This is a genomic window from Algoriphagus sp. TR-M9 (assembly GCF_027594545.1).
GTDB classification, from domain to species: Bacteria; Bacteroidota; Bacteroidia; order Cytophagales; family Cyclobacteriaceae; genus Algoriphagus; species Algoriphagus halophytocola.
The window spans coordinates 4,338,519-4,799,891 of record NZ_CP115160.1 but is presented as its reverse complement, the minus strand read 5'-3'; the positions used below and the strand labels follow the sequence as shown (position 1 = coordinate 4,799,891).

Annotated in this window: 361 protein-coding genes, 2 tRNA genes, 1 pseudogene, 1 CRISPR repeat array and 1 riboswitch (2 of these 366 running past the window's edge); of the genes and pseudogenes, 169 read left to right on the top strand and 195 right to left on the bottom strand. The window is 43.6% G+C overall.

Annotated elements, in window-relative coordinates:
• Positions 1-172: the 3' portion of a 1-aminocyclopropane-1-carboxylate deaminase/D-cysteine desulfhydrase gene (locus PBT90_RS20300; protein ID WP_270130967.1), read on the top strand. It extends 746 nt beyond the left edge of the window; 172 of the gene's 918 nt are visible here — the last part of the coding sequence; its start codon lies beyond the left edge, outside the window; it ends in the stop codon at positions 170-172.
• 61 nt (positions 173-233) lie between these two features.
• Here the strand turns inward: PBT90_RS20300 and PBT90_RS20295 are convergent, their stop codons facing one another.
• From PBT90_RS20295 to PBT90_RS20280, 4 genes are all read right to left on the bottom strand, one after another.
• A complete protein-coding gene (locus PBT90_RS20295) occupies positions 234-764 on the bottom strand; it encodes an REP-associated tyrosine transposase (protein WP_270130965.1) in 531 nt (176 codons plus the stop codon).
• 149 nt (positions 765-913) lie between these two features.
• Positions 914-1,552: an AlbA family DNA-binding domain-containing protein gene (locus tag PBT90_RS20290; RefSeq protein ID WP_270130963.1), complete on the bottom strand. Its 639-nt coding sequence runs from the start codon at positions 1,550-1,552 to the stop codon at positions 914-916.
• Between the two features lie 25 nt (positions 1,553-1,577).
• Positions 1,578-3,620 carry an excinuclease ABC subunit UvrB gene (gene uvrB, locus PBT90_RS20285; RefSeq protein WP_264808320.1) on the bottom strand — a complete coding sequence of 681 codons (2,043 nt, stop codon included), beginning with the start codon at positions 3,618-3,620 and terminating at the stop codon, positions 1,578-1,580.
• Positions 3,621-3,841: 221 nt separating this feature from the next.
• Positions 3,842-5,014: an Lnb N-terminal periplasmic domain-containing protein gene (locus tag PBT90_RS20280; protein ID WP_270130961.1), complete on the bottom strand. Its 1,173-nt coding sequence runs from the start codon at positions 5,012-5,014 to the stop codon at positions 3,842-3,844.
• Between the two features lie 128 nt (positions 5,015-5,142).
• Between PBT90_RS20280 and PBT90_RS20275 the strand changes: the two genes are divergently transcribed.
• The 3 genes from PBT90_RS20275 (at position 5,143) to PBT90_RS20265 (ending at position 9,488) form a co-directional block, all read left to right on the top strand.
• Positions 5,143-7,383 carry a T9SS type A sorting domain-containing protein gene (locus PBT90_RS20275; RefSeq protein ID WP_270130958.1) on the top strand — a complete coding sequence of 747 codons (2,241 nt, stop codon included), beginning with the start codon at positions 5,143-5,145 and terminating at the stop codon, positions 7,381-7,383.
• Between the two features lie 72 nt (positions 7,384-7,455).
• Entirely contained in the window at positions 7,456-8,769 is a 1,314-nt protein-coding gene (locus tag PBT90_RS20270; RefSeq protein WP_270130956.1) for a gluconate:H+ symporter, read from the top strand.
• Between the two features lie 245 nt (positions 8,770-9,014).
• Complete coding sequence (locus PBT90_RS20265) at positions 9,015-9,488, top strand: RidA family protein (RefSeq protein WP_264808316.1); 474 nt, start codon at positions 9,015-9,017, stop codon at positions 9,486-9,488.
• Here the strand turns inward: PBT90_RS20265 and PBT90_RS20260 are convergent.
• The 7 genes from PBT90_RS20260 to PBT90_RS20230 all read right to left on the bottom strand — a co-directional run bounded on the left by PBT90_RS20260 (position 9,485) and on the right by PBT90_RS20230 (position 22,045).
• Positions 9,485-10,879 (bottom strand): MltF family protein, encoded by a 1,395-nt coding sequence (locus PBT90_RS20260; protein WP_264808315.1) that lies wholly within the window; start codon positions 10,877-10,879, stop codon positions 9,485-9,487. The two genes, PBT90_RS20265 and PBT90_RS20260, sit on opposite strands and share 4 nt — an antisense overlap.
• Before the next feature lie 134 nt (positions 10,880-11,013).
• Complete coding sequence (locus PBT90_RS20255; RefSeq protein WP_270130953.1) at positions 11,014-12,360, bottom strand: TolC family protein; 1,347 nt, start codon at positions 12,358-12,360, stop codon at positions 11,014-11,016.
• Entirely contained in the window at positions 12,360-15,422 is a 3,063-nt protein-coding gene (locus PBT90_RS20250; protein WP_264808313.1) for an efflux RND transporter permease subunit, read from the bottom strand. Before PBT90_RS20250 ends, PBT90_RS20255 begins: the two co-directional genes overlap by 1 nt.
• A gap of 1 nt (position 15,423) precedes the next feature.
• Complete coding sequence (locus PBT90_RS20245; RefSeq protein ID WP_270130951.1) at positions 15,424-16,506, bottom strand: efflux RND transporter periplasmic adaptor subunit; 1,083 nt, start codon at positions 16,504-16,506, stop codon at positions 15,424-15,426.
• Between the two features lie 15 nt (positions 16,507-16,521).
• Positions 16,522-17,307, bottom strand: a complete 786-nt coding sequence (locus PBT90_RS20240; RefSeq protein WP_264808311.1) for an alpha/beta fold hydrolase — start codon at positions 17,305-17,307, stop codon at positions 16,522-16,524.
• A gap of 193 nt (positions 17,308-17,500) precedes the next feature.
• Entirely contained in the window at positions 17,501-18,565 is a 1,065-nt protein-coding gene (locus PBT90_RS20235) for a DUF481 domain-containing protein (RefSeq protein ID WP_264808310.1), read from the bottom strand.
• Positions 18,566-18,667: 102 nt separating this feature from the next.
• Positions 18,668-22,045 carry a TonB-dependent receptor gene (locus tag PBT90_RS20230; protein WP_264808309.1) on the bottom strand — a complete coding sequence of 1,126 codons (3,378 nt, stop codon included), beginning with the start codon at positions 22,043-22,045 and terminating at the stop codon, positions 18,668-18,670.
• Positions 22,046-22,387: 342 nt separating this feature from the next.
• Between PBT90_RS20230 and PBT90_RS20225 the strand changes: the two genes are divergently transcribed.
• Entirely contained in the window at positions 22,388-23,083 is a 696-nt protein-coding gene (locus PBT90_RS20225) for a lysoplasmalogenase (protein ID WP_270130947.1), read from the top strand.
• Between the two features lie 146 nt (positions 23,084-23,229).
• On the opposite strand, the gene PBT90_RS20220 is transcribed toward PBT90_RS20225, so the two are convergent.
• The 16 genes from PBT90_RS20220 to PBT90_RS20145 form a co-directional block, all read right to left on the bottom strand.
• A complete protein-coding gene (locus PBT90_RS20220; RefSeq protein WP_270130945.1) occupies positions 23,230-24,567 on the bottom strand; it encodes a hypothetical protein in 1,338 nt (445 codons plus the stop codon).
• Positions 24,551-26,266, bottom strand: a complete 1,716-nt coding sequence (locus PBT90_RS20215) for a VWA domain-containing protein (RefSeq protein WP_270130943.1) — start codon at positions 26,264-26,266, stop codon at positions 24,551-24,553. Before PBT90_RS20215 ends, PBT90_RS20220 begins: the two co-directional genes overlap by 17 nt.
• Positions 26,259-27,272 carry a VWA domain-containing protein gene (locus PBT90_RS20210; protein WP_270130941.1) on the bottom strand — a complete coding sequence of 338 codons (1,014 nt, stop codon included), beginning with the start codon at positions 27,270-27,272 and terminating at the stop codon, positions 26,259-26,261. Before PBT90_RS20210 ends, PBT90_RS20215 begins: the two co-directional genes overlap by 8 nt.
• A complete protein-coding gene (locus tag PBT90_RS20205; protein WP_264808304.1) occupies positions 27,256-27,759 on the bottom strand; it encodes a DUF4381 domain-containing protein in 504 nt (167 codons plus the stop codon). The genes PBT90_RS20210 and PBT90_RS20205 overlap by 17 nt, the downstream gene beginning before the upstream one ends.
• A complete protein-coding gene (locus PBT90_RS20200) occupies positions 27,756-28,691 on the bottom strand; it encodes a DUF58 domain-containing protein (RefSeq protein WP_264808303.1) in 936 nt (311 codons plus the stop codon). The genes PBT90_RS20205 and PBT90_RS20200 overlap by 4 nt, the downstream gene beginning before the upstream one ends.
• A 178-nt stretch (positions 28,692-28,869) precedes the next feature.
• Complete coding sequence (locus PBT90_RS20195) at positions 28,870-29,838, bottom strand: AAA family ATPase (RefSeq protein WP_264808302.1); 969 nt, start codon at positions 29,836-29,838, stop codon at positions 28,870-28,872.
• Between the two features lie 87 nt (positions 29,839-29,925).
• A complete protein-coding gene (locus PBT90_RS20190; protein WP_264808301.1) occupies positions 29,926-31,446 on the bottom strand; it encodes an arylsulfatase in 1,521 nt (506 codons plus the stop codon).
• A gap of 216 nt (positions 31,447-31,662) precedes the next feature.
• Positions 31,663-33,285 carry an arylsulfatase gene (locus PBT90_RS20185; protein WP_270130937.1) on the bottom strand — a complete coding sequence of 541 codons (1,623 nt, stop codon included), beginning with the start codon at positions 33,283-33,285 and terminating at the stop codon, positions 31,663-31,665.
• A gap of 40 nt (positions 33,286-33,325) precedes the next feature.
• Complete coding sequence (locus PBT90_RS20180; protein ID WP_270130935.1) at positions 33,326-34,387, bottom strand: HAD family hydrolase; 1,062 nt, start codon at positions 34,385-34,387, stop codon at positions 33,326-33,328.
• 408 nt (positions 34,388-34,795) lie between these two features.
• Positions 34,796-35,368 carry a hypothetical protein gene (locus PBT90_RS20175; protein ID WP_264808298.1) on the bottom strand — a complete coding sequence of 191 codons (573 nt, stop codon included), beginning with the start codon at positions 35,366-35,368 and terminating at the stop codon, positions 34,796-34,798.
• Positions 35,369-35,471: 103 nt separating this feature from the next.
• Positions 35,472-36,623: a BamA/TamA family outer membrane protein gene (locus tag PBT90_RS20170; RefSeq protein ID WP_270130932.1), complete on the bottom strand. Its 1,152-nt coding sequence runs from the start codon at positions 36,621-36,623 to the stop codon at positions 35,472-35,474.
• Between the two features lie 32 nt (positions 36,624-36,655).
• Positions 36,656-37,444 carry a hypothetical protein gene (locus tag PBT90_RS20165; protein ID WP_270130930.1) on the bottom strand — a complete coding sequence of 263 codons (789 nt, stop codon included), beginning with the start codon at positions 37,442-37,444 and terminating at the stop codon, positions 36,656-36,658.
• Between the two features lie 177 nt (positions 37,445-37,621).
• Positions 37,622-37,984, bottom strand: a complete 363-nt coding sequence (locus PBT90_RS20160) for a response regulator (RefSeq protein ID WP_270130928.1) — start codon at positions 37,982-37,984, stop codon at positions 37,622-37,624.
• A complete protein-coding gene (locus PBT90_RS20155) occupies positions 37,959-41,129 on the bottom strand; it encodes a PAS domain S-box protein (protein WP_270130926.1) in 3,171 nt (1,056 codons plus the stop codon). The genes PBT90_RS20160 and PBT90_RS20155 overlap by 26 nt, the downstream gene beginning before the upstream one ends.
• Before the next feature lie 480 nt (positions 41,130-41,609).
• Complete coding sequence (locus tag PBT90_RS20150; protein ID WP_270130923.1) at positions 41,610-43,001, bottom strand: DUF1593 domain-containing protein; 1,392 nt, start codon at positions 42,999-43,001, stop codon at positions 41,610-41,612.
• A gap of 212 nt (positions 43,002-43,213) precedes the next feature.
• The gene (locus PBT90_RS20145) at positions 43,214-44,506 is read right to left on the bottom strand and encodes a nucleoside hydrolase-like domain-containing protein (RefSeq protein WP_270130921.1); all 1,293 of its coding nucleotides are present in this window, start codon (positions 44,504-44,506) and stop codon (positions 43,214-43,216) included.
• Between the two features lie 123 nt (positions 44,507-44,629).
• On the opposite strand from PBT90_RS20145, the gene PBT90_RS20140 reads away from it, so the two are divergent.
• Complete coding sequence (locus PBT90_RS20140) at positions 44,630-45,460, top strand: helix-turn-helix domain-containing protein (RefSeq protein ID WP_270130919.1); 831 nt, start codon at positions 44,630-44,632, stop codon at positions 45,458-45,460.
• 192 nt (positions 45,461-45,652) lie between these two features.
• Positions 45,653-45,871, top strand: coding sequence for a DUF3820 family protein (locus tag PBT90_RS20135; RefSeq protein WP_264811493.1), 219 nt, complete (start codon positions 45,653-45,655; stop codon positions 45,869-45,871).
• A 36-nt stretch (positions 45,872-45,907) separates the two neighbouring features.
• Here PBT90_RS20135 and PBT90_RS20130 read toward each other — a convergent pair whose 3' ends face one another.
• The 6 genes from PBT90_RS20130 to PBT90_RS20105 form a co-directional block, all read right to left on the bottom strand.
• Positions 45,908-47,029 carry a sensor histidine kinase gene (locus PBT90_RS20130; protein WP_270130916.1) on the bottom strand — a complete coding sequence of 374 codons (1,122 nt, stop codon included), beginning with the start codon at positions 47,027-47,029 and terminating at the stop codon, positions 45,908-45,910.
• 10 nt (positions 47,030-47,039) lie between these two features.
• Positions 47,040-47,447: a response regulator gene (locus PBT90_RS20125; RefSeq protein ID WP_270130914.1), complete on the bottom strand. Its 408-nt coding sequence runs from the start codon at positions 47,445-47,447 to the stop codon at positions 47,040-47,042.
• A 999-nt stretch (positions 47,448-48,446) separates the two neighbouring features.
• On the bottom strand, positions 48,447-48,695 hold the full coding sequence (locus PBT90_RS20120; protein ID WP_270130912.1) for a hypothetical protein: 249 nt from the start codon (positions 48,693-48,695) through the stop codon (positions 48,447-48,449).
• A 121-nt stretch (positions 48,696-48,816) separates the two neighbouring features.
• Complete coding sequence (locus PBT90_RS20115) at positions 48,817-49,020, bottom strand: hypothetical protein (RefSeq protein ID WP_270130910.1); 204 nt, start codon at positions 49,018-49,020, stop codon at positions 48,817-48,819.
• Positions 49,008-49,454, bottom strand: coding sequence for a DUF5675 family protein (locus tag PBT90_RS20110; RefSeq protein ID WP_270130908.1), 447 nt, complete (start codon positions 49,452-49,454; stop codon positions 49,008-49,010). The genes PBT90_RS20115 and PBT90_RS20110 overlap by 13 nt, the downstream gene beginning before the upstream one ends.
• 3 nt (positions 49,455-49,457) lie before the next feature.
• Positions 49,458-50,204, bottom strand: coding sequence for a hypothetical protein (locus PBT90_RS20105; RefSeq protein WP_270130906.1), 747 nt, complete (start codon positions 50,202-50,204; stop codon positions 49,458-49,460).
• Positions 50,205-50,308: 104 nt separating this feature from the next.
• On the opposite strand from PBT90_RS20105, the gene PBT90_RS20100 reads away from it, so the two are divergent.
• Both PBT90_RS20100 and PBT90_RS20095 read left to right on the top strand, forming a co-directional pair.
• Positions 50,309-50,470, top strand: coding sequence for a hypothetical protein (locus PBT90_RS20100; protein ID WP_270130904.1), 162 nt, complete (start codon positions 50,309-50,311; stop codon positions 50,468-50,470).
• A 482-nt stretch (positions 50,471-50,952) separates the two neighbouring features.
• Positions 50,953-53,535, top strand: a complete 2,583-nt coding sequence (locus PBT90_RS20095; protein ID WP_270130902.1) for a lantibiotic dehydratase — start codon at positions 50,953-50,955, stop codon at positions 53,533-53,535.
• Between the two features lie 379 nt (positions 53,536-53,914).
• On the opposite strand, the gene PBT90_RS20090 is transcribed toward PBT90_RS20095, so the two are convergent.
• The 3 genes from PBT90_RS20090 to PBT90_RS20080 form a co-directional block, all read right to left on the bottom strand.
• On the bottom strand, positions 53,915-54,640 hold the full coding sequence (locus tag PBT90_RS20090; protein WP_270130900.1) for a LytR/AlgR family response regulator transcription factor: 726 nt from the start codon (positions 54,638-54,640) through the stop codon (positions 53,915-53,917).
• The gene (locus PBT90_RS20085; RefSeq protein WP_270130898.1) at positions 54,609-55,721 is read right to left on the bottom strand and encodes a sensor histidine kinase; all 1,113 of its coding nucleotides are present in this window, start codon (positions 55,719-55,721) and stop codon (positions 54,609-54,611) included. The genes PBT90_RS20090 and PBT90_RS20085 overlap by 32 nt, the downstream gene beginning before the upstream one ends.
• A 330-nt stretch (positions 55,722-56,051) precedes the next feature.
• Positions 56,052-56,255 (bottom strand): hypothetical protein, encoded by a 204-nt coding sequence (locus PBT90_RS20080; protein ID WP_270130896.1) that lies wholly within the window; start codon positions 56,253-56,255, stop codon positions 56,052-56,054.
• Between the two features lie 528 nt (positions 56,256-56,783).
• On the opposite strand from PBT90_RS20080, the gene PBT90_RS20075 reads away from it, so the two are divergent.
• Positions 56,784-57,197 (top strand): MauE/DoxX family redox-associated membrane protein, encoded by a 414-nt coding sequence (locus tag PBT90_RS20075; RefSeq protein ID WP_270130894.1) that lies wholly within the window; start codon positions 56,784-56,786, stop codon positions 57,195-57,197.
• A 718-nt stretch (positions 57,198-57,915) separates the two neighbouring features.
• The gene (locus PBT90_RS20070) at positions 57,916-58,176 is read left to right on the top strand and encodes a DUF6520 family protein (RefSeq protein ID WP_270130892.1); all 261 of its coding nucleotides are present in this window, start codon (positions 57,916-57,918) and stop codon (positions 58,174-58,176) included.
• A 50-nt stretch (positions 58,177-58,226) separates the two neighbouring features.
• Here the strand turns inward: PBT90_RS20070 and PBT90_RS20065 are convergent, their stop codons facing one another.
• From PBT90_RS20065 to PBT90_RS20050, 4 genes are all read right to left on the bottom strand, one after another.
• A complete protein-coding gene (locus tag PBT90_RS20065) occupies positions 58,227-59,549 on the bottom strand; it encodes a RagB/SusD family nutrient uptake outer membrane protein (RefSeq protein WP_270130877.1) in 1,323 nt (440 codons plus the stop codon).
• Positions 59,550-59,643: 94 nt separating this feature from the next.
• The gene (locus tag PBT90_RS20060; RefSeq protein WP_270130874.1) at positions 59,644-62,838 is read right to left on the bottom strand and encodes a SusC/RagA family TonB-linked outer membrane protein; all 3,195 of its coding nucleotides are present in this window, start codon (positions 62,836-62,838) and stop codon (positions 59,644-59,646) included.
• Between the two features lie 2 nt (positions 62,839-62,840).
• Positions 62,841-64,538 (bottom strand): TlpA family protein disulfide reductase, encoded by a 1,698-nt coding sequence (locus PBT90_RS20055; RefSeq protein ID WP_270130872.1) that lies wholly within the window; start codon positions 64,536-64,538, stop codon positions 62,841-62,843.
• A 465-nt stretch (positions 64,539-65,003) separates the two neighbouring features.
• A complete protein-coding gene (locus tag PBT90_RS20050) occupies positions 65,004-65,195 on the bottom strand; it encodes a hypothetical protein (RefSeq protein ID WP_270130870.1) in 192 nt (63 codons plus the stop codon).
• 385 nt (positions 65,196-65,580) lie between these two features.
• Between PBT90_RS20050 and PBT90_RS20045 the strand changes: the two genes are divergently transcribed.
• A complete protein-coding gene (locus tag PBT90_RS20045) occupies positions 65,581-66,183 on the top strand; it encodes a helix-turn-helix domain-containing protein (protein WP_270130868.1) in 603 nt (200 codons plus the stop codon).
• A gap of 141 nt (positions 66,184-66,324) precedes the next feature.
• Here the strand turns inward: PBT90_RS20045 and PBT90_RS20040 are convergent, their stop codons facing one another.
• Genes PBT90_RS20040 through tcmP form a run of 3 tightly spaced genes read right to left on the bottom strand, consistent with a single transcriptional unit; the run spans position 66,325 to position 70,084 of the window.
• Entirely contained in the window at positions 66,325-68,211 is a 1,887-nt protein-coding gene (locus tag PBT90_RS20040; protein ID WP_270130866.1) for an ATP-binding protein, read from the bottom strand.
• Between the two features lie 16 nt (positions 68,212-68,227).
• Positions 68,228-68,956, bottom strand: a complete 729-nt coding sequence (locus PBT90_RS20035; protein WP_270130864.1) for a DUF5131 family protein — start codon at positions 68,954-68,956, stop codon at positions 68,228-68,230.
• Positions 68,957-68,962: 6 nt separating this feature from the next.
• On the bottom strand, positions 68,963-70,084 hold the full coding sequence (tcmP, locus tag PBT90_RS20030; protein WP_270130862.1) for a three-Cys-motif partner protein TcmP: 1,122 nt from the start codon (positions 70,082-70,084) through the stop codon (positions 68,963-68,965).
• 324 nt (positions 70,085-70,408) lie between these two features.
• Between tcmP and PBT90_RS20025 the strand changes: the two genes are divergently transcribed.
• The 3 genes from PBT90_RS20025 (at position 70,409) to PBT90_RS20015 (ending at position 72,199) form a co-directional block, all read left to right on the top strand.
• Positions 70,409-70,741 (top strand): hypothetical protein, encoded by a 333-nt coding sequence (locus PBT90_RS20025; protein ID WP_270130860.1) that lies wholly within the window; start codon positions 70,409-70,411, stop codon positions 70,739-70,741.
• A 724-nt stretch (positions 70,742-71,465) separates the two neighbouring features.
• A complete protein-coding gene (locus tag PBT90_RS20020) occupies positions 71,466-71,630 on the top strand; it encodes a thermonuclease family protein (RefSeq protein WP_270130858.1) in 165 nt (54 codons plus the stop codon).
• Between the two features lie 140 nt (positions 71,631-71,770).
• Complete coding sequence (locus PBT90_RS20015) at positions 71,771-72,199, top strand: hypothetical protein (RefSeq protein ID WP_270133206.1); 429 nt, start codon at positions 71,771-71,773, stop codon at positions 72,197-72,199.
• Here the strand turns inward: PBT90_RS20015 and PBT90_RS20010 are convergent.
• Together PBT90_RS20010 and PBT90_RS20005 are read right to left on the bottom strand one after the other, a co-directional pair.
• Positions 72,185-72,352: pseudogene (locus PBT90_RS20010) on the bottom strand (IS1595 family transposase); the annotation flags it as partial. The gene PBT90_RS20015 and the pseudogene PBT90_RS20010 sit on opposite strands and share 15 nt — an antisense overlap.
• 138 nt (positions 72,353-72,490) lie before the next feature.
• Positions 72,491-73,273 (bottom strand): hypothetical protein, encoded by a 783-nt coding sequence (locus tag PBT90_RS20005; protein WP_270130856.1) that lies wholly within the window; start codon positions 73,271-73,273, stop codon positions 72,491-72,493.
• Between the two features lie 54 nt (positions 73,274-73,327).
• On the opposite strand from PBT90_RS20005, the gene PBT90_RS20000 reads away from it, so the two are divergent.
• The 4 genes from PBT90_RS20000 to PBT90_RS19985 all read left to right on the top strand — a co-directional run bounded on the left by PBT90_RS20000 (position 73,328) and on the right by PBT90_RS19985 (position 77,292).
• The gene (locus PBT90_RS20000; RefSeq protein ID WP_270130853.1) at positions 73,328-75,562 is read left to right on the top strand and encodes a T9SS type A sorting domain-containing protein; all 2,235 of its coding nucleotides are present in this window, start codon (positions 73,328-73,330) and stop codon (positions 75,560-75,562) included.
• A 109-nt stretch (positions 75,563-75,671) separates the two neighbouring features.
• Entirely contained in the window at positions 75,672-75,893 is a 222-nt protein-coding gene (locus PBT90_RS19995; RefSeq protein WP_270130851.1) for a thermonuclease family protein, read from the top strand.
• Positions 75,894-75,978: 85 nt separating this feature from the next.
• Positions 75,979-76,209 (top strand): hypothetical protein, encoded by a 231-nt coding sequence (locus PBT90_RS19990; RefSeq protein WP_270130849.1) that lies wholly within the window; start codon positions 75,979-75,981, stop codon positions 76,207-76,209.
• A 9-nt stretch (positions 76,210-76,218) separates the two neighbouring features.
• On the top strand, positions 76,219-77,292 hold the full coding sequence (locus tag PBT90_RS19985) for a hypothetical protein (protein WP_270130847.1): 1,074 nt from the start codon (positions 76,219-76,221) through the stop codon (positions 77,290-77,292).
• Between the two features lie 93 nt (positions 77,293-77,385).
• Here the strand turns inward: PBT90_RS19985 and PBT90_RS19980 are convergent, their stop codons facing one another.
• Entirely contained in the window at positions 77,386-78,288 is a 903-nt protein-coding gene (locus PBT90_RS19980) for an IS3 family transposase (RefSeq protein WP_264811456.1), read from the bottom strand.
• Positions 78,213-78,734 carry a transposase gene (locus PBT90_RS19975; protein WP_264807667.1) on the bottom strand — a complete coding sequence of 174 codons (522 nt, stop codon included), beginning with the start codon at positions 78,732-78,734 and terminating at the stop codon, positions 78,213-78,215. Before PBT90_RS19975 ends, PBT90_RS19980 begins: the two co-directional genes overlap by 76 nt.
• 244 nt (positions 78,735-78,978) lie before the next feature.
• Between PBT90_RS19975 and PBT90_RS19970 the strand changes: the two genes are divergently transcribed.
• The 5 genes from PBT90_RS19970 (at position 78,979) to cas2 (ending at position 91,153) form a co-directional block, all read left to right on the top strand.
• Positions 78,979-84,795 (top strand): DUF3320 domain-containing protein, encoded by a 5,817-nt coding sequence (locus PBT90_RS19970; protein ID WP_270130845.1) that lies wholly within the window; start codon positions 78,979-78,981, stop codon positions 84,793-84,795.
• Between the two features lie 121 nt (positions 84,796-84,916).
• Positions 84,917-89,209: a type II CRISPR RNA-guided endonuclease Cas9 gene (cas9, locus tag PBT90_RS19965; RefSeq protein WP_270130843.1), complete on the top strand. Its 4,293-nt coding sequence runs from the start codon at positions 84,917-84,919 to the stop codon at positions 89,207-89,209.
• Positions 89,210-89,293: 84 nt separating this feature from the next.
• Complete coding sequence (locus PBT90_RS19960; RefSeq protein WP_270130841.1) at positions 89,294-89,872, top strand: transposase; 579 nt, start codon at positions 89,294-89,296, stop codon at positions 89,870-89,872.
• A 47-nt stretch (positions 89,873-89,919) separates the two neighbouring features.
• Positions 89,920-90,813 (top strand): type II CRISPR-associated endonuclease Cas1, encoded by an 894-nt coding sequence (gene cas1, locus PBT90_RS19955; RefSeq protein ID WP_270130839.1) that lies wholly within the window; start codon positions 89,920-89,922, stop codon positions 90,811-90,813.
• Complete coding sequence (cas2, locus tag PBT90_RS19950; protein ID WP_270130837.1) at positions 90,806-91,153, top strand: CRISPR-associated endonuclease Cas2; 348 nt, start codon at positions 90,806-90,808, stop codon at positions 91,151-91,153. Before cas1 ends, cas2 begins: the two co-directional genes overlap by 8 nt.
• A 126-nt stretch (positions 91,154-91,279) precedes the next feature.
• A CRISPR array of direct repeats spans positions 91,280-93,605; the repeat unit is 46 nt; unit sequence GCTGTGATTTGTCCAGTAAGATACTGGGATGAAAGCAATTCACAAC.
• A 164-nt stretch (positions 93,606-93,769) separates the two neighbouring features.
• Here cas2 and PBT90_RS19945 read toward each other — a convergent pair.
• From PBT90_RS19945 to aspS, 5 genes are all read right to left on the bottom strand, one after another.
• Entirely contained in the window at positions 93,770-96,040 is a 2,271-nt protein-coding gene (locus tag PBT90_RS19945; protein ID WP_270130835.1) for a glycoside hydrolase family 20 protein, read from the bottom strand.
• Positions 96,041-96,130: 90 nt separating this feature from the next.
• A complete protein-coding gene (locus tag PBT90_RS19940; protein WP_270130833.1) occupies positions 96,131-96,622 on the bottom strand; it encodes a hypothetical protein in 492 nt (163 codons plus the stop codon).
• 200 nt (positions 96,623-96,822) lie between these two features.
• Positions 96,823-97,527 carry a porin family protein gene (locus PBT90_RS19935; RefSeq protein ID WP_270130832.1) on the bottom strand — a complete coding sequence of 235 codons (705 nt, stop codon included), beginning with the start codon at positions 97,525-97,527 and terminating at the stop codon, positions 96,823-96,825.
• Positions 97,528-97,570: 43 nt separating this feature from the next.
• Positions 97,571-98,629, bottom strand: coding sequence for a hypothetical protein (locus PBT90_RS19930; protein WP_270130831.1), 1,059 nt, complete (start codon positions 98,627-98,629; stop codon positions 97,571-97,573).
• 421 nt (positions 98,630-99,050) lie between these two features.
• A complete protein-coding gene (aspS, locus tag PBT90_RS19925; RefSeq protein WP_270130829.1) occupies positions 99,051-100,805 on the bottom strand; it encodes an aspartate--tRNA ligase in 1,755 nt (584 codons plus the stop codon).
• A 312-nt stretch (positions 100,806-101,117) separates the two neighbouring features.
• Between aspS and PBT90_RS19920 the strand changes: the two genes are divergently transcribed.
• Together PBT90_RS19920 and rluF are read left to right on the top strand one after the other, a co-directional pair.
• On the top strand, positions 101,118-102,425 hold the full coding sequence (locus tag PBT90_RS19920; RefSeq protein ID WP_270130827.1) for a peptidoglycan DD-metalloendopeptidase family protein: 1,308 nt from the start codon (positions 101,118-101,120) through the stop codon (positions 102,423-102,425).
• A 214-nt stretch (positions 102,426-102,639) separates the two neighbouring features.
• A complete protein-coding gene (gene rluF / locus PBT90_RS19915; protein WP_264808253.1) occupies positions 102,640-103,371 on the top strand; it encodes a 23S rRNA pseudouridine(2604) synthase RluF in 732 nt (243 codons plus the stop codon).
• Between the two features lie 262 nt (positions 103,372-103,633).
• Here rluF and PBT90_RS19910 read toward each other — a convergent pair whose 3' ends face one another.
• Positions 103,634-104,479, bottom strand: coding sequence for a glycoside hydrolase family 16 protein (locus PBT90_RS19910; RefSeq protein ID WP_270130823.1), 846 nt, complete (start codon positions 104,477-104,479; stop codon positions 103,634-103,636).
• Positions 104,480-104,713: 234 nt separating this feature from the next.
• Here PBT90_RS19910 and PBT90_RS19905 point away from each other — a divergent pair, with 234 nt between their 5' ends.
• The 5 genes from PBT90_RS19905 to PBT90_RS19885 are packed head-to-tail and all read left to right on the top strand — an operon-like array spanning position 104,714 to position 109,154.
• A complete protein-coding gene (locus PBT90_RS19905; RefSeq protein WP_270130821.1) occupies positions 104,714-105,088 on the top strand; it encodes a hypothetical protein in 375 nt (124 codons plus the stop codon).
• Between the two features lie 44 nt (positions 105,089-105,132).
• The gene (locus tag PBT90_RS19900) at positions 105,133-106,251 is read left to right on the top strand and encodes a cytochrome-c peroxidase (RefSeq protein WP_270130819.1); all 1,119 of its coding nucleotides are present in this window, start codon (positions 105,133-105,135) and stop codon (positions 106,249-106,251) included.
• A 24-nt stretch (positions 106,252-106,275) separates the two neighbouring features.
• Complete coding sequence (locus PBT90_RS19895) at positions 106,276-106,998, top strand: MbnP family protein (protein ID WP_270130816.1); 723 nt, start codon at positions 106,276-106,278, stop codon at positions 106,996-106,998.
• Between the two features lie 42 nt (positions 106,999-107,040).
• On the top strand, positions 107,041-108,099 hold the full coding sequence (locus tag PBT90_RS19890) for a cytochrome-c peroxidase (protein ID WP_270130814.1): 1,059 nt from the start codon (positions 107,041-107,043) through the stop codon (positions 108,097-108,099).
• Positions 108,099-109,154: a transporter family protein gene (locus PBT90_RS19885; protein ID WP_270130812.1), complete on the top strand. Its 1,056-nt coding sequence runs from the start codon at positions 108,099-108,101 to the stop codon at positions 109,152-109,154. The genes PBT90_RS19890 and PBT90_RS19885 overlap by 1 nt, the downstream gene beginning before the upstream one ends.
• A gap of 67 nt (positions 109,155-109,221) precedes the next feature.
• Here PBT90_RS19885 and PBT90_RS19880 read toward each other — a convergent pair whose 3' ends face one another.
• The 6 genes from PBT90_RS19880 to PBT90_RS19855 form a co-directional block, all read right to left on the bottom strand.
• Positions 109,222-111,630, bottom strand: coding sequence for an OmpA family protein (locus tag PBT90_RS19880; RefSeq protein WP_270130810.1), 2,409 nt, complete (start codon positions 111,628-111,630; stop codon positions 109,222-109,224).
• Positions 111,631-111,632: 2 nt separating this feature from the next.
• Positions 111,633-112,610, bottom strand: a complete 978-nt coding sequence (locus PBT90_RS19875; protein WP_270130808.1) for a PorP/SprF family type IX secretion system membrane protein — start codon at positions 112,608-112,610, stop codon at positions 111,633-111,635.
• 69 nt (positions 112,611-112,679) lie between these two features.
• Positions 112,680-139,517 carry a DUF7507 domain-containing protein gene (locus PBT90_RS19870; protein ID WP_270130805.1) on the bottom strand — a complete coding sequence of 8,946 codons (26,838 nt, stop codon included), beginning with the start codon at positions 139,515-139,517 and terminating at the stop codon, positions 112,680-112,682.
• Positions 139,518-140,066: 549 nt separating this feature from the next.
• The gene (locus tag PBT90_RS19865; RefSeq protein ID WP_270130803.1) at positions 140,067-142,475 is read right to left on the bottom strand and encodes an OmpA family protein; all 2,409 of its coding nucleotides are present in this window, start codon (positions 142,473-142,475) and stop codon (positions 140,067-140,069) included.
• A 125-nt stretch (positions 142,476-142,600) separates the two neighbouring features.
• Positions 142,601-143,575, bottom strand: a complete 975-nt coding sequence (locus PBT90_RS19860; RefSeq protein WP_270130801.1) for a PorP/SprF family type IX secretion system membrane protein — start codon at positions 143,573-143,575, stop codon at positions 142,601-142,603.
• 31 nt (positions 143,576-143,606) lie between these two features.
• Positions 143,607-159,677, bottom strand: a complete 16,071-nt coding sequence (locus PBT90_RS19855) for a DUF7507 domain-containing protein (protein ID WP_270130799.1) — start codon at positions 159,675-159,677, stop codon at positions 143,607-143,609.
• A 417-nt stretch (positions 159,678-160,094) separates the two neighbouring features.
• Between PBT90_RS19855 and PBT90_RS19850 the strand changes: the two genes are divergently transcribed.
• Positions 160,095-161,531 (top strand): aldehyde dehydrogenase family protein, encoded by a 1,437-nt coding sequence (locus PBT90_RS19850; RefSeq protein WP_264808241.1) that lies wholly within the window; start codon positions 160,095-160,097, stop codon positions 161,529-161,531.
• A 3-nt stretch (positions 161,532-161,534) separates the two neighbouring features.
• Positions 161,535-162,410 carry an alpha/beta hydrolase gene (locus PBT90_RS19845; protein ID WP_264808240.1) on the top strand — a complete coding sequence of 292 codons (876 nt, stop codon included), beginning with the start codon at positions 161,535-161,537 and terminating at the stop codon, positions 162,408-162,410.
• 251 nt (positions 162,411-162,661) lie between these two features.
• Here the strand turns inward: PBT90_RS19845 and PBT90_RS19840 are convergent, their stop codons facing one another.
• Together PBT90_RS19840 and PBT90_RS19835 are read right to left on the bottom strand one after the other, a co-directional pair.
• Positions 162,662-162,895 (bottom strand): hypothetical protein, encoded by a 234-nt coding sequence (locus PBT90_RS19840; RefSeq protein WP_264808239.1) that lies wholly within the window; start codon positions 162,893-162,895, stop codon positions 162,662-162,664.
• Positions 162,870-163,472 carry an RNA polymerase sigma factor gene (locus tag PBT90_RS19835; protein WP_264808238.1) on the bottom strand — a complete coding sequence of 201 codons (603 nt, stop codon included), beginning with the start codon at positions 163,470-163,472 and terminating at the stop codon, positions 162,870-162,872. The genes PBT90_RS19840 and PBT90_RS19835 overlap by 26 nt, the downstream gene beginning before the upstream one ends.
• 348 nt (positions 163,473-163,820) lie before the next feature.
• Here PBT90_RS19835 and PBT90_RS19830 point away from each other — a divergent pair, with 348 nt between their 5' ends.
• Positions 163,821-164,165, top strand: coding sequence for a DUF3127 domain-containing protein (locus tag PBT90_RS19830; protein ID WP_264808237.1), 345 nt, complete (start codon positions 163,821-163,823; stop codon positions 164,163-164,165).
• 12 nt (positions 164,166-164,177) lie between these two features.
• Complete coding sequence (locus tag PBT90_RS19825) at positions 164,178-164,639, top strand: hypothetical protein (RefSeq protein WP_264808236.1); 462 nt, start codon at positions 164,178-164,180, stop codon at positions 164,637-164,639.
• Here the strand turns inward: PBT90_RS19825 and PBT90_RS19820 are convergent.
• The 4 genes from PBT90_RS19820 to PBT90_RS19805 form a co-directional block, all read right to left on the bottom strand.
• Positions 164,636-164,785 carry a hypothetical protein gene (locus PBT90_RS19820; RefSeq protein WP_264808235.1) on the bottom strand — a complete coding sequence of 50 codons (150 nt, stop codon included), beginning with the start codon at positions 164,783-164,785 and terminating at the stop codon, positions 164,636-164,638. The two genes, PBT90_RS19825 and PBT90_RS19820, sit on opposite strands and share 4 nt — an antisense overlap.
• Positions 164,786-164,981: 196 nt before the next feature.
• Positions 164,982-165,497 carry a 5-(carboxyamino)imidazole ribonucleotide mutase gene (gene purE / locus PBT90_RS19815; RefSeq protein WP_264808234.1) on the bottom strand — a complete coding sequence of 172 codons (516 nt, stop codon included), beginning with the start codon at positions 165,495-165,497 and terminating at the stop codon, positions 164,982-164,984.
• Positions 165,494-166,639 carry a 5-(carboxyamino)imidazole ribonucleotide synthase gene (locus PBT90_RS19810; RefSeq protein WP_264808233.1) on the bottom strand — a complete coding sequence of 382 codons (1,146 nt, stop codon included), beginning with the start codon at positions 166,637-166,639 and terminating at the stop codon, positions 165,494-165,496. Before PBT90_RS19810 ends, purE begins: the two co-directional genes overlap by 4 nt.
• A 46-nt stretch (positions 166,640-166,685) precedes the next feature.
• Positions 166,686-168,455, bottom strand: a complete 1,770-nt coding sequence (locus PBT90_RS19805) for a MutS-related protein (protein WP_264808232.1) — start codon at positions 168,453-168,455, stop codon at positions 166,686-166,688.
• Positions 168,456-168,565: 110 nt separating this feature from the next.
• On the opposite strand from PBT90_RS19805, the gene PBT90_RS19800 reads away from it, so the two are divergent.
• The 3 genes from PBT90_RS19800 to PBT90_RS19790 all read left to right on the top strand — a co-directional run bounded on the left by PBT90_RS19800 (position 168,566) and on the right by PBT90_RS19790 (position 170,418).
• A complete protein-coding gene (locus tag PBT90_RS19800; RefSeq protein ID WP_264808231.1) occupies positions 168,566-168,739 on the top strand; it encodes a hypothetical protein in 174 nt (57 codons plus the stop codon).
• Positions 168,740-168,862: 123 nt separating this feature from the next.
• Positions 168,863-169,687, top strand: a complete 825-nt coding sequence (locus tag PBT90_RS19795) for a hypothetical protein (protein ID WP_264808230.1) — start codon at positions 168,863-168,865, stop codon at positions 169,685-169,687.
• 53 nt (positions 169,688-169,740) lie between these two features.
• Positions 169,741-170,418, top strand: coding sequence for a nitroreductase family protein (locus tag PBT90_RS19790; protein ID WP_264808229.1), 678 nt, complete (start codon positions 169,741-169,743; stop codon positions 170,416-170,418).
• A 57-nt stretch (positions 170,419-170,475) separates the two neighbouring features.
• Here the strand turns inward: PBT90_RS19790 and PBT90_RS19785 are convergent, their stop codons facing one another.
• The 3 genes from PBT90_RS19785 to PBT90_RS19775 are packed head-to-tail and all read right to left on the bottom strand — an operon-like array spanning position 170,476 to position 173,137.
• Positions 170,476-171,330, bottom strand: coding sequence for a mechanosensitive ion channel family protein (locus PBT90_RS19785; RefSeq protein WP_264808228.1), 855 nt, complete (start codon positions 171,328-171,330; stop codon positions 170,476-170,478).
• Positions 171,331-171,332: 2 nt separating this feature from the next.
• Positions 171,333-172,061, bottom strand: a complete 729-nt coding sequence (locus PBT90_RS19780; RefSeq protein WP_264808227.1) for a methyltransferase domain-containing protein — start codon at positions 172,059-172,061, stop codon at positions 171,333-171,335.
• On the bottom strand, positions 172,058-173,137 hold the full coding sequence (locus tag PBT90_RS19775) for a type III polyketide synthase (RefSeq protein ID WP_264808226.1): 1,080 nt from the start codon (positions 173,135-173,137) through the stop codon (positions 172,058-172,060). Before PBT90_RS19775 ends, PBT90_RS19780 begins: the two co-directional genes overlap by 4 nt.
• A 162-nt stretch (positions 173,138-173,299) precedes the next feature.
• Between PBT90_RS19775 and PBT90_RS19770 the strand changes: the two genes are divergently transcribed.
• Positions 173,300-174,196: a UbiA family prenyltransferase gene (locus tag PBT90_RS19770; RefSeq protein WP_264808225.1), complete on the top strand. Its 897-nt coding sequence runs from the start codon at positions 173,300-173,302 to the stop codon at positions 174,194-174,196.
• Here PBT90_RS19770 and PBT90_RS19765 read toward each other — a convergent pair.
• A complete protein-coding gene (locus PBT90_RS19765; protein ID WP_264808224.1) occupies positions 174,193-175,305 on the bottom strand; it encodes an NAD(P)/FAD-dependent oxidoreductase in 1,113 nt (370 codons plus the stop codon). The two genes, PBT90_RS19770 and PBT90_RS19765, sit on opposite strands and share 4 nt — an antisense overlap.
• A gap of 110 nt (positions 175,306-175,415) precedes the next feature.
• Between PBT90_RS19765 and PBT90_RS19760 the strand changes: the two genes are divergently transcribed.
• Positions 175,416-177,941, top strand: a complete 2,526-nt coding sequence (locus PBT90_RS19760) for a zinc-dependent metalloprotease (RefSeq protein ID WP_264808223.1) — start codon at positions 175,416-175,418, stop codon at positions 177,939-177,941.
• Between the two features lie 299 nt (positions 177,942-178,240).
• Positions 178,241-178,648 (top strand): Fur family transcriptional regulator, encoded by a 408-nt coding sequence (locus tag PBT90_RS19755; RefSeq protein ID WP_264808222.1) that lies wholly within the window; start codon positions 178,241-178,243, stop codon positions 178,646-178,648.
• On the opposite strand, the gene PBT90_RS19750 is transcribed toward PBT90_RS19755, so the two are convergent.
• The gene (locus tag PBT90_RS19750; protein WP_264808221.1) at positions 178,645-178,875 is read right to left on the bottom strand and encodes a hypothetical protein; all 231 of its coding nucleotides are present in this window, start codon (positions 178,873-178,875) and stop codon (positions 178,645-178,647) included. The two genes, PBT90_RS19755 and PBT90_RS19750, sit on opposite strands and share 4 nt — an antisense overlap.
• A 247-nt stretch (positions 178,876-179,122) precedes the next feature.
• Between PBT90_RS19750 and PBT90_RS19745 the strand changes: the two genes are divergently transcribed.
• Entirely contained in the window at positions 179,123-179,596 is a 474-nt protein-coding gene (locus tag PBT90_RS19745; RefSeq protein WP_264808220.1) for a YcxB family protein, read from the top strand.
• 90 nt (positions 179,597-179,686) lie between these two features.
• Here PBT90_RS19745 and PBT90_RS19740 read toward each other — a convergent pair whose 3' ends face one another.
• Positions 179,687-182,827, bottom strand: a complete 3,141-nt coding sequence (locus PBT90_RS19740; RefSeq protein WP_270130788.1) for a S41 family peptidase — start codon at positions 182,825-182,827, stop codon at positions 179,687-179,689.
• A gap of 110 nt (positions 182,828-182,937) precedes the next feature.
• Complete coding sequence (locus tag PBT90_RS19735) at positions 182,938-183,444, bottom strand: fasciclin domain-containing protein (protein WP_264808218.1); 507 nt, start codon at positions 183,442-183,444, stop codon at positions 182,938-182,940.
• A 169-nt stretch (positions 183,445-183,613) separates the two neighbouring features.
• On the opposite strand from PBT90_RS19735, the gene rlmH reads away from it, so the two are divergent.
• Positions 183,614-184,087: a 23S rRNA (pseudouridine(1915)-N(3))-methyltransferase RlmH gene (gene rlmH / locus PBT90_RS19730; protein WP_264808217.1), complete on the top strand. Its 474-nt coding sequence runs from the start codon at positions 183,614-183,616 to the stop codon at positions 184,085-184,087.
• Positions 184,088-184,271: 184 nt separating this feature from the next.
• Positions 184,272-185,093 (top strand): hypothetical protein, encoded by an 822-nt coding sequence (locus PBT90_RS19725; RefSeq protein WP_264808216.1) that lies wholly within the window; start codon positions 184,272-184,274, stop codon positions 185,091-185,093.
• Positions 185,094-185,357: 264 nt separating this feature from the next.
• Here PBT90_RS19725 and PBT90_RS19720 read toward each other — a convergent pair whose 3' ends face one another.
• The 3 genes from PBT90_RS19720 to PBT90_RS19710 are packed head-to-tail and all read right to left on the bottom strand — an operon-like array spanning position 185,358 to position 188,262.
• The gene (locus PBT90_RS19720) at positions 185,358-185,873 is read right to left on the bottom strand and encodes an FKBP-type peptidyl-prolyl cis-trans isomerase (protein ID WP_264808215.1); all 516 of its coding nucleotides are present in this window, start codon (positions 185,871-185,873) and stop codon (positions 185,358-185,360) included.
• A gap of 17 nt (positions 185,874-185,890) precedes the next feature.
• Positions 185,891-187,594 (bottom strand): capsule assembly Wzi family protein, encoded by a 1,704-nt coding sequence (locus tag PBT90_RS19715; RefSeq protein ID WP_264808214.1) that lies wholly within the window; start codon positions 187,592-187,594, stop codon positions 185,891-185,893.
• Positions 187,595-187,596: 2 nt separating this feature from the next.
• Positions 187,597-188,262, bottom strand: a complete 666-nt coding sequence (locus PBT90_RS19710) for a hypothetical protein (protein ID WP_264808213.1) — start codon at positions 188,260-188,262, stop codon at positions 187,597-187,599.
• Positions 188,263-188,398: 136 nt separating this feature from the next.
• Here PBT90_RS19710 and wecB point away from each other — a divergent pair, with 136 nt between their 5' ends.
• The gene (gene wecB / locus PBT90_RS19705) at positions 188,399-189,502 is read left to right on the top strand and encodes a non-hydrolyzing UDP-N-acetylglucosamine 2-epimerase (RefSeq protein ID WP_264808212.1); all 1,104 of its coding nucleotides are present in this window, start codon (positions 188,399-188,401) and stop codon (positions 189,500-189,502) included.
• Positions 189,499-189,987 carry a cupin domain-containing protein gene (locus PBT90_RS19700; protein ID WP_270130783.1) on the top strand — a complete coding sequence of 163 codons (489 nt, stop codon included), beginning with the start codon at positions 189,499-189,501 and terminating at the stop codon, positions 189,985-189,987. The genes wecB and PBT90_RS19700 overlap by 4 nt, the downstream gene beginning before the upstream one ends.
• Positions 189,988-190,056: 69 nt before the next feature.
• Here the strand turns inward: PBT90_RS19700 and PBT90_RS19695 are convergent, their stop codons facing one another.
• The 5 genes from PBT90_RS19695 to PBT90_RS19675 all read right to left on the bottom strand — a co-directional run bounded on the left by PBT90_RS19695 (position 190,057) and on the right by PBT90_RS19675 (position 196,464).
• The gene (locus PBT90_RS19695) at positions 190,057-192,933 is read right to left on the bottom strand and encodes a TonB-dependent receptor (RefSeq protein WP_270130781.1); all 2,877 of its coding nucleotides are present in this window, start codon (positions 192,931-192,933) and stop codon (positions 190,057-190,059) included.
• A 100-nt stretch (positions 192,934-193,033) separates the two neighbouring features.
• Positions 193,034-194,266, bottom strand: coding sequence for an autotransporter outer membrane beta-barrel domain-containing protein (locus tag PBT90_RS19690; RefSeq protein ID WP_270130779.1), 1,233 nt, complete (start codon positions 194,264-194,266; stop codon positions 193,034-193,036).
• Positions 194,267-194,453: 187 nt separating this feature from the next.
• On the bottom strand, positions 194,454-195,425 hold the full coding sequence (locus PBT90_RS19685; protein ID WP_264808208.1) for an AAA family ATPase: 972 nt from the start codon (positions 195,423-195,425) through the stop codon (positions 194,454-194,456).
• A 234-nt stretch (positions 195,426-195,659) separates the two neighbouring features.
• Positions 195,660-196,277 (bottom strand): pseudouridine synthase, encoded by a 618-nt coding sequence (locus PBT90_RS19680; protein ID WP_264808207.1) that lies wholly within the window; start codon positions 196,275-196,277, stop codon positions 195,660-195,662.
• A 10-nt stretch (positions 196,278-196,287) separates the two neighbouring features.
• Entirely contained in the window at positions 196,288-196,464 is a 177-nt protein-coding gene (locus PBT90_RS19675) for a hypothetical protein (RefSeq protein ID WP_264808206.1), read from the bottom strand.
• Positions 196,465-196,608: 144 nt separating this feature from the next.
• Here PBT90_RS19675 and PBT90_RS19670 point away from each other — a divergent pair, with 144 nt between their 5' ends.
• The gene (locus PBT90_RS19670; protein WP_264808205.1) at positions 196,609-197,733 is read left to right on the top strand and encodes an amidohydrolase; all 1,125 of its coding nucleotides are present in this window, start codon (positions 196,609-196,611) and stop codon (positions 197,731-197,733) included.
• Between the two features lie 151 nt (positions 197,734-197,884).
• Here the strand turns inward: PBT90_RS19670 and PBT90_RS19665 are convergent, their stop codons facing one another.
• The 3 genes from PBT90_RS19665 to PBT90_RS19655 all read right to left on the bottom strand — a co-directional run bounded on the left by PBT90_RS19665 (position 197,885) and on the right by PBT90_RS19655 (position 201,755).
• Positions 197,885-198,664 carry an NIPSNAP family protein gene (locus PBT90_RS19665; protein ID WP_264808204.1) on the bottom strand — a complete coding sequence of 260 codons (780 nt, stop codon included), beginning with the start codon at positions 198,662-198,664 and terminating at the stop codon, positions 197,885-197,887.
• A gap of 129 nt (positions 198,665-198,793) precedes the next feature.
• Entirely contained in the window at positions 198,794-201,121 is a 2,328-nt protein-coding gene (locus PBT90_RS19660) for a M1 family metallopeptidase (RefSeq protein ID WP_264808203.1), read from the bottom strand.
• 52 nt (positions 201,122-201,173) lie between these two features.
• Entirely contained in the window at positions 201,174-201,755 is a 582-nt protein-coding gene (locus PBT90_RS19655) for a HupE/UreJ family protein (RefSeq protein WP_264808202.1), read from the bottom strand.
• Positions 201,756-201,839: 84 nt separating this feature from the next.
• Between PBT90_RS19655 and PBT90_RS19650 the strand changes: the two genes are divergently transcribed.
• From PBT90_RS19650 to PBT90_RS19640, 3 genes are all read left to right on the top strand, one after another.
• On the top strand, positions 201,840-202,331 hold the full coding sequence (locus PBT90_RS19650; protein ID WP_264808201.1) for a DUF6702 family protein: 492 nt from the start codon (positions 201,840-201,842) through the stop codon (positions 202,329-202,331).
• Positions 202,332-202,761: 430 nt separating this feature from the next.
• Positions 202,762-205,821: a SusC/RagA family TonB-linked outer membrane protein gene (locus PBT90_RS19645; RefSeq protein WP_264808200.1), complete on the top strand. Its 3,060-nt coding sequence runs from the start codon at positions 202,762-202,764 to the stop codon at positions 205,819-205,821.
• 17 nt (positions 205,822-205,838) lie between these two features.
• Positions 205,839-207,347, top strand: a complete 1,509-nt coding sequence (locus tag PBT90_RS19640) for a RagB/SusD family nutrient uptake outer membrane protein (protein WP_264808199.1) — start codon at positions 205,839-205,841, stop codon at positions 207,345-207,347.
• Between the two features lie 70 nt (positions 207,348-207,417).
• Here the strand turns inward: PBT90_RS19640 and PBT90_RS19635 are convergent, their stop codons facing one another.
• Positions 207,418-207,960, bottom strand: a complete 543-nt coding sequence (locus tag PBT90_RS19635; protein WP_264808198.1) for a 2'-5' RNA ligase family protein — start codon at positions 207,958-207,960, stop codon at positions 207,418-207,420.
• Between the two features lie 113 nt (positions 207,961-208,073).
• Here PBT90_RS19635 and PBT90_RS19630 point away from each other — a divergent pair, with 113 nt between their 5' ends.
• Complete coding sequence (locus tag PBT90_RS19630) at positions 208,074-208,988, top strand: universal stress protein (protein ID WP_270130773.1); 915 nt, start codon at positions 208,074-208,076, stop codon at positions 208,986-208,988.
• Here PBT90_RS19630 and PBT90_RS19625 read toward each other — a convergent pair.
• Together PBT90_RS19625 and PBT90_RS19620 are read right to left on the bottom strand one after the other, a co-directional pair.
• A complete protein-coding gene (locus PBT90_RS19625) occupies positions 208,985-209,914 on the bottom strand; it encodes a class I SAM-dependent methyltransferase (RefSeq protein ID WP_264808196.1) in 930 nt (309 codons plus the stop codon). The two genes, PBT90_RS19630 and PBT90_RS19625, sit on opposite strands and share 4 nt — an antisense overlap.
• Positions 209,904-211,271 carry an exopolysaccharide biosynthesis polyprenyl glycosylphosphotransferase gene (locus tag PBT90_RS19620; protein WP_264808195.1) on the bottom strand — a complete coding sequence of 456 codons (1,368 nt, stop codon included), beginning with the start codon at positions 211,269-211,271 and terminating at the stop codon, positions 209,904-209,906. The genes PBT90_RS19625 and PBT90_RS19620 overlap by 11 nt, the downstream gene beginning before the upstream one ends.
• Positions 211,272-211,428: 157 nt before the next feature.
• Between PBT90_RS19620 and PBT90_RS19615 the strand changes: the two genes are divergently transcribed.
• On the top strand, positions 211,429-212,100 hold the full coding sequence (locus tag PBT90_RS19615; protein WP_264808194.1) for a class I SAM-dependent methyltransferase: 672 nt from the start codon (positions 211,429-211,431) through the stop codon (positions 212,098-212,100).
• On the opposite strand, the gene PBT90_RS19610 is transcribed toward PBT90_RS19615, so the two are convergent.
• Both PBT90_RS19610 and PBT90_RS19605 read right to left on the bottom strand, forming a co-directional pair.
• Positions 212,097-213,884, bottom strand: coding sequence for an ABC transporter ATP-binding protein (locus tag PBT90_RS19610; RefSeq protein WP_264808193.1), 1,788 nt, complete (start codon positions 213,882-213,884; stop codon positions 212,097-212,099). The two genes, PBT90_RS19615 and PBT90_RS19610, sit on opposite strands and share 4 nt — an antisense overlap.
• A gap of 202 nt (positions 213,885-214,086) precedes the next feature.
• Entirely contained in the window at positions 214,087-214,686 is a 600-nt protein-coding gene (locus PBT90_RS19605) for a hypothetical protein (protein ID WP_264808192.1), read from the bottom strand.
• Between the two features lie 181 nt (positions 214,687-214,867).
• Here PBT90_RS19605 and PBT90_RS19600 point away from each other — a divergent pair, with 181 nt between their 5' ends.
• Positions 214,868-218,464, top strand: coding sequence for a hypothetical protein (locus PBT90_RS19600; RefSeq protein WP_264808191.1), 3,597 nt, complete (start codon positions 214,868-214,870; stop codon positions 218,462-218,464).
• A 4-nt stretch (positions 218,465-218,468) separates the two neighbouring features.
• On the opposite strand, the gene PBT90_RS19595 is transcribed toward PBT90_RS19600, so the two are convergent.
• Positions 218,469-219,695, bottom strand: coding sequence for an FtsX-like permease family protein (locus PBT90_RS19595; protein WP_264808190.1), 1,227 nt, complete (start codon positions 219,693-219,695; stop codon positions 218,469-218,471).
• A gap of 11 nt (positions 219,696-219,706) precedes the next feature.
• Complete coding sequence (gene rbfA / locus PBT90_RS19590) at positions 219,707-220,090, bottom strand: 30S ribosome-binding factor RbfA (RefSeq protein ID WP_264808189.1); 384 nt, start codon at positions 220,088-220,090, stop codon at positions 219,707-219,709.
• A 142-nt stretch (positions 220,091-220,232) separates the two neighbouring features.
• On the opposite strand from rbfA, the gene PBT90_RS19585 reads away from it, so the two are divergent.
• The 23 genes from PBT90_RS19585 to PBT90_RS19475 all read left to right on the top strand — a co-directional run bounded on the left by PBT90_RS19585 (position 220,233) and on the right by PBT90_RS19475 (position 255,196).
• Positions 220,233-221,555, top strand: coding sequence for a hypothetical protein (locus PBT90_RS19585; protein WP_270130767.1), 1,323 nt, complete (start codon positions 220,233-220,235; stop codon positions 221,553-221,555).
• Positions 221,556-221,667: 112 nt separating this feature from the next.
• Entirely contained in the window at positions 221,668-223,035 is a 1,368-nt protein-coding gene (locus tag PBT90_RS19580; protein ID WP_264808187.1) for a hypothetical protein, read from the top strand.
• A gap of 234 nt (positions 223,036-223,269) precedes the next feature.
• Positions 223,270-223,878 carry a DUF4255 domain-containing protein gene (locus PBT90_RS19575; protein WP_264808186.1) on the top strand — a complete coding sequence of 203 codons (609 nt, stop codon included), beginning with the start codon at positions 223,270-223,272 and terminating at the stop codon, positions 223,876-223,878.
• Positions 223,875-225,002, top strand: coding sequence for a hypothetical protein (locus PBT90_RS19570; protein WP_264808185.1), 1,128 nt, complete (start codon positions 223,875-223,877; stop codon positions 225,000-225,002). The genes PBT90_RS19575 and PBT90_RS19570 overlap by 4 nt, the downstream gene beginning before the upstream one ends.
• Before the next feature lie 14 nt (positions 225,003-225,016).
• Positions 225,017-226,747: a phage tail sheath family protein gene (locus PBT90_RS19565; protein WP_264808184.1), complete on the top strand. Its 1,731-nt coding sequence runs from the start codon at positions 225,017-225,019 to the stop codon at positions 226,745-226,747.
• 26 nt (positions 226,748-226,773) lie between these two features.
• Complete coding sequence (locus PBT90_RS19560) at positions 226,774-228,261, top strand: phage tail sheath family protein (RefSeq protein WP_264808183.1); 1,488 nt, start codon at positions 226,774-226,776, stop codon at positions 228,259-228,261.
• A gap of 38 nt (positions 228,262-228,299) precedes the next feature.
• On the top strand, positions 228,300-228,734 hold the full coding sequence (locus PBT90_RS19555; RefSeq protein WP_091696638.1) for a phage tail protein: 435 nt from the start codon (positions 228,300-228,302) through the stop codon (positions 228,732-228,734).
• Between the two features lie 4 nt (positions 228,735-228,738).
• Positions 228,739-229,209 carry a phage tail protein gene (locus PBT90_RS19550; RefSeq protein WP_264808182.1) on the top strand — a complete coding sequence of 157 codons (471 nt, stop codon included), beginning with the start codon at positions 228,739-228,741 and terminating at the stop codon, positions 229,207-229,209.
• Between the two features lie 3 nt (positions 229,210-229,212).
• Entirely contained in the window at positions 229,213-229,368 is a 156-nt protein-coding gene (locus tag PBT90_RS19545; RefSeq protein ID WP_264808181.1) for a DUF5908 family protein, read from the top strand.
• A 12-nt stretch (positions 229,369-229,380) separates the two neighbouring features.
• Positions 229,381-230,172, top strand: coding sequence for a CIS tube protein (locus tag PBT90_RS19540; protein WP_264808180.1), 792 nt, complete (start codon positions 229,381-229,383; stop codon positions 230,170-230,172).
• 1 nt (position 230,173) lies between these two features.
• Positions 230,174-231,928: a type VI secretion system tip protein VgrG gene (gene vgrG / locus PBT90_RS19535; RefSeq protein WP_270130761.1), complete on the top strand. Its 1,755-nt coding sequence runs from the start codon at positions 230,174-230,176 to the stop codon at positions 231,926-231,928.
• A gap of 2 nt (positions 231,929-231,930) precedes the next feature.
• Positions 231,931-232,209: a PAAR domain-containing protein gene (locus PBT90_RS19530; RefSeq protein ID WP_091696632.1), complete on the top strand. Its 279-nt coding sequence runs from the start codon at positions 231,931-231,933 to the stop codon at positions 232,207-232,209.
• Between the two features lies 1 nt (position 232,210).
• On the top strand, positions 232,211-232,624 hold the full coding sequence (locus PBT90_RS19525; protein WP_091696630.1) for a GPW/gp25 family protein: 414 nt from the start codon (positions 232,211-232,213) through the stop codon (positions 232,622-232,624).
• Positions 232,621-236,001: a baseplate J/gp47 family protein gene (locus PBT90_RS19520; protein ID WP_270130757.1), complete on the top strand. Its 3,381-nt coding sequence runs from the start codon at positions 232,621-232,623 to the stop codon at positions 235,999-236,001. The genes PBT90_RS19525 and PBT90_RS19520 overlap by 4 nt, the downstream gene beginning before the upstream one ends.
• A gap of 8 nt (positions 236,002-236,009) precedes the next feature.
• A complete protein-coding gene (locus PBT90_RS19515) occupies positions 236,010-240,245 on the top strand; it encodes a hypothetical protein (RefSeq protein ID WP_270130755.1) in 4,236 nt (1,411 codons plus the stop codon).
• A gap of 11 nt (positions 240,246-240,256) precedes the next feature.
• Positions 240,257-243,901, top strand: coding sequence for an Ig-like domain-containing protein (locus PBT90_RS19510; protein WP_270130752.1), 3,645 nt, complete (start codon positions 240,257-240,259; stop codon positions 243,899-243,901).
• Positions 243,901-245,463 carry a contractile injection system tape measure protein gene (locus tag PBT90_RS19505; protein WP_264808175.1) on the top strand — a complete coding sequence of 521 codons (1,563 nt, stop codon included), beginning with the start codon at positions 243,901-243,903 and terminating at the stop codon, positions 245,461-245,463. Before PBT90_RS19510 ends, PBT90_RS19505 begins: the two co-directional genes overlap by 1 nt.
• Complete coding sequence (locus PBT90_RS19500; RefSeq protein ID WP_270130749.1) at positions 245,403-246,806, top strand: ATP-binding protein; 1,404 nt, start codon at positions 245,403-245,405, stop codon at positions 246,804-246,806. Before PBT90_RS19505 ends, PBT90_RS19500 begins: the two co-directional genes overlap by 61 nt.
• Before the next feature lies 1 nt (position 246,807).
• Positions 246,808-246,984, top strand: coding sequence for a hypothetical protein (locus PBT90_RS19495; RefSeq protein WP_264808173.1), 177 nt, complete (start codon positions 246,808-246,810; stop codon positions 246,982-246,984).
• Position 246,985: 1 nt separating this feature from the next.
• Entirely contained in the window at positions 246,986-250,930 is a 3,945-nt protein-coding gene (locus tag PBT90_RS19490) for an eCIS core domain-containing protein (protein ID WP_270130747.1), read from the top strand.
• 321 nt (positions 250,931-251,251) lie between these two features.
• On the top strand, positions 251,252-251,890 hold the full coding sequence (locus PBT90_RS19485) for a hypothetical protein (protein WP_264808171.1): 639 nt from the start codon (positions 251,252-251,254) through the stop codon (positions 251,888-251,890).
• Between the two features lie 379 nt (positions 251,891-252,269).
• Entirely contained in the window at positions 252,270-253,430 is a 1,161-nt protein-coding gene (locus PBT90_RS19480; RefSeq protein ID WP_264808170.1) for an alpha/beta hydrolase, read from the top strand.
• A 131-nt stretch (positions 253,431-253,561) separates the two neighbouring features.
• Complete coding sequence (locus PBT90_RS19475) at positions 253,562-255,196, top strand: S8 family peptidase (protein ID WP_264808169.1); 1,635 nt, start codon at positions 253,562-253,564, stop codon at positions 255,194-255,196.
• 119 nt (positions 255,197-255,315) lie between these two features.
• Here the strand turns inward: PBT90_RS19475 and rpiB are convergent, their stop codons facing one another.
• From rpiB to PBT90_RS19460, 3 genes are all read right to left on the bottom strand, one after another.
• Complete coding sequence (rpiB, locus tag PBT90_RS19470) at positions 255,316-255,753, bottom strand: ribose 5-phosphate isomerase B (RefSeq protein ID WP_264808168.1); 438 nt, start codon at positions 255,751-255,753, stop codon at positions 255,316-255,318.
• 201 nt (positions 255,754-255,954) lie between these two features.
• Positions 255,955-256,803, bottom strand: a complete 849-nt coding sequence (gene tatC, locus PBT90_RS19465) for a twin-arginine translocase subunit TatC (RefSeq protein ID WP_264808167.1) — start codon at positions 256,801-256,803, stop codon at positions 255,955-255,957.
• A gap of 16 nt (positions 256,804-256,819) precedes the next feature.
• A complete protein-coding gene (locus PBT90_RS19460; RefSeq protein ID WP_264808166.1) occupies positions 256,820-258,088 on the bottom strand; it encodes a serine hydroxymethyltransferase in 1,269 nt (422 codons plus the stop codon).
• A 149-nt stretch (positions 258,089-258,237) separates the two neighbouring features.
• Between PBT90_RS19460 and PBT90_RS19455 the strand changes: the two genes are divergently transcribed.
• Complete coding sequence (locus tag PBT90_RS19455; protein ID WP_264808165.1) at positions 258,238-258,612, top strand: UDP-glucuronosyltransferase; 375 nt, start codon at positions 258,238-258,240, stop codon at positions 258,610-258,612.
• Here the strand turns inward: PBT90_RS19455 and PBT90_RS19450 are convergent.
• Positions 258,609-258,836: a hypothetical protein gene (locus PBT90_RS19450; protein WP_264808164.1), complete on the bottom strand. Its 228-nt coding sequence runs from the start codon at positions 258,834-258,836 to the stop codon at positions 258,609-258,611. The genes PBT90_RS19455 and PBT90_RS19450 overlap by 4 nt on opposite strands.
• 103 nt (positions 258,837-258,939) lie before the next feature.
• On the opposite strand from PBT90_RS19450, the gene PBT90_RS19445 reads away from it, so the two are divergent.
• Positions 258,940-259,848, top strand: coding sequence for an AEC family transporter (locus PBT90_RS19445; protein ID WP_264808163.1), 909 nt, complete (start codon positions 258,940-258,942; stop codon positions 259,846-259,848).
• Between the two features lie 24 nt (positions 259,849-259,872).
• On the opposite strand, the gene PBT90_RS19440 is transcribed toward PBT90_RS19445, so the two are convergent.
• The 11 genes from PBT90_RS19440 to PBT90_RS19390 all read right to left on the bottom strand — a co-directional run bounded on the left by PBT90_RS19440 (position 259,873) and on the right by PBT90_RS19390 (position 269,712).
• A complete protein-coding gene (locus PBT90_RS19440) occupies positions 259,873-260,673 on the bottom strand; it encodes an inositol monophosphatase family protein (RefSeq protein ID WP_264808162.1) in 801 nt (266 codons plus the stop codon).
• An 18-nt stretch (positions 260,674-260,691) separates the two neighbouring features.
• A complete protein-coding gene (rsmI, locus tag PBT90_RS19435; RefSeq protein ID WP_264808161.1) occupies positions 260,692-261,384 on the bottom strand; it encodes a 16S rRNA (cytidine(1402)-2'-O)-methyltransferase in 693 nt (230 codons plus the stop codon).
• Positions 261,381-261,614, bottom strand: a complete 234-nt coding sequence (locus PBT90_RS19430) for a 4a-hydroxytetrahydrobiopterin dehydratase (RefSeq protein ID WP_264808160.1) — start codon at positions 261,612-261,614, stop codon at positions 261,381-261,383. Before PBT90_RS19430 ends, rsmI begins: the two co-directional genes overlap by 4 nt.
• A 12-nt stretch (positions 261,615-261,626) precedes the next feature.
• On the bottom strand, positions 261,627-261,896 hold the full coding sequence (locus PBT90_RS19425; RefSeq protein WP_264808159.1) for a DUF493 domain-containing protein: 270 nt from the start codon (positions 261,894-261,896) through the stop codon (positions 261,627-261,629).
• Positions 261,897-261,977: 81 nt separating this feature from the next.
• Positions 261,978-264,086 (bottom strand): peptidylprolyl isomerase, encoded by a 2,109-nt coding sequence (locus tag PBT90_RS19420; protein ID WP_270130738.1) that lies wholly within the window; start codon positions 264,084-264,086, stop codon positions 261,978-261,980.
• Between the two features lie 84 nt (positions 264,087-264,170).
• On the bottom strand, positions 264,171-265,451 hold the full coding sequence (locus PBT90_RS19415; RefSeq protein WP_264808157.1) for a hemolysin family protein: 1,281 nt from the start codon (positions 265,449-265,451) through the stop codon (positions 264,171-264,173).
• Positions 265,452-265,453: 2 nt separating this feature from the next.
• Positions 265,454-265,663, bottom strand: a complete 210-nt coding sequence (locus PBT90_RS19410) for a hypothetical protein (RefSeq protein ID WP_264808156.1) — start codon at positions 265,661-265,663, stop codon at positions 265,454-265,456.
• A 25-nt stretch (positions 265,664-265,688) separates the two neighbouring features.
• The gene (gene lptC / locus PBT90_RS19405) at positions 265,689-266,234 is read right to left on the bottom strand and encodes an LPS export ABC transporter periplasmic protein LptC (protein ID WP_264808155.1); all 546 of its coding nucleotides are present in this window, start codon (positions 266,232-266,234) and stop codon (positions 265,689-265,691) included.
• Between the two features lie 86 nt (positions 266,235-266,320).
• On the bottom strand, positions 266,321-267,622 hold the full coding sequence (locus PBT90_RS19400) for a tetratricopeptide repeat protein (protein ID WP_264808154.1): 1,302 nt from the start codon (positions 267,620-267,622) through the stop codon (positions 266,321-266,323).
• 100 nt (positions 267,623-267,722) lie between these two features.
• The gene (locus tag PBT90_RS19395; RefSeq protein ID WP_264808153.1) at positions 267,723-269,006 is read right to left on the bottom strand and encodes a hypothetical protein; all 1,284 of its coding nucleotides are present in this window, start codon (positions 269,004-269,006) and stop codon (positions 267,723-267,725) included.
• Positions 268,996-269,712, bottom strand: a complete 717-nt coding sequence (locus PBT90_RS19390) for a type III pantothenate kinase (RefSeq protein WP_264808152.1) — start codon at positions 269,710-269,712, stop codon at positions 268,996-268,998. The genes PBT90_RS19395 and PBT90_RS19390 overlap by 11 nt, the downstream gene beginning before the upstream one ends.
• Positions 269,713-269,815: 103 nt before the next feature.
• On the opposite strand from PBT90_RS19390, the gene PBT90_RS19385 reads away from it, so the two are divergent.
• The 3 genes from PBT90_RS19385 (at position 269,816) to PBT90_RS19375 (ending at position 273,880) form a co-directional block, all read left to right on the top strand.
• Positions 269,816-270,889: an anhydro-N-acetylmuramic acid kinase gene (locus PBT90_RS19385; RefSeq protein WP_264808151.1), complete on the top strand. Its 1,074-nt coding sequence runs from the start codon at positions 269,816-269,818 to the stop codon at positions 270,887-270,889.
• A 71-nt stretch (positions 270,890-270,960) separates the two neighbouring features.
• The gene (locus PBT90_RS19380) at positions 270,961-272,187 is read left to right on the top strand and encodes a Glu/Leu/Phe/Val dehydrogenase dimerization domain-containing protein (RefSeq protein WP_264808150.1); all 1,227 of its coding nucleotides are present in this window, start codon (positions 270,961-270,963) and stop codon (positions 272,185-272,187) included.
• A 181-nt stretch (positions 272,188-272,368) separates the two neighbouring features.
• Positions 272,369-273,880 carry a sodium:proton antiporter gene (locus tag PBT90_RS19375; protein WP_264808149.1) on the top strand — a complete coding sequence of 504 codons (1,512 nt, stop codon included), beginning with the start codon at positions 272,369-272,371 and terminating at the stop codon, positions 273,878-273,880.
• Here the strand turns inward: PBT90_RS19375 and PBT90_RS19370 are convergent.
• Positions 273,877-274,470 (bottom strand): DNA-3-methyladenine glycosylase I, encoded by a 594-nt coding sequence (locus PBT90_RS19370; protein WP_264808148.1) that lies wholly within the window; start codon positions 274,468-274,470, stop codon positions 273,877-273,879. The two genes, PBT90_RS19375 and PBT90_RS19370, sit on opposite strands and share 4 nt — an antisense overlap.
• 88 nt (positions 274,471-274,558) lie before the next feature.
• Here PBT90_RS19370 and alr point away from each other — a divergent pair, with 88 nt between their 5' ends.
• Entirely contained in the window at positions 274,559-275,713 is a 1,155-nt protein-coding gene (gene alr, locus PBT90_RS19365) for an alanine racemase (protein ID WP_264808147.1), read from the top strand.
• On the opposite strand, the gene purU is transcribed toward alr, so the two are convergent.
• The 8 genes from purU to rfbC all read right to left on the bottom strand — a co-directional run bounded on the left by purU (position 275,710) and on the right by rfbC (position 282,915).
• Positions 275,710-276,564 carry a formyltetrahydrofolate deformylase gene (gene purU, locus PBT90_RS19360; protein ID WP_264808146.1) on the bottom strand — a complete coding sequence of 285 codons (855 nt, stop codon included), beginning with the start codon at positions 276,562-276,564 and terminating at the stop codon, positions 275,710-275,712. The genes alr and purU overlap by 4 nt on opposite strands.
• Positions 276,565-276,573: 9 nt before the next feature.
• On the bottom strand, positions 276,574-277,311 hold the full coding sequence (locus PBT90_RS19355) for a shikimate dehydrogenase family protein (protein ID WP_264808145.1): 738 nt from the start codon (positions 277,309-277,311) through the stop codon (positions 276,574-276,576).
• Positions 277,308-278,243 (bottom strand): DUF368 domain-containing protein, encoded by a 936-nt coding sequence (locus tag PBT90_RS19350; RefSeq protein WP_264808144.1) that lies wholly within the window; start codon positions 278,241-278,243, stop codon positions 277,308-277,310. Before PBT90_RS19350 ends, PBT90_RS19355 begins: the two co-directional genes overlap by 4 nt.
• A gap of 58 nt (positions 278,244-278,301) precedes the next feature.
• Complete coding sequence (locus PBT90_RS19345) at positions 278,302-279,072, bottom strand: phosphosulfolactate synthase (RefSeq protein ID WP_270130730.1); 771 nt, start codon at positions 279,070-279,072, stop codon at positions 278,302-278,304.
• 16 nt (positions 279,073-279,088) lie between these two features.
• Entirely contained in the window at positions 279,089-280,504 is a 1,416-nt protein-coding gene (locus PBT90_RS19340) for a tetratricopeptide repeat protein (RefSeq protein WP_264808142.1), read from the bottom strand.
• A 145-nt stretch (positions 280,505-280,649) separates the two neighbouring features.
• Positions 280,650-281,603, bottom strand: coding sequence for an NAD-dependent epimerase/dehydratase family protein (locus PBT90_RS19335; RefSeq protein ID WP_264808141.1), 954 nt, complete (start codon positions 281,601-281,603; stop codon positions 280,650-280,652).
• A gap of 14 nt (positions 281,604-281,617) precedes the next feature.
• On the bottom strand, positions 281,618-282,364 hold the full coding sequence (locus PBT90_RS19330) for a tyrosine-protein phosphatase (protein ID WP_264808140.1): 747 nt from the start codon (positions 282,362-282,364) through the stop codon (positions 281,618-281,620).
• Positions 282,364-282,915, bottom strand: a complete 552-nt coding sequence (rfbC, locus tag PBT90_RS19325) for a dTDP-4-dehydrorhamnose 3,5-epimerase (protein WP_270130727.1) — start codon at positions 282,913-282,915, stop codon at positions 282,364-282,366. The genes PBT90_RS19330 and rfbC overlap by 1 nt, the downstream gene beginning before the upstream one ends.
• Positions 282,916-283,114: 199 nt before the next feature.
• Between rfbC and hflX the strand changes: the two genes are divergently transcribed.
• The 3 genes from hflX (at position 283,115) to PBT90_RS19310 (ending at position 287,595) form a co-directional block, all read left to right on the top strand.
• Positions 283,115-284,362 (top strand): GTPase HflX, encoded by a 1,248-nt coding sequence (gene hflX, locus PBT90_RS19320; RefSeq protein WP_264808138.1) that lies wholly within the window; start codon positions 283,115-283,117, stop codon positions 284,360-284,362.
• Between the two features lie 394 nt (positions 284,363-284,756).
• Positions 284,757-285,824: a PAS domain-containing sensor histidine kinase gene (locus PBT90_RS19315; RefSeq protein ID WP_264808137.1), complete on the top strand. Its 1,068-nt coding sequence runs from the start codon at positions 284,757-284,759 to the stop codon at positions 285,822-285,824.
• Positions 285,825-285,927: 103 nt separating this feature from the next.
• Complete coding sequence (locus PBT90_RS19310) at positions 285,928-287,595, top strand: PQQ-dependent sugar dehydrogenase (protein WP_264808136.1); 1,668 nt, start codon at positions 285,928-285,930, stop codon at positions 287,593-287,595.
• Between the two features lie 16 nt (positions 287,596-287,611).
• Here PBT90_RS19310 and PBT90_RS19305 read toward each other — a convergent pair whose 3' ends face one another.
• Genes PBT90_RS19305 through PBT90_RS20480 form a run of 3 tightly spaced genes read right to left on the bottom strand, consistent with a single transcriptional unit; the run spans position 287,612 to position 288,194 of the window.
• Entirely contained in the window at positions 287,612-287,785 is a 174-nt protein-coding gene (locus tag PBT90_RS19305) for a PLDc N-terminal domain-containing protein (RefSeq protein WP_264808135.1), read from the bottom strand.
• Between the two features lies 1 nt (position 287,786).
• Positions 287,787-288,017: a PLD nuclease N-terminal domain-containing protein gene (locus PBT90_RS19300; RefSeq protein ID WP_264808134.1), complete on the bottom strand. Its 231-nt coding sequence runs from the start codon at positions 288,015-288,017 to the stop codon at positions 287,787-287,789.
• A 9-nt stretch (positions 288,018-288,026) separates the two neighbouring features.
• A complete protein-coding gene (locus tag PBT90_RS20480; protein WP_396127655.1) occupies positions 288,027-288,194 on the bottom strand; it encodes a PLD nuclease N-terminal domain-containing protein in 168 nt (55 codons plus the stop codon).
• A gap of 172 nt (positions 288,195-288,366) precedes the next feature.
• On the opposite strand from PBT90_RS20480, the gene PBT90_RS19295 reads away from it, so the two are divergent.
• The 6 genes from PBT90_RS19295 to PBT90_RS19270 all read left to right on the top strand — a co-directional run bounded on the left by PBT90_RS19295 (position 288,367) and on the right by PBT90_RS19270 (position 294,819).
• Positions 288,367-290,919, top strand: coding sequence for a M14 metallopeptidase family protein (locus tag PBT90_RS19295; RefSeq protein ID WP_264808133.1), 2,553 nt, complete (start codon positions 288,367-288,369; stop codon positions 290,917-290,919).
• A 37-nt stretch (positions 290,920-290,956) separates the two neighbouring features.
• Entirely contained in the window at positions 290,957-291,091 is a 135-nt protein-coding gene (locus PBT90_RS19290; RefSeq protein ID WP_264808132.1) for a hypothetical protein, read from the top strand.
• Between the two features lie 27 nt (positions 291,092-291,118).
• Positions 291,119-292,237: an amidohydrolase family protein gene (locus PBT90_RS19285; RefSeq protein ID WP_396127654.1), complete on the top strand. Its 1,119-nt coding sequence runs from the start codon at positions 291,119-291,121 to the stop codon at positions 292,235-292,237.
• A 480-nt stretch (positions 292,238-292,717) separates the two neighbouring features.
• Positions 292,718-293,782: a Fic family protein gene (locus tag PBT90_RS19280; protein WP_264808131.1), complete on the top strand. Its 1,065-nt coding sequence runs from the start codon at positions 292,718-292,720 to the stop codon at positions 293,780-293,782.
• 70 nt (positions 293,783-293,852) lie between these two features.
• Positions 293,853-294,320 carry a hypothetical protein gene (locus tag PBT90_RS19275; RefSeq protein WP_264808130.1) on the top strand — a complete coding sequence of 156 codons (468 nt, stop codon included), beginning with the start codon at positions 293,853-293,855 and terminating at the stop codon, positions 294,318-294,320.
• On the top strand, positions 294,304-294,819 hold the full coding sequence (locus tag PBT90_RS19270) for a hypothetical protein (RefSeq protein ID WP_264808129.1): 516 nt from the start codon (positions 294,304-294,306) through the stop codon (positions 294,817-294,819). Before PBT90_RS19275 ends, PBT90_RS19270 begins: the two co-directional genes overlap by 17 nt.
• On the opposite strand, the gene PBT90_RS19265 is transcribed toward PBT90_RS19270, so the two are convergent.
• Genes PBT90_RS19265 through PBT90_RS19245 form a run of 5 tightly spaced genes read right to left on the bottom strand, consistent with a single transcriptional unit; the run spans position 294,805 to position 299,911 of the window.
• Positions 294,805-295,089, bottom strand: a complete 285-nt coding sequence (locus PBT90_RS19265; RefSeq protein ID WP_264808128.1) for a Trm112 family protein — start codon at positions 295,087-295,089, stop codon at positions 294,805-294,807. The genes PBT90_RS19270 and PBT90_RS19265 overlap by 15 nt on opposite strands.
• Positions 295,086-295,730, bottom strand: a complete 645-nt coding sequence (locus PBT90_RS19260; RefSeq protein WP_264808127.1) for a thiamine phosphate synthase — start codon at positions 295,728-295,730, stop codon at positions 295,086-295,088. The genes PBT90_RS19265 and PBT90_RS19260 overlap by 4 nt, the downstream gene beginning before the upstream one ends.
• Complete coding sequence (locus PBT90_RS19255; RefSeq protein WP_264808126.1) at positions 295,727-296,779, bottom strand: AIR synthase family protein; 1,053 nt, start codon at positions 296,777-296,779, stop codon at positions 295,727-295,729. Before PBT90_RS19255 ends, PBT90_RS19260 begins: the two co-directional genes overlap by 4 nt.
• Positions 296,779-297,501 (bottom strand): class I SAM-dependent methyltransferase, encoded by a 723-nt coding sequence (locus PBT90_RS19250; protein WP_264808125.1) that lies wholly within the window; start codon positions 297,499-297,501, stop codon positions 296,779-296,781. The genes PBT90_RS19255 and PBT90_RS19250 overlap by 1 nt, the downstream gene beginning before the upstream one ends.
• Before the next feature lie 22 nt (positions 297,502-297,523).
• Positions 297,524-299,911: a TonB-dependent receptor gene (locus PBT90_RS19245; protein WP_264808124.1), complete on the bottom strand. Its 2,388-nt coding sequence runs from the start codon at positions 299,909-299,911 to the stop codon at positions 297,524-297,526.
• 135 nt (positions 299,912-300,046) lie between these two features.
• Positions 300,047-300,143, bottom strand: a riboswitch (TPP riboswitch).
• Between the two features lie 161 nt (positions 300,144-300,304).
• On the opposite strand from PBT90_RS19245, the gene PBT90_RS19240 reads away from it, so the two are divergent.
• From PBT90_RS19240 to PBT90_RS19225, 4 genes are all read left to right on the top strand, one after another.
• Positions 300,305-301,150, top strand: coding sequence for a fumarylacetoacetate hydrolase family protein (locus tag PBT90_RS19240; RefSeq protein WP_264808123.1), 846 nt, complete (start codon positions 300,305-300,307; stop codon positions 301,148-301,150).
• Between the two features lie 66 nt (positions 301,151-301,216).
• On the top strand, positions 301,217-301,639 hold the full coding sequence (locus tag PBT90_RS19235) for a hypothetical protein (protein ID WP_264808122.1): 423 nt from the start codon (positions 301,217-301,219) through the stop codon (positions 301,637-301,639).
• 266 nt (positions 301,640-301,905) lie between these two features.
• Positions 301,906-302,316 carry a hypothetical protein gene (locus PBT90_RS19230; protein ID WP_264808121.1) on the top strand — a complete coding sequence of 137 codons (411 nt, stop codon included), beginning with the start codon at positions 301,906-301,908 and terminating at the stop codon, positions 302,314-302,316.
• Positions 302,317-302,371: 55 nt separating this feature from the next.
• On the top strand, positions 302,372-302,803 hold the full coding sequence (locus tag PBT90_RS19225) for a secondary thiamine-phosphate synthase enzyme YjbQ (RefSeq protein WP_264808120.1): 432 nt from the start codon (positions 302,372-302,374) through the stop codon (positions 302,801-302,803).
• Between the two features lies 1 nt (position 302,804).
• Here PBT90_RS19225 and PBT90_RS19220 read toward each other — a convergent pair whose 3' ends face one another.
• The 6 genes from PBT90_RS19220 to PBT90_RS19195 form a co-directional block, all read right to left on the bottom strand.
• A complete protein-coding gene (locus PBT90_RS19220; RefSeq protein WP_264808119.1) occupies positions 302,805-304,187 on the bottom strand; it encodes a hypothetical protein in 1,383 nt (460 codons plus the stop codon).
• A 20-nt stretch (positions 304,188-304,207) separates the two neighbouring features.
• Entirely contained in the window at positions 304,208-305,140 is a 933-nt protein-coding gene (locus tag PBT90_RS19215; RefSeq protein ID WP_264808118.1) for a polysaccharide deacetylase family protein, read from the bottom strand.
• 160 nt (positions 305,141-305,300) lie between these two features.
• On the bottom strand, positions 305,301-305,549 hold the full coding sequence (locus tag PBT90_RS19210) for a hypothetical protein (RefSeq protein ID WP_264808117.1): 249 nt from the start codon (positions 305,547-305,549) through the stop codon (positions 305,301-305,303).
• A gap of 182 nt (positions 305,550-305,731) precedes the next feature.
• Positions 305,732-306,976, bottom strand: coding sequence for a class A beta-lactamase-related serine hydrolase (locus PBT90_RS19205; protein WP_264808116.1), 1,245 nt, complete (start codon positions 306,974-306,976; stop codon positions 305,732-305,734).
• On the bottom strand, positions 306,973-307,995 hold the full coding sequence (locus PBT90_RS19200; protein ID WP_264808115.1) for an aminotransferase class I/II-fold pyridoxal phosphate-dependent enzyme: 1,023 nt from the start codon (positions 307,993-307,995) through the stop codon (positions 306,973-306,975). Before PBT90_RS19200 ends, PBT90_RS19205 begins: the two co-directional genes overlap by 4 nt.
• Before the next feature lie 44 nt (positions 307,996-308,039).
• Complete coding sequence (locus PBT90_RS19195) at positions 308,040-308,462, bottom strand: VOC family protein (RefSeq protein ID WP_264808114.1); 423 nt, start codon at positions 308,460-308,462, stop codon at positions 308,040-308,042.
• A gap of 60 nt (positions 308,463-308,522) precedes the next feature.
• Between PBT90_RS19195 and PBT90_RS19190 the strand changes: the two genes are divergently transcribed.
• From PBT90_RS19190 to PBT90_RS19180, 3 genes are all read left to right on the top strand, one after another.
• A complete protein-coding gene (locus tag PBT90_RS19190; RefSeq protein WP_264808113.1) occupies positions 308,523-309,434 on the top strand; it encodes a patatin-like phospholipase family protein in 912 nt (303 codons plus the stop codon).
• On the top strand, positions 309,412-310,026 hold the full coding sequence (locus PBT90_RS19185; RefSeq protein ID WP_264808112.1) for a class I SAM-dependent methyltransferase: 615 nt from the start codon (positions 309,412-309,414) through the stop codon (positions 310,024-310,026). Before PBT90_RS19190 ends, PBT90_RS19185 begins: the two co-directional genes overlap by 23 nt.
• A gap of 184 nt (positions 310,027-310,210) precedes the next feature.
• Positions 310,211-310,813: a trimeric intracellular cation channel family protein gene (locus PBT90_RS19180; RefSeq protein ID WP_264808111.1), complete on the top strand. Its 603-nt coding sequence runs from the start codon at positions 310,211-310,213 to the stop codon at positions 310,811-310,813.
• Positions 310,814-310,846: 33 nt separating this feature from the next.
• On the opposite strand, the gene PBT90_RS19175 is transcribed toward PBT90_RS19180, so the two are convergent.
• From PBT90_RS19175 to PBT90_RS19115, 13 genes are all read right to left on the bottom strand, one after another.
• The gene (locus PBT90_RS19175; RefSeq protein ID WP_270130713.1) at positions 310,847-311,947 is read right to left on the bottom strand and encodes a DUF4221 family protein; all 1,101 of its coding nucleotides are present in this window, start codon (positions 311,945-311,947) and stop codon (positions 310,847-310,849) included.
• A 1-nt stretch (position 311,948) separates the two neighbouring features.
• Positions 311,949-313,088, bottom strand: coding sequence for a DUF4221 domain-containing protein (locus PBT90_RS19170; RefSeq protein WP_264808109.1), 1,140 nt, complete (start codon positions 313,086-313,088; stop codon positions 311,949-311,951).
• Entirely contained in the window at positions 313,075-314,259 is a 1,185-nt protein-coding gene (locus tag PBT90_RS19165; protein ID WP_270130710.1) for a DUF4221 family protein, read from the bottom strand. The genes PBT90_RS19170 and PBT90_RS19165 overlap by 14 nt, the downstream gene beginning before the upstream one ends.
• Positions 314,256-315,416, bottom strand: a complete 1,161-nt coding sequence (locus PBT90_RS19160; RefSeq protein WP_264808107.1) for a DUF4221 domain-containing protein — start codon at positions 315,414-315,416, stop codon at positions 314,256-314,258. Before PBT90_RS19160 ends, PBT90_RS19165 begins: the two co-directional genes overlap by 4 nt.
• Complete coding sequence (locus tag PBT90_RS19155) at positions 315,409-316,587, bottom strand: DUF4221 domain-containing protein (RefSeq protein ID WP_264808106.1); 1,179 nt, start codon at positions 316,585-316,587, stop codon at positions 315,409-315,411. The genes PBT90_RS19160 and PBT90_RS19155 overlap by 8 nt, the downstream gene beginning before the upstream one ends.
• Complete coding sequence (locus tag PBT90_RS19150) at positions 316,580-317,719, bottom strand: DUF4221 domain-containing protein (protein WP_264808105.1); 1,140 nt, start codon at positions 317,717-317,719, stop codon at positions 316,580-316,582. Before PBT90_RS19150 ends, PBT90_RS19155 begins: the two co-directional genes overlap by 8 nt.
• Positions 317,720-317,841: 122 nt before the next feature.
• Positions 317,842-318,975, bottom strand: a complete 1,134-nt coding sequence (locus tag PBT90_RS19145; RefSeq protein WP_264808104.1) for a DUF4221 domain-containing protein — start codon at positions 318,973-318,975, stop codon at positions 317,842-317,844.
• Positions 318,976-318,980: 5 nt separating this feature from the next.
• A complete protein-coding gene (locus tag PBT90_RS19140) occupies positions 318,981-320,102 on the bottom strand; it encodes a DUF4221 domain-containing protein (RefSeq protein ID WP_264808103.1) in 1,122 nt (373 codons plus the stop codon).
• Between the two features lie 6 nt (positions 320,103-320,108).
• On the bottom strand, positions 320,109-321,281 hold the full coding sequence (locus PBT90_RS19135) for a DUF4221 domain-containing protein (protein WP_264808102.1): 1,173 nt from the start codon (positions 321,279-321,281) through the stop codon (positions 320,109-320,111).
• Between the two features lie 5 nt (positions 321,282-321,286).
• Positions 321,287-322,432, bottom strand: a complete 1,146-nt coding sequence (locus PBT90_RS19130) for a DUF4221 domain-containing protein (RefSeq protein WP_264808101.1) — start codon at positions 322,430-322,432, stop codon at positions 321,287-321,289.
• Positions 322,433-322,438: 6 nt separating this feature from the next.
• Positions 322,439-323,560, bottom strand: a complete 1,122-nt coding sequence (locus tag PBT90_RS19125; protein WP_264808100.1) for a DUF4221 domain-containing protein — start codon at positions 323,558-323,560, stop codon at positions 322,439-322,441.
• A 1,552-nt stretch (positions 323,561-325,112) separates the two neighbouring features.
• On the bottom strand, positions 325,113-325,559 hold the full coding sequence (tnpA, locus tag PBT90_RS19120; protein ID WP_264808098.1) for an IS200/IS605 family transposase: 447 nt from the start codon (positions 325,557-325,559) through the stop codon (positions 325,113-325,115).
• A 543-nt stretch (positions 325,560-326,102) separates the two neighbouring features.
• Positions 326,103-326,408, bottom strand: coding sequence for a DUF4286 family protein (locus PBT90_RS19115; RefSeq protein ID WP_264808097.1), 306 nt, complete (start codon positions 326,406-326,408; stop codon positions 326,103-326,105).
• A gap of 111 nt (positions 326,409-326,519) precedes the next feature.
• On the opposite strand from PBT90_RS19115, the gene PBT90_RS19110 reads away from it, so the two are divergent.
• The 10 genes from PBT90_RS19110 (at position 326,520) to PBT90_RS19065 (ending at position 336,372) form a co-directional block, all read left to right on the top strand.
• The gene (locus tag PBT90_RS19110; RefSeq protein ID WP_264808096.1) at positions 326,520-327,188 is read left to right on the top strand and encodes a carotenoid biosynthesis protein; all 669 of its coding nucleotides are present in this window, start codon (positions 326,520-326,522) and stop codon (positions 327,186-327,188) included.
• Between the two features lie 70 nt (positions 327,189-327,258).
• A complete protein-coding gene (locus PBT90_RS19105) occupies positions 327,259-327,705 on the top strand; it encodes a sterol desaturase family protein (protein WP_264808095.1) in 447 nt (148 codons plus the stop codon).
• Positions 327,702-328,592, top strand: a complete 891-nt coding sequence (locus PBT90_RS19100; protein ID WP_264808094.1) for a MerR family transcriptional regulator — start codon at positions 327,702-327,704, stop codon at positions 328,590-328,592. Before PBT90_RS19105 ends, PBT90_RS19100 begins: the two co-directional genes overlap by 4 nt.
• A gap of 200 nt (positions 328,593-328,792) precedes the next feature.
• Positions 328,793-329,305, top strand: coding sequence for an RNA polymerase sigma factor (locus tag PBT90_RS19095; protein WP_264808093.1), 513 nt, complete (start codon positions 328,793-328,795; stop codon positions 329,303-329,305).
• Positions 329,306-329,309: 4 nt separating this feature from the next.
• Positions 329,310-330,788 carry a phytoene desaturase family protein gene (locus PBT90_RS19090; RefSeq protein ID WP_270130702.1) on the top strand — a complete coding sequence of 493 codons (1,479 nt, stop codon included), beginning with the start codon at positions 329,310-329,312 and terminating at the stop codon, positions 330,786-330,788.
• A gap of 21 nt (positions 330,789-330,809) precedes the next feature.
• The gene (locus tag PBT90_RS19085) at positions 330,810-331,652 is read left to right on the top strand and encodes a phytoene/squalene synthase family protein (RefSeq protein ID WP_264808091.1); all 843 of its coding nucleotides are present in this window, start codon (positions 330,810-330,812) and stop codon (positions 331,650-331,652) included.
• Positions 331,653-331,654: 2 nt separating this feature from the next.
• Positions 331,655-332,356, top strand: coding sequence for a lycopene cyclase domain-containing protein (locus tag PBT90_RS19080; protein WP_264808090.1), 702 nt, complete (start codon positions 331,655-331,657; stop codon positions 332,354-332,356).
• Positions 332,357-332,368: 12 nt separating this feature from the next.
• Entirely contained in the window at positions 332,369-333,214 is an 846-nt protein-coding gene (locus PBT90_RS19075; protein WP_264808089.1) for a 4-hydroxy-3-methylbut-2-enyl diphosphate reductase, read from the top strand.
• 23 nt (positions 333,215-333,237) lie between these two features.
• Positions 333,238-333,954, top strand: coding sequence for a fatty acid desaturase (locus PBT90_RS19070; protein WP_264811491.1), 717 nt, complete (start codon positions 333,238-333,240; stop codon positions 333,952-333,954).
• A 15-nt stretch (positions 333,955-333,969) separates the two neighbouring features.
• Complete coding sequence (locus PBT90_RS19065) at positions 333,970-336,372, top strand: TonB-dependent receptor (RefSeq protein WP_264808088.1); 2,403 nt, start codon at positions 333,970-333,972, stop codon at positions 336,370-336,372.
• On the opposite strand, the gene PBT90_RS19060 is transcribed toward PBT90_RS19065, so the two are convergent.
• From PBT90_RS19060 to aqpZ, 3 genes are all read right to left on the bottom strand, one after another.
• The gene (locus PBT90_RS19060; protein ID WP_264808087.1) at positions 336,369-336,827 is read right to left on the bottom strand and encodes a YdeI/OmpD-associated family protein; all 459 of its coding nucleotides are present in this window, start codon (positions 336,825-336,827) and stop codon (positions 336,369-336,371) included. The genes PBT90_RS19065 and PBT90_RS19060 overlap by 4 nt on opposite strands.
• 36 nt (positions 336,828-336,863) lie before the next feature.
• A complete protein-coding gene (locus PBT90_RS19055) occupies positions 336,864-337,331 on the bottom strand; it encodes an outer membrane insertion C- signal (RefSeq protein ID WP_264808086.1) in 468 nt (155 codons plus the stop codon).
• A 64-nt stretch (positions 337,332-337,395) separates the two neighbouring features.
• Entirely contained in the window at positions 337,396-338,079 is a 684-nt protein-coding gene (gene aqpZ / locus PBT90_RS19050; RefSeq protein ID WP_264808085.1) for an aquaporin Z, read from the bottom strand.
• A gap of 237 nt (positions 338,080-338,316) precedes the next feature.
• Here aqpZ and PBT90_RS19045 point away from each other — a divergent pair, with 237 nt between their 5' ends.
• On the top strand, positions 338,317-339,360 hold the full coding sequence (locus PBT90_RS19045; RefSeq protein ID WP_270130696.1) for a zinc-binding metallopeptidase family protein: 1,044 nt from the start codon (positions 338,317-338,319) through the stop codon (positions 339,358-339,360).
• Between the two features lie 35 nt (positions 339,361-339,395).
• On the opposite strand, the gene PBT90_RS19040 is transcribed toward PBT90_RS19045, so the two are convergent.
• Positions 339,396-340,736: a rhamnogalacturonidase gene (locus tag PBT90_RS19040; protein ID WP_264808083.1), complete on the bottom strand. Its 1,341-nt coding sequence runs from the start codon at positions 340,734-340,736 to the stop codon at positions 339,396-339,398.
• A 116-nt stretch (positions 340,737-340,852) separates the two neighbouring features.
• Entirely contained in the window at positions 340,853-341,569 is a 717-nt protein-coding gene (locus PBT90_RS19035; protein WP_264808082.1) for a TMEM175 family protein, read from the bottom strand.
• Positions 341,570-341,753: 184 nt separating this feature from the next.
• Here PBT90_RS19035 and PBT90_RS19030 point away from each other — a divergent pair, with 184 nt between their 5' ends.
• Positions 341,754-342,188, top strand: coding sequence for a DM13 domain-containing protein (locus PBT90_RS19030; RefSeq protein ID WP_264808081.1), 435 nt, complete (start codon positions 341,754-341,756; stop codon positions 342,186-342,188).
• A 12-nt stretch (positions 342,189-342,200) separates the two neighbouring features.
• On the opposite strand, the gene radA is transcribed toward PBT90_RS19030, so the two are convergent.
• Entirely contained in the window at positions 342,201-343,574 is a 1,374-nt protein-coding gene (radA, locus tag PBT90_RS19025; RefSeq protein WP_264808080.1) for a DNA repair protein RadA, read from the bottom strand.
• 215 nt (positions 343,575-343,789) lie between these two features.
• Entirely contained in the window at positions 343,790-346,618 is a 2,829-nt protein-coding gene (gene polA, locus PBT90_RS19020) for a DNA polymerase I (protein WP_264808079.1), read from the bottom strand.
• A gap of 161 nt (positions 346,619-346,779) precedes the next feature.
• Here polA and PBT90_RS19015 point away from each other — a divergent pair, with 161 nt between their 5' ends.
• Complete coding sequence (locus PBT90_RS19015) at positions 346,780-347,094, top strand: hypothetical protein (RefSeq protein ID WP_270130692.1); 315 nt, start codon at positions 346,780-346,782, stop codon at positions 347,092-347,094.
• 53 nt (positions 347,095-347,147) lie between these two features.
• Here PBT90_RS19015 and PBT90_RS19010 read toward each other — a convergent pair whose 3' ends face one another.
• Positions 347,148-347,588: a hypothetical protein gene (locus PBT90_RS19010; RefSeq protein ID WP_264808077.1), complete on the bottom strand. Its 441-nt coding sequence runs from the start codon at positions 347,586-347,588 to the stop codon at positions 347,148-347,150.
• A gap of 70 nt (positions 347,589-347,658) precedes the next feature.
• On the opposite strand from PBT90_RS19010, the gene PBT90_RS19005 reads away from it, so the two are divergent.
• Positions 347,659-349,338 carry an amidase gene (locus PBT90_RS19005; protein ID WP_270130689.1) on the top strand — a complete coding sequence of 560 codons (1,680 nt, stop codon included), beginning with the start codon at positions 347,659-347,661 and terminating at the stop codon, positions 349,336-349,338.
• 41 nt (positions 349,339-349,379) lie between these two features.
• Here PBT90_RS19005 and PBT90_RS19000 read toward each other — a convergent pair whose 3' ends face one another.
• Positions 349,380-349,949: a hypothetical protein gene (locus PBT90_RS19000; RefSeq protein WP_270130687.1), complete on the bottom strand. Its 570-nt coding sequence runs from the start codon at positions 349,947-349,949 to the stop codon at positions 349,380-349,382.
• On the bottom strand, positions 349,946-351,472 hold the full coding sequence (gpmI, locus tag PBT90_RS18995) for a 2,3-bisphosphoglycerate-independent phosphoglycerate mutase (protein WP_264808074.1): 1,527 nt from the start codon (positions 351,470-351,472) through the stop codon (positions 349,946-349,948). The genes PBT90_RS19000 and gpmI overlap by 4 nt, the downstream gene beginning before the upstream one ends.
• A 136-nt stretch (positions 351,473-351,608) precedes the next feature.
• On the opposite strand from gpmI, the gene PBT90_RS18990 reads away from it, so the two are divergent.
• From PBT90_RS18990 to PBT90_RS18980, 3 genes are all read left to right on the top strand, one after another.
• Entirely contained in the window at positions 351,609-352,007 is a 399-nt protein-coding gene (locus tag PBT90_RS18990) for a DUF4783 domain-containing protein (RefSeq protein ID WP_264808073.1), read from the top strand.
• A 52-nt stretch (positions 352,008-352,059) separates the two neighbouring features.
• Positions 352,060-352,920 carry a carboxylating nicotinate-nucleotide diphosphorylase gene (gene nadC, locus PBT90_RS18985; protein WP_270130684.1) on the top strand — a complete coding sequence of 287 codons (861 nt, stop codon included), beginning with the start codon at positions 352,060-352,062 and terminating at the stop codon, positions 352,918-352,920.
• Between the two features lie 77 nt (positions 352,921-352,997).
• Positions 352,998-353,402: an META domain-containing protein gene (locus PBT90_RS18980; RefSeq protein WP_264808071.1), complete on the top strand. Its 405-nt coding sequence runs from the start codon at positions 352,998-353,000 to the stop codon at positions 353,400-353,402.
• A 2-nt stretch (positions 353,403-353,404) separates the two neighbouring features.
• On the opposite strand, the gene corA is transcribed toward PBT90_RS18980, so the two are convergent.
• Together corA and queG are read right to left on the bottom strand one after the other, a co-directional pair.
• Positions 353,405-354,514, bottom strand: coding sequence for a magnesium/cobalt transporter CorA (gene corA / locus PBT90_RS18975; protein WP_264808070.1), 1,110 nt, complete (start codon positions 354,512-354,514; stop codon positions 353,405-353,407).
• A 16-nt stretch (positions 354,515-354,530) separates the two neighbouring features.
• The gene (queG, locus tag PBT90_RS18970; protein WP_264808069.1) at positions 354,531-355,466 is read right to left on the bottom strand and encodes a tRNA epoxyqueuosine(34) reductase QueG; all 936 of its coding nucleotides are present in this window, start codon (positions 355,464-355,466) and stop codon (positions 354,531-354,533) included.
• Positions 355,467-355,755: 289 nt separating this feature from the next.
• On the opposite strand from queG, the gene PBT90_RS18965 reads away from it, so the two are divergent.
• The 11 genes from PBT90_RS18965 (at position 355,756) to PBT90_RS18915 (ending at position 365,243) form a co-directional block, all read left to right on the top strand.
• Complete coding sequence (locus PBT90_RS18965; protein WP_270130681.1) at positions 355,756-356,937, top strand: hypothetical protein; 1,182 nt, start codon at positions 355,756-355,758, stop codon at positions 356,935-356,937.
• Positions 356,885-357,307: a carboxypeptidase-like regulatory domain-containing protein gene (locus PBT90_RS18960; RefSeq protein ID WP_264808067.1), complete on the top strand. Its 423-nt coding sequence runs from the start codon at positions 356,885-356,887 to the stop codon at positions 357,305-357,307. Before PBT90_RS18965 ends, PBT90_RS18960 begins: the two co-directional genes overlap by 53 nt.
• A gap of 58 nt (positions 357,308-357,365) precedes the next feature.
• Positions 357,366-358,253: an IS1595 family transposase gene (locus PBT90_RS18955; protein WP_264808066.1), complete on the top strand. Its 888-nt coding sequence runs from the start codon at positions 357,366-357,368 to the stop codon at positions 358,251-358,253.
• Between the two features lie 78 nt (positions 358,254-358,331).
• On the top strand, positions 358,332-358,748 hold the full coding sequence (locus PBT90_RS18950; protein ID WP_264808065.1) for a hypothetical protein: 417 nt from the start codon (positions 358,332-358,334) through the stop codon (positions 358,746-358,748).
• Positions 358,749-359,976: 1,228 nt separating this feature from the next.
• Complete coding sequence (locus tag PBT90_RS18945) at positions 359,977-360,258, top strand: hypothetical protein (protein WP_264808064.1); 282 nt, start codon at positions 359,977-359,979, stop codon at positions 360,256-360,258.
• A 17-nt stretch (positions 360,259-360,275) separates the two neighbouring features.
• Positions 360,276-360,746: a hypothetical protein gene (locus PBT90_RS18940; RefSeq protein WP_264808063.1), complete on the top strand. Its 471-nt coding sequence runs from the start codon at positions 360,276-360,278 to the stop codon at positions 360,744-360,746.
• Between the two features lie 239 nt (positions 360,747-360,985).
• Positions 360,986-361,480, top strand: coding sequence for a hypothetical protein (locus PBT90_RS18935; RefSeq protein ID WP_264808061.1), 495 nt, complete (start codon positions 360,986-360,988; stop codon positions 361,478-361,480).
• Positions 361,481-361,740: 260 nt separating this feature from the next.
• The gene (locus tag PBT90_RS18930; RefSeq protein ID WP_264808060.1) at positions 361,741-361,842 is read left to right on the top strand and encodes a DUF6364 family protein; all 102 of its coding nucleotides are present in this window, start codon (positions 361,741-361,743) and stop codon (positions 361,840-361,842) included.
• Positions 361,843-361,990: 148 nt separating this feature from the next.
• Positions 361,991-362,404: a type II toxin-antitoxin system VapC family toxin gene (locus tag PBT90_RS18925; RefSeq protein WP_264808059.1), complete on the top strand. Its 414-nt coding sequence runs from the start codon at positions 361,991-361,993 to the stop codon at positions 362,402-362,404.
• Between the two features lie 209 nt (positions 362,405-362,613).
• Positions 362,614-363,714: a vWA domain-containing protein gene (locus tag PBT90_RS18920; RefSeq protein WP_264808058.1), complete on the top strand. Its 1,101-nt coding sequence runs from the start codon at positions 362,614-362,616 to the stop codon at positions 363,712-363,714.
• 5 nt (positions 363,715-363,719) lie between these two features.
• The gene (locus PBT90_RS18915; RefSeq protein ID WP_270130675.1) at positions 363,720-365,243 is read left to right on the top strand and encodes a P-loop NTPase family protein; all 1,524 of its coding nucleotides are present in this window, start codon (positions 363,720-363,722) and stop codon (positions 365,241-365,243) included.
• Positions 365,244-365,358: 115 nt separating this feature from the next.
• Here PBT90_RS18915 and PBT90_RS18910 read toward each other — a convergent pair whose 3' ends face one another.
• The 3 genes from PBT90_RS18910 to dgt form a co-directional block, all read right to left on the bottom strand.
• Positions 365,359-365,721 carry a DUF1304 domain-containing protein gene (locus PBT90_RS18910; RefSeq protein ID WP_264808056.1) on the bottom strand — a complete coding sequence of 121 codons (363 nt, stop codon included), beginning with the start codon at positions 365,719-365,721 and terminating at the stop codon, positions 365,359-365,361.
• A gap of 65 nt (positions 365,722-365,786) precedes the next feature.
• Entirely contained in the window at positions 365,787-368,792 is a 3,006-nt protein-coding gene (locus PBT90_RS18905) for an AsmA family protein (RefSeq protein ID WP_270130673.1), read from the bottom strand.
• Positions 368,793-368,935: 143 nt separating this feature from the next.
• A complete protein-coding gene (gene dgt / locus PBT90_RS18900; protein ID WP_264811490.1) occupies positions 368,936-370,282 on the bottom strand; it encodes a dGTP triphosphohydrolase in 1,347 nt (448 codons plus the stop codon).
• 193 nt (positions 370,283-370,475) lie between these two features.
• Between dgt and PBT90_RS18895 the strand changes: the two genes are divergently transcribed.
• The 4 genes from PBT90_RS18895 (at position 370,476) to PBT90_RS18880 (ending at position 373,680) form a co-directional block, all read left to right on the top strand.
• Positions 370,476-371,300 carry a DUF4382 domain-containing protein gene (locus tag PBT90_RS18895; protein WP_270130671.1) on the top strand — a complete coding sequence of 275 codons (825 nt, stop codon included), beginning with the start codon at positions 370,476-370,478 and terminating at the stop codon, positions 371,298-371,300.
• An 88-nt stretch (positions 371,301-371,388) separates the two neighbouring features.
• The gene (locus tag PBT90_RS18890) at positions 371,389-372,180 is read left to right on the top strand and encodes a DUF4382 domain-containing protein (RefSeq protein ID WP_264808053.1); all 792 of its coding nucleotides are present in this window, start codon (positions 371,389-371,391) and stop codon (positions 372,178-372,180) included.
• Positions 372,180-373,205, top strand: a complete 1,026-nt coding sequence (gene ribD / locus PBT90_RS18885; protein ID WP_264808052.1) for a bifunctional diaminohydroxyphosphoribosylaminopyrimidine deaminase/5-amino-6-(5-phosphoribosylamino)uracil reductase RibD — start codon at positions 372,180-372,182, stop codon at positions 373,203-373,205. The genes PBT90_RS18890 and ribD overlap by 1 nt, the downstream gene beginning before the upstream one ends.
• Positions 373,198-373,680 (top strand): GAF domain-containing protein, encoded by a 483-nt coding sequence (locus tag PBT90_RS18880; RefSeq protein ID WP_264808051.1) that lies wholly within the window; start codon positions 373,198-373,200, stop codon positions 373,678-373,680. Before ribD ends, PBT90_RS18880 begins: the two co-directional genes overlap by 8 nt.
• Before the next feature lie 96 nt (positions 373,681-373,776).
• On the opposite strand, the gene PBT90_RS18875 is transcribed toward PBT90_RS18880, so the two are convergent.
• Both PBT90_RS18875 and dxs read right to left on the bottom strand, forming a co-directional pair.
• Complete coding sequence (locus PBT90_RS18875; RefSeq protein ID WP_270130667.1) at positions 373,777-374,547, bottom strand: alpha/beta fold hydrolase; 771 nt, start codon at positions 374,545-374,547, stop codon at positions 373,777-373,779.
• A gap of 5 nt (positions 374,548-374,552) precedes the next feature.
• Positions 374,553-376,466: a 1-deoxy-D-xylulose-5-phosphate synthase gene (dxs, locus tag PBT90_RS18870; RefSeq protein WP_264808049.1), complete on the bottom strand. Its 1,914-nt coding sequence runs from the start codon at positions 376,464-376,466 to the stop codon at positions 374,553-374,555.
• Positions 376,467-376,647: 181 nt separating this feature from the next.
• Here dxs and PBT90_RS18865 point away from each other — a divergent pair, with 181 nt between their 5' ends.
• Genes PBT90_RS18865 through PBT90_RS18850 form a run of 4 tightly spaced genes read left to right on the top strand, consistent with a single transcriptional unit; the run spans position 376,648 to position 381,776 of the window.
• The gene (locus PBT90_RS18865; protein ID WP_270130664.1) at positions 376,648-377,397 is read left to right on the top strand and encodes a segregation and condensation protein A; all 750 of its coding nucleotides are present in this window, start codon (positions 376,648-376,650) and stop codon (positions 377,395-377,397) included.
• Between the two features lie 4 nt (positions 377,398-377,401).
• Complete coding sequence (locus PBT90_RS18860) at positions 377,402-378,484, top strand: lysylphosphatidylglycerol synthase transmembrane domain-containing protein (RefSeq protein ID WP_264808047.1); 1,083 nt, start codon at positions 377,402-377,404, stop codon at positions 378,482-378,484.
• Complete coding sequence (locus PBT90_RS18855; protein ID WP_264808046.1) at positions 378,468-380,930, top strand: bifunctional UDP-N-acetylmuramoyl-tripeptide:D-alanyl-D-alanine ligase/alanine racemase; 2,463 nt, start codon at positions 378,468-378,470, stop codon at positions 380,928-380,930. Before PBT90_RS18860 ends, PBT90_RS18855 begins: the two co-directional genes overlap by 17 nt.
• 36 nt (positions 380,931-380,966) lie before the next feature.
• Complete coding sequence (locus tag PBT90_RS18850) at positions 380,967-381,776, top strand: ion transporter (RefSeq protein ID WP_264808045.1); 810 nt, start codon at positions 380,967-380,969, stop codon at positions 381,774-381,776.
• On the opposite strand, the gene PBT90_RS18845 is transcribed toward PBT90_RS18850, so the two are convergent.
• The 3 genes from PBT90_RS18845 to PBT90_RS18835 are packed head-to-tail and all read right to left on the bottom strand — an operon-like array spanning position 381,773 to position 385,568.
• Positions 381,773-382,462, bottom strand: coding sequence for a potassium channel family protein (locus PBT90_RS18845; RefSeq protein ID WP_264808044.1), 690 nt, complete (start codon positions 382,460-382,462; stop codon positions 381,773-381,775). The two genes, PBT90_RS18850 and PBT90_RS18845, sit on opposite strands and share 4 nt — an antisense overlap.
• An 11-nt stretch (positions 382,463-382,473) precedes the next feature.
• Positions 382,474-384,282 (bottom strand): TrkH family potassium uptake protein, encoded by a 1,809-nt coding sequence (locus tag PBT90_RS18840; RefSeq protein WP_264808043.1) that lies wholly within the window; start codon positions 384,280-384,282, stop codon positions 382,474-382,476.
• Positions 384,283-384,299: 17 nt separating this feature from the next.
• Complete coding sequence (locus tag PBT90_RS18835) at positions 384,300-385,568, bottom strand: voltage-gated chloride channel family protein (RefSeq protein WP_264808042.1); 1,269 nt, start codon at positions 385,566-385,568, stop codon at positions 384,300-384,302.
• Positions 385,569-385,702: 134 nt separating this feature from the next.
• Here PBT90_RS18835 and PBT90_RS18830 point away from each other — a divergent pair, with 134 nt between their 5' ends.
• The gene (locus PBT90_RS18830) at positions 385,703-386,596 is read left to right on the top strand and encodes a TIGR01777 family oxidoreductase (RefSeq protein ID WP_264808041.1); all 894 of its coding nucleotides are present in this window, start codon (positions 385,703-385,705) and stop codon (positions 386,594-386,596) included.
• Here the strand turns inward: PBT90_RS18830 and PBT90_RS18825 are convergent.
• The gene (locus PBT90_RS18825; protein ID WP_264808040.1) at positions 386,593-388,245 is read right to left on the bottom strand and encodes a M1 family metallopeptidase; all 1,653 of its coding nucleotides are present in this window, start codon (positions 388,243-388,245) and stop codon (positions 386,593-386,595) included. The genes PBT90_RS18830 and PBT90_RS18825 overlap by 4 nt on opposite strands.
• Positions 388,246-388,356: 111 nt before the next feature.
• On the opposite strand from PBT90_RS18825, the gene PBT90_RS18820 reads away from it, so the two are divergent.
• Complete coding sequence (locus tag PBT90_RS18820) at positions 388,357-388,719, top strand: n-acetylglutamate synthase (RefSeq protein WP_270130658.1); 363 nt, start codon at positions 388,357-388,359, stop codon at positions 388,717-388,719.
• Positions 388,720-388,957: 238 nt separating this feature from the next.
• On the opposite strand, the gene PBT90_RS18815 is transcribed toward PBT90_RS18820, so the two are convergent.
• The 16 genes from PBT90_RS18815 to PBT90_RS18740 all read right to left on the bottom strand — a co-directional run bounded on the left by PBT90_RS18815 (position 388,958) and on the right by PBT90_RS18740 (position 406,844).
• Positions 388,958-390,334 (bottom strand): methyltransferase RsmF C-terminal domain-like protein, encoded by a 1,377-nt coding sequence (locus tag PBT90_RS18815; RefSeq protein ID WP_270130655.1) that lies wholly within the window; start codon positions 390,332-390,334, stop codon positions 388,958-388,960.
• Positions 390,335-390,807: 473 nt separating this feature from the next.
• The gene (locus PBT90_RS18810; protein ID WP_270130653.1) at positions 390,808-392,595 is read right to left on the bottom strand and encodes an acyl-CoA dehydrogenase family protein; all 1,788 of its coding nucleotides are present in this window, start codon (positions 392,593-392,595) and stop codon (positions 390,808-390,810) included.
• Positions 392,596-392,632: 37 nt separating this feature from the next.
• Positions 392,633-392,995, bottom strand: a complete 363-nt coding sequence (locus tag PBT90_RS18805; protein WP_270130651.1) for a four helix bundle protein — start codon at positions 392,993-392,995, stop codon at positions 392,633-392,635.
• Positions 392,996-393,083: 88 nt separating this feature from the next.
• Positions 393,084-394,259: a thiolase family protein gene (locus tag PBT90_RS18800; RefSeq protein WP_270130649.1), complete on the bottom strand. Its 1,176-nt coding sequence runs from the start codon at positions 394,257-394,259 to the stop codon at positions 393,084-393,086.
• A gap of 50 nt (positions 394,260-394,309) precedes the next feature.
• Complete coding sequence (locus PBT90_RS18795; RefSeq protein ID WP_270130647.1) at positions 394,310-394,651, bottom strand: four helix bundle protein; 342 nt, start codon at positions 394,649-394,651, stop codon at positions 394,310-394,312.
• A 78-nt stretch (positions 394,652-394,729) separates the two neighbouring features.
• Complete coding sequence (locus PBT90_RS18790; RefSeq protein WP_270130645.1) at positions 394,730-397,135, bottom strand: 3-hydroxyacyl-CoA dehydrogenase/enoyl-CoA hydratase family protein; 2,406 nt, start codon at positions 397,133-397,135, stop codon at positions 394,730-394,732.
• 43 nt (positions 397,136-397,178) lie between these two features.
• Positions 397,179-397,649, bottom strand: a complete 471-nt coding sequence (locus tag PBT90_RS18785) for a MarR family winged helix-turn-helix transcriptional regulator (RefSeq protein ID WP_264808033.1) — start codon at positions 397,647-397,649, stop codon at positions 397,179-397,181.
• Positions 397,650-397,806: 157 nt separating this feature from the next.
• Entirely contained in the window at positions 397,807-399,555 is a 1,749-nt protein-coding gene (locus PBT90_RS18780) for an AMP-dependent synthetase/ligase (protein ID WP_270130642.1), read from the bottom strand.
• 467 nt (positions 399,556-400,022) lie between these two features.
• Positions 400,023-401,615 carry an Ig-like domain-containing domain gene (locus tag PBT90_RS18775; RefSeq protein WP_270130640.1) on the bottom strand — a complete coding sequence of 531 codons (1,593 nt, stop codon included), beginning with the start codon at positions 401,613-401,615 and terminating at the stop codon, positions 400,023-400,025.
• A 71-nt stretch (positions 401,616-401,686) separates the two neighbouring features.
• Positions 401,687-402,586, bottom strand: coding sequence for a class I SAM-dependent methyltransferase (locus PBT90_RS18770; protein ID WP_270130638.1), 900 nt, complete (start codon positions 402,584-402,586; stop codon positions 401,687-401,689).
• Position 402,587: 1 nt separating this feature from the next.
• The gene (mnmG, locus tag PBT90_RS18765) at positions 402,588-404,453 is read right to left on the bottom strand and encodes a tRNA uridine-5-carboxymethylaminomethyl(34) synthesis enzyme MnmG (protein WP_264808029.1); all 1,866 of its coding nucleotides are present in this window, start codon (positions 404,451-404,453) and stop codon (positions 402,588-402,590) included.
• A gap of 78 nt (positions 404,454-404,531) precedes the next feature.
• Positions 404,532-404,957 carry an rRNA maturation RNase YbeY gene (ybeY, locus tag PBT90_RS18760; protein WP_264808028.1) on the bottom strand — a complete coding sequence of 142 codons (426 nt, stop codon included), beginning with the start codon at positions 404,955-404,957 and terminating at the stop codon, positions 404,532-404,534.
• A gap of 3 nt (positions 404,958-404,960) precedes the next feature.
• Complete coding sequence (locus PBT90_RS18755) at positions 404,961-405,362, bottom strand: ATP-binding protein (protein WP_264811489.1); 402 nt, start codon at positions 405,360-405,362, stop codon at positions 404,961-404,963.
• A 6-nt stretch (positions 405,363-405,368) separates the two neighbouring features.
• Positions 405,369-406,130, bottom strand: coding sequence for an exodeoxyribonuclease III (locus PBT90_RS18750; RefSeq protein ID WP_264808027.1), 762 nt, complete (start codon positions 406,128-406,130; stop codon positions 405,369-405,371).
• Positions 406,131-406,133: 3 nt separating this feature from the next.
• On the bottom strand, positions 406,134-406,496 hold the full coding sequence (locus PBT90_RS18745) for a hypothetical protein (protein WP_264808026.1): 363 nt from the start codon (positions 406,494-406,496) through the stop codon (positions 406,134-406,136).
• A 6-nt stretch (positions 406,497-406,502) separates the two neighbouring features.
• The gene (locus PBT90_RS18740) at positions 406,503-406,844 is read right to left on the bottom strand and encodes a carboxymuconolactone decarboxylase family protein (protein ID WP_264808025.1); all 342 of its coding nucleotides are present in this window, start codon (positions 406,842-406,844) and stop codon (positions 406,503-406,505) included.
• A gap of 282 nt (positions 406,845-407,126) precedes the next feature.
• On the opposite strand from PBT90_RS18740, the gene PBT90_RS18735 reads away from it, so the two are divergent.
• From PBT90_RS18735 to PBT90_RS18710, 6 genes are all read left to right on the top strand, one after another.
• The gene (locus tag PBT90_RS18735) at positions 407,127-407,618 is read left to right on the top strand and encodes a ComF family protein (RefSeq protein WP_333482152.1); all 492 of its coding nucleotides are present in this window, start codon (positions 407,127-407,129) and stop codon (positions 407,616-407,618) included.
• A gap of 180 nt (positions 407,619-407,798) precedes the next feature.
• Positions 407,799-408,335: a YfiT family bacillithiol transferase gene (locus PBT90_RS18730; protein ID WP_270130632.1), complete on the top strand. Its 537-nt coding sequence runs from the start codon at positions 407,799-407,801 to the stop codon at positions 408,333-408,335.
• A gap of 10 nt (positions 408,336-408,345) precedes the next feature.
• Complete coding sequence (locus PBT90_RS18725; protein ID WP_270130630.1) at positions 408,346-409,104, top strand: SDR family NAD(P)-dependent oxidoreductase; 759 nt, start codon at positions 408,346-408,348, stop codon at positions 409,102-409,104.
• Positions 409,105-409,132: 28 nt separating this feature from the next.
• Positions 409,133-409,726 (top strand): hypothetical protein, encoded by a 594-nt coding sequence (locus PBT90_RS18720; protein ID WP_270130628.1) that lies wholly within the window; start codon positions 409,133-409,135, stop codon positions 409,724-409,726.
• 4 nt (positions 409,727-409,730) lie between these two features.
• Complete coding sequence (locus PBT90_RS18715; protein WP_270130626.1) at positions 409,731-410,186, top strand: PaaI family thioesterase; 456 nt, start codon at positions 409,731-409,733, stop codon at positions 410,184-410,186.
• Between the two features lie 27 nt (positions 410,187-410,213).
• Complete coding sequence (locus PBT90_RS18710) at positions 410,214-410,627, top strand: hypothetical protein (RefSeq protein ID WP_264808019.1); 414 nt, start codon at positions 410,214-410,216, stop codon at positions 410,625-410,627.
• On the opposite strand, the gene PBT90_RS18705 is transcribed toward PBT90_RS18710, so the two are convergent.
• Positions 410,624-411,157: an RNA methyltransferase gene (locus PBT90_RS18705; RefSeq protein WP_264808018.1), complete on the bottom strand. Its 534-nt coding sequence runs from the start codon at positions 411,155-411,157 to the stop codon at positions 410,624-410,626. The genes PBT90_RS18710 and PBT90_RS18705 overlap by 4 nt on opposite strands.
• A gap of 93 nt (positions 411,158-411,250) precedes the next feature.
• On the opposite strand from PBT90_RS18705, the gene mutS reads away from it, so the two are divergent.
• The 6 genes from mutS to PBT90_RS18675 all read left to right on the top strand — a co-directional run bounded on the left by mutS (position 411,251) and on the right by PBT90_RS18675 (position 417,117).
• Positions 411,251-413,854 (top strand): DNA mismatch repair protein MutS, encoded by a 2,604-nt coding sequence (gene mutS, locus PBT90_RS18700; RefSeq protein WP_270130623.1) that lies wholly within the window; start codon positions 411,251-411,253, stop codon positions 413,852-413,854.
• A 167-nt stretch (positions 413,855-414,021) separates the two neighbouring features.
• Positions 414,022-414,094 (top strand) — tRNA-Gly (locus tag PBT90_RS18695).
• A 68-nt stretch (positions 414,095-414,162) separates the two neighbouring features.
• Positions 414,163-414,246 (top strand) — tRNA-Leu (locus tag PBT90_RS18690).
• A 45-nt stretch (positions 414,247-414,291) separates the two neighbouring features.
• Entirely contained in the window at positions 414,292-414,525 is a 234-nt protein-coding gene (locus tag PBT90_RS18685) for a GIY-YIG nuclease family protein (RefSeq protein WP_264808016.1), read from the top strand.
• 224 nt (positions 414,526-414,749) lie between these two features.
• Positions 414,750-416,201, top strand: coding sequence for a betaine-aldehyde dehydrogenase (gene betB, locus PBT90_RS18680; protein ID WP_264808015.1), 1,452 nt, complete (start codon positions 414,750-414,752; stop codon positions 416,199-416,201).
• 49 nt (positions 416,202-416,250) lie between these two features.
• Positions 416,251-417,117: a mechanosensitive ion channel family protein gene (locus PBT90_RS18675; RefSeq protein WP_264808014.1), complete on the top strand. Its 867-nt coding sequence runs from the start codon at positions 416,251-416,253 to the stop codon at positions 417,115-417,117.
• Here the strand turns inward: PBT90_RS18675 and PBT90_RS18670 are convergent.
• Positions 417,112-417,579, bottom strand: a complete 468-nt coding sequence (locus PBT90_RS18670; RefSeq protein ID WP_264808013.1) for a nucleoside triphosphate pyrophosphohydrolase family protein — start codon at positions 417,577-417,579, stop codon at positions 417,112-417,114. The genes PBT90_RS18675 and PBT90_RS18670 overlap by 6 nt on opposite strands.
• Before the next feature lie 231 nt (positions 417,580-417,810).
• On the opposite strand from PBT90_RS18670, the gene dapF reads away from it, so the two are divergent.
• The 9 genes from dapF (at position 417,811) to PBT90_RS18625 (ending at position 430,350) form a co-directional block, all read left to right on the top strand.
• The gene (gene dapF, locus PBT90_RS18665) at positions 417,811-418,584 is read left to right on the top strand and encodes a diaminopimelate epimerase (protein ID WP_264808012.1); all 774 of its coding nucleotides are present in this window, start codon (positions 417,811-417,813) and stop codon (positions 418,582-418,584) included.
• 104 nt (positions 418,585-418,688) lie between these two features.
• Positions 418,689-422,066 carry a preprotein translocase subunit SecA gene (gene secA, locus PBT90_RS18660; protein WP_264808011.1) on the top strand — a complete coding sequence of 1,126 codons (3,378 nt, stop codon included), beginning with the start codon at positions 418,689-418,691 and terminating at the stop codon, positions 422,064-422,066.
• 7 nt (positions 422,067-422,073) lie between these two features.
• A complete protein-coding gene (locus PBT90_RS18655; protein WP_264808010.1) occupies positions 422,074-422,625 on the top strand; it encodes a hypothetical protein in 552 nt (183 codons plus the stop codon).
• Positions 422,606-423,796 (top strand): M20 metallopeptidase family protein, encoded by a 1,191-nt coding sequence (locus PBT90_RS18650; RefSeq protein ID WP_270133201.1) that lies wholly within the window; start codon positions 422,606-422,608, stop codon positions 423,794-423,796. Before PBT90_RS18655 ends, PBT90_RS18650 begins: the two co-directional genes overlap by 20 nt.
• Positions 423,797-423,859: 63 nt before the next feature.
• Positions 423,860-424,627 carry a S1/P1 nuclease gene (locus tag PBT90_RS18645; protein WP_270130617.1) on the top strand — a complete coding sequence of 256 codons (768 nt, stop codon included), beginning with the start codon at positions 423,860-423,862 and terminating at the stop codon, positions 424,625-424,627.
• 81 nt (positions 424,628-424,708) lie between these two features.
• Positions 424,709-426,565, top strand: a complete 1,857-nt coding sequence (locus PBT90_RS18640) for a tetratricopeptide repeat-containing sensor histidine kinase (protein WP_270130615.1) — start codon at positions 424,709-424,711, stop codon at positions 426,563-426,565.
• A gap of 18 nt (positions 426,566-426,583) precedes the next feature.
• Complete coding sequence (locus PBT90_RS18635) at positions 426,584-427,234, top strand: response regulator (protein ID WP_264808007.1); 651 nt, start codon at positions 426,584-426,586, stop codon at positions 427,232-427,234.
• Positions 427,235-427,550: 316 nt separating this feature from the next.
• Positions 427,551-428,084, top strand: a complete 534-nt coding sequence (locus tag PBT90_RS18630; RefSeq protein WP_264808006.1) for a hypothetical protein — start codon at positions 427,551-427,553, stop codon at positions 428,082-428,084.
• Positions 428,085-428,112: 28 nt separating this feature from the next.
• The gene (locus PBT90_RS18625; RefSeq protein ID WP_270130612.1) at positions 428,113-430,350 is read left to right on the top strand and encodes a T9SS type A sorting domain-containing protein; all 2,238 of its coding nucleotides are present in this window, start codon (positions 428,113-428,115) and stop codon (positions 430,348-430,350) included.
• A gap of 98 nt (positions 430,351-430,448) precedes the next feature.
• On the opposite strand, the gene PBT90_RS18620 is transcribed toward PBT90_RS18625, so the two are convergent.
• Together PBT90_RS18620 and PBT90_RS18615 are read right to left on the bottom strand one after the other, a co-directional pair.
• Positions 430,449-432,590, bottom strand: coding sequence for a protein-disulfide reductase DsbD family protein (locus PBT90_RS18620; RefSeq protein ID WP_264808004.1), 2,142 nt, complete (start codon positions 432,588-432,590; stop codon positions 430,449-430,451).
• A 52-nt stretch (positions 432,591-432,642) separates the two neighbouring features.
• Complete coding sequence (locus PBT90_RS18615) at positions 432,643-434,031, bottom strand: dipeptidase (RefSeq protein WP_264808003.1); 1,389 nt, start codon at positions 434,029-434,031, stop codon at positions 432,643-432,645.
• Between the two features lie 104 nt (positions 434,032-434,135).
• Here PBT90_RS18615 and PBT90_RS18610 point away from each other — a divergent pair, with 104 nt between their 5' ends.
• Positions 434,136-435,110 (top strand): NADPH:quinone oxidoreductase family protein, encoded by a 975-nt coding sequence (locus PBT90_RS18610; protein ID WP_270130609.1) that lies wholly within the window; start codon positions 434,136-434,138, stop codon positions 435,108-435,110.
• A gap of 51 nt (positions 435,111-435,161) precedes the next feature.
• On the opposite strand, the gene PBT90_RS18605 is transcribed toward PBT90_RS18610, so the two are convergent.
• The 3 genes from PBT90_RS18605 to PBT90_RS18595 form a co-directional block, all read right to left on the bottom strand.
• Positions 435,162-435,584 (bottom strand): organic hydroperoxide resistance protein, encoded by a 423-nt coding sequence (locus tag PBT90_RS18605; protein ID WP_264808001.1) that lies wholly within the window; start codon positions 435,582-435,584, stop codon positions 435,162-435,164.
• Positions 435,581-436,018, bottom strand: a complete 438-nt coding sequence (locus PBT90_RS18600) for a MarR family winged helix-turn-helix transcriptional regulator (protein WP_270130606.1) — start codon at positions 436,016-436,018, stop codon at positions 435,581-435,583. The genes PBT90_RS18605 and PBT90_RS18600 overlap by 4 nt, the downstream gene beginning before the upstream one ends.
• Before the next feature lie 200 nt (positions 436,019-436,218).
• Positions 436,219-437,529, bottom strand: a complete 1,311-nt coding sequence (locus tag PBT90_RS18595; RefSeq protein ID WP_270130604.1) for a Gfo/Idh/MocA family protein — start codon at positions 437,527-437,529, stop codon at positions 436,219-436,221.
• Positions 437,530-437,710: 181 nt separating this feature from the next.
• On the opposite strand from PBT90_RS18595, the gene PBT90_RS18590 reads away from it, so the two are divergent.
• On the top strand, positions 437,711-438,643 hold the full coding sequence (locus PBT90_RS18590) for a hydrogen peroxide-inducible genes activator (protein WP_264807998.1): 933 nt from the start codon (positions 437,711-437,713) through the stop codon (positions 438,641-438,643).
• A gap of 3 nt (positions 438,644-438,646) precedes the next feature.
• Here the strand turns inward: PBT90_RS18590 and PBT90_RS18585 are convergent, their stop codons facing one another.
• From PBT90_RS18585 to PBT90_RS18565, 5 genes are all read right to left on the bottom strand, one after another.
• Positions 438,647-439,096 carry a copper resistance protein NlpE gene (locus PBT90_RS18585; protein ID WP_270130601.1) on the bottom strand — a complete coding sequence of 150 codons (450 nt, stop codon included), beginning with the start codon at positions 439,094-439,096 and terminating at the stop codon, positions 438,647-438,649.
• Positions 439,097-439,235: 139 nt separating this feature from the next.
• The gene (locus PBT90_RS18580) at positions 439,236-439,838 is read right to left on the bottom strand and encodes an energy transducer TonB (protein WP_270130599.1); all 603 of its coding nucleotides are present in this window, start codon (positions 439,836-439,838) and stop codon (positions 439,236-439,238) included.
• A 105-nt stretch (positions 439,839-439,943) separates the two neighbouring features.
• Positions 439,944-440,312 (bottom strand): VOC family protein, encoded by a 369-nt coding sequence (locus tag PBT90_RS18575; RefSeq protein ID WP_270130597.1) that lies wholly within the window; start codon positions 440,310-440,312, stop codon positions 439,944-439,946.
• The gene (locus tag PBT90_RS18570) at positions 440,309-440,761 is read right to left on the bottom strand and encodes a DUF1569 domain-containing protein (protein WP_264807994.1); all 453 of its coding nucleotides are present in this window, start codon (positions 440,759-440,761) and stop codon (positions 440,309-440,311) included. The genes PBT90_RS18575 and PBT90_RS18570 overlap by 4 nt, the downstream gene beginning before the upstream one ends.
• Before the next feature lie 129 nt (positions 440,762-440,890).
• Positions 440,891-441,475 carry a TetR family transcriptional regulator gene (locus tag PBT90_RS18565; RefSeq protein WP_264807993.1) on the bottom strand — a complete coding sequence of 195 codons (585 nt, stop codon included), beginning with the start codon at positions 441,473-441,475 and terminating at the stop codon, positions 440,891-440,893.
• A 171-nt stretch (positions 441,476-441,646) separates the two neighbouring features.
• Between PBT90_RS18565 and PBT90_RS18560 the strand changes: the two genes are divergently transcribed.
• The 5 genes from PBT90_RS18560 to betA all read left to right on the top strand — a co-directional run bounded on the left by PBT90_RS18560 (position 441,647) and on the right by betA (position 451,206).
• Positions 441,647-442,543, top strand: coding sequence for a metallophosphoesterase family protein (locus tag PBT90_RS18560; protein WP_270130594.1), 897 nt, complete (start codon positions 441,647-441,649; stop codon positions 442,541-442,543).
• Between the two features lie 362 nt (positions 442,544-442,905).
• Positions 442,906-446,139, top strand: a complete 3,234-nt coding sequence (locus tag PBT90_RS18555; RefSeq protein ID WP_270130592.1) for a SusC/RagA family TonB-linked outer membrane protein — start codon at positions 442,906-442,908, stop codon at positions 446,137-446,139.
• A 231-nt stretch (positions 446,140-446,370) separates the two neighbouring features.
• Positions 446,371-448,164 carry a RagB/SusD family nutrient uptake outer membrane protein gene (locus tag PBT90_RS18550; RefSeq protein ID WP_270130590.1) on the top strand — a complete coding sequence of 598 codons (1,794 nt, stop codon included), beginning with the start codon at positions 446,371-446,373 and terminating at the stop codon, positions 448,162-448,164.
• 66 nt (positions 448,165-448,230) lie between these two features.
• The gene (locus PBT90_RS18545) at positions 448,231-449,481 is read left to right on the top strand and encodes an alkaline phosphatase family protein (protein WP_270130588.1); all 1,251 of its coding nucleotides are present in this window, start codon (positions 448,231-448,233) and stop codon (positions 449,479-449,481) included.
• A gap of 63 nt (positions 449,482-449,544) precedes the next feature.
• Positions 449,545-451,206, top strand: a complete 1,662-nt coding sequence (gene betA, locus PBT90_RS18540; RefSeq protein ID WP_264807988.1) for a choline dehydrogenase — start codon at positions 449,545-449,547, stop codon at positions 451,204-451,206.
• A gap of 46 nt (positions 451,207-451,252) precedes the next feature.
• Here betA and PBT90_RS18535 read toward each other — a convergent pair whose 3' ends face one another.
• Positions 451,253-452,752, bottom strand: a complete 1,500-nt coding sequence (locus PBT90_RS18535) for a BCCT family transporter (RefSeq protein ID WP_270130585.1) — start codon at positions 452,750-452,752, stop codon at positions 451,253-451,255.
• 737 nt (positions 452,753-453,489) lie between these two features.
• On the opposite strand from PBT90_RS18535, the gene PBT90_RS18530 reads away from it, so the two are divergent.
• The 3 genes from PBT90_RS18530 to PBT90_RS18520 are packed head-to-tail and all read left to right on the top strand — an operon-like array spanning position 453,490 to position 454,885.
• The gene (locus PBT90_RS18530; protein ID WP_264807986.1) at positions 453,490-454,065 is read left to right on the top strand and encodes a hypothetical protein; all 576 of its coding nucleotides are present in this window, start codon (positions 453,490-453,492) and stop codon (positions 454,063-454,065) included.
• Positions 454,052-454,339: a winged helix-turn-helix domain-containing protein gene (locus tag PBT90_RS18525; protein ID WP_264807985.1), complete on the top strand. Its 288-nt coding sequence runs from the start codon at positions 454,052-454,054 to the stop codon at positions 454,337-454,339. Before PBT90_RS18530 ends, PBT90_RS18525 begins: the two co-directional genes overlap by 14 nt.
• 42 nt (positions 454,340-454,381) lie before the next feature.
• Positions 454,382-454,885 carry a hypothetical protein gene (locus PBT90_RS18520; protein ID WP_264807984.1) on the top strand — a complete coding sequence of 168 codons (504 nt, stop codon included), beginning with the start codon at positions 454,382-454,384 and terminating at the stop codon, positions 454,883-454,885.
• 252 nt (positions 454,886-455,137) lie between these two features.
• On the opposite strand, the gene PBT90_RS18515 is transcribed toward PBT90_RS18520, so the two are convergent.
• Positions 455,138-457,579 carry a S9 family peptidase gene (locus PBT90_RS18515; RefSeq protein ID WP_396127653.1) on the bottom strand — a complete coding sequence of 814 codons (2,442 nt, stop codon included), beginning with the start codon at positions 457,577-457,579 and terminating at the stop codon, positions 455,138-455,140.
• A gap of 192 nt (positions 457,580-457,771) precedes the next feature.
• Here PBT90_RS18515 and PBT90_RS18510 point away from each other — a divergent pair, with 192 nt between their 5' ends.
• The gene (locus PBT90_RS18510) at positions 457,772-458,341 is read left to right on the top strand and encodes a PorT family protein (RefSeq protein WP_264807983.1); all 570 of its coding nucleotides are present in this window, start codon (positions 457,772-457,774) and stop codon (positions 458,339-458,341) included.
• 227 nt (positions 458,342-458,568) lie between these two features.
• Here PBT90_RS18510 and PBT90_RS18505 read toward each other — a convergent pair whose 3' ends face one another.
• Together PBT90_RS18505 and PBT90_RS18500 are read right to left on the bottom strand one after the other, a co-directional pair.
• Positions 458,569-459,129 (bottom strand): type 1 glutamine amidotransferase domain-containing protein, encoded by a 561-nt coding sequence (locus PBT90_RS18505; protein WP_264807982.1) that lies wholly within the window; start codon positions 459,127-459,129, stop codon positions 458,569-458,571.
• A gap of 188 nt (positions 459,130-459,317) precedes the next feature.
• On the bottom strand, positions 459,318-460,307 hold the full coding sequence (locus PBT90_RS18500; RefSeq protein WP_270130581.1) for an N-acetylmuramoyl-L-alanine amidase: 990 nt from the start codon (positions 460,305-460,307) through the stop codon (positions 459,318-459,320).
• Between the two features lie 279 nt (positions 460,308-460,586).
• On the opposite strand from PBT90_RS18500, the gene PBT90_RS18495 reads away from it, so the two are divergent.
• The gene (locus PBT90_RS18495) at positions 460,587-461,186 is read left to right on the top strand and encodes a DUF1684 domain-containing protein (protein ID WP_270130579.1); all 600 of its coding nucleotides are present in this window, start codon (positions 460,587-460,589) and stop codon (positions 461,184-461,186) included.
• A gap of 15 nt (positions 461,187-461,201) precedes the next feature.
• Here PBT90_RS18495 and PBT90_RS18490 read toward each other — a convergent pair whose 3' ends face one another.
• Positions 461,202-461,373, bottom strand: the 3' end of a protein-coding gene (locus PBT90_RS18490; RefSeq protein ID WP_270130577.1) for a DoxX family protein. It continues 272 nt past the right edge of the window; only the last 172 of its 444 coding nucleotides appear in the window; its start codon lies beyond the right edge, outside the window; the stop codon is at positions 461,202-461,204.

The window sequence follows — 461,373 nt, the reverse complement described above, 5'->3', positions numbered from 1 at the left end:
TAAGATTCCTCTAGACCCTGTATACACCGGAAAGATGATGTTTGGACTATTTGACCTGATCAATAAAAATCATTTCCCCAAAGGGTCTAAAATTTTGGCTATTCACTCCGGGGGACTTCAGGGAAATATAGGTTTCGAAGAAATGACCGGCATCGGCCTTCCTTCAGTGTAATCCTGCTCCTCGGGATTTGCAATCCCGAGGCTGTGCCGTTGGATTTGTAATCCATACCCAATCACCCAAAGTCTGCCAACTCAAGCATTCCTTTTTTAACCCCAAAATATCCCGCAGCACTACTCCAAAGGTAGTCTTCTTCTCTTTCTACCCAACCTGCACGAACTGGGTTCATATGTATATAATTGACCTTGGTGTCAAAGAATTCCTTGGAATATATCTCCTCCCCATGATACCCCTCTTCCCAAAACCAAATCCTATCTCCCACTGTCAAAAGACTCAACAACCAGTGTTTCCTGCTTTCTTGTGGGTTGTCAACAATCAACTTAATTATCCTTTTGGAAATGAATTTCTTGAAGTCACGGATAATATCACTCAGATCTTCATTTTTTGCTCTAAGGATTAGGTGTAAATGGTTCGACATGATTACCCATGAATAAATTTCCAAACCTTTATTTTGTTGACAGTACTTAAGATTGCTGATCAATTCCTCACGATATACATTACGGGTAAAAACATCAACCCAATGGTGTACGGTGAAAGTCACAAAATGTACAGCTCCTTGATCTTTGATTCTGAATTCAGATGGCATACTAAAAAGAGTTTTAATCTTAATTTAAAGAAATTGCCTGTGAGCTATAAAAATACCTCTTCAAAGCCGGATTGAAAATCCTACGAATGGGATTCGGGATTGCAAATCCCGAATAGCGCGGAATATAGGTTTCGAAGAAATGACCGGCATCAGTCTTCTTTCAATGTAAAATAGTCCTCTGATTCCTGAGGATGGATTTTCAGCACATTTGCCAATACCAGCCTTACCAAGGTTTTAGAGGCCAGAAAATAAGGCAACTTACCAGCTTTGGCATATTCCTTCATGGTAACTCTGCCCTGCTCACCGAGCAACTTCATCAAGATCTCTTCCTTTTTGCCATATTTAAAAATGATATCCTTTGGATTTTTCTCCCGTCGCAGAATCTCCCAAATCTCCCTACTCGCCTGCACACTGCGGTCCGCCACACGGATATAGCTTTGCTTTTTATTGTTTTCCTTTAAAAAATGGGGTCTGTTTTCACTGAAAGGGATTTTAAAAACCGCTACTCCTTTTTTCTCATTCAGTTTGATCGAACTCATTTCATATTCCAAAACCGGAAATATCAACTCCTGAATAGCTTTTTCCATCACATAAATCTCCTCCTCTATGTATCGCTGTCCGCTCACCGTACCATCATCATCTACCCCTATCAGTAGCGTGCCGCCAGCAGTATTGGCAAAGGCTATCACTTCCCGGACGATCTTTTCCGGAAATGCCACCTTCTTCTTAAATTCTATCTTTAGCCCCTCGCCCTGAGAAGCGAGAAACTTCACCTCTTGCAGCGTCATATTTAGTGTATTTTGGAGTGAAAGCTTACTTCCCCACTCCTTGGTTCAGTTGCTCCAGCCTTGATTTCAAACTCTGCCATTCGTCCCTCAGCCTGGCAGCTTCCATAAAATTAAGCTCCTTTGCAGCTTTCTCCATTTGTTTTTGGGTCTGCTGGATCAGCTTCTCCAGTTTGTCCTTGCTCAGATATTGCACCACAGGATCTGCCGCCATGCTTGCCTCGCCCGGCATAGGCTCAGCATAGACTTTGGCATTCTTTTTAGAATCCGCCACTTTTGTTTGACCCATGATCTTATCATGAGATTTTACCACAGTAGTCGGCGTGATGCCATGCTCTTCGTTATATGCAAGCTGAAGCGCTCTTCTACGTTTGGTCTCATCTATGGCCGCCTGCATGGATTCGGTGATTTTATCCGCATACATGATCACTCGTCCCTCGGAATTACGGGCTGCACGCCCTATGGTCTGTACCAAACTCCGCTCATTTCTCAAAAAGCCTTCCTTATCCGCATCCAATATTGCCACTAAGGACACCTCCGGCAAATCAAGCCCTTCACGCAGCAGGTTCACTCCGACCAGCACATCAAAGATCCCCAGACGAAGTTCACGCAAAATCTCCACTCGGTCCAAAGTCTTCACCTCAGAGTGAATGTACCTGGATTTCACACCTGCCCTTTCCAAAAACTTCTGTAACTCTTCCGCCATTCGCTTAGTCAGCGTTGTCACTAAGACCCTGGCACCCGACTTGACAGTCTGGTCGATTTCCTCCAGCAGATCATCGATCTGGTTTTGGCTAGGACGCACTTCTATAGTAGGGTCCAGTAGGCCGGTAGGTCGAATGATCTGCTCCACCACTACTCCTTCAGTCAAAGACAATTCATAGTCCGCTGGCGTGGCAGAAACATAGATAACCTGATTTGTAAGTTCCTGAAACTCCTCGAATTTCAAAGGCCTGTTGTCCAAGGCAGATGGGAGCCGGAACCCAAAATCCACCAAGTTCACCTTTCTGGAGCGGTCTCCACCCCACATGGCACGTACTTGCGGTACGGTCACATGGCTCTCGTCTATCACCAGTAGGTAATCTTCAGGAAAATAATCCAACAAGCAGAAAGGTCTAGCTCCAGGGGCCCTTCTATCAAAATACCGGGAATAATTCTCCACACCCGAGCAATAGCCCAACTCCCGGATCATTTCCAAATCAAATTCGGTTCGCTCCTGCAGGCGCTTTGCCTCCATGAATTTGCCTTCCTTTTCGAAGAAATTAACCTGATCCACCATATCGTGCTGGATCTCGTGAATAGCTGTTTGCAAAGTATCCTTTCCCGTCACAAACAAATTTGCCGGGAAAATGGAAATTATCTTTTCGTCATTCAATTTTTTGCCCGTTTGCGGATCTATCCGCTGTATGGCCTCAATCTCGTCTCCCCAAAAGAAGATTCTGTAACCCCAATCCGCGTAGGCTACAAAAATATCCACCGTATCCCCCTTCACCCGAAAAGTCCCATGCGTCAAATCCTGATTGGTTCGACTATAAAGTATATCGACTAGTTTGAACAGGAGTTGATTTCTGGGAATTCTGTCCCCTTCCTGCAGTCGGATAACATTTTTACTGAATTCCTCGGGGTTCCCAATACCATAAATACAGGAAACCGAAGCCACCACAATCACATCCCTGCGACCGGTCAGCAAGGCTGAGGTGGCACTTAGCCGTAATTTCTCAATTTCCTCATTGATGGAAAGGTCCTTTTCTATATAAGTACCCGAACTCGGGATAAAGGCTTCGGGTTGGTAATAATCATAGTATGAGATGAAATATTCGACCGCATTTTCCGGAAAAAACTGCTTGAATTCCCCGTAAAGTTGTGCTGCCAGGGTTTTGTTATGGCTGAGCACCAAAGTGGGTTTTTGAACCTGCTGGATCAGATTGGCTACGGTAAAAGTTTTGCCAGAGCCGGTCACTCCTAGCAAAACCTGCGCGTCATCACCGTTATTCACACCTGCTGCCAGTTGTTCTATGGCTTTGGGCTGATCTCCGGTGGGTTGATATTCTGAGGTAAGTTTGAAATCCATGGGCTAGCTTCGAAAATACCCAACACGCGAGGGCTATGCAAAAGTTTTATAAAGAGAAAAAAACATTCTTAAACCAATTTTGTCAGTTCCAGCTTCTGGAGAAGCAGGACAAAAAGAACATCTACATCAGGAAGTTTCCATAGGGCCTGAGTGAGAACAGTCTGGACGGTCAACAGCAAGACCAGTATGCTCAGGGGCTCATTCCATCGTGGTATAATAAACTATGGCAGAACCTGTCTGAATTTAGGCAAATTGTAATAGAGATAGTTCGTTCTCAAGATCAATATCAACAGCAAAGGAATCAAGCTGGGATGAAAAGACTGCCAGCCCATAATCCAAAAAACCACTGCTGCATCTGCCATGATCAGTGCTGCCAAAAGATACTTGGTCACCCAAGACCTGATTTGCTTTTTCAAGAGAGCTATGGCCAAAACCAAGTGCCCCGGAAATGCCCAGAGTAAATTCCAGTTCCACTTGGTGGATCGGATTTCTGAGCCAAACCAAAGAAAAGCCATAACCAAGCCTACAATCCCCAAGAGACTGAAAAACGTGATATCTATCCCCAAAAAGAGCTTTTTCTTCCGGAAACCCACAAAAGTCAGCACGGCAAAAGCAATGAAAATCACCCAGAAAATCCAATAGGGATTCACTGTAGGCATGGAGTTTACTTTGGGAGCAAAGTCCAAAATCGCTTTACTTTCACTTACCAGCGGCCGGGTAGGCCCATCTCCCTCGATCTCTGCCCGGGCAAATGCCTGCTCCATATATTTGGGAAGAAACTGCTCCTCCCGAGGTGAGGCGTCACTTTCCAGTCTTGATCCCAGCGCAAGATCTATCCCCAAATCCGCCCAGGGCATATAGAAAACCTGTTCATCTATCAGGTCCCTGAAGGTCTTCTCTACCGGTACCTGCGCCTCATCCTTCCAGATCAGTTGCTCACCCAAAACCTTCTCCATAGCATCCCGTATTCTGGTCGCACAGTTGTCATAGAAAAAATCATAGCGATAGGCTCGGTTTTCAGGTTTGTAATTATTCTCAAGAAATCGAACCAGCTGGATTTTCTGATCCTCATTCAGGTCCAGCACCTGCTCACGCACACTACGCTGATGGTACTGGTATTCAGCCAAAAAGCGGTCAAAAGTGGATACCGCAAGGATGTAGTCCAGTCTACCGGTAGCAAATTTTCCATAGAAATTAGGAGTGTCAAAGTTGAAGGTGCCATAGTTAAAAACCATATCTCTTCCAGACTGCCTATCCAGTACCCGAATGGCACTATGCCCAAAGGCAGAATACAGCTCTTCCCCGGGGTCACAGGTCAATAAAGAAATGCGTAGGTCTTGGGCCTGAACCAAACTTAAAGTACTGAGGGTCAGTAAAAAAATCAGACTAAACATTACTTTTTTAAACATCATTTTACTATCTTAATAGTGGATTTTTTACAATTATTTTTAAAATGGTTTGTTGGGACGAAATTTTAGCCCAAAGGGAGGCTTTTTTTCGATGCCGAATATACAGCATATTCTTGGCAGTTGCATTTTACGGTCTTTTGCCAAGGGTGATGTACCCCCAAGAAATAAATGCCTACAAAACGGTGGGTAATGGAAATTACAATAATCCTTCGACCTGGAATGTCTTTGATGGTGTGACCTGGCAAGCCGCATCTAGCAAGCCAACCCATGTTAATGACATCTATATAGATGTAGGGCACAGATTGACTTTAACAGGTGATGAAGAAGCTAAGAGTGTATTTATAAATGCACAAACCAGCGCTGGTCAAAAACTGAACTTAAACGGATACAATCTGGATATTTATGGAAGCCTTCAGGCATTTGACGGGGCTGCTCCTGGCACGCCTTCTGGAACTTGGAATAGCCAGAATTGGATTGGTAATTCCAGCTCAAGCTCCCTTACTTTTAAGGGCTCAACTCGGGTTATTATCCCCCTAAATTCATGGAGTGGATTTTCCACTCAAAGTAGGTACTCGGTTATTTTTGAAGCCGATCCCGGAAATATTTTTACGATAGAGGAACCAATTAAAGCAGTGCGATTCACGATTCGGTCTGGTATTGTTTATCAAAAATTAGACACCACTGTTTTACCAAATTTCTGTCCTACTTTATCCTTTAATACCGAAACCAGTTATTATCCAGCTGGAGTATTTGGAAATTTTGTAATTGAAGATGGAGGCACCCTACTCACAGATTGCAATGAAGATATCATTTTCCGATCAGCCTCTGTCAGCGCCAATCTTTTCGATCTGCAATCAGGAGGAACCCTGATTTTGGAAGGTACGAATCCTAAAATCGAAGCAGCCAATTTTCAGATGGACGGAAAGGTGATCTTCAGAGGAGGTGCCACTACCAAATCCCTGCCTGCACCTACTTTTGCTGATGCCGGTGCTATCACTTCATTTCATGATCTTGAAATAGAGGGAAATAGAAATGTGCAACTTCCTCCTACCCTTACTATCACCGGGGACATGACTCAAACAGGTACTGGAGAGTTTTTAAGCAACACCTCCCACATCACTTTTGAAGGTGATGTTGACCAGGAAATTTCAGGATTTGCTTTTAGTCCTCTGGATCTGACTATAAATAAGAGCGATGGGGAAGTCCGTTTTGAGCAGGATGTAAGTGTGCAGGGAAGCCTAAGCATGCAAAATGGAAGACTGAATTTCCTTGATAATTCTCTAACTATTAATTCTTCAAGTTCAGGGCTTTTGGATTATCAAGGCGGTTCATGGGAGAACCTAGCTAGTTTCACTTATGCAAATCCGCCCAGCACCTTTAACTCCGATAATGGCACCTTCCCTTTTGGTGACAGGTATCAAGGAGGCGTGCGAAAGGTCCAGTTGCTGGGTACTCACTCAGGAGGAAACCTGACTGTGGACTATACGGAATACCGGGGAGCTGATTATAATGCCGGTTTTGTTGATACAGATAATACCCCAATCCTTTATCGGCTTTACTCTTACTTTAATTTCTCAGGATTAAACTCAAGTTCGAATCCATTGGAGTTAAGGATTTCAGCAGACAAGCTAATTGTGGATGAGCCAGAAGATCTTAGATTGGTGTGTACGGGATATGCAGCTCCAGGAAGTCACAAAGAAAGTTCAGATGAAACTAACCTATGGGCAATACGAGAACTTACTTTCGATGATCTTCCAGGTAAAAACTTCACTGTAGGAAGTTTCCGCACACTCAGTATTTTACCTGCGACATGGCTATCTGTGCAGGCCGAAAGGCTTGGGAATGCCGGACTCGTCAAATGGTCGGTGGCTCAGCATAATGCCCATGACAAATTTGAAATATACCGTTCTTCAGACCCTATTGGCTTCCGCACCAAAATAGCCGAGCTTTCTACAAATGAAGACTCAGAGCAAGTAGGATACTATTCCTTTCTGGACTATGATTATTTGCTTAATACAGAAAATTACTACATCATCAAGCTCATAGACGAGACAGGAAATTGGTCATGGAGCCCGGTAGCTCGCCTTAAAAACCCAACATTTAAAAAAATCGAACAAGCATATATTTCTCCCAATCCGCACCGCTCAGGAAAGATCACTGTTTGGTTTCCAGACCAGTTCAACCCCACAAATTCCAAGGTTTTGGTTCACACTGCCCAAGGCAATTTGCTGCGCTCTTTCAGCTATGAGCCCTTCCTATTGAGCAGTGAACTGGAGTCCTTACAAGCTGGCTTGTATTTATGTACTTTCGTTGGCGAGGATACTACGCTAAAAGTTCGCTGGATTAAGAAATAGAAGATTCATAACTGGCCTAAGCCACTTTTCCCCAATTTTTCTATCTTAGCCCGCTAAACCCAATCTCTTCCTATGACCATTCTTCTTGTACTGCTCAGTATTGCGATCCTGGTATTGCTGATCGTCTGGGCCAAGCTCAATCCTTTTTTAGCTTTTCTCCTGGCATCCATTGCTGCAGGATTTTTATTAGGCTTGCCTGCGGATCAGATTGCAGGCTCAGTACAGCGGGGCATGGGTGTACTCCTAGGCGACCTAGTAATCGTGATAGTCACGGGAGCCATGCTGGGTAAGCTGGTGGCAGAAAGTGGTGCCGCCCAGAAAATCGCGGGTGTATTGATGAAAACTTTTGGTGAAAAACACATCACCTGGGCCATGTCCTTTACGGGTCTGGTAGTGGGCATTCCACTGTTTTACAATGTGGGTTTTGTGCTGCTGGTGCCGCTGGCTTTTACGGTAGCCTACCAGTATAAAATCTCTGCAGTGTATGTGGGTATTCCCCTTTTGGCAGCACTCTCGGTGACCCATGGCTTTCTGCCTCCTCACCCATCTCCAGCAGCACTAGTGGCACAGTTTGAAGCCAATATGGGACTGACACTATTTTATGGATTTGCGATCGCTATCCCTACCATCATTGTTGCTGGGCCGATTTTTGCCAAAACCCTGAAAAACATGCAGGCTAGTCCGCTGAAGACTTTCCAGGCAGATATCAAACCTGAATCTGAACTTCCAAGTACGCTTAATAGCTTTTTCACTGCCTTGCTCCCGGTGGTATTGCTGGTGGGCACCACTGCTTTGAACCTAAATGCGGAAGGAGCCAGCAGCAGCTCAAAGTTGATTGCCTTTGTGGCAGATCCGGGCATAGTCATGTTGATTTCTGTGTTGATCGCCACCTTTACGCTGGGAATCAAGCGGGATTTTAACATGAAGCAAATCATGGATATATACACGGTCGCAACCAAGGATATTGCTATGATTCTCCTAATCGTGGCCGGTGCAGGGGCTTTGAAACAGATTTTCACAGATACCGGAGTCAGCCAGGAAATCGCCGAAGGCCTTCAATCCTGGGAAATCCATCCCCTAATCCTAGCTTGGACCATCACTGCGGTGATCCGGGTATGTGTGGGGTCTGCCACGGTGGCCGGACTTACTACTGCTGGTATTATCGCACCGCTGGTCACTACTATGAACGTAGATCCCAACTTGCTGGTGCTATCTATAGGAGCTGGAAGTTTGATGTTTTCACATTTCAACGACGCCGGATTCTGGATGTACAAGGAATTCTTCAATGTAAGCATAAAGGACACCATTAAATCCTGGTCTTTGATGGAAACCATAGTAGCGGTTTGTGGACTGATCGGAGTACTGATCCTGGATGTATTTATTTAAATAATGTCATTATCCGAAATATAGCCAGTGAGGCTTTCCCCTATTTTAGAAGGGACATAAGACGGGAGGCAGAAGAAGACCAGATACTGAGAAAATCCGAATTCTTTTTTGTTTTGGTAGCATGAATGGCAGATCCCTAAAAGCCTGAAATAATTACCGCTCTAACCATTAAATAAAGTAGACTTGGCTAAATTTAGCCAGCCAATGACTTTGCGCAGCAAAGCTGATCCTAAAAGCACTATACTATGGAAACTCCAGAAAGTAATTTTTCCAAACTTGGCCTAGTCCTTCCTCCTGCCCCAAAACCTTTAGGGGTTTACAAGCCCTGTCTGATCGATGGCAAATACCTTTACCTCTCCGGTCATGGTACGGTTAAGGAAGACGGCAGCTTAATCATGGGCAGGATAGGAGTAGATCTGGATATGGAAGAAGGAAAACTTGCCGCCCGACAGGTAGGGCTGGCCATGCTCGCCACTATTCAGTCAAACCTAGGCTCACTCAACCGCGTAAAGCGGGTGATCAAAGTGTTGGGAATGGTCAATTGCATTGAAAGCTTTGAGCGGCATCCCTACATTATCAATGGCTGTAGCGAACTGTTTGCTTCAGTCTGGGGTGAGGAATACGGGATAGGCGTACGATCTGCTGTGGGTATGGGCTCTTTACCAGACAATATCCCTGTAGAAGTTGAGGCTGTATTTGAACTGCACGAGGGCGCTTAGGGCTCCACCAGTGCTTTGTAAGAATCGAAGACACTCATTACATCCTCTACATAGTTCACTGCTAAGTGTCCTTTGGCATAGCCGCTTTTCACGATGGGATCGGTGTAGTAGCTAGGGTCGGATTTGAGCTCCAGATATTTGGAGACAGATTCCCAGCTCTGGGTATTTTCCCCAAATTTCAATGCCAGCTTCCAGGCATCTTCCACGTGTCCATGACCAATATTGTAAGAAGCCAGGATAAACTTGATTCTTTCGCTGGTTTCAGGTACCCTGCCTAGCCAAAACTTGTCTAAATACCGGAGGTATCGCACCCCTCCCATCAGGGATTGCTGGGGATCATTGGGGTTGGTCACACCAAAACGCTCCAAGGTCACAGGCATCAGTTGCAGCAGCCCTTTTGCGCCAGCATAAGAAGTGGCCACCGTGTCAAATCGGGACTCCTTGTACACCAGGGAAGCCAGTAACCTCCAGTCCCAGCCAAGTTGGGCAGCACCACCTTTGATGATATCATCGTAAACGGAGATCTGATTGCCTGCCAAGGAAGAAAAAGGGCTGGTATTGCGGAAATAGCTGTTTTTGGAATTCAGGAAATATTTAGCGTATAGATCCGGGATAAAACGCTTCTGCTTATCTTCCAGCCAATTATTCAATGCTGAAAGCAGTTTGGTGGAATTCTTCCGGACTACCCAAGAAACTTCTCCGTCGCGTTCTACTTTCCAGGAAATATTGAGGTCACCATAATAGGTAGCATTAGCCTGAGCGATATTTTGATCTGCGATAGTCCATTTGATCTCTCCATCAGCCACGCGGTCAATTAAGGTTTCTTCATGGTCTGGAGTGGGGAAAATCGTATAATCCAGCTGCAGGGAGTCCTTCATGGCACACAATTGGGATTTGTAGATTGCTCCCTCTCGCACATATATGGTATCGGTACCCAGATCTTCCCAGGCTTGGATTTTAGGCGTGTTTTTGTTCCCCACCAAAACAGTGTTCATTTTGCCCAAAGGAATTGAGAAGGCAGCTTTTTCTTTGCGCTCCTCACTTTCTTCCAAGTTGAAGGCAATCACATCCACTTGTCCAGAGGCCAGGTAATCGAAGGCTTTTTCAATATCTGAAACCAAAACCAGATGTAGCTGAACATCCAGTCGCTTGGCCAGGTCACGAAGCAGTTCAAACTCATAACCCATGCGCCTGCCTCTGTAGATGTAGTAACCGGTAGAGTTATTGTCCACGGCAGCGCGGATAAAGCCCCGGTTTTGAATCCCATTGAGGTCAAGTATGTATGGCTCTTCCTTTTCCTTCTTACTCTTATAATTCTCCAAGAAGGTGCATTGCACACCGAAGAGCAGCAGGGTAACTATGGTAGAGAATAGAATAAATACTTTTTTCATTCACTAGGGCAGCGATAGCCCAGGATGTTTCACATCTGCCCAGTTGGCAAATGCTATGCCAAAAGAAAAAACAAGAATTCGGCTAAAAAAGAGAATAAAAAAACGAAGGCATCTAATATACCTTCGTTTTGTATTTAATCTTCGGATGGCAAGTCCAGTTCTTCAAAGCTATTGTCGAAGAAAATCTTTCCTGAGAGCCTTCTCAATTCGATTTCCTGCTCTTTTATGTTAAAAAGTGAGGTGAGCAATCTGTTTTCTGCCGTAAGCAAATTCACCTGTGCATCCCGAAATTCCAGGTAAGAAGCAATTCCTAGTCTAAACCTTTCCAACGCAATCTCCGAGCTCTCTTTGGCCACTTGATAGTTCTTCTCTTCTACTGCCAGAAGATCACGATTGGTCTTGTAGGTATTGAAGGCTCTGTGGATATCTGAGCGCAACTGTATTTCATATTGGTCTACTGCCAAAGTCTGGATTTTCTGCTGTACCCGGGCATTTTGAATTCTTCGGTTCAAGGTAAATCCGTTGAACACATTCAGGGCTATATTTCCACCATAGTTAAAACCCGAGCGTTGGTTTTGGGTAAGTATACCTGCGTCAGAATTGGAAGTATTGGTAGCATAAGTGGCGTTTAGGTTGATCGTCGGAAGTCTGCTCGCGCGCAGTTCTTTCAGCTCCAGGAACGCTACATTTTCCTGCCTTTGGGTGATGAGGAAGTTCTTGTTTTCCAGCAGGGCATTCTCAATGAGATTTTCCAAAAACAGCGGTTCTCCTACGGTGATCGTATCATTGACATTGAACCGAACTTCTGGATTTAAAGCCATCAGTTCATTGAGGTTCACCCGGGCATTTTGGATGACCTGCTCTTGCCCCAGCAGCAAGCTTAGATCTGAGTTGTAGTCTACCTCAGCAGTTAGGAAATCTCTTTTGCCGGCCCCACCTAGAGAGTACTGTGCCTCGGCAATATCCAGCCTAGCCTGGCTCAATTCCAAGGTACGCTGCAGTACTTTGTGACGCTGTAGCTCTAACACCAATCTATAATATGCGGAGGAAATATTAGCCACGGTGTTTTCCACTGCTATTTTGGCATCTAGTTCGAAGATTTCAGTCAATACCCCAAGTCGTTTTAAGACGATAAAACTCTCCGGACGGAAACCATAGATGCCTACCACACTGAAATTTTTGGAGTTTGACTTTGCATTGTCAATGGTCCTCGGGTCAGGATCTGTGGCGAATACCTGTTCCACATCTTCGTTACTGAAGGATCTGGTATACGTTGCATCTACTAGAGGCATCAGGTAATCGCCAGATCCGATCCGCTCATTCCCCTCTTGAATCTCCACTGTTTCCACAGCGATTTTGATATCCAGATTTTTCTCAAGACCTATGGTAATGGCCTTTTCCAGATCCAGAGCTTCATTACTTTGGGCATAAATACTTGTTCCAAAAACACTCAAAAAGAGCAGTAGGCTAATTTTCTTCATTAAATTCTAGCTAATCTTCCTTCTTTGGAAGTGAGATAAGTATAAATAGCAGGGATCACAAATAATGTCAATATCGTGGCAAAAGCCAATCCTCCAATTACTGCCGCTCCCATTGGCACCCTGCTTTCTGCACCGGCCCCAAGTCCCAATGCTATAGGGAGTATACCTAGGATAGTGGATAAACTTGTCATCAAAATAGGTCTGAATCTAGCCACAGCTGCACCATAAATGGCCTCATGGATAGACATACCTGTGGCTTTTCTCTGATTAGCAAATTCCACGATTAGGATGCCGTTTTTGGTCACCAGTCCTATGAGCATAATAATGCCGATCTGACTGAATATATTCAGGGTAAATCCAAATAACCACAGCGTAAACAATGCTCCAAATAATGCCAGCGGCACGGTAAACATAATGGTAAGCGGATCCAAGAAGCTCTCAAACTGTGCAGAAAGCACGAGATAAATCAATACCAAAGCAAACAAAAATGCGAATAGTAAGCTATTGGAGCTTTCACGGAATTCCTTGGATGGTCCAGAAACATCTGTGGTGAAGGATTCATCCAATACTTCTGCAGCGATCCGGTCCATTTCTTCCAGGCCATCGCCTATGGTATATCCTTCGGCCAGGTTGGCTGACACAGTTCCTGCCACAAATCGATTAAATCTGTATAGCTGAGGAGGGGTACTCTTCTCTGTCACCGTTACCAAATTATCCAACTGAACCAGAGAGCCGTTTTCAGCGCGTACATAAAGCATCCTCAAATTCACCGGCTCATTACGGTCTTCCAGTCGCATTTCACCCACCACCTGGTATTGCTTTCCGTTTCTGATGAAATAGGCAAAACGCTGCCCTGAATAGGATAGCTGTAAAGTCCTGGCTATCTCCTGAATAGAAACACCGATATTTCGTGCTTTTTCACGGTCAATCTCAATTTCCAGTTCTGGCTTAGTGAATTTCAGGTTGATATCGGAAAAAATAAACACGGGGCTTTTGCCTACCTCAGCCATGAAGGTAGGGATTACCTCCTTCAGCTTATCCAAAGTTGGCGCTTGCAATACATACTGTACAGGTAGGCCCCCACGGCTGTTACCAATAGACTGAGCCTGTGAAGCAAAGGCTTTCACTCCTGTGTATTTCTTGAGCTTTTGATTGATCTCATTGAAATACTCGCCCTGGGACTTCTCTCGTTTTTCGGCGTCGGTCAGTATAAATCTCATAAAACCGGAATTGGTGCTTGAGGAACCAAACCCAGGAGAGGTCACTGATACCATCCCTTTCACCTCATCTTTGGTATACTCAGTCTTGAAATCTTCTACCATCTGGTCAATTACACGGTCCATGTAGCTAAATGTAGCTCCCTCTGGTCCACTCATCCGGATTACAATCTCTCCTCTATCCTCTGTAGGCGCCAGCTCGGTAGGAATGGTGTTGAACAACCAGTAGATGCCAAAGCCCATAATTGCCACCAGGGCAAAGGCTACCCAACGAAACTGCATAAACCAAGAAAGTGCACGGTCATACTTGTTATTGATCCATACAAACCCCGGCTCGGTGAAATTATAAAAGCGGTTATGCTTTTCTCTTTTCTTCAGAAATTTAGAGCTAAGCATAGGAGTCATGGTCAAGGCCACGAAGGAAGATATAATCACTGCCCCTGCTACTACTATCCCAAATTCCCGGAACAAACGACCGGTGGTACCAGTCAAGAAAATCACAGGAAGAAATACCGCTGCCAAAGCTACCGTAGTAGCGATTACAGCAAAAAATATCTCTTCAGCTCCTTTTGCAGCGGCTTCTTGGGGATTTTCTCCTTTTTCAATACGGGAATAAATATTTTCTAGAACCACGATGGCATCATCGACGACTAGACCAATCGATAGTACAATCCCCAGCAGAGTGAGCACATTAATGGAAAAGCCCATTAAATACATGACAAAGAATACCCCAATCAAAGAAATAGGAATAGTCAGTACCGGTATGAAAGTAGTTCGCCAGTCCCTCAAAAAGAGAAAGATAATCGCCACCACCAAAACGAAGGCCGTGATGATGGTTTCTTGCACTTCAGAGATGGAACTTCGGATGTAACTGGTCTTGTCAAAGCCGATTTCCAATCCTACATCTTCGGGAAGGTCCTTCTCGATAAACTCCAATCGTCTGTAGAATTCATCTGCAATCTCAATACTGTTAGAGCCTGGTAGCGGCACCAACACCACTCCGACCATGGGCACGCCATCCCTTTTCAGGATACTTCGCTCATTGAGCGCTGCCAACTCTGCTGTGCCCACATCCTGGAAGCGGACAATATTATTTTGATCTTCTTTGATAATGAGGTCATTGAACTCCTGAGGTGTACTCAATCTACTCTTGGTACGGACGGATAGCTCAATGGTCTCCCCTTCAATTTTACCTGAGGGCAATTCTACATTCTCACTCTGCACTTTGGATAGTACATCTAGCGGGGTCACCCCATAGGATGCCATTTTCAGAGGGTCCATCCGCAGTCGGATGGAGTATTCTTTTTCTCCCCAAATCTGTACCCGGCTTACTCCGGGTATAGTTTGCAGCCTCTCTTTAAAAATATTCTCTGCAATATCTGAGAGATCCAAGAGGCTTCGTTCATCACTTTTTACATTCAGGAAGACGATGGGTTCTGAGTCAGCATCGGCTTTGGACACCACCGGAGGTTCAGCATCAGGGGGAAGGTTTCGCTGAGCACCGGATACTTTGTCCCTTACGTCATTGGCAGCTGCCTCCAGATCTGCTCCCACGTCAAACTCCACGGTGATGCTACTACTTCCGTCATTACTGGTTGATGTCAGGGATTTAATCCCCTGAATACCGTTAATCGCCTCCTCGAGAGGTTCGGTGATCTGGGCTTCTATTACATCAGCGTTGGCACCGACATAGGTAGTTCTTACATTGATCACCGGAGGGTCCACGCTGGGAAATTCTCTGATTCCCAAAAGCGATATCCCTATGGCACCGAATAGCATGATGACCAAAGACATCACGATAGCCAATACCGGTCGGTTGATACTTACATTCGATAAACTCGCCATTTTAGTTGATTTGGGTGAACTCTACAGGAGTACCTGTACTTGCTTGTAACACACCAGTGGTGAGAACCAGATCTCCGACTTCCAGACCAGAGGTGATCTGTACGTGCGTATCTGTACGAGTGCCGATTTCCACGGTGCGCTCCATGGCTTTGCTATCAGCACCAACTACAAAAACCTTATATCCTTGCAACTCTGGAATGACAGACTCAGATGGCACCATCAGTGCATCTTCTGTTACCTCCAGTACAAAGCGGATTCTTACAAACATGCCCGGCAGGAACTTTCCGCCTTTATTTGGGCTTTGAGCCCGCAGTTTCAGCGTTCTGGTGGCAGCATCAATCTGTGGCTCAAAAGCATAAACCGTTCCCTCCACTTCCTCGGGAGAGGATTCATTGGTAAAGAAAATGGGAGAACCTACCGTCACCTGATTGGCATAGCGTTCCGGAATGGAAAATTCTATCTTGATCGGATCAATATTCACAAAATTGGCAATCACATCGCTGGTGCCGATCACCGAACCTTCACTGATCTGACGCAAACCCAAAATCCCGTTGAAAGGAGCTCGGATTACCGTCTTCGATAGCTGAGCCTCCACCAGCTTCAGGTCCGAAAGTGTGGTATTGTATTCATTCAAAATGATATCGTACTCCTCCTGGCTGATAGCCTCTCGGGCCAATAGTTGCTTTTGCCTGTTTTCTTGAGATTCGAAAAGCTTCTGCGTGTACTCTAATCGCTGGTATTGAGCCTGAAGTTCGTCATCATTCAGGTACACCAGTGGGGTTCCTTTAGTGACATACTCCCCTTCTTTGAAGGCGATTTTGGTGACTAATCCTGAAATCTCCGAGCGAAGATCCACGGATTCATTGGGCAGAATAGTTCCGGTAATGGAGAGCTGGTTTCTCAAGGTTTCGCGCTGTAGCTTCACCACTTTGACAGGAATGGCGGCAGGAGTACCTGGACCAGCTCCATTGGCCACTACGCCAGACTCATTGGATTTTCTGGTATCCAATCTTGGGTAAATAAAGGCAAATGCTGCTACCAGAATCACCGCGATAATCAATATGGTCTTGGTTTGCTTGTTCATATAGAAAAGTAAGAGCTATAGGGATTGGCTTTGTAGAAAGGCTAGTGAATGTCGGTTAAACTCCAGAGGCTGCTCCACATTCACCACATGTCCACATTTCTTTAATATTGTTAATACTGAGTTTTTATGTACTTCTATGATTCTTTTTACCGGCTCCAAAAACATCACATCCTGATCTCCCATCACATACAAGGTAGGTATTCCCAAGTCGGATTCCTTAAAGTATCTGAGTAGGGGATTAATATCCTTGGTTAGTTTAAACCAGCGTATAAATTCCTTTTGGCAAAGCTTTTTGGCTTCCCGGATAAACAAATTTCTGGATTCGGAATGATGCTTTCTCGGCATAATGACAAAGGCAAACAAGCTGTAAAGCCACATGTATGGTATCACTCGCTTAAAGGTATTGCCTAGAAACACCAAAACCCTGGACTGAGTAGTCAATCTGGTCACCGCACCGGCCATGATCAGAGACCGAACTCTATCCGGCTGCAGCTCGGCCAGCTGCCGAACTATAATGGTACCTAAGGAAACACCGGCAAAGTGGGCTGACCCTATGCTTTCATAATCCAACACCTCAATAATATCTCTGGTGACAGCCTCAAAAGTATAGTCCTTGTTAGTCATACTGATTGGAAAATCTGATGATTTGCCATGTCCTCTCAGGTCTATCAGTAAAAGATTATACTGCTCTTTGAAGTCTCTCAGCTGCTTAAACCAAACGGCAGATGAGCCTCCTGCACCATGCACAAACACCACCCAGTCTTTCTCTTGGCCCAGTTCATACTTTTTATAATACAACATTATCACTCAACCGTTTGTCCAGTTTATTTGTTCTCCAAATCAAAATTAACTTAGTCTGCCAAGAAAAAATAAAGAAAACATACTGATGGCAAATCTTCCCTATCAATGGAGGAAATGTAGGATACCTAAGAAACACCAAAGCCCCGGTCTCAACTAGATCCCGAGGCTTTTTAATTTTTAGATTAAATTGAAGTTATAACTCCCAGCCTACAGTAGTCTGGAAAACGTAATCCAGCTTGGTTGCTCCTTCAATCGGCTGATTGTCATAGTTCATCGTAGTTCCCACTTTGATGTAGAAATCATCGAGGAAATCATACTTCACATCCAAGCTAAAATCCGTCCTGAATCGTCCGCTTTCTGTCAAGGAAGGGTAAGCCGTCAATGTGGTCAATAGGTTAAGGTCACCAATGTCATACAGGTTTAACTGGGTCCCTATCAATGCTTCACCGGAATTACGTGAAGGCGTATCATCAAAGTAAGATTCCGTGTTTAAGTTGATACCGGTCTGAAAACCGAAGTACGTTTTATTGGTATGAATGACATACTTACCCAAACCTATCTGATTACCTACCCGGCTTCTGATCAGCTGTTCTGTATTGGAGAGGTAAGTGAGATTATAGAGCAAAAACCAATCTTTTGGCAGGAAGTAATTGAAACTCGCATTACCATCCGTACGCTTGATATCGTCCACCTCGTCCTGGGTAGAGCGTATGGAATTCAGGTTTGCGGATGCTTTCCAGCGGTCTGCCAGATAGCCCAGTCCACTTCGGATGTTGAATTGCTGCAAGTTGTTAGCTTTGGTCAAGCTCCAGCCTATATCAAAATTAGCGGATAATCTACTCCAAAATCCTTCATCCACGGCATTCAGATAAACCACCGTGGCGATTGGTACGATCTCGGTTAGGTCTGTCTCTTTCTCTGCTATTTCTTCCTTTTTCAGTTTCAAGACCCTGACCGGGTCATAATAGTCAATCCGAATATTTGCAGAATCCACGGAGTTCAGCTTCCCGTTGAATCTCCTCCCTGAACTAAGTGTAATCAGGAAGTTGGTTTGAGAGGCGATAGCACGGATTTCACCCCAGGTGATTTTAAAATCAGAGTCACTATAGTCCGTTTCCATAGTCAACACTCCTTGATCCATAGATTTGATTTCCCCTACGATCAAATTACCATTACTCAACAAAAGGGAGTCCACCTGAGCGAAAGTCTGAGAAACACTAGCTAAAACAAGGATACAAAACAGTAAGCTTTTCTTCATAATCATAAAATTTTATATCGTTAAAAATGCACATAAGCCTAGAATAAAACAAAAAAAGCGCCCCGGTAATGAGGCGCTTTAGTAAATTATCAGATTGATCTATTAGAAAATATATCTTAATCCAAACTGCATGCTCCAGGTGGTAGAGTAGCTGGTTACATTTCTAAATGGTGAAGTTGGCAACTGTCCAGAAACGGTGGTCATCTGGAAATTAGGATCTGCACTCACAGCACTTGCACGCTCCAAAAGGTTTTGCGCTCCATTCAAAGTCTGCTGGATACCCCAGTCTTTGTTTAGCAAGTTGCCAAAGTTGACAATGTCCAAGCTCAACTGTAGGGTATTTCTACGCTCACCTATGTTAGTGAATACGTCCTGTAGCACTCTGATGTCGAATCTACTTAACCAAGGCATTACCAGTCCATTTCTTGGGATGTAATCTCCTCTGTATTGCTCTAGATCATTATTGGCAACGTACTGATCAAAAGCAGTTCTTTGCTGCTCAGCAGTGAATTGAACCACGCCATCATCCTCGATATCCACAAAGTTGATCTCTGCAGAGTTTGCCGGTAAGTAGATCAGGTCTGCATTGACACCGTCTCCATTTAGATCATTTCCATAGGAATAGGAGAATCTACCTTGAGATCCGCCAGTGTAATATACGCCAAGGGTAGTAGCAAAGTGATTTCCATACTCTACTCTATAAGACATATTTGCCACCAATCTATGAGGCAGTGCAAAGTCAGATATATGTAATCTCTGATCATTCGGGCTATTAATATTTGGAGAAGCACCCCAAGCTGAAGAAGCATTGGATCCAGAGTTTGAGCTTACTTCTTTCGCTGCAGAGTAGGTGTAGAAAATGCTACCAGATAGACCAGCAGTTTCTAAAACACTAACTCCCAAAGTAGAACTGAAAGCATGGCCTTTCACATTGGTGTTGGTCAGAATGGTGGCGTTATTTGCACCCATCACAGGATTGTAGGCAACGCTGTTTCCAGGAAGTACTACTTCTCTGTCATCACCATTAGAGTTCATGCGGTCAGGAGAGATGTCCCTGTTTGCTCCAAACTGGAACACACCATTGATATCTCTGGTATAAAGTAGATCCGCCGTCAACATAAACGGAGAGTCTCCAATTTGATAGTCTGCACCCAAAGAGGATCTCCAAACCATCGGCATTTTGAATTCATCATCTACCAAAGCAAATGAACTTGGGGCACCTTCTTCCGGGCTCTTGATGAATACATCTTCAGCTCCTGCGGGAGGGTTATTCAGGTAATAATATTGCTCAGGCTGGAAAGTCACGTTTCCTATCCATCCTTCCACTTGCTCATAACTTTGAGGCTCTACGTTATTCTGAAGCACACCAGCATTGGTAGGCATATTGGTCAACCACACAAAAGGTACTCGACCAGAGAACACTCCCGTACCACCTCTAAGGATCAAGCTTCTGTCTCCCATTACATCATAGTTGAATCCAAATCTTGGAGAAAGCATTACTCTAGATTTTGGCCAGCTGCCAGAATCATAATTTTTCGGATTGTAATCACTGTCAAGAAGGGTGATCTCATTGATGGAAGGATTTGCAGTCAGGTCATTGAGATACATTGGCAATTCAGCTCTCAGGCCTAGGGTCAATGTCAATTTCTCATTCACTGCATATTTATCCTGTGCATAAAGCGAGGCTAAACCGAAGTTCACTCTGGAGTAAGTCTCTTGCCCTTCATATGGGTAAGTAAGACCAAACATGGTTGGTGCTACTTCATTGGCAGTACCTGTAGTCAAAAAGTCCTCCACAGAAGCATATCTGTAATAAGAAGTACCTAGCCTCACGTATGAATTACCAAACTTCTGCAATTCAAATGCAGCTCCTGCAGTAATAGTATGCTGTCCATTGATATAAGTCAGGTTATTGATAAAAGAGAAGTTATCGTTTACCACATCGTTATTGAAGGAGAAAAGCTCAGTACCAAAGCTCATATAGTTCATGCTGCCAAAATCCTTAACCATATTACCTTCTCCATCGTCCACCATACCCTGGCCATCCCAGATATCCACAAATGGGAACAATACATCACTTGGAGTGGTACGGGTATCTTGGATCTTAGAATAAGTAGCGATAAACTGGTTGGATACACTTGGGCTGAAATATGAGTTCAATTCAGCAGTCAAGGACCTTACGGTATTCTCAAATCCATAATTAGCATTTTCGAATGAAATGGAGTTAGGACCTACTCTTTGTCCAGCTGGGAATGGTGTTCTAGGTCTAGGTCCGGAAGTACCATTGGTAGTCTGTGGAGAAGTACCCACCACCTGATTGTATCGGACAGCAAGTTTATGCTTGTCTGAGATATTCCAGTCTATTCTCGCTAGGAATTTTGTACTTGCCTGCTCGGCTTCATTGGCATAGCCCTGGTATCTTCCTGGATCGTAATCCCAAACGTTAATCAAGTGATTTCTTACTGCCTCAAGGTCATCTACACTTGTTCTGGCGATGTTATTATCAGGGTCTGAAACTCCATCAGTAGAAGCTCTCCACAGGTTGGCACCAGATGCGTTTGCTCCTGTATTTACTTCTCTTTCAGCATTGACAAAGAAGAACAATTTGTTTTTAATAATTGGCCCACCCAGTCTAAAACCAAAGTTCTTGGTAGCGGCATCGACTTTTTCAAGTTCACTATCTCCGATTTTGTTTCCTTGTAGGTCTTGGTTTTTAGTGAAATAATAAGCTGATCCAGTAAAGGTGTTGGTACCTGATCTAGTCACAGCATTGATTCCTGCACCGGTAAAACCAGACTGTGTAACGTCAAAGGGAGCAATGTTTACAGAAATTTGCTCGATGGCATCCAAAGAAATCGGCTGAGAATTACCACCTGGAAGTGGGTTACTACTCAAGCCAAAGCCATTGTTAAAATTAGCACCATCGACCTGAAGGTTGTTATATCTGGCATCTCTACCTGCAAAGGAAGTTCCGTTTGCCTGAGGTGTCAATCTGGTGAATTCGGTGATACTTCTATTGATTTGCGGCAATTCGGTCAATTGCTTATTGGAAATACTGGTGGAAGTACCTGTTTTATTGGATTCCAATTCCCCAGTTCTACTACCTGTGATCACCACTTCGCCCAACTCAGTACTATCATCAGAAAGCGTAGTATTCAAGGTATATGGCTCACCCAGTTTCAAAACCATTCCGGTATAATTTACCGTTTCGAAGCCAATGAAACTCACCTGCACGGTGTACGGCCCTCCGATTCTCATATTAGGAATAGTATAGCGTCCATCCAGATTGGATACCGCTCCATACCGAGTCCCTGAAGGCTCGTGCATTGCCACAATATTTGCTCCGGGAAGTGGCTCGCCCTGTGAATCCACCACTTGTCCTACTACCGAACTGGTGGTTACCTGTGCTTGGGACACTCCCATTCCGACTGTAATCAGCAGAATCAGCGCCATCAAACTTTTAAGTAAACTTTGCCTCATAATTTGTACGTTTTGATATAAGTTGGTTTGTAAATACTCCTTGCAAAGGTAAATTCACCCCGAATCTTCTGAGGGTACTTACCGTTAAGTTTTGCTTTACAAATTTCACAAAAATTAACTGTTTGTTAACATAGAAAGGTGAATAAAATTCTGTTTTTAGTCCAAAAATTTCCATTCGACAACTAGGAAACGCACAAAAATGCATAAATCTTAGAATAAAATTCCATAAAACTGAAATTTACAAATTCTGTTTATTTTCATTTGCCAATACTTTATACTGTATCCTCTTCAAATGCAGCTAATTAATTCTACAATACACAGATAATCAAAACATTAGAAACCTTGAAAAAGAAAGAAATCCTATGGCTATACCTTTTTTTATTTGCCACACTGGTAGACATGGCATTTATCATCGAGCATAGAAATGAGCTTAGATTTTTTTCCAAACCACTGATTCTGACCGGTCTTATAGGTTATTTCTACTTCATTACCAGACCTATTTCCAGTACTTTACTGGCAAAATCCATGATAGGTGCATTAATTTTCTCCTTACTTGGTGATGTCCTGCTCTTATGGGATCAATATTTCATTTATGGAATTGGTGCATTTATGCTGGCGCAAGTTTGCTACATTATAGCCTTTAAGGTGGGACAAAAAGCCCCTGAGCGACTACCCCAGGTAAACTTCATCCGGACTTTTTTTATCAACCTTCCCATCTATTTTCTGGCAGCTTTTACTTTCTATCTCATCAATCCTAACCTCGGGACTTTAAAGATTCCAGTCATCATTTATATCATAGTAATCGTAAGTATGATTACTACTGCAAGAGAAAGGTTTGGGAAATGCAATGCTTTATCCTTCTGGCAGGTATTCATTGGTGCCAGCCTGTTTTTTATCTCTGATGGAGTGATTGCTTTGAATAAATTTTACCAGCCTATCCCAGATGCAGGAATCATCATCATGGGAACTTACGCCATAGCCCAACTGATGATCGTGATGGGAATTAGGTCTTATATTATTGAGCCGACTGTGAAGTAGAGCAGTTGATGAGTTTCTAGTAAAAAGTGCTAGAACTTAGGGGATGGAGCAGAAATCTTCCAATTCATTTGGTCATCGGGATCGCAAATCCCAAAACTCTGGAGTAAGGTTGCTACTCAAAAAATTGCAATGAGGATGCCCTCTAACTAAGGATTAATCCATCCAGAATCTACCTTCACTTCACGGTGCAGGTATTTTTCCCTTGCAGAAGCCCATTCGCTTAGATTCATATTTTCAAACTGTTTTCCGCTACTCCATCCCGCTTCCATAGTGGCCACTTGGCTTTGCAAAGCTTCACTTCCATAACGCTTCGCAAAAAACTGCGCACTGGGTTCGTCCAGCTCCAAAGCGTCCAGCCAGCGATATAGTTTTACGGATTTTGTACGCTGTGAACTACTGCCTTTAACCGCTTTTTTAAATTCATTGAAATGGAACTTTTCAGAGACCAGATAAGCTTCTCTTTTTTGTTTCCAACTATAAAAGCCTTTACGAAACAGTTTGATTAAAATTATCAGGATAAAAATTGCTGCCACCAAAACCAGCACAAACTGCTCAGGACTCATGCCCAAAATCTTCAAAGGTTGATTCTCCTCAGCTTCTTCTAACTCAAGCTCCTGCTGCTGCAAGGCCAGAGAATCCCGCACACTTGCCAACACCCCCAAATCAGGATTTGGCGCTACTTGAATCTTCACTTCCTTCAGGGTGCGTTTGTAGAGTTGATTCCTGTAAGGGTTATACCAAGTGAAAACCAACTCAGGAATAATTACTTCGCCTTCCTTTTCAAAGAGGTAGCGCATTCTTTCGATTCTGGAAGACGATATTGAAGTTTTGGTCTTCTGGTCTGCTACTTCACTCCGTGATGGATACAGACCTACATTCGAAATGCTGTCCCATGCGATAGGCGGGATCAGCTGGGATACAGTACCTGCTGCCGTTCTGGAAATCGTACGTTCCAACACGTCACCTACTTTAACCTTATTTCTATCGCCTGACCAGTTTTCTGTTACGCTTAGCCCATCTGCTACTAACCATTCATTTGTCGAGAATTTAGAAGGTATAGGCTTAACTTTTATCGGTTTTTCTTCAGTTTTTACAATATGCTTTTTACCCTTGTAATCACCTTCTGCCGGGGATTCTACTTCTATGTCCAATGCAGGAAAAATAATATCCTTATCCGTATAAGGAAACACATGATAAATCAACTGAACCCCAGGAAAGGTCTTTCCATCTTGCTGAATTGATATAGACACCGGCCTAAAATAAACCGTAAATGCCCCATTTACTTTAATATTACCCAGATCCAAACCAGTGGTAAACCAAGTGGAAGTGTAGACAGAAATCTTCACCTCAACAGGCTGACCCACGTAGGTACTGCTTCGGTTAAGAGCTACCTGGGACCAAAGTCTTTGGGCATTGGTATCCATAGACACCAAAAGCATCCCAAGTATCAGGCAAAAACTTAAAAGCTTACCAATTCCTTTCATTTGCTTTTGGTTTTATGCTGTCCTTTTTCACTTGGTAGGCAAATTTCCGCTTTAGGAATAAAGAAGGATTCTCATCTATTTTACGCATAAGTACCTTTGCGTTATCCTGTTGATTTATTGCACTGATGTCTTCAGGCACCTCATCCAGTTCCTTACCTTTTCTTACGTCAGTATTCACAGTCTCAGCCAGCCTCTCTTGCTCCATATCCTCCTTAGTTGCTTCTTGACCACCTCCACTGAGATCTTCCGGGCTATTGTTCTGCACAGTATTAGCAGCTTCCTCAGGACTCGCTTCCTTAGCATCTTCGGGGTCTACTTCATTTTCACCAGCGGATAAGTGTTCCATCTTTTGCTGGTTTTCCAATGCTTGATCCATAGTAGGATCCAGTTCCGTGGCCTCCTGGAAAGCCCCTTGTGCAGCTGCAAAATCACCATTTTTGTAATAGGCCAAGCCTAAATTATAAGCTCCATAGGCTGATGTGTCATTTTGAAATTCCTGAATAGCAGCCTCGTAATCTCCGGCTTTGTAATAGGCCACTCCTTTGCGGAGCGGATCTTCATAGCGCTCAGCGGCAGCCTTAAAGTCTCCTGCATCACTTAACTTCTGCCCTTGGTAATCTTTGGTGTACCAGAGATCTTCAAAAGTCTGATCTTCTGAACAGGACGTAAAAGCAAGCAACACTACCCCATAAAGCACCCAACCTCTACGAAACCAAAGCAATAGTAAAACTGCCATGGGAATAATCAGTAAAAACCCCACATCTCTCCAATCGTCTTCCTTTTCCTCTGCTTTCTCCGTAAATATCAGACTCTTCACCACCGCTTTGCTGATCAGTTCTACATCAGAATTATCCAGTGTCAGCCGGTTCACTGTCACCCGGTCCAAAGAACCTAACTGGCTTAACACAGCCTCATTCATTGCCGAAACGATGGTATTTCCGTCCTTATCTTTCAGAAAACCCCGCCCACTAAGATTAGGTACCTCAGCCCCGCCTGTAGTATTGATAGGCAATAGTTGAATGCTATTTTGGGAATTTTGAACAAAGGCAGAGATCAAATCAAACTCTTCGCTTTCTATATCATCGGATAAAATCAAAACGGTCCCAGGAGCATCAGTCACGGCCATCAAGGTATCTGCCAATGCCAAGGCATCAGCTAGATTGGATCCTGGGAATGGCATCACATCCGGACTGAGTCCATCTATATGGCTGGAGATTATATCATAATCCCTGGTCAGTGGAATGATGGTATGAGCCGTCCCTGCAAATCCAATTAAAGCTGCCCGGGCTTGAGGGTTTTCTTTGATGAGATCATTGATTTTAAATTTGGCCCGCTCCAGCCGATTCGGCTGTAAGTCTGTAGCCAGCATACTTTGGGATAAATCCAATAGAATCACCAGTGGAGTTTCCAGCTTTTGCCCGGGAACCTCTACCTTCTTCCAGGTAGGTCCTGCTAAGCCGAGTACCCCCAAACTCAAAACTAAAAATCCGATCAAGTGCATCCCGACTTTGACCCGTTCATTGCCCTTTTGAATCACAAACGGACGAAGATGAGGTGCTATCATTTCCTTCCAGGTCACTTCCTGCCGGATGCTGAGCAGACCGAGTACCAAAATCAAAAAGACAGGAATAAATGCCCAGAGAAAAAACGGCCTTAGAAAATGGAATTCATTCCAGACTATGGGAAAAAGGTCAGCCAAGGTTGACCTCCTTTCCTTTTTGACGTGAGCTCTGTATCAGGTGAAAAAGACTCTGGAAAAACATGGTAATGAGCATCAACCCCAAAGCTGCACCCAAAGGATAATAATAGAGCAAAGTAGTAGGACGGTTTTCCTCCTCCTCATATTCTATGGGCTCCAGTTTATCCACTTCGGCATAAATCTCCTGCAGTCGCTTTTCATCTTTAGCCTGGAAATATTGCCCGCCGGTCATTTCTGCAATTTCCTGGAGCGTCTGCTCATCCAGATCTACCCCCACTCCAGAAGGATCACCAATTCCTATAGTGTAAATCAAAATAGAGTCCTCTTTGGCAATATCAGCTGCGTCCAGTGGTAATATATCAGTGCCTGCATCCACCCCATCAGTAAGGAGAAGCATCACTTTGGTCTCGATGGTATCCTTGTCAAACAGCTCTATTCCTTTCGTTATCGCCTTTCCTATATAGGTCATCTGACCTGCCATTCCTACATCTGCCTCCTCCAACAACTGATCCACAGTCTCTAAATCCGGTGTAAAGGGAGCCTGGATATAAGCACTGCTTCCAAAGAATATCAAGCCCATTCTATCTCCCTCACGCTTTTGTATAAACTCATGCATCAAGGCTTTGACAGCATCCCATCTCCTCACTTTTTCCCCATTGATTTCCCAGTCTTTTTCTGCCATGCTGAAAGATATATCTGCGGCTATCAAAAAATTACGGGAAGTCTTTACCTTCATTTGGGGTTCGCCTACAAGCTGCGGAGATGACAAGGTGGCCAAGATCAATACCCAGATCAGCAACATACTGATCCAGTTCACGATACCTCTTCGACGGATAAACGCAGATTTTCTCGGTTTCTCACCCGTGTAAGCTGATACCTTTCCATAAGTAGGAAGGCGTAAGGAAGCACTCCGTATCCTCAAAGCCGGAAATAGCCAATAAACCACAAAAGGCAGAGGTAATAGGAAAAATACCCACAGATGCGCTATTTCAAAGTTTGCCGGCATGTGTCTTTATCCATTTTTGGGCTTGTGACATAATTTCTTTTCGGACTTCCTGATCTGGAATCCTATCCTGGTAGATCAGTGCTGAAATTTGCTCTTCAAACTGCAGAAGACGTACATCTTTCCCGGTTTTATCCAGAAAACCCAGCCAGGAATTTCCGTGCAGACTACCTACTTTTTCCCTTCCAAAAACCTGGATCGCGACTCGCTTCAGGATCACAAATACCTTTGGAAAGGCTGATGCGTCAGATTCTATTTCATATAAAGAAGTCAACGCTTCTTTTCTATAACGATTACGGAGATAGTGTCTCAGCATAAAAAACAGGATAACTAAGACTCCTAGAAGGAACATTCCACCTAGAATTGCCCAACCTGTAGTTTCAAAGCTAAACTCCACCGGAGGTGGCTCATAGATTGGCCCTAAATCTGCAGAAGGAAGCTGCTGGGCTTGCTGGAGCAAAGAATCTACCTGTGTACTATCCTGTCTCATTTCCTTCCTGATTTAAAAACTTCTTTCAACTGCTCCTCGATGGGTTGCACGGTATTGATAGCAAAAAGTGGTATGCGGTGCTTTTTCATCTGAACTAGAAATGCCTGATAATCCGCGTCAAAACCGGTTTGGAAATTCTCCCTTATCTTTTTGCTTTTGCCATCTACAGTAACCTGTGTTTCCTGATCTCCCGCCACAAACTTGGTTTGTGGAATATCACGCTCCAATGGATCAAAAACTTTGATCAACACCACATCATTGTGCTGGGCAATCTGGCTGATAAACCGGGTGACTGCCGGAGAGTATCGCTGAAAATCCGAAATCACCACCACCAGGTAATCATGCGTGACGATATTCCGCGTTTTCATAAACACCTCCTTCAGGGCATCATCGATATTTCTGGGAGTAGATTCTGCCAGCTCGCGGTTTCTGGAGACAACTTTCTCCAGGAAACGAAGAATATTCCTGCGGTCCCTTTTTGGCTGAATGATATCTATGCCATTATCTGCAAAAACCACTCCTCCCACTCGATCGCCCTGCTTCAATACCCGAAATGCTGTGACGGCAGCCAATTCTGCTGCTACCACTGACTTGGTCCGTACCTGAGAACCAAAAAACATGGATTTGGATTGATCCACCACGATCAAAGCGGGTTTCTCTTTTTCCTCAGAAAATACCCGGGTATGAGTTTCTCTGGTGCGGGCGGTGACTTTCCAGTCGATATTCCGGATATCATCCCCTTTTACATAATGTCTTACTTCTTCAAAATCCAATCCTCTTCCTCTGAGTTTGGACTCATGCCTGCCCCCTAGGATGCTTTTTACTTTTTGCTTCCGGGCGATCATAGAAAAAAACTGGGCATGACGTTCCATTCCCAGCAACTCCTTGAGAGAGGTGAATACGTCTTTAAGGAAGGAGTTAGGGGTGGACATTACTTTATTTGATTTTTTTAAAGTGACTAGTTATTCCACCTCGACTTCGCTCGGTGTCGGGAAACTGTTGCTTGGAGAGGGTGAGAGAATGGAGCGGCTTCGCCGCTCCATTCTCTCACCCTCCACTATAAAACTAATCCCGGTGGCCGAGCTAGTCGAGGCCAAGTGAAGTTTATATCTATCCAACTACCGCTACTGCTTTTAGCACCTCGTCGAGTACTTGATCGGCAGTGATTCCATCAGCATTTGCTTCGTAGCTGAGGATCAATCTATGCCGAAGACAATCATGAACAACCGCTCTGACATTTTCCGGCGTCACAAAGTCACTTCCATTCATCCAGGCGTGGGTTCGGGCAGCTCTATCCAATGCTATACTTCCCCGAGGGCTGGCCCCAAAGTCTATCCAGCTGTCCAATTCTTTGGAATATTTATCAGGAAAGCGAGTCGCGGAAATAATGTCCACGATATACTTTTCCATATTTTCCGCGATTTTCACCTGTGTTATTTCTTTTCTTGCTTCAAACACCACTTCGGGCGAAAGCTTAATGGATTCCTCCTTTCTCTCAGATTTTATCTGTTCTTCTCTATTCAAGCGTAAGATGGCAAGCTCAGATGCATCATCGGGATAGCTGATGATCACATGCATCAGGAATCTATCCATTTGAGCTTCAGGTAAGGGATAGGTTCCTTCTTGCTCTACCGGATTCTGGGTAGCCATGACCATGAAGAGGGGATCCATTTTATAGGTTTTCCCGGCTACGGATACCTGCCTTTCTTCCATGGCTTCCAGCAGTGCAGCTTGTACTTTGGCGGGAGCCCGATTGATTTCATCTGCCAAAATCAGGTTAGAAAAAATGGGGCCTTGTTGGAAGACAAATTTCTCTTGCAGTTCAGGCTGGTAAATTTCAGTACCTGTCACATCAGAAGGTAAAAGATCCGGAGTAAACTGGATTCTACTCAATCCACAGTCCAGTTCTTTTGCCAGTGATTTTATAGCCCTGGTTTTTGCCAGTCCCGGCAAACCCTCGAGCAGCATATTTCCATCTGCCAGTAAAACCAAAATTAAACGCTCCACCAATTCTTCTTGACCGATAATAGAGGCGGACATCCTGGTCTTGAGTTCTTCAATCGCTTGTTTTGGGGTCATGACTTATATATTTGACGATTCAAGGATGCTATAGTAAAAAAAAGGTTACCCAACATTGTGCAGGGTAACCTTTTAAACCATTAAAAATTAATTTCTTGGAGGAGCAGTCATTTGCTGTACCACCTTGTCAATGGAAAGGGAAGATCCTGTCTGAGGAGGGAAATCCTTGAAAGTGGCCAAGAAATTGGCAGCAAATTGCTGAGCCGGCACAAACAACCACATGTTATCTCCATACCATCTAGTATACATTCCTGATTCCCAAGATACTTCATAAGGATCAGCCCTTAGATTAATTGCCAAAGGCCAGCTGGGAGACTTACGGTAGGCAGTATTTATTGCACCGTCCATGATCGCAAAGTGAAGCTTCCAGTCTTGATATCTGATCGCATTTAGATTTGCACTGGCATCAAAATAGAATATTTCTTTACGTGGTGATTCTTCCACTTCACCTTTGAAGAAAGGCATCATATTGTAACCATCTAGGTGCTGCTTAAAGGTTTTACCATTTGCCTGATACCCATTCAGCACTTTTTCCTTAATGTTTGGTTCTCCAGCGGCTGCCAGAAGAGTAGGCATCATGTCTTCATGGGAGAAAATATCATTATATACTGTGCCTGGCTCGATCACCCCTGGCCAACGAATCGCGGTGGGTACACGGAATCCACCTTCCCAAGTCGTTCCTTTTTCCCCTCTGAAAGGTGAGTTGCCACCATCTGGCCAAGAGAATTTTTCTGCCCCATTATCTGTAGAATACATCACAATGGTATTATCTGCAATTCCTAGCTCGTCAAGCAAATCAAGTAGACGACCTACAGCTAGGTCATGTTCTACCATAGCATCTGGATAAAGTCCAATTCCGGTCACTCCATCACTTTCTGGCTTCAAGTGAGTCCACACATGGCATCTGGTGGAGCTCATCCATACGAAAAATGGTTTGCCATCTGCATGCGCTTTCTTTATAAATGCTACAGCAGCATCTTCAAATTCCTCGTCCACAGTTTCCATTCTTTCACTGGTCAATGGCCCCGTATCCTGAATATTACCATCGGCAGTGCTGTGGATTACCCCACGAGGACCAAATTTCTTGCGGAATTCTGGATCTTTGGGATAGTAGTATCCTTCCGGCTCTTCCTCTGCATTCAGGTGGTAGAGATTACCGAAGAACTCATCGAATCCGTGATTGGTAGGTAAATGCTCATCCTGGTCTCCCAGGTGGTTTTTACCAAACTGACCTGTGGCATAGCCCTGAGGCTTCAGTAGGTCGGCGATAGTAGGCTGGGATTCCTGGATACCATGCTTAGAGCCTGGCATACCTATGGTCAAAAGACCTGTCCGGAATGGATGCTGTCCCAATATAAAAGCCGCACGTCCCGCTGTACAAGATTGCTGTCCGTACCAATCGGTAAAAGTAGCTCCCTCATTGGCAATACGGTCAATATTTGGAGTTTTGTATCCCATTAGACCGTTGTTATTAAAACTTACATTGGACCAGCCAATGTCATCCCCCCAGATCACTAGGATGTTTGGCTTATCCTGAGCCTGTGCCAGCAATGGCAAGCAGAACAGCATCAGGATAGCCGATTTGAAAATTGATAATTTGTGTTTCATAGATTATAAATTTAAAAGTGATTCTACTTCAAAGTTTAATTCACAACTAAAAGTTAAACTTTATTCTTTAAATATTCCAAACTGTTTTAAAAAAACTAGCTTTCGAAGTAGAAGGTCAAGGTGAAACCATATAAAAAGGCTGACTCATTCCGAAAAATGGCCAGCCTTTATCAAGTTGTGCTTTCACCACAGAAAGCTTAATCAATAGTTGAAAACTTAATTGGTTCCGCCTGTTGGCTGCTCCATCATTTTCATTGCTTTTTCTATGGATGCTTTCATATTCAATGACTCACCGCCTTGACTTGGTGGATAATCAACCAATGATTTCAAATGTGCTTGTAAGAAGGGTACCGCTGCAGTTGGTGCCCAAAGTTTTTGAGCGACAAATTTTCTACCTGCATATCCCCATTCTTCAGAATCCGGAGTCATTTTTTCCATTGGATCCATTAGCAAGTTTACGATGTAAGGAACACTAGGGTAAGATTTCTCATCAAACCAGTTTCCTCCATGCTTCACCCCTATGTGCATTTTCCAGGCATCTACTCTTATTGCCATCAGGTCAGACTCATCGTAATAGAACATTACTCTTCTTGCAGATTTATCCGTCTTTCCTGTCCAAAGATCCAGGTTATTGTATCCGTCTAGGTGCGCTTTGAAATTGGTTCCTCCGATATTTTTCCCTACAAGCAATTCTTCTTTTAAGTTAGGAAGACCTGCAGCAGCTGCAAGGGTTACGAAAAGATCCTCATGGCTTTGGATTCCATTGGAGTAGGTACCCGCAGGAATTTTACCCGGCCATTTCACTAGCATAGGTACTCTCAGACCACCTTCCCAGGTAGTTCCTTTTTCACCACGGAATGGAGCATATCCACCATCAGGCCAGTACATCAATTCATTTCCATTATCAGTAGAGTAAATAACGATGGTATTGTCTTCTTCACCCATGTCTTTGATCTTCTGAAGAATCTTACCGATTAGCTCATCATGCTCGATCATCTTGGCACGAACCACATCTTCTTCTGCACGACCTTCGTCTACTGCAGCCTGAATGTATTTGTTCGGGCTATGTGACCAGATATGGGTAGCTGTAGTGTTGTACCAAACGAAGAAAGGCTTGTCTTCTTCACCTACTCGGTCTAGGTATTCTAAGGTCATATCGGTGACTTCTGAATCAAAAGTCTCCATACGCTCACGGGTAAGTGGTCCTGTATTTTCAATTCTTTGCTTACCTACTTTGCCGAATTTTGGATCTACAGTAGGGTCATCCGTATCTGTAGCCCAGGTATGCAATACTCCTCTTGGACCAAATTTCTCCAAATAAGCAGGGTTTTTCTGACCAGGATAGTCCAACTCTTCCGGCTCCTCCTCTGCATTTAGGTGATAGAGGTTACCAAACCATTCATCGAATCCATGCATGGTTGGAAGGAATTCATTTCTATCACCCAGGTGGTTTTTACCAAATTGAGCCGTGGCATACCCCTGAGATTTCAACACCTGAGCCAAAGTAGGGTCTACATCTTGGATACCTTGAGTAGATCCAGGGATACCAATCGTGGTCATACCAGTTCTTACAGGCAATTGACCCATGATAAATGCTGCTCTACCTGCGGTACAGCTAGGCTGTCCGTAATGGTCTGTGAAAAGCATACCGTCCTTGGCAATACCATCAATATTCGGAGTTCTCCCCATCATACCATGTGTATAAGCCCCCACGTTCCAGTAACCGATATCATCTCCCCATATCACCACGATATTGGGTTTCTCTTGAGCCTGCGCCAAAAATGGCAAAAACAGCATCAAAAACATGGATGATTTGAAAATTGAGAATCTGTTTTTCATATAATGTAAATTAAAAGTGATTATAAATCTAAGGTAACTATTATTGGTTATCCAGTTCATAAGGATATATGACTTTCCAATCTTTGGCCATATCCACTACCAACCAATTGTATTTGGCAGCATCATCCAGTCCTCTGCTCAACTGTCCAATGTGAGACTCTCTATCGTAAGCAGCCTCTCTGATGGAGTCGGTATGATGAACGATCAGGCCAAAACGAGCTCCATCCCCTGTACTGGTAAATTGCAGCATTTCATAATCCCCATCGCTGTTCCCAGCCGCAAAAACCGGCCGCTTACCTATGTTCCGAATGATCCCTACAGGCTTGCCTGCTTTATCGTCATTGAATGCCAATTCAGGGATTTTCATCAGTTCCGGAGTAGCAGTAGTATCCACATAAGCTAATCCTAGCTGGGAGCCTACCACCTGGTAAGGAGGAATACCATAGGCATCCTCTGCCCAGGCTCTCATAAAATCTATACCTCCACCGGAAACGATAAATGTTTTAAAACCATTTTCCCGAAGGAAATCCAACAATTCCAGCATAGGCTGAAAAATCATTTCATTATAAGGCTTGCCTGTTTTGGGGTGGGTGGCTGTCTTGATCCAGTTTTTAACTCTAGTATCAAATTCATCAACTGACATTCCTGAGTGTGTGATCGCAACGGCAGAAAGTAAGGCTTTTTCCCCTCCTGCCATGAAACCTTGTAAATCCCCATTGATCAGCGCTTTCAACGATGGGTCTTTTTCCCATTCAGGATGCTCTGGAGCCAGTCTCTTGATTTCGTCAATCGCAAAAGCCAACTGGAAGTAATAGGGCTGCTCTGACCATAGCGTGCCGTCGTTATCAAATACCGCTATTCTGTCCTTTTCAGGAATAAAATCTGCGGATCCTGCTGTGGTAACTGCATCCACCCAATCCATGATTTTGGTACGGGGAGCATCTTCCCAAGAAGCCATTTTAAGGGTTTGCCCTGACAGCTTATCAGGAGTGCTACTTCCATCAGCATTCTGCGCCGATTTCTCTGCACAGCCAAAGGTTAAAATCAGAGATAAGACCAAAATAGAGGTCATGCACTTTCTAGAGAAAATAATGAAATTCATATAAGAATAATCTTGTTAATTAATTGACTTTTATCCTGCAAAAAAATTCTATCCATTCTTACTTATAATAAAATTGAGACCTTTTAATCTCAAACCATGCACTAAAAGTACATTACCTTAACCTGCTATCAGTCAGCTGGAGCATACATTTACCTGAATACTAAAATGAACTAGGCCAAGGGCCAAAACCCATGCTTCCTATTCAAATTTAATGGCAGAAAGCACTAATCAAAAGGAATAATCAAGTTTTTTAATGAAATACTACAATATATAATCTATAGTTAACAATAGTTCCCAAACAATTCCTGTGAACTATCCTGCTTCATCACATTTTTGCCGGCGAGGAGAAATGAGGGACGTAGCAGAAGTTTTTACGCTCAATCCTGCGACTGCAAACTACTCCCTGAATTACTCCCCAAATCGCTTCTCAATCCCTATCCCAAGGGAGGTCACATTATAGGCATTTGCCCGAAAATCATGGGTAAGCGAACCCAGCACTTCCCAACCGTTCCGGATTTCTACGCCATATTCTACTCCTAGCCGAGTCACAAAGTAATCCTCGCCTTCGGCAAATTCTCCACCAAAACCCAAGGAAAAGCTCCAGTGTTCTCCAGGTTTATAGACTCCGGTGACCACAGGGGCTATAGGTCGTTCCCGCTCAATGATTTCTCCCTCATCTTCTGTTTCTATGAAAAAGTTTTCATTCAAAAAATCTGTGTGCAAGCCTATGGCAAACTTTTCAGAAATCCAGTAATTATAATCCAGGGCAAAAGATGGAACGGTAGTAAACTGTTTTTTTCCTTCTGCATCTCTCCCTTGACCTATTCGCGCATGGGCAAGTACCAGCGCCAAACTATGCCGGCCCTCGGATTCTTCCATTTCAACTGCCTCGCTCTCTTCGTTTTCTTCCTCCTGAGCCACGCAGATGCTACTGAAAAGGCTGAACAGGATGAATGCATGGATAAAAATTAATCTCTTCATTTTAATACCGATTTAGATTTAAAAAGAAAGCAGGCTCATGGCTACGACGCAGTAAAGTTACAAATTCTAATTGCATTAAAGTCAGACCAAGTTGAACTAATCGTTAATTCCTGTTATTCCAGGCAGAGCCAAATACGATGTACCAGCCAAAATCCTCATTGGACCAGGCCACATCTATACCTGTCCGGATCCCAAACTTTCTTGCAATCAGGTAACGGAAGCCGGTTCCATAGTTATACACCAGATCTGCCTCTGAGAAGGACAGCTCTTGGGAAGTAGCTTTGGCTGCACCCACAAAACCCACAGCACTCCAGCGATCGGTAAAATCAAAACGCTGTTCGGTCTCTACTACATAAGTTTGATCTCCCTGGTATCTGGCCATGGGAACTCCCCGCATGGAAATCCCAGGTTTGAAATAAAATGGGGCTTCATTGAATTGGAAACGCCCTTCGGCCCGAAATCCGCTGACTAATTTTGGAGTGAACTTGAAGTATTGAAAAGCAGCTACATTAAAGTTTTGGTAATCGTAATCGCTACCTGTCCATCCGGCATTCACTTTGAAATCTGAAGTAATATAAAGTCCGGTATTCGGAGTGAAGACATTGTCCCGTTTATCAAATTCCAGCACTACTCCCAGGCCACTCAGGTTGTTGTCCAGGGCTTTTTCATCCACAAAATCCGGCAGAGGCAATTCACCTAGCCCAAAATCTGGCTGGACCTTATTGTGCAGGTACAAATATTCCAGACCAATAAACAACTGCGTGTCGCCTACTTGCCGAAGCACTGAAGCAAATGCAGCAGTGGTATTGAAGTTAAAGCCAAACTTGCGCTCTCCGAGCTGAAAAATATTTCTGTAAAAATCGAGATTAGCATCACCATAAACTGCTCCTAGACGGTATTTCAGTTTGTGTTTGGGCAGAGAAGCAATACGCATGGCACCCACGCCCCAGGTTTTGTTTCCGGTAATTCCCGCAAAAGCCGCTGTGATATCCGGAGGGACAAATTCCCCCATATCCTGATGCTTATTGGGCTGGATAAATATGGGTGTCAGCATCACTCCTATTCCTCCTAAGGCAGGTTCGGTTACGAGCTGTGCCACAGGAATAAAACCATGGTAATTGATCAGAAAGTCGCTCATATCCAGCTTACCATCCTCTGGGTCTTTGAACACCTCCATGCTCAACTTCTTTTTTTCCTGAGCCAAGCAAAGGCTAGAAGCTATAAAAAATAGAATTGCTGAATAAAGAATCCTCATTTGCTGAAAAGAAAGAATTAATATGCCTATAATTATTTCGGAAACAGGAAAATCACCACAGCTCTCCAGCCCCAATCTGCCTTACTCCCATCGGGTGCAGCTAGGTTTAATCTTGGACCTACCACAAATTGCGTTTTTTGCTTGCCAAGTGCAGTCACTGCGCTGATTGTCGGATTCAGCCAAACGGTGGAGGTGGAAGCTTTCCAGTTTTGCGTCCATTCCATGTTTGCCCCCAGACCTGCTCCTGATTTCCAGTTGTAAACTACAAAGGGCTGCACGAACATCTGGCTGACGTCCGGTCTATCCGCATTGCCGGCTACTGACCAGATTTGGTTGATCAGGCCACCTACTGTCCAGCCGTTTGCTTGCTTCAATGCCACAGCTGTTGGCCCCATTCCAAACTTTTTAGTGGTAAGGAAATCATTTGTACCTGTAGGAAGCAATAATGCCGGTCCTACCCCCCAGGTCAGTTTTTCTGAATTTGCAGGTGAGAAAAAGGCTGACATCACCGCATCACTCAATCCGGATTGTTTTTCACCTGGTGCAGTAATATTATACTGCGTGACCACCGGAAGTACCACCCTTGTGATTAGGTTGATATCTTCTGTGATAGAAATTGGGATTACCGGCTGGATATTCATGGTATTCCTTGTTCCCCTCCAGTCTCCAATCCCATAATCGGTATTATTTTGAAAAGGAACAGAGATCAGAGATGCGATGGGGTTGGCCAGTTTTTTGGCGAGTTCAGCGGCATCGTCTTGAGCTAATGATGAACTGAACGAGAGTATAAAAATAATTACAATGAGTATTGATTTCTTCATGATCTTCTTTTTCAAATAATGCGTAACATAAACAAAAATGCAAAAAATCACATAAACTAATTTAATTCTATTTGCTGATAAACAAAGAATATATTCATCTTAAAAGGCTAAAAACTGAATTCATAATTTTACGACCATCTAATTTTGAATTTAGTACAGCGTAAAATCCTCCTCCCTCTACAAGTGAACCAAATCAACGTCCTTGAGGGGCTTTACTAAGTAGGAGTGCACATTATGGTGTTTTTTGGCTTCATTTTTATCCTCGGGATCCACAGAGGAGGTCACTATATGCACTTGCAGATCAACTTCAGCAGCTTCTTTTGCAACAGCCGTCAAAAATTCCCAACCGTTCATTTTTGGCATATTCAAGTCCAGGAAAATGAGGTAAGTATTTTCAGGGTTACTTTTTATATGCTGAAGTCCTAGCAGCCCATTTTCAAAAGCTAAGAGTGAGGCATCCGGGTATTTTTTGCGGATTAGTCTAGCGTGAATAAAATTAATAATGGGATCATCGTCAATCAATAGGATTTGTGTTTTCATCTTCTTTCATCGCCTCAGTTTTATTTATTATATCATGGATCACTTGATCCAGCTCATCCGCTGAAGCGGAAATCAATTCCAGTATTTCATCGAGAGCCATGCCTCCACCATCCAGGTCTTTTATCAGGTAAATCAAACTCATGATTCGGGAAAGCGGAGCCCGGATCACATGGGACTGAAGCCAGGCTATCTCTCTCAACTTTTCATTTTGCTTTTTGATGCGCATGAGCTGCTTTTTAGATTCGGTGACATCCAAAGCAGAGCCAACGGATCTTATAGGAGTTCCGTTTTTATCTCTGAGTATGAAACAGCGATCCACAAAATATGCAATAGATCCATCTTCGGTATTGATCCTGTATTCAGCTGACCAGAAGTTTTGGGTTTTATCTGCCAAAGCTTTCTGAAGGGAAGCCCATACTTCATCCATCTCAGCGGTTGATAGTTTTACGCACCAGGAGTTTTCCTTATTGAAAGGCTCATTAGACTTATAGTTTACAAACTTAGTATAGCCAGCACCACGGTAAATAGTTTCCTTTTGATGATCCACCTCCCAGATCATCTCATTGCTGGCCTTTATCGCCAGCTGAAATCTCTCATTACTAAGGGCTAGTTGAAGTTCATTTTCCTTCCTTTCCGTGATATCCTGTATGGTCCCTTCTATTCTATAGGGCACCTGATGATCGTCTAGGAGCAGGCGAATCTCCTGTTGTACCCACTTTATTTCATTGGTAGCTGTAACTATCCTATGCTCGAAACTATTGATTCTGCCGGGTTCCAGGAATTTAATTGGCTCTGATTCCAGCAAGTACCTGTCATCTGGATGAAAGGTGTTTTTGAGATCTTCTAAGGTCGGTATAAAACTACCCGGAGTAAACCCATGTATTCTATAGGTCTCCTCGCTCCACTCTGTCAGGTCCGAATCCAAATTCCTGGACCAATAGCCAAGTTTGGCGATTTTCTGTGCTCTTTTCAGTCTTTCGTTGGTATTGCTGAGCTTGATTTCTGCCTCCTTTTGAGCAGTGATGTCTTTGGCTGCTGCCACAATAATTTTTGACTCCATGATGACCCTTCCCTTCCAGACCAGCCATTTTATGGCTCCCTCCTTGGTAAGGAAACGGGCTTCAAATGAATCCGCTTCTGCTCCATTGATTAGCTCATTCAGGCGTTTTTGAGCTTTTGGTCTATCCTCCTCCAGCAAGAAGGCAAAAACGGGTTTGCTGAACAACTCACTTTTATCATAGCCCAAAACTTCAGCAAAGGCATGGTTTACTTTCTTGAGGTATCCATCAAAACCCAGCAATCCATGAGGATCCGGCGATATATTAAAGAAACTACGGAATTGCTCTTCCGTCATCTTTTGCTTGAGGACTGCCGCCAGCTGTACTCCCAGCTCGCTCAGTATTTTGGCATGAGGCCCTATTTCTTTTTTGCTCAGAGGAGATAGGCAGATCAGGCATCCCAAAAACTCCTTGTTGTATAGCAAGGGGATTCCCAAGGCAGTTTGTAACTCCAAAGAATCAGCGGAATTGGCCCGTAAAAACAATTCATTTTCTTTGATATGCTCCAGGATTTGGGTCTGCCTCATTTTCCAAACGATTCCCGGTAGGCCATTTCCTAGTGAAAAGGTATGGATGTTAGAGGTGCTGGAATAAAACTCCCTGGCTACAGCTTTTTTGCCAGCTTTGGACAATAAATCCAAGCGTGACATATCCTCTGATATCATCCACATCTCTGCAATATCAAAATCACATTGCTTACAGATTTCTTCTAAAGCATCGGTAAGGCAGGTACTCAATGCCCCTGGCTGAGAGATGGCTTTGGTCAGGCTTGCCAGCAATTGGGCAGAGATTCTTTTTTCTACTTCATGAGTAACTTCCCGGGTGTTCGCTACTATACCGGCTAATACGGGGTCTTGAATATGGTTGGTCAGGTCTGTTTGAATCCAGCGCCAATTACCTTGAGCATCCTGAAATCTGTAAGGCTCTATAGCTATACTTTTCTTTGTCGCCAATTGCTCCAGGTCTTTCAATAGCCTGGGGGCATCCTCCTGATGGATGAATTCGAAGGCATTTCTACCCATAAACTCATCTGCGGGTATCCCTAGCACATTGAGGGAGGTGGGAGCCACATACTTGTAGTTCCCCTCAGCATCAATAATGGCTATGAGATCAGTGCCATTTTGTACCAAAGCCCGGAATCTGGCTTCACTATCAGCCAACTGCTGTTGAATCTGGTCTTGGCTGATCACATGGGACAGGTTAGAAATCAAAGTATTCACTATCTGGATATCGGTTTCTACAAATTCCCGGTCTACCTCAGAATCATCTATGGTGATAACACCCCTCATTTTACCTTTGATCATCAAAGGAATCTGCATTAGACTTTTTATCGCATGCCCTTCCAAAAAATCCTTACTTCTGGAATCAGGAAACTGAGCGGTCGTGACCTGAACCGGTTCCGCAGCTAGCATGGATTGTTGATAAGGCGGAAACTCTTCGTATAGAATTTCCCGGAATTCTCTAAAAAGCGGATTGGATCCCAGCTCACTTTTAGCCACCCAGATTATGGTAGTCCCGTGCCCATCAGGTTTACCTTTTGACTCCATACAGAAGCATATCCGGGTTACCTTTAAGTAATTGCCTAGAATCTGCAAAGATTGACGTAAGGCTTCAGTCCAACTTTCAGATTTCAGAAAAACCTCATTTATCTTGCCCACGGTAGCCAGTAGGGACTTTTGCTTCTCTATTTCTCTTTCTCTCTCGTAGCGGTCAGTCAGGTCTATAGCTGTCACGAGCTCAGCTTCCTTATCCTGATACCTTATGAGATTTCTTTTAATATGTACATAGAGAATACTTCCATCTTTCCTTTGATGCCTAAAAAGCCCACTGTCCTTATAGATCTCCTTTCTATCTCGTGTCTCTGCTATGGCCTTTTCCAAAATAGGAATATCCTCAGCAGGTCGGATATCTCTCAGGGTCATTTGCAAAAACTCTTCCTCCGAATACCCGTATTGCCTCATGGCTTCTTCGTTCACTTCCAGAAAAGCAAAGGTCTCCATATCATAAATCCACATCGGGAAGGGAGCCAAGTCGAAAGCCAGGTCTTTGGGCCTATTGTTTGAATAAGAGGATTTTGAATCAGCCATTTCCTCTATTTAACATTTAGCAGGCAATCAAACAAGCAAAAACGGGCAAAACACTGTTTAAGACTAAATATATAGCTAACCAAAAAAAGTAAGTGCATACTGATTAAAACAGGTTGAAAGCTATTTTCTGGCGATCCTACTCCTAGCCAGTATCTCAAATAAGAATGCTTACCCAGTGCGAAGCACGAAGGAGGTAAAGACTACTATCTCTCTACTCCGAATACGAACTTTATCCAGTCACTTTGCTGGTAAAAAAGTATATGCAAAAGACCTTGCTTTGATCATTATTCTATTTCTTCAGGATTTTTGACAGAGGTGCCTGCACCTAAGGGTGGGAAGTCAGAGGAAACTACTACACAATACGGTTTTTCTGAAACTTCCTTTGCGTGAGCTTGAATATACTACCCATGCCCTGTTGAAAAAAAGCTAAAACTACCCAGGTATATTGGATGCGTCGCCTACAGAATAAAGTTGAGCTGGTTATTTGCCTTCGATTATAATCCTACGGTAACTGGTCAGGTTCGGAGAACCATTATCTGTAACTTCACAGATCACATGCAGGGTCTTGCCTGAGAAATCGCTTGGAAGCTCAATTTTTACCAGTTTTGAGTCATTATTTGGGATATTGATTTCGCCTTCATAGGTACCTGCTTCCCGAATAATCCACCATTTAAAGCTCAACTCATCTCCCTCTGGGTCGGAGGATTTAGAAGCATCCAGCATCACAGACTGGCGTTTTTTCGCTTTTACTCTTAACAATTCTATGCCCTGCATTTTATTCACTACTACCGAAGGATTTCGATTTCCTTTTCCCTCCTTTGCCCAGTCCATACGGGCAGCGAAATTATTGAATGTGGCAGGATAGAAATGCTCCAGGTATTTCCTTGAAATGTCCGCTGCTGGAGAATTGAAATTGGAATAAGAAGAAGTCACCTTATCTTCTGTCAACTGAAAAACAGCATATCCTCCCCAACTTACCTGACTAGGAACCATAGGATCATTCAGTCCATTTGGCATCAGATGCAAGAACGCCGGCGTATCTCCTTCCACCCCGTATTTGTATTTGGGATAGACTGCTCCCAATGCCCCATGTCCTTGAATATGCTCCGCATAGGCTTCCCAATTTCGCTTGCCTGTACCATTTTGAAACTTCCAGGCCGACTCATCCCAGATAAACAGCAGGTCCTCTGCAAACTCCTTTCTCATCCAGTAATGAGAGCTGATATCGTATGGAGTTTTTTGGTCCCGGTCCTGATCAGTGATGGCATAGGTTGGGATTTTGTGGAGAAATTTCTTTAGCTCAGCTTCCGAGCGATTTTGCTTCACATCCCAGATAGCCTGAGCCAGGGTATTTCCACCGCCCCAAATCGTAATCCACAACGGTCTATCGTCTTTTTGGTCTGCCAGTTGGATGATAAAATCACTCCCTGCCGATTCGTTGCCTTCACCTAGAAATTTCAGTCCACGGTTTTCACTGCCAAACATGGTCACACTCCTAAGGTAGTCGGGACTTGGCCAATAACCTATAGTCTGCCGGGACTCATCTGCCTGGAACTGCTGCTGGTTGGAGCGTTTTTGAAGGTTAGGCAAATCCTTTTCATAGGCATCTATCGCTGCATGAATGAGCCCCATAAAGTCCTCGCGGGTTTTATCCAAACTCCAGCCTGTGGTGAAAATCAGGGCTTCAATCTCAAAGAGATCTGCATGGGCCATCAAGCGAACGAGGGATTCACTGTCATCCGTTTCCCAGGTGGACACATCGGTCAAAACAACTATTCTAGGTTTCGGAGGAGTTTTCTTTACATCTTGCTGCGCAAAAAGCGATGTAAAAACAAACGTGTTCAAAACTGCTATTAAAATGATTCTTTTCATCTGTTTATATTATGATTTTTATTCGTCACAACCTGTCCCATGACGAAGGATACGGGATGGAATCTCGCATGGATGACAATCATGCCAATGTGTGACTTTTTAGGTATGCCTGTCTGCCTCAGGCAGGCTCGATTTCATATTTCATGGTTATTATTAATCGTCGACAGTCCCTAGTCGACATTCCACGGTACGTAAATTTGAATGATTGCTAATCACTGTTCCAACCATTTCCATCTCTCAGCCCAGTCCATTAAAAACTCTTTTCTGAATTTTGAGATAGTTTTGGCTCCTTGCTGATCATCGATGAAAAGTGGCGCATCAACTCTATCACTATACCAATTGGCTCCCAACTGGTAATCATCTGGAGAAGGTTTCCCAGGCCAAGGAAAGGTGCTAATGTAAGCTCCTTCCAAACCGTCCAATTCTGCAATATCACTGGTAGTTTTATAGGTTCCCTTTTCAGGTTTTTTAGAAGAATACTTCACCCCATATATTCCATTTCCCAGATAATATCCGGGCCATACTTGGTTTTGAATTTCTATTTGGAAGACCACAGAATCCTCGGCAATAGCTAAATCTGGCCCTTCAAATCTCCACTCGATGGTCGCATAAGCCGCCACGGTATCTTGAACTGTGCTTCCTCCTTTGAATACATTTCTGGAACTGCGATTGATCTTCTCAAAACTTCCTCCCCAGCTTTCTCCGGTGGGATCATTGGGATTTCCGTCCATTAGGTAGACGAGCGAGGGAGTGTCGCCCATTTTGATGTCACCATCATAATATTTGATAAAATCCTTGCCCATAACACCTCGCCCAGCAATGTAGTTTTTGTAAAATGCATCTCCTTTCAAGTCTTCTGGAGAATCTTCATCCATAAACCAGCCTCTATACGTCGCGTTTGCTTCGATCATCCAAAGATCCGGATGATTTTCTGCTATGTAAGAATAGGCATTGATACTCCACTTTTTATTGGGACCACCTATCCAATATACTCTGATATTTTCTTTAATTTCAGGAGCATCATGCAGTGCTTGGGCAAGATCCTCTATCCCACCCCATACTAATATCCAAAGTGGCTGATCACTTTTTCTCTTTGCACAGGAAATTAACCATTCCGAACCTTCAGTAGGGATAGAGTACCCTTTGAAGGGCGCGTCATATTTCTCTCCTTGTTTGGTAATTGCTCTCAGGGATTCGGGGGTAGGAAGTTCTGGAGCATGGGCCAGCAGTTGACTGTAATCTTCTTCATAGAGGTCAATTATATCCCGAAAGTCCTCCGTGCTACCTTCTCCATATGGCGAAGAAACCAGCCCTTCGACATGGAATTGATCTGCGTACATCAAGAAGTGAATCATGGACTGGAAGTCATCTGGATCTGTTCCGCCTATGTCCGAGCTGATTAATATTCTCGGTTTAACCAGCTCTTTATTAAGATCATCACAACTTATCAATCCTACCACAAGCGATATCCCTATCAAAATTGTAAGTAGACTTTTGAATTTCATACTATTCGTTTTCTTAATTAGATTCTTTTGAAAAGATCCAGTAATTATTTCTTGGAGGTAAATTTATTCTCGTATTAAGACAAAAACCACCTATATTCCTTTTAAAACTTATCGATTTCCGAGATGAACAAACGTTTTGATGAAAAAAGAAATGTTTTCAAACCTTATGGTTTCTCCTGCGAAATGTGGGTCCCGAGCCTGATGCACAAACCTGATCGGCATAATGAAATCGAAATCAATTATTTCCCCGAAAAAGGCATCACTTATTTATTCCAAGGAAGGAAAATCGAGATGCCGGCCAATCGATTCACGCTTTTTTGGGCTTTGACACCTCATCAAATCGTAGGGTTTGAATCTCCGAAGCCCTATTATGTCTGCACAGTGCCCTTTTCTGTTTTTTTGGAATGGAAGTTAGCGCCAAGCTTTCTGGAGAAAATTCTGAGTGGACAAATTATAGCGGAGACGAATCCCACCTATTCCTCCATTGATGAATTTAATTTCAAACGCTGGTTTAGTGATTTTCAGGAAGAGAAAAACCCGAAAATTGCCTTGTTGGAGATTCAGGCTCGGGTAAATAGAATGGCCAGTGAATTTGTGCCTGATGCCTCAGAAAGCATCTCAGCTTCCCCTATCAAAGAAAGTAACCAAGTGGAAAAAATCGCGATGTTTATAGCCCAGAATTATAGCGAGTCCATTAAAGTATCAGACATTGGCCAGGCGATGGGTCTGCATCCTGACCACGCTAATTCCATTTTCAAAAAAACATTTGGAACCACGCTAAGTGAATACCTCACTGAAGAACGAATCTCCCATGCCCAGCGGGAATTATTGACCACGGATCTTCCCATCACCAAATTGGCTTTCAATTGTGGTTTCCAATCCATTAGTAGATTTAATGCGGCATTTCTGAAGATTACCGGATGCACCCCTCGCGAATTCAGAAAGCGAAATTGATTGTCATTTCATCTCCGCCAAAGCCCGATTATGATGGGCTGTCTTGTGCGAAATTAAAATCGCTCAGCATAAGCATACATCTTCCCCTTCCCAATACTTAAAAGCCCTAGCTTATGGGGCTTTAGCGAATAAACGCTGAAATTCCGCTAAAAAGAATGGATGAGAGTTACAAGTTCGGCCTACCTTTAGGCTATGGACCAACAAATTCTCATCGATCTGGTGACTAAAAAAATGCCTTACGGAAAGTACAAGGGCCGATTACTTTGTGATGTTCCCGAGCATTACCTGGTTTGGATGCATGGACAAGGCTTTCCCGAGGGGAAACTTGGCATGTGGCTGCATACCCTGTATGAGATTCGGCTAAATGGACTAGAGGGGATTTTGGCGGAGCTTAAGAAGCGGTATGGGTGAGGATTTTTAAGAGTGTGGAAGAGTTCAATTTTTAAATCACTTTATTTTTGGAAAATATATGTTAAAAGTTGTACCCTTCCCAGGTTCGCTTTGAACGGTGATGCTTCCTCCATGGTCCACCACTATTTTCTTGCAGAGTGCCAGCCCTATTCCACTGCCCGGAAATCCCGAAGTCAGTCGCTTGAAGGGTTGAAATGCCTGCTCTGCATACTTTTGATCAAAGCCGATCCCGTTATCTGAGACATTAATCAGATAACCATTGTCGGGAAATTTGGAAGAAAATTTAGCTGTATCTTGAAAAGAAATTGTAACCTTGGGGCAATCCTTATTGAATTTCAAGGCATTGCTGATCAGATTTCTGAAAAGCTGTTGGAGATGTAAATAAATACCTTGGATTTCTGGGAGAGTATCTACTTGGATCTTCGCATTTTTTTCGGAAATAACCATTTCATATTCAGCCAGTACATCTTTAACCACTTGGTTTAGATCCACTTGAGCATATTGTGATTGATCAGGGGAAAGTCTGGAAAATGCAAGTATATCCTTGATCAACTGGATCATTCTTTCAGCGCTGCTGTCTATCTTTTCAAGGTAATACTCAAGGCTCTCCCTATTGTCCATATCCTGTCGAGCCAAGTCTATAAATGCACGGATCTTCCTTATGGGCTCCTGTAGATCGTGGGAGGTCACGTAGGCAAATTCTTCAAGCTGCTTATTCTGTAGTGCAATGCTTTTGGCATCCCGGTCTTTTTGTTCTTCTGCAAGCTTCCTTTCCGTGAGGTCTCGGGTTACTTTGGTGAAACCTATGATATCTCCCTGCTCATCATGCAGTGCAGTGATTACCACATAAGCCCAAAATGTGCTGCCGTCTTTTCGAAGTCTCCAACCCTCATGGTCAGCTCTCCCGTTGGCGCTGGCTTCGGCTATCAGTCTAAACGGAAGTCTATCTTTTCTGTCTTGCGCTGGATAAAAAATACTGAAATTTCTACCCAGGATTTCGTCTTCCCTATAACCTTTGATCTTTTCTGCTCCCCTGTTCCAATTGCGGATATTACCTTCCGTATCTAGTAAAATGATGGCATAATCCTCCACTTCTTCAATCATTCGCTGAAAGCGAACGTCATCCAGCAGGGTTCGTTTAGTTTCATTGCTTCGCATTTCGTTAATTTCAATTCAAAACGTATGGCATTTCCACGCCCGAAATCAATTTAGTAATTGTTTCGCTTAGCTGGCTAATACTCGTCACCTTAGTAAAGAAATGTGAAGCCCCCAGCTTTTTGCAATCCTCTATATCTCCCCGAAAAGAGGAGGTGGAGAATATAATTATAGGAACATCCTTATAGCCTTGTAGCTTCCGGATTTTTGACAAACATTCCTTTCCAGAAAGCATTGGCATATTGAGATCCAAAAAAATGTAGTGTGGCTTTTCGTCTTGATCTGTTAATAGATCCAATCCACAAATCCCATTCGATGCGGTGGCATAGTTAATCGAAAAAGGAACTTTTTTCAAGGCCATTTCGAAGAATTCCCTATCATCTGGATCATCATCAATAAGAAGGAAATTTACGTCAGACATATAGGATCATTGTTTAAGGTGAAATTAACTGTTAATTTTTTAATATGCTGTAGAAATTCCTTAAAGAATGTCCCTTTGACATACTTCGGCTCGCTCAGTATCCAGACTCAGGGAATTTAAACAAGAGGAAAAGATTAAAGTGAAAATCTGGGTATATGGCGGGGTAATTTCCGTGCTTACGGCAAGCAGGCGACCAGAATTTGCAAAGCACCTTGTAAGCTGGGTAGGGTGAAAATTCAAGTAATTCTTCTTATGCTTACTTTTTGAAGGCAAAAAGTAACAAAAACCTTCGTCAAATTAATGCTTCAGCGCGCTATCCCAACAGCCTGCCCCGCTATTTTGACCTCCTCCCACTCAGTCCAAGTTACGAATACATTTTAATAACAACTTGAAGTGTGGAAAAAGGAATAAATCTGGGGATATGACCTGTCATTTCCATGCCTTAGGCAGGCAGGCGCGACCAGAGGAAATCGAAATTATTATGTAATGAACGATGAATTGAGTGGAAGTCAGTAGACTGCACTGCATCGGCCACAAGTCACGAAGGCTTTCCAAAAAAGAGAGAAATGCCGTAGGCATGCCCAGGGTTTTAACCCTGGGATTTAAGAAATAATAGTAGAACCAGCGCTGGCTCGAAATTTTAATTCGGAGATTAAAGTACTATGCCAGCAAGAGGGAAACGAAATCCGAGTTGGATATCCTTGCTATTGACGTGTGACAGAGACCATGGAGGAAAACTATCATACGCAAAGTCCCATAGGGACGAAATCTGGGTAGCGGCGGGTTTTAACCCGGCGCAATACGGCCATTTAATTCTTCCCGAGCGCTGGCCCTGGATTGTGATTCGAAGAGGTAGACGTGTCGCCAGCAAGAATAACGGTAATTCGCATTGAAAACCCTACCAAACAGATTTGCCATCAAAAAAACCTTCGGGGAGGTTCCGCTCTTGTCTGCGGCAGATCGGAACTACACCCCAAAGGTTAATAAAGGTTCAATGAATTACTCCACCGAGGCCATCAGCTTCTCTTCCAGCCCCTCATCCACGGTGAGCTGGGAGATGCTGACCAGCACTGTGCCGGCAGTAATCGCATAGCCTGCATATTCCAGCAGGAGTTCAGGCACCATTCCCGGTGCTGTAAGCACGGCCGTTCCTACGGCAGCTATAAGTAAACCTGCCTTTTTAAGCATTTGGAAAAAAGGAGGTGTGGGCGCAGAGGCCCGGGATGTTATTTCATCTATGATATTCATTTTTGAAATGTTAAATGTTAAGTGTTAAATGTTAAGTGTTATGGAAACCTATACTTAGACTTGGCTCAGTACAAGAGTCGGGGTCGACGGTCCACGGTCCACGATTGACAGATCACTGATTCTAAACCAGCGGGCTACGGGTGCGCTGTAGCATGGTCTTCATCAGCGTCTGTTCGGCTTCCAGTCGAATAAAGAGTTCCTTCAATATGGAAAGCTCTTTGTTCAGCTGTCTGAAATCCTGAATAAGGAGGTTCAGGAAGTAGGCGATGACAGTAAGGAGGAGTGCGATGACTCCCCCTACTGCCTGAAACATCAGTCCATCCATTCGATCTGATGGAAGGTAAGGTTTAGGGCATTTTCTGGATAGCTCCTTATCTCCAGTGTAGCCTTTTCACCTTGTTGAAGTGCCTGACCTACCAGGTCGAGGAGGTTTTGCCAAGCTTTTGGGCTAGGCGTTCCCCTCCCTTCTCCTGTAATTTCAGACACCGGGACTATGTTCCGCTCCATTGTTATGGTACTTATTTCTACTTCTATGGGTATTCCTGACCTGATTCCGTTTGGGCATCTGAACATTCTGATCCTCTGCGATTGATTGTCCGGGATGAGTTCGAGTTCATAGATACCTTCAGCAATACAGGAGATCAAGGGTTTGAAGTAGGCTGCAGGAGGTTCTATGCATTTGCATAGCATACTGGCATCCTGTAGCAAAACACCATTTGTACCTCCGGGATAGTATTCCCGGTTCAATACCAGATCCATGATTTAGCTGATCGCAAGAATAACAGCAGGATTCTGGGATACGTCGTTCAGGTCATACTGATTGCCGTTGACTTGAGTGAGGAATTCCAAGGTCAGGGCAAAGAAGTACTTCTCTCCAGCTACGCCAGGCTTTGGTAGAGACAAGGTCAGCTCCGGTGAAGAGAGATTATTGATCAGCATCGGCTCTACAGTACTTATTTCCGTATTAAAGGTATTTGCCTCGAAGTCAACAGCTGCCCTAATCAATGAAAACCTATAATGCGTAGAGCCCTGGGAATATACAAGGTATTTCATAGGAACTAACTCCGGGATTGTGACTGTCACAGAAGCAGGGTCATCTAGAATTTCAGGTTGCTTTTTCAGTACATTGCTGAAGACCGCCTTTTCAGAAAACTCGAAGTCAAGCAAGAGTGTCATATCTCCCAATTCGAATTTACGTGCGCCTCTGGCTGATACAGGATCAGACTTAACCACTTTCATTGCTATGGAGTAAAGTCTGTTATGCAGTTTGCCTCCATTTGATTTCAGCTCTATTTCCCGAAATGCATTTTTAAGAAATTTAGCTGCGGTGGCTGCCTTAGAGAACTCCTGCATGTTTTCCCTGGTCCGTTGGAATTTGGGATCGGTAAGGATGCGTTTTTTGGTAACTCCTCCTTTGCGCCTTGCGATGAAGTTACCATCGCGGTTTTTGTAAAACGAAAGGTCACCGATGGTGCCTTCCAATTTGATATATCCAGCTTGTTTTGCCATGTTTTGATTAGTTTATGTGTGAAACATGGGGGAAATCTGGAGCTATCTAGCTGGATATCAAAACGAAAGTGGAATATGTGGATTCTATGGATTCTTAGGAAAATATGGAATATCTGGAAACTATGGACAATGTGGAAAATGTGGGTAAAACCCCAAGTATCATGCGGGTATGTACGGGGTATCATGCGGGTATCATGCGGGGAGCTAGGGAGAAGTCGCGGTTTTCACTCGCAGTTTTCAGTCGCAGTAGGGCAGCGTTGAAGTGAGAAATAGGAAGAAGACGGAAGAAAAGTCCGATGATTGATGACGGGTGACCGTCGGATGGTGTTGTGACCCCCGCCCCCTAAAGGGGAGACGGGTGTTTGGTAGGTGATCAATATAAAATGAGAGAATTAAGAATTTAAAATTGGGGGGAGGTTGGACGGGACTCGATTGAAAGATTCGAAGATTGATAAATTGGAAAATTGATACTCCGGCTTTGTCAGTACAGATGTCGGATGCCGGATTTCCGATGTCGGTTGGTTGTTGGCTGATGGTGATAATCCGGATTGAAAATCCTACGAAATCGGTTCGGGATTACAAATCCCAAAAAGCCGGAACCTACAGTAGAATATCAGAATTACAAATTCCGATCAGCAAAGAGCTAAAGTTGACCCTAAAAATCTGGTTGTCTGCCACAGATTTGCTACTGTATTCAACAAAACTTTTAAAAACCTGAAGAAAGTAGATAGAATGGCTGTAAAAAAGAATGCAGCATTTTTTGTTCAGAGCACCACTTCTTACGATAGATCCGAGAGATGAAACAGAAATAATTTCAAACTGGGAAAGCATTTTAAGCATATTATCGGTATCCTCCCCCAGTCTTCTTCAAGCCTTAGGAAGTACACCATATGTGCAACTACATCCAAGACTTAAGAAGAAAGTGTACAAGTACCTGCTAAGAGGAAGGTATAGGTGCACTCCTTTCGGAATGCTGGCGGGGGTGGGAATAGGCAGAATCAATAACTCGCAACAATTCGATATAGACTTAAGTCGGGTCATCCCTCTCTCCAATTCTAAAAATGTCAGTTTTACTGAAAGAAAGCACTTTTTTCTGGCAGAGGTCATCTATGAAAAATGGGACAGATTACATTTTCTCACCTTCCAGGAAAATGCCAAAAGGTGGGGGCTAGTAAATTTGCCAAAAAACCGACTGTTCGAGCAAATTATCAAAAAGGTTGGTTCTCGGAAAATCACGGATTTTGAGAAGTTCAGCGCTGGATTCAATAATCCAGAATCATCTTATGAAAAGGCAATATGGGAGAAAATGGTAAAGCTGGGAATTCTATATCCAGCAGATCAAAGGAAGCTTCAGACTACTATCCCGAACTTAAGGAAGGACATGGCTATCCTAGAGGAAATTACTATCCCGCAAAATACATTGGAGGAAATCAGGGATTTTAAAGAAACTGCCGGAGCGCTGTTCACCTCCACAAGAAGTGCCTACTTAAACTTATTTTCTGATTGGTTTGAGGACAAATTTGATGACAGATTTGTACCTCTGCAGGTACTATTAACCTATGATGAATTTGTCAATTCGGTTTTTCTTGACAATCTCGCCTATTCAAATAAAGAGCAGAAGACGGGCGTTTTCCCGCTTGGAATAATTCCAAAACAAACAATAGATCTTAAAAGAAATTTCCCCTCCAAGCGACTGGATTCAGCAATTTACGATTTACAGGTAGTCATTAAACTAAGAAGAGATGCCAGCATAATGGTGGATAATTTAGTATGTAACCGACCTTTTGTTTATTTCGGAAGGTTCAATAAACATGAGCGGATACTAGCAGAGCAGAAAAAAATCAAGGATACAATTTATCGGGATAGGGAGGTAATCTATGCAGAATTGAAGCTGTATGAAACTGAGAATGTAGCATCGATATGTTCATCAGTTCCGATATTCAAAACAATCATTAGTCCCTTTCCCGAGACAGAACATGAATCTTTAACTCTTGACGACATAGAACTAGGGAATATGGCAGGTGAGTTTATGCTGGTGCACAAAAAGACAAGGAAAAAAGTCATTCCAGTGATCACCCACCCGCTGAACGGAGAGGAAATAAGTCACCCGATCCTTCGCTTGTTATGGGAAATTTCCCACCAGGATTCGTTTATGTTTTCGCCTTACTTTCTGAGGAAAAACATGGAGGTAAGCTACCTTCCACAGCTAAACTGGGGTAATATCATACTTCAAAGCAGGAGATGGCTGATCCATTCAGATTCCTTTCTAAACATGAAAAACCTGAACCAATGGCTAAGAGATAATTCAGTTCCCAATCCCTTGGTAATGGGATATCTGGACCGGGAATTGGTACTGCACTGGGACAAACTTACAGATTTGGAGATTCTTTGGGAGGAGCTCAAAAAATGGAAAAAGCTGGTTTTAAGTGACCCTGTCTGGCTCAGTGATTCTATGTTCCAGTCCACAAGTGCAAGAGCGATATACCCACAGCTGGTAGTACATCAAAGCATTACAAAAAAGGAGGTTCCCCTTCCTGATTTTATCAATTCCCTATCCTCAATAGCTGACAACAGCCTATATATTTTAATACGAATATCTGAAAATTCCTTATTTACATTTCTAGAATTCTTCTTCTGCGGGCAAATGTTGAATTTGCTTAAAAAAGAAAATGTAGAGTGGTACTACGTAGTCTATCCCGGTAGAGGGCATTTACAGCTGAGGGTGAGGTTTCTCAGACTGCTTGCAGTCCAAAAATCAAAGATAAACAAGATGATTTTACTGAAACATGGGTATTCAGACTTCCTATATGAAGTACGTCCCTACTATCCAGAATACAAGAAATATGGAACTGATGATTACATGAAATCAGAACAGCTTTTTCACTTGGAATCCTCTTTAATGTTGTTACCAACTATTGAAAACCCAACAGGCTTGATTCAGAATAACAGAAATCTAAAGCTGGGCTTAATGAGCCAATTGTGGATGAGGGTATTTCTAGAAACCGGAGTAGAGCATTTGTTTTTCACTATTCTAAAGCATAGGGTTAAATCCTTGTCAAGAAATGAATTAAAGGAATTAAGGAGTTACAATGAGGAACTTAAAAATGAAGAAAAGGATCACTCTAATTACCTGAACTGGCAAAACTCGTATTATGCTACGGTAGAAAAACATTCCTTTTTATTTCTGGATGATCTAACGGTAAAACGGTTTTTGTTAAACCATATCCATATGCAGGTCAACCGTTTTTTTCCAGTGGACCGAAAGAAGATGGAGGACCTCATCCATTATAGGCTTTATACTCTACTTGGCAAGCAGCTATATAGCCCTTAACAGATGGCGGATATCAGTTGGCAGTTATCGGTTGGCAGGTGTCACGGTTTTCGGTTGTTGTAATACGGATTAAAAATCCTATGGATTGGGTTCTATATTGCAAGTGTCGCACAGCTGAGTGAGAAAGAGCAGTCTGAAGAATGCAATACTTTGTGTCTAAGTCATGAGACTCAGACCAGATAAGGCAGGTTATTTGTAGCCACTTTTTTAATATCGGTCATGCCTACGGCATTGTTTAGAAATGCTCTCCATGTATTTTCATGTCGTGGAAACTTTGTAACATCGGTTGGTAGTTGGCAGTCTGAGGAATGCATTAGTATAAGCATAAGATAGTACTTTGCGCTAGATGGGCTGGCAGGAATCCTCTTACAAAATACGGCTAGGACCTTCTTGACCTCAGGAACTCCATAAAATCCTTACGATATTCATTTCCTATTGGGATTTGCTTACCTGATCTCATGTAGCAATAAGCCTGATCCATCGCCTTTATTTTGTAATAATTTATAGCGAACGAACGGTGGACACGCACTATAAAAGGTCTGTTGATGTGGGCTAGCGTATTCTTTAGGGAGCTTCTTAAAACAATTTCATCTCCAGAATCCAAAGTTAATTTGGTATCGATATTGTTTTGCTCCAAATAATCCACTTCATGTGTAAACAGCATGAAACTTTTGGAATATTTCAGCAGTTTCAGCATTACAAAATCTTCAAGAGGAGGAATTGTTCTATCACGTAACCTGGAAATGAATACACGGGCATTATCCAATGCATAGGCAACCTCGTGAAGTTTTGTTGGTTTACGGAGAAAATAAACTGTATTGACTCCATAGCCATCTATAGCGAGTTGGTCGTGTACCGAGTAGAGAATAACAGGGATATCCAGATTTTGGATGTCTTTGGTCAGCTGTAAACCAGTCATTTCCGGCATGTTAATATCCGTGATAAGGATATCAATTTTTCTACCCAATGACTCCTTAAGAGCGAAGTAGGGATCATCAGTAGAAAAGGCAGTATTATAGCCGGCTATTCCCGCTACAAAACTTGCCAGTAAATTCCTCGGCTTTTCTTCGTCGTCAAGCAGACCAATTTGTAAAATTTCCTTCATAGTCTATGTATAAGAAAACGCTAAAATCTGTGTGGGTTTCTGATATGAACAGTTGGTAATGATCGATAAAATGGTGGGCAAGAATCCGGTTGACTGCCTTTATCCCAAACTGTGAGGATTGCTTTGGGGCGCTGATATCTTTGGCATTATCTATTGCAAAGCTGAACCGCTGGCAACCATTTTCCAGCATGACAAGACGCATATTCAATATGCAGGGGGTATTGGGATCGAAACAACGTCCATGTTTGAATGCGTTTTCAACAAAGCTCATCAGGGCACCTTTGGGGATAACCAGTCTGGAACATTGCACTAAGTCCAATTGATGAGTCAAGTTAAAGCTGAGCTTGCCTGGAAACCTACTTTTTTGGCAAGAAATAAGGTACTCCATAGCCTGAACTTCCTCATTCAAAAAATTGGGGAAGCGGGGGTCTTTATAACAATAGGACAACAGGGCGGAAAAGTTATTAAAATCTTCATATAAGTCACGGGAAAGCGGGTAAATGGAAGCCGCAAATCCACTGAAAAGATTGATTACCATGTGGGGATTTAGCTGTATGGAAGTATGGTCGATGCGAATACGGTCATAATCCAACTGGAGCCTGTTCTTTTCACTGCTAGTTTTAATGGCAACTACCATTCCCCATAATGCAACAATGTAAATTTGAAATTGGAAGATTCTCATCCCTTCTTTGACTATGAACCCTTTTGTGACTATAGCCTCAGAAAGCGGTGTGCCTAAAATGAATAATTTCAGGAATAGATATGCTATAAAAAAGAATATAAGCAAGACCGTTAGTTTCTTCCATTTTTTTAAATAGAGCACGTTTGGAAGGAAGACGAAAAAAACAAACTGCTGAAAGAATCCTCCTGTAAAATAGTGTAATGCTATGATTTTCACAGAAGCAAAATCAACGTTTGAATAAATTCTGGTGAGGATATCTACTCCCAGATAGATTGTCCAAAGTAACCAAACCACCCCTATTGAATACTTATTTACTATAAAAATCAGGCTGTCTACATTGAATTCTCCCTTGTTTACAACACTTTCTTTGTTAAGGAATTGACGAATAATAGATTTCATACTCACTAAACATATACAATCATGATAAAAGAAACTGAATACAAGCAATGTTTAAGCGCATTGGAGCAGAGTAGGACCAAGCTCTTATATAGCCATGAATCTAGTAGTGGAAAGATAGTAACCACGAGTTTTACCAGTGAATGTCCCACTACTATAACAAGTATTAGTAACTGACCGGTCTTAGAAGCATCCTGGATATTTGGAAAAGAAAGTGATGCTACTAAGTTGACTTATGAATACCCATCTAAGCTGAACAAAAGCTATATACCGGATCGTCATTCCGGCGGAGAAAACCTCCAAATCAGGATCTGCCTAGTAAGCAGATCCTTTTTAGTGTTTTCTGAAAATTATATCTGTCAACTCATTGACGTGGATACCATGAAAATCTGCGAATTCCTGAAAAGTAATCAGGCTATGCTTTCCCTTTCCCACACTTTTTCTTATCCGGTTTAACACATTATAAGCATAGGACTTACTCCGCCCTGTGAAAATCATTATATCCTGAGCATAGATTACAATTCTATTGATCAGCATATATGTCTATTTGAACAAAAAAGGCAATAGAATCCATGGTCACATTGCCCAAAAGCCGATACAGCAAAAAGCACCGGAAAAGTCATCGATGAATAGAAATGTAGTTTTCTTTTTTAGAAAATCAAACTAATTGATCATTTTTCTTCAATACTAACCAATAAAAAAGGGGAAATAGGCGAATAACAGAAGAAGAAACTGTGGACTTCGAGCCTGGGCAAGAGGGAAAATATTAGGATAAATCCGAAATAATAGTACCCAATAAAAAATCTCTTGATGAGTGAAATCAAATCGTTTACTACAAGAATTCTACTGTCTGCAACATTCTCTTGGAGAACAAGGTGTTTTATAGAGAAATTTAGAAGAAAGGGGCTGTAATTAGTATGGTATCCTTGAAGTCAATCTTGGTCCCGATTTGGGATAGATGCCACATCCCAACGCTTTTCGTTGTCGCGAAGCTTTCCGAATCACTTAATTCCCGGATCGTAAAGCTTTCGGGATTTATACATTGGGGCAGTTAATAATATGAAAATGGAAAAAATTAGCTCAACACTCCTTATCCTCCTCTGGACCTACACGGGATTTGATAAACTGATCAGATGGGATTCCAGTAGAAAAGCATTTCTAAACCAACCGATGCCAAATGAGCTGGAAGAGGTTTTGGCATTTGTTATTCCGGGAATAGAGTTGCTGATCGCCCTGCTCCTGCTCTTTTCAGTGACGCGGTGGTGGGGCTACTTGGGAAGTATTCTACTTCTCACAGTATTTACCACTTATGTGGGACTGATCTGGGTGGGAGCTTTTCCAAGAGTACCCTGCAATTGTGCTGGGATCTTGGAGAGTTTGGGGTGGGCGGAGCATTTTGTTTTGAATGTGGTGTGTATAGGGGTGGCTGTTGTTGGTATTCGATTCAAAGATTTGAAAATTGAAAAATTGGAAAACTAGAAGATTGTTGTCGGGTGCCTGCCTGTCTACCGAAGGTGTGCCGCCAGCAAGATGGAAATGGAATGATGTGGGATGCCGGATTTTGGGTGTGGGTAAGTTCGAATGATGAATACCAAATGTTGAATGATGAAGTTGGGAGCAGTCAGGAGACTGCATTGCTATGGGTACAAGTCAGTAGACTTGCGCCAAAAGGGGCCAAAAGAGATCCACGACAACTGTCGGGTGTAGGAATAAAGAGAAAATAGCCATGGAAGGAAAAAAAAAGGGCGGTCGCTGTAAAACCGCCCAAACAGCCTTTAATTATCATTGGAGTTAGGCTGCAAAAAAATAATACATTAAAGACGGGTAAATCCCACCTTCTGCAATCAATGGAGTGAAAGCAACTATTTCCTTATTACAATTTAACTAACAATTAGGTTATATACAAGCAACTGAAACACAAACCCTACAGGGTTTAGTAAATCCAAAAGGTTAAAAAGGGGCAGCTGCTGAGACCACCCCACAGTCTCAAATCATGCATGTAGACTGCAAAAAATAACAACAGGAATTTATCCCTCGAAAAGACCGGAGCTCGAGGCTGGTCTAAGCTGATGAATTCCCGAAAAGGGAGATGCCGAAAACCCTGGACAGAGTAGGTACTTTAACCCCGTTCTTCCCTTTTGGAAGAACTCCTAAACGGTTTGTCTCTTTTTGATCGGTTAAAAAAGAGTCCATTACGATGAATACTCTAATTAAAAGATTACCAGTATTTGCGTTTGTGCTGGCGGTATTCGCAGCGTTTGCGTTTGCTCCCAAGGAGTCAGCAACGGAGCAATGGGGACAAGACGGTGGCGTTTGGTACAATGTAACAAACATGACACCTGATGTTGATTACGTCTGTGATAATGAGATTGAAAGCCATTGTCTGTATGACTCTTCAGGACCGGAAAGAAATCCTATAACCCCTGGAGAAGACAAGGTTTTCATCAAATTGCCATAGAAACAGAGCCTTGGGAATACTTACCGGGAGCAATGTTTGCTCCCGGTTTCCTAGTTAGCCTCCAGTTCAAGTTCATATTCTGGCAGGTTCAATGTGAATTTTTCCATCTCTTCCAGTTTATATTCTTCATTTCTGATTACTCTGGTGATCGGAAATTCCAGTTCGCTTTGAGCTGCAAGGCGCTTCATATCTCCCCAGCGGGTACATCTGAAAACAAGCTCTTTTCTCCTTTCTTCCAGCACTACCTCTAATAAATTACCTCCCGCTTCGCCTTTCCATTTATCCACATCCTTATACCTATTGGTGGCCAGAAGGGTCAAAAGCCCAAGACCTTCTTCTTCCATTTCTGTCCTTATGGCAGCTTCCGCTACATTCAGGTAGATTTCTGAAAGTGTTATCCCAGTAAACAAACTAGAAACCCCGGTGTATGAACCCCGAAATAGAGGCCGTCCACTTGGGCTGTCCCTAAAGAACAGCTCTTTTCTCCGATCATTTTCTGAATAAAGCCCAACTAATTCGGGATCAATAAACGTCATGGCACTGGCCGTGACGAAATAGCTACTCGTAAAACCGTAATAAACTGTTTCCTTATTGAAGAGTGGAAAAGGATAAGGAGAACCTGCTGAGAAGTCGGCGTAGTTTAACAATGAACTATTGTCACCTATCACTTCCTTTCCCGCTTTATAAGCCATCTCAAAATCGCCCATGTAAAGATACACACGGGAAAGCAAGCCTTTAGACGCCAATCTATCCGGTCTGTTTGGATATGCAGCCTTTTGACTTAACAGGAGCGATGCCTCTTCCAAATCCATAACAATCCTTTCCATTAGCTCTTTCGATCCTACCCAATCAGGCTCCGCATTGACATCAGGGTTAAAGTGAACAGGAATCTCAGTGCTTTCTACCTGAGAAGACTGAGGATGTGGCAAAAACAGTTGCGCTAAATAGAACAAAGACATAGACCGGACAAATAATGCCTCTCCTTTTAACTCCTGGACTTCCTGATCAACATTCCCAAGATCAGCTAGGGTCTTTAGCGCGACGTTTGCATAGAATATCTTCCGGTGCAAAAGATTATAATCCGTGGATCTCTCGTCTGGAGCAAATATCTCGTCCTGCCATAAGTAAGACCGTTGGACCCAGGGATTTAATCCCTCCCAGCTTTGGTCAACGGTCTGATAATCATCGGCAAGGATAAAACAAAGCAATGGGTTCTCATTTAAGATTTTATAGTTGTCCAAAATGTACCGGACATCGTCTACACTATTGGGCACCAAAATTGATTTTTCAGGTTTTTCATCCAGAAAACCGTTGCAGGACAGGGTCATACCTACGGCTATCCCAATTAAAATATTGCCTATCAGTTTGTTCATAATTGTAATTTTAAGAGTAAGAAAAAAGATTTGGGAGGTCTAGCTGATGGTTTTACCGCACAATATCCCAAACCACTTTCATCTATCCATTCATTTAAAAATCAAATTTGAAACCTGCAGAAAAAGACTTCAAGGGCTTCGCAGTTTGATAGTCAGGATCCAAGCCATCTGATGATGCTTTCCAGAGAACACCCAGATTCCCTGCATACAGATAGAGCTGGGCAGTCCTGAATGGAAGCTTCGGAAAATCTATCCTGGTCCATGTGTAGGATATCCGCACGTCATTCAGCCTAATGTGATCCCCCTTTTCTACCAAGGCGGCCGAATTGGAATAGAAATTATTCCTAGGACTGTCAGCTGCGGCCGGCAATGAGGGAACATCGGTCCGGGCTTCATCCCCGGGATTCTGCCAGCGCTTACCGTAGTCACCATGCCCGATTTCCCCTCTCAACAAGGAGTAATAATCAATGGATCTCCGCTTATAGTAATAACCGAACCTATAGGAAATATTTACCGAAAGATTGAAACCCTTGAAAGAAAGGTCATTCCTGAATGCCCCGAAAGATGTAGGGCGAGAAGACCCGTGATATTGAAGATTATCAATGGTAGCCTCTCTGGTAATCTGCAGGTAGTTATCGCTGGATTCCCCATTCAAATATCCAAGAGGATTACCATTCTGGGAATCCAGTCCTGCCCAATGATAGGAATAGATACCATATAAAGGTCTGCCTACTATCGGGAACGGGCTGGTGGAATAAGGGGAAGAGAGCAGGTTGTTTACGGTAGGTTTTTTCTCAAAGTCCAATACCTCCTCTTTTACACCGCTATAAATTATTGTAGTGGTCCATTTGAAATTCTTCCTGTCCAATAAACGTAAATGCCCAGAGAGGTCTATTCCCCTGATCCTGGTCTCGGCAAAATTTCCGGTAAAATTACTCAGTCCAACAGATGCAGGAAGGGAATATTCCCCGATCAGATCCTCCGAATGTTTGCTGTAAAATTCAACTGTGGCAGATAAAAAGCCATTCTGAGTCTCCATATCCAACCCCAGGTTAGTAGTCAGCACTTTTTCCCATTTCAGACCCGGATTAGGCGGATTAGTGACCGCCGCTCCCCTTAGGTCGGGAATTACATCAAATTGTCCGAAGGAAACATACTGGGCGGTCACGTAAGAGGAAAGTCTCTTGTTTACGTTGCCACTGGAACCATAGGTAGCCCGGAGTTTTAAAAAGGGCATCCGGGGACTCTTCGCGAAATTTTCCTCAGAAATGATCCAGCCGCCGCCTACAGACCAAAGAGGAACGCCACGCATATTGGCATCCACGCCGAAGATATTTGCCTGGTCTTTTCTTATACTTCCTGACAAAAAATACCTGTGTGCATAATCGTAGCCAATATTGGAATAATAGGATATAAAACGGTCCACATTTCCGCCATGGGATATTCCCGATAAAATGTTTCCCTGCAATCCTGGATTATAGTACAAAGGATATCGGCCTACGAAATCTACCGGCAAGCTACTGCCCATATCGTCCTGATACCCATAATATCTGTTGGACCAATCTAATCCCTGTAGGTCTCTGATTTCCATACCGGCTATGCCATTGAGAAAGTGTTTTTCTTTCCAGCTGTCAGTGTAGGTAACTAATGGTCTGAAGGTATGGGAATAGGCTTCAGCCTGGGAAGTAGTGAGGATATCTCCAATAGGGACGGGATAGCTAAGTGATCCGTCCTCAGCTACCTGGGTATATCGGTTGATCATATCACGGGTGGAAAAAACACCCAGGGGATCTCTGTTTCTGGCAGTGCGGGTATTGGTCCAGTACTGATAAAACAGACCGATTTTCAGGGATTTTGTCAATGCAAACTCAAGGGATGGGCTGACCCTGAAATCATAGGCTTTGGTAACATAATCCTGCATGCCGATCTCCTCCAATGGAACATACGACCAGTCCAATAGGCCGCTGTCCTGGACCGATGCAATATACCGGGAGCTATAAGAACTGCCAATGGACAGCGGGTTCCCGTCCTGATCTATCAACCTGTCATAGGCATATCCTAAAGGCAGCGTAGTGGTGGTCTTGGAATTCAGGTTGGCCAGGTTAAACGTCAAGCCTGCCTCCATCCTGTCCCCCAAAAGTTTCCAGTGGTTTCCCGAGGCGAGGGTCCAGCGGTTTCCTCCGTTTCCAGTTACATCAGACTTCATTCGGTCGTATCCAAGAGAAAGATGGTATCCTGAGTGACTGCCCCCTCCTCTCAGCGATATGGAGTATTGCTGATTGATCCCGTTCTGAAGGTAGTGATCCTGTAAATCCTTTCGAAGATCCGAGCGTCTATACCCTGCCATTTCTGCTTCAGCTATCTGCGGACTGATCTTTCCGTCACGAAGAGCAATCATGGTCTCAACGGCGGGAGACAACTTTGTTCTGTTGGCACTGTTTTCCTGGCTGCTGTAGTAGTTTGCGGCGAATAGCCGCTCTTCTATCCCAATGAAATCCGGGATGGACATCTGCGGTGTGTAAAAAAGATCCCGATGCTCGGTCAGGGTCAGGTTGGAGTTGAAGCTGACCTGTAACGGTCTTTCCTGTTGCCCTTTTATGGTAGTAATGACGATGACCCCGTTTCCCGCTCTGGCACCCCAGATGGATGCTGCGGCTGCATCTTTCAGGACTGAAATTGACGCTACGTCATTTGGATTGATATTCTCTATGGGACCATCATAAGGGAAATTGTCCACAATGATCAGGGGCGAAGTATTGGAGAAAAGCGTACTGCGTCCCCTGATGGAAATGGGATCACCTTCCGCCTGTGGTCCTCTGTTGAATTGGAGACCGGGCGTGACATCCTCCAAACGGTCCAGAATATCAGTGCTTACTTTCCTCTGCACCAACTGGCTGTCGAGAAAAACAAAGGAACCCGTAGCACGTTCTTTGGGGAGGGTCTGGTAGCCAGTGGAGACTATCTCGACAGTGCCCAATTCCAGCTCGGAGGGGATCATGACAATTTCTAATGGAATTGCCAATGGGATGGAAATTTCCTTTCGAACGGTTTCCATACCTATGTATGAAATCATCAGTGTATACTGCCCATCTGGGACAGTGAGGCTAAAACTCCCTTCGGCATCTGTAATCGTGCGGTAATCTGTGGCCATAAGGCTAACCATGGCACCTGGCAACGGTAAGTCGACTGCTTCCAGTACCCTTCCGGACAGCGCTGTGTGTTGCTGCATACTATGGGCGTAGCCTGCCCGTAGCAGTAGAAAATAGATAAGTAATGAAATTTTTTTCATGGTCAAAATGTCTGGGTGGATGGTAATAAGGGGGGCCGTGTCCGGATACTGTCCAGCACATCGATCAATTCCGATTTATCCGGCCTGTGGATGGTCTGGACCCTGATGCGGGAACCGGCATCTACAATCATTTTCTGCGGGAAAGAATGGATGCGGTAGTATGCTGCCATTCCGGAGTCCGGTGTCGCTTTCAGATTCAGCATCAGAGGAGAACTGTAGTTACCGCTTTCCAGACTTTTGATCCAGGTAGTAGTATTCCGGTCAACATTGATGGATACCAGCATAACATCCTGAGAGGAAGCATATTTTTCTGCGAGGTCTTTGATCACTGAGCGGAAATCAGCCATACAGAATTTACATCCTGTAATCCAAAAATGGATCAGCAGTGTCTTCCCCCTAAAAGCCGTAAGGTCTATGGGCTGCCCGTCTATCCCTTTAAGTCCATCTGAAATCAGAGGGCTCTCATGAAGGGTATCCAATGCCTCTATTCTATCCCGTAACCAGGGAATCCTGATCTGATCAAGACCTAGGTTTACAAGAGCCGGAAGCTCCTCTCCTAGCATATTGAAGCGTTCCAAAAGATAAAGAGTCAGTACCTCTTCCTTTCTGGGGGAAGGACTTTTCTCCCAGATTTCACGGTAGGATTTCCCGGAAAGTGTTGCCATCAATCCTATCCATCTGTTTTCACCCTGGATAAGTAATGGGTGGGAGCCCTGAACCTGCTCCGTCTTCAGTGATTCCTGCCATTTCGCCAAGAAATCCATCTTAGCGGAATCATCCATAAATGCTTCTTTTGCCAGTTCTGCCCATGTCAGTCCCTGATTCAGTACTTCCCCTACTATTCTTGCTTTCAGACCCTGATACTGCTCCTCGGTCAACCTGTCCCTGTAATCCTGTAGGATTCTCCAGGGAGCAAGCCTCTCTACATCGTTTATTACAAAATCGCCGAATAATTCCCAACTAGCCTGGTCACTTGTCAGTATCCTGGCCCTCGCATAGATATCGTCAGGACGGTGTTGGGCTTTTTGGTAAAGAACATTGGAAAGGGAATCTGAGAACAGTATTTCACCGGATCCGGTAACCATGACAGGGTCGCGGTTGAATGCCATTTCAGAAAATGCCTCCGATATCAGGTACTGTGCACGGTAAAAATCCGCGTCCGGACCACCAAACAAAACGGTGGATCTTATCCTGTCAAATTTTATCCTTACCCTGTCTGCACTGGTGAAACTCCATTGATCTGCCATAGTGGAAATTCCCCGACCGAGGGAAAAGTAGCCGGACGGAATACCAGAGGGTAATTCGACCTCATACACTTTGCTGTAGCTACTACCTTCAAACATATTGCCCCATATTCCCGGCAAAGGCATAGATATTCCGGGTGTAACTGCCTTACGGTCTTTTAGCAGGTGCTCCCAGAAGGTTACCCAAAGCGTATCCGGGGGATCTGGCGACTGTATTTCTATGTAGAGTATTCCCTCCCTCCTTAGTGAATCAGCAGAATGGTACACGCCGGGTTCGGGCGTCAGAGTATCGGGACGGGCATCCCCGCCCCGATGGACCTCCTCCACACCAGAGGAGACTTCGGAAACGGACCTATGAAGAAAATCCGCCCCGGGTGGATCAGCAACTTGTGCTGTGAGTGTGCTTGTGGGTACGCATAGGTATCCCAGTAAGCAGATGAGTATTAATTTTTTCATGCTTTGAGTGTGTTTAAGCTGGATGTCCGGAGACCGAAGACGGAAGTGGTTGATAGTCCATAGTCCATAGTCGATAGTCCATAGCCCATAGTCGATAGCCCATAGTCGATAGTCGACGGACGACAGTCCACGGCCGTGAGTGGAACAGGATTAGCAGTGGCAGTCGCAGGAGACAGTCGTCAATGTTACCCTCATTGCGATCCCGAGAATCGGGAGAAGCAATCTCACTTAGAGTCAGAAAGGTCAAAGCTGAAAGCTGAAAGGAGCTCCGCAAACGCTTGGCTCTAGCTTCTTGGCTCTTGGCTCTAAACCATACATACCTCTCCAACCGAGCAACCAGCAATAAATGAATACTAAGAAATCTGTCAGCTCTACCAGCTATTCTAAGCTTGCTGACGTGAGTGTGTAGTAACCGATCTGCTCAGGGATGTGCACCTCCCCTTTCACGGTCTTAAAAAGAAATCCTCAAATAGGATTCTTGGGCTTCAGGGGATACAGGCGATCTACTGCGATGATGCCATGCTCCTCTGGAAGGATATAATAGGTAAGAAAACATGCTGACCCGCTTACCAACTGAACATACGCTCCCACCCCGTGGATCCTACAGGTTACTGTCCGCAACAGAAAAGGAAGTAAATCAATCATGCTCGTCTTCATTAGAAATGAAAAATGGTAAAACGAGTCTTCTGAGGTTAAAAAGGAGTTATGGCGGAGCTCCTTACAACCAAGCTGCTAGCTTCTGACGGCATACGGATTGGAATTACGATAAGGAACCCACAGCCATAACTATACAAATATAGCTAGCCATGGGTTATTCCCTACCGTCTCGTCCGAGGTAAACGTCAGAATTTGCAGCCGAGACTCTTTGAATAACCTTAATTAAGATTCAAATTAGAACAAGCTCTATTGAACTAACTTGATTTCAAATACTCAATACATTTCGAAGTGATGGTTGAATTTAACAAATCGTCATTACAATTCAAAACTTTTTATTCCTGTTTTAATAGGTTTTTAAAACAAGTAATCAATTTTTCCTTAGAGGATGGCAAAAAAACACATCCCACGAGCAAGTACCTCTAATCCTGATGACTTCGAAAGATTAAAAATGGAATTAGCAACATTTTTTACAGAAGCAAGAAAACGCCTCGGCTATAAAACTAAAGATGAGTTTGCTGACGCCAAAAACTACACAAGGTCACAATATTCGAAATATGAAAGTGGAACAGCTAACCCTACTGTTGAAACCATTTTCAACCTTCTCATCGAATTTGGACTAAAACCTGAAGACCTTTTTAAGTTACCTGGAAAACTAAACTCAATTACAGAAGTAACTCAAATTCACATCCCAAATGCGAAATTAGAACAACTTAGAGAACAAGTAAAAATTTCCTTTGGGTTAGAAGTAGTTACAAAACTTACCAATCAAAGCGCAACTAGAATCCTCAGAACTTTAGTCTACTGCATCAAACCAAAATCAAAAGCTGATATATTATCGAACTTGGGATTAAAAAATACCACAAACAATTTCCAAAGAGCTATTGGACCTGCACTAGAATTTAAGTGGCTGGAAATGACAAATCCAGAAAGCCCAAATAGTCCAAACCAGAGGTATGTGATAACTGAGGAAGGGAAGAGGGTAGTTTGACAACCACAAACTACCTAAAGAATATGGATTGTGTCGCCTTGTACAAATTTGGATGATACTTTAGAGATGGAATCCCCCCTACCTTGAAATAATTCAAGAGAGGGGCAATCCCCCCCTCTTAAATTTGTAGAATCAACCTATTTATTGAGTTTTTAGATCTTTTTTTCCCTCTTGAAAACTACATTCTAGTATTTCATCTATCTTCTCAAAAACATGACGAAAATTTTCTAAAGTTGTATTGGAAATAGAAACCTCACCTTTGAATATGGCAATAGAAAAGGCATCTTTTGAAAGAGCATGATTTTCATTTCCCTTATCAAATACATCGGAATCTATGATTTCTTTTTTTCCAGCTCTTTTTTGCGAACCCTGTCCTAAAACCAAATCTTTTTCGAAATGGCGGGTTGTCTTATCATTAAACTCATCTCCTATATAAAGTCTTTTGCCAGAAATTTCTATTTTAATCTCTTCTTCTGTAAACAAAAACTCCATTGAAATTCCTTCAGGAGAAATTTTAAAGGAATTAATTCCATATTCTGGCTTATTCTTAATTCCGATATTAGTATCAGAATCAAAAACACCTATTAACAATTTGTTTCTTCTCCCAATATCTGCTGTTCTATGAGACAACTCTGTACTAAGATATTTTAAAAGGTTAGACTCACCCATATCAGCAAAATCTGTTGTACCACAAATCTTGTCTTTAACGTCTTCATGAGTTCCATATTTAAAAAATAATTCTTCTTTAATATTTAGGAACTCATCTTTCTTATGAAAGAATTTAAGAACTCCAACCAAATATCGCCAGTCCGTTTTACCTTCTGTAATAATTAGAACATCCTTTTCAAATTCAATATTTTTCTCAAGATCTTTAATTCTTTGCTCTTGATTTTCTATTTCTTCGTAGAAAACCCTATTTACTTTTTTTAATTCAGAATACTCATTTCTATTTACCTCCATTATTCTTGGAATAAAATGCTGCTTCTTAAAAACTTCATAATAAGAACAGCAGTCTGGAGATAATGATATTGTAGCTGGTGAATGAGTAGATAAAACCACTGGAATTCCTTTACTTAAATAATATTTTCCCAATACTAAAAAAAGGCTTTCTGTAAGGGATGGATTCAATAAAGCATCTACCTCATCTAAAAGAATAATTTTCTTCTTTTCAAATTCTATTCCTTTGATTGAATTAAAACATAGTGAAATTATTGTCTTTTCACCATCCGATAAATCTTTTAAAGCTCTTTTTTCTGTTTCAATTAAATTACCATCAATATCTATTAAATATAAAGATGGCACTTCTGGAAGTTCTGCATGCTCAACTTCATAATTACTTCTAAATCGATATTCAATTTTAAGTAATTTAAATAATTCGTTTAGCTCTGTCCATGGAGCTTTACCTAGAATAGTTGGATCAAAGGCATTTCCATCAACTTTGCCCGCATTTTGTTGCCCCTGAGCAATGAGCATAGCATAATTATAAAACAGAGAACCAACAAAATCAGTAAATTGATCATTACTTCTCCACTCAAACCCGTGTTTTCTTAAAGCCTTCTTAAATTCCTGTTCGGTAAAGTTTGGTTTATATTCACCATATTCCTTTTCCAAAATAGAAATTGCCCGATTACATGAATTTGAATAATTTACATTCCTAATTGGATCCAAATTTCCATTCTTATATTGATTGTAAGCATTATCTACAGATTGTCCTGTATTATATATGGAATACTTAGAGACTTCAGGTATTAAAATATTATTCTTAAAGGATAGATGTTCTATGTTTGAAGTGAGAATCTCCTCTCCGTTCAATTTCATTGTCCGATCTATTTGAATAAATTGTCCATCTGACATTCCAGCTATATCTTGAATATCTCTTTGGGAACTTCCATTTATTATGTCTAGAAGTTGAGATTTACCAGCACCATTTATACCTGACAAAATTATTAAATCACCATTTAATAAAGTTGTAAACCCTGTTTCAAACGATTTATATTTGGAATTTAATTTAATTTTTAATTCACTCATTTTATAAAAAATTGATCTAGATATATTCTACTAATTCCTTTTCTGGCATCTCATCATAAGTCTGACCATTAAGCTCTCTTCCAGCTTTCTTTTTGTTCTTACCTCCCCATTGTTTGAAGAAGAATGCCACTTTTGACTTCTCGCATTGTTCCTGAATATCCAGTACCCAGTCAGGACTCATAGGTCTGGCTTTATGTCCGCTCTCTCCTCCTACGATCACCCAGTCTATCCCATCAAGGTTGAGGTTTGGCAGTGGCCCTATTAGTGGCTCTAGGGATAGGAATTTGACCCTGGCACCTGTAGTTCTTAAAAAGTCTATTCGCTCTATGACCCGTTCATCTTCTACCGATACTCCCATCCAGATATTGTGGGACCAGGTGAGTTGGTCATGGATCTCAGCCAACCGATCCCCACGCTTGGTAAGTACTTGAAAGACATGTTGCGGATTCTCATTCATCACCTTAAACACACGCTGGATAAATTCTAGCGGCACGTCTGTGTGAAAAAGGTCAGACATGGAGTTGACAAAGACTACTTTTGATTTTTTCCATGTATAGGGAATGGCGAGCGTCTCTTCATGAATTCGGACTTTCTTAAAGCCTTCATTGTATTTTTCCACACCCATAGCTTTCAGCCTTTTGGTCATCACCTCGGCATAGCAGAACTTGCAGCCCGCAGAGATCTTTGTACAGCCAGTCACCGGGTTCCAGGTGAGTTCAGTCCATTCAATTGAGGTTTGTGCCATATTGGGTTAGGTTAGTTTGATAGAAATTCGACCAGGTCTATCACAAAAATCGCGATAATTGATGTAATAGGAACCTTTTCTGACTTTTTGTCCGTCACTTGGTGTCACAATAATTTTGTTTTGAGCGGCTAATCCTTTTAAAACTTCTATTGCATGTGTGGGTCTAAATCCCTGATGAAGAGTCGCTTCATAGATTTGAGCATTGGTTTTACTTTCTTTTAAAAACTCTAAAAAATAGGCCTCTAATTTGTTGACTTTGATTGTAGGGCTGGATTCAAAAAGCGTTGGTAAATCGGGATTCTTATAAGTCCATCCTCTTCCTTCCTCTGCATCTATTTGCCATTTTGCTTCCAACATCTTATCAAAACCATAGATATGGTTTGTGAAAAAGAATAGGCAAAAGTATTGATTGATATCTCTGCTAATTATAAATGTATCGACAAAAAATTGATCCCCTAAGTAATTTCTGAATGCTGATTTAAGATTTTCGATAAATGAAATTCCTGTATGAGAATTTGGCCACTTATCTTTCGGTACCAAATCTTCTATAAATGCTTGAAGAGCTTCCGGGATTCCTTTTTTCTCAAAGCGAAACATAAATTGAGTAGGGAGAAACAGGAGTACTTCTGATTTTTTTGTTTCCAATATCGATTTGATCTGAGATGCTCTAACCTCTTTATATCCATAAGGATCAATAAATACAAACGCTTTGGATTTCTTTGATCTGTTCACTTGATCCACAAGTAGCGGGACTGTCTTTTGATAATCAACATTACGGAATCTAAGGTCTCCCAAGAATGGATAATGAAGCTTTTTGTCTGCTACGGCCTTCTTAACTTTTTCAGTCTTCCATTCCTGGATATCATTAAACACACAATCTATTTTAATAATTTTCTGACCCTCGGCCTGATTTCTGAAATACAGATTCTTAATTGCTTTTAGAAAAATTATAGGGCTGCCTTCACCACCGTTATCGTAGATACCTTCACCACAAAAAAGATCGTATAGATGCACCTTTTCTATTCCTGGTGCCCTGCTGAGAATATTCAAGTATTTTTGGATGTATAGATTAAGCAATCTGACTTTTACTTCAGAATGCTCAAACATTGTTGACTGTGATTCTTTCATTTTCCTTTCTATAGACCAACTTTATGGAAATAGTCTACTAACTATTTTGCTTAAAGTCGGATAGGGTGCTTTAAGATTTACCTAATGGAAATATCGGGAAAACTAAAACCAAAAAAATACCCTGTACAGGGTATTTTTTAGGGCAAAAGAGAGAAAAACTGAGGATTATAAGCCATTTTATAGGTTCATGACCACTTTAGTCCTTCCAAATCAGAAACTTTTAATTCCCTTTCTTCCTCTTTTAGAACCTTCACACCGGTACACTTAATTCAGTTCCGAATTTGTAATGCCCTATATTTTTCTAAAAAAGAAAGCCTATTTTTAATGGACTTTCCACCATTCATGCATTCTGAGTTTTTCATCATGAAAACCCTTATCATCCCCACCTACCTTGGTACCGAAATCCAGATTCCTGATGACTACCCCATCCCTCCAGTAGGAGTTGATTTTTGGATCAATTTCCATCGGTTTACTCCGCCCGATGATTGGGAAATGGTCCGACGAGTATTAGAAGACAACTCCCTGAGTGTATCGGTAGTAGATGGAGATAGGATCTACCTGCAGGAAGGATCGGTAGAACATGAAGTGGAGGACTACCGCGAAATATTCCATCGCTACTGGGAGAAAAATCCAGATACCCGACCACCAGTGTTTTGACACAAAATCTCTAGGGCAGTCGTCTGATGGCTGATGGAAGTTTGAGGTTGTAAAATCAGAAAATTTTGGGGGAGGTGGAAGAGCAGTCTGAAGACTGCATTGCCATACGGCACAAGTCAGCTGACCACTACCTTATTTCTTGTCACTTTTGAGCCTAAAAGTAAACCAAAAGGCTTGCTGAAAAAATGCTTCAACCCGCATTCCAGCCGCCTGCCCAGCTATTTCAGCTTCCCACCTCTCACTTACGAACAGCTGCGGTTTTACCATTGGAATTTTATTTCGCGGATGGCGGGTGGCGGTTGGGGTAACACAAATTAATATTCCTACGGTTTGTTGTTCGACATTGCAAATGTCGCGAAGCGGGGGAATTCGGGATTACAAATCCCGAACAGCTATGGGCCTATGACAGCTGTGGCGGTGGTAATGTGTGAAATCAAAAACCTTGGAGGTTTGATAAACCCCCTTCTGGGAGAAATGTGATTTCCCTTTTTTTATCCATATCCTAAAAGTAACAAAAATGGCAGATCGACCAATGTCGATAAAAGTTTTCTTCTTAAATTGATAGTGCAACCTTTTTAACTGTCATGAGGAAATTTCTTCTAGTCTTTGTATTCGTATTCTCACTCTTGCCCAAGAACGCCATGGCCTATACAAGATTCATAAGTTTGTAGATGGAGATACTTTTTGGGTGAAGATGGGTAGTGGGAAAAATGAGAAGATCCGAATGATCGGTGTAGACACTCCAGAGGTCAAATGGGAAGGGCTGACGGAAGAACAACCAGGTGGGAAAGAAGCTTCGGAATATGTGAAAAATCTGCTGAAGGGGAAGAAGGTCCTGCTTGAATATGACGTGCAAAAACGTGACCCCTATGGAAGGACGCTCGCATAAGTCTATCTGGAGGATAGTACTTTTCTAAATGCCCACCTCCTGGAAATGGGAATGGCAAGGATGGCAACGTATCCTCCGAATGTGAGGTATATGGAAGTGTTTAGGGAGGTGCAGGGAAGTAGGATCGAATAGTAAATCTCATGAATATAACCATTTTCCTAACAATCATCGGTCTTATAATTGCTTTTCTTAGCTACCGAAGAACCTTTTCTCCCCCACCAAAGCACGAAATTGATGATGACATTCCAGCATTTACCGCAAAATTTAAATTAATCCAAACAATACATTTGGAAACTCAACAATTACTTAAAGACTTCATTCAAAAACACGATTGCGGAAATGAAAAGATGATGGAGGGTTTTACGTATTACCAGTTTCTAGAAGGGATGGAAGAAGCCTTTCCTAATTCAAATTCGGATAAGGTATTGGAGAATACTTTACCAACCCTTACCAGCAAACCCATAGTCGATAAATCAGCTAGTGAAAGAGTTGGACACCCAATACAATGCGTTGAGTCCCGTATATCGACAGATGAAGGTTTTGATAGAAAGGTTGTTACAGGTCCTTGAAAAATCCTTCGGGAACTGGCTTCCATGGTGGCCGCATTTGCGGCAGGTGTAGCCTTCTGACCACTTCAGCTCGGCGAGGTATTTCTTGCAGCCCAGATCGCTTTGGAAGCGTCCAGCAAACTCTATGATGTTCTGTCCTTTAAAGATGTCCATTTATTCGGTTTTTGAGCAGAAAAATATATGAATTTAAGCGGATATCTCTAAAAGTGTATTCTGTTTACTTCCCTGAAGTTGTAAATCCCAAATTCAAAGTGAGCTTTAATATTCAACAAACAGTATCAGTTTTTCCAATTAATAATAATAATACTCAGTTCGTCTCACTTGCTGAAATCCAAAATATGGATCGAATTCCTCTTCAGAGGAAAGTTTTTTTGACTGATCATAAAAATAACGAAATGCATCTTTAAAATTCCCTTCAAGATTCCCCCTTTCACCTGATTTTTTTGCTGTTAATAGATTTGAAGAGGAATATTCATAAACCAAAAAGTCGATCTTGTAATCCTCTTGGCCTACAACAGATTTCCATTCACTAGTTATACGATTACTTTCATCATAAGTATACACTTGTAATTCTGCTCCATTTTCGATGGGGTATTCAATCATTACTAACCTATCCAACGAATCATACCTATAATTAGCCAATAATCTATGGGGTTGGGAAGCCGTTTCTATAAATAGTTCTTTTAAAAGCCCCTTTGAATCATACATATATTCCCTTGTTGACTGCCAAATTGCTTGATGATTCAAGAAATCAAAGAAATGAGAAAATTGAATTTTACCATTTTCAAAATAATTCACCCCTATCCCGGTTGTATCTTCATTTTGTTCTTTTATGATGTCAACTATAATATCGCCTACTACGGGGTAGATCCTTTCTCTCGTTGAAAAAATCATATCTGAATCTCCTCCATAGGTTAAAACTTTAAACAGTTCCCCTTCAGGTGAGCTTGTAGGTTTTTTAAGCAATTCCTGAAGCTCGATTTCCAGATCATTTGGAACGGACTCACCTTCTTCGGTGATATTGCAACCTAAGAAAATAATAACCAGAACTAAAAAAAAACTACTGTTTTTCATTGAATTACAATTCTTTGATTAATTTAGGTACAATTACTTTTAAATACAAAAAAGATGAAAAAAATTTTACTTTCTGCATATGTTGTTTTAACTATTATATTTTCTGCAACAGCCCAAGTTAAGGTCGAAAAAGTTGAAGGCTCTAGAATTCCTAAAAAGTATTTGAGTGGACAAGCTGCCTTAATACCAGATTTCCCGAACAAAGCACAAGCTCTGAATGAGCTCTATAAGGGTATTCAGAAAGCTACTGCTATAGAAGAATCGATAAATATTGGAAAAAATCTTGTGTTTAATGTTGATTTCGACACGATTCCTGAGATTATTTTAGATGGAAAAATTTATAAAGAAATAGAAATATACTCTCCAAATTCGAATGCTTTAAGCGTGACCTTCTCAGAAATAGAATTGTCGGAAGAGGCTGAGCTAATGATTATAAACGATGAGGAATCTTATATTCTTGGCCCAATAACTAAAGAAAACATAACAAAAAAAGAAAATTTTGACCCAGGCTTTATCCCTGGCGACAGGATTCGAATCTTATATTCGGAAAATGCTAACACATTTATGAAAAGTAAAATTAAAATTTCAAGGATAGGGCATGTTATTTTTGATTATTTCGGAGTTTCTAAGTTCTTAAATTCCAGAACAGAAGGCATTAATTGCACTGGATTTGGGTGCTCTGCTTCTTGTCATTTAAATATAAATTGTAATTCGAATTTGACTGTTGAATCCCGTGCTGTGGCATTAATTACCTACTCAGATCCTCTAGAACCGGGTTCAGACATTTCCCATCGTGGTACTGGATACCTTGTAAATAACGGTTCCCAAAATAAGCGTGCCCTCTTCTTGTCTATGATACATGGTATTGGAGGATATCAGGTGCCTGATTTGAAATTCATTTTTCATTACCAAAGCCCCCAATGCTCCCCCACCACAAATGGGACACAAGCATATTTTATTAATGGAGCAACTGGATTAGCATTAGATGCAGGTAATGATTTAAGGTTGATGGAACTTAGTGCCAATCCTGGCACCAGCCCGGTATTCTCAAGTATGTCCGTCTCTTATTTGGGTTGGAGCATAATAAACGAGATTGTTTCGTCAGTTAATGTGATTCACCATCCACTGGGTGATGTAAAAAAATATTTCATCGGAGGGGCTGCAACGCCAATAATCGAACCAGGATACAGCTATGGAGTATGGAAATATACTCCTACAAATGGTTTTCCAGAATTGGTAAGTTCAGGCAGTCCAACATTAAATTCTTCCAAGAGAGTAATTGGTTCCTTAAGGAGTGGTTCAATTAATCCAAATTGTTCTACTTATACTAGTGCTGACATTTATTCTGTTCGGTTAAGTCGATCATGGTCAATGTTATGCCAATATCTTGATCCTAATAATGAAGGAATAGTCGCGATAAACACATACTCAGGAAGTACTGCTTCAAAAGTCTTCCCTAGTGTTTCGGGACCCACACAAGTCTGCTCTTCTTCTACATTTACCTTAAATAACGCACCTCTTGATCTGTCAGTTAGTTGGTCTATTATCCAGGGAGCTTCATTATTGTCTTCACCTTCCACTGGAACTGGCAAAAGCGCAGTAGTATCTGCTCTTAATTCATCTGTATCTGGAGAGGCCAAAATTAGATTTACTATTTCGGGATTGTGTACTAACAAAACATATGTCAAGACTTTTTACGTAGGTAAACCTACGATTACAGGTATCGGGTTCACGAACCCTGTAGATGAAAACGAGTACTTTTGTTCAAGTGATTACGGAAATACATTTACAATATATTCTAATTCACCTAACACTACTTGGCAAGCCCGACTATTGAATTGGCCAAGTTTAACAGTTGCCTATACTTCACCTAGCACCTATCAAAGTAATCAAACTTATATATGGTCCTATGTACCTATTCCAAATAATGGATATTATGTCTTTGAAGTCCGTGGTACCAATAGCTGTGGAACGTCAGCGTGGCTTCCCGGGTACGAAATTGAATATGTTGATTGCACCTTGGCTAGTGAATCAAACTTTGTAATCTATCCTAATCCTGCATCAGATATAATAACAATTAGTTTAAGAGATCTGATAGGAAAGGAAAGTGACAAAAATGACTTGTTCGAAGTCAGTTTATTTGACCAAGGAGGAAAAAGGATAATAGGGAATGCAAAGGGTACCGAATCAGTAACCTTTGATGTAAGTGATTTAAATAATGGCTTTTATTATATCCACATCCAATTTAAAGATGAATTAATCAGAAGGCAAGTAAGGGTAGAAAAGTGAATAAGAACATATATAAAATAGCAACTATTCGGCATCCCAATTTCTCAAAGAGCGTCATGGCCCATACAAAATTCACAAGTTTGTAGACGGCGATACTTTCTGGGTTAAGATGGAAAATGGCAAAACCGAAAAAATCCGATTGATCGGCGTAGACATGCCGGAGGTCAAGAGGGAAGGACTGACGGAAGAAGAACCTGGTGGAAAGGAAGCCTCGGAATATGTGAAGCACCTTCTCAAGGGGAAGAAGGTGCTGCTTGAATATGACGTGCAGAAGTATGATCGGTATGGAAGGACTTTAGCCTACGTGTATCTGGAAGACAGTAGATTTTAAGTCGAAAAAAATGAAACTTAAGGTTAAAAAAAGTAGTTTTTTATCTGGAAGTTAATAACTTACTTTGCATTAAATCCTAAAGATCATGACATCATTCAAAAAAATCCTAAAGGAGGCTTATGAAGTGTTCGCAAATTATTTTGTGACATCTGACCCCCTATTGAGTGACGAAATCAAGGAAATTCTTGAAAACCCAAAAGATAGGGAGGAATATTTCAAAGCTATAGACAGATTGAAAAACCCCGAAAACAAGGAGAAGGAAGTAAAACTCAGTTTGGCCAACAAGAAGGATATTACGCTCATTCTTAATCACTAAGCGCCATTAATGGATAGCAGTCTTACGATAGTTACGATTGTTTACATTATCATGCTGGTGATTCCCGGCGTATTTTTTAAAAGAATATATTTTCAGGGACCTTTTACTCGACAGTTTCAGTCTGGATTATTTGCTGATAGGTTAATCACAAGCCTGTTTTGGGGGATTTTGGTACAGATAGTTACGTTTTATATTTTCATAAACACTTTTAATGTACAGTATGAAAGTATTTTTGAACTACTGACAGAGACACATAGTAAATTAACGAATAATGAAGTGCCTGATTTTAATGAGAGCGGGTTGACTAATATTTTGCTCTATTTGTTAGGATCAGTAATTATCGCATTATTTCTAGGATTTTTTGCTTTCCACTTTGTAAGGATTTTTCAATTGGATCAGCGCTTTGCTGTTTTGAGATTTGCCAATAAGTGGCATTACTATTTTTCAGGAGAAATTTTGAACTCTCGGGAGTTCAAGCAAAAATCTTTTAAACGGGGAAAAGTGGCCACCACTCTGATTGATGTCCTTGTAAAGTATGGAGAAGACGATAATCGACTCTTTTCTGGAAGTCTTGTTCAGTATTCCATTACCTCAGAAGGAAATTTGAACACAATTTATTTAACCGGAACCCGTCGATATAAAAATTCGAAGGGAGATGCAATTTCACCTAAGGAAATACCTGGGGACTGTTTTGTAATCCCCTATCAAAATGTACTGGACATGAACGTCCAGTACATTTTGAAAAAAAGTGAAAAGGGCAAGACTAGGATTAAAATCAAGACCTGGGCTGTCACCGGAATCAATTTTATACTTTTCATTTTGCTACCTAGTTTCTTTATATACCCTTGGTTTTCAGACACTAGTATTTTATCAAAGGTTTTATCAATCCTATCACTACTAATCTCTTGGGTATTTTTGGCTGTACTTATAGCACAACTTACACAACCACAGAAAAACAGTAAAAACGGGAATGGATTAGATAAAAAGGATCTTGTCTACGTCATATTAGTTTTTTTACTTTTTGGAACAATAGGTTTGAGTTTTCTGAATGTGATTGATCCTATAGGCTACATTTTCAAGTAGAACAACAGCTAATAAAATTCTGTCAACTGCTGTCAAACACAAAAAAATACCCTGTACTAGACTAGCCCCAGATTTTTGGACATTTTTTTCTTGTTATGTTGAATTTAGTGAATGGATTCGATAACTCACTGGACTCATTCCATTCAGGTTTAATCGGATTCTTTTGTGATTATAATAATGGATGTATTCTTTGATTTCTTTTTTCAGCTCATTGATTGAATTGTACTTTTTTAGATAGAACAATTCACATTTAAGGGTTCCAAAGAAATTTTCTATTATCGCATTGTCCAAGCAATTTCCTTTTCGGGACATACTTGGGACAATGTTCTTTTTGTGTAATGTATCCTGATACAATTTCATTTGGTAGTGCCATCCTTGGTCTGATTGCATAATTACCGGTTTTTCCTTCGCAATAGGGCGTTCCACTTGCTCTAACATATCAATTACAGGCTTTAATTTGGCATTTTCTGACATGGTATAACTGATGATCTCTCCATTGAACATATCAATGATCGGAGACAAGTAGAGTTTCTTGTCAGTGACTTTAAACTCCGTAATATCGGTAGCCCATTTTTCATTTGGCATAGAAGCTTTAAAGTTGCGTTCTAAAAGATTTGGAGCGACTTTACCCATTTCCCCCTTATAGGATTTGTATTTTTTTGTCCGAATCAAACTCTGGATTCCCAATTCCTGCATCAATCTCAAAACTGTTTTATGGTTGAGAATCATGCCTTCGTTTCTAAGTTGAAATTTGATGCGCCTGTAGCCCATTCGCCCTTTATGTTCCTTATAGATCCTGGAAATAGCCTTTTTGGCTTCCAGATATTTATCCGGCTTTCTGGATTGTTTTATGTGATAATAAAAGGTACTTCTGGCCATCCCAGCATGCACTAACAGATCTGATAATGCATGAGACTGCCTTAATTCCTGGATGACTTCCGCTTTTCTTCTTTCTCTTTGTCGGCTTGAATTAAGGCATGGAGCTTTTTTAAATATGCATTTTCAGCTCTCAGGGAAGCTAATTCCTTCAGGAGCTCTTCTTCCTTGGTTTTGGGCTTTTTGATTCTTTTGGCCATGGGAAATTTTGGTTCACTTTGTTTCCTTGCTAAACCTTCAGAGCCTTTTTCATCATAAAGAGCTATCCATTTGACCAAGGAACCAGGACTTCGAATATTAAACTGAATACAGGTCTCCAATAAAGATAACGACTTCTTTCGCATGGTCTCAATAGCCTTGACCTTGAATGCAGGAGGATATTCTCTATTTGAAATAGGCATAAGGCCCATAATTCCGTGTTTTTGATACAAGAGAACCCATTTACGAATAAGAGATTTATCAACTCCTAAATCCTGACCTACTTTAAATACTGATCGCTTATCGTGGATCACTTGATCAACTGCCTCTTTCCTAAAGAGGACAGAATACTTCTTTTTACCTTTCATAAAATTGCCTTCAAATAGTGTCTAACTTTTTGGGGCTATTTCAGTACAGGGTATTTTTTTGTGTCTAAAAATCCTTTTCTTGCATTTTAACTATTCCAACTTTTCTATCGGATTAATTTCATCTAGGTATTGAACTTGACCTAGGTTGAGACCTTGATTTTCAGAGTACCTAACCTTGCTTTATGAATCGAAACTGGGAACGTGCATTTAAATCCGCCCCTATCAATAACGACAACCTAGAATAATGACACCAATAGCGATCAACTTTAGAGTCGAAGTACTTCCTTTTTTGAACCTGCCTTTATACTTAAATGACATCCCCTTTATCCGTGAACTAACAATTGAAAATGAAGGGCAGGAAGAAGAGTTTAATTTGGAACTGAAGATGTATTCGGATCAGCCCTGCATATATCCATATAGTTTTGAGCTGGCAGCGATTAAACCAGAAAGTGAGGTTAAAATTCCTTTGAATGTTTTGAAAGTTGACCGCCAATATTTTTCCAAACTGTCCGAGACAGATAAAATTGTGTTGACCTTTGAATTATACGTAGGCGGATCACTGATTCAAGCTGAGGATCATACGTTATTTGCATATCCGATTGATTTTTTCGGTGGGTTCCATGTACTCCCTGAATTGATTGCATCTTATGTGACCCCTAATCATTCCTACGTAAATCATCTCAAGAGAAAGGCAGCGGAAATCTTAGAGGAAAATGGGCAAGAGCCAGCCTTTGAGGGGTATCAAAGGAATAGTCCCGAAAGGATTTTACAATTCATGTCCGCACTATACACCGCTATTCTAGGAGAGGAAATTGTATATAGTTCGCTGCCTCCGGGATACGAAGAAACGGGACAACGTTTAAGGTTATTGGATACCATTCAACAGGAACATTTTGGCAACTGTATCGATTTGAGTTTGCTGTATGCTGCGTGTCTTGAGGCTATCGATCTTCATCCGTTACTCATTATTGTTCGGGGCCATGCCTTTGTAGGATGCTGGCTACAGGATGATAAGTTTTCTGAAATTGTCAGTGATGACAAAACCGCGATTACTAAAAGGCTGTCCAAGGGTATTCGTGAAATTGCGGTGCTTGAATCGACTACCCTTTGCAAAGGAAACACATCAAATTTTTTCAGGGCCATCCATAGTGGAGAGACACATTTGATTGAGAAAGAAGAATTTTTGCTTTCTGTGGATATCAAGCGCGCAAGAACTGCCAGAATCCGTCCACTGCCTCTTCTCAGAGATATTTCCTCTGAGCCACTTAGAGACTTCTGGGAAAATGACAAGATCTCTCTGGAGATGGAAAAAAACTTTGAGATTGGGACAATCTACCATGAGGATTTACTTCAGGGTACCACACAAGCTACTAAGCAGAAGGTTTGGGAAAGGAAACTTTTGGATCTGTCCCTTCGAAACAGTCTTTTAAACCTTCGGATGACTAGAAATATGCTCCAGCTGGTAGATATAGATATAAGTCACCTGGAAGATACGTTAAGCGAGGGGAAGTCTTTTTCCATTCTGCCATCTCCCAATGCTGGAATCCTTCGACAGTATAATCTTTATTTGCCTCCTATTCATCATTCCTCTCCACTTTATGAACTTGCCAATGATGAACTACGGTATAACCGCCTTATCACTCACTATCACGAAAGAGATCTGGATCAGATCCTTAGCTATATCAACAAAAATGCAAAGCAGGCAATCGAGGAAAATGGCTCAAGCACCTTGTATTTGGCAGTAGGTCTGCTCAAATGGTATGACCGCAAAAGCCCTGATAAGGCCAGACTATCTCCGATATTGCTCCTCCCTGTAGAATTAAACCGTCGCTCTGTCAACAGCAAGTTTACACTGAAAAGCCGGGAAGAAGAGACCATGGTCAATATTACCCTCATTGAATTTCTACGTCAAGAATATGATCTTGACTTAGGGATGCTGGAGCAATTGCCCACAGACGATAAAGGAGTAGACGTAGCAAAAGTAATGGGGATGGTCAGAAGAGCGGTAATGCAGCTGAGAGGATGGGATGTGGAAGAACAGCTTGTTCTGGGTAATTTTTCTTTCAGCAAGCTTATTCTCTGGAAGGATATAGTGGTGCATCAGGAGGATATTTTGAAAAGCCCGATGGTCAGGAGTCTGGTGGAAGGAAGACTGGCAATCGAGGTGGGGTCAGATGGTGAAGCAGATGAAATGGATGATGTGCCTCCCGAGAAAATGGCATTGCCCATACCTATGGACGTTTCCCAAATGAAAGCCGTTTTTGCAGCTCAGCAGGGAAGGAGTTTTATTCTTCATGGACCTCCGGGCACAGGGAAGTCACAAACTATCACCAATATTATCGCTGATGCTTTATTTCATGGCAAAAGAGTACTTTTTGTTGCTGCGAAAAAAGCTGCTTTAGATGTAGTTCATAAACGTTTGGAGCAGATTGGGCTAGCTCCTTTTACGCTGGAATTGCACTCTAATAAGTCCAAAAAATCGGATGTACTTGCACAACTGGAAAAATCGCTTGATTCAAAAAAGAAAACCCGGTCTTATGATTTTGGACTTGAAGCAGAAAGGCTTGGAAAGTCCCGAGAGGAAATCAGTGGCTATGTTAGAGAGCTACACCGCATCCGTCCTCTAGGATGGAGCCTCTTTGATTCCATCTCAGCCTTGGAGGATTTAGGTTCTTTGGATTTTCCGGCTATACCTGTCCCTGATGACGTTTTTGGGCGATTGGAAAAAACCATGTACCAAAACTGGAGAGATTGGCTAATTGAGTATAAGACTATATTCCCTCTGGTCAGCTCACCTGTGGTCAACCCACTGAGGTGGCTAGACCAGAAGAATTACTCCTCCCGTATCGAAAGCCAGATTTCCCATCAGACAGAAGAGTTGATCAGCCAGCTCAAGGCTATGAAAAAGTTGTCAAACAATCTGCTGGACCGAATGTCTTTGGAGAAAATTTACTTCAGTGAAGAACAGTTTGAACAGTTGATTCAATTGGCCGAAGCATTGCCCCAATCTCCGGATTTCCCTGTTTCGCTGGGATGTTATCTTGCCGAAAAGGATAATCAGATTCTTTTTGAAGATTGGCTAAATCACTTTGAGAAGTATAAAGCCTGCTCGGATCAGCTACTTGCCGAATATCACGAGCGGATCCTGAACGAGGATTTTTCACTTTGGCAACTGGCATGGAACAAGGCAAATCAAAGCTGGTTTTTACCAAAATGGCTGGGTAAAAACAAAGTAAAAAAGCATTTTTCCGTTTATAGAAAATCAAAATTTTCCTCTGACAATCAGGTAGAACAGCTCTTCCAGGTTTCGGAAGAATTGCTGAGCTACAAAAAAGTCCTTGGTCAGACTCGTTTTGGGGAAGTCACAAAGGCACTTCGATCTTGGTACAAGGAAGAGGATACCGATATACTATACCTCCGTGAAGTCAATGAACAGCTGAAAAGGCTGGCATCCAAATTTCGGTTCTTGGGTGTCCATTCCTTTAAAAAATGGATGGAGACATTGATTCAGCAGGATATTAGTCGAATTAAAGACTTTCTTGAGCTAGCAAAACCCCATTGTGACAATTTCTGTAAGGAAGCCAGAAAATTGGATGAATTAATCCATTCTTACATCCAGCTTACCGGGTTTTCGGTAGAGGATTCAAGGTCGGCAGAATCTTTCTTTGACCATCTTCTATCGAAGTTGGAGGGGATAGAGAAGCACCTCCCCGAATTGAAAAATTGGGTCAATTACTCCGTGATCAAGGTAAAGGGGCAGGAGATGGGATTGAACTGGTTTATCGCCGCTGTAGAAGAAAGTGAAGGGGATGATGAAATCGAGAAGCTGTTTCTCTACGTCATCCATGTAGAATTTGCTGAGCGTGTAATAGAATCCACAGACTTGCTCAATTTATTCAATGCAAGATTATTCACCGGAAAAATTGATCAATATAAGCAGCTCTCCAAAGGATTTCAGGAATTGACCAAACAGGAGCTTTACATGAGACTTTCGGATCGCCTTCCGTATGCGCAGGCTGAGGCCATGCAGAGTTCAGAATTGGGATTGCTGCAGCGGGCGATCAAAAACAGAGGAAGAGGAGTAAGTATCAGAAAGTTGTTTGATCAGATACCTATGTTGCTACCGCGATTGGCACCCTGCATGCTGATGAGTTTGATCTCAGTAGCCCAGTATTTTGATGTAAATGCAAATCATTTTGACCTGGTGATTTTTGATGAGGCCTCACAATTGCCGACTTGTGAAGCGGTCAGTGCCTTGGCCAGGGCAAAACAAGCCATCATCGTGGGTGATCCTAAGCAAATGCCCCCAACTGCGTTTTTTAGTTCCATAAAAGTGTACGAAGAAAATATGGAGGTTGAGGACCTGGAGAGCATCCTGGATGACTGCTTGGCACTATCGGTTCCTTCCAGGTATTTGCTTCGTCACTACAGGAGTAAGCACGAAAGTCTCATCGCATTCAGCAATGTAAACTACTATGAGAATAAACTGCTGACTTTCCCTTCAGCGGACGATCTAAGCAAAAAAGTGATCCATCATGCGGTACCGGGCTATTATGATAAGGGAAAGACCAGGCAAAACAAATTTGAAGCGGAAGCGATCATTGCTTTTATCAAAGATCACTTTAAAGACCCCTTACGGAAAAAGACCAGTCTAGGTGTGGTGACCTTTAGCCAGACCCAGCAGTCCTTGGTAGAGGAACTGCTTCAGGATCTTTTTTTGGAATATCCCGAGATAGAGCAAGCGGCAACGGAATGTTCCGAGCCAATTTTTGTCAAGAACCTGGAAAATGTGCAGGGGGATGAGCGAGACATTATTTTGTTTTCGATTGGATATGGGCCAGATCAAGAAGGTAAAATGAGTATGAATTTTGGCCCACTCAACAGAAACGGAGGATGGAGAAGGTTGAATGTAGCGGTAACCCGTGCCAGAAATGAAATGCATGTTTTTGCCACCCTTACATCAGATAAGATTGACCTGAGCAGGACGGCGGCTGAAGGTGTTTCCGGCTTGAAGTCCTTTTTACACTTTGCCGAGAAAGGTCACCTGACCCTTCAGGCTAATGATCAGCCTGAAAGTTCTGAGCACAAATCCTTGGCAAATGCGATCTCAATGAGATTAGCCAAAGCAGGATTGGAGGTTAAGACAGATATTGGTACTTCAGGATTCAAATTGGATTTAGGGATCGTAAATCCCGAAAAACCAAGCGAGTATCTTCTGGGGATCATGATAGACGGCAAGTACTATTGGGAAGCCAAAACTACCAATGATAGAGAAATGGTCATGCCAGCTGTATTGAAAGCCTTGGGCTGGAATATTTTTAGAGTTTGGGCAATGGATTGGAAGTCAGAACCTGATAGAATAATCGATGAGATATTGGAGAAGGTAAAAGAGATTAAGTCTGGGGAAGTAGAAGAGTCGAAAAAAGTAAGTGACGAGGTACCTGAAGAGCCTTTTCTTGAACCCGAAGAGATCGAAAAAGAAGAGGTTGCGCCTCCAACTTTCAAGAGAAAATATATTCCGGCAGCCCTTTTATTGGTGCCCGGAGGGTCTTCGGAGCGTATCTATGAGTATTCCAGTCGTGTGAAGCTCAAGGAACAAATCAAAGAAGTGATCAATCTGGAAGCACCGATTAGCAAGAGACTTCTGGCGAAGCGGGTCTTACAAGCATGGAATGTTTCCAAGTTGAGTGCAAAGCTGGACAATCATCTGACTGAGCTACTGACGGAAATGGGTGCGCAACATACATTGCACCACCAGCCTTTCTATGTGGGGGCAGGAGACGAAGATGTTTTAAGAAATATTGATTTCTATCGGACCAATGAGACCGAAAAAAGAGAGATAGAAGACATCGCTCCGGAAGAGCTGTCTATCGCCATTCTGGAAATACTTCATCAAAACTTCAGTATCGATGAAGCAGAACTGCTCCGGTATGTAGCCAAAGTCTTTGGTTTTTCTAAAGTGGGCAGGCAGATCGATGAGTCTTTGCGCTATACACTGATTATGCTGGAAAAGCGGGGGAAATTAAAAAGAGAGGATGGAAGGGATGTAATTAAGCCCTGATAGGGGAATAAAAGAAAAGCCCCCGTCAAAGTCGAGGGCAACTTAATGTTTGCACAACGGAATAATCCTTATTGTGAATTGCTTTCAGGGGTAAAAATAGAACAAATTATTAAAAAATAAAATGAAAAATATTCTTGGTTTAGATCTGGGTACTACCTCCATAGGCTTTGCTCATGTAATTGAGGGAAATGATCCTTCAAAGTCATCAATCAAACAAATAGGCGTTCGAGTCAATCCTCTTACCACGGATGAGCAGACCAATTTCGAAAAAGGAAAACCAGTTTCCATCAATGCAGATCGTACGCTGAAACGAGGTGCGAGGAGAAATCTTGATCGTTATCAGGATAGAAGAGCCAATCTGATCCATGTGTTGTCCAAAGCTAGTCTCATCACAAAAGAAACCAAGCTGGCAGAGGATGGTAAAAACACCACACATGAAACCTGGAGAATGAGGGCTAAATCTGTTGTCGAGAGAATAGAAAAGGAGGACTTGGCACGGGTACTTTTATCGATCAATAAAAAGCGGGGCTATAAGAGTAGTCGTAAGGTATCCAATGAGGACGAGGGTCAGGCTATAGATGGGATGGAGGTAGCTAAGAGACTTTATGAAGAAAAAATCACACCTGGCCAACTAAGCTATAGACTGCTGCTAGAAGGTAAAAAGCATGTTCCTGATTTTTACCGTTCCGATTTACAAGAAGAATTAGATAAAGTATGGGCTTTTCAACGGCAGTTTTATCCTGAGATTCTTACAGATGAGTTTAAAAAAGAATTAGAAGGCAAAGGACAAAGGGCAACTTCAACGTCTTTTTGGACTAAATACAATTTTAATACGGCAGAAAACAAAGGAACTAGAGAAGAGAAAAAAGTCCAAGCTTATAAATGGCGAAGTGAAGCGTTGTCCCAGCAGTTAGAGAAAGAGGAAGTCGCTTATGTAGTTACCGAAATAAACAACAACCTTAACAATTCAAGTGGATATTTGGGGGCTATTTCAGACAGAAGCAAGGAACTGTATTTCAACAAGGAAACTGTGGGGCAATATCTGTATAAGCAATTGCTGGAAAATCCCCACGTACGATTGAAAAATCAGGTGTTTTATCGCCAAGATTATTTGGACGAATTTGAAGCTATTTGGGAAGAACAGAAAAAGCACCATCCTGAATTGACAGATGAACTAAAAATAGAAATTCGTGACATTGTTATTTTTTACCAGCGTAAGCTCAAGTCTCAAAAAGGACTGGTGAGTTTCTGTGAATTTGAAAGTAAGGAGATAGAAATAGAAAACGGTAAAAAGAAAACCATAGGATTAAAAGTAGCACCTAAGTCTTCTCCACTTTTTCAGGAGTTTAAGATCTGGCAAATACTGCATAATGTTTTGGTCAAAAAAAAGGGAAACAAAAAACCCATTGCAAAGATTGAGAAACAGGGAAGTTTATTTGAAGAAGAGCTAGAGATTTTTCCTTTAGATTATGAAGAGAAAAAATATCTCTTCGAAGAATTGAATTTAAAAGGAAACCTACCCGCCAAGAATATCCTTGAATTATTGGGCTACAAAAATCAAGACTGGGAAATTAACTATACCCATTTGGAAGGCAACCGAACCAATAAGGCATTGTATGAAGCTTATATGAGAATTTTGGATATAGAAGGATATGATGTAAAGGATTTGCTGAGAGTGAAATCAAATAAAGATGAAGTAGAGTTGGATGATCTAAGTGTCGCTGCCTCTGAGATAAAGTCGATGGTTAAACGAATTTTTGAAACCTTAAAGATCGACCCTGCCATTTTAGACTTCAATCCAGAACTTGATGGAAAAGCTTTTGAAAAGCAAGCTTCTTATCAGCTTTGGCACCTTTTGTATTCCTACGAGGGGGATGACTCGGCAAGCGGAAACGAAAAACTATATGAATTACTGGAGAAGAAATTTGGCTTCACAAGAGAACACAGCCAGATCTTAGCGAATGTAACCTTGTCAGATGATTACGGCAATCTGAGTAGTAAAGCAATTCGAAAAATTTACCCATACATCAAAGAGAGCAATTACAGTACGGCCTGTGAGTTGGCAGAATATAGGCATTCTGCAACGTCATTGACAAAGGAGGAAATTGCAAATCGCCCTTTGAAAGACAAGTTGGAATTGCTGAAAAAAAACAGTTTGCGAAATCCTGTGGTAGAAAAAATCCTGAATCAAATGATTAATGTGATCAATGCATTGATTGAGAAAAACAGCAAAAAGGATGAAAATGGGAATATTGTAGAATACTTCAAGTTTGACGAAATAAGGATTGAACTTGCTCGTGAGTTGAAAAAAAATGCGAAGGAACGCGCAGAGATGACCACGAACATCAATGCGGCAAAAACAGCCCATGAAAAGATTTTTAAGCTGTTGCAGAATGAATTCGGAGTGAAAAATCCTAGCCGAAATGATATCATACGTTATCGCCTATATGAGGAGTTGAAGAGCACAGGGTACAAAGATCTATATACAAACACCTATATTCCGAGGGAAATATTATTCAGTAAGCAAATAGACATTGATCACATCATCCCTCAGGCAAAATTATTTGACGATAGCTTCTCCAACAAAACAGTAGTATATCGGAAGGACAACCTGGATAAAGGAAATAAAACTGCCTACGATTACATAGATAGCAAATATGGAGAGGATAAACTCGAAGCTTTTGAAATTAGAATAGCTAGCCTTTTTGAATTGAACAAAAAGAACAAAGAGGAAGGGATTTCTAGAGCTAAATACCAAAAGTTATTAAAAAGGGAGACGGAAATAGGAGATGGATTTATAGAACGTGACTTGAGGGATAGTCAATATATAGCCAAGAAAGCAAAAAACATGTTGTATGAAATTTCCCGCTCTGTAGTTTCTACAACAGGAAGCGTGACGAATCGGTTACGTGAAGATTGGGATTTGGTCAATATTATGCAGGAATTGAATTTTGATAAATTCAAAAAATTGGGATTAACTGAATTGGTTGAGGAAAAAGACGGGACGTTCAAAGAACGCATCATAGACTGGAGTAAAAGGAATGATCATCGCCATCACGCCATGGATGCTTTGACTGTTGCTTTTACAAAGCATAGTCACATTCAGTACCTAAATAACCTGAATGCCAGAAAGAACGAGACAAATAAATTCCATAGAAGTATTATCGGAATTGAGTCAAAAGAGACCCATGTAACTATAGATGATAAAGGAAATAAAAAACGTGTTTTCAATTTGCCTATTCCAAATTTTAGAGAACAGGCCAAGGAACATTTAGAAAATGTATTGGTGTCACATAAAGCTAAGAATAAGGTGGTCACCAAAAATAAAAACAGAACAAAATCAAAAACTGGAGATAATGTAAAAGTCGAACTCACTCCAAGGGGGCAGTTGCACAAGGAGACTGTTTATGGGAAATACCGATATTATGAAGTTAAGGAGGAAAAAGTTGGGACAAAATTCGATTTGCGTACCATCGAAAAAGTTGCCAATCCAATATTCAAAGAGGCACTTTTGCAGAGATTATCCGAAAATGGAGGAGTCCCAACGAAAGCATTTGGAGGAAAAAATTCACCATCAAAGAATCCTATTTATTTGAATGAGGATAAAACAGAAATTCTTCCCGAAAAAGTGAAATTAGTTTGGCTGGAGGAAAATTATTCTATCAGAAAAGACATCAGCCCTGAGAATTTCAAGGATGAAAAATCAATTGGAAAGGTAATAGATCAAGGAGTGAAAAGAGCTCTATTAAGTCGTTTGCGAGTATTTGGTGGAGATCCTAAAAAAGCCTTTTCTGATTTGGATAAGAATCCTATTTGGCTCAATGAGGAAAAGGGTATTTCCCTCAAACGGGTGACTATTAGTGGTGTGAAAAATGCAGATTCTTTACATTATAAAAAAGACCATTTCGGTAATGAAATTACTGACAAGGATGGCAATAGAATCCCGATTGATTTTGTGAGTACTGGCAATAATCATCATGTAGCTATTTATAGAGATGAAAATGGGAGTCTGCAAGAAAATGTAGTCTCATTTTTTGAAGCACTGGAAAGGGTAAATCAGTCATTGCCGATTATTGATAGGGGCTTCAATCAGCATTTAGGTTGGCGGTTCTTATTCACAATGAAACAGAATGAATACTTTGTTTTTCCGAATGAGGTTATGGATTTCAATCCAATTGAAGTGGATTTATTAAACCCTGAGAATGCTAAGATTATTAGCCCGAATTTGTTTAGGGTACAGAAGTTGGCTACAAAAAATTATATGTTTAGAAGTCACCTAGAAACTAGTGTTGAAGAAAAGAAGACTCTTATAAATATCGCTTATATCAATTTAAGGAGTACGGCTCAATTGCAAAACATTGTCAAAGTTCGTGTTAACCATTTAGGGGAAATTGTAAGAGTTGGAGAGTATTAATCCTTCTATAGAGGATTCGTTAGACCTTCCAGGGGTTTTATACTATGAAGAGGAAAGTATAAAAGGAAATTATCGGACAATAAAATGCAACAAGGCCACTCTTACCATATCTATAACCATGCAAACGGCTCGGAGAATATTTTCCGGGAGGAGGAGAACTATCGCTTTTTTCTTCGACAATACGATAAATATCTGGATGGGGTAGTGGAGACTTATGCTTATTGTCTGATGCCAAACTACTTCCACTTGCTGGTAGGCGTGAAGGAGTTTTCAGACCTGCCAGGTTTTGAAAACCTGGCAGGTCTGGAGCGTATCCCCATTACGAAGGCATTCAGCAATTTCTTCAACAGTTATACCAAAGCATTCAATAAGAAAGACCAGAGAAGAGGGAGCCTTTTCATTAAAAATTTCAAGCGAAAACCAATTCTGACAGAATCCCAGTGGCAACATGCCTTTTTGTATATCCACCTGAATCCCATTAAGCATGGTTTTGCGGTGGACTTGGAAGATTGGAAGTGGTCGAGCTGGAAGGCTTATCAGGCTATTGAGAAAGAGTCTTTATTGAATAGAGACTATTACCTTAACTTCTTTGATGGTTTGGATCATTTAAATCAAACCATGGAATCGAAAAAGGAGGATGTAATGAATAAAGAGCTAGAATAGAAGTCTTTAGATATATCAGTTTTTTCTCAGTTCTATGCGACTAAATTATGATCAAACGAACCCTTTTCTTCGGTAATCCAGCCTACCTGAGCACCAAAAATGAACAGCTCTTAGTGAGTTTTCCTGACGATAAGCCAGACAGGACAGTCCCCATTGAGGATATAGGAATGCTTGTTTTAGAAAACCAGCAGATCACCATTACCAATGGTCTTTTATGCAAGCTTACTGCCAGAAAAGTGGCGGTGGTTTCTTGCAATGCACAGCATTTGCCCAATAGTCTTCTATTACCCATGCAGGGCCATACCGAGCAGACCGAGCGGGTACGTTACCAGTTGGAAGCTTCCCAGCCGCTCAAAAAGAATCTTTGGCAGCAAACTGTGTCGGCAAAGATCAAAAACCAATATTCCTTACTGAAGGAAAAAGGGAAGGAATCCAAGCGAATGGAGTATCTCTATAAAAATGTCAGTTCCGGGGATTCAGGAAATAATGAAGCCCAGGCAGCAGCGATTTATTGGCAGGCCCTGTTTGATATCCCGGATTTCAATAGGGGGCAAAACGGAATCCCGCCCAATAACCTACTGAATTATGGCTATGCCATACTCCGGGCCGTGATTGCCAGAGCATTGGTCTCCTCCGGTATGCTACCGGGAGTGGGGATCTGGCACCGGAATAAATACAATGCCTATTGTCTGGCAGATGACATTATGGAACCTTACCGTCCCTATGTGGATTTGGTCGTGGCTTTTATTGTTGAAAATAATGATGACATAGATGAACTGACCACCGAATTAAAGAAAGAATTGCTGGCCATTCCGGCATTGGATGTAATGATCGATGGCCAGAAAAGCCCCCTGATGGTGGCGGCCAGCAGAACCAGTTCTTCCCTTTTCGAGTGTTTTGCAGGAATCAGAAGAAAAATTGTTTACCCTGACTATGGATGAGAAATTTTTCTCCAGACTTAACCAGTATAGAACTTTGTGGGTGTTAGTTTTCTTCGATCTGCCCACCGAGACCAAAAAGGACCGGAAAATCGCTACTTCTTTTCGGAAGAAGTTGCTGGACGATGGTTTTGCCATGTTCCAGTTTTCGATTTATACCAGATTTTGTGCCAGTCGGGAAAATGCTGATGTTCATATCAGACGAACGAAAATGAATCTGCCCCCTAAAGGAAAAGTGGGGATCATGTCCATTACGGATAAGCAGTTTGGTATGATGGAGATTTTTTATGGAAAAAAAGTAGTGGAGCAGGAGAAGCCAAGCCAGCAGCTAGAATTGTTTTAGGAAAAGAGACCTTCCAGGTTTTGAAAACCTGGAAGGCCTGATCACCCATCGCCCAAAACCTTTTCTGTTTTTTATTTCTAAAAATAGCCATAAAAAACAGCATACCAGCCACTTAAGGTGGGGTATGCTGTGATTTGTCCAGTAAGATACTGGGATGAAAGCAATTCACAACGGTTGACGGGTCAGGAATGGAAATTGGCTAGCTGTGATTTGTCCAGTAAGATACTGGGATGAAAGCAATTCACAACTAGGAATACTAGCCAATTCCTTACGGCGAAGCTGTGATTTGTCCAGTAAGATACTGGGATGAAAGCAATTCACAACGAGGGGATTGCTTATAAACCCTATTTAGATGCTGTGATTTGTCCAGTAAGATACTGGGATGAAAGCAATTCACAACAGGAAGGAAGAACAGGAATTTTTGACCATTGCTGTGATTTGTCCAGTAAGATACTGGGATGAAAGCAATTCACAACTAGCTTCCGTGGTTGCTGACTATTCAAATAGGCTGTGATTTGTCCAGTAAGATACTGGGATGAAAGCAATTCACAACTGATACGAAGCTAAGCTATGACTCAAATTAGCTGTGATTTGTCCAGTAAGATACTGGGATGAAAGCAATTCACAACAGAAAGTAGCAGAACAAGGAATATTTGATGGCTGTGATTTGTCCAGTAAGATACTGGGATGAAAGCAATTCACAACACTTTAGGTATTATGGCGGATTGCAAGGCAGCTGTGATTTGTCCAGTAAGATACTGGGATGAAAGCAATTCACAACCCGGAGCGACGTTTTCTTCCCGCATTACGGGCTGTGATTTGTCCAGTAAGATACTGGGATGAAAGCAATTCACAACCAGGAAGACCCGCGTAGAAGCAAAGAACCGCTGTGATTTGTCCAGTAAGATACTGGGATGAAAGCAATTCACAACCATGTACGAAAGTAACACGCTAAGCATTGCGCTGTGATTTGTCCAGTAAGATACTGGGATGAAAGCAATTCACAACAAGCGTGGGGGCTTATCTATTACTGCCATGGCTGTGATTTGTCCAGTAAGATACTGGGATGAAAGCAATTCACAACCTGCTCAATTGTTGGAAAATGCCCAGAAAGGCTGTGATTTGTCCAGTAAGATACTGGGATGAAAGCAATTCACAACGATGATCATGAAGAGGTAAAAGAGGAACCGGCTGTGATTTGTCCAGTAAGATACTGGGATGAAAGCAATTCACAACCTGAGGTGCCTCAAAATGCCTTAAATTGGGGCTGTGATTTGTCCAGTAAGATACTGGGATGAAAGCAATTCACAACACAATACAACAGGTGCAGACGGAGACTCAAGCTGTGATTTGTCCAGTAAGATACTGGGATGAAAGCAATTCACAACCAGGGGATATTTTTTTACGATAGAAAGAAAAGCTGTGATTTGTCCAGTAAGATACTGGGATGAAAGCAATTCACAACCACCTCATCTGCATAGATATAGGCCAAAGAGCTGTGATTTGTCCAGTAAGATACTGGGATGAAAGCAATTCACAACACTTCCATCAGAAGCTATCCAAAGTGTCTTGCTGTGATTTGTCCAGTAAGATACTGGGATGAAAGCAATTCACAACGGGGCTGTTGCCTTCATAATTGAAAATTTTGCTGTGATTTGTCCAGTAAGATACTGGGATGAAAGCAATTCACAACACCAAATCGAGAGCAGAACTCAATAAGAAGGCTGTGATTTGTCCAGTAAGATACTGGGATGAAAGCAATTCACAACAGATCTGGACACCGATTGTATATCCGAATGGCTGTGATTTGTCCAGTAAGATACTGGGATGAAAGCAATTCACAACGGCTGTTAATACCGAGCAAGCGGCGAAAAGGCTGTGATTTGTCCAGTAAGATACTGGGATGAAAGCAATTCACAACCCTGAGGGCTACTGGTCAAAGAAGTTGTCCGCTGTGATTTGTCCAGTAAGATACTGGGATGAAAGCAATTCACAACACGTACAAAGCTAACGAACGTCTAGAACTTGCTGTGATTTGTCCAGTAAGATACTGGGATGAAAGCAATTCACAACTGAGGCAATTACCAGAATAACCAAGTATTTGCTGTGATTTGTCCAGTAAGATACTGGGATGAAAGCAATTCACAACACTTTTGTAATGGCTTTCTATGCCTATGTGCTGTGATTTGTCCAGTAAGATACTGGGATGAAAGCAATTCACAACAGCCCTGGACTTTCCAGAAAATAGTCCTCTGCTGTGATTTGTCCAGTAAGATACTGGGATGAAAGCAATTCACAACCCATGATGTGTGGTTCCAGCTGGGAGACAAGCTGTGATTTGTCCAGTAAGATACTGGGATGAAAGCAATTCACAACGGGTCTTCCTTCCTCCATCTATGTAAAAACGCTGTGATTTGTCCAGTAAGATACTGGGATGAAAGCAATTCACAACGGCAGTATGCCGGCCGTTTCCCTACCTTTTACGACTCCTCGAATACCGAATCCACACCAAATAGGATTGAAATTCCAAACTAGATCCTAAGTAAACTGCATTCCAATTCATCTCAATTCTTTTTGCAAAATGCTAAACTGCTGCCTATTCTTACTTTTTTAAAATCAATTAATCACAAACTCATCGGTAAAAATGAACCCTGGGCGTGCATTCTTGGCGATGACTTTGAGGTATCTGCCCTTTTGACCTTCCAGAGAACCTTCGAAATCCTTGAACAGCAATCCCTTTTGATCAGCCGGCACATCATTGGCTATTTCCAGAGCTGAAGTGAAGTGCTCCCCATCAGAAGAAACCAAAACCTCCACCTCACCTGGCATGAAGATTCCAGGACCGATATTTTGCATAAAAGTAGCGGAGAAGCTCCTCAAGTCCGTTTCCTCACCCATATCCACTATTACCTCCACATCGTTCGTAAATCCCTGCCAGTATCCATCACTGTTGGAATTAGTGCCTCTATAGCCATCAGTCAGCGTACCCGCATCTCCTGCAGGATAGGCGGTATTCCAAGGCTTGAGGTATTCCACCGCTTTACCTATGGCCTTATGATAATCCACCTGCTTTTTCAAAACCGGCTCTACCAGCTGCCCATCCTCAAAAGCGGCTGCAGCGATAGATGCACTTCCTTTTACAAAGAATTCCCCCTTGTACAGGTTAGACTCCAGAGTAGGTGTACTGCCATCAGTGGTGTAATAGACGGTAGGTTCGCTCAACTCACTCTCAAAGCGAACCCCAATTTGCTCCGTATCCTTATCCACATTGAGAAAGGGCAAAAGCTCCGCTGAAGGGGTATAATCTAGCTGCACGCCCATGGTTCGAAGCCGGTGCAACTGGGGCTTTAATCTGGATTTGAAGGAATTCCAATCTTGGCCTTCATCTGAAGACCAGGCTCTTTCAGCCAGAGCTAGCGCATCTGGAAAAATCAAAGCATCTGCAAGTTCCTCACTAGGGATGGTTTCTGTCCAAAGAGAGCCTTGCATGCCTTTGATTTTATGACTGAGTGCTGTAGGGAATTTAGAACTGAGGATTTGCTTGTTATAAACGTCAAAAAGCTTTGCTTTAGGATTAGAGAAGTAAAAAGGATCTCCAGGTGCCAAAATCACCTCATTGCCTTTTTTTACCACCCGCTCGGGCACTGATGCTACCCAGGCTCTCCAGTACATAATGGATAAACTGCTGTCAATATCTCCAGAAATAGCCTCATCCCAGACTACTACTTTTCTGTCATTCTTCATCAAGAAATCGCTGACCCTATTTACAAAATAGGCCTGCAGTTCCTCCACATCTTCCATTCCATTTGCCTTCATAAACTGCTGGCAAGCAGAGGACTTTTCCCAGCTACTGAGATCCACCTCATCAGCCCCTATGTGAATGTACTGCGATGGAAAAACATCCATTACCTCTGTCAGCACATTCTCTACGAAGGTGTAAACCTCCTCCTTTACCGGACACAGCGGAGTAGAAAACACCCTTCCCCAGCCCGGTGTGCCGCATGTCAATTCCGGATACACGCTGATCGCAGCCATCATATGACCTGGCATATCGATTTCTGGCACTACTTCCACATGCTTGGACTGGGCATAAGCGACAAACTGCTTGAGCTCATCCTGGGTATAATACCCACCGTAAACCTGCGTATCCCCCCTCATTTTGATGTGCTTTGAGTCCAGCGCAAACCTAGGGTCTTCTATGGATCGCTCCATGCAGATGGAGTCATGCTTATTGAATGTACGCCAGGCTCCCTGCTCGGTAAGCTCCGGGTATTGCTTGATTTCCATTCTCCAGCCTTGGTCATCTGTGAGGTGAAGGTGCAGCTTGTTGAGCTTGTAGAGTGAAAGTAAATCCACATAGCGATGCAGATAATCCATGGAAAAGAAATGTCTGGACACATCCAGATGCATGGCTCTCCAGTCGTATTTCGGACTGTCCTGTATGCGCAGGGCCGGGAGCACTAGCTGGGCAGAAACTTCACCGGTTTCTACGGATGCGGGAAGTAGCTGTCGCAAAGTGCTCATCCCGTAAAATATCCCTTGGGGATATCCAGCTTCAAGGACAATTTTATCCGAACTGATTTTCAAACTATAAGACTCTGGGTTAGAGTATTCAGCAGATTTGCGGATCTCGATGGTATTACTACCTGTCCCAGAAGAAAGCTCATCACCCAATGCCTGCTTCATCATTACTTGAAAGAACTCAACTTCATTTGGAAAAGCAGCTGGGTCTTCAATAAAGAGCTGAGTATTGGAAGTCAGTTCAAACTGGCCATTTTCCACCTTCAGATCTGAAGGATAAGGAATGATAGAAAAATCTATGGGTTCCTGCTGGCTACAGGCAGACAGAATGAAAATTACAAGGAGAGCATTTACTAGGTGTTTCAAAATCAATGGCGCTAAGTGTAGCCACAAATTTATAAAGTAAAATCGCTTCTCAAGCGAGACAGACTGAATATTAGGTCTTCTGCCCCAATTTTATTCCATATATTGGACATAAGTTACTTTTTCAGGGCAAAAACTGGAATAATGAGGTTCACATGTATACTGTAACTCAAACGATATTTTCGATTCATCCACGCTAATTGATCCTGTAAATTCCAGAGGTTCTGGCCCCTGCCCATTTACCAACTGTGCTTCTGTAGGGCATTCTCCATTGATGTCAAAAACTGCCGGATCTGGGCCAAGAGTTTCGAGTACGGTAAATCTAAATTCCTCTCCCACGATGCGGTAGGTACCTTTGCGTATGGACTTTAGGCAATTACTTCCTTCAGGCTTTAATTGCCTGTAGTAACTTACGGTCAGTTCCCCAGTACTTCTAAATCTCATGAAAGTCATTTCAGAAAGTTCATCAGTTTCCGACTCTACCGTATTTACATAGTCACCATTTAGAGTTAGAACGGGAGCTTCATCCTCTTTACAGGAAAGGCAAAAGATAGCAAGGAGCAGAAAGATAATGGGCTTTTTCATGTGTTTATAATTTGTCTTTTAAAGGCCACAACCTGTCCCGTGACGAAGGAAACGGTATGGAATATCGCCTGGGAGATAATCATCCCTCTGTGTGTCGCTTCCGACATGCTCGATTTCATGGGCAGGAGTAGATTAAGGATTCAATAGTTCAATATACTATATTTCCCCATACTTCGAGATGCTCCGGGAGCATGCCCTATTTATTCCATCTTCCCTCTGCCTATGGGCAGGTTACAGAAGAATCCCCATTGCTGATGGGCTTGTTTGTTGGCATCGTTTTTCATCACGTCGGTGAAGCCTCCGTTATATCGAAAACCTATGGCATTCAGGGACTCTTTGTCAAAGAACCACCCTATCCCCGCCACATACCCGAAATCAAACCTCTGCACCTCATCGTGGATATCCACATCGAGCGTGATATCCCCTTGGGGTAGCTCAGCCTCAAATTCATCTATGGCCTTTAGCCTAAAGGAAACCTGTGGCCCTAGCTCCAAAAACACCCGTTTTGGCAATTCATAGCGCATGGTAATGGGCAGGCTCAGGTATTTAATGCTGCGGGTAAAGTCGGTACTTCCATAGTAATCGTTGAGATTTTCATCTCCCAGATCGTAGGCTGGTATGCCTGAGGCTCCCCTGCGATATTTGGCCAGCATATCCACATTTAGCTGCCAGTTATTTTCAAACTTATGCGTAAAAAACAGTCCCAAGTTGAAATTGGCCATGGCTTCACTTTCAGGTAGGTTGGTCATGTTATTCCAGCTGTAGTTCATATGGAGACCAAACATGTTGTTTTCATTGTTCAGATCATCACCGAAGAGCAAACTCATAATCACCTGCGATTTGGTACTGCCGGACAGGAGGACAAAAAACAGGAATAGAAACAAAAACTTATGTGACCTGAGCATGGGGCATGGGAATTAGTAATAAGAGGTGAAGTGTAATCTGGCCCTATTTTTTGGTTTTGAAAATACCAGGAATCCTATAGTTAAGATTTAACAGAAACTGCGAGCGCTTTCCAAAAACTCCAAGCTCAGATCGTAAAATCCAGCGTTTATTGAATTGGTATTGGGCACCAAAGATCAAATTAAAAGGAGCGGCTACTTTTTTATCCAGTTTATACTCTATCATCGCATTTTCTGGGTCTATTCCGGAGGCAGCTTCATCCAATTTGTCTATGATTTGCTTGACTACCACGCGCTGAGCAGGAGGCAAACCATCTGCCCATTCGTTCAATCGGTCGATTAGAGCTCCATCACCTAGCTCAGGCACCAAGTCCGAAACCGGTATACTTCCCTGGGTATCATTTTGAATGATCTGAAAAAAGGTACCTGCCCATACTGAGAGGTTACGCTGGGGGTTATTGATGGAGGGAATGGTATGTCCTACACGAAAACTACTGTTAAAGGCCGGAACAGGCTCCACCACCACTTCCACATCGGCAAAGTTGTAATTATTATCCCAGGCGAGCCAGACTGGCCCTACGGCACCTGTGAGTGTAATCCCTAATCCATAACTATCTACTGCGAAATTCTGGGCGGTCTCAAACGAAACAGGATCCAATAAGGTCACTTCTGTAGTGGTAGTGCCCCCTCCTAATATCCCATAGACGTTCACAAAGGGAAGTATCCAAAAATCAGGGCGAAAAGAGTAGGCATTGGTGGTCGCAATGGTTGGTCCAAAATTGATAAAATCACTGATATCTACTAGCTCTGACCCGCCAAAACCTACTGAAGTACTTTCTATTAAAATCTGCTGCTGCTGGGTAAAATAGATAGCACTGGCTCCCCAGGCATGCTGCAAGTCATACCCTCTGGAATAGGCGCCTTTTCCTAAAATCGGGAAAAAGTAAGGGTAGTCCATATTTTTCAGACTATCGTAATAGTCCTCATACATGGGGTTAAAGACTTTTTGGGCTCCCTGGGCCTTGAGGCTTTCTAGAGTAGAAAAACTTGCAATTACCAGCAAGGATAGAAATAATAGTAGAGATTTTTTAGTTGGCTTTTTCACTGGAAGTAGATTTAAATATCTCAATTCAAAAAACTGTATTACCCGTTAAGGTAAAAATAAAACATGAATATACGGAATGATGCCAGTATCCACCAATTCTTTGCTCACCTGGTCAGAGGACCGGTTATTCGGCTTCGCTCAGCACGAGTGACGGATAACAGATGTAGCCCAAATGTTTGTCTTGGGCAAATCCATTTAGGTTTTGGCTTTTTTTGGTAACAAAGCGTATAATCCAAAAGTAAAATTTGAAAAGGTTACTATCCCAGGTAGTGGTAGCTTCCAATAAGTTTAGGCAAAAAAAGGCTGCCTCAACGCTGAGACAGCCTTCTCATTTTGCTTTGTTTGCATGGGTTAGAAACTGTTCGTACCCCTTCCCGGACAATGTCCCCATAGACCGAAAAGTTTCTAGCTCTACCCGTTCCTATTCTTTCACTGCCAGTCGTATGGAAAGCTCTGTCAATTGCTCATCAGCAATACTGCTTGGAGAATCTATCATCACATCACGACCGGAGTTATTTTTCGGGAAGGCAATGTAATCTCTGATAGAATCCGAACCTCCAAAAATCGCACAGAGTCTATCAAAGCCAAAGGCAATTCCACCATGTGGCGGTGCACCATATTCAAAGGCTTCCATCAGGAACCCGAATTGCTTTTGGGCTTCATCTTCCGAGAAACCAAGGTGCTTAAACATCAGTTGCTGGGTGGCTTTGTCGTGGATACGGATAGATCCTCCTCCGATTTCAACTCCATTTATTACCAAGTCATAGGCATTGGCTCTGACGGCTCCCGGGTCTGCATCCAATAATGGAATATCTTCTTTCTTTGGTGAGGTAAATGGGTGGTGCATGGCATGGTAGCGTTGGGTTTCCTCATCCCATTCCAAGAGCGGAAAATCCATCACCCAAAGTGGCTTAAATACATTTCTATCTCTTAATCCCAAGTCCTCGCCCATTTTCAAGCGAAGCTCAGAAAGCTGCTTGCGTACCTTATCCGCGTCACCACTAAGGATCAACATCAAGTCTCCAGGTTCTGCTTCGAAAGTGGCTGCCCAAGCCTGTAAGTCTTCGGCAGAATAAAATTTATCCACGGTAGATTTGATCGTACCGTCTGCAGTGTATTTGGCGTAAACCATGCCTTTGGCTCCTATCTGCGGGCGTTTGACCCAGTCTGTCAGCGCATCCAGTTGCTTACGGGTATATTCCGCGGCGCCTTTGGCACAGATACCTACGACCAACTCCGCATTGTCAAAAATGCCAAAACCCTTGCCTTTAGCTACCTCATTCAGCTCCACAAATTTCATATCAAAGCGAAGATCCGGCTTATCGTTACCATAATACTTCATGGCATCTGCAAAGGTCATACGCTTCACCTCTTCCAGTTCCACCCCTTTCACCGTACTGAATAAATGCTTGGTCAGCCCTTCGAAAGTGCTTAAAATATCCTCTTGGTCTACGAAGGCCATCTCGCAGTCAATCTGGGTAAATTCAGGCTGTCGGTCTGCTCTCAAATCTTCGTCACGGAAGCACTTTACAATCTGGAAATACCGGTCAAAGCCAGAGACCATCAGCAGCTGCTTGAAGGTCTGTGGAGACTGTGGCAAGGCGTAAAATTCACCTGGATTGGTACGGCTAGGCACTACGAAGTCACGCGCTCCTTCCGGAGTGGATTTGATCAAAACAGGCGTTTCCACCTCTATGAAATTTTGGGCATCCATGTATTTCCGGGTCTCCTGCATCATCTTGTGACGAAGTTGCAGTTTTTCACGCACCACATTTCTACGCAGATCCAGGTACCGGTATTTCATACGCAGCTCATCGCCACCGTCAGTTTCGTCCTCAATGATAAATGGAGGGACTTTAGCAGCATTGAGGACTTTCAGGGTTTTTACCTTGATTTCTATCGCACCTGTAGGTATTTTATCATTTTTGGAAGTCCGCTCGATCACGGTTCCGGTAGCTTGCACTACGAATTCCCGACCTAGGGTTTCTGCTTTTTCCAACAATGCTTTTTCGCTGGATTCCTCTTCAAATATTAATTGAGTCAATCCGTATCGATCCCGAAGATCCACCCAGATCAATCCACCTTTATTTCTGACGCGCTGCACCCAGCCGGCAAGTGTTACTTCCTGATTGACCTGATCCAGGCGAAGCTCGCCACAAGTATGCGTTCTCAGCATGATATTTTAGTTTTTTTTGGGATGTCAAAGATAAAGAAATGACTGTGAGAATACAGGATTCATTGGAGGATTAGCATTATTTTCAAAAATTTCTTCGCAATTCATCTACAAAAGGGCTTAATTCTTCAACAAAACGTAAATACTCCCAAACTGTCAGAAGGGGGAGCCAAATGAAATATTTCTCCAGAACCCGTCGTTGGTATAATAATTGTCCAGCAGCAAACAAAAGGTTTATGCCCCAAAACTTGGATTAAAAGCCCTTTTTTGCTTCTTTGAGCTAAATTTCAAAAATTCCCCTAATACTATAGATTAATGAAAAAGATTTGGATAGGAATTGCTGCACTCGTTATCACCATAGGCGCAGCATCTTCGCTCCAATTTTTCAGCCTGCCTTTTCAAGCCGAAAAGGAGCCTGAGATCGTGGAACCACCACTGATTGATTCCCTGGAAAACCAGGTATTCCTGTACGGAATCAATGTCACCGGGCTGAATATTGTAGAAGGAACCGTCAGAAAAAACCAGACTTTAGGATCCATTCTTGCACCTTTCAATGTCCCTTATCAGATCATCGACGAAATCGCCAAAAAATCCAAGGAGATTTTTGATGTAAGAGGCATCGCTGCTGACAAAAAATTCACGGTGGTAACCCCATCGGACTCCACCAAAGCACAGTTCTTCATTTACGAACCCAATCCAGCCGAATACGTGGTGTTCAACTTGGATTCCATCGATATTTACAAGGCAGAAAAACCCGCGTCGTTCAGAACAAAGGAAGCCGGGGGAATCATCGCTTCCAATCTCGCTGTGGATATGGGAAATCAGGGAGTGACCTACGATATCATTGATCAATTTGCTGATCTTTATGGCTGGTCCATTGATTTTGGAGCTTTGCAAAAGGGAGATAAGTTCAAGGTATCCTATGAGGAAAAAGTGATAGATGGAGTGGTAGTCGGAGTTTCTGACATCCAAACTGCCTATTTTGAACACAAAGGAGTGCCATACTATGCGATCCCTTTTGAACAAAACGGAGAGGTCAATTTCTTTGATCAAAATGGAGAGAGCTTCAAAAAGGCATTTCTAAGAGACCCATTGAAGTACACCCGGATCAGTTCCAGATACAACTTAAGAAGGTTTCACCCAGTCCAAAAACGATACAAAGCTCACTTGGGCACTGACTACGCTGCGCCTAGGGGAACCGAAATCCGCTCCGTAGGTGAAGGAACCGTGACGCATGCGAGTTACACTTCCGGCAATGGGAATTATGTAAAAATCAAGCATAACGGCACCTACACTACGCAATACCTACACATGTCCAAGATCGCAAAAGGCATTAAGCCCGGAACCAGAATCAGGCAGGGTCAAGTGATCGGCTATGTAGGTAGCACTGGATTGGCCACAGGACCACACCTTTGCTTTAGATTTTGGAAGAATGGCAAGCAGGAAGATTGGTTGAAAGAAAAAATCCCACCTTCTGAACCTATCTCTTCTGCAAACAAACTGGCTTTCGAATCCACCAAAACTGAGTACATGGAAAAACTAGCGGCTATCAAACTGCCGGGCGATCCAGAGGTATTATTTGCAGAAACTCCAAAACCGGCAGTTCCTGCAAAAAGCGAGTAGGCTTTAAAAACATTCATAGAAAAGCGCAAGACTTCGGTTTTGCGCTTTTTTTTGTTTTTAACCACAAAGTGCACAAAGAGTGACGCGGAGGGACACATCTTATTTGGAGTTGAGTGATTCAAATAATCAGTAGTACTCTCTACACAGTCCTCCGTGTTCACCGCGGTAAATTTCTATTCCTTAACTTGCAACTTTAATCCATTTTCGATTTCCTGTGGAAGAAGTTCATTATATACGAATCAATAAATACCTCAGCGAAGTGGGCTTTTGCTCCAGGCGCGGGGCAGACAAACTCTTGGAAGAAGGCCGAATTACCATCAATGGTAAAATCCCCGAGCTCGGCACCAAAGTGGGACCTAATGATGTGGTGGCTGTGGATGGAGAACCCGTGGGCAAGCCCAAGGAAACCCATACCTATATCGCATTTAACAAACCTGTAGGCATAGTAAGTACTACAGATACAAAAGGTGAAAAGGACAATATCATCGATTATATAGGTCATCCCCAGCGTATTTTCCCAATAGGAAGATTGGATAAGGACAGCGAAGGTCTGATTTTTTTAACCAGCGAGGGGGATATTGTAAACAAGATACTCCGCTCCAAAAACAATCACGAAAAGGAGTACATAGTCACTGTGGATAAACCTATTCATGAAAAGTTCTTACAGGGCATGGGTGCCGGGGTTCCGATTTTGGATACTGTGACAGATCCCTGCAAGGTGGAGCGAATCAGCAAATTCAAGTTCCGGATCATTCTAACTCAAGGGCTGAACAGACAGATCCGCAGAATGTGTGAGCATTTTGGATTCAAAGTTGTGCAGCTAAAGCGTATCCGGATCATGAATGTACACTTGGACATTCCGGTGGGCAAGTGGCGTGACCTGACGGAAAAGGAACTAGCTGAAATCAACGAGATGATTGCGGATAGTTCGAAGACTTTTGATTGATCTAACCATAGTGTGCACAGAGCGTGGCGCAGAGGGCACAAAATACAACTACACTATTCCCTATCCCTAAGTCTTGTATAGTACATTTTTCCGTGCCATTAGACACAAACTATAGGTAGTAAGAATTTGATACCATAACAGCCGTGCCCCCGCTGTGGCTGATGAAGGAAGAAAAAAGACCAATACATTTTCGTTTAAATTCTAACATCTATTAGCTCCACAATTTTCCCTTGAGAAACGGCACTATGATACTCCTGTTGCTTTACTTCTGATAAACCCTCACATAGTCCACCAGATAATGTTTGGGAAAGGATGTAGTGCTAGGATCTCCACCATTATTGCCACCAATCGCAAGGTTTAACAGGATGTAATGAGGTTGATGAAAAGGATTGAAACCATCTGGATTGACAGTTCTTGCCAGATCGATCTCATTTAGCAATTCGTCGTCCAAAAAGAGTTTAATGGAATCTTCCGTCCATTCCATTCTCCAAAGATGAAATTTACTTGGCCAATCTGGGTCCTTTTCCAGAAAGTCACTGAATGGAATTTTCGCATTATCCCATTTTGCATTGTATTGCCCTTCGTCAGCCCAAGCCGCATTGGCCAAAATTGTAGCTTCGCCTTTCACCCGGTAATATTCCATTACATCGATTTCACCGTTGGCAGGCCATGGTTTGCTTATCCCCAAGGTCCAGATTGCAGGCCATAGGCCCATGGCTGTATCGATCCTTGCCCGAACCTCCATGACGCCGTATTGGAACTCATATTTCCCGCGGGTATTGATACTAGAGGAGCTGTATTCGGCATACTCCCGATTTCTTCTCCAATCGGTACTTTCAGCCTCAAAATTGCTGTTTTTGACCTGCTCTCTTTTTCCGGTGATCACTAACCTCCCGTCTTTTACCTCTGCATTTTTCTTTTGGTACCACTGTAGTTCATTGTTCCTTTTAAATCCTTCTTCGAAAGACCAGAGATCAGAATTCACTTCTCCCTCTTGATCAAACTCCTCCTGCCAAACCAGCTTATAAGCTGTGCCAGTTGGGATGAATTGCGCGTGGGATAATGTGGCATTAATGACTAGAAAAAACAGAAGATGAGATAGGCGCATGGTTTTGGAAATTTGGGTTGAAGGGAAAATTTAATTTAAAGCCAAAAATGCTTTATCAAAAGGAAATCAGTACCAATGGACTTTATTATTTGCAGAATTTGATGCAGGATTTTCCAAAATTCTGACCTTGTCAAAAAAATAGTAATGAATAGAAGCTGACATACATAAAATCAAATTCAGATATTTGATAAAAATCATAGCATTGAAACCTTTTGCAAGTTACTTTTGTGCCAAATGCTGAAAAGCTCACTCTACATATGGCTTTGCGCTGTTTTGGTAATGAACAGCATGGTGTATTCGGTGATCAAAGTGAGTTTCACGATGAATCAAAAGTACATCATAGATAATTTCTGTATCAATACAGATAAGCCTATGCTAAACTGTGACGGCAAGTGCTATCTCGCTACCAAACTAAAAGAGGAACAGGAAAGGCAGGAAAACAACACCGCGCTTACCTTCAGCCAGGATTTTGGACTCTATATTCCGAATCCATCCCCTAGCTACAAACACCCTGAAAATATTACCCAGCCTATCGCTCATCAAGCTTTTTACAAAAACCGGTTTGGCCAAACCCTGAGTAAAGAAATCGAACATCCACCACAGGGGTGATTTTTTGATCGAGTAAACGATTTCTTTTATCAAACTTTCTATTCATGCGAATTCAAATTCCTGCCTGGCTGGGATTAGTCTGCATGTGTGGCTTGCTTTCCTGCGGGAATAAGTCGGAAAATCCAGTTTCTGGACCTACACCCATTTCCCTGGATGCACCGGATTATTTTCCGAATAATGTAGCCATGCCTGCTGACAATCCTTTGACGGAGCAAGGAGTACAGCTGGGCCGTATGCTTTTCTATGAGAAAAAGCTATCGGCAGACGGCAGTATTTCCTGCGCCTCCTGTCACCAGCAGCAAAAAGCCTTTACTGATGGCAATCAATTCAGTTTTGGTGTTCATGACTCCATCGGGGATATGAATGCCATGTCACTTTCCAATCTTCACTGGCAAAACCGCTTCTTTTGGAACGGGCGAGCGGCTTCGCTTGAGGAGCAGGCTGTTCAGCCCATAGAAGATGAACGGGAAATGAACCTGCCTATTGCGGAGGCAGTGAGCCGGCTACAAGCTGATGATCAGTATCCGGCTTTGTTCCAAAGTGCCTTTGGCAAGGAGGAAATCAGCGCTGAGCTGATCGGTAAGGCTTTGGCCCAGTTTCAGCGTACGCTGCTTTCTGCCAATTCCAAGTTCGACGCCTGGATCAGAAATGAGGTTCAACTGACTCCCGGGGAGCAACTGGGACTTGAACTCTTCTTTACCCATCCTGAGCCCTCCCTTCAGTTGCGTGGAGGAAATTGCGGTGACTGTCACCTGGGTTTTCTGACAGCAGGTGATCCAAATGGATTTACAGGATTTCACAACAATGGTCTGGATGCAGAAGGAAACCTAGCTACTGGCTTGATGGCTGTGACTGAAAACCCTTTTGACCAGGGAAAATTCAAAGCCCCGGGGCTAAGGAATATCGCGTTGACAGGGCCTTACATGCATGATGGAAGGTTCCAGACACTGGAAGAGGTACTCGATCATTACAACGATCACATTCAAAACAGCCCTACGCTGGATGTATTGATTTTAGAAGCCAGCAATGAGCTTCCCGATGGTAGCAATGCCGTCAAACTGCATCTGAGTGAGGATGAAAAAAAGGCCATCATCGCCTTTCTACACACCTTGACAGATGAGGAATTTATAAACAATCCAAAATTTTCAGACCCATTTAATTAAGTCTGAATTACAAACTTTAAACAAATGAAAAATCTAATTTATACAGCACTATTTGGTTCATTATTGATTTTCTCCTCCTGCCAAGACGAGGAAACCCCAGCCACTATGGCCCTGAATATAGAACTGGAGCATGTGCTAGCTGGCCAAGCTTTGGAGCTGAACGGAAAATCATTCACGCTGCCATCCGGAGAAGATTTCACGCCTAAGAAATTTAAATATTACATCTCTAATGTGGAGTTGAGAAACTCGGTTTCCGGTGAAACTTATGTGGAACCTGAAAGTTACCACCTGATTTCGGAGGATGGAAACAAAAGCATTGACCTGGGAATGGTGCCCTCATCAGATTATGACCAACTGGTATTTTCTATAGGTGTGGATGAAATTGCCAATGGCAAAACAGATCAGACTGGAGATCTGGACCCTAACTCTGACATGGCCTGGAACTGGAACACAGGCTACAAATTCCTGGTATTAGAGGGTGAGTTCACTAACAGCAAAACCAACGAAAGACAAGGTCTGGTCATGCATATTGGGACCAATCCCAACTACAAAACCATCACACAACCGCTTTCAGGAGTAAGAGCAGGCAAAGCCACTACTTTGACCCTAAATTCCAATCTTGACGAGCTATTCTTAGACCCAAACACGCTTGAGGTGAGCGAGTTAGAAAGCACCACGATCATGTTTGGTGAGCTGGCAGGCAAAGTAGCGGACAACTATTCCGAAGGTTTTATCAGCATAAAATAATCAAAAGCGAAGCCCTGGGGACTTTGGTCCCCGGGTTTTTCTATGGAAAAGCTCTCTAAACTCTTACTCATTATTGGATTCACTTTAATCTGGGCTTGCTCTTCTGATGAAGAACCTATGATTTTAGACCCTGAGATCCATTATTATATTCCTGCAGTTTCTCCCACGCTTCGGGTCGCTGGATTTCCACAGCCAGACCGGAATATGATTTCTGAAGAAGGTGTTGCTTTGGGTAGAAAACTATTCTTCGACCCCAAGCTATCTGCAAATAGTCGGGTGTCCTGCGCTACTTGTCATAGTCCTGCTTTGGCATTTACTGATGGGCTGGCATTGGCCAAGCACGGAGTTTCGGGAAAGGAATTGCACCGAACTTCTCCCCCTATTTTCAATTTGCCCTGGCAAAGTGAAGGGCTTTTCTGGGACGGAGGTGCACATGACCTGGAGTCTTTGAACTTTGGACCTTTGACACATCCAGATGAAATGGGAGCGGATTTAAATGAGCTAGTTGCCTATCTGGAAAGTGATCCTGAATACAAGAAGCACTTCAATTTAGTCTTTGGAGAAGAGGAAATCCAAAGTGCCCAGGTTTCACGGGCGATCAGTCAATATGTACGCAGTTTGATTTCCCAAGACTCCAAATATGATCGCTGGAAGAGAAGTGAGGAAGTTTTAAGTGACTTGGAATTAAAAGGCTACCAGCTTTATCAAAAAAATTGCTCCAGCTGTCACCAAGAGGGTCTTTTCACAGACAGAAGCTTTCACAATAATGGACTGGACAAAGCATATCCTGATCCCCCAGAATTGGAAGGGCTCTTTTTGGGCAGGTATAGAATCAGCTCAAATCCTAAAGACCTCGGAGCTTACAAAACTCCAACCCTCAGAAACATTAGCCTTACGGCGCCCTACATGCATGATGGCAGATTTGAGACTTTGGACGAAGTCCTGAATCATTACCAAAATGGCATACAGATCAATGAAACCTTGGCTCCTGAACTATCAGAGGGAATAGCACTTAATACCTCAGAAAAAGAAGCCCTCAAAGCCTTTCTGCGCACTTTGACAGATTCGGTTTTTCTACAAAAACATCAAAAAACCAACTAATGAACTCTATTTACAGAAAAATAGTCCTACTTAGTCTGATGAGTTTTTCCTTGCTAGGGACTCAAAAAAGCTATGCTTGTGACAGTTGCAATTTCTTCGAATACAGCCTGCTCCAAAACAAAAGCTATCTGGGGCTTTTCTATAGGTTTCGAGGGTTTAAGGATTATAAAAGTTATGCATCTGTATCTCCTACCACCCAATCCATCCTCACTTATCCCCAGCAACTTTCCACCAATTTGGTACCTGGAAGGTACCCCATCGTGATGCATGAACCCGAAGGAAACAACCTCTATGTGAGGAAATCCAAGGCAGATTTTGAAACTTATCAGACCCTGGAAGTACGGGGTAATTTTACGGTCAAAAATAAGTGGAACTTTACCGCCGTGCTGCCTTACGAGTTCAATAAGGTCTATTATGAAGAATACCTGGATCTACCCAATCCAAGCCGGGATACTACGCTATTTGTTCAGGGCTGGGGTGATCTGACTTTGGCAGGAGATTACATTTGGCTGATTTATAACAAAAAATCCCGACACACCATACGTCCTGGATTTGCAATGAATTTACCGACTGGTCAGGCGCTCGTAAAATCTGACAATGAAAATCGAGACTATTTTGATCCTATTATCCAGCCAGGAAAAAAGGCTTTCGCTTTTATTCCCAGGTTAAATTACCAGTGGTTTTTGAACAATCAAGGTATAAATGCCGGTGCTAGTTACCAGTGGAGCACCGAGGGAGCGCAGGATTATCAAGCTGGCAACAGCTTCAATATTTATGGGATTTACTTCCATCAGTTTCAGGCGAGTGAAAAAGTGCTTTTGGCACCAAATGCCGGGCTTTATTATGAAGCTTCGCAAAAGGACTTGTGGGAAGGGTTGGAACAAGATCTAACTGGGGGCAAAGTCACTTTTGCGCAAATCGGATTGGATCTAAATGTGACTCAAACCACACTTAACTTGGTTTATCAGCATCCCATTTCCCAAAATCTGAATGGTAATCAGATCTTGCACTCGAGCAGAGTAAGTGTGGGAATTATAAGAAATTTTAAGTGGTAGAGTAAAAAAAGAGGCTACCGAAAGGCAGCCTCTTTTGGATTAGAACTAATACTTACATCAATCCTATTTACAACACATCAACTTTCTTTTTTCTACCTGAGTAGGTGTAGGAGGATTTGCCTACTCTCAGTTCGGTCCTTCGGTTCAGCTGGTGCATCGCCTCGGTACAGGTCAGCTCATTGCAGTCGTTCACCGGCCGGGTCTCCCCAAACCAGGTCTCTTCCATCCGGCCCTCTTCCACGCCTCTGTCCAGCAGATAGCGCTTCACGGCCTCGGCCCGGCGCTCGGACAGCGGCTGGTTGTACTCTTCGGATCCACGCTGGTCGGTATGCCCCTCGATGTACAGCATCAGGTTCGGCATCTTCTTCAGCATGATCGCTGTGCGCTCCAGCTCCTTCTTGTGCACGCTCCGCAGCATGCTCTTGTCAAAGTCGAAGTAGATCGTTGGGATCGCCTCCAGTTCTTTTTGGATCGCCTCAAAGATCGCCTCCGGATCACAGAAGTCCATGTCCTGGAAGCTCTCAGGGATCTCATACTGCCTGCTCGGGTCCGGGAAGGCCTCCAGGGTCAGTTCAGATCTTCTGTTCAGCTGGTGCGCATCTTCGCTGCACGGAATGCCGTTGCCGCAGTCGTTCACCAGTTCCTGCTCCCCGAACCATTCCAGACGGATACGGTCGGCGGTGATGTTGTGCTGTGCCATGTATTCGGTCACTGCTTTCGCCCTATTGTTGGACAGGGTAATGTTGTATTCGTCACTCGCTCTGGAGTCGGTATGGGAGGCGACGATCAGGTCCAGGAACGGATATTCCCCCATGATCTCGCCCAGCTTGTCCAGGGCTGGCTTCGCATCCTCGCGGATCACAAACTTGTCCAGGTCATAGTACACGATGTCCACATACACCGGAAGCTGGTAAGGGATAGGTGTCAGGGTGTACTCTCTACGCACTGTGTCCCCTTCGAAGCCCTTGGTCGTGATGCTCTCGTCGCTGATGCTGAAGTACCCCGGCTTGCTGATCACTATACCGAAGTCACTCTCCGGCTCCAGTTCGGCCGTCAGCTCTCCCTTGCCGTTTCTTTGGGTCTCTACGTTGCCGTTCTGGGTCTTGTCCCTCAGGGTCGCCAGGTAGCTGTCGGTGATCACCACGCCTTCGCAGTCGATCACACGCGCCAGAAACTGCTTGTACACGTCCTGGATCGTATAGATGTCATCCAGCCCCATTCCCCCTTTCCGGTTGGAGGACAGGTAGGTCTCGGTCTTGCCGTCTTCCCCTTCGATGATCCTATAGGCAAAGTCATCGGCCAGGGAGTTCACCGGGATGCCCATGTTCTGCACATTGCTGAACTGGCTCGGGGTGTAGTCGGCCTGGAACACGTCCATCCCTCCGGCTCCCTGGTGGCCGGTGGAGCTGAAGTAAAACTTGTCCTCCCTCCGGAAGGCATGGGATTCATTGCCTTCGGTATTGATCTCCGGGCCCAGGTTAACAGGGGGACCGAAGTTCATCTCTCCGTCATATTCTGAATAGTACAGGTCATAGCCCCCCTGGCCCCCGGGCATGTCGGAGGTGAAGTACAGCCGTTGCGCCTCGCCGTCCACAAAGGGGTTCATCACCGCATAGCCGATCGAGTCGTTGAACGGTACCGGCGTAAAGCCTTCCAGCACACCGTCCTGGTTCAGCCTGCTGTAATAGATCTCGGGCTGGACGGTGATCTGGTTCTCTTTCTTTACTTTCTTTATCCCCCTGGTCACCGAGTAGAACAGCACGCCCTGCTCCTTGTCGTAGCTGGGGTCGGAAAAATTGTACGTGTCCGGTACGTTGGAAACCACTTCGCTGATGGTGCCGGTACTGTCCCTGCGGTACACGCTGAAGTATTCCCGGTCGGTGAAGTCGTTCTTCTCTTCGCTGAAGTATTGGTTCCGGCCGTCTATCCGCAGGCCGGGCATCTCACTCGGGTAGCTGCCCCCTCTGTCGGAGACAAAGTAGCTGTTCCCCTTGCCGTCCTTGGACAGCCCGAAGTCCGAGCCTTCGGAGTTCAGCCCTTCGGCGGGCTCCAGCTTCACTTTTCGCTTACTCGCCACGGTCAGCAGCTCCGGAACTCCCGGAACACTGTCTGCATCCACTCCTTTCTCGGAAAGCATTCCAGCGGCCTCTTCCATATTCCCGCTCAGCTGGGCTGATCGGAGGTATTGCGCATAGTCACCGTAGTCGGCTTCTTCATACCCTACTGTGGTCTTCCACCAGGCATAAGAACTGTCGTAGTCACGTAATATGTCCTGTGCCTCGGCGATCTTCTTTGACGTCCCGTACGTGGGCTTCTTCGCGTAGGCTTCTTCGTACACTTCCAGCGCATGCTGGTAGTTCATCAGCTCCATCTGCTGGTCGGCGTACCGGAGCTTGCTCTTCTGTGCCTCGGCGGTTCCCAGTGATCCAAAGACCATCGCTGCTGTAATACTGAGTAGTGTTAGTGTCTTTTTCATAATCAGAACCATCTTTGGTTTTTCATTACTGCTTTTCTAGGAATCAGATAGTAACCTACTGAAAGCTCGTGGGAGTTGTTACGGTAGTTGCTCAGCACGTTCAGGTTATGGTCATACGCATAGCCGATACGCAGACGCTCGGTCGCGAAAATCTCCACGATCGCCGCCACTGCGTTCCGCTTGCTCAGGTTCTCCTCCAGGTTGTCGTTCCACAGCTTCAGGTTGCTGCGGTAGCTGCCTCCAACCCAGATCCGCTCGTAGAACAGGAACATCGCGTTCAGGTCGTAGTTCGTCGGCGCTCCTTTTACTTCCTTGATCAAAAAGCTCGGCTTGAACTTCACTGCCTTGCCCAGGTCAAACAGGTAACCTGCTGTCAGGTAGTAGTGGAAATCGTGGTAGGCCAGCGCAACATCCTCACGCTCCAGGGACTTCTTGCCGATCATGTTGTACATACTGAAACCCGCATAGAAACGGTCGTTGTGGAAGAACAGACCTGTGTTCAGGTTCGGAGTCGTCAGGTTGATCCGCCCGTCAGGAATCTCGCTGTCCGGATAGTCGTTCGGATCCAGCATGCTCCCGTCTATAGAGTACTGGCTGAATCCCGCACTCACTCCAAGACCCAAAAAGCTCTTCGACCCTGTCTGGATACGGTAGGCGTACGTCAAAAGCCCTCCAGTCGTCTTCGCAGGACCCAGGTTGTCGCTCAAAAACGATACCCCAAAACCCATCGTGCCCTCGTTAGCTGCCAGGTCCGCGGTAACCGTGAACGTCTCAGGTGCTCCAGGAAAATTGATCCACTGGCTGCGGTACGTGCTCTGGATATACGGCTCTCCCTTGTAGCCCGCATAGCCCGGGTTTACATGCAATCCGTTGAATATATACTGACTGAACTGCGGAAGCTGTTGGGCACTTAACTTTTCAACACCTATTAGGGTCAAAACCAAAAATGCAATACTCAAAATCCTGAAAAACGTTCTCATATCGATAGAGATTTAATGCTATAAAGAAGGAAAGGAAATTACTTCTAATTCCCCTTCCTTTTGTGAATGTTAATCTTTGATCACTTGAATCCATCCTTTGAACTCATGCTTGCCACCATCCTTGTCTACAGTATTTAAAATGTAGAAGTAAGTACCGGCAACTTGGCCCGGAGCATCCCAGTCATTCTGGTAGTTTTCCGTCTCAAACACATGATCGCCGTATCTGTTGAAGATGACTATGTCATTGCTCACAAACTTACCGAGTCCTTGGATCACGAAGGTGTCATTATCTCCATCTACAGTGGTAGGTGTGATGACATTTGGGATATGGAACGGTAGGATTTCGTTCACATCATCATCCTGATTATCCATCTCATCGGTGTCATTTTCACTGGCAGAAACCTCGGCAATATTGGTAATGATGCCCGGATCTCCGGCTTTCACTCGAATACGGATCAGTATTTCTGCTCCTGCTTCGAAGTTTGGAATAGTCCAAGTGATTCTACTACCTGTAACTGTAGAAGTTACCTCAGCCGCACTGCTGTTTTCAACTACCTCATCGCTGAGATAAGTGACATTTTGCGGAAGCTCATCCATCAGAACAACTTCGGTAGCATCCGTATCACCGATATTTCTCAATGTTACTTCATAGTCTAATTCATCTCCTTCGTAGATTTCCACTTCATTGGATGTTTTCTCCACAGCCAAATTCACTTCATCATCTACCAAGAAGCAGCGCAATCCATAGTCAAAGTTAAATACTGTAGGTTCGTCTCTGCTTATGGTACCTGTCTGAACAAGTGGAGTAGTAACTTCACAAACTAATCTGTTCAATTCATCCGTTTCAGACATTCTTGCCGAAGCCTCCGGCAATACCTTAACCAAACCAGAGGCACCCAATCTCAGTCCATTGACATCAAATATTGGATCTGTCACCAAAGTCACTTCGTATTCACCATAAGGAAGCAACTGTGTCAACTCATGTTTCCAGTTTCCAAATGATCCCACGGACTCCATTGCTTCATAGTCATTTGGCCCTTTGATGGAAATGTTCTGTCCTGCAGGATTACCAAATCCTGCTTTATTCAGTTCATCCGCATTTTCTGGTCCTTCATAACTTCCATCGCCGTTCAAATCAAACCACTCCCAATTGAAGATATTGATCGGTTGCCCTGGAGTAATGGTGTTTTGAGTAACCAGATCATCACCATTGGCATCATACCACTCATTTTCTATGCCGTCCCCATTGATATCGTACCAGACAAAGCCTCTTAGGAATGGATTGTTAGCTACTGGTCCTGATCCTGTTCTTGCATACCTAAAGTCAACCGGGTTGTAGTTACAAGGTTCAACCGAAATAGTGGCTTCGTCCCCATCTATGGCTCTCAGTCCTTGATTGATTTCAAGCCCTTCATCCAATACTTTTATGGTATAATCACCTGCAGGAACTCCTAAGAATTGATATCTGCCTGTATTGTTTGTTATACTAATCAGAGTATCACCAGGAGTATTTTCGCCAGGAAGTAGTATAACAGGGACATTTGCCAAACCTTCTTGACCAAGAATATGATAAATCAATCCAGTCACCAAGGTTTCGCCGTTACACTCTATTCTGGTAATTGCATCATCCTCATCTGTAAGCGGATCTGTATCTACCGGATTTGGAGCAGAAACGTAGGCAATATTCACAATAGGATTACCTGCATCAACATCAGCTTCGGTGATGGTATATGTAGTCGTCAATTCCACAGATTCCTGCGGAGAAATGCTCGGAATAGTCTCATCTAATCCAGTCAAAGGATCAGTCACATTCACATCTAAGAGATCTACATTTCCAGTATTTGTTACTGTCAAGGTATACGTGATCACTTGCCCACTTGCGATAGCTACTTCCGTATCTGCGATTTTGACAATTTCTATTGCTGGCTCTGCGTCGGTCACTACCACTGCATCATCGCTATCCATTACATCATTACCCATTGGGTCCTGTGCAACAACATTAGCTGTATTGGTGATGCTTCCCATCTCCATATCTGCCTGATTGACAGTATAAGTTGTAGTATATGTGACTGATTCGCCTGGAGTCAATACAGGATTAGTTTCCACCAATCCAGATAGAGGATCCGTAATCAAGGCATTGCTCAAGGTTGTATTTCCGGTATTGGTTATCGTGACGGTATAAGTGATCACATCACCAACTTGATCGTAAGTTGCTACATCCGCTATTTTGGTCAATTCGATTGCAGGATCATAAATACCCGGAACAACCGCAGTATCCGTGCCATCGGTTTCACCTCCATCCGGATCGGTTCCTGTTGCTGTCGCAATATTGGTCACCTCGCCAGTATCTACATCGGCTTGGGTGACGGTGTAGGTGGTCGTAACCGTAGCGGTTTCTCCAGGTGCCAAAGTTCCCACATTCTGGGTCAGTCCGGTCAGCGGATCTTCTACAGTCACATTAGTAAGCGTTTCATTTCCGGTGTTCGTCACCACAATGGTGTATGGAATCACATCGCCGGCTTCGGCGTAAGTTGCTACATCGGCTACTTTATCCACGCTTAGGCTTGGCGCATCTGTGCCCGGAACGACAACTGTATCTGTGCCATCCGTCTCGCCTCCGTCTGGGTCAGTGCCTGTTGCTGTCGCAATATTGGTCACCTCGCCAGTATCTACATCGGCTTGGGTCACGGTGTAAGTGGTCGTGACTGTAGCGGTTTCTCCAGGTGCCAAAGTTCCCACATTCTGGGTCAGTCCGGTCAGCGGATCTTCTACAGTCACATTAGTAAGCGTTTCATTTCCGGTGTTCGTCACCACAATGGTGTATGGAATCACATCGCCGGCTTCGGCGTAAGTTGCTACATCGGCTACTTTATCCACGCTTAGGCTTGGCGCATCTGTGCCCGGAACGACAACTGTATCTGTGCCATCCGTCTCGCCTCCGTCTGGGTCAGTGCCTGTTGCTGTCGCAATATTGGTCACCTCGCCAGTATCTACATCGGCTTGGGTCACGGTGTAAGTGGTCGTGACTGTAGCGGTTTCTCCAGGTGCAAGGGTTCCTACATTCTGCGTCAGTCCAGTCAGCGGATCTTCTACCGTCACATCGGTTAGTGTTTCATTTCCAGTGTTGGTCACTACAATGCTGTATGGGATCACATCGCCGGCTTCGGCGTAAGTTGCTACATCGGCTACTTTATCCACGCTTAAGCTTGGCGCATCTGTGCCCGGAACGACAACTGTATCTGTGCCATCCGTCTCACCTCCGTCTGGATCAGTGCCTGTGGCTGTCGCAATGTTGGTCACCTCACCAGCATCCACATCGTCTTGGGTCACGGTGTAAGTCGTCGTAACCGTCGCGGATTCATCCGGTGCCAAAGTTCCCAAGTTCTGGGTCAGTCCGGTCAGCGGATCTTCTACAGTCACATTAGTAAGCGTTTCATTTCCGGTGTTCGTCACCATAATGGTGTATGGAATCACATCGCCGGCTTCGGCGTAAGTTGCTACATCGGCTACTTTATCCACGCTTAGGCTTGGCGCATCTGTGCCCGGAACGACAACTGTATCTGTGCCATCCGTCTCGCCTCCGTCTGGATCAGTGCCTGTGGCTGTCGCAATATTGGTCACTTCTCCATTATCCACATCGTCTTGGGTGACGGTGTAGGTGGTCGTAACCGTCGCGGTTTCATCCGGTTCCAAAGTTCCCACATTCTGGGTCAGTCCGGTCAGCGGATCTTCTACAGTCACATTAGTAAGCGTTTCATTTCCGGTGTTCGTCACCACAATGGTGTATGGGATCACATCGCCGGCTTCGGCGTAAGTCGCTACATCGGCTACTTTATCCACGCTTAAGCTTGGCGCATCTGTGCCCGGAACGACAACTGTATCTGTGCCATCCGTCTCACCTCCGTCTGGATCAGTGCCTGTGGCTGTCGCAATGTTGGTCACCTCACCAGCATCCACATCGTCTTGGGTCACGGTGTAAGTCGTCGTAACCGTCGCGGATTCATCCGGTGCCAAAGTTCCCAAGTTCTGGGTCAAACCTGTCAATGGATCTTCTACCGTCACATCGGCCAAGGTCACATTGCCCGTGTTGGTCACCACTATGCTGTATGGGATCACATCCCCGGCTTCGGCGTAAGTCGCTACATCGGCTACTTTATCCACGCTTAAGCTTGGCACATCTGTGCCCGGAACGACAACTGTATCTGTGCCATCCGTCTCGCCTCCGTCTGGATCAGTGCCTGTGGCTGTCGCAATATTGGTCACTTCTCCATTATCCACATCGTCTTGGGTGACGGTGTAGGTGGTCGTAACCGTCGCGGTTTCTCCAGGTGCCAAAGTTCCCACATTCTGGGTCAGTCCGGTCAGCGGATCTTCTACCGTTACATCGGTCAAGGTCACATTGCCGGTGTTGGTCACCACTATGCTGTATGGAATCACGTCGCCGGATTCGGTATAAGTCGCTACATCGGCAATCTTATCCACACTTAGGCTTGGGGTGTCTGTGCCCGGAACGACAACTGTATCTGTGCCATCCGTCTCACCTCCGTCTGGATCAGTGCCTGTTGCTGTCGCAATATTGGTTACCTCACCAGCATCCACATCGTCTTGGGTGACGGTGTAAGAAGTAGTTACCGTTGCTGTTTCTCCCGGTGCAAGTGTACCTACATTCTGGGTCAGTCCGGTCAATGGATCTTCTACCGTCACATCAGTCAAGGTCACATTGCCTGTGTTGGTCACCACTATGCTGTATGGGATCACATCGTCGGCTTCGGCGTAAGTATCCGTATCAGCAATCTTATCCACAGATAAACTAGGGTTATTTATACCATTTACCTGAACCTCATCCTGATCATCTACATCTTCACCTTCAGGGTCAGTTCCAATTACAGAAGCGATATTTACGAAACTTCCATTATCAATATCTGCTTGTGTCACCGTGTAACTAGTGGTCACTGTAAAGGTCTGATCTGGCGCCAGAGTACCAAAGTTTTCAGTATAACCAGTTAATGGATCAGAAACTGTCACTGCAGAAAGGGTTACATTTCCAGTATTAGTGATTACCAAACTAAATGGAATCACATCTCCTGGCTCAGCATAGGAGGAGACATCGGTGGACTTTTCAATGTCAATCTCAGGATTTTGAACCCCATCTATAGTAGTACCATCACCGCCGTCGGTTTGACCGCCGTCAGGATCCGTACCTGTTGCGGAGGCCAGGTTGGTGATGCTGCCGTTGTCAAGGTCTGCCTGGGTCACGGTGTAATCAGTCGTCACAGTCAGTGATTCGCCTGGCTCCAGGGTTCCTTCATTCTCGGAGTAGCCGGTCAGGTCATCGTCCACGGTTACATCGGTCAGGGTTACGTTACCCGTATTGGTCACCACGATGCTGTATGGGATCACTTCCCCAACTTCGGAGTATTCGGTTGCCTCGGTGGTTTTCACCACTTCCAACACAGGGGCTTTTGTACCGTCAACCAACGCTTCGTCCGTATCTGTCACGGTGCGGTTGATCGGTGTGCGGCCTGCCGCTGTCACCGTGTTCATCTTCTCCCCGCTGTCCACATCTGCCTGGGTCACGGTGTAATAGGTCGTGAAACTTTGGCTTTCGCCTGGATCCAGACTATCTATCTCCTCTTCCATACCCGTCAGCGGATCCTCTACCGTCACATCGGTCAGCGTCACATTGCCAGTATTGGTCACCAGGATGCTATAGCTCAGCACATCTCCTTCAGTATTGAAGTCTGTATCGTTGGCCGTTTTCTCCACCGTGATCTCTCCGCTTCTTCTGCCCAATACCACTGCCCGGTCATTGTCCCGTAGGGTCAATCCTGCAGGAGTGGTTCCCTCTGCGGTTGCATTGTTGACAATCCTGCCCGCATCCATCTGCTCCTGGGTCACGGTCAGTACGGTGGTTCTGTCCAGGCTTTGGCCCGGCTCCAAGGTTGGGATCACCGCATCCAATCCTGTCAGCGGATCCACCACATGCACATCGGTCAGGGTCACATTACCGGTATTGGTCAGGGTCAGCGTATAGGTGATCTCATCGCCTGCCTCGTCATACAGATTTGGCGAAGCCGTCTTGGTGATCTCCAGTCCCGCAGACCTTCTGGCCACCACGATTGCATCGTCTGTATCACTTACCTCTGTGTCGTCAATATCATGTGCCGTCACCGAAGCGATGTTTCTGAAGAAGCCGTTGTTTACATCATCCTGGGTCACATCTCTGCTCAGGGTATAGGTAGCAGATTCCCCTACCGAAAGGGTGGCCAATCTGATAGGTGCATCTATCACCTGTGGATCTGTGATCTCCACATCGTATAGCTCCAGATTGCCCACATTGCTCACGATGAGTTCATAGCTGATCGTCTCTCCGGCCTCATCATAGGTCAGCGGTGAAGCTGTTTTCTGGATCTCTATGCCCGGTTCACCGTCCGCGAATACACGGACATCGTCAACATCTTCCACGATGGAGTTGTCCGGTGCGGTACCTTCCACCAACACGGTATTCAGCACATTGCCGTTTTCCAGATCCTGCTGAACGATCGTATAGTCGGTAGTATAAGTCAATACCTGACCAGGCCCCATCATGCCGATGTTCTCGGAATAACCTGTCAACGGATCTTCCAAGGTCACCCCTGTCAGGGTCACATTACCGGTATTGGTCACTACCAAGGTAAAGTCAATCACGTCTCCTGCAGTATCATAGATCCTTGGGCTGGCTGTTTTCCTCACTTCTATCGCCCCTGCCTGTAGGGCAAGAACGATCACATCATCCTCTGCACTGACAGTTTCTTCTTCAGGGGTCAGTCCATCTACTGTGGCGGTATTGTCCACTTCGCCCGCATCGATCTGGGTCTGGCTTACCGTATAGGTTTCTGTCAGACTTACCACATCCTGTGGTCCAAGGGTACCAATATTTTGGACAAGTCCAGTCAATGGATCGCGTACCGTTACATCTGTCAAGGTTACGTTTCCGGTATTGGTCACCACCAGGGTATAGGTGATCACATCCCCCGGAGCAGCATAGTCGGTCACATCTGCCGACTTGTCTATATCGATCTCTCCGCGCTGGTCTGCTGTCAGTACCACTTCGTCCTCGTCGGTCACCTCGTTGCTGTCCGGATCTGTGCCGGTAGCCGTGGCAGTATTGATCAGGCTACCTGCGTCCACATCAGCCTGGGTCACCGAGTAGGAGCTTTCTATGGTCACTGATTCATTTGGTGCCAAAGTACCTGTGCCTACCGTTTCGTCCAGTCCGGTCAAAGGATCCTCGATGGTCACTTCTGTCAGGGTCACATTGCCGTTATTGGTCACCACCAAGGAATAGTTGATCACTGCACCTTCTTCATCATAGGTGCTCTGGTCGGCGGTTTTCACCACTTCTATCTCTGGAGTCTGGGTCGCATCCACATCTGTACCGTCACCGCCGTCGGTCTCTCCCCCGTCAGGATCGGTGCCCGTCGCTGTCGCAAAGTTGCTGATCGTACCGTTGTCCACATCTTCCTGGGTTACCGTGTAGCTCGTGATGATCGTGGCGCTTTCACCCGGTGCCAGGGTACCTACATCCTCCGTTAGGTCTGTCAATGGATCTTCTACCGTCACATCGGTCAGGGTCACATTACCCGTGTTGGTCACCACAATGCCGTACTTGATCTCTTCGCCTTCTTCGGTATAGGTGGTGGCGTTGGTGGCTTTTATCACATCCAGGGACGGGTTTTTGATGCCATCCACTTCCGCTCCGTCTCCACCATCTGTAGGATTACCCTCAGGATCGGTACCTGTCGCTGTCGCAAAGTTTTCAACTATTCCGTTGTCCACATCTTCCTGTGTGACGGTATAGTTGGTAGTCACCGTGATGGATTCTCCCGGTGCCATGGTACCAAAGTTTCGTCCAAGACCTGTCAGGTCATCCATCCCGTTCACATTGGTCAAGGTCACATTGCCTGTGTTGGTCACCACAATGGTGTAAGGGATCACATCGCCCGCTTCATCGTATTCGTCCACGTTTGCTTCCTTATCCACACTCAAGCCAGGGGTCTGCGTCGCAGGGGTTACTGTGCTATCGGTGCCGTCGGTCTCTCCACCGTCTGGATCAGTACCGGTGGCTGTAGCTATATTACTTACTTCGCCGCTGTCCACATCTGCCTGGGTCACCGTGTAATCCGTCGTCAAGGTCATCGTATCTCCAGGGGCAAGTGTTCCTACATTCTCTGAGTAACCTGTCAATGGATCTTCTACGGTCACATCGGTCAGGGTCACATTGCCGGTATTGGTCACTACCAGTGTATATGGAATCACATCACCTGCTTCAGCATAGGTTGTAGATGTGGTCGTTTTCTCTATAGTTATAGCTGGGTTCTTGATGCCGTCTATGATCAATTCGTCCTCATCCTCTACCTCGCCGCCGTCAGGTGTTTCTCCGGTTACGGAAGCCACATTTTCCAAAGAGCCTCTGTCCACATCGGCTTGTGTCACGGTGTAGCTTACTGTGATGGTGGCTGTTTCTTCAGGAGCCAATGTTCCAAAATCTCTACTTGATCCGGTTTTCGGATCCGTTACGGTCACATTGTCCAAAGAAACATTTCCATCATTGGTCACTACGACCATGTACTCGATCACATCTCCCTCCTCATCAAAGGTGTCCACGTCTGCGGTTTTCTCCAAAACAATAGACGGCTCCTGGATAGCATCTATCTGAACAGTATCCAGATCCACCACATTTTCATTTTGTGGTGTGGTACCTCGTGTTCCGGCTATGTTTTCATAGAATCCATTATCCAGATCCTCTTGGGTAATCACATGCGAAGTGGAATAGCTTACCGAAGCAGCAGGTGCCAGAGTAGGCTCTACTTCATCCAAACCAGTAAACGGATCTCTCACAATTACATTGCTCAGGGTCACATTGCCGGTATTGGTCACCGTAATGGTATAATTAGCTGTCTGGCCAACCTCATCGTAAGTGCTGATATCAGAAACTTTTTCTATATCAATGTCTCCATTCAGGATAGCTGTCACTTGCTCATCATCCATTGCCTCCACAGTTCTATCGGCAGGAGTAATTCCTGTTGCTGTCGCAATATTTTCAAAGACTCCCGCATCCACATCAGCTTGCGTGATGGTATAAGTAGTGGTGACTGTAGCACTTTCTCCCGGTGTCAAAATACCTACATTTTGATCCAAGGAAGTCTGTGGATCGGTCAGAGTCACATCGGTCAAAGTCACATTTCCGATATTGGTCACCACAATGGTGTATGGAATTACATCGTCAGCCGCATCGTAGGTCGAAACATCGGCGGTTTTTTGGATGGCAATATCTCCATTTCTCAAGGCAATGACTACGGCATTATCAGTCACTTCCAGGTCACGTCCTTTTGGTGTGGTACCTGTGGCTGTGGCAATATTTGTCACCAATCCTGCATCCATATCCTCTTGGTCAATGGTGTAAACCTCGGTATATGTCCTACTTGCACCCGGAGCCAAATCTCCGACAGCCACGTCCATTCCGGTAAGCGGATCGCTTACCTCCACATTGCTGAGGGTCACGTTGCCACGGTTTCGGATCACAATGGTATAGGTGATCTGATCTCCTTCAGCTCGGTACAATCTTGGACTAGGCGTTTTATCAATCGTAAGCAATCCAGCAGTCAGAGCAGTTACGCTTTCCTCATCTTCGTCATTTACCACCTCATCGTTTGAAGCTGTACCTTCTACAGACGCAATATTGGAAATACTGCCGCTGTCCATATCAGCCTGGGTCACGGTATAAGAAGTGTTTCTGATAGAAATACTTCCCGGAGCCAAGGTTCCCACATTTTCAGAGAAACCGGTCAAATCATCCGTGATAACCACATTGTCAATGGTCAGATTGCCTACATTGGTCACGGTCAGCGTGTAATTGATCACCTGTCCGGCACGCTCGTAGACTTTTGGCGAAGCCGTCTTCTGAATCTCAATTCCCGGAGTGCCGCGACGGAATACAGTCACATTATCCGTATCAGTCAGACCATCTTCCACAGAAGTGTTTCCAGTGACAGTCGCAGTGTTTAGAATACTACCTCCATCCACATCTTCCTGTGTAGTGGTGTAAGTAGGCGTAAAGGTCACGGATTCTCCTGGTGGCAAAGGACCAAAATCTTCCACTAATGAAAGTTTGCTGTCCACCAGATTAAGATCTGTCAATGTCAGGTTTCCTGTATTGGTCACCACCAAAGTATAGGTGATCACCTCATCCGGTGCATCAAAGATTCGAGGAGTTGCTGTTTTGGTCAAGTCGATAGAGCCACTTTGCAAGGCAAGGACCTCCACTGCATCTTCGTCAGTCACATCAGGGCCTGTTGGCGGAGTACCAATTACATTGGCATCATTGATCACAGAACCGTCATCCAAATCCCCCTGCTCGATGGTGTAAGTCGTGGTAAATGTCAACACCTCTGCCGGAGCCAAGGTAGGAATAGTCTCATCCATGCCTGTCAATGGATCCGTCAGCATCACATTAATCAAGGTCACATTTCCGGTATTGGTCACAGTGAGCGTATAGGTGACCACATCACCATCCTCATCGTAATTGGCCACATCGGCAACTTTTTCTAGGAGTATAGCTGGACTTTGCTCTGCTATCACCGTCACTTCGTCTTCATCAGATACAGTGGCAGGATTAGGAGAATTCGCAGTTACGCTTGCCGTATTGTCGATTTGTCCATTGTCCACATCATCCTGAGTCACGGTATAACGACTGGTCAACGTATAACTTTCTCCCGGTGCCATGGAAGGATAAGTTTCATCCAAGCTTACCAAAGGATCTGTCACCGTCACATCCGTCAAGGTCACATTTCCGGTATTGGTGATCACCACAGTATATCGGATCAGATCGCCTGCTTCGTCGTAAGTCGAGAAATTGGCTGATTTGGTCAGCTCGATTTCACCTTGCTGAATAGCATCCACAGTCACCTCGTCACTGTCTTCCACTTCTTCATCATTTGGATCCAAAGCAGTTACACTTGCCGTGTTATCGATTTGCCCATTGTCCACATCAACCTGAGTGACAGTGTAAGAGAAATCTTTGGATAGACTTGCTCCCGGTGCCAAGGTATTGATCGGTTCATCTGCACCAGTCAGCGGATCTGTGACTTCCAAGGTATTCAGGGTCACATTTCCGGTATTGGTGATAGTAATCGTATAAATGATTACTTCTCCGGCGGTAGAATAGGTAGCCTTGTCAGCCTCTTTCACCAGATCTATAGCTGGTGTTTGCGTAGCTTCCACTATCACAGAATCATCATCTTCTACGGTTTCTCCGGCAGGAGTTTCCCCTGAGCCTGAAGCGGTATTTTCTACCTGACCAAAATCGATATCGTCCTGATCTACCGCATAGACGGCAGTGTAAGTTCGGCTTTCTCCAGGGGCCAAAGTTTGAATAGTTTCCGTCAAACCTGTCAAAGGATCCACCACTTCCACATTGGTCAAAGTCACATTACCCGTGTTTTCCACCACAATAGTGTAGGTAATCTCGTCATCAACAGCGGTATAAGTATCCACATCTGCGGATTTGGTCACGGTGATCTCACCGTTTTGTATCGCGGTCACCAGTTCATCGTCTGTATCCGTTACGGTTCTGTCTGCCGGAGTAGTACCAGTCACAGTTGCGGTATTTGGCAATTCTCCATTATCCAAATCTTCCTGGGTAATGGTGTAAACAGTATTGAAGGTCTGAACCTCACCCGGGATCATACTTGGAACAGTAGTGCTATAAGCTGTCAGCGGATCTGTAACCACCACATCAGTCAAGGTCACATTTCCGGTATTGGTCACGGTAAGTGTATAAGTGATCAGGTCATCTACCGCTTCGTAAGTATCCACATCAGCCTCTTTCGTCAGCTCAATAGCCGCAGATCTTCTGGACAATACCACTGCATTATCGGTATCTGTCACAGTTCTGCCAGGCGGAGTAACGCCAGTTGCGGTGGCCTGATTGACGATCAATCCTGCATCTACATCATCTTGAGTCACAGTGTAGGAGACAGTATAAGTCTCAGAAGTTCCCGGAGCCAAAGTAAGGGCTCCTCCATTGTCAAAACCTGTGAGCGGATCGGATACTGTGACATCCGTCAAGGTCACATTGCCGGTATTCGTCACGGTCAAGGTATATTCAATGACTTCATCTGCTGCATCAAATGTTCGCTCAAGCGGAGTTTTTTCCAGAGAAATAGACCCTGAACGCTGAGACAAGACTCTTGCATCATCGGAGTCTGTAACCTCAATGCCAGATGGAGTTTCACCGGTAGCGGTAGCTGTATTCAATACCAAAGCAGCATCCACATCATCCTGGTCCACTGTGTATGAAGTCACTGTAGAAACCTGCTCTCCAGGCGCCATTTCTCCAACTTCCCAACTCAATCCTGTCAAAGGATCCGTTACTTCCACATCTGTCAACGTCACATTACCTTCATTGGTCACGGTAATGGTGTAAGTCAGCTCGTCACCAGATTCGTCGAAGGTCAATTGATTTGCTTTTTTATCAATACCTATCGCCCCGGATCTCAAGCCTTGGACAGTGGCATTATCGGTATCTTCTACCGGCTCACTGTCAGGATCTATTCCGATCGCCGTAGCCGTATTGACTATGGACCCCTGATCCAGATCATCCTGTGTGGCCAAATAGCTCACTGTGATAGAGGTGCTTTCGGCTGGCGCCAAAGTGCCTACATTTTCATCGGTACCAGTAAGTGGATCCGTAATCGTTACTTCGTCCAAGGTCACATTACCGATATTAGTCACGGTAAGCGTATAAGTGATCTCTTCTCCCGCTTCATCAAATGTCAGCGGAGAAGCAGTTTTAGTCAATTCGATTGCCGGCTCTCCGATCACGAAGACCCTCGCATTATCTGTGTCTTCTACTGTTTCATCATTCGGAGTTACTCCAGTGGCTGTAGCAGTATTGACCAGGTTTTTATTGTCTACATCTTCTTGAGTCAAAGTGTAGGTAGTCGTGAACGTCTCGCTTTCACCCGGAGCAAGCGTACCCACAGCTTCAGAGAAACTAGTCAATGGATCACTTACCTGAACGTCGTCCAAGGTCACGTTTCCAACATTGGTCACAACAATGGTATAAGTGATCACCTCACCCGCAGCATCAAAGAATTTAGGATTAGAAGTTTTAGTCACTTCTATCGCTCCGTTTTGCACCGCAACAATCTGTTCGTTGTCGGTATCTTCAACCTCTTCGTCATATGGAGTGGTGCCCGTAGCTGTCGCAGTATTGTTTACAGATCCCGCATCCACTTCCGCCTGACTTACGGTGTAGGTGGTCTGGAATTGCTGGGTTTCGTCTGGCAATAACACCGGAACAGTTTCCGTCAATCCTGTCAATGGATCCGTCACTTCTACATCTGTCAGTGTCACATTTCCTACGTTGGTCACTTCCAAAGTATAAGTGATTACCTGATCGGCAGCTGTGTAGACCTGAGGCGAAGCTGATTTGGTGATTTCAATTCCACCGATTTGGTTTGCCTTAGAAACTACCTCATCGTCATCGCTGACTTGCTCCTCATTCGGATCTGTACCGACTACCGTAGCCGTATTCAGGATTTCCCCGCTATCCATATCCGCCTGGGTGACGGTGTAGCTGGTTTGTCCCTGCTTGGTTTCATTTGGAGCAAAGGAACCTGCGTTATAATTCAAGCCTGTCAACGGATCTGTCACCGTCACATCTGTCAAGGTGACGTTTCCGGTATTGGTCACAGTGAGGGTGTAGAAAATCACATTTCCAGCCTGATCGTAGGTGGTCTGTGTGGTCTCTTTCACGATCTCAATGGATGACAATTGAATCGCTTCAATAGTCAAATCATCCTGATCAGTGACTTGGGTATTCTGTGGTGTATTACCTATAGCAGTAGCCTGGTTATAAATCGAGCCGTTATTGATATCCGCCTGAGTGACGGTATAATTTTCTGTGACATTAGTAGAATCCCCAGGAGCCAAAGTACCGACGTTGGTAGTCAGGCTGGTCAATGGATCATTCACCGTCACATCCGTCAAGGTCACATTTCCGGTATTGGTTACTTTCAAGGAGTACCTGATCACATCGCCAGGAGCGTCGTAGTCGGATACGTTAGCCGATTTTTCAATGCTGATCTCAGGATCAAGCAATGCAGTTATTGTTTCATCATCAGAGTCTTCAGCTCTGCTGTTATCCGGAGCCACCCCTGAAACTTCAGCAATATTGTCAATTTTACCCGCGTCCACATTTGCCTGAGTGATGGTATAGGTAGGAGTGAGCGTACTGCTTTCACCAGGGGCAAGAGTTCCAATATTTCTGGTCAAGCCAGTTTTTGGATCTTTCAGCGTCACCTCATCCAGCGTCACGTTACCGGTGTTTTCCACCACCAAGGTATAGGTGATCAACTCACCCGGTGCGGCGTAGGTTTTAGGATTTGCAGTTTTGGTAATGGATATATCAGGGTTTTGAAGTCCCAAGACAGTCACGTCGTCAGAATCTCCAACCTGACTGCCATCCGGCGCATAGCCATTGGCATCTACCAGGTTATAGACAAAGCCATTGTCCATATCAGTCTGCGTCACCTCGTATGCTTCGGTGAAAGTTTGGGATTGTCCTGGTTCAAGGGTAAGAATAAATCCACTCAGACCTGTATTGTTGTCCACGCCGTAGATTCTGCTGAGGGTCACGTTTCCGGTATTGGTCACCACTATGGTATAAGTAATGATCTCGCCTGTCTCAGAGAAGGTAGGCTTATCAGCAGATTTCAGAACCTCCAATTCAGCATCTTGGATCCCATCCACAATGGCGGAATCATTGTCCTCTTCGGTCTCACCGCCAGGAGTTACTCCCGAACCGGAAGCAGTATTTTCAATTTGTCCGGCATTCAGATCATTTTGGTCCACAGTATAAACCTCTGTGAATGTCACAGTTTCTCCAGGTGCCAAAGCATCCACATCTTCCGTCATACCCGTGAGTGGATCGATGACTTCTACATCGGACAAGGTCACGTTTCCGGTGTTTTCCACCACAATGGTATAAGTGATCTGGTCACCTACGGCATCGTAAGTGTTCACATCAGAAGATTTGGAGACTGTGATTTCGCCATTTTGAATGGCTGTCACCAGCTCATCATCTGTATCGCTGACATTCAGGTTAGCAGGTGTAGTTCCTGTGACACTGGCGGTATTTGGAAGTTCGCCATTATCCACATCCTGCTGTGTGATCACATAGGAGGTGCTGAATTCCTCCGTTTCTCCAGGATTGAAGGTAGGAATAGTTGTGCTGTATTGAGTCAATGGATCAGTCACCTCTACATTAGTCAAGGTCACGTTTCCGGTATTGGTTACTACTAAGGTATAGTTAATGACATCACCTTCCTGATCATAGGTTTGCACATCGGCGTCTTTGGAGATGGAAATAGAAGCCGATCTTCTGGACAGGACGATGGCATTGTCGGAATCTGTAACCTCTAGGCTTGTCGGCGTAAGCCCTGAAGTTGATGCGACATTGACAATCGTGCCCCGATCCACATCAGCTTGTGTGACGGTATAGGAAACGGTGTAAGTTTCCGAGTCGTCAGGATCCATGCTATCAATACTGGTTTCAAATCCAGTCAGCGGATCAGATATTTCCACATCTGTCAGTGTGACATTTCCTGTATTGGTGACTATGATTTCGTAGTCAATCACCTGATCGGCCTGATTGTAAGTTCGCTGAATAGGAGTTTTCTCTATTGCAATAGAACCAGATCTTATGGCGATTACCCGTGCATCATCCTGATCGGTCACGACGTTTCCGGAAGGCGTATTTCCTGTGGCAGTTGCTACATTGACTACAGAGCCAGCATTGACATCATCTTGATCTGCTGTATAACTAGTCACTGTGGACACGCTAGCTCCAGGAGCCATTTCTCCAATATCCCAAGTCAAACCTGTCAATGGATCTGTGGCTTCTACATCAGTCAAAGTCACATTTCCTTCATTGGTGACCGTAATGGTATATCCTAACTCATCCCCGGCTTCGTCGAAGCTTGGTTGATTAGCAGTTTTCTCTATTCCTATGGCGCCAGCCCGTAAACCTTGAACCAGAGCATCATCTGTATCCTCCACCGTTTCGGAATCCGGATCCATACCTGTTGCAGTGGCTGTATTGCTGATAAACCCTTGATCCAAATCATCTTGAGTAGCATCGTAGGTCACTGTAACGGTTTTGCTTTCCCCAGGATCTAAAACCCCATCGTCCACCAACTGATCAGTCTCTGTAAGTGGATCGACCACAGTAACATCCGTCAAGGTGACATTACCGAGATTGGTAACAACTAAAGTATAGGTGATCGTCTCATCTGCCTCGTCGAATGTCAATGGATCGGCAGTTTTTACAATTTCTATTGCCGGTAATCCAAAGACATAAACCCGGGCATTATCCGTATCAGAAACCTCCTGATTGGAAGGAGAAAGACCGGTGGCAGTGGCCGTATTGACTAGATTAGTATTGTCCACATCGGCCTGCGTCAAGGTATAAGTAGTACTAAAGGTCTGGGTTTCACCAGGCGCCATAGTACCTACCAACTTGTCGAAGTTGGTCAAAGGATCTACCAGTTCCACCTCATCCAAAGTCACATTGCCCGTGTTGGTCACTTCTATGGTATAAGTGATCACCTCACCCGTTGCATCGAAGAATAGCGGATTGGCAGTTTTCACTACTTCAATCGAAGCACTTTGCTGGCCGGTTACCAGCTCATCGTCCGTATCCGAAACATCAACGCCCTGAGTAGTTTGACCGGCTGCGCTGGCAGTGTTTGGAATGCTGCCATTGTCCAGATCTTCCTGAGTAGTGGTAATAGAAGTATTGTAAACTTCTACCTGACCAGGAATCATCACATCAATAGTTTCGTCCAGACCCGTCAAAGGATCTGTAACTACTACATTCTGTAGGGTTAAGTTTCCTGTATTTTCTACCGTGATGGTATAATTAATCTGCGTATCCGGAGCACTGAAGGCATTCGGATCGGCTACTTTGGTGATTTCAATATCCCCATTTTGTAGGGCATTGATCAGTTCATCGTCCGTATCGTTTACCGTTTCTGAGTTTGGATCTACACCAGAGCCAGAAGCAGTATTAGAAATAGAACCATTGTCAATATCATCCTGGGTAATGGTGATTGTTGTTGTATAGGTTGCACTTTGATTTGGTCCCAAAGTGCCCACTTCCTCATCCAATCCTGTGAGAGGATCTGTTACCACCACATCGGTCAAAGTTACATTTCCGGTATTGGTCACGATGATGGTGTAATTCACCACTTCACCCGGAGTTTCGTAAGTTGATTTGTCAGAAGATTTATTGACCTCGATACTTGGGGTCTGAATGGCTTCTACCAGTTCGTCATCCGTATCTGAAACTTCTGTTATTCCGCTGGAAACAGGAGGCACTGCTGTAACGGAAGCCGTATTTGGCACCTCTCCATTATCTACATCATCCTGATCTACGGTATAAGTCGTGGTGAAAACCTGGCTAGCTCCCGGAGCAAAGTCAGTGAACTGCTCATCCATTCCGGTGAGCGGATCTGTAACCACCACATCATACAAGGTTACATTTCCCGTATTCGTCACCGTTACCTGATAAGATAGTACATCTCCATCTTCAGAATAGCTGGTGGTAATCGCTGTCTTGTCAATCGAGATTGCTGGGTTTTCGATCGCAGGAACGACCACTTCATTGGTGTTATTAGTAACATCCTGATCGTTCGTATCCTTCCCGGTTGCTGTAGCCATATTCGTATAGCTACCTGCGTCTATGTCTTCCTGCACCACCACATGTCTGGCGGTAACAGTTGCATTTTGCTGAGGTGCCAAAGTAGCAATTGGACTACCACTTATGATCTCCGCTTTCGGATCAGTCACTACTATATCCGTCAGGGTGACATTTCCGGTATTTCTCACCAAAATGTCATAATTAATCACATCACCCACTGCTGAATAGCTACTGGTAGTAGATCGCTTTTGGGTAATCAAGGCAGGATTTTGAACGGCCGGAACAGTGACTTCATTGGTCATAGCATTCACATTACCATTATTGGTGTCCTTGCCCTGTGCAGACGCTTGGTTATTATAGAATCCAGCATCCAGATCTGCCTGAGTCACCACATGTTCGGCTGTGATGGTAGCGGTATTTCCCGGTGCCAAAGATAGGATAGGATTTCCTGAGGTGATCACCGCTTTCGGTTCTGTGATAGTAATATTGCTCAAGGTCACATTTCCGGTGTTTTCCACCACAATGGTATAATCGATCACATCACCCACTTCATCGTAATCTGCAGTAGAAGTCGCCTTCGTAGCGGTCATGGATGGGTTTTGCACCGCATTCAACCTGACTTGATTAGTAGTGGTAGAAATTGGCTCACCAGTTTTCAAAGCACCAATTGCATCAGCTTGATTGGTATAGAATCCTGCATCCAAGTCGGCCTGTGTCACTACATGCTCCGCCGTTACGGTGGCAGTAGTTCTGGCAACAATAATTGGAATAGGGTTTTCGCTGGTGATCTCGGCTTTCGGATCATTGACCTCCATATTATAGAAGGAGACGTTACCCGTGTTGTTAATCAGAATCTCATAATTGATCACTTCACCTACGAAAGAATAGGTAGATTGAGGAGATGATTTTGAAGAGGAAATAAATGGATTTTGAACACCTGTGATTCTTTCCAGGTCATCGTCGCTGACAGGGTTGCCATTGAAGTCCAGTCCAGCTGCCAATGCGGTGTTGTCAATCTTGGAATTATCCACATCATCTTGGGTTACTGTGTATTCCAATTCATAAGTCACCTGATCACCTGGAGAGAAAGTAGCCACATTTTCCGTTAAGCCTGTAAGAGGATCTGTCACATCCATGTCAAAGACGGTGATATTTCCAGTATTGGTCACAGTGATGGTGTAATCCAGTATTTCCCCAGCATTGATGTAGCTGTTTTGGGCTACAGACTTATCCACTGTAATCTGAGGATTTTGGGCGCCGTTGAGGACTTCTGTATCGTCATCCTGAACAGTATTTCCTAATAAATCTTCACCTGTAGCATCCGCAGTATTGGTAATAGTCCCACGGTCCACATCTTCCTGAGTGACGGTATATGTTTCTGTATAAGCACGGCTTTCACCTGGAGCCAATTCATCAATGGTCGTGCTTAGCAGAGTTTTGGAATCGGAAACAGTGATATTATAAACTGTGACGTTTCCGACATTTTCTACCAAAATATCATAATTCAGTACTTCATCGACTGCGGTATAGCCACTCTCCTGAACGGTTTTGGTTACTTCCAAACGCGGATTTTGGACGGCAGGAACGATCTCATCATCTACGGCATCTTGTAGATTTCCACCTGCAGGAGTACCTGTAGCAGTAGCGGTATTTTGGAATTCACCTACGTTTACATCATTTTGATCCGTGGTGTAGTTAGCGACAAAAACCCAGGTTTCACCCACATCTAGATTGCCATCGGCATCTCGATCACCACTTCTGTAAGTAGGTCCTGAAGCTACAAAAGGATCAGTCAAGGTCACATCGCTGATCGTGACATTTCCGGTATTTTCCAGTTCCAAGGTGTAGTTCAGAATATCATCCGGACTATTGTAGCTATTCGGAGTAGTGGTACTGGTTTTGGTCAGGGTCCAATCCGGATTCTGAATAGCATTGGTAGTTTCGCCATCTGTCAAATCAGGAATGCTTCCACCTGCCGGATTCCCGGTGACACTGGCAGTATTGGTAAAGGAACCATTGTCAATATCCTGCTGGGTAATCACATGGGATGCTGTGTAAGTCCAGGTTTCACCCACATCCAGCACATCGTCATCATTTTGATCTCCTGCGAAATAATCCGGTCCAGTAGTGGCATTCGGATCTTGGAGGTTGACATTGTTGATGGAAATATTACCAGTATTGGCGATGGTAATGCTATAGTTCAGCACCTCTCCTACTGTGCTGTACGTACTAGGGTTGTTAATACCCCTCTTGTCCAAAGTCCAGCTTGGGGATTGTATAGCAGCTACAGTTTCATCCCCAGTGGCTTCAATTGGCCCTCCTCCTGCTTGTTGACCGTCTGCGGTAACGGTATTGTCAAACCTTCCACGGTCCACATCTGCCTGGGTCGTGGTGTAGGTAGCCTGATAAGTCCACACTTCTCCCACGCTTAGAATACCATCATCGAGCTCATCCCCACTGATATAATCAGGACCTGTACTTGCTTTTGGATCGCTTACCAGCAAATCTGCGATGGTGATATTTCCAGAATTCTCAACGGTGATCAGGTAGTTGATCTCTACTCCCGGTTCATCAAACTCTGAAATGTCTGCCACCTTGGTCACAGTCATCTCAGGCATGCGATTGGCCGGCACATTCACGGCACCACCTGCTGTAACGATTCTGCCTAAATAATCTTTGCCCACTGCTCCTGCAGTATTCAGAATATTTCCTCTGTCTAAATCCTCCTGCGTAACTTCGTATGTTATACTAAAGGTGGCTGATTCTGTCGGAGCCAGTTCAGGTACTACTGTAGTAAAATCTATAAAATCATCTACTATTTCTGTGTCAAATATGGTCAGGTTACCAGTGTTGGTCAGCACCAAAGTATAGTGTAGCTCATCTCCCGGAGTGGAATAAGTGGTTTCTTCCACAAATTTTTCCAAAACCAATCTAGGGTTCCTAGCACCTGTTAATTCTTCGCTAGCCGAAGTAGTCACCGGATTGTCGTAATAATCGACGCCAGCAGCTGAAACGGTATTATTGATTTCACCTACATCAAGATCCTCTTGGGTGACGGTATAGTATTCTGTGATGGTAATGATTTCACCAGGCAAAATGGTCGCCACCTCTTGGGTATATCCGGTAAGAGGATCCTCTATCTGGGTGTCAAAAACAGTGACATTACCAGAGTTTCTGACCAAGATATTGTATTGAATCACTTCATCGACGGCCTTATAGCCTCCCTGCACCGCCTCTTTTTCACTGGTCAATTGTGGGGTTTGAACTCCATTGATCAATTCTGTATCCGAGTCAGTCAAGGTTTCATTGACAGTATTTTGTCCAGTGGCATCTGCGGTATTGGTGATGAAACCTCTATCCACATCTTCCTGAGTGACCGTGTAGGTTTCATTGAAGGTCTGGCTTTCTTTGGATTCCAAATCAATGGTAGTATTCAGACCAGTCAGTGGATCGATCACCTGCACGTTGGTCAAAGCGTCATTTCCACGATTAGTAACTACAATGGTGTAATTAAGGACTTGCCCGGCAGCGCTATAGCCATTTTGCTGAACGTCTTTTTCAATATCCAAATTGCTGTAAGTGCCACCTCCCGCGACAGCCCCATCTCCATCGCTGATGTCATTGCCATCTGGATCTTGTCCTGTAGCCTCTGCCACATTGACGAAAGTTCCTTGGGCCACATCATCTGCAGTAACGGTATGAGTGGTAGTGATGGTGACTGATTCTCCCGGAGCCAAATCTCCCACATTTTCATCCAGACCTGTAGCTGGATCTGTCACTTGTACATCAGTGATGGTTACATTACCGGTATTGGTTACCACGATGTCATATTCCAACACTTCACCTTCCTCCAATTCGCCGGCGGTTAGGGATTTGTTGACATTGAGTTCAGGATTTTTGGCTCCATTAATGATTTCTGTATCCTCGTCATCTACATCCTCTCCTCCAGCATTAGTCCCACTGGCAGAGGCTGTATTTTCAATGGTCCCATTGTCCACATCAGCCTGAGTAACTGTATAAGTAGTAGTAAAAGTCAATACCTCACCCGGCTGAAGCGTACCGATATCTTCAGTCAAACCTGTCAATGGATCTGTAACACTAGCATTATTAATTGTGGAATTCCCGGTGTTTCCTACAAGTATGGTATAGGTCAATACATCGCCTTCCTCAAAATAACCTGATTCCTGTACATTTTTAATGACAGTAATTTCATCCGATTCCGCACCGTTGGTGGTTTGGGAATCGGTATCTGTCACATCTTCTCCATTAGGGTCTGTCCCGGAAGCTGCAACATCATTTGTTACGGACCCATTATCTACATCTTCTACCGTTACGGTATAGCTAGTAGTATAAACAATAGTCTCTCCAGGCGCAAAGCTTGGAATTGTTTCTGTCATTCCAGTTAGCGGATCCTCTACATCAACGTCGCTGAGGGTTACATTTCCGGTGTTGGTGACTGTAATGGTGTATTCCAGTACATCTCCCGCTTCCACATACCCATCGCTGGTCAATGCTTTATCTACTTCGATTGAAGGCTTTTGATCTGCATCAGATTCAGTAGAATCGGAATCATCCACGTCTTCCCCATTGGGATCTTGTCCGGTAGCCGTTGCAGTGTTTGTAATCGAACCATTATCCAGATCCTCTTGCGTAACGGTAACTGAACCGGTATAAGTAAGCTCCTGGCCTGGCTCCAGGCTCAGTCCGCTTTCATCCAAATCAATCAAATCATCTGAAACAGCCACATCAGACAAACTCAAATTCCCAGAGTTTCTGACTGTGATAGTATAGTTCAAGATAATATCCGTATCGTCATAGGTAACTTTGTCCACGGATTTATCCAGGGAGATTTCCGGATTTTGTATAGCGTCAATGGTATTGGAATCAGTAGCGTCTGGCAGGTCTAATCCTCCCGCAGGTGTGCCGCTGGCAGAGACATCGTTTGTGACCGATCCATTATTGATATCCTCTTGGGTAATGGTGTATTGCGCAGTGAAAATCCAGGTTTCATCCGGATCCAATTTGCCATTAGAATTGGTATCCCCAGAAACGTAGTCCGGTTCGCCAGTCAACGGATCATCGAGAGAAATATCGGAAATTGACACGTTCCCGGTGTTTTCTACTTCAAAAGTATAGGTGATTACCTCACCGGCATTTGTATAGGTATCGCTGGAAGGAGTTTTGGTGATTTCCCAATCCGGAATCTGATTGGCAGGTACCACTTCATCATCTGAGATATCCGGCAAGTTTCCTCCCAAAGAAATCCCGTTGGCTTGAGCGGTATTTTCGTGACTTCCATTGTCCAGATCTTCCTGTGTGACTATGTAGCTTGCGGTAAAAGTCCAGGTTTCTCCTACATCCAGAATCTGATCATTGTCTGTATCGCCCGAAGAGTAAACCGGAGGATTGGTCGCTCCTACATCAAAGACATCCACGCTTTTGATGGAAACATTGCCTGTATTTGTAACGACTATATCGTAAAAAATCTCATCCCCTGCTTCCGTGTATTCTTTAGGAATATTGGTGGCAGTTTTTTCCATGGTCCAGCTAGGCAGCTGAACGGCAGGAACAGTCACTTCATCGGTCTCGTCAGGAAGAACACCTGCGGCAGGATCGCCTGAAGCGGTCACCTCATTGGTATAACTACCATTGTCAATGTCCTCTTGCGTAACTATATAGGTAGCGGTGTAAGTCCAGGCTTCTCCCACATCCAGTACTCCGTCTTCATCTTCATCGCCCGTTTCATAGGTAGGCCCAGAGGTAGCAGTAGGGTCTTCGACTACTGGATTATTGATCGTGATGTTGCCGGTGTTTTCCAGAACAATGGTGTAGGTAAGTTCTTCTCCTACAGTCTGATATTCTGACTCAGCTACAGATTTTGAAACCTCCATCCTTGGAGTTTGGGATGCCTTGATTGTCTCTGAATCATTTAGGCTAAATGTATTTCCAGAGGGAGGAGTAGCAGTGGCTGTGGCGGAATTTTCCAAAGTCCCACGATCCACATCTTCCTGGGTGACTGTGTAAGTGAGTTCAAAAGAGATGGTTTGGCCAGGTTCGAATTCAGGAAAAACATCAGATGTACCAACTTTTGGATCTGTGACCACCACATCTGTCAAGGTGACATTACCTGTATTTACTATTTCCAAGGTGTAGTGCAGCTCATCTCCTGCTTCTGAATACCCACTTTCGGCAACAGTTTTAGAAATGGAGAATTTCGGGTTTTGGGAACCTACTATGGAAGCGTCATCAGTGGCATCTTCCAGGTCTCCACCTGCTGGATCACCTGCTGCAGTTACCACGTTAGTAAATTCTCCCGCATTCAGGTCATCTTGATTGATTTCGTGCGTAGCTGTATAAACCCAGGTTTCGCCTACATCCAGAATATTATTTCCGTCATCGCCAGAAACATAAGTCGGTCCGGAAGTAGCCTGCGGATCACTCACCACTACATTGCTGATCGATACGTTACCGGTATTGGAAAGCACAATGTCATACGTGAGTTCATCTCCGATTTCCCCATAGCCACCTTCATTGACAGATTTAGAAATCGTCCACTTTGGAGTTTGGGTTGCCGGCACGGACTCATTGGCATCTATATCGTCCAAGTCTCCTCCAGCAGGATCGCCGGTGGCAGAAGCTGTGTTTTCAAAAGAGCCTGCATCCACATCCTCTTGGGTGACGGTGTATTCCGCAGAATAAGTCCAGGTTTCACCTACATCCAGTCTCTGGTCATTGTTTTGATCTCCCGACTGATAAGTAGGTCCGGAGGTGGCCTGAGGATCTGAAACTACCACATTATCAATCGTGACATTTCCGGTATTTTGCACCACTATTGTGTAGGAAATCACATCTCCAGGCTTGCTGTAAGTATCCGTATTACTGGTCTTGGAGATAGTCCATGAAGGGGTTTGAACAGATGGGACAGTCCATCCATCAGTAATCTCATCAAGGGTGCCAGAAGGAGGATTTCCATTGGCAGCGGCTGTATTGGTGAACTGCCCGTTGTCCACATCTTCCTGAGTAGCTTCATGACTTGCTGTGTAAATCCAGACCTCATCCGGATCCAATTCAGAATCTCCATCAGTATCTCCTGAAGAAAAAGTAGGTCCGCTGGTGGCCTGCGGATCGGAAACATTCACGTCAGAAATGGAAACATTCCCGGTGTTTCTGATCTCTATGGTATAAGTGATCTGGTCACCGGCATTGACATATTCAGTCTCATTGGCAGTCTTGGTCATTTCCCAAGAAGGGTTTTGAATCGCGGTGACATTGGCAGAACCAGAAGCATCAGAAATACTTCCAGAAATCAAAGATCCTGAGGCGGTAGCTTCATTGGAAAATGAGCCATTATCCAAATCGTCCTGTGTAATGGTATGAATGGCGGTGAATTCCCAAGTTTCATCCACTTCCAAAACACCATCTCCGTCATCACCCGAAATATAAGTAGGAGCAGAATCTGCTCCCGGATCACTTACAGTAGGATTTTGAATAGAAACATTTCCTGTGTTTTCCACAGAAATGGTATAAGTAATCTCCTCTCCGACTGCTGTGTATTCTGTTGGTGTTGGTGTTTTGGTCAGAGACCAAGAAGGATTCAAAGTAGCGTTTACGGTTGTGCTGCCGGATGCATCATCTAAATCTCCGGCTGTAGGGCTGCCGGATGCATTGGCAGAATTGGTGAAGCTTCCATTATCAATATCCTCTTGAGTGACCTCATAGGAAGCTGTAAAAATCCAGGTTTCCCCTACTTCAAGAATAGTGTTTGAATTTGTATCCCCAGAACTGTAATCCGGGCCTGAAGTGGCCTGAGGGTCTGAAACCACCACATTGGAGATAGAAACATTCCCAGTGTTTTGCAAAGTGATGGTGTAATCAATGACATCGCCGGGATTTTGGTAAGTACTGGAACTACTTTTGGTCAGCGTCCAACTTGGGTTGGAAACAGGAGCCGTTATTTCACTAGCTGAATTATTGGAAGGATTTGGATCATTCTCATTGCTAGCCGTGATGGAAGTCTGATTTTCATAGTCTACACCAGAGAGCGGTTCCAGCACTTTGGCCGTAATAATCAAAGTCGCAGACCCAACTGAGGAAAGATTTCCTACATTCCAAATTCCGGAGCCATCATCATAGTCTCCCTGCGAAGGATTATCGGATACATATTGATATCCCGCTGGTAATTGGTCCGAAACCACAATTCCTGTAGAAGGAGAAGGGCCATTATTGGTGACGGTAATGGAAAAATCCACATTACTTCCCACATCCGGGTTTTCATTGTTGACAGTCTTAGCTATGCTGAGATCAGTCTGAGGAACGGGGGTTAAAGTGATGGAACTTTGATTATTGGAATTGTCCGGGTCAAATTGGTCCGAACTAGCCGTTGCAGTATTCTGGTAGTTTCCACTTCCATTCACCAAAACAGTGATTTCTAAGCTGGCAGAAGCACCATTTGGTAGATTCCCAACATTCCAGTCTCCAGTTCCTGAATTGTAAGCTCCACCGCTATTATCACTGATATAAGTATAGCCGGAGCGCAGCTGATCATTCACTAGCACATTGGTGGCATCATAATCTCCATTGTTTGTCACCGAGACAGTGAAAACAACTTGATCGCCTGCATTTGGGGAATTGGTACTAGCAGATTTCGAAGTGGCTAAATCAGCAATCAAAGTAGGATCTACAGAAACACTAGCCTGATTGTCAGAATCATTCAAGTCTGCTTCTTCACTTGAAACAGAGGCCGAAAATTCATAATCATCTGTAGTGGTAACTGTAGCTGTAATTTCTATGCTTGCAGCGGAACCTGAGGCCAGTGGCCCGACGGTCCAAATTCCATTACCTGCATTATACACTCCTCCTCCTATATCATCTCCCTGGTATTCATAGCCTGCAGGAAGGGGCGCTGAGACTTCTACAGTCACTGCATCCTCAGGACCGTTATTAGTTACAGTGATGGTAAAAACCACATCATTTCCGAGGATTGGATTTGGATTATTTACGGTAAGGTTAAGATTCAAATCAGTAGGGGCAAAACTGATAGGGGAGGTTAAAATTTCTTTAGCTTCAAAGTTTTTGACAGGAATTTCCTCAGAAAAAGCAAAAGCCTGACAAATAGCGAATAGTGTTGAAAAAATAAGAGTAGTGGTAAATTTTAACTGCATAATAAAATCATTTAGATCAGATGCCTATTTATGAAATGATTTAAAAAACTGGTTATCAGCATATTGAAGGACATTTTCACATCTTTTAATACCCTGGTCATATTAAAACCAACAGAAATATCGTTAGTTAAACTTAATTCAACAAAAAATCGAGATGAATTTAAACCAAATTCAATATTAATATTTGGATAAAAAAGTAGAAAAAACCACTAATTATGATTTGAGCTTGGTATTAATGAAGCATTACTTTTTAACCATACCAATCTTAACTAGCTCTTGGGGCATGGCGAAAAGCTCTTAGTTGAGATCAAAAATGATGAATCACCAGACTCTGAAGCTAAATCGCTTGGCTTGAATTATTCGGGGAACATTACCCCACGACAAAAAATCAAATGTGAAAAGTAATTAAGAATTAAAGGTCCAAAGATTAACTGTTTTTAGCACTTGATTAGAATGCTAAGCTTTAGGTCCTAATAGAGGTCAATAAAAAAAGAGGCTACCGAAAGGCAGCCTCTTTTGGATTAGAACTAATACTTACATCAATCCTATTTACAACACATCAACTTTCTTTTTTCTACCTGAGTAGGTGTAGGAGGATTTGCCTACTCTCAGTTCGGTCCTTCGGTTCAGCTGGTGCATCGCCTCGGTACAGGTCAGCTCATTGCAGTCGTTCACCGGCCGGGTCTCCCCAAACCAGGTCTCTTCCATCCGGCCCTCTTCCACGCCTCTGTCCAGCAGGTAGCGCTTCACGGCCTCGGCCCGGCGCTCGGACAGCGGCTGGTTGTACTCTTCGGATCCACGCTGGTCGGTATGCCCCTCGATGTACAGCATCAGGTTCGGCATCTTCTTCAGCATGATCGCCGTGCGCTCCAGCTCCTTCTTGTGCACGCTCCGCAGCATGCTCTTGTCAAAGTCGAAGTAGATCGTTGGGATCGCCTCCAGTTCTTTTTGGATCGCCTCAAAGATCGCCTCCGGATCACAGAAGTCCATGTCCTGGAAGCTCTCAGGGATCTCATACTGCTTGCTCGGATCTGGGAAGGCCTCCAGGGTCAGTTCAGATCTTCTGTTCAGCTGGTGCGCATCTTCGCTACACGGAATGCCGTTGCCGCAGTCGTTCACCAGTTCCTGCTCCCCGAACCATTCCAGACGGATGCGGTCGGCGGAGATGTTGTGCTGTGCCATGTATTCGGTCACTGCTTTCGCCCTATTGTTGGACAGGGTAATGTTGTATTCGTCACTCGCTCTGGAGTCGGTATGGGAGGCGACGATCAGGTCCAGGAACGGATATTCCCCCATGATCTCGCCCAGCTTGTCCAGGGCTGGCTTCGCATCCTCGCGGATCACAAACTTGTCCAGGTCATAGTACACGATGTCCACATACACCGGAAGCTGGTAAGGGATAGGTGTCAGGGTGTACTCTCTACGCACTGTGTCCCCTTCGAAGCCCTTGGTCGTGATGCTCTCGTCGCTGATGCTGAAGTACCCCGGCTTGCTGATCACTATACCGAAGTCACTCTCCGGCTCCAGTTCGGCCGTCAGCTCTCCCTTGCCGTTTCTTTGGGTCTCTACGTTGCCGTTCTGGGTCTTGTCCCTCAGGGTCGCCAGGTAGCTGTCGGTGATCACCACGCCTTCGCAGTCGATCACACGCGCCAGAAACTGCTTGTACACGTCCTGGATCGTATAGATGTCATCCAGCCCCATCCCGCCTTTCCGGTTGGAGGACAGGTAGGTCTCGGTCTTGCCGTCTTCCCCTTCGATGATCCTATAGGCAAAGTCATCGGCCAGGGAGTTCACCGGGATGCCCATGTTCTGCACATTGCTGAACTGGCTCGGGGTGTAGTCGGCCTGGAACACGTCCATCCCTCCGGCTCCCTGGTGGCCGGTGGAGCTGAAGTAAAACTTGTCCTCCCTCCGGAAGGCATGGGATTCATTGCCTTCGGTATTGATCTCCGGGCCCAGGTTAACCGGGGGACCGAAGTTCATCTCTCCGTCATATTCTGAATAGTACAGGTCATAGCCCCCCTGGCCCCCGGGCATGTCGGAGGTGAAGTACAGCCGTTGCGCCTCGCCGTCCACAAAGGGGTTCATCACCGCATAGCCGATCGAGTCGTTGAACGGTACCGGCGTAAAGCCTTCCAGCACACCGTCCTGGTTCAGCCTGCTGTAATAGATCTCGGGCTGGACGGTGATCTGGTTCTCTTTCTTTACTTTCTTTATCCCCCTGGTCACCGAGTAGAACAGCACGCCCTCCTCCTTGTCGTAGCTGGGGTCGGAAAAATTGTACGTGTCCGGTACGTTGGAAACCACTTCGCTGATGGTGCCGGTACTGTCCCTGCGGTACACGCTGAAGTATTCCCGGTCGGTGAAGTCGTTCTTCTCTTCGCTGAAGTATTGGTTCCGGCCGTCTATCCGTAAGCCGGGCATCTCACTCGGGTAGCTGCCCCCTCTGTCGGAGACAAAGTAGCTGTTCCCCTTCCCGTCCTTGGACAGGCCGAAGTCCGAGCCTTCGGAGTTCAGCCCTTCGGCGGGCTCCAGCTTCACTTTTCGCTTGCTCGCCACGGTCAGCAGCTCCGGAACTCCCGGAACACTGTCTGCATCCACCCCTTTCTCGGAAAGCATTCCAGCGGCCTCTTCCATATTCCCGCTCAGCTGGGCTGATCGGAGGTATTGCGCATAGTCACCGTAGTCGGCTTCTTCATACCCTACTGTGGTCTTCCACCAGGCATAAGAACTGTCGTAGTCACGTAATATGTCCTGTGCCTCGGCGATCTTCTTTGACGTCCCGTACGTGGGCTTCTTCGCGTAGGCTTCTTCGTACACTTCCAGCGCATGCTGGTAGTTCATCAGCTCCATCTGCTGGTCGGCGTACCGGAGCTTGCTCTTCTGTGCCTCGGCGGTTCCCAGTGATCCAAAGACCATCGCTGCTGTAATACTGAGTAGTGTTAGTGTCTTTTTCATGTGATTGCTGTTCATTTTTATTGGCCACATGGAATCTCGCATACCTAAAACCCTATCCAAAAGAACCTTTCCTTTTTTAGCCAGGATATCGGGGCTCCCTTGACTATGTTTGCTCGATTTCATAATCAGAACCATCTTTGGTTTTTCATTACTGCTTTTCTAGGAATCAGATAGTAACCTACTGAAAGCTCGTGGGAGTTGTTACGGTAGTTGCTCAGCACGTTCAGGTTATGGTCATACGCATAGCCGATACGCAGACGCTCGGTCGCGAAGATCTCCACGATCGCCGCCACTGCGTTCCGCTTGCTCAGGTTCTCCTCCAGGTTGTCGTTCCACAGCTTCAGGTTGCTGCGGTAGCTGCCTCCAACCCAGATCCGCTCGTAGAACAGGAACATCGCGTTCAGGTCGTAGTTCGTCGGCGCTCCTTTTACTTCCTTGATCAAAAAGCTCGGCTTGAACTTCACTGCCTTGCCCAGGTCAAACAGGTAACCTGCTGTCAGGTAGTAGTGGAAATCGTGGTAGGCCAGCGCAACATCCTCACGCTCCAGGGACTTCTTGCCGATCATGTTGTACATACTGAAACCCGCATAGAAACGGTCGTTGTGGAAGAACAGACCTGTGTTCAGGTTCGGAGTCGTCAGGTTGATCCGCCCGTCAGGAATCTCGCTGTCCGGATAGTCGTTCGGATCCAGCATGCTCCCGTCTATAGCGTACTGGCTGAATCCCGCACTCACTCCAAGACCCAAAAAGCTCTTCGACCCTGTCTGGATACGGTAGGCGTACGTCAAAAGCCCTCCAGTCGTCTTCGCAGGACCCAGGTTGTCGCTCAAAAACGATACCCCAAAACCCATCGTGCCCTCGTTAGCTGCCAGGTCCGCGGTAACCGTGAACGTCTCAGGTGCTCCAGGAAAATTGATCCACTGGCTGCGGTACGTGCTCTGGATATACGGCTCTCCCTTGTAGCCCGCATAGCCCGGGTTTACATGCAATCCGTTGAATATATACTGACTGAACTGGGGAAGCTGTTGCCCAAAAGTCCATCCCGTGCCCAGTAGGGTGACCATCAAGGACATCCCTATGATTTTAAAAAGAGTTTTCATATGCTTTCTGTTTTCTTCCAGTCCATTCTAATTAGTCCTTGATTACTTGAATCCATCCTTTGTATTCGTGCTCTTGGCCAGATCTATCAATCGCTTTCAACACGTAATAGTAAGTACCTGCCGTTTGTCCAGGAGCATCCCAGTCGTTCTGGTAATTTTCTTGCTCTAGCACATGGTCGCCAAATCTGTTGATAATCGTGATTTCAGTGCTTTGGAATATATTGATTCCTTCAATCTCAAATGTATCGTTATCACCATCATTATTTGGTGTGATCACATTCGGGATGTGGAAAGGCTTAATCGTATTCACATCATCATCCTGATTATCTGCTTCATCGGTATCTTCTTCTTCCGAATCAACAACTACTACGTTTGTGATAGCTCCAGCAGTCTCTGCCAATACCTTCACTCTAATGGTAACCGTAGCGTCAGCTTCAAGGAATGGAATAGTCCAACTCAGCTGAGATCCTGCTTCGTTGGTCGCTATCTCAGCGCCACTGCTATTCGCTGTTACTTCACTACTTAGATAGCTAACTCCATTTGGTAGATTATCGGTCACCACCACATTAGTAGCAGGTGTACCTCCGATATTGCTAAGAACGATTTCGTACTCGAATTCATCGCCAACAAATATCTCTTGCTCGAAGCTAGTCTTCGTGATATTCAGATTGACTTCATCGTTCATCAGTCTAAATACTACCAATGCATCATCCTGATTATCTGGGAAGGCAACCTCTCTCAAGGTGTATCTTAAGGTATACTCTCTAGCCTCATTCACACCTGGTATCAAGCTCAACTCACCGTTCTCATCAATCAATAGACCTACGATACCGTCAAGTTCTGTGAATTCGAAGTCCACATCTGCTGGGTCTGGTCGCTCACCTTCTAGTCGGTCATTATCCAGGATATTTCCTAGCAATCCACCGAAGCTGATGAAGTGAGTACCGAAGTCATCGTCATTGGCGATGATTTCAACATCTACCTCTAGACATCTCATACCGAAGTCCATATCCAGATTCACAGGGTTCTCTGCGGTAATTTGAGCAGTAATTCCATCAGCTCCACCAGTAACTCCACATCTAACTTCCGTTCTAGAAGCATTGATATCGGTCATTCTAGCACTGGCATCTGGGAGTACTTTCACTAATCCAGTTGCACCCATTCTCTGCGCTTCAGCATCCAGGAATTCATCATTATTCAAGTATGCAGTAAACTCACCGAACTCTACTCCCTCTGGCCTATCTCTCCAGTATCCTATGATACCGACGATGATATCTGCAGCATATCCTCCAGGACCATCTACATGAACATTGGCAGACTGAGCGTTACCGAAGCCGGCTTTGTTCAACTCACCCTCGTTTTCAGGGCCATCGTATCTTCCGTCACCATTGAGATCGAACCATTCCCAATCCGCAATATCAATTGGACCTTGGGTAGGATCGTTCAGTGTTACTTGACCGTCGTTATTGGCATCGAACCATTCGTTCTGGATACCATCACCATTCAAGTCATACCATACAAAATCTCCCAGTACAATACCGTCATAGGTTTCATAACCGAAGTCATGCGTCTGATACGCACAGTCAGCGATATCAGTAAAGAACAAGGAGCTTTCTACTGGATACAGACCTCTTGCCGCATTTAGATTAGCATCCTGCACTTGCACTAGGTAGCTGCCTGGAGCAAAATCCTGGAAGGTATATCTACCGTCCGCACCTGTAATGACAAGTAGCGTAGAGCCAGGAGTATCTCCCTGTGGTATCAGAGTAATAGGTACACCTGCAAGTGGAAGATCCGTCTCAGCATTGAATGCAATACCCGTAATCAGGGTCTGGCCTTCACAACCTACTTCTACCACATGGTCATCTTCTTCAGATACCGGATTTTCTGGATCAACAGGATTTGTCGCTGTAACTGTTGCTACGTTGACCAAGTTTTCCTGATTAGCAATGTCCGACTCGGTTACAGTGTACGTAGTTGAATACTCAAGTACCTCATTAGGCAATAGCATTTCAACAGATTCCGTAAATCCAGTCATTGGATCATTTACCTGAACATCTACCAATGGAGCTGTACCTGTATTGGTAACTGTAATTGTATAAGTGATTACTTCCCCGATTTCATAGACCACAGTCTTATCCGCAGTTTTGTCTATCTGGATTCCAGCGGTCAGATCAACATTCACAGTCGCATCATCTTCAGCTTCTACAGGAGTTTCAGAATTTTCATGAACTGCTTTCACCGTAGCCACATTCAGAATAGGCTCTCCACTTAGAATGTCTTCCAATGTAACTGTGTAAGTAGTCTGGAAGCTTCTTTCTTCCCCTGGAGCCAAGGTTAATGAACCTACTGCCAAACCTGTTTTAGGATCTGTCAGCTCACCACTAGTAAGAGTTACATTACCGGTATTTTTCACCAATAAGGTATAATTCAGCACCACACCGGCTTCACTTACAGAAGTCACATCAACGGTTTTACCTAGCGTAATCGATGGTAAAGGATCAATTGGAGTTTCAATTTCAGTCTCATCCTCAGGATCTTCACCGTCTGGGCTTTCGCCAGAAGCAAGTGCAGTATTCAATACAAATCCTGCATCTACATCAGCCTGAGTCACCACATATTCAGTGTTCAATGCAGTAGAAGCTCCTGGTGCTAAAGTACCTGCATTTTGATCTAGACCAGTCAGAGGATCTGAAACCATCACCTTAGTCAAGGTCACATTACCGGTGTTGGTCACAGTCAAAGTATAGGTGATCACATCACCTGCTGCATTTACCTCAGCTCCGTTGTCAGATTTCACAATCTGGATTGCCGGGTTCTGAGGAATCTCAGTTTCGGTACAGGTCTCACACTCTGTGCTTGGGTTCTCTACCGGAGTTGGGTCAGAAGACTCGTCTTCTACAACCTCATCCTTAGGAGATGTTCCTTGTGCCAAAGCAGTGTTCACCACGTATCCGTTGTCTATATCATCTTGAGTCAAGACATAAGTGGCCGTGAAGGTCGTGTTGTCACTTACTCCAGGTGCCAGGCTGATCGGACCTCCGTTCACAGTTACCATTGGATCGGTTACCATGATGTTACTCAAGGTCACGTTACCAGTATTGCTCACTGTGAAGGTGTAAGAAATTGTCTCTCCTACATTTCCGAAGCCGTCTTGGTTCTCATCGTTGAAGACTCCGTCTTTCAGCAATTCGATTGCCGGGTTCTGAGGAATCTCAGTTTCGGTACAGGTCTCACACTCTGTGCTTGGGTTCTCTACCGGAGTTGGGTCAGAAGACTCATCTTCTACAACCTCATTAGTAGGTGAGGTTCCTTGTGCCAAAGCAGTGTTCACCACGTATCCGTTGTCTATATCATCTTGAGTCAAGACATAAGTGGCCGTGAAGGTCGTGTTGTCACTTGCTCCAGGTGCCAGGCTGATCGGACCTCCGTTCACAGTTACCATTGGATCGGTTACCATGATGTTACTCAAGGTCACGTTACCAGTATTGCTCACTGTGAAGGTGTAAGAAATTGTCTCTCCTACATTTCCGAAGCCGTCTTGGTTCTCATCGTTGAAGACTCCGTCTTTCAGCAATTCGATTGCTGGTCGTTGACATAGATCAACTTGAGTTTCTACATCAGAGTCTATCGATTCTCCGGACAAATCTTGAACTTCTGTTTCGACAAATATGCCAGTAGCTCTCGCTTGGTTATTGATGAATCTTGCATTGGTATCATCCAAAGTGATGATATAGCTTGCTGTGTAAGTAGCGGTTTCTCCCGGTTTCAAAGTACCTTCAGAGCTACCCATACTAGTACCTTCGAAGTTCACATCACTCAAGTCTCCTGTTCCTGTGAAGTTTACTTCCTCTAAGGTCACTGAATTCAAAGTGACATTTCCTGTATTGGTAATCACGAAGGTATAAGTCACCGAATCACCAGTATCGTAGCAATCATCTTCGCTTTCAACTTCAGCCGTTTTCACCAGATTGATGCTTGGTGAAGTTTCAAAGCATTCCTCTATAGAATCCTCATCGCTTGCAAGGATTCTTCCCTCAGAGAATTCAGAATCCTGCTCAAACCCTTCTTCATAAGCTGTAGCAGATGCAGTATTGGTTACACAAAGACCATCTATCAAATCTTGGTCTATTTCGAGTTGAGTTTCCTCTTCCCAAGTTGCCTGTGGAGCCAGAGACTGTATAGTCCACATCTCACCAGTCAGGCCATCCTTCACTTCAATGTTGTACAATTCAACATCTCCAGTGTTAGTAACCTTGATAGCATAAGTGACAAATCCTCCAACCTCATTGTCATTCTCAACCACTTCTTTTTCTATATCCAAACCAGGACTTACCACTCTCACAGTCACAAGCGCTGTATCACAGTTGGTAGGATTTGGATTGGTACAGATTCTATATTCTAGGGTGTAAACACCTGGAGTTAATCCAGAAGCTACACTTACTAAACCTGTATTTGTATCCAAGATCAAAGCACCCGGAGTGGATTGAGTCACCTCAGTCACTGTCACCAAAGTGGTATTCAATGGAGAAGTACCATCCAGCAATCTGTCATTGGTCAATACATTGACAATATCATCGTATCCAAATTCATACACCGGAATGCTGGTCATATCGTCATCCTCAGCAATTGGAGGGTTCGGATTAGGATTACATTCAGCAGATGCTCCTGGGTAAGCTATTTCAGCCTGTACTTCAGGGTTCAGTTCAAAGATCACATAAGCGCCATCTTCGCGAACCTGATAGAAGTTAAATTCTCCAGCTACCCACTGTTGGTTCTCAAATTTCCATCCTGGCCATGCGCTGCCATAACCACCTGCTAAGGTATCTGCTCCTGGGAACAGCATGTAGCCTTCCATTGGAATATTATCGTAACTGATGATCACATTGTCATCCTTGTCATACCAAGTCATGGTCAACGGATTTGGATCATTAGGAGCCAGATCCTGTAGGTCAAAGTTCACTGGTGATAACAACCATCTCAAGTATGGAGCATCCAGTTCACAATATTCATCCACTTCGATCAACCCAAGTTCAGGATTGATAGTGACCGTGATCACTGCCTCATCCCAGTTGGATGGATTTCCAGTTTCTGTAATTCTATAAGTTAACTGATAGTTACCTGCCTGAGGATTAGGAGCAATGGTGATCTCACCGTTTGCATCCACACTCAATACCCCTTCCGGATCTGCAATCACAGTGGTCAAGGTCACATTGGCAGGAGTTGCCTGGCCACCTTTCAACTCATCATTTGTCAAAGCATTGACAGCTGAAGTCTGGGCAGTAGTCTCATAATCAAATGTTCCCGCGAAGTCATCCACAGCCAAGATCTCATTAAAGCTAGCTTCAGCAGTTTCAGAATCAGGATCAGATTCTATAGGCTCCTGTCCTTCTCCCTCACCGATGAATCCTTTACCGATCGCTGTGTTAGTCACTGTGCCTTCTTCCAAATCAGCTGCAGTGATAGCATAAGTAGCAGTAAACACAATCTCATCTCCTGGAGCCATGCTAGCGGTGCTGTTTTCATCAACAATAGTCCCCGCAATCTTATCATCCTCAACTGTAAATGGACCATAAAGCGTCACATTACCTGTGTTTTCTAGCGTATAGCTGTATTCAACTACATCATCGACTAAGCTATATGGATCACCGGCAGTGATTTCTTTAACGATAGTCAATTCAGGAGTCTGAGGGAAGCAAGCGTCAGCCATGTCTTCATCCTGAGCCACCACTCTATATAGCAACCCTCCTGGGAATTCTCCTTCACCCGGAGATTGCTGCTGTCCATCAATGAACTCTCTTGATTCTGCAATAGCTGTATTTTCATAGCATATGCCATCAATCATTTCCTGCGTGATTTTCACCGTTACTTGGCGGGTATCCTCTGCGTTAGGTGCAAGTTCATCGATAGTCCAGTTATCCTCTGTTTCTATATCTTCTACATAGATATTGTATAGGGTAACATTACCAGTGTTTTTCACAGTGATGTCAAAGATCAAGTCTCCGTCGAGGATTTCTGCGTTAGAACTCACTGTTTTGGTGATTTCTAATCCTGGGTTCTGACAAAGATCAACTTGAGTTTCATTGTCGTCCTGAACTGTATCGCCTGAAAGGTCATCTACCTCATTCTCGCCAAATAATGCAGTCACTAAAGCCTGATTGTTCACAAATCTGGCATCGGTATCCTCCAATGTTAAGGTGTAAGTAGCCGTATAGGTGGCACTCTCACCAGGTAGCAGGGTACCTTCTTCACTGTCTTCACTGCTTTCTACAAATGTGATATCAGATATATCACCAGATCCTGTAAAGTGGTATTCTGTAACTTCTACATCTGTCAAGGTTACATTTCCTGTGTTGAACACAGTGAATGTGTAGGTTACTAGATCGTCCGTATCGTAGCAGTCGTCTTCTGAGTCCACTGAAGCTGTCTTAATTATTGCAATCTCAGCTTTCTGGCATAGCTCAAACTCGGTCAATCCATCCACCTCGAAGCTCTCACCTGAATCATCGGTCACTGGTGTGTTCTGACCAAACTGACCTGTCGCTCTCGCCTGGTTCGTGATCAATCCTGCCTCAACATCGGCAGGGGTCACCACATACGTGGCAGTGTAGGTCGCTTCCTCGCCCGGAGCTAGCGTGCCCTCTACATTATCACTCTCTGCGGCCACAAACGTGATCGCCGGTGCAGTGCCTGTGCCACTAAAGCTCAACTCAGACACAGAGACATTACCCAACGTCACCGTACCTGTATTTCTTACCACAAACGTGTAGGTCAACTCATCGCCAGCCTCAACACAATCGTCTGCTGTCGTCGGTGCAACCGTCTTGATGATCGCGATAGACTCCTTCTGGCATAGCTCAAACTCGGTCAATCCATCCACCTCGAAGCTCTCACCTGAATCATCGGTCACTGGTGTGTTCTGACCAAACTGACCTGTCGCTCTCGCCTGGTTCGTGATCAATCCTGCCTCAACATCGGCAGGGGTCACCACATACGTGGCAGTGTAGGTCTCTTCCTCGCCCGGAGCTAGCGTGCCCTCTACATTATCACTCTCTGCGGCCACAAACGTGATCGCCGGTGCAGTGCCTGTGCCACTAAAGCTCAACTCAGACACAGAGACATTACCCAACGTCACCGTACCTGTATTTCTTACCACAAACGTGTAGGTCAACTCATCGCCAGCCTCAACACAATCGTCTGCTGTCGTCGGTGCAACCGTCTTGATGATCGCGATAGACTCCTTCTGGCATAGCTCAAACTCGGTCAATCCATCCACCTCGAAGCTCTCACCTGAATCATCGGTCACTGGTGTGTTCTGACCAAACTGACCTGTCGCTCTCGCCTGGTTCGTGATCAATCCTGCCTCAACATCGGCAGGGGTCACCACATACGTGGCAGTGTAGGTCGCTTCCTCGCCCGGAGCTAGCGTGCCCTCTACATTATCACTCTCTGCGGCCACAAACGTGATCGCCGGTGCAGTGCCTGTGCCACTAAAGCTCAACTCAGACACAGAGACATTACCCAACGTCACCGTACCTGTATTTCTTACCACAAACGTGTAGGTCAACTCATCGCCAGCCTCAACACAATCGTCTGCTGTCGTCGGTGCAACCGTCTTGATGATCGCGATAGACTCCTTCTGGCATAGCTCAAACTCGGTCAATCCATCCACCTCGAAGCTCTCACCTGAATCATCGGTCACTGGTGTGTTCTGACCAAACTGACCTGTCGCTCTCGCCTGGTTCGTGATCAATCCTGCCTCAACATCGGCAGGGGTCACCACATACGTGGCAGTGTAGGTCGCTTCCTCGCCCGGAGCTAGCGTGCCCTCTACATTATCACTCTCTGCGGCCACAAACGTGATCGCCGGTGCAGTGCCTGTGCCACTAAAGCTCAACTCAGACACAGAGACATTACCCAACGTCACCGTACCTGTATTTCTTACCACAAACGTGTAGGTCAACTCATCGCCAGCCTCAACACAATCGTCTGCTGTCGTCGGTGCAACCGTCTTGATGATCGCGATAGACTCCTTCTGGCATAGCTCAAACTCGGTCAATCCATCCACCTCGAAGCTCTCACCTGAATCATCGGTCACTGGTGTGTTCTGACCAAACTGACCTGTCGCTCTCGCCTGGTTCGTGATCAATCCTGCCTCAACATCGGCAGGGGTCACCACATACGTGGCAGTGTAGGTCGCTTCCTCGCCCGGAGCTAGCGTGCCCTCTACATTATCACTCTCTGCGGCCACAAACGTGATCGCCGGTGCAGTGCCTGTGCCACTAAAGCTCAACTCAGACACAGAGACATTACCCAACGTCACCGTACCTGTATTTCTTACCACAAACGTGTAGGTCAACTCATCGCCAGCCTCAACACAATCGTCTGCTGTCGTCGGTGCAACCGTCTTGATGATCGCGATAGACTCCTTCTGGCATAGCTCAAACTCGGTCAATCCATCCACCTCGAAGCTCTCACCTGAATCATCGGTCACTGGTGTGTTCTGACCAAACTGACCTGTCGCTCTCGCCTGGTTCGTGATCAATCCTGCCTCAACATCGGCAGGGGTCACCACATACGTGGCAGTGTAGGTCGCTTCCTCGCCCGGAGCTAGCGTGCCCTCTACATTATCACTCTCTGCGGCCACAAACGTGATCGCCGGTGCAGTGCCTGTGCCACTAAAGCTCAACTCAGACACAGAGACATTACCCAACGTCACCGTACCTGTATTTCTTACCACAAACGTGTAGGTCAACTCATCGCCAGCCTCAACACAATCGTCTGCTGTCGTCGGTGCAACCGTCTTGATGATCGCGATAGACTCCTTCTGGCATAGCTCAAACTCGGTCAATCCATCCACCTCGAAGCTCTCACCTGAATCATCGGTCACTGGTGTGTTCTGACCAAACTGACCTGTCGCTCTCGCCTGGTTCGTGATCAATCCTGCCTCAACATCGGCAGGGGTCACCACATACGTGGCAGTGTAGGTCTCTTCCTCGCCCGGAGCTAGCGTGCCCTCTACATTATCACTCTCTGCGGCCACAAACGTGATCGCCGGTGCAGTGCCTGTGCCACTAAAGCTCAACTCAGACACAGAGACATTACCCAACGTCACCGTACCTGTATTTCTTACCACAAACGTGTAGGTCAACTCATCGCCAGCCTCAACACAATCGTCTGCTGTCGTCGGTGCAACCGTCTTGATGATCGCGATAGACTCCTTCTGGCATAGCTCAAACTCGGTCAATCCATCCACCTCGAAGCTCTCACCTGAATCATCGGTCACTGGTGTGTTCTGACCAAACTGACCTGTCGCTCTCGCCTGGTTCGTGATCAATCCTGCCTCAACATCGGCAGGGGTCACCACATACGTGGCAGTGTAGGTCGCTTCCTCGCCCGGAGCTAGCGTGCCCTCTACATTATCACTCTCTGCGGCCACAAACGTGATCGCCGGTGCAGTGCCTGTGCCACTAAAGCTCAACTCAGACACAGAGACATTACCCAACGTCACCGTACCTGTATTTCTTACCACAAACGTGTAGGTCAACTCATCGCCAGCCTCAACACAATCGTCTGCTGTCGTCGGTGCAACCGTCTTGATGATCGCGATAGACTCCTTCTGGCATAGCTCAAACTCGGTCAATCCATCCACCTCGAAGCTCTCACCTGAATCATCGGTCACTGGTGTGTTCTGACCAAACTGACCTGTCGCTCTCGCCTGGTTCGTGATCAATCCTGCCTCAACATCGGCAGGGGTCACCACATACGTGGCAGTGTAGGTCGCTTCCTCGCCCGGAGCTAGCGTGCCCTCTACATTATCACTCTCTGCGGCCACAAACGTGATCGCCGGTGCAGTGCCTGTGCCACTAAAGCTCAACTCAGACACAGAGACATTACCCAACGTCACCGTACCTGTATTTCTTACCACAAACGTGTAGGTCAACTCATCGCCAGCCTCAACACAATCGTCTGCTGTCGTCGGTGCAACCGTCTTGATGATCGCGATAGACTCCTTCTGGCATAGCTCAAACTCGGTCAATCCATCCACCTCGAAGCTCTCACCTGAATCATCGGTCACTGGTGTGTTCTGACCAAACTGACCTGTCGCTCTCGCCTGGTTCGTGATCAATCCTGCCTCAACATCGGCAGGGGTCACCACATACGTGGCAGTGTAGGTCGCTTCCTCGCCCGGAGCTAGCGTGCCCTCTACATTATCACTCTCTGCGGCCACAAACGTGATCGCCGGTGCAGTGCCTGTGCCACTAAAGCTCAACTCAGACACAGAGACATTACCCAACGTCACCGTACCTGTATTTCTTACCACAAACGTGTAGGTCAACTCATCGCCAGCCTCAACACAATCGTCTGCTGTCGTCGGTGCAACCGTCTTGATGATCGCGATAGACTCCTTCTGGCATAGCTCAAACTCGGTCAATCCATCCACCTCGAAGCTCTCACCTGAATCATCGGTCACTGGTGTGTTCTGACCAAACTGACCTGTCGCTCTCGCCTGGTTCGTGATCAATCCTGCCTCAACATCGGCAGGGGTCACCACATACGTGGCAGTGTAGGTCGCTTCCTCGCCCGGAGCTAGCGTGCCCTCTACATTATCACTCTCTGCGGCCACAAACGTGATCGCCGGTGCAGTGCCTGTTCCACTGAAGCTCAACTCTGCCACAGAGACATTACCCAAGGTCACTGTTCCTGTATTTCTTACCACAAACGTGTAGGTCAACTCATCGCCAGCCTCAACACAATCGTCTGCTGTCGTCGGTGCAACCGTCTTGATGATCGCGATAGACTCCTTCTGGCATAGCTCAAACTCGGTCAATCCATCCACCTCGAAGCTCTCACCTGAATCATCGGTCACTGGTGTGTTCTGACCAAACTGACCTGTCGCTCTCGCCTGGTTCGTGATCAATCCTGCCTCAACATCGGCAGGGGTCACCACATACGTGGCAGTGTAGGTCGCTTCCTCGCCCGGAGCTAGCGTGCCCTCTACATTATCACTCTCTGCGGCCACAAACGTGATCGCCGGTGCAGTGCCTGTGCCACTAAAGCTCAACTCAGACACAGAGACATTACCCAACGTCACCGTACCTGTATTTCTTACCACAAACGTGTAGGTCAACTCATCGCCAGCCTCAACACAATCGTCTGCTGTCGTCGGTGCAACCGTCTTGATGATCGCGATAGACTCCTTCTGGCATAGCTCAAACTCGGTCAATCCATCCACCTCGAAGCTCTCACCTGAATCATCGGTCACTGGTGTGTTCTGACCAAACTGACCTGTCGCTCTCGCCTGGTTCGTGATCAATCCTGCCTCAACATCGGCAGGGGTCACCACATACGTGGCAGTGTAGGTCGCTTCCTCGCCCGGAGCTAGCGTGCCCTCTACATTATCACTCTCTGCGGCCACAAACGTGATCGCCGGTGCAGTGCCTGTGCCACTAAAGCTCAACTCAGACACAGAGACATTACCCAACGTCACCGTACCTGTATTTCTTACCACAAACGTGTAGGTCAACTCATCGCCAGCCTCAACACAATCGTCTGCTGTCGTCGGTGCAACCGTCTTGATGATCGCGATAGACTCCTTCTGGCATAGCTCAAACTCGGTCAATCCATCCACCTCGAAGCTCTCACCTGAATCATCGGTCACTGGTGTGTTCTGACCAAACTGACCTGTCGCTCTCGCCTGGTTCGTGATCAATCCTGCCTCAACATCGGCAGGGGTCACCACATACGTGGCAGTGTAGGTCGCTTCCTCGCCCGGAGCTAGCGTGCCCTCTACATTATCACTCTCTGCGGCCACAAACGTGATCGCCGGTGCAGTGCCTGTGCCACTAAAGCTCAACTCAGACACAGAGACATTACCCAACGTCACCGTACCTGTATTTCTTACCACAAACGTGTAGGTCAACTCATCGCCAGCCTCAACACAATCGTCTGCTGTCGTCGGTGCAACCGTCTTGATGATCGCGATAGACTCCTTCTGGCATAGCTCAAACTCGGTCAATCCATCCACCTCGAAGCTCTCACCTGAATCATCGGTCACTGGTGTGTTCTGACCAAACTGACCTGTCGCTCTCGCCTGGTTCGTGATCAATCCTGCCTCAACATCGGCAGGGGTCACCACATACGTGGCAGTGTAGGTCGCTTCCTCGCCCGGAGCTAGCGTGCCCTCTACATTATCACTCTCTGCGGCCACAAACGTGATCGCCGGTGCAGTGCCTGTGCCACTGAAGCTCAACTCTGCCACAGAGACATTACCCAAGGTCACTGTTCCTGTATTTCTTACCACAAACGTGTAGGTCAACTCATCGCCAGCCTCAACACAATCGTCTGCTGTCGTCGGTGCAACCGTCTTGATGATCGCGATAGACTCCTTCTGGCATAGCTCAAACTCGGTCAATCCATCCACCTCGAAGCTCTCACCTGAATCATCGGTCACTGGTGTGTTCTGACCAAACTGACCTGTCGCTCTCGCCTGGTTCGTGATCAATCCTGCCTCAACATCGGCAGGGGTCACCACATACGTGGCAGTGTAGGTCGCTTCCTCGCCCGGAGCTAGCGTGCCCTCTACATTATCACTCTCTGCGGCCACAAACGTGATCGCAGGTGCAGTGCCTGTTCCACTAAAGCTCAACTCTGCCACAGCTACTGAACCCAAGGTCACTGTTCCTGTATTTCTTACCACAAACGTGTAGGTCAACTCATCGCCAGCCTCAACACAATCGTCTGCTGTCGTCGGTGCAACCGTCTTGATGATCGCGATCGCACACTCATTAATAACTACCTCTACTTCTTCCTCTACATAACACTCCCCGATTGTAGCTCTGATTATATAGGTGCCTGATTCAGAAACCGTAGAAGATATTTCACCTGGTTCTCCTTGCTTGTAATAAGTAAAATCTGCTCCCTGAGAAGTGCCCTGTAAGTCAATCGCATCAGCTAAGTCAATATCGGCTGGCCCGCAAACTGGATCAGGACTTTGAACTACAAGGACAGGAAGATCTATGATAGATATCTCAACCTCTTTCCTTACACTTTCACAACCCGAAGTTGTATTTCTTTGACTAACCCAAACTGAGTAATCTCCAACATTATTACCATCAACCGCCGGAGCTGTAGTTGTTCCATCATTAGAAACCTGAGTCGTATAATAGACTATTTCATAGTTCGCTGAAGTAGGTGATACTATATAGTAAAAATCTTCATCAGCTTTACAATATTCCTTATCAGTTGTATTCGGAAGACCAACTTGCTCTCCAGCTCCTACAATATATTCCTCAATTACAAAACATCCTTTACTATCAGTAACTTTTACTTCATAAGTACCTGGAGATAAACCTGTAAGGTTTTGATCATTAGAAGTAAAGCTATTAGGACCAGTCCAAGAATAGGAATAACTACCGTCTCCTCCATCAGGGGTGATGCTTACAGTTCCATCATTGGCACCAAAACAAACTTCGCCATTGGAAGAGCCAGAAACTGTAACAGGTTCATCAATTGTAACCTGCTTTGTAATAGAAGTTGTTTCATCTCCATCAGTAATTTCTAAGGTTACATCATAAGTACCTGGATTTCCAAAGTCAAAGCTTGGGTTGGAAGCATTAGAATTACCAAGGTTATTACCGAAAGTCCAAGTATAAGAATAATTTGAATTGTCTCCCCCTGTGGATTTGTCAGTAAAGGCCACTTGCGTTGACTCACATGCACCACTGTATTCAAAGTTTGCTACCAACGGCGCATTTACAACAAAACCAGTAAAACACTTAATACACCTTGGCCCACTAACATCCCAGCTATTTTGATTAGCACTCCAGGACATGAAAAAATCCTTAAACTCTATCTTATCTCCACAAGTCCAAGTATAATCTGTAATTTTAATAGGAACCCCTCTTGGAATATTTGTAGAACCAAAAAGTTCTAACTCTACATCCTCCACAAATTCATCATTGACATACAACTGATACTTTACCAAAAGGCTATATCTTTCATTATTCCCACCTTGATTTGCACCTCCAAAAACAGTCCAAATACCAGCAGACTGGCTACTTCCCGCAACACAAGACTCCAACTCGTCCCCTGTAATAGGGTCACCTAGATAAAACTCACTTACGGTAATATCTTGAGCATTACACTGGAAGTCATAAGAACTGTTTTCATTTTCACAATCAACTGAAGGTAAAATAGCTATAGATGCAGTATCCGACTTGGGCTCTGTCTCATTGGAATCTACTGTAGCAGTATTTATGAGCTCTGTCCTGTTTTGTAGATCAAAATTATTGGCAGTATAAGATATCGTGTAAACCCATGTTTCACTTGGACTCAATATGCCATCATCATCACTTCCTTGAGATTGAACAAGGATTCCTGCACTTCCATCCGGCAATAAATCCGTGACCACAACACCGGTCAAATCCAAAGAAGATGGATTCGAAACAGTGACTCTATAATTCACTGTTTGCCCAGGTGTGGTGACTATAGGAATATTAGCCAAGTTGGTGATTACCTTTTCTATTGTCGCAGTACAAGCTACCGCAGTAACCGTAATAGGATCTGAATACCCAGACCCTGGACAATTGTTAACCAAAGCTTTTGCTCTATAGGTAGTTGACTCGGAGAGTGCTCCCGTATTTAAAGTAGAAGAATTTTCATTTGGAATTACTTCCCAGTTGCCACCAACTTCCTTTTCCCATACATAGGTATAAGTAGGCGTTCCAATTCCGTTTGAAACAGCAGCTGAAATTGTAGTAGAACTTCCAATACAAATTTCCTCTAGCTCTGCTTCCAAAGCAACCTCATGTCTGTAAACATTTATGAATTTGGGAGACACTACTCTACAAAATTCATTTTCTAAGGTTGTTGGGTCACCCGCAACTACCACTCTGAACTCATATCCAGTAAGTGGGTCAAGCGGAGAACCTGGTTGAGCATAAGGGTTAGGGAAATCGACATAATCAGTTGAAGAACCCGAATTTGATAAAGTAGAACCTATATTAATCCACTCATCAGGAGAATCAGCCTCTCTATATTGCAACTGAAAATAATTAGTGGAATATGCAAACTCAGGATCAGCATCGGTAATTCTTGCCTTTAAACCTGGATCCTCCCCCACACAAACCGCATCTAAACCTATTAATTCCGCCGGTGGTCCAAGCGGAGCAAAACTAATATCATCAATCGCTAAGTCATTTCCATATTGAGTACCAACTATGTTTTCAATCTGGAGTCTAACACTACTAACGCCGGCAGGCATTTGAAAATCAATATATAATTGCTTCCATTCTCCTGCTGGATCAACATCATCATCTGTGGTTGCCTTCGAAGTGATTAGATTATCATTAATTCCATTTAAGATCTTAAAATTTACCTTTGGTGGCTCACCTCCTTGGCCATTCATATCTTTGATCCAAACCGAAAACCTAAATTTTGTCCCGGCACATAAACCATCTATCTTTCTATCAAAATAAAGTGTAGTGGAAGAGTGTGCATCTATCAAAAGCATGTAGCCCGTGTAATCCGCAGCATCTTCAGTAGTATGATCTGTGCCAATGGCAAAATAAGGCTGGTAATAGCCACGAGAATCATTTGTTATAGAATATCCCCCTATACCCGTTCCATTGCTTTCACTAATATTTGCAAAAACGGGTCCCCAGTTGCCATTTTGAACATTATTGTTAGCTCCAGCAGGTGAGGTGTTATAACTTACTCCTCCAGGAATACTCGGTCCAGACGACCTATATTGATTTTGATAGGGAAATTGATTAGTTCCCCATCGCTGAGGAGTATAAAAATCCATTGAAGTAATATAATCCAATGATTCATATTTGAAGTATACACCCCTCCCATTAGTTCCACTTCTGGTGTCATTAAAAACATGCTGAGTCTCCCCATCATTAATGGTCCCAAAGTCTTCGATAAAAATCGGATCACCTAAACCCTGAGAAAAAGCCACCTGCCCCGAGGCAAAAAATAACAGGAGCAGTAGCCCTGCAGTAAGGAATCCCTTTAAACTTCGGTATGCTGTAGCCCTTTCGAAAAATCCACTTTGCTGTGGCCGGGCACTGAATTGACAATTGGATGTACTGTCCATATCGTTATTATTTAAAATTTTTCGATTTCGTAAAGCTGCTCTCAATAGGAGAATGTTTTAATCTTTTGGATTGATTGTCAGAACTTTAAAGCGTCAAATCCTTCTCTCACTACTACTAAAATTTACTTGGCTAGCGAGACAATACCCTTCAAACTCTTTTTCAATTACACAATTATGCCTTAAAAATACACTTTTATGTTTTTCATATCAAAGTCTTTAGGGGAATTTTTTTATACATAATGCAATTTTTTTTATGTAAAAATATTTTTTCACGGGTTAAAAGTCATCTAAAAACTTAATCCAACTGGCCAAAAAGTCACTAAAACCACCAAAAAAATCCCCGAAACTTTGAACCCTCTGGGTCTCAAATCTTTTGTATCTTGACATTCGTATTACCGCATACACCGAAATCACCCAATGGAATCACTTAACAATCAATCAGACTTCGTTCTCACTCCTCAAGCTGCTTTTGAGTCCCAGGCAGAGGTAGCCATGAACTGGAGACTTTCCACCTTCGAGGAAAGGGCCTCCCGTCTGAAAAATATCCGAACTTGGATCAAAGCGAATCAAACTCAAATTCGTGCTGCACTTGCAAATGACTTTGGGAAACCAGCAGCAGAAACCGACTTGAGCGAAGTCTATCCGGTGATTTCCGAAATCAACCACTGCCTCAAAAACCTGGAAAAATGGATGGCTCCGACTTCAGTCAGCACGCCACTTACCATGCTGGGAACCAAAGGCAAGCTTTACTTCGAGCCCAAAGGCAGGTCTCTCATCATAGCACCTTGGAATTACCCTTTTAACCTGGCCATTGAGCCTTTGATATCAGCATTGGCCGCGGGCTGCACGGCTATCATCAAACCTTCAGAATTAACTCCACATACTGCTGCCCTACTGCAAAAAATGATCAGCGAACTGTTTGCCCCCAATGAAGTCGCTGTAATCCAGGGTGAAATAGAAGTCTCCCAAGAACTTCTTAAGTTGCCCTTTGATCATATCTTCTTCACGGGAAGTCCCTCAGTGGGAAAAATAGTCATGCGTGCCGCTGCCGAACATCTCACCTCAGTGACTTTGGAGTTGGGCGGAAAATCCCCCGTGATCATCGACCAAAATGCTGACTTACACGATGCCGCAGAAAAAATCCTCTGGGGCAAATTTGTCAATTGTGGGCAAACATGTATTGCTCCTGACTATATCCTGGCCCATGAGAGCGTACTAGCGGAACTGATGATGGAGCTAAAGCTTGGGCTCCAAAAAATGTACGATACCGAATATAAAGGCATAGAAGAATCAGCAGATTTGGCTAGGATAGTCAACAAGAAACATTTTGACCGCTTAATGGATTACCTTGCCGATGCTGAGCATCGAGGAGCCAGCATTGCATTTGGTGGGAACTCCAATGCTGCTACACATTATATAGAGCCTACTATTCTGACGAATGTAGATGATTCAATGAAAATCATGCAAGAGGAGATTTTTGGTCCTTTGCTTCCCATCCGCACCTTTCAAAAGCTGGACGAAGCGATAGATCACATCAATTCTAAGCCAAAACCTTTAGCGCTGTATTATTTTGGCAATGAAAAGACCAGGCAGCAACTGGTTATCGCCGAGACTTCATCCGGAAACGCTGTCATTAATGATTGTGTGCTCCACTATTCGCATCCCAATCTCCCCTTTGGAGGTGTCAATAACAGTGGAATAGGCAAAGCCCATGGGCATTTTGGCTTTTTGGAGTTTAGCAATCAAAAAGGAGTACTCAAACAGCGTATTGGGATGACAACTATCAGTATGCTTCGTCCGCCGTACGGTTTCAGAACCAAACAATTAATATCTTCACTTATCAAATGGTTTTAGTCCATGAAAATATTCCTGACATTTTTTAGAAATTCTTCTTTCTTGGTTTTTGCTACGCTTATCCTTTTGGCTTGTAGCAGCGAACCTGATGAGAATCCCATAACTGGCTTACCGGAAAAAACAGAACTAAACCTCTCCTACGGTACCACGGGAAACCAACTTTTGGACATTTACCTACCAGCCGGCAGATCCACGGCAAGCACACCTGTAATGATTTATATCCATGGCGGCGCCTGGGTGGAAGGAAGCAAGGAAGAATTTGTCGCTTTCAAAGACTTGATGAGCGCAGTTCTCCCCGATTATGCCTTTGTGGCGATCAATTATAACCTATATAATTTGAATACCGGGGCAAATGGCTTTCCTCAACAGGAAAATGATGTGATAGATGCAGTGACTTTTGTGCTTTCTAAAAGCTCTGAATGGAATATTTCTGACAAAATTGTTTTGGCTGGCGCCAGTGCGGGGGGACATTTGGCCCTGCTTCATGCCTACAAGCATCAGGAAATTGGGGATATACAGGCAGCCATCGCTTTTTTCCCGCCTACAGATTTGACTGCATTATATGAATTCAGCCCCATCACCAAGCTAGGTTTACAAGGCCTGATAGGAGGTACACCAGAAAGCAATCCCGAAGGCTATGTGGATTCAAGCCCAGTAGAATTTGTGGATTCTGAATCTGTCCCTACCCTATTTTTTCATGGGACTGTGGACACGGTGGTGCCCATTTCTCAAAGTGAAATTTTAGCGGATGCGCTGGAGTCTGCCGGAGTTGCGCATCAGTTTACCATTGTTCCCAATGAGGGGCATGGATTTCAGGACTCTACCTATCCTCCCTTATTTCAGGAGGCGGCGACTTTTATAAATAGTGTGATACAGTAATTTGAATCTAAGGAAACCTACCTGTATCCTAATTTCCTTTGTTGTCTAGGAGGAGAAAACGAAGTAGGCCTCTCCTGCCTGATTTTGCTTTGGAAACTTTACTGGTAGAATATCATATCTACATTTCCAGTAAAATTGGCGAGCCAATTCCAATAATATAAAGAGTCAAAACTTTTTGGAGCTTTTCATCAGGAAGCATTGCCAAACTTCCAATAAAAAACCCCGCAAAATAGCGGGGTTGCCGGTTTCTTTTAGACTTTTTCAAGTCCCGTAGACTTTGCGCTCATCTTGATCGCTTTTACTACTTTTTCCGAAGGCTGGAGCTGGACCTGATCCATCTGCTCTATTGTGCTCAGCATCTCTACATATTCTTGCATCAGCGCTTGATCGCTTTGCAAGGCTTGCACTAAGAGTTCTTGCTCTACCTCCGGCATTTCCTGATAGATATATCTGATCAGGTCATTTGGGGTAAATGGTTTTATCATAAGCAAAGTTTATTTGTTTCATTTTCTTCCTCAGGTGGATCAGCGCGTATCGCATTCTCCCCAAAGCCGTGTTAATACTAACTCCTGTTTTATCTGCGATTTCCTGAAAACTCATATCCAGGTAATGCCGCATAATCAAAACTTCCTTTTGAGCCTCTGGCAGTTCCTCTATCAAACGCTTCACCAACTCAATATTTTCTTCTTTTACCTGACGGTCTTCAATATTCTCCTCTGCAAAACGCAAAGAATTGAAAATATTGGTTCCATCCTCCATCATGATGGTAGGATACCTTTTGGCCTTCCTAAAGTGATCTATAGCAAGATTATGCGCTATTCTCATCACCCATGGCTGAAATTTCCCCTCCTCATTGTACTTGTCAGAATTTAGGGTTTTCACCACTTTGACAAATACATCCTGAAGCAAATCCTCAGCAATCTTCCGATCCTTAACGATCAGAAAAATGGTAGTAAACATTTTATTTTGATAGCGATCTACCAAGAGATCAAACGCAGCATTGTTGCCATTCCGATACTGTGCAATTAATTCACTGTCCTTTGGACCTATTCGCTTACTCATTTTAAGTTGGTTTAATATAAACGTAAAGGTCTAGGCCATAGTATCTAGTTAGTGTGAAGAATCTTGAATGACTTTAAAAGTATGCTTTCAATTACATCTCTGCAAAGAAATAGATAGGATTTTATCATGAAATAGATCACAAAACCCATTTCCAAATAAAATTCCGCATATTCAGCAAATGACGGTATAAAATCAGACCCGTCATTTCACTTTCATGCACTTTTCTCCAATGATAATGCCAAAAAATGTTAAACACACAATTTTTCATTAACTTAAATCATTCTTTTCAAATGCAAAATTTCAAGGGCATTGTGTACCTTCGTTTGATAGAAAATCAATGTAACAATAATGGAACTGAGCGGAAAAATTATTCAAAAACTACCCGAAGTAGGTGGAAAATCAAAAAGTGGAAACGAATGGAGAAAGCAGGAATTTATCCTAGAAACTCCCGGGCAATATCCTAAAAAAGTATGCGTGGCACTTTGGGGAGACAAAATAGACCAATTTGCCATCAATAACGGCGAAGATGTCACCCTAAGTGTAGATGTGGAAAGCCGGGAATTCAACGGCAGATGGTACACAGATGTGAAAGCATATAAAGTCGTAAAAAACGGGTCGGAATCAGCTCCTCCACAAATGCCTGAAGTGGACACTTTCCACTCAGAAGGCGAAGAGGATAAGCTTCCATTCTAAAAACAATATATTATGTGGGACGATTTTGATGATGAAGATTCTGATTGGGAGGACGATGAAGAGTATGATCCCAAAAAAGAACACGACAGAGTCTATAAACACCCGGTAATGAAAAAGGCCAAGGAAATCCTTGGCCTTACCCGAGCTTTAGTGGGTAGCCTGGACGAAGCCAGAAGGGAGCTTTACGGCAATATCATGATGGAGGACGCGATGATCATGAGCGCCAAATTTGCCGGTGCAGAATCCATTGCCGACTATGCGCTGAAAATGGAGAAAGCCGTCATTATCAAAGTGCATGCAAAGAGTCTTAATGGCATGACCTATCAGCTGCAAGCTGAAGAAACTCACGCTCAAGAACATCTGGAACTACTCAGGGAGGCGATAGAGGAGTTTAGAATCTTGTTTTTAGAATGGCACCGCGGGTTTAGCAGAGATGAAAGCTATGACGATGGTTGGGGGATTTTTACAGATTAGAGTGTACCGCTACCAAAGCGAAACCCAAAATATGCCCCAAAACCCATCATTACTAAGGTAATTGCGATCAGCATAATCAGCACATGCAAGGGTATCTCCCAGGGTACATCCCCTACTTTAAAACGAATTGGCTTTTTCCAGTTCATAAGTAAAATACTATAATGATAATCCGCCTTCTTTCCAGTAGCGAGAGAAATTATGGGTTCAGGTTTCTTTTTATGTGCTGTGGGCAGTGGACTGTCGTCTGTGGACGATTATCCGCTACTACATAGCCACATTCTTTAACTACTGGCATCATTTCATTTAACCACAAAGCTGATAGCCTGCTGAGACAAGCTCTTGTTATTTTTTAAGGATTTCTTTCCAGCCTTTGGACTCTATTTCAGAGGCTGAAGCCTCTACTTTTTCTTTCAGGGTCTTTTTATAGGCATCCAGCGAAGCCCCTACTTTAGCATCAAAGGAACCCACCATGGAAGCAGCCAAAATCCCGGCATTTTTCCCACCGTTCAGTGCTACAGTAGCCACAGGTATACCTCCCGGCATTTGCAAAATGGAAAGAATACTATCCCAGCCATCTATGGAATTGGAGCTTTTGATAGGCACCCCGATTACCGGCAAACTGGTCATAGAAGCTACCATTCCTGGCAGGTGCGCTGCTCCGCCCGCTCCGGCTACGATTACCTTGATGCCCCTTTCTCTGGCTGAATGCGCATAGTCAATCATGCGTTCCGGCGTACGATGCGCCGAAACTACGGTAAGTTCATAGCCTACACCAAGTTCTTCCAGCATTTGCGCCGCCTCTGCCATGATAGGAAGGTCCGACTGACTTCCCATGATAATTCCTACTTGTGGATTCATGCTTTTGATTTGATTTTAATGAGCTCCTTGATTCGGGTAGCCCGTTCTTTTAACTGATCTATATTTTCATCCAAAATGGTCACATGTCCCATTTTCCGAAAAGGCTTGGTGATTTTTTTGCCATACAGGTGGATATAAACCCCTTCCTCCTTCATCGCTTCTTCCATCCCTTCCACGTAGGCTACACCTTCATGTCCTTCTTCACCCAGTAAGTTGATCATGGCTGCCGGACATCTTAAAGATGGATTACCCAGTGGCCAGTTCATCACCGATCTTAGGTGCTGTTCAAATTGAGAGGTGAAATTGGCCTCAATGGTATGGTGTCCGCTGTTATGAGGGCGAGGCGCTACTTCATTGACCAGTACTTCGCCATCTTTGGTCACAAACATCTCTACGGCCAAAATACCCACCATGCCCAATTTCAAAATGACATCTTTGGCTATTTCCTGAGCCTTCTGCTCTATTTCTGCACTGATTTGAGCTGGCGCAAAAAGGTATTCGACCAGATTTGCTGTAGGGTGAAAAGCGCACTCCACTGCAGGATAAGCGAGCATTTCCCCGGCTTCATTTCTAGCAACTGTCACCGCGATTTCCGTGTCAAAATCAATCAACTTCTCCAATAATCCAGGTGCATCAAAAGCTTTTTCCAAGTCATTCTCTGAGCGCAACACTTGTACTCCTCTTCCATCATAACCTTCTTTTCCCAGTTTATTCACCGCTGGCAGGAAAGCAGAATTGTGGATAACTTCTGCCTTATCAGCTGTCAAAATGAAATCTGCTGTAGGAATATTATGATGCTGGTAGAACTGCTTTTGCTTTCTCTTATCCTTGATCAGATTCAGAATATGGGGTTGTGGAAAAACCTTCTTCCCTTCGCGCTGTAACTTCTCAAGAGCTTCTGTATTAACACTTTCTATCTCCACAGTGATCACATCACAGCCATGTCCAAACGCATAAACTGTATCGAAATCTTTCAAAGATCCCGCAGTAAAACGCTGACAAAGATCCTTACAGGGAGCATTTGGATCCGGATCCAAAATGTGGATATCCTGGTTGTAGTTCACTGCCGACTGGATCAGCATTCTGCCCAGCTGGCCACCGCCTAGTACGCCGAGGATGGGGGATTGGGGTTTTATTGCCATAATTTAAAACAAATTCAAAATTAGGATTTTCATGTTTATGGTAAAATTACTTTTCATGCTGGAAACGAATCCCCATCAGCTCCATTAGCTTGTGTGCATTGAAACTGGGACATGCGCCCGGCTTTATGGTGTAATCAAAGTCAATTTTTTGATCGTGGATTTCAGAGTGAAAACTATAGTTTTTCACCCTATCAATACGCTCTTCCATTCCCGATAGCTCTATATCATGGGTACTGATTATTCCCAAAGACCGAGTAGCATTTACCTGCCTAATCAGCGCTTCAGAACCCGCTATTCTATCCTCCGTATTGGTTCCTTTCAGAATCTCATCGAGTAAAAAGAATATCTTCTCCCCTTTTTCTATTCGATCGATCAGCGTCTTGATCCTGCTCAATTCCGCATAAAAGGAGCTTACACTTTCACCCAGATTATCGGAATTTCTCATGCTGGTGTATAACTGGAAGTTTCCAAAGCCAAACGCTTTCGCATAAGGTTTTAAGCCTAGGTTTACCAACACACAATTGATCCCCAGCGTTCGCATAAAGGTGGTTTTTCCACTCATATTTGCGCCAGTCAAAAGAATTATGCTTTGATTCTGATCCATCTTGAAGTCATTTGCCACAGCTTTGGCAGGCAAAAGCAGCGGATGTGCCAATTCCTCAGCTTTCAATCCATCTTCCACAGCAATCACTTCCCCTTTGCCTCCTACCTCATTTTCAAAAGCCCCCAAAGACACCAAAACCTCCCATTCCACCAATTGGGAAGGGAAATTGGCAACAAGCCCACCGTAATTTGACTTCCAGGAAACCAAGCGGACAAAGAGAAATAAGTCTGTCCAAAAAAACAGGTTTAGCGGAATGTAAAGGATATTGATCCTGTTTTGGATCCAAAGTCCCAAGCTATCCAGCTGGTCAAACAGCTGAGAAGCTTTCCGATGAGCTAATAAAAAGTGTTTTTGATGGGCTATTAAAAGTGAAGAATTGAAACTTTGCGCTTCCAATACAGAAAGCCAATATCTGTAGGTCTTCAGCTGGTTTCTGCTGGGTATCTCCTCGGCGGCGGTTTTCAAGGACTTGAACACCATCCCCAAAAAAAGCATACCTACCAATATCCAAATCCCAAGAAAAGCTCCCGGTATAACTCCCAGATAGGATAAAACAGCCAGTGCCAAGCCTCCAAGCGGCCCAATGTAAGCCAACAAGGGAATAAGGGAATTGCTCTTTTCGGGACTATTCAGCCACTTGATCCAGCCAGCGTTTGCTTTTTCATCACTGTAAAATGCTAAGCCAATACTTTCCATGGCTTGAAGAAATTCCGGTTTGCTAGCCAATTCTGTAGAGGCCTCTCTATACGCTTTGGCTTTTTCCAAATCCAAACTTGACTTCATTCGATCCGCTAGCGCCTGCGCACCCGGGCGGCTCACGGTATGATTGAGAAGCTGGAAAAGAGAGTGCTCCCCAAATAAATCCAGATCATTGGAAAATGGGTGGTTTTTATCCAGAAATTCACTTCCAGACTTTAGTCCTGCCAAGCTCCTAGCCACTCTTTTTTGACGACTGGTCTCTATTTGCTGCAAGCTAAGGTAAATGGCTTCCTGGTCTTTTTGATGATTGTATTTCTTGATCAAAAAAATAAATCCAGCAACCGAAATCCCCAAAGCCACCCCCCAAATCGGAGCGTCAGAAAGTGTGAGCACAAAGCTGCCACCCATGGCCAAAAACACAAAAAGCCTTAATAATGAAAGGGTTCCTGTCCTCGCTTTGCCTTCTTTGAGCTTTTCTTCGAGTGTTGAATTATCGAAATCAAATCCATTCATCCCCAAAGATAGGTATTGAGTGCTGCTTATTGGTGATTTTGGCTTAATCCTTGAATGCAGGGATACTCGAATTTGATATGTGTGCGTTTTAATCTAGAAATCCTTCATCTATGACTGCAAGCAAACCCGATAATAAAGATAAGTCCTACGCTGAGGAAGAAGATCGAGCAATAGCGCAGGGCTCTGGAATGGGGATTTTCCCTGAAGAAATCTCTTTCACCCAAAACATAGGCTGTGCTGGTGGAAAGTCTAAAACTTCCAAGAAAAAGAGGTTTTCTCAATAGTATCGCCAGTCGAAATGTATCCTCAATAACAGGAAATGGACTTCGAATCAGCTCAGGCAGACGCCGGGAAGCCTTTTGAAGCCGCCTCAAGACAAATACTCAACCCCTCAACTAAATATATTTATGAAAGCACTGAAATTTAACCCACTTTACTTATTGCTACTATTGACTTTTGCTAGTAGCTGTGACACATCTGACGACCCTGTACCAGAGCCAGATTTGGCTGTGGTAGAAGAAGACCTAGCCGTAAATGCAGCCCTGGAGGACCTGGACAATATCACCCTTTCTGCCATGAGCAATAGTAGTTTAGGCATGCGAACCGCGGTAGAGATCCCATCCAATAACATCTGCGCAGCAGCTACTATCATCCTGGATGAAGCAAATAAAACCATCAGCATAGACTTCGGAGATGGATGCACCAGCGAAAACGGAACCGTTCGTAAAGGTATCATCAACCTGGCTTACTCCGGAAATGTGCTTTTTCAGGGGGCTACCATAGTTGCTACATTTGAAGATTATGAAGTGAATGGTTTTCAAGTAGAAGGCAAAAGAACCATCACCAATACCGGTGTGGATTTGGACGCCAACTCTATTTCTTTAGAGGTTAAAGTAGAAAACGGAAAGGTAACTTGGCCTGACGGATCTTACGTGACTTACACCAGCTTTCAAAGTAGAGAAATCACCCTCAGTACCCAAGGCTATCAAGCCAGCATAACCGGAACCGCTTCAGGAGTAAGCAGAGAAGGGTTTGAATACAGTACCTCGGTAGTAGAACCCTTGATTTTCCGACAGGACTGCATCGCCACAGGAAATACTTTGGCTAGTTCAGGTGTGTTACAGTTTGATTTTAGAGGTATAGAAGTTTCAATGGATTTTGGCAATGGAGCATGTGATCGGAGTGGAACGGTAGTTTACCCGGGAGGAAGCAAAGAAATCACAATAGATTGATCCTTGATTTGAATCATTCAAAACGGCTATCTTTCGCAGATAGTCGTTTTTTTATGGAAAAGAAAAGAATAGAAGGATTCCCTCACGTCAAATACCATAGGCCCAAGCTCACTGGAAATGAAATGGTTTCCAGAAGTGAGGCTTTCTACCAAGAAATGGAGCAAAGACGTACAGTACGTGAATTTGACTCCACACCCATCCCAGTAGAAGTTCTGGAAAACATCATCAAAACAGCTAATACTGCTCCATCAGGAGCTCATAAGCAGCCTTGGACCTTCTGCTTGATCTCGGATTCCGAACTGAAGACCAAAATCAGAAAAGCTGCGGAAGAGGAAGAAAAAACCAGCTATGCCAGCCGCATGTCTGCTACTTGGAAAGAAGACTTGAAACCATTAGGAACTACCTGGGAAAAGCCTTTTTTGGAGGAAGCTCCCTTTCTCATCGTAGTTTTCAAACAGTCCTATGGAATGAAAAACGGCGAAAAAATCCAACATTATTATGTCAATGAGTCGGTGGGAATTGCCTGCGGAATGCTCCTATCAGCTATACATAAGGCGGGGCTGGTCGCTGTGACCCATACGCCAAGTCCCATGAATTTTCTAAGTAAGCTTTTAAAAAGACCTGCCCATGAAAAGCCCTACCTGCTAATTCCGGTAGGCTATGCCAAAGCAGAAACATACGTACCGGATATACAACGGAAACCCCTAGAAGATATTCTTATCCGTTTTTAAAAAACGAAAAGGTGACCGACTGGCCACCTTTTCCATTTTGTTGACAATTGTTAAGGATTATCCCTCTCCATCTGCTTTTTCTTGAATCTGATGTACCACTCGCTGAGGGAATGGAATCTCGATGCCATGCTTCTCAAACTCCGTGTTGATCGCTTCCATTCCATCGAAATACATCGGCCACATATCGGCAGACTTGGCCCATACACGCACCACTATATCCAGTGAGCTATCGCCAAAATTGCTCAGTGCCACAAATGGAGCAGGATCTTTCAGGGCTCTAGGGTCATTTTCGAAAATGTTCAAGATGATTTCCTTGGCCTGCTTGATATTAGTGCCGTAAGCTACGCCTACTTTCAGTTCGGCTCTTCGGGTTTCCTGCGTACTCATATTGATGATATCAGAATTGGCCAAATTTCCGTTCGGAATGATCACTTCCTGATTGTCAAATGTCATCAAGTGAGTATAAAGCACCTGTACTCTGGCCACAGTACCGGTATGACCTTGGGCCACGATCACATGTCCTACTTTGAAAGGTTTGAAGGCAAGAATCAAAAGTCCTCCGGCAAAATTGGACAGTGAGCCCTGAAGCGCCAAACCTATAGCTAAACCAGCAGCTCCAAATACAGCTAAGAACGAACTGCCCGGAACTCCCAGAATCATCAGCACTCCTACGAATAGGATAAAGTATAGCAGGATCTTAGAGAAACTATTAAGAAATTCATTCAATGAAGGCGTGTCATCTCTTTTTTCCAAAGCTCTCGCGATGGTTTTCAGTACCTTTTTGACAATAGCTCTGCCTATGAAGTAAAAGAGTAATGCCCCTATAATTCTAAATGCCACCTCTGCTGCCAGACTAATTCCGTCAGCATAGAGTGCGTCCATGGTTTCTTGAGAAATTCCGTAATCTTCCATTTTTAATTGATTTTAATTGATGGTTTACTAAAATATATGTTCACTTGCCAGCGAAAAGCCCAGTGCCAGCTTATTTCAAAATTATCAATTTCTGCAGATCTAAGCGTTTTTTCCCAGTCTGATTTAGAAAAACTCCTTAACACAGATAAGGACGCATCATGTTTGACCATCTCAGATTTACTGAATAACCAGGTCAGAAATTTGATGCTGTAAAAAGCAAACCAATGCCTATGAAGGTCATTAATTACAATCCCAAGTCTGGATTTGGCCTTGAGAGATTTCAAAAGTCCGACTAACTCGCTATCGGTAAAATGATGTGTAAAGAGCGTGCAAGTAGATATATCTACTTTTTCTTCGGAGAATTCTTCACTAAAAACATTCTGCACTCTCCAGGTGACTTTGGGCAGGTCAGCTAATCTTTCTCGAGCCAGATCAATGATATTTTTGTTGGCATCGATGCCTATAAAGTTAATATCTTTTTTCTGATCATCCGCCCATTTTTGCATTACTTTGATCATATCTCCCCCTCCACAGCCTATATCCGCAAGGGTATAGCTGTCCTGAGGGTAGCGCTTGCAGATCTTTAGCAGTCCATTGGTAGAGACGTAATTACCGCCTAGCCAGCGGTTTATTGTTTTCAACTCCGCCAAAGTGTGTGACAACTCCGCCCCCGAGCATTCCAGGTCATCCATCAGCTCCTTTTCTTCACTTCGCTGCGCAAATAGACTCATTGCTTGTCCAATAATAAGGTTTCCAATGTCAAGCCCGGACCAAAGCCCATGGCAAGGATTTTTCCCTGTATAGCTGGATCTTCCATCATGCTGTGCAAAACAAAAAGAATAGTACTGGAGGACATATTCCCAAATTTCGACAACACCTCAAGAGCATGTGTATTGGCGGAGTCCGGCAACTGGAAAGCTTCTTTGACCTTTTGCAAAATCTGCTTCCCCCCAGGATGAATCGCAAAATGTTTCAAGGTGGATAATTGATATTTATGCTCAAATTTTTCCAAAAGCTGCTGAATACCTTTGTCCAGCAAAGTAGGAATATACTTACTCAGACGCATCTCAAAGCCAAAATCCCCGATTCCCCAAGCCATATCAGCCTCTCCTTCCCGGAGCACATTGCTTTGGTAAGACTGCATCTTCATACCCTGCTCAGAATTCATCACCAAAGCCGCAGCTGCACCATCTCCAAAAAGGGAATTGGCCAGCACATTATCCTCGCTGTATTCCTTTTGAAAGTGCAAGGTACAAAGCTCTACAGATACCAAGAGCACCTTGGCCTCAGGCTCTGCTAAGACTATTTTATCTGCTAATTTCAAACCCGTAAAAGCGGCATAGCATCCCATGAAATGCACACAGTACCGCTCCACAGAATCCTGCAAGCCCAGGCGCTCCATCAGCTGTAATTCTACTCCAGGAGCCATCATCCCGGTACAGGACACCAAGATCAAATGGGAAACCTCCGAGGTATGGGTTTTAGGTTTTGACAAGCAACTTCTGGCTGCCGTTTCGCACAAATCAGCAGCAGTCTTGCTGAATACATCCATTCGGGCTTTGGTTCCTGGAAAGGGTTCGAAATCTTCACTTTTCGGAAAAAAAGTAAACTCAGAAGATCCAGATTTTTCAAAATCATCCAAGACACTGTATCGAGTATCAATCCCCGATTTGCGGTAAAGAAAACCCAGTTTTCGCGATTCCAGCTCATCCAGCTGATGGGCTTTTTTCATAAAATCTGCGATGCTCGCTTGTGCGATAGGCGCTCCCGGGTTTGCCAGACCTATACTCACTATACTACTTGCCATAAATTGCTTTTTCTAAAAGTGTTCTATATCCCAACCCGAAAGACATTGCAATGTTTTTGCTAAAGATTTTACTCCCCTTAAGTTAAGAGATTAAATATCACTTAGATTAAAGTTACCTTGTATTGCCCCTCACTTAGGGGAATTCTTATCCCCATCTACGCAATGATCAGCAAATCCAGCCTTAAGCACTTACGCATTCCTTTCTCTTTTTTCTTAGTGCCGGTGTTTTTCTTTGCCTTGGCTTTCACCCCTAACCTCAATGAATCCAGGCTGATATGGGTCTTTGTCGCTTTGCACCTCTTTCTATACCCTTCCAGTAATGGCTATAACAGCTATTTTGACAAGGACGAGGAAAGTATAGGAGGATTAAGGCATCCTCCCAAAGTGACTTCTGATCTTTTATGGCTATCCATGAGCCTTTGGGTCATAGCCATAGGTATAGGATGGACTATTAACCTGAGCATTGCCGCGATGATTTTGCTGTACGGCCTAGTGAGCATGGCTTATTCCCATCCCAGGCTTCGAATCAAAAAATACCCCTGGCTGAGCTGGTTTATTGCTGGGCTATTTCAAGGGTATTTCACATTTGCAATTGCCTACGCGGGCGTCAGCAGTTTAGACTATACAGTGCTTTTCAAAGAACATGTAATTATACCCGGATTATTGACCAGCTCCTTGCTTTGGGCATCTTATCCTCTTACGCAGGTTTACCAGCATGGGGAAGATTCCCGCCGCGGTGACCAGACCTTGAGTTTGGTGCTGGGGATTCGCGGGACATTTCTCTTCGCTTCGCTGCTCTTTATTCTGGCGGGTGCGGCATTTGCGTGGTTTTTTTTGGATAGAAACCAAGAGGATGTGCTCTGGATGTTTTTGGCGGCCTTAGCACCTGTGATGATTTACTTTTTGGTTTGGTTCAATTTCATCAGACTCGATGCTGTGAAATATGCCAATTATTCTTGGATGATGGGGATGAATCTGATTTCGGCTATTATGCTGAATGCTTTCTTTATCTATTATTTTTTTGAAAATACCCAGATCCATCAAGCCTTGGGGTATTAGATGACCTTCCCGTGAGTTTGACTGATGATAAGCTTCGCAAAGCCGGGGAAATTGGAGATCAAAGACCGGGCAAAACCAGAGGCACGATGCCCCCCAAAAAGGCGCTGAGAATTTCTCCCCACCCAAAGCCTCCGTTCAAACTTTGCCTTCCAGCCCCTGGCGTACAGGTTTTCTACCTGTTCTCTATCTTTGCCTTGCAGGATCGCCTCGGCGGCGAGCTTCCCGGCGTGTATAGCCATGGCCATTCCGTTGCCACAGAGAGGAGTAATCAATCCTGCTGAATCGCCAGCCATGAGGATATGGTTTTCGACCGGCTTCTTTTTCTCAAAATTGATCTCGTTGATCACTTCTGGCTTTTCCAAAAGAAAATCACTTTCATTAAACAGTTTGTTGAGATGAGGATTTTTCCACAGGATCTCCCGCTCCATTTTGTCAAGTGAGCCAAATTGCCTTAATGCTTCCCTACTTCCCAAATAGCAAAGATTTCCTTTGCCCTCCTCTATGGCATTGAGCCCACAATACCCCCCATCGAAATTATGCAGGGCTACTGCACTGGTGTCAAATTCCGTCCTGATATGATATTTCACCCCTATGTACGGGCTGCGCTTTGCTATAAATGGCCGGTTCAACGTCTTGTCCAGCTTTGACCTCTTCCCAAATGCCCCTATGACAAATTCTGCATAGAATTCCTCTCCACCGCGAAGCCCAACTTTAAAATGGTTTTCGGTAGGGTCAAAAGTGATGGTTTCTGCAGCCGCTCCGGTTTTCGGGCTTACCCCCATTGCTTTAGCCTGCTGAAACAGGTAATCGTCCAAAACATATCGGCTGATTCCAAATCCACCTAGATCCAAGGGAACTTTGGCCATGCTACCTGAAGTATCTGAGAAATGAAAATGAGTCATTCTAGGCAGATCTAGCGCAGTAGGCAGGAGCGCTTCCCTTCTCAGGAAATCTTCCACTTCCTTTGACACATATTCCCCGCATACCCGATGAAAAGGGTAAGTCTTCTTTTCGATCAAGAGAACTTTTTTGCCACTTTTTGCCAGTAAAAATCCAGACACCAAACCGGCCAGTCCACCACCAACTATAATTATTTCATATTTATGCATGACCCTTTGCCTTTGAATGGTTCAATATACCGCTCATCAAAAATGGAAAATCCTTTCCAATCCATTCAAGAAATTCATGGTTTAATTATTTCTTACCCAAATCCATACAAATGAGAAATACCCTACCCAAATTACTGAAGAGACTTACCCTAGTTTTAGCTGTAATGGGCGCTATGATGTATTCTACAGATTCTTTTGCTCAAAAAAAGAAAAAGAAGAATGCTAAAAAAGAGACCTCCGCACCTACGGCAAAGCCTGCTAACGGAAGCAAAGACTCCGGTCCTAAGCCGTACAGTGAAGTCATCACTTCCAAAGCCAAGTCCAAAGATGGCTTGTTCAAGGTGCACCAGATCGAAAACAAGTATTACTATGAAATCCCTGATTCCCTGCTGAACAGGGACATGCTCATGGTCACCACCATCGCCAAAACTGCCGACGGAATAGGCTACGGTGGAGAACGCACCAACACACTGATGATGAAATGGGAGAAATATAACGATGAAATCCATCTGAAAATCTCCTCCGTAAACAACTACGCAGCAGACTCTCTGCCAATTGCCCTGGCTGTGAAAAACTCCAACTTGGAGCCTTTGCTGCAGAAGTTTGACATCAAATCTAACCAAACAGATTCTACCGGAATCGTGATTGAGGTGACCGACCTTTTTGCGAAGGACGTGCAGGCCATCGGCTTACCAAAGAGACAACGCACGCAATACAAAGTCACCCGTCTGGATACAGACAGATCGTACATCGACCATATCCACACCTACCCGATCAATATCGAAGCTAGATACGTAATGACTTATCTGGCTAATGACCCTCCTTCTAACAGCTCCACTGGATCTATTACATTGGAGATGAACTCTTCCATGCTTTTACTGCCAAAGGAACCAATGAAGCAAAGACTCAGCGATCAGCGCGTAGGCTGGTTCAGCAGATCTATAGTGGATTATGGCTCTGACGCTCAGAAGGCAGAACGAAGATCCTTCCTGGACAGATGGAGACTGGAAGTGAAAGACGAGGATATAGAAAAATTCAAAGCTGGAGAGCTCGTAGAGCCGAAAAAACAGATCGTTTACTACATCGATCCTGCCACCCCTAAGCAGTGGGTACCCTACCTGATCGCCGGAGTGGAAGATTGGCAAGCGGCTTTTGAGGAAGCTGGTTTCAAAAATGCCATTGTGGCGAAGCTAGCTCCTACACCTGAGGAAGACCCAGACTGGAGTCCAGAAGATGCCCGTTATTCCGTAATCAGATATTTCGCTTCTGATATCCAAAATGCCTATGGCCCTCACGTGTCTGATCCACGATCAGGAGAAATCCTGGAATCTGATATAGGATGGTATCATAACGTGATGAACCTACTGAGAAACTGGTTCTTTATCCAAACTGCCGCGATCAATCCTGACGCTAGAAGTGTACAGTTCAAAGATGAAGTAATGGGTAGACTGGTCAGATTTGTTTCATCTCACGAGGTGGGACACACACTTGGACTACCGCATAACTTTGCCTCTTCTCACGCTTACCCAGTGGAAAAACTGAGAGATGCTGCTTTCACTAAAGAAATGGGAACTGCTCCATCCATTATGGATTATGCACGATTCAATTACATCGCACAGCCAGGCGATGAAGGTGTGAGTCTGATGCCAAATATAGGCCCTTACGATAAGTATGCCGTGGCTTGGGGCTACAGACCCATCCTAGATGCTGAAACTCCTGAAGATGAGTTAATGACCTTGGATCAGTGGATCATGGAAAAGCAAGATGATCCTGTATATAGATATGGGCGTCAAGGAAATAGCTACGATCCTACCGCTCAAAGTGAAGACCTGGGCGACAACTCCATGAAAGCCTCTGAGTATGGTATCGCTAACTTAAAGAGAATTGTTCCAAACCTGATGGAGTGGACCGCTGAAGAAGATAAACCCTTTAAGAACTATGATGACCTAGATGAAATGTACGGTCAAGTAGTCACCCAGTTTAACCGATACATGGGGCATGTAAAAACCAATGTAGGTGGTGTAGCTGAGGTTTATAGAGCATCTGGACAGGAGGAGCCGGTTTATACCCATACTGCCAAGGACATCCAGAAATCTGCCATTGCCTTTTTAAATGCAGAATTATTTACCACTCCGGAGTGGCTGATGCAAGATGAAATTTTTGCCAGAACGCAGGATTTCGGAGCACTGGAAAGAATCAGAAGCGTACAAGCCAACACGCTGAACGCCGTGCTGGACATGGGAAGATTAGGCCGAGTGATTGAAAATGAAGCACTGAACGGTGACGAGGCTTACAAAATCACCGAGCTATTTGATGACCTGAGAAAAGGCATCTGGTCAGAGCTTCCTTCTGGCAAGACCATAGATGTTCACAGAAGAGCCCTGCAAAGAGCCCATATCGAGCGTTTAGAATACTTGATGACCAATGATGGTCCAAACATCCCTTCTGCATTGAGAAGGTATTACGGTACCCCGATCAATGCCTCCCAGTCTGACATCAGACCTATGGCTAGAGGAGAACTGAAAATCCTTCAAAAAGACATCAAATCAGCTATTGCCAGGACTTCCGATAGAATGTCAAAGCTTCATCTGGAAGATGCTTTAGAGCGGATCAATGCCATACTAGATCCTAAATAAACAAAGGGGATTATTTATTTTGAAAATGGGTGTCAGCTTGGCACCCATTTTTTTTGGTTAATCAACAACCTGCTATTCGGTATTTATGATTATACGCAATAATGCCAGTAGTTAAAGAATGCGGCTGGATAGTAGCAGATAATCGTCCACCAACGACAGTCCACTGCCCACAGCGCGTTGAAAGAAACCTTAACCCATAATTTCTCTAGCTACTGGTAAGAAAGCGGATATCCATATCGGTATTTAATTCGATTCGCTTGAAATCAATTTTTGCTTAGTTTTGTTTGAAATACATGCATATGACCAGCCCATTAACCATACTACAAAATCACAAACTCCGAATAACCGATTGCCGGCAGGAAATCATCCGGGAATTTCTGGATAAGCAAGTGGCACTTGCCCATTCAGATCTAGAGGAATCCTTAGACAGTCAGTTTGATAGAGTTACCATCTACAGGACACTGAATACTTTTTTGGAAAGCGATATTATTCACAAGGTCTTGGACGATAGCGGCGCCACCAAATACGCACTTTGTACCCATGAGGAGGAAAACCATAGTCATGAGCATGTACACTTTAAGTGTGAAAATTGTGGGGAAACTATTTGTCTGGAAGACATCACGCTGCCGGCTGTAAGTCTCCCAAAAGGCTTTAAGAAAAAAGAAATGAGTCTCTTGGTGCAGGGAACCTGCGACAAGTGTAATTAAAACTCCACCGGCTCCGGGATTTTGCGTCCTTTGGGCGAGTCGCTGGGCCAGATCACACCAGGCGGTAAATCAATTTTGGGCGGGGTGAAGTCTTCTATTCCTCCGTCTCCGTCATCCTCATTTTTACCACCACTTTTCATGGACCTTCTGGTCATAGTTGCCAAGACATACACGAATACCACGTATGCCGCCGCGAAAAGAATAAGATCTATTATTAGGCTATCCATAGTGAAAAATTTCAAATAAGATAATCGAATACCTTTAGTAAATCAATGGTCTAGGCGATTTGTTTTGATAAAATCTACTCCTAATCCATTGATTTTAGGATTCTTACTGGTTTATAGCGATCATTCAGCAATCGTACCAACTGGACCACAGGCAGAAGTTCGGGGCCTTGAGCGGCGTATTATGAATTCGTTTGGCTTGTTTAATCCCTTGGATAGGTGGATATTTGCGCTCTGAAAAATAGAAGTGATGATAGTAAAAACAAAAAAATACCAGCTCCCTACTGGTACCTATATTAAAATCGCATTAGCCAACGTATTGAAACAACAGTGGTGGGTAATCCCGATTGCCATAGCCATCATGTGCGGATATTTTTGGATTCCATCCATCTGGTGGATCATAGGCGGATTGCTGGGGTACGGCCTCTACGTATTGTTCTGGGCGATTCAGTTTACCGGCGTAACCCAAATGGAGCAGAATAAAATGATTTTCGAAAAAATGGCTTACGAAATAGATAGCCGTCAGATCCTGATGAAAATCAATCCAAAGCAGGGAATGCCTGTACAATGGAATATGATCAAAAGCGCCCAGATCAAAAATGAAGCGTACTTACTGTACCTCTCCAAGGCCCAATTCATCCATCTCCCCTTCCGGATTTTCAATTCTGAAAATGAGCGGAAGTTTTTGGAGACCATCCTGAAGAGAAAAGAGCTGATGAAATAAGCTGACCCCATATTCATGCAAAAGCCTCCCTTTCTGGGGAGGCTTTTGCATTTAGCGCCAAGTCAACTAAGCTTCGATTATCTGCTGGCTTTATTTCTTCATTTGGTCCATTATCACCTCTATTGCCTTATCAAGTTGCTTTTGATTCCCCTCTAGGCGGTCCACAAAGCTCTCCTCCATTCGGATATCCGGAGCTACGCCTTCCGTCTCTAGATTTCTCCCATCCAAGGTGTAACAGCCCCAGGAAGGCAATCTATAAAACGACCCATCTACCAATCCCTGACCAGAGGTAAATATGATCCAGCGGTAAGTCTCTGTTCCAATTATAGTCCCTAAGCCCAACTCCTTAAAACCAGCCGCAGTCATTTCTGCATCAGAAAGGGACTGCTCGTTTATCAGCAAAACAATTGGCTTATCCGATGGGGAAAAATTGGGTTGGTTGGTCAAAGCTCCGTCCCTATATTTCCACTGCAGATAGCTTCGCTGACTGAGAAACTGAAGTACACGGTCGTGCACATTACCCCCGGTGTTATACCTGAGATCCAAAATCAGCCCATCCCGATCTGCTTTGTTTGAAACCATATATTCTAGGAAATGCTGGAGTTCTCCACCGCTCATATTTTTCATATGCACATAGGAGATTTTATTGTCTGCTTTCTCATCCACATAGGCCTCATTGCTATCCATCCACTCGTCATATAGCCAGGTTCTCATCGCAAAATAGGAAGCCGGATGAACCTTTACTTTCAGCTGTTCTCCATCCCTTTGAAAAGTCAACTCCAGTTCCTCAGCAAGAGTTGGAGAAGAAAAATAGAACTCCCGGTTTATAGACTTATCCACATTTATTCCATTCACAGCAAGGAGCTCATCACCTGGCTTCACTGGCACTGGATCCAGATCAAGTGGACTGTCCGCCAATACCCTATCTACTACGAATGGGGCATCATTTTTAAAAACAATTCCGGTTTCCATAGATCTAGCTCCAAGGTAGATTCTCTCTTCAGCGCCACTAGTATTGAAGCCAAAGTGTGAGGTATTTAATTCACCTAGCATTTCGTTGAAAATCACAGAAAGATTAGCTCTGCTGCGTACAAAAGGCAGAAATTGTGCATACCTATCCCGAAGTTCCTGCCAATTTTGACCATGAAAATCTCCGTCATAGAAGTTTTGCTCCATGCCTGCCCAAGCCTCATAATACATCTGCTCAAATTCATTCTGTAGATTTTTTGAGAATGAATGCTCCAGTTTAATCTCCTCTGTTTTATTGCTTGCCGGGTCAAAAGTATGCAGCTTTCCACCGGAGGTTAAGTACAATTTATCCTTCGCTACTACGATATCAAAACCGCCCATTCGCTGATCAGAGACTTTTTCGGTCTTTGTTTTTTCAAAGTCCTCCAAGGTAGTTTTCCACATCTTAGACGTACCCTCATCATGATTGGAAATGTAAAATACCATGGTTTTCCCCTTCTTTTGATACACATATGGATCAGCTTGCTGCCCAAAGGAAGGCCCGATCAACTCCAGCCTGTCCATGAAGTTACCTGTACTGATTTTCACTTGTACCGATTTATCCTCTTTTTCATCTCCTTTGTCGTTGTCCTCTTTTTCTTCCTCTGCAAAAAGCTCCTCTACCTTATCCGACTCAAAAATCTCTGAAAACTTCTCCAGCTTCATCCTATAAAGATGAGCCTCAGTGGTACCGTAAGGATAGCTTGGCTGAGTACGGTCACTGGTGAAATAGATGTATTTGCCATCCGGAGACCATACTGGGTTGGTTTCTGTAACGCGGGTTTGGGTCAAATTAATCACCTTAGCTGAAGGCCTATGGTATACCATTACTTCGCGCTCGAAATTTCGGATGGGTGAGAACACCACGTATGCATCATCAGGTGAGAAATAGGCACTAGGTGTATAAAGCCCCCAAAGCTCATCTTCCACCAGAGTTTTGCTCTCCATAGTCTTTAGATCAATTTCCCGCACTTCATTCCTTCCACTGATGTAAAGCCCCAAAGTTCTATCTTCATTTAGCGTGAGATTTCTATTCTTATCTTGATCTGAGGTCAATTGCTTTTCATCCTCCGGATTTTGGGCAGAAATGGTAAAAAGATTATGATAACCCTTGACTGTGCGGGTGTAAAGCAGGGATTCATTATCAGACATCCACTTCACCTCTTCCACAGCTTCCTTGGCATGGGTAGGGATTTGCTTGATAAACTTGCCTTTAACATCAGAAATAAAAAGAACACCACGGGAAACAAAAGCAATTTTCTTCCCATCAGGAGACACATCGAAGTAACTTACATTTCCCGATACGGACCTAGAGATATCCTTTGCCAATGTCTGGTTCTGGAAAAGTGAGAATGCTGGCTGGATAGTCTCACCTGTAGCCACATCATACACGTGGATCTGATAATCTTTTTGGAAAACAACTTTCTGACCATTGGCACTGACTTTTGGCCACATGATCGAACTGGTAAAGTCTGTGAGCTGGGTCTTTACGCCATTTTTGAAAGTATAAAGGTTGTATTCCCCATTTGCTTCATCTGACATGAAATAGACATTCCCCTCTTGGTCTATCGTCACTCCAAAGTCTTTTCCCTCATAATCTGTGTACTGTTTATACGCTTTGGTCTCCGGGTTATAGGATTTGATATCGGGATTATACTCCCCTTTATAGCGCTTGCGGATCGCAAACCTTTTACTTTCCCAGCTTTCATTGAAAAATACTTCGCCGGTTGTAGGGCTCACCGCAGTGTTATGTACGGTATTGAAATAATGTGGGAAAAGCCGCTTTGGCGTACTTCCATCTACAGCAATCTCAAAAGTTGTATAAGTATTATACCTGCCTGAGCTAAAGTAAATCTTCTGACTATCCCAGCTCCAGGACTCCACTTCATCTGCTGCTTCATGGTAGGTAAGCTGAAGTATCTCACCGCCTTCCAGCGGCATGATGAAAACATCTTTGTTGCCATATTGCTCGGCCGAAAAAGCCAGCCATTTTCCATCTGGAGAAACTGCAGGATTGGTTTCCTCTCCTTCCATAGCAGTAATCCTAGCGGATTCCCCTCCTGCAGCTGGTACTTTCCAAAGATCACCCTCATAGCTAAAGATCACGGTCTGTCCATCAGGGGTAAGCGTAGGGTTGAATGTGAAAAAGGGGGATACTTCGGATTGTCCATTTACAAGGTAAGTGGAGCACATCCAAAGGACTAAGAGTGAATAAAATTTCATTAGGGTGATGGTTTTAGAGTTTGCATTCTAAAGATAAAAAACCAAACCCATAAAAAAGAGGCTGCCAAAATCTTTTGGAACAGCCTCTAAACACTAACCCTCAACAAAATTTACATTGGCGGCATGATCACCGTGTCTATGATGTGCACTACACCATTGTCCGCTTCAATATCAGCAGTGGTGACCGTTGCATTATTGACCATGGCTTTACCGTCCATCAAGGTCACTTTGATCGAGCTTCCCTCAGCGGTTTTCGCCATTTGACCATTTTTCAGGTCAGCCGACATCACTTTTCCCGGTACCACATGGTAGGTAAGGATCTTGACCAGTTGGGCTTTATTTTCAGGCTTCAATAGGTTTTCTACAGTCCCTTCAGGAAGCTTAGCAAAAGCTTCATTGGTAGGGGCAAAAACGGTAAATGGTCCATCACCTTGGAGTGTTTCTACCAAATCACCAGCTTTAACAGCAGCTACTAGAGTGGTTAAAAAATCCTGTGATGCAGCTAATTCCACGATGTCCGCATCAAACTTGGTTTCGTGTACGCTGTTCGTTTTTAATGTAAATGAAGAAGCCACTACTAATAGCATCATCATAAACGCAATTCCTGTTTTTTTCATGGTAGTTAATTGTTTAGTTTTTTTATTGGTTTACTACCACCTAACAGCCCATGTAAGTAATTGTTTGTCAATTTTTTACAAATTTTATAAAAACCCCTCGAAAGCTACTTATAGCTCTAAACACCAGCATTATTTTTCTGTGTACGGGAGAATTTTCAGATATTTGAACATGCAAATCAAACTGATCGCAATCGGAAAAACTGACCACAAGGCTATTAACGAACTCATAGCTGAGTATTCGAAGCGACTCAATTTTTATATCAAGTTTGAAGTGGAAGTGATTCCGGACATCAAAAACACCAAATCACTTTCTGAAGCTTTGCAAAAGGAGAAAGAAGGCGAGCTTATCCTCAAAAAAACAATACCATCTGACGATCTCATTTTGCTGGATGAGCGAGGCAAAAGCTACACTTCCATGGATTTTTCGGCATTTATTCAGAAAAAAATGAATGCCGGCCTGAAGCAATTAATATTCGTGATCGGCGGACCTTACGGATTCTCAGACGCTGTGTACTCCCGAGCCAACGGAAAGCTTTCCATTTCCAAAATGACATTTTCCCATCAGATGATCCGACCATTTTTTATCGAGCAGCTTTATCGTGGATTTACTATCCTGAGAAACGAGCCTTATCACCACGAATAGCCCTTCCAATTTTTTGCACAGATCCGCGCCACTTGTACCTCAAACTACCTGATCACAAGGCGGTAAGTGAAGTAATCACATTTCCCCAATGTTAAGTTTTGGGGTTTTTCATGCTTTAATGTTACCAAATTGTTAACTTTACGTAACATTGACCGTACAAAAGGTAACATTAGCTTCATTCTAGGTGAAAAAATTTCTTCTCACATATTTTCTAATCTCTGCCCTTGGCTTTATTGCACAAGGCCAGGAGAGTATTGAAAATCCGGAGGAGTTGACTTTTGAAAACAAATCAGAAAAAGCACTTTGGGTCGAAGGCCAAGAAGATCCTTACTATCTGTTCAGGGCAGTGCAGGCAGATGAGCAATTGTCCGATGAAAACTGGAAGGTTTTGGTCCAGGATCTGGACAAAAGATTTAATAAAAAAGGTGCAGATTATAAGCTTTTAAGGAAGGTATTTGAAAAATCCCACCAAAGGCTCTTCCAAACCTACGAGCAGCACTCCACCTTCAACACCATGCTGACAGCTGGAAAATACGACTGTGTGAGTGCTTCTGCAGCATTGGGGCTATTATTGGACCGTTATGGTTTTGAGTTTGATATTGTCGAAACCGACTATCATGTTTTCATCAGAGTGAATTTTGAAGGAAAAGACATTATCCTGGAGAGCACTTTACCTGTGGGTGGTATGATGACTGCTCCCTCTGAAGTGGCTGAATATCTGGAAAGCTATCAACCTGTGGCTAGTGCCACCTTGCAAGCTGTGGATAAGCGACTGGGTGCTCCGAAAAACGAACTTTGGGACAATGCAGTATTCAGAAAGGTGAACTTGAAGCAACTAGCAGGATTACAATATTACAATGATGCCATTTCACTTTTCAACCAGCAGGAATATCAGTATGCCAGTGCACAGCTTCAGAAAGCATTAGAATTGTATAATTCTGAAAGAATAGAAGGCCTTAAGGCACTCGCTGAAGACCAAATCCAATACACGGCAAGTTCTAAATAAAAATGACCTCCAAAATCTTGGAGGCCTACACTGCCGGATTAATCACCCCTAATTTTCCGAACAGACCAGTAAAAAGTTGTTCTCAGTAAACCTGAATGCTCCTTATGCCATGAAGGCAATAAAGAATCCAAGTAAAGCCAATCGCTTCAGAAGTTTGATATATTTTTCCTCCATCTGTACCCGCTTCTTTACTCAAATGTAAATTCAAACTCCCGCTAGCCCTATACGACAAATGCCCTATTCAATGAACAGGGCATTAGTGTTTCAATGGTGGTGGTGTCCGTCCGGACCATGCACATGGCCATGCTCTAGCTCTTCGGGTTGAGCATCACGCACAGCTATTACCTTACCGTCAAACTGCAGGTCATAGCCAGCCAATGGGGGATTGAAATCCATGTGTACGCCTATGTAGTCTATTTTCATGATCTCACCACGGATCTGACGGCCTTGATCATCTTGCATGGGGATCACATTTCCTACGCGGAGTAGCTCTTTACTGTCTTTCCCTTTTTGCTTAAAGTTAGCCTTAGGAATAATGGTCTTTTTCTCCTCCATGTAATCCCCGTAGGCATGCTCAAAGTCCAAAAAAACCGAAAACTCATCCCCTGCAGATTTCCCTATCAGCGCATCTTCGAATTTTGGAAAGACTTCTCCCGCCCCAAGGAGAAAGTAAAACGGCTTGTTTTCAGGTACAGTCTCATAGTGCTCCATGCCAGACTCACCGTCATCTACCTTTAGGCTGTAGGAAATCCCTACTACTTTATTTTTCTCGATTACCATTATTTAAAAGCTAATTCTTATTGAAACATGTAAGCCAAGCCAACCTGACCCACAAAGTTTTTTCTATCGTATCCCGGCACAAAGTACTGGTCTGGGTTATTCTCTAAATACCACTTGTAGTTTAAGGTATTCACATACTGCAATCTCGCATTCAAAAGCACATTACCAAATCTCCAATCTCCGATTAAAGAAGGTACCAGATCTACGTATTTATTTCTCCAGTCTTTAGACGCTTCATATCGGTAATAATAAAAGTCATTATTGTAAACGATACGCTCCATCTGAAAGCCTATCCGGTTCATTTTATTTACCCAGGCAAATTCCACAAAAATCACGTTGCTACCCGGGCCGTTTCCCGCCCCCAAAACCTGACCATTGTGGGTGTATCCATCTACCACATGGTCATGAATATACCAAGTTTTCAGATCCCGAATGTCTTCCCGGATAGTCTGTCCTGTCTGGGTCATCTCTGAGCTGAGCTGAAAATAATGGCCGGGCTTTTTCAATTCCATCAAATGGGAAAAACCAAAGGTGAAGGCTCTGCCTGACTCTGGCGTAATGAGAAAATCGCCTAGCCGCCGGTCATTGTCCCGCGTACCGTATTCTCCATAAAACTCAAAATTACCTGCAGCGCTCAACCATCTAAAAAACCCTGAACTAAACTGCTGACGCTTTTCCTGAATGGGGTCAACAATATTTTCAGCCTTTTTGCGCCCATTGAATACAGGGATTATATCGCCCAGCGTAGACACATCATCTCTATACATCTGGCTCGTAGATCCATAACCCAAGAATAGACCTGGTACCCATTTAGGCTGATAGGTAAAAACTACACCCGAAAGCAAACGCTTGTTATCCTCTGGTTTTGGGATATAGACGTTATTTTCCTGGATATTATAGTCAGAAAGTGGCGGCAAAAATCCGGAAGAACTCGGAAAACCTGTGATATATTGTCCTTCAAAAGAACCAATTTTGGTCTGGACTGGCTTTCTCGTGTTTAATGTAAAGTGCAGAAAACCAGGAGCATTGTTACCCAACAACAAAGAATTTCGTCGTCCTGGACCCCACCAGAGATTTTCTGACGATAAGCCTACAGAATATTCTTTATAATTTAATCTAATACTAGACTGACCGAGGTAAGCCTGATTATATGCATCATCCCCAAATCGCTCCGGCATATCTATGCGGTTCATATATTCATAATAGAATAAAATGGTGGCTTGATGCTCAATAGGAAACCCTTTGTAATCCTTATTTTGCGCCATGAGCAGTTCTGGCTGAAACTGCACACTCAGGGGGCCATATTCTAGATAGGCCCCTGGGCTCAAAATAGCCTGAATGCCACGGTTGGGAATAAATGCCCCATCATTTACACCAAAGGCATAAGTGGAGTTATACTGTGTTTTGAGCGTTACCGGAAGCAGTAAAAACTTGCCCTTATTATCTTTCCCAAATCTGGTATTGACTTTGGACAAATCCATATCTACCACAGAACTGTCCAGATCAAATCCATCTTGCATCCCAAAAGCCTCCACGGGATAAAGTGGTCTGATCATAAAGGAAGACGCAGAATCAACTTTACCCAGTAACTGTGCCCTACGCAGGTAATCATCCAGAACCGGCATCCCCAGCGGAACGGTCTGAGCCAAAATTGGCGAGTTGAGCGCTAAAAGTAAGCACACTCCAAAAATACTTTTCAATATAGTGTCAGTCTTGAACATGCTCATTTCACAATTAGGGCTTCTACAGTGATTTCTGCCAGAGACCAGGATTCGTCACAAAAAGGGTCAGGAGAGTTTTCAGCAACCAAATCAGAGTTCATGTAAATTCTTGCGGAGGAATTGCTGTGTTCAATAATCTTGGAAATACTGTATCTAGAAGTATAATTGGCTACTGGTCCAAAAATACAAAGTCCGGGCAAGTTGGTCTGAACCGCCCCGGATTTAGGTACATTCTGTTTGAAATAATTGTCCGGGTAGGACTGGTAAAGACAATAGGTGGATTCACATGGAGTATTGGAAAAAGTAGTTCTAAAAACCTCCTCCGAATCTACCCCAAAAAACCACTGATCCGGCCCACTACCATAGCCAGACTGATTTCCATCCCAGCTATCGTGAATCAGCACATCTATGGTCACTTTCAACATATTATGTGAAGGCAGACCAGAAAGGTTTACGGCTATTTCTTCATTGTGATAATAACCTACCACAGTGTCATTTTCAAATATCTGAAGCCTGCCGTTTTCAAACCCGGCAAGGTCTGCATCTGAGAAATTATTGCTGTATGCTACTACTTCGGACTCCAAAGTATCAGAACAGGAAGCAAAAAAGAGTAGAGACAACCCCAGGAAGAAGAAACTAAATCCCTTGAAGTAGGTAATTGTGTACATTTAAATCTATTAATGAAATAATCAACCTCTGCAAAGAAACAAAAAAGGAGCCAATTAGGCAGTAGGAAAAGAAAGGTAATTTCACTCCCCAGCTGCTAAAGGATTGCTTATTTTTGGGTCAAATCAAAGCATAGCTATGACCAGTTTTACTATTGTCGCAGGAGCTCGACCAAACTTCATGAAGATCGCTCCCATTATTCACCAGTTGATCCAAAAGAAAAAAGAAGGTATCCCGGTAGATTATAGGCTGGTGCATACGGGTCAGCACTATGACAAAAAAATGTCTGGCGACTTTTTTGAGCAACTCAACATCCCTGAACCAGATGCCAATTTAGGTGGAGGCGGTGGTACGCAGGCAGAACAGACAGCTGCCATTATGGTGGCTTTTGAAAAAGAATTGCTCGCTAATCGCCCAGACATCGTGCTGGTGGTGGGAGATGTGACCAGTACGCTGGCATGCTCTATTACTGCCAAAAAACTTCAGGTGGATGTAGCCCATGTAGAGGGTGGTATTCGCTCCGGTGACCTTTCCATGCCGGAGGAAATCAACAGAATGGTCACTGATAGCATCACCGATCATTTTTTCACCACCAGTGAAAAAGCGAATGAAAACTTACGTAAAAGTGGATTTGAGGAATCAAAGATCCATTTTGTGGGCAACACCATGATCGATACTCTGATGGCTCAGCTACCAAGATTTCAAAAGCCTGAAGGGGATATTTTTGATAAGCTTCAGCCTGGACAATATTTCGTGATGACTATGCACCGCCCTGCCAATGTGGATCAGGAGCATAAACTCAAAGCCATGATTGAGGCCATTCTGGAGGGAACGGCTGGACTGCCGATTATTTTCCCCGTACATCCGAGAACTGCTAAAAACCTTCAATCCCTAGGCATCCATGCCTCCAATCTTCTGATGAGCGATCCTTTGGGATATTTAGAATTCAACTATCTGGTGAAAAATGCCAAAGGAGTCATCACCGACTCTGGAGGAATCACCGAAGAAGCTTCAGTTATGAACGTCCCCTGCATTACACTCAGGGACAATACAGAGCGACCGGAGACCATAGAATTAGGAACTAATGAACTTGTAGGGACTGACCCCGCCAAACTAAAACCATACCTGGACAAAATAATGGCTGGGGATTGGAAAAAATACCAGGAAATTCCACTTTGGGATGGAAAGACAGCTGAGCGAATTGTGGATATTTTAATCAAAGCGTATCCAAGTTCCCAATGAACCAAAATCAACGAATCGAATTCCTAGTGGAAAAAATGGATCTCCTACCTCATCCAGAAGGTGGGTTTTACAAGGAAACCTATAGATCAACCCAGACTTTGGTTACAGAGGCAGGTGAGCGGAACCTGGTGACAGTAATCTATTTTCTACTGACCTCTGAGAATGTTTCCAGATTCCACAGGATCAAAAGCGATGAGCATTGGTTTTTCCATGAAGGAAGTCCGCTCAGTATTCATTTGCTCACAGCCTATGGGCATGAAGTACTCAAACTAGGATTGCCTGGAAGGGATCTACAATGCGCTCCACAACAACTGGTAAAAGCAGACAGCATTTTTGGAAGCACTGTAGATGAGGAAAACAGTTATGCGCTAGTGTCCTGTGTAGTCTCCCCAGGATTTGATTTTAAGGATTTTGAGCTTTTTTCAGCAGATCAACTACTTCAAAAGTATCCCAAATCAGAAGAAATCATCCGAAGATTAACCTAGGCAAGTTCCCTAGAAAAAATAAAAAAGGCTCCGAGTCCGGAGCCTTTTTCTATTATGTTAGTTTGTTTCCTAGAATGAAAACGCCACTCTAAAGTTCACTTTGGTACCAGGAGAAAGACTAGAGAAGATTTGATCTTCTGCCTGATAGGATTGGAAGACATATTCTTTTCTTGAATTTAAAATATTCTGTACACCCATACCGGCCTGAATTCTTTCATCTGCACCGAAGGTCTTGTTGATATTCAAGTTCAAGCTATTGAATGGCACTGAATACGTATCAGTTCTATTACCAAAGCCTACATATTGGAGAGAAGAACCTTGCACATTATAGTAGATCCCAGCTTCCCAGCCAGTCACATAAGACTGGTAGTTTAAGCCTGTATTGATCAAGTATGGAGCCTGACCTGCCATATCGCGCGTGTCGTCTATGACTTGACCTTCTCTGGCCGTAAGTGTTCTAGATCTGAATTCAGATTCGGACATTTCGATCTGAGACTTGGTCACAGTCACGTTAGTATTCCATGACAAGTTCTCCAGCGCAGGAGTGATGAACTTCAGATTTCTTCTGAATTCCAACTCCAAACCTGCCACCGTACCATCACCTACATTTCTAGGCTGGAAGGTTCCTGGATCTGCAAGGAACTGAACCATTTCTATCGGCTTGTCAAATGTCTTATAGAAAGCACTTACGGAAACCATCTGACCTCTATCCTGGAAGGCCTCCCATCTTAGGTCAAAGTTATTCACACGAGTGGAAACCAAATTGCCATCCCAAAGTACCTCTGTTCCGCCATTGGTGGTTTCTGGATACAGTCCCCCAATGAAAGTTCTGCCCGAAATAGGATCCAGGATCTCTGCGTAGGACAATTCTTTGAAAGAAGGCCTAGCGATAGTTCTGGAAGCAGAAGCCCGTAGGTTTTGGTTTTCTTTGATGTTGAAGATCAAGTTTACAGTGGGGAAGAAATCCAGATCATCCAGCATTTCTACCAAATCAAAGTTGATCGTTCCTGTCTGGTTTGTACCGGTATAATACTGATTATATTGCTCCACTCTCAAGCCTAGGATTGCTTTTAGGTTTGCTGCCGGATTGGCCTCCAAGGAAGCATATCCCGCCATGTTGGTAGCGATGGAGTTATATTCATTTGCATTGATAGGAATAAAATCAGCATTGTATCGTACCCCGTTTCTATTGTCAGCTGAGAATAGGTTTTCATCCAGCAATATTTCATTAGGATCTCCGGTGAATTCCGTGTCTCCGGTAGCAAACTGGAAGGATTGAATGTTGAAATCACGCTGCTTGAATACATAATTTCCACCGAACTTCAACTTGCCTTCTCTTGCAAACAAAGAAAGGTTCTTTGCTATGTCTCCCTTGGCCACAATGCTGTACTCCTCTAGATCTCTCCAGATTCTTGCCGGAAGCCCAACTTCGGTAGAAACAGTGTTCGTAGGCTCTCTGAATCGGGTAAATCGTATATCCGGATCTGAGATAGTAGATCTGGTAGGCGCCACTTTCCAGTTGACCTCCCATTCATTTCCATTCAGAAAATGAGTTCCTCCAAGCAAAATGCTGGTCAGTCCTCTTTGACTATATTCCAAGTTATATTGAGATGCCTCAAAGTTTGCTCCAAGGTTCGTATTGATAAAGTTGAATTGACCAGCTTTGGATTCTCCATTTTGGAGGTGCATGATGTTCAGCTTGTACTTGGAGTTGTCAGTTTTTAATGCAATTCCTGCCAAACCTCCTAATAACACATTATTTACACCATAGTCCCCACGCTGTCTCTCAAGTGGCTCTAGCTCTGTGGCTGATGCCTCTCTTGGCTTTGCGTACAGATTGTACTCTGCATCTTGATAAAATTCCGTTTCGTTCTTGTAAGTCAGAGCGAAATTGTACCCCCAAGTCGCCTTTGGCTTTGCAATCTGATTCCCTAAGGAAAAGCTGATTCCCATGTCCATTAAGCTATTGGATCTGTATCCTCCCAGGGTCTTATTAAAGTCACCTAGAATTCGCTGGTACTCCATACCTGCAGGGCCATTTGGATTACCCACAGCATCACCGTACTGAGGTATGTCTGTTCTCCCGTCAGTTGGGATCGCTCTGGTACCATCGTCAAAGCCTAAAAAGTCTGTTTTTCCACCATCATATTTCAGGTAGCTGGAATTGAAGTGCATAGATGGATTGATACCTCCACTCAGGCTCAATCTCATTGTTTTTTCTTCAGGAAAGTCTTTGGTTTCAATATCCACTACACCTCCGGTGAAATCAGCAGGAAGATCCGCAGTGAAGGATTTTGAAACAATAATATTGTCAATCACATTCGTAGGAAAAATATCCATTTGAATGGTATTTCTGTCTGGGTCCAAGCCAGGGATATCTACTCCGTTTAGTACCGTTTTGGTGTATCGATCACCCAGGCCACGAACATAGATGTATTTACCGCCTTCTATGGAAACACCGGTGACACGCTTCACTGCTGAAGCTGCATCCCCATCTCCGATTTGGCGGAATGTGCTGGCCGAAATCCCATCTATCAGGTTGGCCGCATTTCTTTTGACAGACATCAACGCTGCCTCGGTAGTTCTGATTGCAGCTGCTGAAATGGTCACCGTCTCAAGATCTGATGCTTCTTCAGCCATCAATAAATCATTGAGCACATTGACTTCGTCTGCTTTCACTTCTACCTCCGTAAGCTCTATGGTAGAATAAGAGATGTAAGAAAGCTGAAGCGTATAGCTTCCTGGATCTACTTGAATTTCGAATTTGCCATCAAAATCAGTGACAGCACCAGAGGATGTTTCTTTCACTAGAACCGAAACACCAAACAGAGGTTCGCCCGTGATTTCATCGAAGATGGTACCTCGAATTGTTCCTTTTTGGGCAAATGCGAATCCTGCAAACACTTGAGAAAGTACCAGCAGAATGAGTACAAATGTTCTTTTCATGAACTGATTTGTAGATTGATTTTTCATACAGCAATTAATAAAGGGAAGAAGGAAGAAATCACCTTGCAAGCTCATTCTTCCTTCTTTGTGGATTAGAATATTACAGTCCTGAAAGGTTTCCTGCTACGGAAGTCCAAGACCAAGATCCAAAGGCTGAAAGGTCAGCACCTACAGTGTTTGCACCCTCAGCTACACTCATAGCCGAATCAGCAGTACCACCTTTGAACACGTCGGACAATGCCACACCTTCAGCTAGAGTAGCTTCTAGGTTCATGAATTTCAAAGTACCATCTGCATAAGTTGCAAGCGTCTTGTCACCGCTTAGAGAAAGATCTCCACGACCGTCTGTAGCAGCCGGGTCAGGGAAGTTTACAAAGTAGATGTTTTCGAAAGTACCCATGGCGCCATCTCTGAAGTCGCCCATTTCAGCAGCTTCGCTACCGATGATCGTACCGTTCATAAGCGTATGTCCAGCTAGGTAAGAACCTTCAGGTCCGTCGATTTCCAATGCGTGATCAGTCTCGCCACCAGCTACTACTACGAAGTTGTCTAGCGTACCGGCCCAAGCCTGGTCAGTATCCAAAGCATCATCACCTGCATTCCAGACGATCGAATTCTTTACACTTACAGTACCTCCGAACCATTCGATTCCATCATCCTGGTTAGCGATTACTTCTACATTTTCGATTACAGTTCCAGAACCTACACCACCTAGTGTAAGGCCGTTGATTTCGTTTCCTTCTCCGATGTTAGCACCACCGTGACGGATAGAGATGTACTTGATCACGCCTGAGTTATCTTCATCGTCAGAACCACCATATAGGCCGTTAGTATCGGACGGTGGGATACCTTCAATTTGGATTTCAGTCACATCACCAGCGAAAGAGCCTTTGGCATTTCCTAGTACAATAAGACCACCCCAAAGACCAGAAAGATCTGGATCAAGGTTTGGAGAAGCGATCTGACCCGGCATGATTTCATCCGCAATGGTGGTGAAGATGATAGGAGAATCAGCAGTTCCTTGCGCGTCAATTTTAGCACCTCTTGCGATAATCAAGGCAGTAGCATTGGATCCAGATCCAACTTCACCTTTCACTATTACACCTGGCTGAATGGTAAGGGTATTTCCAGAAGTCACTGTGATTCTACCACCTAGCACATACGTTTTGCCTGTTTCCCAAGTAGTATTGGAAGAGATATTGGACTCAACCAATAGTACATCATCCTCTTCAGGATCTACTGGATCTACTGGATTGTCATTTCCATCTACACAGCTAGAGAATCCGATTGCTACAGCTGCAAATAGGAGAAAGAGTGAGTTTAACTTTTTCATTGAGAATTATAATTGATTATGGTTTTGCCTTTATTGACGATGCAAAACTGTATCAATTTTTGACCTCAATAGAATTTTCTGAATTATGGTTTTTTTAAAAAAAGAATCAGAATTTAATATTGGAATAACAAAAAGCGCATAAAAAAAGGCTTCTCTTGCGAAAAACCCCCTTTTAGTGAAATAGCTATTACTTCAATGTTACCGATTTGTTAATTGGTACTTTCTCCATTAGGATTTTTACCAGATCACGGGTGTTCACCCCGTCTGCCTCAGCTTCATAATTGAGGATTATTCGGTGGTTCAGTACATCTTCCGCGATTTCTTTGATATCCTCTGGTAGGACATAATCCCTGCCATCCATGAATGCTACTGCCTTAGATGCCAAGTTCAAATTGATGCTGGCACGGGGGGAAACACCAAACTGAATGTACTTAGCTTCCTCCTTCAGCCCATATTGATCAGGGAATCTGGTGGCAAAAACCAATTCTATAATGTAATGCTCCAGAGGTTCAGCCATTTTCACGGAATTGATCAGATTTCTGATTTCAAAAATGTCCTCTTTCGAAAGCATGGCATCTACATCTGAGCTAAAGGACATATTAGCCATCCGGCGCATTACCTCCATTTCATCTGCCTTGCTAGGATAGTCTATGTGCACTTTCATCATGAATCTATCTACCTGAGCTTCTGGAAGTGGGTAAGTACCTTCCTGATCCACGGGGTTTTGAGTAGCCAAAACCAAAAACGGACGGTCTAGCTGATAGGTGGTCTCGCCTATTGTCACCTGCTTTTCCTGCATGGCCTCCAAAAGGGCCGACTGCACTTTGGCAGGAGAACGGTTTACCTCATCTGCCAGGATTAGGTTTGAAAATATGGGCCCTTTTTTCACTTCAAAATTAGCCGCCTGCTGATTATAGATCATGGTTCCGATCAGATCCGCGGGAAGCAAATCCGGGGTAAACTGAATTCTATTGAAGTCCAGATGAAGAACTTTGGCCAGGGTATTTACGGTAAGGGTTTTTGCAAGCCCCGGCACACCTTCCAGAAGGATGTGGCCGTTGGTAAAAAGCCCGATCAAAAGTCTGTTCACCATTCGATCCTGACCTACTACTACTTTTCGTACTTCCTGGATGACATTTGCTATTTTTTCCTGATGCATGGAATTTAAATCTTTGAGTGCAACTAAAGGGAGACTAAAATAGATGATTTTGTCTCAAAGGACAATCTTAAATCTTAGAAGCGGTAATGCATTGCGATCAAAGGGATTTTATGATTTTTTAAGAAGGTTATTTCTCGAAGAAGCGAATAATTATTTCTCGCAGCGGCGCGGCGACGCAGCGGTGGATAACCTTTGAGGTTTACACAACCTCGAAGGTTTTGATCAGGAAAGGACCTACCGCCTTGATTTATTCCTGTCCCTCTTCTTAAAACCTGTCAGCCCCAACTTATGATAAATTTCGGTTTCATCCATTTCTCTCACTTCGCCCACTTCAAATCCCCCTATACTTAGCTTTTCCATTGACCAGCGCACCAACCTCAAAGTCGGAAATCCTATGGCAGCCGTCATTTTCCGTACCTGTCGGTTTTTCCCTTCTATCAAAGTCAGAGCAATCCAGGTATCCGGAACGCTGGCCCTATACCGGATAGGAGGATCTCGATCTGGAAGGTCCGGCTCCCGGGCCAACAGCTTGGCAATGGCTGGCTTAGTTTTATAGTCTCTTTTATCTACGTTGATCAGAACTCCCTGTGTGAGTGGCCTGAGGTCTTGGGCCTGGGGAGCTCCTTCTACCTGGGCATAATAGGTGCGCTGATGGCCAAATTTCGGATTGAGCAGCTGGTGGTTTAACCACTTGTCATCAGTGATCAGCAGTAGGCCTTCGGAGTCCTTATCCAGTCTTCCCACCGGATATACCTCCTTCGGAAAATCAAAAAGAGAGGCCAATGTATGCCCCTCTCCTGAAAATTGACTTAGAACCCCAAAGGGTTTGTAAATGATAAAATACCTAGCCAAGACGTATGGATTAACTTCCGCAGCCTACGCAATCAATGCTGGAATCGGTAGGTTTTACACCGTCGCGTTCCATCTTCAAATTGTGGATTTTGTCTCTGATTTCCATGTCAGCAAACATATCACCGGTGATTTGTGCCTCAAGTGCTTGGATTTGCTCGTTGTACTGTTCAATTTGTGCTTCGCTCATAAAAGTTAGATTAAGGGTTGAAGAAGTGTTGATCTAAAATAGGCATCCATCCTGAAAAGTTCCTGATGTATGCCTCATTTTTTTCGACAAAAATGATTCCAACTGACCTTTAGCGCTTTAGAAATTGATTATTTATACTAAGCTATGCCGCTTACCGAACTGATAAAACTACGTCACGATCTACATGAAAATCCCGAGATCGCCGGACAAGAAACCCACACTGCTGAAAGGATTTTAGGATTTATAGATAAGCTAAAACCTGATCATATCATTCAAAACCTAGGCGGAACAGGTCTGGCTTTTATTTTCGAAGGTAAAAAACCAGGACCTCGACTTCTCTTCCGAGCTGAGTTAGATGCCTTACCTATCCACGAAACCGGCAAGCCTAGTTACAAAAGTAAGCTATCCGGCAAAGCCCATCTCTGCGGACATGATGGACACATGGTCATCATCTGTGGATTAGCAGAAAAGCTAGCTGCCCAAAGACCCGAGAATGGGGAGGTGGTGTTGCTTTTTCAGCCTGCCGAAGAAACTGGTGAGGGAGCAAAAAGAATATTAGAAGATCCCAACTATGATCGGATCCAACCTGATTACGCCTTTGCCCTGCATAATCTCCCTGGCTTCCCACTCCATCAAGTGGTCGTGAGACAGGACACTTTCGCAGCAGGAAGTGTAGGCTTGACTATTTCCCTCACAGGTAAAACATCCCACGCTGCTCATCCTGATGCGGGAATCAACCCCGCAGCTGCCATTGCCCAAATGATCCAAGTTCTGCCAAAGCTTACCGAAAAGGTCAGGTCCTTTACCCTAGTCACAGTGATCCATGCGGAACTTGGGAGCTTGGCCTTTGGCACCAGTGCCGGAAAGGGGAGTTTGAGCTTGACTATTCGGGCTTTTGATCAGGATGATCTGGACCGTTTGAAGACACTGATCACGAAAGAGGCCGAAAGCATCTCCAAAAGTGAAAAACTCGAATGCAATTTCAGTTTTGTAGAATCCTTCGCAGTCTCAAAGAATGACCCTCATGCGGCTGAAATAGCCAAGGGTGCATTTAAAGAACTGGGGCTGGATCAAATTGAAAAAGAAGAACCTTTTCGCTGGTCAGAGGACTTTGGGTTGTTTAGTCAATCTTGCCCTTCTTATCTATTTGGACTGGGATCAGGGGAAAGCTGCCCGCAGCTACACGAGCCTAGCTATGATTTCCCGGATGAACTGATAGAGACCGGAGTGAGGATTTTTGAGGGAATTGTGAGAAAAGTGAATGGGTAAAAAGAAGACCTTCCAGGGATTGAAATCCTGGAAGGTCTGCGAAAATCACCTCCACTGGAGTTGTGGGCCAACTCAGCAATTATAGACAAATGATAAAATGCTGTGCGCCCTGCGGTAAAGAAACCGACTCTCGCCGGCTTTTCACTTTCAATTACAAATCAGAGTACTCCGCTGGGTAAAGCAGCAAAACATCTGCATGAGAAACCGTATTGGCGTATTCTGGCAGGTCCTTCATGGCTTCCCAATCTGGATCTACGCGGAACTGATCCCAGTGCTCATTTCTGATATCCATATTTTCATGAGTGGTCATGTACCAAAGGTTTGGCATATTCGCCCCAGCTATGGTCTCCCCATAGAAAATCGGACTGCAATTCAGCTTCTCGAAAATATCCATTTCACCGGAATTGAACATCTTCACTTTTGCCTGATACAGACGCTCCGTAGCAGCTTCATAGCTACGCAATTCATAGACTCTATCTTTCTTTGCATTGGTCAAGTTAGACTCCGCAAACTTCGGCTGTCCACTCATTGCCTGAAGTAGAGAGCTTTCAATTCTTTTGTAAGGTGGATTGGTATGGGAAGCATTGATGTAGGCAGATCCGGCAGTCTGATAGGCTTGGTCTTTCGCCAGTTTTCCTTCCAAAGCCACGAAATCATTCATGTTTTTGAAAGGGAGAAACAAATAAACTTCCTTTCCTTCATTGGGCTGGCCTGCGATTGGTTTAAACACACCTACTTTAGACACACCTTGCCTGTGTGCAGCAGGGATCAAAGCATTTTCAAAATAATGGTCTAGCATAGCCTCTTGCTCGCCACTCTCAATATGGTAAGTTCTAAGCTCATAGAAATCTCTTTTTTGCGCAAAAGAAGTTGAGCTAATAAAAGTAACTGCAAGAATTAGCAAGCTTGCAATCAGATTGATCTTTTTCATAGGTAAGGGTTTGGGTTGTTTCAATTGATTTTCAAGGTAATTAAAGTGGTCAATAATCACCATGAATATTTCATGAAATGGAAAAAGCCGACTTTCGCCGGCTTTTTCTCTCAGTTATACTGTCTCAGTTTACTTCTTCTGTGCCTCTTTCATAGGATTACTACCCGTAGATGTCCCTCTAGCAGCGCCTGATCCTTTGAACAATTCAAATCGACTTGGCAGGTATTGTCTTGGCCAGTAGTTATTCGACTCATCGATATCGGCAGTTTCTCTTTTAGGGTCCAAAATGATCTGAGTGACTTCTTTTTCCTTTACAAATACTTTGGTCACGGCTGTCTCATTTAATCTCCAGATTTCTGCAGGAATTCGTTCTATCTCCGAAGTACCATCAGCATATTGGAATTCAAGTATAATAGGCATGACTAAACCACCTACATTCCTGAAATTGATCTCATAGAAATTCAAATCCTTCTCCATCAGTTCCTTTTCCTCAGGACTAAGGCTAGCCATGAATTTGCGGTAGTTTTCTTCATCCTCAGGAGTCACAGTGAACGGATTATAGCTAGTGTAGAAATCTCGTGTAGCAGGATCTGTTTCTATCACCGTTTCTGGCACTGCTGCTTTGTTATATTCTTTGGTCACAAAGGCTTCTTCACGTTCCGCCTCAGCTTGTAGATCTGCACTCTTCTCAGCCGGTGTACGGTTGTCCATTTTGTACAAGGATACATTTTCAATCGCAATATCTACCGGCTCAGTGCCATAGAACCATCCTCTCCAAAACCAGTCCAGATCAACTGCCGAAGCATCTTCCAAAGTCCTGAACAAGTCATCTGGAGTCGGGTGCTTGAATTTCCATCGATTCGCATATTCCTTGAAAGCATAATCAAACAGCTCTCTGCCCATTACAGTTTCTCGAAGGATGTTCAGCGCAGTGGCTGGCTTGGCATAAGCATTTGGCCCAAATTGGATAATATTTTCCGAATTGGTCATAATCGGCTCCAGGGTATTTACAGGACTTCTCATGTAGGGAACGATCTTGTGCGCGGGTCCACGGCGCGAAGGGAAGTTTCTATCCCATTCCTGCTCGGCCATAAACTGCATAAAGGTATTCAGTCCTTCATCCATCCAAGTCCACTGACGCTCGTCAGAGTTGACGATCATTGGGAAAAAGTTGTGTCCAACTTCATGTATGATCACGCCGATCATTCCATTTTTTATCGCTTCCGAATAAGTCCCATCAGCATCTGGACGACCATAGTTGAAACAGATCATTGGGTACTCCATACCATTTGCAGCCTCTACAGAAATCGCAGTTGGATACGGGTAATCGAAAGTATGGGCAGAGTAAGATTTGATGGTATGCGCTACCACACGGGTAGAATACTGACCCCAAAGGGGATTGGCTTCTTTGGCATAGTAAGACATGGCCATTACGTCTTTGCCTCCTTGCTTCACAGCCATGGCATCCCAGATGAACTTGCGGGAAGAAGTCCATGCAAAATCACGTACATTTTCAGCTTTGAACTTCCAGGTCTTTTTCTCGGTAGACTTGCCCTTCTCGAATTCTGTAGCTTCATCCTGCGTACGGATGACCACTGGATTATCATAGGTTTGTTTTGCCTTATTCCAGCGATCCAGTTCAGTGGATGAAAGCACTTGGTTTGGGTTTTGAAGCTCACCTGTAGCGCCCACCATGTGGTCAGCCGGGACGGTGATATTCACCTCATAATCACCAAATACCAGGGCAAATTCTCCTCTTCCGAGAAATTGTTTGTTTTGCCATCCTTCAAAGTCTGAGTAAACCGCCATTCTCGGAAACCACTCCGCCATGGTGTACAGGTAATTGCCGTCCTCTTCAAAATATTCATAGCCAGGTCTTCCGGAGATATAGCCCACACGATTGGTGATATTGAAAGACCACTCTACACCAAAAGTAAATGAATCTCCAGCCTTGAGCGGTGTAGGTAGGTCGATACGCATCATGGTATTATTCACCGTGACAGGTAGAGGATTTCCTTTGGCATCTGTCACTTCCAATACTTTATAGCCATAGTCATCATTAGCCCAGATGATACCTTGCAGGTTACGAAGGGTCATGCGGTTTCCAATAGAACTCTGCGCCACTTTGGGAGCGTCTGAACCAGCTCCACGCTGATTTTCTTCCAGCTGCACCCAGAGGTAGGTCAGCTGATCTGGGGAATTATTGATGTATGTGACCTTTTCAGAACCCTTGATAGACTGATTTTCATCATCCAGCTCCACATTGATCACGTAATTTGCCTGCTGCTGCCAATACATATGTCCTGGAGCACCAGAGGCGGTCCGGTACACATTGGGCGTTCTGAGCATGGTCCCCAGCTGCTCAAAGCGTTCGGCATGATTTTGTTCTGAATGCTGCGCAAAAGCAGGGAATATCCCCAAAATTGCCAGTAGTGTTAATGCGAATAATTTTCTCATAAATCTATTTTATGGGTTTAAATTCCAATACAATATCTTTTGTCTTCACCAATTACCAAAATTTGGTCTCCAGCATCAGCATCAATGCTACTCCGAATACCATGGAAGCTACCACCAAAGTCCACTCCTTACGGCTGACGCCTGCTATCCCCACCAGTATAGAAGTGACCACGAGGAAAATTCCCACAATGATCAATTGCCCGAGCTCCAAGCCCAAATTAAAAGCCAACAAGGGCTGCCAAATACTGGCCTCTTTGCCCAGCAGTCCCCTGAGGTAATTGGAAAAACCCAGGCCATGGATCAATCCAAAAACCAAGGCAAAGGCATAATTGATATTAATTCCTTTGCCACTGGAGGGTTTTGGTCGAAGAATTGTGATAAAAGAAGTGATCGCGATGGTAACCGGAATCAGAAATTCAATCAGGTCCGAATTGACCTGCACTAACTTAAATGTAGCCAAAGCCAAGGTAAGCGAGTGACCTATGGTAAATGCAGTGACTAGCACGACTATCTTCCTCCAGTCCCGGGGGATGTAGATCGCACACAATGCCAATACAAAAAGAATATGATCAAAACCTTGGATATCCAGGATGTGCTGAAGTCCAAGGCGAAAATACAATTGAAATGAACTCATAGTATGGGGTGATGTACCTCTAAAGAAGTAAATTGCGCAATAATACAGGATTATTCCCAGAAAAGACAGACGACTTCATACCAAATGCAACAGTTTTACATATCTATGATCAGCTTGGGATGGCTGGTATTCTATCACCCTTTTCACCTGAGTCTGACGGAAATAGCCTGGAACGAAAACACCCAGCACCTGGAGGTTTCGCAGAAGATTTTCTGGGATGATCTGGAAATAGCCTTGGGAAATTTTCATGAAGAATCCATAGACTTTTTGAATCCAGCGAACAAGGAAAAGCTAGAAGATCAAATCAACCAATACATCAGGAGTAAGAACAAATACTGGATAGAAGGACGTGAAATAACAATGCGCTACCTCGGTCATGAGGTGGAGGAAGATGCAGCTTGGTTTTATTTTGAGTCAGAAGCCGTTTCAAAGCCATCCAGTATCCATGTATTGAATGAAATTTTAATCGATGATTTTCCAGATCAAAAAAATATCGTCCAGTTTTTCTTTGATCCGCAAAGTCCAAAAAGCCTCATCCTGGAAAAAGGACAGCCAGAAGGAAAGCTCACCAAGTAAATGGAAACGCTCTGTACTCGCTTGATGGAGTAGTGGCAGCTTTTACTGCTGTAAGTAGATAAAACTAAAATCGCTCCAGGGGACTGAATTGTATGCCCATTTCTGCTTGGTCATTAGATTTCCCCATCTCTTTTGGATCTGCTTCTCAAAGCGAAATTATTGTTTTTAAGCCTAAAAAGGGAAAGTTTTTAGACAATGCACCAGAAGCTTTGAGTAATTTTTTTACTATCCCCAAAAAGTATTTTTAAAAAATTAAATATCAGTTATTTTAATGTTTGAACATACAATATTCCCTATATAAATACATAGACAAAATTTTGTTTTATAGAATAATTTGTTCTTACTTTCATAGGTAAGTTCAGAAAACTGAACGAGCAATAACCCATCTCAAACCTGACGATTCAAAAGGAATTGTCTAAACAATTTTACTATGTACAAAACGATTTACCCAAAATCGCGAGCACTCCCACCTTGGCTAGATGTCAAAGGTTTTGTGCTCCCAATGCTCCTGCTATTGATTTTTGCAGGAAGTGCCTTTGCCCAAAGCAGAAATGTAAGCGGCACCATCACATCCTCAACCGGGGAGGCCATGCCCGGAGTTAACGTGCTAATTAAAGGTACCACCACAGGTACAGCCTCTGACATTGACGGCAATTTTAGCTTAACAGTCCCTTCGGACGAATCCATCTTAGTATTCTCATTTATCGGCTACACTTCTAAGGAAGTTCGTGTAGGAAATTCTTCCCAGCTCTCTGTGGTATTGGAAGAAGACCTTTCTTCACTTTCTGAGGTTGTAGTAGTAGGGTATGGTACACAGGAGCGGGCAAAAGTCACCGGTGCCATTTCATCGGTAGGCTCAGAGGAAATCCGTGCGCTGCCAGTCCCTAGTTTGGCCTCTGCCCTACAAGGTAGAGCTGCCGGGGTGGCTGTGACCAATACCGGATCTCCAGGTACCAATCCACTGGTGAGAATACGGGGTATAGGTACAGTTGGAAACAATGATCCCCTATATGTAATTGACGGTATGCCAGCAGGCGGGCTCAACCAAATCAACCCAGCCGATATTGAATCTATTGAAGTATTAAAAGATGCCTCCACTGCTGCCATTTATGGTTCCAGAGGTGCAAATGGGGTAATCCTCGTGACCACCAAAAAAGGAAAAGCCGGTAAGCCTCTAGTGTCCGTAGATGGATATTATGGTTCACAAAATGCCTGGAAAACGCTGGATCTACTAAATAGAGACCAGTACATCGCATTTGGGCGTGATTTACTTGGTAATGCAGGCGAAGACGCCCCGGCAAGATTTGATGACCTGGGAGAGTTTGCCAATAATGACATCGATTACCAAGATGAGATGTTCCGCTCTGCTCCTATCCAGGACTATAATGTGAGTGTAGCTGGAGGTACGGACAATGTGCTCTATAACTTCTCTGTGGGATATTTCTCCCAAGAAGGAATTATGAGAGGAACCGGATTTGAAAGAATCTCAGTTCGATCCAATACAGAATTTAAGATCAACGATAGGATCAAAATAGGGGAAACCCTCACTGTAGCCTACTCTGATAGAAACAACGAACCTTTCTCCGGTGGACGTAGTCAGTTGGAGCATATCGTGAAATCCGTCCCTTACATTCCGGTAAGAGATGCCAGCAGACTTGGTGGATTTAGAGCACCAGATCGGGTAGATGGCTCAGATCCGGAAAACCCCGTGTTAAATGCTTCTCTGAGACGAAATAATACTGTGGACTACAAAATCTTAGGCTCTGCTTATATCACTGTGAATATCCTAAAAGGATTGGATTACAAGCTCCTTGTAGGAATGGACTTGGGATTAGGAAATACCTTTGACTATACTCCAGCATTCAATGCGGGTGATTTCAGTATCCAGCCTTTTGCAGCCATAGGTCAGACCAGATCTACTTTTGTCTCTCCATTGATCAGTAATCAATTCACTTATAATAGAGACTTTGGAAAGCACCATATTGACCTACTGGGAGTAATCGAAAGACAGACCTCCACCTTCACCTCGCTGAATGGAACCGGTCAAAACTCCCTCACCAATGAAGTGAAAGAACTTCAGGGTGTGGAAAACCAGACTACTTCAAGTACTAGAACAGAGTATGGCTTGATTTCTTACGTAGGTCGTGTGAACTATGATTATGCGCAGAAATACCTAGTCAGCGCTAGTATCCGACGAGATGGAGGATCCAGATTTGGTCCGGATAATAAATGGGGTACCTTCCCATCTCTTTCCTTGGGATGGAGAATTAGCGAAGAGGGCTTTATGCAAGGCCTGGATGCTGTGAGTGATTTAAAACTGCGTGCCAGTTATGGCGAGACAGGTAATGACCGAATCGGTGATTATGTGTACCAAGCCACTATTAATTCAAACTTGTTCTACAACTTTGATGAGAACCTGCTGACAGGTAGTACGATTTCAGCACTTGCAAATGCCGACCTGAAATGGGAAACTACCATCATGAAAAACATAGGTCTGGATTTAGGCTTATTCAATGACCAGTTCACGCTAGCTCTGGAATGGTACGAAAACACTACCGAGGATATGATCCTAGGTGTACCGATCCCTCCTTCATTGGGATATGACGGAGCCCCTGTGGCTAACGTAGGTACAGTGAAAAACACTGGATTTGAAATCACTGCAGGCTATGAGCTTAGATCTGGCGATTTTCAAATGGCAATTGACGGAAACATGGGATTTGTAAGCAATGAGCTGGTTTCTCTAGGTTCTGGTAACACCATCTTCGGTCCAAACTTCCAAGGAGATGCCATGACCCTGACAGAGGAAGGTCAACCTATTGCTTATTTCTACGGTTGGATTGCAGACGGAATTTTCCAAAGTGGAGAAGACACCAGTCAGCAGCCTGATGCAGAAGCAGGAGACATCAGATTCCGAGACATCAACAATGATGGTGTGATCAACGCAGATGACAGAACTAATCTAGGCCATTACCTTCCGGACTTCACCTATGGTTTGAACATGAATGCCTCTTACAAAGGCTTCGATTTCACTATGTTTTGGCAAGGTGTTTCTGGCAACGAAATCTTCAACAACCTACGCTATCACACGGAAGGGATGACCCGGCTTTTTGGCGCCAGTGCGGTGGTTTTGGATAGATGGACGCCAAACAATACCGATACTAATGTGCCAAGAGCAATCTCAGGCGACCCGAATAGAAACGCTAGAGCCAGTTCTAGATTTGTAGAAGATGGTTCTTATCTCAGACTGAAAAACATCTCATTGGGCTATAGTATCCCAAGCTCTTTATTAGATGCTTGGAGTAAAGGAAACATTTCAAAAGTAAGAGTGTATGTCTCCGCGCAAAACCTCCTGACTTTCACAGACTACTCAGGGTATGATCCCGAGATCTCTGTAAGAACAGGTATCAACTCCTCCTTAGGTACAGGTATTGACTACGGTCAGTTCCCAGCAGCGCGCACGATCATGGGAGGTATACAACTTGCATTTTAATTATAAATAAAGAAATCATGAAAACAAGATCCACGTTTTTGGCAGTGATAATGGCTGTGGGCTTAGTGGCCTGTGATGAGGAAGTATTGAATCCGGTAAACCCTAATCAACTGGGTACGGAGACTTTCTACAAAACTGGTCCACAACTCGTAGCGGCGATAAATTCCGTATATGCCACGCTCCAAGGAAACAATTTATATAATAGAGAGTATTTCTTCCTACACGATTTACTTTCAGATGATGTAGAGACTGGGGGAGCTCAGCTAGAGGCTCCAAGGGCACAAATGCTGAATTATGTATTTGACGCTTCCAATCCATTGGTAGATGCAAACTGGAGAGGCTGGTACAGATTGATCCACCGAGCCAATTTGGTTTTAGAAAATGCAGAAAATGCCACCGATGATATTACTGATGCTTTGCGAAGCAGAATAATCGGGGAGGCCTACTTTCTCAGAGGACTGGCATTTTACGAATTGTCCACTATGTGGGGCGGAGTACCGCTAATGACTACTTCCGCATCTTCTCCCGAAGGGCTCCCAAGGTCTACTCAGGCCGAGTCCTTTGCGCAATCTCTGAATGACCTGAACGAAGCGATTTCTAGACTTCCACTGGCTAGCACCTATACCGGTGCCGACGTGGGAAGAGCTAGCAAAGGCACTGCACAGGCAGTAGCTGCCAAGTTGCTTTTGTTTCAAGGTGATTATGCTGGCGCAAAGCCCTATTTGACAGAAATCATCAATTCCAATCAGTATTCTTTAGTAGATCGGTATTTGGACAATTTCGAAGAGGAAAATGAAAACAACGCTGAGTCAATCTGGGAAATCCAGTTTTCAGAAGCCTTTGGCAATGCCGGGGGATGGAATGCAGATGGTACAGGTATCGCCGAGGTTACATTCCGAGGTCAAGAGTATGGTCCAAATGCCTGGAGAAATCTGATCCCAAATACTGCTCTGGTAAATGAATTTGAAACTAGTCCTAAAGAGGATCCAAGAATGAGCTATAATTTCTACCGACTAGGAGACACCTTCAATGCAGGTGAAAGTGTGCTGGACGAGTCCACTGTACAGGGTGATTTCACTAAGCCTAGCTGGAGAAAGTATCAGACTATTTATAAGCGCGCCAATGAAAACACGCAGTCCGGAATTAATTTCCGCGCCATACGCTATGCAGATGTCCTACTTATGATGGCAGAGGTAGAGAATGAACTCTCCGGACCTGCGGCAGCTTTGCCATACCTGAATATGACCAGAAATAGAGCCGATGTACAAATGCCAGAATACCCAACGGCACAATACCCTACCGGCACCAAGGAAGAAACACGACTGGCCATCATGCACGAAAGACGTGTAGAAATGCCAGGAGAGCAGGTACGAAATAGAGATATTCGCAGATGGCGTAGAATGGGCTACTTGCCTAATGAACCTATAGACGGATATCAAGAAAGATATGACCTATTGCCTTTACCTACTGTAGAATTGGACAACAACTCTGCACTTTCCAATGGGGATCAAAACCCCGGGTATTAATTTTAAAACCTAATCAATCAATTCAATAGCCGAGTATGTGCTCGGCTATTTTTTTTGCTGAAAATCCGGGTTACTTCTTCCCAAAATCGATTTTCTGATACACCGTCCATCTTCCACTCTCTCTTTTTAAGAGGCAAAGATGTTGCGCTTCAAATACTCCCTGGATTGCTTTTGCCTTCGCAAAATCTAGCACCTGCTGAAAGTTGTTTTTTTTCAGATCCTTAAAGGCAATAGTCATGTGAGGGTGGAAATTTCGGTCACTCAGTTCATCCACCAGATTTAGCTCCCGCTTGCAGTACAATTTCAATTCCTGCTGAAAGCTTATCAAATCAGCATCAGCCGCTATGCCCAGAAATATCACCCGCTGCCCAAAAGTCTCCACACCGTCAACCTGGATTTTCATACTGTGGAATTCTTGCGTAAACTGCCGCAACTTGGCAAGCAAGACGCCCTCTTTGGCTTCATTATAAACGAAAGGCATCTTCATAGTAACATGAGCCGGTGACTTCAGCGCATACTTCACATTGAACGCATCTTTGAGCTCATACTTCAGAGCCGTGGCTTCATCTTGGATTTTCCCCTCTGGCACCAGCGCCAAAAAATATTTCTGCATGACTTTCATCCCACAAAACTACCTCGAAAACCAATTCGTAAGGTAAAAACAAAAAAACTATTCGATAAACTCAATCAAAGCCTTAAATTAAGGGATATAAACACCAAACAACTATGAAGCATTTTTCAAAGGTCATGATAGGCCTGGATCTGAGCGAGATTGATGATATCCTGATCAAAAAGACAATAGTATATCTGGAATTCCTAGGAATAGATAAATGTTACTTTGTGCATGTGGCCAAAGACCTAGCCATACCGCAGGAAATATTGGATAACCATCCGGAACTTTTGGCTCCCGGTGATGAATCTATAGAGGCGATTATCACGGAAAAGCTCAAAGAGTACCACTTCCCCCCGTCTATGGATATAGAAGTCTTTGCTGAGGAAGGAGCACATCCTTTGGACACCTTTTTGCGCTGGGCCAAAATCAAAGATGTGGACCTGATCATCATGGGTAGAAAGGAAACCCTAGAGGGCAGTGGATCTCTAGCTAAGGGTATCGCCAAAAAGGCACCTTGCTCCATCTTGATGCTTCAGGAAAAAAGACCTCCGGGATTACCGAAGAGAATCATGATCCCTTCAGATTTTTCCGCCCACACAGATATGATCTACGATTTTGGAGAGCGAATCTCGGAAGAGTTAAACGCGGAGTTGGTTCCTGTGCATATCTACGATGTGCCCCATGGCTATTCCAAAACCGGAAAGACATTAGAGGAGTTTTCTGAGATCATGAAGAATAATGCGAAGGAAGACTTCAAGAATTTCATCACGAAATTCAATCATAAAAACATAGAATGCCACTTTGTGCAGAATACCGGAGAAGACAAAGGAAAGACCCTTCTGGACGAAGCCCTGAAACTGGATGCGGACATGATTTTGCTGGGGTCCAGAGGTAAAACAAAATCCGCAGCTATTCTCCTAGGATCCGTGGCTGAAAAACTCGTCAACGTCAATAATCTACTTCCTATGCTGATATTCAAAAAGAAGGGTGAGACAATCGGATTCTTCGAAGCCCTGTTTAAGATTTAAGCTATCTTGGTCATATAAAAACACACCTGATCCCCTTTGCCCTCCCTATTGTAACGGAGGGCTTTTTTTTGCATCTCTGCTAGCTCTTCCTTAGTAAAATGATCTTCTGGCTTTGAACTCAAGGTCAATCCTTTTTCATAGAGTTCAGTCCCCCAAAACTGAAATGCCGTGGAATCAAACTCGATTTCATCAATTTGAAAACCAAATTGCCCAGCCAAGCTTTTCATCCCAGCAACAGAAGGAATCACTAGGTGCCTCGGAGCGTCCAGCTGCACCCAAAATTCCTGATGATCCTTCCACACAGAAGCATCGGAAACCGGAGTCCGAATGAGCAGCCTACCTCCTTTGCTCAGTCTTTCTCTGCACACTTCCAATGTTTCCTTTGGATCACCCATATGCTCAAAGGAATGATGCATCATGATCAGCTCAAATTGAAATGCTACTTCCTGGAGTTCCTTCTTGTACAAGCGAACATGGGGATGCAGCCGCACATCGTCTTCAATAAATGGGTCTATCCCGTGCAAATCCGAATAACCAGAAACAGCTAGTTCATAGAGCAATTGCCCATTGCCACATCCCACATCTGCGATTTTAGCATCAAAAGAACTGTGGACTTTTTTTAACCAATAGCCGTATTCTGGCGAAAAAGGCTGCAATCCACTTTGGAGAAAAGTGCGTATTCTGAGCGTTTTGAGCAGGTTTTTAAGCCTTCCGGATCGCACCAAAGGCAGAAATGAATAATAATTAGAATGAGAATAATAAGTGGATAAATTTTCAGGAATCTCACTGATCTGCAATGAACCACAGTCCTGACAGGCTGTGTACTCAAAGCTATCGCCCAAACCAATCATTCGCTCTTGGGCTTCAAAAAATCTCAACTGGATACTACCACAAAACTTGCAGGAATTTTTTACCTCAATCCCCATCTTCCTTGTTAGAAAGCACCCCAAAAGTATTCCCCATAATCTCAAGATCCAGCATGAATGACCATCTATGGATATAGAATGAATCCAGACGTACTCTATTGCGAATCTGCTGTGGAGTTTCGATTTTTCCCCGGTAGCCTCGCACCTGAGCAAGACCCGTGATTCCCGGACGTACTTTGTGTCTGGAATTATAGCCCATGATCTGCGTGTTCAATTCCTTATTCATCGATACCGTGTGCGGTCTAGGCCCTACCACTGACATATGCCCAAGCAGGACATTGATAAACTGGGGCACCTCATCCAGAGAAGATTCTCTCATAAACAGCCCTATTTTGGTGATTCTGGAATTATGATCATTCTCAGGGTCTCCATCCTCCCGATCAGTCACTGTCATGGAGCGGAACTTGATGCAATTGAACACTTTATTGTTTACCCCATTTCTTTTCTGAATGAAGAATATAGGCCCTTTGGATTCCAGTTTGATCAGAATACCTAAAATAGGAATAAGCAATGACAGAAAACATACAATCACCACCACCGCAAAAATCACATCAAATGCTCTTTTGGCAAATCGGTTAAAGAAATGATCCAGCGGAATTTCATTGACATTGATGACAAAAAGATTTCCATATTTGGAAAAAGACAGGCTCTTCTCCAGCTGAAGGCTACCACCGGGCAGCATCTTCACCTGAATGTAATGCTCATCAGCAAAATCTATCACCCTTTTGACTAAGTCAGAATCCAGTTTTTCGTGGATATAAATCATATCCAAATCCATCTCCGCTGCCCGCTCAAAGAAGTCTTTGATTTTTCCTCTAGTCTGCGCGCAGTTTGATTTATCATCAAAATAGCCGAGAAAGTTAATCCCAAAGTCTTTGCGGATCTTCAGCACATCGGCTAGTTTTCGCCCAGTGCCACCCTTTCCTACTATGACAGCATTTCGGTAATTGTTCCCTTTGGTTCGATACTTCCGAAGAATCATGTGCACGGTCACCCGGAACATCCCCATGATGACCAACATCCCAAAGCCCAAAGCCAGAACCGGGATCACTTGTAGGGCCGGAGTGCGAAAAGGCAACCAAAGAATGGCCGTTGCCCCCGTAAACCAACCTACTGTACCCAGATGACGACGAAGCGTATGTTCATATTCGTCTGTACGCGGGATTTTAAAATCTTTTCGGAGCACGGACACCAGCATCCATAAAACTGAAAGAGGAACAAAAGCAAGAAAACTCGCTCCTTCAAAAATACCGATGAACTGAAGTCCATAATCACAGATAAGCAGTGCCACTAAGGACACCAAAAAATCTATCAGGGTAAACACCCAAGGAAAATACTTATCAAACCTTCTTTTCATAAAAACACTAACCGAATCCGGCCTATTTACCTTCAATACCAGTTAAACTTGGATACTAAGCCAATCCGATTCATTTTAGAAGCCAAAATTAAGAAAAGAATCAGCAAGCCTGATTACTTTTGTGCTTTATTATTATACGAAAGCCTCTAGGCAACGCATGAGTTTTATTACTGATTTATTTTCTCCTTCTGAAAATCCACGCTCGCTAGGAGCCAAATTTAGAAACCAAAGACAAAAAGATTTTGAGGATTTATTTTTCAAGAATTTTTCAAAAACCAAGCCAGTTAGAATACTAGATCTAGGCGGTACAGACTATTTCTGGAAGAATAGTGCTCTGCTGGATTTGCCAAATGTGGAGATCACGCTTCTGAATTTAAGTCTGGATCCAAACGAGAATGATAGATTCAAAGCAGTAGTGGGAGATGCCACCTCTATGCCCCAATTCCCAGACCAGAGTTTTGACCTGATCTTTTCCAATTCGGTCATTGAGCATTTATATACCTGGGAAAACCAACAGAAAATGGCCGCTGAGATTCTGCGTGTAGGTAAAAAGCATTTTATCCAAACTCCGAACAAGCATTTCCCCATAGAAGCACATTACGCCATTCCATTTTCCCAGTATGTGCCAAAGTCTTGGGTGTTTTTTTTCCTGACCAAAACCAAGGTCAGCAGACTTCAAAAATGGGATCCCGCACATGCACAGCAGTATCTGGATGAAATACGTTTGCTTACACTACAAGAAATGAAAAAGTTATTCCCGGGAAGCAGTATTTACAAGGAGTCTTGGCTGGGTATGACCAAGTCCATCTGTGCGCATAACCTGGGTTAATCGGCAAACTGTAACCTGACCAGGTTGGCATAAAAGCCGTCTTCCTGTCCGAGCAGTTCAGCGTGATTGCCCTGCTCAATGATCTCCCCATCGCTCAGCACATAAATGCGGTCAACCTTTCGTATGGTCGCCAATCTATGCGCAATAATGATGGTGGTACGGCCTTTCATCAACTCATCCAAGGCTTCCTGAACCAAAGACTCCGATTCAGCATCCAATGAAGAGGTAGCCTCATCCAGTATTAATATGGAAGGATCCTTTAAAATCGCCCGGGCTATAGCTACACGCTGTCTCTGACCCCCGGAGAGTTTCACTCCACGCTCTCCCACCAGCGTATCCAGACCTTCTGGGAATTTAGAAATAAACTGCCAGGCATTGGCTTTTTTGGCAGCCTCTATGATTTCCTCTTCGGTGGCATCAGTTTTGGCATAAGCAATGTTTTCGCGGATAGACCCACCAAAAAGCAATACCTCCTGGGGTACTATGCCCACTTGCTGTCTCAGATTTTCTAGATTCCAATCCTGCAAAGGTTTATCATCGACTAGAATCTCTCCTTTTTGTACCTCATAGAATCTCATGAGGAGCTGAATGATGGTGGATTTACCAGCCCCGGAATGACCCGCCAGAGCCACTTTCTCTCCTGACTTGACATGAAAAGTGAGGTCTTTCAAGACTTCCACTTCAGGTCTGGTAGGATAATGAAATCCCACATGATCAAAACTGATTTTTCCTTCCAGCCTTAACGTATTAGATCCTGATACCGGTTCGGCTTCCTCGTCAAGGATCTCCAATACCCTTTCTGAAGATCCTATGGCCTTTTGAACCTGACCATAAATATCCCCCAAACCAGCTATAGACCCACCAATAAACGTGGTATAGAGCACAAAAGACACCAGCTCGCCCACACTCATCTCTCCTGCTCCCACCAGACTGGCTCCATACCACATCACTGCTACTATGCCTCCGAAAAGCACAAAAATGATAAAAGAGATAAATGCTCCTCTGTACTTAGCAGCTCGTAAAGCCACTCCTACCACACGATTCAAGCCATTGCCATATCGGGCCGACTCATAGGCCTCTCCGGCAAATGACTTTACCGTAGTGATGGACTGAAGCGTTTCCTCCACGATCACATTGGCACCGGCCAATTCATCCTGAGTGGACTTGGACAGCTTACGGATAAACTTCCCGAAAACCATAGCGATAACTACCAGTATAGGAAAGGTAGCTAACATGAATAAGGTTAGCTTGGGCGTATTGAACAATAGAAAACCAACTCCGGCTACTAAGGTCACCACCTGCCGGAAAAGCTCTGCCAAAGTCACCGAGAAGGTGTCCTGCAGCAAACTCACATCAGAGGTAATTCTGCTGATCAATTCCCCGGTTCTGCGCTTGTCAAAAAACGTCATCGGCAAGCGTACCAATCTGGAATAAAGTGCATGCCGGATATCCCGCATGGATCGTTCTGAAACCAAAGCGAAGGTCCAAACTCTGAAAAAGGAAAAGATACTTTGTACTGCCAAAATCCCCACTAAAACCAAAGCAATGGAATTGACATCATTGACTATCCAGTCTTTTCCCTGAGCAGTATCGATCAGCTTTCCCGCTACATAAGGAAAGGTCAATAAGGTAAGCGATGAAAAAACAAGAAAAATCAACCCTAGAAAAAATGCTCCTTTGTAAGGCATCATAAAATTGAAAATGCCTCCCAGTTTGTTCAAATTCTGCTTGTTCAACTTCCTTTTCTCGCCTTCTTCCAAAGCAGTTCCTCTTTTCTTAGCCATTAGGTGATTTTGCTATTTTAAGGTCACAAACTTACGGTTTTTTTTCAGGGAAATCCTTGGCACAGGTGGAAAGCTTTCACACAGATTTACCATCAAACTTTGCACGACTTGGCACAGTCTACTAACGAAAGGCAAGCTACGCAGAGAATCACTACCCAAAGGTCAGCTCTGGGGTCTAAAAATCCACTGAGGACTGATTCCCCTATCTGCCCAGTTGGGCATCGACCAGTTCACGCTTAAGCTTACGCTCCCGGTCCAGCATGTTTTTCCTATGATTGTCAAATTCCTCCTGTACCTCGGCCAGATCCTTTCTGGCTTTATTGATTTTTTTGAAACTGCTGAAATACTGAAAAGAGAAAAAGGCAAGTGCCACAGCCAAGGCTGCTACCAAAATCCACATAAACGAGGAGTAAACCGCTTTATGGACACCCATGCCCAAAAAGGTAAAATTGTCTTTCTGATCAATCGCTTCCTGCTTTTCTGTTTCGGCAGTGACTAGGCTGTTATTCAGGCTTGCGATAGAATCTTTTTGGCTTGCTATCAGCCCCTTAAGATCCGCCACTTCCTGTCTCATCGTCCGCATAGAATCCAGCATGTTGGACTTGAGCTGATCCAGATTGGTGCGCTTCACCACTTTATATTCTTGGTAGTTGTTTGATACACTATAGATGTAATCAAACTGGCTGTCAATGGTACCTGATTTTAAGGATCCTTTATCTTCTGAATTGCTTTGCGCAAGCACAGCATAGGGCAAAGCTAGCAATGTGAACAATAGTAGTGTTAGAGAAAATACGCTTTTCATTGGGTAATTTATTTGCAAACTAGGGTGATGGGCTTCAGCCTCCAATAAACATGCCTTGGCAAGCTTATCAAAGTCAAAATTTTATGGCTGGAAATACCTGTACATTTTTATAAATCCTTTATCTATTGACTTTCAGCTATTTAAAAGGTATTTTGAAGATGCATTTTTCTAATGATTTTTTATGAAGCTAAAGACACAGACAGTATGGCTTTTTCTTTTGCCTGTCATCGGTATTATCGGTGTCATACTATATGTACAGGCTACCAATAACCAGCGGGAATTGGAAAACCAACTGATCCGAAGCATAGAAGCCTCAAAAAATGAAATCGCACGGGCTTTGGGCGACTACTATGATAGAGTAGATGCCTATTTTATGCAGCATGGTGCAGCGATTTCTGCTACATCTGAAGACACCCGATCCGAATCTCAGAAACTGACCAAAATCAATTCCTTCAAACCACGATACACCAACGGAAGAATTCTCATCGGTAACTTTCAGCCCAAAGACAGCCTCGCGATAAGAATTGATGCCATATTCAAAAAGGATCTGGTAATCAATATCGACAGCATAGTCAATGATCTGAATATCCAAAACCTGCTTCTTCCGCTTCAACTCGAAAACAACAGTACCACTAACACTGCAAACAACTCGGACACCACCCTGGTAATCGATTTGGAGATTCCAATCGTGGAGCTCCTACGCAAGCAGGAGACCAATAAAATCTTTGAACAGTTTTTTCTAACGGACGAATCCGGTAATATCATCTATCCCAATACGGAGTACGGAGTAAGCCTCTTCAAACCCAAAGATTTGAAGATAGACACCCTGGGAGTAACCCATGCCGGGGCATCCATGGTGCCAATCAGCTATTCTGAGCAAGACTCCAGAGCATATGTGTCCCCTCTTCAGATCAATAGCCTAAAACTTTATGCAGTGGGGGTGATTTCTGAAGACACGCACCAAAAGGTAGGACTGCGGCTCAACTTCACGGTAATCAGCATTTTCTTGTTGTTTTTGGCGGTCTTGATAGCTATGATTCCGGTGCTGGGAGTGATGAATCTTTCTAAGGGTGATAACCTTACCCAATCTAAGGTCATTCAGGTCGGGCTTTCTCTGCTGCTACTGTCTGTGGTGATTGGAGTTGCCTTCGCCCAATTCAAAAATAGACCGGACGATATCAAACCCAAAATAGATATTGTAGAAAATCTTGCAAAATCACTCCGGGACTCACTGCTCATCTACCAAGGCCTAATGGAAGACATGATCCTGAAGGATAAATGGGAGGAGCAAAACGGTAATTATAACGAACTCATTTGGTTTAGAGAAAATGGATTTGTCCAGCAAATATACTATAGGGGAACGAACCAATCGCTGGATTTTCGGGACTCTCCCTCCTCAGTAGACCTGAGTACTCGGGTGTACTATTCCTATTTCCATGACAGTAGAAAAGAGAGAGCCGATAATTCCGTTTTCCTGAATTCCCACTACAGCAGGTTTGATGGGGAATTGGAATCTGTGATTTCGAAAAACTATTTCAAAAACGATTCGCTCAAGAAAGAAGGCGTACGGGCCATCACCTTCCGCTTAACTACCAATGCCGACACCAGCGAAAATTTTCGGTTTTTGGCTTTTAAGAAAAGTGGTAAAATCCTACTGAAGAGTAAGAAAATCACCTCTCCCATAGACAACATCAACGAGGGAATCAACTCGGAAAAATGGATGGAAATCTCCTCCCTGATGGAAAACAACCAGCACTCATCCCAGGAGATCCGTACCTCACTTTACCTCAATGGCTACCAATACACCGGAATCCTCAAAAAAATCCAAAATGTAGCCTATGACGAAGATATCTGGCTGTTATTTCTGGTGAATACCAATCTCACCCACTCTTTCGCTTCCTTGGTCTCCGCTGAAGCCCTAGTACTGGTCTTGCTGTATTTCTTAAGTTTACTCTTCAGCCTGGTAGTCCAAAAAAACACCAGAAGATTCAGAAACAATCATGGCACAAAATCCTTCTTATTCACCTGGCTAGAGCCATCTGCTGCCAATTTGCCTAGACTTAATTACCTCGTGATCAGCCATGGGCTCTATGCGGTTCTGCTGCTCCACTGTTACTATTCATTTCCGATTCATCATTTGCATTTTTTGGCTTTGATGATCTACTCCGGTTTCTTGGTATCTTTTGTCAACCTTACTACTGCAATCGGTACAGATCCTTCCCTTGACTTCACTGAGTTCAAACTGAAAAAGTACTCCGTCAGGGCTTTGATTTTAGGAGGGGTAGTGATCCTGCTTTTGCTATGGATTTGGATAAAAGTACCAAATGTGCTTAAACCAGCCCTCCTTTTGACCGGACTAGCGGCAATTTCTATTCTACTTTGGTTTTACTTAATCAAACCGCTCAAGCTGGTCTTGTACAACGAAAACCTGACTCTTCCCTTGTTCCTCGGCATTTGGTTTTTAGCAATTGGCTTTCTACCAGGCTATTTCATCATGTCAAAAACACAGCAGTTTGAGCAGCAAATCTGGGATGCCGATCACGAGCAGGTAGTAGCAGATCCTGTTCAGAACGAGACTACCCGCATTTATGAAGAGAGCAGGAGAAATTCGCTTTCCCTTATTTTGGATCCTTTCGATGACAAAATCAGGAGTTTCATCGCTCCCAACTTGGGGGTAATCCAAAATACCTTAGACAATCCGCAAATCCTAAAACCCTCCAAATGGGCAATCATTCAGCATAGCATGCTAGTCATGCTCTTCTTTATCCTATTCCTTATCTTGGCAAAACAGCTCCAAAGCATCATCTTTTTCCCTATACAGGTCGCCAAAACCAAACCGGATCAGTTACAACAAAAACGAATCTTTCTCACCTGCCCAGACTCTACCTCGGCAGTAAATCACGTCAAAAATCATCTTGATGAACCCGAAAGTCTCCAAGTGATAGACTTGTCTGTAGAAGATACCCTCGACAAAATAGAGCTGGTAAAGGATAAGAAAACCTACCTTTTCGTCAATTTCCATTGTAGGCAAGACCAATTGCTTATCGCCAAGCAGATTGGGACTGAAAAATACCGGCAAAAACAGGTGATCATCGCCTCCGGCAAAACCTGGCACGAGACCTTTTCTAACTTAAAGCCTATAGCTAATCAGGTGCTTTTCTCGGAAGCCTTCAGTGACTTCATCTTCCTGTTGCTCCCACTTGATGCTGATTGCTATGCCGCAGAATCTCAAGACAGCAATTATCCGGGCTATGTAAAAGCCAAAAATGAAGAGGACCTTCGCCTTTCCTTGGCCAAATTTGCTGACATCTGGTCAGAACTGAACTTTCAGGAAAAACTCGTGTGCCATGAATTTGCACTAGAAAGATTTCTGAACAAAGCCAGGATAAACACCATTAAGGAGCTTTTCAAAAAAGGAATCTTGGTAGAAAAAACCCCAGATCCAGAGTCTATTGGTTCGGATCCCAAAGCTGCTCTTTGGAAAAGAAATGAATTTTTCAGCCGGCTGTTCCAGTTTTACATCCTCACCCATGTGAGTGAGGAAGAGATCAAGAGCTTTAGGGATTTTGAAAGTAAAAATGGTAACTCTCACCTCATCCAAGTGTCTGCATTAAGCTTTGTGCTGATTTGCTTCGCTTTGATCGGGATTTTCAATCGGTCCTTTTTCGACCAGGTTTACGCCTACCTCACCGGCTCCATAGGCCTGATTGGCAGCATGTACACAATTCTGAACAGTGGATTTACCAAACTAAAATTTGGCAAACCAAAAGAAGAATAACAGGCTAAACTTCCTTCACTGTATCTACTTGAGAAGCAATGTAGGCTGGCCTGGAGGAAGCCAAAAGCGTGATCGCAATGACAGCAATGCTCACCCAAATGAAATCTGACCATGCCATTTTCACAGGATAGGCATCTACCACAGCAGAGGATATTCCTAAGGATACCAGGCCGTAAGCTTGCTGCAGCCAGCAGACCAGGTAACCCAGCACCAACCCGATGATAGCTCCGCTAAAGGCAATCATCGCCCCCTGCTTCAAGAATATCCACCGGATCAACTTCTCCGGCGCTCCCATGGCCTTCAAAACTGCAATGTCTTTTTTCTTTTCTATGGCCAGCATACTGAGCGAAAAAAAGATATTGAAAGAAGCTATAGCCAGAATGAAGGTCAGAGTAAGGAAGGTGAAAAGCTTCTCCATCTGAACAGTGCGGATGATACCGGCATGTTGTTCATCGGCATTTTTTACAGTATATGCATCACCTAGATGCGCTATTAGTTTTTTCTGGACTTCATTGATGGAGGCTCCTTCAGCCATTTTTACTTCCAGTGAAGTGCGTCGATTACCATACCTCAGCAGATCTCTGACAAAATGTAGGGGTGCTATCACATACTCATCATCAAACTGCCGCTCTATGCTGAAGTAAGCGACAGGGTCCAGCATGGCAGATTCATAATACTGGGAAGGGTCCAGAGAAGCTGCACTTCTAGGAGCTTTAGGGTAATAAACCCTGAGGGGAACATTGACATTATCCAGATTTACAGACAAGAAAAAACCTACCCCTCTACCTAGTATAGCGGCCGGATTGAGTTCAGTTCCCAGTGTGGTATCACCCCAAAAATATCCTTTGGAAAAGCGTTCCTGATCGAGAAAATTATCTGAAACTCCCTTGATGGTTCCCACCATCTGATTGCCATTATAATCCAGGAGAGCATTATCCTCAATCACCTCCGTGAGCACGGCTACACCTTCTATATTCCGAATACTGTCCAGCCATTCTTCTGATGTCTCAAAGCTTTTGCCCTGGGCCACTTCTATTTTCAGCTCCGCATCAAAGCTGGCAAAAAGCCCCCGGATCAGATCCTCAAGTCCATTAAATACGGACATGACGATCACCAATGCCATAGTGCCCACTGCCACTCCGACTACAGAAATGATAGAAAGCACAGTGATAAAGTTTCTCTTCTTTTTACTGCGGAAATATCGGGATGCTATGAAAAAGCTTAGGTTCAAATTACGCCGGATTAATCCTCATCTTCTTCAGAATCCTCCTCATCAGCTTCGGGAATGTCCAGGTCAGAGATCACCTTGTCCATATGCTGAGCATATGCGGCAGACTCATCCGGGAAAAATGCAATTTCAGGAATCACACGAACAGACTTCCCGATCCGCTTGGCCAGCTGATGACGGATTTCTTTCTTGTGCTCATTGATCAATTTATAAGTCTCCTCCGGATCAGCAAGCAAAAAGCTTAGGTAAACTTTGGCCAGACCTAGATCTGGGCTCATCAGCACACGGGTAATCGTAACCATGGCTCTCCCCACTAAATGCCTAGACTCTTTTTGAAAGATGTCTCCAAGTTCTTTTTGGATCAACTTGGAGTATTTTTGTTGTCTTTTGCTTTCCATATAAAGTATTTGTGGTACAAATTTAGCGAAATAGTTGGGCAAGCTTTAATTTCGGGCAAAACCAAACCTTCTTCTCCAATATACCTTGTATAGTTTTTTCAAATTAAATGATCCCTTCAGGCTAATCGGCATAGGAATATACATGCTCTTGCTGACAATCGCCTATTTCTTACTCAATCAATTTCCTATAACGAATCCACAATTGATCTGGATGCTTCTGGGAGAGCGGCTGGGTGATGGACACTACCTCTATCAGGATATTATCGATGACATAGGGCCGCTATCGGCTGGTTTTTTCACTTTAGTAGATTTTCTTTTTGGGAGAAGTCGTCTGGCTTATGAAATAATAGGCAGACTCTTGGTCACTTTTCAGATTTTATACTGGAATGCCAGACTGATCAAGTTCCGGGCTTTTGATGATAACACCTACCTTCCTGCCATCATCATGGCCGCTTTGTTCCACTTTTCCTTTGACATGCTTGCTTTGAGCCCTGCCTTATTGGGAAGCTGTTTTTTGATTTTAGCTTTGGGACAATTGTTTTCCCAGACCGTTCTGCAAAAAGAAACCAGCGAATCCACACTTTTAATAGGGATATATGCCGGACTTGCTACAGGCTTCCACCCTAACTATATTCTCTTTTTGCCATACATGATCTTCACCGGGATAGCGATCAGCAGCTTTACTTTTCGGCAGCTGATGCTCTCCTTGGTCGGTTACTTTTTACCTCTTCTTCTTATCTCGGTCTTTTACTTTTGGAATGACGGACTAGAGGAAGCTTTGCAAATCTGGCCTTTGACATTCCTCACCGAAAAATACCTTTATCAATCGCTGACAGATTGGTTGATTCTGGGGATTTTTCCAGTTGCATTAGCCATTTTGGGCTATTTCATGGCTGCTGTGCTGAAAGGCTCCACCATCAACCAGCAGAAACAAAGGCAACTGGTGATCCTTTGGCTGCTCTTTTCTGCAGCGGAATTTTTCATCATCAAAAAACAAGCGGCTTACCAACTGGTAATTCTTATACCTGGATTGACCTACCTGATCACTCAGTTTTTCTTACATGTGAAAAGGGAGATATTGGCAAAAGCCTGTTTTTTTTTACTAGTGCTGGGTCTTCCTATGCTTACCTGGTGGTATTGGCAGATGAGGATTCCGAATTCTGAGTATTTTGTGAAGGCAACAGATACGGAATATCCCGATGATATCATGGTGGTAGGCGATGACTTATCACCTTACTTACAATCAAATCTCGGAGGTCCTTTTCTCAATTACCAGTTGAGTAGGTTATACCTAGATCAGGAGAGAAATTTGCGCGAAAAGGCCCGCTTATTCCAAATGCTTCAAAAAGACAAAAGTAAATTGGTGCTGGATCCCAACGGGGATTTTGAGAAAATCTTAAAACAATATCCGGCACTGGAAATCCAGTATAAGAAAACTTCACCAGGGGTTTTTGAATTGAAGTAATTCTGCAAGTGAACCAACATAAACTTATGATTTAATAAGTTGAATTTCAGTATAATAAAGGGTATTTTCACCAAGTGAATCTTATTTTTTGATCACTTAAAAACCCTTTTTTATGGAATCAATTACTGAGCTTTTGGACACCTGCACTTTACCCGAGAGATACCAGATGGTGGAATATGCAAAAGTGAAAAATGCCCCGAATTCCAAAAAACTTCAGCTACTCCAGCTCTACGTGCAAGAGCCGGGGCTTTCGGACTCGGACTATTCTAAAAAGATTTACAACAAAGAGAATATTCCTGCATTTCATCAACTCAAAAAAAGAGTAAAAGAAGAGTGCGAAGACTTGCTGATCTTGCTCAAACCCAGCTGCATTGAAAAGGAAAACAAAATTCACATACAGTGCACAGAATTATTGCTGAAAAGTCAACTCGTGCTGGCTCGGGGCCTCAGAGATGAAGGGGTCAAACTGTTAGAAAGAGGCCTGCGGATGGCCATTAATAATAGGTTTCATGACCTGGTATTGACAGTGTATAGTACCGTACGGCGATTTGAACTAAGCGAAATCATCCACCATCAAGACCTGCCTGACCTGCAACTTGCCATCAAAAGCCATTTGCAGTTGCTGATGGATAAATACAACTACAGGCAAACGGATACCAAGCCTGCTGAAAACTCCCTGCTCAAAACCATGATACAGCAGGTTCAAAGCAGTAGAACCTCATGGGGCCAACTAGAAAAAATCAACGCTGCAATCGACCAGAAAAACTATGAGTTGGCGAGTGAATTAGTTATACGGGCCGAAAATTCTCCCCAAAAACTATTTCAGGAAGAAGAAACCAAAAACAAACTGGTAAAGGCCAAGCTCAGCATCTACCTAAATAAAGGAGAGTTTACTCAATTGCGCGCTCTTACTGGTCAACTGCTAGATGGAGTTGCCCAGCAGCCAAACAATTTTTACCTGTACGAGTACCACTGGCTGGCTTTGTTCCACCTGGGGAGGCTGGATGAAGCAGCTCAACTTTTGAAAAGGCAGTTGCCAAAAGTGCCTACTGACTTTGCGCCTAGATGGCTATACTTTGAGTTCTACCTGCTTTTCTGCCAGCAATCCTATAAAATAGTATTGAGAAGGATCCATGAACACCAAAACAAATTAAAAAGTGAACCTCATCTATACCTGGGTTCAAAAATGCTCGAGCTAATGGTACTCATAGAGCAAAATGAACAAGATTGGTTAGAGTATAAAATGGAAAACATGAGAAAATTGATTTCCAGAAAGAAAAAGGCGGGATGTTCTAGGATTCAAGCAGCATTTCAGGTTTTCTGGAAAATGCAAAAAACAAAATCCAGCGATTCATTAATAGAAGACCCCAGCTTTCTCAGCTTGGTAAAAGGCGAAAAAAACTTTGCCTGGGAACCAGGGACATTTGAGCTGATCCGGTATGAGGAGTGGATGGCTGAGCGCTTCAAATTACCTGCTTAAACAAAGTAAATTCAAGCATTTGCAAATTTAAAATCCAGGAATGGGTAAATCGTATACTTTTATGTCAGTGCATAGCAATCGATATTTCATATAGAAATGATTTTCAGCTAATTATATTTTTTACATTCTTAATTTTTGCATAAATCCCGGATATTTTTTCCTGTCAAATCCAGAGGAAGATGGGTACCTTTTGAAAGGTAAATAACCGATCATTTTTAAGCTTTTTTTGGTGTTATGATACATTCTGTATTAGAATTTTTGACTCAAGAGCTCAATGCCTTTATCAAATTAAAGGTAGGTGACCCCGTAGGGGACAGGATCGTTTTGTCATCGGTCACAAACGAAACAGGAATCATTATTCCAGACAAAAGTCTGGGGCTTTCCCTGATCAACATCGAGGAAGAGCGGACCATCAAAGAGCAGCGCAGTACTTATATCAACGCCGTAGGAAAAACAGAAAAAAGAAATCCTGAGATCCAACTCAATCTCTATGTACTCATCACCGCAAATTTTCAAAACAAAAAGGCAAATGACAGTTCGGATGATTATGTAGAAGGTCTCAAGCAACTGGGGTATGCGATTTCTTTCTTTCAGGCGAAGAATGTTTTTACCAAAGAAAACAGCCCTTCACTTTCCGGAAAAGACCCAGGCCTGACCAAAATTGTGGTAGAACTCTATAGCTATTCCTTTGAGCAGCTATATAACTTCTGGACAGTAGTAGGTGCTAAATATCTGCCATCTGTCCTCTATAAAGTCAAGACTCTCCGCATTCAGGAAAATCAACTCCAAGAATCGGGTGACCCAATTGAAAAAATCCATCTTAATTCCCTTCACAAATCATGAGCATCATCTACACACGCCTCGGCGAAGTAGCGCTTCGCCATGATTTCTATAAAGATGGCATAGCCAAAGGAATAAGCCTGCACCCAAGTGCAGAGACTGCTCACCTTCTTAAAAACGGAAGAATACTTTTTAAAACTACTCCAGGTGGAGCCGTTTTACTATATAGAGCCGAGGAAGATGAAAGCACTCCTATCAGTCCTTTAAAGGTTCCTCTCTCATTTTTCTTTTATCTCTATCCTGAGAATATTGGATCATTCTATCAGATTACAGATCTGGATGAAGGCAGCAAAAAATACGAAAGCGGAAAAATTCCTTTCTTTTTCAATATTCCTAACCAAGCATCTACAGATTCTGCCTCCCCGGAAATTCTTTCCTATCGACTATTGGATGGAGCCCGGCGAAAAGTTTTTTCATTGGATGTGAAGCTAAATCCTGAACCTGCTTCGGTCAGACTCAAGGTTAGAAACTCAAAAGGAGAGGTGATTTCTGCAGCTAAATCTTCGACTGGTGAATGGCTCCCTGATTTAGCAGAAATCCTTCCTGACTCTCAGGGGAATTTCCGTTTTGTTTTTGATCTATCAGGAAAGGCGGAGGGACTTTACACCATAACACTTCGGGATGAGGCAGATAGTACAGACCTTTGGTCCAAAGCGTATTTTTTGGCAGATGATTTCCCAAGTTCTTGTATCGGACTTTTTGAAATCAAATATGACACAGCACCTGCTCATCTCTATGGCCCCAAAGAATATTATCAACTCAATTTTACCAGCCTAGAAAGTCTTTGGACCTATTTCATAGTAAATGGCAACCAAAAAATTGATTTGGTCACCAATAATCTATCCATTGAAGATGATGGGAATGAGGGAACTGTCCCATACGGCACTTACAATTTCAATCAAATTGGGGCGAGTCCAAATGTGAATATCAAACTCAATGGAAAAGAAACAGTCGTTTTCCGCTCCGAATCGAAGATTCCATTCTTCGAAATACCCAAATTAAATCTCAAACTGGTCAAATCACCAGGAAATCAAGTATTGATTCCTAACCTACCCAATCCTTCTAGGTCAGCAGCGACCAAGGATTCTGAAGGGGATATCAACACAGAAATATATGTATACATCTAGTAAATAAATCGAAAATGGCAGACTTTAAAACCCCTGGGGTTTATGTTCAGGAAATATCAACCCTCCCCGCATCTATTGCTCCGGTTGCCACGGCGATCCCGGCCTTTGTCGGTTATACTGCACAGCGTGAAAAAAACGGAGAAACAATCCCCATCAACAAACCGGTGCGCGTTACTTCTTACCTCGAATACAAGGAGATTTTTGGTGAATCCTATCCGGAAGATTATGGAATCACATTGACCTTAGATGCAGATGGGAATACCCAAGTAGCTATCAACGATCCGACAAATTTTTCGCCATACCGGATGACCTATCAGGTTTATATGTATTTCAACAATGGCGGTGGACCTTGCTACATTGTCTCAGTCGGAGATATGGTGCCTGGACCAAATCCAGCCCCGACCTCTATCGTAGCCACAGCTTTGATAGCAGGTATCAATGCACTTGAGGAGGAAGACGAGCCAACGCTTTTAGTAGTTCCTGAAGCAGTGATTTTAAGTACCATCGATAGAAAAACCGTTCATGAAACGCTGCTCACGCAATGTGCCAAGTTGCAGGATCGATTTGCATTGATGGATACGCTTCATATTACCGGGCAAACCGTAGCTGAAGATGGAGCTACCTTCAGAGCAGAAGTTGGGACCAGTGATTTAAAGTATGGTGCTTCTTACTATCCTTCTTTGAAAACCTCACTTTATAAATATTACTCCGAAAGCAAACTTACGATTACCGACAATCGAGGTGGAGTCGGACTAGGGCCATTTCACAACAAAACCCTGAATGCCTTGGGCAATGGAGATGCCTTTGCGACAGCCACAATCAGAATTAATAATTACGACAACCTGGATCAAGATGTATTCAATATAGGATCAGGCACCTACGAAGAAGGAGATCAGTTCAACAAAGCCTCATCGGATATCACAACTGCTGATGCCTTAGAAGATGCCATTGATGGTAGTCCAGAATTTTCAGTTTCTAGGGCAGGAAATCTGATCACACTCACTGCAACTGCGCCAGGTGAGGAAGGCAAACTGCTCACGCTGACCTACACAGATACCAATGGAAATGGAGGTGCTGTCATTTCCGGTTCTGGCACTTTTTCTTGGCAAGCTCCTGATAAAACGCTTTACAATACGATCATAGGAATGCTTCAGTCCAAAAAAATGGAATTATATCCAAGTGCTTCAATGGCCGGAATCTGCGCCAGAGTGGACCGCCAGAGAGGGGTTTGGAAAGCTCCTGCCAACGTGGATGTGCGCGGAGTAAGCAGACCTGTAGTTCTAGTCAATGCCGAAGATCAGGGTTTGCTTAATGTGGATCCCACTTCCGGAAAATCCATCAATGCCATTCGCTTCTTCCAGGGAAAAGGAAACTTGGTCTGGGGAGCAAGAACCCTGGCTGGAAATGACAATGAATGGAAGTATATCCCAGTTAGAAGGCTTTACATTTTTGTGGAAGAATCCGTGAAAAAAGCCACTGAGTTCGTGGTCTTCGAACCCAATGATGCCAATACCTGGCTGAGGGTGAAAACCATGATCGAAAACTTCCTGAGCAATTTATGGAGGGACGGAGCATTAGCCGGAGCAAAGGCAGAAGATGCATTTTTCGTCAACGTGGGTCTTGGCAAGACCATGACTGCCTTGGATATTTTGGAAGGCAGGCTCATAGTAGAAATCGGAATGGCGGCAGTAAGACCGGCAGAATTCATCATCCTGAAGTTTTCTCACAAGCTACAGGAATCCTAATCTTTTAATCAATAAATAAACAAGCCATGGCAAGTCAATCTACCCCCGGTGTTTACATACAAGAGATTTCCACCCTTCCCGCTTCTATAGCTTCGGTGGAAACTGCCATCCCAGCTTTTATCGGGCACACCGAAATCGCAATCAAGGATGGAGAAAGCGTCAAAACAATTCCCACAAGAATTACCAGCATGCTGGAGTTTGAGGCGATTTTTGGGAAAGCAAATCCAGAAGCTTTTACCATTACTGTCGAAGATACCTACCCAGGTTCACAAGGAACTCCAGGAAAGTTGGATAGCAGAAAGATAACCGCAGTTCCTCCTGCCACACCAAGTCCCTACAAGCTTTATTACTCCCTTCAAATGTACTTTTCCAATGGAGGAGGACCTTGCTACATCGTCTCGGTCAATGATTTTGACAATTTGCCTGCGAAAGGAGACCCCACAGACGAGGATTCTCTTATGGGTGGTTTAGAAGCCCTGAAAGGAGTGGATGAACCAACTTTGATCGTCTTTCCAGATGTCATTATACCAGTTGCGCCTGGTGATACTACCGGAAAAATTTACAAAGGCATTTACGATGCTGCTTTGGCACAATGTGAATCGCTGAAAGATCGATTTGTAATCATCGATGTGAAAGATGTTACGGCTGATCCATTCGCCGATGCCCAGAATTTCAGGAATGATGCTATAGGTATTTCAAATCTGAAATATGGAGCTGCTTATTATCCCAACTTGAGTAGCGCATTAAACTACGCCTTCTCTCCGACTGACCAGACGATCACTCATACCAATACTTATGCTGGAGGTGGTGCAAATGATGCTGGAGTCCATAACACGTTGCCGCTGGAAGCCAGTGATCCTGCTGACCCAAGTGTGCTCAAAAATGACCCAAGTTTGTACCGGTCCATTATCGCAGAAATTAACAAGAGCTACATCACTTTGCCTCCTTCAGGAGCCATTGCAGGAATATATGCAAGAGTTGACAGTCAACGGGGAGTATGGAAGGCTCCGGCAAATGTGGACGTGAGAACGGTCATCGGTCCTTCCAGAAAAGTATCTCACGATCAGCAAGCAGACCTCAATGTAGATGCCACTTCGGGTAAATCCATTAATGCCATCAGAACATTCACTGGTAAAGGAACTTTGGTCTGGGGAGCGCGGACGCTTGCTGGTAACGACAATGAATGGCGTTATGTGCCAGTGAGAAGACTCTACATTTTTATAGAGGAGTCGGTAAAAAAAGCCACCGAGTTTGTGGTCTTCGAGCCAAATGATGCCAACACTTGGCTAAGAACCAAGACTATGATCGAAAACTTCCTTTCCAAACTTTGGAGAGATGGTGCTTTGGCCGGGGCAAAGCCGGAAGAAGCATTTTTTGTGCGGGTTGGACTGGGACAGACCATGTCTTCTCAGGACATTTTGGAAGGTAGAATGAATATAGAAATCGGATTGGCAGCAGTTAGGCCTGCCGAATTTATCATCCTGAAATTCTCTCATAAACTTCAGGAATCCTAAGCTAAAAAATCAAGAACAGTAATTAAAATCATACAATTATGGCAGTAGCATATCCAGTTTCCGTCTTTCATTTTCAGGTAGAATGGGGCGGTTCACGCATCGGTTTCACAGAAGTATCTGGCCTGACTGTGGAGCTTCAGAGCATAGATTATCGGGAAGGCAGTTCCTTAGAATATCATGTAAGCAAAATGCCAGGTATTCCTCAATACTCCAATATCACGTTGAAAAGAGGCATTTTCCGAGCCGACAATGAATTTTTCCAGTGGCTCAACACCGTCAAAATGAACAACATCGAGCGACGGGATTTAACCATCAGCTTACTCAATGAAGAACACGAGCCTGTGATGGTTTGGAAGGTCAAAGAAGCCTGGCCTTGCAAAGTAGAAGGCCCATCTCTGAATTCCACCGGCAATGAAGTGGCCATAGAAAGCATTGAGCTGTGCCACGAAGGCCTGGCAATAGAAACTCCATAATCAAATGGCTCTATTGTATCCACCTACTGGCTTTCATTTTCTGGTGCGCTTTGAGGGATTACTCCTGAAGTATCCAGCCATGCCAGATTTTGGATTTCAGGAGGTTTCCGGTTTGAGTGTAGAAATCGGGGTGGAAGAATATGCTGAAGGAGGAGAAAACCGCTTCAAACATCGCATGCCCAATCCGGTCTCTTACCCCAACTTGGTTTTGAAACGGGGGATGGCGATTAGCTCCCAGATTGCAAAATGGTTTAAGGATAGTGTGGAAGGGTTTGAATTTGAGGCACAGGACATTACAGTAATTCTTTTGAGTCCTGAAAAACTGCCTTTGCAAGCCTGGAACTTTGTCAATGCCTGGCCAGTGAAATGGTCCATCGAAGGGTTCAACGCAATGGAAAATACCATGATGATCGAAAACATAGAATTCGCCTATCAATACTATAGAAGAATCAGTCCAGACGATCTTTTGCCATAAATCATGCCCATAGAAATCAAAGAGCTTATCATTCGAACCACTGTGGACGCTGCGGAATCCAGCCCCACTGGAAAGGGAAACAAAAAACCTGATACCATCGCGGTCATGGATGGAATCCGTGAACTCAGCAGGTTGATCAAAGAAAAAAACGAAAGGTAAAACCAACTCAGCATGTCACTGAACGATATTTTCTCTCAAAAAGGAGGCCTAGAAAAGCTGAAAATTACAGCTTTCAAGGATGAGGAGTACAATGAAGCCACTGCAACCTATGTGGTCATGTATAATCCTACCACCTTTTCACAGGAATTCAAATCCAAATGGATTCCCGAAGAAGGTCCTGCCGACGGGAAACAATACCAGTTCAGAACATTGGAATCAGATTCGGTTTCTTTTGAATTTCTTTTTGACGCCAGCGCAGCTTCTCCACCAAGTGCGGATAAGCCGGGAGATACAAACTTTGACTATTTGGGAGACGACAAACCTAATCTGGAAAGTATCAGTGGGAATAAAGTCAATGCCATTGAGATCATCAGCAAAGACAAACATGTGGACGGTGCAATTCGGAAATTTCTGGATATCACCCAAAACATTCAGTCCGACACGCACAAGCCAAATTACCTGCAGATCAATTGGGGAGCGTATCAATTCAGAGGAGTTTTGGCTACTGCGACAATCAATTATAAGCTTTTCAATGCTTCAGGTTTACCCATCAGAGCTACTGTTTCAGCCAATTTTGACCAGTCACTTTCACGACAGGAACAGGCTGCAACTACTGCCAGAAATTCACCGGATCTAACGCACGAAAGAACGGTGAAATCCGGAGACACGCTGCTTCTCATGTGCAAAAGAATTTATGGAACCCAGGAATATTACTTGGAAGTCGCCAAAGCAAACAACCTTAAAAATTTCAGAAAACTGATCCCAGGCCAGAAACTCATTTTTCCACCCTTAGCAAAATCATAGTATGCCTTTAGTACCTACATCAGCTGAAACACAGCAGGACCTAGCCACCTTTAAAATTTTCTCAGATGGCGAGCAGGTACCGCCATCTGTCGGGGTGGCGATGATCGCTGTGCGCAAAGCTGTGAACAAAATTCCAACGGCCAAATTGGTGCTTTTTGATGGTGATATCGCGACAGGTGAGTTTCAATTGAGCGAAGGAGAACTATTTAAGCCAGGGGTCAAACTTAAAATTGATGCTGGCTACCACAATTTGGAAGAGACCATTTTTGAAGGAATCATAATCAAGCATGGCTTGGAAATCAATCCTGAGAAAGCATCGCGACTTATCCTCGAACTGAGAGATCCAGTGATCAAAATGACTGTAGGGAGAAAGAATAAGTACTTTTTTGAGAGCTCTGATAGCGATGTGATGGAGGAACTGATTGGAAAATATTCTGATCTCTCCGCTGACGTAGAAAGCACCAGTCTGACCCATGCCGAGATCGTACAATATCATGCAACTGACTGGGACTTCCTCATGAGTCGGGCAGATGCAAATGGTAAAATAATTACAACTGAAGCAGGAACGGTCTCCATCCAAAAACCTCAAACCAGTGCGGATCCGATAATCGAACTCCTATACGGAGATAATGTGGTGGAGTTTGAAGCTGACATGGATGCAAGACAGCAATACACAGCTACAAAAGGCCTAAGCTGGGATTTTATCAAGCAGGAAATAGCCGAAAAAGAAGGCGCTGATCCCGGAAACATCTCTCCTGGGGATATCAGTGGAGAAGATCTTGCCGCGGTGATCGGTTTGGAATCCTTCCAAATGCAGCATGGTGGTCTCTTAGCAGATGAAGAATTACAAGCCTGGACAGACGCAGGATTATTGCGAAGTCGATTGGCAAAAATACAGGGAAGAGTCAAGCTGCTTGGTGACAACACCGTAAAGCCGGGGGATATGGTAGAGCTTAAAGGTTTTGGAAGTCGGTTCAATGGAAAAGCATTTGTCTCCTCTGTTTATCATGAGTTTTCACCAAACCAAAAATGGTTTACCCACCTCGGCCTAGGTCTAGATCCAAAATGGTTTTCTCAGGAATATGACGACATCATCGATGTAGCTGCATCAGGCCTATTGCCGGCGGTAAAAGGACTTCATATAGGGATAGTGACAGCATTGGAAGGAGACCCCGATGGAGAAAACAGAATTCAGGTGAAACTTCCGATGATCAGCCTAGAGGAAGATGGCATCTGGGCAAGGTATGCTTCGCCTGATGCCGGAAATGAACGGGGAATTTACTTCAGACCGGAATTGGAGGATGAGGTGATCGTGGCTTTTATCAATGAGGATCCTAGAGATCCAGTGGTTTTGGGAATGCTGCACAGCAGTAGCAAACCGGCGCCATTTGAAGCTGCTGATGATAACCATGAAAAGGGGATTGTGACGCGGGAAAAACTCAAAGTAGTATTTAATGACGAAAAGAAAACCATAGACATCGAGACTCCTAATGGCAATAAGCTACAATTCACTGATGAGGACGGAGCCATTCTTTTGGAAGATGAAAATGGAAATAAAATAAGCATGAATGCGGATGGAATTACCATCGAAAGTGCCAAAGACATTATTCTCAAAGCCAGTGGTGACATCAAAACGGAAGGCACAGGTATAGAAATCATAGCCAGTGCGCAACTGAAAGCTGAGGGATCGGCCGGAGCGGAGGTGTCTTCCGGAGGTCAGACAGTCATATCAGGTTCACTAGTACAAATCAATTAATTATGCCAGCAGCAGCAAGATTTGGAGACTTAAGTACACACGGCGGATCGATCATAGGTCCCGGAGTTCCCACCGTTTTGATCGGGGGAATGCCCGCTGCCGTCATGGGAGATAATCATTCTTGTGCCTTACCGCCCAATGCACATCAGCCAACTGTCAGCCCTTTTTTGGCGGGAAGCGCCACTGTTTTGATTGGTGGAGTTCCTGCCTTAAGAGTGGGTGATTCATGCGTATGTGGCGCATCACCAGCGGTAGGAGAACCAACTGTAATCATAGGATAACATGGAAGAAGAAAAATCATTTTTAGGTAGAGGTTGGGCATTTCCGGTAAGTTTTAGTCTGGAAAGTCAACAAGTTCGGCTCGCAGAAAACGAGGAGGATATCCAGCAAAGCCTAATCATTTTGCTCAATACAACTTTGGGGGAACGTGTCATGCGTCCTGATTATGGCGCAAACATGGAAGATCTTCTCTTCGAAGCGCTCAATGTCACTACCGCCAATATGATTGCGAATCGCATCAAGCAGGCGATCCTCTACCATGAACCAAGAGTGAAAACAGAGGACATTGATTTAAGACCCAATTACAATGAAGGCCGAATTGAGGTCATCGTCAGCTATCTGATTATCGCTACCAACAATAGAAGAAACCTAGTCTATCCATACCTCTTTACCGAAGCAACTGATCTGAAATTATGAGCAAAGATTGCAACGATCTTACCCTACCAGGAAACGGCAGCAGCCGGGCACAGCGACTTTTGAAAAGTCTGCTTCCGGAATACGTGCGTGTGGACGAAAGGAAAATGGAGGATCTGCAGGATTTCGCTGTTAACATAGCAAGTCAATTAAAATTCATCAATTCATCCAATACTTGGAATGGTGATGACTGGAGCGGCTTTTTTGATCAAAAAATCGAGGAGAATCAATTGACAAATCCTCATTTCGCCCTGTTTCTGGCATTTTTAAAACTCTTCAGCTTTGCGCAGGAAGACATCAACACGCTTACCCAAAGACATCTTGATTTCTACTACCGAGATGTATTGAGATTGAAAGAAAAACCTGCAGTGGATGATCAGGTTTATCTGATTCTAAAACTGGCTAAGCATATTCAAGCGCATCTATTACCAGCAAATACTGCTTTTAAAGCAGGGAAAGATGATTTAGGAAAGGAAATTCTTTTCCAAACAGCAAATCAAAACGTCCTGAATAAAGCTGAAGTAACTTCGCTTTTGGCACTTTACAAAGACCAAAACGGCAGGTTTTACAAGTCCCCAATTGCCAGTTCAGCGGATGGAATCGGCGGAGAATTACTGAGCGAAGAAAAACAATGGAGAAGTTTCGGAAGACCTACCGAATTATTTCCGGACCAGGATAGGGAATTGGCTACCATTGGTTTTGCCGTAGCATCGCCTATTCTTTTGATGGGCGAAGGAAGCAGAAAAGTATCTCTCAAACTTACTTTCGAACCTACAGAAGGCTTGTTGGATCAGCTGAAACTACTTCCCCTGAATGATACTTTTGAGATTTGGTTCAGTGGGGAGGAAGAGTGGATTTCAGCAAGTATAGGTTGGGAAAATGAGGAAAATAGTATAGCCAGTAAAATCCTGGATTTCTTAAATAAAGCCAGTAAATGGCAGGACATCGCTGGTGTAGAACCTGTGTTAGGTCCGGTTTTAGACGATCCGGAAAAAGGAACTCACAGACCATTCAATGGCTATGACATAGGTGAAATCACTGCCAAGAATATTCTCAGCAGAAGAAATTCGCTTTCTGGAGGCAAATTCACTTCTGTAGATCAAGTCAAGACAGTCAGAGGAATAGGTGAGGACAAATGGCATGACTTGGAATATACATTCAGGCTTAGCAAGCATGAGTTAAGCAATGATGGGGATGGGATTTCTTTGACACTGAAATGTCAGCTTTTACCCGAAGATCCAGCCGTAGTCAATTATTCGGAGGAAGCACTACTTCAAAAATTCAAAACTTCTTCACCGATGATGAAGATAAATCTCGCCAATACTTCCCAAAGTTATGGGTATGAGATTTTGAAAGATTGCCAGTTAAAAAAGGCCACACTTTCTATAGATGTGGAAGGAATAGAAAATCTAATTCTCCAAAATGACCAAAGCATTCTTCCCATCGGAAAAAACATCAAACCCTTTGGATTCCGCCCCGTCAAAGGATCCAACTTTTACATTGGCAGCAAAGAAGTTTTTGGTAAAAGCCTCAAATCACTCGACTTGAACCTATTGTGGCATGCACTCCCGGAAGACTCCAAGGGCTTTGCTGATCATTATAGCGCTTATGGGAATACACTTGAAAGAAAAAATCAAAGCTTTACTACAGCCATAGATTTTTTGGAAAAGAAAGAATGGAAATCCATCAATTCTTCAAAAACTATATTTTCAGGAAATGACAATGCCTCTTTAAACCAAAATAAAACTATTTCATTAGCTGAGCCGCTTTGGGAAGGAATCTCTGCCAATCCTAACCTAGAGGAATTCAACGCATGGTCGCCTGCCAGCAACCGAGGATTTATCCGTCTGAAGCTAAATTCTCCGGATTTTGGGCATAAAGACTACCCGTTGATTTTCGCCAGAGAGGCATTGGTTCCAGATGGAAAAGGAAATTTACCAAAAGAACCCTATACTCCAGAGCTTCAATCAGTCAGTCTGGACTACACATCGGAAGAAACCTTGGACATTTCCAGTAAGGATCTGGAAGGGTTTTTCCACGTTGGAGCATTTGGTGAGGCAAAAGTTCAGGGTGAGGACACCATTCCACTTTTGGCAGAATATGAAAATGAGGGTGAGTTGATGATAGGTCTGAGTGATCATCAAAAAGCTCAGAATATCCAACTTTTAATTCAAGTCCTTGATGGCACTGCAAATCCTGAAAAGCCTGTTCCCGATGTCAAATGGAGTTATTTGACAGGAAATCAATGGAAGGAATTTGATCAATATTCCTTGCTGACGGATGAAACGAATGGCTTGATCCAAAGTGGACTTTTAGCTTTTGCCATGCCTCGGGAAGCGGATACCGCACACAGCATTCTTCCTGAATCAACCACCTGGATCAAAGCTTCAGTCAGGGCAGATTCAGATGCAATTCCGGATTTCATCGCCGTTCTGGCTCAGGCTGTAAAAGCGTCTTACGAGTCAAACGAAAATGACCCTTTACGGGTAGCGAAATCCATTTCTGCGGAAACCATTTCCAAGCTGAAAATCGGAAATAGTGCCATCAATAAAATCCAACAGCCATTTTCGTCTTTTGGAGGGAAAACAGAAGAATCCTCCGAGGACTTTTACCAAAGAATCAGCGAGCGATTGCGACATAAGCAACGGGCTATTACCCTTTGGGATTACGAGCATTTGGTGTTGGAGCAGTTCCCGGAAGTTTACCAAGTCAAATGCCTGAACCATACCTCCTATGACGGGGATCTGACCAAATACAAAGCATTGGCACCAAGAAATGTGACGCTTGTGATCATTTCCAATGTGCAAAACAAAAACGCTGTGGATCCATTGAGACCAAAAGCAAGTGTGGCACAGATTGAAGCAATTCGTGAATTCATCACTGCCATTTACCCACCGGCTGTTTACCTGCATGTGGTCAATCCGGTTTTCGAAGAAATTCAGGTGAAAACCAAAGTGAAGTTTCATTCCTGGGCTGATAAAAACTTTTTCGCCAGAAAACTGGAAGACGATCTGAAAGCATTTCTTTCCCCTTGGGCATTTGAAGCTGATTTCAACTGGACTTTCAGCGAATCTCTACACAGTTCTGTGGTGCTTCACTTTGTGGAAAAACTCGATTACGTGGATTACCTGACTTGCTTCGAATTGTATCATTTAGTGATCAATCCGGTATCAGGAGAACTCCTCTCTCGAACCCGGGTAGAAGCGGCCAAAGGAAGCCGAGAGGTTTCAGTTTTGGGATCAGTGGGGACTTTAGGAAGCTATGGAGATCATTTGATCGAAGTTTTGGAAACCGAGGACTGCTTGTGCGAAGACAATGAAATCAAACCTGCTGCGAGCATCGCATCGGTAGAGGAAGAGGATTTGGATGAAGAATTTTGATCATGACTATGGAAAAATCAATCACCATATCGAAAGCTAAACCAGTCCAAAAAAGCATGGATTATGAGCTTCTGCGCTCAGAAGCCATCAGCTATATCCAACGGATCTCAGGCAAAATCTGGACGGATTACAACAGCCATGATCCTGGAATTACGATTTTGGAGGTGCTTTGCTACGCCATTACTGACTTGGGATATAGAAGCAATTTTCCAGTTCAGGATCTTTTAGCGGATGAAAGCGGGAATTTAAGCAATCAATTTTTCAAGGCTTCAGAAATTCTCCCCAGCACACCAGTTACCATTAATGATTACCGCAAGCTCCTGATGGATGTGGAAGTGGTGGATGAGGAAGATTTGATTTGCCCTAGAGCAGGAATCAAAAATGCCTGGATCATCATCCGGGACTCTAATGAGATTAAGATTTTCCCAGATAGAAAAGAGAAAGAACTCGCTTATAAACCCTACCCAACCACTGAAGAAGCCTTAAAACTGGGTATTCTTTATGATATTTTGTTGGAATTCGACACCACAGAAAATCTTGGTGACCTCAATGAAAATAAGCTCAGCATGGAGATCGAGGTGGACGAGCATCCGGATATAGCCGGAGTAGTGATCGATATTCAGGTGGAGTTTCCAAGATGGGATTCTGCTGAGGTAGATTGGGAAGATCCTGTTTCGATCCGAAAGAACATCCATGCCATAGAAATCCAATTTCAGAATGTTCCTGATGACATTTTCATGGACTTTGACCTGAGCCCCAGTAATCTGATTGAGATCAAAGGGACCAAGTTGGTAGCAGAGGGTTTGGATCCATTGGAAGGCCTGGCAGCATTGACGACCCAAGTCAATCAGTTCGTTTATAATAGCCCTGAAGGTATTCTTACTTTATATCTCGCCAAAGTTGCCAAGATCAACCAAATCCTGGATGAGGCAAAGGCGAGTTTGAATGCCCATAGAAACCTATGTGAGGACTTTGTGAATTTCCATGCCTTAAGAGTGGAAGAAATACTGGTTTGCGCTGATATTGAGCTTTCTCCAAATGCTCCCATCAATGAAACTGAAGCCTTGATTTTTCAGGCAATCAGTGCATTTCTTTCTCCTCAGGTCAACTTTTATAACCTGGAAGAAATGCTGAATCGCTGTAAAGACGATGCGCTTCCCATTTCTAAAATCCAGCAGAATCCGGCCAAAATCTGGATAGAAATTCCGAAGGAAACTTACCCAAAAGCCAAGTCCAAAGTCAGTATTATTGGCTCAGGGGGAAATGTAGGAATCTATGAGATTTTAGAATTAAGGACAGACCCTAAGAATGCTGCACTTTGCGAGATTCTTCTAACTCCCAACTTTCCATCACCAGTTTTGATGGACGATGATCAGGTGTATCTGGGAAATTGGGAAGAAACTCAATGTATTCCGACTGAGGAGCTCTTTGAAGGGCCATTACTGAAACACGGATTTATTGATGAGGAAGATCTGTCAAAAGCGGATAGAAAATCCAGCCTTCATGTCACAGATCTCATCCATATCATCATGGATATTGATGGCGTGGAGGCAGTGAAAAGCATACAAATTGCCAATAAGCCCCAAGACAATGAGTCAGGGGAAATTGCCTCAAAAAGTGTTCGCTGGTGTTTGGAACTGGCCATGGACAAGTTTTATGTGCCAAGACTGAATACCGAGCTTTCGAAAATAACTTACTACAAAGAGGAACTACCTTTCCGGGCCAATCGGGAAAAAGTTGAAGATCTTTTAGCTGAATACAGAGCTTCCGAACGCAGCCAGAAAATCTACTATCCAAAACTGGATTTCGATTTACCACGAGGGAATTTCAAAAATCCCGGAGATTATGAATCCATCCAAAATGATTTCCCTTTGGTCTATGGAATCACTGAAGCTGGCATGCTTCCAAAATCCCAAGGAAGGCCAGATGCTGCTCAAGTGAAACAACTGAAGGCCTTTCTCATGGTTTTTGAACAGCTTTTGGTGAATTACCTTAGTCAGCTGGAAAATGTACGTCACCTATTTTCCATCAATGAGGAAAAAGACGCCTTTGGAAATCCACTGATTGATGCCACCTATTTCTCCAAGAGTCTTGAAGGATTGGTTCCAGATGCAGATCCACTTTGGAAAGATCTGATCGGGCTGAAAGAATCTGTGGCTAAAATCACTGAAAGCAAAGAAGATTTTTATGTGAGAAGAAATCGCTTTTTAGATCATCTACTTGGCAGATTTGCTGAGCAATTTACAGATTATGGACTTTTGGCTTTGCGACTCAACCCTACCGAAGGACAGACGAGACTGATTGAAGATAAACTGGCTTTCCTCAATAACTACCCCAAAATCTCTTCCGAACGAGGAAAGGGTTTTGATTATAAAATCGCTAACAACTTTTGGCATCAGGAGAATCTTTCTGGTTTAGAAAACAGAATTCAAGGATTGATGGGAATCAGGAAAAAACCAATTTCCTGGCTTCGATTCTCACCTGCATTTGAAATCTTAGAAGTTGGAGATATTTGGAAAGTCCAGGTCAAAAATGAGCTGGATACCGTTGTATTTGAACTTTCGGCTGATTTCCCAACCAAGGAACAAGCCGCTTCAGCATTGGAAATTGCTCTGCTTTTAGGTTCAAATCTGGAAAATTTCCAGATCAGCTTAGGAGATGCCGGGTTTTATTTCGAATTGGTTTGGGAAGGAAACTTAGTCGGCAAAAGTGCCAAAGTTGATTTTGGGGACGATACGCCAGGCGGAGATGCCGAGTTCGCACTATCCGAACTTTGGGGAATTCTAAGGGATGAATTTTTAAACAATCCTTTGGCAAACCGAAAGAATTTAAGCTTAGCCTTAGATGCATTTTGGGAGGTGAATATTACTGTCAATTTAGCTCCGGCGCCTCCAAAATACTTGCTAGAATATGCACTTTTTGATGCGCCATTTGGAGCTGGAATTCAACTTCTGGAGGGAAGTCTCGAAGTGGAAGTTCCAGGCGCTACTTCGGAACCAGAGCTTCAGGAACTGGCAGAAGAGCGCTTGGAAGAACTCATTTGGCAGATTTGCACTGCGGGAGTAATTGACGGGGCCTATGTTCCTGATCCAGCTCCTTACTCTGCGCCTTATAGATTCTCCTTAACCGACCCGATACGAGGTGGTGTTTTGGCCAAAAGCTTTGAGTCAAATTTCAATGAATCATTGGCCACAGCCATACAAAATGGAGACTGGGGAGATGCTTGGCTTGTTCAGGCTGGATTCGAGCCTTTGGAACTGACTATTTCAGAAGCAATTGCCAAGGGTCCTTTTATAGATTTAAAAGCTGCTCCATTTCCACAAAAAGGGGATCAGATTCATTTCGAAAGAGCCTTTGAAATAATCGGCCTCGATTTGCAAAAGCATGAAATTATCATTTCGGGTCTTCACGCCTCTTTATTTGAAAATTTCGAGGATTTTGAGGTTCAGTTTCTATTGGGAGAAACCGAACATCTGGTTTACTACAACATTCATGAAGTGACTGAATCAGAGGGAAACACCACTTTGGTGACCAAAACCGAACCCAGAAAAGATCTAATCGAAGATCCGGAAAACCCGGAAGAACAGCCTGGCGGAATGGTGATTTTATCCAGACAATTTGATGTACTCTCAGTCTCTGGCGACCAATTCCAAATAGCCGGAGGAGCAGAGCAACTAGCCATACAGAAAGTCCAACAGTTTTTCGTCAGGGAATTTTTCAGCCATGAAGGAACACATTTGATTGAGCACATATTACTCCGCCCGAAGGTCAAAGGGAAATTCAGAGTTCCTGATGGAATGGGTGGATTGGTCACTGAAACAATAGAGGATCGCCTACTGGACCCACATTCGGAAGATGAGTGCGTTTGCACTTTGGATGATCCTTATACCTGCATGGCGCATGTGATTCTACCCTATTGGGCAGGAAGATTTACCAGTACCGACTTCAGAAGGTTTCTTGAGAAAAAAATCAAGCGGGAAACTCCGGCACATGTCTTTTTGACGATTTGCTGGATTCATCCGAAGCACATGAAAGCGCTGGAATTGGCCTGGAAGATATGGCTGCTTGAATCACTGAAGGTCAAGAAGGAGCCCAAAAAGCTCTCAGAATCACTTACAGGGCTGATTGAAGCCTTGGCACAAATCCGAAATGTCTATCCTGTCGGCACACTACACGATTGCGATGAGGATGACAACTTGGAAAACTCCATTATTCTCAACTCTTCATCATTGGGAGAATTTTAAAAACTACGATTATGAGCCAGATCATTTCAACTTATCCGATTTTTGAAGGTAGCCAGGTGCTCACCAGCACCCAGCTGAACCAACTCGCAGCTTATTTAGATCAGCAGGGCAGGCTCACCCGATCGAAGTTGATCGGCATGGGAATCGTCTGCGGCATGCAGGTACAGCCCTACCCGCAGGGATTGCAAATCACCAAAGGTTTGGGAATCACTTCGGAGGGATTCTTGATCCAAGCTGGGAATTTTAATGCTACACATTATAGACCTTATTCCCTGCCAGAGGGTGTGGATTACAAGCCTTTCAAAGACGTGGATCATGCCGTAAGCTTGTTTGAATTGCTTACAGAGATTCCAACAGACAGCTCTGGGGTTAAGAAACTGAATAATCCAGCCAATTTTCTCAACGATAAATATGTACTGATTTTTATAGAAGTTTTCGACAAAGATCTCAAATCCTGCCTTGGAAATGCCTGCGATGATCGTGGCCAGGATCGACTTTTGACACTCAGAAGATTGGTGGTAAACGGAAGCGATCTGGATAAGATTCTGACGAAATCCTCCAATGTCAAATCCCCATTTCCTAGTGTGTTGGATTTACCGGAATTCTCCGTTCAAAAACCCCTTTTCTATCCAGGAAAACCTGAGTCCAATGAATTTGGTGCTTTTGTGAAGTACTACCAAAAGTTCATTGGGTTAACACTTACCAAAGACTTTTTTGAGGCATTAGCCCTTTCCTATAAGCTTTTCGAGCCGATTTTGAGCAAAAGTTACAGCTTCGCAAATCCACTCGAATCAGGTACTATTCAGGATAAAGTCGCTGAAATCATGGGTTTGGCAGAAGCAGATCCAAATGATTTACAGGGAATTCAATATCTCTGGGACTTTTCTAAGGAAATGATCAAAGCCTATAGCGAATTCAGAAATTCAGCCATGGAGCTTTGGTACAATTGTGTTACAGATAGCTCACTTTTTCCGCTTCACCTGATGCTGGGAAGGGCTATGACCAGTTCAGAAACGCAAGGTCAATTCTTGAAATATAGACATGGATTTGTCCAGCCTCCGATTTTCAATCAGCAAAAAATATTGGCAGAAACCTGTATTCAGCGTCATCGCAGGATGATCATGTTACTTGAGAAGCTGGAAACAGGAATTTTCAAGAAAGGAGAAAGCGAAAAATTCCCGATCAAAATCACTCCTTCTGGAGAAAAGCTGGGAAAATTAGGCAAACGAGCCATTCCGTACTATTACGAAATCAAGTCGAAAAGCTCCGTCTCGAATTGGTTCTCACTAGAAGAAAACTGGGTAGATCCAGGTAATCTCCAAATGCATTCCACTTATAGAGCAGGAGTTCAATCCTACGACAATCAGCCCGATGAGGAAGTAACTGAAGCAAAATCTGCATTAGAAACTCCCTTGTTCTATGACATTGAGAGCTATCCATTTCTCAGAATCGAGGGGCATCTCAGCAAGGAGTTGAAAACAGCAGTCAACCAGATCAAAAAGTTAATCCTGCAGTTCAATTTACCTATTCATGTGGAAGTGCTTCATTTGGGAGAAAGTGAGGAAACTGAATATCTGGAAGATTGTGGATGGAATGACTTGCAGGAAGAATATGCTTTCCAGCGCTATTTTATGATGGGGATGATCCTGGAGCTCAAACAGCTTTTTGATTATGTGACAGAATTTGCCCAAGAGACCGAAGAAGAAGACATCACCAGCAATGAGTTTTATAAAAAAGCTTCAGAGGTATTGAGTTTGCTTTTAGCAATGACAGAAGCTTTACCTGAGTGTATCAAAGACCTAAATTGGAAAACTTTCCAAAACACATACAAAAATCTCCTTCAGTTATTGATTGACTTTGTGCTTCTGGAATCAGGACTGTTAAAAGAAGTAAAGGCGGACCCGGAAAAGGAAAAAGAGCTGGATTTCTACAATGGAATCTTGATGCGCCTTTCTCCGATTCTTTATAGAATACTGGATTTATTTTTCTTCACGAAGCTCCAACGTATTTATATCAGTTACGAAAACCGGATTCAATTACTCAAGCAATCCAATCAATTTGCTGAATTTCTCAAAAATCATCCCGGACTCAACCACGAGGCCGGAGTAGTTAAAGATGGAACCTTTTTCCTATTACATGACCCCAAACAAAATCGGGTAATAGGAGATTTTAGCCTGCCGTATTATTGTTGCGATTGCAGTCCATGTATGGAGCCATGTGGAGAAAAAAGCTTTTCTCTGCCTCCATTTGCACGGCCTGATTATGCCATCGCCTATACCGAAATACCGATCAAGCTAGAGATTACGCTAAATGATGCTTTGGTATCGGGTAGGACTTATGAAGTCCTGGCCACCGGCTCATCTTCAGTGCATAACGGCCTAGTGGAAAAAGACCAGGAAACCAATGTATTCAGGTACACTTCAGCACCTGGGTTTACGGGGATTGACAGCTTTCAGTATGTATTGCGTGATAAGAAAACCAACCAAAGTGACCAAGGGAAAGTCAGCATTTTAGTGAAAGGAACTCAAGGTTGCTATTCTATTGATGTGCTTAGCTGTTGGGGAGTAGAAAATGTACGGAGAACCCTCGAAGAACGTAAGATTGAAGCGGCAAATGAGACCGATGCCCGTGCAGTAGAATTATTACTGGAAGATCTCAACAAGACCAAAGGATTCACTTTGGATGAAATCCGCTTTACGGTTATGGAAGGAACTGAATCTAGAATTCAACTTCTCAAATGCCTGGGATATCAAACTGAGGGAATGTCTTACGAAGAACTGGAACGGGCTATTCTCGACCATCAGGGGAAAAACTGCGGTGCCATTGTCACTCCGGAATGTACCTCATTGGGGGTAAAAGGTGTCGTAAATGCAGAAGATGGGTCGCCTCTCATACGCGTAAGAGTAAGGGTAAAAAAATCAGATATTGAAACTACCACCGATTCTTCCGGTAATTATGAAATTCAATTTCAAACTCCAGGGCAGACTTTGGTCTTCGAACGCAATGGTTTTGAAAGTCAAGAGGTGGAAATATGTAACCAATCAGAGGCTAACATCACACTGGTGCGCAGCGAAAATCCGGTAGTGGAATGCTATTCCATTAACATAATTTCTACCTGGAAAGAAGACTTTATTCGGAAAGTAGCCAAAGACCGGCAATTGGAAAACCCATCAGGGAATTTGCCGGATGTAATCCAGAGTTTATTGGAAAGTTTACGAGAAACCAAAGGATTTACTTCTACGGAATTGAGAGAAACCACACTCAATGATCCTGACTTACAGAAATTCATTCTGGAAAGCGTGGGCATGGATACTTCATCCATGAAGCCAGAGCAGTACGCGGCAGCGATTGAATACTATCAAACGCAAAATTGTGGATTTAGAAACGAGGATGTCATCGTGGTGACAGCAGCAAACCTTCCAGAAGAGGAACTGAAAAAATACCTGGATGCCAAAAAAGTAGCCTATCTCCCTGGAGCAGATAAAACTGTATTGGTAGAAACGTTCAAAGCCTCCACCCCTGAGTCCACGATCAGCAGAAAAGATCTGGAAATCTTTAAAAAGGACACTCTTCTCAAGATATCTGAAGAAAAGTCCATCGAGGTGAACAGTTCTGACACTAAGGCGAAGTTGATTGACAAACTAATGGGCAAATAATGGGCAATCACTTGATCCATACACAGGTCATAGAAGCTGGATTTGGAAACAAAACAGCTGCTCTTTCCGGGCAGAAAAGCCTTCAGGAGATCTATTATCAGCATTTGATCCCAGTCATGGAGCAAGTGATGGATGAATATGATCAGGAGGGAAAGTCCATCCGCATTGAATCACTGGACTTGGATCTAGGCAGAATCCCAAAGGACCTGCCTGTAGATCTAATCAAGCAGAGATTACAGAAAGCCCTGGAGGAAGAATTGCGGAAAATCTATGTGGAACAAAACTACCTGAATCCAAGTGAATCTAATAGCTCAAATTCAACTCAAAAGAGTGAAAAAGAATCCCTGGAATCTGACTGGACAATTCTGGTTTACTTCTTTCAAAAAGGTACGCTTCCATGGTTTGCAAGCTCTAAGGTTGACTTCTCTATTTCCCAAATTTTCCAGAGAATACTAGTTCAGCATCCAGATCGGCTCAAGTCCTGGTTGAGTAAAAACCCCGTCTCTTTAAGCACAGCAAAACGGATCGCAGAACTAGCTAGGAGTTTAGATAAAAAGACCGTTCATCAATCACTTTTGAAAGAAGCCATTGTTGAAAATGACTTTAAAATCCTTACAAATATTTTAACAGAATTAGGCAAAATCACAGGGGTTTCCGGTAGTGAATCAACGCAAGCACTCTTAACTTTATTACTCTTTTCTGAATTTGGAAACAGCGGAAAATTAAAGATCTTTCTCAGTGAGGGATTTAAACTATTGATACAAAAAAACAGATCAAAAACTGTAAGTATTGCTGAATTCCTTATCCAGCTTTTGTGGATAACTACCAATCCCAGTAATCAGTCTATTCTGGATAAACGCAAATTCCTGAATTCTTTTTCCAAACTTCTAAAATCAACTCCATCAAGCTCCAGGATGGATTTAGATAAATTTTGGACTGAATCTGTCAAGGTACTACTTCGAAGTAGTTCAGAAAAAATAGACTTATCCACCATAGAAAAATTAATCTCTGATCAAAGGAAGCAAGAAATACCAGTCCTAAAAAAACTCAATCCAAAAGAAGAAGAAAAGACAGTTATCCACAATGCAGGGCTTGTTCTGACAGCCGCATTTCTACCTAGATTTTTTGAGAATCTAGGCTTGGTCAAAAGTGGAAAGTTCATTTCGGATACAGCAAAATCCCAGGCAGCTGTCCTTCTTCAATCCATGATGCCAGAGCAACGTGAATTGGAAGAGCCAGACTTGCTTTTGAATAAGCTTTTGTGCGGAATGGAGCCAGCCGAAACTATAGAATTCAATGGAGATTTAGACCCGAAATTGATCCCAGAAACCGCCCTTCTTTTGGAAAGTATGGCGACCCAATGGACAGCATTGAAAAGCAAGTCTGGAAAGATGGTTTCCGAAGGGTTTTTCGCAAGGGAAGGAATTCTGAAAAAGGTACAAAGAGGCTATCACTTACAAATCCAGCGATTGGCATTTGATATCCTTTTAGACAGATTGCCATGGAGCATAGGCATCATCAAACTGCCATGGATGGAAGAAATAATTTCAGTGGAATGGTAAGGACTACAAAACATAACGCCTCCACCATACAGCAGGAATTGGATTGGCTTCAAAGTATTTTGAAAGCCCGCTCCACCATGAATGCCAATCCTGGAAATCAAGTTCGGGATGTGCTGGAGATTCCTGCTCCGGAATTCAATGATCCGCTCGGGGCTTATGCACATTTTTCCAAAAAGTTAGGGCTATCAGATGCGGAGCGATTCCTATTGATTTTGGCAGCTGTTCCCCACATCAAACCTCAGATGCTAGATGTGTTTATGGGCAAAAACCAGTTGACACAGCAGATTTTTACCGAATTCGGAGGCCGGAAAGGCAAAAACCATAACGGCTTTATTCCTACGGGTGAAACTGTTCTTTTCATACTTGCAGGAAGCAATCTGGAAAAGCGATTTCAGTATTTGAGCTTATTTGATAAGAATTCAATGCTTTTTAAAGAAGGTCACCTGCAGTTAAGTGATACCGAGGTTGACGAACCCTATCTGAACGGAACTTTGATAATCAACCGGGATACGCTCCAGGAAATCACGAGCGGAACTGTTAGAAAGCCTGATTATAGTGCCAATTTCCCTGCCCAACTTCTCCAGACCGAGATGGAATTGGAAGATTTGGTACTCAATCCACATACCGAAGAGGAGTTGAGGGAAATAGAAATCTGGCTGAAACACAAAGATCAATTGCTTCATACCTGGGGAATGAACAAGAAGTTGAAACCAGGTTTTAAAGCTTTATTCTATGGCCCCCCTGGCACTGGAAAAACCTTGACTACCACTTTGCTGGGCAAAAAACTGGGGCTGGATGTTTACCGAATTGATCTGTCCAGAATTGTCTCCAAGTATATAGGTGAAACCGAAAAAAACCTGGCAAAGATTTTTGACCGGGCGGAGCGCAAAGGCTGGATTCTGTTTTTTGATGAGGCAGATGCACTTTTTGGGAAGAGAACTTCTGTTTCCGACTCTCATGACCGCTATGCTAATCAGGAAGTTTCCTATTTGCTACAGCGGATTGAAGATTATGATGGCTTGGTGATTTTGGCCACCAATCTCAAAAGCAATATGGACGAGGCATTTATGAGGCGTTTTCAGGCCTCGGTATTTTTCCCAATGCCACAACCCGAGGAGCGGAAAAAACTTTGGCAGAAGGGATTTCCGGAAAAAGTCGAACTGGACAAGCGGATTAATTTTCAGGAATTGGCAAAAAGCTATGAGCTATCCGGCGGTTCGATTGTACAGGTGATTCAGCATAGTTTGCTTAAGGCTTTGGACAAAGGAAGCAATCAGGTCATGCTGGGTGATTTACGCGAAGGAATCAGAAGAGAATATCACAAAATGGGGAGGACTATTTGATATGAGAAAGAAAGTCAGAAAAAAAGCCGATCAGGAGCCAGAAAAAGAGGAAGTGGTGATAGTGAAAGAAAAAGAAGAGAAAAAGCCTGATGTAAAAATGACCCCTGTGGAAGAGGAGCAGGAGCCTATGACCCCATTGGCTGCAGCCTCGCCAATGAAGACCGAAACCAAAAAGTAATATGAGCGCCGTAGCTGAACGTAAGCCTATGCCTTCGTCATTTCATCATGGCCAGGCATCGCTTAGCATTCAGCCAAGCCTCAAAATCGGTAAACCGGGCGATAAATACGAACAGGAAGCTGAGGCGGTCGCCAATCATGTAACGATGGCTCCGGCCCATTCCGAACCAGCTCTGGCCATGAGCCCTGGCAGTTCGGACACTTTTCAAATGCACCCTGAGGAAGAGGAAGAAACACTCCAAATGATGCCTATTTCCGCCACTGGCCCATTTTTGCAGTTGAGCGCTATGGAGGAGGAGGAAGAAACGGTGCAGCTCTTCCCTGAAAACACAAACTTTTTACAAAGACTCGAAGAAGAGGAAGAAAGCATACAACTATCTCCAGATGGCAGCATGACAGCCTCTCCTTCTATTTCTGCACAGATTTCCAGTTCCAAAGGCGGCGGCCATAACCTTCCGGCTCCAGTGCAATCCGAAATGGGCAGTAAAATTGGCGCAGATTTCAGTGGAGTTAGGGTGCACTCAGATGCCCACGCGGCGCAGATGAGTAGTGCCATAGGAGCGCAAGCCTTTACGCATGGCAATGATGTGTATTTCAACGAGGGAAAATACCAGCCGGAAACTGCGGAAGGCAAGCATCTTTTAGCTCATGAATTGACGCACACGGTGCAGCAGGGAGCAGCAGAAGTGCAAAGAATGCCAATCACAGAAATCAGTTCTGCCGAACCTCAAGTGCAGCGTTTGCCTTGGGCTGTCCGGGAAGGTCTGGCAGAATTTGCGAGCTATATTCCTGGCTATTCTCTATTGACAGTAATTATTGGATATGATCCACTTGCTGGAAGAAGTGTAGATAGAAATGGCCCAAATCTACTTCGTGGACTTTTAGGATTGATCCCTGTTTTTGGGATGCTACTCTATAACAAGCTGGATGAGCTGGGCATTATCAACGATGCATTTACTTGGGTTGAGGGCGAAATGTCCTCCCTCAATCTCACTTCAAACAGACTCAGTGATACTTTGGAAGAGGCTTGGGATGATGTACGGCTTGTAGAAGGTTGGGATTATAATGTCCGAGTTATGGATCGGACTTTTGGGCAACTCTACCGGGATGTAGAAACCTTCGCCGGTAGGGTTAAAGATCAGGTTTTTGCCCTGATCAAAGAAGCTTTAATGGCTGGGCTCAAAGCGTTGGCAGATGCTTTTCCAGGCTACCCTTTGCTTACCAAATTGCTCGGTCATGATCCACTGACAGGCGAAGAAGTAATATCCACCACTGCTGAGAAAATAGAGGATTTCCTAGTTTTGATTGGCAAAGAGCAGGAATTGGAGCGAATGCGGGCCGAAGGAACCATTCAGGAAACTGCAGATTGGATAGATGCGGAATTAGCTGCACTAAACTTCAGTTTTGCAGAAGTTCGGGGACTTTTTGAAACCACCTGGAATGCGTTTTCTCTGGATGACATTCGAGACCCCATGGGTGCATTTCAGCGAACGGTGGCCATTTTCACTCCATTCACCACCCGGGTTTTCACCTTCGCAGCAAATGTTGCTATTCAAGTTCTGCAGTTTATTAAGGATGCTCTTTTATCCCAACTTTCGGCCTATGCCAGAGAGCAACAGGGTTTCCATTTAGTCACTGTTTTGCTGGGAAAAGATCCTTTTACTGAGGAAGTAGTGCCAAGAACTACCGTGAATATCATCCGGGGATTTATGGGATTGATGCCGGGAGGAGAAGAGCAGTTCCAGCAGATGCAGGAAACTGGAGCCATAGAACAAACCGTATCAAGAATCAATGCAGCGGTTGAAACTTTAAACTTCTCTTGGGCCTATGTCACAGGCTTATTTAAGGAATTATGGAATGGCTTCTCCATAGAAGATGTCTTCCATCCTATTGATGCCTTTTTAAGAATTGTCCAGACTCTCGCTGATCCAATCCGCAGGCTTTTTGCCTTCGTGGTGACCATCGTGCAGATCCTGATTGAGGTGTTGCTGGTGGTGATGAACTTCCCGATAGAAACGGTCCAGCAGATAATCGCAAATGCCCAAAGTGCTTTTGAAGATATCAAACGGGATCCAATTGGGTTCCTGAGAAATCTGTTGAATGCGGTCAAACAGGGTTTTGTTCAGTTTTTTGACAACATCCTGACTCATTTACTCGGTGGGTTAAGGGATTGGCTATTTGGTGAATTGGCCTCTGCAGGAATCAATCCTCCAGCTGATCTGACTTTCGAAAGCATTTTAGGTTTTGTGCTGGATGTCCTAGGCCTGACTATGGACAATGTCTGGGAAAGACTGGAATTGAAACTAGGTGCAGAGCGGGTTGCGCAGATCCGGGGAGCAATTGATACACTTTCGGGAATTTGGACTTTCATCAAGGATGTCTGGGAACGCGGGCCAATTGCGATCTGGGAATATGTGCAGGAGCAATTGAGCAACTTGTGGACCATGGTGCTGGAGCAGGTTCAGAGTTGGGTGGTCACGCAGATCATCACTCAAGTCACGACTAGGCTTCTTTCTTTGCTTGATCCGACGGGCATTATGGCGGTGGTGAACAGCTTTATCGCATTCTACAGAGCGGTGCAATCCTTTATCGAAAAGCTTCGGGAAATGCTGGAAATCGTCAATTCCTTCGTTGCGGGTGTGGCAAATATCGCACGTGGAGCGATTGGGGATGCAGCAAATTATCTTGAGAATGCGCTTGCCAGATCAATTCCTGTGGCTATCGGCTTCTTGGCAAATCAAGTTGGCTTACGTGGATTAGGAAGCAGAATCGCCGAGATGATCGGTGGGCTTAGGGATAGGGTGAATGCCGCGATTGACTGGTTGATTGATAAGGCCATCGCTGCTGGTGGGGCGATTCTACAAGCTGGACGAAATGCTGCTGACGCAGTTCTAGGATGGCTTGGTTTTAGAAAAAGATTTACGCTACCAAATGGAGAACGTCATGAAGCCTATTTTGAAAACTCCACGCCACAAGCCCAAATCATAATCGCTAGCGCAGACCCTAAAACACTAGGACAGATAATCTCCAGTAAAAGTTGGAATGGAAAAACTATTCCTGATGACAAGGTAGCCGAACTTCAAACCTCCTCCAGCGAAATTGACAGAAACAGAGAAGGTCAAGGCGTAGAGAAAGGACAAATCATCATGAGAGAATTTGAAAAAATAGTAGCAATACTAAATGCAATAGGCGGTCCACCCATACCACAAACCAGGTTAGAAACCCAGGATAAAATCACCGGAGCAGGAATGGAAATGGGTAAGCATGTAGTTGTAAACCCTTTAAGTTTAGATCCGGGAGGACTTGCAGGCAGCCAGCCAACTTATACCACTGGTTTGGGAAGATTATTAAAAATGAACTACCCCAACTATATCGTAGAGGGGCATTTACTAAATCATAAACTTCACGGCCCAGGTAATGTACCTTGGAATTTGACACCTATTGCAAAGCAAACCAATTCTGAGATGAACGCTAAGTTTGAACGTTTTGCCAAGCAGCACATCCTTGATGAAGGAAAAGTCGTCCGCTATGAAGTTGAAGTTAACTACTCCCAAAACTTAAATAACGGAGTGAAAACTGATCCAGACACCTATGTAGCCGATAGCTTAAATTTTAGTCTTCAGGAGTTGGAATATGTCAATAACAATTGGGTTCCTGCCTCCTCCCAACCAAGCAGTTGGGATATTCCCCCTACCATTGCTCACAACAAAGCCTCTATTCCGGGTTTTGGCACCGGTAGGCTCAATTTTATGGTTTACCTGAATGATTCACCACTTGAGGTCCTTCAAAGAGTAAAGGGATTAGGTGAAGTAAGAGCTCAGGCAATTATCACTCAGAGAAATAAAAAACGCATAACTACCTATGCAGAATTAGATGCAGCGCCAGGTATAGGCCCATCTACCGTTGCATTGTTAAGAGCCGAGCCAAATGTGAGGCTAAATGAATAAGCTATTTTGATATCTTAACGGATTTAAAACATTTAAGAAAGAGCCCTATCTAGGTGTAATTTGCAACTACACCTTTTTATCTTCTCATGTTTTATTTTCGATGAATTAACTATTTTCGAAAGCAAGTATTATTAAAATCCTTTTGCTTGCAAATAAGACCTATAAACACTCTTAAAACGACTGAATACCAATAGTATAGCAAGTCCTCAAATTTTTGCATGGGCAGAAAAAATAGGCTATCTTTTTTAGACAGAAAATTTGGAAATAATTGTATCCAATCAGGATATGTATTAGCCATGTCCATTTTTAAACAAGCTCATTATGTCAAAGAAACAGTTTGGAAACATTGGAAAATTCAGCAGTAAAAATCTGAAAATAAAACCTATTGATATCAAGGTTAACCCATCAAATCGAATCTCGAATGCACAATTGAAAAAGCTCGATCCAAAGGGTATTGCCAGCATTCCAGCGCTTAGAGTTAATAGGAATGACTTGTTGAATTTGCAGGCCAACGAATCCTGGGAAATCACCGCTCAAAAATTGAAGGATAAGGATATGTATGTCGCTGAATATTTCGGATGGTATAGATCCGACCAAACAAGCATTGATGTACATCCGGAAAACAAGTACTATCCAAGATTAAATAATGGCATGGCAGGATTTCTACCTGAAATGAGATACTTGGTTTTACGATTCAGACCCGAAATGGGTAAGCGGTATCGCGTGACCATTCAGTTAAAACCAGGTTCCTACAGAAATAAAAAAGTAATGACCAATATCACGGGTAGTTATAATGACACATGGTATATCAATTATCAATTTAATGAGCTGATGTTTGATTTTTTGGCCTCATCAAATGAGATAAAAATAAGTCCTATTATCGCTGGTTATGAGAATTATTATGTGAAGTATCAGCCTTTGCAGATTGAGAAAATTAATGTGGATAAGGTAGGGGATTGATCTCAGCTCTGAGAAGATATTTACATCAGGTCATTTCACTAGTTGAAGTCCTTGACAGCTGTCGAGAAATTCACCTTTTTTTAATTATTGAATTGGAAAACCCTGGCTTAGCCCATCCAGAATATTCCCTTTTTCTTCCCAAGGAAGAGAAACTCTTCAAAATCCCCTAAATTTACTCGACTAGCATTTCCACCAAACCAGGGCAATTTTTGAATAAAGAATGGATTTTAACAAAGAGAATATTGCGCGTTTTGGTATTGGCACCCAGCTTTTTTCAACCTTCCTAATTCAAAAACACGTAGAGGATAAGACCTAAAATAATTTTGTTTCCGTTCTACATGGCTTGAACTGGAAATTTTTGATTGATCTAACTAGAACCATGCGTAAAATTCACCTCCTCCTGATCCTCTTTCTTTTTGGAATCAGACAAGCAAACTCCCAAGATACAGGAAACATCGAAATCGGTACCAAACACACCATCCACTCTAGCACTTTGGATGAGGAAAGAAGCTATTGGGTCAGTCTTCCGGAATCTTATGGCAATACAGAATCATCTTATAAAGAATATCCCCTGCTGATTGTATTGGATGGCAGCAGTTTTTTTCATCCGATTAGCGGTATGACGAACTATATGGGTAGAATTGGAAAGATACCGGAGATGATTGTTGTGGGGATTCAAAATGTCAGTCGAACCCGGGATTTCACCCCTGATAAAATCGTCACGGCACGGGAGAATGACTTTGGAGGGGGAGATAATTTCTTGGCTTTTCTAGAGGAGGAACTGATTCCAAAACTGGATCAGGAGTACCAAACATCACCTTATAGAATTCTTTTTGGGCACTCGCTTGGCGGATTACTGGCTACCCATGCTTACATGAAAGAAAATACGATTTTCAATTCCTTCCTGGCGATTGATCCAAGTTTTGGCTCCTGGGATGCCGAAACCATGGACAAAAAATTAGAGGCTGTTAGCCCTAATTCATTTAAGAGATACATTTATTTCGCCACTGCGAATTGGGGCAAAAGAAATATCAGAAACCGGGACCGACATGTTCGCTTGTATGAATCGCTAAACAGTAGATACGATGGAGTATTTCCTGCGAAATTGGAATATTTCGAAAATGAGGACCATAGTTCCGTTCCTATGATTGCATTCCACAACGGAATCAACAGCATTTTTGAGGGCTATGGGATTTCTTATCGGGATGTGGATAACTTAGCCCAACTCACTCAGCATTTTCAGGATATTTCGCAGCGGCTTTCCTGGACTTTTGCTCCTCCGGAAAACCTCGTAAACAGAATTGCTTATAGCAAACTTCAGAACAGAAACGAAGTGGAAAAGTCGAAAGCATTGGAGTTCTTTATTTTAAACACCGAAAATTATCCTGCCTCCTACAATACCTTTGATAGTTTGGGAGAAGCTTATGAAGTATTGGGCGATACTGAAAAAGCCATTGAAAACTACGAAAAGTCACTTTCCCTAAACCCGAATAATGGGCATGCAAAAGCGAAGGTAGAGGAATTGAAAAAGTTAGAATAATCAACTATGTAAGAGGGAAGAAAAGCCCAGCGACTATCACAAATCGCCCACTCAAGTAAAACAAACCCAACTTCACGATTTTTAACACTCATTCTTACGCACTCTTTTAAAAGTGAGCGTTACTTTTAACTATGATTAAAAGCAAGATTCAAATTTTGGCAGGGCTAAGCATGGGCCTGCTAGTGATGGGATGTAATTCTTCGTTGGTATTGACCGCTCCTCCCATCAGTTACGCCGATACCAGCCCCAAAGTAGCCGAACTCTCAGACGAGCAATCTAGACATTGGGGGCATTTAGATCTTCAAAAGGACACTGTACCTGGTATGAGCGTGGTCCGTGCTTATTCTGAACTTTTAAAAAAGAAAAAGGGCGAAGAAGTAATCGTTGCGGTGATAGACTCAGGCATAGACCTGGATCATGAAGACATCAAAGACGTGCTTTGGACCAATACTGGCGAGAAGCCTGGAGATGGCATTGACAATGATGGAAATGGTTATATCGACGATATCCACGGGTATAACTTCCTTGGCGAATCCTATAATGAGCAAATGGAAATGGCTAGAATCCTCCGCCTAAAAATCGGTGACGAAGCTTATCAGGAAGCTGCCAAGAAAAAGCTGAATGAAAAACTTCCTGAAGCTCAGGCTACGCTTCCTCAGCTCAAGCAGATAGAAGCTATGGTGACCATGGCAGATAAAAATATTAAGACTGCTTTAGGGAAAGAGAATTATACGCTTGCTGATTTGCAGCAATATCAACCTAAAAATACGCAGGAGGAAAGAACTGTGGGAATCCTGATGCAGGTAATAACCATGGGACAAGAAATTCCAGACGCAATCAAGGATCTTCAAGACGGTATCAAGTACTATGAGGCTCAGGTGAATTACAATCTAAATGTGGACTTCAATGGCAGAACTCCTGTGGGAGATGATCCTTATGACTATTCTGATCAGGACTATGGAAATGGAAATCCCGATTCCAGATACGCAGATGAAAGTCATGGTTCGCACGTAGCGGGGATTATCGCAGCCACCCGAAATAATAAAAAAGGAGTGGATGGTGTAGCCAGCAACGTGAAAATCATGTCTGTAAGAGCTGTTCCCAATGGTGATGAATACGACAAAGATATTGCCTTGGCCATACGCTATGCGGCTGATAATGGAGCGAAAGTGATCAATGCCAGCTTTGGAAAGGGTTTTTCCCCCAATTCAGAATGGGTGTACGAAGCCTTAAACTATGCAGCTTCCAAGGATGTACTCTTTGTGCATGCGGCAGGAAATGACGGTATGGACTTGGATTCTCCGGAAAATCAAAACTTCCCCAATGATAGCCCCGAAGGACTTTCAGCAGATTTCTCCGATCACTACCTGACTGTAGGGGCTTTGACACCTCAATTCGGAGAAGGTATGATCGCCGTTTTCTCTAATTATGGAAAGGAAAATGTGGACATTTTCGCCCCTGGGGATCAGATCTACTCTACCATGCCGGGAGATTCCTACGAATTCCAGGGAGGAACATCCATGGCCGCACCGGCAGTTGCGGGCTTGGCAGCGATGATTCGCTCCTATTTCCCAAATCTTACTGCAGCACAGGTGAAGCAAGTCATTATGGATTCCGGCATTTCACCTTCGGTAAAAGTTCAAGTTGGCGGTCCAGAAGGAGCTGAAAGAACCTTCGCAGAAATCTCCAAATCCGGCAAAATCGCCAATCTCTACAATGCGCTGATTTTGGCAAGTGAAGTTGCTAATGGAAATACAAGCTTGTAAAAGCCTAGCTTAAATATCCCCTGTTCATAAAGAAGCCCAAACCTGATGTCTCAAGTTTGGGCTTTTTCGGTCTTCCAGCTTCTTGCCGCCGTTCGTGTCTCACGAATAGCAAAGGTTCATCAGCTACAAGCAATCTTATTCACTCTATTCTGATGTCTTCCTCCTTCAAATTCAGTAGTCAGGAATATCTCGGCTAGCTTTTCTGCCAGGTCATACGATATAAAACGGGCAGGAAGAGCTAAAACGTTAGCATTGTTATGCTGTCTGCACAAAGCTGCCAAGTCTTCATTCCAGCAAAGTGCGGCACGGATTCCCTGGTGTTTGTTGGCAGTGATGGCCACACCATTTCCGGATCCACAGATCACTATGCCCAACTCAAATTCACCTGCTTCGATGGCAGAACTCAAGGGATGCACATAATCCGGGTAATCCACAGAAGCATCTGAGAAAGGACCGAAGTCCTTCACTTCGTAGCCCAGTGATTCCAGTTTGCTGATCATTTTTGCCTTGTATTCAAAGCCTGCATGATCTCCTCCTATTGCTATTTTCTTTGCCATAATTCTTTGAAGACTCAAGACGTTAGACAGAAGACATTAGTAAGTAATGCCTTCTATCGTGTCTTTAATTTTATATTCAAATCTTTAACTCTTTTAAATCAAGCTTCAATACCAACATCTTGGCTCTTGACTCTTGATTCTAATTTCTAGACTCTAATATCTAGCTACTTGATACCTGCTACCAAAATCTAATGTCTAATTTTAGAGCGCATCATCTATCTCCTCTTCAGCTCTTTTCCTAGCTCTCTTTCGCTCCAGACGTTTTGCAATCTGAATTCCAGCTTCATAAAGCACCAAAATCGGCATTGCGATCAGAATCTGGGAAATCACATCCGGAGGAGTAATAATGGCAGAAAGCACCAAAATCACCACAATCGCATGTCTTCTATAGGATTTCAACATTCCTGAAGTCACCAGTCCTGACATCGCCAGAAAATACACCACCACCGGAAGCTGAAACATAATCGCCGAAGCTAGCACCAACATAGTCAAGGTGGAGATATAAGAAGTAATATCAAACTCATTCAGGATCGAGGGATCCAACTGGTAGTTTGACAGGAAATTAATGGAAAGCGGGGAAAGGATGTAATATCCAAAAGCAGCTCCCATAAAGAACAACAAGCTTACGAAGAATACAGCTCCCCGTGCAGCATTTCTCTCCTGATCATAAAGCCCAGGACTGATAAATCTCCAAACTTCCCAAAACACAAATGGGAAAGCAGCTATAAATCCAACCACAAAACTCGAAGTCATGTGCATGGTAAACTGCCCAGTCATCTGCCTACTCTGTATAGTAAATGGAAGTTCGTCTATGCAGAGAGCCGGCAATCCTACATAATCACTGACCTCACAGAGCCATCGGTAGGTGACAAAATCCACCTTGGATGGTCCTAGGATCACTACTCCGAACACAAAGCTCTTCGCCAAAAAAGCTGCTACGGATAATATTAATATTGCCGAGACAGACCTGAGCAAATGCCATCGCAATGCCTCTAAATGATCCAAGAAGGACATTCCTTCTTCCTCTTCCTGATATTGATCTAACGCCACGGGTGATTTTAAATTTCTAGTATAATGGGAATTGGTTCATCCAAGCGTTTACTTCAGCACGGATGTTTTCCAATTCAGATTCATTGTCATGGTTTTTCAGCGCCTTGTCTATCAAGGTCACTATCTTTTTCATATCCTCTTCCTTCAACCCTCGGGTGGTGATAGCTGCTGTTCCTACTCGCATTCCTGAGGTCACAAAAGGTGATTTGGTATCAAATGGCACCATGTTTTTATTAATCGTGATGTCCACCTTACCCAGTGTTTGCTCTGCGATCTTTCCGGTCAGCTCCTTATTTCTCAGGTCAATCAACATCATGTGATTGTCCGTACCACCGGATATGATCTGATATCCTAAACTTACGAACTCCTCGGCCATTACGGATGCATTCTTTTTCACCTGCAGCACATACTCCATGTATTCGTCAGACAAGGCCTCCTCAAAAGCAATTGCTTTGGCAGCAATAATATGCTCCAAAGGCCCGCCTTGTGTACCTGGGAAAACGCCCATATCCAATAGAGAGGACATTTTTCTGATTTCTCCTTTTGGAGTAGTCAAGCCCCAAGGATTGTCAAAATCCTCCCGCATCATGATCAAACCACCCCTAGGTCCTCTAAGCGTTTTGTGAGTGGTGGTAGTCACAATATGGCAATGCTCCAACGGGTCATTCAGCAAGCCTCTGGCGATCAATCCGGATGGATGAGAAATATCCGCCAAAAGAATAGCTCCAACCTCATCTGCAATTTCTCTTAGCCTAGCATAATCCCAATCTCTAGAATATGCAGATGCTCCACAGATAATCATTTTTGGAGAGACTTCCTGCGCCTTTGCTTCTACTTTATCATAGTCAATTCTTCCCGTTTCCTCCTCTACTCCATAGAAATGTGGTTCATATAGTTTCCCTGAGAAATTCACAGGAGATCCGTGCGTCAAGTGTCCACCATGTGAGAGGTCAAAACCTAAAATAGCATCCCCTGCTTTTAGACAGGCCAGCATGACAGCGGCATTTGCCTGGGCGCCAGAGTGCGGCTGTACATTTGCCCAGGTGGCACCGAAAAGTTGCTTGGCTCTATCAATCGCCAGCTGTTCAATCTCGTCAACTACCTCACATCCACCATAATACCTCTTGCTAGGTAAGCCTTCAGCATATTTATTGGTAAGCACGCTTCCGGCGGCTTCCATTACTTGCTTGCTGGTGAAATTTTCGGAGGCGATCAGTTCGATTCCTCTCTTTTGTCTGTCCTCTTCTTGGGCAATCAGGTCAAAAATAACCGTATCTCTTTTCATAATCAGGGGGTTGAAAGCGGATTTGCTATGGAAATTGAACTGTACTCACAGCTCAAAAACGAGCCCAAAAATAGCCTGAAAGTCCCGATATTCCAATCCAAATGAAGGAATGAAAAAGGTCAATCGTAAGTATTTGCTATTTTTGGGGAATGATCAATTTTAAATTCCGGCCTGAGGACTATTTCGACGGAGAAATTACCACCATACGCCTGGTGAAGCTTCATTACCCTGAAAGTCAATGGGGTGAGCAAATCAGCATTTTTGCACATTGGATAGATCGTAAAATCCAATTTGAAGCTGTGGATTTTTATGGCAATGAATATTTACTTTACCCTTCTTCCGCAGAAGAACCACTGATGCTGGAGGATTTGATTTATCTCTTGGAAAGCATGCAGATCAATAAAGACAATATGGAGGGAAATATGGAACTCAGCCTGTCCGGCATCCCTGAAGCTGAAAGTGATCTATATCCGGACTTGGAAAAATACTTTGACGAAAAAAGGAAAAGTTTCGGACTAGATTAAAAATCCAAAAAAGCATGACGCTGCTCCTTTACCTGGTATGTCCTAAACCAATATTCATAGGTGGCAAAGTCAACACAATCTGTAAATTCGCTCCCTTGAAACATAATTTTCTTCAGAGAACCCACAGGAAGAAAGGATTTAAGCTTGGTGGCATGATCTCTGGAAAGCTGAGAAAGCTGAATCCACTTACCGCCATCGATAAAAATAGGTATAAGTTTCGTCATAGACCTGATGTTAATTTTCTAAAAGTATACTGATTATCAAGACGCTACAATTATACAAAATTATTTTTATGTTAATAAATATAAGGATTTATAAAAAGCCCCTATGACTGCTGCATTGATTGCATTTTTGTGCCTTTTATTGGGACTTTTCCTTCAAAAAAGACCGGGTTTTCCACTAGAAAAAGTGACCCAATGGGTAAATGCCTACTTACTGAATATAGTACTACCAGCCTTAGCGCTGCTTTACATCCCCCAGATTGCCCCGAGTTGGGATTTGCTGCTACCCATATCTGCAGCATGGTTTACCTTTTTACTGTCATGGTTGATCTTTGGAAGCCTGGGGAAAATCCTGAACTGGGACAATCAAACCACCGGGTGTTTAGTGATCGTGGCTGGATTGGCCAATACTTCATTTATGGGGTTCCCTGTAATCGAAGGGCTGTATGGCAGAGCTGGCCTTCCCATAGCCCTTCTGATCGATCAGGGAGGTTCTTTTCTCTTGGTTTCTTCTTTGGCGATTATAGTGGGATCTATTTATTCGCATGAGGAGGGGAACCTGGCACAAATCCCCCTGAAAATCCTGACCTTCCCGCCTTTCGCTTTTCTACTGCTAACCGTGCTGATGAGTCTGATGCAATGGGAAACTCCGCAATTCCTCATGCCCATAGTAGCCGCAATAGGTAAAACTATGGCTCCCGTGGCCATTTTTGCCATAGGCCTGAAGTTTTCGCTGGATTTTGATTCCTTGGGTTCCAGGTTCTATTGGATGGGCATGGGATATCGATTGGTTTTTGCTCCTTTCGCCGTATACCTGCTTTATGCCAATTTTCTGTCTACAGAAAGCCTGGAGTTCAAGGTCACGGTATTGGAAAGCGGAATGGCGCCCATGATTACCGGTTCCATAGTAGCCATCAAATATGGATTGAAACCAAAACTGGCCACACTTTTGGCTGGCTTGGGAATCCCGATCTCTATCCTATCAGTGATGGTATGGTACTACCTGATAAGCTAAACAACCGGTTGATTTTCAGTGTTTTCAACCCCAAACCTCCTGAAGTTTGGATAGCACTGGTTCGTGAATTTTTGCATTGCTTGCCAAAATCTGCCTTCCGAAAACGAAATTTCTCCCCCCTGAAAAGTCTGTAACTTTCCCTCCTGCTTCCTCTACGATCAAGGTACCGGCAGCTACGTCATAAGAGTTTAAATTGTACTCAAAAAAGCCCTCAGCTCTTCCACTGGCTACATAGCACAAATCTACCGCGGCACTACCAAACCTTCTGGCTCCATGGGTATGCTGCATCATGTATTTCAAAACCTCCAGATACTTATCCACTTGGTCGAAATTGGCATACGGGAAACCGGTCACCATCAGGGATTCAGAAAGGTTCTTGGCAGGACTTACACTGATTCTGGTATCATTGCAGAAAGCCCCTCCACCTTTTTTAGCATAAAAACACTCATGTAGATTGATTTCATAAACCACCCCCAAAATCACTTCTTCCTTTTCCATAAGGGCTATACTTACCGAAAACACAGGAATGCCATGAATAAAATTAGTGGTACCATCTAGTGGATCAATCACCCAGTTGTACTGCTCAGCCTGAGTGGTACTCGTACCTTCCTCCGTGATAAAGCCAGCCTCCGGCAAAATTTTCGAAAGGCGGTCAACTATCATTTTTTCGGCTTCTTTGTCCACATAGGACACCAAATCGTTGAATCCTTTATGCTCGATCTTGTTGGGATCAAAGTGCTGTCTTTCTTTACGGATAAATGCACCCGCAGATTTGGCCACATCCTGCGTTTGCTCTAGCAGAAGGTTTAATTTTTCAGAGGTCATGGGATTAATAGGTTTTGGTTAAGCTTTGGGGTTTTTGCCTGCTACCACCAGGGCAATTTCCCCTTTGAGGGTATGGGTCTCGTAATATTCAATCAACTCCTCCAGACTGCCCCTTACATTCTCCTCATGGAGTTTTGTCAGCTCTCTGGACACCGATGCCTGACGCTCCCCTCCAAAGGCTTCAGCAAGCTGTCTGAGCGTTTTCAACAGGCGGTGCGGAGATTCATAAAAAATCATGGTCCTAACTTCGTCCACTAAGCCGTCGATTCTGGTTTTCCTACCTTTCTTATGAGGTAAGAAACCTTCGAATACAAATCTATCATTCGGCAGGCCGCTATTTACCAATGCAGGCACAAAAGCCGTGGCACCTGGCAGGCACTGTACGTCTAGACCTGCTGCCAAAACTTCTCTGACTAGGAGAAAACCCGGGTCTGAGATAGCCGGGGTTCCTGCGTCACTGATCAGCGCAAAGACTTCCCCCTGCTGCATGCGGTCAACCAGCTTTTCTACGGTCTTGTGTTCATTGAAAATATGATAACTCTGCAGTGGCCTGGAGATCTCAAGATGCTTGAGTAACTGCCCGCTCGTGCGTGTATCCTCTGCCAGAATCATGTCGGCATGCTTCAGTACCTCTATAGCCCGTAACGTAATGTCCTGCAGATTACCGATGGGAGTCGGCACTAAAAATAAATTTGGACTTTGCTCACTCATGCATTCAGCTCATCTATGGCTTCGGCCAACTTTCGGTCCTTTTCTGTCACAGTATTGCCCTGGTCATGGGTGGTCAGCTCTATTTCCACGGTATTATAGACATTAGACCAATTGGGGTGATGCTGATGCGCCTCGGCCAAAAAGGCCACTCGGGTCATAAAGGCAAAAGCCTCCTGAAAGTCGCCGAATTTGAAAGTTTTCGATAGTTTATTGTCTTTTTCAGTCCACATGATGTTTTTGATTTAAAGTGCAATTAACCCTTCTATTTCTGCTGCCTGCTCGTAAATACTGATAATATCGTCCGGATTGTCCATCATGGCTTGGATGGTGGAGCTTACATACTTACCCGTGGAGCTGGCTTTTGTCTTCACTTCGTTTCGGGGAAAAAGGGAAGCAACTTCCGATTCCTTCCCTTTTGGGACTATAAATTTAAACATATACAGCATGGGAAACTCCCCGCTGTTCTCCAGTTTTTCCCTGAAACTAGCTTTGTCAAATTGCTTCTTTTCCATTTTTTGAAATACTCGACTTTTACTGCCTAATTATAAACAAAGAACCCATGCTTTGCGGCATGGGTTCAAAATTTATTTTTCTTAGAAGAATTTATATCGGTAATCCTTGACCCCTGCGAGGTCTTGGAGGGCCATCATGACCGAATAGGCTGTCCGTTGGGAAGCATTTTGGGTCAACTGACCTTGGTACGCAGTGTAGTCACCTATCTCTGCAGCCGGCGTCAGGGCATTCAATTTACCTACTATGACTCCTACATCTTCACGAACCGGCTCAGAGATCTCTCCCTGCTCCAGCCCAAAGATCGCTCCTATGGCCTTTGGTGCGAAACCTACCCCTGCGATCACATTGGCACTTAACTTCAAGTCCGGTACTTCATTGATGGAAGCTTCGTCTGGATAAACTGCTTTCATATCTTCCAAGGAGGATTTGCCAGCTAGCTTAGACTTGATCAATTCAGCTTTCTTCTCATTTTTCACCTGGGCTTCTACCTGCTCTCTCACGTCCGCAAGAGTTACATCTCCTTCTTCACGCTTGCTCACCAGGCTAGCCACTACATAGGCGTTGTCCAGCTCGAACACCGGAGAAACTTCTCCTTCAGAAGCATCTGTAAATGCCCATCTGATCACCTCTCTAGCATTCTGAAGATTATTGATATTTCTGGCTGAAGCATCTATGTTAGTTGCCTGTAGCACTCGGTAATTAGAAGCCTCGGCATTTTCAGTGAATTCATTTCTGTTTCCAGCCTCTGCAGCAAATGAATCTGCATTTCTGAAGGCTTCATTTCTAGTGGCATCAGAAGCCACCAACTCAAGCTCTACAATGGCTACTTTGGTATAAGTGCTCTTAGGCATCTCCGTAACCTTGATGATATGGTATCCATATTCGGTTTCAACCAAGTTTGGAAGTAGGCCAGTAGCTCTTGCTCCATACGCTGCATTTGCAAATTCCTCTACAAAGTCCTCCTTAGCAAACCATCCCAGGTCACCGCCTGTCTGAGCTGTACCATCCTGACCGTATTGTCTGGCAGCCATTTCAAAGTTTGCATCACCTTTCAGGTCGGCCAGTACCGTTTCGGCCTGTGCTTTTACAGCTTCCTTGGCCGCATCATCCATTCCTTCTGTGCTGAACAAGATATGAGAAGCTCTCAATCTTGGAGTGCCTTCATACTGGTCAGAGATTTTGTAAGAAACATAAGTAGAGTTAGCCGTGACAAAAGGACCATAAGTCTGCCCTGCTTCCACATCAGAAACATTGCTGGTCAGGTTGGCAGGAAGAGCATCACCCGGTCTTACGGTTAAGAAAGGTGTAGGGCTTTCTGAGTTTCTCAACGCAAAAACAGAATCTGAATCTGAAGTGCTCAGTTCATTGGTCAGTTCTTTGATCTGCGCGATCACTTCAGCTGAATCTGCACCGCTCGGCTGTATGATGAAACTTACATAATCAAAGCTAGCTGAATTTCCGGATTTGAACTTGTCCTTGTTATTGGACAAATAAGCACTCAAATCACTTTCGCTGAATTCAACCTCATCATCGCTTACTGCATAAAATGGGATGAACAAAACCGATGCATCTGCGATGGTATTGGCAGCCACATAAGCCTCTTTAGCTTCAGCTTCAGTAGCAAATTCTGAAGTAGCTAGCAGGTTATCGTATTTGACACGAAGTCTGGAATCTGCGAAAAGCTGCTCCTGCTGTGCCCAATAAGCCTGCTGAGCGGGATCTGCTGTTTCCAGAGATTGTAGGAAAGTCACTAACTGATTCTTATCAAACTGTCCAGTCTGTGGATTGACTAGCTGCTGACGCAGCTCAGGTACGATATTTTTCCCCTGCACCATGTCCACCAGTTCCGCATCCGAAATCGTCAGACCAAGCTTCTCATACTCATCTTTGAATACGCGCTCTACAATCATGGACTGCCAGGCTTGCTCACGGATGGAGTACATTTCTACTTCTGAAGGCACTCTTCCGGTACGCTGCTGATTGGCAAGTTTGAATTCTTCCACACGGGCCACATACTCCTCATAGGTGACATCTTCACCGGCTATTTCACCAACGATGTTCTGATTGGAGCTGAGTAGAGTGGAATTTGGACTTAATAAATCACCTCCTAGGAGGAATAAAATCAATCCGCCGGCAATTACGCCGATCAATAGACCTGTCCGTTGTCTAATTTGTTTAATTAACGCCATTATTGTTACTACGCTTTTTTAGAGAGTCGCAAAATAATAGCATTACTAACGAAATTCAAAATATATTCTGAATCAAACGCTTAACTAGAAAATGCCCGAGGTGTTGATTTTTAGGCGTACGGTTTCGATTCGGTGCTCTTGTTTGGTCACCACAGTGAAGGTATAGGACTCAAAAGTCACAGATTCTCCCTTCTTCGGAAGGTTCTCAGTAAGAGACAATATCAGCCCGGATAGGGTCTCAAACTCTCCTATGGGCAATTCCCATCCATATTTGTCATTTAGATAATCGATCTCGTGGCGGGCGCTTAGCAAATATTCCTGCTCAGAAATTTTCTGCTCAATCAAATCATCCGAGTCATATTCATCCTCAATTTCCCCAAAAATCTCCTCAATAATATCTTCCATAGATACGATGCCACTGGTCCCTCCAAACTCATCTACGACCAAAGCAAGACTTTTTCGCTCTTGGATAAACTGAATGAGCAGCTCATTGGCCAGGGCAGATTCCGGTGCGATTATAATAGGCGTAAGGATTTCCTCTATGCTTTTGGGCTTTTTGAACAGCTCCAATTGATGACAATAACCGATCACATCATCTATGGATTCCCGGTACACGATCACCTTGGAATGACCGCTTTCCTTAAACACTTCCTTTAATTCCTCTATGCTGTCCTCTACTTCCACAGACACAATATCCGTTCTGGGCACCATGCATTCCCGCACTCGGACGGTTTTGAATTCCACGGCATTGTCAAAAATCTTGGTATCGATCTCTACCTGCCCTTCTTCTGCACCTTTATGAATATGGTTTTGGATAAAACTATTCAAATCCGTCACGGTGAAAACAGGCCTGTCTTCGCTGTATTCCAGTCTTAGGATTTTGGTGATGAAGAAGCGGGAAAGTCCTACTACTGCCCAAACCACCGGATAAATCAACACATAAATGACCCAAAACGGCAAAGCAAAGAAATTCAACATGCTATTGGGGTTCAGCATAAAGAGGCTTTTGGGCAAAAACTCTGCGGTCACCAATACAATGATGGTGGATATCAAGGTTTGGAACACCAGAATAACGACTTCATTATTCAGGGTAGGAGGAAGGATTTCCCGCAAAGGATCCTCCATCAGGTAGGCCATAAAAATCCCGTATAGCACCATGGAAATGGTATTTCCCATCAGAGTAGTGCCGATGAACTGACCAGGACGCTGCACGAATACACTCAAAATTCTTCCCGTCAAATCCCCCTGTTTATTCTGGAGTTCTATTTGAAGCTTATTGGATGAGACGTAGGCGATCTCCATACCGGAAAAAAATGCCGAAAAAACCAATGTGACGATCACATAAATCAGGTAACTCACTTCCATGCTTAGCGTTTTTTGCCGGGTTTTGATTTTTTCTTAGGAGCTGGCGGCTCCTCATCTCTCTGAATCCTGCGATATTGAAACCAAAATAGCAAGGCTACTGCAAACATAAAAATAGTATAAGAAGCCTGAACTCCCACCGTTAGGGATTGATGGATTCCTATGATGACCAAGGCAAGTGCGAGTGATAAGATTAAGGCGTCTGCAAGTTTCATTGTATTCTTCCTAATTGTATATTCCTTAATTACCTTCTCCAGGCATTAATACTCGACTATCTCTCGGGTTTTTGATTTCATAATTTGTGAACGTATCGTCGGCTTCTAGGCCTGTTCCATTGAAGAGGGTCTGTCCATCCTGTACAGTTACAAACTTCTCCGTGTAGATTCTCTTCTTGTTTTGCTCCCAAAAAAGCTCCTCTGACTGTAACTTTTGATCTTTGATCAAATTATTGACCCGCACGTTGCCTTCTCCCTTGTAGGTGTTTTCCTGTTTCAAAAAATATCCTCTATCTGCTTCCAGTGTAGTACCCAGCGTTCCGTCCTTTTCAAAAAACTTGATTTCTATTCCTTCAGGAAACTCAATATTCCCATTGGCAAATTCCAGTTGCTTAGCAGCTCGAATCTCGGACCGGACTATTGCAGAGTCACTTTGGATCAGATGGATATTCTCAGCAGAATTCATGGGACCATCATACACTTGCAATGCGGAAGCATCCACGTCTTCCCGGCAGGAACTGATCAAAACGGATAAAGCAAACCATACAAACAGCAATCTGAAATACTTCATGGGGCAAAGATACTTTAAAAATGTCTTACGGCTATAAATGAAAAAAGGCAGTCCGAAAACTGCCTTTTTCATAATATTTAAGAGAATTAATCTCTGGTAGCCAATGTCACGGTCTCTCCGATCCAGCAGCCGGTGTTGACTGTCTCTCCTACTTGCTTACCTTCAGTAAACAATTCTTCTTTAGATGGGAATCTAGATCTAGCCTGAGCCATACCTGCAGAATCTCCTGCTCTTTGATAAGCATTGTAAGCTGCGATATAGATGGAGTAATCTTTAACTCGGCTAGTACCGCCTTTACATTCATTGAATGAATTCATGTACATGCCAGCAATCATAGAATATACATCTGCCGTTCTCTCAGAATCCAGATTAGCAGCTTCTTTTGCTTCAGCTCTCGCCGAAGACTTTTTGCCCTGCTTCGCATAGATCGTCGCTAGCTCCATGTGACCTTCAGCCTTCTGGGCATCATTTTCTGCCAGTGTCAAGGCCTGCTTCCACATTTCTTCTGCTTCAGCCAGCTTGTCATCCTGCACATATCTCATAGCGATGACCTGAGAGGTGGAGTAAGAAGGCTCTTTGGCATGCTTGATCTCCAGTGCCTGAAGGAAAGCATTTGAACTGTAACATTTGTACTGTACCGAATACTGGAAGATCTGATCGGCAAGAGCTTCATTGGTAGGATCTGCTGCCAATTTTGGTCCTAATGTGTTTTCAATAAAATCACAATCGATCAATTCCATAGCCACTAGCAACTGCTCAAGGGTACTTTTCTGACTAGAGACATCCGTACCTCCAGCAGCTTCTTCATCCAGCATTGCATTGATTTTGTCATGAATGGCAAGGATTTCTTCAGCAGTATAGGCTTGATTGTAAGCATAATTTCGGTAAACCAGATCAAAGTATGCCGCAGTCAATTGGTAGTTGATTGTACCGTTCAGTTCCAATGCCTTTTCAAAATCAGCGATTGGCTCAGCTACTTTATCTTTGTCTCCTTTATAATATTGATAGCCGTAGTAAGCCTTGTTTTCAATCCACTTTGGTTCATTGTTATAGAGTTCACCACGCTTTTCGTACAAAGTGATCACAGAATCCTGATAGACTCTTTTCTGTGTTTCATCGGCTGTAGCGTCAGCCGCACCATCGTAGACCTTCACTCCATTGATATAAATAGACTCATTCAGCTCTGGCACATTCACGAGCAACCAGTTCAATGGTTTGGTGGCTTCGACGAATTGCTCAGACTTCATGTAGTCTGTATAAGCGGCGTTAAACTCTCTGGCTTTTGCTTCTTCAGCAGCGTCGGAGGGCCAGTTCCATCCGTCTTGAGCTTGAGCCATTCCGGCGATCAGCAGGGCTCCTAGCCCAAGAAGTGTAGATTTGATTTTCATTTTCATAAATGGTTTAATTCGGCACAATTTAATCTTCATGTCTAAATTCAAGCCCGGGGACTAGTATTTAACCATTTTGATCATATAGTTTGTTTAAGCTTTATTCAAATACTCTTTTGTAGAACCAGCTATTGTCATTCAGTGAGAAACCTAGGGTGAAGTTCACATAATTCTCACGGATCAGTCCGTTTTCTGTAGTTCCTCTCTGCCCAAATTTCATCGCAAAATTCACTTGGGACATCTGATTCACAAAAACTGAAGTACCAAAGTTAATGCCAATATCATTAATATTTGTGGCATTGAGGTAGTACGGAGTCTGCTGAAATTCCAGTCCAAAGCGGTAAGTAGAACGCTTCAAGGGATTATCGATTGCCGTATAATCTGGCACAAATTGCATCCCTAGCCCCACCTTGATTGCTTCCTTCAGCTGAAGGGGATCATCGTTCAGATTACGGAACTGTTTGAAGTCCTGATACTGTGCTTCCAGCCCTATAGCTAATTTGTTCGTTTTTTCAAAAGTGACCCCAAATCCGTAGCGATCGGGGATAAAGATACTTCCGGGCTCATTGTTGGCAATAAGATCACCGTCGGAATCCGGGTCGCTAGCTTGGCCAAATGCTGCGAGCTTGGCAAAAGCTTTTCCACCAACATTGCCTAAACGCTGATAAATGGCACCAAAATGTAAATTGCTTTTTTCACTTACAGGAAAATAGTAGTGCGCGCCCAATTTTAAGCCCACATCACTCACTGTTAATCTTTCATAATATTCCGTGGTGGTGCCTACCTGATTGGCGGCGGAGTCAAAAAGTGCAAGTTGGTCGGTGCGGATCGTAGAGCCAAAGAGGTATGACCCGGTCAATCCCAAACTCAGCCGGTCTCCGATCAAAAAGCCTAAACTCCCATAAGCTTCTGAAATCCCTCCGTCTCCTACGATGGAATTGATCGCAGTAATATCAGTATTGCTCACCTCACTGCTGATCAAAAGGTTATAGTTTACACTAGTGATCTGATTGAGTCCCAAGCCGCCTGTTACCTTTCCGGCCTTGAGTGGCAGAGACATGGCAAGGTAAGAAAGCCCGCCTCCATCTACATCGGAGGTTTGATTTCCGTTATTGGCATCGATTTTTTTATAATTCAGAGCTGCCTGAAAATTAAAAATGGTATTACGCGTAGAAAGCGCCGGATTGACCACATTGGCATTCCAGCCGGTACCAAAACTGATACCAAGCCCTCCCATGCCTTGATTTTGGGTGAGACCAGAATAATTAAACTCACCGATCCCTAGCGCACTATAGGTAGAGGCACTGGACTGTGCCTGAGCTTCTGAAAATAAGAAAAGGGTGCTTAGGACACCCAGCAAATGCAATTTGATTTTACTCAACATTGTGGTTTAGAATAGCATTCAATCCATGAAGGACTAAATTTGGGACTACAAATATGTGGTCTTTTGCCAATGAATCAAAAGATTGGGCATCTCCGCCACAAACAAAGACCTGGATTTTTGGATATTTTTTGCGATAAGCTTCGATTTGGCCGAGTATTTCAAATTCCACTCCACGCCAAATCCCGATTTGCATGCAGGTGATCGTATTGTCTCCAATCAGCTCATTGCTTTTGGAACTCAACGCCACTAATGGCAATCGCGCTGTCAAGGTATGCATAGCCTGAGCACGCATGCTCACTCCCGGGCTGATAGCACCTCCACGATAGACATTTTCCTCATCGACAAGATCAAAAGTAATACAACTTCCCAGGTCCACCGCCAAAACGGGCCCTTTACTTTCGAAGGACCATCCTCCTATAGCCGCTGCGATCCGATCTAGCCCCAGTGTGGCCGGAGATCCATAACCATTTTGAATGGGAAGCTTGGTCTGCTGGCTGAGAAACTGAAACTTAAAGGGTAATACCTCACTGAGGTAATCCTCATTCCAGCGCACCGAACTGATCAGGCAGTGGGAAAAGTACACTGACTTCCAATAGGATACCGCCTGATCAAGCTGCTCAAAGGAGCGCTCATCCAGCAGCTTTTCCTGGTCAAACCGGGCTGATTTTATCCGGGTATTGCCTATGTCAATGATTAGATTTGTCACACATTTTAATTATTATCCTGCAAATTAGCCATTAATAAAACCGGGACATTTTATCCATGTTAATTTATCTTTGGCGATTAAGTCACTTAACAAACTTTAACCCATGAGCCCTAAGACTTATAACCTAATCGGACTGATGTCCGGCACATCCGGAGATGGACTGGATTTGGCCTATTGTAGCTTTCAGCTCCAGGATCAATGGACATTTGAGATCATGGATGCGAGTACCATTCCATTTCCAGAAAAGCTAGGCTCGAAACTCATGGGTTCGCATCGCTTAAGTGCTCTGGACCTGGCATTGCTCGATGTGGAGTTTGGCCAGTGGATGGGAGAGCAAGTTAAGGCCTACTGCGCAGCTAATAATGCTCATCCTTTGGCCGTTTGCTCACATGGACACACGGTTTTCCATCAGCCAAAGCAAGGGCTAAGCCTTCAGATCGGAAATGGATTTGCCATGCATCAGCGCTCTGGACAGCGGGTGATCAATGATTTCAGGATGCTCGATGTGCAACTCGGAGGCCAGGGGGCTCCACTGGTTCCCATCGGCGATCGCTTACTTTTTCCGAAGATGGATTTTTGCATTAACCTGGGTGGAATCGCAAATATCAGTATGGAGCAGCAAGGGAAAAGAATTGCATTTGACACCTGTCCTTTTAATCTTTTGCTCAATGCCCAAGCCCAAAAGCTAGGAGCCGCATACGATGCAAATGGAGCCTGGGCCAAAGAAGGAACAGTCAGCGACACTTTGCTCGCTCAACTGAATGCCCTTGATTATTACCAAACGCAGTCTGTAAAATCCCTGGGTAGAGAAAATCTAGAGCGGGACTTTGAGCCCTTAATTGGGAATTCTGGCCTTTCAGAAAAAGATATATTGAGCACTTTGGTAGAGCATTATGCCATTCAGATCTCCAAAACCATCCAACATTACCAGCCATCCGAAAAGCCGAGCGTACTCATCACAGGTGGTGGAGCTTACAATTCATATTTTATAGAAAGGCTGGATGCCCAGCTTCAGGGCAAGTGGACGCAGGACCAGGCCAATTCCCAACTGATAGAATTCAAGGAAGCGCTGGTATTCGGGTTTTTGGGACTGCTGAAACTGAGGGGAGAAGACAATTGCTTGGCCTCCGTCACCGGTGCCAAAAGTGATTCCTGCGGTGGGGTCATTTATGGCTAACCGCCCATCAGACTTCAGCTAGCAAGGGGTGTTTATTTTTCTATTTTTGTGCCAGATATAAACCCATATACATGCAAGATTTACTGAAAAAGTTTGAAAACAAGAAACCCGAAATCACCTTTGAATGGAGCGACAGCGAGACAGAGGCTGAAGGATGGGTAGTGATCAATTCACTCAGAGGCGGAGCCGCAGGAGGTGGCACCCGCATGCGCAAAGGGCTGGACAAGCGCGAGGTAGAGTCGCTTGCCAAAACCATGGAGGTGAAATTTACAGTCTCTGGCCCGGCCATAGGAGGTGCGAAATCAGGGATTAACTTTGACCCAAATGACCCTAGAAAAGATCAGGTACTTGACCGCTGGTACAAGGCGGTGATGCCCTTGCTGAAAAGCTACTACGGTACCGGTGGAGATCTGAATGTAGACGAAATCCATGAGGTCATACCCATCACAGAATCTTACGGCCTGTGGCATCCTCAGGAAGGCGTGGTCAATGGACATTACCATGCCACCGAACCGCAAAAAATCCGCAAAATAGGCCAGCTCAGACAGGGGGTTTCCAAAGTTTTAGAGGATCCTACTTTCACCCCAAATGGCCCTAAAAAATATACAGTCGCAGACATGATCACCGGGTACGGTGTAGCCGAAGCAGTGCGTCATTATTATAAAATATGGGGCGGTAAGCTCGAAGGTAAGCGAGCCATCATCCAAGGCTGGGGAAATGTAGGCGCTGCTGCTGCTTGCTTTCTGGCTGTAGAAGGGGTGAAAATAGTCGGGATCATTGACCGGGAAGGAGGCTTGATCCGGGAAGGAGGATTTTCTCTGGACGAAATCCGCTCCCTATTTGTGAAAAGAGCAGGCAATAAACTAGTCGCAGATGAACTGATCCCTTTTGAAGAAATCAACAGCAGAATCTGGGATTTGGAAAGTGAGATCTTTGTGCCAGCAGCAGCTTCCAGGCTGGTGACGCAGGAGCAGGCAGAGCGTCTGGTCAAAGCCGGACTAGAAGTGATTTCCTGTGGTGCAAATGTACCGTTTGCAGATTCTGAAATCTTCTTTGGCCCAATCGGAGCCTGGACAGATACCCAAGTTTCTGTGATTCCTGATTTCATCGCCAACTGCGGCATGGCCAGAGTCTTTGCCTACCTGATGAGTGAGCAGGCAGAGGTCACCGATCAGGCGATTTTCGCCGACGTGAGCAAAACCATAGAAAAAGCACTGAAAAAAGTCAAAAAGGAGAATCCAGAGAAAATTAAACTAGCTGAAAGTTCCTTTAAAATAGCCCTAGCTCAACTCGTGTAAAACCATTCTTTGCCTTTCACTTGATGGAGTTAATTTTTGATTAATTCCATCAAGAAGGCAATTTGTAATTGTGCTGTCTCCATCAAAAAGTGTAGTTTAGCACTAGCCACAGCACCATACCAACAATTAATTATTTCATTATATTAACCGAAAAGATCACCCAGCATACCCTACTAACCTAATGAAGAATTTTATCTTAAGTTTCTCCATACTTTTCGGAATGTTATTCTTTAATGGACTGGAGACAAAAGCAACCCCGGCCCAAACCATTGATTCTGAATATGTACTACTAGCTCAGGCAGATCATGATGATGCGGCTGCGCATATAGAAGGAGCGGAAGCTCATGCAGATGAGGAGCACCATGTCACCCCGGCATGGCTGGTCATTCCATTCGTAGTGTTACTACTGATGATCGCTACAGGGCCGTTGTTTTACGAGCATTTTTGGCACCAAAACTACCCAAAAATTGCTATTGCGCTGGCCATCCTGGTGGTCTCCTATTACTTATTTATCCTAGGCAATGTGCACGCACCTGTACACGCCCTTGCGGAATATGTACAGTTTATTGCTCTTTTGGCATCCCTGTACATAGCATCTGGAGGGATTTTGATAGAAATTGATAAAAAAGCCACTCCCATGGCAAATGTCTCCCTACTGCTGATCGGTGCATTAATCTCAAACCTAATCGGGACAACGGGAGCTTCCATGCTTTTGATCCGTCCCTTTATCCGACTAAACAAAGGTAATATCCAGGCTTATCACATCATTTTCTTCATCTTTATGGTGAGTAATGTAGGAGGCTCATTGACTCCAATAGGCGATCCCCCATTGTTTCTGGGTTTCCTGAAAGGGATTCCTTTCTTCTGGACCTTGGATCACAACTGGCCAGCTTGGATTTTTGCATTGCTGGCACTCGCCGTTGCGTTTTATTTTATTGACAAAAAGCTGGGCAGAGCCAATGACGACGGAGAGCTAGAGGAAACTACTTACACCAACAAGTTTTCTCTCATTGGGGTTAAGAATTTCGGATGGCTATTTATCATCATCTGTTCTGTTTTCTTGGATCCCAATGTAATCGAAGGTGTGCCTGCGATCGTATATGATGGGCAGAAATTCTCCTTTCTGAGAGAGATCATCATGCTTTCGGTAGCCTTTTTATCTTACAGATTTGCAGATCAGCGAGCCATCAAAGGCAATGAATTCAACTTCGAACCTATACGGGAAGTGGCCTTTATCTTTATCGGTATCTTTGGTACCATGATGCCAGCACTGGAGTTGGTGGGCACATTTGCGAAGTCACCGGAAGGAGCTGCCTTGATCTCTCACAATACCCTCTATTGGGGTACAGGCATTCTCTCAGGCTTCTTGGACAATGCCCCGACCTACCTGAATTTCCTGGCAGCTGCCATGGCGTCTAAAGGCGCTTCGATCAATAATATTGAGGAAGTACGGCAATTCGCTGCAGATGGGTATCATGATTCAGCATTTGAGCTGATGGCTATTGCCATTGCTTCTGTATTCTTCGGAGCGATGACATACATTGGCAATGGGCCAAACTTTATGGTAAAATCCATCGCCGAGCAAAGCGGTATCAAAATGCCTTCTTTCTTTGGATACATTATCCGGTTCTCTTTGCCGATCTTACTTCCGCTACTCCTCCTGGTTTGGCTGATTTTCTTTGCTTTCGCCTAAGGCTTCACTGCTGAGTACCGAAAGCAATCCACCAAGTGATCATTGACCAGGCCGGTAGCCTGCATGTGCGCATAAACGGTGGTGCTTCCCAAAAATTTGAATCCTCTTTTTTTGAGATCTTTTGCCAGGCGATCAGACTCCGGGCTGGTCGCTTGCGCTTCATCCATTGATTGGAGGCCGTTTTGGATAGGCTGACCTCCTACGAAAGACCAGATGTAAGTTGAAAAACTGCCGAATTCTTTCTGCACCTCCATAAATCGCTTGGCGTTATTGATGGCTGCCCGGATCTTCAGGGCATTTCTTACGATCCCCGGATCCTGCATTAATTCCTGTACATAGCTTTCAGGAAACTCTGCCACTTGCCTGTAATCGAAGTCTGCAAAAGCCTTGCGGTATCCCTCCCGCTTTTTCAGGATAGTAGCCCAGCTCAATCCTGCTTGTGCGGATTCTAAAATCAAAAACTCAAAATGTACCTGATCATCCCTTACCGGAACTCCCCATTCCTGATCATGGTAATCCACATACTCCTGAAAGCCCAGGCACCATGGACACCGGGGATTTGAATCATTCACTTCAAATTTTTTCTTCATTTTGTGCTACTTAAGGCAATAAAAGTAATGAAGAATTGGGATTAGGAAACAGAGCACAGTATTTTTTGACTTTAATTGACAGGATAAAATGATTGCAACCTCAACGCTGGAAATCAGCTCCAAAGCCTACAGACAAAACATCCGATACATCCGAAAAGAAATCGGACCACATCCGGTGATTTCTGCCGTAGTCAAAGGAAATGCGTACGGACATGGGATTGCCCAGATGGTAGAAATAGCGGAGAAAGCCGGGATTCGACATTTCAGCACCTTTAGCTCGGACGAAGCCTGGGAGGTTTATAACTACTCGAAAAGAGGTTCTGAAATCATGATTCTAGGTATGCTTTACCTGGAAGAACTGGAGGAGATTATTCGCAAAGGCATACAATTTTACGTTTTTGACTTTCAAAGGCTGGATGCGGCAATCGAAATTTCAAAAAAAATAGGAATCCCAGCCCGGGTTCATATAGAAATTGAGACCGGTTTTCACCGCACAGGTTTTGAGTGGGACGCCCGGGAGGAACTGGCCAGCAAGCTGCTGGAAAATCAGGAATTTCTAAGCGTTGAAGGGCTTTGCACGCACTATGCAGGAGCAGAATCTGTCAGCAATTTTGTGCGTGTGAAAAAACAAATCACCAAATACCACGATTTCAAAAGTTACTTTCTCGAAAGAAGCCTGCTATTCAACAAGTACCATACGGCCTGCTCTGCGGCAACTTTGATTTTTCCGGAGACCATTATGGATATGGTGAGAATAGGCATAGCCGGCTATGGTTTTTGGCCTACCAAGGAAACATTCTTTGCGAAGCTAAATGATCTTCCAAAAGGGAATAAAAACCCACTCAAGCGATTGATCACCTGGAAAAGTACCGTGATGAGTATCAAAAAGGTCAAAATGGGCGAATTTGTGGGCTATGGCAACAGCTACATGGCGCTGGAAAACATCAGCATGGCCATAGTGCCTGTAGGCTATGGGCATGGCTACAGCAGACTGCTCAGCAATCAAGGCACCGTACTGATCCAAGGGCAATATTGCCAGGTGGTAGGCACAGTCACCATGAACACCATAGCTGTGGACATCAGCAAGGTGAAAAATGTGAAAATAGACGATGAAGTGATCCTGATCGGAAAGCAAAAAGGAAAGGAAATCACAGTAGCTTCATTTTCAGAATCTACACAGCAGGTCAACTATGAATTACTGACTCGACTGCCTAAAGACATCCCGAGAAGAATCATCCCTTAATAAAAGATAACCGTCTTGTTTTTGAAGGCCAGCACCTTTCGGTCCAAGTGGTATTTGATAGCTTTGGAAAGCACGACTTTTTCCACATCCTGACCGATCTGAACCAGTTCAGATATGGTATTGTGATGCCTCACTCTGGCTACTTCCTGCTCTATGATAGGCCCGGCATCCAGCTCCTCAGTTACATAATGGGCTGTGGCTCCTATGATTTTCACGCCTCTTTCAAAGGCGGCATGGTAGGGTTTTGCACCTACGAAAGCAGGCAAAAAGGAATGGTGGATATTGATGATGCGATGCGGAAAATGGGCAATAAACTCCGGCGAAAGGATCTGCATATATCGCCCCAAAACCACAAAATCAACTTCATGCGCTTTCATCAGTTCGAGTTGATTTGCTTCTGCAGCGGCCTTAGTCTCTGGGGTGACAGGAATATGGTGAAAAGGTATCCTAAAGGCCTCCACTATATCTCGCAAAGACTCATGATTGGACACTACCAACGGGATATCCACCTCTAACTGTCCCGCATGATGCCTCCCTAAAATATCAAAGAGACAATGGGAAAGTTTGCTGACAAAAATGGCCATTCTCGGCTTGGGAAAATTAAAATGCAATTTAAACTCCATCTGAAATCTCTTCCCAACTTCCGCTTGGAAGCGCTCAGCAATCTCCTCTTTGTGCAAAGAAAAGGAGTCCAACTCCCAGGCAGCCCGCATGAAAAACATCCCCATCTCCTCATCTACATGCTGATCCACTTCCAAAATATTGCCTTGATAAGCGTATAAAAACTGAGAAACTTCGGCTACTATCCCCTTTTGGTCGGGGCACTGAATGATGAGTATGGCTTTTTTCATGATGCTCTATTAAGAATTCCAGATCTCCCAAGAAGCTTCTGCCTGAAGTATTAGCATTTCATGCCCATTTTTAGCTTTTCCTCCAGCATCCAAGCAAGCTTGCATTAGCGTAGTCACTGGAGGATTATATACCAAATCGTACACAAAATGAGATGGGGAAAATTGCTCCAGGGGAATGGCAGGCATGCCTTCCACATTTGGAAAAGTGCCAAGAGGCGTGGTATTCACAATCAGATGATGTGTCTTCATAATCTCCGGGTCAGCAGCAAGATCTTCGTAAGTGATTTGATCCTCATCTTCTATTCTTGAAACATAGAGAAACTCAATATCCAAATCTATCAATGCCTGCTTTACAGCTTTGGATGCTCCGCCAGTCCCTAAAATCAACGCTTTTACTTTCGCATCGCCAAGCCAGGGAGAAAGCGAATTTTTGAATCCTATGTAATCGGTATTATAACCTGTGCGAATCCCATCCTGGATATGAATACAATTTACTGCACCAATTTCCTCACAGGCTTCTTCCAGATCATCCATCAATGCTATGACATCTTCCTTGTGGGGAATAGTCACATTGATGCCTTCTATCTCTGGATTTTCCTCTAGAATATCTTCCAAGTCTCGTGCATCGGGGATGTCATACAATTCATAGGTACAGCCCTCAATCCCTTCCTTTTCAAATTTCTCTGAGAAAAATTTCTTTGAAAAAGAATGTGTCAAAGGATGTCCTATCAGTCCAAATTTTCTCATGATTTACTCAAATATGCTGCTAATCTATCTATACCAAAAACCAGAACTATTCCTAAAAGGAAAGCCATGCTTGCCCACATCAGGTTAGGTTCCATACCCGTCTGCTCTAGGTAGGCTGAAGGAGAAAGGTTTTCGGTCAAAAAGGGCTTTTGCTCCCCGCTGGAAGAGGTCCTGTAAGCAGTGACTATCTTCCATGGCCAAAGTTTATTGATAGACCCAAGCATAAAACCTGATAACAATCCAATGGTAAGGGAGTAAAACCGCTTTAACAGCCAAGAAATCACTCTACTGAAACTCAATAGGCCTATGATACATCCTACCGCAAAAACGCCAAGCGTCACAAAATCACGTTCTGAAACTGCTTGGAGAATCCTTTCGTACTGACCCAAAATAAGCAGAATAAAACTCCCGCTTATCCCCGGCAAAATCATAGCACAAATCGCAATAGCTCCTGCCAGGAATGTAAACCATACTGCATCTGGGCTACTAGTCGGCGGAAGCTCGGTAATGAAATAAGCCACCACAGTGCCAAGGATCAAAGCAATCACTACACCTAAGCTCCAGTTTTTGATATCCTTCAGAATAAGAAAAGCACTGATCAGAATCAAACCACAGAAAAATGACCACAGCGGAATGGGATGCTCCAGCATGAGGAACGTGATAAGCTTGGAAAGAGAGAAAATGCTGGTCAAAATCCCCAAAAACAAGCTGATCAAAAAGGCTCCGTTCACTGCTTGGAAAAAAGCTTTAAACTGAAATTTGATTAATAGCTTCAGATTATCCCCATTGAATGAATTGATGCTCCGCAGTAGCTCCTCGTAGATGCCCGTGATCAGTGCTATGGACCCTCCTGATACGCCAGGTACTATATCCGCTGCTCCCATACCCATACCTTTCAGGTAAGTGAGTATATATTTTTTGATAAAATCCATGGTCAAAAATAAAGGCTGATCAGAGTTATCCAATCAGCCTAATATGAGTTGAGTAGTATTACAATTTAATTTCTCCCAAAAAGTGATCAAATGTATCTCCTCTCAGTCCCAATCGGATCGTTTCCAAAGGAATCACTTCAGATGGACTGATGTTTCCAAGATTTACATTGGCACCGATCAGTTTGATAAACCACACTTGCTGGGATTTGATAGGGGCTTCCCAGATAATACGTTCTTCCGGGATTTGCGTCAAAATTTCCTCTACCAGTCCCTGCCTCACTTCACCTGAATCTCTGAACAGCCCCACGTTTCCACCTTCTCTGGCTTCTCCGATTACTTTCCAGGCTCCAGCGTCCAGTTCAGTCTGCATCTGCTCTATCCACTTATATGGTGGGATGATTTTCGCGGCATCTTTAGATCCCACTTCGGAAAGTACCGTTACCTGCTGAGCTAGGGTGGAGATGAATTCGCACTTTTTATCATGATTGAGGGAGATCGATCCATCAGACACCTCCGCAAAAGAGAGGTTATAGCGGTCGAGAACTTTTCTATAATCATCAAACTGCCCTCTTACTATAAAAGCTTCAAAGAGTGTTCCTCCCAGATAAACAGGAATTCCAGCTTCTTTGTAAATAGCAAGTTTCTCACTGAGGTTTTTAGTCACATAAGATGTAGCCCAACCGAGTTTTACGATATCCACGTAATCTGCACAACTGTCAACAAAATCTTCGGTGGCTCTTAGGCTAAGGCCTTTGTCCATGGCCATGGTAAATCCCTTTGTCCGTGGCTTTTCAGTCCGAACGGGGATATTATTCAGCTCATAATTCATTAGCTAGGTTTTAATGTTAGGACTCGGGACTTTCCTCCCGATATTGGGCAATTATCTTATACAAGGCCTTCTGCTGCTTCAGCTCAGGCATGAGATCGTATAAGACCGTATGCTTTTCGAAGTCCAAAGTTAACCCATTTTCCAAAAATGAAAACGCCTCTTTGTAATTGCCCATTTTGATCAGGTAAACTACCATGCGATAATACAGCTCTGCTTCTTCAGGAAGCTCCTCTATTCCTTCTCTGGTCACGTCTATCGCCTCTTCAAATCTGTTCTGCTCATGATAGATAAGTGCCAGATTTATATAGGTTTCCAGAATCCCAGGCTCCAGATTGATCGCTTCTTCATACGCTTCAGAGCTCGCCTGCATATTTCCCAATTGAAATTCTGCATCGGCCAGTCCTACCCAATAATTCGGATTTTCTTTCGTGAGTTTGAGGGCTTTCTTAAAATAATGTATGGCTTCGAAGTACTTTTCCTTCTTTAGCATGCACATCCCCAGCCCAAACCAAGCATCATCATACTCCTCATCAAATTTTGCTGATTTTTTGAAGTACTTGAAAGCCTCGTCTATCTTATTGAGTTTTTCATAAGCAGCGCCTATGTAGCAGCAGTTTTCTGAATTAGCCCCTTCACAGTTAATGGTGTTTTGATAGGCTTCCAGTGCGAGCTCGTATTGCTTGGTATTCATCAGGGCATTGCCCAGATTAAAATAGGCTGATGCAAAGGTATCGTCGATCAGAATGGCATAATCGTAGGCTTTGATCGCATCTTCATATCTACCGAGGCGATTGTACACCACCCCCAGATTATACCAAGCCCCTGCGCTGTAAGGATCCTGATCGATAAATTCCTGATAGAAATGCAAAATCTCATCAAAGGACCCTTCTTCTTCTGTGATCATGGCCAGCTGAAACAGGGCATCTTCATGGTTGATGCGGTTTTTCACTGCTTCCTTGAAGTAGTAGCTGGCTTTTTCGTTTTTGTTCTGAACCCGGTACAGGTTACCCAGAGAATAATAGACCTCAGCCTTATCCTCTGCCAGAGGTAGGAAATTTTCCAGAATTTCTATCCCAAATTGCGGTGTGCCTGCAAGAATATGGGCATTTGCCAATGCCAAAATAATCTCCTCATTGTTTGGAGATATATTATTGATGTTTTCCAGGATTTCTAAACCTTCTTCCAGCTCATCGTTGAATATCAAACACTGCGCCTTGAGCAGCTTGATCTCTACCGAAAACGGAAACCTCTCCAGTGAAAATTCTGATGCCCGAAGTGCCTTCAGAAATTTCTGCTGATCAAAATAAAAGCGGATAACATCTTCCAGTTCCTCCTCTTCAAAATAAAGGTCCAGATTGGATTTTAGGGAATTTTCAAACCGTTCTACCAGCTTTTTGTCGTTTTCCCAATCTTGATCGTGATCTCCAGTCATTAGGATGTTTTATGGTTTATTTAAGTTACCAAATTATTTGGTCTCTCAAAGTCTCGATTTGTTAATTTTTGTAAGAAGGTACACCCCTAATCACTACTAGGAATACGCAACGTAAAAAAGCAAACGCTTCCCTTCTCCAATTAGTTTATTTTGCGGCAAGAAAGGTGTCTTTCAAGGAGGTATACTTTGGATTGAGCACGCGATTGACCTTAGCATTGTCGAAAAACACTTTCTGCTGGGAAAGCAAAGCAGATTTTTTACCCAATTGCACTTTGCTCAGCCCGACTTTTCGCAGAATACTGCTTCCGAAAACCACTAGGTTTAAAAGGTTTCCGGAAAGAGGCCTGGATGGAGCTTTTTTTCCAAATACTCCGGCCATCTCTGCAAAAAACTCCTGATAGGAAATACGCGCATTGTTCAATATGAAGCGCTCTCCCCAGTGATTATTCTCCACAAGTGCTCTTACTTGCTGGGCCGCATCACGCACATCTATGTAATTCAGATCGCCTACAGGATAATACTTTCTTTCTTCCAAAACATACTGATAAATGTCAGTGGAGCTCCTATCGTCCTTGATTTTCCCCAGAAGAATGGATGGGTTTACGACCAGCAATTCCAATCCTTCCTGCTCTCCTCTCCAGGCTTCTAACTCAGCCAGATATTTTGACACCCCGTAATCCGTGTTCAGCGGGGATTTGACCCATTTAAAATTCTCATCTATCCTGGATTGCTCAGCACTTCGCCCTATAGCCGAGACCGAACTGACGTAAACCAGTTTGGGAACCCCACTGTTCAGCATCGCATTCACCACATGGGTAGTCCCTTTGACATTCACCTCATGCAGCAGCTCCTCATGTTTTGGATCAAATGAGACTTTGCCCGCGGCATGAATCACTAGATCAATACCACGCATGGCTTCCTCCAGCGATGCGATATCCGAAAGATCGCCCTCATGCCAGGTAACCGGAAAATCACTACCCTCCAGCAATCTCGCAGAGGAGTTCTTTCTACGAAAGCCATGTATTTCGCCCATGGGGGCAAACTCCCTAGCCAGGTAGCTTCCAAATAATCCAGTAATACCAGTGATGAGGATTTTCATTGACTAAGGAAAAATCAAAGCGTAGTATTCAGCAGGTTTAGCTGCTTGATTTTATCGTAAACCTTTGACTTTGGCAGGGTTTCCAGCATGTCCAGATACCGGGGGTTGTGGCAGTCTGTACCAAAGAAACGGACCTGACCTGTCTCAAGCAGCGACTCCCCAAAATCCTTCACCTGCTTGGAGTAAAACCCCGTCAAAGAAAGGAGATTCACCTGGAAAAGTATGTTTCTATCCAGAAGGTCTTCCAGAAGTTTCTTATCAGCAATCAGGTATTGGTAGCGCTCTGGGTGCGCCAGAATAGGCTTGAAACCAGCCATTTCCAATTGGAAGATAATTTCAAGCAACATTTGCGGTTTATTGATAAAACCTGTTTCTACCAAAATGTAATTGTCCCCGAAGGTGAGTACCTCTTGCCCTTCCTTGATTTTCTCCAGAAAGATTTCATCCATGTAGTATTCGGCCGCAGCGTCTATCTCCACATTGATCCCTTCTTTTTTGGCAGCCTTGCGTAGATCCTCCAAGCCCATCCGGATGATTTCAGGAGTATTTCTATAGTACTCAGACATGATATGCGGAGTGGTGATAATCTTTCTCAGACCATAATCTTCCATACGCTTGATCAGGTGCAGAGACTCCTCCATAGTCTTAGAGCCATCATCTATCCCAGGAATCAGGTGGGAGTGCATATCCACTTCCAGCCAACCCAGATGTAAATCTTCGATTATTTCTGGCTTCTTTTTAAAAAGGTCTAAAAACCCCATTACAATCCTCCTTCACTTAATTTAAATTCTTCGATAGTCGGCCAATCTTTGTCCTTCTCTGAGATGATCGGCTCAGATACTCGCCAATCTATGGCCAATTTTGGGTCATTCCAGCGTATTCCTCCTTCACTTTCCTTGTGGTAATAATTAGAACACTTGTAGGCAAAAATCGCATCTTCCAAAACTGAAAACCCATGAGCAAAACCTACGGGTACGTACATTAGATTGTTTGCCTCAGTGGTCAACAATGCTGAATAGCTTTGCCCAAAAGTAGGAGAATCCTTTCTTAGATCTACGACTACATCCAGCACCTTGCCTTGGATCACCCGCACCAGTTTGGCCTGAGCATATTCACCACGCTGAAAATGCAGGCCACGAACGGTTCCTTTTTGAGAAAAGCTCTGATTGTCCTGCACCCAGCCATGCGCAACTCCTTCTTGCTGAAGCCAATCTTCACGATACGACTCAAAGAAATAGCCTCTTTGATCTTTAAAAACTTTTGGAAATATTTCTAAAACCCCTGCTAGGGCTGTTTGCTTGATTTCGACCATTGGGTGTGGGTTGGGTTCAGCTCACTACAGCAAAATAACCACTGGACATCGCAGTATCCTAAACAATTGTAAGGAAATATGCCGAACTTTGCGACATTCTATCAATCGAATTGCAAATTCACTCCTGCTCAAGGCCTTTTGCAGCACCGGAGAAACTAATTTACGCTGTTTCGCATTGTTTGGATATAGCATTAAATCTATGAGCAAATACTCCAGAAAACTTCAAAAACTATTCGATACCTCCGTGGAGCAGGAAACTGCTGTTCTAGTAAGCATAGTGCGTCAGCAGCAATCTGAACAGGAGACCGAGGAACATTTGGATGAACTCGCATTTTTGACCGAAACTCTCGGTGCCAAAACCGTATACCGATTCACCCAGAAAATGGAAAAACCTGACATCCGAACCTTTGTGGGATCAGGAAAACTGGAGGAAATTCAGGCTTACATTAAGCATTTTGAGGTGGACATGGTCATATTCGATGATGACTTATCCCCTTCGCAAATGCGAAATCTAGAAAATGAACTCAAGGTAAAAATCTACGATAGATCCCTTTTGATTCTGGATATTTTCCTGAAAAGAGCCCAGACTGCACAGGCCAAAACCCAAGTGGAACTGGCAAGATTCCAATACCTCCTGCCTAGATTGACCAGAATGTGGACTCACCTGGAGCGGCAAAGAGGTGGTACATCTACCCGTGGAGGAGCAGGTGAAAAGGAGATCGAAACAGATAAGCGAAACATACGAAACCGCATCACCCTGCTGAAGCAAAAGCTACGAGAAATCGAAAAACAAGGCGAAACGCAACGTAAAGGCAGAAAAGGAATAGTCCGCGTGGCCGTGGTAGGTTATACCAATGTGGGTAAAAGCACACTGATGAACCTGATCACCAAGACGGACATCCTAGCCGAAAACAAGCTTTTTGCCACGGTAGATTCCACCGTGCGCAAGGTGGTGCTGGACACTATTCCATTTCTGTTGTCAGATACGGTAGGTTTCATACGCAAGCTCCCTACTCACCTGATCGAGGCGTTTAAATCCACCCTAGATGAGATCCGAGAGGCAGATCTACTGGTGCATGTGGTGGATATATCACATCCGCACTTCGAAGACCACATTGCCGTAGTCACCCAGACGCTTAATGAGATCAAAGCTGGAGATAAGCCTGTTCTCCTGGTCTTTAATAAAACGGATCTGGTAGAAACCATGCCCAGTGAGGAAGAAAGCATGAACATGTCCGAGCATGAACTAGAAGAGGCAAATTATGTGGATTTTGCTGCACTGGCAGAGTCCTATGGCAAAAAAACCGGTATTCCGCCGGTCTTCATGGCCGCTGGTAATGGTACCAATGTGGAGGAATTTCGTGAAGCGCTGATCACTGAAGTGAAAAAACAACACCGTAAAATCTACCCGCACTACCTAGATGATCAGACTTTCAGTATAAACTAAAAGAAGCGGGCCCTGTATTAATTTTATCTGAATATCCGCTTTTCTACCAGTAAAGAGGCAAAAGCAATGTAGGATATGTTAAACTTAACAAATGAGGCCGCTTCAGCCTGTCCCGCTCCTGCGAGAGTCTTCGGTCATCGGCCTTCCCACCAGATAAGCAAAGATTTTATGGCTACGGGCATCATTGCGGATAATCATTTGTTTTATGTAATACCCATTTGTTAGGAGGGTGGATTATACGCTGTGGAGCTCTTCGGTCCCCTTCCAGTTAGACAAAAGAATTCGGTTACCGCCAAGATTTCGTATTAATTTTTAACAACTAGAAATTATGCTTTAGTATTAAAGCGGAATATTTCTTATTCTCGTCTTCAAGTACAAAGGCTTTTTCAGCATTATGAACCCGGAATTTTCCAATTATTCTGTTTTCTTTGATCAAACTCCGGATTTAGTTTGCATCGCTGGATACGACGGTTATTTCAAAAAAATAAACCCGGCCGTACCACAGGCGCTAGGATATACCTATGAGGAGCTTTACTCCAAACCCATCAAGGAGTTTATTCATCCAGCCGACAGAGACAAAACTGCCACCGTGAGAGATGAACTCTTGCGTGATACTACACTTACCAATTTTGAAAACCGCTACCTGACCAAATCCGGCGAAATCGTATGGCTTTCCTGGACTTCCCAGCCCATAGCGGATTCGCAGGTGGTCTTTGCGATAGCAAAGAATATCACACAGAAAAAACAGCTGGAAAACGACAGAAATGCGCTGCTAACCAATCTTACTGAGATTAATAAAGGGCTGCGGCATTTGGGCTACATGACTTCCCATGACCTGAGGTCTCCTGTCAGCAATATTCTCTCGATTTTTGAGCTGATTGATTCGAGCAAAATCACCGATCCGGAAACTTTGGAATACCTGGATCTTTTCAAGGTCTGCTGTGAAGATTTGAAAGAAAAACTGGACCAATTCTCGGTGGATCTCAAGGAAAAGCAATCCCTGCACATTCCATTTGAAAATATTCTGCTGGAAGATGTGGTGAATAGAATATCCAAATCCATCGGTACTTTATTGCAAATCTCTCAAGCCCAAGTCGATATGGATTTTGAGCAGGTTCCTAGTATACATTCCAATCAAACTTATCTGGAAAGTATATTTCTAAACCTGATCAGCAATTCCATTAAATATAAAAAAGCTGGGGCCCGCCCACATATTAAAATTTGCTCCAGTTTAAAAAACGGATTCGTTCACCTCACATTTGCTGACAATGGGATAGGTTTTGATATGACTGAAGTAAAGGATAAAATTTTCGGTTTTCAGCAGACCTTTCACCAAAATTCAGACAGCCGGGGGATTGGACTTTATCTGGTTTATAACCATGTGCAAAGCCTAGGTGGAAAAATCAAGGTAGACAGCACACCCGGAGTAGGCACTATTTTCACACTTATTCTGAAACCTTAACCCACTAGACTACAAATCACTAACTAGCCTACAATACAGGACAGTCAGGTGGAATTAACTGTTTTCTTTGGCAGAATTCAGCAAAATCTACTATTTAGCAGGCATGAAATTATCTTTAGGCACTCTTTTATTCTCTTCTCTTTTAATATTCTCCTGTACAAAAAGCAATGAATTTGGTTCGGAAATCAGCACTGACGCCGAACAAATTGCGGCCGGAAAGACACTTTTTGAAAATAACTGCAGCACCTGTCATAACTTTCAGCAAGATGGAATCGGGCCAAACCTCAGCGGCATCACCCATCATGTAGAAACAGACTGGGTCAAAAACTTCATCAAGGACCCTTCCCTAGCCATAGAGTCCAAAGACCCTAGAGCAATGGCTCTATTTGAAAAATTCAAAACATACATGCCTCCTTTTGCTTCTTTGGGTGAAGAAGGCATTGACCAAATACTCGCTTACCTCCACACTTACGAGAGTTTACCGGATACCCTACCCCTGACCGGTCTGCAGGACCCTATCCCGGAGCCAGTTCCAGACTCCGGGATACGGGTGGAGCTGGAGCTATTCAGTCAGCTACCTGCTTCGGATGAAGCGCAGCCTTTGGCAAAAATGACCAAAATGGATGTTGTGCCAGGAACCAATCGCGTTTTTGTCAATGATCAGCGGGTAGGGTTATATGAGTTGATCGGTCAAAAACCGCAAATGTATTTGCCAATATTGGATCACAAACCGGAATTAATCAGCAAGCCAGGCTGGGCTACAGGAATGGCAAGCTTTAGCTTTCACCCGGAATTTACTGAAAATGGTCTTTTCTATACGGCCCACACCGAGCCTGGTGGCACGCTAGAACCTGATTATGGCTACCCGGATAGCATTCGGGTATTTATGCAGTGGGTTTTGACGGAGTGGCAGGCAGAGGATCCCGCGGCAGCTAGTTTCAAAGGTTCATCCCGGGAACTGCTCAGAATTGATATTCCTTCCCAGGCCCATGGTATGCAGGAACTGACCTTTAACCCAAATTCCAAACCAGGAGATGAGGATTATGGCTTACTTTTCATAGGCTTTGGTGATGGAGGACTGGCGGAGCAAAGAGCTGCCTATGTATCTGACAGTAAAGGTACACGGATCTATAGCAGCATTCTCAGGATTGATCCTCTAGGCAATGATAGTCCCAATGGGCAATATGGCATTCCCAAGAGCAACCCATTTGCTGGGGAGGCCGGTAAAGCTGGCGAGGTCTACGCCAATGGTTTCCGGAATCCGAACAGGGTTTTTTGGGATAAGAAAGGGAACATGTACGCCACCGACATCGGACAACATAGCGTAGAGGAAATCAATAAAATTGAAAAAGGTAATTTCTACGGCTGGCCGATTCGCGAAGGTAGGTTTATCATAAACCCTTACGGAAAATTCAATGAAATCTTCCCGCTAAAAGAAGACGACGAAAAGTACGGGGTAACCTACCCAATAGTCCAACTCGATCACGATGAGCTAGCAGCTATTTTTGCAGGGTATGTTATGCCCTATGGCCCGCTGGAAGGCAAATTGATTTTTGGAGACATCTTATCTGGGCGCTTATTCTTCACTGATCTGGATGACCCCGAAGCTGCAGGCGTTCAAAGTTGGGGTGTGCTATATGAAGGCCAGGAAATCAGCTTGCTGGAACTCTGTGGAGGAAAACGTGTGGATTTAAAATTTGGCCAAGATGCAGACGGGCAGGTGTATATCATGAGCAAAACAGAAGGAAAGATTTATCGGATAAAGAGATAAAACTGACGGTAGAAAACTAAATCCTCTTCCCCCTCCCAATCAAAAACCAAAGCACCGTGCCCAGCAAGGGTACCAGCACCACTATGATCACCCAGATTAGCTTATCGTTATCATTGGCAAAATTACTGATGATTACATCATAAATCGTGTAGGCATAGATCGCCAAGCCTATAATTCCTAGTCCAAACATATCAAGTAAAATTTCTGGATTTTGTGCCTTTCCCGATGACCAAATATATAAGTGGCCCGATCAGCTGTGCAAAAAGGATAATGACTATCCAAATGAGTTTCATGTTAGAATCCTTGAATTCTGAGCGGACAATATCCACCAAACAATATATCCAAAGTGCAAAATATAGCCCAACTAAAAACAACATCAATAAGGATCCTCCTCCTATATTCTGAATAAATAATGTAGTCATATTTTGTGTTTAATTTTTCGAAAAATCCGGATTAAACCCTCTTCTTCTGCGACGAGGATTGCTTTTTATGAAATAGAGCATCATCCCAAAAACCGGGGTAATCAGCAATAGAAGGATCCAAACCAGCTTCTCATGGGAATGTCTAAAGTCCTGCCTCATCATGAGATTATAGAGCACATAGCCGATGACCAGCAAATACAGTAAGCCGCCAAACTGTCAATAGGTAATGCTGTTAAAGTACTGATTTATTTCCATCTCTTTTCTTCAATTATTTTAACCATTGAACCAAAATAGCTTTTTTTAAGGATCTAAAGTATGAATTTAGCTAAAAGTTAAACTACCAATCTCTATGAAAAAAAGTCTGCTTGCGCTGCTTTTGTCCCTTTTTACGCTTTCTACCTATGCTCAGGTAGACATAAGCTATTACTTACCCGAAGGATATACTTACGATGAATCCATCCCTACACCTAAAGAAATTTTGGGCTATGAAGTAGGGGAATGGCATGTCAGCCATGACCAGCTGGTCATGTACATGAAGGCTGTGGCTGAGGCATCAGACCGTGTCACGTTTGAAGAAACGGGCAGAACTTACGAAAAAAGACCACAGGTTCTCCTTACTATCACTTCTCCTTCTAACCTGGGCAAAATAGACCAGATTAAAGCTGAAAGAGCCAAACTCCGTACTCCCGGGGCATCAGCAGACCTGGAAAATATGCCGGTGGTGATGTTTATGGGTTATTCAGTACATGGCAATGAAGCCAGTGGAGCAAATGCTTCACTTTTGGCGGCTTACCACTTTGCCGCTGCCAATGAAATCGAGGCCGAACTGGAAGACATCGTACTCCTATTAGACCCAGCCATCAATCCGGACGGTCTAAACCGGTTTGCTTCCTGGGTGAACAGCCACAAATCCTACAACATGAACGGTGACCCTAATAATGTGGAATTTAACGAAGCTTGGCCACGGGGAAGAACCAACCATTATTGGTTTGATCTGAATAGAGACTGGCTACCGGTACAGCACCCAGAATCCAGAAACCGCGTCAAGGTATTTCAGGAATGGCTTCCAAATATCCACTTGGATTTCCATGAAATGGGAACCAACAGCACCTTCTTTTTTCAGCCAGGAGTTCCGGCCAGAATGCACCCACTCACCCCTGAGAAGAACTTTGAGTTGACTGCCAAAATTGGTACCTATCACGCCAAGGCCTTGGACAAAATCGGCTCCCTGTATTTCAATCAGGAAAATTACGATGACTATTACTACGGCAAAGGTTCCACCTACCCAGATGTGCAGGGATCCATTGGGATTCTATTTGAGCAGGCTAGCTCCAGAGGGCACCTACAGGAAAGCGTCAATGGCATGCTGAGCTTTCCTTTCACCATCAGAAATCAATTTACCGCTAACCTTTCCTCCTACGAAGCCGCAAAGGAAATGAGGCAAGAACTGAATACTTTTATGGCTGATTTCTATGATGAAATCAAAAATGAAGTCTCCTCCGATCCTAATAAAGCTTACATATTCGGAAATGAGCAAGACGATGCCAAAAGCTTTCACCTCGCAGATTTGATCTTGCAGCATGACATCAAGGTATTCAGTCTGAACGAGGATATCACAGTGAATGGCACGCAGTTTAAAAGTGAAAACTCATTCATAGTCCCGGCAGATCAGCCTCAATACCGCCTGATCAAAGCCATGTTTGAAACCAGAAATACTTTCAAAGACAGCCTGTTCTATGATGTATCTGCCTGGACATACCCTATGGCATTCAACCTGGACTACATGGCGCTCAACTCCCAGATCCTAAATCTGGCAAACACAGAAGAGGTCACCAAAGATAACCTGACACTACAGCCAGGTCAGGTGATCGGCAACCCAGGAGCCTATGCTTATGCCATGGAATGGACAGATTACTATGCCCCTAAAGCTGCTTACAAACTAATGGAAGCAGGATTCCTGGTTCGTGTAGCGACTATGGAATTTGGAATGGATGATAAGCAATTCGGACGAGGAACCTTACTGATTTCCAAAGGAGAAAGCGGTCTGGATGATCAGGCTTTTTATCAAAAAATCTCAGAAATCGCAGCTGCATCTACAGTAGATATTTATGCACTCACCAGTGGCAATACCACAGGGATAAACCTAGGCTCTCCAAACATCACCCCACTGGATAAACCAGAAATCGCACTTTTGGTAGAAGGAGGAGTAAGCAGCTACGAAGCAGGAGAAATCTGGCACCTGATGGATCAGCGCTACGAGATTCCGATTACCCTACTTGCTATGGACAGAGTGAGCAGCAGTACCCTGGATAGATATAATGTATTGCTGATGCCTGATGGAAGATATAGTGGACTGGGCAAATCCGGTGCTTCCTCTATTCAGTCTTGGGTCGCCAGAGGCGGCACCTTGCTGGCAAAAGGTGGGGCCATTGAGTTTTTGGCGCAGCATGATATCGGTGACTTCGAATTCAGGGAAATAGCAGCTTCGGATTCCGCACTTCAGAAAAACTATGCAGACTACGATAATGCCAGAGGCGCAAAAGTCACCGGTGGTGCTATTTTCAATGCTCACTTGGATTTGACCCATCCGATTGGCTATGGGTACACCAAGGCTGATATTCACACTTTCAGAAATGACAACCTCTTTTTAGAACCTTCCAAAAACCCCTACGCTAATCCTTTGGTTTACACTGATCAGCCACTGGCTTCGGGATACTTACACCCATCCAACGTACCTGGACTCCAAAATGGCTCTGTGATCCAGGTGGCCGGTGTAGGAAGAGGACGGATAGTTGCCTTTACGGATAACATGAACTTCAGAGCATTCTGGTTTGGTACAAATAAATTGTATACAAATGCAATATTCTTTGGGCAGGTAATCCAAAGTGGAACTACCCGGTAAAAAGCATGGGCCTGTTTCAAAAGTATAGGTTACCGCTATGAGCGAAGTCGAAATGCATCCTAATTTACAGGAATTGGACTTCGCCTCCGCTCAAGCAGACATCGAAAAGCCTTTTGAGACAGCCCCTTCCTTCTTCAAAAAAGCTCAAACTATTCCTGACTCTATTGCGTAACAGCCTAAAACTCACAAAGACCTAGCTATGCATACTTCTGCCAAATTTTTGATTGCCTCATTTTTCGCCTGCTCCTTTTCTATTACCATGGCCCAGGAGATGAGCTTTGAAGAGTACAACCCGCCCTCTACGCTAAAGGTACCAGAGCATCCTGTACAGCGCGCCAAATTTCCATTTGTGGACATCCACTCGCATCAGGGAGGGATAAACAAGGAGAAAATAGATCAATTGGTTGCAGAAATGGATGAGCTAAATATGGGCGTACTGGTGAACCTCAGTGGACGTGGATTCGGTAGAGGAGATAGCAATTCCCAGCAGGAATATATTAAATCCATGATCGGGGAGTTTAATACCCACGCACCGGGGAGGTTCATGGTATTTACCAATCTGAACTTTGCAGGCTTTGGGGATGAAAACTGGACGAGGATCGCAGTGAAGGAATTGGAAGAAGATGTGGCTGCAGGTGCAAGCGGCTTGAAAATCTACAAAAGCCTAGGTCTGAATGTAAACGATGTGAACGGGAACCGAGTGCCTGTAAACCATCCAGACCTTGATGCCGTTTGGGCAAAAGCCGGTGAACTGGGAATTCCTGTAATCATTCACTCCGCAGACCCCGCCCAGTTTTGGCAGCCCATGGATGCGAATAATGAACGCTGGCTAGAGCTCAAAACCCATCCTCGCCGACAGCGGGGAGCAGAAAATCCGGCTCCTTTTGAACAGATTATAGCAGAACAACACGATGTTTTTGCGAAGCATCCTGAGACCACTTTTATCAATGCCCACATGGGCTGGATGGCCAATGATCTGGATGCGGCTAGTGAACATTTGGAAAAGTACCCCAATGTCAATTTTGGGATAGGTGCGGTGATCGCTGAGTTTGGTAGACAACCCAGACGAGCAAAGGAGTTTTTCGAAAAATATCAGGACCGTGTGCTTTTTGGTAAAGACGCCTACAACAAAGAGGAATTTTACACCTATTTCAGGGTGCTGGAGACTGAGGATGAGTATTTTCCCTATTACAAAAAGTACCACGCTTTCTGGGCGATGTATGGTTTAGGGCTTTCTGAGGAGGTGTTGAAAAAGCTGTATTACAAAAATGCGTTGAGGATTGTGCCAGGCATGGATAAAAGTGTTTTTCCGGATTGATATTCTTGTTTTTCCGCAGCTTATCGCTGAAATTTTCAAACTGGCAAGCGGTGTAAATTTCGCTACTTCTTTGAGTTCGATTTAAAAAGCGGAGAAATGGAATAGCTAACGTCATCGGTAGGGGCTGTTCCAAAAGAGTTAGTCTTGACTAGAGCTTTAAAAGCCCCGAAGCAATCTCTAGGGAAGAGCAGCTGCAGGATTGGAAGACTGCTTCGCTCCGTTCCTGCGTTCGCCCGCCTCCCGGAGGGCTGGCAGTGACGAATCAACGTCATTGCGGATCCTTTTGGCGTCGGCATAGGGAAGGAAAAGTGTGTGCCAATCTCCCTTTTTTTGAGATTCCCACGGCTTTACTCCACTAATCCCCGATGAAGTTTTTGAAACTCGACTTGAGGTTACTTCATATTTTTTTAAAATCTAATGTAAAGATGCTTTACATAGCTGTCCGTATATGTAAAGAAAATCGAAAAATCTTTACAAAAGATGTGGAAGTTGATCCCTTTGCCATACGAAGATGAATTGGAGACAAGGACAATTCTCAAGCTATTGCCTGCCGCTCATGCGGCATTGGCAGAGTTAAAGGGGCTGGTATATTCCATTCCAAATCACGAAATTTTGCTGAATACCTTGGCGCTCCAGGAAGCCAAGGACAGTTCTGCCGTGGAAAATATCATCACCACCCATGATGAATTGTTCAAATCAGACTTGGAATTTGAATCCATGTCCCCGGCCATCAAGGAAGTGCAGAATTATGTAGCTGCGATGAAGCGTGGATTTGAACTGGTCCAGAGCCAGGGTATGCTGACCAATCAGACCATTATACAGATCCAGGAGACTTTGGAAGGAAAAAATGCCGGTTTCCGAAAACTCCCGGGCACGGCTTTGAAAAATGCCCAGACAGGAGAGACCGTCTATCTTCCGCCGCAGGATGCAAATGAGATTCTTGAGCTGATGGCCAATCTGGAGCAGTTTATCAACCGCCCCCAACTGAGCGATTACGATGAGTTGGTGAGAATGGCGATCATCCATTTACAATTTGAAAGCATCCACCCTTTCTATGATGGAAATGGCCGGACGGGAAGGATTTTGAACACTTTGTACCTGATTTTGTGTGGCTTGCAAAAACTTCCGATTCTGTACCTCAGCAGCCATATCATTCGGAATAAGACAGATTATTACAAACTGCTTCAGGGGGTGCGTGAAAATGGAGATTGGCAAAGTTGGCTGACGTATATGATCAAAGGAGTGGAAAATACCGCAAGGGATACCATCTCATTGATTGAGAACATGGAGAAGCTGATGGCTGAAATGAAAGTCCAACTTCGGGACCACTATAAATTTTACTCCCAGGAGCTGCTGAACAACCTCTTCAAACATCCCTACACCAAAATTGAATTTGTCGTCAGGGACTTGGGCGTATCTAGGATCACCGCTGCCAATTACCTCAATAAACTTGCAGAAGACGGTGTGCTGCGCAAGGAAAAGTTGGGGACGGGGAATTACTATGTGAACGAGAAGCTATATAATCTCTTGCCTGTAAACTCATAAGATCGGGCTGTTTTGCGCAGCCCACCTATTTTTTATTATGTAACTTAAAGCAACACCAATTGCTGTAAGTATGTCCCCTGTTTTCCAACAGAAGAAACTCCGGATCAAGGCCACACTGAAGTATCTTTTGGTGCTGATCCTGATTTTGCTGGTGGCGGTTTTTCAGGATTACCTGTACAGGCAGAATTTTGATCATTCTGTTTACGAAACGGAAAAACGCCTGATCAATTCACTTTGGATCCTGCTTTTCCCGGTTGCCCTGATATGGAATCTTATTTTCAAAAAAATAGGATTACTCGCCAACGTGCCCGTGCTTTTGCTCAAAAGAATCCTGTTTATTCTTTTGGCGACTGTTTCCCACATTTTGGTTTTTGCAGGCCTGGCAGCCTTCTTTTCAGGACACTTCTACGGGCATAATATCCCTTTCTCCACCAATATCAAGTTTATTATTTCAGTGGATTTGTATAAGTATTTGCTAATTTATTCGGTGATATCGCTGATATTGATAAAAAAGGAGAGGAATGTCAAACCTAACTGATCGAAAAGCAGAGAAGTATTTCAACTACAAAAGCAGAAATGATGGGACTAAGGGCCCCAGACTACTTGGCCAGATATTTCTTGCTTCTGGGGTGATTGTAATCCTTTTATCCTTTATTAATGATTTGGAAACAGAAAATACTAAAATTGCACTAGTTGCTGGAGGAGCACTAGTGATTGGAGCAATTTTGAGCACTCTTAATTCAGGAACTCTTTTTGATTTTCAAAACAGAAAATTCAAGGAATATCAGAGGTTCCTATGGTTTGAATCTGGCGAATGGGAAGGCCTACCGGAAATTGACCAAGTGGAATTGGTGTTCCACAGTTTTCGAACGTCTTTTATGCCAAATGGGATTACGCCTACAATTAACGGTCAGGTCACGATCTATAAATGTGTTTTACTATCCAATGGCACCAAGTTTCTCGCCTTGGATTTTGAAAAAGAAAAGGCAGCTGTAGATGCCCTGCAAAAGATCAAAGAAGGCCTAGGTATCCTTTGAATTTCCCTCCAAAAGCCTAAAATCCTTAATTTCTTTTCCTTCCAATTGCTTTTGCCAACGGTCCAATACCGGCTGCTCCAGATGCTCCTCACGGTACTCATCCGGGTTCATGATAGGAATCCCCTTGATGATTGGGTAAATACGTGTGCAGGATCCACAAGTCAACCAGCCTTCCAGGATATTATCCTGATCATCGGTCAGTATGGTTTTCAATTCCAGATCCTCTTTATCAAAAGGACAGCATAGTTTGGCTATTGTTTCTAGTTTCATGATTTAAGTATTGAAAGGGCTTGTTGATATTTCAAAATGGCTGCTTGAGGATCTTCGGCGCTCATCACACCTGAGACCACCGCGATTCCGTCAAACTTCAAGCTTCCTAGTTGTGCTAGATTTTCCGGGTTTATTCCTCCTGCCAAGAAAATCGGTATGCTGGTGATCTCCCTGGTTTTGATCACCGTATCAAAGTCCACCAGCTCACAACTGTTACTGGTGCCAGAGGGAAACATAGAGCAAAAAGAAAGGTAATCTATACCGGAATACACCGCTGCCTTGATCGCTTCAAAATCATTATTGGTGGTCAGCCCCACCGTTTTGCCCATACCCTTAAAGGCTCTCAGGCAGCTTTCCGAAAGCTGATTGACTTCGTCAAAGTGCACTCCGTCCAGATCGAAAAGCTCGACCCACTCTGGGTGATTATTGATCAAAAGCGGAACGGATGCCGCATTACAAAGCACCTTGATCCTACCGATCAAAGCAGGTACAGCAGAATGTTCGGCAAAGTTGTCCCAGATCTGAACGGCGCAGGGTCTTGCTTTTAAGGCCTGTTCCAATGTACCTAAAAGTTCAGCCTCATCTTTGCCCGGGTCTATGACCAGGTACAGTCCTCCAGCTATTTTATCTTGTTTTTTCATTTCCATCCTTGCTTTAATGCGTTGAAATAGGCCGCCCAGTAGGGATCAGTTTCTTGGTAAATGAGCGGGGATACCGATTCTTTCTCGCTCAGCATAATGCCAGATTCCGCAGATTTCACGGTGCCCACAGCTGCGCAGGCAATGTTTGCTTTTGCCAATCTGGAGATCAATTCATCCGATTTCTCAGAATTGCAGGAAATCACCATTGCCCCAGCTCCCACACAGTAGCGTGGGTCTAAATCAAATAACGTAGAAATTTGGGAAGCTATTTCTCCCACAGGAATCAAGTCATTTTCTATTCTTCCACCTTTTCCTGAAGCAGTCAACATTTCGTAAATCGCTCCTAATACTCCGCCTTCCGTCACATCGTGCATGGCTGTGATTTCCGGGAATTTCTCGCTTTGCCCGGCTGCGATCAAGCCATCTTTCAGCGAAGAAGTTTGATAGAATTGCGCGCAGGCAGACTCATAGATTTCTTTCCCCAGCTTATTCTTGATGGTTTCAGGGAAGCTCATTCCCAAAATCGCCGTGGCCGTCAAAGCACAGGACTTGGTCACCAAAATCACATCACCCTCTTTCGCACCAGTAGCACAGACCATTTCTGATTCTGGAGCAATGGTAATCAAGGTACCGCCACCGGCGAAAGTTGAATTTTGTCCTGGCACAAAACCGGTATGTCCCCCTGTAATAGCTACTCCGATTTCTTTACAATAGCGATCAATAAAACCCCAGTAGGTACTAAAGTCTTCATTGCTTAACGTATCCGGAAGGTTCAATACAAACTGCCCATATTGCGGGGCAAAACCAGTAGTCGCCATGTCATTTGCCATGAGGTGCACGCTGAGCCAGGCCGATTCCTGCAATCCCAGGGAAGGAATCAATGACAAAGGATCGCTGGTGGCCGCCATGGCCAAACCTCCCGGCAAAGCAGTAATCGAAACATCTACCCCAAAATCTGGCCCTTGTCTTACTTCTGGGCGCAGCGCACCCAGCCTGCCTGCAAGCAAGTTTTGATACCCTTCGTGATTGATTTTGCCCAGCTCTGCCATCAGTCTACATCTGTGAATTTCACATATAAGCCAAAGAAATCTCCGTACGGAACGCTCCATTGCTGCACCGGAAACCACTTGGGCAAACCTGTGCACGACCATTCTATGGTATATTCCCTTCCTTGCAATGCCTCTTCAATGATTTTGATCAGCATGGCAGGAGTATAAAATGTAGCTGTCACGTAGAACGGATTTTTGCCAAAAACCTGCTGTACCCTCCGCCTCAGTACTTTAGGGGAATTTCGGTTCATCATACCCATCGCGATACCGTATTTGGCCACACGGGCAGATTCACGAATCACTTTTACGGGATCTTTATAATATTCAAAAGTGGTAATGAAAGCCAGGGAATCAAAGGTATGATCCTTGAAAGGCATGTGATGAGAATCTGCCATGACCAGATCTCCCTCGAAGAGATTGATGGCTTGGGAAAGCATCAGAGGGGAAATGTCCCCTCCGGTTGCTTTGATCCCGATTTCCTTCCACCAGCGGGTGAATCTGGTGGTGCCACAGCCAAATTCAAGCAAGGTTTTGATCCGGGTATCTTTGGAAACCAGCTGCTCCATCACCTTCTTTTGCCAGATTTCCGCCCGCTTGTACCTGCCTTCATACCAAAGTTCATAGGTATCAGTATGCGCTCGGTTGAAAAACCATTCCGGCCTGTTTTGCCAGTTTTGCTGCGCTTTTGGAAGTATTTCAAAGTGTTTTTTCTCGAGTTGCATGGTTTGCTTCAGCTTAGATTTCTTAGAATTTCAAACTCAACCCCAGCATAAAATTAGTGCCGGCCATGGGGTAGTAATAGTTCTCTGTCACCAGTTCCTTTTCATTTTCTCCCGGCACGTAATAGCTAAAGGTGTAGCCATTAGGTTCGTACATCTCATTGAAAACATTATTGACCATGAGGTTCAGCTCTATGCTTTTGAAATACCTAGGCTGCACTGAATAACTCACCCTGAAATCATTGGTAAAAAACGCATCCAAGGTTCGTGCGTCATTGGAGGTATTATCTAAATATTGCTTGCCCACATACTTGCTCATCCAGTTGAGTGAAAGGTTCTGGACAGGCTTGAATTCAATCATCGCCGAGGAAACTATGTTTGGAGAAAAGGCGATATCCGTATCGGTATAGGTAAAGGATTCCTGTGTGAATTCATCTGTGCTATAGTCATCGATGTACTCGGTGAATTCCTTGATTTTATTTTGGCTTAAAGCCAAATTACCCCCGATGACCCAGGCATCAGAAAGCTGGTAAGCCCCATCCAGTTCTATACCGGCCCGGTATGAATCAGGGACATTTTCCCGGATATAAGCACCCACATCATTGATTTGCCCGGTTTGGATCAGCTGGTCTTTGTAGCCCATGTAGTAGAAATTGGCATTGTAACTGAACCTTCCACTTTGGGAGCGGATTCCTGCCTCCACATTATTGAGCCGCTCAGGTCTGGGCACTTCGGTGATCGGATTATCGGTGAAATCAGATCGGGTAGGCTCACGGTTTGCGACAGCAAAACTGGCATACCAGGTTCGGCCATTTTTCTCATAACTAGCGCCAAATTTGGGATTGAAGAAGGTGTATTTTTCTTCTCCATCTACTATTCTACCGTCGTCATTTACTCCTATGAAAGAGTAGTCAATCCCTCGCACCTGAAGATCTCCAAAGAGATTTAGGCCTGGAGAAACCTCATAAGTCCCTTTCAAATAGATATTCCGGTCATCTTTGACGGCATTGTTGTCATAATAACGATCCCGAATATCTGTATCCCCGGCGATTCTAGCCCAGATGATTTCTCCAAAGTGATCACCATCGTAGCGATTGGCTCCACCGCCTAGTACCACATCCCATTTGCCATTGTCAGAGACATAATTGATGGAGGCAACTGCACCGTAGAAGTCATTGTCCAGCCATCTTCTGCGAATAATGTCCGTGCTGCTGATGGTAGAGTCTCCGATCACCACATCAGGTAAATTATAGCTGGCAAAATCGTCATCTTCCCGATACTGCTCATAATATCCGCGACCATAAGTGTAGTGTAGTGCGGCATTGGTTTTCCAGTTATCGCCGATTTTACCTGCATAGATCAGCTGGTAGTGATCCTGCTGATAGTTATCCGTTTCATTGTCGTACGTGTAGTAATTGAACGTTCGGTCATCTTCCAGCTTAGACTCCGGCAGTCCGTACCAGCTTTGGTACGTCTTTTCCTTTCCTGAAAACACATTCAACTTCAATACATGGTCTTCCCCATAAAAGCCAGCCGACACAAAGTAGGAGCGCAAATCAGAAGTCGCCCGATCCACATATCCGTCAGAGGAAATCTTTGAAAGCCTGGCATCCACCGCAAAACGGTTATTGAGTAGCCCCGTTCCGGCTTTTACGGTATGTTTCCAGGAATTGAATGAGCCGGCAGAATTATCGATTTCTGCATAAGCCTCGTCATTTCGGGTGTCCGTTTGGATATTCAGGCTTGCGCCAAAAGTCGCGGCACCATTGGTAGATGTGCCGACTCCGCGCTGAATCTGCATGGTATTCACCGAGGAAGCAAAATCCGGCATATTTACCCAGAATACCCCATGGGACTCTGCGTCATTCATAGGAATACCATTTACTGTCACATTGATTCTGGTCTGATCCGATCCTCGAATTCTCATGCCAGTGTATCCTATTCCTGCACCAGCATCTGAGTTGGTCACTACAGAAGGCGTAAAATTCAAGAGCATAGGGATATCCTGACCTAGATTGCGCTTGGCAAGCTCTTCTTTACTGATCTCCTGAAACGTGGTAGGAGTACTTTGCGAGGCCCTCGTGGCAGACACGATGATCTCCTCAGTCATCAGTTCTGTAGGCTGGAGCCTGAAGATCAGCTCTCCTGAATAAGGAAAAGTTATGCCCTGCTTGACCGTGAGGTAGCCAATGTAAGAAACGCGCAGTTCCAGACTTCCTTCGTTCAATTTATTGATGGTGAACAGGCCATTTTCGTCAGTGACTCCACCTTTTCCCTGATTTTCTGCCCAGACTGAAGCGCCTACCAGAGGTTCACCAGTACTAGCATCGAGCACTTTTCCACTGAGGCTTTGCTGGGCCCAGCTAGAAATTGCGGCTAGGCAAAATGCCAAACCTATTAATACTTTTTTCATGTAATAAATGTCCCTTTCGGGATTTTGAGTGAAACATGGGAAAGCTTAGGGGAAGTTTTCCGTGATTGTTTACCCGCATGCACATCAAAACTGCAAAATGCTCAGAGGGTACCGCTCTGCTAAAGATTCCAGTATGATGTTGCTCGTTCATTTCCCTTCGCCGGCATTACCCGGATCAGGTCGTATGGGTATGATCTCAGCCCGTTTTATTAAGGCACCCCTTATGATCTATTGGCAAAGGTAAGATGGAAAAATTGCCATCCAAACCTATGGATTAGAAAATTAATTCAAGAGATTTCATCTATACGGCCCAGGAAATGTGCTATCTCTTGTATTGATCTTACTTTCTTCTTAAAAGTTTTTCATAAATTCCCAGCTAAACCCTATTAACCTATGAAAATCTATAAACTGCCCACGGGCACACTTTTACAGCAAGAAAACCAATTCCTTTTAGGACCGGAATTAGACTGGGACCAGCTCCTCGCTCAGGAGAATCTCAAGGATTATTTAAGCGCAGAATCACATTCCTGGACGCAGATTTCCGATGAAGAAGCTGAGGCCACTTTGGCCAGGGGAATTTTAGCTCCTATGGGCAATCAGGAAATCTGGGCTGCAGGTGTGACTTACTACCGAAGCCGAACCGCTAGAATGGAGGAATCACAAGATGCCGGAGGGGCGGATTTCTACGACAAGGTTTACCATGCAGATCGACCGGAACTTTTCTTCAAAGCTACTGCAAGCCGGGTTTCCCCTCCTGGAGCAGCTGTGAATATCCGAAAAGATTCCACCTGGGATGTACCAGAACCAGAACTGACTTTGGTGATTTCTCCTACAGGAAAAATCCAAGGCTATACCTGTGGAAATGACATGAGCAGCAGAAGTATAGAAGGTGAAAACCCGCTTTATTTGCCGCAGGCAAAGGTTTATGCAGGCTGTGCAGCCATAGGCCCATGCCTCTACCTCACAGATGAAGCCATAGAAGAGACAGCAAATATCCGTCTGGAGATCTTCAGAGATGATGTGCTGGCCTTTGTGGGAGAAACTCCACTCACCCAGCTGAAACGAAAGCCGAAGGAATTAGCCGGTTGGCTATTTCGGGCAAATACATTTCCTATAGGTTGCTTTCTGATGACCGGCACAGGCATAGTCCCGGATGATTTTACATTGGCAGAAGGAGACAAAGTCCGAATCGGAATTGATCAAGTAGGAGTTTTGGAAAACCACATAGAAAAGATCTGATCGGTAGCGAATTGCCTGAGTCCTGCGTCTGGTCTAGGAAAGTCTCTCAACAAAGCATCTTACCGCATGACCCGATTGTTGCTACTTTGCCTTCTTTCTATTTTCACATTTTCCTGTCAGGAGGATGAAAAACCCTACAATGAATACCCGCAGACCTGGAAAATAGCCGGTTGGCGGGTTTTCGGTTTTGGGGGAGATTCTGGTTTTCAGACTATCAGTGACTCCTCGTACACCTATTTGTTCAAAAAGGACGGAACCTACGTCAAAACAGTAGGCGAGGAAAGCACTTCTGGTACTTACAAGCAAGAGTTTAAAATCTATGAAGTCGGAGGAGAAAGGAAGGAATACATACTGAATTTCGAAGAGGACATTTTAAGACATAGCTGCTTTGCAAACCGGGAATATCTTTTCATTGATGAAAATGGGATGCTGGTGGGCGGAAGCGCTCCATGCGATGGTGCATCCTTGTATTTTACTTTGGTAGAGTGAATCAGCCCAGATTATTCCTGTAATGAAAATGTGTAGAAAAAGGGCATTTTGTACACGGAAGGCAAGCCCAGGTATCTGATATCAAGCGAATTAACAGTTGGCTTAATGGAAATTACTTTGCTAATCCTATAGGCGCTATAGGCTAGAATAACACTGAATTTCAAGTTAATAGCTGAAAAGAGTAAAGATTTTTGGGGAATATTCCATTATGGCAAAGTAATTGATTTTTGGGCAATAGAATTTCTACCAACCATTTAGTAATTGCCATGCAAAGATCACTAATTTTCTCCCTAATCGCTCTAATCGCATTCTCCTGTGACTTCAACGATCAGCCAGAGCCCAAAGACCAGGGACAGACCTGGAATCTAGTTGGCTATCAAGAAATGAAAGACGGAAAGCTGGAATATACCAGCGTATCTGACTCCACATTTTCCTATTCGCTGCGCACAGACGGGACATTTGTAAAAAAAGTAGGCAAATACACCGTAGATGGCACTTATGAAACAATGAATGCTGATAATCTTACGCACTACATCTTTCAGTTCAATACCAGCAACAGTGTGCTTATCCATAGTTGCGAAGAAGGAATGGAGGATTATTTCGTCAATAGCCAAGGAGAGCTGGCTGGTACTTGGGATTCCTGTAATGGTGTCAAGCTGTTTTTGGACAGGCAGTAAATGAGGGGCGAAAGTCCGATTTTTAATATCTCGGGATCTAGCCTTATTTTTGAAAATGAACAGTTTTTTCCAACACCAACTTCAATTAAACGCTTTTCCCGCAGGGTATCATCTGATCACCGATGAAATAGAAGAGGCAATACCGGAAATCAGGAAAATCCAAACCGGATTTCTTCAAGTCTTTATCCAGCATACTTCTGCTGCTTTGACTATCAATGAAAATGCTGATCCTACTGTCAGAAAGGACTTCCAGACCTTCGTAAATGAGTTAATTCCAGAATCTTATCCACGTTTTATCCACACTTATGAAGGGCCTGATGATATGCCTGCGCACATTAAAGCCAGTTTTTTTGATAGCCATCTTCAAATCCCGATTACTGGTGGAAAACTCAACCTTGGAACTTGGCAGGGAATTTATCTCTGCGAATTTCGCAAATACGGGGGAGGTAGAAGGTTGATTTTGACGGCATTTGGAGAATTACGATAGCTTATTTTTTACTAGCCTCAATCCTCACATGGTCTCCAGTCATCAATATCCTGCGGAAGCCATCTTTGGTATCGTTACTCACTTCCTTGCCCAGCACTTTTACCTGCATAAATGCTTCGGGCAATTCTATGGATAAGCCGGCTTTTTTCTGGCTCTGGGTGATTTCTACTGTTAGGTGATTTTCCTCCGAGGTAATGGCTATATCCAGTTGGTTATCGTCTATCCAGAGATTTTCTATGGATGCTTCATTCCATTCAGTAGGTAAATTGGGACGGACATAAGTCACTCTGTTTACTATATCACCCTGAATTCCCATCAAGCTCAAAACCAAAGGCTGCATATATTTAAAAGCAGGAGTCAGATGCCTAGGCTGATCTAAATCTGTGAAAAAAAGCGTTTGGTCAATCGAGGCAGTAAAGCCCTTATAGTTCATCTCATAAAAATGGAGAAGCTGATCAGGGTCGATTGCAGCAGTTTCCTTTTTCTCTGCTGGAAATTGGTAAACACCAGCCTTAAACTTACTCCATAGGTAAGCTTGCTGCAATTCGACCGAAGGTAGTGTTACTTTCGAAGTGGACAATAAAGAATCTACAAGTGCATAACTCTGGTCCCAATCTGAATACAAATCCGTTCGAAGCTCCGCCAGAGTCTCCATAGCCATAAGCTCACTCTGGTCAGAGCCTGCTAGATAAACCGGAACAACCTGCTCTTGACCCGGTGCAAGCATCAGATCAACCTGGAAACCGGATGTTTTGCTCAGCGTTGAATCTGCAGCATCACACGCTATTGAGGCCGGTTTCAGCACATAATCTGCAGAAGAGGCCCAAGTTGCATACCAGTCATTTAGTGCATCTTTGGCAGTAATAACGCCCGTTAACTCATCAAAAATCACCTGATCCGCTCCATCCACTCCATACGTGCTATCCATCAACATACTAGGTTTGAGCTCACTCGCTGCACCAAACTGAAAACTCAGGTTTAAGGGAGCGTTGCCCACATTTTTGATAAAATTCAGCATAGTCAGCCCCGGTTTGTCTTGACTTAAAACAAGCAAACGCAGCACTTCCATTTCCTCCAGCTCGAACTCCTGTTTGATGGCAAAAGGATACTTTTTCTCCGCAATTGGGTTTTCAAGGCAAAAGTTTTGATCATCGATCTTTATAACCGAAGAAAAACCCTGAAGCAGTTGGATGGATTTAAGCGATACAGATCCTTCAGAAATCAGAATTTGGTCATTGGCCAAAGAAAAAGTCTCCACTTCTGTAACATCCAAAGAGGGCAAGCGCTCCAAGCTTTCCAATAGTTTTGCCTCTTCAGGCTTTGACCCTTGACAGGCATATAAAATAACGCTAAGCAGCAGTATTGGTAATAATACTCTAGACATGAAATAGATTTTTCGCAAAACTACATGGTTTTGCCCACTTCGCGCCAGGTCACTAGCTGCACTTTATTTTGCTTCAGGAGATTCTTGGCTTTTTCACTGGTGAAAAAATCATAATCCTCCTGTCTCCAGGGAGCGTGATAGGTGTCATGATCCTTAGTCACTGCATTCATTTCCTCATCATCAAAAGCCAAATGAATCAAAATCACATTCAATCCCGCAGTCAAATTAGTGAGTGCTTTGGTATAATAAGCTTCCATTCCCGCTTGATAATCCTGCGGCTCGGCCATAAATAGCTGATCTACCACAGGGAAGTTATCCACATTGATCCCTGAAAACAACTGGGCATTTGGCTTCACCAGATTATCTATCATCATTTGATTGATCATAGCCGGAATCTGCAGTTCCTGGGCGATTCTGAGGTATGAGGCTAGATATTCAGGTCTTCCATAGAAAATACAGCCCATGTGAGAGTCCAGATGAGTAGGAATGATTCCCATCTGATTGGCAGCTTTGATTTGTGCTCGGATCTCTCTTTCCACCTCTTCGGGACTTGCGTTTGCGGCCACTTGTCCACAATCCGGATACATGTGACCTTTGGCATTGGCCAGACCGGGAACGGCCGTCTTCCCTGCTTCTGGTCCCCAGTTGAAATTCAACCATTCGTTGGTCAAGGTAATGTGAATTCCTATGTCTGCATTTGGCAGTTCCTTAGCCATCTCCCCTACCTCTGCCGACCAGCCCGTAGGAACCATCATGCTGGTGGAATTGACCACTCCATTTTTCATGGCATCAAAAGTTGCCTTGGTTTGGGAATGAGATACTCCCACGTCATCGCCATGAATTATCAGCAGCTTGGTATCGGCAGGATAACCGAGTTTTTCGGCCAGATTTTGAGCAATGGAACTAGCTGCTGAGAAAGCCAGCAAAAGGGTTAAGGTAAATAGTCTTTTCATTTTGGGTTATTGTTTGTCCAAGATAAAAACATTCATGGATTTTGTACTTTACAGGCAGTGGCTGTAAGCTGGGCATTAGCCGCAGACTTCTAGGGCAATGAGCAGTGTTACCTTCTAAGTGATGATACTCTCGGAGGCTAAAACAAAAAAACACAACTGTTCAATGCGCTTTATCCTTTAGTTTTTTAGCCTGTGGTCTATACACCCAAATGTAGGAGAAGAAGCTGACAAAAACCTGCAAAAGAAGCAAGTAAAACCACACATTCGGATCTTTTAAGGGTTCGAGGTTGATGGTATTGTTGTAATAAAGCTTAGAAAGGGTCAGGGCAATTAAAGTTGCAGGTAGGACCACCAACAGCCAGAAATTGAAAAAGGATCGGTAAATGAATGGAATACTTTTTTCGTTCATGCTTTCACTGGCAAAATTAAGACTCTCAGAATTGATAAAATCAATGATTATTTATTACTGAATATACGGATTGATGCCAATAGCCTAATTTCCTTTGTATCGCAGAAAGGGAGACAGAAAAGAGCCTCATAGAATGATTTGGTCGCTTTACTGGTAAAAAGCCTACAATCATATTTGTTTAGCTAATCTCCAGCATAATCAAATCGAAATTGACTCAAATCCGGGGAAATCATCCGCTTTCGTTTTAATTCTAGGTTATATAAATACTCCCCCAATTCGGTGAAAAACGGAGTTCCTATTTCTTCAAATTCATACTCGTTGTCATTGAGCGTCTCATTTTCATTGACATATATCACGGCGGAAACAAAGAACTCCACACCACTTTCAAAATCCACAAAGTAGCTGCCATCAATCAGATGCCCATAAGCCCAGCCGGTTTTATTGAAAATTCGAAACTGCTCAGGAATAGGTTTTTGATCGGATCCAAACTTGAAGAATTTGGAATAGCTGTCGTAGTATTCCGGAAGTTCATACTTAGGAAAATCGCTCTCTCCAGGATACATGCTCATGTACTTCAGGATCATGTCCCGGTGTTCCTCATTGAGTTGAAAGCGTTGGGATTCCATAAACGCTCCCGGAAAAACGATTCGCTGCACTACTCCATGAAGATCCGAAAGCGCAAATTTATTTTTGAAAGTAAAATCCATAGGAGCCTCGACCAGCTTCTCTCCGGCATAGTGCGCTATGCCCAAACTTGGCTGCGATTCCAGCGCATATTCCCTTTCAGCATGCCGCTCCGGAAGCTCCAAAAGTACATTCCCACTGCTGTCTACAAACTTTACCGGATTGAAATATCGATTTTCCTCTGCTGAGATAGGAAAGCTCAGCCTATGGTTGATCATGGTGTGCTGCAGCCCCTTTTCCTTTAGCTTCTCATTGATGTAATCCTGACCCAGCAATTCGTAAAGCCTGTTGTAAGCGTCATTGTCGGATACCAACAGAATTTTTTTGATGTATTGCGCGATGCTTGGAAGAGAATCCTCCGCTGTGAAATCGCTCAAAGCCGGCACCTGGGAAGGTCTCACAGAATCGATTAGCATAGTGGTTTCTTCAGTAAGTCCAGCCACACTTTGCTCCTCCAGCCATTCCAAACTCAGCAATGCCACCGGAAGCTTGACCGTGGACGCCGGATAGAAATAACGCTGGTCTTCGAGATTTACGGTGTAGTCTGTGAATAGGGGATTCCCATGCTCATTCCGGTCGATTTGCGTGTAGATGAGCTGCACCTTATACTTATCCGCACTGTCCAGAACTCTTTTCAGCGTGGGGTATTCATCCAGATTACCTTCAAATGGGATATCGCTCCGGTTTGAGCAAGAGAGGATAAAGACTGTGACAAACAAAAGGCAAAGTATAGATCTTATCATTGTGCTAGGTCATGTATAATATCATTCAAATACTGAATATCTCCCAGTTCATGGAAAGCAGAAATGACTATTCTATTTACAGAAGGGCTCTCCGGAGTGGGGTATGGAAAGGAAGAAGTGATAATACCTGCTTTTTCAAACTGCCTGGTCCAACTGTCATCTGTATACACAAAAGCAGGAAAATCCTGACTCCCGATCACTTGCAGGACATCGGCAGTTTCCTGGGCAAAAATACCGCAGGCATCGTTGAGCCAGAGTTTTTGCCCATCGTAGAGATGTTCCATCTGTAGAAATGTCTGGAGATGTGCTGGGGAACCTGGCGAGGCCCCACCAAATAAGGCCGTGCTTTTTATCTTCTGGATTTGTACCTCATCGCCTAGAATGATCCCGGCCGGTAAGCCCAGGCCTTTTCCCAGAGAACCCGCAACCAGCAAATTGATGGAAGGGTGGGACCACTGATCATAGGTACCATAAATGCTATCCCCGATTACCCCGAATGCATGACTGTCGTCGATCAGCAAACTAACCTCATGCTTTTTAGCGATTTCTCTGACCCAGTCGTACTGGTGAATCTGGCAGCGAAAAGGATCCACTGCATTGCCTATAATTAGGATTTTCTGAGGTGAAAGCTGCTCAGATTGCGCTAGGCAATCTTTTTTCCATTGTGTAAAATCTAATTGTGCATTAGGAAAAATACCATCCGGCAGAATCGCCGAATGCGCATCAGGAGCCACCCAGGTGTGCTTGTCCTTTTCAAAAAGAGCCTTCCAAGCTGCCATTCCTGCCAGATAGCCAGAACTCAGCACAGCCGCTGCGGGCGCTCCTGCGGATAGTGCAAACTCCTCCTCAAACTCATCAAACACCTGTAATCTTATATTATTGATCCTGCTTTGCCCGTGATTTGCCCCGAATTCAAACAAATTATTGGTCAGAATGTCCAAAAAATCAAGATGCTGAGCTATCCCCAAATAAGAAGTTCCGCTGAAATAGAGGTACTCTTTCCCCTCTAATTCTATCATTCGCCCAATGCCGGTATTTAGATAATGGTTTTTCAAATTGTTTCCTATTTGGCAAAAATCTGCGATTCATCGCGAAAGGACTTGAATTCCAGTGCATTTCCACAGGGATCCAGGAAAAACATAGTCGCTTGCTCGCCAACTTCTCCTTTGAATCGAATATAAGGCTCAACGACGAACTCTATCCCATGAGCTTTGAGTTTTTCAGCCAACTCATGCCATTCATCCCAGGGCAAAATGGCTCCAAAGTGTCGTACCGGTACATTTTTTCCGTCCACTTCATTGGTTTTAGCCTGTGCCAGTTCTTCCGGTTTGATGTGTGCAGATAGCTGATGCCCAAAGAAATTAAAATCAATCCACTTGTCCGTGCTTCTACCGATCTCACAGCCAAGTAGATCTCCATAGAATGTGCGTGTTTCTTCGATGTTCCTAATTGGGAAAGCCAGGTGAAAGGGTTTAAATTGGCTCATAATGTGTACTTTCGTTAAGAGTTTTTCGGCTTCAATTTAGTTGTTTAATCTCTAACAATTATGGAGAAAAGTAAAACAGTATCCTTGGTTTTGAGTAGCGGCGGTGCGCGGGGATTAGCGCATGTGGGGGTCATAGAAGAACTGGAAAACCGAGGTTATCATATTGCGGAAATTGCTGGTTGTTCTGCCGGAGCACTGGTAGGCGGGATGCATGCTGCCGGCAAACTAGGACAGTTTAAGGATTGGATCTGCCACCTGGACAGGTTGGACGTATTTTCATTGATGGATTTTACTTTTTCCAGCCGGGGATTTATCAAGGGCGAAAAAGTGTACAACGCCCTGAAAAATGTAGTCCCAGACTGCCAAATAGAGGACCTGGAAATTCCTTTCTCCTGCAATGCCGTCAATGCGATCACGGGCAAGGAAATAATTTTCAGAAAGGGAAGTCTATATGAAGCGATCCGTGCCTCAGGGAGTATTCCCTCTGTATTCGTACCTGCACTGGTAGGTAAGAACTCCCTGATCGACGGAGGTGTGCTCAATCCCATTCCTATATCCCTACTGAGAAACAGGAAAGACCATCTACTACTGGTGGTGGATGTGAATGGCTTGGATTCGGAATTCGTAGAGCCACCCAAAAAAGACCCTTCAGGCAATAGTTATCTCAAAATTCCTCAATGGCTGAAAGACTATAAAGCCAAAATGGGCCAATATTTTCCCGAAGAAAAAATAGTCGCCAAGGAGCCCTCTTACTCCTCCTTCAATCTCCTCAAGCGATCTTTTGATCTTTTACAGGACAGATTCTGTGAGCTGGTGCTCCAGCAATATCCGGTGGATGTACTGGTAAAACTATCCCGAAAACAGGCCGGAACCCTGGAATTTCACCGGGCAGCAGAATTAATAGAAATCGGCCGACAAAAAGCAATATTGGCCTTAGACGAATGGGAAAATGCAAATCTCAGAACTGAATAAGTTACTCGGAAATATAGATATCTACCTACTGGACCAGATCCTGAAAGGGAGATTTAACCAACAGATGAAAATCTTAGATGCAGGCTGTGGTGAGGGTAGAAATGCACAGTATTTCATCCATGCGGGCTATCAGGTTTTCGGAATCGACCAGCAGGAAATGGCCATACAGTACCTGCGTTATGCGGCAAAAAGCCTGGACCCAAGCTATGACATCTATAGATTCCAAGTGGGCAAAATGGAGGATATTCCTTTTCATTATGAGGCCTTTGATGCGGTCATCTGCTCCGCCGTTTTGCATTTTGCCATGGATGAGGCCAACTTCTGGCAGATGATGGACGAGATGCTTCGAGTGTTAAAACCCGGCGGAACGCTTTGGTTTCGGATGTGTACCGCTTTCGGAGGAATTCTGGAGCAAAGCAAGGAAGTCAGCGGAGGAAGATATACGCTTCCGGATGGCTCAGAGCGCTTTTTGCTGCAGCAGAGGCATTTGGATAAATTAGAGGATATGGGATTACTATTTCTGGAAGCTCCCAAGTCGGTTTTGGTGCATGGACAGCGGGCAATGGGGGTTTTTGTAATGGAGAAAAGCTGAGGTAGATAAGTTTGAAAGGTGGTAAGGTTGACAGCAGCGAAAAGACCCAAGCATAAATGAATTAAAGAAACTCTCCAAAGTACTACTTTGGCCTGGAGAAAATGGAGAGTACTCCCATTGGTCGAAATGAAACCTGATGAAAATACTGGATGTATTTCTAATTATTAAACTTTAAAGAGAGACCATGGATTTACAATATGCCTTAGAACTGGTAGGAACCATTGTATTCGCCATTTCAGGAGTATTAGCCGTCCGGGAGCGGGAGCACGATATGTTTGGAGCTGGATTTACTGGTTTCATTACAGCCATAGGCGGAGGTACACTTCGGGACATCTTGCTGGACAGCTATCCCCTGGTCTGGATCGGAGATGTGAAGTTTCTCTATGCGATTTTGGTTGGGATTCTGGCCGCCTTTATTTTTCCCAATTTTCTGAGCAGGCTGCGCAAAACCTTCTTTTTGTTTGATACCTTGGGAATTGCATTTTTCACAGTTTTGGGGGTAGAAAAAGCCTTGCATCTAGGCGTGAGGCCAGAAATAGCCGCCATCATGGGGATGTTTTCAGCTGTGATGGGCGGAGTGATCCGGGATACCTTGACCAATGAAATCCCCATACTTTTCCGCAAGGAAATCTATGCATCAGCCTGTCTTTCGGGTGCTATTTTCTATTTAGTACTCAACTATTTCGAGGTGCCCCGGGACATCAATTTGTTGGTTTCTGTGGCATTGATTATTGCCATTCGCCTGATCGCCATGCGGTTCAAACTGAGCTTACCGAGGTTAGACTAAAACCAAAAAGTCAGTCCAAGAGATATTTCTGACTTAGTTCAGGCTAAATTCAAAAACTAAAAACTCCAGTTCTTCAGTTTCCTGATTTCGAATCCAAAATTTACCCTCCCGTACAAAATAGCTATGAAGAGAAATCGGTAAATCAGACATATCTTCCTCATGTATTAGCTTGAAATCTTCCGAAAACACAAGCAGGTATTGATTAGGCACAGTGCCTCTAGTCTGGTTTTCCCTCCTTTTCGATGCTATTCGATAATAGCGCTTATTCTTGGAATCATATACTAATCGGCGATAATTGATTTCCAGTTTCTCCATTTCAAGAATCTTTGGCAGATCCTCCATAGAACCCTTATTAGGGTAATTCCCTGCTTTTCTCTTCTCTATTAAGCCAGGAGAAAAGTCATGAAAAACCCAAGTCCTCGAAGCAGGGTCAAGTGTGTAAAAGTCAATTCCATCATCGTGATAAAGTACTATTCGGTTGTTTAAATACTCAGGTTCAAACATCCCACTGAGACTTAATCTTCCCAAGTCAACTTTTAAGTTTTCTCGGTACCTCATACTATCTGGAAGCACTTCATGGTACAAAGAATCTACTAAATCTATCCAACCCAGGTATTGCTCTTGCTTAATCGAAGAGGTCAAGCCAAACAGGAACCTTTGATCGCTGGAAATTTTAGCGTAACGAAAAAACTGCTTCTCTTTCTCTACATCAAAAATGGAACTCAAGACAGGCGAGGCATTGAGAAGGTTACCGCTCCCATCTATTTTTATTAATGCCTTTTCTGTTAGTAATTGAATAGTCCCATCATCTTTTGGGGCGAAATCAAACGAATTTCCGACTCCTTTGGGACCTTCTTTTTCCAACGGAACTGACAAATCGTACTTCATTGAAATCATATCTACTTTATCTAAAGCATAATTATAATCATCGAAGAAATAAAGGTAACGTCCATCTGGGGAAAGCTTCACCATGGGCAAATTATGAGCTAGGTTAAACAAATGGTTTTGACTATCGACCCTAAGGGTGTCTAGCTCATATGAAAACGAAAGCTTTCTCTCATCATGATTTTGTTCCCTATGTTGAGAACAAGATAAAAGTAATAGCAAACCTGCCAGATAAAGAATCCTATTCATGTTAAAACTCAGGTTTGATCCGAATAAAGGCCAGTTCATCATTTTCATTCAAGAAGGTGTAAATCATTCCTTTTCTAACCCAAGCTTTATAGGGAAATCGAAACCCTACTGGAAGCTCGGTTTCTCCGATCATTTCGTAATTTTTATCAATCCCGGTCAGAACTGTCTTGAAAATCACACTATCCTCAGCTAGTATCCGGTCCATCTCCTTGGAAAATCTCCATCGATTCCCGCTTTCCTGATCTAGAAACCACTGACCAAACACTACCTCCTTATCTTTTTCATCTCCCAGACGCCGAAATTCTTCCAAATCCTCCACGATCACCGGATCACTTGTTTCTACTGCATTGCTGGTAAGTGCGCTTTCATACTGCTTCTCCATCAGGCTATCTGCTGCTAGATCATAGCTCATAAAATCATTTCTAGAGCTACTGGACATGAAGATTTTGTCTTTCTCTGGATTGAAAAAAACGAGTGCAGTACTTCCTCCCCTGATCATGCCGTCCAGTCTGAGGAGAAGGCTACTGCCAGCTACATAATCAAATTCCTCCGTGGGGATGATTTCCCCTGTTTTCGACTCCAGATCGATATGGGCAATTCCCTCTGGCTTGGTCCCAATACCGGGATCTCCGTAGAAAGCGCTGAATAGCTTTCCGTCACTTGAAATCCCGCTGGACTGACCCAGAACACCCTTGCCCTCCGGGATCAACTCATTAAACCAGGTTTCCTGAACCAGGTTAATATTCATGGTTCTTTCGCCCGCTTCATTCAGCTGAACTACTGTATTTCCATTGTAAAACAAGAACCCCCCATGGTCCAGCACCTTAAGGGTGGAAATAAAATTTTGGAGGGCATTAGGCCCATCCTTTTCCAGCTGGATCAAGCTGTCCAGTTCTAAGGTTTCCATATTGATTTTCTCCAACCTAAACTGAGGCATATTGAAATTGTACAGGTAATCTCCTGAAGCGTCTAAAGAGGATACATTAAGAAAATAATTCAAAAACAGGAGTTCATCCTTGCTGTCCACCCGCACTGTATCGATCTCAATAGCTAAGCTTTTTTTCTGAACAAGCTTTTCAGAAGGGGAAGAGCATGCCGTAAAAACACAAAAGGCGAGTACTAAATAACTAATTCTTTTCATGATAGAAGGTGGGCTTAAGTCGGACAAAAGCCAACTGGCTTTTTAGATCCAAAAATGTATAAAGCATGCCCTGATGGACAAAGGTTTTGTTTGCATAGTATTCCCCGGGAATCGCGGCGGATAAAGCCAGTTTTTCCTCGTGAACTTGGTTGAGTTGATCATCAAAAACGGTCAAAACAAAACGGAAAAAGCTGCCTCCTCGATCGGGAACCTGCTGCACCTCCCGGCTATATCGATAGAAAAGCTGTTTTGTCGGATCCTTGACGATGGGACCAAAAACCACCTCCTGGTATTTCCGGTTTTTGGCCAAGGTATATTCCCGCATGGAGCGCACCCGCTTACGGAAGTTCCCGCGTTTGACATTTGCTGTGAGTTTACTTTTATATACCCTGTGATAGACCGAATCTGTCCCGGCATCATAGTACCAGAGTTCGTTTTTGTAGGTATTGGAAGCAATAAAATTATGCTTATCCAAGGTGAGAAACTTGAATTCGGGAATTACGGTGCTTTTCCCTTCGCGAAAATCCCAGCGTATGGTGAGCTTGGCAGACTGCTCCTTGAAATCCACCGGGATCAGTCGCAGGGATTTACTGGCGAAATCAACCTTAGCCAACCCCATGATGGGGCCATTGGAAGGATAATAGCCGTAATAGCTTGCGAAGAAAGTGCCATCCTGAGCCACTTCTCCCATGCCGTTGATCTCCTGACCATCTCTGAGATTGTCTCCGGCCAGGGTATGGTTACGCAGGCGATAGGAATCCTTGAGTTTTTTATCCGTTCCCATTCGCAGGATATCGTAGTAGTCCCGGATGATCAGATCGTCACCGCTGGTCTTTTTGATTCCAGTGGGAAAGTACCTACGGATACCATTGGGTCCATCTATTTCAAATTGGATTTGATCGGTGAGCTTTTGCGCAGCAATATCAATCACATCTACCCTTCCGGTACCCGGATCCAGATTGTACAGCAATCCTTCCGAGGCCACATAATCCGAGGATACCAACTTCATATCCAGGTAAGGCTTGGAGTCCCCGGAATCTATTATCACCGTATCCAAGGTGTAATCAAAGAGCAAAGCGCTACTTTCCTCAGCCAATACTTCTTCCTTTTCCAATTTGGCAGAGCAACTGAAAATCACTGGCACAAAAAGAAAAGCAAGAAGTCTGTTCATTTTTCAAAACTTGGGTTATATCTCACAAATGCTACCTCATCGTCTATATTCAAAAATGTATAGATCATGCCCTTTCTCACAAAGGCTTTATATGGAACCTCAAAATCCTCTGGCAGGAGCTCTTCATGCAGTTGATTGAATTGGGGATCAAAAGCTGTGAGTACATTTTTATAAACCAGTGTATCGCCTTTCATGCGGTCCATTTCCTTGCTGAACCTCCAGTAGACATCGTGCTGCCCGTCAAAAATCAGGGAGCCATAGTGTACATTTTTCCTGGTTTCCTGAATCAAGCTTCGGTATTCCGCTTCTGAGTCCACGCGCTCCGGAAAGGACTTAGTGATCTCAAAACTGGTGTATTGGCTGGAATAGGCTTTGGAGCTGACTGAGTCAGTCTTCAGATTATAAAAATACAGTTCATTGGATCCGCTATTGGATACAATCAATGAGTCTCCTTTGGTCAATAGGTAAAAGGATGAAAACATCGCTCCAACGGGATAATCATCTATGTAGTAATTGGTGCGGTACTTCTCCATTTCGCTTAAAAGAGGTACTGGTTTATAGAAAAACTGTTTGTTCTCAAGATCAAAAACAGCGATTCCTAAGGGAGCTTTCTCCAGTTTTTGATCGGAGTAAAAAGTAACCACCCGATTACCTGCTTCGTCAAATGCCTGATTGAGGTCTATCCGCAGCTCTTCAGGAAGCTTGTCTCCATCGAAATCATGATTAGCAAAGGTCAGCTCAGAGCGCTTATTCCCTTCCTGATCAAAAAGATATAAAACGTAGCTGTCAGAAAGATAAAAGGTGCCATCCGAAAGCAAATACACATCAGACATATAAGGCGAGCGGATAGCATTGGGCCCATCCAGCTCCATGGGAATGACGCGCTCCAAGTTCAGGTTTTCCAGGTCTATGATTTCCAACCCAGGCTTGTCTGCCCCTGTTTTGAAGTTGTAAAAATACTTTCCATCCTCCGAGAGATCCGAAGTGGTTAAGTTCCAGTTTACATGGATAAACTCCTCTCCTGCATCCACCATCACCGTATCCACCTCATAGGTGAACTCAACGGTGCTGGTGCCAGAATTATCAGTGCTTTCTTTGGAAGAGCAACTGGCCAAAACCGCCAGAAAAATCGGAGTGAGTAGTTTGATTTTATTCATGGTTTATAATAGGTTTTAAGCGGACAAAGGCTAGCTCATCATTAATATTTAGAAAACTGTACAAATTACCCATGTGAACAAAGGCCATCCCCCCTGGCAAATACTTTCCAGGAATAGCCACATCTTCTCTCAGCTTTTCCTCATGGAGTTGATTTAGTTCCTGATCAAAGATGGCAAGCACATAGGTATAGTTGTTAGAACTTTTGTCCAGCTCACGAGAGTATCTGTAAAATCTGCCTGAAGCCTCATCCTTCACTAGTGGACCAAATACCACCTCGTCAACTTTCTGCTGAATAAGCTCATCAAATTCTGTCTGGTTTTTGGCTATTTGTTGAAATTTACCGGGCTTTATATTTTCTGTGAATTGGCTGGAATATTGATGATTGATTATACTATCCACCTCATTGCTATATTGCCAGAGTTCATTTTTTGCTGTGGTAGAGACGATAAAATCTTCTCCATTCGCTACGAGAAATTTTGCTTCAGGTGCTGAAATGGCTCTTCCTCCTCCTGGATCCATGCTTACTTCATACTTATCCAAGTCCCCCCAAAAGTCCAGAGGAAAGAGCCGCAAGGAACTGTCAGCGAGACTGATTCTGGCGATTCCCTTCAGCCCGTCTTTTCTGCTATAATCCCCATAAAAGCTGACGAAGTACTTTCCGTCTTTATCGATCTTACCCATCCCATCAATTTCATCATTTGCCGCCAGTTCATCCCCGTTTAGAAATTCGTTGGTCAATTTGTAAGAAGCTATTTTTGTGTTACTGGAATCCAATTGAACCAGCGAAAAGTAATTCATAAAAAACAAATCGCCTGAATCTGCCTTTTTGATCCCGGTGATGGCCATTCCCTTTACATTGTTTGGGCCGTCCAGGTCATACTGAATGATTTCTTGCAATGCATTTTTATCCAAATCCATGACCTCCATTCTACCAGATTCTGGGTTAAGATTATAAAAAAATCCTTCATTGGTAGAATAATCTGAAAAGTATAGATCCATGTTTAAAAACAGAAACTCGCCGCCTGCATCAATCAGCACTGTATCCACTTCATAAGAGAAATCAATTGAGGAATTCAAGGCGCTTTCATTTGTTTTATCAACGTACTCTTTGGTCCCGCAACTGGCTAATACTGCTAAAATAATCGGAGTAAGTAGTTTGATTTTATTCATAAGTTGGTTTGATTCTGACGAAGCCCAACTCATCTTCTAGATTGATGAATGTATAGAGTGTGCCGTTTTTGAAGAAGGCTAGGCTTTGGGATAGGTTAAAATCTATTTGCTGCTCATGCAGCTGATTGAGGTCCTGGTCAAAAATGGTCAACACTTTTTTGTTCACTACGGAGTCGGCGATCATGCGGTCCATTTCAGTGCTTACTCTCCAGAATTTTTTGTTCTTATCATCATACACCAGATTGTTGAAATTCACCTCCCTGTTCTTTTCAGCCCAGGCATCACTCATTTCCTTGTCGCTATTGGTAGTTTTGGTATAAAGTCCCTTTTTCGAATCCGAAGTCAGTAAGGAATGAAAAGTCTTTTTCTGTAAGGAATCTGCTTGCAAATCATAGATAAAAGCCTCATTTCGTGATGTATTCGTCAAATAGACTTTGTCTCCTACCTGTAAAAGCCAAATTCGCTCTATGGTGCTCATGCGGGGATTTCCCTTCTCGTCAAACTGATTGATATTAAAATCTGTCAGGGATTCCAGTTCTGGGATGGGGATTTTTTGTAGCTCCTTGGTGCGCAAATCCACTATGGCCAGCCCCTTTGCCGCTCCTCCAAACTCCTGTACCGAATAGGTCGCAAAAAGGAAGTTTCCATCTAGAGAGGGGATGGACCCGAAATCCACGCCCTCCTTTTCGGCCAGGCTGTCTCCTTTCAGGTGCTGAGCATCAAACTTAAATATTTCGTACTGATCTAGCGCAGCATTAGCTTTCACAAAGGATCTATAGCCCTGAAAGATAAAGTCTCCACCCTCTGACACGGCAAAGTCTGAAACAAAGGTGCCAATACCCTCCGGGCCTTCTTTTTCCAAAGGGATAGATTCCTGATACGCCAATGTCTCCAGATCTATAATCTCTAGTTCGGGAGCTTTGGTGTTCAGGTTATACAAAGTTTTCTGATCCGGAGAAACCGCCGCGGAGCTCATGTAATTGCTGATGAACACCAAGTGGTCTCCAGGATCCACCTGGACGGTATCCCTGGTAAAAGAAAAAGGAAAATCAGTTAGTTCTTCCGAATCCGAAGAGCCTGCTCCGCAAGAAAAGAGGGCAGAAAGGAATAGTAGTGTGAGTAGTTTTTTCATCTGTTTGTTATTAATTTTTTAATGGTCAGATAGCCTGTCCCGATTTTTCTGCGGGAGAATCTCGCAGATGAATAATAATCTCTGATTTTGACGATATCCCTCATGCTCGATTTCATAATTTTTTAAAAATCAAAGCTGTAAACAACAAAAGCTGGGTTTTCGCCGACCACCCATCTAGTATAGAATTTGCCATCCTTCATAAATGCTGCATAGGGTTGATGGTCTAATTCTTCGACAAGCTTTTCTCCTGTTAGCTTCCAATCTTTATCATAAGAAAATAGATATACATCCGATCCTATTTCCCTGCCTTCATCATTGTATTGCGCGTTCATAACCGCAAACCTGAAATACATTTCTTTTTCTTTGTCCCAAAAGAACTCACTGAAAGTGATTTGCTTTCTGAGGGTTTTTCTTTGTTCAAACAAGGCCTCTCGAGAATCAATGTTAGCGGAAATCTCTTCGGTTTTGGAGCTAGGAACTAGCTGATGGGGAAAATTGAGGAGTTGGAGAGAGTCCGTTTTCCAATCATACCTGTATATATCTGAAGTGGCTCCACTGTGGATGATAAATTGATTATTCAGGAATTTAATTCTGTCAAAGTCCCCAATGGCAGTAGCTCCATTTCCTTCTCTAAACACAAGTTGGTATTTACTAGTCAGTTCCAATGCAGGTAGGTCCAGGATCTTGGCGCTCATGTCGGCAATGTTGATCACTGCCAGTCCTTCAATGGCTTCTCCAAAAATATTTGGCAGGGAAACCATCGTGGATTTATCCGGACTGATATGAAGCGAATTGGTCATGGAATAGGGGGCGTCATTAGGGATTCCTTCTAGATTTTCTGGTCTCACTTTAAAAGAAGCGACATTTTCTCCCGAGATTTTAAAAAGCCCAGTTTGAGCATATCCTCCCAAAAACACCTCATCGTCCGGTAAAATTTGAAAGGTATTTGGATATTGGGGTATTGCATCGGGTCCATCTTGTTGAAATACATAGCGATTCAGAAGCTTCATATGCTCTAGATCAATTTCATGGATTTCATTTTCCATATAGAGAAAATACGCCTTGGATTGATCAGGGCTTAGATCATTTACATAATAGGCTCCGGGATTAAAAATCTCCTCGCCCACATCTACCACCAAGGTGTCCACGGTGAAAGTCAGGTTTTCAAGGAGATTTAAAGATTCCTCATGTTCTGATTCTTTGGCTCCACAGGAAACAAATAGGACAAGAAGTGTAATGGAAAATAGTTTTTTCATAGTTTTTAAAAATCAAAAGTGAATACTGCCAAGCCGAGCTCGTCCTCGACGTTGACATAAGAGTAGAGCTTGCCGTCTTTGAAGAACTTGAATCCGAAAAAGGGTATTGGGATCTCTTCCTCATGAAGTTGATTGAGGTTTATATCAAATAGAGTCGTGACATGCTTGTACACTGATGAGTCTCCGATCTTTCGATCTAGGTCCCGTGAAAAGCGCATGAATATTTCCCGGCTGTCGTCATAATAGAACTTACTAAACTCTACTTGATCCCCTTGATCTTGAAATACCCCACGCATCTCACTGGGCGAATCGAATGTGGTTTTGGAAGGGATTTTTTTACTGTCTTGGGTGATAGTAGAATGAAAAACCTTATGGGAAATGGAATCTGTAGTTAAGTCCAAAATATAGACTTCGTTGAAATTGTGAGAGGAAAGAAGAACACGGTGGTCTATGGGATCGGCATATACAAATTCATTTGTCCAAGATACCGGCTCTCCGTCTTGAAGAAAAGTTCTTACGTATGCATGAGCACGTTCCCATAGATCCATAGGGATTTTTTTTAAAGACAGATCTTCTAGTTTTAAGATCACTAGTCCTGTGTTTGGTTTTAGGTAATCTTCAGGACCATATGGGACAAACAGATATTTGCCATCGGGAGAAATTTGGTAATCAGCACCCAAGGCTTCATTCAGATTCAATGCTTCAAATTTTTCTGTGCGGATTTTATAGGTCTCCATAGAATCCAACTGAGAATTGAATTCTCGGACATCTACGAAACTTGTAAAAAAGAACCTGCCATCAGTAGAAATCAAAACATTTCTTGGATTTCCTGTACCAAGTGGTCCTTCCTTTTCCATTTTGATTCTTCTCTGAAGTTTCAAATTATCCAAATCGATGACTTCAAACTCAGCGAGATCAGGATTGAAATTGAAAAGCTGTGTATTATCAGGAGAAAGTGCAGCAGTGTTTAGCCCTCTTTTCAAATAAATAATCTCATCTCCTGGATCTACCATCACGGTATCGATGGAATAAGAAAAGTCAAATTCGCCTTGCTCGGATTCATTAGATTGTTTACTGCAGGAGTGGCAAACTACCGTTATTAGGATAAGAATGAGTGGTCTTTTCATAGTTTTTTAAAAATCAAAAGTGAATACAGCGAAGCCGAGCTCGTCTTCTAGGTTGACGTAGGAATAGAGTTTGCCGTCTTTGAAGAAGCCTCCGAGAGGTAATTCCCTGAGAACTTCCAGCTTAGTTTCCCCTTTGAGAGTTAAGTCCTTGTCGTATGCAAACATGAAGTATTCGTAGTGCTTAGGAGCATCTACATTTGCAAGTGGAAGGCCTTTGTTAGCAAATCGATAATACCTCTGGGTCATCTCATCCCAGTAAAAATCATAATAGTTGATTTGGGTATGAAGCTTAGATGCTTCGGCATGGAATTCCATGCGGCTGAACACTTCATTTTTGACTTTTACGTTTTTCTCCAAAGGCACCAATTCATGGGCAAAATCCTGATACCAGAGGCTGTCCAGCTCTGGATCGTAGATATAGATGGAATTTCCGACTGTAGAAGATATTAATATCAGATCATTAAGTTGTTGTAGAAATACTTGTTCACTTCTCGCTTCTCCACCTTCTCTACCGCTATTATATCCAATTTTATAGTTGTCTATTTTTCGAAACTGGGGGAGCTGCAGAATTTTTCCTTTCTGCCCTAAAGAGTCCATTACTGCAAAAAACACCTCATTGACATTTATGTAAATTGGCAATGAATAAAGCTTTTTTCGATCCAAATCCACTTGAAGCTGATTAGCTAGGTTAAGACCAAGGGGGAAGTCATTTAAAAGTACTTCCTCATTAAACTCAAACTTCTTGATCTTTTTTCCTGTCTTGGAAAAAAACCAAGCAGCTCCAAATAAATCCCTTCCATAAAAATTTCCATTTGGTAGACTTTTGAATGTGTAAACGAACCTTCCTATTCCATCTGGTCCCTCTTCTTCGAATGGGTAAATCTTTACCAATTCTATCGAATTGAGATTAATTTCGTTGAGAAGAAGACTGTGTCGATCAAAGAAATATAGATAGTCGGAGTTTTGGGACACAGAGAAATAATTCCTTTTGCCAAAATCTGATAAATCCTTTAAGTTAAAAAGTTCATTACCAGGATCAACCACCACTGTATCGATGGAGTATGTCAGATCCTCAAGGATATTCTTAGGCTCCTCTATAATAGAAACTTCCACGGATTTAGGCTTTTCCGTACAAGCGGCAAATAATGCAATGGATATTATAGGAAGTAGTTTTTTCATGGTTTTTAAAAATCAAAAGTAAATACAGCAAAGCCCAGCTCGTCCTCGACGTTGACAAAGGAGTAAAGCTTGCCATCTTTGAAGAAGGGGGATTCAAGTCTATTATCAATTTGATCTAGTTGTTTCTCTCCGAGAAGATTTAAGTCTTTGTCATAGGCGAAGAGGAATACCTCAGATTTTTTTTCCAATTCGGGCGTTTCCTGTGGGATTAATTTATATCCCAATCGAAAATGTTGTTGTCGCTTCTTATCCCATAAGAATTTGTCAAAGCTTGTTTGATAGATGAATTTGGCCGTTTCAGCGTTGAATTCATTTCCATCAGATACCTCTTGTTTTATTTCCCCTAATTTCCTTGGAGATACTAACTGATGTGGAAACTCAAATAAGCTCAACGAGTCAGATTGATAATCATACACATAGGCATCTGAATTGGCACTGCTTGTTATAAAAAGTTTATTATTCAACACATTTAAATTGACGGCCTCCCCTCTTCCCCTAAAATTTTTTCCCGATTGGAGGCTTACTCTAAACTTTAATGTTGAAACCATAGCGGGCAGTGAAATTGATTTCCCGGTTTTTGTTTCAGGGTTTATTATAATTAGCCTTACATCCGAACTTGTTTTGTAAGGACTTGTCAATGCAAAGAGGTGTTTTTCATCAGGTGAGATATGGGCTTGGTAGGTAATAAGGCCTCCTTCATCTAGGTCAAGGCCATCTATTTCTTTAAAATTGAATTTTAGGTTTTTCTCCTGTTCTCCACTCTTGAAGTAGGTTCCGACATTTATACCAGAAGAAACAAATAAGAATCTATCACTACTCAAAGGTTGAATAGTGGGAGGATTGAAACCGATAGAGTTTGGACCTTCTTTGGAGAATTGATACCTATCTGTCAATTCTAATTTTTGTAAATCAATCTCGTTAATGGCTGTCATACGGTAGTCATAATGGTAGAATTTCTGCTCGTCTAACGAAACTGAAGAAAACCTTGACCCATGCGATAGGTCAATAATGTTCTCTCCCGGATTTACTACCACAGTATCCACAGAGTATGTCAGGTCTTCGAGTATGTTTTTTTGTTCTGTGGAATCGGATTCTTTACCGCCACAGGCGGCAAGTAAGGAGAGAAATGAAATCGTAAGTAGTTTTTTCATAATTTATTAAAAATCAAAAGTAAATACTGCGAAGCCGAGCTCGTCCTCGACGTTGACATAGGAGTAGAGCTTGCCGTTTTTGAAGAATTTTTTCGAAAAGGGATCTACAGACACTTCGGTCTCTGCAAGCTGATTCAGGTCTTTGTCAAAGACTGTAAGTACATTTCTGAAAATCAAGGAGTCAGCGATTTCCCGGTCAAGTTCCCGGGAAAATCTCCAAAACTTCTCGTTATTCTTATCAAAATAAATAGGGCCGAACTTGACACTTTTTGAAGTTTCCTTCCTGATAGTCTCCATTTCATTGATGGTTTCGGCGGAGGTTTTAGGAGGAATAGCCGTTTGGTCTTGGGTCAGTTCTGAATGGAAGGTTTTAGTAGTGACTGTTTCACTCGCCAGGTCAAAAATAATCGCCTCATTAAAATAGGCAGTGGAGACAATGAGTTGATTATTTGCCAGTTCCAAATGGATGGGTTCATAGGCTTTGTTGCTCAACCTTCCTTGTACATAAAGCGAAAAGGTGAAAGGAGTGATTTTTTCAGCCAAACTGAGTTCGAATTTTTTCACAGTTGCTTCTTCCAAAGAAATGATCGCAAGCCCTTGAGGTACTTGTTCCTGATTTTCATAAATGCTAAAAAGGAGGTTACCATCAGTGATCTTTGGGTTAAACATGGATAACATCTCAGGTTCTAGCCCTGACAAAGCCTCGGTAGTAAGTTGATAACGTTTCATGGAGCTCAAGTCAGAACTAAAAATTCTTACTTCCTCAACCCCATAAAAAACCATATTTCCAGTTTGATCCACCTGGATGGCGTAAGGCCAGCCTGTACCAAGTGGTCCTTCCTTATCAGTGGAAACCTTGTCAAGCAACTTCAAGCTTTCCAAGTCTATCACTTCCAGCTCACTTTTGGGAGAAAAATTGAAGAGTTTCTTTTGATCCATAGAAAGTGTGGAATGACTTAAGTCACTTTGTAGAAAAAGTATTTCTTCACCCGAATCCACTAGAACCGTATCGATGGAGTAAGTCAGGTTTTCGAGTATATTTTCGGATTCGGATTTTTCGGTGTTGCTTTTTTCTCCGCAGGAAAAAAATAAAACAGTCAGAATGGAAAAAATAATTAGTCTCTTCATTTACAGGAGGGTTAGCTATAAAACTAAAAAAACTGTAAGTGAAAACCGACCCTTAAATGTTAATTATTCAAAAAATTAGTGGAGAATTACACTAATGTGCGGTGTGATACTTTGGCTCTGAAAGCTAAACTAGCTTTTTAATCTCTACCGTGATTTGTAGCGGATTAGCTATGCAAAAAACCCGAAGGGTTGCGACTATTCATAACCCTCGGCAAAGCCGGGGGGCATTGTAGCAAGACCTGGACGGAAGCCCCGAATGGGGCGAAACGCCTAAGTTTCACCCTTTCAGGGCTCCTTTGTTTACTAGTTTCCTGTACCCTGCACTGCGTACAGGGTCATGAATGGTTTGGCTCCTTTGGAGCTGGTAAAAAAACGAAGCACTTCATTAAATCCTATTCTTGGGTAATTCATACCTGAAAATTAAATGCACAGGAGGAAAAACCCGAAGGGTTGCGACTATTCATAACCCTCGGCAAAGCTGGGGGGCATTGAGAAAAAACCTGAATGGAAGCCCCGAATGGGGCGAAACGCCTAAGTTTCACCCTTTCAGGGCTCCTTTGTTTACTAGTTTCCTGTATGTACCCTGCACTGCGTACAGGGTCATGAATGGTTAGGCTCCTTTGGAGCTGGTTAACAACTAAACTAGCTTTTTAATCTCTACAGTGATTTGTAGCGGATTAGCTATGCAAAAAACCCGAAGGGTTGCGACTATTCATAACCCTCGGCAAAGCCGGGGGGCATTGTAGCAAGACCTGCACGGAAGCCCCGAATGGGGCGAAACGCCTAAGTTTCACCCTTTCAGGGCTCCTTGGTTTACTGGTTTCCTGTGCCCTGCACTGCATACAGGGTCATGAATGGTTTGGCTCCTTTGGAGCTGGTAAAAAAACGAAGCACTTCATTAAATCCTATTCTTGGGTAATTCATACCTGAAAATTAAATGCACAGGAGGAAAAACCCGAAGGGTTGCGACTATTCATAACCCTCGGCAAAGCTGGGGGGCATTGGGACAAAACCTGGATGGCAGCCCCGAGTGGGGCGAAACGCCTAAGTTTCACCCTTTCAGGGCTCCTTTGTTTACTGGTTTCCTGTATGTACCCTGCACTGCGTACAGGCTCGTGAATGGTTAGGCTCCTTTGGAGCTGGTTAACAACTAAACTAGCTTTATAATCTCTACAGTGATTTGTAGCGGATTAGCTATGCAAAAAACCCGAAGGGTTGCGACTATTCATAACCCTCGGCAAAGCCGGGGGGTATTGGGACAAAACCTGCATGGAAGCCCCGAATGGGGCGAAACGCCTAAGTTTCACCCTTTCAGGGCTCCTTTGTTTACTAGTTTCCTGTATGTACCCTGCACTGCGTACAGGCTCGTGAATGGTTAGGCTCCTTTGGAGCTGGTTAACAACTAAACTAGCTTTTTAATCTCTACAGTGATTTGTAGCGGATTAGCTATGCAAAAAACCCGAAGGGTTGCGACTATTCATAACCCTCGGCAAAGCCGGGGGGCATTGTAGCAAAACCTGCACGGAAGCCCCGAATGGGGCGAAACTACTTTCTATTTCAAAAAATACCTTTCATCAATCTCAATTCCATTTTCAATTAAAATCCTTCGATACTCATCCTCAAAGGTTTCTGTTTTGTGATGTTCCTTTTGTCCCTTGATGTAATTTATTAATCTATCCTTTTCATGAATGGAACAGGTAAAGCATCCATATCCGTCTGCCCAACCTGTAAAATTTGGATGTGCTTTTGATTTTTTAATCCAAGCACTTGAATAGGCTTTTAAATCCTGCATGAAATCTGCAACAGCATTTGTGGGGTGGATATCCACCAGCAAATGAATATGGTTTTCAATCCCATTGATTTGATAAAGTTTTGATTTTTTGTTTTTAACTATTCCCCATAAATAGTTGTAAACGTCCTTGCAGTCTGAATTTAAGGAAGGCTTGTTCCTCTTAGTATGAAATATGACGTGATAATACATTTGTCGGTAAGAAGTCATTTTTTTAAAAAGTTTGCTTTAAGGAAGTTAAGTTTTTTTGGTAAAAGTTCCGCCCTTTCAGGGCTCATCCATTTCATTACTCTTGGTTCCCTGCACTGCGTACAGGGTCATGAATGGTTTGGCTCCTTTGGAGCTGGGTAACAACTAAACTAGCTTTTTAATCTCTACAGTGATTTGTAGCAGATTAGCTATGCAAAAAACCCGAAGGGTTGCGACTATTCATAACCCTCGGCAAAGCCGGGGGGTATTGGGACAAAACCTGCATGGAAGCCCCGAATGGGGCGAAACGCCTAAGTTTCACCCTTTCAGGGCTCCTTGGTTTACTGGTTTCCTGTGCCCTGCACTGCATACAGGGTCATGAATGGTTTGGCTCCTTTGGAGCTGGTTAACAACTAAACTAGCTTTTTAATCTCTACCGTGATTTGTAGCGGATTAGCTATGCGAAAAACCCGAAGGGTTGCGACTATTCATAACCCTCGGCAAAGCCGGGGGGCATTGTAGCAAGACCTGCACGGAAGCCCCGAGTGGGGCGCCTATTTTCACCTACTCCACCAATTCCATCAGGGTACGAAAGGGCATTGCCTTTTCACCATATCTGGCCTGCGTTTCGTAGCGCAACTCATGGGCAAATCTGCTTTCGTATTCGATCAGCTTCTTTGTGCTTGCCGCATAAAACTGCAGACTATAATTCGTAACACTGTCATCAGGGCTATTCAGCAAGCGGAAAAACTTGTGCTCCAGAAACATTCCCGTAGCAAAAATATCGGGTATATGGGTGCTTTTCATCCACTGCACAAAATCTTCTTCTACTTCATTGGCGACGGTGAATGTGACGTTGTATAGAATCATATCGGGGGATTTTAGCTGGAATTTCGTTTTTTTGCAAACAGATTTGAGGATTCAAAGTTAGGAATCCCAGAACGAATAATAGAATATACCCGTACCAAAGCTCCCAAAATTATGCATAAAATAGCCCAGCCTCCACCAAAGGCCCAGAATAAGCAATTGGTTATTGCTAAGATCGTGGTGGTAGCCCTGTACGGTGTAGGCGCAGTGGGGCTGAGTATACCGGAGTATAGGGAGTATTTTCTGCTGTTAACTCCTGCTCAGCTGCTGCTTTCTTTGGCACTGCTCTTGGGCTTTCACCGGGGCTGGAATGAGGCATTTCCCATCTTTGCCACGGCAGCATTTTGGCTGGGGTTTGGTGCAGAGCTGATTGGAATCCATACCGGCTATATCTTTGGTGACTATGTATATGGAGAGACTTTGGGGCCAAAGCTTTGGGAGGTTCCCATCGTGATCGGAGTCAACTGGTTCATTCTGGTTTACCTTACCGGTTCGGTTTTTTATAAGGTCACTGATAATGATCTCTACGCTGCATTTCTGGGAGCTGCGGCCATGACGGCCTTGGATTACATCATGGAACCCGTGGCCGTGGCATTGGATTTCTGGTACTGGAAGTTTGACATTATTCCTGCCGAAAACTACCTAACTTGGTTTGCGGTGGCTTTTCTGATACATTATATCTTCAGAAAGGGTAATTTTGAGAAGAGTAACCCGCTGGCAGCCTTCATGTTGGTAGCCATGACACTCTTTTTTACGGTGCTGAATTTTACCCTGGAGCTATAATTTGCTCCTGAAAATCAGCCGCTCTTTAATTATTGAAAAACAAATTGGAAACCCTAAGGTTGTATGTGTGATGATTGAAGCAATTGGTTTTTTCTTGCTCGGGTTTGTTTTGATGGAAGTCTCCGGTTGGGCCATACATAAGTATTTAATGCACGGGCCACTTTGGATGATTCACAGAACACACCATGAGCACTCCAATTCTTTTTTCGAGTTGAACGATCTCTTTTCACTATTATTTGGAGGTATTGCTGTACTTCTGATAGTGCTGGGAGTAGGAGAATTGGATTATAGATTTTGGATGGGAACGGGGATCAGCACCTACGGAATGCTGTATTTCTTCCTACACGATGTCTTGATCCATAGGAGGGTGAAGTGGCTGGACAGACCCAAAAGTGGCTTTTTGAAAGGAATATTGAAGGCACACCAAGCGCATCATCAAAGTAGAAAAAGAGACGGAGCGGTATCATTTGGACTATTCCTGGTACCTAGGAAATATTTTAAGCAGAAAGAAAGGTGAGCAATTATTCTATCAAAGATCTAGAACAACTATCCGGAATCAAGGCGCATACCCTGAGAATCTGGGAGCAGCGGTATAAGCTACTTTGCCCAAAAAGGACAGAGACCAATATCCGCTATTATGACGATGCAGATCTCAAACTCATCCTCAACGTAGCCATGCTCAATGCCCATGGCATAAAGATCAGTAAGATAGCTGCCATGTCCAAAACGGACATTTCCCAAGAAATCATCAAGCTCACAGACCAGTCTACCGATCATAATGACCAAATCCAGGCACTGACTATCTGTATGGTAGAGATGGACGAGGAAAGATTTGAAAAAGTACTCTCCACCAATATCCTGAAACTGGGCTTTGAGGATACTGTACTCAATATCATCTATCCTTTTCTTTCGAAAATCGGGATTCTCTGGCAAACAGGTGCTATCAATCCCGCACAGGAACATTTCATCTCCAACTTGATCCGGCAGAAACTTATAGTAGCGATAGACGGACAGGTAAATGGATACTCAGGCAAAACTTTTATGCTTTTCCTTCCTGAAGGTGAGCTGCACGAGCTCTCCTTGCTTTTCAGCTCTTACTTGATCAAAAAGCACGGGCATAAAGTCATCTACCTAGGTCAAAGCACCCCACAGGAAGACCTGCTCTCAGTGTACAAACTTCAGAAACCTGACTTCTTGCTGACTATCATTACCTCAGCGCCTGCAGGTGATGGAGTACAGGAATACGTCAACTGGCTAAGTCATGAATTTTCGCAAAGTGAAATCTTTGTAACAGGACTTCAAACTTTAGAGCAACCCGTGCAAATCCCTACGAATATCCGACTGCTCACCTACGCCAAGGAGATTAAACAGGTCCTTTTGGAAATGGAACAAGAGATTGTTTAGAATTTTTCAAAAAAAATTAAACAAAAGCATTCTTAGCCAGAATGCTTTTTTTGTGCCCAAAAATCATTTAAACCAGCTTTATGGCGTAATATCATAAGATACAGAAACTTTTTTGTTTAATCTTTTTACAGTTTCGCTAAACATTTTCTTGTAATTCCGTTTAACTATCTGTACGTTTGATTAAACAAAACCACAAAGCCATGACATCAGTAGAATTCAGTTACTCACTCAATCAACTATCAGGTGTTCTAAAGCCTTTTGCATTAAAGCTGACCAGAGATTTGGATGACGCCAATGACCTGCTCCAGGACACCATGGTCAAAGCCTACACCAACCAGGATAAGTTTGCCGAAGGCACTAATCTGAAAGCATGGCTTTACACCATCATGAAGAATACCTTCATCACCAACTATCAGAAAATGGTGCGTCGCAACACCTTTGTGGATACCACGGACAATCTTCACTATATCAACTCCAGCGATTCTCTGATTGAAAATAATGTCTATGGAGACTTTGCGATTGAGGATATTTATGAAGCCATAGACAGACTAGACGATATGTTCAGCACCCCGTTTTTACTCTATTACAGGGGCTTCAAGTATCATGAGATCGCAGATCGCCTTTCTATCCCGATTGGAACTGTGAAAAATAGAATTCATATTGCCCGTAAATACCTCAAGCAAGATTTGAAGGTTTACAAGCATATCAATTAAGCAAATGAAGCAAAAACACGCGGTGGTCATAGGAGCCGGCTTTGCAGGAATCTCCGCAGCCACCCACTTGGCAAAAAACGGCTTTTCAGTGACCCTCCTGGAAAAAAACGAATCTCCAGGAGGCCGAGCCAGAAAGTTTGAATCCAATGGTTTTACTTTTGACATGGGGCCGAGCTGGTACTGGATGCCGGACGTTTTTGAAGACTATTTTTCCCACTTTGGCAAAAAGCCCGAAGACTACTACGAATTAATACGGCTGGATCCTTCCTATTCGGTGGTTTATGGTCAGGATGACATTTTGGACATACCAGCCAATCTCTCTGAATTCAAAGCCAAACTGGAGGAAATAGAGCCTGGAGCTGCCGCTCAATTGGATCTTTTTTTGGCCCAAGCCAAATACAAATACCAAGTAGGAATCCACGATCTGGTCAAAAAACCCAGTCGCTCCCTGAAGGAATTTGCCTCCATTTCGCTCTTTAAAGATGTCATGCGCATGGATATTTCCCAGTCCATGTCCGCTCATGTTCGGAAATTTTTCAAATCTGAAAAAATCATCCGTCTGATGGAGTTTCCCGTGCTGTTCCTTGGAGAAACGGCCGAAAATATTCCTGCGCTCTACAGCTTAATGAACTATGCAGATATCGCCTTGGGCACCTGGTACCCTAAAGGCGGCATGCATGAAATCATCAAAGGGATGGTGACTCTGGCCGAGGAAAAAGGAGTGGAATTCCGGTATAACACCGAAGTAGAAGAAATCGAAATCGAAAATGCAGTAGCCCGTAGAATACGCTTGGTATCTGGAGAGCGAATCGATGCAGATGTGGTGATAGCCGGTGCAGATTACCATCATGTAGATCAACACCTGATCAACCCAAAATACAGCAATTACACGGAGGAATATTGGAATAAGCGCGTACTGGCACCCTCTAGTTTGCTTTTTTACCTAGGAGTTGACAAAAAACTAAAGAACCTGCGCCACCACAATCTTTTCTTTGATGAGCCGCTGGGGCCTCATGCAGACGCCATCTACACCCATCCCAGATGGCCAGAAGCGCCCTTATTCTATGCCTGCGTTCCTTCCATTACGGACAGTACAGTGGCTCCTGAGAATATGGAGAATTTGTTTTTGCTGATCCCTTTGGCTCCGGATCTGGAAGACTCCGAGGAGATGCGGGAAAAATACTACAATCTCATCATGGAAAGGCTGGAAAAAATCACAGGGCAGGAGATTAGGTCTCATGTGATTTACAAAAGATCTTATGCCCACTCAGATTTCAAAACCGACTATCATGCCTACAAGGGAAATGCCTACGGACTGGCCAATACCTTAAAGCAAACAGCCCTTTTAAAACCATCGTTGAAAAACAAAAAGACGAAAAACCTGTTCTATACGGGGCAGTTGACCGTACCAGGGCCGGGAGTGCCCCCCTCCTTGATATCAGGACAGGTAGTGGCTGGTGAGGTGACCAAAGAATTTTCTTAACTTAAAGCAAGAATCAGTACTATGGATGCAAGAGAATTATTCAATCAGACCAGTTTAGAGTGTGGGAAATTAATCACACAGCGGTACAGCACTAGTTTTACGCTGGGCATTCAGACTCTTGATAAGAAATTTCACGAACCTATTTATTCTATTTATGGGTTTGTACGCTTTGCAGATGAAATAGTCGATACCTTCCATGATCATGACAAGGCGGAGCTTTTGGCCACCTTCCGCAAAGAAACCTATGAATCCATAGAAAGAGGTTTGTCTTTGAACCCGGTACTGCACGGCTTTCAGCTTATAGTGAACAAGTACCACATCGATTTGGACCTCATCGAAGCCTTCTTCAAAAGTATGGCCATGGATCTGGATTTTCGCACTTACCAGGACAGCAATTATCAGGAGTACATTTATGGATCGGCAGAGGTAGTAGGTTTGATGTGTTTGAAGGTCTTTGTGGAAGGGAATCTAGAAATGTACGATAAGCTGAAAAGCCCTGCCAGAAAGTTAGGTTCGGCTTTTCAGAAGGTAAATTTCCTTAGAGATATCAAAAGCGATTACGAAGAGAGAGGGAGGGTTTATTTTCCCGGGGTTTCTTTCGAGCTGTTTGACAAAATCTCCAAAGTGGCCATAGAAAAAGATATTCAGAGTGACTTTGACGAGGCGCTGATCGGGATTGCACAGCTTCCTGAAGGAGCCAAACTCGGCGTCAAAGTAGCTTACCTCTATTATCAAAAACTGTTTGATAAAATCAAGGGTGTATCTGCTGACACTATTACCCATGAGCGGGTGCGCATACCCAATTCCCAAAAATTCACTTTACTTCTAGGGACTTATTTTGGGAGTAAACTCGGGCTCAGCTGACTATGGAAAAAGCGCTCTACCTAGCCCTCAATCTATTCGCTATTTCTTTTCCACTGATTCGCTCATTTGAGCCAAAAATCCGCTTTGCTTCGAAGTGGTATGCCTTATTTCCTGCCATTGTACTTACAGCAGCATTTTTTACCATTTGGGATCACTGGTTTACAGTGATGGGAATCTGGGAATTCAATCCCAGGTATATTTTAGGGCTCTATCTCTTTGAGCTTCCGCTGGAAGAATGGCTGTTTTTCTTCACCATTCCTTTTGCCTGCGTATTCATTTACGAAGTGTTGATTTACTTTTTCCCTAAAGATCACTTCAAGCCTTATGCTAAACCCTTCGTGTTCATTTTGATTCCGGTTTTGTTGCTTTTAGCAATTATTCATTGGGACAAAATGTACACTGCCGTCAATTTCCTAATAGGGGCTATAGCGTTGGCTGTGCACTGGGCGATTTTCAAAGATCGGTTTATGGGGCGCTTTATTTTTGCCTATTTGGTTCATCTGATCCCATTTTTCATCTGTAATGGCATACTGACAGGCGGAGTCACCCAAGAGCCTGTGGTAATCTATAACAACGCTGAAAACCTGGGAATCCGGATTTGGACAGTGCCCATAGAAGACAGCATTTACTCCATGACCCTGCTATTAATGAATATTACCCTATTTGAAATTTTCAGAAAACGTGAAACAATTCAAATCTCTTAATGTTATTAAGTTATGAGAAATCTGCAGGTACATATCGATGATCATTCCGGGTTTTGCTTCGGGGTAGTCTATGCCATTGAGATGGCAGAGGATATTCTGGATGAAACTGGACATTTGTATTGCCTGGGGGATATCGTACACAATGATGAGGAAGTAAACCGCCTCAAGCGAAAAGGTCTCAAAATCATTGATCATAATGATCTCAAACAGCTCAAAAATGAAAAAGTCCTCATCAGAGCGCATGGAGAACCTGCCGCTACCTACGAGCTCGCTATCCAAAACAACCTTACCCTGATCGATGCCAGCTGTCCCGTGGTGCTCAAACTGCAGCACAGAATCAAAAACTCCTATGACAAGGGAGACCCAATTTATATCTATGGAAAGCATGCCCACGCGGAAGTAATAGGTCTGCTGGGTCAAACGAATAATGAGGCGATTGTCTTTCAGGATTTGGCAGAATTGGAGATAGACAAGCTTCCCAAAAATCTCACGCTGTACTCCCAGACTACGAAGAGCACAGATAAATTCTATGAAATCAACGAAGTGCTGAAATCCAATGGAATCAGCGTCAATACCAACGATACCATCTGCCGTCAAGTCTCCAATCGGGACAAAGAATTAAGGGCATTTGTAGAAAACTATGACAAGATCATCTTTGTAAGTGGTACCAAATCATCCAATGGAAAAGTGCTCTATAATGTCTGCAAGGATAAAAACCCACATACCTACTTTGTATCAAACCCAGAACAACTAGACTCCGGATGGTTTGAAGAAAATGACCGCATAGGAATATGTGGGGCTACTTCTACCCCCAGGTGGCTCATGGAGCAAGTGAAGGAAAAGATCCTTACTTTTTGAAAAAACATACGCAACTTGCCGGAATGAAGCGAGCAATTTCTCAATCTTCAGTCGATCCGAAAGGAGTACTCATAGCCGCAAGCATTATGGCACTGTGGTTTATCAACCTTTACTTTCTGGTCACTTACCCCGTTTCATGGACTGATCCTCTGATCTATTTGGGGATTTTGGTTCAGATGCATCTATATACGGGCCTTTTCATCACTGCCCATGATGCAATGCATGGATTAGTCTCTGCCAATAAAAAACTGAATACAGCAATAGGCTGGTTGGCTGCATTACTTTTTTCATACAATTTTTATGGCAAACTCTACCCCAAACATCACGAGCATCACCGGTTTGTAGCTACGGACAAAGATCCAGATTATCATCATTCCGATGGATTTTTCACTTGGTACCTTTCCTTTATCAGGCAGTACCTGAGCATCTGGCAGATCTTGCTGATGGCCATCACTTTCAATGTGTTGAAGCTCTTTCTACCTGTAGAAAACCTGATTATTTTCTGGATGTTGCCGGCAGTACTAGCTACTTTTCAGCTGTTCTACTTTGGTACTTATCTGCCACATAAGGGAGAAAGTGACAACAAACATCATTCGACTACCCAGCCCAAAAACCATCTTTGGGCCTTCCTTTCCTGTTACTTCTTCGGCTATCATTATGAGCACCACGACTCTCCGGGCACGCCCTGGTGGAGACTATGGAAAGTAAAAGAAAATCAATCAGTAAATATCAATTCTTAATCAGCTGGCACATTCATGCGGTTCACTCTACTTTTGTTCTTGTTTCATCTATTGGCTTTCTCAGGTTTTGCGCAAGGAATCATCCGTGGAAAAATCACCAACCCTACGAATAATGAGCCTGTGGCATTTGCAAATGTTTTGGTTCAGGATACAGAGCTAGGGGCGATTTCTGATGAAAATGGAGTTTACGAAATCACAGGTGTTCCTCCGGGTCTCTACAATGTGCGGGCTAGCTTTGTGGGATTTAAAACCAAAACTATTTTCGAAGTTCAGGTGACTAGGGCAAGGCCGGTTCAACTGGATATTGAGCTGATAGAAGATGCATCCGAACTATCTGAGGTCGTGGTCAATTCGGAATTTACCAGATCGGAAGAAACACCACTTTCGGTAAGAAAGCTAAATGCCAATGAAATCGAGCGCTATCCCGGTGGCAACAGGGATATTTCTAGAGTGATTCAGGCTTTGCCTGGTGTAGCTAGTACACCTAGTTTTAGAAATGACATCCTGATTCGTGGAGGCGCACCCAATGAGAACAAGTTTTTCATAGATGAAATAGAGGTACCTGTCATCAACCACTTTGCTACGCAGGGTTCCTCAGGCGGGCCAGTAGGCATATTGAATGTAAACCTGATCAAGAATGTAGATTTGATCGCCGGTGGCTTTCCAGCCAATCGGATGGATGCCATGAGCTCATTTTTTGAGTTTCAGCTGAAAGAAGGGCAGCGGGATAAGATGGCTACTCAGGTTACCTTAGGTGCTTCGGAGTTAACCCTCTCAAACGAAGGCCCAATAGGAGAAAAAACCACCTATTTGCTATCTGCGAGGAGATCCTACTTGCAGGGTCTTTTCAAGCTTCTAGGGCTGCCTTTTTTACCTACTTTTAATGACTTCCAGTTTAAAACCACTACCAAAATCAATGACAAGACAGAGCTAACTTTCTTAGGCGTGGGTGCCATAGATAAATTTGTGCTCAATCAAGATGTGCCAGACGATGAAACGGAAGAAGAGCGGGAAAACAGGCTTTACCTCCTGGATGTATTGCCCGTGCAGGATCAGTGGAATTATGCCACTGGCGTGAAATTGAAGCGGTTTCGGGAAAATGGATTTTGGACCTTTGTGCTCAGCAGAAATATGCTGAACAACTACTCTGAAAAATACGCTAAAAATGACGAAAGCTCTCCCGACAATCTGCTGTTCAACTACCTGTCCCAAGAATCTGAAAATAAATTCCGGGCCGAAAACAGCGTGTTCAAAAATGGCTTCACCTATAAATATGGGGTAAACTATGAGTATTCCAGATATTATATCAGGAATTTTGACCGTGCAACTCTGGCCAACACAGGCCAAATCATTAATGTAGAGTCCACCACGAATTATAACCTTTACGGTGCCTTTATTTCTGCCAGTAAGAATTTCTATGAGGAGCGATTACTGATCAGCGGTGGAGTCAGGATGGACGGAGGTGACTTTGCCGAAACGGCCAAAAATCCTCTAAATCAACTGAGCCCACGGGTTTCTTTTTCCTACCAACTCAAACCAAACCTTTTCGCCACAGCCAATGCTGGTATTTATTATCAAAAACCGTCCTACACCGTGCTCGGGTACCAGGATGAAAACGGAGGCCTGATCAATCAACTTAATGATGTGCGCTTTATCCGAAATTCTCAGCTCATCGCGGGAGTAGAATGGCTGGTTCCTGATAAAAACCGTCGCTTTACAGCTGAGGCATTTTATAAGAAATACAGCAATTACCCCTCTTCCGTTAGAAATGGCATTTCTTTGGCAAACCTGGGTGCTGATTTTGGGGTGATAGGCAATGAACCGGTGGAGTCAAACTCAGCGGGTAGAGCCTATGGGGTCGAGCTACTGGCTCAGCAGAGATTATTCAACGATTTCTACGGAATCGCCTCTTTGACTTTGGTGAGAAGCGAGTTTACCAACCCAAATACAGCAGGTTTTATCCCATCTTCCTGGGACAATAGATTTATAGTGAGCTTGACCGCTGGCAAGCGATTTGGGAACAATTGGGAGGTAGGCGCACGGTGGAGGTTTTTGGGCGGTACGCCCTATACACCGTATGACTACGAGCAATCCAGCCTGATCAGCAACTGGGATCTGAGAAACCAACCCATCCTAGACTATACTCAAATCAATGCGATCAGACTAAAGGGCTTTCATCAACTGGACTTAAGGTTGGACAAGAAATATTATTACAAGAAGTGGAATCTAAACTGGTACGTAGACATCCAAAATGCCTACAACTTTAAGGCTGAGCAGCCTCCACTCTTAGTGCCTGTACGTGATGGGGACGGAAATATCCAGGTAGATCCCACTGATCCCACTCGCTATGAGCTGAAATATCTGGATAATCCAGCTGGCTCCATTTTGCCAACGGTAGGAATCATCGTAGAATTCTAGCCTTCGGCCAAAGCCTGAAGCAACTTGATGATTCGCTCGGCTCTTACTTCTATTTTGTCACTGTAGTAGATGTATTCTACCCAATGCCTTTGTTCTGAATTGCTAAGGTTTTGGAAAAGAGTCCATTTCCCTGGATCATCTTTCAGGCAGGCGATTAATTCCTCAGGGATCTGATCTGGAATAGCTTCTTTAAAAAGTCGAATAGAGACGCTATCGCCCGCTTCTTTTTTGATTTTGCTACGAATAGCTTTGGGCACAGGCAGAAAAACAAAGCCATTTCCCATGGGCATCAGATGCTTTCCCTCAAAGGAAAAATCATCTATGCTTCCTGAGACTTTCATCATCCCAAAAGCTTTTGAAGTCTGGATGAGATCCTTGGGAAATTTCACAAACGTCCAGCCCCCTTTACCCGGCATCCGCTCCAATAGATAGCTACCTTCAGCTAAAACAAGCATAAAAAAAGAGCAGGCCACTTGACCTGCTCTTTGAAATTAATTTATCGAACTACTTCCGTCATTCCCGAATCTCCAGCGAATGTTCAGCCCAAACACATCGGCAAAAAAGTCAGTGTTTTCGACAATTCTGAAGGTTGGTCTCCAATCGGCTCCTATCACAATAGGAACTTCTTCAAAAGCATATTCAATCCCAACTTCACCTGCTGCAGCTAAGGAGAATGGATCATCAATATACAAAGACGGACCTGCACCTACATACCATTTGAAGTCACTAGATCCTACTGGTCTGTAGATAAAATCCCAAAGCGCATCAATTCCGACTCCTGAGCCAAAACTCACATCAGCATGGATACGACTAAACTGGCCTAGTGAAAAAACCCCATCAATCGCCACATTGTTTCCGCCAAACTGGCCAAATCGGACACCTACCTCCTGTGCATTACTCTCCAGGGAAGCAGCGCAGGCAAAAAACATGACTAGGAATAAAATCTTAAAATATTTCATTTTAATAAGAGTTATGTGATATTGAAATAATTCTATACACAAAGATTTAACTTTTTTTGATAAATTATTCAGAAGAAGACAAATTTTTATACACTATCCCAGCTAATACAGCTCCTACTAGGGGTGCAAGCCAAAACAGCCACAACTGCTGCAAATAAATACCCCCGGCAAAGATGGCTTGAGAGGTACTTCTAGCGGGGTTCACCGAAGTATTAGTCACAGGAATACTGATCAAATGTATCAGTACCAAACCCAATCCTATCGCAATACCTGCAAATCCTGCCGGTGCTTCAGGGTAAGTAGATCCCAAGATTATCATCAAAAACATGAAGGTCATCACCACTTCAGTAACCAAGGCCGAGGTAAGGTTATATCCTCCGGGAGAGGCTTCTCCATATCCATTTGCTGCAAATCCTCCCAGCTCTACTCCGGCTTTGCCCGTAGCGATTACATACAGTACAGCCGCCCCGGCAAGACCACCAAGTACTTGGGCGATGATGTACCCTACTACATCCTTGCTTTCAAATCGCCCTCCTATCCATAGCCCTACCGTCACTGCAGGGTTCAAATGGCATCCTGAAATATGACCTATTGCATAGGCCATAGTCAAAACAGTAAGACCAAATGCAAAAGAGACGCCTACAAAACCAATTCCCAGTTCTGGGAAACCTGCCGCCAAAACGGCACTTCCGCAACCTCCCAGCACCAGCCAGAAGGTTCCAATAAATTCTGCTACAAGCTTTTTCATAAAAATTTGAGGTTTTTGTTTACAGGGAATTTAAAAATAAAATTTTATATAATACAGTTAGTGTAAATTATAGTTCTGTTATTTTCCAATAAACAAATAATGTTTTGATCCTTCCTTAGCCTTTTGGTACGGGAGCGAATCCTCAGACATATGGTCATGGATAAAAAGTTTTTGGCAGCTTTTCTGTAGCTGCTGTATCTTCTATTTATCTTTTCCTTTCTAAACGACTAGCAACCTATGAAAATTTTTGAATGTGGTAATTGTGGAAATCCCTTGTTTTTTGAAAATGATACCTGTGAAAACTGTGGTCATTTAGTAGGTTATAATCCCACAGAAATCAATTTAATGACTTTTGATCCGGCCAAGCCTGAACTGGTTTCTGACCATAGCAATTTAACCTTCAAGCATTGCTCAAATCACCAATACGGGGTTTGCAATTGGGTGGTGCCTGCCCAAGAAAGCAATGAATTTTGTGAGGCTTGCGCACTTAATAATACTATACCAGACCTTTCAGATGCAGAGAATTTCCCAAAATGGCAAAAATTAGAGGTGGCAAAACATCGCTTGGTTTACCAGCTCAACCGCTTCAAATTATCCGCTTCGCCTAAAGAAGAGATGTCTGAAGGCGGGCTATGCTTTGACTTTCTTTCCAGACAGGGTGATGACAAGATCATGACCGGCCATGCCAACGGGGTGATAACCATCCTGCTTGCTGAAGCAGATTCTGTCCACCGTGAACAGATGAGAAAGCAAATGTCCGAGCCGTATCGTACACTTATTGGGCATTTTAGGCACGAAGTTGGGCATTACTACTGGGATCAATTGATTGCACAAAATCAGCGTGCTTTGAATGATTATAGGGAAATTTTCGGAAATGAGCAGGCTGATTATTCCCAAGCTCTCCAGACCTACTACCAGCATGGACCAAAGCAAAATTGGCAAAACCAATATATCAGTCAATATGCTACTGCGCACCCCTGGGAAGACTGGGCTGAAACCTGGGCACATTACCTCCACATCATGGATATGGCCGAGACTGCCTATTATTATGGCATCGGGGTAAGTCCAAAAATAAATGAAAAATCTCTGCAAGGAACTTTTTCATTTGACCCTTACACCGAGCAGAATTTCAATAAAATATATGAAAGCTGGGCACCGATCTCTTTTGCCATCAATAGCCTAAACAGGAGCATGGGCGTACCGGATGCTTATCCATTTGTAGTCAGCAGAACGGTGATTTCTAAAATGAAATTTATTCATCAGCTTATTTATGAATTATAGCAAAGCCCATCAAGATGAAACCTTAGTTTTAAATCTCAATCCAACTTTTTACCATTCACCTCCACATTTTTCACCTCAAACCCCTCCACAAAATCAGGCTTAAAATCCGCATTGTTTGCCTGGATAATCAAGTTTTCAAAGGTGAAATCCGAAAGTCTATCGTGTTCCGTTATCGCCACGTCAAAAAAGATCTCGCACTCCACGTCCATGTTTCTCATGGTGATATGTTCAGAGGTAGAGATAGGCACTTCCTCTTTCCCCTTCAGATCAAAAAACTGAGTCCAAGGCTTGACATAGATAAAACTGCGAACCTTCCCGCTGATATTTTCCAAGGTAATGTATTCATAATGCTGTGGAGTATCGGGACGCATTTTCAGCCAGAGTAGCCGGACTGCATCCTGAACTTTGATATTCCGCATGATTACATTCTTATTGTGGATAGACTCGCTGCCATTGGTAAGCGCACCGTGACAAAACCCAAATTCACTGTCTTCGATCAGGATATTGGTATTTTCTCCATTGTTGGGATCTTCATCAGCCCAAGGTCCCTTACCGCCTTTTAGCGCGATGGCGTCATCATTTACAGCGAGGTAACAGCCCTTGATCAGCACATTGGATACCACATCCAAATCGATCGCATCAGTGCTAGGTGCCTTCACCGGTTCATGAGGTGAAGTAATGGTCAAATCCAGAATTTTAATGTTTTGACACTGGTAATAATGGCTACTCCAAAAACCCGCATTGATCAGGTTTACATCTTGAAGCTGTACATCATTACTTTTCCAAATAAAAACCAGTCTGGGTCTGGAAACTTCCAGATTGGTACAGTTTGGGTCTTCTGCTCTTCGCTGCCAAAATGCCTCCCAAAACTTCAGTCCATTGCCATTGATGGTTCCATGGCCGGAAATGGTAAAGCCATCCACTCCATAGGCATTGACCAGTGCTGCAAAATAATCCAGATTTTGGCCTTCCATTCGGGATGGGATCAAGGGATAATTTTCAATCTCATCAGAACCTTTGAGCACTGCTCCTGCTGAGAGATGAAGGTGAGTTTTTGGCTTAAAGAATAGCGCCCCGCTGAGAAAAGTCCCCTTGGGAATGACGATCACCCCACCTCCATTTTCACTCGCCTGATCTATTATCTGCTGAATTTTTTCCGTTTGGAGCTTGGTACTATCTTCAATGACTCCATGCGCTGTGATCAGATATTGCTTACCGAGGTCTTCTAGTTTCACTTTGGTATAGTCATGAAACCAAGGAGAAATAGGCGATCCATCCGGCCAGAATTCCTGCTTTATCTCTTGGGCCTGAGCAAATGAAACGGCAAAAAAACCGATTAGAAATAAGGATAAGATTTTAAGGTGATGAAAAAGCATGGAAATAGGGTTTCTATAGGTTTATTCAATTCTAAGGTTTAAGATAAGGCAAAACAGCGTGGGATACCGTCAGGTGCTGTCCTGCTTAGCCAGTCAAAACTGTACCCTCGCCACTGCTAATTAATACTTTTGGCCGCCTTTTTATAAGATTTCACCCACAGCATAATCGCCGGTGTGTACAATCCATAAACCATCCCTCCCAAGAAAGACGCCCAGGTAATAGAGTATGAACGGATCAGCCAAACTAACAGGATTGAAATTAAGGGAACTGTGAACATGATTACAATTCTCAAGCGCTGATATTTGGTATGAAAGACTTCGTAGTTACTTAAGCCTAAAGATTCCCGATTGTTTAAGGCAAAATAATAGAACCAAAAAACCACGAAATATAAAGCAAAGGCTACCCCACCATAGTAAATCATCAAATCGGGAATTTCAATTGGCGAAATCTGCAAAGAAAGCTCAGCCCCAAAGATCAGATTGGTCAAAAAAAGTGTCAAAAATCGCAATGGGTACACATAGAAAATAATCAGAGCGATAAAGAGTGAGTTCAGGAAAATCAACCAAGAACCCCTGAGTGTATAAATTTCAGAAAACCGTACATGCTCCTGCCAGATTACGATCAAAAACCCAATACTGATCAAAAAAGCAGGAAGGGTTTTGGTGAAAACTATAAGATCCTGCAAAGAGTCCGGGCTGGAGACATTGAATATCAAAAGCGTTACCGCAATTCCAAATACAGCATCGGTGAGATTGTCCAATCTAGAAGGACTTAACCCTCTGTACGTAATATTAGGATCTTTATAACTGGACTTAAAAAGTTGGTTGCGCATTGCCTATCATTTGATTTTGCTATTCAAGATAATCTTTTTGGATTCATTAAGGCAAAATCAACCCTGGATACCAATCATTTAGAAAACATTTCACCTAATCATCATCAATATAAATGCGTTTTCTAAAAGCGATAGTGCTTTTTATTTAGTACCTTATTTGGGAGAAAGAAAAACAAATAAAACTATGAATATCAAGCTCTTACTTCTCCTGTTTTCTCTGGCAGCACTTTCATCATGCATGAAAAATGAAGACATGGATCTCCCTATGGACATGGATGATATGGAAATGTCTTCAGAAATGCAGGAAGAAAATACCAGCATGTACATGGGGGAGTTTATAGCAGATGCTCATCCCACCTCTGGTAAAGCCAAAGCCGACACCAGCACCAAAATCCTTTCCTTCACGGATTTCAAATCAGATGACGGCCCGCTCTTGGAAGTATATTTGGCCACTGATACCCAAGCCACTGAATTTATTTCCCTAGGCGCTTTGAAAGGCCTGGAAGGAGATTACGAATATGATCTTCCAGAGAATGTGGATTTAGTCAAATACCAGTATGTATTAATTTGGTGTGTTGATTTTTCGGTGAATTTCGGCTACGCCAAAATCGAAATGTAAGCTATCCCTTTCTCAAAAAATCTTAGCATACATTTCATCTAATTTACTGAAAGCCAAGACCTCAATTTGAAATTTCTTCAGGTCTAGCCCTTTGACCGCATATTTGGAAACTACGATTTTTTTAAAGCCCAATTTAGCAGCTTCTGCTATTCGGTTTTCGATACGATGTACGGCCCGGATTTCTCCGCCCAGGCCCACCTCTCCAGCGAAGCAAATCTCCTCCGAAACCGGCGTATCCTCGTAGCTGGAGATCAAGCTGGCGCAAACTGCCAAATCCAAGCCCGGATCATCCACCCGCAGTCCGCCGGCTACATTTAAAAACACATCCTGCTGCCCCAGCCGCATTCCGCCACGCTTTTCTAAAACAGCCAACAACATATTAAGACGCTTGGCATCATGTCCGGTGCTGCTCCGCTGCGGAGTCCCATAGGTGGCCGGGCTTACCAATGACTGTATTTCTATCAGCAGAGGGCGATTGCCTTCCACCATAGCGCCAATCGCTACGCCGTTTAATACTTCTTCCCGCTGGGTAAGTAGTATTTCAGAGGGGTTGGAAACCGGCCGCAGCCCTTCTGTTCGCATTTCATAGATTCCCAGCTCGTGCGTAGATCCAAACCGGTTTTTGGAGGTTCTTAAAATCCTATAAGTCAAATGCCTATCTCCCTCAAACTGCAATACAGTATCTACCATGTGTTCCAAAACCTTAGGTCCGGCGATGGAACCGTCTTTGGTGATATGACCGATCAGGAAAACAGGGGTTCCGGTTTCTTTGGCAAATTTCATTAACTCGGCCGTGCACTCCCGAACCTGCGACACCGAACCAGCAGCAGATTCTACATGCTGAGAGTGCAAGGTCTGAATGGAGTCAATCACCAGCAAATCAGGCTTCAGAACTTCTATTTGCTGAAAAATATGCTGAGTATTTGTTTCAGAGAGTACATAGCAGTCCGGATTTTTAGCATCCATCCGGTCTGCCCTCATCTTGATTTGCGCTTCGCTTTCTTCACCTGAGACATAGAGTATCTTTTTGCCTTTTAGGATCAGGGCTATCTGAAGCATCAAAGTTGATTTGCCTATTCCCGGTTCACCTCCGATTAGTACCAGAGACCCAGGCACTATTCCTCCGCCCAAAACCCGGTCGAGCTCTACGTCTGCGGTGATATAGCGTGGCATTTCCTCGTAATTGACCTCTTGGATTTTCTTTGGAGTGCTGGTTTTTTTGGTTCCAGATGAAGCCGTCTTCCAAGATCCTTTACCGGATTCCTCCTTTTGAACTACTTCTTCCACATAGGTATTCCATTCTCCACAGGCGGGGCATTTGCCTATCCATTTTGGACTTTGAGCTCCGCAGTTCTGACAAAAGAAGGTGGTTTTTATTTTGGCCATTTAGAAGTATGAATTAAGCTTTTTGATTTACGAGCCTTGCTGATCCTCGGAGGTTGAATCAAGTTGTGAAGTTCAGGTTTTGCAACTCCCCCTTTAATTAGTGGACTAGGAGGATTTATTTCTTTCAAATTTTTTCAATCTTACAATTTCAAATGATGAACACCGAACGCCGAGTACTGAAGTACTTGATATTATGTCTAACGTCTAGATACCACCTAGTGCGCCTGCAACCAATCCGTTCCAGTCCCCACTTCTACCTCTACCGGAACAGCCATTTTGATGGCGTTGGACATCAGGCCAGGGACATTGGCTTTTAGAATTTCCACTTCGTCCTTGTGCGCATCAAAAACCAATTCATCATGAACCTGTAGGATCATTTTGGACTTGAGGTTTTCCTTTTTCATCCATTGATACACGTCGATCATAGCTACTTTGATCAGATCAGCAGCTGATCCCTGAATGGGTGCATTGATGGCATTTCGCTCAGCAAAGCCCCGCATGGTGGCATTTCGGCTGTTGATATCACGCAGATACCTTCTTCTACCAAGAATAGTCTCCACGAACTCATCTGTTTTGGCCTTTTCTATGGCACCATCCATGTATTCTTTTACCGCAGGAAATTCCTTGAAATATGCATCGATAATTTCTTTCGCTTCTCCCCTTGGTATGGATAGCCTCTGAGATAGCCCAAAGGCGGAAATCCCGTAAATAATTCCGAAATTCGCTGTTTTGGCTTTTCTACGCATATCTGAAGTGACTTCTTCTAGCGGCACCTGGAAAATCTTTGCCGCTGTGGTGGCATGGATATCCCGTCCGTTTTTGAATGCCTCGATCATGGACTCATCTCCTGAAAAAGAAGCCATAATCCTTAACTCGACCTGAGAATAATCTGCCGCCAAAAGAATGTGGTTTTCATCCCTAGGTACAAAGGCCTTACGGATCTCACGCCCTCTATCGGTACGAATAGGAATGTTTTGAAGGTTTGGATTGATCGAGGAAAGCCGTCCTGTAGCCGCCACAAACTGATTATAGGTGGTGTGAATTCTTCCGGTTTTGGAATTGATCATGGTAGGCAGCGCATCTACATAGGTAGATTTCAACTTGACCATCTGCCTATAATCCAGGATATTTTGGATGATCTCATGCTCTGCGGCGAGTTTGCTCAGCACTTCCTCGCCCGTGGCATACTGACCGGTTTTTGTTTTTTTGGCCTTGGGGTCTAGCTTTAATTTATCAAAAAGCACCTCACCCAATTGCTTTGGCGAAGCCAGATTGAAGCGCACACCAGCCATTTCATAGACTTTGTTTTCGATTTCCTTACTTTCTTTTTCCAGAGAAACCGACATGTCCGCAAGGCTGTCCATATCGATGCGCACCCCTTCAAACTCCATCTGGGCCAGTACTTCTATCAAAGGGTTTTCTACCTCATGAAAAAGCTTCTCCAGCTTGTTTTCTTTCAAAAGCGGATCAAATTCGGCCTTCAATCTTAAGGTAATATCCGCATCTTCAGAGGCATAAGCGGTAACTTTATCCTCATCCACATCACGCATATTCCCCTGATTCTTGCCTTTTTTCCCAATCAGCTCTGTGATAGAAACAGGCTCATAATTCAGGTATTGCTTGGCCAGCCAGTCCATGGAGTGCTTCCCATCCGCATCGATCAGGTAATGGGCCAGCATGGTGTCATACAAAATGCCTGTTACTTCCACCCCATAATTTTTCAAAACCAGAATATCATACTTAATATTCTGCCCGATTTTCACTATTCCTTCACTTGCAAACACCGGTTTCAGCAAGTCTAAAATCCTCATGGTCTCCTTGCGGTCTTCAGGGCAAGGTATGTAATATGCCTCCCCAGAGACATAGGCAAAGGAAATCCCAACCAATTCCGCTTCCATGGCATTCACAGAGGTGGTTTCGGTATCGAAGCAAAGTTCCTTTTGGAGCATGAGGTATCCTACCAACTCCTTGATCTCAGCGTCACTTTTGATTTTGTGATAATGGTGTGCATTGCTATGTATGGTCTCTGGAGCTTTAGGTATCTCCACATTTACAGTCTCTTCCTCAAAATCCAATTCCCCTGCCTTCGCTGCAGTTGGTGCTTGAGCCTCTCCAAATAGGCCTAATTGTTCATTTTTCTGAATTGCACCCTTTTGATCAGACCCCTTGAAAACCCGGGCTGCCAGTGTTCTGAATTCCAATTCACTAAAAATCGCACGGACCTTTTCCTCATCTATTCCCTCGTACTTCAGGTCTTCTTTGACATAAACTATGGGCACATCGCACTTGATCGTCGCAAGTTCCTTCGAAAGGATTCCCTGTGCCCCAAAGTTTTCTACATTCTCCTTTTGCTTTCCTTTCAGATCGGCAGTATTCTTCACCAATTCCTCCACTGTACCATAAATCTTAAGCAGTTTCACAGCTGTTTTTTGCCCTATGCCAGGTATTCCCGGAATATTATCCACTGCGTCTCCCATCAGTCCTAAAATATCCCGGACCTGATCCACCTGCTCAATATCCCACTTGGCGCAGATCTCATTTGGCCCCATGATATCTACTCCATTGCCCATAAAGGCCGGTTTATAAAGGAAAATATGATCGTCTACCAACTGGCCATAATCCTTGTCCGGTGTCATCATGTAGACGGTGAAGTTTTCCTTCTCCGCTTGTTTCGCCAAAGTACCAATGATATCATCTGCCTCGTAGCCGTCCAGTTCCAAAATCGGAATATTGAAAGCTTTGACTATTTCTTTCACCCAAGGTATGGCGATCCCTATATCTTCGGGTTGCTCTTGACGATTGGCCTTGTATGCCTCAAACTGCTCATGTCTGAAAGTGGGGGCGTGGGTATCAAAAGCCACCCCAATATGGGTAGGTTTTTCCTTATCTATGACCTCAAGCAGGGTGTTGGTAAAGCCCAACATGACGCCTGTATTCAAGCCTTTGGAATTTATTCTGGGGTTTTTGCTGAAAGCAAAATGGGCTCTGTAGATAAGCGCCATAGCATCAAGTAAAAATAGCTTGCAGGGCTGTTTTTGGGACATTTCAGGATGATTTTCAGTAAAAGATCTTTGGTAAATTAGTCGGGTAAGTTACGAATTTTTGGCTAGGAGAGAGCCAAAATTCCTCCAATTCCCCACAGGGAGCGACAGGCTTTGGCGGCAATTTTGGACAAGGTGCTTACCGGACCATAACCCATTAATCCATGAAAAAATTATTAGCTGTTTTTGCACTATTTATTTCCACCCAAGTATTGGTCGCTGCACCTGCCAATGATACTAAGGGTAAAAATGAGAAAACTGAACTTACGGAAGCCCAAACGGAACAGCTCGCCGAAATCGAGGCGAGAATAGATGAAATCAAAGCAATGGATTTCAGCACTATGAGCAAGGAGGAAATCAAAGATGTGAGAATGGAACTAAAGGAAATGAAAAAGGAAGCTAAGCGAGCCGGAGGTGGAGTTTACATCTCTGTAGGTGCCATCATCATTATTTTGTTAATCTTGATTTTGGTGACCTGATTAGGCCATTTTTGTCACCCTACTAAAGGAAAGCCCACCATAGCTTTCCTTTTTTATTGTTCCGGGTTTTTCGCCAGATAATTTTTTACCTGACAGCCCCTGAGAAAAACGGTGATCAGTGGAATGATCCAGAGCACTTCATTAAAAATCAATTGAAAGCCGGTGCGCTTGTTCCAGCCTAACTCAGGAATGTATCCAAGCGCAAACCAGATTGCCAAAATGATTTTGCCTGTGATTCCAGCTAAAATCAAGTAGACCCAGCTAATCGGATAAAATGCGCTGAAAAATATCAACAGCCCTACCAACACCCCAAATCCCCCATAGTAGCGCAGGCTTAACTCCGCCACTTGCTCGTTTCCATCGGCCAGCCATAGTAAAATGGACTGATCCATCAGATTAAATATCGCAGACCAAGCTAAGGTGTACATCCCCGCAAGAAGGAGAATTCCACGAAAATGCATAGGAAAAACTGGAAAAGGAGACTTTGGGTCCATAAGGTTATTTATCTTAGGTAGTAGAAATTACAAGATCAATTTCAAGCTACCACCAACACAAAACTATTCAATGGAATCAAAAAACACAGTTAGTCCTCGCCTTTTTATGCTTTTAGGCGCAGCCACCTGTCTGGCACTAGGCTTCACCTTCGGCAAAAAAATGGGAGAAATCACCCCTTCTGCCGTTGATCATGCCGCAGACCTGATCGGGCTCTCTTTTTCTCCAGCGGAAAAAGACAGCATGATAGGCACACTAAACAATCAACGCAATCGCTATGAGTCGCTGAGGGAGTATACCCTTGATAACTCCGTCTCCCCGGCACTTGTTTTCAACCCCTTACCTAAAGGGTTCACACCTGACCAAACCCAAAACCCACTTGAATGGGGTATGGATGAGCAGGTGGCCCTACCAGAAAGAGAAGCCGATATCGCCTACTTGCCTATTCATCAACTAGCCAGCCTCATAAAATCCAAAAAACTGAGCAGTGAACGGCTAACCAAAATTTATCTGGATAGAATAAAAACCCACTCAGACACCCTTCAGTGTCTCATCACCCTGATGGAAGCAACTGCTATAGCGAAGGCAAAAGCTATGGATGCAGAGCTTGCCCAGGGGGAATACAGAGGGCCCCTTCACGGAATACCTTATGGAATCAAGGATCTGCTCGCTGTCAAAGGTACCAAAACCACCTGGGGAGCTATGCCATTCAAGGATCAGGAAATTGATCAAACGGCTACCGTGGTACAAAAACTAGATGAGGCTGGAGGAGTGCTGGTCGGAAAATTCACGCTAGGAGCTCTGGCGATGGGTGATGTATGGTATGGTGGAGTCACCAAAAACCCTTGGAACCTTACACAAGGGTCTAGTGGTTCTTCAGCCGGCTCTGCTTCGGCAGTCAGTGCAGGATTAGTTCCTTTTGCCATAGGCACTGAAACGCTAGGGTCCATCGTATCTCCCTCCACCAGAAATGGAGTGACTGGGCTTCGCCCTACCTACGGCCGGGTAAGCAAAAATGGAGCAATGGCATTGAGCTGGTCTATGGATAAAATCGGGCCGATTTCCAGATCAGCACTAGACAATGGGATCATACTTTCGGTATTGAATGGGGCAGATCCCATGGATGCCAGCTCGATCCAGGCAGCATTCAACTATTCTGCAAAATCAGACCCGAAAAAGCTCAAAGTGGGCTATTTCCAGGAATTTTTCAAAGGAGATGATGCAGGCTCCAAAAACAATGAAGAAATACTCGATCTATTGAGAAATCAGGGAATTGAGCTGCATCCGGTAACCTTAAAAACCTCCGTAAATCCAAGCGCCATTCAGCTCATGCTGATGGTAGAGGGTGCGGCAGCTTTTGATGAGCTCACCCGCTTAGGATGGGATGACCAGCTAGTCGCACAGCATAAAAATGCCTGGCCTAACTTGTTCCGGGCAGCACGCTTCATTCCGGCTGTAGAATATGTGCAAGCAGCCCGTCAGCGTACCGTTCTGATCGAGGAAATGCACGCACTGATGAAGGACTTTGACATCATCGTCACGCCAAGCTATGGTGGACAACAGCTGCAGATCACCAACCTTACTGGACATCCGGCACTATGCCTGCCTAATGGATTTAATGAAAATGGTAGCCCCACTTCCATCACTTTACTTGCAAATCTTTTCGATGAAGAAAAACTGGTACTGATGGGAGACTATATCCAGAAAAACAGCGATTGGCAGGACAAAAGGCCACCGCTATTTGATAGATAAAAAAATAGGCATCCGTAATGGATGCCTATTTTATTTAGATTTTATTGCTCTATATCTCCTTTTATGCTCATATTATTCGGATCCAGAAACCAGATCTTCTGGGTGGTTTCTATAGAATAATGATCGATGAGATTGGTAGAGGTATTCATCACTAGCTCCCCCAGGGTTTCCGAAGCGTAGAAGAGATTATCCTCTGCTATCCTCAGTTCTATCCGCTCCACCTTATCCCCTGCAAAGTAAACTTTTATATACTTCACTTTAGACTTGGCTTTGGGCTTGAGTTCATGACTGAGACTAGATGCTGATTCGCTAGTCTGATAGGAATCTACGGAAGATGGATTATTGATATCCGCTTGGGTAAACACTTCAAACTCTTCCTCCCAGTCCTCCCGATCATAGGATACATTTACTGTTTCCTCCTGATCCTGAATTTTGGACAGCTTACGCACTTCTGTACCGTCCAAAGCATCAATCTGGATCTCCAAAAATCCTTTTAGGTCAAAATATGGCTTTTCCTCCAAGGTAGTTTTGGGTGGCTCGGCACAGGATGAAAGCCCCAATGCGAAACCCCATATCACCCACATAAAAGAGGAACAAAGGCGTAGCATCATTCAGTCAATAGGATATCTCCTGTCATGTCCTCCGGCTGTGCTATGCCCATCAGCTTCAGTATAGTCGGAGCTAGATCACCCAATTTACCGTCTTTAACTTTAAGCACATCAGTTTTGTCTACCATGATACAGGGTACCAAATTGGTAGTGTGGGCAGTATTCGGTGTGCCGTCTTCATTGATCATCATGTCACTGTTGCCATGATCTGCTATTACAATTACGGTGTACTCGTTTGCCAGCGCAGTGGTGATCACACTATCTGCACAAGCATCTACAGCTTCACAGGCTTTGACCGCTGCATCGAAATCTCCGGTATGGCCCACCATATCGGCATTGGCAAAATTTAGACAGATGAATTCTGCACTTTTCTTTTTGAGCTCTCCATTGATTTTAGAGGCAATTTCGAATGCGCTCATCTCTGGTTTCAGGTCATAGGTAGCCACTTTAGGAGATGGGCAAAGCAACCTGCTTTCTCCCTCGAACTCAGTCTCTCTACCTCCTGAAAAGAAGAAAGTCACATGCGGGTACTTTTCCGTCTCCGCGATTCGAATCTGCTTTTTACCTGCTCGCTCCAGTACCTCTCCAAGGGTATTGTTCAGGTTATCCTTTTCAAAAAGCACCTTTACCCCTTTAAAAGTCGCATCATAATTCGTGAATGTGATGTAATCCACATCCAGCTTTTTCATGTTAAAGTCCTCAAAATCCTTCTGCGTGAGTGCCTGGGTGATTTCTCTGCCCCGGTCAGTCCGGAAATTGAAGCAAATCACCAAATCTCCTTCTGCAATGGTGGCTATAGGTTTATTATCCGCACCCACATGGATGATAGGCCTGATAAACTCATCTGTAACGTTATTTTCATAAGACTTTCGCATGGCTGCGATGATGTCCTTTGACTTTTCTCCTTCTCCTCTTACCATCGCGTCATAGGCTAGCTTCACTCGCTCCCAGCGATTGTCACGGTCCATGGCATAGTATCTCCCCACCACCGAGGCTACCTGACCAGAGGAATTTTTCAAGTGCTCATTGAGGTCTTCAAGATAGCCTATTCCGCCTTTGGGATCAGTATCTCTTCCATCGGTAAATGCATGGATAAAGACATCTTCCAGTCCATTCGCTTTAGCCGCATCACAAAGTCCCTTCAGGTGCGTGATATGGGCATGAACTCCTCCATCGGAAAGCAATCCCATGAAATGAACTTTCTTTCCCCCAGCTTTGGCTTTGGCAAAAGCTTCTACTAGCACAGGGTGCGAATTCAATTCTCCTTTTTCTACGGCCAGATTGATTTTTACTAAATCCTGATAGACCACCCTTCCTGCACCTATGTTCATGTGCCCTACTTCAGAATTTCCCATTTGTCCGGCAGGAAGCCCCACAGCAAGTCCTGACGCCTCCAGTTTGGAGTGAGGATACTTGGTAAAAAGGCCGTCGACAAAAGGAGTTTTAGCCTTATCTATAGCAGAAACATTCGGGTTGGTAGCGATTCCCCAACCATCCAAAATCATTAAAAGTACTTTCTTATCCATTCCGCAAATATATTATTTTCTTGAGCAAAGTAGCCCCTAAATCCTGATAAGACAAAACTTGGAAGCGTGCAATTCATAAACTTTAAAATGCATCCTATAATTCCTTTTTTGGCTTAGTATTTGCCTAGCAAGGGCGATGAACGCGGCATTAGGCATAATACTTTCAATCTTTTTACTCAGCCATTCTCCCTCGGTTGATTGGGTGGCTCCGCAGTCTATTGACTCCATCATTACGGCCATAGAAAGCAGTTCCAGCAGTGATCTGGCCAGTTATTTTGATTCCAGCATATCTTTAAATGTAAACGGGCAGCAGGGGGATTATTCTAAAAGCCAAGCAGAGGTAGTCTTGAGGGATTTTTTCAGAAAAAATCCTTCGCGGGGATTTCAAATCCTGTTCAGAAGTGATTCTAATCCAGCCATGAGCTCTTATATAGGTGAATATCAAAGTGATGCCGGCCCATATAAAGTCATTATCAAAGTCTCCACTCAGCATTCCGAATCCAGAGTTTATAGTCTGGAGTTTGTTAAAGGCTAAAGCATTTCCTTAAAAAAGGAAATTTACCTGCTGGGATTGCCTATTTTTGGGCATGAAACCTTCCTACCTCAGCGAAGAAGCCATTTCTTCCTTCATAGCTGCTGCTCTTGCCGAAGATATCGGGCCCGGTGATTTCTCATCACTATCCTCTATTCCCAAAGGAAAAACCGGCCAGGCCAAACTGCTCATCAAAGACAATGGAATCATCGCCGGTGTGGAGCTGGCGGAGCAGATTTTCCGAACTTTTGATCCTGATCTTCAGGTAGATCTCCTGGTAAAAGACGGTGATCGGGTAAGCTACGGAGATATAGGTCTAATCGTCAAAGGAGCCTCTGCATCCATACTTTCTTCGGAAAGGCTAGTGCTGAACTGCATGCAGCGCATGAGCGGAATCGCCACTCTAACACATCAATACACGCAGAAAATCCTCCATACCAAAGCCAGACTCATGGACACACGGAAGACTACTCCTAATTTCCGGATGATGGAAAAATGGGCGGTACTCATCGGAGGAGGTGTAAATCACCGCTTTGCACTATATGATATGGTGATGCTGAAGGACAATCACGTGGATTTTGCCGGTGGCATACGACCGGCTATAGAAAACTGCAAGGCCTATCTGGCAGCCAATAAGCTGGATCTGAAGATAGAAGTGGAAACCAGAAATCTGGATGAAGTAGCAGAAGTGCTAGCAGTAGGAGGAATAGATTTTATCATGCTGGACAATATGGACTATGATACCATGCGAAAAGCAGTAGAAATGATCGGCACCAAATTCAAAACTGAAGCATCCGGGGGAATAACTGAGGAAACGCTGGTAGATGTAGCCGAATGCGGCATGGATTTTATTTCAATGGGCGCTTTGACACACTCTGTGAAAAGTCTGGACATCAGCCTGAAAGCATTTGGGTAAACTTTCTAGCAGGGTCTTTGTACTGGATTTGGCAGTTTACTGCTGGAACAAAAGCAGGAACGCAAAACCAAGCAACTATGAGAAAATTACTGATCATCCTTTCTATTTTCACTTTGGCCAGCTGTAGCTCAGATACTTTTCCGAATAAAAACTGGTATGGAAAACACCTTACGCTGGTCGAAATGATGGGCACACCAGTCCAGACTTCAGGATCACCCAATGATGCACATTTGATATTCAATTCAGAAAATAGCTTAATCAATGGCAGTGGTGGCTGTAATCGTATTACCGGAGAATACGAGATTGATAAGGATAAAGCAATTCGCTTTTCTAAAGTCAGTGCAACACGAATGGCCTGTCAAAACATGAACTTTGAATCCAGATTTTTAGATCTTCTGGATCAAGTGAGATATTACGACTTTGATGAAGAAACAATGCTGCTTCAAAATGGAAGAAAGGAAACGATTTTAAAGTTAAAATAAATTTAGATCCAGTCCTTTCTCCTGAAAAAATAGAGCATTCCCAGCACTGCTAGAGCCATTCCCCCGATCACATAAAAATACCCATACCTAAAATGCAGTTCGGGCATATGGTCAAAGTTCATCCCATACACCCCCGCCACAAAACTCAGTGGAATAAAGATTGTGGAGATGATGGTCAGCACCTTCATGATGTTATTCATGCGGTTCGATAGGCTATTCATATATAGATCCAGCACACCCGATGACATATCACGGAAGACTTCCATAGTTTCAATTACCTGGATAGTATTTTCATACAAATCCCGGATAAAAGGCCTGGTTTCCGCGCTGATTTTGTCATCCGCGTATTTGTCAAAAGATCCGATTACTTCACGAAGTGGATAGACTGTCCGGCGGAGATCCATCATCTCTCTTCTTTGTACATAAAGCGCATTCAGTGTTTGGTTATCCGGTGCGAGCATGGCTTGGGATTCCAGATTCTCTATGCGCTCACCTACGTTTTCCATGACGATAAAGTAATTATCGATCACCGCATCCAGCAGAGCGTAAAGCAAATAATCCGCCTTGCGCTGCCTGATTGCACGTTTTTGATCTGCCAGTCGATTTCGAACGGACTGAAATACATCTCCCTTTTTCTCCTGAAAGGTCAGCAGAATCCCATCTTTTAAGACAAAGCTGATCTGCTCATCATCTATAGGGGATTCTGGGCTTTGGCACTGGATCATCTTGAGAGCAGCAAAAATATAGTCATCAAATGCCTCTAATTTCGGTCGCTGATCCACATTCAGAATGTCCTCCATCGTCAATTTATGGATATTAAACAGCAAACCTATCTTCTCCAGTATATCCACATCATGTAGCCCCACTACATCTATCCAAAGCACCCTTTTCTTCTCACTCACTCGTTGCTCCAACTCACTAAGCTGAATGGATTCTTCCAGCAACTCAAAATCATCATAGGTGATGAGGTTGATATTCACTTGCTGCAGCTCCTTTTCGCCCGTATAAACAAGTGTCCCAGGAGCCAAACCCACCTTGATATTCTTTCTTTTCTTTCTCTTGGGCTTGAAAAGCCGCTGTACTGATTTAAGATTTGGAGCTTTAGGACTCATAAGATCTCTGATGTGGTTATTCTGATTTCAGAAAATCGACATTTCTTTTCAGTCCAGCAAGTTTAGTGCGCTTTACTGCTGATTTTTTGAAAACCTTTCGGAAAGTTTCCTCGGTGATTTCCTCCCAGTCCCTATTGGAAAATCCCGCTAGTTCAGGATGTGGTTGAAACCTGGGTTCTTGGTGGGGTTTGGAAAATCTATTCCAAGGGCAGACGTCCTGACAGATATCACATCCAAAAGCCCAGTTTTCCATTTTGCCTTTAAACTCACTAGGGATGGCATCTTTCAGCTCAATCGTCAGATAAGAAATGCAGCGGGACCCGTCGATCACACCATTATCCACAATGGCATCCGTAGGACAAGCATCGATGCAGGCTGTGCAAGTGCCACAGTAATCTTTTGCCAATGGAATGTCCGGTGTCACTTCCAAGTTAATGATCAATTCTGCCAGAAAAAAGAAACTTCCCATTTCCCTATTCAGCAGCAGACTATTTTTCCCAAGCCAACCCAAACCTGCTTTTTGTGCCCACTGCCGCTCCATGACAGGTGCGGAATCGACAAAGCCTCGACCGTCAATTTCTCCAATTTCTTCTCTGAGGATTTCAAGAAACTCATTAAGCTTCTCCCGGATCACAAAATGATAATCCTCTCCATAGGCGTATTTGGCGAGTTTAATGGAATCTGGGGCTTCGGGAAGTTTCTGTTCGGGGTAATAATTGTAAATTAACGACACCACTGTTTTGGCACCTTCCACGAGTTTGGTAGGATCAAGGCGCTTGTCAAAATGATTGGCCAAATAGCCCATTTGCCCGTTGTAATTCCGGTTCAGCCATTCTTCTAATTTGGGAGCTTCCTCTTCCAGAAATCCTGCTTTCGCTATCCCACAAAAGTCAAATCCCAGCCGCTTGGCCGTGGATTTGAGGATGGATGCATTTTTCTCGGCAGGATTCATGGGGTAAAGATACAGGACTTATAATTATCAGTTTTTTTTAAAGTGGATTATGGAAAATTACAATTTCAGATTTTGATTTATCCCTGGAAATCAATAAACTAAAGAAGTTTTAGACAATTAACCAATCAAATTTTATGAAAAACAATTTTACTCCCCCAAATGCATTTATCTGAATAAATCGCTTGGTCGATTATTTTCGCCCTTGCTATTTACCACGATAGTTTTTTCCTGTACGAAGGAACAGGATCTGAAGATCTCCCAAGATGAGCTTCAGCTGATCCGGACTTTCATGGAAGGGGAATTGGCAGAGAAAACCACCTTTGATAATCAGCCTCTGGAGATGGATTGGGAAAATGCTGTGGTTACAAAAGAACATTATGAAATACCTCTCCATTACCCATTGAACGGCTTTGTATCGAAATACCAAGAGGTGGAAACCCGGCTCTTGGTACCCCGTTCAAAAATCGGGGAATATTCCTTTATGACTTTGGATACGGAAGAGATCAGAGAGGAATTCAGCTTTACTGAATTGACTTCCGTACCGGATAAAACATCTTTGGAGGCTTATCTGTATATGAGTTTTAATAAGGAGTTCCAGCCCGGGGATTTGCATTTTAAAAGACTGGCATTATCTGATCCAAAAGCTTATATGCCAGTGGAATGTGAAACTGTAACCATTAGGTATCTAGAAAAAGATTGTTATTGGATAGGTGGGACATTATATACTTGTTCTGATTGGAGAGAGGTTAGCAGGCAGGAGGTAAAGGTTTGTGGAAATGAAGGGATAATTGGGGGTAGAAATTACCACAAAGTTTTTGAAATTGAAAGCAAACAATTAGATTCTTGCATTAATAATATTTTGATTGAATTAACAACTCTTGATAGTGGACCGGGAACAATTGTATCAAGCTTTTCACAACAAAGTGGAGGGTTCAATTGGACATTAAAAAGTGGAAATACCGGATTATCAAACGCATCTACAAGTCCGTTTTATAATAACGGAGTAACAACTACAATAAGCAATACAAATCTGTCAAATGCCACAAACTTATCTATAGTTCGAACTATATTGCATGAAGCAGTTCATGCCTACTTTGTAACAGTACAAAATTTAACTTTAACAGTTGAGGAAAAATCTAAACTTATGGGTAATAATTGGTTTAGTATAGTACAAGAATTAGTTCCGAACCAAGGGCATGCATTAATAGCATCAAATTTTGCAGATCAGATCGCCAAAGGCTTATACGACTATAGTCAACTAAAAGGGTTAAATATCTCAATGCAATATTGCAAAGATCTTTCTTGGGGCGGACTTACTCATTATGATTCAAATGGAAGCGGAAACTATACAATAAGTCCATGGTTTGTTGAAAACTTTCTAAATTCCTCAGATAGGTCTAGAATATTAAACGTTATTAATGTTGAACAAATTGGCGGATCAAATAAAAAAGGGGATGATGCAGGCTGTTAAAACAATTATTATTTTCATATTAATCACAAATATACTTTCCTGTAGTTCTAAATATTATAATGGTACTTTATCAGGGAGTATTGTTGATGCAAAGAATAATAACTCAATTGATCAGGTAACGTTATTATTAAAGCATAAAGATTCTCTACTTTATAAAGATCATTATGTATCAGGAAAAATATCTGATGCTAAAGGAAAATTTTCTATTAATTATAAGGGAGATATAAATGACTATGCTTTATACATCGCTAAGCTAGGCTATTTTCCTCAGACACTCAAGAATCTTTCCTCAATCGACTACCCTCTGGAAATCAAATTAGATCAAGACACTACAATTCATGTAGATTTTGTACCAGCTAAATTTTTATAATAGGTTTATAGAGGTGACCGTTTAATTTCATATATTTATGCTTTCAAACAAGCAGATAATGGATATTTTTAAAGGGCAAGGACTTATAGAGTTTAGTAAAAGGTTCCAAAGCGAACTAGACTGTAAAAAGTATTTGGCGGAACTCAAGTGGAAAGACGGGTTTACGTGCCGGAAGTGTGGCCACCTTGGCAGTCAAACCCGGAAAGATTACGCTCGTACCTGCAATAAATGTAGCGATACAGAAAGTGCTGGCGCAGGCACCCTTTTCCATAAAGTCAAATTTGGTCTTGTAAAGGCCTTTTATATCTGCTTTGAGATGAGCACAAGTACCAAAAGTCTCTCTGCGATGTATATGGCCAAGCGGTATGAGATTAATCGTAAAACAGCCATGAGTTTCATGCACAAGGTGCGTGAGGCCATGAAATCGAGCGGAAATCATCCCATGAAGGGAGAAGTTCATGTGGATGAATTCGTCGTAGGGGGCCAGGAGGCTGGACATACAGGTAGAAGCTATGGGGGCAAGAAAAAGAAGGTGGTATGCGCGGTAGAACTTACTGGGGATGGAAAAGTCAAACGGTTTTATGCATTACAGATCAAGGATTTTTCGGCCAAATCGCTGCGTCCCATCTTTGAGAGCCACATCGACAGAAATGCCCAAGTTCAGACAGACGAGTGGAAAGGATATCGTACTATCAAAAAGGACTTTGCCATCAAACAAGTCCCCAGTGAATTGGGGTTAAATTTTAAAACTATTCATACCATGATCCATCAGCTGAAATCGTGGTTAAGGACAACGTTTTCCTGGGTAAGCAAAAGGCACATTGACCGCTACCTATGTGAGTTTTCCTACAGAATCAACCGCTCACAGAACAAGGAGACGATCTTCCATAATTTGATCACCAGAATGGTCAGTAAGGAGAAAATCTACATTGCTGACTTGATATGATATTAACTGGTCACCTCTATAGGTTTAATAATAATTTAAGAAACACTTTATGAACAGGAATAAAGGAAGGGGTTAAAGATGAGTAATAGAAAAGAGCTTTTTACTGTGGTTGTAGTTTGTATTATTGGTATCATCTTTTGGAACATCTACTATAATTGTTATGAGAAATTATATACTATTGGAACTGTAGAGAGGATGAAAACTGGGCTAAAATCAGGAACTGTTGCCAAATTTACCTTCAAATATAAAGGGCATGTATATGAAGGGGGAACCGGAATTGGAGATTATAAAATTAAAAGAGGTGATAGGTATATTGTCGAATTTGCAAAGGATAAAGTGGAATTGTCAAAAGCATTATTTTATTACCCAATTCCAGATTCTATAAGAATTGTGGTCCCTTTGGACGGGTGGAAAGAACCTCCTCCAAAACTTACACAGTTCAAAAGAAAGAGGATGGAATTATTTGGGCTATATGATAATATATTTAAGAATTAGAACTTTAAGAATCTGCGCATTTAAGGTGAAATCCTTCCTATAATTTCATTCTTAGATGAATATTATGAGAAACACCGTAATACAGGGATTAAGAATGAGGCAGAATATGAGTGATAAGCAAAAATTAATTTTAGGGTTTGTATTGAGGTTATTATGTTTGGTTTTGTGCAACCTTTATTATGATTCTTATGAAAAGTTATATACTGTTGGAGAAGTTACAGGTTCAAGTGTAGGGCTAAAGTCAGACTCTTCGGTTCAGTTTGTTTTTTTACAAAGATGGAGAAAAAATGGAGGGATCGAGTTGGAAAGGCTTATATTCGGCGAAAAATGGAGAAAAATTTATTGTTGAGTTTGGAAAAACTGACCATACTATTTCATCTATACTGCTTTATTATCCCGTTCCGGATTCTCTAGTATTAGATATCCAGAAAGTAGGTTGGATTGAGGGAATATTTTTATATAGAATAAGTATGTTTTATTATTTTTCGTGTTTTTTTCTAAAAAAAAGGATTTTGTTATTCATGTATAGCGAAAATAGTTCTCGAATTATTAAATAAGGGAATTTCTTTTTGGTTAGATAAAATAGTTATGCGCAAAGGATTAATTTTTATTAATTATAAGGGAGGTATAAATGATTATGCTTTATCCATCGCTAAGCTAGGCTATTTTCCTCAGACACTCAAGAATCTTTCCTCAATCGACTACCCTCTGAAAATCAAATTAGATCAAGACACTGCAATTCATGTAGATTTTGTACCAGCTAAATAAGGTAAGGTCTGACCATTAATATTTGGCTTGAGGAACATTCAGTCTAAAAATTTTGGGGATGTTCGCTAGCTTGGGCTATCCATCGTTTTGGCACCCCCCATGGCTTTGTTAGACTTCAGCCGCTTAGCGGTGGATTTGATCAGAAAAGCGTTTTTCTCAGCGGGAGTGATGGGGTAAAGATACAGGACTTATAATTATCAGTTTTTTTTAAAGTGGATTATTGAAAATTACAATTTCAGATTTTGATTTATCCCTGCAAATCAATAAACTAAAGAAGTTTTTAGACATTTAGCCAATCAAATTCTATGAAAACCAATTTTACTCCCCCAAATGCATTTATCTGAATAAATCGCTTGGTCGATTATTTTCGGCCTTGCTATTTACCACGATAGTTTTTTCCTGTACGAAGGAACAGGATCTGAAGATCTCCCAAGATGAGCTTCAGCTGATCCGGACTTTCATGGAAGGGGAATTGGCAGAGAAAACCACCTTTGATAATCAGCCTCTGGAGATGGATTGGGAAAATGCTGTGGTTACAAAAGAACATTATGAATATCTGGATAGACTATCCGAATCTTTGACTGAGAGATATAATATAAGTGAAGCTGACGCCTTGGACCTATCTTGGGGTGGACTCCACAAAACAAGCTCTTGGGATAGCCTGTCGATTACTGAACAACAGGAAATAATAAATACAAACTTGCAACACAGATCGGGGCTAAAGGGAACAAAATGTAATTGAAATACCTATGAAAAAAGATGATTTTAGTATTCCTTGTTTTGTTTGCTGTTCCAATTGTTACGACTGCACAATCAACTTCTAATAAACAGGAGAACGATTTTATGCAGTTGCGAAAAAGTTTACAACCTATTGTATTACATCACCCGAAGGATCTTGATGAGAAAAAATATATAGCATTTTCATTCGAAGTCTATTATGGTGAAAAAGTGAGGGTTTCCTTTTCGGAAAATACGCCGGAAAATATTAAAAGACGAAAGAAGCTATCAGAAGAACGAATAGAGGCAATTTTAGTTGAAAAGGGGATAGAGTTTAATGAGCCTTGGCGCATTGTTTATCCGGTGTTTCTAATTTGGAATGATAAAAATGAAAGAACTGACAACTTAGATGAAGAGCTTGGTTTTTTGATTGGCGGACGTAAATATATCGGTCAAGAAAAAATTAGGATAGAAAGACCGATTGTGAATGAACTACTTGGTTCAGCCCATTAGCTGAGAGGGTATAACAATGATCAGGAAGCCCCAAAACTATTTGTCGATGGAATTAAACTCGCAATCTACTGATTTGGATGATTTATCTTCTACTCAAATAATCAACAATACAGATCAGGTTCAAAAGGGACTAAATGCAACTAAATATTATGAAATCAAGCATGACCCGAAGCGACACACAGAGGGATGATTATAATTCATGCGAAGATTCCATGTGACCATAAAAAAATTATAAACCCATGAAAAAGATAAAATCATTCTTCCTTATTATTTGCCTGATGCTGTTTTCAAACATATATGCGCAAGATCAAAAGAGTGAAACTGATTTTAGAAGTCTTGTCCAGAGACATGTCAGTTGGTATCCGCTAATCTTTGATGACTGGGAAAAGAATACTAATCAATATTTGGGTTACTACTTAAAATTGACCTTAAAAGAGAACAAGGTCATTGAAGCTGAATTTTCTAAAGAAACACCGCTTATAGTAGTTCAACGTAATGAGGAGCTCAATCAAAAATTAAGTAGTTACATTTTAGAAGCTAAGTTGAGTAATATTCCAGATGGAATGCATGTTTTTCCAGTCATCTGCGAGATGATCACTATACCTAAAAAAGAGCTACAAAACAATCTGGAAAGTGAATTGGAAAACATGATTCCCGAGCCAGAGATGATTCATAATAATGAAGTTTTGTTCAATAAACCAATTCTTGTTAAGATTTATCCTCCAAAGCGATAGTTAATGGATTGAATATTTGGAGGGTTTTCACTCGCCCATTGGCGCTTAGATTATTTTCTATTTTGAATCCATCGTTTTGGCGCCCCCCGTGGTTTTGTTAGACTTCAGCCGCTTGGCAGTGGATTTGATGATGGAGGCATTATTCTCTGCGGGAGTCATGGGGTAAAGATAGGGGAGTTTGGTTTTAAGGAAGAATCTTAAACCATTGTGGAACTTATTTCCATAAAACACACGTATATTTAACCATAACACGTGTAATCATGAAAACCAAACTCACGCTCACTGTAGAAAAGGAAATTGTAGAGAAAGCCAAGCTTAAAGCTGCCAGTAGGGGTATATCGCTTTCAAAAATGTTTGAGTAGATTTTTGAAAAGGAAAATCCGGAAGTAGAGAAAACCCCGGAACAGTTTGCTGCTGCACGATTTTTAGAAAGATTAAAAAGAGAGGCTCCAATCAAAGCCCTTGAAAAGTCTGACAAAGAATTAATCCGGGAACACCGAAATAAAAAGTATGTATAGGATATTTTTGGATTCGAATGTTGCACTCGATTTGGTGGCAAACCGGGAGCCATTTGTTGAGGACTCTAAGCCATTTCTTTCTCTGTTAGCTGAAGGAGAAGCCCAACTTTTTATTTCTGAAGTTTCTTTAGGTCTGCTGATTTACATGTCAATTGACCGGTACAAACTAGTTGATGCGAAGGAAAAATTGCTGCAGTTTATGGAGTTTTGTCGAGTGATTTCAGGGGGGAAAGAAGCATTTTTAAATGCTATGAATTCAGATTTTAAAGACAAAGAGGATGGGCTTCAATATTTTACCGCTGTCGACAATAAAATGGATTTTTTAATCACACGGGTTAAAAAAGACTTTAACTATGCAAACGGCGAAATTCCAGTTATGACGCCAAAAGAATTTTTCAAACCCTGAGATTATTTTTCTGCTTTTCAAGCTCGATTTCATCTTTTTTGCCTTTTTCCCCCGATTATTAAACTACCACACCTGTCTTCTTGTTATGTCCCTGGTTGGAGCGTAAAGGATGACTATAAGTTGAACCAGGCCTTTTCTCTATGTACTTTACTTCACCAAGATCGTTGACAAAGTCTTGTGTCTTGAATCTTGCTTCTAATATCTACAAAATGAAAGGATTTCGATTTACTCAGTTCGTACCCACTCAGGATCCTGAGAAGAATTCGTTCGAGAATCTGCTGAATATATTTTTGCAACTCGTCACCATGACCGGCGGTGATGTAGCTGAAGCATTGAGTTGGCTGACCAATCTGGACAATCGCTATGGAATGACCGATCCCAACTATGGCATCGGGGACTTTATCGAGGATTTGAAATCAAAAGGATATCTGACCGAGGAAAACCAAAAAGGAGAATTTAAAATCACCGGTAAAGCGGAACAGACTATCAGAAAATCAGCTTTAGAAGAGATTTTCGGCAAACTGAAAAGAGGAAAATCGGGCCAGCATAAAACCACTCATTCCGGACAGGGAGAAGAGCGGGGAACCGACCGACGGGCTTATGAATTTGGAGATAATCTGGATCAGATTGCTTTGACAGATTCCTTGCGTAATGCCCAGGCAAATCATGGATTTGGAGGAGATTACCTATTGACTGAAGATGATCTGGAAGTGGTGGAAAATGAGTTCAGATCCCAAACTTCCACTGTGCTGATGATTGATATTTCGCATTCCATGATTCTCTATGGAGAAGATAGAATTACACCCGCGAAGAAAGTTGCCATGGCTTTGGCAGAACTCATCAAAACCCGCTACCCTAAGGACACACTCGATATTATAGTATTCGGAAATGATGCCTGGCAGATAGAAATCAAAGATTTGCCTTACCTGCAAGTTGGGCCTTATCATACGAATACAGTTGCTGGGCTTGAACTGGCGATGGATTTACTGCGAAGAAGGAAGAATCCAAACAAACAGATTTTCATGATCACGGATGGGAAACCGACTTGCCTGAAAGTGGGAATCAAGTACTACAAAAATGCTTTTGGGATAGACAGCAAGATCCTCAGCGAAACGCTGAAGCTGGCTGCACAATGCCGAAAATTGAAAATACCGGTGACTACCTTTATGATCGCTTCAGATCCGTATTTGAAGGAATTTGTAAAGGAATTTACCAAAGTAAATAACGGGAATGCCTACTACAGCAGCCTGAAAGGGCTCGGCGACCTGATTTTTGAAGATTATAGACGAAACAGAACGAAACGCTTTTAAGCCATATGGACTACCAAAAACTGACACCACAGGAACTCACACAGATAAAAACCCTCGGCCAACTCAAAGCTGCTGGCTACCAATCCAAATCCATCAAAGAGGAACTTCGCGACAATTTGATCTTGAAGATCAAGCGAAAGGAGAATGTTTTTGAAGGAATTTGGGGTTACGAGGATACCGTAATTCCTGATATTGAACGGGCGATCCTTTCCCGGCACAACATTAACTTACTTGGTCTGAGAGGACAGGCCAAAACGAGGATTGCCAGAATGATGACTCAATTGCTGGATGAATATGTTCCGGTGGTTTTCGGTTCAGAGCTGAATGATGATCCGCTAGCTCCCTTGAGCACTTATGCCAAAGACAAAATCGAGGAAAAAGGGGACGATACCCCAATCATTTGGTGGCATAGAAATGATCGCTACACGGAGAAGTTGGCAACGCCTGATGTATCTGTGGCCGATTTGATTGGTGATGTTGACCCGATCAAGGCAGCCACAATGAAATTGAGTTATAATGATGAGCGAGTAATCCACTACGGATTGGTGCCAAGGTCTCACCGCTCTATTTTCGTGATCAATGAATTACCGGATTTACAAGCCAGAATTCAGGTTGCCTTGTTCAATATCCTGCAGGAAGGCGACATTCAAATTCGTGGTTTCAAATTGAGATTGCCATTGGATATCCAATTTGTTTTTACAGCAAACCCAGAAGATTATACCAATCGTGGTAGCATTGTTACGCCGCTAAAGGATAGGATCGAAAGTCAGATCATCACGCATTATCCTAAGTCAATTGAAATAGGTAGGAGAATTACTGCTCAGGAAGCCAATCTGAAAGGCAAGCCTGTGGATAATATCTATGTGCCGGAACTGATGAAGGACTTGATCGAGCAGATTGCTATCGAGGCCAGAGGTTCAGAGTTTGTAGATGAGAAAAGTGGTGTGTCGGCGAGGTTGACGATTTCGGCTTACGAAAACTTGATTTCCGCAGCTGAGCGTAGAATGTATAGGAATGGAGAAGGCAATACTACTATTCGGATTGCTGATCTGATCGGAGTCATCCCTGCGATAACTGGAAAGGTAGAACTGGTCTATGAAGGCGAGCAGGAAGGTGCAGGATTAGTTGCATATAATTTGATAGGAAAAGCTATTCGTACACAGTTTGTAAATTATTTCCCATCACCGGAGCAGAAGAAAAAAGACAAAAACGGGAATCCATACGTCATCCCTTTGGCATGGTTTGGAGAAGGAAATGAGTTGGATATTCTAGCCTCTCAAGCAGATAAGGAATATAAAACGGCACTTCATTCAGTACCTGGATTAGAGGAAGTGGTTACGCAGTTGGTGAAGGATTTACCGGAAAAAGAGAAGGAATTCTTTATGGAATTTGCACTTCACGGATTGGCAGAATTCTCTCAACTCAGCAAAAAAGTACTGGACACCGGATTGCAATTCAAGGATTTGTTTAGCTCCATGTTTGATATGGGGCCTGGAGATGAGGATGATTTCGAGGAGGATGATTTGTAATTGAATTCCCGCAGATCAGCGCAGATAAAAGTCGCAGATAATCGCTGATTTGAAACAGTCAGCGATTATCTGCGAAATGATTAGCGTAAATCTGCGGGAAAAGCATTCCTTATTTTTATATCAAATGAAGTAAAATGAGTGCAATTAAAGCTGGTAACCCCTGAACCCAGAAGATTTTTTTACTGGCCGTGAGAGCTCCGAAAACTCCTGCGACCAATACACAACTCAGGAAAAATACAGCCACATAAAAGGCCCATTTCGGATCATCAATCAGTAAAGACCAAACTAAACCCGCTACCAAAAAACCATTGTAAAGCCCCTGATTGGCAGCTAATCCCTTGGTTTTTGGAAATAATTCAGGAGGTAATGATTTGAATGTTTTTCGCCCTATAGTCTCCCAGGCGAACATTTCGAAGTAAAGAAAATAGAGGTGCAGAGCGGCTATAGCTCCGATAAGAATTTTAGCAAAGATTTCCATAAAGTAAAGTTTACGGAATTTAGTAATTAAAGCGCTTCCCCGTCTAAGAATAAAGAGATATCCATTCAGTTCCTTACGGTGGTACTGTCCGGCTTTGTTTTAGCATCAGTTTTTGGGAAAAAACCCTTTAGTAACTTTTTGGCTTCCTCCACCGCTTTTTCTTTGGCCACATCCACCTGCTTTTCTAATTCCATTTTTGCGCTATCTTGAGCCGCTTCGGACCTGACTTTTAGCACTTGCTTCATGCTATCCTGTGCTGCGTTAAACTGCTCATTGGCTTGGTTTTGAAGCCCCTGGGCCTCTCCTGTCACCCTGGATTTAAGCGCATCTGCCACCAAAGATTCTATGCTATTTCCTCCTGCCAAACTCACTTTGGGGGAATTGTAAGTTCCGGAGAGATTCAGCGCCAGCGGAATCGCGGTGTTTTCATCCACAGTGGCGCCAGAAAGGGTTGCCAACAAGGAGTTGGCCTGAGCGCCAAATTTTCCAGCAGGGATCTGCATATTGACCAAATAATTAATCGATCCATCAAAGCCAGCTGTACCCTGCACTTTAGCTTGATAGTCCCAAAGTTTCACATCAAAAGGCTGCACATCCATGACCCCGTTATCTATAGAAATAGGGATCGTGATATTTTTCAACTGCAGGGTATTCACGTCTTTCAATCGGGTGAGACTGGTGATTCCTTCCAGTATTTTGCTGTCTTTCAAGGCTGTTTCGGCCACTTTTAGTAATCCCTCTCCATCTAGGCTAGCTAGGATTGGCATCATATCCTGACCTAGTTTTCCGGAGAAATTGAGGTCGGAATTGAATGTTCCGGTCAGGTTTTGAGCAATCGGCGCAAAGGCTTTTACAGCATTAAAAGATCTAAAAGCTTCGCCTATGCTGAGATCAGCTATGTTCAGTTTGAAATCAAAAAGAGGGGAGGTAAGGTCTCTCGGATCATAGTTACCCTCCAGCGCAATAGTACCTCCCAATGTATTCATGGAAGCATCAGAAAAGCTCAAGATTCCTTCTTTTAAATACATATTGCCCTTTACCTGCTTGAGGTTCATGTTATCATAAATCACCTCATTGGCGACCACCTTCATGGTGAAATCTATGTTTTTGGGCAATTCTATAACTGTAAGCGCTGTATCCGTCGTGTCAGCGCTTACTTTATCGCTCATCCACTCATTGACATTGAATCTTGTGCTGTTAATGGCTAATTGTCCACTTAGCGTACCCTCTTCTCCCAAAAAGTAATTCATATAATTCGATAGGTAGCCCGTAGCCAAAACTGGACTTTCTCCCACTTTAGAATCAAACTCTGTCAAATTAATACGATCGGGAGTGAATACAGCTTTTGCACTAGCGATTTGAACCACTTGTGGCAAATCAATGGAGGAATACATAAAATCCCTGATGTCCATGCTACCACGGGTTTCCAGCTGATTATAGCGCTCAGCTTGCACCGCTGCGTAAGAGCCTTTGGTGCTGAGGTCAGCTTGGATTTTACCTTCCATTACCATGTCTTCCACCGGAAAAATAGCCAGAACTTTCTTCAGGTCCACTCCACCTCTGACCTGACCATCCCAGATTAACTTGTCAAAATCACGGATTTTCATGTTTCCGTTGATGGCCTCACCTTCGAGTTCGAAACCAAATTGGCTTAGGTCCACCAGGAAGTCCTTCAAATCACCACTAGCGTTTTGGATAGAGGCTCTGACATTCAGTTGTTCTATAGGAGCAGGGTAATCCGAGCTCTTTACATACCCATTTGCCAAATGAAGCTTGGCATTAATCGCCGGAATCACACCAGCCACAGAATCATAACGGCCTTTTGCGGTAGCATCCAGATCCAAATTTCCTTTCAAATCCATTCCTTCGATTGGGAATATTGAAGTTAATTCTTCCAGGTTTAGCTTACCTTTCAATGCGGCGTCTATGTCATAGCTCAGCAAATCGGAAAGGAAAAGTTTCCCTGAAATCGGATTGCTTCCAAAATCCAAATTGAAAGACGGGATAGCCACAGCAGTATAAACCAGGTTATCTGTTTCATTTTTGACCTGAAGGTCCAGGTTCACATTTTTTACTGGCTGTGGAAGGTCCGGGTACTGTAACATTCCATCGACTATTTTAAGAGAAATATCGAAGGAAGGGATTTTCTCCTCATTGTAAATTCCCTTGATCCTGCCATGAAAGTCCATCGTACCGGAGGTATTTAAACTGGAGAAACTTTCTGTATAAATCCCCGGAACCAGGGAGAGTATGCTTTTGAAATCATTATCCTTCCCTTCCATTTCAACATCCACTTCCATGTCATCTCCGGGCATCGCCAGATATCCATCCAGTCCAAATAGAAAATCATTCAGCTGAAAACCCCCATCTCCCAGGGTAAACTTCATGTTTTCCAAATCTATGTTCAGTAGCGTTTCTCCCCTGAAGGTCTTGTTGCTGATGTAGCTTACATCTTCGTAAGTAATGTCTGCTATCAGGGCTTCCAGCTGTATAGGCAGGTCATACACTTCAGCCGTAAACTCCCCAGCTCCAGTAACATTGATTCCTCCCAGTGCCATGAAATAATCCAGTTGCCTATCGTCATATACCACATTTACCTCGGCTATTTCGATCCGGTCCACACCGATTTGAAAATTGCTTGCTGTGGTATCTTGACCCGCATCCTCTGAAGGAAAAGTAATGTCATAGTTAGCGGTACCATCCTCCAGGACCTTGATGTATAGATCTCCGCCCCTGAGTTTTACGCCGGTAAGTGTAGGATATTCGTCAAAAAGCACTGACCTAAGATCGAAATCAATCCCTAACTCTTGAAGCGAAACTAAGGTGTCATTTTCGAAAGGCGCATTTCCTACTATGTCAAAATCCTGAATGGTTGCGGAGATATTGGGAAACCTCCTAAAAATGCTCAAGCTCACCTTATCCACATCGTAGATCACTTTGGCATTGATGGATTGTGCGATCTCATTGTCTATCCTCGCGGCGATTTTGTCTTTAAACAACAATGGAATTGAACCAGCCACTGCAATTAGAAATATAAATACACCAAGGATAATAAGAAGTGTCTTTTTCATAGTAAGCTCATCAGTCTTTTAATAGCGAAATTCCGCTAAATTCAAATTCGGGCAATGCTAGCGTAAGTACGTAGCTCATGCCTTTAGGGGGTGAAATAGTAACAAGATTTAAGCCTGATCTATGAAAATAAAACAGCTATTGCTCAGCTTCCCGGAAAAGAGATTCCTTTGACCCTCCTGTACAGGTTGAGCGCATATTTGTCTGTCATTCCAGAAATAAAATCCACGAGTGCACGCAGCAGGGGATAGGGATTGACCTCTGCACCCCAGCCTTTGAGCGGAAAATCTTCCGGAAGTAGCCTTAAGATGCTTTTATCCTGTCCGGAGAATTGGGCAGGGTCATAAAATTGATGATAAAGGGCTTTAGAAAAGACTTCCAAAAGTCCCTCTATAACCTGGAATCCTGCGGCTTCTTTTTCCAAGACTACCTGCGAACGGTAGATTTTCTGGACAGAAAGATCCGTGATCGCTTTTAATGCTTTGGCAGATGGAATGATATCGGTGAGAGCTTTATCAAAATTCCCCTTACACATGCTTTCCTCATATTGGGCAAAGACATCAACACATTCCTTGATCAGCTCACCTATAGCCAATGCCCGAAGAGCACCCAGGTTTTGAGCAACAGTGCGAGGCTCCTTGAGTTTTTTGGGATCAAACTTGTCCTTCAGAATAGGCGCCAGAAGCTTCACCGTATCTTCAAAACTCACCAGTCCCATGGTACAGCCATCCTCCAGATCAATAATGCTATAGCAAATATCATCTGCTGCTTCTACCAAAAATGCGAGTGGGTGCCTATACCAGCATTCAGGGCTGGACTTTTCCATTCCCAGGACGGCTCCCATTTGCTCAAAATCCGCCAGTTGATTGATGAAAAAACCAAATTTCTTTTGGCTTCTACGCGCTATATCCCGCTGCGCAATCATACTAGGCCTAGGATACTTGGTAAAAGCCGCCAAAGTGGCGTAGGTAAGCTTCAGCCCAAATTGCTTTGAAACCAGCATGCGAAACCCTTGAGCATTTCCTTCGAAATTATGCAAATCGGCCAGTTGTTCGGTCCGTACATGGGGTTCCCAGCATTTGCCTGCGGGATGAAACTTGAAAAAATCTGAAATTGCTTCTTCTCCTGCGTGCCCAAAAGGTGGGTTTCCTATATCATGGGTCAAAGCAGCTGCAGCCACTATAGCCCCTATTTCAAATGCTGTAATTCCATTTGTGGAAAGTTGTGGATATTTTCCAAGGAGAAATTCACCAGCGGCTTTGCCCAGAGAGCGTCCTACACTGGATACTTCCAGACTATGGGTAAGCCGAGTATGCACAAATGCTTGTTCCGGCAGTGGAAAAACCTGGGTTTTGTCCTGGAGATTCCGAAAAGGTGCCGAAAAAATAATCCGATCGTAATCGACTTCAAATTCACTTCTAACCACCTGAGTAGGTATAAATCCCGGTTTGTCTCCAAATCTGCCCCGGGATAAAAGGCGCTCCCATTTCATCATGCCCAAAAATAAGAAGGATTCCCACAAGGAATAAGTTTTTTGGCCCCAAGTCTTGGCATAGTCCTTGGATTTCTTTGGCATCTTTAATTATTCCCCTTATGAAATCAAGCATGACCCGAAGCGACACACAGAGGGATGATTATAATTCATGCGAAGATTCCATGTGACCTTAAAAAAAAATTATAAACACATGAAAAACATCATTTCTTACTTCTTGATATCTCTTTTAATATTAGCAGGAATGTCATGCTCCTCAGACGATGAGAATCCTACAGCTGGCTCAGCTAAAGTGAATTTCTACCTGGTGGATGCGCCTGCAAGCTATGATGAAGTCTGGGTAGAAGTTTTGGCATTGCGAATAAAAATAGATGAAGAAGGGATAGATGAGGATGAAGATGAGGAGGACGATGAATCAGAATGGATAGAAATCGCCTATGATGAAAGTAAACCTATTAACCTACTTGACCTGACCGGTGGAAATAGTGAATTATTGGGAACAGCCGATTTTCCCGAGGGAGATATAGATCAATTGAGATTGATTCTCGGAGAAAACAATTATGTCATCAAAAATGGAGAGCGATTTGATCTGAAAACTCCTAGTGCCCAGCAAAGTGGATTGAAAATCAAAATTGACGAAGAAATCGAAGGGGGAATGACCTATGATTTAGTCATTGATTTTGATGTGGCAAAATCAATAGTGGAAGCCGGGAATTCAGGTAATATCATCCTAAAACCTGTGCTCCGTGCTTTTTTGGATGAGATCTCCCAAGGCATAATGGGTCAGGTAAACCCAGTGGATGCGCAAGCTATACAAGTCACTGCCAATGATGGAGAAGATCAGTATAACACCTTCGTAAATGAAAATGGTAACTATAAAATCACAGGAATGGACGACGGAATCTACTCCATCACCATCACCCCAAATGAATTTTATCTGCCCATTGTCTTAGAAGGAGTAGTAGTGGAAGATGAAAAAATTACTACTGTAGAACCTGTCACATTAGTTCTAAAATAACAATGCACAATAACCGGCTTCGCCCGGTTTTTTTATGCCGCTTCTTTAGAGATTCAGGAATTGCAAAGTTTTGGACTAAATTTACCATGTGAAAAAACTAACATTTTACTTACTCCCATTCCTAATAGTACTGGGCCTCAGTGCTTGCAGAGACTCCGATTCCAGTCCAAGAGCTTTGGTCAATATGATTTTGGTGGATAGTCCTGCTCAGTGGGATTCTGTTTTTGTAGAAATCAACGGAGTAGATGTGGAAATGATAGTGGAAGGCCGTGAAAGTGATTTTGAGACTTTCTTTCTAGAATATAAATCTGGTAACAAGCGAATCAAAATCAGTGAATTAGTGGGGGGAAATGCCCTGCTGCTAGGAAGGGACGAACTGCCCATAGGAAGGATCACCAAAACTACTGTGCTACTTGGAGAGAATCATACCATGTTTATTGGCTCTAAAAAGTACGTGCTGGATCTAGCTCCTGACGCCGAAAATGAGGTAGAACTCGAAACTTCCATAGACATAGAGTCAGGAGTTGCTTACGATTTATTGCTAGATATGGACTTAGAAAAATCCATAATCCAAAACGCTGAAACCAGTTATTCTCTTATGCCCACTTTCAGCTTGGTTCCTGGCATTGGTAGTATTGAGTTAAGCGGAAGCTTAAAGCCTACTACGCTTTATCCGGCGATTTTCTTACGCACCGAAAACGATACCTTCTCCACCCATATCAATACTACCGGCAGATATACCTTCCGCGTCCCTATGGATCAATATGAGGTATATATGGATCCTAAGAACGAGGCTTATCAGGACACCACTTTTACCCTGGATCTCAGTGCCGATATGGATTCGGTCTTGAATGAAATCACCTTTAAACCAAAGCCCTAATGGAATCAGGTACTTTGTACATGCAAAGAGCACTTGAGCTGGCAGAACTGGGCCGTGGCAAGGTAAGTCCAAACCCCATGGTAGGTTGCGTGATCGTTCACCGCGACCAGATTATCGGAGAGGGCTACCATCAAGAATACGGCAAGGCCCACGCAGAAGTCAACGCAATCCATTCAGTTAAGAATCAAAGCTTACTGGCTGGAGCTACGGTATATGTGACATTGGAGCCTTGCGCTCATTTTGGAAAAACCCCTCCCTGTGCCAATCTACTGGTAGAAAAACAGGTGAAAAAAGTGGTCATTGCAGCATTTGATACCAACCCTCTGGTAGGCGGTAAAGGCATACAAATCCTCAGAGATGCCGGAATAGAAGTAATTACCGGTGTGCTGGAACAAGAAGCTAGGTGGCAGAATAAACGGTTTTTCACCCAGATAGAGAAAAAACGGCCTTATGTGATTTTGAAATGGGCACAGACTCAGGATGGATTTGTGGCTAGGGAAGATTTCTCTTCTAAATGGATCACCAATGCCTCCAGCCGACAGCTGGTTCACAAATGGCGGGCTGAAGAGGATGCTATAATGGTGGGTAAAAATACAGCAAAATATGACGACCCGGCTTTGAATGTCAGAGATTGGGTAGGAAAGAACCCGCTACGAATTGTAATAGACAGTAATCTGGAGCTTCAGAACTCTTTGAAGCTTTTTGATGAGGCAGTCCCTACGATTTGCTACAACGTCAAAAAGCAAGAAGTCCGGGGCACATTGGAGTTTGTGAAATTACCTGCAGGGTTTACAATAGCTGATATTCTGAGTGATCTACACGCTAGAAAGGTCCAAAGTGTGCTGATCGAAGGAGGTAGCTATTTATTGAAAAGGATTCTGGAATCCGAACTTTGGGATGAAGCTCGCGTGTTCACCAGTAGAAATAAATTTGGAAGTGGTATCCCTGCTCCACTTCCTCCATCACCAGTTTCTGAGAGCATTGAAATCTTGGAAGATACCTTAAGAATTTACCATCATGTCTGAAAGTTTATATATTCCTGAGAAAGCTACAAAAGCTGAAAAATACGAAGCCATTTTTCCTCAGATCGAAGCCTTGATTTCCGGAGAACCCGATCTCTATGCAAATCTGGCCAATATCTCAGCAGCATTAAAAGAAGCCTTTGACTTCTTTTGGGTAGGATTTTATCTGGCTAAAGAAAATCAGCTTGTCCTAGGTCCTTTTCAGGGACCCATTGCCTGTACCAGGATTTCTATGGGAAAAGGAGTGTGTGGAACGGCCTGGAAGGAAGGAAAAACAGTTTTGGTTTCTGATGTGGATGCCTTTCCAGGACATATAGCATGCAGCTCGGCATCAAAGTCTGAGATCGTGGTCCCCGTATTCAAAGGAGGCCTGGTGGCCATGGTTTTGGATGTGGATTCAGATCAGTTGGATGATTTTGATGAAGTCGATCAGAAATACCTGGAAAAGTTAATGGGAATGTTGGGTCAGAAGATCTAGCGAAATCAGATCCAGATTCTGAATTGTGCCTTTTCGGCTCGTAGGCAGATGATTTGCCAAGAGAATTAGCTGTAGTTCATTTCCGAAGTTGAGAAACTATCCATTGGCTTTTTCACAAAACCCCTTCAAAATCTCAATACAGGCGCTTTTTTGCTCGATCATACCGAGATGCCCCACGCCTTCCAATTCGAAATAATCGGAAACTGTTGGCTTGTGAGCTCTGCTGGCTTGGATTTTAACAGCACCGTCCTCAGTACCTGCAATCATTAATTTGGGGCCTGCAAAACTTTTTAACACCTCAATACGGTCCTTTCGGTCACGCATTGCTTTAGTATAATAGATTAATCCTTCTAGCGTGGATTGTTTAGCCTGATGGATCGCATCATTAATCTCAGACTGTAATTCCTCCCGTCTGTGTTCCGGTATCAAAGGTGGGACAAATGAAGTCACAAAGGTGTCCACGCCATGTTTTTTCAAAAAAGTGATAGTTCGGTTTCGCATCCCGACCTTTTCCTCATCATCTGCAAATGCGGTAGAGTGAAACAATCCCACAGCTTTAAGTTTAGACCCCATCAACTCCAGTAATGCCAAGGTGACGTAACCACCCAAAGAATGGCCAATGATGATAGGGTTTTGGATGTTTTGGGATTCCATCCATTCTTCCAGCTGTACGGCCACTTCTTCTAGCTTGTTTTGGGAAAGGTTTAATACTGTCTTTCCACAGCCGGGCAGATCTGGACAGATCACCCTAAATTGGTCAGAAAGTTCATCCGCAATATCCTCCCACATTTGGGATACTTCGCAAAAGCCATGAATAAGAATTACTGGCTGCCCTGAGCCTTTTTCAAAAAAATTGATACTGGACATACTTATTAGATTTTAGTGACAGCAGTCATGCTTCTCACCGCGGCAGCTATGCCCTCTGGATCAAACCCGCATTCTCTGTGCAGCTCGATCTGCTCTCCATGCTCTATGACTTCATCAGGAATCCCGAGACGCTTCACTTGAGCTTGATACTCATGATCCATCATCCACTCGATCACAGCCGATCCAAAGCCTCCCATCAGACAGCCGTCCTCTACTGTGATCACTTTTTTGAACTTGCTAAAAATCTCATGAAGCAACTCTTCGTCTAGTGGCTTCACAAAACGCATATCATAGTGAGCAGGATTTAAGCCTTCCTTGGTCAGCTTTTCACAGGCCTCCACCGCATAGTTTCCTATATGACCAATGGATAAAATGGCTATTTCTTCGCCTTCTTTGATGATTCTTCCTTGACCCACAGGGATCTGCTCAAATGCTGTCCTCCACTCTGGCATCACACCCTTACCACGTGGATATCGGATGGAGTATGGCCCATTGTGCGTAGAAGCCGAATACATCATGTTGCGGAGCTCCTCTTCGTTCATTGGTGCAGAAACCACCAGATTTGGTATGCAGCGGAAAAACGCGATATCGTAAGCCCCATGGTGAGTAGGACCATCTGCACCTGCAAAACCTGCTCTATCCAAGCAAAGTACTACAGGTAAGTTTTGTAAACATACATCGTGTAAAACCTGATCGTAAGCACGCTGCATGAAGGTAGAATAAATGTTACAGAAAGGCACCAAACCTTGGGTAGCCAATCCAGCAGAGAAAGTCACTGCATGCTGTTCGGCTATTCCCACATCAAATGCACGATCTGGCATGGCCTTCATCATGATATTCATGGACGAACCCGATGGCATCGCAGGGGTCACTCCCATGATTTTATCATTCTGCTCAGCCAGCTCTACCAGTGTATGACCAAAAACCTCCTGGTATTTTGGTGCTTGGGGGGTGCTAGGTGTCTTTTTATATATTTCACCGGTGACTTTATCAAAAGTCCCTGGGGCATGCCAGGTAGTCTGGTTTCCATTTTCTGCCGGAGCATAGCCCTTGCCTTTCACTGTCACACAGTGTAGGATTTTAGGCCCTGGAATATCTTTGAGATCATTGAGTACTTCTGCCAAATGATTGACATCATGGCCGTCCACTGGACCAAAGTACCGAAGATTTAAGGATTCAAAAAGGTTACTTTGATTGAGCAAAGCTGACTTTATTCCTCCTTCTACTTTTGAGATCACTTCTTGGGCGCTTGACCCGAATTTGCTCAGCTTACCCAGTATTTTCCAGACCTCATCTTTCGCTTTATTGTACGTACGCGATGTAGTGATATCTGTCAGGTAATCCTTCAGTGCACCCACATTTGGATCTATGGACATGCAGTTATCATTCAAGATTATGATGAGATTAGTATCACTGACACCGGCATGATTCATGGCTTCAAAAGCCATTCCGCCAGTCATTGACCCATCTCCGATCACGGCTACATGTTGTTTTTTGGGAAGGTCTCTGTATTTAGAAGCTACAGCCATCCCCAAAGCCGCCGAAATCGAGGTACTAGAATGGCCTACGCCAAAGGTATCGTATTCGCTTTCTTTTCGTTTTGGGAAACCGGATAATCCTCCATAAATACGGTTGGTATGAAACCTATCTCTTCTACCGGTAAGGATTTTATGTCCATAAGCCTGATGGCCTACATCCCACACCAATTGATCTTCAGGTGTATTCAGCACGTAGTGCAAGGCAACGGTAAGCTCCACCACACCTAGGCTAGCTCCAAAATGCCCACCGTAAACGGATACATTATCCACTATATACTGGCGCAGTTCATCGCAGATCTGTACCAGTTTTTCCTTGGGAAATTTCTTCAGGTCAGCGGGACTATTTATTTGAGCTAATAATTCTCCTGGTTGAATGAGCATTTTTCAGCGGTCATGTGATCAAAGAAGTATAACAACAACTATGCTTCTTTGTTTTTTTAATCTAACATTTTGTGAGCAAAAGCTATACGCTCTTTCTCCTGCCGGTTCCAATTAATTTAGCTTAATTGAATATCTTTGGCTAGTACAAGGTTGCAAAATTAACCAATAATTTAAATATCCTTTGAGTTTCGAAATCAAATTACCACTCTTCGAAGGTCCGTTCGACCTGATGCTCTTTTTCATCGAGCGGGATGAGCTGGATATTTATGACATTCCTATCTCTAAGATTACCAATGACTTCCTAGACTATATCCATCAAATGGAACGCATGGAAATGGAAGTGGCCAGTGATTTTATACTTTTTGCAGCCACCCTGATGAAGATTAAATCCAGAATGCTCCTGCCCAGACCGGAGCTGAACGAGGAGGGCGAAGAAATCGACCCACGTGAGGAATTGATCAAAAATCTACTGGAATATAAAAAATATAAATCCGTCATCGAAGAGCTCGCGACCATGGAGGGAGAGGAACTTTCGAAGGAAAAGCGGGGAAATATAGCCAAGGAACTGCAGGCATTGAGCAAGGTAGACGATGTGGATGCAGAAATGCAGCACGTAGACCTCTACAAACTGCTCAAGGTGTTCCAGCGATCCATGGCCAAAATGGCTGCTCGTGTCGATGAAACAAAACACACTGTAATCCAGTATCCCTATACTATTACCCAACAAAAAGACTTTGTCTTGGAAAAAATCAGTTTCAAAAAACAAGTACCTTTTGAAGAATTTATCAACTATAAGCCTGATAAGATTTTTGTGATTTACACCTTTTTGGCCATTCTGGAACTACTTCAACTGGAAATGGTTACCATTATCATCGGAGAAGGATTCAATAATTTTTGGGTAGAAAAGACTGAGCCAATCGCTACAGCCTAGGGCTATGAAACTGGACAATAAAAAAATTTTCCAAACACTTAATCCCAACAAAGTCTGGGTACCTGTCATCATTGGCCTGGCGATAGTTTTTGCCATGTTCTATTTTGATCCCTCAGTGAATAAAGATTCCCTGCGTGCGGTATTCGATGCATCTATGCCTTGGATCTTGGTGGCGATTTTGGTCATTATCTTCCGCGATGCCGGTTATGTGTATAGAATCCGGGAAATCACCAACCGGGAACTCAGCTGGTTAAGAGCTGTCTATGTGATTATTCTCTGGGAATTTGCATCCGCAGTGACTCCCTCCGTAGTAGGAGGTACAGCAGTGGCGATTTTTATCCTAAACAAGGAAGGAATCAAGCTGGGTAGAGCCATTGCCTATGTAATGGTAACTGCCATTTTGGACAATTTATTCTTTGTCATAGGGGCTCCGATTATTCTGTTTTTTGCCAAGGGAAATATTTTCCCAGAAAGCCAGGTCCTAGAATCCCAACTAGGAAAAAGCCTGGAAGCTATTTTCTGGGTGAGTTATGGGCTTTACGCAGCTTATAGTTTGGTCATGGCACTGGCTTTATTTTATAGGCCTAGAGTATTCAAGTGGGTGTTGATCAAATTATTTTCCATCAAATGGCTCAGAAAGTGGAAGCACGATGCCCAGGAATATGGCAATCAAATTATCGATGCCTCTAAAGAAATGACCGGCAAAAAAGCCAGCTACTGGATACCCATCATTTTGGCCACCATCTTTATCTGGAGCTCCAGATACCTGATGCTCAATGCCTTGATTTCTGCATTTGTACCACTGGAAATTTATGAGCATGTCATTGTATTTGCCAGACAAGTGATCATGTGGATCGTCATGATGATCTCACCTACACCCGGAAGCAGTGGTACTGCTGAGTTCTTTTTTGGTCAGTTCTTCACTGAATTTTTGGGTAATTACACCTTCGTGACCAGCATACTATGGAGGCTTTTGAGCTATTATCCTTATCTGATTTTTGGCGCGATTTTTCTGCCTAGATGGATCAGACAGGTGTTTTTCCAAAAAAAGAAATCCAATTTAGATCAAAATGCTTCAGAAGCTTAGCCTTTCCCAAATCTTAGAAATCACCAAAGGCTCATGTGAGAATAGTTGCCCGGAAGTCTTGATTTCTCAGATTGCCATTGATTCTAGGCAGGTCTTGAATCCAAGCTCTACACTATTTATTGCGCTTAGGGGTGCCAAAGCTGACGGTGCGGCATTTATTCCCGAGCTGATCGCTTCAGGCGTAAAGGTTTTTGTGGTTCCTGCAGACTTTTCTTCCGAAATAGCCCCCGGAACCTGGATGATCAAAGTACCCGATACCAGAAAAGCCCTTCAAGATTTGGCAAGATTTGAGAGAAATCAATTCCAAAAACCAGTGGTGAGTGTGACCGGAAGCAATGGAAAAACCATAGTCAAGGAGTGGCTAGGGCAGATTCTGACCCAAACTTATGCTGTGGCCAAAAGCCCTAAAAGCTACAATTCTCAGGTGGGTGTGCCACTTTCTATTTTTGGTATAGAAGAGTATCACCAGGTGGCGATCCTGGAAGCCGGAATTTCCAAAAGAGGAGAAATGGACGCTTTGAAAGAAATGATTCAGCCTAGTTTGGGGGTTTTCACCAATATTGGTACCGCTCACCAAGAAGGATTTGCAAGCCTGGAAGAAAAGCTGAACGAAAAAGTTTCGCTTTTCAAAGATTCAGAACTAGTGATATACTGCAAGGATCAGGAGTACGTTGCAGGGGCGATGGAGCGGGAATATCCAGCAGATAAACTGATCGCTTGGTCTGACCTACCAGGATCTGACTATTGCAGGTCAATCAAAAAAGAGCTGGATTCTAGCAGGATCATTCTATTGAAAAATGACCTCAGCACCTATACTTTTCAGGTTCCATTTACAGATCTGGCTTCTTTAGAAAACATCACACATGTGATCATAGCGGCCATTACACTGGGTCAACCCACGGAGGCGATTCAAGCGGGCATCCAGAACTTAAAGCCTGTGGAGATGAGGCTTACACTGAAGGCTGGTGTAAATGATTCCCTACTCATCGATGACACGTATAACAATGATCTGGCTGGACTGAAAGTCGCTTTGGACTTCATGCAGCAGCAGCGCCCAAAGAAAAGAAGGGTCCTGATTCTGTCTGATTTCTTGCAGCAAGGTGACCCCAATCCGCTCTACAGAGAAGTAGCAGAGCTAGCTGATCGCTATGCCATTGACTTAGTCATAGGAGTGGGGACACAAATATCCTTGTTAGAAAAGCAACTGAATGCAAAGTTTCTGCAATTCGAGACTACTGCGCAATTGATGAATCAACTGAATCCTGATTCCTTTCAAAATGATCTGATCTTGATTACTGGAGCTAGGGTTTTTGGTTTTGAAGAAGTAGTGAACCGCCTACAGCAAATGGTTCATGGCACCACCCTGGAAATTAACCTCAATTCCCTGACGCATAACTACAATTTTTTCAAAAAGCTCATATCTCCGCAGACTAAGGTCATGATCATGGTGAAGGCCTTTGCCTATGGAGGAGGGGCAGTAGAAATCGCAAATCTGGTACAAACCATGGGGGCAGATTATCTGGGAGTGGCCTTTTCAGATGAAGGAATAGCTTTGCGCAAGCAAGGGATTACGCTGCCGATTATGGTCTTAAACCCGATGATGGAGTCATTTGCGCTGTGTAGCGAATATGATCTTGAGCCTGTGGTCTTTAGTTTGGAATTTTTCCAAAATCTAGCCACCTGGTGCAGTACACATCAGAAACAGATGAAAATCCATTTGGATTTGGATACCGGCATGCACCGCCTGGGCTTTGAACCCAAGCATATTTCAGCTTTGAATCTGCTGATAGCAGAAAATCCCCAGTTAGAAATTGCATCCATCTATACCCATCTGGTAGGTGCAGATGAGCAAGTCCACCGGGAGTTTACGCTTCATCAGCTGCACACTTTCGAGCGGATGAAGGACCAGATCCTAGGGAATCTCTCCTATCGTCCCCTTATTCATGCACTCAATTCTGCCGGAATAGTCGCTTTTCCTGAATGGCAATTTGATATGGTGAGAATGGGGATAGGCTTGTACGGGGTAGACCTAACCGGAAATTACAATTCCAATCTCAGAACGATCAGCACTTTAAAAACCACGGTATCACAGGTCAAGGAGATCAAAGCTGGGGAAACGGTGGGCTATTCACGCATGGGAAAACTAGAAGCCGGAGGGAAAATCGCCACTCTGGCTATAGGCTACGCCGATGGATACGACCGGCGCTTCGGTAACGGCAAAGGATATGTGCTGATCCACGGTCAAAAAGCGCCCCTTGTAGGTAATGTATGCATGGATATGTGTATGGTGGATGTCACTGGACTGGATGTCAAAACCGGTGATGTCGCGGTTATTTATGGAGAAAAAATCCCTTTGATAGAATTGGCAAAACTGATAGGGACCATTCCCTATGAACTGCACACTAATATCAGTACTAGGGTGAAGCGTGTCTATTACTTAGATTAGCTTGGTATTGAAAGCCTATTTTATCTAAATTCGATCATGAGAATCACCAAAGCAAGATTAGCACATATCGTATTTGAGTCAGATGACTGGGCATCAAAAACCTTCGATATCGTTCTCCTTTTCTTGATTTTTGGAAGTATTCTGGTGGCGATTTTGGACTCAGTCGCTAGCCTGAGAGTAAAGTACGGAGAGATTTTCCTGATTTTAGAATGGATGTTTACCATTCTATTCTCCATAGAATACGGCCTGCGGGTATGGCTCTCCAGAAAACCCTCCAATTACATTTTCAGTTTTTTTGGAATGGTGGATTTATTGGCTATTCTACCGACATACGTGAGTTTTTTCGTGGTCAATTCCCAGTTTCTCACCGTAGTAAGGGCGCTTAGATTACTTCGGGTAATTCGTATTTTGAAGCTGGGAAGGTACGTGGCCGAGGCGGAATACCTGACTCGATCCTTGAAAGCTAGCTCACACAAAATCATGATATTCATTGGCTTCGTGGTCACCATTGTATTGATTATGGGCACCTTGATGTTTATCATAGAAGGCCCCCAGCATGGCTTTACCAGCATTCCTGTGGGCATGTACTGGGCCATCGTGACCCTGACTACCGTAGGCTTTGGTGACATCACCCCAGTTACGGCTCTGGGACAGTTTGTCTCCTCTATTATTATGCTTTTGGGCTATGCCATCATTGCCGTCCCCACTGGCATAGTTTCTTCAGAAATGGCTTCGCAAAAGAAAAAAATGGACAATGAGGCCTCTACTTATTGTCCCAGCTGCGAACGAACAGGATTGAGCAAAGCAGATTATTACTGCAGGTATTGTGGGGAAAGAATGCCTTAATCCCCAAGTTCGAGAAATTGCTGTATGTTTTTCATTTTCCCGAAAATCAACAGAATATCTTCCTCCTCAAATTTATGGTCAGGAGTCACTACTCCGATCACGTTTTTGTAAGGCGTATTGATCCCCAATAAGTTTTTCTTCTGCTCTATTTTGATGATTGTAAGAATATTCAAATAGAATTCCTGACGGATATTGGCCTCTGCTACAGACATCTCTACGTAGCGTTTAGGCACCTTCACTTCCACGATGTTATATTCATCAGAGATTTCCAGTGAGTCCAAGACTCCTTTCATCTGTAGCCTTTTGGATAGCCTATCCGCAGTCTCTTCCTCCGGATGAATTATTTCATCCACACCTATGGCCTGTATCACGGTTTCATGCAGTTTATTGATAGCCCTGGCGATGATTCGCTTAGACTTCAACTGCTTGAAGATGGCTGTACTCATGATAGAAGCACCCACATCTTCACCTATGGCTATGATGACTACGTCAAAATCCTTCAGCGGCAAGTTTTTAACTGCCGACAGGTCCGTAGCATCCATGACTATGGAATGGGTGATTTCATCCTTGATCAGGTCAATTCTGCTTTCGCTAGAGTCCACGCCGATGACCTCATGTCCCATATTGGTCAGGCGCTTTGCCAGGTATCCCCCAAAGTTCCCTATTCCTACAATTATATATTTCATCTCCTTACTGATTACGTGATAAAGACTGTTTCTTCCGGATACTTAAATTTTTGTTCGCCGATTTTCCTCACTACTGCTACCAGCACGGTAAGGGTACCCACACGTCCCATAAACATGATCAGCATCAGCACCAGTTTACTGCCTGTACTCAGGGTGGATGTGATCCCCAGCGAAAGCCCAACTGTGGAAAATGCACTGATAACCTCAAAGGAAACATTGATCAATTCCTGATTGGGATCCATCACCATTATGGAAAAAATTCCTGCTCCAATCACCAAAATGGACAGGAAAATTACGGCAAAAGCCTTTTTCAATGTCAAAGTGGAAATTTGCCTACGAAAGACATTCAGGCGATTTTTGCCTGTGGCTATACTGAAAGTATTCAAAAAAGCCACGGCAAAAGTACTGGTCTTCAATCCCCCGCCCGTGGATCCAGGCGATGCCCCTATCCACATCAACAAGAAATACGCAAGTATGGTTGGCACTGCCAGCTGGCTCATATCCACGGTATTGAAGCCTGCTGTACGCGGCGTGACTGCACCGAAAATCACGGTCGCAAACTTACCATAAGGACTTAGTCCTTTGAGGGTATAGGCTTGCTCGGCTATAGCATAAACAATCACTCCAAACACCAGAAGTATGCCGGTGGTATAGAGTACCAAGCGCGAATTGATGCTGGACACCCTAGGAGCATGCCTATACTTTTCAATCCCCAGCGCACTCTTAATTCCGCCTACTATTAAATGCTTGAGGTAGGAGTAATAATTGATCACCACTGGAAAACCAATTCCACCTAAAATAATAGCTCCGGCTATAACCAGATGCATGGAATAGGCCTCCCGGAAACCTGGCTGATAGAGTCCAGCGCTGAGGTTGGAAAATCCGGCGTTGCAAAAGGCTGAAATCGCATGGAAAAGGGAGAAAAACAAATGTTCTCCACGTGCCTCAAACAAGGAATCCGCTGTAAAATGGTAGATCAAAACCGCAGCGATACCCTCCACCAAAATGGTGAAAGTAACGATCTTGATCAGGGTAGAATAGATCTCACCTACATTGTTTTCATTGATATAATCCCGCAGAAAAAGTCGGTTTTCTATCGAAAAACTACCTTTAAAAAAAAAGCCAAAAAAGCTGGTAAAAACCATGATGCCCAATCCACCAATCTGAAATAGCACCATAATAATCACCTGTCCAAAAAAGGTGAAATCATGTGCCGTATCCAGCACAATCAACCCCGTCACACATACTGCAGAGGTAGAGGTAAAAAGTGCATCGATCAGACTTATCCCATGGGTGGTGGCCTCCGGGAGACTCAAAAGGCCTGCCCCGATGAGAATCAATACCAGAAATGACAAAATAAACACCAGTGTAGGACTTAGCTTGAGCTTGTTGACAGCCAGACTGTACTTGCTGAGTTCTATGAAAAAAAGCACAACTACCAAAATGTTTATCAGATGGTAATGGGCTGAAATTTCAAGAATTTTAGTGGTGAAATCATTTCCAAACACATTCCACCTGAGAAGCGCCGTAAAGGTCAGCAAAACTGAAAGCATCAGCTCTAAAATGACCCTGGCCTGGAAGATGGAATTCTCGACCAAGAGCACCCTCACCAGATAGCCCACTCCGATCAAAATCAAACATAAGTTGAACAAAAAGGAGGCGGCTACCTCATCCTGGGGTTCCATGGAATATCCCCAGTGGTACATAAGAATCCCAAAAGCCAAAAATCCACTGATCCGAACAATTATCTCCTGAAGCAGAACCGTCTTCCTCAGAAAATAAATATTTCGATCTGGGTTGGAAAAAATCTTTAACTTCATAGTTGCCCAATATTCAATTAGCCTTTATTACCCCCATTTTGCTTCCTTCTGAATTCCATTAACCAATCTAAGGGGTTTAAATGAAATTTATGCTCTAAATGCTGAGAGGTATAAATACTAGATTTACCACTGAAAAGGTAGGCGATCACACAGGCAATTCCCAAAAATAGGCCCGATTCGTAACCAAATAGTTCCATCCCCATCACGGTGCAGGCCAGAGGGGTATTGGTAGCTCCTGAGAAAACTCCCACAAAACCCATCCCCGCTAACAAGGCAAGGGGCAAAGGGACCCAAGCCGAAAGCGCATTGCCAAGTGTAGCTCCGGTGAAGAACAAGGGCGTAACTTCTCCGCCCTTAAACCCAGCGCCTAAGGTAAAGCTGGTCAAGCCGGTTTTGACCAACCAATCGTACCAGGGCAAGGGTGTTTCGAAAGCCTCCAGAATCCGGGGAACACCCAGACCTATATAAGTGGTACTGTCCGAAATGAATACAAATACTGCTATAAATAGTCCACCTATGACCGGACGAAGCGGGGGATAAGAAATGTGTTTCGAAAATTGATGGGAAAAAAAATGATTGCATTGGGCAAATAATCTCCCAGAAAAACCAAAGGCTATTCCAGCAGGAATAATCCACAGCAGGTTCATGAAAGTATGAGGAGGTACCATTTCTACCAGGTAATGCGTATGCCCCACACCAAATAGATCTTTGCAGACATAATCTGCCACAAATGCCGTCCAAAAGGCTGGAAAGAATGATTTCCAACGTACTTTCCGATGAAGCATCCATTCCAAGGCGAAAATGGCGCCAGCCAGCGGAGTTCCAAAAACCGATGCAAATCCTCCGGAAACCCCTGCAATCAAAATAATTCTCCGATCAGATTTTTCCAAGTAAAACCATTTGGTCAGCTGGTCCGCTAGGGATCCACCCATTTGCACCGCAGTGCCTTCCCGTCCCGCAGATCCTCCAAATAAATGCGTAAAAACCGTCCCCAGAAGTACCAAGGGCGTCATTCTGAGGGGTATTGGCTTTTCACTTTGGTAGAGCTCATCCAGGAGCAGGTTGTTTCCCTTCACCGAATTTTCCCCATATTTATAGTACGTCCACCCAATAATTAGCCCTGCGATCGGAAGCAAAGCGATGATCCAAAGGTGATTTTCTCTGAAAGTAGTGGCCCAGCTGAGCGCAATAAGAAAGATCGCTGAGGCAGAGCCAGATAACAATCCGACTAATAGACCTAAAACTATCCAGAGGAGGAGATATCGAAAAATGGTTTGCTTGTTCAAATCTGCTTTTTGAAATAGATAGCACAAATTAGGAATAGAAATTGAATTTTGTAAAGCATGATTAAATCAATAAGTTAGTTCAATGGTCAACATTTGGATGACTTATCTTGTTGATGGATCGAAATACCTTCCTTATGAAAAATATTCTGATTTCCGGGGGCTCAGGCATGATTGGGCAAAAAATCACTGAACTATTGGAGCTTAAAGGCTACCAGGTGGCATGGCTAAGTAGATCCGATAAAAACCAAAAAACATTCATTTGGAATGTAGAGAAAAATGAAATTGACCCAAATGCCATAGCATGGGCAGACGCTATCATTCACCTGGCCGGAGCAGGGGTAGCAGATAAGCGATGGACCGAAGAGCGAAAAAAGATAATCCTCGAGTCCAGAACCCGCAGCACCCAGTTGCTGTACCAAGCCATCAACGATGCGGAAGAAAAACCAAATGCTTTCATTTCAGCCTCAGCTGTGGGATTTTACGGTTTTGACACCTGCGCCACTTTAGTAGATGAAAATCAGGATGCGGGAAAAGACTTTCTCGCACATGTGGTGAAAGAATGGGAAGGTGAAGTCAAAAAAATAAAGGAACTGCATCTTCGTACGGTCATTTTGAGAATCGGAATAGTACTGGACCCAAATGGGGGTGCACTGGCAGAAATGATGAAACCGCCGGTAGCAGCGCCTCTCGGCAAAGGGGACCAATGGATGAGCTGGATTACTAAGGGTGATCTGGCTAGAATGTTTGTCTTTGCTCTAGAAAAAACTACACTACAGGGCATTTTCAATGCTGTGGGTCCAAACCCTGCCACCAACCAACAGTTGACCCAAGCTGCCGCTCAGGTGAAAGGAAAACCTTATATAGGCATAGGAGTACCGGGTTTTGCACTGCGTTTATTCCTCGGAGAAATGGCAGCCATGGTCCTTGGTGGAAACCGGGTCTCTTCCCAAAAGATCCAAAAGGCCGGTTTTGAATATGAATGTCCAGACTTAAAACCAGCCCTAAAAGCTATTTTCAACAAGAATTAATTACCGGATATATTCAGGGAACCCGCATAGTAATTTTCATCCACGCGTACCTGTGGGTTTTTCTTCGATACAGCTATAGTCTGCCAGCGTTGCGTGGGTTTTAAGGTCATTTCTTCGCCCTCCACATAGATTTTCACAGGCATATCAAAGCCGTCAACTACATTCTCCCAGCGGTAGTGAAGCTCACCAGCTTTGATGTTATAACTGAAAATCGGGATTCGTACATCTCTCAGATATTGGTCAAAGACAGGCCTCAGGTTAATGCCTGCCTTTTGGCTGAGGTAGTTTTCGACCTGCCGGGTAGAGACTGTTTGGTGGTAAAACTCCGTGTTCAATCCTCGCAAAATTGCTCTCCATTTCTCATCGTCATTTACAATTTGACGAATGGTATGGAGCATATTGGCACCTTTGTAATACATATCGCCAGAGCCTTCTGAATTGACATGGTAAGTGCCTATGATGGGAATGTCGTTGTTGATTGCCATCCTAGTGCCCAAAACATATTCTTTGCTGGCCTCATTTCCATAGTGATAATCCAGAAATAGATTTTCGGAATAAGCCGTAAAACTCTCATGAATCCACATATCAGCTACATCCCGGTAGCTGATGTTATTGGCAAACCACTCATGCCCAGATTCGTGAATGATGATAAAATCAAACTTCATCCCCCAGCCTGTACCACTCAGGTCACGCCCCAAGTAGCCATTTTCGTATTCATTGCCATAGGTAACCGAACTCTGATGCTCCATGCCCAGATAGGGTGCTTCTACTAGCTTGTAACTGTCTTCATAGAAGGGGTACGGCCCAAACCAATACTCAAAAGCCTCCATCATTTTTGGTGCATCAGCAAACTGCTTTTTCGCCTTTTTCAGATTTTCCCGAAGTACATAATAATCCATGTCCAGGTTACCTTTCTCTCCAGCGTATTTTTCACTGAAGTGCACATAATCACCTATGTTGATATTGACTCCGTAGTTGTTAATCGGGTTTATTACCTCCCAGTGGTACGTTTTAGTCTTGGCTGCAGGGTCATGGTCTGTTCCGATCAGTCTCCCGTTTGAGATATCCATCAGGTTTTCCGGTACGGTCACAGACATCAATATCCCCTGATCCGGTTCATCGTAGCCATGGTCCTTATTTGGCCACCAGATACTCGCCCCGATTCCCTGATTGGCATTTGCGATAAAAGGTAAGCCATTACTGTCCTTTTGCCAGGTCAAACCTCCATCCCAAGGGGGACGAACCGCCTCCACTGGAGTTCCTGAAAAAGTCAAAATCACTTCTTTTTCATCCCCGACATTTTGCGGAGCTGTAAGCGTAATAAAATGCGCATTTCCCTCATGTTCTATTTCTAGCTCAGTTCCATCTTGCACCGCTTTGGTCAGCCTCATAGGGGCTTGTAGGTCGATTTGCATGCGTTTTGGGGATTCCAAAACCTTGTATCTGACGGTATTTTTTCCAGAGAGAGATTTAGTGTCAGGATCTACCTTTACTTCCAAATGATAATACTGCAAATCCCACCAGGCCCGCTCAGGTGTAATGCTGCCACGTAGCGTATCCTGACGGGTAAATTTTTCGCCATGCGGAAACATCTGCGCTTGAGCGCTGAGGCACACGAAAAGATAAATAGAAAGTAATAAAGATCTCATAACTCAGTCAATATTTGGGATTTGATTTCCTAAGATACTGGGAAGGATTAATTGAAAAGCCATAGATTTCCATGAAAGGGATTAATTTTAGCGAAAGAAGCTATTCCATTCATGAATAAAGAAGAAGATTCAACTTTGATCAACTATAACAATCGCAAATTCCGTGCAGTACAAAACTCAGCAAACGGGGAGACTTCTTCCGAAACGGTCTTTCACTATCGACAAAAAGGTAAAATTGTAACAGCAGATTATTCGGGAGGGAAAATCACCCTCGGGCACCTGATAGGTTTAGTGGATGAAAATGGCAACATTACTATGCGCTATCATCAGGTGAATACAGCAGGGGAACTCATGACCGGAATCTGTCATTCCAAACCCGAAATTCAGGAAAACGGTAAAATCCGCCTCCACGAAACCTGGGAATGGACTTCTGGAGATCGATCCAGTGGGGAAAGCCTGATTGAAGAAATTTGATTATATGATTATCTGCAATGATACCAGTCACCTTAAATCCTTCGCTTATCTGGTCGGAAGACCGAAGTGTCCTCAATTCTAAAGTTTAACATGTGCTCTATTACTTTAGCCTCCTTACTGGTAGAAAAGTGGATATACATATTTGATTAAATGGTAGGTAAAGGATCCCCATAGACCGGTTTTTTGACAGAATTCTTGCTGCGCCATTTGTCATAATTCTGACCTGATATTTTAAACTTTATATCCTAATTCTCCATTCCTTAGGGTAATAGTTATTGACCCGGTTGCCTATATTTTTGACCCAGCCTAGCGGAAGATTATGATAGGTGATCAACACCCAGCCCTTCGGCAGGTCTGCGATTTTTAGCTCGTTTTTCCTCAGATATGCTATGGCTTGATTTTCAGGCAGATCCAGGGAAGGAAACTTATTATTGGGCAAAATAGAAAGAGCCCATTCATGCGTAGGGATCCATTTATTTTGTTGCTTTTTTCCTATCTCTACTCCGAAATATTTCAAATTCAGGTGTTGGGAAACCTTTTGGAAATGTAAGTTCCAATTCTTATTCATACGGAAATAAGAGTCCTTTAGTAAGTAATATTTACCGTTTCCGTTGAAATCTAACTCCACATCCAAAGCCTTGGAGTCCTGTTTTGAAACTTCTTTCAAGTATGGGTGCTTGAAGTCTTTAATCCGCTTGGGTACTTGTGTATTGGCACCCGCAGTACGCTTTAATACCGAGACAAAAAAGCCTTCTCCCTGCACCATGTGCGGCAAAAACCTATAGCCATAGTAGGTTTTGCCATCTGCTTCTACCTCGGTCTCCTTGATGTTCCAACTTTCTTCTAGCGGAATCCGAACTGGCTCATACGAAAATTCGGATGTCAAAAAGCGGATCATCTCCTCATTTTCCTGCACATTAAAAGTACAGGTGCTATACAGCAAATAGCCTTCGGCTTTCACCAAAGCCCCAGCCTGATCCATGATCCTTTTCTGTCTGGCAGCACAAAACTGGACATGATCTGGAGACCATTCTTCCCTTGCCTGCATATCCTTCCTAAACATCCCTTCCCCAGAACAGGGCGCATCCACCAATACCAGGTCAAAAAAGCCTTCCAAGGGTGTAAAATGCTCCGGGTCATTATTGGTCACTAGGGTATTGCCCCATCCCCATTTGATGATATTTTCCTTCAAGACCTGGGCTCTGGTCTGGATCACTTCATTGGCAAGCAGCATACCTTCATCCGCTAAATAAGATGAAAGTAAAGTGGATTTTCCTCCTGGCGCTGCAGCCAAATCCAGGTAAATCCCCTTAGGGATTTGCAGGGAATCTAAGATATGCTCTATAAACTGAGAGGAGGCTTCCTGCACATAATACGCTCCGGCATGAAAGGCTGGATCCAGCGTGAAAGTAGGCCGCTGCTCTAAAAAATATCCTTGCTTCGCCCAGGGAATGGGAGCCTTAAGTGGGTAGGGGGTGAAGCACTTGGCCGGATTTAATCTAATTGAAGTCCGGGAAGATTTATTGATTGCTTTTTCAAAATGCTCAAATTCGGCATGACCGAGTAGTTCGAGCATCTGAGACTCGAAGTCCTTAGGAAGTTTAGTTTCTGGCATGGACGCAAAGATATGTTTTTTGAGAAAAAGATGCTTTATCTTACCATTAGGTCCGTTTTTTGGTTTTGAAACTTACTGTATATGAAGTGGTGGTGAGCAATTATAGTCCCTGCCTAGTTAGCCCCACTCTAAAGAAATGCCTCTCCAACCTAGTCTATAAAAGCTGAAGGTAGATAAGCATAGGCTCAACTAGATTAAAAAAAAAACAGGAGCTTTTGGCTCCTGCTTGATGGTTAATCTCTTTTTTTACTTTCCTTTTTTGCGGCTTTGGCGGCTCGCTTTTCCTTCAGCGTTTTGGTCGGCTGAGACTTGTCATTTTTAGGTTTTCCTTCTGGTTGCTTAGCCATGATTCGAAATGGGAAAAGGTGAAACTGAATACCGTCAATGTAGCTGGATTTCCTTTGGTCTCAACCGAATCAAGGCTATTTATTTTTGATGACTGAGCGAAGATGTTGCAATCGATCAGCTATAAATCAGAATGGATATTTTCCCTGATCAATCATATAATCAGCGATTTGCCTTCTCAATTCCTTGGTGTTATAAAGCTCCGATTTGGTAAATCGCTTTAGGCCCATAAGCATTACCTTCTGCTCATCACCTTTGGTGAAACTACCTATCGCCTCTTTAGCTGCGACATTGATTTTGTCCACTGCTTCAGAGAGGTAAATCTGAGCCATTGCTATTTGATTTTTGCAGGCATCTTCCCCTTTCATGGACACCAGTTTTTCTGTACGGAGAATCGCAGATTCGCTCGCGTAGATTTCTATCATCACATCAGCGAGGTTCATCATGATTTCCTGCTCATCCTCGATTTTATCCTGAAGTGCCATCGCAGCTTTTCCACCTACCATCAGGAATACTTTCTTCAGTTTTTTCAGCACCTCTTTTTCCGCTGCAAAGAGCTCAGAAGTATCTATGGTCTCAAAGGAAGGAACAGAAGTAAGTTCTTTGGATACGGCCATCGCTGGATCGAAAATATTGATCTCCCCTTTCATGGCACGCTTCAAAAGCATTCCCACCATCAGCATGCGGTTGATTTCATTGGTGCCTTCGTAGATTCTGGATATTCTGGCATCACGATAAGCGCGTTCCATTGGTGCATCTGCAGAATAGCCCATTCCTCCATAAATCTGAACGCCCTGATCGACCACGTAATCCAGCACCTCCGAGCACTGCACTTTTGCGATAGCACACTCTATGGCAAAAGCCTCAACCCCTTTTAATTTGGCTTCAGATGGATCCATTCCATCAGCTTCGAGGGCAGAGATTTTATTCTCAATATCCTGTCCAGCTCTGTAGCAAAGTGCTTCAGACACATAGGACTGGGTCGCCATTTCGGCCAGTTTGGACTTGATCGCACCGAAGGAATTGATGCTAACACCGAACTGCTTGCGTTCTGTGGAATATTTGATGGCATTTGTAGTAACGGTACGTACGCCTCCGAGTACACCGGCGCCGAGTTTTACCCTTCCTATATTGAGGATATTCACGGCGATTTTGAAACCATTCTGACGATCAGAAAGCATGTTTTCCACAGGAACCGGGCAATCATTAAAGAAAACCTGACGGGTAGAAGATCCTTTTATACCCATCTTTTTCTCTTCCTCATTCATGGTGATGCCACCAAAAGATTTTTCTACGATAAAGGCAGTCAGGTTTTTATCGTCTTCGATTTTGGCAAAAACTATAAATAGATCTGCGAATCCTGCATTGGAAATCCACATTTTCTGCCCGTTAAGAAGGTAGGTTTTTCCATCTTCAGACAGTCTAGCTTTGGTTTTTCCGCTATTGGCATCCGAACCTGCGTCTGGTTCAGTAAGGCAATAACATGCCGCCCATTCACCTGTGGCGAGCTTTGGGAGGTATTTTTTCTTTTGATCTTCTGTTCCATAATACAAAATCGGCAGGGTACCGATTCCTGTGTGAGCTCCGTAGGTAGTGGAAAATGAACCTGCTGCACCGATGATATCTGCAATCAGCATGGAAGTATTGAAACTCATTCCCATTCCCCCATATTCTTCTGGAACGGTAATTCCCAAAAGCCCCAGATCTCCGGCTTTTTTGAAAATGCGAGGAACAAGGTCTGGGTCTTTCATGCTATCGATCTCTTGCGCATAAGGCGTAATTTCGGTGTCGATAAAATCCTGACAGGCCTGAGCCATCATTCGCTGTTCTTCAGTAAATTCTGCTGGGATAAAGATGTCTTGCGCATCTGTCTCCTTGATGAGGAATTCTCCTCCTTGGGTTGATTTTGTAGCCATATTTTAGAAGTTAGACTTTAGACATAAGACACTAGAATTAACTCAATTTCGAATCGAACTTTAGTATCAAAGCATAAAGCATTTTTTGTATTTCAGTGATTTCGTTTGTGACGAAATCAATTTTATCGAAATCAGTAAACTCTAATTCTACACTTACATAGAGTTGGGTTTCCAGTTCGCAAATTGAACCATGGGCTATTCCAAGAAAATGCACAAATTCCTTATCTGTCCTTCTTCCTCCACCTTCAGCAATGTTTGAAGGAACAGAAACCGAAGCTCTTCGCATCTGAGAAATCAAGCCAAATCTTTCCTCATTGGGAAAATCTGCGGTTAGCTTATAAATGTGAACACATAATTTAATTGCTCTTTTCCAGACGAATAGTTCTTTGTAATTGTGCATGATTGATATAGTTAAAATGGAACAATCATAAAGGTTAGACTTGCGCTAGACTCTATTGTCTTATGTCTAGCGTCTTATGTCTTTATACTTATTTCAACAATTCATAAACTCCAGCAACACCCTGACCACCGCCTACACATGCAGTGACAAGGCCATATTTCTTGTTCTGGCGTCGGAGTTCATTGAACATTTGAACGGAAAGCTTCGCTCCGGTACATCCAAGTGGGTGTCCTAGTGCTACTGCTCCACCATTGACATTGACTATCTCTGGATTGAGGTCCAGGGCTTTGATTACGGCTAGACTTTGTGCAGCAAAAGCCTCATTCAGCTCGATCAAGTCTATATCATTCAAGCTCAACCCTGCCTGCTTCAATGCTTTTGGCACAGCTTCTTTTGGACCGATTCCCATAATCCTAGGATCCACTCCCGCCGCACTGTAAGACATCATTCGGGCCACAGGCTCTAGATTTAGTGATTTCATCAGTCGCTCTGACATCACCACTACAAATGCTGCCCCGTCTGATGTTTGAGATGAATTTCCGGCTGTCACCTGGCCTTTATTTTTGAAAGCCGGCTTAAGGCCAGACAGCACCTCCATAGTAGTCCCAGGTCTAGGCCCTTCATCTGTATCGATGATTTGGGTTCTGGTTTTCTTTTTGCCCTTTTCATCCAGATAAGTCTCTTCGACTTCTACAGGAACGATCTCATCTTTGAATTTGCCAGACTTAATCGCTTCAATAGCTTTCTCATGAGATTTCACAGAAAAAGCATCTGAATCCTCTCTGGTGATGCTGTATTCTGCAGCCAATTCTTCAGCAGTCAATCCCATACTGATGTAATAGGAAGGGTGCTCGGTAGCGATTTTGTAATTCAAAACGGTTTTATAGCCCATCATGGGTACCATAGACATGGATTCTGTACCTCCGGCAATAATGCAGTCTGCCATTCCGGCCTTTACTTTTCCCACTGCCAATGCAATTGCTTCGATCCCTGAACCACAATACCGGTTCACGATAAATCCAGGATTTTCCACTCCGAGTGCTAGCAGAGAAATCATCCGTCCCATTTGCATTCCCTGTTCCGCTTCTGGAACAGCATTTCCCACGATGAGGTCATCCACCATTTTGGTTTCCAAACCTGGGGTGTTGGCCACCAGGTGTTTGATTACATCCGCTGCCAAATCATCTGGGCGATAAAACCTGAATCCACCTTTTTTGGCTTTTCCGACCGCCGATCTATATCCATTTACTATATATGCTTCCATTGATTATTATTTTTTAGATTGTTAGAGCCAAGATTTCAGAACCAAGAATTCTAAGTAGTGAGTGTTGCTTTAAAGCCTAGGATCATTCGTTGAACTTCAGAAATATCAGCTTCTAATTGTTGAGCTGTTTCATTTGAAATTAGATTAACCCTTTCTGCTATAATCATTTGAGTTTCTAATTCAAAGCTTTCTCCCAAACTGATTTCTAGCGAATTAGAAAATGATTTTGCTGTTCCTTCAGCTATATTTGAAGGAATAGAAACGCCTGCTCTACGCATCTGAGAAGTCATTCCAAATTTCTCTGAAACAGGAAATTCAGAAGTAATCTTATAGATTTTAACAGCCAGATCTACCGACTTTTGCCAAACTTTTAAATTCTTGAAATTATGCATGACAATTAATTTTAGGTTAAATCTTGATTCTTGGTTCTTGATACTTGTGTCTAGATACTTGATACTTATAGCTTGCTACTAATTCCTTAATGGTTTTCCTTTGAATAAAATACTGTGAATTCTCTCCAGCGTTTTCTTCTCTCCAGTCAAGCTCAAGAATGCCTCACGCTCCAAGTCCAATAAGTATCGCTCAGAAACTTCAGTTGGCGAGGACAAATCCCCACCAGACATTACATAGGCTAGTTTTTTAGCGATCAGAGCGTCGTGCTCTGAGATATATGCCCCATACCTCATCCCGGTGATTCCCGCTTCAAAGAGTGCTAACGATTCCTTGCCAAGTACACGAATATCCGTTTGCTCAATCGGCTGGGTATAGCCCGCTTCATGCAAGGAAAGGACCTTAGACTTAGCTTCTGCCAACTGACGCTTTCTATTCAGGGTGATCCCATCTGACTTTCTCAAATAACCCAAATTCCTCGCTTCCTCTGCAGAGGTGGACACTTTGGCCATGGCAATATTCATGAAGGTATCCTGCAAGCGATTCAGCTCTACATCACCGGATTTCACAGCATTGGAAAATCTCAAGGTCATCTCCTTAGTACCTCCTCCAGCTGGAATCAAACCGACGCCAACTTCCACCAAACCCATGTATAATTCTGCATGTGCCTGCACGTGGTCAGAGTGAAGGGAAAGCTCACATCCGCCTCCAAGTGCCATGTTGTGAGGAGCCACTACCACCGGTACAGCCGAAAATCTCGCCCGCATCATGGTATTTTGGAACTGGGCAATCATCAGATTGATTTCATCAAAATCCTGATCTCCAGCAAACATAAATAACATGGCCAGATTGGCTCCGGCAGAGAAATTAGCACCTTCGTTTCCGATTACCAGTCCCTTGTAGGATTTCTCAGCCATTCCGATTGCAGTATTGATTCCTTCGATCACTTCCTGGCCCATGGAGTTCATTTTGCTATGGAATTCCAATCCGATCACCTCATCACCCATATCATAGATGGAGGCACCAGCATTGCTCCAGATTTCCTTTCCGGCAGATTTCAGCGTGTCCAAAATGATAAAATCATCCATTCCAGGAACTTCCTTGTAGCTTTTGCTCGCAATGTCGTAGAAGTGTTTCTTGCCATTTTCTACTTTGTAAAAGGCTTCATTTCCGGCTTCGAGCATTTCATAAACCCAAGCAGCCGGTTTTTCTCCAGCAGCTTCCATTTTCTCCGCAGTCTCCTTCACACCGAGTAAATCCCAGTTTTCGAAAGGTCCGAGTTCCCAGCCAAATCCTGCGCTGACCGCCTGATCTATTCTGAATAGTTCGTCTGCGATTTCTGGAATTCTGAATGAACAGTATCTAAAGAGATCATAAAAAGTTGCACGGTAGAATTCACCTGCTTTATCATCGAAATTAACCAGATGTTTGATTCGCTTTTTCAGATCCTCAAATTCCTTGGCAGATTCTAAGGCTTTAAACTTGGGTTTTTCTACATCCTTATATTCAAAGGTCTCAAAGTCTATTTCCTTTAATTCCTTAGAGCCATCTTTATGGCGGATCATATTGAAATATCCGGATCCAGTCTTATCACCTAGCCATTTCTTCTCATAGAGCACTTCCATGATTTTTGGAAGTTTGAATTTTTCCCGTGACTCGTCATTTGGTAAAACCTTGTATAGATTATTGGCCACATTGACCGTAGTATCTAAGCCTACCACGTCCATGGTTCGGAAGGTCGCGGACTTGGCTCGTCCTATCACCGTGCCGGTCAATTTATCCACTTCTGAAACGCCTAGACCCATTTTTTCTATGGTATGCATTGCAGAAATAATCGCATAAACCCCGATTCTATTGGCTATAAAGGCGGGCGTATCTTTACAAAGTACGGTCTCTTTGCCGAGGAATTTATCTCCATATTCCATCAGAAAATCAATGATTTCCGGCTTTGTGTTCGGGCCTGGTATGATTTCCAATAAGCGCAGATATCTCGGTGGATTGAAAAAGTGAGTTCCAGCGAAATTCTCCTGAAAATCTTCTGATCTTCCCTCGCACATCATATGCATAGGTATTCCCGAAGTATTTGAGGTAATCAGTGTTCCCGGTTTTCTATACTTTTCTACTTTATCAAAAAGTGATTGCTTGATATCGAGTCTTTCAACAATCACCTCCATTACCCAATCGTAATCTTTGATTTTGTGCAAGTCGTCGTCAAAATTCCCGGTCGAAATCCGCTCCGCAAATGCTTTGTCGTAAATAGGCGAGGGATTGGACTTCAAGGTGCTCTGCAAAGCTGAATTAACCATGCGGTTTCGCACCACTGGATCCTCTTTGCTCAGTCCTTTGTTCTTTTCCTGTTCTGTCAGTTCGAAAGGCACTATGTCTAGCAAAAGTACCTGCACCCCTATATTGGCAAAGTGGCAGGCAATTCTAGACCCCATAACTCCCGAACCTAAAATGGCTACTTTTTTAATGGTTCTGTTCATAATTTTGGGCTTTTGGTCATATTAACCTCGTGGTTGTGTTGGTTTATAATTCAAATATTGGTTTGTGAATATCTACTCCTTTATCCGTTTGGATCTGATCTATCACAAGTTGGATCTTTTCAAATACGGTAAAGAAACGATCGAGGTCATCCTCGCTCACTACTTCACGCACCTGCTCGTTGAATTCCCGGATGGTATTGATAGAGATGGCTTTTTTTCGCTTTCCTTCTTCGGAAAGAAAAATGCGTACCGAACGCTTATCCACCAGATCGGGCTTTTTGTAAATCAGGCCTTTTTCCTCCATAGTTTTGAGCATGCGGGTCAGACTTCTGGTCTCTAGACCCAGTTTTGGGGCGATTTTGGTGGCTGGAGTTCCCTCAGTGGAATTGATATTGATCAGCACAAAGCCTATCGCCGTGGTAAACCCCTCCTCAGCTGCCTGTTGATTGTACATTCTGGAAATCGCATGCCAGGCACTTTTGATATGGTAATCGACCGTTTCTTCTCTCTTCATCTCTTCGGAATTCTTCTAGTTTTGAGGGAATCTAAAATACTAAAAATATTGTATGCATGCATACTAAATAGTAAAAAAGTTATGCATGCATCATATAATTGATCTAGCTCAATTATTATGGGAAAAGTAGTACTTGACTGTTAGGTAATAATATGATTTACTCTTCATAAAGGGCAGCGAGCTCCTTCGCATATTTCTCTTCGATGACTTTTCGCTTCAACTTCATAGTCGGGGTGAGTTCTCCTGTCTCTATACTCCATGAGTCAGAAAGCAATTTAAAACGTTTGATTTGCTCCCATTTTCCGAAGTATTTATTCAGCTCATCCACTTCACGCTTAAATTTATCCACTATATCTGGTCGGGCTATCATTTCCCGGTCTGAAGTATAAGGGATCCCCTTGTGCTGGCAGTAATCTTTCAGCCCATCAAAACTCGGAACGATCAATGCACCTGGATAATTTTTGTTTTCTCCTGTGACAAATAACTGATCAATTAAGCTGGATTCTTTGAATTTATTCTCCATAGCCTGTGGAGCGATGTATTTACCACCCGATGTCTTGAACATCTCTTTTTTCCTATCTGTGATTTTCAAGTATTCTCCATCCATCTCGCCTATATCACCGGTATGGAACCAGCCATTTTGAAGCACCTCTGCGGTGAGTTCGGGCTGCTTGTAGTATCCTTGCATGACATTTGGTCCTTTGACGAGAATTTCACCGTCTTCAGCGATTTTCAATTCCACATCCTGGATGAGTTTTCCCACCGAACCAATACGGATCTCTTCTTCGGTACAGATAGACACCGTGATCACAGGAGAGGTTTCGGTTAAACCATATCCCTCGCAGACTTTGATACCTGCTGCCCAAAACACCCGCGCCAAACGGGGTTGTAAGGCTGAAGCTCCAGAATTGATCTGCAGGACTTGTCCACCTAAAGCTGCTCTCCACTTAGAGAAAATCAGCTTATTGGCCAGCTTCAACTGCATATTGTAAAAAATGCCCTGATCTATATTCGGATCGTATTTCAGGCCTAGATTCAAAGCCCAGAAAAAAAGTGATTTTTTCAGCCCTTTTAGCTCATAACCTTTCGCGACTATTTTATCATATATTTTTTCTAAAAGGCGCGGCACGGTATTAAAAGCATGGGGTTGGATTTCTTTTAGGTTTTCGCCTATGGTATCCATACTTTTTGCATAGTAGATAGAATAGCCTAAGTGCATGAAGCAGAAAAAACCTGTGCGCTCATAGATATGGCACAAAGGAAGAAAGCTCAACACCCGGGATTCACCACGAGCAGGTATCATGATATTGGCGATTCCCAGTACATTAGACAGTACATTTTGGTGGGAAAGCATCACCCCTTTTGGTCTTCCAGTGGTACCTGAGGTATAGATTATGGTAAAAGTATCTTCTGCCTTGACCTTAGCTTTACTTTGCTCCAAATCAGCAAAGTTCTCATTATAACCTGTAGCCAAAAAATCCTCCCAGAAAAGCGCTCCTTCCAATTTCTGAAAGGAATAGATCTTGCGCTCAGCAGCTGCTACTTGGGCTTTTTCCAAAATCTCCTGATTGTCCACGAAAACCATTTTCACCTCGGCATGATCGAAAATATACTGATAGTCCTCAGCACTTATGGTAGGATACATGGGGACAGAAATCGCACCGATTTGCTGCAGTGCTACGTCTACAAAATTCCACTCTGGACAGTTTTCTGAAATAATCGCAACTTTATCTTGCTCTTTTATGCCAATTTTCAAAAATGCAAGGCTGAGATTATCGACTATTTCTTTGACATCCCTTGATGAGAAATTTTTCCAAGTACCGTTTTCCTTTTTAGATAAGGCAATAGGCTTATCGTAAATGGTGATTTGCTCGGGTATCAAATCAAAAAGTCTAGAAAGCTCCATCAGGTTTAGATTTTGGGTTCCTATAATATTACCAAAATGTGAGGCGAATACAAAGACTTATCCACGCTCTCTTTTTATAGTAATTGTAAAATAGATTTTTTAAAAAATTCTTTATTAGGGTTATTAAGGCTGTGGATTTGGGGATAAAGTGTACTTTTTTTCTTCTCCACTTTTTTAATGAAGTTGAATTGGCTTTGTCCACGGGTTATCCCCTGTTTTTCCACATGAAACTTATTAGTATTGATTCACTTAGAGTAATTCTGTGCTTTTTGTGGATTAAAGGACTTCTTTACAGCGTGGGAAATTTTGATGTGGATTACCTGATTTTAGGTGGTGGATAACTGTACGCTTTTCCCCAAATACGAGCTTGGGAGTTTTTCCTGATTTGCACTGTGTGGGTAAGTGTGCCTTTGTCCTAATGATGTCCACGTTTATCCACAGTTATATTGGTACTTATCCACGGTATTTTAGGGAGTGTTTAAGCCTGTTTTTGGACTCGCTTGAATCACCTGTTCTTCGAGTGTCCATCCCCCTCTAATGGTAATATTTTTGTCCCCTGTTTCTGGATTTAGTAGATAGAAAGTGCGTTCTGCGTGCTTCTTTCTCTCAAAGTTTGCTGGATCCCATCGTCTGTTGCCATTGAGATCTTCGATTACCCGTATCTGGTAGTTGCCTGCCTCAATGAGTTTGAATGAGAATGTGGTACTGTTGTCTAGGTAGGTTTCTTTCTTCAGATTTCCTTTGCTGTCCAGGAGTTGAATGATAAAAGGAGGCTCAGCACCTGCTATGGATCCACTTATGGCATCTGCTAAAGTCTCTCTAGACAACTTTTTATAATTTGCAGCCAATGCTGCTTCATTGTACTGGCCTTCAATATCTCTGAAGGTTGAATCGGCTGCTTTTAAGGTAAATATTTCGAAAGGAATCGAATCAGCTAATTCCAGTTTTATATTTAATACGTCTCTGGTCAATGAATCCTTCCAGCTGAGCATTTGTGGGGTTATTTGGATCATGGATGCTGTATCATAGGCTAGGTATAGGGAATCAAAAAATATGTCTTTTACAGGTTTATTGAATGTTAACTCCGCATTCATCTGTTGATAAAAACTTAGGCCTGAATTTGGGGTGATAGTCAGCTTATCTGGATTTCTACTCGATTCTTCAAATTTGGCATAAATCAGTGTGTCTATGCTATAGCCTACTGAATCCAATACAGCTAGATTAATTGCAATACTGTCTTCTTGTATGGATTCGGAATAGAGATTTATACGCTTATCACCTTTGCTGTAGAATACACTTTTTCCAATCTGCTCATTTTCTAAAGTAATTTCTGCGGGGTTTTTATTGAAGACAATGGTATAATTTGTCCCTAGTGGCGAGGATCTGGTTAATTTTATAGGTGTCTGATCTCCTTTAGATAGGTTGAACTGTAATCCTGCAATATTTTGGTCAATACTGATGGTGTCAGTGATAAAATCAAAGGCCTCAGATTTGTATTCTGCTTTGAGACTGTTGTTATCATCTTTCCAAGCATAGGCTAGGTATTTTCCTTCCTTGATATTACTGATATTGAAGTTACCTATGCTATCTGTCTGACTCAGGTAGTATGGTGCAGCCGTAAAAACATTTGTGGTATCTTCCAAAGGATAAAGGCCAACAAGAATGTCTTCATCCTTGGTGTTTCTGCCGGGAAAATAGGAGGAGACATTACCAGAGACTTGTAGGCTGTCTATACTTGGGCCTGTAGAGAATACCAGTTTTAAGTTTTCTGTTGGATTTCCTTCTGATAGATCTTGTACAGCCTTCTGAAAGTTAAAGACGTAAGTTGTGTTTTCTTCCAGATCCTGATTCAGCTCAATCTTTAGTACGTTTTTAATGGCTGTAAAAATTACTTCATCCTTGTTGACCCTAGGGGTGATGAGTATATTCTTATTGGCATTGTCCAGCTTGATATATTCATCAAAAACAATTGAGATTTCTTCTGGCTTAGAATTTAAGCTTTGATCAATAGGGTTCATCTCCATAACTACCGGTGGATCTTCATCGCGTGGACCACCCATCGGAGAACTCTGTTTAGCACAGGAAAAAGCAATGCAACTGCTTAGTAAAAGAATTATTTTGTTGCTGTATTTCACCTCTTTTTGAAAATGAAGATATTACTGGAATGATTTGCCTGGTTTTTCACTGCCAACTGATTTGATTGGTAACCGGATGAAAATGCTTTCAGATATTTTGCTAAAACGTTTTGGGATGGTTTTCTGTATCCTTCTGACAAGAGAGAAACATAATAACTGTCAAATACCATAGGGATTTTTTCTACGAGTTCCAGCTTAAATATATCTTCGAAAGCATTCAGTGCAGATTCATTGAAATGATAGAGGTGACGGGGTACGTCCCAGCCTGCCCATTCATTTCCATATTTTTTTGCATCAAAAGACTTGTAGTTTGGTACTGCTATTATGATGTAACCAGTTGATTTTAAGTGTTTTATGAGTTTTTTTACTGTTTTTCTAAGACTGTGTACGTGTTCTAACACATGAAATAATGTTATCACTTCGAATTGCTTACCTGCTTTGATTTCGTCTAAACTTTCAAAGACCTGATCAGCCAGTTTTGAATTTCCGAGTTTTCTCGCTTTTTCGTTTGGTTCAATCCCAGTGACCTTCCAAGTATCATTATTTGCAGCTAGCAGAAACTCAGCGGTACCGCAGCCATAATCCAATATTTTTCCTTTGTGAGGAACCAGACGGTTGATGAGTTTTACTTTTTGATTTACCGAATACTTTCTGACCTTTTGATAAATGAGTTGGGTAAAGTTGCTGACCTTATCCTCATGGGAATAGTATTCTGGAAAATCGTAATATGGACCTATAGTTTCTGCTGTTGGCCTCGGATTGGTAAATTTTAGTCCACAGGATCTGCACTTACAAATAATGAAGGTTTCCTTACTGACTGCATAATCTTTAATTTCCTGGGAATTTAGAAACCTACCACTTTTGCACAAAGGGCATTTTGTAAGTCTTTCTAGCATTTTATCTTCCAAGGTAAACAGTGATTATGGATAAATCTGCCGGAGTCACACCAGAGATCCTTGAAGCTTGGCCCATGGTTTCAGGTCTTATTTTACTCAATTTTTGTTTTCCTTCGGCTGAAAGTGCTGGTATAGATTGGTAGTCAAACTTGAGTGGTATTTTGAAGTTTTCCATATTGCTCATCTTTTCTACCATCTGCTGTTCTTTCTCTATGTAGCTATCATACTTTATTTGTACTTCCGCTTGTTCTAGTACAGCTGGGGAGTATTTTTCCAGATAGTTTGCTAATTCTGGATCCATTTCTTTCAGTTGTGAAATAACTATTTGAGGCCTTTTCAGCAGTTTTTCAACAGTGGTTTTTTCCTTAATAGTAGCTGTATTCATTTCTTGAAGACTTTCGTTCACTACTTTAGGATCTAATTTTTTCTGCTTGAGATCATTGATCAATTTTGCGGTATTCTCTTTCTTGGATAACATATCCTGAAGCCTTTCTTCGGATGCCAGGCCTATATCGTATCCATGTTGAGTTAGTCGCAGATCAGCGTTATCTTGTCTCAATAATAGGCGGAATTCTGCTCTAGAAGTAAACATTCTATAAGGTTCTTCTGTGCCCTTATTGATTAGATCATCAATTAGTACACCTATATACGCGTCTGATCTTTTGAGTAAGAAGGGATCTTTTTCCTGTACTTTTAATGCTGCATTTATTCCAGCGATTAGGCCCTGTGATGCTGCTTCCTCGTATCCTGTGGTTCCATTTATTTGACCAGCGAAATATAAGTTATCTATTAATTGTGTTTCTAAGGTCAGTTTTAGCTGAGTAGGTGGAAAGAAATCATATTCAATTGCATAGCCTGGGCGGAACATTTTTGCGTTTTCGAACCCAGGTATTTTTCTCAGAGATTTATATTGAACATCTTCAGGAAGGGAAGTAGAGAAACCATTGATATACATTTCTACCGTATTCCATCCTTCTGGTTCCACAAAAATCTGATGTCTATCCCGTTCTGCAAATCTGTTGATTTTATCTTCTATGGATGGACAATACCTTGGCCCTAAGCCTTGGATTCTACCATTGAACATGGGTGATCTATCGAATCCTTCTTCTAGACTTTCATGAACATTTTTATTCGTATAGGTTATCCAGCAGGTTTTTTGGTTCTTGAGGGTTGTAGTCTCCTTTGAGTAACTGAATTTTTCGGGTTGCTCATCTCCATGTTGAACTTCCATTTTGCTATAATCCAGGCTGCGTCCATCCACACGTGGTGGTGTTCCCGTTTTCATTCGTCCTGATTCGAAGCCTAGCTCTACCAGTTGTTCTGTAATTCCTCGTGCAGCTGCCTCTCCTGTCCTTCCTCCTCCAAATTGCTTTTCACCGATATGAATTTTTCCATTTAGGAATGTACCGTTTGTGAGCACTACTGATTTAGCTTGGATTTCTAAACCTATGCTTGTTCGTACTCCTTTTAATTGACCATTAGATACTACTAGACCTGTGATCATTTCTTGCCAGAAATCAACATTAGGGGTATTTTCTAGTGCGAGTCTCCATTCTTCAGCAAACCGCATTCTATCATTTTGCGAACGAGGTGACCACATAGCAGGTCCTTTGGAGCGGTTTAGCATTCTGAATTGAATCATGGACTTATCTGAAATTATGCCTGACATACCGCCAAGAGCATCTATTTCTCGTACAATCTGTCCTTTTGCCACGCCTCCCATTGCTGGATTGCATGACATTTGGGCAATAGTATTCATGTTCATGGTGCACAGTAGAACCCTTGCACCCATTTTGGCTGCAGCGTGAGCAGCTTCGCATCCGGCATGCCCCGCTCCTACTACTATGACATCGTATACTGGAAACATTTTGTTTTTCTTTTACTGTTTCACGTGGAACAGCTCTTGATTTCCTTTTTTAGCCAGGAAGTGTTTCACGTGGAACGTTTATGTATTGTCGAATAATTCTATAGCGAAGTTCTCTTTTTGGCGCATGAGCTTCGCTTCTTGATCTGTCTTGTCTTTGAAACCTAATAAGTGAAATAAGCCATGACTGATTACTCTGTTTAATTCCTTTTCTAGTTCCGTGCCTAGATCTTCGGAGTTTTCTTTGACTCTTTCTACGCTGATGAATATATCTCCTTCTATGACCTTTTCCTTTTCTGAATTATCGAAAGTTATAATGTCTGTGTAGGTGTCATGATTTAAATATTCAAGGTTTATTTCATGCAGGTAATGGTCAGAACAGAAAATGAAGTTTAATTCTGATATGGAGAAGCCTTCCGAATTGGCTATTTCTTTTAGCCAAGACTTTCTTTTGTTTTTCTTGGTTAAGATGAAATTGACCTCTTCAGTAAAGAAATTGATAGCCATATCTTAATTCATATAGAATGATAAAACCGTTTTTGTTCCATTTTCTTCAAATTTCACCTCATCTGACAGGTGTTTGATCAGAAATATCCCTCTACCACCAGGTTTTTCTATGTTTTCTGGTGCTGTAGGATCCTTTAGCTCATTGTAGTCAAAACCATCTCCTTCATCCTGAATGGTAAACAGGAGCATTTCTTTTTCTAGTTTCAACTCTAAATGGACTAGCTTATTTTTGTCATTTTGATTTCCATGGATGATGGCATTGCTGATGCATTCTGTCACCGAAATCATGATATTGCCATAGATGTCATCATTTATCTCAAAATTTTCCCGAGCATTATCTATGAAACTCTCAATTATTTTTACGTTCTCCATCAGAGACGGAATAGAAATTTTTATGCTTTCCATCATGGTTTAATCAATTTCAACTAAAATGGGACAATGATCAGAATGTTTAATATCCGCTAGTATTTTGGCGTTTCTTAGTCTTGGATCTAAAGTGGATGTGGCCATATGGTAATCTATCCTCCATCCTAAGTTTTTTGCTCTGGCATTAGCTCTAAAACTCCACCAAGAGTAGTTATGAGGTTCTTCATTGAACTTTCTAAATGTATCTATGAAACCAGAATCTGTAAACTTATCCATCCAGGCTCTTTCTTCCGGTAAAAAACCTGAGGTATTCTTATTGGCTTTGGGATTATGAATGTCTATAGCTTTATGGCAAATGTTGTAATCTCCACTCAGGATGAAGTTCGGCTTCTCTTTCCTCAGGTCTTGTGTATAGCCGTATATATCATCTAAGAATTCGTACTTGAAAGTCTGCCGGATATCTCCAGTGGTACCAGATGGAAAATAGGCATTCAAGAAAGAAAAATCTTCAAAATCTACTTGGATCAATCTTCCTTCTTCGTCATATTTTGAATAGTCCATTCCAAGCTTTACAGATTTTGGCTTTATCTTGGTAAGTATGGCTACTCCACTATATCCCTTTTTGAAAGCTGGATACCAGTATACATGGTAACCTAGATCTTCAAAAACACTCGCATCTATTTGATCTAAGTTAGCTTTAACTTCCTGTAAACCAATGATTTCTGGGTTTTCCTCTTTTAGCCAGTCTAAAAAACCTTTGTTGATAGCGGCACGAATGCCATTTACGTTATACGATATTATTTTCACGATTTACTCAATTACTATTTCGTATTCCTTTTCAAAGTATTCTAAAACCTGAATTTTTAGAAGTTTCTCTTGATCCAATAAATCAAAATGTGGTAGTTCTTTGATCAGATTCCAGTGTGGCCATCCATCTTGATCTACGTGATCAAGTTCGTAAAAACCAGCATAACTCAGAACCTTGCAAACTGCGATATGCATCAAATCTTGCTTCTGTTCCTTACTGAAGATCTTGTTGCCTTGGCCAAGTTCCTGAACCCCAATAAGAAAGAGTACGCCATTTAAGTCAGCAGGTTTTTTGCCGATGGTTTCTTTTAGGCCTTCTAGTAGTTTTGACCATCTTTTTTCAAGATCTAAATCGCGTTTGAACATTTTAAACTACTGGTTTTCAAGGTTTTCCCAATATTCTGCTGCTCGCCTTAAATGTGGGATAACTATAGTACCTCCTATCAAAGTGGCTATAGAAAAGACTTCAAACACCTGTTCCTTTTTCATGCCCACTTCATGACATTTTCCTAAATGGTACCGCACACAGTCATCACATCTCAAAACCATAGAACAGGCTAAACCTATCATTTCTTTGGTCTGCACATCTACTGATCCCTCAGCAAATGCATTTGTGTCAAGGTTGAAAATCCGCTTGATCACTTTATTGTCTTCAGCCAAAATCTTTTCATTCATTTGGCTGCGGTACTCGTTGAATTCTTCTATGAGATTCATTAACTTAACTGTTTAGGAAAGAATTAAGTAGCAAATATACCATAATTTGCCCTAGGCACTTATGAACAAGTCTTTTTCCCTATGCGTTTATTTTTTGTCAAAGATTTTTTGGATTTAGTGTTTCCTCGCAATTGTGCGCTTTGCGGTAGGTCTCTATTTGATTATGAAGAATGCCTTTGCATGGTATGCTCGGGGAGTCTCCCGATCACAAGCTATCATCTACGGTCCTCGGATAATGATTTGAAGGATAAAGTGCTTGGCCTTAGCAATGTTGGTATGGTGATGTCTTTTCTGAAGTTCAGTAAAGGTGGGCAAAGCCAAAAACTACTTCATAAACTGAAGTATAGGAATATGCCCGAACTAGGAGTAGAACTGGGGAAGAAATATGGGGAAATCCTTTATAAAAGTGGTTTTGAACACAGTTGGGATAAAATCACTCCTGTCCCTCTGCATCCTCTTAAAAAGGCTAGAAGGGGTTATAACCAAAGCGAAGAGTTTGCAAAAGGGCTTAACCAAAAATTACCGGCTGCTATTTCTAAGGATCTGCAGCGTGTAAAATTCACCGAAACTCAAACCCAAAAAAGCAGATTGGAGCGTATGGATAATGTGGAAACCGTGTTTGCCCTGACTCCTGAAGCTGATGTAAGTGGAGCTAGAGTACTCCTGGTGGATGATGTAATGACCACAGGTGCTACGATGTGTGCTTGCGCAAATGTGCTTTTGGCTAATGGAGCAAAAACTGTAGATTTGGTTGCGATAGCAGCTGGAGATTAAAAACTATATGATTATCCTCAATGATGCCATTCACCTTAGATCCTTTGCCTTTCTGGTCGGAAGACGGAATACCTGTCTTTGCCGTTGGGCAGGACGAAATGGGCTCAATCCTAAAGTTTAACATGTGCTATATTGATTTGGCCTCTTAACTGGCAGGAAAGCCGCAAATCATCCTAAACTATGACAGACATTGAATTCTTGAAATACCCAATTGGCCGGTTTCAAAAACCAGAACGTATTTCTCAAGCACATCTAGATGGAGCGGCGACTTATATTCAGAATTTCCCAAAATACCTGAACGATACGTTAGCCAGTTTCTCTGAGATTCAGTTAAACACACCCTATAGGATCGGAGGCTGGACGGTGAAGCAACTTATTCATCACATCGCTGATAGTCATATGAATGCGCTTATCCGCTTTAAGCTGGCACTTACGGAAGATAATCCGAGTATCAAACCCTATTTGGAAGCAGAATGGGCTAAACTCAATGATTACACTTTGCCCATAGCCGGCTCCTTATCTATGATTCAGGCCATGCATGAAAAGTGGGCCAAAATTCTGAAATTAATGAATTCAGAGGATTTCCAAAAAACTTACTATCACCCTGAATACCAGAAAAACATACCGCTGGCAGAAGTGACTTTAATGTATGAGTGGCATTCCAAACATCATTTGGCACACATCCAACACCTGATGCTTAGAGAAAACTGGAAATAGCCTGATTTTTATGAATATCTCCCTACATAATCAACGCATTCTTGTCACTGGTGCTTCCAGAGGAATAGGAAGAGCTATCGCAAAGCAATTGTCAGAATCAGGGGCAGAGGTAATTATCCATTGCAACAGAAATAGACTAGAAGCCGAAAAACTTCAAAGTGAATTAGCCGGTCCCTCGCAGGTGGAAGCCTGTGATTTGTCCGATATAAATCAAGTAATGGGGTTTATCCCTAATCTAGTCCTAAAATACGGTCCCTTGTCAGCAATTGTGAACAATGCCGGCATGGCCAAACCTGCACCGGATGACCTGGCTACTGAAGATTGGTTGCAAATCTGGAACGAAACATTCGCAGTGAATGCCACAGCTTTGGGTATACTCTGTAAGGAATTCGTGGATCAGGCTAAAACCCATCAAAATGGGCGTATCATCAATATTTCTTCCCGCGCAGCCTTCCGAGGGGACACCACAGATTACCTGGCTTATGCAGCTTCTAAAGGAGCTGTAGTTAGTCTGACCAGATCAATCGCCAGGCATTACGGCAAACAAGGGATTAAGGCATTCCTGATCGCGCCAGGCTTTACGCGGACAGATATGGCTAATGAAATTCTATCCGAATATGGAGAAGAATTTGCCTTAAACGACATTGCTTTGAATGAATTGACCAGGCCAGAGGACATCGCGCCTATGGTCACATTGCTCTGCTCTGGCTTAGCAGACCATGCTACGGGCACTAGCATTGATATCAATGCGGGATCTTATGTGCGCTGAAATGAGTTAAACTGGTAAATGATCCTATATGCCCAAAGCAAGGCAAAAGAAAGATGCGGTTTTTACTCCTGAGCTAATCAGAATCCTAAAGATTTTTGGGATATTTTCTATCGCCTTTGTGGTTCTTCTTTCTTTTTTTGATTCCAAAAGAGCAAGTAATTCTGGCAAAGACTTAGCTTTTCGGATGTCCTCCTCCAGTCGTATTTTTTTCTTAAACCTAAAAGCTATCCACTACGACAGAGCAATCCGTGCCGATGCGGGTATGACGCTATTCAGACATGCAGATAGAGAAAAATCGGATTCCCGTCCGCTTCTGGATGTACTCATCATTTTAAATCCTACCAAGGATGAGGCCTATTTGTATTTGGAGCCCATTAATACCTCATGGCCGATTGCTCTCCGTGTAGGAAGAGAAGGAAAGCTAGAAAAGGAATTTCTTTTTGAAAATGGAAACAAATCCGATTTTTTAGATTACCTAAGCCAACTGGAGCCTTGGCTCGATCCTGAAAGTAAAATCGAATTGAAGTCTGGAGAAGACTGGAACCCTATCTGGAATACGGCAAAAGAGAGAAATGCGATCCTAGAGACCCTAGAGGATTTCGCCAGACTTACAGAAAACTGAAATTATGGAATCTGAAAATCAAAGTTTGGCTTACTTCAAAGCCTTGATTGGTAAAAAACTTGACCAAACCCCTTCCCCAGCGGGGAATTCCTTAGGAGGGACATTGCTGGAAGTAGAAAAGGGATACATGAAGGTGAGCTATGAAGTGACTGCTCAAATGTGCAATCCTGCCAAAATCCTACACGGCGGGATCGCTTCACTGATGATAGATGATGTGATCGGGATGGCAAACTTTGCAGCTGGCTCCCCATACTTGATGACTAGCATCAATCTGAATGTAGATTTTCTGTCGGGAGCAAAAATTGGAGAAAAGTTGGAAGTTTCTGCAAAATTAGTTCGATCTGGCGCCAACCTAAATCATTGGGAAGCCGTAATCATTAAGAATTCTGGTAAGATTGTAGCCAAAGCCAGTTCCAATATGATTAAGACGCACCTTAAACTCACGGAAATCGGATTATAAACTTTTACACAACTTAATTTTATACAAATGAAAAAACTACTTTTAATTGCCTGCTTCGGTCTATTTTCCATGACTGCTTTTTCACAAACGACCATTAGTTTTCATCAGAGCAATTTGCCTTTTATGGGCGTTAATTATCAATTCGGCGAAAAGTTTATACCAGAATTTAGACTAGGAGCTGATACCGGCTTTGAGAATCTCACTGCTGAGCTGGCAGCAAACTATATCTTCAAAAAAACCGATCGTTTTGAATTTTATGGGGGAGCGGGATTAAGAGTCGGCTTTATCGATGGAATAGTGATTCCAGTGGGCTTGAATATTTATCCTTTTGAGCAAAAAGACTTTGGTTTTCATATGGAAGCTGCTCCAATTATAGGTTTTGTTGATGACCAGGTGATTAGAGGCTCCTTTGGTATTCGGTACAGGTTTCAGAAAAACTAAAACTGCTCCAGCTTTACCATCAGATCCCAAACCGCTATTCCTAGCGACACAGAAATATTCAGGGAGTGCTTGGTGCCCAGTTGCGGTATTTCCAATACTGCATCGCAGGCATTGAGCACTTCTTCTTCTACCCCAAAAACCTCATTGCCGAATACCAATGCATATTTTTTGCCCTGTTCGGGGGTGAATTCATTCAGCATCACAGAGCGATCTACCTGCTCCAGAGCACAGATTTGGTAGCCTTCTGCCTTTAATTTTTCAATAGCGAGCATGGTGTTCAGGCAATATTCCCATTCCACAGATTCGGTGGCTCCCAAGGCAGTTTTCTGGATATCCCGGTGAGGTGGAGTGCCGGTGATTCCACAGAGGAAAATTTTTTCTACTCTAAATGCATCTCCCGTGCGAAAAGCCGATCCCACATTATTTAGACTGCGGATGTTGTCCATCACTAGCACAAGGGGTGATTTTTCCATTTCCTTAAACTCCTCGACTGATACACGTTCGAGCTCTTCCATGCTTAATTTTTTCATGCTTTTTTGTTCTGCTTTGTGAATGGCTTATTTTCGGGCATATTCCCACCGAATATCTTCTCCCAAAATTAGTATAAAAGTAAGTATACCCACATGAGTAAGTCCAAAGACGGTAAAGAAACGCCCTTAATGAAGCAATACAATGCGATCAAAGCCAAACATCCTGGTGCATTGCTACTCTTTCGGGTAGGGGATTTTTATGAGACCTTTGGTGAGGATGCGGTGAAAGCCAGTAAGGTGCTGGACATCGTTTTGACCAAAAGAGCGAATGGTTCAGCTTCTCATATTGAATTGGCCGGTTTTCCGCATCATTCTCTGGATAATTACCTGCCAAAGCTGGTGAGAGCCGGAAATAGGGTGGCGATCTGCGATCAATTAGAAGACCCAAAATCTGTCAAAGGAATCGTAAAACGAGGCGTTACAGAGTTGGTGACTCCAGGACTATCCTTCAATGATCAGGTGCTGGATACCAAGAAAAATAACTACTTGGCATCTATACATTTTGGCAAAGACAAACATGGAGTAGCCTTTCTTGACCTCTCTACGGGTGAATTTATGTGCGCGGAAGGGAATGGAGCCTATTTGGAAAAGCTGGTCCAAAGCTTTGCCCCTGCTGAAATTATCTACTCCAAAGCAGCTAGAAAAACTGCTGAGGATGTATTGAAAAATGACTTCATTACTTTCCACTGCGAGGACTGGGTGTATCAATATGACTTTACCTATGAAAAGCTCAAAACTCATTTTGGGACGGCAAATCTCAAAGGCTTTGGCATAGAGGAGCTGCAGGTTGGAATCGTGGCCGCAGGTGCCATATTGTACTATTTGGAAGAAACTGAGCATAAGGAAATCCAGCATATTTCGGCCATTTCCAGGATAGCTGAAGAGAAGTATGTCTGGTTGGATAAGTTTACCATCCGCAATCTGGAGTTGGTTTTCCCCCAGCACGAAGGCGGAATTCCTCTCATCAATATCCTGGATCAGACTGTGACACCCATGGGTTCTCGTATGATGAAAAAGTGGATGGTGCTGCCTCTGAAAGAAAAAGCGCTGATCGAGGAGCGTCAGAATGTGGTAGATTTTTTCTACCAAAACTCCACTCTGATAGAGGATATACTAGACCCCTTGAAGCATATAGGAGATTTGGAGCGTCTAATTTCCAAAGTGGTAGTAGGCAGAGCAAATCCACGGGAAATCAATCAGATCAAAAGGGCACTGAAAAGTACCTTACCAATCAAAGAATTGCTCAAAAACCAAAAGAATCCTACGCTAAAGCGACTTGCTGATCAGCTTCATCCCTGTGAGTACCTATTGGAAAAAATAGACGCTGAGCTGAAAGAGGATGCTCCCATGCTTACCCACCAGGGCGGAATCATCAAAGACGGCGTGGATGCTGAACTGGACGAATATAGAGGTTTGGCAAATTCCGGAAAGGATTTTCTAGTGCAAATCCAGCAGCGCGAAGTCCAGCGTACCGGCATTACATCTTTGAAAATCGCTTACAATAAGGTTTTTGGATACTATCTGGAAGTCACTCATGCGCATAAAGACAAGGTACCGCAGGAGTGGATTCGAAAGCAAACCCTGGTGAATGCTGAGCGATATATCACCGCCGAACTGAAAGAATACGAGGACAAAATCCTCAACGCCGAAGAAAAAATGGTGGCTATGGAGCAGCGGTTTTTCTTGGCGCTAGTGCAAGAGACCGCGCAGTTTGTCACGGAGATCCAGCAAAATGCGCGGGTTTTAGGCACGCTTGATGTACTGCTTTCATTTGCGCAGGTAGCGCTTGCCAATGGCTATTCCCGACCAAAAGTCTCTGAAACGGAAACCCTGGAAATCAAGGATGGCCGGCATCCGGTCATTGAGAAGCAGTTGCCTCCGGGAGAAAATTACGTCCCCAATGATATCTACCTGGATCACGACTCGCAGCAGATTATGATCATCACCGGTCCCAATATGGCCGGTAAATCAGCCTTGCTGAGGCAAACGGCCCTCACTGTGCTTATGGCTCAGATGGGGAGCTTTGTCCCGGCTTCCTTTGCCCGAATAGGTATCATAGACAAGGTATTTACCCGTGTGGGAGCTTCAGATAATCTTTCCAAGGGGGAATCGACCTTTATGGTGGAGATGACAGAGACGGCTAGCATCCTGAATAATCTGTCTGACCGGAGCCTTGTTCTGATGGATGAAATCGGCAGGGGTACTTCTACTTATGATGGGATTTCCATTGCCTGGTCTATAGTGGAGTATTTACATAACCACCCTACTTTCAGAGCGAAAACTCTCTTTGCGACGCATTACCATGAGTTGAATCAGTTGGCTACTGACTTTCCTAAAATCAAAAACTTCAATGTATCTGTGAAAGAAGTGGGCAACAAAGTGATTTTTATGCGGAAGCTAAAGCCAGGAGGAAGTGAGCATAGCTTTGGTATTCATGTAGCGCAGATGGCTGGGATGCCTAATCCTATCGTTCTGCGTGCTGCTGAGATCATGTCTCACCTGGAAAAGGACAAGGCTGTAGCCGACCAGAAGGAAAATGTAAAATCCATTCCAAAGAACAATTACCAATTGAGTATGTTTGAAATGGATCCAAAACTTCAGGAAGCCAAGGAGCTGATCGATGAAGTAGATATCAATGCAATTTCGCCAATCGAAGCCTTGTTGAAACTACATGAGATCAAAAAGAAGATGGATTAAGGAAAAAGAATCTGGAGCATAAAAATCTTCTAGAGGCTTGAAAATCAAAGAAATTTAGGTTTTGGGTGTGAAAAAATAAAAAATTTAAAGGCCGAATGCTTGTGAATTTATTTTTGACCCTTACCTTTGCATCCACAATTCAACTGGATCACGTTCCAGTAACAAATGCGAGAGTAGCTCAGCTGGTAGAGCACGACCTTGCCAAGGTCGGGGTCGCGAGTTCGAATCTCGTCTCCCGCTCAAAAAGCCCTTGATTCAAGGGCTTTCTTGTTTCAGGTAGTTAAGTAGTTCCGATACGTCGGAGTGAAGCCGGGATGGTGGAATAGGTAGACACGCAAGACTTAAAATCTTGTGGCCGTAAGGCCGTGCGGGTTCGATTCCCGCTCCTGGTACTCAAAGCCTCGTAGAGATACGGGGCTTTTTGTTTATATTCTATCATGGTAACGGTATATGCATTATCAAGTATTGCTAGAAATTACGTTTATGTAGGTCTTACCACGAATTTGGAAGAAAGGGTTTATCGACATAATTCTGGCTATGAGCGAACGACCCGTCCCTATCGCCCTTTCAAGCTCGTTTATCAAAAAGATTTTCCGACTAGGGCTGAAGCAAGGAAATTTGAAAAATATCTAAAAACGACAACAGGCAAGCGAAAAATTTTGGGGACTTAAAATCTTGTGGCCGTAAGGCACTGCGGGCCTGCCTGATGCAGACAGGTTCGATTCCCGCTCCTGGTACTCAAAGCCTCGTAGAGATACGGGGCTTTTTGTGTTATTGGCGCCTTGTAAAAGATTTTTTCGAAACTCTCCCCCTTTCATTGGCACTCTTTTCAAGAGTCCTCTAACTTTGAATGACCATTCAACTTTTGCCTGCAGTGGCACAAATATCCTAAAACATGCAAACCATCCCTCTTTTTATCGACAACCAGCCGGTTAACGGTTCCGGCAAGCAGTTTGACAACTATAACCCAGCAACAGGAGAAATTACTCATGTGGTAACAGGTGCTTCTCAGGAAGATTTTGAGAAAGCTGTTCAAGCTGCAAAAAAGGGATTTCAGGTTTGGTCTGCCATGTCCCCTACTGAGCGTGGTAGGATTTTGCACCAAGCATCAGGCTTGTTGAGAGCAAAAAATGAGGAGTTGGCCTTACTGGAGACTCAGGATGTTGGCAAGCCTATCAAAGAGTCTATTGCTGTAGATGTTATTTCCGGTGCAGATTGCCTGGAGTATTATGCGGGTTTGGCTCCCTCACTTCATGGGGAGCATTATGAGTTGGGTGGAGATTTTGCCTATACCAAAAGGGAGCCTTTGGGAATATGTGCCGGGATCGGTGCCTGGAATTACCCCATTCAAATTGCCTGTTGGAAAGCGGCTCCAGCGCTGGCCTGCGGCAATGTGATGATTTTCAAACCTGCCGAACTCACTCCTTTGACAGCTTATAAGTTGGCAGAGGTTTTCAAAGAAGCCGGAATGCCTGATGGAGTTTTCAATGTAGTGCAGGGCGATGCAGAGGTAGGCCAAATGATGACTGCGCATCCAGATATTGCCAAAGTATCCATAACCGGTGAGGTGGGCACGGGTAAAAAGGTCATGGCGGCCTCAGCGAATACCTTGAAGCATGTGACTTTGGAACTGGGAGGTAAATCCCCGATAATCATTTTTGAAGATGCAGATTTGGACGAAGCGGTCTATGGAGCCATGCTAGGAAACTTCTATACTCAAGGAGAAATCTGTAGCAACGGAACCCGGGTATATGTCCACGAATCCATCAAGGAGCAATTTATTGAGCGACTGATAGAGAAAACCAAAGCACTTAAAATTGGAGATCCTGCTGATTCAGAAACCCAAATTGGCGCTTTGATCAATCAAACTCATTTTGAAAAAGTGATGAGCTACATCAAGCTGGGAAAAGAGCAAGGTGCAGAATTGCATTACGGAGGAAATCAGGTAAAAGTGCCTGGGTGTGAAGGGGGGTACTTTGTAGAGCCTACTATTTTCGTCAGCCATAAAGAGGAAGAAAGAATTGTAAAAGAGGAAATTTTTGGACCAGTGATGACCATTTTGACCTTTCAGGAGGAAGAAGAAGTGATCCGCCGCGCAAATGACACTCCATTTGGCCTGGCTGCCGGTGTGTACACCAACGATATGCGCAGAGCTCACAGAACAGTGGCTAACTTGCAAGCAGGCATGTGCTGGATCAATACTTATAATATCAATCCGGTAGAAATCCCTTTTGGAGGAAATAAGCAATCTGGAATCGGTCGGGAAAACGGCTTGGCTGCGATAGAACACTATTCCCAACGGAAAACGGTCTATGTGGCGATGAAGGATTTAGGGAATCCTTTTTAACCAGATCAGAGAGAAATCAACTTTGATTTACTTTTTGTATTTTTCTCCAATGGATGAATTTATCAATCTATCTTCCAGCTGGCCAACTATACAAAGATGGCTGCTTATCGGGGGAGTAGCACTGGCAATATTCTTATTGTTTGTGTTCTTTGCCCGAAAATCCAAGCGTTTTTTAAGAGTTCGTCTGGTGAGGCGAATGGACGATTCCTTGCTGGCCAATTTCTTGGCAGGAATTTTCAGTACCCTGATCATACTCATTGGTCTTTTGATAGTATTAAGGGTCATCGGTTTGACAGGAATTGTTTCAGGGCTTTTGGCAGGAGCTGGGATTTCCGCTTTTATCATAGGCTTTGCCTTAAAGGATATAGGAGAAAACTTCCTGGCAGGAATCATTCTGGCCTTCAAACGTCCCTTTCGCGTAGGTGATATCGTGGATATAGGCGGAATCCGCGGGACAGTTCTCGCTATGAACCTTCGCGATACCCAGGTCAAAACGGCAGATGGCAAAGATGTTTTTATCCCAAATGGGATGATCCTGAAAAACCCTTTGGTCAATTATACCATCGATGGATTTTTGCGCTATGATTTTATGCTGGGCCTGGATTATGGCTCAGACTACAATGCAGCTTTGGATTTGATCAGGAAATCTATTTTGGAAGTTCCGGGGGTACTGACTCAGGACAAGCTTCCGCAGGTATGGGTGACTGAAATGGGGGAAAGTACGCTGAATATCCAAATTACCTTTTGGGTGGATACTTTTGAAAGAGCGATTTCTGATGCTGTGGTCAAAAGCAGTGCGATTTTGACTGTACTCACGGCAATGGAAAAGGCCGGCTTTAATATGCCGGCCCGTATAGTAGAACTGAAGAATTACCAGAGTGAAAGCTTGAAAACAGCCACACCGGATTCTTTATGATTTGATGATCCCACTGAGATCAGCCGGCGAATAATTAACAGATTTCAAGGTTTTGCGGTCGCCTTGTCGGAAGACCAGGAATAGATCCCCCTCTTTTTCATAAAAGCACTCGGTTCCTTTGGCCTGGTAATGTGCCACGGTGGCTTGGGCTTCCTCCTCCGTTTTGCAGGCTTTGCTCATATTGGATCGCTGCACTTCGTCAAAGAGTGTTTTGAACTTTTCTCCCAGCCCAAATTCCAAAATCGCACCGGATAAAACGTACTGTAAGTCGCACAAGGCATCTGCCACCTCTACCAGATCATCGTTGGCGATAGCTTCTTCGAGTTCTTTCAGTTCTTCAGCCAAAAGGGAAACCCGGAGCTCGCATCTTACTTTCTCAGGAATAGTGGGAGAAGGCAAAACAGGGTGCTTGAAGGTTTCGTGAAATAGGGCTACGGAAGTAAGTGACTTAGGGTCTTGCATAATTTTGTGATAATTGAAAGGTTGAAATAAATGAAAAAGCCCGGAAATTCCGGCCTTTCAACTCCAGATTTCTAAAGTCTTTACCCAAAGCAGGTTTTGGGGAAGGGATAAATTCGGCAGAATTTTAAATTGAGAATCAGACAATAAGTCTGTTTTTGTGACAAGATGCTTAAGTTTGTCACGCAACTTTCGCTTGGATGGGTTTTTGTCCAAGAGCAACTATACAAAACCATGGAGATTTCATTTTATAAATATCAAGGCACCGGCAATGACTTTGTCATGATCGACGATCGGAAAGAAGCGTTTGATGAGCAGGATCTACAACTGGTCAGCAGACTTTGTGACCGGAAGTTTGGAGTAGGTGCCGATGGATTGATTTTGATCCGGAATCATGCAGATTTTGATTTCGAAATGATCTATTTCAATGCTGATGGAAGCCAAAGCATGTGTGGAAATGGCGCACGATGTGCGGTGGCATTTGCGGCATTTCTGGGGATTGTAGCAGGGAAAACCCATTTTCTGGCCATAGATGGGCCTCATGATGCTGTGCTGGCAAAGGGAGTCGTAGAGTTGAAAATGGGGGATGTAGCCGGGGTCGAGTCCAGATCGGAAGACTTCTTTGTGAATACCGGGTCTCCGCACCATATCCGGTTTGTGGAGGACCTTCAGCAATATCCCATTTTCGAAGAAGGCAAAAAAGTGCGCTACGATCAGCAATACGAACCTTCCGGCACCAATGTGAACTTTGTAGAGAAAGTAAGTGAAGACCAGCTTTTTGTTCGGACCTATGAGCGAGGTGTGGAAAACGAGACACTTTCCTGTGGTACAGGAGTAACGGCGGCGGCTATTGCCTTTGCCAAAGATCAACCTAAAGCTCAGGTAAGTATCCAGACCCTTGGTGGTCAATTAGCTGTAAAATTTCAGGCTTCTGCTGAGGGAGCCTATCATAACGTATGGCTTATAGGCCCGGCAGAGCAGGTTTTTGCCGGAAAAATAAGCGTTTAACCGAGCATTGGAGTTCTGATCCGATGGGAGGTTATTATTATCAATTGTAACAAAAAGGGCTTAATTTTGAAGCCCTAATTAGAAGAGAATCACACTTAGCTAACATGTTAGATATTATAGCAAAAGGACTTGCAAAAGTATTTGGAACCAAGTCCGACAGAGATATAAAGGAAGTACTTCCAGTAGTCAAACAGATCAATGAGGTTTTTGAAGGATACAAATCTCTCAGCGATGATGAGCTGAGGGGTAAAACCGCAGAGATCAAATCTGAGATCAACGCTTACCTGAAAGAATACGATGACAAAATCGCAGCGATCCGCCAGAAGGTAGATGAGCTTCCTGTCAATGCAATTCATGAAAAAGACCAGCTTTTCAATCAGATCGACCAGATCGAAAAGGATAGAGATGAAGCTTTGGAAGTCATTTTGGAGCAGGTTCTGCCTAGGGCTTTTGCAGTAGTAAAAGAAACCGCCAGACGCTTCAAGGAAGTAGGAAAGCTAACAGTAAAGGCGACTGTAAACGACCGTGAACTGGCTGCCGTTAAACCTAATGTAGAGATCCAGGGTGATGATGCAATCTGGCATAACAAGTGGATGGCTGCAGGCACCGAAGTGGTCTGGGACATGGTTCACTATGATGTACAGCTGATCGGTGGTATGGTCTTGCACAAGGGTAAAATCGCCGAGATGGCTACTGGTGAAGGTAAAACCCTGGTTTCTACCCTTCCCGCCTACTTGAATGCATTAGCAGGAAGAGGTGTACACATCGTTACGGTCAATGATTACCTGGCCAAGCGTGACTCCGAATGGAATGCTCCGCTTTTCGAATTTCATGGTTTGAGCGTAAACTGTATCGATAAGTTCCAGCCAAACTCAGCTGGGAGAAAGAAAGCTTATGCATCAGACATTGTCTATGGTACCAATAATGAGTTTGGTTTCGATTACCTGAGAGACAATATGGCTCGGGATGCGGGTGATTTGGTACAAGGTAAGCATCACTTTGCCATGATAGATGAGGTCGATTCTGTTTTGATCGATGACGCGAGAACCCCGCTCATTATTTCTGGTCCAGTTCCTAAAGGTGACGTACACGAGTTTGATGAGATGAAGCCGAGGGTAGCTACGCTTGTGGATGAGCAGAGAAAGCTAGTGCAGGGATTTTTGTCCAACGCGAAAAAGATGATCGCGGATGGAAATGATAAAGAAGGGGGCTTGGCGCTTTTCCGTGCCTACCGGGGAATGCCTAAGTATAAGCCGTTGATCAAATACCTTTCTGAGCCAGGCATACGTGTGATTCTTCAGAAGACGGAAAATTATTACCTACAGGACAATAAGCGCCAGATGCCAGAGGCAGACGAGCCTTTGTTGTTTACCATAGACGAGAAAACCAATGTGGTAGATCTGACCGATCTGGGCATTGAGACCATGACCACTAAAAATGAAAACTCGGAATTTTTTGTACTTCCGGATATAGGAGTGGTGATTGCGGAGCTAGAGAAAGAGGAGGTTGACGAAAAGGAAAAGCTGATCCGCAAGGAAGAAGCCATCAAGGATTATAGTGTAAAAGCACAAAGAATACATACCGTAAACCAGTTGCTGAAAGCATACTGCATGTTTGAGCGGGATACGGAGTACATTTTGGTAGATGGCAAAGTCAAGATCGTAGATGAGCAGACGGGTCGTGTGATGGAAGGGCGTCGTTATTCTGACGGATTGCACCAAGCGATAGAAGCGAAGGAAAATGTAAAAGTCGAAGACGCTACGCAAACCTACGCCACCATTACCCTGCAGAATTATTTCAGAATGTATCACAAGCTGGCCGGTATGACCGGTACGGCGGAGACTGAAGCTGGGGAATTCTGGGAAATCTACAAATTGGATGTGGTAGTCATACCTACCAATAAACCAATTATCAGAGCAGATAAGGACGATAAGGTCTACAAAACCGTACGAGAGAAATTCAATGCTGTAGGTGATGAAATCAATGAGTTGGTGTCTGCGGGCCGTCCGGTCTTGGTGGGTACTACCTCAGTAGAAATCTCCGAAGTACTCAGCAGAATGCTGACCTTGAAGAAAATTCCTCATCAAGTACTGAACGCGAAGCAGCACGCCAAGGAAGCAGATGTAGTGGCTTTTGCCGGCCAGGCTGGCACAGTGACCATCGCAACCAACATGGCGGGACGTGGTACGGATATCAAGCTTACCGAGGAATCTAGAAAAGCCGGAGGTCTGGCTATTATCGGTACAGAACGTCATGAGTCACGTCGTGTGGATAGACAGCTTCGTGGTCGATCCGGTCGTCAAGGGGATGTGGGTTCTTCCCAGTTCTTTGTGTCCTTGGAAGATAGCTTGATGCGTTTATTCGGCTCGGACCGTATTGCTAAACTGATGGATAGAATGGGCCTTGAAGAAGGCGAAGTGATCCAGCACAGTATGATTTCCAAATCCATTGAGCGTGCTCAGCGCAAGGTGGAGGAAAATAACTTTGGTACCAGAAAAAGGCTACTCGAATACGATGATGTGATGAACTCCCAGCGTGAGGTGGTTTACAAGCGTAGAAGAAATGCACTGAAAGGAGAAAGACTGGAGCTGGACATCTTAAATGTACTGTTTGATGTGTGTGAAGGCTTAGTGGATATGGGCAAAACCAATCCAGATCCGGAGGATTTCCGAATGAATGTATTCACTACTTTGGGCGTAGATTACACCATTACAGAGGCGGATCTCAAAGCCAAAGATGCAGGTACCCTTACCCAGGAACTTTACACTGCAGCTTTCGAAGCTTATAAGAAGAAGAGTGAAGTAATGATGGAAACGGCCCTGCCGATTTTCAAACGTGTGCAGGAAGAAAGAGGCGCTACTGTGAAAGACATTATGGTTCCGATTTCTGATGGAATCAAACAGATCGGTGTGGTGGTGAATCTTGAATCTATGATCGAAACTGAAGGTAGAGATCTGGTCAGAGCTATAGAAAAGAATGTAACGCTGGCGATTATAGACCAAAACTGGAAAGAACACCTACGGGACATGGATGATCTGAAGCAGTCGGTACAAAATGCCGTTTATGAGCAAAAAGATCCACTCTTGATTTATAAGTTTGAGGCATTTGAAATGTTCAAGCGTTTCATCGGCAAACTCAATGAGGATATGATCTCATTCTTGACCAGAGCAGATCTGCCAAAGCAAGATCCTAATCAAGTCCATGCAGCTGCCCCGCAAAAGCCTGCGGAAACTCAGGTGCAAGCCTCCAAAGAGGATGCAGGCAGCACCTTGAATCCCGGAGCTAACCGAGCGGCTGTCGCTGCTTCGAACGCCGGCAGAACAGCACCCCAGGTCACTGCGCCACGTAAATCAGAAAAAGTCTATGGCAGAAATGACAAGGTGTCTGTGCAGTACACCAACGGGACCACAAAAAATGATGTAAAATTTAAAAGTGTGGAACAGGATGTGCAGGATGGCAAGTGTGTGATCATCGAAAACTAATTAAGCTATGCGAATCATCTGGATTTTAGGACTAGTAGTAGTTTTGGTAGGCTGTGCGTCTTCAAAGAAGTCTGCCGGAGGCGCGTCCGCTTATGCCAATTACCAGGAAAACGTCAGCAGTTCTCTGCCCTCCTATCCAGATTTCAGAGAAGCCCAAGGCGAAAATTCCGCGGCAAGCAATACAGAATCTGTGCAGGCTGTAGACGCACAGCTGGAGCAAGTACAGCAGCAGTTGATTTCGAAAAATGAAACTGAGCCTTATTTCAACGGCTATTCAGTATTGGTATTTTCAGGTATTAACCGGGAGCAGGCTTTCAAAACTCAGGATGAACTGATCGAGTATTTTCCGGATATCACTCCACAGATGCAGTACCAGCAGCCTAGGTATTTGGTAAAGGTGGGGCGCTATGCGCATAAGATCGAGGCGCAAAAGAATTTTGCAATGATCAAATCCCAGTTCCCCACCGCTAGAATCATCCAGGATAGATTCCAACGCGAAGAATTCAAATCACTTAACGAAATCAACGAAGAAGAAAATGATGATGAAGGACAAAATTAAATCTCTGGCAAAAGCCTATAAACAAGAAGTAATTGCAAACCGTCGTCATCTTCACGCCAATCCTGAGCTTTCCTATCAGGAATACAATACCTCCAAGTTTGTAAAGGTAAAGCTGGAGGAAATAGGAATTACCATCATAGAATCCAAAGCAGACACAGGATGGGCGGCCCTGATTAAGGGAAAAAACCCGGAAAAACGAGTAGTGGCCCTACGTGCAGATATGGATGCTCTACCTATAGTGGAAGCCAATGATGTCCCCTATAAATCTCAAAATCCAGGAGTAATGCATGCCTGTGGGCATGATGTGCATACTGCATCTTTACTGGGAGCGGCAAAGATTCTCCATGAAGTCAAAGAAGACTGGGAAGGAACTATCAAATTGATTTTTCAGCCGGGCGAAGAAGTTGCCCCTGGAGGTGCATCCTTTATGATTGCCGATAAGGTTTTGGAAAACCCACGTCCAAACGGCATCATAGGCCAGCACGTGATGCCTTTTATAGAAGTGGGAAAAGTAGGTTTCCGTCCAGGTATCTACATGGCCAGTGCAGACGAAATCTACGTGACCGTCAAAGGCAAAGGAGGCCATGCTGCTATGCCGGAGACTTTGATTGACCCGGTATTGATCGCTTCACATATGATCGTGGCATTACAGCAGGTGGTGAGCCGGGCTGCCAGCCCAAAAATTCCTTCGGTACTTTCCTTTGGCAAAGTGGAGGCACTTGGTGCCACCAACGTGATTCCAAATGAAGTGAAGATTCAGGGCACTTTCCGAACTTTGGATGAAGAATGGCGTGCCAAAGCTCATGAGAAAATGACGGCCATTGCCAAAGGCATAGTAGAGGGAATGGGCGGAGAAGTGGATTTTGAAATTAGAAAGGGTTACCCCTTTTTGAAAAATGATCCCGAACTGACGAATAGATCCCAGCAGGCTGCAGAAGAATACCTGGGCAAGGAAAATGTGCTGGATTTGGATATCTGGATGGCAGCGGAGGATTTCGCTTATTATTCCCAGGAAATAGAGGGCTGTTTTTATCGATTGGGAACCCGAAACGAAGCCAAAGGAATCACTTCTGGAGTACACACGCCTACATTTGACATCGATGAAGATGCCTTGGAAATAGGAGCTGGATTGATGGCTTACTTGGCAGTTTCTGAGCTCGAAAAAGCATAAAATACAGGTAACTTTCTTAAGTCTATTTTTCCATAAATTTCAGCCGTCATTCCTCTACTGAAAATGAAAAAAATCCTATCTACTGTCTTGTTTGCGTTTTTGCTCAGCACGCAGTCTTTTGCCTGGGGCCAATTGGGACATTATTTGATCGGCTATATGGCTGAGCAGCAGCTTAAAAAGTCAGTGAGCCGAAAAGTAGATAAGGTATTATTCCCCATGTCTTTGGGTAGAAGTGGCACTTGGATGGACGAGATCAAATCTGACCAAGCTTACGACTTTGCCTATTCCTGGCACTATTTGACGAGTAAAAACGGCGAATACGATCCGCATATCCAAGAAGAAGGCGGTGATGCGTATGAAGCCATCAATCGCCTGAAGGAGGAATTGAAAGCTGGGAATTTGAACCCAAAGGAAGAGGGGGAGAAACTAAAAATGCTGATCCATATCGTGGAGGATATCCATCAGCCTTTGCACGTGGGAACGGGTGAAGACAGGGGTGGAAATGACGTGAAGCTTGAATATTTTTGGCAGAGCTCCAATCTGCACGCGGTTTGGGATTCTGGGATGATAGACCGCTGGTCTATGTCTTATACCGAAATAGGGGATGAATTGATGCGTAGGCTGACTCCTGAGCTGGAAGATCGGTACCGGGAAGCCAGTATGGAAGATTGGCTACAGGAAGCTGTGGAGGCCAGACCTTTGGTTTACAAACTACCAGAAAGCAAAAAACTGTCCTATAATTATGATTATGATACCCGAGCTTTGCTAGAGGAAAGGTTACTTGCAGCCAGCGTTCGCTTAGCTCAGATTCTGGAAGAGATCTATGGGTGATATTTTTTTGGACAATTAGCCCAGAATCATGGAGTGTCAAAGACATTTTTATATATTTAAAATGTACTCACTCTAGGTTTAATGTTACGGCTACTCACTCTAGTCTTTCTTCTTTTCTTGTTTTCGCCAGAGGCTTTTTCTCAAAGTCTGAGGGAGCGCCTGGGGCGTACTTATGTGAGTTCCGATTCTGTTGATATTATTTTTGAGCTGGAAAAAGAAAACCTGCATTCTGCCAATGACAGTGGAGTTTATTGGTTTTTTGTGGCAGAAGATTACAATCGGAAATTTGAAAATGAGTTGGCTCATGAGACTTTTCTGAAAAGTGCCAAGCTGCTGAATCCTGAAGAAAACAGTGACTTGATCAGCCTTTGCTACATTCGGCTCAATCGTCTTGAAGCTACCTCCGGCAACTGGGATCAGGCTTTGTTTTATTCCCAAAAAGGGCTGGAAAATGCCACCGCAGCGCTGGACAGCAATTACATGGGCTATGCTTTGCTGGATATTTCTGTGGTCTATCATGACATGGAAGACTATGCCAAAGGGGTAGAATACGGCAAAAAGGCCTATGAGCTACTTGCTGACTTTTCCGGTGCGAGACCTACTTTCAAGGCATTTGCACTGAATGCGATAGGGATCAATTTTGATGACTGGGACAAGCCAGACTCGGCGCTTCATTACCATTACAAAATCCTGGAAAATATAGATGAGCTGGACAGCCTCCGGATCAGCTTTACCTTCAATAACATCGGGAATACTCTACTCAAGCAGCAGAAATACCAAGAAGCCAAAACCTGGCTCCAAACGGCAGTAAAGGTCAATATGAAGGATCAGAACAGTTACAGCCTAGCTGCTAATTATACCAATCTGGGAACCATAGCTTATCAGTTACGGGACTTTCAGGAGGCGGAAGTGATGATGGACTCCGCTTACAAATATGTGGAGCTCAGCCAGTCCACGGAGAAGATGCGGGACTATCTCGAAGAGCAATATCTCTTCCACAAAGCAAAGGGGGAGCTTTCTGCCGCCATGGGCTACTTGGAGGAGTTTACGGTGTTAAAGGATAGCATATTCAAGGAGGAGCGGGTGAAGATGCTGGGAGAACTGGAAACCAAATACCAGGTCCAGACCAAAGAAAGGGAGCTCGCCGAATCCCGTGCTGCCCTGGCTGAAAATGAACTGTTGGTGAAAAACCGGAATAATCAAGTCTTGCTTTTGGTGGTGTTTTTGCTGATTATCCTTGGGGTGGCTTTTTTCATTTACTACCGGCAAAAGTCCAAAAACCGTCACTTGGAGCAGGAAGCCAAGCTCCAGCAGATCTATGCAGAGCAGGAAACCCAGAAGAAGCTTCATGAGCAACGTAACAGGATATCCTCGGATCTTCATGACAATATAGGTGCGCAGTTGACCTTTATCGTTTCCTCCCTGGACAATTTGAAATTTATGGAGCTGAGCAAGGAAAGTATGGCTTCCAAAATAGACCAGATTTCCGCCTTTACTGTGGAGACAGTGAATGAACTCCGGGACACGATTTGGGCCATGAACAAGGACAATATCAGTCTTCAGGATCTGGAAACCCGGCTTTCCACTTTGATTTCAAAAGCTAAAAATGCCTGTCCTCAGATTGCGTTTGAGTTGCATTTTGATCAAAATCTGGAAAAAGATTTCCTGCTCAATTCCATGGAAGGCGTGAACTTTTACCGGATCGCCCAGGAAGCCATTAACAATGCCATCAAGCATGCCGGAGCCAGTAGGATCAGGATTTATTTTAAAGGTACAGTCGACAGGCTGCAGGTCTGCATAGAAGACAATGGAAAGGGAATAGCTGGGACTGGCTTTGGAAATGGTCTAGGCAATATGAAAACCAGGGCCGAGCGTATAGGAAGAGCCTTGAAAATTGATTCTGAGATCGGTCAGGGCACCCAAGTTTGTATACAATAACCCGTAAACCCCATTAGCATGTCCATCAAAATTGCGATAGCCGAGGATAACAGTTTTTTGCTGAATGCCATTCTGGAAAAGCTCTCCTTTTTCCCGGATTTGTCCGTGAAGCATAAAGCCTACAATGGAATCGATCTACTGGAACAGCTGGACAAAGACTCCAATATCAACCTTATCCTCATGGATATAGAAATGCCCAAGATGAACGGAATAGAAGCTGTGGGGCAGGTTTCGCAGAAATATCCACAGATTAAGGTCATTATGCTCACGGTTTTTGATGATGATGAGCACATATTCAAGGCTATACAAGCAGGAGCGCACGGCTATTTCCTAAAGGAAGTGGATCCCAGGACATTATACCAGGGAATATTGGATACACTGGATGGTGGGGCTGCCATGACTCCATCCGTGGCCATGAAAGCACTCAGGTTATTGCGTAATCCACCGGACTTTTCGCAGCCAGTGGAGGAAATCAAATTGACAGCAAGGGAAATCGAAATTCTGGAGCAGACTGCAAAAGGGCTGAATTATAACCAGATTGGTGAAAACCTCTTTATCTCGCCTAAGACTGTGCGGAAGCATACCGAAAATATCTATACCAAACTACAGGTTCACAGTAAGCTGGAAGCCGTACAAAAGGCAGTGAAGAACAGGATTATTGAAGGGTAGATAGTTTCTCAGTTCGATTCGAAAAGAGGAGGAATAAGACCGTGGACGTCTGATCATTTTGGCTCAGGATGTCATAAAGTCATAGCGGATGTTTTAGCGTTGATATATGGCTGGAATAGGGTGTTGTAATTCCATTTTTATCTCTATCCAAGGTCTGTGTCCGCACAGACCTTTTTTTATTTGATCCCTCTCCTCCCGGGAGTTTTCCCCATTTTGTTGGAATCCAGTGGTTTGTAGTTGGATTTTTTTGTAAGTTCTTGAAGCGTTTTGGGCGCTTTGGACGTCCAGTGTATAGTATAACTGATTCTTAGATCTTATGAAGGCACTGTTCACATTATTGGTATTGATCACAGTGGTGATGGTTTCATCCTGTCAGGAAAGTGATCTTTCTCCTGGCCAAAGACTTGAATTTCAATTGGTTGTTTTCAACGAATTGGGTGAAAGAACCAATTCCTTAAATGCCGGAGAGGATTTTTCGATAGGCTTAGATCTTATCAATCATACTAAGGACACACTGTATTTTTCATGGAGTGATTACAGGCGACTCTTTACGCAGTTTTACGGAAGGGAAGATTTTCTTTTGGTATATGAGATGGAATCGGAAACTATGAATCCAATCGGGAAACCTTACGATCCGGAAAACTCACTCAACTTTGTTGACAGTAATCTCTCACCAACGAAAATCCCTCCCCAAGGGAAGCGAGAGATGATATTTGGTTTTTTTTGGTCCTTCCGACAGGAAAATCAACCCATGGATAAAGGGAGGTATTTCTCGTCTTTTACGGATCTCGCCGCTATTGAAGGATTTGAAGTTTCTATTGATACTTCTATCGAATTTGAGATGAACTAACTGCTTGTTTTTTATAAACGTAATTATCATGTGGTCTATTCGCTTTGCTTTACTGAGTTTTCTTATCTTCTTATCAACCCGTTCTGTAGCTCAAATACAGACCCAATATGCAGAACAAGCTTTGTTGGGAGAAAGAGGATACTTTAATGTCGCCGAATCAGGATCGATAAGTCTGGTACCAAAAGTAGATGTCCAAAAATTGTTGCAGGAGGACTCTTTAGAAGCTAATCAAGCTGTTCCCTTCCGCTTTGGTTACGCGGTTGACGTCAATTATGACCTGAACAATTCTGGCTCCTGGTATGAAATAACAGAAGGTAAGGTATGGAAATTTAGAATCCAGTCACCTGAAGCGTTTTCTATCAACCTGATTTTTGATGATTTAGTCCTACCAGAAGGAGGAGAAATGTACCTTTACAATGAAGATCGAACTATGGTATATGGTCCGATTACGTCCCAAAACTACGATGGTGGTTCCGGATATTTCAGCACGGACTTAATCCAAGGAGATTTGATTACTCTTGAGCTTTTTGAGCCACTAAGTTCTAAAGGGATTAGCAGGTTGAGTATATTCAAAGTTATTCACGGGTATAAGAACATGTTCAATACTCCTAACAATTTTGGAGATGCTTTAGCATGCCACAACAATGTGAACTGCGCCGCTTTTTCTGCCTGGGAAAATGAATCAAATAGTGTCGCTATGGTTTTATTGGCTGATAACACAAGAGTATGCTCAGGAGCGCTTTTGAACAATACATGTGGTGATATGACTCCTAATTTCCTGACAGCATTCCATTGTATTGATACTGGAAATACTGGAAATAACCCATGTGATGGAGAAACCGGGAATGGGGTGCTAAATGCGGCAGAAATCAATAGAGCTCAAAATTGGCTGTTTCGTTTTCAATACAAAAGCCCAACTTGTACTCCAAGTACGGAACCTGTTTCTTGGGTTACCTATAACGGTTCGACCTTTAGGGCGGGGTCGTTTAATACTGACTTTGCCTTGGTGGAGATGAACACCAGACCTGATGCCAGCACGGGAATTCAATATGCTGGTTGGTCAAGAGCCACTGCACCTCCAACCTCTGGTGCCAATATTCATCATCCAAGCGGTGATGTGATGAAAATCTCAACCTATAGCGCACCCGCAACAAATTCAGCTGCAATAAACTGGAACTTTGGCTGTTTACCTTTCACAAATACGACTCCTGCATCTACTCACTGGACTGTAAACCTGATCAACGGAACTACAGAAGGAGGATCATCAGGAAGCCCCTTATTTGATCAAAATAGGAGGGTCGTCGGGCAACTTCATGGAGGAGACAATGGTTGTGCTCCAGTTACAAAGCATTACGGAAAGATTGATCTATCTTGGAATGGAGGGGGAACTGCCCAAACACGTTTAAGGGATTGGCTTGATCCTAATAATACAGGAGCGATGACAACTAATACTGTTGATATCCCTAGTATAGACGGGCCTGATCTACTCTGCTCCTCCGGCTCTTATACCCTTCAAAATCTTCCAGCGGGAAGCACTGCCACCTGGACTGTTACTCCATCAGGACAGTTTACAGGTTCTACTTCGGGCAGCGGCACGACAGCTACACTTACTCCGGGTAGCACAGCAGCAGCCCAAGCGACCCTCACCTATACCATCACCTCCGCCTGTGGGAATACCCAGGTGCAAAAGACCTTCTGGATAGGCAAGCCCTCCACCCCGATCATCTATCCGCAGGATGTGTACATGGATTTCCCGCCGAACCGCTTTACGGTGGAGATCAACTCCCCGGCAATCCAGGGTGTTACTTCCTATAACTGGTACCTGGACGGGGTAATGCAGAGTTCCCATACTTCATCTGCGGTTTTCAACAGAAGAAGCCCTTTCTGCGGAAGAACCTATTATGTAGAAGTGGAAGCAATAAACGACTGTGGAACCTCGGTGAAAGGGTATTATTATGTAAGCGAGCCTTCCTGTTTTACGGGCTATAGCCTGAGAATCTCACCCAATCCGGCCACTTCTGAGGTGGAGATCGCGGTGCTGGGAATCCCGGCCGGGTCACAGGACAGTGGATTACAGCAGAAGCAGCTGATAGCAGGGGAAACAGGAGAGCTGCTCCTTTATGACCGGCTGGGCAATCAGCTCTACCGTCAGCAGCTGGAGGAGGGCAAGACCAGCATGGATGTCAGCAAGCTCAAGCCGGGAACTTATGTGGTGAAATACAGTTCACCTGAAGGTGTACTAGAGGGTAAATTGCTTAAGCCATGATCTGCCTTGATAAGGACTAAAAAGCCGATAATCCTATTGCTTACATAGCGGTGGGGTATTGGCTTTTATAGTATTAGTCAAAGTATTTGTTTGAATTCTCACCTTCCTTCCCTTCGTTGGAACTCACTTTTTGCCCCGTCCAGAAACTCCACAAACGCCTGGATATCGGTTTCATATCCTTTGGGTTGGGCCAGCAGGTTTTCCTCGTGGTCCAGTATTACATAGTAAGGCTGGGCATTATTCTGGAAACGGGTGATCTGAAAATCCGCATTTTGCTTGCCAAGCGTCTTTTTGACCTTTCCGTCATATTCCGAAGTGTACCATTCACTTTCTGGAAGCTCCAACCGTTCGTCTATGTAAAGCGCGACCATCACGAAGTCTTCTTTTAATCTCTTCAGCACCTGCGGATCCACCCAGACATTTTCCTCCATCTTGCGGCAGTTTACACAGCCATGACCCGTAAAGTCAATCAATAAGGGTTTGTTGGCCTTTTTTGCAGCCCGCATCGCCTGCTCATAATCGAAATACCCTTGTATTCCATGCGGGATTTCTAGCGGGATGTCCGCATATTTCACGGACTCGCCGAGGATATTCTCTCCGGCTTCTGCCGAATTTACACCACCTGTTAGTTTAAACTGCTGCGTGGACATAGGAGGTAAGTATCCGCTGAGATATTTCAGGGGTGCGCCAAACAGCCCCGGGATCATGTACAGCACAAACATAAAGGTGAACAAGGCTAATAGCAGTCTTGGGACTCCAATCACATCGGAAGGGGAATCGTGTGGAAGGCGGATTTTGCCCAGAAGATAAAGCCCCAATCCGGAGAAGATGACAATCCAGATAATCAGGAATATATCCCGGTCCAAGATGCCCCAATGGTAAACCAGGTCGGCCATGGACAGGAATTTGAAGGCCAAAGCAAGTTCTAAGAAGCCTAAAACTACTTTCACAGAATTCAGCCAGCCACCGGATTTGGGGAGCCTGTTCATCCATTCTGGGAAAATGGCGAAGAGCGTAAACGGAATCGCAAAGGCCAGGGAAAAGGCAAACATGCCCAAAATGGGTTTGATCAGTTCACCTCCCGCCGAGGAAATCAAAATCGACCCTACTATCGGTCCGGTGCAGGAAAAAGATACCAAAACCAGAGTAAAGGCCATAAAGAAAATACCGATCATCCCTCCCTTTTCGGCTTTTTCATCTACTTTGTTTACCAGGCCTGAGGGCAAGGTAATCTCAAATAGCCCCAGAAATGCGAGGGCGAAAAAGATAAATATTCCGAAGAAAAAGAGATTCGGCAGCCAGTGCGTGGCTAGCCAGTTGGCAAATTCAGGCCCTTGGATAGCGGCTACGGCCGTGCCTGCTACCGTGTAAATCGCTATGATGGAAAACCCATAGATAAAGGCATTTCGGATTCCTGTAGCTCTACTTCCTGCCCTTCCGGTGAAGAAGCTCACCGTCATCGGTATCATGGGGAATACGCAGGGTGTCAGAAGAGCCGCCAGTCCGGCCAAGAATGCCAAAACCATAAAGCCCCAAAGGGACTCATTTTCCTGTACAGGGAGGATTTCTATGGTTTTTCCAGAAGTTTCTATGGGTTCATCCACTTGACTCTCCTGAATATCAAATGGAGACTCTTCTGACTCAGAAATTTGTGTTTCAGAAGAAGAATTGACCTCATTCTGCTGTCCTGCTTCTCCAGAAGCCGGACTGGATCCTTTTTCTGCTGCTTCAGGAGAAGCAGCAGAACTGCCACTTGGCTGTGCCGTAAACTCCACCAAAATATCCTCATCGTAGTTCACGCATTGCCCTGTGAGGTCAGAGCACATCTGGTATTCCAGCGTTGCGCTTACTTTGCCGGAAGCTGCCTTGGGAATGAAAGCCTGCTCAAACCTTCCATTTCCCATAAAATACTTGACATCGCCTTCCCAGATTTCCTCGTATTTTGTTTTCGGTCCAATCGCCGTAAACTCCCCCTTTGTCTCAAAAGCTTCCGATTTGTCCAGCTTCAATGTCGCCAATATTGGCCCGAGATCTGCATCAAAATCGTTGGCGTAAATGTACCAGCCAGTAGGAATTTCAGCCTCTAAAATCAGCGTCGCTTCCTCGCCTATCACTGGATTGGAAGGCTCTATTCTGCTGGTCCAGACCGGAGGTTTGATGATTTGGGAAAAAGCAGAAAAACAGCTCAGTAAGAAAAAGACACTCAAAAGAGTGAATTTTTGAATGGAGGGAAGTTTCATAGACAATGGGGAATTAAATCACAACGGATTTAACTGGGCGAATGGTTCTGTGTTATTGGTTACTTAACTCTTTGAAGTGACGGAAGAATGCTGCTATAGTTTCGATTCCAATAAAGTAATTTTTTACCCCGTAGTGCTCATTTGGGGAGTGGAGGGCATCTGTATCCAGTCCAAAACCAAACAGAATAGGGTCTGATCCCAATTCTTTTTGGAACAGGGCCACGATAGGAATAGATCCCCCTTCACGCGTTGGGATTGGTTTTTTCCCAAATGTCTCTTCCATAGCTGCCTCTGCAGCTTTGTATCCCACAGAAGAATCTGAAACCACCGCAGGTGCTCCCCCGTGATGAGGTTTCACTTTGACTTTGACGGATTTTGGTGCGATGGATTTGAAGTAGTTTTCAAATAACTCCGAGATCTCATGCCAATCCTGATCCGGTACTAATCTCATGGAAATTTTTGCGTGAGCTTTGGAAGGTAAAACTGTCTTGGCGCCCTCACCTATGTAGCCTCCCCAGATTCCGTTTACATCTAGAGTAGGGCGGATTCCTACCCGCTCTATGGTTGTATAGCCCTTTTCGCCGTGAACATCATCTATATCCAATTTGTCCTGATATTCTTTCAGGTCAAAAGGGGCTTGATTCAAGCGTTCTCTTTGTGCGGCTGTCAATTCTTGTACCTTATCATAAAAACCAGGGATGGTAATATGGTCATTTTCATCCTTCATAGATGCGATCATTTCACAAAGTACATTGATCGGGTTAGCGACCGCACCTCCATAAGTTCCTGAGTGAAGATCTCTGTTGGAACCGGTCACTTCTACTTCCATATAGGCCATTCCTCTCAGACCTACCGTGATGGAAGGATCCTGCATGGAAATCATGTGGGTATCTGAAATCAGGATAACGTCTGCCTGGAGCTTCTCTTTATTTTCTATCACAAATTTCTCCAGATTGTCCGAGCCTACTTCCTCCTCGCCTTCTATCATGAATTTGACATTGCAGGGCAAATCCCCAGCAGCCATCATCGCTTCAAAAGCTTTCACGTACATGTAAAATTGCCCCTTATCATCTGCAGAGCCTCGGGCGAAAATCGCTCCCTCGGGATGGATAGCTGTCTTCTTGATCACAGGTTCAAAAGGTGGGGAATCCCATAATTCATAAGGGTCAGCCGGCTGTACATCATAATGGCCATACACCAGGACTGTAGGCAAACTTGGGTCAATGATTTTTTCACCATATACAATAGGATAGCCTGCGGTTTCACAGATTTCCACAGTATCTGCACCCGCCTTTTCCATGCTTTCTTTTACGAAATTTGCCGCTGCAAAAACGTCATCCTTAAACTTAGGATCAGCACTTACGGAAGGGATTCTGAGCAAATCCAGCAATTCATTTAAAAATCGGTCTTTATTTTCTTGGATAAAATCATTAACAGCCATATCGCTAGGGGTTTTTGGTAAAGGCCTCAAAATTATCCTTTTCAGCACGAAATGCCTATTTTAAACCCAATTTTCAACTTGAATTAAACCTAAGCAAAAAGCAAATGAGAGCAATGCTATGCACCACATTTGGCTCTACAGACCACCTGTTTTTAGAGGAGGTACCTCAGGCCGTTCCAGCTAGTGGACAAGTGCTGATCAAAGTGGAGGCTTGTGGAGTGAGTTTTCCGGATTTACTGATTCTACAGAACAAATACCAGTTTCAGCCTGAGCTGCCCTATTCTCCTGGAGGAGAAGCAGCCGGGCAAATTGTTGCTTTGGGTGATGGGGTTACAGATTGGCAGGTAGGAGACCGGGTGTTGGCTCTCTGCCGCTGGGGAGGATTTGCAGAGCAGCTCGCAGTAGATGTAGATCGGATATTTTCTATTCCAGAGGGAATTTCCGCAGAGCTGGCGGCCAGCTCATTTTATACCTACAGTACTTCCTTTCATGCTTTGAAAGATCGGGCCCAGTTGCAGCAGGGAGAGACCTTGCTGGTATTGGGGGCTTCCGGAGGAATAGGAGCAGCGGCAGTGGAGCTGGGTAAAGCCATGGGGGCCAAGGTCATTGCGGCAGCTTCATCGGATGAAAAACTGGCTTTTTGTAAAGAACTTGGCGCTGATGAAGTGGTTAATTACGAAAAAGAAAACCTTAAAAACCAGCTTAAAGAGTTGACTGCGGGAAAGGGTGTTAATGTGGTGCTGGATCCTGTAGGAGGAAGTCACACCGAGCAGGCGCTGAGAGGAATGGCCTGGAAAGGACGCTATCTGATCGTAGGATTCACTGCGGGCGAAATCCCTAAGATTCCTATGAATTTACCCTTGCTGAAGGGATGTTCTATTATGGGGGTGTTTTGGGGTAATTTTTCAAAAGTGGAGGAAAGCCAAAACCGACAAAACATGAATGTCCTGACTAAATGGTTGCTAGATGGTAAAATCAAAGGGCATGAATACGAAATTTTCTCTCTGAAAAATGCTGCAGGAGCGTTGAAGAAAATGCAAAACCGGGAACTAGTCGGAAAGGCGATAATAAAAATTTAAATCAGGACCGGTTTAGAATTTTGACCAGTCCTGATTATTTAAAGCGAGAGCCTACTCTATGGCGGTCGCGGTCACTTCGATATTACCTCTTGTGGCTTTGGAATATGGACATACAGCATGTGCGGCATCCACGAGTTTCTGGGCTTCTTCAAGGGACTTAGCTTTCGGGATCTTTACGCTAATGTCCACTGCTAGTCCAAAATCTCCGGGACCATAATTTCCAAGGTGTACTTTTGCTGTGATTTCTGAATCTTTCAGGCTGGTCTTCCCAGCCACTGCGCCCAAGGCGCCCCCAAAACATGCGGCATACCCTGCAGCAAACAATTGCTCTGGATTGGTTTTGCCTCCCTCACCACCGATTTCCTTTGGCATGGCTACATCAAAATCCAGTAAACCATCATCGGTTTTCACATGTCCTTTTCTACCGCCCGAATTTACTGCGGTGGCGGTGTAATCAATATTCAGTTTTTTCATTTGCTAGCTTGCTTTAATGATTCAATATCTACTAACAGTCCTTCGAGTGAATTGTTTAGGTCATTAACTGACGAACTGCTCATTTCTTCAAACGTCTCTTCAAGTTCTCCCAGCAGCTTTTGGGCTTTACTCTGCAGCGATTTACCAGGGTAAGTCAATTCAATATTGACAGTACGCTCATCTATTTCACTCCTGCTTCTTCGCACGTAGTTCATCCTTTCCAGCTTTTTCAGCAAAGGAGTGAGTGTACCTGAATCCAAATACAGACGCTTTCCTATTTCATTAACTTTCAACCCATCCTGCTCCCAAAGAGTGGCCAAAACCAAATATTGTGGATAAGTCAGCTCAATAGCATTTAATTTGCTTTGAATCAGTTGGATAAGTAGCCTGGAGATGGAATAGAGGGAAAAGGAAAGTATGGGGATAGAAGACATAAGAGCAGGAAAATGTATTTTACACAATTTAACTGAATAAAATTTGTATAGCAAATTACTGCCAAGCAATACTTGAGTTATCCACACGCTGAAACTTATGTGGTCTTGTGTCACAAACTGAAACAAACAAGGGCTGCCACTAAGATTTCTAGGAGAATAATGTATTTAAGTTTCTTGTTCATAGGAGCTGGATCAACTCATTAAGATTTCAACGAATAGCCATTTTGGTAAGTATAATGTAAATGGGTATTGGCCTCCCAATCATCCAAAAATACCTGCGCTATGGGGTCCCATTTCAAAGGGCGGTTAAGCTCATGGGCGATATTCCCTATAGTACAAATGGCGCAGGTGCTATGGCCGATTTCTACCGGGACAAAAGGATCTCTTCTGGTGATCACTGCGTCTAAGAAATCCTCATAATGTTTCATGCTGCCATTGTTTTCGATTTTATTTGGCATTTCCAGCTCTTTCATAGAGGTGTCATAATTACCTCTGGACACTTTAATCCAGCCTTTCTCGCCTATAAATTTGACTCCCTGCCTACCCTCATCAAAGGAAGTTATCAACATCTTGGTGCCGTTGGGATAAATGTAGGTGAGAGGTTTATCCACAGTGGCAGGAATCACCTCAGTAGGGCCATTTCTGTCCATTCCCAACCCCCACTGCGCAATGTCTATCATGTGTGCTCCCCAGTCCGTCATGAGTCCACCACCTGTCTCTTTGTACCATCTCCAAGCTCCCCATACCTTCTCATTTTCTTCTGGGTCCAGGGAAATGGGTGGGTTTAGTTCCTCATTGTAGTGAACTGCAGGCAGTGGTCCGATCCAGGTTTGCCAATCCAGTCCATTCGGGATACTTTGTTCTGGTAAATCCAAGGGTTTGGGATGTGGTGGCTCTCCCACATGGACCAATACTTCTTTGATTTTCCCCAGTTTTCCTTTTTGAACCATTTTCACTGCATGCTGGAAGTTTGAGGAAGAACGCTGCATACTGCCCACGGCCAGCACGGTTCCATTTGATCGTACTGCTTTGATTAATTCCTGCCCCTCTTTGATGGTAAAAGTCAAGGGTTTCTCCAGGTAGATGTCTTTGCCGGCTCTGCAGGCATCTATGGCCATTAGCGCATGCCAGTGATCCGGAGAAGCAATGACTACAGCATCCACATAAGGGTTGGCGAGAAGTTTTTTGTAATCTGCATAAAGGGTGGGCGGACCACTGGATTTTTGATGGTCTGCGTTATTCTTTTCCACATCCTGCTTAAAACGCTGAAGCTTGACTTCGTAAATATCCGCACCAGCCACTACCTCAAAGGCCGGAATGCTCATCATGCGGTTCAGCAGACCTCTGGCCTGTCTTCCCAGACCGATAAAACCAAGCCTTACTTTTGTAAAGTCATTGCGCTGTGAATTTCGGGTTTTGGCAAAAGTTATATTGGGAAGTACTGTAGCGCCCGCGGTGCCGAGTAATCCAGCGCTGATAAACTTTCTTCGGGAAAAATTTGATTTACTCATTGGATGATATTTTGGGTTAGGTATTTGGTAATAAAATTAATGCAGTGAATAAATTACGGTTTTTTAGAGGATTGAGAAATTTTTCGAAAAGTATATTTTCCTGATAATCAGAGTTATGGTTGTAGGGTGGATGAAACTCATTTTGGAATTTTTTACTTTAGACCCTGACTAAAGAATTGGCATGACTATCCAGCAACTCGAATACCTCATCGCAGTAGATAAATTCAGGCATTTTGGGCAGGCAGCGGAAAGCTGCTTTGTCACTCAGCCTACACTCAGTGCGCAGCTCAGCAAGCTAGAGCGGGACTTGGGAGTGATCCTTTTTGATCGGAGTAAAATGCCCGTGATGCCTACTGAAATGGGCGTTCGGATCATACAGCAAGCCAAAAAAGTGGTTTCCGAAAGCAAGGGGATTTTCGAGTTGGTGGCGGATATGAAAGGGGATGTATCTGGTGTCATCAAGCTGGGCATTATCCCAACTTTGGCTCCGTATTTACTTCACTTGTTTATCCGAAATTTTCTAGAAAAATACCCGAACGTGAAGCTAGAAGTGCAAGAAATGGTCACGGATGATGTAGTGAAAAAGCTTAAAAATGATGAGCTTGACCTGGGAATTGTAGTGACTCCCCTGCAGGAAAATGGGCTGTTGGAAAAGCCTATGTTTTATGAGAAATTCTTTGCCTATTTTTCACAGGATCACCCTGCGCTGAAGGAGCCTGTTTTTTATCCGGAGCAGATTCAGCAGGAGGATTTTTGGGTTTTGCAGCAGGGGCATTGCTTCCGTGACCAGGTGATCAACCTTTGCGATCAAAGCCTCAATGGTCCGAAAAATTTCCATTACGAAAGTGGTTCGCTGGAAGGACTGAGAAACATGGTCAACCGGTATAAAGGGGTAACTTTACTTCCGGAGCTCGCTACCCTGGATTTGTCGGCGGAGGAAAAATCCAGATTAAGGCCTTTTAACGGTGAATCTCCATTGCGTGAGGTGAGTATTATTCTGAACCGAAGCTTTCTAAAACAACGCTTGGTAGAGCTGCTGTACAATGAGATCACCGCGTCTATTCCTCAAGAAATGACCTCCAAGGCGCATGGGAAAATAGTTAGGTTTAAATAAATTTTAGCGCTTGGTAAGGATGTAGTGATCTGCTAGGTCGCCTTGGATTACCTCACCATTCATGTCCAGCTGCCATATTCTGCCTTCTCCTACTTTGTATTGATTGGGGCCTTGGGCTACTTCCTCCAGGGTGATGATAGAGCCCGATTCGTTCCAGGTGAATGAACCCGTATTTTCTTGTTCCAGTGCATCGTTTCTGCCCAGGTAGTTGGTGACGATCTTGTAGGTTCTGTCCATGTTCAAAGTCAAAGTTACCTCGATTCCCTCGCAGCTGGCACAAGGAACTGTTCCCTTGTAAGTACCATTCCAATCCACTGAGGTTTCGGTATTATCGCCTAGGGGAAGGGGATTGGTTTCTTCCACTTTAGTTTCAGATTCTTGGGTAGATGAGGTGCATGAAGCCTGTAGAGTCAATGCCGCTAAAAGTCCGAATGTAATCAGTTTAATATTCATCGTCTTTATTTTTCTTTCTGCCAAAAATATCAAGAATCAGACCGAAAAAAGGATCTGATAGAGCTTATTAACTGAGCTGGAATAAAAAAAGAGAGGCAAATTCATGCCCCTCCGAAATATAAATAATCACCTTTTGATTTTATAGGCTCCTGTACTGCGGACCATATCCAACTACTACTATTTGGGTCAGAAATTTGTCTTTTAGAAAAGCTACCTGATTTCTGTCCATTTCTGCCAAGAGTTTTTGTCCTTGGAATTCGTACAGATTTGCACGCCTTTCATACAGGCCAGCATCGAGTGGACTCTCTGCGATTCTTTCTGTATAGTCTTCTATAGTTACTGGTTTTTTCTTAGCATGGGCGGTGACAGTGAATGGGTCTCTTGGATCTTTCTGGGGCTCCTGCATTTTAAATTTCACGGCCAGTAAGTATTCTTGTCCAAACGCCTTATCTCCTAAGTAAGCAGGCTTCCAATTTTCTTCCACCTTGGTATAGGTGTCTTGTACTTCTTCGACGAGTATGGGATTGCCTTCCAGGACTTTGACATTTGCCGGGTACCCTTGGTCATCAATTTCAATCGAAAGTAGAACTGTGCCCTGTATATCTGCATTTCGTGCCTCAGTGCTGTATTTTAGGTTTTTGGAGAATAATTTGTTCATTTCCAGTACCCCTGCTGGGCTTTGAGCAAAAGCAGCCGTGCTGATAAAGCCTAAGCAGGCGATTAATGTGAGTAGATGTTTCATGGTATTTAGGTTTCAAGTTAAGTCTATTAAACTACTGAAAATTAACTGAATATAAAAGTTAAATTAACTAAATTTCTGGTTTCCACATGGAGTAAGGCAGAATTATTATTTGAAAATGCCAAAATGCCAAAGGTTCCCTGCGGGATCGTGTAAGAAAAATTCATTACCCCAATCGTTTTTCACGATTTCAGAAAGCTTTACGCCCGGGAATTTATCAGGAAGTCCGAGGATTTTGATTGCTTCCCAGTAGCTTTCCAAATCTCCCTCGATTTCCAGAAAAACCATGGAGTTTTCGCACCAAGCTTTCACATAATAATCCTGCAGGTAAAAGTAGAATTGATCTTTGATACGCACCAAGCACATATTTTCGGAAATGGGACGCACCTCAAACCCTAGCACTTCGTAGAAGCGCCTGCTATCTGCATAATTTTTAGCTCCCAGAAATGTCCGGATGGATTTGGCTGGGTGGATCATACTCCAAATTGGGTGAGGTGATGATCCAGGTGCTTATAAAACTGGTTGTTCCATTCTTGGCTGCTCATAGGGCCAAAGGATAGGGACTCTTTGCCATCGAAGTAGTTTGAGCCATAATCGAAGGTTTTTTGGATAAAAGCGATGAGCCTGTTTTTCTCGTAGTCAAAGTCTTTCCTTTCGCTGATAATAAATGCAGGAGCAGTCCGGGCATTTTTGGGATAAGGTTTTTCATTGACCACTCCTTTTTTCACAATTGTTTTCAGCAGAAATCTCATGAAAGCATTCGGCTTGGGATGTTTGTCGGTATAAGCCATTTCATAGGGTACACAACAATGCGCGAGCATTTGGTCCACACTCATTTTTCCCCACTTAGGGGTACTTTCTGGAGTAAGGGACTGGATTCTTTGTATGGTTTGCTCGTGTACTTCTGGATCAAAAATATTTTTCATTATCATCTTAGATGTAGCTGCCTGAATTTAGCAAAAAACAAGGGATATATTCTGACTTGAAGTGTGGAAAATGCTGAAGCTAAAGCGCCGGTTTATCGCTCCTGAAAAAATGCAGCCTACAATTGGGGACTAGGGCTGTAGGAGTTGATGCACCTGATTTTTGAAGATTTTGACCTTTTCATCATACTGTTCTTCATCTTCGATCATGGAGAGGTAGTAATAGGCTCCCTCTACGACCACAAAGATTTGCTCAGCCAGTAGAGCAGTATCTTTTTGCTTCAATTTTTCATCCTGGTCCAGGATCTCCTTTAAATTTTCTCGCAGTTTGAGGTGGAGGTTTCGGAATTCCCGCTTGATGGTTTCATTTCTAAATATCAGACTGAAACAGCTGTAAAATACCCCGTCGTCGATAAGTAAATTCCAATCTCTGGAAAATAGCCTGTCTACAAAAGTGACGGGGTCAGTGTAATTTTGAACTCTTAATTCTTGGATGATGGGAGTGTAAATTTTCAATAACCTTTTGAGTATAAAGGAGATCAAATGTGAGATCAATATATCCCGGGTGGGAAAATAATGCATGATCAAGCTCGGTGGCATTCCCAGATGCTTACCGATTTTCGCGATGGAGGTGTTCTCTATTCCGTTAATCTTGGAAAGTTCGTAAAACCCCTCAATAATTTCTCTTTTCCTGTCTATGGAAACTTTCGTACTCATGCTAACTAAATAATAAAACTAAGTTAATCAACTTTGTATTTATTCTATGTTCTTTTGATTAAAAATTAACAATATATAATATTGAATGACCATTCAAGATTGGCACTTGCAGATCTTCGAAAGGTTCTTTCTAAGCAACTAGTTCTATAGATAAATTACCAGCAAAAAAACATGAAACGGAGAAGTTTTCTAGCCAAGTCCAGCCTACTCACTACGGGGGTAGTACTTCCGGCAGGTTTAGCTTCAGCATCTGAACCTAAAACAAAAGGAGATTATTTGACGGTGGCACATATTACAGATGTTCACATTAGGCCAGAGGATAATATACCTACCCGTGCCATGGAATGGCTAGAGCGGGTGAAAGCGCATCAGCCGGACTTTTACCTGAATGGAGGGGACAGTATTCATGATGCATCCTATGACGGGGTGAGCAGGGATCGAGTGCTCGAGCAATGGCAGGCATGGGATCTCTTTTGTGAAAGGATAAAAGAGCAAGAGGTGTACAGCTGCATTGGCAATCATGACCCCTGGTGGGATGTCGCCAATAAAGAAAAAGAACCCATGTACGGCAAATCCTATGTGGTGAAAAGGCTGGGGATGCCCGCTGAATACTACAGTTTTGATAAGGGAAATTGGCACTTTGTTATTTTGGATGGAAACCATGAAGGGATCAGCCTGGGTGAGGAGCAAATGAAATGGTTGGAAGAGGACTTGGAAAACTTACCTACCGGCACACCTACCCTGATCATGTCCCACTTTCCGATTACCTCGATTACAAATGCTCTAGTAGGTGGTCAACATAAGGATCACAAGGAATTGAAAAAACTATTTTATAAGCACAAAGATAAGGTGCGTGTATGCCTAAGTGGTCATCAGCACCTATTGGACAGAACCTGGTACAATGACGTGCATTATTTCTGCAATGGATCCTTGAGTGGCTTCTGGTGGGGAGAGGGAGATGAAGAGTCAGCAGGAAAGCAATATTACCTGGAAACACCACCCGGCTATGCCATCCTGAAACTCTATGCAGATGGCAGCGTAGAAAATTCTTACTTCCCATTGGTGTAGATGTGATTTCACCTATCCTTTGATAAGCAGCTTGATAGGCTGCTTTTTTATTTTTGACCCGGTGGAGCTGTTTTTTTCTATTCCAAATATCCTTCTATCCTGAGTCTTGAACCCATTTTTTCGTAGGTAAACCACCTCATTCATGACCTTTATTATCGTACTTTTTCCAGAACGTAAAATATCCTCACTCAGTATTAATTATTCGTTAAGATATTACTAAATGAAATTTAATTCCTTTGAAATGTAAAAATCAGTATTTAATATTGAATGAATATTCAATAAATCTAAGATTATAAAATGGCGAAAACCGGGTGATTTTGGAACAAAAAATTGTGCAACGAATCAATTCAAAAGAATAGTTTATGAAGGAAGTTTTACAAAGAATCTGTGTCCCTATGTCCCGGATAAGGACGATGGGACTTTTGGCTTTGGCAATGCTGATTGGGCTTTCCCAGTCCTTTGCCCAAAGTCAGGTCAAAGGAAATGTTACAGATATTTCTGGATTGGGTATGCCGGGGGTGTCTGTTTTGGAACAAGGAACCCAAAATGGGACCATCACGGATCTGGACGGCGCCTATACCCTGCAGGTCTCTACGGAAAATCCGGTGTTGGTTTTTTCATTCATTGGCTACCAAACGGTAGAAATACCCGTAGAGGGACAGTCCATCATCGACCTTACGCTGAAAGAAGAGGATACGCTTCTGGAGCAAGTGGTAGTAGTGGGCTATGGTACACAGAAGAAAGTAAATGTAACGGGTGCAGTGGATCAATTGGCAGGTGAGGATATTGCCAACCGGCCTATTGCCAATGTGGTTCAAGGCTTACAAGGCATGAGCCCCGGGCTGAACATTACCTATCAAGGTGGAAAGCCAGGCACGGTGCCGAATATCAATATTCGCGGGTTTACTTCTATCAATGGTGGCGGTCCGCTAATCGTCATAGATGGTATACCGGGAAATGAAAGTGACCTTTTAAGGCTGAGTCCTTCAGATATCGAATCTTATTCGGTGTTGAGAGATGCTGCATCTGCGGCTATTTATGGAGCGAGAGCAGCTTTTGGAGTGATTCTGATCACTACTAAAAACGGAACTGAGGGAAAGCAACAGATTTCGTACAACAGTAATTTTGCCTGGGGACGGCCTTCCGTCTTACCTGAGCCTGTCACCGATCCTTATATTTATTCCAGGGTATTGGAAACTTCTACCAATAACACACCATGGGATTATGTAAACTATTCAGATGCACATTATCAGTGGGCAAAGGAACGCTCTGAAGACCCTTCGGTGGAAGATACCAGATTAGACCCTACCAACCCTAACCTATGGGCCTACATGGGAAACAACAATTGGAATGACTACTTTTTCAATTCCTCCAGCTTCTCCACCAATCAAAGCCTGTCTATCAGTGGTAACAGCGGTGGCAAAATGCCTATCGGCTATTACGTTTCCGGTGATTATACTAAGGAAAATGGCCTGAATAAATTGGCTCCAGATTACTGGGATCGGTATTCCCTGCGGGCCAAAATCAACGTGAAGCCCCTGAAATGGCTTGCTGTGGACAATAACCTGAATATTTACCAGACCGAGCGAGCTGATCCTACCAATGATATTACTGATATTTATTACCTACAGCCCACGGATGTGGTCAATAATCCTGACGGCACCTGGGCAAATACAAGTGCGGGTAGAACTGCCGCTGAGCTGGTAGATGGAGGTAGAAATAAGGAAGACATGATCGGTTTTCAGAATATCACCCAGGCTACGGCTTCATTTTTGGATGGTGATTTGACTTTTACGGGACGTGCGAGTTTCAAAAGAGAACAGTGGAAATACCACTGGGATCAGCGTAAATTCAACATTGGTTTTGGACCAGAGGATGTCAGAACTGAAGGAGGCACAGGTTCTGTAATCGAAAGAAACGGTACCCTGATCAATACTATTTTTGATCTTTTCGGTAAGTATTCCAAATCCCTAGGTGATCATAAATTCGACGTGTTAGTGGGTTTTAATCAGGAGAACTATGAATACTCCACGATTCAAGCTGAGCGAAGAGTCCTGATCTCTTCATCTCTGCCCTACATAGGCTTAACTACAGGAGATGCTTTCGTGACACCTACCTACAGTACCTATGCTTTGCGCAGCGGTTTCGGTAGATTGAATTACGCCTTCAAAGGCAAATATATCTTAGAAGTAAACGGGAGATATGATGGCTCTTCAAGATTCCCAAGTGACAATCGTTGGGGCTTTTTCCCTTCAGTGTCCGGCTCTTGGCTGATGATGGATGAGGATTTTTTCTCTGGTCTGAGCAACGTGGTTTCGACATTTAAGTTGAGAGCCTCTTATGGTAGCCTGGGTAATCAAAATGTGTCCAACTTTGGATATATCCAGTCCTTGCCTACAGGCCTTTCCGGTTATTTAATTGACGGAAGTCAGCAAACGGTAATTACCTCATCGCCTTCCCTAGCTGTTGATCCTACTAACTATACATGGGAAAAAGTGGTGACCAATAACGTAGGTCTGGATTTTGGCCTACTTGGAGATCGTGTGACAGGTACGTTTGATTATTTCATCAGAGATACCAAGGGGATGCTTACCGATCCTGTAGAGCTACCCGCGGTACTTGGCACCAGCCCTCCGAAGCAAAATGCGGCTGATCTGAGAACTAAAGGATTTGAATTGTCTATAGGGTACAGAGATCAGTTTGGTAATGCTGCTAATCCAGTGAAATTTGGTGTCAAAGCCATACTCTCTGACTCAAGGTCTCATATCACCAGTTTTCAAAATGAAAACGAATTGCTATCAAACTATAGAGTAGGCCAAGAAATCGGCGAAATCTGGGGATTGGTAAATGATGGAATCATGGAAAATGAAGACCAAATAGCCAATCTAGACCAGTCTGCAATAGTGCCCTGGGGAGCCATTTCTGTAGTGCCAGGCTGGCCAAAGTACAAGGATCTGAACGGAGACGGGAAAATTGAAGAAGGCCAAACTGCTACAGACCCAAAAGACTTGTCCATTATTGGCAATACCACGGCTAGATACCGCTATGGATTTAATTTTGACATGAGCCATCGCGGATTTGACCTATCGGTTTTTCTGCAGGGTGTGGGCAAAAGAGATTATTACCCTAGACACTATCTATTCTGGGGACCTTACCAGCAGCCCTATGCGAATATCTACCCTTGGAACCTGGACTTCTACAGAGGGGCAGCCGACAGCGATGCGCTCATGGCCCAGCATTCCCAGTCTTACATAGATGCAGGTCTGGCAGAGCAAAATTTGGATTCAGAATTCCCAGTACTTCAGGCTTGGCTTGCGGATAATAATTACGGTTCTGGATTGGATATTTCCCAAACCAGATACCTGCAAAATGCAGCCTATTTGAGAATTAAGAACATCACGCTTGGCTACAGCATGCCAGCTCCGGTTTTGGAAAAACTCAAAGTGACAAGAGTGAGATTCTATGTGTCCGGAGAAAACATTTTCGAGTTTTCTCCTATCAAAAACTTCGTAGATCCTGAAGCGATCAATGATGGCTACGGATGGGCTTATCCTTTCCAGAGAAAATTCTCTTTCGGGGTTAATATCGATTTGTAATTAAGAAATGAACAAGATCATGAAATCGAGCATGGCAAAAACATCACATTTAGGGGTGATTGTCAATAATGCAGGATTCCATCCCGTTTCCTTCGTCACGGGACAGGTTGTGACGAATAAAAATCAAATCATAAACACATGAAATCGAGCATGACGGAATACGTCACACACTGGTATGATTATCATCCATGCGAGATTCCATCTGACCTTTTAAAAACAAATTATAAACAGATGAAAAAGTATATCGTCCTATTGAGCGCAGTGTTGGCTTTGTCCTCCTGCAACGATGATTTTCTAGATAGGTATCCACAGACTTCTGTGGCACCAGAGGAGTTTTTCAAAACTGAGGAAGATCTGGAACTTTATGTCAATGGCCTACTTACCATGGCTGGCCCCGGGAGCTATCAGGCTGATCAAAGCAGTGATAACCTAGGGACTACCGGGGCAGTGGAAATCAAAAACATAGTTACTGGAACTCCAAGCTCCCAAACCCTCACGGGTGGCTGGAATTGGGGTGCCTTGAGGGATATCAACTACTTTCTGGACAACTATGAGAAGGCAGTTGGTTCTGAAGAGGCGATTGCACATTATGTAGGTTTGGCCAGGTATTACAGAGCTGTATTCTATTTCGGAATGATCAAGCGATACTCAGATGTGCCATGGTATGAGCACACCCTAGATCCAAGTGATGAAGAGCAGCTTTATAAAGCCCGGGACTCTAGAGAAATGGTGATGTCCAAAGTAATGGAGGATCTGGAATTCGCCGCTAATAACGTCCGGGAAGAAGTGCCAAGTGGGACTCCTGGAGTATGGGCAGTGAAAGCCTTCTATGCACGTCTAGCGCTGTATGAAGGCACTTACAGAAAATACCATAGCGAACTAGGATTAGAAGGATCCGCTACGGCACTCATACAAAAGGCGCGTGATCTATCCAGTGAGATCATGAATTCTGGCATGTTTTCTATTCATTCCACGGGTAATCCTGAAAGTGACTACGCTACTTTGTTCTCATCTCAAGATCTACTGGGCAATGCTGAAGTAATCCTGGTAAACCCGTACGACGCTGAAAAAGATAGGGGTTGGGATATCAACACCGGAGTTTTTGGTGATTATGAGCAATCTCCGGCTAGAGATTTGGTGATGAGCTACTTAATGAAGGATGGCACCTATTATTCCTCTGTTCCTGGTTATGAGACTAAAGGCTTTGTAGAAGAGTTTGAAAACAGAGACCCTAGACTAAAGCAAACTATAGTCTATCCAGGTTGGGTTCAGGCTCCCAATACTAAGCCTTACATCCAGACTTTGAGTAAAAATTTTACAGGTTATCACCAGCTCAAAGGCTATCAGAATACGATAGACAATGTAGAGGCGGGAAGCGCAGATTTTCCGGTATATCGCTATGCGGAAGTGTTGCTGAACTATGCAGAGGCAAAGGTAGAGCTTGACGAGCTGACCCAGGCTGACCTGGACATGTCCATCAACCTACTACGCCAAAGAGCAGGGATGCCAGCTCTGAATCTGAGCGATGCAAATAGGAATCCTGATCCATTTTTGGTAGAAAAATACCCAAATCTGAGCGGAGCAAACCTAGGTGTTCATCTGGAGATTAGAAGGGAAAGAAGAATAGAACTAGCTGTAGAAGGATATAGATATGATGACATGATGAGATGGCACGCCGGCAAACTATTCGAAAATATTCCTCAAGGAATGTACTTTGATGGTCTGGGCAAGTATGATCTTACAGGAGATGGAATAGAGGATATAATTTTGATCAGTAAAGACGCCGATATTCCAGTGGGCGATGCCAAAGAGAAAAATAGTCTCGGAGAAGAGTTGATCTATTATAAAGCCGGCACTATCGAGGAAAACGTTGATGTATTTCTTCAGAATGGTGAGAATGGAGGAATGATGGTGACTGATACAAAGCAAAGAGACTTTGTAGAGCCTAAATACTATTACCGACCAGTTCCTATTCAGCAGGTTACACTCAACCCAAATCTTACACAGATATTCGGTTGGGAATAAAAGACAATTTGAATTTGAAGCCCGGTGTTTTTCATTCCGGGCTTCTCTAGTTACCTAATTATTAAAATGAAGAAATTTATTCTAGCAAGCTGTATGGGTCTGTTGGCTTTACAGGCATGTTCTACCAAAGAAAATCAGGAAGAACCAAAAGCTAAAAAAGTCCTTTTCGTCATTGTAGATGGAATTCCCGATGATGTTATCGACACAGTGGCTACCCCTAATTTGGACAAAATCGTAGCAGAAGGTGGCTTGATGAAGGCGACTATGGGTGGAGAAAAAGATGCTTATAGCCAAACCCCAACGATCTCTGCGGTGGGTTACAATTCCCTTTTGACGGGAGTATGGGCCAATAAGCACAATGTCTGGGGAAATAGCATCAAAGATCCCAATTACCATTATCCCACCATTTTCAGCATATTTAAGGAGCAATATCCAGAAAAGTCTATCGGTATATTCTCCACCTGGCTGGATAATAGAACCAAACTTGCCGGGGCAAAATTACCGCAAACCAATCAGTTGACTTTCGATTATCACTTCGATGGCTTGGAACTGGATACGCTTAAGTATCCGCATGATGAAGGAAGGATTTTCATCTATAATATAGATGAAGCTGTATCAAAAGAAGCAGCTAAAACGATTCGTGAAAATGCGCCGGATTTATCCTGGATGTACCTCGAGTTCACAGATGATATGTCTCATCGGTATGGAAACAGTCCAGAGTTTGTCGATGCAGTGCAAAAAGCTGATGTGCAGATCGGTAGAGTCTGGGAAGCCATCCAAGAGCGAGAAGCTAAATTCAATGAAGATTGGCTGATCGTCATCACCACAGATCATGGTCGGGAGATGAATGGGTATGGCCACGGTGGGCAAAGTGATCGAGAGCGAAGTGTTTGGATAGCTACTAACGCTGAGGAACTCAATGCTCATTCCGCTGAAACCGGTCAAATGGTTGATATTTTCCCTTCCATCGTTAATTTCCTGGATTTGAAAGTGCCTCAGGACAAAGCCATGGAACTCGATGGCGTGCCTTTTATAGGTCCTGTGAACGCCAGTCAGTTCAAAGCGGTGAAGGAAGGTAATACCATCCACTTAAGCTGGAAATCCCTTTCTTCAGAAGGAAATGGGCAAGTCTGGCTCAGTACCAGCAATAACTTTAAAACAGGTGGAAAGGATACCTATGAAGCTATAGGTGAAGTGGAACTGGAGGCTGAAGCGTATTCATTCCAAACAGATAAGCCTGATTCTGAGTTTTATAAAGTAGTTTTAGAAACCCCTGCAGGCTTCTTGAACTATTGGATTATTGAAGAAACAGAATAAGGAAGGCGATTAGCTTTTGCAAGGAGATCTTGTCTTTCTTATTCTTTGAATTACAAAAAATCGATGACGTACGATTATATAATTGTCGGTGGAGGTTCAGCTGGAGCCGTTTTGACCAACCGACTTAGTGAAAATTCAACCAATGAAGTACTAGTACTTGAGGCAGGGAGACCTGATTACAAATGGGATTTTAGAATACACATGCCAGCGGCATTGACGTATTTGCTTACAGGGACTAATTACAACTGGGGATATTCCTCAGATCCTGAGCCTCATATGCACAATCGAAGAATAGCCCAACCCCGGGGAAAGGTTTTGGGTGGATCTTCCTGTATCAACGGCATGATCTGGATCCGTGGCAATGCCATGGATTTTGAAAAGTGGGCTAAGGATGAGGGAATGGAAGAATGGGATTATGCGCACTGCCTCCCCTATTTTAAGCGAGTAGAGGATCGATTGATCGGAGGAGATGCTTACCGTGGTGATCAGGGAAACTTAAAGTTGACTACACCGAAATGCGACAACCCCCTGTTTGATGCCTTTTTTGAGTCAGTTCAGGAAGCAGGATATCCGCTCACAGATGACGTCAATGGCTACCAGCAAGAAGGGTTTGGTAAGTTTGATCAAACGATTTACAATTCCAGGAGGCTCAATGCAGCTCGGGCCTACATTCATCCGGTAAAAGGCCAGAGAAAAAATCTTCATATAGAAACCCAAGCCACCGTGATGCGGGTGCTGTTTGAAGGAAAAAAAGCAGTGGGTGTAGCGTACAAGCAAGGCGGTAAAGTAAAGCAGGTTTATGGAAAGGAAATCATTTCCTGCGGAGGCGCCATCAATTCTCCGCAACTTCTGCAGCTTTCAGGAGTGGGAAATGCGGAACACCTGAAAAGTCTTGGAATTCCAGTGGTTCATGACTTGCCTGGTGTGGGCGAGGACTTGCAGGATCACTTAGAAGTGTATGTTCAATGGGCAGCCAAAAAACCAGTGAGTTTATACCCAGCATTAAGTCCGTGGAAAGCTCCTAAAATCGGATTTGACTGGTTGTTTAGGAAAAAAGGACTAGGTGCATCCAATCATTTTGAGGCGGGCGGATTTATCAGAAGTAATGAGGAGGTAGACTACCCAAATCTTCAATTTCACTTTTTACCTATTGCGATACGATACGATGGTACCGCTCCCAAAGAAGGCCATGGATTTCAGTTACACGTGGGGCCTATGAATACGGATGTGCGAGGGCGGGTGAAAATCAAATCAGCTGATCCTACCGAATACCCGAGTATTTTATTCAATTATCTTTCTACTGAAAAAGAAAGAAAAGAGTGGATAGAAGCGATTCGTCTTTCTAGAAAATTAATTGAAACTGAAGCCATGTCTGAATTAATGGGCGAAGAACTTTCGCCCGGCAAGGATGTTCAGACGGATGAGGAGATTCTTGATTTTGTGGCCAAAGAAGGGGAAAGTGCCTATCATCCTTGCGCTACCTGTAGAATGGGTGTTGGTCCTATGGATGTCACTGATCCTAAAACCCTGAAAGTGCACGGTGTAGAAAACCTTCGTGTAGTGGATGCTTCCGTATTCCCTTATGTTACCAATGGGAATATTTACTCGCCAGTGATGATGGTGGCAGAGAAGGCCGCAGATATTATTTTGGGGAAAAAACCTCTGGATCCGGAGCATGCTCCATATTTTCAGAAAGAACTGACTGACAAAGAAAAATCCCTCTAAAAATCGATTAAGAGGGCAAAATGATTCGGAGAAGCCGCGAATTTGACTATTCGCGGTTTTCTTTTTGTTCTTCTTGATACTTTTTCAAAGCCTTGTTGACAGCGTAACAAACCAGTAACATCAATACACAAACTGGCAATCCGGTGACCAAAGATCCTGTTTGGAGTGCCACTAAGCCTCCACCTAATACCAGAACCGCAGCCACAGCTCCTTCAATGAGTGCCCAGAATATCCTCAATTTCACTGGAGTATCATCTTTGCCACCGCTGGTGATAAAATCAATCACTAGCGATCCGCTATCTGAAGAGGTGACAAAGAATATCACTCCAGCGATCACCACAAAAAGAATACTTAGGTAGGGAAGAGGGAACATTTGCAGCAAAGAATATAATCCAGTATTGATGTTTTCCTGAACGGCCTCACTGATTCCTCCTGGCCCGAAAAGCTCGATATGAAAAGCAGTACTTCCAAAAATGGAAATCCAAATTATACTCGCAGCGGTAGGACCTAACAATACGCCCAATATAAACTCTCGGATGGTCCGGCCTTTCGATATTCTGGCGATAAACAGTCCCACAAATGGAGCCCAAGCAAACCACCAGGCCCAATAAAAAAATGTCCAACTGTCCATCCAGTGCGTACCTCGGTAAATTTCCATCCAGGTGGAGGTGCCGATTAGACTTTGTAGATAAAAGCCGGTGCTCTGAACCGTGGACCCGATAATGAACAATGTTGGTCCTACGATCAGCATAAATGCCATCAAAATTATAGCCATGATTGAGGCTATTTTGCTTAGAAGTTGAATGCCATTATGCAGGCCTGAGACCACAGAGATGGTGGCACATATTGTTATAATTCCAATAAGTATAACCTGTACTTGAGGACTATCTGGTACACCAAAAAGGTAATTCATACCGGAATTAATGTGCTGAATCCCCAGTCCTAAGGTAGTGGCCAGCCCAAACATAGTGGCTACTACAGCCATGGTATCGATAAGGTGTCCGATGGGACCCTTCAGTTTATCTCCCAAAAGTGGGTATAATATCCAGCGCACTCCCAATGGAAGGCCACGATTATAGGTGAAAAACGCAATAGCCAGTCCCATCAAAGCATAGACCCCCCAGCCGTGAAGCCCCCAATGCAGGTAGGAAAGGTTAAGTGCATTATTAGCAGCAGCTAGTGTACCAGCTTCACCATAAGGCGGATTAGAAAAATGGCTGATCGGCTCTGCCACTGCATAAAACATTAATACTAAGCCTATGCCGGCATTGAACAGCATACTGAGCCAGGCCCAAGTACTGAATTCCGGTTTGGAATCGGGGCCTCCCAGCCTAATGTTTTTATATCTGCCAAATCCAAGGTAGATGCAGAAAACTAGGACTACATTGACGGCTATGACATACAGCCACCCGAAATCTTTGGAGATGGTAGCTTGAATGTTTTCAAACAGCGTACCTACAGATTCTTGGAAGATTAAAGTAAGGGTGACAAAGATGAGGATGAGTCCAGCGGAAGGGAAGAAAACCCAAGGTTGGATACTTTTCAAAAACGGAGTTTGGGTGCTTTTTGAACTTTCGATAATAAGGGTGGTTTTTTGGCTAATTTACAGCATTTTTGACCCTTAGAAAAGTAAAGCTAAACATTAAAAAAGCCTTTTTAAGAGCATTTAAATGCTATTTTTCTTGGTTTAAAAGCATCTGTTTTTAGACCTGGATTTTTGTAGGCGAATCGTGGAAAAAGATGGTGGTTAGCTTGGAAATTTATATTCATTTTTATGGATATCCGCTTTCTTTCCAGTAGCGAGAGAAATTATGGGTTAAGGTTTCTTTCTACGTACTGAGGGCAGTGGACTGTTGTCGGTGGACGATTATCCGCTACTATCCAGCCACATTCTTTAACTACTGGCATCATTGCGGATAATCAGATTCATTTTCTTCTCGAGATTTGAGTAAAAGCTTGCACGAGTCAGGTAAGCTGAAGCACTGACTAGTGGGGTTATGGATCAAGGCTTCAAATGGGTTAACCTTGAAAGTTTATGAGATTGTTTGGTTTATAATGTAAACCTGTTTAATTTTGTACCGTAAGCTATTTCATAAATGACTTGGAGAGTCAAGCTCACATGTGGGTTATCGTCACGATAAGATGTTTTCCTGCTTTTAAGATTGGTGATCCACTAAAAAACCATTATTAATATGAAATCAAGCATGACCCGAAGCGACACACAGAGGGATGATTATAATTCATGCGAAGATTCCACGTGACCTTAAAAAAAATTATAAACACATGAAAAAAGAACTAAGCAGTAGCGAGTCTTTGGCGATCATCACAGATATGATAGCCAAAGCAAAACAAGAGGCAGCCGGTGATGGAAGTTTTTATTTTCTTCTTTGGGGCTGGGTGATTTCAATCTGTAGCTTTGGACATTATGCTTTAGAAAAAGCAGGGTTTGAGCACCCTTACTATGTTTGGGTGTTGGTTTTGCCCTCAGTATTTATCAGTTTTTTCTGGGGAATAAAGAAAAAAAGTAAGGCAAAAATCAAAACTCATTTAGATCAGGTATTGAATCAGCTATGGATTGGAGTGTTTATGGGTATTGTTGTCGTGTTGGGCTTTATGCCTGTTCTGGGCTTTAACCATAATCCGGTGATTTTACTTTTGGCGGCAGTCGGAATGTTTGCCACTGGAAGCTTGATCAGAGTCTCCATGGTCAAATTAGGGGCTGTAGTATTGGCAATTGCCGCAGTTGTGGCTTTTCTAGTTCCAGTCTCAGATCAATATTTAGTAGCTGGCATTGCCATGATTTTGGGATATCTTGTGCCCGGTTATTACCTGAAAAACACCTATCGTGAGCGAGTTTAAGCCTTTAGACCCTTTATTACATTCTCAGTTGCGCCTGGCAGTCATGTCTTTACTGATCAGTGTGGAGTCTGCGGAATTCACTTTTCTGAAAGAAAAAACAGAATCCACAGCGGGCAATCTTAGTGTGCAGCTGGATAAGCTTGAAAAAGCAGGCTATATAGAAATTGAAAAGTCTTTTAAAGGAAAACGACCCTTGACCACAGCTAAAATCACTAAGCATGGTGTCAATGCGTTCGAAACTTATGTGAATGCATTGAAAAATTACATCAGTTAAAAAATTTTGAATTTTAAGTTTACATTATAAACCAATTTACACATGAAAAATCTAATCGTATTGATCTTATCTCTTTTGCCCTTTTTCGCCATCGGTCAAAATTATGAACTGAACAAAGAGGCCCAAGGAGAACTTAAGAACTTGTCATTTTTAGAAGGTGAATGGCAAGGTGCCGGCTGGATGATGAATCAAAGCAGGGAGAAAATGGAATTTGAGCAGACGGAAATAGTCAGCTTTAAACTGGACGGCACCGCACTGCTAATAGAAGGTCAAGGCACCTCCAATGGCAAAACCGTCCATAATGCCATGGCGATTGTCACTATGGCCGAGGGCAGTGGGAAGTTTGAATTTCACTCTTTCCTGCAGAGTAATCAGCACGGAACCTACCAAGCTGAGTTGGTAGATCAGGTACTCTATTGGTATCCTGTAGAAAATGTAAGGTATGTAATCCAGCTCAATGACCAAGGGCAATGGCATGAAATAGGAGAAGTAAACTCCGGAGGCAACTGGTACCAGTTTTTTGAGATGACCTTGAATAAGAAATAAAATATGATTATCCGCAACTATGCCAGGCACCTTTCGTCCTTCGATTATTTGGTTGCAAAACCGATACTACGAATTCGCTCAGTACAATTTACCGAAGACCTGCCTTGCCGGTAGGCATGCCGAATAGGCCGCGATTCTTAAGTCTAACCTATCCTAAATTGCCCTGTCCTTTTACTCGTAGAAAGCGTATATATTTAAAACAAAAAAAGCCCCTCTGATCATTTCAGAAGGGCTTTTGAGTGATTCTACAACTTATTTATTGTCTATTTTTCCGTCAGGGTATTTGTTCTTTACATATTTATCCAGCCAGGTGTCCATTTCCCAAAGAGTATGCAATATGGATTCCTGAGCTGCATACCCATGACTTTCATTAGGAAGAAAAACCAACCTTGCTGTAGCTCCATGGCCTTTTAACGCGTTGTAATAGCGTTCTGACTGAATCGGGAATGTTCCAGAATTATTGTCTGCCTGTCCGTGAATTAGTAGGATCGGGGTTTTCACCTGATCCGCAAAGGAGAAGGGAGACATATTGAAGTAAACTTCCGGAGCTTCCCAGTAGGTACGCTGCTCATATTGGAAGCCAAAAGGAGTCAAAGTTCTATTGTACGCTCCAGATCTTGCGATTCCTGCGGCAAAAAGATCCGTATGCGAAAGCAGGTTGGCGGTCATGAAGGCTCCATAGGAATGCCCGCCTACGGCGATGCGGTCGCGATCTCCTATGCCCATATCTACGATTTTATCTATTGCTGCTTCTGCATTCAGGACGAGCTGGTCGATGAAATAATCATTTGGCTCCTTATCCCCTTCTCCTACGATAGGCATTTCTGTTCTATCCATGATGGCATAGCCCTGTGTCACCCAGTAAAGCGGAGAACCCCAGCTCAAACGGGTAAAGGCATACTTGGAGCCTCTCACCTGAGCTGCAACTGCTGCAGACTTATACTCTCTAGGATAGGCCCACATCAAGACTGGTAATCTACCATCCTTCTCAGGATCGTAACCCTCTGGCGTATAGACCACGGCAGAGAGGTTTAGCCCATCTTCTCTTTCGTAGGTCACCAGTTCTTTATTGATGTTTTTGATGGACTCGTAAGGGTGGGCAAATGCGGTGATTTGCTGTGGAGCGATACGCTTTTTGGTATTTACCAACCAATAGTTCGGTTGAATATCAGTGCTTTCCTTTAAAGTGATAAATTCCGTTGCCTTTTCATCCAATACCTTTACCACTCGCTCATAATAAGGGGCTTGTGATCTCCAGAGGATTTCCTGCGCTTTGGTTTTGGTGTTGAAAGTAGATAGGAAAGGCATATTACCTTCTGGAGAACCGCCGGGACTGGTCATGTACAAAAGGTCTCCATTGCGAAGCAACACATTTTCTCCGAATTCATTTTTGGTGTAAACAGGATCTCCTGGATCATTATACAAATCATCTGAAGAACGATCGATGATTACTCTTTTTGGCTGAGAAGGATCAGAAGGATTAATGACGGAGCGTACTTCTTTGCGGGATCTGGACCAGCGCTCATTGAGGATGGCAAACTCATCATCACTCCAAGCAATTCCGGCAAATCGGTATGCCGAGGTGGTCAACTTTTTCTTTTCAGCAGTAAATGGCGCATCCAATGTGTAGATAATTTCACGCTCTTCCATTTCTACTCTGGCGTCTCCGCCGTCCTGAGCTTCTACCCAGTAAAGCATGGCCGGCTTGTCTGCTCTCCAGTTGATAGAGCGAGGACCTGTGACTGTGGCATCGAAACCCGTAGGGCGGTTTTCATCCAATGGGATTTCGGCAAAAGTTTTCTTCTTAGTCCCATCTATGCCCCAGATTTCCACATCATACGGGAATCTGTAAGCAGGTACCAAATAAGAAAAAGGCTTTTTGATGACTTCTACCATAAGGTAGGAGCCGTCCGGCGAAAGATCCATTGATTTGATCATGCCAGGAGCTCCAAATGGCTTTTTTGTCCCATCTAGGCTGACCATCATGAGCTGGGAATCCATGAAATAGGCAAATAGATTTTCGTCATGTGGATTTTCTAAGAGGTCCTGATAGGTTCTGCTTGGGGCGGCATCTCCTGAAGTTTCCTGAATGATGGGACCTGCCGGAGCCATAGGTTTCTGTGGCATATCACCACGGTTAGGATTGGCAGCCTTCAGAATAATCTGATTGTCTGGAGTCCAAATGACTGCATTGCCATAGGTTTCATTGACAATCGCATCGGTGAGTTTTTTGGCTTGGAAGCTGGTCAAATCCACCACGTAGAGGCTGATTCCATTAACTTCGGTTTGTGTGAAAGCCAGGTATTTTTCATCATCGGATAGTGAAAACCCGCCCATATTTGGCTTTGCCGGAAGGCCGGTTATTTGGGTTTCCTCTCCGGTTTTGGTGTTTTTGATTTTAAGGTTTTCCACTCCTCTGCCACGGCTGGGTCCTGAAGTAGCCGGGTTGATTCGAAGTCCTGCGATCCGCAATTCAGGTTGGGATAGGTCCTCAATACTAGGATTGTCTGCACTTTCGAGTAGTAGCATCCAATCTCCTGCTTTGCTGAAAACCACAGAAGGTGTGCTAGGTGCATTGAACAGATCGGTGATTTCCTTTGGAGGTTTTTGATACCCCGTTTGGGCCCATGTACTCGCGCCTGTGAGTAATAGGACACCAAGAATCAGTGTTTGTAAGTAGTTTTTTATCATCATAGTTTGGTTATAAAGATCATTCCTAAGATAATTCGCTTTTTTCTAACATTAAGCCAGAAATTCATGGACGGTAGTTTTCGGATATATGAAGGGAAAAATAATCTGCCAAAATCTTTTATTCGGCTTTGGTTAAGTATATTTATATGGTTTTTAGAGCTTTATATTTATAAGAAATCACTTTATATAACAACTATGAAAAATTTACTGATCACACTTTTGCTGCTATTGGTTTTTGGAACAAGTCTACAAGCTCAGAATTTCAAACCTGGAGCTGGAGTGAATTTTACCAACATGACTCAAGCAGATGATGGCGTGTCTGGACAGGCTGGCTGGCAAGTAGGGGCCAGTATTGCGTTTGGAGAAAAATTATACTTTGAGCCAGGGGTATTTTACATGGGGAAATCAGCTGAATTCAAGGACAGTGATGATCTCACCTCGGATGATTTAAAGGCCAATCTGAACGGCATACGAGTTCCTGTGGCCGTGGGCCTGAATGTACTGGGTAGAGATTCTTCTACCTTGGCCTTGCGTGTGTTTGGTGGTGGTTCAGGGTTTTTCCTTACCAGCGTAGGTGATGATTTTGATAAGGATGATTTTAATTCAACCAACTGGGGAGTTTTTGCAGGTGCCGGAGTAGATATAGCTATTTTCTTTGTGGACATGAGTTATGAATGGTCAGTGACCAATCTTGAAAATGATTTGGATGGCATAGATTTAGGCAAAACAAATGGCTTTTTCATCACAGCTGGCCTGCGATTTTAATTAAAAAATGTGATTATCCGCAATGTTGCCAGTGAGGCTATTTCCTTTGTTTGAAGGGGCAGAAGATCGGGCTTCGATTGCGCTCAGTACAATTGACAGGAGGCCGAAGAGCACTCAATTCTGGGATTTTCCGAATCTTATGTCATTTGGCAGCTCTACTGGCAGAAATGCCGATTTACATATTGAATAAAAATCCTCGGATCGAAATAGATCCGAGGATTTTTGTTTTAGGCTGTTTGTCCGGCATGTTTACCTTCTCTGAATTCCTCTACCATTTTTTTATTGAAAGCTGGCAGATCCTTTGGACTTCTGGAGGTGACCAGCCCACTGTCCACCACTACTTCCTCATCTACCCAGTGTGCGCCTGCATTTTCTAGGTCTTTCCGGATGGATTCAAAGGAAGTTAAGGTACGGCCATTCACTACTTCTGCTTCAATGAGCATTTGCGGTCCATGACAGATGGCAGCCACAGGTTTATGATCCTCAAAGAAGCTTTTCACAAACTCTACGGCAGACATTTCTCTCCTCAGTAGGTCAGGATTAATCACGCCTCCGGGGAGCAATAGGGAGTCAAAGTCTTTGGAACTCACCTGATCTACTCTAGCATCTACTTTAATCGCTTCACTCCAATTGCCATCTTTCCAGCCTTTGATATGATCATTTTCGGTAGAAATGATAAATACCTCAGCACCTTCTTTTTCCAGTGCCCGCTGTGGTTCTATCAGTTCTGATTCTTCAAATCCGTTTGTAGCGAGAATGGCTACTCTTACATCTTTTAATAAACTCATGGTTCTTGTGGTTAAGTTGGTAATTACTTCCACTTTTGGAAGCAGCTTCTGTCTGAAAGCAACTAATACTTCACCAACTCCATTCCAAAAAAAGAATCCTACCTAAACACATCTTAGGCAGGATTTGAGAATTTTCTATTTTGTAATTATTCCTCAAAATGAGCATCATTTTGTCATTTCCGAGAGGATTAACTGAAATCCAAGTAGTTTTTGCTCAGCCATTTTTCTTCCAAACTGAGCTTACACCAGTCTCCTTCTATAGTGGAAATAAAAACTTCTTCAGACTTCATGAGATTATCCACTATAGCATATCCAGTTCCGGGTCCGCTCCTGACACGCAGGACATCGGCATTTACAGTTGCGCGCTTCACATCGGAGGTATATCTGCCGTACACCCAGTGAGACTGGCTTTTGGAGATTTTTAACCAGCCGTTTGACTCATCATAAATCCTCAAAATAGCACCTAACAGCGCAGCTCCCCTGTCTGGAGCTTTGGAAGCAGATCCTCTGGGTGCCACACGTACATTCAATGCGCTGGCTGTGACTGCTACATACTTTTCGATTGCCGGAGGTGGAGCTGGGCTCAGGTCTGAATTGACTTCTAGCTGTACTAGTGGAAGAAAATTCGCCATGCAATCTTCCACCTTGTTTCCACCAAAGAAATTGGTTCCTGGGCACGATTTGTTGCCTCCTGTACCGTTATTCCTTTTTCCAGTGCTCAGATTGAACCAATGGTGGTAGATAATACTGAAGGTGTTCACCGGAAGTCTGAATTTATCGCATAGAATAGCTGTCATTTTAATGATAGTCAGCCGGTGTTCGCTGGACATCTGATCTCCATCTTCATCAAAATTCCCTAGGTGTTCTATGCACAAGGAGTCCCTGTTTGCCCCAAAAATACAGGCTGGGATAGCTTCCAGTGACCTTCCCGTGAGAATGGTTCCGTCCGGAAAGGTAGTAAAGTGCTGGCCTATATCACTCCATCCATTATTTCTAACGTGATGGTTTTTCATGGCATTTTGCCTCTCAAAGTGATTGCTACCATTAAAGTGGGCGTAGTTTGGGCTCCAGGTGTGATGTTGCTGAATCGTAAGAATGGTGCGGGCAATCCTTTGAGAATGAATCCAAGATTCAAATTCAGTCAAATTCATCTTCAAAAAGCCGTATTTGTTTTCCATGGTTTGCGGTGTAAAAGTGAAAAATCTGCGTACTCTTCAATTTAATGAGATTTGCTTAAGGATTGAAAATGAAGGGATTAAAATTTACTTTGAAATCATACAGTATGAGCTCAAAATAAGATTGGTCATCTCACTTTATTTCAGGACTAATTTCTATTTTGGTGGATTATTCTGTCCTAATGGATCAGTAAGCCCAGCCTGAAAGCCGCTAGGTTATAGATTTAGGTAAATTAAGCTTTGGACAGGCTAAGCTTTCTTTTAATAACACATGTGAAGCAAATGATAAAACTCTTTACTTCTATTCTGATTCTTGTCTGTTTTCTGAACTTGGTGAAAGCACAAACTACGTATGAGTCAGCGATTAAGGAATTTCAAGAAGAACTAAATGAGGAATATAAAGACCCAGATGAGTCCCCCCTTTCTGCAAAACAACGAAGAGAGTTTACCGGTCATCGCTTTTTTCCCATTGATGAAAAATACCATGTAATTGCAAAATTTGAACGGCTTCCTACCCCTAGTACTTTTCAGATGAAGACCTCAGCTCATTCACTTCAGGATTACGATATTTTTGGGATTGCTACTTTTACATTGAATGGGCAAGCGTATCGCTTGAACATTTATCAAAGTCATAAGCTCCGCACGCAGGAGAAATACAAGGATTATTTATTTCTACCCTTCACAGACCAGACTAATGGTAATCAAACCTATGGTGGAGGAAGGTATATTGGTTTGAGTATCCCTGCTGGCAATACGATAGCGATTGATTTCAATAAGGCCTACAACCCCTATTGCGCCTATGCTACTGGATATGCATGCCCCATTCCTCCTAAGGAGAATGACCTGCCCATAGAGATCAAAGCTGGAATCAGGTTAAAATAGAATTCTAGACATCTCTTACCACTTCGGGTGCTGCTTCATGTAATGATCCAGTGAGAATTTACCTGATCCATAAACCAAGAATACGATCAAAAGAATAAGTACCAGTAGGGAGAGCTCAAATTCCAGATTATTGGATACCGATAGAAATCCAGAGTCAATATTGACAAAGAACACTGCGACTAGAAGT

Bases quoted from the DNA above. Each gene is read 5' to 3' on its own strand.
- betB (WP_264808015.1), top strand. From the start codon at position 414,750: ATGCAAACCATCCCTCTTTTTATCGACAACCAGCCGGTTAACGGTTCC.
- PBT90_RS19130 (WP_264808101.1), bottom strand. From the start codon at position 322,432: ATGAAAAAACTACTTACGATTTCATTTCTCTCCTTACTTGCCGCCTGT.
- PBT90_RS19145 (WP_264808104.1), bottom strand. From the start codon at position 318,975: ATGAAAAAACTATTTTCCATTACACTTCTTGTCCTATTTGTTTCCTGT.
- PBT90_RS19310 (WP_264808136.1), top strand. From the start codon at position 285,928: ATGAAATTATCTTTAGGCACTCTTTTATTCTCTTCTCTTTTAATATTC.
- PBT90_RS19485 (WP_264808171.1), top strand. From the start codon at position 251,252: ATGTCAAAGAAACAGTTTGGAAACATTGGAAAATTCAGCAGTAAAAAT.
- PBT90_RS20255 (WP_270130953.1), bottom strand. From the start codon at position 12,360: ATGAAGAAAATTAGCCTACTGCTCTTTTTGAGTGTTTTTGGAACAAGT.
- PBT90_RS19630 (WP_270130773.1), top strand. From the start codon at position 208,074: ATGAAGCATTTTTCAAAGGTCATGATAGGCCTGGATCTGAGCGAGATT.
- PBT90_RS19910 (WP_270130823.1), bottom strand. From the start codon at position 104,479: ATGCGCCTATCTCATCTTCTGTTTTTTCTAGTCATTAATGCCACATTA.
- purU (WP_264808146.1), bottom strand. From the start codon at position 276,564: ATGAAAAAAGCCATACTCATCATTCAGTGCCCCGACCAAAAGGGGATA.
- PBT90_RS20185 (WP_270130937.1), bottom strand. From the start codon at position 33,285: ATGAAAAACAGATTCTCAATTTTCAAATCATCCATGTTTTTGATGCTG.
- PBT90_RS18545 (WP_270130588.1), top strand. From the start codon at position 448,231: ATGAAGAAATTTATTCTAGCAAGCTGTATGGGTCTGTTGGCTTTACAG.
- PBT90_RS20015 (WP_270133206.1), top strand. From the start codon at position 71,771: ATGAATATAACCATTTTCCTAACAATCATCGGTCTTATAATTGCTTTT.
- PBT90_RS19375 (WP_264808149.1), top strand. From the start codon at position 272,369: ATGAAGAATTTTATCTTAAGTTTCTCCATACTTTTCGGAATGTTATTC.
- PBT90_RS19055 (WP_264808086.1), bottom strand. From the start codon at position 337,331: ATGAAATATTTTAAGATTTTATTCCTAGTCATGTTTTTTGCCTGCGCT.
- dxs (WP_264808049.1), bottom strand. From the start codon at position 376,466: ATGCTCATTCAACCAGGAGAATTATTAGCTCAAATAAATAGTCCCGCT.
- cas1 (WP_270130839.1), top strand. From the start codon at position 89,920: ATGATCAAACGAACCCTTTTCTTCGGTAATCCAGCCTACCTGAGCACC.
- PBT90_RS18510 (WP_264807983.1), top strand. From the start codon at position 457,772: ATGAAAAATTTACTGATCACACTTTTGCTGCTATTGGTTTTTGGAACA.
- PBT90_RS19795 (WP_264808230.1), top strand. From the start codon at position 168,863: ATGAAAGCACTGAAATTTAACCCACTTTACTTATTGCTACTATTGACT.
- PBT90_RS18670 (WP_264808013.1), bottom strand. From the start codon at position 417,579: ATGCAAGACCCTAAGTCACTTACTTCCGTAGCCCTATTTCACGAAACC.
- PBT90_RS19450 (WP_264808164.1), bottom strand. From the start codon at position 258,836: ATGACGAAACTTATACCTATTTTTATCGATGGCGGTAAGTGGATTCAG.
- PBT90_RS20025 (WP_270130860.1), top strand. From the start codon at position 70,409: ATGGACTTTCCACCATTCATGCATTCTGAGTTTTTCATCATGAAAACC.
- PBT90_RS20130 (WP_270130916.1), bottom strand. From the start codon at position 47,029: ATGCGAAGCAATGAAACTAAACGAACCCTGCTGGATGACGTTCGCTTT.
- radA (WP_264808080.1), bottom strand. From the start codon at position 343,574: ATGGCCAAAATAAAAACCACCTTCTTTTGTCAGAACTGCGGAGCTCAA.
- PBT90_RS18925 (WP_264808059.1), top strand. From the start codon at position 361,991: ATGTATAGGATATTTTTGGATTCGAATGTTGCACTCGATTTGGTGGCA.
- PBT90_RS19670 (WP_264808205.1), top strand. From the start codon at position 196,609: ATGCCGCTTACCGAACTGATAAAACTACGTCACGATCTACATGAAAAT.
- PBT90_RS19675 (WP_264808206.1), bottom strand. From the start codon at position 196,464: ATGAGCGAAGCACAAATTGAACAGTACAACGAGCAAATCCAAGCACTT.
- PBT90_RS19140 (WP_264808103.1), bottom strand. From the start codon at position 320,102: ATGAAAAGACCACTCATTCTTATCCTAATAACGGTAGTTTGCCACTCC.
- PBT90_RS19460 (WP_264808166.1), bottom strand. From the start codon at position 258,088: ATGAAAAGAGATACGGTTATTTTTGACCTGATTGCCCAAGAAGAGGAC.
- PBT90_RS18830 (WP_264808041.1), top strand. From the start codon at position 385,703: ATGAAAAATATTCTGATTTCCGGGGGCTCAGGCATGATTGGGCAAAAA.
- PBT90_RS19370 (WP_264808148.1), bottom strand. From the start codon at position 274,470: ATGAAGAAAAAATTTGAAGTGAATGATTCAAATCCCCGGTGTCCATGG.
- PBT90_RS20270 (WP_270130956.1), top strand. From the start codon at position 7,456: ATGACCATTCTTCTTGTACTGCTCAGTATTGCGATCCTGGTATTGCTG.
- PBT90_RS19340 (WP_264808142.1), bottom strand. From the start codon at position 280,504: ATGACTGGAGATCACGATCAAGATTGGGAAAACGACAAAAAGCTGGTA.
- PBT90_RS19085 (WP_264808091.1), top strand. From the start codon at position 330,810: ATGGATGCAAGAGAATTATTCAATCAGACCAGTTTAGAGTGTGGGAAA.
- PBT90_RS18790 (WP_270130645.1), bottom strand. From the start codon at position 397,135: ATGAACAGAACCATTAAAAAAGTAGCCATTTTAGGTTCGGGAGTTATG.
- PBT90_RS19035 (WP_264808082.1), bottom strand. From the start codon at position 341,569: ATGCGCAACCAACTTTTTAAGTCCAGTTATAAAGATCCTAATATTACG.
- vgrG (WP_270130761.1), top strand. From the start codon at position 230,174: ATGCCTTTAGTACCTACATCAGCTGAAACACAGCAGGACCTAGCCACC.
- PBT90_RS19515 (WP_270130755.1), top strand. From the start codon at position 236,010: ATGGAAAAATCAATCACCATATCGAAAGCTAAACCAGTCCAAAAAAGC.
- PBT90_RS18805 (WP_270130651.1), bottom strand. From the start codon at position 392,995: ATGCACAATTACAAAGAACTATTCGTCTGGAAAAGAGCAATTAAATTA.
- PBT90_RS20075 (WP_270130894.1), top strand. From the start codon at position 56,784: ATGGAAAAAATTAGCTCAACACTCCTTATCCTCCTCTGGACCTACACG.
- gpmI (WP_264808074.1), bottom strand. From the start codon at position 351,472: ATGGATAAGAAAGTACTTTTAATGATTTTGGATGGTTGGGGAATCGCT.
- PBT90_RS19885 (WP_270130812.1), top strand. From the start codon at position 108,099: ATGAACTCTATTTACAGAAAAATAGTCCTACTTAGTCTGATGAGTTTT.
- PBT90_RS19900 (WP_270130819.1), top strand. From the start codon at position 105,133: ATGCGAATTCAAATTCCTGCCTGGCTGGGATTAGTCTGCATGTGTGGC.
- queG (WP_264808069.1), bottom strand. From the start codon at position 355,466: ATGAATCCTGCCGAGAAAAATGCATCCATCCTCAAATCCACGGCCAAG.
- PBT90_RS19280 (WP_264808131.1), top strand. From the start codon at position 292,718: ATGTGGAAGTTGATCCCTTTGCCATACGAAGATGAATTGGAGACAAGG.
- PBT90_RS19385 (WP_264808151.1), top strand. From the start codon at position 269,816: ATGAGCCCTAAGACTTATAACCTAATCGGACTGATGTCCGGCACATCC.
- PBT90_RS19215 (WP_264808118.1), bottom strand. From the start codon at position 305,140: ATGAAAAGACTATTTACCTTAACCCTTTTGCTGGCTTTCTCAGCAGCT.
- PBT90_RS18645 (WP_270130617.1), top strand. From the start codon at position 423,860: ATGAAAAAAATCCTATCTACTGTCTTGTTTGCGTTTTTGCTCAGCACG.
- PBT90_RS19315 (WP_264808137.1), top strand. From the start codon at position 284,757: ATGAACCCGGAATTTTCCAATTATTCTGTTTTCTTTGATCAAACTCCG.
- PBT90_RS19605 (WP_264808192.1), bottom strand. From the start codon at position 214,686: ATGAAAAGCGTATTTTCTCTAACACTACTATTGTTCACATTGCTAGCT.
- wecB (WP_264808212.1), top strand. From the start codon at position 188,399: ATGACCAGTTTTACTATTGTCGCAGGAGCTCGACCAAACTTCATGAAG.
- PBT90_RS20045 (WP_270130868.1), top strand. From the start codon at position 65,581: ATGGCAAAAAAACACATCCCACGAGCAAGTACCTCTAATCCTGATGAC.
- PBT90_RS20140 (WP_270130919.1), top strand. From the start codon at position 44,630: ATGAACAAACGTTTTGATGAAAAAAGAAATGTTTTCAAACCTTATGGT.
- PBT90_RS18630 (WP_264808006.1), top strand. From the start codon at position 427,551: ATGAAGGCACTGTTCACATTATTGGTATTGATCACAGTGGTGATGGTT.
- PBT90_RS18575 (WP_270130597.1), bottom strand. From the start codon at position 440,312: ATGATCCACCCAGCCAAATCCATCCGGACATTTCTGGGAGCTAAAAAT.
- PBT90_RS18745 (WP_264808026.1), bottom strand. From the start codon at position 406,496: ATGTTCAAACGCGATTTAGATCTTGAAAAAAGATGGTCAAAACTACTA.
- PBT90_RS19985 (WP_270130847.1), top strand. From the start codon at position 76,219: ATGGATAGCAGTCTTACGATAGTTACGATTGTTTACATTATCATGCTG.
- purE (WP_264808234.1), bottom strand. From the start codon at position 165,497: ATGAATCCACAAGTAGGAATTATCATGGGAAGTCAGTCGGACCTTCCT.
- PBT90_RS19190 (WP_264808113.1), top strand. From the start codon at position 308,523: ATGGAGAAAAGTAAAACAGTATCCTTGGTTTTGAGTAGCGGCGGTGCG.
- PBT90_RS19165 (WP_270130710.1), bottom strand. From the start codon at position 314,259: ATGAACAGACTTCTTGCTTTTCTTTTTGTGCCAGTGATTTTCAGTTGC.
- PBT90_RS19290 (WP_264808132.1), top strand. From the start codon at position 290,957: ATGAGCGAAGTCGAAATGCATCCTAATTTACAGGAATTGGACTTCGCC.
- rsmI (WP_264808161.1), bottom strand. From the start codon at position 261,384: ATGAGTGAGCAAAGTCCAAATTTATTTTTAGTGCCGACTCCCATCGGT.
- PBT90_RS19825 (WP_264808236.1), top strand. From the start codon at position 164,178: ATGTGGGACGATTTTGATGATGAAGATTCTGATTGGGAGGACGATGAA.
- PBT90_RS18565 (WP_264807993.1), bottom strand. From the start codon at position 441,475: ATGAGTACGAAAGTTTCCATAGACAGGAAAAGAGAAATTATTGAGGGG.
- nadC (WP_270130684.1), top strand. From the start codon at position 352,060: ATGAAACCTTCCTACCTCAGCGAAGAAGCCATTTCTTCCTTCATAGCT.
- PBT90_RS20090 (WP_270130900.1), bottom strand. From the start codon at position 54,640: ATGAAGGAAATTTTACAAATTGGTCTGCTTGACGACGAAGAAAAGCCG.
- PBT90_RS20050 (WP_270130870.1), bottom strand. From the start codon at position 65,195: ATGAAGACGAGCATGATTGATTTACTTCCTTTTCTGTTGCGGACAGTA.
- PBT90_RS19095 (WP_264808093.1), top strand. From the start codon at position 328,793: ATGACATCAGTAGAATTCAGTTACTCACTCAATCAACTATCAGGTGTT.
- PBT90_RS19760 (WP_264808223.1), top strand. From the start codon at position 175,416: ATGAGAAATACCCTACCCAAATTACTGAAGAGACTTACCCTAGTTTTA.
- PBT90_RS19270 (WP_264808129.1), top strand. From the start codon at position 294,304: ATGTCAAACCTAACTGATCGAAAAGCAGAGAAGTATTTCAACTACAAA.
- secA (WP_264808011.1), top strand. From the start codon at position 418,689: ATGTTAGATATTATAGCAAAAGGACTTGCAAAAGTATTTGGAACCAAG.
- PBT90_RS20100 (WP_270130904.1), top strand. From the start codon at position 50,309: ATGGAATATCTGGAAACTATGGACAATGTGGAAAATGTGGGTAAAACC.
- PBT90_RS19105 (WP_264808095.1), top strand. From the start codon at position 327,259: ATGATTGAAGCAATTGGTTTTTTCTTGCTCGGGTTTGTTTTGATGGAA.
- PBT90_RS18955 (WP_264808066.1), top strand. From the start codon at position 357,366: ATGGATATTTTTAAAGGGCAAGGACTTATAGAGTTTAGTAAAAGGTTC.
- PBT90_RS19940 (WP_270130833.1), bottom strand. From the start codon at position 96,622: ATGAAAAAGCCCATTATCTTTCTGCTCCTTGCTATCTTTTGCCTTTCC.
- PBT90_RS18560 (WP_270130594.1), top strand. From the start codon at position 441,647: ATGAAACGGAGAAGTTTTCTAGCCAAGTCCAGCCTACTCACTACGGGG.
- uvrB (WP_264808320.1), bottom strand. From the start codon at position 3,620: ATGGATTTCAAACTTACCTCAGAATATCAACCCACCGGAGATCAGCCC.
- PBT90_RS19180 (WP_264808111.1), top strand. From the start codon at position 310,211: ATGGATTTACAATATGCCTTAGAACTGGTAGGAACCATTGTATTCGCC.
- PBT90_RS19920 (WP_270130827.1), top strand. From the start codon at position 101,118: ATGAAAAAGATTTGGATAGGAATTGCTGCACTCGTTATCACCATAGGC.
- PBT90_RS19045 (WP_270130696.1), top strand. From the start codon at position 338,317: ATGAAAATTTTTGAATGTGGTAATTGTGGAAATCCCTTGTTTTTTGAA.
- PBT90_RS20080 (WP_270130896.1), bottom strand. From the start codon at position 56,255: ATGCTGATCAATAGAATTGTAATCTATGCTCAGGATATAATGATTTTC.
- PBT90_RS18635 (WP_264808007.1), top strand. From the start codon at position 426,584: ATGTCCATCAAAATTGCGATAGCCGAGGATAACAGTTTTTTGCTGAAT.
- PBT90_RS19495 (WP_264808173.1), top strand. From the start codon at position 246,808: ATGAGAAAGAAAGTCAGAAAAAAAGCCGATCAGGAGCCAGAAAAAGAG.
- PBT90_RS19070 (WP_264811491.1), top strand. From the start codon at position 333,238: ATGAAGCGAGCAATTTCTCAATCTTCAGTCGATCCGAAAGGAGTACTC.
- PBT90_RS18650 (WP_270133201.1), top strand. From the start codon at position 422,606: ATGATGAAGGACAAAATTAAATCTCTGGCAAAAGCCTATAAACAAGAA.
- PBT90_RS20160 (WP_270130928.1), bottom strand. From the start codon at position 37,984: ATGAAAACACAAATCCTATTGATTGACGATGATCCCATTATTAATTTT.
- PBT90_RS18800 (WP_270130649.1), bottom strand. From the start codon at position 394,259: ATGGAAGCATATATAGTAAATGGATATAGATCGGCGGTCGGAAAAGCC.
- PBT90_RS19380 (WP_264808150.1), top strand. From the start codon at position 270,961: ATGCAAGATTTACTGAAAAAGTTTGAAAACAAGAAACCCGAAATCACC.
- dgt (WP_264811490.1), bottom strand. From the start codon at position 370,282: ATGAAATGGGAGCGCCTTTTATCCCGGGGCAGATTTGGAGACAAACCG.
- PBT90_RS19820 (WP_264808235.1), bottom strand. From the start codon at position 164,785: ATGAACTGGAAAAAGCCAATTCGTTTTAAAGTAGGGGATGTACCCTGG.
- PBT90_RS20135 (WP_264811493.1), top strand. From the start codon at position 45,653: ATGGACCAACAAATTCTCATCGATCTGGTGACTAAAAAAATGCCTTAC.
- PBT90_RS19800 (WP_264808231.1), top strand. From the start codon at position 168,566: ATGACTGCAAGCAAACCCGATAATAAAGATAAGTCCTACGCTGAGGAA.
- PBT90_RS18590 (WP_264807998.1), top strand. From the start codon at position 437,711: ATGACTATCCAGCAACTCGAATACCTCATCGCAGTAGATAAATTCAGG.
- PBT90_RS20210 (WP_270130941.1), bottom strand. From the start codon at position 27,272: ATGCCGGCAAACTTTGAAATAGCGCATCTGTGGGTATTTTTCCTATTA.
- PBT90_RS19540 (WP_264808180.1), top strand. From the start codon at position 229,381: ATGTCACTGAACGATATTTTCTCTCAAAAAGGAGGCCTAGAAAAGCTG.
- PBT90_RS19530 (WP_091696632.1), top strand. From the start codon at position 231,931: ATGCCAGCAGCAGCAAGATTTGGAGACTTAAGTACACACGGCGGATCG.
- aqpZ (WP_264808085.1), bottom strand. From the start codon at position 338,079: ATGAAAAAGCTTGTAGCAGAATTTATTGGAACCTTCTGGCTGGTGCTG.
- PBT90_RS19220 (WP_264808119.1), bottom strand. From the start codon at position 304,187: ATGTCTAGAGTATTATTACCAATACTGCTGCTTAGCGTTATTTTATAT.
- PBT90_RS19110 (WP_264808096.1), top strand. From the start codon at position 326,520: ATGCATAAAATAGCCCAGCCTCCACCAAAGGCCCAGAATAAGCAATTG.
- PBT90_RS18815 (WP_270130655.1), bottom strand. From the start codon at position 390,334: ATGCCAGAAACTAAACTTCCTAAGGACTTCGAGTCTCAGATGCTCGAA.
- PBT90_RS19550 (WP_264808182.1), top strand. From the start codon at position 228,739: ATGGCTCTATTGTATCCACCTACTGGCTTTCATTTTCTGGTGCGCTTT.
- PBT90_RS19585 (WP_270130767.1), top strand. From the start codon at position 220,233: ATGCTCTTGCTGACAATCGCCTATTTCTTACTCAATCAATTTCCTATA.
- rlmH (WP_264808217.1), top strand. From the start codon at position 183,614: ATGCAAATCAAACTGATCGCAATCGGAAAAACTGACCACAAGGCTATT.
- PBT90_RS19235 (WP_264808122.1), top strand. From the start codon at position 301,217: ATGACCCGATTGTTGCTACTTTGCCTTCTTTCTATTTTCACATTTTCC.
- PBT90_RS19850 (WP_264808241.1), top strand. From the start codon at position 160,095: ATGGAATCACTTAACAATCAATCAGACTTCGTTCTCACTCCTCAAGCT.
- PBT90_RS19170 (WP_264808109.1), bottom strand. From the start codon at position 313,088: ATGAAAAGAATTAGTTATTTAGTACTCGCCTTTTGTGTTTTTACGGCA.
- PBT90_RS18675 (WP_264808014.1), top strand. From the start codon at position 416,251: ATGGATGAATTTATCAATCTATCTTCCAGCTGGCCAACTATACAAAGA.
- PBT90_RS19890 (WP_270130814.1), top strand. From the start codon at position 107,041: ATGGAAAAGCTCTCTAAACTCTTACTCATTATTGGATTCACTTTAATC.
- PBT90_RS19210 (WP_264808117.1), bottom strand. From the start codon at position 305,549: ATGAACGAAAAAAGTATTCCATTCATTTACCGATCCTTTTTCAATTTC.
- PBT90_RS18965 (WP_270130681.1), top strand. From the start codon at position 355,756: ATGGAAGGGGAATTGGCAGAGAAAACCACCTTTGATAATCAGCCTCTG.
- PBT90_RS19755 (WP_264808222.1), top strand. From the start codon at position 178,241: ATGACCAGCCCATTAACCATACTACAAAATCACAAACTCCGAATAACC.
- PBT90_RS19620 (WP_264808195.1), bottom strand. From the start codon at position 211,271: ATGAAAAGAAGGTTTGATAAGTATTTTCCTTGGGTGTTTACCCTGATA.
- PBT90_RS20245 (WP_270130951.1), bottom strand. From the start codon at position 16,506: ATGAACAAGCAAACCAAGACCATATTGATTATCGCGGTGATTCTGGTA.
- PBT90_RS19225 (WP_264808120.1), top strand. From the start codon at position 302,372: ATGAACAGTTTTTTCCAACACCAACTTCAATTAAACGCTTTTCCCGCA.
- tcmP (WP_270130862.1), bottom strand. From the start codon at position 70,084: ATGAAAGAATCACAGTCAACAATGTTTGAGCATTCTGAAGTAAAAGTC.
- PBT90_RS18735 (WP_333482152.1), top strand. From the start codon at position 407,127: ATGTCTTTTCTGAAGTTCAGTAAAGGTGGGCAAAGCCAAAAACTACTT.
- dapF (WP_264808012.1), top strand. From the start codon at position 417,811: ATGGAGATTTCATTTTATAAATATCAAGGCACCGGCAATGACTTTGTC.
- PBT90_RS20005 (WP_270130856.1), bottom strand. From the start codon at position 73,273: ATGAAAAACAGTAGTTTTTTTTTAGTTCTGGTTATTATTTTCTTAGGT.
- PBT90_RS20065 (WP_270130877.1), bottom strand. From the start codon at position 59,549: ATGAACAAACTGATAGGCAATATTTTAATTGGGATAGCCGTAGGTATG.
- PBT90_RS18935 (WP_264808061.1), top strand. From the start codon at position 360,986: ATGAAAAAGATAAAATCATTCTTCCTTATTATTTGCCTGATGCTGTTT.
- PBT90_RS18945 (WP_264808064.1), top strand. From the start codon at position 359,977: ATGGAAGGGGAATTGGCAGAGAAAACCACCTTTGATAATCAGCCTCTG.
- PBT90_RS20155 (WP_270130926.1), bottom strand. From the start codon at position 41,129: ATGGCTGATTCAAAATCCTCTTATTCAAACAATAGGCCCAAAGACCTG.
- PBT90_RS19970 (WP_270130845.1), top strand. From the start codon at position 78,979: ATGACACCAATAGCGATCAACTTTAGAGTCGAAGTACTTCCTTTTTTG.
- PBT90_RS18530 (WP_264807986.1), top strand. From the start codon at position 453,490: ATGAAAAAAGAACTAAGCAGTAGCGAGTCTTTGGCGATCATCACAGAT.
- PBT90_RS19650 (WP_264808201.1), top strand. From the start codon at position 201,840: ATGCAACAGTTTTACATATCTATGATCAGCTTGGGATGGCTGGTATTC.
- PBT90_RS19875 (WP_270130808.1), bottom strand. From the start codon at position 112,610: ATGAGAACGTTTTTCAGGATTTTGAGTATTGCATTTTTGGTTTTGACC.
- PBT90_RS18930 (WP_264808060.1), top strand. From the start codon at position 361,741: ATGAAAACCAAACTCACGCTCACTGTAGAAAAGGAAATTGTAGAGAAA.
- PBT90_RS19520 (WP_270130757.1), top strand. From the start codon at position 232,621: ATGAGCAAAGATTGCAACGATCTTACCCTACCAGGAAACGGCAGCAGC.
- PBT90_RS18705 (WP_264808018.1), bottom strand. From the start codon at position 411,157: ATGAAAAAATTAAGCATGGAAGAGCTCGAACGTGTATCAGTCGAGGAG.
- PBT90_RS19440 (WP_264808162.1), bottom strand. From the start codon at position 260,673: ATGACCTCTGAAAAATTAAACCTTCTGCTAGAGCAAACGCAGGATGTG.
- PBT90_RS20085 (WP_270130898.1), bottom strand. From the start codon at position 55,721: ATGAAATCTATTATTCGTCAATTCCTTAACAAAGAAAGTGTTGTAAAC.
- PBT90_RS19565 (WP_264808184.1), top strand. From the start codon at position 225,017: ATGGCAGACTTTAAAACCCCTGGGGTTTATGTTCAGGAAATATCAACC.
- PBT90_RS19245 (WP_264808124.1), bottom strand. From the start codon at position 299,911: ATGAAAAAAGTATTAATAGGTTTGGCATTTTGCCTAGCCGCAATTTCT.
- rbfA (WP_264808189.1), bottom strand. From the start codon at position 220,090: ATGGAAAGCAAAAGACAACAAAAATACTCCAAGTTGATCCAAAAAGAA.
- PBT90_RS19410 (WP_264808156.1), bottom strand. From the start codon at position 265,663: ATGAAACTTGCAGACGCCTTAATCTTATCACTCGCACTTGCCTTGGTC.
- PBT90_RS19475 (WP_264808169.1), top strand. From the start codon at position 253,562: ATGATTAAAAGCAAGATTCAAATTTTGGCAGGGCTAAGCATGGGCCTG.
- PBT90_RS19000 (WP_270130687.1), bottom strand. From the start codon at position 349,949: ATGATGCTACGCCTTTGTTCCTCTTTTATGTGGGTGATATGGGGTTTC.
- PBT90_RS18500 (WP_270130581.1), bottom strand. From the start codon at position 460,307: ATGGAAAACAAATACGGCTTTTTGAAGATGAATTTGACTGAATTTGAA.
- PBT90_RS20115 (WP_270130910.1), bottom strand. From the start codon at position 49,020: ATGGATGGACTGATGTTTCAGGCAGTAGGGGGAGTCATCGCACTCCTC.
- PBT90_RS19355 (WP_264808145.1), bottom strand. From the start codon at position 277,311: ATGAGAAAATTTGGACTGATAGGACATCCTTTGACACATTCTTTTTCA.
- PBT90_RS19830 (WP_264808237.1), top strand. From the start codon at position 163,821: ATGGAACTGAGCGGAAAAATTATTCAAAAACTACCCGAAGTAGGTGGA.
- PBT90_RS19345 (WP_270130730.1), bottom strand. From the start codon at position 279,072: ATGAATTATGAGCTGAATAATATCCCCGTTCGGACTGAAAAGCCACGG.
- PBT90_RS19895 (WP_270130816.1), top strand. From the start codon at position 106,276: ATGAAAAATCTAATTTATACAGCACTATTTGGTTCATTATTGATTTTC.
- PBT90_RS18610 (WP_270130609.1), top strand. From the start codon at position 434,136: ATGAGAGCAATGCTATGCACCACATTTGGCTCTACAGACCACCTGTTT.
- PBT90_RS18940 (WP_264808063.1), top strand. From the start codon at position 360,276: ATGATTTTAGTATTCCTTGTTTTGTTTGCTGTTCCAATTGTTACGACT.
- PBT90_RS18880 (WP_264808051.1), top strand. From the start codon at position 373,198: ATGTCTGAAAGTTTATATATTCCTGAGAAAGCTACAAAAGCTGAAAAA.
- PBT90_RS19455 (WP_264808165.1), top strand. From the start codon at position 258,238: ATGATCAATTTTAAATTCCGGCCTGAGGACTATTTCGACGGAGAAATT.
- PBT90_RS19395 (WP_264808153.1), bottom strand. From the start codon at position 269,006: ATGTTGAGTAAAATCAAATTGCATTTGCTGGGTGTCCTAAGCACCCTT.
- PBT90_RS20260 (WP_264808315.1), bottom strand. From the start codon at position 10,879: ATGAAAAAAGTATTTATTCTATTCTCTACCATAGTTACCCTGCTGCTC.
- PBT90_RS18625 (WP_270130612.1), top strand. From the start codon at position 428,113: ATGTGGTCTATTCGCTTTGCTTTACTGAGTTTTCTTATCTTCTTATCA.
- PBT90_RS19665 (WP_264808204.1), bottom strand. From the start codon at position 198,664: ATGAAAAAGATCAATCTGATTGCAAGCTTGCTAATTCTTGCAGTTACT.
- PBT90_RS19740 (WP_270130788.1), bottom strand. From the start codon at position 182,827: ATGAAATTTTATTCACTCTTAGTCCTTTGGATGTGCTCCACTTACCTT.
- PBT90_RS20205 (WP_264808304.1), bottom strand. From the start codon at position 27,759: ATGAGACAGGATAGTACACAGGTAGATTCTTTGCTCCAGCAAGCCCAG.
- rfbC (WP_270130727.1), bottom strand. From the start codon at position 282,915: ATGGTCGAAATCAAGCAAACAGCCCTAGCAGGGGTTTTAGAAATATTT.
- PBT90_RS19720 (WP_264808215.1), bottom strand. From the start codon at position 185,873: ATGGTAATCGAGAAAAATAAAGTAGTAGGGATTTCCTACAGCCTAAAG.
- PBT90_RS19150 (WP_264808105.1), bottom strand. From the start codon at position 317,719: ATGAAAAAACTACTCACACTACTATTCCTTTCTGCCCTCTTTTCTTGC.
- PBT90_RS18570 (WP_264807994.1), bottom strand. From the start codon at position 440,761: ATGAAAAATATTTTTGATCCAGAAGTACACGAGCAAACCATACAAAGA.
- PBT90_RS19690 (WP_270130779.1), bottom strand. From the start codon at position 194,266: ATGAAAAAGTTAAACTCACTCTTTCTCCTATTTGCAGCTGTAGCAATC.
- PBT90_RS19255 (WP_264808126.1), bottom strand. From the start codon at position 296,779: ATGGCAGAGCTGGGCAAAATCAATCACGAAGGGTATCAAAACTTGCTT.
- PBT90_RS18740 (WP_264808025.1), bottom strand. From the start codon at position 406,844: ATGAATCTCATAGAAGAATTCAACGAGTACCGCAGCCAAATGAATGAA.
- PBT90_RS20000 (WP_270130853.1), top strand. From the start codon at position 73,328: ATGAAAAAAATTTTACTTTCTGCATATGTTGTTTTAACTATTATATTT.
- PBT90_RS19175 (WP_270130713.1), bottom strand. From the start codon at position 311,947: ATGAATAGGATTCTTTATCTGGCAGGTTTGCTATTACTTTTATCTTGT.
- PBT90_RS19685 (WP_264808208.1), bottom strand. From the start codon at position 195,425: ATGCATCAGGAAAAAATAGCAAATGTCATCCAGGAAGTACGAAAAGTA.
- PBT90_RS19700 (WP_270130783.1), top strand. From the start codon at position 189,499: ATGAACCAAAATCAACGAATCGAATTCCTAGTGGAAAAAATGGATCTC.
- PBT90_RS19005 (WP_270130689.1), top strand. From the start codon at position 347,659: ATGGAATCAAAAAACACAGTTAGTCCTCGCCTTTTTATGCTTTTAGGC.
- PBT90_RS20035 (WP_270130864.1), bottom strand. From the start codon at position 68,956: ATGGCACAAACCTCAATTGAATGGACTGAACTCACCTGGAACCCGGTG.
- PBT90_RS18600 (WP_270130606.1), bottom strand. From the start codon at position 436,018: ATGTCTTCTATCCCCATACTTTCCTTTTCCCTCTATTCCATCTCCAGG.
- aspS (WP_270130829.1), bottom strand. From the start codon at position 100,805: ATGCTGAGAACGCATACTTGTGGCGAGCTTCGCCTGGATCAGGTCAAT.
- PBT90_RS19205 (WP_264808116.1), bottom strand. From the start codon at position 306,976: ATGATAAGATCTATACTTTGCCTTTTGTTTGTCACAGTCTTTATCCTC.
- PBT90_RS19785 (WP_264808228.1), bottom strand. From the start codon at position 171,330: ATGGAAGATTACGGAATTTCTCAAGAAACCATGGACGCACTCTATGCT.
- PBT90_RS19865 (WP_270130803.1), bottom strand. From the start codon at position 142,475: ATGAAAAAGACACTAACACTACTCAGTATTACAGCAGCGATGGTCTTT.
- PBT90_RS19995 (WP_270130851.1), top strand. From the start codon at position 75,672: ATGGAAAATGGCAAAACCGAAAAAATCCGATTGATCGGCGTAGACATG.
- alr (WP_264808147.1), top strand. From the start codon at position 274,559: ATGATTGCAACCTCAACGCTGGAAATCAGCTCCAAAGCCTACAGACAA.
- PBT90_RS19870 (WP_270130805.1), bottom strand. From the start codon at position 139,517: ATGCAGTTAAAATTTACCACTACTCTTATTTTTTCAACACTATTCGCT.
- PBT90_RS19525 (WP_091696630.1), top strand. From the start codon at position 232,211: ATGGAAGAAGAAAAATCATTTTTAGGTAGAGGTTGGGCATTTCCGGTA.
- PBT90_RS18550 (WP_270130590.1), top strand. From the start codon at position 446,371: ATGAAAAAGTATATCGTCCTATTGAGCGCAGTGTTGGCTTTGTCCTCC.
- PBT90_RS18685 (WP_264808016.1), top strand. From the start codon at position 414,292: ATGGTAACGGTATATGCATTATCAAGTATTGCTAGAAATTACGTTTAT.
- PBT90_RS19510 (WP_270130752.1), top strand. From the start codon at position 240,257: ATGAGCCAGATCATTTCAACTTATCCGATTTTTGAAGGTAGCCAGGTG.
- PBT90_RS19835 (WP_264808238.1), bottom strand. From the start codon at position 163,472: ATGAGTAAGCGAATAGGTCCAAAGGACAGTGAATTAATTGCACAGTAT.
- PBT90_RS19880 (WP_270130810.1), bottom strand. From the start codon at position 111,630: ATGAAAAAGACACTAACACTACTCAGTATTACAGCAGCGATGGTCTTT.
- PBT90_RS18755 (WP_264811489.1), bottom strand. From the start codon at position 405,362: ATGGAAAGCATAAAAATTTCTATTCCGTCTCTGATGGAGAACGTAAAA.
- cas2 (WP_270130837.1), top strand. From the start codon at position 90,806: ATGGATGAGAAATTTTTCTCCAGACTTAACCAGTATAGAACTTTGTGG.
- PBT90_RS18615 (WP_264808003.1), bottom strand. From the start codon at position 434,031: ATGGCTGTTAATGATTTTATCCAAGAAAATAAAGACCGATTTTTAAAT.
- ybeY (WP_264808028.1), bottom strand. From the start codon at position 404,957: ATGGCTATCAATTTCTTTACTGAAGAGGTCAATTTCATCTTAACCAAG.
- PBT90_RS19265 (WP_264808128.1), bottom strand. From the start codon at position 295,089: ATGAAACTAGAAACAATAGCCAAACTATGCTGTCCTTTTGATAAAGAG.
- PBT90_RS20230 (WP_264808309.1), bottom strand. From the start codon at position 22,045: ATGAGGCAAAGTTTACTTAAAAGTTTGATGGCGCTGATTCTGCTGATT.
- PBT90_RS19860 (WP_270130801.1), bottom strand. From the start codon at position 143,575: ATGAAAACTCTTTTTAAAATCATAGGGATGTCCTTGATGGTCACCCTA.
- PBT90_RS19840 (WP_264808239.1), bottom strand. From the start codon at position 162,895: ATGATAAAACCATTTACCCCAAATGACCTGATCAGATATATCTATCAG.
- PBT90_RS19295 (WP_264808133.1), top strand. From the start codon at position 288,367: ATGAAAAAAAGTCTGCTTGCGCTGCTTTTGTCCCTTTTTACGCTTTCT.
- PBT90_RS19660 (WP_264808203.1), bottom strand. From the start codon at position 201,121: ATGAGAAAATTATTCGCATTAACACTACTGGCAATTTTGGGGATATTC.
- PBT90_RS18950 (WP_264808065.1), top strand. From the start codon at position 358,332: ATGAGTAATAGAAAAGAGCTTTTTACTGTGGTTGTAGTTTGTATTATT.
- PBT90_RS19625 (WP_264808196.1), bottom strand. From the start codon at position 209,914: ATGGGGATTGAGGTAAAAAATTCCTGCAAGTTTTGTGGTAGTATCCAG.
- PBT90_RS18795 (WP_270130647.1), bottom strand. From the start codon at position 394,651: ATGCATAATTTCAAGAATTTAAAAGTTTGGCAAAAGTCGGTAGATCTG.
- PBT90_RS19600 (WP_264808191.1), top strand. From the start codon at position 214,868: ATGAAGCTAAAGACACAGACAGTATGGCTTTTTCTTTTGCCTGTCATC.
- PBT90_RS19715 (WP_264808214.1), bottom strand. From the start codon at position 187,594: ATGTTCAAGACTGACACTATATTGAAAAGTATTTTTGGAGTGTGCTTA.
- PBT90_RS19350 (WP_264808144.1), bottom strand. From the start codon at position 278,243: ATGGATTTTATCAAAAAATATATACTCACTTACCTGAAAGGTATGGGT.
- PBT90_RS19065 (WP_264808088.1), top strand. From the start codon at position 333,970: ATGCGGTTCACTCTACTTTTGTTCTTGTTTCATCTATTGGCTTTCTCA.
- mnmG (WP_264808029.1), bottom strand. From the start codon at position 404,453: ATGTTTCCAGTATACGATGTCATAGTAGTAGGAGCGGGGCATGCCGGA.
- PBT90_RS19975 (WP_264807667.1), bottom strand. From the start codon at position 78,734: ATGAAAGGTAAAAAGAAGTATTCTGTCCTCTTTAGGAAAGAGGCAGTT.
- PBT90_RS18725 (WP_270130630.1), top strand. From the start codon at position 408,346: ATGAATATCTCCCTACATAATCAACGCATTCTTGTCACTGGTGCTTCC.
- PBT90_RS18715 (WP_270130626.1), top strand. From the start codon at position 409,731: ATGGAATCTGAAAATCAAAGTTTGGCTTACTTCAAAGCCTTGATTGGT.
- PBT90_RS19960 (WP_270130841.1), top strand. From the start codon at position 89,294: ATGCAACAAGGCCACTCTTACCATATCTATAACCATGCAAACGGCTCG.
- PBT90_RS18990 (WP_264808073.1), top strand. From the start codon at position 351,609: ATGAACGCGGCATTAGGCATAATACTTTCAATCTTTTTACTCAGCCAT.
- PBT90_RS19115 (WP_264808097.1), bottom strand. From the start codon at position 326,408: ATGATTCTATACAACGTCACATTCACCGTCGCCAATGAAGTAGAAGAA.
- PBT90_RS19575 (WP_264808186.1), top strand. From the start codon at position 223,270: ATGATACATTCTGTATTAGAATTTTTGACTCAAGAGCTCAATGCCTTT.
- PBT90_RS20095 (WP_270130902.1), top strand. From the start codon at position 50,953: ATGCAGCATTTTTTGTTCAGAGCACCACTTCTTACGATAGATCCGAGA.
- PBT90_RS20190 (WP_264808301.1), bottom strand. From the start codon at position 31,446: ATGAAACACAAATTATCAATTTTCAAATCGGCTATCCTGATGCTGTTC.
- PBT90_RS20220 (WP_270130945.1), bottom strand. From the start codon at position 24,567: ATGAAAGGAATTGGTAAGCTTTTAAGTTTTTGCCTGATACTTGGGATG.
- PBT90_RS18905 (WP_270130673.1), bottom strand. From the start codon at position 368,792: ATGAAAAAGACACTTCTTATTATCCTTGGTGTATTTATATTTCTAATT.
- PBT90_RS18850 (WP_264808045.1), top strand. From the start codon at position 380,967: ATGAGAATCACCAAAGCAAGATTAGCACATATCGTATTTGAGTCAGAT.
- PBT90_RS19845 (WP_264808240.1), top strand. From the start codon at position 161,535: ATGAAAATATTCCTGACATTTTTTAGAAATTCTTCTTTCTTGGTTTTT.
- rpiB (WP_264808168.1), bottom strand. From the start codon at position 255,753: ATGGCAAAGAAAATAGCAATAGGAGGAGATCATGCAGGCTTTGAATAC.
- PBT90_RS18845 (WP_264808044.1), bottom strand. From the start codon at position 382,462: ATGAAATATATAATTGTAGGAATAGGGAACTTTGGGGGATACCTGGCA.
- PBT90_RS18595 (WP_270130604.1), bottom strand. From the start codon at position 437,529: ATGAGTAAATCAAATTTTTCCCGAAGAAAGTTTATCAGCGCTGGATTA.
- PBT90_RS20250 (WP_264808313.1), bottom strand. From the start codon at position 15,422: ATGGCGAGTTTATCGAATGTAAGTATCAACCGACCGGTATTGGCTATC.
- PBT90_RS18605 (WP_264808001.1), bottom strand. From the start codon at position 435,584: ATGAAAAAACTGAATATTGATTACACCGCCACCGCAGTAAATTCGGGC.
- PBT90_RS19230 (WP_264808121.1), top strand. From the start codon at position 301,906: ATGCAAAGATCACTAATTTTCTCCCTAATCGCTCTAATCGCATTCTCC.
- PBT90_RS19855 (WP_270130799.1), bottom strand. From the start codon at position 159,677: ATGGACAGTACATCCAATTGTCAATTCAGTGCCCGGCCACAGCAAAGT.
- PBT90_RS20055 (WP_270130872.1), bottom strand. From the start codon at position 64,538: ATGAAAAAATTAATACTCATCTGCTTACTGGGATACCTATGCGTACCC.
- PBT90_RS19770 (WP_264808225.1), top strand. From the start codon at position 173,300: ATGATCAGCAAATCCAGCCTTAAGCACTTACGCATTCCTTTCTCTTTT.
- PBT90_RS19425 (WP_264808159.1), bottom strand. From the start codon at position 261,896: ATGGAAAAGAAGCAATTTGACAAAGCTAGTTTCAGGGAAAAACTGGAG.
- PBT90_RS20020 (WP_270130858.1), top strand. From the start codon at position 71,466: ATGATCGGTGTAGACACTCCAGAGGTCAAATGGGAAGGGCTGACGGAA.
- PBT90_RS18730 (WP_270130632.1), top strand. From the start codon at position 407,799: ATGACAGACATTGAATTCTTGAAATACCCAATTGGCCGGTTTCAAAAA.
- PBT90_RS19480 (WP_264808170.1), top strand. From the start codon at position 252,270: ATGCGTAAAATTCACCTCCTCCTGATCCTCTTTCTTTTTGGAATCAGA.
- corA (WP_264808070.1), bottom strand. From the start codon at position 354,514: ATGAGTCCTAAAGCTCCAAATCTTAAATCAGTACAGCGGCTTTTCAAG.
- PBT90_RS19275 (WP_264808130.1), top strand. From the start codon at position 293,853: ATGTCCCCTGTTTTCCAACAGAAGAAACTCCGGATCAAGGCCACACTG.
- PBT90_RS20180 (WP_270130935.1), bottom strand. From the start codon at position 34,387: ATGAATTTCATTATTTTCTCTAGAAAGTGCATGACCTCTATTTTGGTC.
- PBT90_RS19645 (WP_264808200.1), top strand. From the start codon at position 202,762: ATGTACAAAACGATTTACCCAAAATCGCGAGCACTCCCACCTTGGCTA.
- PBT90_RS18620 (WP_264808004.1), bottom strand. From the start codon at position 432,590: ATGAAACTTCCCTCCATTCAAAAATTCACTCTTTTGAGTGTCTTTTTC.
- PBT90_RS20280 (WP_270130961.1), bottom strand. From the start codon at position 5,014: ATGTTTAGTCTGATTTTTTTACTGACCCTCAGTACTTTAAGTTTGGTT.
- PBT90_RS19640 (WP_264808199.1), top strand. From the start codon at position 205,839: ATGAAAACAAGATCCACGTTTTTGGCAGTGATAATGGCTGTGGGCTTA.
- PBT90_RS20200 (WP_264808303.1), bottom strand. From the start codon at position 28,691: ATGTCCACCCCTAACTCCTTCCTTAAAGACGTATTCACCTCTCTCAAG.
- PBT90_RS19735 (WP_264808218.1), bottom strand. From the start codon at position 183,444: ATGAAAAAAACAGGAATTGCGTTTATGATGATGCTATTAGTAGTGGCT.
- PBT90_RS18495 (WP_270130579.1), top strand. From the start codon at position 460,587: ATGATAAAACTCTTTACTTCTATTCTGATTCTTGTCTGTTTTCTGAAC.
- tnpA (WP_264808098.1), bottom strand. From the start codon at position 325,559: ATGACTTCTTACCGACAAATGTATTATCACGTCATATTTCATACTAAG.
- PBT90_RS19750 (WP_264808221.1), bottom strand. From the start codon at position 178,875: ATGGATAGCCTAATAATAGATCTTATTCTTTTCGCGGCGGCATACGTG.
- PBT90_RS20040 (WP_270130866.1), bottom strand. From the start codon at position 68,211: ATGAGTGAATTAAAAATTAAATTAAATTCCAAATATAAATCGTTTGAA.
- PBT90_RS20060 (WP_270130874.1), bottom strand. From the start codon at position 62,838: ATGAAAAAAATTTCATTACTTATCTATTTTCTACTGCTACGGGCAGGC.
- PBT90_RS19330 (WP_264808140.1), bottom strand. From the start codon at position 282,364: ATGGGGTTTTTAGACCTTTTTAAAAAGAAGCCAGAAATAATCGAAGAT.
- PBT90_RS19560 (WP_264808183.1), top strand. From the start codon at position 226,774: ATGGCAAGTCAATCTACCCCCGGTGTTTACATACAAGAGATTTCCACC.
- PBT90_RS20295 (WP_270130965.1), bottom strand. From the start codon at position 764: ATGCCATCTGAATTCAGAATCAAAGATCAAGGAGCTGTACATTTTGTG.
- PBT90_RS18555 (WP_270130592.1), top strand. From the start codon at position 442,906: ATGAAGGAAGTTTTACAAAGAATCTGTGTCCCTATGTCCCGGATAAGG.
- PBT90_RS18810 (WP_270130653.1), bottom strand. From the start codon at position 392,595: ATGGCTACAAAATCAACCCAAGGAGGAGAATTCCTCATCAAGGAGACA.
- PBT90_RS18585 (WP_270130601.1), bottom strand. From the start codon at position 439,096: ATGAATATTAAACTGATTACATTCGGACTTTTAGCGGCATTGACTCTA.
- PBT90_RS19415 (WP_264808157.1), bottom strand. From the start codon at position 265,451: ATGGAAGTGAGTTACCTGATTTATGTGATCGTCACATTGGTTTTTTCG.
- PBT90_RS20120 (WP_270130912.1), bottom strand. From the start codon at position 48,695: ATGAATATCATAGATGAAATAACATCCCGGGCCTCTGCGCCCACACCT.
- PBT90_RS19765 (WP_264808224.1), bottom strand. From the start codon at position 175,305: ATGCATAAATATGAAATAATTATAGTTGGTGGTGGACTGGCCGGTTTG.
- PBT90_RS18920 (WP_264808058.1), top strand. From the start codon at position 362,614: ATGAAAGGATTTCGATTTACTCAGTTCGTACCCACTCAGGATCCTGAG.
- mutS (WP_270130623.1), top strand. From the start codon at position 411,251: ATGAGTAAGTCCAAAGACGGTAAAGAAACGCCCTTAATGAAGCAATAC.
- PBT90_RS20235 (WP_264808310.1), bottom strand. From the start codon at position 18,565: ATGAAGAAAAGCTTACTGTTTTGTATCCTTGTTTTAGCTAGTGTTTCT.
- PBT90_RS19060 (WP_264808087.1), bottom strand. From the start codon at position 336,827: ATGCTTGTTTTAGCTGAAGGTAGCTATCTATTGGAGCGGATGCCGGGT.
- PBT90_RS19905 (WP_270130821.1), top strand. From the start codon at position 104,714: ATGCTGAAAAGCTCACTCTACATATGGCTTTGCGCTGTTTTGGTAATG.
- PBT90_RS19430 (WP_264808160.1), bottom strand. From the start codon at position 261,614: ATGTGGACTGAAAAAGACAATAAACTATCGAAAACTTTCAAATTCGGC.
- PBT90_RS19135 (WP_264808102.1), bottom strand. From the start codon at position 321,281: ATGAAAAAACTACTTCCTATAATATCCATTGCATTATTTGCCGCTTGT.
- PBT90_RS18855 (WP_264808046.1), top strand. From the start codon at position 378,468: ATGCTTCAGAAGCTTAGCCTTTCCCAAATCTTAGAAATCACCAAAGGC.
- PBT90_RS18915 (WP_270130675.1), top strand. From the start codon at position 363,720: ATGGACTACCAAAAACTGACACCACAGGAACTCACACAGATAAAAACC.
- PBT90_RS19080 (WP_264808090.1), top strand. From the start codon at position 331,655: ATGGAAAAAGCGCTCTACCTAGCCCTCAATCTATTCGCTATTTCTTTT.
- PBT90_RS18910 (WP_264808056.1), bottom strand. From the start codon at position 365,721: ATGGAAATCTTTGCTAAAATTCTTATCGGAGCTATAGCCGCTCTGCAC.
- PBT90_RS19490 (WP_270130747.1), top strand. From the start codon at position 246,986: ATGAGCGCCGTAGCTGAACGTAAGCCTATGCCTTCGTCATTTCATCAT.
- PBT90_RS19195 (WP_264808114.1), bottom strand. From the start codon at position 308,462: ATGAGCCAATTTAAACCCTTTCACCTGGCTTTCCCAATTAGGAACATC.
- PBT90_RS19040 (WP_264808083.1), bottom strand. From the start codon at position 340,736: ATGCTTTTTCATCACCTTAAAATCTTATCCTTATTTCTAATCGGTTTT.
- PBT90_RS18775 (WP_270130640.1), bottom strand. From the start codon at position 401,615: ATGGGTGGTCCACGCGATGAAGATCCACCGGTAGTTATGGAGATGAAC.
- PBT90_RS19775 (WP_264808226.1), bottom strand. From the start codon at position 173,137: ATGGCAAGTAGTATAGTGAGTATAGGTCTGGCAAACCCGGGAGCGCCT.
- PBT90_RS20170 (WP_270130932.1), bottom strand. From the start codon at position 36,623: ATGAGGATTCTTTATTCAGCAATTCTATTTTTTATAGCTTCTAGCCTT.
- PBT90_RS18960 (WP_264808067.1), top strand. From the start codon at position 356,885: ATGTTGAACAAATTGGCGGATCAAATAAAAAAGGGGATGATGCAGGCT.
- PBT90_RS19570 (WP_264808185.1), top strand. From the start codon at position 223,875: ATGAGCATCATCTACACACGCCTCGGCGAAGTAGCGCTTCGCCATGAT.
- PBT90_RS18520 (WP_264807984.1), top strand. From the start codon at position 454,382: ATGAAAAATCTAATCGTATTGATCTTATCTCTTTTGCCCTTTTTCGCC.
- PBT90_RS19010 (WP_264808077.1), bottom strand. From the start codon at position 347,588: ATGGACCCAAAGTCTCCTTTTCCAGTTTTTCCTATGCATTTTCGTGGA.
- PBT90_RS20125 (WP_270130914.1), bottom strand. From the start codon at position 47,447: ATGTCTGACGTAAATTTCCTTCTTATTGATGATGATCCAGATGATAGG.
- PBT90_RS20240 (WP_264808311.1), bottom strand. From the start codon at position 17,307: ATGTTGTATTATAAAAAGTATGAACTGGGCCAAGAGAAAGACTGGGTG.
- PBT90_RS19780 (WP_264808227.1), bottom strand. From the start codon at position 172,061: ATGAGTCTATTTGCGCAGCGAAGTGAAGAAAAGGAGCTGATGGATGAC.
- polA (WP_264808079.1), bottom strand. From the start codon at position 346,618: ATGTCCCAAAAACAGCCCTGCAAGCTATTTTTACTTGATGCTATGGCG.
- PBT90_RS19505 (WP_264808175.1), top strand. From the start codon at position 243,901: ATGGGCAATCACTTGATCCATACACAGGTCATAGAAGCTGGATTTGGA.
- ribD (WP_264808052.1), top strand. From the start codon at position 372,180: ATGGAATCAGGTACTTTGTACATGCAAAGAGCACTTGAGCTGGCAGAA.
- PBT90_RS18780 (WP_270130642.1), bottom strand. From the start codon at position 399,555: ATGGAGCTTTCTAGACTTTTTGATTTGATACCCGAGCAAATCACCATT.
- PBT90_RS18820 (WP_270130658.1), top strand. From the start codon at position 388,357: ATGAATAAAGAAGAAGATTCAACTTTGATCAACTATAACAATCGCAAA.
- PBT90_RS20105 (WP_270130906.1), bottom strand. From the start codon at position 50,204: ATGGCAAAACAAGCTGGATATATCAAATTGGAAGGCACCATCGGTGAC.
- PBT90_RS19500 (WP_270130749.1), top strand. From the start codon at position 245,403: ATGGAGCATAGGCATCATCAAACTGCCATGGATGGAAGAAATAATTTC.
- PBT90_RS19090 (WP_270130702.1), top strand. From the start codon at position 329,310: ATGAAGCAAAAACACGCGGTGGTCATAGGAGCCGGCTTTGCAGGAATC.
- PBT90_RS20175 (WP_264808298.1), bottom strand. From the start codon at position 35,368: ATGAAGAGATTAATTTTTATCCATGCATTCATCCTGTTCAGCCTTTTC.
- hflX (WP_264808138.1), top strand. From the start codon at position 283,115: ATGAGCAAATACTCCAGAAAACTTCAAAAACTATTCGATACCTCCGTG.
- PBT90_RS18875 (WP_270130667.1), bottom strand. From the start codon at position 374,547: ATGTCCAGTATCAATTTTTTTGAAAAAGGCTCAGGGCAGCCAGTAATT.
- PBT90_RS20145 (WP_270130921.1), bottom strand. From the start codon at position 44,506: ATGAAATTCAAAAGTCTACTTACAATTTTGATAGGGATATCGCTTGTG.
- PBT90_RS19155 (WP_264808106.1), bottom strand. From the start codon at position 316,587: ATGAATAAAATCAAACTACTTACTCCGATTATTTTAGCAGTATTAGCC.
- PBT90_RS20150 (WP_270130923.1), bottom strand. From the start codon at position 43,001: ATGAAAAGAATCATTTTAATAGCAGTTTTGAACACGTTTGTTTTTACA.
- PBT90_RS19400 (WP_264808154.1), bottom strand. From the start codon at position 267,622: ATGAAAATCAAATCTACACTTCTTGGGCTAGGAGCCCTGCTGATCGCC.
- PBT90_RS19160 (WP_264808107.1), bottom strand. From the start codon at position 315,416: ATGAATAAAATCAAACTACTCACTCCGATTTTTCTGGCGGTTTTGGCC.
- PBT90_RS19990 (WP_270130849.1), top strand. From the start codon at position 75,979: ATGACATCATTCAAAAAAATCCTAAAGGAGGCTTATGAAGTGTTCGCA.
- PBT90_RS19615 (WP_264808194.1), top strand. From the start codon at position 211,429: ATGAGTTTTATTACTGATTTATTTTCTCCTTCTGAAAATCCACGCTCG.
- PBT90_RS18980 (WP_264808071.1), top strand. From the start codon at position 352,998: ATGAGAAAATTACTGATCATCCTTTCTATTTTCACTTTGGCCAGCTGT.
- PBT90_RS19635 (WP_264808198.1), bottom strand. From the start codon at position 207,960: ATGCAGAAATATTTTTTGGCGCTGGTGCCAGAGGGGAAAATCCAAGAT.
- PBT90_RS20110 (WP_270130908.1), bottom strand. From the start codon at position 49,454: ATGGATCTGGTATTGAACCGGGAATACTATCCCGGAGGTACAAATGGT.
- PBT90_RS19300 (WP_264808134.1), bottom strand. From the start codon at position 288,017: ATGACTACATTATTTATTCAGAATATAGGAGGAGGATCCTTATTGATG.
- PBT90_RS19695 (WP_270130781.1), bottom strand. From the start codon at position 192,933: ATGAAAAGAACATTTGTACTCATTCTGCTGGTACTTTCTCAAGTGTTT.
- PBT90_RS19545 (WP_264808181.1), top strand. From the start codon at position 229,213: ATGCCCATAGAAATCAAAGAGCTTATCATTCGAACCACTGTGGACGCT.
- PBT90_RS19240 (WP_264808123.1), top strand. From the start codon at position 300,305: ATGAAAATCTATAAACTGCCCACGGGCACACTTTTACAGCAAGAAAAC.
- lptC (WP_264808155.1), bottom strand. From the start codon at position 266,234: ATGAAGTATTTCAGATTGCTGTTTGTATGGTTTGCTTTATCCGTTTTG.
- PBT90_RS19015 (WP_270130692.1), top strand. From the start codon at position 346,780: ATGAAAAAATTATTAGCTGTTTTTGCACTATTTATTTCCACCCAAGTA.
- PBT90_RS20265 (WP_264808316.1), top strand. From the start codon at position 9,015: ATGGAAACTCCAGAAAGTAATTTTTCCAAACTTGGCCTAGTCCTTCCT.
- PBT90_RS20195 (WP_264808302.1), bottom strand. From the start codon at position 29,838: ATGACCCCAAAACAAGCGATTGAAGAACTCAAGACCAGGATGTCCGCC.
- PBT90_RS19185 (WP_264808112.1), top strand. From the start codon at position 309,412: ATGCAAATCTCAGAACTGAATAAGTTACTCGGAAATATAGATATCTAC.
- PBT90_RS19805 (WP_264808232.1), bottom strand. From the start codon at position 168,455: ATGAATGGATTTGATTTCGATAATTCAACACTCGAAGAAAAGCTCAAA.
- PBT90_RS18785 (WP_264808033.1), bottom strand. From the start codon at position 397,649: ATGAAGAGAGAAGAAACGGTCGATTACCATATCAAAAGTGCCTGGCAT.
- PBT90_RS18895 (WP_270130671.1), top strand. From the start codon at position 370,476: ATGAAAAACATCATTTCTTACTTCTTGATATCTCTTTTAATATTAGCA.
- PBT90_RS19935 (WP_270130832.1), bottom strand. From the start codon at position 97,527: ATGCTCAGGTCACATAAGTTTTTGTTTCTATTCCTGTTTTTTGTCCTC.
- PBT90_RS19200 (WP_264808115.1), bottom strand. From the start codon at position 307,995: ATGATAGAATTAGAGGGGAAAGAGTACCTCTATTTCAGCGGAACTTCT.
- PBT90_RS18840 (WP_264808043.1), bottom strand. From the start codon at position 384,282: ATGAAGTTAAAGATTTTTTCCAACCCAGATCGAAATATTTATTTTCTG.
- PBT90_RS19260 (WP_264808127.1), bottom strand. From the start codon at position 295,730: ATGAAAAAACAAGATAAAATAGCTGGAGGACTGTACCTGGTCATAGAC.
- PBT90_RS19610 (WP_264808193.1), bottom strand. From the start codon at position 213,884: ATGGCTAAGAAAAGAGGAACTGCTTTGGAAGAAGGCGAGAAAAGGAAG.
- PBT90_RS19030 (WP_264808081.1), top strand. From the start codon at position 341,754: ATGAATATCAAGCTCTTACTTCTCCTGTTTTCTCTGGCAGCACTTTCA.
- PBT90_RS19445 (WP_264808163.1), top strand. From the start codon at position 258,940: ATGACTGCTGCATTGATTGCATTTTTGTGCCTTTTATTGGGACTTTTC.
- PBT90_RS18655 (WP_264808010.1), top strand. From the start codon at position 422,074: ATGCGAATCATCTGGATTTTAGGACTAGTAGTAGTTTTGGTAGGCTGT.
- PBT90_RS18770 (WP_270130638.1), bottom strand. From the start codon at position 402,586: ATGCTAGAAAGACTTACAAAATGCCCTTTGTGCAAAAGTGGTAGGTTT.
- PBT90_RS19790 (WP_264808229.1), top strand. From the start codon at position 169,741: ATGGAAAAGAAAAGAATAGAAGGATTCCCTCACGTCAAATACCATAGG.
- PBT90_RS18710 (WP_264808019.1), top strand. From the start codon at position 410,214: ATGAAAAAACTACTTTTAATTGCCTGCTTCGGTCTATTTTCCATGACT.
- PBT90_RS20290 (WP_270130963.1), bottom strand. From the start codon at position 1,552: ATGACGCTGCAAGAGGTGAAGTTTCTCGCTTCTCAGGGCGAGGGGCTA.
- PBT90_RS19285 (WP_396127654.1), top strand. From the start codon at position 291,119: ATGCATACTTCTGCCAAATTTTTGATTGCCTCATTTTTCGCCTGCTCC.
- PBT90_RS19580 (WP_264808187.1), top strand. From the start codon at position 221,668: ATGGAATCAATTACTGAGCTTTTGGACACCTGCACTTTACCCGAGAGA.
- PBT90_RS18515 (WP_396127653.1), bottom strand. From the start codon at position 457,579: ATGATGATAAAAAACTACTTACAAACACTGATTCTTGGTGTCCTATTA.
- PBT90_RS20165 (WP_270130930.1), bottom strand. From the start codon at position 37,444: ATGAAGAAATCAATACTCATTGTAATTATTTTTATACTCTCGTTCAGT.
- betA (WP_264807988.1), top strand. From the start codon at position 449,545: ATGACGTACGATTATATAATTGTCGGTGGAGGTTCAGCTGGAGCCGTT.
- PBT90_RS19810 (WP_264808233.1), bottom strand. From the start codon at position 166,639: ATGGCAATAAAACCCCAATCCCCCATCCTCGGCGTACTAGGCGGTGGC.
- PBT90_RS18825 (WP_264808040.1), bottom strand. From the start codon at position 388,245: ATGAGATCTTTATTACTTTCTATTTATCTTTTCGTGTGCCTCAGCGCT.
- PBT90_RS18860 (WP_264808047.1), top strand. From the start codon at position 377,402: ATGAAACTGGACAATAAAAAAATTTTCCAAACACTTAATCCCAACAAA.
- PBT90_RS19250 (WP_264808125.1), bottom strand. From the start codon at position 297,501: ATGCAACTCGAGAAAAAACACTTTGAAATACTTCCAAAAGCGCAGCAA.
- PBT90_RS19305 (WP_264808135.1), bottom strand. From the start codon at position 287,785: ATGTTTGGACTAGGAATTATAGGCTTGGCGATCTATGCCTACACGATT.
- PBT90_RS18580 (WP_270130599.1), bottom strand. From the start codon at position 439,838: ATGAAACATCTACTCACATTAATCGCCTGCTTAGGCTTTATCAGCACG.
- PBT90_RS19335 (WP_264808141.1), bottom strand. From the start codon at position 281,603: ATGAAAATCCTCATCACTGGTATTACTGGATTATTTGGAAGCTACCTG.
- PBT90_RS19655 (WP_264808202.1), bottom strand. From the start codon at position 201,755: ATGAGTTCATTTCAATTGTATTTTCGCCTTGGACTTCAGCACATCCTG.
- PBT90_RS19420 (WP_270130738.1), bottom strand. From the start codon at position 264,086: ATGGCGTTAATTAAACAAATTAGACAACGGACAGGTCTATTGATCGGC.
- PBT90_RS19125 (WP_264808100.1), bottom strand. From the start codon at position 323,560: ATGAAGAGACTAATTATTTTTTCCATTCTGACTGTTTTATTTTTTTCC.
- PBT90_RS18640 (WP_270130615.1), top strand. From the start codon at position 424,709: ATGTTACGGCTACTCACTCTAGTCTTTCTTCTTTTCTTGTTTTCGCCA.
- PBT90_RS19710 (WP_264808213.1), bottom strand. From the start codon at position 188,262: ATGTACACAATTACCTACTTCAAGGGATTTAGTTTCTTCTTCCTGGGG.
- PBT90_RS19555 (WP_091696638.1), top strand. From the start codon at position 228,300: ATGGCAGTAGCATATCCAGTTTCCGTCTTTCATTTTCAGGTAGAATGG.
- cas9 (WP_270130843.1), top strand. From the start codon at position 84,917: ATGAAAAATATTCTTGGTTTAGATCTGGGTACTACCTCCATAGGCTTT.
- PBT90_RS18720 (WP_270130628.1), top strand. From the start codon at position 409,133: ATGCCCAAAGCAAGGCAAAAGAAAGATGCGGTTTTTACTCCTGAGCTA.
- PBT90_RS19075 (WP_264808089.1), top strand. From the start codon at position 332,369: ATGAGAAATCTGCAGGTACATATCGATGATCATTCCGGGTTTTGCTTC.
- PBT90_RS18505 (WP_264807982.1), bottom strand. From the start codon at position 459,129: ATGAGTTTATTAAAAGATGTAAGAGTAGCCATTCTCGCTACAAACGGA.
- PBT90_RS19745 (WP_264808220.1), top strand. From the start codon at position 179,123: ATGATAGTAAAAACAAAAAAATACCAGCTCCCTACTGGTACCTATATT.
- PBT90_RS20070 (WP_270130892.1), top strand. From the start codon at position 57,916: ATGAATACTCTAATTAAAAGATTACCAGTATTTGCGTTTGTGCTGGCG.